Source organism: Rhodococcus sp. WAY2 (genome assembly GCF_009859915.1).
Classification (GTDB): domain Bacteria; phylum Actinomycetota; class Actinomycetes; order Mycobacteriales; family Mycobacteriaceae; genus Rhodococcus_F; species Rhodococcus_F oxybenzonivorans.
In genome coordinates, this window is record NZ_CP046575.1 from 1 (window position 1) to 353,952 (window position 353,952).

308 protein-coding genes and 34 pseudogenes are annotated in these 353,952 nt (G+C 65.1%); 169 read left to right on the top strand and 173 right to left on the bottom strand.

Annotated elements, in window-relative coordinates; all coding sequences use genetic code 11:
* Positions 1-774 precede the first annotated feature (774 nt).
* Positions 775-906: pseudogene (locus GFS60_RS36770) on the bottom strand (YnfA family protein); the annotation flags it as partial.
* A 326-nt stretch (positions 907-1,232) separates the two neighbouring features.
* Between GFS60_RS36770 and GFS60_RS36775 the strand changes: the two are divergent.
* The 3 genes from GFS60_RS36775 (at position 1,233) to GFS60_RS36785 (ending at position 2,945) form a co-directional block, all read left to right on the top strand.
* Entirely contained in the window at positions 1,233-1,610 is a 378-nt protein-coding gene (locus tag GFS60_RS36775; protein ID WP_128644104.1) for a hypothetical protein, read from the top strand.
* Positions 1,611-1,624: 14 nt separating this feature from the next.
* The gene (locus GFS60_RS36780; RefSeq protein ID WP_128644103.1) at positions 1,625-2,158 is read left to right on the top strand and encodes a hypothetical protein; all 534 of its coding nucleotides are present in this window, start codon (positions 1,625-1,627) and stop codon (positions 2,156-2,158) included.
* A gap of 112 nt (positions 2,159-2,270) precedes the next feature.
* A complete protein-coding gene (locus GFS60_RS36785; protein WP_128644136.1) occupies positions 2,271-2,945 on the top strand; it encodes a response regulator transcription factor in 675 nt (224 codons plus the stop codon).
* On the opposite strand, the gene GFS60_RS36790 is transcribed toward GFS60_RS36785, so the two are convergent.
* Genes GFS60_RS36790 through GFS60_RS36800 form a run of 3 tightly spaced genes read right to left on the bottom strand, consistent with a single transcriptional unit; the run spans position 2,921 to position 9,486 of the window.
* Positions 2,921-4,339, bottom strand: a complete 1,419-nt coding sequence (locus GFS60_RS36790; RefSeq protein WP_128644135.1) for a sensor histidine kinase — start codon at positions 4,337-4,339, stop codon at positions 2,921-2,923. The two genes, GFS60_RS36785 and GFS60_RS36790, sit on opposite strands and share 25 nt — an antisense overlap.
* 37 nt (positions 4,340-4,376) lie before the next feature.
* Positions 4,377-8,786, bottom strand: coding sequence for a non-ribosomal peptide synthetase (locus GFS60_RS36795; RefSeq protein ID WP_159929530.1), 4,410 nt, complete (start codon positions 8,784-8,786; stop codon positions 4,377-4,379).
* A 52-nt stretch (positions 8,787-8,838) separates the two neighbouring features.
* Positions 8,839-9,486, bottom strand: a complete 648-nt coding sequence (locus GFS60_RS36800; protein WP_159929532.1) for a HemK2/MTQ2 family protein methyltransferase — start codon at positions 9,484-9,486, stop codon at positions 8,839-8,841.
* On the opposite strand from GFS60_RS36800, the gene GFS60_RS38865 reads away from it, so the two are divergent.
* A complete protein-coding gene (locus GFS60_RS38865) occupies positions 9,403-9,681 on the top strand; it encodes a hypothetical protein (RefSeq protein ID WP_201453739.1) in 279 nt (92 codons plus the stop codon). The genes GFS60_RS36800 and GFS60_RS38865 overlap by 84 nt on opposite strands.
* A gap of 566 nt (positions 9,682-10,247) precedes the next feature.
* Positions 10,248-10,403: a DUF6131 family protein gene (locus GFS60_RS38870; RefSeq protein ID WP_200887891.1), complete on the top strand. Its 156-nt coding sequence runs from the start codon at positions 10,248-10,250 to the stop codon at positions 10,401-10,403.
* Positions 10,404-10,593: 190 nt separating this feature from the next.
* Here GFS60_RS38870 and GFS60_RS38875 read toward each other — a convergent pair whose 3' ends face one another.
* The 3 genes and pseudogenes from GFS60_RS38875 to GFS60_RS36810 form a co-directional block, all read right to left on the bottom strand.
* Complete coding sequence (locus GFS60_RS38875; protein WP_201453721.1) at positions 10,594-10,767, bottom strand: hypothetical protein; 174 nt, start codon at positions 10,765-10,767, stop codon at positions 10,594-10,596.
* Between the two features lie 46 nt (positions 10,768-10,813).
* Positions 10,814-11,181, bottom strand: a pseudogene (locus tag GFS60_RS36805) (thioredoxin family protein).
* The gene (locus GFS60_RS36810; RefSeq protein ID WP_128644134.1) at positions 11,178-12,602 is read right to left on the bottom strand and encodes an MBL fold metallo-hydrolase; all 1,425 of its coding nucleotides are present in this window, start codon (positions 12,600-12,602) and stop codon (positions 11,178-11,180) included. The pseudogene GFS60_RS36805 and the gene GFS60_RS36810 overlap by 4 nt, the downstream one beginning before the upstream one ends.
* Before the next feature lie 537 nt (positions 12,603-13,139).
* Here GFS60_RS36810 and GFS60_RS36815 point away from each other — a divergent pair.
* From GFS60_RS36815 to GFS60_RS36850, 8 genes and pseudogenes are all read left to right on the top strand, one after another.
* A complete protein-coding gene (locus GFS60_RS36815; protein WP_128644100.1) occupies positions 13,140-13,454 on the top strand; it encodes a rhodanese-like domain-containing protein in 315 nt (104 codons plus the stop codon).
* Between the two features lie 76 nt (positions 13,455-13,530).
* The gene (locus GFS60_RS36820; protein WP_159929534.1) at positions 13,531-15,687 is read left to right on the top strand and encodes an MMPL family transporter; all 2,157 of its coding nucleotides are present in this window, start codon (positions 13,531-13,533) and stop codon (positions 15,685-15,687) included.
* Between the two features lie 94 nt (positions 15,688-15,781).
* On the top strand, positions 15,782-16,051 hold the full coding sequence (locus tag GFS60_RS36825) for a metal-sensitive transcriptional regulator (RefSeq protein WP_041813759.1): 270 nt from the start codon (positions 15,782-15,784) through the stop codon (positions 16,049-16,051).
* A 47-nt stretch (positions 16,052-16,098) separates the two neighbouring features.
* Complete coding sequence (locus tag GFS60_RS36830) at positions 16,099-16,347, top strand: YgaP-like transmembrane domain (protein WP_159929536.1); 249 nt, start codon at positions 16,099-16,101, stop codon at positions 16,345-16,347.
* A 60-nt stretch (positions 16,348-16,407) separates the two neighbouring features.
* Positions 16,408-16,821: a DUF302 domain-containing protein gene (locus tag GFS60_RS36835; protein ID WP_159929538.1), complete on the top strand. Its 414-nt coding sequence runs from the start codon at positions 16,408-16,410 to the stop codon at positions 16,819-16,821.
* Positions 16,822-16,861: 40 nt separating this feature from the next.
* Complete coding sequence (locus GFS60_RS36840) at positions 16,862-17,635, top strand: sulfite exporter TauE/SafE family protein (RefSeq protein WP_159929176.1); 774 nt, start codon at positions 16,862-16,864, stop codon at positions 17,633-17,635.
* An 87-nt stretch (positions 17,636-17,722) separates the two neighbouring features.
* Entirely contained in the window at positions 17,723-19,075 is a 1,353-nt protein-coding gene (locus tag GFS60_RS36845; protein WP_128644096.1) for an MBL fold metallo-hydrolase, read from the top strand.
* 386 nt (positions 19,076-19,461) lie between these two features.
* Positions 19,462-19,991 (top strand): annotated as a pseudogene (locus GFS60_RS36850) (DinB family protein).
* Between the two features lie 22 nt (positions 19,992-20,013).
* Here GFS60_RS36850 and GFS60_RS36855 read toward each other — a convergent pair.
* Complete coding sequence (locus tag GFS60_RS36855) at positions 20,014-20,667, bottom strand: ArsR/SmtB family transcription factor (protein ID WP_128644095.1); 654 nt, start codon at positions 20,665-20,667, stop codon at positions 20,014-20,016.
* Between the two features lie 89 nt (positions 20,668-20,756).
* On the opposite strand from GFS60_RS36855, the gene GFS60_RS36860 reads away from it, so the two are divergent.
* The gene (locus GFS60_RS36860; RefSeq protein ID WP_128644094.1) at positions 20,757-22,118 is read left to right on the top strand and encodes an MBL fold metallo-hydrolase; all 1,362 of its coding nucleotides are present in this window, start codon (positions 20,757-20,759) and stop codon (positions 22,116-22,118) included.
* Positions 22,115-23,413, top strand: a complete 1,299-nt coding sequence (locus GFS60_RS36865) for an MFS transporter (RefSeq protein WP_159929540.1) — start codon at positions 22,115-22,117, stop codon at positions 23,411-23,413. Before GFS60_RS36860 ends, GFS60_RS36865 begins: the two co-directional genes overlap by 4 nt.
* 27 nt (positions 23,414-23,440) lie before the next feature.
* On the opposite strand, the gene GFS60_RS36870 is transcribed toward GFS60_RS36865, so the two are convergent.
* The 3 genes and pseudogenes from GFS60_RS36870 to GFS60_RS38880 form a co-directional block, all read right to left on the bottom strand.
* Entirely contained in the window at positions 23,441-23,899 is a 459-nt protein-coding gene (locus tag GFS60_RS36870; RefSeq protein ID WP_159929181.1) for an SRPBCC family protein, read from the bottom strand.
* Positions 23,899-24,384 (bottom strand): SRPBCC family protein, encoded by a 486-nt coding sequence (locus GFS60_RS36875; RefSeq protein WP_201453732.1) that lies wholly within the window; start codon positions 24,382-24,384, stop codon positions 23,899-23,901. The genes GFS60_RS36870 and GFS60_RS36875 overlap by 1 nt, the downstream gene beginning before the upstream one ends.
* A gap of 18 nt (positions 24,385-24,402) precedes the next feature.
* Positions 24,403-24,702: pseudogene (locus GFS60_RS38880) on the bottom strand (ArsR/SmtB family transcription factor); the annotation flags it as partial.
* Between the two features lie 159 nt (positions 24,703-24,861).
* Between GFS60_RS38880 and GFS60_RS36880 the strand changes: the two are divergent.
* The 3 genes from GFS60_RS36880 (at position 24,862) to GFS60_RS38885 (ending at position 27,250) form a co-directional block, all read left to right on the top strand.
* Positions 24,862-25,128 (top strand): hypothetical protein, encoded by a 267-nt coding sequence (locus GFS60_RS36880; RefSeq protein ID WP_159929542.1) that lies wholly within the window; start codon positions 24,862-24,864, stop codon positions 25,126-25,128.
* A gap of 66 nt (positions 25,129-25,194) precedes the next feature.
* Positions 25,195-25,509 (top strand): ribbon-helix-helix domain-containing protein, encoded by a 315-nt coding sequence (locus GFS60_RS36885; protein ID WP_159929544.1) that lies wholly within the window; start codon positions 25,195-25,197, stop codon positions 25,507-25,509.
* Positions 25,510-25,945: 436 nt separating this feature from the next.
* Entirely contained in the window at positions 25,946-27,250 is a 1,305-nt protein-coding gene (locus GFS60_RS38885; protein ID WP_201453722.1) for a hypothetical protein, read from the top strand.
* A gap of 5 nt (positions 27,251-27,255) precedes the next feature.
* Here the strand turns inward: GFS60_RS38885 and GFS60_RS36890 are convergent, their stop codons facing one another.
* The 3 genes from GFS60_RS36890 to GFS60_RS36900 form a co-directional block, all read right to left on the bottom strand.
* Positions 27,256-28,044 (bottom strand): alpha/beta fold hydrolase, encoded by a 789-nt coding sequence (locus GFS60_RS36890; RefSeq protein ID WP_201453723.1) that lies wholly within the window; start codon positions 28,042-28,044, stop codon positions 27,256-27,258.
* Positions 28,045-28,434: 390 nt separating this feature from the next.
* Positions 28,435-31,260 carry an FtsW/RodA/SpoVE family cell cycle protein gene (locus GFS60_RS36895; RefSeq protein WP_159929546.1) on the bottom strand — a complete coding sequence of 942 codons (2,826 nt, stop codon included), beginning with the start codon at positions 31,258-31,260 and terminating at the stop codon, positions 28,435-28,437.
* Between the two features lie 1,072 nt (positions 31,261-32,332).
* Positions 32,333-32,656, bottom strand: coding sequence for a hypothetical protein (locus tag GFS60_RS36900; RefSeq protein WP_236603741.1), 324 nt, complete (start codon positions 32,654-32,656; stop codon positions 32,333-32,335).
* Between the two features lie 906 nt (positions 32,657-33,562).
* Between GFS60_RS36900 and ctaE the strand changes: the two genes are divergently transcribed.
* The gene (gene ctaE / locus GFS60_RS36905) at positions 33,563-34,174 is read left to right on the top strand and encodes an aa3-type cytochrome oxidase subunit III (protein ID WP_159929550.1); all 612 of its coding nucleotides are present in this window, start codon (positions 33,563-33,565) and stop codon (positions 34,172-34,174) included.
* A 237-nt stretch (positions 34,175-34,411) separates the two neighbouring features.
* Here the strand turns inward: ctaE and GFS60_RS39780 are convergent, their stop codons facing one another.
* Positions 34,412-34,573, bottom strand: a complete 162-nt coding sequence (locus tag GFS60_RS39780) for a hypothetical protein (RefSeq protein ID WP_236603742.1) — start codon at positions 34,571-34,573, stop codon at positions 34,412-34,414.
* Positions 34,574-34,619: 46 nt separating this feature from the next.
* Complete coding sequence (locus GFS60_RS39785; protein ID WP_236603743.1) at positions 34,620-35,186, bottom strand: hypothetical protein; 567 nt, start codon at positions 35,184-35,186, stop codon at positions 34,620-34,622.
* A gap of 246 nt (positions 35,187-35,432) precedes the next feature.
* Between GFS60_RS39785 and GFS60_RS36920 the strand changes: the two genes are divergently transcribed.
* The 3 genes from GFS60_RS36920 to GFS60_RS36930 are packed head-to-tail and all read left to right on the top strand — an operon-like array spanning position 35,433 to position 38,346.
* Positions 35,433-36,131, top strand: a complete 699-nt coding sequence (locus GFS60_RS36920) for a metal-dependent transcriptional regulator (RefSeq protein ID WP_236603744.1) — start codon at positions 35,433-35,435, stop codon at positions 36,129-36,131.
* Positions 36,131-37,165 (top strand): multicopper oxidase domain-containing protein, encoded by a 1,035-nt coding sequence (locus GFS60_RS36925; protein WP_159929552.1) that lies wholly within the window; start codon positions 36,131-36,133, stop codon positions 37,163-37,165. Before GFS60_RS36920 ends, GFS60_RS36925 begins: the two co-directional genes overlap by 1 nt.
* Positions 37,165-38,346: a ZIP family metal transporter gene (locus GFS60_RS36930; protein ID WP_159929554.1), complete on the top strand. Its 1,182-nt coding sequence runs from the start codon at positions 37,165-37,167 to the stop codon at positions 38,344-38,346. The genes GFS60_RS36925 and GFS60_RS36930 overlap by 1 nt, the downstream gene beginning before the upstream one ends.
* Before the next feature lie 477 nt (positions 38,347-38,823).
* On the opposite strand, the gene GFS60_RS36935 is transcribed toward GFS60_RS36930, so the two are convergent.
* The gene (locus GFS60_RS36935) at positions 38,824-38,964 is read right to left on the bottom strand and encodes a hypothetical protein (protein ID WP_159929556.1); all 141 of its coding nucleotides are present in this window, start codon (positions 38,962-38,964) and stop codon (positions 38,824-38,826) included.
* A gap of 193 nt (positions 38,965-39,157) precedes the next feature.
* Between GFS60_RS36935 and GFS60_RS36940 the strand changes: the two are divergent.
* Positions 39,158-40,175, top strand: a pseudogene (locus GFS60_RS36940) (IS481 family transposase).
* An 87-nt stretch (positions 40,176-40,262) separates the two neighbouring features.
* A complete protein-coding gene (locus tag GFS60_RS36945) occupies positions 40,263-40,550 on the top strand; it encodes a hypothetical protein (protein ID WP_109336185.1) in 288 nt (95 codons plus the stop codon).
* Between the two features lie 1,836 nt (positions 40,551-42,386).
* Here the strand turns inward: GFS60_RS36945 and GFS60_RS36950 are convergent.
* Positions 42,387-42,968 (bottom strand): hypothetical protein, encoded by a 582-nt coding sequence (locus tag GFS60_RS36950; RefSeq protein ID WP_236603745.1) that lies wholly within the window; start codon positions 42,966-42,968, stop codon positions 42,387-42,389.
* Between the two features lie 208 nt (positions 42,969-43,176).
* Here GFS60_RS36950 and GFS60_RS36955 point away from each other — a divergent pair.
* From GFS60_RS36955 to GFS60_RS36975, 5 genes and pseudogenes are all read left to right on the top strand, one after another.
* Positions 43,177-43,488: pseudogene (locus GFS60_RS36955) on the top strand (phosphatidylserine/phosphatidylglycerophosphate/cardiolipin synthase family protein); the annotation flags it as partial.
* A 185-nt stretch (positions 43,489-43,673) separates the two neighbouring features.
* The gene (locus GFS60_RS36960) at positions 43,674-46,280 is read left to right on the top strand and encodes an AMP-binding protein (RefSeq protein ID WP_442972239.1); all 2,607 of its coding nucleotides are present in this window, start codon (positions 43,674-43,676) and stop codon (positions 46,278-46,280) included.
* A 139-nt stretch (positions 46,281-46,419) separates the two neighbouring features.
* Positions 46,420-47,460: an iron ABC transporter substrate-binding protein gene (locus GFS60_RS36965; protein ID WP_159929558.1), complete on the top strand. Its 1,041-nt coding sequence runs from the start codon at positions 46,420-46,422 to the stop codon at positions 47,458-47,460.
* Between the two features lie 71 nt (positions 47,461-47,531).
* Positions 47,532-49,046, top strand: a complete 1,515-nt coding sequence (locus tag GFS60_RS36970) for an ABC transporter permease (RefSeq protein ID WP_201453733.1) — start codon at positions 47,532-47,534, stop codon at positions 49,044-49,046.
* Complete coding sequence (locus GFS60_RS36975) at positions 49,043-50,083, top strand: ABC transporter ATP-binding protein (protein ID WP_159929560.1); 1,041 nt, start codon at positions 49,043-49,045, stop codon at positions 50,081-50,083. Before GFS60_RS36970 ends, GFS60_RS36975 begins: the two co-directional genes overlap by 4 nt.
* 63 nt (positions 50,084-50,146) lie before the next feature.
* Here GFS60_RS36975 and GFS60_RS36980 read toward each other — a convergent pair whose 3' ends face one another.
* Positions 50,147-50,305, bottom strand: coding sequence for a hypothetical protein (locus GFS60_RS36980; RefSeq protein ID WP_201453724.1), 159 nt, complete (start codon positions 50,303-50,305; stop codon positions 50,147-50,149).
* A gap of 809 nt (positions 50,306-51,114) precedes the next feature.
* Between GFS60_RS36980 and GFS60_RS36985 the strand changes: the two genes are divergently transcribed.
* The 5 genes from GFS60_RS36985 to GFS60_RS37010 all read left to right on the top strand — a co-directional run bounded on the left by GFS60_RS36985 (position 51,115) and on the right by GFS60_RS37010 (position 56,406).
* Positions 51,115-51,732 carry a DNA-binding protein gene (locus tag GFS60_RS36985; RefSeq protein WP_159929562.1) on the top strand — a complete coding sequence of 206 codons (618 nt, stop codon included), beginning with the start codon at positions 51,115-51,117 and terminating at the stop codon, positions 51,730-51,732.
* A gap of 3 nt (positions 51,733-51,735) precedes the next feature.
* The gene (locus GFS60_RS36990) at positions 51,736-52,383 is read left to right on the top strand and encodes an RES family NAD+ phosphorylase (RefSeq protein WP_159929564.1); all 648 of its coding nucleotides are present in this window, start codon (positions 51,736-51,738) and stop codon (positions 52,381-52,383) included.
* 694 nt (positions 52,384-53,077) lie between these two features.
* The gene (locus GFS60_RS37000) at positions 53,078-53,749 is read left to right on the top strand and encodes a M23 family metallopeptidase (protein WP_159929566.1); all 672 of its coding nucleotides are present in this window, start codon (positions 53,078-53,080) and stop codon (positions 53,747-53,749) included.
* 1,259 nt (positions 53,750-55,008) lie between these two features.
* The gene (locus tag GFS60_RS37005) at positions 55,009-55,323 is read left to right on the top strand and encodes a PASTA domain-containing protein (protein WP_159929568.1); all 315 of its coding nucleotides are present in this window, start codon (positions 55,009-55,011) and stop codon (positions 55,321-55,323) included.
* A 288-nt stretch (positions 55,324-55,611) separates the two neighbouring features.
* Positions 55,612-56,406: an alpha/beta fold hydrolase gene (locus tag GFS60_RS37010; RefSeq protein ID WP_442972240.1), complete on the top strand. Its 795-nt coding sequence runs from the start codon at positions 55,612-55,614 to the stop codon at positions 56,404-56,406.
* Between the two features lie 158 nt (positions 56,407-56,564).
* On the opposite strand, the gene GFS60_RS37015 is transcribed toward GFS60_RS37010, so the two are convergent.
* Positions 56,565-58,142 (bottom strand): alkaline phosphatase D family protein, encoded by a 1,578-nt coding sequence (locus GFS60_RS37015; RefSeq protein ID WP_159929570.1) that lies wholly within the window; start codon positions 58,140-58,142, stop codon positions 56,565-56,567.
* A 149-nt stretch (positions 58,143-58,291) separates the two neighbouring features.
* Here GFS60_RS37015 and GFS60_RS37020 point away from each other — a divergent pair.
* From GFS60_RS37020 to GFS60_RS37030, 3 genes and pseudogenes are all read left to right on the top strand, one after another.
* Positions 58,292-58,759, top strand: a pseudogene (locus tag GFS60_RS37020) (permease); the annotation flags it as partial.
* A pseudogene (locus GFS60_RS37025) lies at positions 58,732-59,016 on the top strand (TrkA C-terminal domain-containing protein); the annotation flags it as partial. The pseudogenes GFS60_RS37020 and GFS60_RS37025, both read left to right, overlap by 28 nt.
* 157 nt (positions 59,017-59,173) lie before the next feature.
* The gene (locus tag GFS60_RS37030; RefSeq protein ID WP_159929572.1) at positions 59,174-60,241 is read left to right on the top strand and encodes a potassium channel family protein; all 1,068 of its coding nucleotides are present in this window, start codon (positions 59,174-59,176) and stop codon (positions 60,239-60,241) included.
* Positions 60,242-60,606: 365 nt separating this feature from the next.
* On the opposite strand, the gene GFS60_RS37035 is transcribed toward GFS60_RS37030, so the two are convergent.
* Positions 60,607-61,914: a carboxylate-amine ligase gene (locus tag GFS60_RS37035; RefSeq protein ID WP_159929574.1), complete on the bottom strand. Its 1,308-nt coding sequence runs from the start codon at positions 61,912-61,914 to the stop codon at positions 60,607-60,609.
* Between the two features lie 740 nt (positions 61,915-62,654).
* On the opposite strand from GFS60_RS37035, the gene GFS60_RS37040 reads away from it, so the two are divergent.
* Together GFS60_RS37040 and GFS60_RS37045 are read left to right on the top strand one after the other, a co-directional pair.
* Positions 62,655-63,290, top strand: coding sequence for a DUF1326 domain-containing protein (locus GFS60_RS37040; RefSeq protein WP_159929576.1), 636 nt, complete (start codon positions 62,655-62,657; stop codon positions 63,288-63,290).
* 296 nt (positions 63,291-63,586) lie between these two features.
* Positions 63,587-64,057 carry a DUF2182 domain-containing protein gene (locus GFS60_RS37045; protein WP_236603746.1) on the top strand — a complete coding sequence of 157 codons (471 nt, stop codon included), beginning with the start codon at positions 63,587-63,589 and terminating at the stop codon, positions 64,055-64,057.
* 229 nt (positions 64,058-64,286) lie between these two features.
* On the opposite strand, the pseudogene GFS60_RS37050 reads toward GFS60_RS37045, so the two are convergent.
* A pseudogene (locus GFS60_RS37050) lies at positions 64,287-64,787 on the bottom strand (MFS transporter); the annotation flags it as partial.
* Positions 64,788-65,108: 321 nt separating this feature from the next.
* Between GFS60_RS37050 and GFS60_RS37055 the strand changes: the two are divergent.
* The 5 genes from GFS60_RS37055 to GFS60_RS40075 all read left to right on the top strand — a co-directional run bounded on the left by GFS60_RS37055 (position 65,109) and on the right by GFS60_RS40075 (position 70,139).
* Complete coding sequence (locus GFS60_RS37055) at positions 65,109-65,315, top strand: heavy-metal-associated domain-containing protein (RefSeq protein WP_133987567.1); 207 nt, start codon at positions 65,109-65,111, stop codon at positions 65,313-65,315.
* A gap of 37 nt (positions 65,316-65,352) precedes the next feature.
* The gene (locus tag GFS60_RS37060; RefSeq protein ID WP_159929580.1) at positions 65,353-66,297 is read left to right on the top strand and encodes a hypothetical protein; all 945 of its coding nucleotides are present in this window, start codon (positions 65,353-65,355) and stop codon (positions 66,295-66,297) included.
* A 26-nt stretch (positions 66,298-66,323) separates the two neighbouring features.
* On the top strand, positions 66,324-68,594 hold the full coding sequence (locus tag GFS60_RS37065) for a heavy metal translocating P-type ATPase (protein ID WP_159929582.1): 2,271 nt from the start codon (positions 66,324-66,326) through the stop codon (positions 68,592-68,594).
* A 289-nt stretch (positions 68,595-68,883) separates the two neighbouring features.
* A complete protein-coding gene (locus GFS60_RS37070; protein ID WP_128644132.1) occupies positions 68,884-69,228 on the top strand; it encodes a metal-sensitive transcriptional regulator in 345 nt (114 codons plus the stop codon).
* 779 nt (positions 69,229-70,007) lie between these two features.
* The gene (locus tag GFS60_RS40075; protein ID WP_257016351.1) at positions 70,008-70,139 is read left to right on the top strand and encodes a hypothetical protein; all 132 of its coding nucleotides are present in this window, start codon (positions 70,008-70,010) and stop codon (positions 70,137-70,139) included.
* Positions 70,140-70,151: 12 nt separating this feature from the next.
* On the opposite strand, the gene GFS60_RS37075 is transcribed toward GFS60_RS40075, so the two are convergent.
* Positions 70,152-71,720: a multicopper oxidase family protein gene (locus GFS60_RS37075; protein WP_159929584.1), complete on the bottom strand. Its 1,569-nt coding sequence runs from the start codon at positions 71,718-71,720 to the stop codon at positions 70,152-70,154.
* Between the two features lie 93 nt (positions 71,721-71,813).
* A complete protein-coding gene (locus tag GFS60_RS37080) occupies positions 71,814-72,071 on the bottom strand; it encodes an SHOCT domain-containing protein (RefSeq protein WP_159929586.1) in 258 nt (85 codons plus the stop codon).
* Positions 72,072-72,202: 131 nt separating this feature from the next.
* Between GFS60_RS37080 and GFS60_RS37085 the strand changes: the two genes are divergently transcribed.
* The 3 genes from GFS60_RS37085 to GFS60_RS37095 are packed head-to-tail and all read left to right on the top strand — an operon-like array spanning position 72,203 to position 74,453.
* On the top strand, positions 72,203-72,967 hold the full coding sequence (locus GFS60_RS37085) for a response regulator transcription factor (protein ID WP_159929588.1): 765 nt from the start codon (positions 72,203-72,205) through the stop codon (positions 72,965-72,967).
* On the top strand, positions 72,964-74,121 hold the full coding sequence (locus GFS60_RS37090; protein ID WP_159929590.1) for a sensor histidine kinase: 1,158 nt from the start codon (positions 72,964-72,966) through the stop codon (positions 74,119-74,121). The genes GFS60_RS37085 and GFS60_RS37090 overlap by 4 nt, the downstream gene beginning before the upstream one ends.
* Positions 74,118-74,453 (top strand): LuxR family transcriptional regulator, encoded by a 336-nt coding sequence (locus GFS60_RS37095; protein WP_159929592.1) that lies wholly within the window; start codon positions 74,118-74,120, stop codon positions 74,451-74,453. The genes GFS60_RS37090 and GFS60_RS37095 overlap by 4 nt, the downstream gene beginning before the upstream one ends.
* Before the next feature lie 31 nt (positions 74,454-74,484).
* On the opposite strand, the gene GFS60_RS37100 is transcribed toward GFS60_RS37095, so the two are convergent.
* From GFS60_RS37100 to GFS60_RS37115, 4 genes are all read right to left on the bottom strand, one after another.
* A complete protein-coding gene (locus tag GFS60_RS37100) occupies positions 74,485-74,712 on the bottom strand; it encodes a heavy-metal-associated domain-containing protein (protein WP_442972241.1) in 228 nt (75 codons plus the stop codon).
* Positions 74,713-74,767: 55 nt separating this feature from the next.
* Entirely contained in the window at positions 74,768-75,418 is a 651-nt protein-coding gene (locus GFS60_RS37105; RefSeq protein ID WP_159929596.1) for a DUF305 domain-containing protein, read from the bottom strand.
* A 295-nt stretch (positions 75,419-75,713) separates the two neighbouring features.
* Complete coding sequence (locus tag GFS60_RS37110; protein WP_328799869.1) at positions 75,714-75,965, bottom strand: metal-sensitive transcriptional regulator; 252 nt, start codon at positions 75,963-75,965, stop codon at positions 75,714-75,716.
* A 1,126-nt stretch (positions 75,966-77,091) separates the two neighbouring features.
* Positions 77,092-78,350, bottom strand: a protein-coding gene (locus GFS60_RS37115; RefSeq protein ID WP_159929600.1) for an IS3 family transposase whose coding sequence is annotated in 2 segments (ribosomal slippage) — positions 77,092-78,005 and positions 78,005-78,350 — 1,260 coding nt in all. Because the reading frame shifts where the segments join, the coding sequence is not laid out codon by codon here.
* A 127-nt stretch (positions 78,351-78,477) separates the two neighbouring features.
* On the opposite strand from GFS60_RS37115, the gene GFS60_RS37120 reads away from it, so the two are divergent.
* Positions 78,478-81,045: a glycoside hydrolase family 65 protein gene (locus tag GFS60_RS37120; RefSeq protein ID WP_236603747.1), complete on the top strand. Its 2,568-nt coding sequence runs from the start codon at positions 78,478-78,480 to the stop codon at positions 81,043-81,045.
* A gap of 49 nt (positions 81,046-81,094) precedes the next feature.
* On the opposite strand, the gene GFS60_RS37125 is transcribed toward GFS60_RS37120, so the two are convergent.
* Positions 81,095-83,248 carry an NUDIX domain-containing protein gene (locus GFS60_RS37125; protein WP_159929604.1) on the bottom strand — a complete coding sequence of 718 codons (2,154 nt, stop codon included), beginning with the start codon at positions 83,246-83,248 and terminating at the stop codon, positions 81,095-81,097.
* A 938-nt stretch (positions 83,249-84,186) separates the two neighbouring features.
* Between GFS60_RS37125 and GFS60_RS37130 the strand changes: the two genes are divergently transcribed.
* A complete protein-coding gene (locus GFS60_RS37130; protein WP_159929606.1) occupies positions 84,187-84,639 on the top strand; it encodes a universal stress protein in 453 nt (150 codons plus the stop codon).
* 262 nt (positions 84,640-84,901) lie between these two features.
* Here GFS60_RS37130 and GFS60_RS37135 read toward each other — a convergent pair whose 3' ends face one another.
* From GFS60_RS37135 to GFS60_RS37150, 4 genes are all read right to left on the bottom strand, one after another.
* On the bottom strand, positions 84,902-87,316 hold the full coding sequence (locus GFS60_RS37135; RefSeq protein WP_159929608.1) for a phosphoketolase family protein: 2,415 nt from the start codon (positions 87,314-87,316) through the stop codon (positions 84,902-84,904).
* Between the two features lie 45 nt (positions 87,317-87,361).
* On the bottom strand, positions 87,362-89,803 hold the full coding sequence (locus tag GFS60_RS37140; protein ID WP_159929610.1) for a heavy metal translocating P-type ATPase: 2,442 nt from the start codon (positions 89,801-89,803) through the stop codon (positions 87,362-87,364).
* A gap of 119 nt (positions 89,804-89,922) precedes the next feature.
* Complete coding sequence (locus GFS60_RS37145; protein WP_159929612.1) at positions 89,923-90,177, bottom strand: hypothetical protein; 255 nt, start codon at positions 90,175-90,177, stop codon at positions 89,923-89,925.
* Positions 90,174-90,419, bottom strand: coding sequence for a YgaP family membrane protein (locus tag GFS60_RS37150; RefSeq protein ID WP_159929614.1), 246 nt, complete (start codon positions 90,417-90,419; stop codon positions 90,174-90,176). Before GFS60_RS37150 ends, GFS60_RS37145 begins: the two co-directional genes overlap by 4 nt.
* Before the next feature lie 289 nt (positions 90,420-90,708).
* Between GFS60_RS37150 and GFS60_RS37155 the strand changes: the two genes are divergently transcribed.
* The gene (locus tag GFS60_RS37155; RefSeq protein WP_159929616.1) at positions 90,709-90,975 is read left to right on the top strand and encodes a heavy-metal-associated domain-containing protein; all 267 of its coding nucleotides are present in this window, start codon (positions 90,709-90,711) and stop codon (positions 90,973-90,975) included.
* A gap of 201 nt (positions 90,976-91,176) precedes the next feature.
* A pseudogene (locus GFS60_RS37160) lies at positions 91,177-93,282 on the top strand (heavy metal translocating P-type ATPase).
* A gap of 52 nt (positions 93,283-93,334) precedes the next feature.
* On the opposite strand, the pseudogene GFS60_RS37165 reads toward GFS60_RS37160, so the two are convergent.
* Together GFS60_RS37165 and GFS60_RS37170 are read right to left on the bottom strand one after the other, a co-directional pair.
* A pseudogene (locus GFS60_RS37165) lies at positions 93,335-94,878 on the bottom strand (ABC transporter permease).
* Positions 94,875-95,555: an ATP-binding cassette domain-containing protein gene (locus GFS60_RS37170; protein ID WP_236603748.1), complete on the bottom strand. Its 681-nt coding sequence runs from the start codon at positions 95,553-95,555 to the stop codon at positions 94,875-94,877. The pseudogene GFS60_RS37165 and the gene GFS60_RS37170 overlap by 4 nt, the downstream one beginning before the upstream one ends.
* A gap of 493 nt (positions 95,556-96,048) precedes the next feature.
* Here GFS60_RS37170 and GFS60_RS37175 point away from each other — a divergent pair, with 493 nt between their 5' ends.
* The 6 genes from GFS60_RS37175 to GFS60_RS37200 all read left to right on the top strand — a co-directional run bounded on the left by GFS60_RS37175 (position 96,049) and on the right by GFS60_RS37200 (position 100,266).
* Positions 96,049-96,843 carry a PspA/IM30 family protein gene (locus GFS60_RS37175; RefSeq protein ID WP_159929618.1) on the top strand — a complete coding sequence of 265 codons (795 nt, stop codon included), beginning with the start codon at positions 96,049-96,051 and terminating at the stop codon, positions 96,841-96,843.
* A complete protein-coding gene (gene pspAA / locus GFS60_RS37180; RefSeq protein WP_159929620.1) occupies positions 96,840-97,118 on the top strand; it encodes a PspA-associated protein PspAA in 279 nt (92 codons plus the stop codon). The genes GFS60_RS37175 and pspAA overlap by 4 nt, the downstream gene beginning before the upstream one ends.
* Positions 97,119-97,122: 4 nt before the next feature.
* On the top strand, positions 97,123-98,046 hold the full coding sequence (htpX, locus tag GFS60_RS37185) for a zinc metalloprotease HtpX (protein ID WP_128644061.1): 924 nt from the start codon (positions 97,123-97,125) through the stop codon (positions 98,044-98,046).
* A 5-nt stretch (positions 98,047-98,051) separates the two neighbouring features.
* Positions 98,052-98,615, top strand: a complete 564-nt coding sequence (pspAB, locus tag GFS60_RS37190; protein WP_159929622.1) for a PspA-associated protein PspAB — start codon at positions 98,052-98,054, stop codon at positions 98,613-98,615.
* A gap of 116 nt (positions 98,616-98,731) precedes the next feature.
* Positions 98,732-98,989, top strand: a complete 258-nt coding sequence (locus tag GFS60_RS37195) for an SHOCT domain-containing protein (RefSeq protein ID WP_159929954.1) — start codon at positions 98,732-98,734, stop codon at positions 98,987-98,989.
* Positions 98,990-99,363: 374 nt separating this feature from the next.
* Complete coding sequence (locus tag GFS60_RS37200; protein ID WP_159929624.1) at positions 99,364-100,266, top strand: DMT family transporter; 903 nt, start codon at positions 99,364-99,366, stop codon at positions 100,264-100,266.
* Between the two features lie 224 nt (positions 100,267-100,490).
* Here GFS60_RS37200 and GFS60_RS37205 read toward each other — a convergent pair whose 3' ends face one another.
* Positions 100,491-100,919 carry a helix-turn-helix domain-containing protein gene (locus GFS60_RS37205; protein ID WP_159929626.1) on the bottom strand — a complete coding sequence of 143 codons (429 nt, stop codon included), beginning with the start codon at positions 100,917-100,919 and terminating at the stop codon, positions 100,491-100,493.
* Positions 100,920-100,947: 28 nt separating this feature from the next.
* Here GFS60_RS37205 and GFS60_RS37210 point away from each other — a divergent pair, with 28 nt between their 5' ends.
* On the top strand, positions 100,948-101,721 hold the full coding sequence (locus GFS60_RS37210) for a methyltransferase domain-containing protein (protein ID WP_159929628.1): 774 nt from the start codon (positions 100,948-100,950) through the stop codon (positions 101,719-101,721).
* Between the two features lie 42 nt (positions 101,722-101,763).
* Here the strand turns inward: GFS60_RS37210 and GFS60_RS37215 are convergent, their stop codons facing one another.
* Positions 101,764-102,333 (bottom strand): TetR/AcrR family transcriptional regulator, encoded by a 570-nt coding sequence (locus tag GFS60_RS37215; RefSeq protein ID WP_159929630.1) that lies wholly within the window; start codon positions 102,331-102,333, stop codon positions 101,764-101,766.
* Positions 102,334-102,431: 98 nt separating this feature from the next.
* Here GFS60_RS37215 and GFS60_RS37220 point away from each other — a divergent pair, with 98 nt between their 5' ends.
* Together GFS60_RS37220 and GFS60_RS37225 are read left to right on the top strand one after the other, a co-directional pair.
* On the top strand, positions 102,432-102,698 hold the full coding sequence (locus tag GFS60_RS37220; protein WP_236603749.1) for a hypothetical protein: 267 nt from the start codon (positions 102,432-102,434) through the stop codon (positions 102,696-102,698).
* Positions 102,695-103,231: a DUF2269 domain-containing protein gene (locus GFS60_RS37225; protein WP_128644055.1), complete on the top strand. Its 537-nt coding sequence runs from the start codon at positions 102,695-102,697 to the stop codon at positions 103,229-103,231. The genes GFS60_RS37220 and GFS60_RS37225 overlap by 4 nt, the downstream gene beginning before the upstream one ends.
* Positions 103,232-103,260: 29 nt before the next feature.
* Here GFS60_RS37225 and GFS60_RS37230 read toward each other — a convergent pair whose 3' ends face one another.
* The 3 genes and pseudogenes from GFS60_RS37230 to GFS60_RS37240 all read right to left on the bottom strand — a co-directional run.
* The gene (locus tag GFS60_RS37230) at positions 103,261-103,701 is read right to left on the bottom strand and encodes an SRPBCC family protein (RefSeq protein ID WP_054246316.1); all 441 of its coding nucleotides are present in this window, start codon (positions 103,699-103,701) and stop codon (positions 103,261-103,263) included.
* Between the two features lie 100 nt (positions 103,702-103,801).
* The gene (locus tag GFS60_RS37235; protein WP_159929632.1) at positions 103,802-105,094 is read right to left on the bottom strand and encodes a M23 family metallopeptidase; all 1,293 of its coding nucleotides are present in this window, start codon (positions 105,092-105,094) and stop codon (positions 103,802-103,804) included.
* 153 nt (positions 105,095-105,247) lie between these two features.
* A pseudogene (locus tag GFS60_RS37240) lies at positions 105,248-105,503 on the bottom strand (cytochrome c biogenesis protein CcdA); the annotation flags it as partial.
* Between GFS60_RS37240 and GFS60_RS40080 the strand changes: the two are divergent.
* The 13 genes from GFS60_RS40080 to GFS60_RS39790 all read left to right on the top strand — a co-directional run bounded on the left by GFS60_RS40080 (position 105,473) and on the right by GFS60_RS39790 (position 116,967).
* Positions 105,473-105,604 carry a hypothetical protein gene (locus GFS60_RS40080; RefSeq protein WP_268962686.1) on the top strand — a complete coding sequence of 44 codons (132 nt, stop codon included), beginning with the start codon at positions 105,473-105,475 and terminating at the stop codon, positions 105,602-105,604. The pseudogene GFS60_RS37240 and the gene GFS60_RS40080 sit on opposite strands and share 31 nt — an antisense overlap.
* Before the next feature lie 116 nt (positions 105,605-105,720).
* Positions 105,721-106,227, top strand: coding sequence for a M56 family metallopeptidase (locus GFS60_RS37250; RefSeq protein WP_236603750.1), 507 nt, complete (start codon positions 105,721-105,723; stop codon positions 106,225-106,227).
* A 208-nt stretch (positions 106,228-106,435) separates the two neighbouring features.
* Positions 106,436-106,831: a hypothetical protein gene (locus GFS60_RS37255; protein WP_159929634.1), complete on the top strand. Its 396-nt coding sequence runs from the start codon at positions 106,436-106,438 to the stop codon at positions 106,829-106,831.
* Between the two features lie 107 nt (positions 106,832-106,938).
* Positions 106,939-108,051: a PLP-dependent cysteine synthase family protein gene (locus tag GFS60_RS37260; RefSeq protein ID WP_159929636.1), complete on the top strand. Its 1,113-nt coding sequence runs from the start codon at positions 106,939-106,941 to the stop codon at positions 108,049-108,051.
* A complete protein-coding gene (locus tag GFS60_RS37265) occupies positions 108,048-109,337 on the top strand; it encodes an MFS transporter (protein WP_159929638.1) in 1,290 nt (429 codons plus the stop codon). The genes GFS60_RS37260 and GFS60_RS37265 overlap by 4 nt, the downstream gene beginning before the upstream one ends.
* Positions 109,338-109,454: 117 nt before the next feature.
* The gene (locus GFS60_RS37270; protein WP_159929640.1) at positions 109,455-111,005 is read left to right on the top strand and encodes a multicopper oxidase family protein; all 1,551 of its coding nucleotides are present in this window, start codon (positions 109,455-109,457) and stop codon (positions 111,003-111,005) included.
* Positions 111,006-111,099: 94 nt separating this feature from the next.
* Positions 111,100-111,921 (top strand): F510_1955 family glycosylhydrolase, encoded by an 822-nt coding sequence (locus GFS60_RS37275; RefSeq protein WP_159929642.1) that lies wholly within the window; start codon positions 111,100-111,102, stop codon positions 111,919-111,921.
* A 172-nt stretch (positions 111,922-112,093) separates the two neighbouring features.
* The gene (locus GFS60_RS37280; protein ID WP_159929644.1) at positions 112,094-112,549 is read left to right on the top strand and encodes a DUF6153 family protein; all 456 of its coding nucleotides are present in this window, start codon (positions 112,094-112,096) and stop codon (positions 112,547-112,549) included.
* A gap of 93 nt (positions 112,550-112,642) precedes the next feature.
* Positions 112,643-113,314: a DUF305 domain-containing protein gene (locus GFS60_RS37285; RefSeq protein ID WP_159929646.1), complete on the top strand. Its 672-nt coding sequence runs from the start codon at positions 112,643-112,645 to the stop codon at positions 113,312-113,314.
* 129 nt (positions 113,315-113,443) lie between these two features.
* On the top strand, positions 113,444-114,685 hold the full coding sequence (locus tag GFS60_RS37290) for a L,D-transpeptidase (RefSeq protein WP_159929648.1): 1,242 nt from the start codon (positions 113,444-113,446) through the stop codon (positions 114,683-114,685).
* Between the two features lie 149 nt (positions 114,686-114,834).
* Positions 114,835-115,473 (top strand): TVP38/TMEM64 family protein, encoded by a 639-nt coding sequence (locus GFS60_RS37295; protein ID WP_159929958.1) that lies wholly within the window; start codon positions 114,835-114,837, stop codon positions 115,471-115,473.
* 256 nt (positions 115,474-115,729) lie between these two features.
* The gene (locus GFS60_RS37300; RefSeq protein ID WP_159929650.1) at positions 115,730-116,236 is read left to right on the top strand and encodes a hypothetical protein; all 507 of its coding nucleotides are present in this window, start codon (positions 115,730-115,732) and stop codon (positions 116,234-116,236) included.
* 14 nt (positions 116,237-116,250) lie between these two features.
* A complete protein-coding gene (locus tag GFS60_RS39790) occupies positions 116,251-116,967 on the top strand; it encodes a flavin-containing monooxygenase (protein ID WP_236603751.1) in 717 nt (238 codons plus the stop codon).
* A gap of 575 nt (positions 116,968-117,542) precedes the next feature.
* Here GFS60_RS39790 and GFS60_RS37310 read toward each other — a convergent pair.
* The 3 genes and pseudogenes from GFS60_RS37310 to GFS60_RS37320 all read right to left on the bottom strand — a co-directional run.
* On the bottom strand, positions 117,543-117,761 hold the full coding sequence (locus tag GFS60_RS37310; protein WP_159929652.1) for a hypothetical protein: 219 nt from the start codon (positions 117,759-117,761) through the stop codon (positions 117,543-117,545).
* 528 nt (positions 117,762-118,289) lie between these two features.
* Complete coding sequence (locus tag GFS60_RS37315) at positions 118,290-119,456, bottom strand: alpha/beta fold hydrolase (protein ID WP_159929654.1); 1,167 nt, start codon at positions 119,454-119,456, stop codon at positions 118,290-118,292.
* A gap of 279 nt (positions 119,457-119,735) precedes the next feature.
* Positions 119,736-120,131: pseudogene (locus GFS60_RS37320) on the bottom strand (lipase); the annotation flags it as partial.
* Here GFS60_RS37320 and GFS60_RS39795 point away from each other — a divergent pair.
* Positions 120,132-120,373: pseudogene (locus tag GFS60_RS39795) on the top strand (M23 family metallopeptidase); the annotation flags it as partial.
* Positions 120,374-120,522: 149 nt separating this feature from the next.
* Here the strand turns inward: GFS60_RS39795 and GFS60_RS37330 are convergent.
* From GFS60_RS37330 to GFS60_RS37345, 4 genes are all read right to left on the bottom strand, one after another.
* Positions 120,523-121,335 (bottom strand): alpha/beta fold hydrolase, encoded by an 813-nt coding sequence (locus tag GFS60_RS37330; protein ID WP_159929656.1) that lies wholly within the window; start codon positions 121,333-121,335, stop codon positions 120,523-120,525.
* Positions 121,332-121,682, bottom strand: coding sequence for a hypothetical protein (locus GFS60_RS37335; RefSeq protein WP_159929658.1), 351 nt, complete (start codon positions 121,680-121,682; stop codon positions 121,332-121,334). Before GFS60_RS37335 ends, GFS60_RS37330 begins: the two co-directional genes overlap by 4 nt.
* Positions 121,683-121,786: 104 nt before the next feature.
* Positions 121,787-121,969, bottom strand: a complete 183-nt coding sequence (locus GFS60_RS37340) for a hypothetical protein (protein WP_159929660.1) — start codon at positions 121,967-121,969, stop codon at positions 121,787-121,789.
* A complete protein-coding gene (locus GFS60_RS37345) occupies positions 121,966-122,265 on the bottom strand; it encodes a hypothetical protein (protein WP_159929662.1) in 300 nt (99 codons plus the stop codon). Before GFS60_RS37345 ends, GFS60_RS37340 begins: the two co-directional genes overlap by 4 nt.
* Before the next feature lie 78 nt (positions 122,266-122,343).
* Here GFS60_RS37345 and GFS60_RS37350 point away from each other — a divergent pair, with 78 nt between their 5' ends.
* From GFS60_RS37350 to GFS60_RS37365, 5 genes and pseudogenes are all read left to right on the top strand, one after another.
* A complete protein-coding gene (locus GFS60_RS37350) occupies positions 122,344-122,922 on the top strand; it encodes a TetR/AcrR family transcriptional regulator (protein WP_159929664.1) in 579 nt (192 codons plus the stop codon).
* A 305-nt stretch (positions 122,923-123,227) separates the two neighbouring features.
* Complete coding sequence (locus tag GFS60_RS37355) at positions 123,228-123,824, top strand: Chromate resistance protein ChrB (RefSeq protein ID WP_159929666.1); 597 nt, start codon at positions 123,228-123,230, stop codon at positions 123,822-123,824.
* 14 nt (positions 123,825-123,838) lie between these two features.
* A complete protein-coding gene (locus GFS60_RS37360; protein WP_159929960.1) occupies positions 123,839-124,990 on the top strand; it encodes an MFS transporter in 1,152 nt (383 codons plus the stop codon).
* 205 nt (positions 124,991-125,195) lie between these two features.
* Positions 125,196-125,413: pseudogene (locus GFS60_RS39800) on the top strand (iron ABC transporter substrate-binding protein); the annotation flags it as partial.
* 167 nt (positions 125,414-125,580) lie between these two features.
* The gene (locus GFS60_RS37365; protein ID WP_159929668.1) at positions 125,581-126,510 is read left to right on the top strand and encodes a metal ABC transporter solute-binding protein, Zn/Mn family; all 930 of its coding nucleotides are present in this window, start codon (positions 125,581-125,583) and stop codon (positions 126,508-126,510) included.
* Between the two features lie 203 nt (positions 126,511-126,713).
* On the opposite strand, the gene GFS60_RS37370 is transcribed toward GFS60_RS37365, so the two are convergent.
* Positions 126,714-127,493: a methyltransferase domain-containing protein gene (locus GFS60_RS37370; RefSeq protein ID WP_159929670.1), complete on the bottom strand. Its 780-nt coding sequence runs from the start codon at positions 127,491-127,493 to the stop codon at positions 126,714-126,716.
* A gap of 28 nt (positions 127,494-127,521) precedes the next feature.
* On the opposite strand from GFS60_RS37370, the gene GFS60_RS37375 reads away from it, so the two are divergent.
* The gene (locus tag GFS60_RS37375; RefSeq protein WP_159929672.1) at positions 127,522-127,941 is read left to right on the top strand and encodes a helix-turn-helix domain-containing protein; all 420 of its coding nucleotides are present in this window, start codon (positions 127,522-127,524) and stop codon (positions 127,939-127,941) included.
* A gap of 103 nt (positions 127,942-128,044) precedes the next feature.
* Here the strand turns inward: GFS60_RS37375 and GFS60_RS37380 are convergent, their stop codons facing one another.
* From GFS60_RS37380 to GFS60_RS37390, 3 genes are all read right to left on the bottom strand, one after another.
* Positions 128,045-129,172 (bottom strand): HoxN/HupN/NixA family nickel/cobalt transporter, encoded by a 1,128-nt coding sequence (locus tag GFS60_RS37380; RefSeq protein ID WP_442972242.1) that lies wholly within the window; start codon positions 129,170-129,172, stop codon positions 128,045-128,047.
* Between the two features lie 162 nt (positions 129,173-129,334).
* Positions 129,335-131,410: a transglycosylase domain-containing protein gene (locus GFS60_RS37385; RefSeq protein ID WP_159929964.1), complete on the bottom strand. Its 2,076-nt coding sequence runs from the start codon at positions 131,408-131,410 to the stop codon at positions 129,335-129,337.
* Between the two features lie 338 nt (positions 131,411-131,748).
* Positions 131,749-132,183, bottom strand: a complete 435-nt coding sequence (locus GFS60_RS37390) for a hypothetical protein (protein ID WP_159929674.1) — start codon at positions 132,181-132,183, stop codon at positions 131,749-131,751.
* Between the two features lie 338 nt (positions 132,184-132,521).
* Between GFS60_RS37390 and GFS60_RS37395 the strand changes: the two genes are divergently transcribed.
* The 4 genes from GFS60_RS37395 to GFS60_RS37410 all read left to right on the top strand — a co-directional run bounded on the left by GFS60_RS37395 (position 132,522) and on the right by GFS60_RS37410 (position 135,858).
* A complete protein-coding gene (locus GFS60_RS37395) occupies positions 132,522-132,728 on the top strand; it encodes a heavy-metal-associated domain-containing protein (protein ID WP_159929675.1) in 207 nt (68 codons plus the stop codon).
* Between the two features lie 31 nt (positions 132,729-132,759).
* A complete protein-coding gene (locus GFS60_RS37400; protein ID WP_159929677.1) occupies positions 132,760-132,942 on the top strand; it encodes a hypothetical protein in 183 nt (60 codons plus the stop codon).
* Positions 132,943-132,972: 30 nt separating this feature from the next.
* On the top strand, positions 132,973-135,240 hold the full coding sequence (locus GFS60_RS37405) for a heavy metal translocating P-type ATPase (protein ID WP_159929679.1): 2,268 nt from the start codon (positions 132,973-132,975) through the stop codon (positions 135,238-135,240).
* 291 nt (positions 135,241-135,531) lie between these two features.
* Complete coding sequence (locus GFS60_RS37410) at positions 135,532-135,858, top strand: metal-sensitive transcriptional regulator (protein ID WP_159929681.1); 327 nt, start codon at positions 135,532-135,534, stop codon at positions 135,856-135,858.
* A gap of 24 nt (positions 135,859-135,882) precedes the next feature.
* Here the strand turns inward: GFS60_RS37410 and GFS60_RS37415 are convergent, their stop codons facing one another.
* Positions 135,883-136,266, bottom strand: a complete 384-nt coding sequence (locus GFS60_RS37415) for an ArsR/SmtB family transcription factor (RefSeq protein ID WP_159929683.1) — start codon at positions 136,264-136,266, stop codon at positions 135,883-135,885.
* A 114-nt stretch (positions 136,267-136,380) separates the two neighbouring features.
* Here GFS60_RS37415 and GFS60_RS39805 point away from each other — a divergent pair.
* From GFS60_RS39805 to GFS60_RS37440, 5 genes and pseudogenes are all read left to right on the top strand, one after another.
* Positions 136,381-136,752, top strand: a pseudogene (locus GFS60_RS39805) (four-helix bundle copper-binding protein); the annotation flags it as partial.
* Between the two features lie 173 nt (positions 136,753-136,925).
* Positions 136,926-137,582, top strand: a complete 657-nt coding sequence (locus tag GFS60_RS37425) for a DUF305 domain-containing protein (RefSeq protein ID WP_159929685.1) — start codon at positions 136,926-136,928, stop codon at positions 137,580-137,582.
* Between the two features lie 348 nt (positions 137,583-137,930).
* Positions 137,931-138,731, top strand: coding sequence for a F510_1955 family glycosylhydrolase (locus tag GFS60_RS40620; RefSeq protein WP_442972243.1), 801 nt, complete (start codon positions 137,931-137,933; stop codon positions 138,729-138,731).
* A gap of 713 nt (positions 138,732-139,444) precedes the next feature.
* Entirely contained in the window at positions 139,445-139,801 is a 357-nt protein-coding gene (locus tag GFS60_RS37435) for a BlaI/MecI/CopY family transcriptional regulator (protein WP_159929687.1), read from the top strand.
* Positions 139,798-140,748 carry a M56 family metallopeptidase gene (locus GFS60_RS37440; protein ID WP_159929689.1) on the top strand — a complete coding sequence of 317 codons (951 nt, stop codon included), beginning with the start codon at positions 139,798-139,800 and terminating at the stop codon, positions 140,746-140,748. The genes GFS60_RS37435 and GFS60_RS37440 overlap by 4 nt, the downstream gene beginning before the upstream one ends.
* A 201-nt stretch (positions 140,749-140,949) precedes the next feature.
* Here the strand turns inward: GFS60_RS37440 and GFS60_RS37445 are convergent, their stop codons facing one another.
* Positions 140,950-141,561 carry a DUF305 domain-containing protein gene (locus GFS60_RS37445; protein ID WP_159929691.1) on the bottom strand — a complete coding sequence of 204 codons (612 nt, stop codon included), beginning with the start codon at positions 141,559-141,561 and terminating at the stop codon, positions 140,950-140,952.
* Positions 141,562-141,647: 86 nt separating this feature from the next.
* The gene (locus tag GFS60_RS37450) at positions 141,648-142,076 is read right to left on the bottom strand and encodes a DUF6153 family protein (protein WP_159929693.1); all 429 of its coding nucleotides are present in this window, start codon (positions 142,074-142,076) and stop codon (positions 141,648-141,650) included.
* Positions 142,077-142,150: 74 nt separating this feature from the next.
* On the opposite strand from GFS60_RS37450, the pseudogene GFS60_RS39810 reads away from it, so the two are divergent.
* From GFS60_RS39810 to lgt, 4 genes and pseudogenes are all read left to right on the top strand, one after another.
* Positions 142,151-142,723, top strand: a pseudogene (locus GFS60_RS39810) (hypothetical protein); the annotation flags it as partial.
* 655 nt (positions 142,724-143,378) lie between these two features.
* Positions 143,379-144,140, top strand: a complete 762-nt coding sequence (locus GFS60_RS37455; RefSeq protein ID WP_236603753.1) for a prolipoprotein diacylglyceryl transferase family protein — start codon at positions 143,379-143,381, stop codon at positions 144,138-144,140.
* 67 nt (positions 144,141-144,207) lie between these two features.
* On the top strand, positions 144,208-145,053 hold the full coding sequence (locus GFS60_RS37460) for a GNAT family N-acetyltransferase (RefSeq protein ID WP_159929697.1): 846 nt from the start codon (positions 144,208-144,210) through the stop codon (positions 145,051-145,053).
* A gap of 266 nt (positions 145,054-145,319) precedes the next feature.
* On the top strand, positions 145,320-146,237 hold the full coding sequence (gene lgt, locus GFS60_RS37465; protein ID WP_159929699.1) for a prolipoprotein diacylglyceryl transferase: 918 nt from the start codon (positions 145,320-145,322) through the stop codon (positions 146,235-146,237).
* A 551-nt stretch (positions 146,238-146,788) separates the two neighbouring features.
* Here the strand turns inward: lgt and GFS60_RS37470 are convergent.
* Entirely contained in the window at positions 146,789-147,652 is an 864-nt protein-coding gene (locus GFS60_RS37470; protein ID WP_159929701.1) for an ATP-binding cassette domain-containing protein, read from the bottom strand.
* A gap of 10 nt (positions 147,653-147,662) precedes the next feature.
* Positions 147,663-148,781, bottom strand: a complete 1,119-nt coding sequence (locus tag GFS60_RS37475) for an ABC transporter permease (protein WP_159929703.1) — start codon at positions 148,779-148,781, stop codon at positions 147,663-147,665.
* Between the two features lie 1,168 nt (positions 148,782-149,949).
* On the opposite strand from GFS60_RS37475, the gene GFS60_RS37485 reads away from it, so the two are divergent.
* Both GFS60_RS37485 and GFS60_RS37490 read left to right on the top strand, forming a co-directional pair.
* Positions 149,950-150,168: a CbtB domain-containing protein gene (locus tag GFS60_RS37485; RefSeq protein WP_159929707.1), complete on the top strand. Its 219-nt coding sequence runs from the start codon at positions 149,950-149,952 to the stop codon at positions 150,166-150,168.
* 14 nt (positions 150,169-150,182) lie between these two features.
* Complete coding sequence (locus GFS60_RS37490; RefSeq protein WP_159929709.1) at positions 150,183-150,935, top strand: CbtA family protein; 753 nt, start codon at positions 150,183-150,185, stop codon at positions 150,933-150,935.
* Positions 150,936-150,985: 50 nt separating this feature from the next.
* On the opposite strand, the gene ccsB is transcribed toward GFS60_RS37490, so the two are convergent.
* Genes ccsB through GFS60_RS37510 form a run of 4 tightly spaced genes read right to left on the bottom strand, consistent with a single transcriptional unit; the run spans position 150,986 to position 155,052 of the window.
* Positions 150,986-151,972, bottom strand: coding sequence for a c-type cytochrome biogenesis protein CcsB (gene ccsB / locus GFS60_RS37495; protein ID WP_159929711.1), 987 nt, complete (start codon positions 151,970-151,972; stop codon positions 150,986-150,988).
* Between the two features lie 10 nt (positions 151,973-151,982).
* The gene (gene resB / locus GFS60_RS37500) at positions 151,983-153,608 is read right to left on the bottom strand and encodes a cytochrome c biogenesis protein ResB (RefSeq protein WP_159929713.1); all 1,626 of its coding nucleotides are present in this window, start codon (positions 153,606-153,608) and stop codon (positions 151,983-151,985) included.
* Entirely contained in the window at positions 153,605-154,414 is an 810-nt protein-coding gene (locus tag GFS60_RS37505; protein ID WP_159929715.1) for a cytochrome c biogenesis CcdA family protein, read from the bottom strand. Before GFS60_RS37505 ends, resB begins: the two co-directional genes overlap by 4 nt.
* A complete protein-coding gene (locus GFS60_RS37510; RefSeq protein WP_159929717.1) occupies positions 154,411-155,052 on the bottom strand; it encodes a TlpA disulfide reductase family protein in 642 nt (213 codons plus the stop codon). The genes GFS60_RS37505 and GFS60_RS37510 overlap by 4 nt, the downstream gene beginning before the upstream one ends.
* 185 nt (positions 155,053-155,237) lie before the next feature.
* On the opposite strand from GFS60_RS37510, the gene GFS60_RS37515 reads away from it, so the two are divergent.
* The gene (locus GFS60_RS37515) at positions 155,238-155,486 is read left to right on the top strand and encodes a hypothetical protein (RefSeq protein WP_159929719.1); all 249 of its coding nucleotides are present in this window, start codon (positions 155,238-155,240) and stop codon (positions 155,484-155,486) included.
* 216 nt (positions 155,487-155,702) lie between these two features.
* Here GFS60_RS37515 and GFS60_RS37520 read toward each other — a convergent pair whose 3' ends face one another.
* From GFS60_RS37520 to lnt, 3 genes are all read right to left on the bottom strand, one after another.
* Complete coding sequence (locus GFS60_RS37520) at positions 155,703-156,341, bottom strand: TlpA family protein disulfide reductase (protein ID WP_159929721.1); 639 nt, start codon at positions 156,339-156,341, stop codon at positions 155,703-155,705.
* Between the two features lie 227 nt (positions 156,342-156,568).
* Positions 156,569-157,258 carry a M23 family metallopeptidase gene (locus tag GFS60_RS37525; protein ID WP_159929723.1) on the bottom strand — a complete coding sequence of 230 codons (690 nt, stop codon included), beginning with the start codon at positions 157,256-157,258 and terminating at the stop codon, positions 156,569-156,571.
* Between the two features lie 248 nt (positions 157,259-157,506).
* Entirely contained in the window at positions 157,507-159,087 is a 1,581-nt protein-coding gene (lnt, locus tag GFS60_RS37530) for an apolipoprotein N-acyltransferase (RefSeq protein WP_159929725.1), read from the bottom strand.
* Positions 159,088-159,486: 399 nt separating this feature from the next.
* Here lnt and GFS60_RS37535 point away from each other — a divergent pair, with 399 nt between their 5' ends.
* The gene (locus GFS60_RS37535; protein WP_159929727.1) at positions 159,487-161,658 is read left to right on the top strand and encodes an MMPL family transporter; all 2,172 of its coding nucleotides are present in this window, start codon (positions 159,487-159,489) and stop codon (positions 161,656-161,658) included.
* Positions 161,659-161,875: 217 nt separating this feature from the next.
* Positions 161,876-163,867 carry an N-acetylmuramoyl-L-alanine amidase gene (locus tag GFS60_RS37540; RefSeq protein ID WP_159929729.1) on the top strand — a complete coding sequence of 664 codons (1,992 nt, stop codon included), beginning with the start codon at positions 161,876-161,878 and terminating at the stop codon, positions 163,865-163,867.
* Between the two features lie 49 nt (positions 163,868-163,916).
* Here the strand turns inward: GFS60_RS37540 and GFS60_RS37545 are convergent, their stop codons facing one another.
* Entirely contained in the window at positions 163,917-164,366 is a 450-nt protein-coding gene (locus GFS60_RS37545; RefSeq protein ID WP_159929731.1) for a DUF2752 domain-containing protein, read from the bottom strand.
* A 133-nt stretch (positions 164,367-164,499) separates the two neighbouring features.
* Here GFS60_RS37545 and GFS60_RS37550 point away from each other — a divergent pair, with 133 nt between their 5' ends.
* Positions 164,500-164,997, top strand: a complete 498-nt coding sequence (locus GFS60_RS37550; RefSeq protein ID WP_201453727.1) for a hypothetical protein — start codon at positions 164,500-164,502, stop codon at positions 164,995-164,997.
* 473 nt (positions 164,998-165,470) lie between these two features.
* On the opposite strand, the gene GFS60_RS40625 is transcribed toward GFS60_RS37550, so the two are convergent.
* The 5 genes from GFS60_RS40625 to GFS60_RS37570 form a co-directional block, all read right to left on the bottom strand.
* Entirely contained in the window at positions 165,471-165,692 is a 222-nt protein-coding gene (locus tag GFS60_RS40625; RefSeq protein ID WP_442972244.1) for a multicopper oxidase domain-containing protein, read from the bottom strand.
* Complete coding sequence (locus tag GFS60_RS37555) at positions 165,626-165,874, bottom strand: multicopper oxidase domain-containing protein (RefSeq protein ID WP_159929733.1); 249 nt, start codon at positions 165,872-165,874, stop codon at positions 165,626-165,628. The genes GFS60_RS40625 and GFS60_RS37555 overlap by 67 nt, the downstream gene beginning before the upstream one ends.
* 53 nt (positions 165,875-165,927) lie before the next feature.
* On the bottom strand, positions 165,928-168,234 hold the full coding sequence (locus tag GFS60_RS37560; RefSeq protein ID WP_159929734.1) for a heavy metal translocating P-type ATPase: 2,307 nt from the start codon (positions 168,232-168,234) through the stop codon (positions 165,928-165,930).
* Between the two features lie 49 nt (positions 168,235-168,283).
* On the bottom strand, positions 168,284-168,514 hold the full coding sequence (locus GFS60_RS37565) for a heavy-metal-associated domain-containing protein (RefSeq protein ID WP_159929736.1): 231 nt from the start codon (positions 168,512-168,514) through the stop codon (positions 168,284-168,286).
* A 126-nt stretch (positions 168,515-168,640) separates the two neighbouring features.
* Positions 168,641-168,874 (bottom strand): metal-sensitive transcriptional regulator, encoded by a 234-nt coding sequence (locus GFS60_RS37570; RefSeq protein ID WP_236603754.1) that lies wholly within the window; start codon positions 168,872-168,874, stop codon positions 168,641-168,643.
* 335 nt (positions 168,875-169,209) lie between these two features.
* Between GFS60_RS37570 and GFS60_RS37575 the strand changes: the two genes are divergently transcribed.
* The 5 genes from GFS60_RS37575 to GFS60_RS37595 all read left to right on the top strand — a co-directional run bounded on the left by GFS60_RS37575 (position 169,210) and on the right by GFS60_RS37595 (position 172,003).
* Positions 169,210-170,127 carry a WD40/YVTN/BNR-like repeat-containing protein gene (locus GFS60_RS37575; RefSeq protein ID WP_159929738.1) on the top strand — a complete coding sequence of 306 codons (918 nt, stop codon included), beginning with the start codon at positions 169,210-169,212 and terminating at the stop codon, positions 170,125-170,127.
* A gap of 52 nt (positions 170,128-170,179) precedes the next feature.
* A complete protein-coding gene (locus GFS60_RS37580; RefSeq protein ID WP_159929740.1) occupies positions 170,180-170,680 on the top strand; it encodes a hypothetical protein in 501 nt (166 codons plus the stop codon).
* Positions 170,681-171,223: 543 nt separating this feature from the next.
* Positions 171,224-171,412, top strand: a complete 189-nt coding sequence (locus tag GFS60_RS37585; RefSeq protein WP_159929742.1) for a hypothetical protein — start codon at positions 171,224-171,226, stop codon at positions 171,410-171,412.
* Positions 171,412-171,672, top strand: a complete 261-nt coding sequence (locus GFS60_RS37590; protein ID WP_159929744.1) for a hypothetical protein — start codon at positions 171,412-171,414, stop codon at positions 171,670-171,672. Before GFS60_RS37585 ends, GFS60_RS37590 begins: the two co-directional genes overlap by 1 nt.
* Positions 171,665-172,003 (top strand): DUF1707 SHOCT-like domain-containing protein, encoded by a 339-nt coding sequence (locus GFS60_RS37595; RefSeq protein WP_159929746.1) that lies wholly within the window; start codon positions 171,665-171,667, stop codon positions 172,001-172,003. Before GFS60_RS37590 ends, GFS60_RS37595 begins: the two co-directional genes overlap by 8 nt.
* 354 nt (positions 172,004-172,357) lie before the next feature.
* On the opposite strand, the gene GFS60_RS37600 is transcribed toward GFS60_RS37595, so the two are convergent.
* From GFS60_RS37600 to GFS60_RS37620, 5 genes are all read right to left on the bottom strand, one after another.
* Positions 172,358-172,645 (bottom strand): hypothetical protein, encoded by a 288-nt coding sequence (locus GFS60_RS37600; protein ID WP_319617550.1) that lies wholly within the window; start codon positions 172,643-172,645, stop codon positions 172,358-172,360.
* A 1,403-nt stretch (positions 172,646-174,048) separates the two neighbouring features.
* Positions 174,049-175,641 (bottom strand): multicopper oxidase family protein, encoded by a 1,593-nt coding sequence (locus GFS60_RS37605; RefSeq protein WP_159929748.1) that lies wholly within the window; start codon positions 175,639-175,641, stop codon positions 174,049-174,051.
* Positions 175,642-175,771: 130 nt separating this feature from the next.
* Positions 175,772-176,872 carry a HAMP domain-containing sensor histidine kinase gene (locus tag GFS60_RS37610; RefSeq protein WP_159929750.1) on the bottom strand — a complete coding sequence of 367 codons (1,101 nt, stop codon included), beginning with the start codon at positions 176,870-176,872 and terminating at the stop codon, positions 175,772-175,774.
* A complete protein-coding gene (locus GFS60_RS37615) occupies positions 176,869-177,576 on the bottom strand; it encodes a response regulator transcription factor (RefSeq protein WP_159929752.1) in 708 nt (235 codons plus the stop codon). The genes GFS60_RS37610 and GFS60_RS37615 overlap by 4 nt, the downstream gene beginning before the upstream one ends.
* 33 nt (positions 177,577-177,609) lie before the next feature.
* Positions 177,610-177,867 (bottom strand): SHOCT domain-containing protein, encoded by a 258-nt coding sequence (locus GFS60_RS37620; RefSeq protein ID WP_328799872.1) that lies wholly within the window; start codon positions 177,865-177,867, stop codon positions 177,610-177,612.
* Between the two features lie 222 nt (positions 177,868-178,089).
* On the opposite strand from GFS60_RS37620, the gene GFS60_RS37625 reads away from it, so the two are divergent.
* From GFS60_RS37625 to GFS60_RS37635, 3 genes are all read left to right on the top strand, one after another.
* A complete protein-coding gene (locus GFS60_RS37625; RefSeq protein WP_159929754.1) occupies positions 178,090-179,241 on the top strand; it encodes a hypothetical protein in 1,152 nt (383 codons plus the stop codon).
* Positions 179,242-179,314: 73 nt separating this feature from the next.
* A complete protein-coding gene (locus GFS60_RS37630; RefSeq protein ID WP_159929756.1) occupies positions 179,315-179,968 on the top strand; it encodes an adenylate/guanylate cyclase domain-containing protein in 654 nt (217 codons plus the stop codon).
* Positions 179,969-180,116: 148 nt separating this feature from the next.
* Positions 180,117-181,346, top strand: coding sequence for a L,D-transpeptidase (locus GFS60_RS37635; RefSeq protein ID WP_159929758.1), 1,230 nt, complete (start codon positions 180,117-180,119; stop codon positions 181,344-181,346).
* A gap of 100 nt (positions 181,347-181,446) precedes the next feature.
* On the opposite strand, the pseudogene GFS60_RS37640 reads toward GFS60_RS37635, so the two are convergent.
* Positions 181,447-182,099, bottom strand: a pseudogene (locus tag GFS60_RS37640) (transposase); the annotation flags it as partial.
* Between the two features lie 11 nt (positions 182,100-182,110).
* On the opposite strand from GFS60_RS37640, the pseudogene GFS60_RS37645 reads away from it, so the two are divergent.
* Positions 182,111-182,395, top strand: a pseudogene (locus tag GFS60_RS37645) (transposase); the annotation flags it as partial.
* 225 nt (positions 182,396-182,620) lie between these two features.
* Here the strand turns inward: GFS60_RS37645 and GFS60_RS37650 are convergent.
* The 10 genes from GFS60_RS37650 to GFS60_RS37695 all read right to left on the bottom strand — a co-directional run bounded on the left by GFS60_RS37650 (position 182,621) and on the right by GFS60_RS37695 (position 198,566).
* Positions 182,621-183,184, bottom strand: coding sequence for a hypothetical protein (locus GFS60_RS37650; protein ID WP_159929760.1), 564 nt, complete (start codon positions 183,182-183,184; stop codon positions 182,621-182,623).
* A gap of 42 nt (positions 183,185-183,226) precedes the next feature.
* Positions 183,227-184,987: an aa3-type cytochrome oxidase subunit I gene (gene ctaD, locus GFS60_RS37655; protein ID WP_159929762.1), complete on the bottom strand. Its 1,761-nt coding sequence runs from the start codon at positions 184,985-184,987 to the stop codon at positions 183,227-183,229.
* Between the two features lie 1,767 nt (positions 184,988-186,754).
* Entirely contained in the window at positions 186,755-189,067 is a 2,313-nt protein-coding gene (locus GFS60_RS37660) for a SulP family inorganic anion transporter (RefSeq protein WP_159929764.1), read from the bottom strand.
* 690 nt (positions 189,068-189,757) lie between these two features.
* Positions 189,758-190,936, bottom strand: coding sequence for a TerC family protein (locus GFS60_RS37665; protein WP_159929766.1), 1,179 nt, complete (start codon positions 190,934-190,936; stop codon positions 189,758-189,760).
* Between the two features lie 177 nt (positions 190,937-191,113).
* The gene (locus GFS60_RS37670) at positions 191,114-192,031 is read right to left on the bottom strand and encodes a M56 family metallopeptidase (protein ID WP_159929768.1); all 918 of its coding nucleotides are present in this window, start codon (positions 192,029-192,031) and stop codon (positions 191,114-191,116) included.
* On the bottom strand, positions 192,028-192,399 hold the full coding sequence (locus tag GFS60_RS37675; RefSeq protein WP_236603755.1) for a BlaI/MecI/CopY family transcriptional regulator: 372 nt from the start codon (positions 192,397-192,399) through the stop codon (positions 192,028-192,030). Before GFS60_RS37675 ends, GFS60_RS37670 begins: the two co-directional genes overlap by 4 nt.
* Positions 192,400-193,369: 970 nt before the next feature.
* Positions 193,370-194,293 (bottom strand): HAMP domain-containing protein, encoded by a 924-nt coding sequence (locus tag GFS60_RS37680; protein WP_236603756.1) that lies wholly within the window; start codon positions 194,291-194,293, stop codon positions 193,370-193,372.
* A 791-nt stretch (positions 194,294-195,084) separates the two neighbouring features.
* On the bottom strand, positions 195,085-195,888 hold the full coding sequence (locus tag GFS60_RS37685) for a hypothetical protein (protein WP_159929774.1): 804 nt from the start codon (positions 195,886-195,888) through the stop codon (positions 195,085-195,087).
* Positions 195,889-196,096: 208 nt separating this feature from the next.
* Positions 196,097-196,897: a GNAT family N-acetyltransferase gene (locus tag GFS60_RS37690; protein WP_159929776.1), complete on the bottom strand. Its 801-nt coding sequence runs from the start codon at positions 196,895-196,897 to the stop codon at positions 196,097-196,099.
* A gap of 271 nt (positions 196,898-197,168) precedes the next feature.
* On the bottom strand, positions 197,169-198,566 hold the full coding sequence (locus GFS60_RS37695; protein ID WP_159929778.1) for a VanW family protein: 1,398 nt from the start codon (positions 198,564-198,566) through the stop codon (positions 197,169-197,171).
* A 1,341-nt stretch (positions 198,567-199,907) separates the two neighbouring features.
* Here GFS60_RS37695 and ctaD (GFS60_RS37700) point away from each other — a divergent pair.
* Positions 199,908-201,695: an aa3-type cytochrome oxidase subunit I gene (gene ctaD, locus GFS60_RS37700; protein WP_159929780.1), complete on the top strand. Its 1,788-nt coding sequence runs from the start codon at positions 199,908-199,910 to the stop codon at positions 201,693-201,695.
* Here the strand turns inward: ctaD (GFS60_RS37700) and GFS60_RS37705 are convergent.
* Positions 201,629-202,231 (bottom strand): annotated as a pseudogene (locus GFS60_RS37705) (SulP family inorganic anion transporter); the annotation flags it as partial. The gene ctaD (GFS60_RS37700) and the pseudogene GFS60_RS37705 overlap by 67 nt on opposite strands.
* A gap of 205 nt (positions 202,232-202,436) precedes the next feature.
* On the opposite strand from GFS60_RS37705, the gene ctaD (GFS60_RS37710) reads away from it, so the two are divergent.
* Positions 202,437-204,203, top strand: coding sequence for an aa3-type cytochrome oxidase subunit I (ctaD, locus tag GFS60_RS37710; RefSeq protein ID WP_159929782.1), 1,767 nt, complete (start codon positions 202,437-202,439; stop codon positions 204,201-204,203).
* Between the two features lie 437 nt (positions 204,204-204,640).
* On the opposite strand, the gene GFS60_RS37715 is transcribed toward ctaD (GFS60_RS37710), so the two are convergent.
* The 4 genes from GFS60_RS37715 to GFS60_RS37730 form a co-directional block, all read right to left on the bottom strand.
* Entirely contained in the window at positions 204,641-205,450 is an 810-nt protein-coding gene (locus GFS60_RS37715) for a DUF3105 domain-containing protein (protein WP_405132634.1), read from the bottom strand.
* A 531-nt stretch (positions 205,451-205,981) separates the two neighbouring features.
* The gene (locus GFS60_RS37720) at positions 205,982-207,301 is read right to left on the bottom strand and encodes a hypothetical protein (protein WP_442972245.1); all 1,320 of its coding nucleotides are present in this window, start codon (positions 207,299-207,301) and stop codon (positions 205,982-205,984) included.
* 439 nt (positions 207,302-207,740) lie between these two features.
* Entirely contained in the window at positions 207,741-208,700 is a 960-nt protein-coding gene (locus tag GFS60_RS37725) for a M56 family metallopeptidase (RefSeq protein ID WP_159929786.1), read from the bottom strand.
* Entirely contained in the window at positions 208,697-209,077 is a 381-nt protein-coding gene (locus GFS60_RS37730) for a BlaI/MecI/CopY family transcriptional regulator (RefSeq protein WP_159929788.1), read from the bottom strand. Before GFS60_RS37730 ends, GFS60_RS37725 begins: the two co-directional genes overlap by 4 nt.
* A 520-nt stretch (positions 209,078-209,597) precedes the next feature.
* Here GFS60_RS37730 and GFS60_RS37735 point away from each other — a divergent pair.
* Both GFS60_RS37735 and GFS60_RS37740 read left to right on the top strand, forming a co-directional pair.
* Positions 209,598-209,813 (top strand): heavy-metal-associated domain-containing protein, encoded by a 216-nt coding sequence (locus GFS60_RS37735; protein ID WP_159929790.1) that lies wholly within the window; start codon positions 209,598-209,600, stop codon positions 209,811-209,813.
* Between the two features lie 122 nt (positions 209,814-209,935).
* A complete protein-coding gene (locus GFS60_RS37740; protein WP_159929792.1) occupies positions 209,936-211,852 on the top strand; it encodes a copper resistance CopC/CopD family protein in 1,917 nt (638 codons plus the stop codon).
* Here the strand turns inward: GFS60_RS37740 and GFS60_RS40085 are convergent.
* A complete protein-coding gene (locus GFS60_RS40085) occupies positions 211,843-211,974 on the bottom strand; it encodes a hypothetical protein (RefSeq protein ID WP_268962684.1) in 132 nt (43 codons plus the stop codon). The two genes, GFS60_RS37740 and GFS60_RS40085, sit on opposite strands and share 10 nt — an antisense overlap.
* Before the next feature lie 455 nt (positions 211,975-212,429).
* Here GFS60_RS40085 and GFS60_RS37745 point away from each other — a divergent pair, with 455 nt between their 5' ends.
* The 3 genes and pseudogenes from GFS60_RS37745 (at position 212,430) to GFS60_RS37755 (ending at position 215,874) form a co-directional block, all read left to right on the top strand.
* Positions 212,430-212,927: a hypothetical protein gene (locus tag GFS60_RS37745; protein ID WP_159929794.1), complete on the top strand. Its 498-nt coding sequence runs from the start codon at positions 212,430-212,432 to the stop codon at positions 212,925-212,927.
* Between the two features lie 25 nt (positions 212,928-212,952).
* Positions 212,953-214,445, top strand: a pseudogene (locus GFS60_RS37750) (complex I subunit 4 family protein).
* 22 nt (positions 214,446-214,467) lie between these two features.
* Positions 214,468-215,874: pseudogene (locus tag GFS60_RS37755) on the top strand (NADH-quinone oxidoreductase subunit N).
* A 421-nt stretch (positions 215,875-216,295) separates the two neighbouring features.
* On the opposite strand, the gene GFS60_RS37760 reads toward GFS60_RS37755, so the two are convergent.
* Positions 216,296-216,805 carry a rhodanese-like domain-containing protein gene (locus GFS60_RS37760; protein WP_328799873.1) on the bottom strand — a complete coding sequence of 170 codons (510 nt, stop codon included), beginning with the start codon at positions 216,803-216,805 and terminating at the stop codon, positions 216,296-216,298.
* 258 nt (positions 216,806-217,063) lie between these two features.
* Here GFS60_RS37760 and GFS60_RS37765 point away from each other — a divergent pair, with 258 nt between their 5' ends.
* A complete protein-coding gene (locus GFS60_RS37765; protein WP_159929798.1) occupies positions 217,064-217,207 on the top strand; it encodes a hypothetical protein in 144 nt (47 codons plus the stop codon).
* A 42-nt stretch (positions 217,208-217,249) separates the two neighbouring features.
* On the opposite strand, the gene GFS60_RS40630 is transcribed toward GFS60_RS37765, so the two are convergent.
* From GFS60_RS40630 to GFS60_RS37780, 3 genes are all read right to left on the bottom strand, one after another.
* Positions 217,250-218,152, bottom strand: coding sequence for a M56 family metallopeptidase (locus GFS60_RS40630; protein WP_442972247.1), 903 nt, complete (start codon positions 218,150-218,152; stop codon positions 217,250-217,252).
* 41 nt (positions 218,153-218,193) lie between these two features.
* Positions 218,194-218,562, bottom strand: a complete 369-nt coding sequence (locus tag GFS60_RS37775) for a BlaI/MecI/CopY family transcriptional regulator (RefSeq protein ID WP_159929802.1) — start codon at positions 218,560-218,562, stop codon at positions 218,194-218,196.
* A 239-nt stretch (positions 218,563-218,801) separates the two neighbouring features.
* A complete protein-coding gene (locus GFS60_RS37780) occupies positions 218,802-219,137 on the bottom strand; it encodes a hypothetical protein (protein ID WP_159929804.1) in 336 nt (111 codons plus the stop codon).
* Positions 219,138-220,267: 1,130 nt separating this feature from the next.
* Between GFS60_RS37780 and GFS60_RS37785 the strand changes: the two genes are divergently transcribed.
* From GFS60_RS37785 to GFS60_RS37800, 4 genes and pseudogenes are all read left to right on the top strand, one after another.
* A complete protein-coding gene (locus GFS60_RS37785; protein ID WP_159929806.1) occupies positions 220,268-220,666 on the top strand; it encodes a DUF2784 domain-containing protein in 399 nt (132 codons plus the stop codon).
* A 552-nt stretch (positions 220,667-221,218) separates the two neighbouring features.
* Positions 221,219-221,379: pseudogene (locus GFS60_RS37790) on the top strand (IS1380 family transposase); the annotation flags it as partial.
* A gap of 69 nt (positions 221,380-221,448) precedes the next feature.
* Positions 221,449-222,683, top strand: a protein-coding gene (locus tag GFS60_RS37795) for an IS3 family transposase (protein WP_268962685.1) whose coding sequence is annotated in 2 segments (ribosomal slippage) — positions 221,449-221,770 and positions 221,770-222,683 — 1,236 coding nt in all. Because the reading frame shifts where the segments join, the coding sequence is not laid out codon by codon here.
* A 35-nt stretch (positions 222,684-222,718) separates the two neighbouring features.
* Positions 222,719-222,871, top strand: a pseudogene (locus GFS60_RS37800) (IS1380 family transposase); the annotation flags it as partial.
* A gap of 290 nt (positions 222,872-223,161) precedes the next feature.
* Here GFS60_RS37800 and GFS60_RS37805 read toward each other — a convergent pair.
* Entirely contained in the window at positions 223,162-224,685 is a 1,524-nt protein-coding gene (locus GFS60_RS37805) for an NlpC/P60 family protein (RefSeq protein ID WP_159929808.1), read from the bottom strand.
* 469 nt (positions 224,686-225,154) lie between these two features.
* Complete coding sequence (locus tag GFS60_RS37815; protein WP_236603757.1) at positions 225,155-226,534, bottom strand: peptidoglycan DD-metalloendopeptidase family protein; 1,380 nt, start codon at positions 226,532-226,534, stop codon at positions 225,155-225,157.
* 867 nt (positions 226,535-227,401) lie between these two features.
* Between GFS60_RS37815 and GFS60_RS37820 the strand changes: the two are divergent.
* Positions 227,402-228,005: pseudogene (locus GFS60_RS37820) on the top strand (3-hydroxyacyl-CoA dehydrogenase NAD-binding domain-containing protein); the annotation flags it as partial.
* On the opposite strand, the pseudogene ubiG reads toward GFS60_RS37820, so the two are convergent.
* Positions 227,989-228,797: pseudogene (ubiG, locus tag GFS60_RS37825) on the bottom strand (bifunctional 2-polyprenyl-6-hydroxyphenol methylase/3-demethylubiquinol 3-O-methyltransferase UbiG). The pseudogenes GFS60_RS37820 and ubiG overlap by 17 nt on opposite strands.
* A 499-nt stretch (positions 228,798-229,296) precedes the next feature.
* Complete coding sequence (locus tag GFS60_RS37830) at positions 229,297-229,644, bottom strand: hypothetical protein (protein WP_236603758.1); 348 nt, start codon at positions 229,642-229,644, stop codon at positions 229,297-229,299.
* 1,079 nt (positions 229,645-230,723) lie between these two features.
* Between GFS60_RS37830 and GFS60_RS38890 the strand changes: the two genes are divergently transcribed.
* Positions 230,724-230,891 carry a hypothetical protein gene (locus tag GFS60_RS38890; protein WP_201453728.1) on the top strand — a complete coding sequence of 56 codons (168 nt, stop codon included), beginning with the start codon at positions 230,724-230,726 and terminating at the stop codon, positions 230,889-230,891.
* A 470-nt stretch (positions 230,892-231,361) separates the two neighbouring features.
* Here GFS60_RS38890 and GFS60_RS39820 read toward each other — a convergent pair whose 3' ends face one another.
* The 3 genes and pseudogenes from GFS60_RS39820 to GFS60_RS37840 form a co-directional block, all read right to left on the bottom strand.
* On the bottom strand, positions 231,362-231,559 hold the full coding sequence (locus tag GFS60_RS39820; RefSeq protein WP_236603759.1) for a helix-turn-helix domain-containing protein: 198 nt from the start codon (positions 231,557-231,559) through the stop codon (positions 231,362-231,364).
* A gap of 47 nt (positions 231,560-231,606) precedes the next feature.
* Positions 231,607-231,762 carry a hypothetical protein gene (locus tag GFS60_RS39825; RefSeq protein WP_236603760.1) on the bottom strand — a complete coding sequence of 52 codons (156 nt, stop codon included), beginning with the start codon at positions 231,760-231,762 and terminating at the stop codon, positions 231,607-231,609.
* A gap of 322 nt (positions 231,763-232,084) precedes the next feature.
* Positions 232,085-232,216: pseudogene (locus GFS60_RS37840) on the bottom strand (DUF3224 domain-containing protein); the annotation flags it as partial.
* A 364-nt stretch (positions 232,217-232,580) separates the two neighbouring features.
* Between GFS60_RS37840 and GFS60_RS40635 the strand changes: the two are divergent.
* A pseudogene (locus GFS60_RS40635) lies at positions 232,581-232,667 on the top strand (pyridoxamine 5'-phosphate oxidase family protein); the annotation flags it as partial.
* A gap of 1,362 nt (positions 232,668-234,029) precedes the next feature.
* Entirely contained in the window at positions 234,030-234,701 is a 672-nt protein-coding gene (locus tag GFS60_RS37845; RefSeq protein ID WP_159929810.1) for a M23 family metallopeptidase, read from the top strand.
* 877 nt (positions 234,702-235,578) lie between these two features.
* Here the strand turns inward: GFS60_RS37845 and GFS60_RS37850 are convergent.
* From GFS60_RS37850 to GFS60_RS39830, 6 genes are all read right to left on the bottom strand, one after another.
* Positions 235,579-235,914, bottom strand: coding sequence for a hypothetical protein (locus GFS60_RS37850; RefSeq protein WP_236603761.1), 336 nt, complete (start codon positions 235,912-235,914; stop codon positions 235,579-235,581).
* Between the two features lie 5 nt (positions 235,915-235,919).
* Complete coding sequence (locus tag GFS60_RS37855) at positions 235,920-236,207, bottom strand: hypothetical protein (RefSeq protein WP_236603762.1); 288 nt, start codon at positions 236,205-236,207, stop codon at positions 235,920-235,922.
* A gap of 41 nt (positions 236,208-236,248) precedes the next feature.
* Positions 236,249-238,249 (bottom strand): cutinase family protein, encoded by a 2,001-nt coding sequence (locus GFS60_RS37860; RefSeq protein ID WP_159929814.1) that lies wholly within the window; start codon positions 238,247-238,249, stop codon positions 236,249-236,251.
* A 215-nt stretch (positions 238,250-238,464) separates the two neighbouring features.
* Positions 238,465-239,262 (bottom strand): hypothetical protein, encoded by a 798-nt coding sequence (locus tag GFS60_RS37865; protein ID WP_159929816.1) that lies wholly within the window; start codon positions 239,260-239,262, stop codon positions 238,465-238,467.
* Complete coding sequence (locus tag GFS60_RS37870) at positions 239,262-240,959, bottom strand: hypothetical protein (RefSeq protein ID WP_442972246.1); 1,698 nt, start codon at positions 240,957-240,959, stop codon at positions 239,262-239,264. Before GFS60_RS37870 ends, GFS60_RS37865 begins: the two co-directional genes overlap by 1 nt.
* Positions 240,960-241,095: 136 nt before the next feature.
* The gene (locus tag GFS60_RS39830) at positions 241,096-241,428 is read right to left on the bottom strand and encodes a hypothetical protein (protein WP_159929819.1); all 333 of its coding nucleotides are present in this window, start codon (positions 241,426-241,428) and stop codon (positions 241,096-241,098) included.
* 298 nt (positions 241,429-241,726) lie between these two features.
* Here GFS60_RS39830 and GFS60_RS37880 point away from each other — a divergent pair.
* The 5 genes and pseudogenes from GFS60_RS37880 to GFS60_RS37900 all read left to right on the top strand — a co-directional run.
* Positions 241,727-242,428: pseudogene (locus GFS60_RS37880) on the top strand (PDDEXK nuclease domain-containing protein); the annotation flags it as partial.
* 208 nt (positions 242,429-242,636) lie between these two features.
* The gene (locus GFS60_RS37885) at positions 242,637-243,857 is read left to right on the top strand and encodes a site-specific integrase (protein ID WP_236603763.1); all 1,221 of its coding nucleotides are present in this window, start codon (positions 242,637-242,639) and stop codon (positions 243,855-243,857) included.
* Positions 243,854-244,789: a tyrosine-type recombinase/integrase gene (locus GFS60_RS37890; protein WP_159929822.1), complete on the top strand. Its 936-nt coding sequence runs from the start codon at positions 243,854-243,856 to the stop codon at positions 244,787-244,789. Before GFS60_RS37885 ends, GFS60_RS37890 begins: the two co-directional genes overlap by 4 nt.
* The gene (locus tag GFS60_RS37895; RefSeq protein WP_159929823.1) at positions 244,786-245,817 is read left to right on the top strand and encodes a tyrosine-type recombinase/integrase; all 1,032 of its coding nucleotides are present in this window, start codon (positions 244,786-244,788) and stop codon (positions 245,815-245,817) included. The genes GFS60_RS37890 and GFS60_RS37895 overlap by 4 nt, the downstream gene beginning before the upstream one ends.
* A 130-nt stretch (positions 245,818-245,947) precedes the next feature.
* Positions 245,948-246,331, top strand: a pseudogene (locus GFS60_RS37900) (PDDEXK nuclease domain-containing protein); the annotation flags it as partial.
* Positions 246,332-246,383: 52 nt separating this feature from the next.
* On the opposite strand, the gene GFS60_RS37905 reads toward GFS60_RS37900, so the two are convergent.
* Entirely contained in the window at positions 246,384-246,899 is a 516-nt protein-coding gene (locus GFS60_RS37905; protein WP_159929824.1) for a hypothetical protein, read from the bottom strand.
* 290 nt (positions 246,900-247,189) lie between these two features.
* On the opposite strand from GFS60_RS37905, the pseudogene GFS60_RS39835 reads away from it, so the two are divergent.
* Positions 247,190-247,306, top strand: a pseudogene (locus tag GFS60_RS39835) (helicase associated domain-containing protein); the annotation flags it as partial.
* Positions 247,307-247,858: 552 nt separating this feature from the next.
* Here GFS60_RS39835 and GFS60_RS37910 read toward each other — a convergent pair.
* From GFS60_RS37910 to GFS60_RS37930, 5 genes are all read right to left on the bottom strand, one after another.
* The gene (locus GFS60_RS37910; protein WP_201453729.1) at positions 247,859-248,203 is read right to left on the bottom strand and encodes a hypothetical protein; all 345 of its coding nucleotides are present in this window, start codon (positions 248,201-248,203) and stop codon (positions 247,859-247,861) included.
* A gap of 28 nt (positions 248,204-248,231) precedes the next feature.
* Positions 248,232-249,533 carry an AAA family ATPase gene (locus GFS60_RS37915; protein WP_159929825.1) on the bottom strand — a complete coding sequence of 434 codons (1,302 nt, stop codon included), beginning with the start codon at positions 249,531-249,533 and terminating at the stop codon, positions 248,232-248,234.
* Between the two features lie 130 nt (positions 249,534-249,663).
* Positions 249,664-250,922, bottom strand: a protein-coding gene (locus tag GFS60_RS37920; RefSeq protein ID WP_159929600.1) for an IS3 family transposase whose coding sequence is annotated in 2 segments (ribosomal slippage) — positions 249,664-250,577 and positions 250,577-250,922 — 1,260 coding nt in all. Because the reading frame shifts where the segments join, the coding sequence is not laid out codon by codon here.
* 9 nt (positions 250,923-250,931) lie between these two features.
* Positions 250,932-252,161 (bottom strand): hypothetical protein, encoded by a 1,230-nt coding sequence (locus GFS60_RS37925; protein ID WP_159929826.1) that lies wholly within the window; start codon positions 252,159-252,161, stop codon positions 250,932-250,934.
* The gene (locus GFS60_RS37930) at positions 252,158-252,355 is read right to left on the bottom strand and encodes a hypothetical protein (RefSeq protein ID WP_159929828.1); all 198 of its coding nucleotides are present in this window, start codon (positions 252,353-252,355) and stop codon (positions 252,158-252,160) included. Before GFS60_RS37930 ends, GFS60_RS37925 begins: the two co-directional genes overlap by 4 nt.
* 254 nt (positions 252,356-252,609) lie before the next feature.
* On the opposite strand from GFS60_RS37930, the pseudogene GFS60_RS37935 reads away from it, so the two are divergent.
* Positions 252,610-252,846, top strand: a pseudogene (locus GFS60_RS37935) (IS110 family transposase); the annotation flags it as partial.
* 32 nt (positions 252,847-252,878) lie between these two features.
* Here the strand turns inward: GFS60_RS37935 and GFS60_RS37940 are convergent.
* A protein-coding gene (locus GFS60_RS37940) for an IS3 family transposase (protein WP_159929976.1) occupies positions 252,879-254,110 on the bottom strand; the annotation gives its coding sequence in 2 pieces (ribosomal slippage) (positions 252,879-253,789 and positions 253,789-254,110; 1,233 coding nt in all).
* On the opposite strand from GFS60_RS37940, the gene GFS60_RS37945 reads away from it, so the two are divergent.
* Positions 254,103-255,197: an IS110 family transposase gene (locus tag GFS60_RS37945; RefSeq protein WP_159929830.1), complete on the top strand. Its 1,095-nt coding sequence runs from the start codon at positions 254,103-254,105 to the stop codon at positions 255,195-255,197. The genes GFS60_RS37940 and GFS60_RS37945 overlap by 8 nt on opposite strands.
* Before the next feature lie 11 nt (positions 255,198-255,208).
* On the opposite strand, the gene GFS60_RS37950 is transcribed toward GFS60_RS37945, so the two are convergent.
* The 3 genes from GFS60_RS37950 to GFS60_RS39840 all read right to left on the bottom strand — a co-directional run bounded on the left by GFS60_RS37950 (position 255,209) and on the right by GFS60_RS39840 (position 258,526).
* A complete protein-coding gene (locus tag GFS60_RS37950; RefSeq protein ID WP_159929832.1) occupies positions 255,209-256,468 on the bottom strand; it encodes a vWA domain-containing protein in 1,260 nt (419 codons plus the stop codon).
* On the bottom strand, positions 256,465-257,553 hold the full coding sequence (locus GFS60_RS37955; protein ID WP_159929834.1) for an ATP-binding protein: 1,089 nt from the start codon (positions 257,551-257,553) through the stop codon (positions 256,465-256,467). Before GFS60_RS37955 ends, GFS60_RS37950 begins: the two co-directional genes overlap by 4 nt.
* Positions 257,554-258,100: 547 nt before the next feature.
* Complete coding sequence (locus tag GFS60_RS39840; protein WP_236603764.1) at positions 258,101-258,526, bottom strand: hypothetical protein; 426 nt, start codon at positions 258,524-258,526, stop codon at positions 258,101-258,103.
* A gap of 696 nt (positions 258,527-259,222) precedes the next feature.
* On the opposite strand from GFS60_RS39840, the gene GFS60_RS37965 reads away from it, so the two are divergent.
* The 5 genes from GFS60_RS37965 to GFS60_RS37985 all read left to right on the top strand — a co-directional run bounded on the left by GFS60_RS37965 (position 259,223) and on the right by GFS60_RS37985 (position 261,501).
* Positions 259,223-259,570: a histone-like nucleoid-structuring protein Lsr2 gene (locus GFS60_RS37965; RefSeq protein WP_043791394.1), complete on the top strand. Its 348-nt coding sequence runs from the start codon at positions 259,223-259,225 to the stop codon at positions 259,568-259,570.
* A 201-nt stretch (positions 259,571-259,771) separates the two neighbouring features.
* Positions 259,772-260,038 carry a hypothetical protein gene (locus GFS60_RS37970; RefSeq protein WP_005569781.1) on the top strand — a complete coding sequence of 89 codons (267 nt, stop codon included), beginning with the start codon at positions 259,772-259,774 and terminating at the stop codon, positions 260,036-260,038.
* Positions 260,035-260,364: a hypothetical protein gene (locus GFS60_RS37975; RefSeq protein ID WP_043791389.1), complete on the top strand. Its 330-nt coding sequence runs from the start codon at positions 260,035-260,037 to the stop codon at positions 260,362-260,364. The genes GFS60_RS37970 and GFS60_RS37975 overlap by 4 nt, the downstream gene beginning before the upstream one ends.
* Complete coding sequence (locus GFS60_RS37980; protein ID WP_159929836.1) at positions 260,354-260,860, top strand: N-formylglutamate amidohydrolase; 507 nt, start codon at positions 260,354-260,356, stop codon at positions 260,858-260,860. Before GFS60_RS37975 ends, GFS60_RS37980 begins: the two co-directional genes overlap by 11 nt.
* Positions 260,861-260,976: 116 nt before the next feature.
* Positions 260,977-261,501 (top strand): DUF2441 domain-containing protein, encoded by a 525-nt coding sequence (locus GFS60_RS37985; RefSeq protein ID WP_005569777.1) that lies wholly within the window; start codon positions 260,977-260,979, stop codon positions 261,499-261,501.
* A gap of 140 nt (positions 261,502-261,641) precedes the next feature.
* Here GFS60_RS37985 and GFS60_RS39845 read toward each other — a convergent pair whose 3' ends face one another.
* Together GFS60_RS39845 and GFS60_RS37995 are read right to left on the bottom strand one after the other, a co-directional pair.
* Positions 261,642-261,797 (bottom strand): hypothetical protein, encoded by a 156-nt coding sequence (locus tag GFS60_RS39845; RefSeq protein WP_236603765.1) that lies wholly within the window; start codon positions 261,795-261,797, stop codon positions 261,642-261,644.
* Between the two features lie 193 nt (positions 261,798-261,990).
* On the bottom strand, positions 261,991-262,260 hold the full coding sequence (locus GFS60_RS37995; RefSeq protein ID WP_159929838.1) for a WhiB family transcriptional regulator: 270 nt from the start codon (positions 262,258-262,260) through the stop codon (positions 261,991-261,993).
* A 483-nt stretch (positions 262,261-262,743) separates the two neighbouring features.
* Between GFS60_RS37995 and GFS60_RS38000 the strand changes: the two genes are divergently transcribed.
* Positions 262,744-263,376: a hypothetical protein gene (locus GFS60_RS38000; protein ID WP_159929840.1), complete on the top strand. Its 633-nt coding sequence runs from the start codon at positions 262,744-262,746 to the stop codon at positions 263,374-263,376.
* A 28-nt stretch (positions 263,377-263,404) separates the two neighbouring features.
* Here the strand turns inward: GFS60_RS38000 and GFS60_RS38005 are convergent, their stop codons facing one another.
* From GFS60_RS38005 to GFS60_RS38035, 7 genes are all read right to left on the bottom strand, one after another.
* Positions 263,405-264,130, bottom strand: coding sequence for a hypothetical protein (locus GFS60_RS38005; protein ID WP_159929842.1), 726 nt, complete (start codon positions 264,128-264,130; stop codon positions 263,405-263,407).
* A complete protein-coding gene (locus GFS60_RS38010) occupies positions 264,127-264,996 on the bottom strand; it encodes a hypothetical protein (RefSeq protein ID WP_201453730.1) in 870 nt (289 codons plus the stop codon). Before GFS60_RS38010 ends, GFS60_RS38005 begins: the two co-directional genes overlap by 4 nt.
* A complete protein-coding gene (locus tag GFS60_RS38015; protein WP_159929846.1) occupies positions 264,993-265,409 on the bottom strand; it encodes a hypothetical protein in 417 nt (138 codons plus the stop codon). Before GFS60_RS38015 ends, GFS60_RS38010 begins: the two co-directional genes overlap by 4 nt.
* The gene (locus GFS60_RS38020) at positions 265,406-265,657 is read right to left on the bottom strand and encodes a hypothetical protein (protein ID WP_236603766.1); all 252 of its coding nucleotides are present in this window, start codon (positions 265,655-265,657) and stop codon (positions 265,406-265,408) included. Before GFS60_RS38020 ends, GFS60_RS38015 begins: the two co-directional genes overlap by 4 nt.
* Positions 265,658-265,873: 216 nt before the next feature.
* The gene (locus tag GFS60_RS38025) at positions 265,874-266,476 is read right to left on the bottom strand and encodes a DUF6262 family protein (RefSeq protein ID WP_159927971.1); all 603 of its coding nucleotides are present in this window, start codon (positions 266,474-266,476) and stop codon (positions 265,874-265,876) included.
* Entirely contained in the window at positions 266,473-269,094 is a 2,622-nt protein-coding gene (locus tag GFS60_RS38030; protein WP_236603571.1) for a tyrosine-type recombinase/integrase, read from the bottom strand. The genes GFS60_RS38025 and GFS60_RS38030 overlap by 4 nt, the downstream gene beginning before the upstream one ends.
* On the bottom strand, positions 269,091-270,299 hold the full coding sequence (locus tag GFS60_RS38035) for a tyrosine-type recombinase/integrase (protein WP_179220382.1): 1,209 nt from the start codon (positions 270,297-270,299) through the stop codon (positions 269,091-269,093). Before GFS60_RS38035 ends, GFS60_RS38030 begins: the two co-directional genes overlap by 4 nt.
* Before the next feature lie 646 nt (positions 270,300-270,945).
* On the opposite strand from GFS60_RS38035, the gene GFS60_RS38045 reads away from it, so the two are divergent.
* Together GFS60_RS38045 and GFS60_RS38050 are read left to right on the top strand one after the other, a co-directional pair.
* The gene (locus GFS60_RS38045; protein WP_159929848.1) at positions 270,946-271,800 is read left to right on the top strand and encodes a phosphoadenosine phosphosulfate reductase domain-containing protein; all 855 of its coding nucleotides are present in this window, start codon (positions 270,946-270,948) and stop codon (positions 271,798-271,800) included.
* Between the two features lie 186 nt (positions 271,801-271,986).
* The gene (locus GFS60_RS38050) at positions 271,987-272,412 is read left to right on the top strand and encodes a YciI family protein (protein ID WP_159929850.1); all 426 of its coding nucleotides are present in this window, start codon (positions 271,987-271,989) and stop codon (positions 272,410-272,412) included.
* 206 nt (positions 272,413-272,618) lie between these two features.
* Here GFS60_RS38050 and GFS60_RS38055 read toward each other — a convergent pair whose 3' ends face one another.
* Positions 272,619-272,759 (bottom strand): hypothetical protein, encoded by a 141-nt coding sequence (locus tag GFS60_RS38055; RefSeq protein WP_159929852.1) that lies wholly within the window; start codon positions 272,757-272,759, stop codon positions 272,619-272,621.
* 217 nt (positions 272,760-272,976) lie between these two features.
* Here GFS60_RS38055 and GFS60_RS38060 point away from each other — a divergent pair, with 217 nt between their 5' ends.
* A complete protein-coding gene (locus GFS60_RS38060; protein WP_061042814.1) occupies positions 272,977-273,333 on the top strand; it encodes a hypothetical protein in 357 nt (118 codons plus the stop codon).
* Positions 273,334-273,548: 215 nt separating this feature from the next.
* On the opposite strand, the gene GFS60_RS38065 is transcribed toward GFS60_RS38060, so the two are convergent.
* Both GFS60_RS38065 and GFS60_RS38070 read right to left on the bottom strand, forming a co-directional pair.
* The gene (locus GFS60_RS38065; protein ID WP_159929854.1) at positions 273,549-273,695 is read right to left on the bottom strand and encodes a hypothetical protein; all 147 of its coding nucleotides are present in this window, start codon (positions 273,693-273,695) and stop codon (positions 273,549-273,551) included.
* 166 nt (positions 273,696-273,861) lie between these two features.
* Positions 273,862-274,473: a dihydrofolate reductase family protein gene (locus GFS60_RS38070; RefSeq protein ID WP_159929856.1), complete on the bottom strand. Its 612-nt coding sequence runs from the start codon at positions 274,471-274,473 to the stop codon at positions 273,862-273,864.
* A 318-nt stretch (positions 274,474-274,791) separates the two neighbouring features.
* On the opposite strand from GFS60_RS38070, the pseudogene GFS60_RS38075 reads away from it, so the two are divergent.
* Positions 274,792-274,991: pseudogene (locus tag GFS60_RS38075) on the top strand (hypothetical protein); the annotation flags it as partial.
* 30 nt (positions 274,992-275,021) lie between these two features.
* Here the strand turns inward: GFS60_RS38075 and GFS60_RS38080 are convergent.
* The 11 genes and pseudogenes from GFS60_RS38080 to GFS60_RS38130 all read right to left on the bottom strand — a co-directional run.
* A pseudogene (locus tag GFS60_RS38080) lies at positions 275,022-275,723 on the bottom strand (HNH endonuclease family protein); the annotation flags it as partial.
* A 54-nt stretch (positions 275,724-275,777) separates the two neighbouring features.
* Positions 275,778-276,335 (bottom strand): 3'-5' exonuclease, encoded by a 558-nt coding sequence (locus tag GFS60_RS38085; RefSeq protein ID WP_159929982.1) that lies wholly within the window; start codon positions 276,333-276,335, stop codon positions 275,778-275,780.
* A 167-nt stretch (positions 276,336-276,502) separates the two neighbouring features.
* Positions 276,503-276,919, bottom strand: a complete 417-nt coding sequence (locus GFS60_RS38090; RefSeq protein WP_159929858.1) for a hypothetical protein — start codon at positions 276,917-276,919, stop codon at positions 276,503-276,505.
* Between the two features lie 128 nt (positions 276,920-277,047).
* A complete protein-coding gene (locus tag GFS60_RS38095) occupies positions 277,048-277,995 on the bottom strand; it encodes a C40 family peptidase (RefSeq protein ID WP_159929860.1) in 948 nt (315 codons plus the stop codon).
* Positions 277,996-278,267: 272 nt separating this feature from the next.
* Positions 278,268-278,462, bottom strand: a complete 195-nt coding sequence (locus GFS60_RS38100) for a hypothetical protein (protein ID WP_159929862.1) — start codon at positions 278,460-278,462, stop codon at positions 278,268-278,270.
* A 56-nt stretch (positions 278,463-278,518) separates the two neighbouring features.
* Positions 278,519-279,406, bottom strand: coding sequence for a hypothetical protein (locus GFS60_RS38105; protein WP_159929864.1), 888 nt, complete (start codon positions 279,404-279,406; stop codon positions 278,519-278,521).
* Positions 279,406-280,443: a hypothetical protein gene (locus GFS60_RS38110; protein ID WP_159929866.1), complete on the bottom strand. Its 1,038-nt coding sequence runs from the start codon at positions 280,441-280,443 to the stop codon at positions 279,406-279,408. The genes GFS60_RS38105 and GFS60_RS38110 overlap by 1 nt, the downstream gene beginning before the upstream one ends.
* A gap of 439 nt (positions 280,444-280,882) precedes the next feature.
* Positions 280,883-281,836, bottom strand: coding sequence for an alpha/beta fold hydrolase (locus tag GFS60_RS38115; protein ID WP_159929868.1), 954 nt, complete (start codon positions 281,834-281,836; stop codon positions 280,883-280,885).
* A gap of 461 nt (positions 281,837-282,297) precedes the next feature.
* On the bottom strand, positions 282,298-282,633 hold the full coding sequence (locus tag GFS60_RS38120) for a hypothetical protein (protein WP_159929870.1): 336 nt from the start codon (positions 282,631-282,633) through the stop codon (positions 282,298-282,300).
* 109 nt (positions 282,634-282,742) lie between these two features.
* Entirely contained in the window at positions 282,743-283,621 is an 879-nt protein-coding gene (locus GFS60_RS38125) for a hypothetical protein (RefSeq protein WP_159929872.1), read from the bottom strand.
* 64 nt (positions 283,622-283,685) lie between these two features.
* Positions 283,686-284,549: a prepilin peptidase gene (locus tag GFS60_RS38130; RefSeq protein ID WP_159929874.1), complete on the bottom strand. Its 864-nt coding sequence runs from the start codon at positions 284,547-284,549 to the stop codon at positions 283,686-283,688.
* A 412-nt stretch (positions 284,550-284,961) separates the two neighbouring features.
* Here GFS60_RS38130 and GFS60_RS38135 point away from each other — a divergent pair, with 412 nt between their 5' ends.
* The 3 genes from GFS60_RS38135 (at position 284,962) to GFS60_RS38145 (ending at position 286,987) form a co-directional block, all read left to right on the top strand.
* The gene (locus tag GFS60_RS38135) at positions 284,962-285,315 is read left to right on the top strand and encodes a hypothetical protein (protein ID WP_236603768.1); all 354 of its coding nucleotides are present in this window, start codon (positions 284,962-284,964) and stop codon (positions 285,313-285,315) included.
* 99 nt (positions 285,316-285,414) lie between these two features.
* The gene (locus GFS60_RS38140) at positions 285,415-286,005 is read left to right on the top strand and encodes a hypothetical protein (protein WP_159929878.1); all 591 of its coding nucleotides are present in this window, start codon (positions 285,415-285,417) and stop codon (positions 286,003-286,005) included.
* A gap of 166 nt (positions 286,006-286,171) precedes the next feature.
* The gene (locus GFS60_RS38145) at positions 286,172-286,987 is read left to right on the top strand and encodes a CPBP family intramembrane glutamic endopeptidase (protein WP_159929880.1); all 816 of its coding nucleotides are present in this window, start codon (positions 286,172-286,174) and stop codon (positions 286,985-286,987) included.
* Between the two features lie 119 nt (positions 286,988-287,106).
* Here the strand turns inward: GFS60_RS38145 and GFS60_RS38150 are convergent, their stop codons facing one another.
* The 15 genes from GFS60_RS38150 to GFS60_RS38220 all read right to left on the bottom strand — a co-directional run bounded on the left by GFS60_RS38150 (position 287,107) and on the right by GFS60_RS38220 (position 300,870).
* The gene (locus tag GFS60_RS38150; RefSeq protein ID WP_236603769.1) at positions 287,107-287,934 is read right to left on the bottom strand and encodes a CopG family transcriptional regulator; all 828 of its coding nucleotides are present in this window, start codon (positions 287,932-287,934) and stop codon (positions 287,107-287,109) included.
* A gap of 85 nt (positions 287,935-288,019) precedes the next feature.
* Positions 288,020-288,277, bottom strand: a complete 258-nt coding sequence (locus GFS60_RS38155; protein WP_236603770.1) for a hypothetical protein — start codon at positions 288,275-288,277, stop codon at positions 288,020-288,022.
* 428 nt (positions 288,278-288,705) lie between these two features.
* A complete protein-coding gene (locus GFS60_RS39850; RefSeq protein WP_236603771.1) occupies positions 288,706-289,092 on the bottom strand; it encodes a hypothetical protein in 387 nt (128 codons plus the stop codon).
* Between the two features lie 574 nt (positions 289,093-289,666).
* Entirely contained in the window at positions 289,667-290,305 is a 639-nt protein-coding gene (locus GFS60_RS38165; protein WP_159929884.1) for a hypothetical protein, read from the bottom strand.
* 11 nt (positions 290,306-290,316) lie between these two features.
* Complete coding sequence (locus GFS60_RS38170) at positions 290,317-290,877, bottom strand: hypothetical protein (protein ID WP_064079852.1); 561 nt, start codon at positions 290,875-290,877, stop codon at positions 290,317-290,319.
* Positions 290,874-294,029 (bottom strand): LysM peptidoglycan-binding domain-containing protein, encoded by a 3,156-nt coding sequence (locus GFS60_RS38175; RefSeq protein ID WP_159929886.1) that lies wholly within the window; start codon positions 294,027-294,029, stop codon positions 290,874-290,876. The genes GFS60_RS38170 and GFS60_RS38175 overlap by 4 nt, the downstream gene beginning before the upstream one ends.
* Positions 294,026-294,487, bottom strand: coding sequence for a TadE/TadG family type IV pilus assembly protein (locus GFS60_RS38180; RefSeq protein ID WP_005560298.1), 462 nt, complete (start codon positions 294,485-294,487; stop codon positions 294,026-294,028). The genes GFS60_RS38175 and GFS60_RS38180 overlap by 4 nt, the downstream gene beginning before the upstream one ends.
* A complete protein-coding gene (locus GFS60_RS38185; RefSeq protein WP_072948901.1) occupies positions 294,484-294,936 on the bottom strand; it encodes a hypothetical protein in 453 nt (150 codons plus the stop codon). Before GFS60_RS38185 ends, GFS60_RS38180 begins: the two co-directional genes overlap by 4 nt.
* Positions 294,933-295,349 (bottom strand): hypothetical protein, encoded by a 417-nt coding sequence (locus tag GFS60_RS38190; protein ID WP_159929888.1) that lies wholly within the window; start codon positions 295,347-295,349, stop codon positions 294,933-294,935. Before GFS60_RS38190 ends, GFS60_RS38185 begins: the two co-directional genes overlap by 4 nt.
* 190 nt (positions 295,350-295,539) lie before the next feature.
* On the bottom strand, positions 295,540-295,797 hold the full coding sequence (locus GFS60_RS38195) for a hypothetical protein (protein ID WP_005560295.1): 258 nt from the start codon (positions 295,795-295,797) through the stop codon (positions 295,540-295,542).
* A 126-nt stretch (positions 295,798-295,923) separates the two neighbouring features.
* Positions 295,924-296,823, bottom strand: a complete 900-nt coding sequence (locus tag GFS60_RS38200) for a type II secretion system F family protein (protein ID WP_159929890.1) — start codon at positions 296,821-296,823, stop codon at positions 295,924-295,926.
* Positions 296,820-297,695 carry a type II secretion system F family protein gene (locus GFS60_RS38205; protein WP_005560293.1) on the bottom strand — a complete coding sequence of 292 codons (876 nt, stop codon included), beginning with the start codon at positions 297,693-297,695 and terminating at the stop codon, positions 296,820-296,822. Before GFS60_RS38205 ends, GFS60_RS38200 begins: the two co-directional genes overlap by 4 nt.
* Positions 297,695-299,341, bottom strand: a complete 1,647-nt coding sequence (locus tag GFS60_RS38210; RefSeq protein ID WP_159929892.1) for a CpaF family protein — start codon at positions 299,339-299,341, stop codon at positions 297,695-297,697. The genes GFS60_RS38205 and GFS60_RS38210 overlap by 1 nt, the downstream gene beginning before the upstream one ends.
* Positions 299,338-300,117 (bottom strand): hypothetical protein, encoded by a 780-nt coding sequence (locus tag GFS60_RS38215; RefSeq protein ID WP_236603772.1) that lies wholly within the window; start codon positions 300,115-300,117, stop codon positions 299,338-299,340. The genes GFS60_RS38210 and GFS60_RS38215 overlap by 4 nt, the downstream gene beginning before the upstream one ends.
* 45 nt (positions 300,118-300,162) lie before the next feature.
* Positions 300,163-300,870: an SAF domain-containing protein gene (locus GFS60_RS38220; protein ID WP_109336322.1), complete on the bottom strand. Its 708-nt coding sequence runs from the start codon at positions 300,868-300,870 to the stop codon at positions 300,163-300,165.
* Positions 300,871-301,659: 789 nt separating this feature from the next.
* Here GFS60_RS38220 and GFS60_RS38225 point away from each other — a divergent pair.
* Positions 301,660-302,442, top strand: coding sequence for a helix-turn-helix transcriptional regulator (locus GFS60_RS38225; protein WP_159929896.1), 783 nt, complete (start codon positions 301,660-301,662; stop codon positions 302,440-302,442).
* 1 nt (position 302,443) lies between these two features.
* Here GFS60_RS38225 and GFS60_RS38230 read toward each other — a convergent pair whose 3' ends face one another.
* From GFS60_RS38230 to GFS60_RS38245, 4 genes are all read right to left on the bottom strand, one after another.
* Positions 302,444-303,232 carry an alpha/beta fold hydrolase gene (locus GFS60_RS38230; RefSeq protein WP_064079862.1) on the bottom strand — a complete coding sequence of 263 codons (789 nt, stop codon included), beginning with the start codon at positions 303,230-303,232 and terminating at the stop codon, positions 302,444-302,446.
* Between the two features lie 74 nt (positions 303,233-303,306).
* Positions 303,307-303,900 carry a hypothetical protein gene (locus tag GFS60_RS38235; RefSeq protein ID WP_236603774.1) on the bottom strand — a complete coding sequence of 198 codons (594 nt, stop codon included), beginning with the start codon at positions 303,898-303,900 and terminating at the stop codon, positions 303,307-303,309.
* Between the two features lie 147 nt (positions 303,901-304,047).
* Positions 304,048-304,380 carry a hypothetical protein gene (locus tag GFS60_RS38240; RefSeq protein WP_159929900.1) on the bottom strand — a complete coding sequence of 111 codons (333 nt, stop codon included), beginning with the start codon at positions 304,378-304,380 and terminating at the stop codon, positions 304,048-304,050.
* A 68-nt stretch (positions 304,381-304,448) separates the two neighbouring features.
* Positions 304,449-305,657 (bottom strand): hypothetical protein, encoded by a 1,209-nt coding sequence (locus GFS60_RS38245; protein ID WP_236603775.1) that lies wholly within the window; start codon positions 305,655-305,657, stop codon positions 304,449-304,451.
* Between the two features lie 478 nt (positions 305,658-306,135).
* On the opposite strand from GFS60_RS38245, the gene GFS60_RS38250 reads away from it, so the two are divergent.
* Positions 306,136-306,576 (top strand): helix-turn-helix domain-containing protein, encoded by a 441-nt coding sequence (locus GFS60_RS38250; RefSeq protein ID WP_230990461.1) that lies wholly within the window; start codon positions 306,136-306,138, stop codon positions 306,574-306,576.
* 23 nt (positions 306,577-306,599) lie between these two features.
* Here the strand turns inward: GFS60_RS38250 and GFS60_RS38255 are convergent, their stop codons facing one another.
* A complete protein-coding gene (locus GFS60_RS38255; RefSeq protein WP_005560273.1) occupies positions 306,600-306,959 on the bottom strand; it encodes a hypothetical protein in 360 nt (119 codons plus the stop codon).
* Between the two features lie 258 nt (positions 306,960-307,217).
* Positions 307,218-307,838, bottom strand: coding sequence for a hypothetical protein (locus GFS60_RS39855; protein WP_236603776.1), 621 nt, complete (start codon positions 307,836-307,838; stop codon positions 307,218-307,220).
* A 157-nt stretch (positions 307,839-307,995) separates the two neighbouring features.
* Between GFS60_RS39855 and GFS60_RS38265 the strand changes: the two genes are divergently transcribed.
* Positions 307,996-308,643 carry a hypothetical protein gene (locus GFS60_RS38265; protein WP_159929904.1) on the top strand — a complete coding sequence of 216 codons (648 nt, stop codon included), beginning with the start codon at positions 307,996-307,998 and terminating at the stop codon, positions 308,641-308,643.
* A gap of 86 nt (positions 308,644-308,729) precedes the next feature.
* Here the strand turns inward: GFS60_RS38265 and GFS60_RS38270 are convergent, their stop codons facing one another.
* Entirely contained in the window at positions 308,730-309,644 is a 915-nt protein-coding gene (locus GFS60_RS38270) for a hypothetical protein (protein ID WP_159929906.1), read from the bottom strand.
* A gap of 312 nt (positions 309,645-309,956) precedes the next feature.
* Here GFS60_RS38270 and GFS60_RS38275 point away from each other — a divergent pair, with 312 nt between their 5' ends.
* The 3 genes from GFS60_RS38275 to GFS60_RS38285 all read left to right on the top strand — a co-directional run bounded on the left by GFS60_RS38275 (position 309,957) and on the right by GFS60_RS38285 (position 312,080).
* Positions 309,957-310,223, top strand: a complete 267-nt coding sequence (locus GFS60_RS38275) for a hypothetical protein (protein WP_159929908.1) — start codon at positions 309,957-309,959, stop codon at positions 310,221-310,223.
* Between the two features lie 82 nt (positions 310,224-310,305).
* Positions 310,306-310,935 carry a hypothetical protein gene (locus GFS60_RS38280; protein WP_159929910.1) on the top strand — a complete coding sequence of 210 codons (630 nt, stop codon included), beginning with the start codon at positions 310,306-310,308 and terminating at the stop codon, positions 310,933-310,935.
* Positions 310,936-311,324: 389 nt separating this feature from the next.
* Positions 311,325-312,080 (top strand): hypothetical protein, encoded by a 756-nt coding sequence (locus GFS60_RS38285; protein ID WP_236603777.1) that lies wholly within the window; start codon positions 311,325-311,327, stop codon positions 312,078-312,080.
* 133 nt (positions 312,081-312,213) lie between these two features.
* Here the strand turns inward: GFS60_RS38285 and GFS60_RS38290 are convergent, their stop codons facing one another.
* Positions 312,214-314,565 (bottom strand): FtsK/SpoIIIE domain-containing protein, encoded by a 2,352-nt coding sequence (locus GFS60_RS38290; RefSeq protein ID WP_159929912.1) that lies wholly within the window; start codon positions 314,563-314,565, stop codon positions 312,214-312,216.
* 954 nt (positions 314,566-315,519) lie between these two features.
* Here GFS60_RS38290 and GFS60_RS38295 point away from each other — a divergent pair.
* Positions 315,520-316,227 (top strand): hypothetical protein, encoded by a 708-nt coding sequence (locus tag GFS60_RS38295; protein ID WP_159929914.1) that lies wholly within the window; start codon positions 315,520-315,522, stop codon positions 316,225-316,227.
* Between the two features lie 1,872 nt (positions 316,228-318,099).
* Here the strand turns inward: GFS60_RS38295 and GFS60_RS38300 are convergent.
* From GFS60_RS38300 to GFS60_RS38330, 7 genes are all read right to left on the bottom strand, one after another.
* A complete protein-coding gene (locus GFS60_RS38300) occupies positions 318,100-319,752 on the bottom strand; it encodes a M23 family metallopeptidase (protein WP_159929916.1) in 1,653 nt (550 codons plus the stop codon).
* The gene (locus tag GFS60_RS38305) at positions 319,752-322,028 is read right to left on the bottom strand and encodes a hypothetical protein (protein ID WP_159929918.1); all 2,277 of its coding nucleotides are present in this window, start codon (positions 322,026-322,028) and stop codon (positions 319,752-319,754) included. Before GFS60_RS38305 ends, GFS60_RS38300 begins: the two co-directional genes overlap by 1 nt.
* Positions 322,025-324,535, bottom strand: coding sequence for an ATP-binding protein (locus GFS60_RS38310; RefSeq protein ID WP_159929920.1), 2,511 nt, complete (start codon positions 324,533-324,535; stop codon positions 322,025-322,027). Before GFS60_RS38310 ends, GFS60_RS38305 begins: the two co-directional genes overlap by 4 nt.
* Before the next feature lie 14 nt (positions 324,536-324,549).
* Positions 324,550-325,173 (bottom strand): hypothetical protein, encoded by a 624-nt coding sequence (locus GFS60_RS38315; RefSeq protein ID WP_159929922.1) that lies wholly within the window; start codon positions 325,171-325,173, stop codon positions 324,550-324,552.
* Between the two features lie 157 nt (positions 325,174-325,330).
* Entirely contained in the window at positions 325,331-325,657 is a 327-nt protein-coding gene (locus tag GFS60_RS38320; RefSeq protein WP_159929924.1) for a hypothetical protein, read from the bottom strand.
* Positions 325,658-325,663: 6 nt separating this feature from the next.
* Positions 325,664-326,845 (bottom strand): conjugal transfer protein, encoded by a 1,182-nt coding sequence (locus GFS60_RS38325; protein WP_159929926.1) that lies wholly within the window; start codon positions 326,843-326,845, stop codon positions 325,664-325,666.
* Entirely contained in the window at positions 326,842-327,105 is a 264-nt protein-coding gene (locus GFS60_RS38330) for a hypothetical protein (RefSeq protein ID WP_159929928.1), read from the bottom strand. Before GFS60_RS38330 ends, GFS60_RS38325 begins: the two co-directional genes overlap by 4 nt.
* Positions 327,106-327,439: 334 nt before the next feature.
* On the opposite strand from GFS60_RS38330, the gene GFS60_RS38335 reads away from it, so the two are divergent.
* Genes GFS60_RS38335 through GFS60_RS38345 form a run of 3 tightly spaced genes read left to right on the top strand, consistent with a single transcriptional unit; the run spans position 327,440 to position 330,574 of the window.
* The gene (locus GFS60_RS38335) at positions 327,440-328,282 is read left to right on the top strand and encodes a sigma-70 family RNA polymerase sigma factor (protein WP_159929930.1); all 843 of its coding nucleotides are present in this window, start codon (positions 327,440-327,442) and stop codon (positions 328,280-328,282) included.
* Positions 328,282-328,545, top strand: coding sequence for a hypothetical protein (locus tag GFS60_RS38340; RefSeq protein ID WP_141472935.1), 264 nt, complete (start codon positions 328,282-328,284; stop codon positions 328,543-328,545). The genes GFS60_RS38335 and GFS60_RS38340 overlap by 1 nt, the downstream gene beginning before the upstream one ends.
* A gap of 16 nt (positions 328,546-328,561) precedes the next feature.
* Entirely contained in the window at positions 328,562-330,574 is a 2,013-nt protein-coding gene (locus GFS60_RS38345; protein ID WP_159929932.1) for a cutinase family protein, read from the top strand.
* A 246-nt stretch (positions 330,575-330,820) separates the two neighbouring features.
* Here the strand turns inward: GFS60_RS38345 and GFS60_RS38350 are convergent, their stop codons facing one another.
* A complete protein-coding gene (locus GFS60_RS38350) occupies positions 330,821-332,107 on the bottom strand; it encodes a Shedu immune nuclease family protein (protein WP_236603779.1) in 1,287 nt (428 codons plus the stop codon).
* A gap of 1,742 nt (positions 332,108-333,849) precedes the next feature.
* Between GFS60_RS38350 and istA the strand changes: the two genes are divergently transcribed.
* Together istA and istB are read left to right on the top strand one after the other, a co-directional pair.
* Positions 333,850-335,349 (top strand): IS21 family transposase, encoded by a 1,500-nt coding sequence (gene istA / locus GFS60_RS38355; RefSeq protein ID WP_159928376.1) that lies wholly within the window; start codon positions 333,850-333,852, stop codon positions 335,347-335,349.
* Entirely contained in the window at positions 335,346-336,134 is a 789-nt protein-coding gene (gene istB / locus GFS60_RS38360) for an IS21-like element helper ATPase IstB (protein ID WP_159928378.1), read from the top strand. Before istA ends, istB begins: the two co-directional genes overlap by 4 nt.
* Before the next feature lie 878 nt (positions 336,135-337,012).
* Here istB and GFS60_RS38365 read toward each other — a convergent pair.
* Entirely contained in the window at positions 337,013-337,309 is a 297-nt protein-coding gene (locus GFS60_RS38365; RefSeq protein ID WP_236603780.1) for a hypothetical protein, read from the bottom strand.
* A gap of 781 nt (positions 337,310-338,090) precedes the next feature.
* Between GFS60_RS38365 and GFS60_RS38370 the strand changes: the two genes are divergently transcribed.
* The 12 genes from GFS60_RS38370 (at position 338,091) to GFS60_RS38425 (ending at position 353,723) form a co-directional block, all read left to right on the top strand.
* Complete coding sequence (locus tag GFS60_RS38370) at positions 338,091-338,798, top strand: hypothetical protein (protein WP_236603781.1); 708 nt, start codon at positions 338,091-338,093, stop codon at positions 338,796-338,798.
* Between the two features lie 901 nt (positions 338,799-339,699).
* Complete coding sequence (locus GFS60_RS38375) at positions 339,700-340,668, top strand: ParA family protein (RefSeq protein WP_005574273.1); 969 nt, start codon at positions 339,700-339,702, stop codon at positions 340,666-340,668.
* A gap of 1,206 nt (positions 340,669-341,874) precedes the next feature.
* Positions 341,875-342,132: a hypothetical protein gene (locus GFS60_RS38380; protein WP_011599879.1), complete on the top strand. Its 258-nt coding sequence runs from the start codon at positions 341,875-341,877 to the stop codon at positions 342,130-342,132.
* Positions 342,133-342,323: 191 nt separating this feature from the next.
* Positions 342,324-347,702: a telomere-binding protein gene (locus tag GFS60_RS38900; RefSeq protein WP_201453731.1), complete on the top strand. Its 5,379-nt coding sequence runs from the start codon at positions 342,324-342,326 to the stop codon at positions 347,700-347,702.
* Positions 347,702-348,433, top strand: coding sequence for a terminal protein (locus GFS60_RS38390; RefSeq protein ID WP_159929934.1), 732 nt, complete (start codon positions 347,702-347,704; stop codon positions 348,431-348,433). Before GFS60_RS38900 ends, GFS60_RS38390 begins: the two co-directional genes overlap by 1 nt.
* Positions 348,434-348,780: 347 nt before the next feature.
* Positions 348,781-349,068 carry a hypothetical protein gene (locus tag GFS60_RS39860; RefSeq protein ID WP_236603782.1) on the top strand — a complete coding sequence of 96 codons (288 nt, stop codon included), beginning with the start codon at positions 348,781-348,783 and terminating at the stop codon, positions 349,066-349,068.
* On the top strand, positions 349,065-349,226 hold the full coding sequence (locus GFS60_RS38400; protein WP_155756151.1) for a hypothetical protein: 162 nt from the start codon (positions 349,065-349,067) through the stop codon (positions 349,224-349,226). Before GFS60_RS39860 ends, GFS60_RS38400 begins: the two co-directional genes overlap by 4 nt.
* Positions 349,196-349,792 carry a hypothetical protein gene (locus GFS60_RS38405; protein ID WP_054247846.1) on the top strand — a complete coding sequence of 199 codons (597 nt, stop codon included), beginning with the start codon at positions 349,196-349,198 and terminating at the stop codon, positions 349,790-349,792. The genes GFS60_RS38400 and GFS60_RS38405 overlap by 31 nt, the downstream gene beginning before the upstream one ends.
* Before the next feature lie 343 nt (positions 349,793-350,135).
* On the top strand, positions 350,136-350,978 hold the full coding sequence (locus GFS60_RS38410) for a DUF3560 domain-containing protein (protein ID WP_236603783.1): 843 nt from the start codon (positions 350,136-350,138) through the stop codon (positions 350,976-350,978).
* Positions 350,975-351,322, top strand: a complete 348-nt coding sequence (locus tag GFS60_RS39865; protein ID WP_236603784.1) for a hypothetical protein — start codon at positions 350,975-350,977, stop codon at positions 351,320-351,322. Before GFS60_RS38410 ends, GFS60_RS39865 begins: the two co-directional genes overlap by 4 nt.
* Before the next feature lie 223 nt (positions 351,323-351,545).
* Entirely contained in the window at positions 351,546-352,520 is a 975-nt protein-coding gene (locus tag GFS60_RS38420) for a DUF4192 family protein (protein ID WP_159929938.1), read from the top strand.
* A gap of 210 nt (positions 352,521-352,730) precedes the next feature.
* A complete protein-coding gene (locus tag GFS60_RS38425; protein ID WP_236603785.1) occupies positions 352,731-353,723 on the top strand; it encodes a DUF4192 family protein in 993 nt (330 codons plus the stop codon).
* Positions 353,724-353,952: the final 229 nt, after the last annotated feature.

The following is a 353,952-nucleotide window of genomic DNA, read 5'->3' on the forward strand; positions in this document are numbered from 1 at the left end:
CCCGCGGCGCTGCTCCCGGCGCTCCGCGCCGGGAGGCGGGGCGAGTCGCTTCGCTCCCACGCCAGGGAGCCGCTGCGCGGCTCGCAGTGGGTCCATTCCCGTTGCCGTCGATCGAGTCGCTTCTCTCCTCTGAGTTTCCGAGATTAGGTTCTCACCTGCACTTTTACTCGTTCCGTCCGATCCGGTCCCCCACACCCCAACGAAGCTGGGGGGGTGCTCCCGACCCGCCTCCCACTCGCCTTCCCGCACCGCTCCATGTCATTACCCACAGCATACCGCCCACCCCCACGCAACCCAAAAGTCCAAAATCTCAAAAACACCCAAACTTGTTGATCTGCAACCGATTATGAACCTTACAACTTAACATTTGTGCATAACATACGTAAAGTCTTACTCGCCAATTGATTACTCAAACATATTGCAAATCAACGCCTTTCAAAGGCTACTCCAAAACGGACGAAACAGATACCCGCGCGCCCGCCGACACCCTGCGCCGGCACTTCCCCGACAAGTCGCAGGCACCCCACATCACAAACCGGGGACATGTCATCACACCAGGTAACAGCACCATTACGCCCCGCCCACAGCACACGGCCCGTACCCCAGGAGTTCGGGAGCCGGGCAGAGTCAGTGCTTCACCACCGTGAACCCGAGCGACTCCGCCGGCAGATACATCAACTCCTTCGCCGCCGTCAGAGCGCAACCCGATCCATCCGATCCAGGATCGCATCACACGCCCCGGTCCTCACACATCCCCTCACTGGTTCGTGTGGGTCAGCGGGGCGAGTACATGATGACGGCGAGTCCGACGAGGCAGATCAGTACGCCCGTGACGTCGAAGCGGTCTGGTCGGAAGCCGTCGAAGGCCATGTCCCACAGCAGGGAGCCGGCAACGAACACTCCACCGTTTACCGGACACGGTAAACCTTCGAGTCCACTCGAAGGTTTACGCGGAAAGGGCCCGATATCGACGCCTCACCCCCTCGTTCACCGGCGCCGAGTGGGGGCTATCGGGTTCGTGTTGGTCAGCGGTCGGCGCGCGGTGACGCCTATCAACGCCAGGCGCTACTTTCAGCACTTTTTCAGCGGCCAGCGCGAATCATGGCGACCATGTCGACCGGGTATCGGGGAGCGCCTCCCCGTGAGACAGTCGCGGCCCGTGTGGCGCTCTGCCAGCTTGTTCCCAGCCGACAGCCAGGGTGCTGCCGGACACCGAAAGTAGGTTGACCACTATGACGAAAAAGATCGTCCAATTCGGTATCCCGCTTCTGATTTCTGCCGGCCTGCTTGCAGGATGCAGCTCCAACGACAGTGGCACCGGGTCATCGGCGAGTCCGACAACATCGGTGGTTGCGTCCTCCACCATGAGCCCCGGCGGCAGTGTCGCGGAGGTCGCTCAGGTCGATCCGAACACGGCAAGCCAGAGCCAGATCCAGGCGGCGTTCGAGGCAGCCGGAGTCAGCAACGCGGGTAAGTGGGCGAAGGAGGTCACCGAATACGGCCCCTACAGTCCCGACACGATATCCGATACCTTGACGAAGGAATTGGGCAAATACGGAATCGATCAACAAACGCTGGACACCATTTTGAGTGTCCTGGCCCCGCAGTAGGAGAATGAGCGGCCATGCACGATGAGGTGGTTGCCCCGGACCGTGGCGGCGCACGTCAAGCACGGCTTGTCGCGCGGTTTCAGGCGGCACTGCTCGCGCTGTCGGTGCTCTCGTGCGCGTTCGTCGCAATCGAACTGGCATCGCTGCGGCACTGGAGGAGCATCGAGCAGATCGTGCCGTGGATTGTGCTGGGTGTGCTCTTCTGCTCGACGTTGATCGTCGTGTTCAACCGCTCACGGATCGCCATCGTGCAGGCTCGGCTGGTTGCTCTGTGCGCTGTTCCGGCGGCTTTGTTCGGGGTGTACGAGCACGTGAGCGGGAACCTCGACACCGGCGTCCTTAACCACAAGTACGCATGGGCGGAGCTGCCCGGCTGGGAACATCTCTGGCTGGCATCGACCGGGGCTGTCGGTGGTACCCCGGCGACAGCACCGCTGGTGCTCGCGCTGGCCGGGGTGCTACTGGGTTTGGCGACCGTCGGGATGGCACCCGGCGCAGCCCGGGACGACCTCGCCCAGAGGGTCGACGTATCCCGGGTGCGGACGTGAGCCGACCCGGGCGACCGCGCTGACACCGGCGCTGGAGGGACCAGGTGATGGTGGTACCCCGGTCGTACCGTTGGGGTCCACTGGTTGCGGGAATGTTGTGGAGGAGGCGGCGGTGCGGGTGTTGTTGGTCGAGGACGAAACGCGCCTGGCCGAGACGGTGCGGCGCGGCTTGACGGCTGACGGGTGCACCGTGCAGGTCGAACACGATGGCGTCGCCGGGCTGGCGGCCGCGGCTAGTGGCGGCTTCGATGTGGTGGTTCTCGACATCATGTTGCCCGGCAAACACGGGTACGACGTGGTGCGGGAGATGCGTCGGCAGCAGGTGTGGACCCCGGTGCTGATGCTCTCGGCGAAGGACGGCGAATACGACCTCGCCGATGCGTTCGACCTCGGCGCCGACGACTACCTGGTCAAACCGTTCTCGTTCGTGGTGCTGATCGCCCGGTTGCGGGCGCTGGTGCGGCGCGGGGCTCCCCCGCGGCCCCCGGTTCTCAGTGCTGCCGGGCTCGAGTTGGACCCGGCCATGCGGCGGGTCACCCGCGGCGACACCCGCCTCCAGCTCACTCCCCGCGAGTACAGCGTGCTCGAGTTCCTGATGCGCCACGCCGACTCGGTCGTCACCAAACACGACATTCTGCAATCGGTGTGGGACGCCAACTACGAGGGCGCCGACAACATCGTGGAGGTCTACATCGGCTATCTTCGGCGCAAGATCGACGCCCCGTTCGGCACGACGAGCATCGACACGATCCGGGGCGTGGGCTATTCGATGGGTTCGGAGCAGTAGCTGTCGTCGCCGATCGGCAGGGTGACGACGAAGTGTGCACCGCCGTCTTCATGGTCGCGGACCTCGATCGATCCGTGGTGTGCGGCAACGATTTCCGCGGCGATGGCGAGACCGAGCCCGGAACCACCGAATTGGCGGGTTCGGGGCGTGTCGAGGCGGACGAACCGTTCGAAGATCCGGGCCCGGTCCGCCGGAGCGATGCCCGGCCCGTCGTCGGCCACCGCGATGACGGCGTTTCCCTCGCATCTGCTGCAGGCGAGGTTGATTCGGGTGTGTGCGTGGCGGACGGCGTTGTCGACGAGGTTGCGGACCAGCCGGGCCAACTGCTGCGGATCCCCGGCCACCCGGGCAGGGTTGACGGTGGCTGAGACCGCTATGCCGGGAAGGCCCCGGAGGCGGGCGCGTTCGGCGAGGATCAGATCGTCGATATCGACGTCGACGCGCAGGTGGGTCAGTGAGTCTTCGTCGGCACGCGCGAGCAGGAGAAGATCTTCGACCAACGCATGCATTCGTCGGGCTTCGGGAAGCAACGACTCGTCGACCAGGGCCGTGTCGATCAATTCGGGACGGGATTGTGCGAGTTCGAGTGCGGCGGTGATGGTCGCCAGCGGGCTGCGCAGTTCGTGCGAGGCGTCGCTGACGAAACGCCGCTGGGCCAGGTGCCCGGCCTCGAGCCGGGCGAGCATGCTGTTCATGGTGACCGCGAGATCGGCAATTTCGTCTCGGGCGGCCGGCACGGGAACCCGTTCGCCCAGTTGATCGGTCGATATCGCCGCCACCCGGGCGCGGATCCTCTCCACCGGGCGCAGGGCGGCGCCGATGAGCCGGTAGGTGGCGACGGCGACGAAGCCGATGACGATCGGGGCACCGATCGCGAGGAGTACCGCGACGGTGGCCAGGACACCTTCAACCGGTTCGCGGTCGGCTCCGGTGATCACGGTGACCGGCCCGTTGAGGGACATGGTGCCGTGGGCGGCCACCCAGTAGTCGCGGTCGTGCCCGAAGTGGAGGTTTCCGAGGTAGGCGGACTCGCCGGGCGGCAGTGGGGAGGCGAGGACCGGTGACGACGGAATCCCGGCCGAGGTGGCGAGCACGTTTCCGGCGCTGTCGAGGATTTGGACGGCCCCGATTTGGCCGTCGGTCGCGAGTAGCGATGCGTCGAGTTCCTGCGGCGGCTGGGTGCGGAGTTGCTCGGTGATCTGGTGGGACCGTGAGTCTGCGGCGGCTCGGGCGGAGTGTTCGAGATTGCGGTACAGCACGAACAGGAGTGCACCGCCGGCGAGGAGCAGGCACACCGTGACGGCGAGGACCGCGGCCGCGGCGGATCGCACCCGTACATTCCAGTTTCCGGGGTTCAGGCTGCGGCGGTCCATGGTGTTCAGTCTGACCGACACCGCATCCGCCGCTCCGGTGTCGGTGCGATGCACAACCTCATGCGGCAGCCTCGGCGAGGATGGCGCGCAGCACGGGGAGGAATCCGGCGACGGTGTCGTGGTCGAACAGATCGGCCGAATACACCAGTTCACAGTCGATACCGGCCGGGTCCCCATCGGCATTGTGGTGGTCGGTGAAATGGAAGTGCAGATCGCATTTGGCGATATCCAGTGGTTGCGGTGCGATCTCGAACTCCAGTCCCTCGCTGTCGAGGGTGGCGGCGGTGAAATTGTTCAGCGACAACGCGACCTGGAAGAACGGGTGCAGCGACGGCGACCGGCGCGGGTCGAGCACGTCGACGAGGTGCTCGAACTGGACGTCGGCGTGCGCGAACGCATTCAGCTCAGTCGCGCGGGACTGGTCGAGAAGCTCAGCAACGGTCGTGCCCGGGTCGACCGTCGAGCGGAGAACGACTGTGTTGACGAACATGCCGACGACCTCGTCGAGGTCGGGATGGGTCCGGCCGGCCGTCGGTATGCCGATCGCGATCGTGCGCTGGGAGGACAGGCGTGCGAGGAGCAGTGCCAGCGCGGAATGCAGCACCGTGAACAGCGTCGCTCGCCGTGCATGCGCGATGGTCAGCAGTGCCGCGTGAGCTTCTTCGTCGACCGCGAAACTCAGCCGGCCAGCCGCATGCGTCCACCGTTGTGGACGGGGTCGGTCCGCCGGCAGCGTCAGTTCCCCGGGCAACCCTGCCAGTTCGGCCTTCCAGAACTCGATCTGACGGGCGGTGAGGCTGCCGGGACCTTTGTCGCCGAGAAGGTCGTGCCGCCAGAGACTGTAATGCGGGTACTGCACCGGCAGCGGCGCCCAGCTCGGTGCCGTGCCGGCAGCGCGGGCCGCGTACGCGGTCAACAGGTCGCGGGCGAGGACTGCCAGCGACCACCCGTCCGCGGAGATGTGGTGGATCACGCACGCGAGCAGGTGCTCCTCGGGCCCGGTGGCGAACAGTGTGGCTCGCAGCGGCGGTTCGGTACGAACGTCGAAGCCACGGTGCAGCAGCCAACGGATGTGTTGCGCAAGTTCGGATGCGCTCACGTGTATCGGGGTGAGGTCGGGGACGGCGTCGGTGACGTCGAGGAACCGTTGGGCGGGGCCGTCCGCCGAATCGGGATACACCGTGCGCAGCGGGTGATGCCGGTCGAGGACGTCGGCGGTGGCGCGGCGCAGCGCCTCGATGTCGAGGATGCCGCGGATCGTGATGGTGAACGGGAGGTTGTATAGGGCCGGGCGGGTGGCGGTGCGGTCGAGGAACTGCTGCGACGGGGCCAGCGGAACCCGCTGGGGCAGCGGCTGTGTTGCGAACTCACGTAAGGATGAGTGATCGCCCGACTCGGGGTGTTCCTCGGCGAGAAGCCGGGCGAGGGCGGCGACGGTGGGGAACTCGAACAGATCGCGCACCCCCAACTGGGTGCCGAAATCGGCGTTGAGCGCCGCGATCACCCGGGTGGCGGAGAGCGAATCCCCACCGAGGTCGAAGAACGACGATTCCGCGTCCACCACGTTGGTGCACAGTACCCGGGCGAGCACCTCGGCCACCGAGTGTTCATCGGGTGTGCCCGGCGGTCGCGCCGAAGAGGCGACGGAGCCGAAATCCGGGGTCGGTAAAGCGGCCCGGTCCAGCTTCTTCGTCGGCGTCAGTGGGACGTCGTCCAGGACGGTGATCACCGCGGGCACCATGTAGTCCGGCAGCAGCTGGGCTACCGCTGTCCGCAGCATCGCCGGGGTCACCGCCGACGACGCCCGCAACAGCACATACGACACCAGCAGCGCATCCCCCGCCCTGTCATGGACCACAGTCGTCGCGAACTCCACATCCGGGTGGTCACGCAGGGCGGTGTCGATCTCGCCGAGTTCGATCCGGAACCCACGAACTTTCACCTGGTCATCGCTGCGACCGAGATACTCGAGCGTTGCCTCGGGTGTCCAACGGACCCGATCGCCCGTGCGGAACAGGCGCGAGCCGGGTTTACCGAACGGATTGGCGACGAACCGGCCGGCGGTCATCCCGCCTCGGTGCGCGTAGCCGCGGGCCAACCCAGGGGTGCCGAGATACAGTTCGCCGAACGCGCCGGAGGGAAGCGGCCGCAGGCGCCGGTCCAGCACCACCGCGTCGACGCCGCGCATCAGTGCACCGATCGTCACCGGCCGATCCGGGGCCATCGGGGCGCTGAGTGTGACACTGCAGGTGGTTTCAGTTGGGCCGTAGGCATTGCGCATCGTCCGGTGGTGCGCCCAGCGCGTCACCAGTTCCGGTGGGCACGCCTCACCGCCGACGAGGACCAGTTCCACGTCGTCGAGGCCGTCAGGGTTCACCGTCGCCAATGCCGACGGGGTCGACAGCACGTGGGTGACGTGTTCGGTGCGCAGGAGATCGGCCAGTTCGTGGCCGCCGACGACATCCGGTGGGGTCACCACCAAGGTGGCGCCGGCCAGGGCGGCGGCGAGGACTTCGACCAGAGCCGTGTCGAAGCTCGGGGAAGCGAAATGCAGGACCCGCGAGGTGGCGGAGAGCGCGTAGTTGTCGCGGATTTCCTGCGCGAGATTGGCCAGGCCGTCGTGGGTGACGACGACACCCTTGGGGGCGCCGGTCGACCCGGACGTGTAGATCACATACGCGGCGTTTTCCCGACGCACCGGGCGCGGTGGGCGCGGTGGCGGCACGTCGAGGGTATCGAGGTCGACGGTGAGCCATCGCAGCGTGTCCGGCAGCTGGCCCCGAGTGGCGGAGGAGGTCAGGCCTGCAACAGGTGTGCAGTCGTCGAGCATGTACTGGATGCGTGCGCGCGGATGCGTCGGGTCGATGGGCACGTAGGCGGCGCCGGTGGCGGCGACCGCCCACACGGCGACCACGGATTCGTACGAGCGGGGTACGGCGACCGCCACGAGGTCTTCCGGACCGATGCCGGCGCCCAGCAGCGTGCCGGCCAACGCGGCCGAATGTCGGTCGAGATCCCGGTAGGAGAAGGATCGTCCGCGGTCGCGGACCGCGATTCGCTCACCGGATGCACCGAGGGTGGTGGTGAGTAACTGGGTGAGGGTTGCCGGTTCGGCATCGGCCGGGCCGCGCGCCGGTGTCAGGACCTCGCGTTCCCCGGGCAGGAACAACTCGAGATCGGCCACCGCGGAGTCCTGGCCGATTGCGGCTCCGAATGTCTGCAGGAAATGGGTGAACCGGCGGTGGTGGCTGCTCAGTTCTCTCTCGCCGTAGAGGGCGGGGTTGGCTTCGAAGTCGATCCGCGGCATCAGATCCGTGGAGCCCGGGTAGATGTTCACCGCCAGATCCGCGGTCGGACCGGTCGTGAGAACGTGCACGCGACCGGTGACCGCACCGAGGTTGATGTCCGGTTCGAACAGCATCAAATTCAGCACGGGGCCGAACGAGGTGAGCTCACCAGTGGCCGTGCCGCGCTCACGACCGATGTCTTCGCGCCGATACCGCTGGTGGCGCAACGCTGCGATCAGTGCTGCCCGGGCGATTCCGATCGCTTCCTCGACGGTCGTGGCCCCGATCCCCGGCAGTGCCAGGGGCACCACATTCGAGACCGAGCCCGCCGCCGCCCGCAGCGGTCCGGTGGTGCGGGCGGTCACCGGAAGGGACACCATGACGTCGTCGACGTCGGTCATCCGTGCCAAATAGGCGGCGAAGGCCGCCACGAGGACAGCGGTGCGATCGAGCACGGACCGGCCCCCGGGCATCGGCGTGGAAGACACCGCCATGGGGTCGCCGGTGACCCGGACGGCCGGCCGAGGCGCAGCGCTCCGCCCGGCAAGGCTGACCACCGATGGCAGATCGGGGGCGAGCCTGGCCCAGTATTCACGGTCGGCATCGAACCGCGGGGACGATCGATAGTCCCGATCCGCTCGGCTCAACTGCTCGGGCCCCACCTCCCGGTGCGGATCCGGCGCGCCGCGGCCGAGTGCCGCGACGTACCACTGCGCGGTCCGTTGCATCAGCAGCATCGCCGCGTATCCATCCAATGCGAGGTGGTGGGCACGCGCATACCAGAACACACGATCGTCACCGACCCGCAGGACACGCGAGAAGATCAGCGAGTCGTCGCCCATCGCGAGTGGGACCGTGCAGTCACGTCGCATCCACTCCCGCGCGAACTCGGCCGGGTCGTGTTCGGCGCGGAAGTCCAAAACCAGGATTTGACCTGCCGATCGAGTCCTCTCACGTTGATGCGGGTGTCCGTCGACGTCGACCAGCACGACCTCCGCGCCCAGTTCGTCCATCGCCCGCGTGTGCGCCTCGCACAGCTTCTCCACCTCAATGGGCCCGCTCAGATCCACGTACTGGGCGATGACGTATGGCACCTCGGGGGTCAGCTGCTGGGCGAACCAGATCGCCTGCTGCGCCGCGGTCAGTGGCACCAATCGGCCGGAGGACTTAGAGGGCGTCATCGGTGACCTCGATCACACGAGGCGCGCACGCCCGACCGTGTCAGCTGGGTGCTCATTTGACCGCCCGGAACACTACGAGTTCCTCGGTGCATTGCTGTGGCCCGATCAACCCGCGATCAACGAGAAGATCCCGTCGTGCTTGCAGCACCGGCCCGAACGGGACGCGGACACGGCGTGCTTCCTCAACGTGTAAGCCGCGTTCCCCCAGCATTAATCGCGTTTTCTCCGTGCCGCTCAGCGTCGATTGCACGAGCATCAGCCGTCCCCCGTCGTCGAGGAGGTCCGGGGCATCGCCGCAGATCCGGTCCAACAACGCCCGTCCCTCGTGCCCGGCGTCCCAGCACCGCGCACGACCTCTCGCCGGCGGCCCATCGTGCTCGGCAGGAACATAGGGTGGGTTGGCTACGATCAAGTCGAACCGCCGGTGACGTACTCGTGACGCCAGATCACCGCGAACAACCCGCACACGGTGCCCGCGAACCGCCGCATTGAGCCAGGTACTGACCAACGCCCGACGCGACACGTCGACCGCGGTCACATCGCGCGCACCGGACCGAGTCGCCCACACGCTGACCACCCCAGTGCCCGCACACAAATCCAGAATCCGCGTACCCGCATGCACCTGCTCGTCGCCGAGCGATTCCACAAGAAGCCGCGAATCATGCTGGGGCCGATACACACCCGGAAAACGAATGATCACCAGCGCCCCTTCCCCCAGCCGCCCGTCAGCGCAGCGAATCCAAATCTGATCGAAGTGCGCGTTCAGCTGTCACAGCTCGGATCACCATGCCGAAGCAATGCCGTGCATGGCGCGCGGGACGAAACCGCTGTCGCTGTTCGGTTGTTGATGGTCACTTTGCCAGATCGTCACACACGCAAGCTGAAAGAACGCTGAAAGCCGAGGTGGCCGCCCAATAGCCCCCTACGTGGCGGGGAGCGCGTTCCCGTGCCCCCGCGGACGCAGCCTTCCGATCACCCCGACAAGGCGGCATAAAAGACTGTTGCCGGATCTGCTAGTACTCACGTGACCGTTGTCGGAGCACGCGATGACACGAGAATCGTGGGGAATGGTTTGGGGCAGATCGTGTTTGCGGTATTCCGACAAGGATCGAGTATCACCAGCACTTCCGCGCCCGTGACAGTTGCGGGGCACAACTGCGCCGCGTCGAGGAAGAACCCAGGTGGAGAACTCGACGAAAACAAGCGAAATCGATTGCCTCCGCGACTTGTGGCCGGGACCATTACGAAACCCGACCGGCCCCTCCGCGTACCCGGAGCCCGCAGAAGATCGTGCGTTTCTTGCAGCAGTCACCCGCACAAACCATGAGTGACGCCTGCCGCGCATGGGTGGCTCTGCTCACGGCCAACCCTGCGCATCTCGCTGTCGACTATCTGTTTTCCGACTAGGACGAGGGGGTAACCGCGGATGAAGGGGGCACACGCGCCGAGAAGAGGTTCATCGTGATCATTCTCGGACTGATTTTGCTCGTGATCGGATTCGTGGCGGGCATCTCAGTCCTCTGGACCATCGGGATCATCCTGTTGGTCATCGGAGTCATCCTCGCGCTGCTCGGGGCCACCGGACGCGCCGTCGGTGGACGCCGTCACTGGTTCTAAAGGTGCCCTACGGCTTTCAGCGGGCCCCGGACGTCGCCGAGGCGAGCGCCGAATTCGATGGTGGTCAAGATATCGCCGGTTCGTTACGGGCTGCGAGGTACGTTCGCTCGCGCGTTGCACGTGCTGACCATCGAGAACGACAACCTCTGCCGCGACTCACGCAGCCGACCGTTCGGCCGGCGGTCAGCGGTCAGCGGCGGAAGAATGAACGCAGGGTGCGGCGCTGGTCCTCGGCCGGGGTGGTGTCCTGACGGCAGGTGCAGCGATCGGCGGTAGGCACGGAGCTCATAACGGTGTCGATGTGTCGGCCGCAGCCGCCCCAGCCGGTGTTGCCGCAGTTCGGGCAGGTGACGGGGTAACACATGGGATCCTCCTGGGTACGGGTGCGGGGTTCGGGTGGACGGTTCGGGTCAGGCGCCGGCGACTGCGCGTCGTTCGGCGACCGTCGCGTGCACCCGAGCCATGTCGAGGGCCGTCACCCGGCCGATCAGGCCGTCGAGGGCGCGTGCGGGCAGTACCCCGGGCTGGGAGTAGACGAGCACACCTGCGCGAAGGTCATGATGGTGCGACCGGATGTCCGCCATGGCGGCGAGTTGCTGCTCGGCTTCGGTGTCGACCTTGGCGTGCACGATATCTGGATGCGTGGCCGAGGACTTCTCGCGCACCGGGCGAAGGCGCGGCAGGGTCCGCACCAGGAGGCCCAGAAGTCGACAAGCACGATGTCGCTGTCGTCGATCGTGGACTCGAAGTCCACGAGGGTGCGATTTTTCGTTGTCATCGGTTGGGCTCCTTCGTCTTCCAGGACTCTGTGGCCTGCGGCCAGGCAGGGACGTGCGCCTCGGCCCAAGCGTTGTAGCCGCCAAGCAGGTCGGATACGTTCTCGAAGCCCTGCGCCCGCAGCAGCGACGCGGCCACACTCGACCGCCAGCCACCGGCGCAGTGCACCACGATCGGCTTGCCGGTGGGTACCTGCTCGAGCCGGGTGCGCAACTGCGCCAGCGGAATCGGCACCGCCCCCGGTATCGTCCCAAACTCCCGCTCGCCCGGATTGCGGATGTCGACCACGGTCACCGCATCGGCGGCGAGCAGAGCGTCGAGCTCGTCGACGGTGGTGCGGCGCGCCGACTGCACGAGATCCGTCAGCTCGGCGGGAAAGGACCCGTCGTGGTCGACGGTGAGGTAGCCGATCGTATTGTCCGAGCCGATCCGCGCCAGGCGCACGGCCGCGTCCTGCTCCTCGCCCGGGTTGGTGATCAGCACCAGCTTCTCGCCCACTTCGGCGACCATTCCGCCGGTCTCGGCGAACCGGCCGTCGAATCCGACATTGACCGAGCCGCACAGATGTCCGGCCGCGAAGTCGTCCACGCTGCGCGCGTCGACCACCCGGGTGCCGGCGACGAGTTCGGCGCGCACCCGCCCCGGCGAGAGTTCGGGGATGGCCCGGTCTCGGGTCAGGAGGGGATGGACCCGCTTGTTCATCGCGGCGTCGACCGAGAAGTAGGAGGGCGCCGCGGGTTGGCCCTCGGTGACCAGCGCGACGAAGGCGTTCTCGCTCATCGGCTGCACGGACGGATTGGTGGCGCGCTGCTCCCCGATAGTCGAAATCAGCTCGGTTGAGAGGTTCTTCCCGCAGGACGAGCCGGCGCCGTGGGCGGGCATGACGGTGACCTGATCGGGCAGGGTCAGCAGTTTCTCGTGCACCGTGCGGTACATCGCCCGGGCCAGGTCGGTGTTGGATCCGTGGCCGAGGTTGACCAGGTCCGGCCGGCCCACGTCGCCGATGAACAACGAGTCGCCGGTCAGCACCGCGGTCGGGGTCGCCCCCGCCCGCTCGCGCACCAGCACCGAGATCGACTCCCAGGTGTGTCCCGGGGTCGACAGAATCTGGAGCTCGACCTCGCCGAGGCGGATTCGTTCGCCGTCGCGTAGGCGGCGGATCGGGTAGTCGGTCTCGGCGGCTTCGCCGAACCCGATCCACGCCCCGGTTGCCTCGACCAATTCGAGGTGGCCGGAGACGAAGTCCGCGTGGAAGTGGGTGTTGATCACACCCTCGATGCCTAACCCGTGCTTGTCGGCGTCGTCCAGGTACTCGCCGATGTCCCGGCGCGGATCGACCACCACCGCCCGGCCGGTGCTCTCGTCACCGATCAGGTACGACGCGTGCGACAGGCACTCGATGTAGTACTGCTCGAGAATCATGCGTTCCTCCATCGGGTCGATGTCCTCGGTATGAGAAACATGGTGCCATATACCCCATAGGGTATGTCAAGTACCCCCAGGGGTATCTATCCTTGCTCGGTTGTCCCGATCGGAAAAGTTGTTCGATGAAGGAAGTCGGCACCGCCGTCTCCGCCCTAGCCTGGGAAGCCCGGCCGGACTATGCGTATGTCCGGGGCGCATGCGTTTTGGCGCGGTGTGGATCCCCGTCGGCGAGCAGCCCCGTCCGCCCGGCGGTGGCACCCGCGGCGAGGCGGTCTATTTCATGCGCCCCTGCGGGTAACCGAGCAACCAGCGCGCGCAGGTCCGCCAGCCGTGAGGCCCTCACCGCCGCCGGGCGAAAGCGGCGCATGGCTGCGCGAGGTTCCCATGACAGCACCGCCCGAACTGGCGCGGATCCTCCTCGGCCCTTTGCTCGCTCACGTCGCGGGCAAACGGCGCACTTGCGTACCGACATACCCCCTGGGGTACAGTGAGCGCAAAGCCACATATACCCCCTAGGGTATGAAGGAGTTTGATATGCGTGAGGTAGACCTCGGTGAATTCGCCGTGCGCTGGGCCGACGGAGTTCCCGTCGTGGATGTGCGCGAGCGGTGGGAGTACGTCGACGGGCACGTACCTGGTGCGCTGTTGATGCCGCTCGGGCAACTCGGCGCTCACACCGCGGAGATTCCCGCGGGGGACGTCGTCTACGTGATTTGTGCGTCCGGTAACCGCAGCCGGGAAGGGGCCCGCATCGTCGAGGCCGCCGGCCGCGGCGCGGTCTCGGTCGCCGGGGGCACCTCGGGCTGGGCCGCCCTGGGCCGGCCGCTCGACACCGGAGACGGATCGTGAGCGAACCCTCACGCCCGACCTCGCCGATGCGCGCTGCCAGCGCTTTCGTTCGGCCATCACCTCGAGGAGGACTTGTATGACCCGCAGTACGGCATTGGGCGGCGACGCCCCGACGGCCGAGCCGATCACCGACGGCGGTGTGCTCGGCCGCATGGGCGCGGCCATGGCCGGGCACGCGAAATGGGTGTTCGCCATCTGGCTGATCCTGCTGGTCGCGCTCGGCGCGGCCGCGCCGTCGGTGTTCAGCTCGCTGGCCGGTGCCGGGTGGCAGGCCAACGGATCGGAGTCGGTGCAGGTCCGTGAGCTCGCGGAGCAGCATTTCGGGGGTAACTCCTCGGCCGCGGTGCAGGTGGTCGTGCACTCGGACACCCAGACCATCGACAGCCCGCAGATGCAGCAGACCCTGGCCGACGTCGGGACCGTCTTCGCGGGCGACCCGCGGTTCGGTGCGCTGATCGCACCGCAGCCGGGAATGTCGATCAGCCCGGACGGCCACACCGGCATCCTCATTGCGGGCGCGAACGCAAGCACCGACGACATGGTCAAGGCCGTCGACGAACACAAAGCGGAACTGACCGCCCTCGCCGGCGACGGAATCGAGGTGTACCCGACCGGCGCATCCGCACTGTGGAGCGACTTCAACAAGGCAAACCACGACGCGATGATTCAGGCCGAATTGTTCTCCTGGCCGGTGACGTTGGCGATCATGGTGCTCGCGTTCGGCTCGCTGGTCGCCGCCGGGCTGCCGCTGCTGTTGACCCTGGCCGGGCTCGTCGCCTCCGCCGGCGGCCTGGTGTTGCTCAACCAGGTCACCCCGATCTCGGTGTGGGCGATGAACTTCGCGATGATGTTCGCCCTCGCCCTGGGTATCGACTACGCGTTGTTCGTCGTCGCCCGCTTCCGCGACGCGATCCGTCACGCCTCCTCACCGCGTTCCGCGGTGGCCGAAACCATGGAGACCGCGGGCAAGGCCGTCGTCCTGTCCGGAATCACGGTGCTGGTCAGCCTGTCCGCCGTTCTCCTCGTGCCCGCGCCGGCCGTGCGGACGATGGCCATCGGGATCATGCTCGCGGTGTTCTTCGTCTTGCTGGCCTCGATGACGCTTCTGCCCGCCGCCCTGGCCGCGCTGGGCGGCAAGGTCAACGCCGGCTCCCTGCCCTACTCCAAGCGGCAAACACACCGTTCGCCGCGGTTCGCCGCCTGGGGCGAACTACTGCATCGTCACCCGTGGCCGTTCGCGATCGGTTCCCTCCTGGTGCTGATCGCGCTGTCGATCCCCGTGCTCGGACTGAAGGTCGCGATGCCCTCGATCAAGGTCGTTCCCACCGATGCCCCGGTCCGCCAGGGCTATGAACTCGTCCAGGCCCAGATGGGCGAGGGCGCACCGGGCATGCTGCAAATCATCACCCCCGCCGCCGAGGGTGCCGAGACCGCCGCAGCGGCCGCGGCCACGGCCGGTATCGCCATGGTCACCCCACCGCAGCCCGCCCCCGACGGCAGCGACTACGTGATGCTCCAAGCCATGCCGACCGTCGATCCCTCCGACGCACGAATGGGCACTATCCTCGCCACCCTGCGCGCGGATCTGCCCCCAGACGCGTTGGTCGGCGGGGCGCCCGCGGAGAACCTGGACCTGCAGCAGGCCCTGAACGACTACCTCCCGCTGATCGTCGCCATCATCCTGATCCTGGGGTTCGCGCTGCTACTGGTGGCGCTGCAGGCCCCGTTGATCGCGCTCCTCGGCACCGTGGTCAGCCTGCTCTCGACCGCCGCCGCATTCGGAGTCGCGAAGCTGATCTTCCAGGACGGTCACGGTGCGAGTCTGCTCGGCTTCACCCCCCAGGGCTTCCTCGACGGGTGGGGACCGGTGTTTTTCTTCGCGATGATCTTCGCGATCGCCATGGACTACACCGTGTTCCTGCTGGCCACCGCGAAGGAACACTACGAACGTTCCGCCGTTCCGAAGGTCGCGCACGTCGACGGTCTGGCGCATTCGGGACGGGTGATCTTCGCTGCGGCCGCGGTGATGGTCGCGGTATTCTTCACCTTCGCCCTCGCCGACCCGTTGCCCCCGAAAGAGATGGGCATCATCCTCGGCGTCGCCGTCCTCCTCGACGCGGTGCTGATCCGGCTGATCCTGCTGCCGGTACTGCTGCGGCTGACCGGGCACGCCGCCTGGTGGTCACCGGCCTGGCTGCGCAAGGTCCTGCCGAAGATCAATTTCTCGCACTGAGGCCGGTGCGGAGGCGGGCCGGCGCGCCCCTTACCCGCCCCGCACCGATACCCCGGGGGGTACAGTGGTGGAAGGTCTAGGAAAGGAAACCGCCATGGTCGGCGACGAAGACAGCATCGCATTGGTACTCAACCGGCTCCGCCGCGCCCACGGGCAGCTCGCCGGGGTGATCTCGATGATCGAGCAGGGCCGCGACTGCAAGGACGTCGTCACCCAACTCGCCGCGGTCTCCCGCGCCCTGGACAAGGCCGGGTTCAAGATCGTCGCCACCGGGCTACGCGAATGCCTCACCGGTGAGACCGAGGAAGGCAAGGAGCCGATGACCGAGGCCGAACTCGAGAAGCTCTTCCTCGCCCTCGCCTGAGCCTCCTTCACCCCGACCTCCCGTTCGAACGTCGACGAAAGGTGACCATGACCGACGCACTCCCCGCCCGCGGCTGGACGATCGAGCGGGCGGTCCCGTTGCCGGCCGGAACGATGGTGCTCGCGAGCGCCGCGCTCACCCTGGCCTTGTCGTCGTGGTGGCTGCTGCTCACCGGGTTCGTCGGCGCCAACCTTCTACTGTTCGGCGCGGTGGGATGGTGCCCGGCGAGTCTGCTGCTGCACCGCCTCGGCGTACCGCACCTCGCCGCGCCGTCTCCCGCCCCATCGGGACGATGACCGGCTCAGGTGACCGGCCGATCCCATCCATCTTCTCCGAGAGAAGGGCAGCACACGCTCATGACGCTCGCACTGTCAACCAAACTGCACACCTCGTTCGCCGACGCGGTGGACCGCACCCGCAAAGCCCTGGCCGACCAAGGCTTCGGGATCCTCACCGAAATCGACATGAAGGCCACCCTGAAGCAGAAACTCGATGAGGACATGGAGGACTACCTGATCCTCGGTGCCTGCAATCCGCCGCTCGCGCACCGCGCGGTCACCGTGGACCGACAGATCGGGCTGCTCCTGCCATGCAACGTCGTCGTCCGCGCCGACCCGAATAATCCGGGTGCGGTGCTGATCGATGCGATGAACCCGCAGGTGATGGTTCAGGTCGCCGACCAACCCGGGCTCGGGGCGGTCGCCGACGACGCCACCGCCGCATTGCAGGCCGCCATCGACTCCTTGGGCGCGGGCGCAGCGAAGGACTGACACCGCACCTGCCCATTCCCGTTGACGGAAAGGAGGATCGGTGACTCTGACCGTCGCGCTCGCCCTCGGAGCGATCATCGGCGTGCTGCTCGGACTCCTCGGCGGCGGCGGATCGATCCTGGCCGTCCCCGCGCTGGTCTTCGGCCTCGGTCTCGACCTCGAACAGGCCATTCCGATCTCCCTGCTGGTGATCGGCATTGCCTCCCTCGCCGGCGCCGTCCCGAAAATTCGCGAGCACCAAGTGAATTGGCGCATGGCCGGGGTATTCGCCGCCTGCGGCATTCCCGCCACCTTCGCCGGCAGCGCGGTCGGGCGCCTGCTGCCGCAATCGGTGGTGATGGTCGGTTTCGCCGCCGTGATGGTCGTCGCCGGGATCCGGATGCTGATGGATCGTGGTGACACCGGCACCGCCTGCGAGGTCGGGGACTCGGGGATCGACTGGCGCCGCTGCGCCCCCCGATCCATCCCTGCCGGAGTCGCGGTGGGCTTTTTGACCGGCCTGTTCGGTGTCGGCGGCGGCTTCTTGATCATCCCGGCCCTGGTGCTGATGCTCGGTCTGGACATGTCGGTCGCAATCGGCACCTCGCTGGTTATCATCGTCGCGAACTCGGCGGCCGGTCTCATCTCGCACCTGAGCGGCGCGAGCATCGACTGGGCGATCACCGCCGCGTTCGCGGGCACTGCCATCGCCGGGTCCCTGATCGCCGGTCATTTCGGCTCCAAGGTCGTCACCGACCGGCTGCAGCGGTGGTTCGCCTATCTCGTCTTCGCCGTCGCCGCCTATGTGCTGGTCGACACGATCTTGCTGCGCTGATGCCGCGGGCGGCTTGCGTCACACCGTTGCACCTATGCCCTCCCGGGTATGCGAACACCAGAGAATATGTGAGGAAGGAAACGAGTCATGGACGTGTCGATCATCGAGACCTCGAGCCTGGGCGATCGCAGTTACCTGATCAGCGACGGTGCCGTCGGCGTCGTCGTCGACCCGCAACGCGACATCGACCGGGTACTGGCCCTGGCCCACGACCGCGGCGTGCGGATCACCCACGTCCTCGAGACCCACATCCACAACGACTACGTCACCGGCGGGCTCGAGCTCTCCCGCACCACAGGTGCCGAGTACGTCGTCCCCGCCGGTGACGACGTCGGATACCAGCGGCGCGCCGTCGGTGACGGCGACGTCATCGACGCCGGACCCATCCTGCTACAGGTCATGCACACCCCCGGCCACACCCACCACCACGTCAGCTACGTGCTGCGCGAGACCACCGGCGGCATCCGCGGAGTCTTCACCGGTGGATCGATGCTCTTCGGCACCACCGGCCGCACCGACCTCCTCGGCAACGATCACACCCGGGAACTGACCCACGCCCAGTACCACTCGGTGCGCCGCTTGGCGGACGAACTCCCCGCCGACACCAAGGTCTACCCCACCCACGGATTCGGTAGCTTCTGCGCCGCCACCCCCGCGAGCGGGGACTCCTCCACCATCGGCGAAGAACGCACCACCAACCCTGCCCTGACCCAGGACGAGCAAAGCTACGTCGAGGAACTGATCGCCGGTCTGTCCGAGTATCCGGCCTACTACGCGCACATGGGCGTAGTCAACACCCAAGGACCGGCCCCGGTCGACCTGTCGCTGCCCGCACCCGTCGACCCGGACGAGCTCCGCCGCCGCATCGAGGCCGGGGAATGGGTGGTGGATCTGCGTGAGCGCACCGCCTTCGCCGCCGGCCACCTCGGCGGCACCCTTGGCTTCGAATTGTCGGACTCGTTCGTGACCTACCTCGGCTGGCTCTACAAGTGGGGTGCACCGCTGACCCTGATCGGCGAAAACGAAGACCAGGTCACCGACGCCCGCCGAGAACTGGTCCGCATCGGCATCGATGACCTCGCCGGTGCCGCGGTCGGCGAAATCCACACCCTCGTCGCCGGCACCGAACTGCGGTCCTACCGGGTCGCCGACTTCCCCGCCCTCGCGGAGAGACTTCCCGAGCACGACATCACCGTCCTCGATGTACGCCAACGCAACGAATACGACAGCAGCCACATCGACGGGGCGATCAACATCCCGCTCCACGAACTCGCCGACCGACAGGGCACCCTCCCCGACGGGGAGATCTGGGTGCACTGCGCCTCCGGCTACCGATCCTCCATCGCCGCCTCGATGATCGACCGCCCCGACCGCACCACCGTGCTGATCAACGACGAGTACGACAACGCGAAGGACACCGACATCACCAGCACCCCGTAGGTATCCGTGCGCACGCAGTGACCGGGGTACGACGGATCGCCGAGATCCTCACGCCCGCATGGCCTCGACCCGGATGGATGAGTCCGCATCATGGCCCCTCCGGAATCCTTGTGCGCCGAGCACCGACGCCAATGACACCGGGCAGCACCCCCGACCAGCACGGCCACGGCGAGGGTCGCGGCCCCGCTCTGATGTATGTCGGCGACCGCGTCGTGGGCCCGGCGCTGATCGCGCTGGAATCCCGAACTATAAATTCAAAGATCCCTCATCAAGAGCTTCAAGCATCTGCTGACGCTGCGACCTGGGCAGTCGATCGCAATGGCGCTGAGGCCGGAGGAAGATGGTCCGTACCGAGGGTGCTGAGGCGATCGCAGGCGAAGGCAGTGATGTCGAGGTCAAAGCGTGTAGACCGACGGGAGATCGCCGGAGAATTCGAGCGGGTGAGGGCTGAGTTTCATCGATTGGTCGGCGGCGCGAGCTCCGAGTGCTTCGACCGGCCCTCCGCGGGCACCCGCTGGACGAACGAGCAACTGTTGTTTCACATGGTGTTCGGCTACATGGTGGTGCGCCGTCTACTGATCCTGGTCCGGATCCTCGGCCGGCTACCGAACGGCGTCAGTTGCCGCTTCGCCGCCGCCCAGAACGCCTCGACGCGATTGTTCGACGAGGTCAACTATCGGGGAACGTGCCAAGCGGCCGGGTATTCAACCGTCACCGCATGGTGCGGCAATGCGACAAGGTCATCGATTCACTTCTGCGGAGTCTGGTGGAAGAGGCCGAGAACGACCTGCAGCGCGGCATGCACTTCCCCGACCGGTGGGATCCGTTCTTCGCGGACTACATGACCCTCGAGGACCTCTACCGCTGCCCCGCACAGCATTTCGCCTTCCACCGGCGGCAGCTCACCCTCGACTGACGATCGCCGGAAGAAGGGACATTCAGGTCGCGACCGGCAGGTCGGCCAGGCGCCACTCGAGCATGCCGTCGGTCAGCCGCGATGCCTGCCGGTCGTGGTCGGTCAGGAGCCGGACCGCGTCGTGCGCGAGCACGCAGTAGGCGCCGCGGCAGTAGGCGACGATCTCCTGATCTTCGGGCAGGTCCGCGAGACGATCGGCCAACTCGTCCAACGGAATCGACACCGCTCCGGGGATGTGCCCGGCCTCGTATTCCTCGCGGGGACGCACATCGAGGACCGTCACCTTCCCGGACCGGGCCCGCTCGAGCAGCTCGTCCCGGCTGACCTGGTCGGTGTCCGGACCCAGGTAGGCGGTGCGGGCGGCCTCGACATCGGGCAGGTGCTCGTTGGCGACTGTGCGGACCAGCGCGAACAGCTGCGCCACATCCGCACCGGCGAGCCGGTAGAACACCTTGGTGCCCTCGCGGCGGGTGGCGACCAGATTGGCTTGCTTGAGGGTCTGCAGATGCGCGGACGCGGTGGTCAGCCCCAGCTCGCTGGCGCGGGCGAGGCCGTCGACGGTGCGTTCGCCCTGGGCGAGCAGATCCAGCAGTTCGAGCCGCTTGCCGCTGCCCAGGGCCTTGCCGACCCGGGCGAATTGGTCGAACAGTTCCGTCTTCGCGATCCGATCACCCATGGCATTCTCCAATCATCTTTGGAATAGTGTAGAACATGGATCGGGTGTTCCGCCCGGGATGCCCTCAGCGCCGAGGCAGGGAGAAGGCCATGGCCGGGATCGATCTGGTACCGCTCGTCGACGAGGGGCTCGGCAACTCTGCCTACCTCGTGGATCTCGGCGACGGGCGGGCGTTGGTGGTCGACGTCAGCCGGGACCTGCGGGCGGTGCATGCCGCTGCCGCACGCCGCGGGCTGACCGTGGCGTTCGCGGCCGACACCCACCTGCACGCCGACTTCCTTTCCGGCGCCCGCCAACTCGGCGCCACCGGCGGGACCCGGGTGCTGGCCTCGGCGGCCGGGGACCGGGAGTTCCCCCACACCGGGCTGCGCGACGGCGACGAGGTGGACCTGGGTGGGTTGCGGTTGCGGGCGCTGATGACGCCCGGGCACACCCACGAGCACCTGTCGTTCCTGCTGCTCGACGGCGACACGGAGGTCGGGGTGTTCACAGGCGGCTCGCTGCTGGTGGGTTCGGCCGCGCGGACCGACCTGCTCGGCCCTGATCGCACCGAAGTCCTGGCTCGCGAGCAATACGCCTCGCTGCAGCGCCTCGTCGCATTGCCCGGCGACGTCGCGGTCTGGCCCACGCACGGGGCGGGCTCGTTCTGCTCCGCCCCACCCGGCGCGGACCGCACCAGCACCATCGCCCGCGAGCGCGCCACCAACCCGTTGCTCGCCGCCCCGGACGAAGACGCGTTCGTCGCCCAACTGCTGGGGTCGCTGGGCAGCTATCCGCCGTACTTCCGCCGGCTCGGCGAGATCAACCGGGTCGGTCCCCCGCTACTCGACCACGATCCGGTGCTGCCGGCCCTGACCGTCGACACCGTCCGGGCCCAATTGGCCGAGGGCGCCGCCCTGATCGACGTGCGCCCACTGGCCCGCTTCGCCGCCGCCCACATCCCCGGCGCCCTCTCGATCCCGCTGCGGCCGGTGTTCGCCAGCTGGCTGGGCTGGCTCGCCCCGGCCGACCGGCCCCTGATCATCGTCCGCGACCGAGACCAGGACGTGAACGAGATCGTCTGGCAGGGCTTGAAAATCGGGTACGACAATCTGATCGGCGAACTCGACGGCGGCCTCGCCGCCTGGACCGCCGCCGAACGGGGGGTGGCCGCCACGGCGCTGACCGGCCCCGACGGGGTCGGCAATGTCCGGGTCCTCGACATCCGTCAACGCCCCGAATACCTGGCCGGGCACCTGCCCGGCGCCGTCCACATCGAACTCGGCGCCCTCCCCGGCCGGGTCGACGACCTGCCCCGCGAGCCCACCGTGGTGATGTGCGGGCACGGCGAACGCGCGATGGGCGCCGCGAGCCTGCTCGAACGCGCCGGGCACCGGAACCTCACGGTGCTCGAGGGCGGACCCGACGACTGGGCCGCCGCCACCGGCCGCACCCTCGAGACCGGCGCATGAGCACGCCCGCGCCCCGGCCGATCCGGCTCGGCCTGGGCGCCAACCTTGCCCAGTTCAGCCTGCTCGTCGCCGTCAACGCCCTCGTCGGTGGCATGGTCGGCCAGCAGCAGACCGTGCTGCCGCTGCTCGCCGCGAACGAATTCGCCCTCACCGGTTACACATTCATCTTCACCTATGTGGCCGCGTTCGGGATCACCAAGGCCGCCGCCAACTACTTCGCCGGGACCTGGTCGGACCGCTACGGCCGCAAGCCGGTACTGCTGGTGGGCTGGCTGTTCGCCATTCCCGTCCCGTTGATGCTCATCGCGGCCCCCAATTGGTGGTGGGTGGTCGCCGCCAACGTGCTCCTCGGCATCAACCAGGGCCTGACCTGGTCCACCACCGTGGTGATGAAGATCGACCTGGTCGGCCCCCGCCGCCGCGGCCTGGCGATGGGCCTGAACGAGGCCGCCGGCTACGGCGCCGTCGCCGTCAGCTCACTGATGGCCGGCTACCTGGCCGAGCAGTACGGGCTGCGACCGGCCCCGTTCCTGCTCGGACTCGCCTACACCGCCCTCGCGCTGCTGCTGTCCGGGGTATTCATCCACGAAACCCGCGACTACGCGCGCCTCGAGGCCGCCCAGCACATCCCCCGCGCGGACGGTCGCCGCGATCACCTGCACGCGGACCTGACCGACCGCCAGATCGCCATGGCAACCAGTTTCACCGAGCCCGCCATGTCCTCGGCGAGCCAGGCCGGCCTGGTCAACAACCTCAACTTCGGCCTCTCCTGGGGCCTGTTCCCCCTGCTGTTCGCCACCGCAGACCTCAGCGCCGGACAAATCGGGTTGCTGTTCGCCCTCTATCCCGGGGTGTGGGGCGCCGGACAATTGGTCACCGGCGCCCTGTCGGACCGTATCGGCCGCAAGCACCTGATCACCGCCGGCATGACCCTGCAAGCCGCAGCCCTGGCGCTGATCGCCGCCTCCCACGGCTTCCTCGGGTGGGCCGGCGGCACGGTGCTACTCGGAGCCGGCACCGCCATGGTCTACCCCACCCTGCTCGCCGTAATCGGCGACGTCGCCCACCCGGCCTGGCGCGGCCGCGCCGTCGGGATCTACCGGGTCTGGCGCGACAGCGGCTACGCCGTCGGCGCCATCGCCGGCGGCATCGTCGCCGACCTGATGGGCATGCACGCCGCCGTCTGGGTGGCCGCCGCCGTCAGCGCCGCCGCCGCCCTCGCCGCCGCGGCCCGCATGTACGAAACCCACCCCAACCCCATCCGCATGAGCACGGAGCGTGCGCCGAAGGGGTGAGACCCATCCGGCGAGGACGTAGGCCGCCTAGTTCGGCTGCGCCGGTTGCGCCTCCAGACGCTGCTTGAGCGTGGCCAGATTGCGCGGCATCTCCTTGCGGGCCTGCGGGCGCACAGCCAGTGGGACGAGAACCTTCCCGATCCCGTGGCCTACGAAGTCCACCGCGATCGTCACCCGGGAGCGATGTGCGGAGTCGAGCGGATCGACCGTCACATCCACGACCGCCCGGATCGGGCCGTCGACACCGTGCACACCCCACGTACTCGGTGGGTCGATATGCGTGAGTTCGGCGGTCACCGAACGTTCGGCGAAACCGATACGGCGCGCGGTGCGGCATTTCTCACCGACCTGCGGGGTCCCACTGCCGTCCATGTGCCCGCCGACGACACCCTTCTGCCACTCGACGAAGCGGGTCGGGTCGGTGACGTAGGCGAACACCTGCGCCGGTGGGCGGGCGACGTCGATGCTGGTCGTGATCGGCGCCATCAGCGCTGCTCACTGTCGACGGCGTCGAGGTAGCGCTGCAGGTAGAGTGGCCACCCGGCGTCGTGCCCGACACCGTCGCGGACCGCTTCCCAACCCTCGCCGTGGCGCTCGAGGTTGCGGTGCTCGAGCTCGACCCGGGTGCGATTGTCGGATTCGGCGATGAACCGGACCTCCACCTCGCTGGTCTTGTCCGGGTCGGTCTCGATCTGCCAGTGCCCGTTGATGTCCCAACTGAACACCACCCGGTTCGGCGGCTCATAGGCCAGTACTCGCGCCCACCGGCATTGTGTGCCGTCTTCTCCGCGGTCGTAGATGTGGCCGCCCACCCTCGGTTCGAACACGGTCTCGGCGATCGGGACCGCCATGATGTTGTGCTCACGCGGCTTGATCGCATCGAATCGCTCGACGAACAGCGCGAACGCGCGCTCGAGCCCTGCGTTCACCACGATCTGCTGTTGCACCGGTTCGGCGTGTGTCTGTGTCATGAACTCTCCTGCGGGTTGTTCGACCGCGTCCTTGTAGGCGGTCAGTGCCTGTGCCCAGAACCGGTCGAGCTGGGTGCGCAGCGCGCTGATGCCGGCCGGGTCGAGGTGATAGATGCGGCGGGTGCCGACGGCCCGGTCGCGGACCAGCCCGGCGTCCTTGAGCACCTTCAGGTGTTGCGAGACCGCCGGTCGGCTGATCGGCAGCTCGCGGGCGAGTTCACCGACCGCGCACGGACCCACGGCCAGGCGCTCGAGGATCGTGCGTCTCGTTCGATCGGCGAGCGCGCCCCATTCGTCTCCAGCTTGGTAAGTGTCTACGAACGGTAAGTTCTCGCTTACGGAGCATCGTTGTCAAGAGATGCCTCTAACCTCAACCCCCTCCGGAATCGCCCCTGCTGGACTGACGCCGCGCCTGCCCGGCCAGCACCACAGCGTCACAGCGGCAGCCGCAGAAGAAACCCCAACAACACGCCCACCATGACGCCCAGCGAAATCCGCAGCCCATTCCCGGATGGTCACGACGCGTTGCACGCGATCGAGAACGCCGTCTACGTCGAGCAAGAGTTCGACGAACCACGCGTTCCCGGCCACTCGAAGCCTTGGCTCTTCATCGGTCCTCCGCGCACACTTGGGGGTCCGTTGCTCGAAGTCATGGTGGAGATCGTTCCGCCGCGGGGCATGGCGGTTTTCCATGTGATACAGGCGCGGCAGAAGCATCTCCACCGCATGAAGGACCCTCAGTGACTGCCCGATTCCCCCGGTTGCGCATGCATCCGGGGCCCTACCCACACTCGAAGGGGTGACATACCGATGAACAGCAACGATAAGAACTCCGATTACGACGAACTCGCCGAGTGGGCCGAGCACGAGATGACGCTGCCGAAGAACTCGGCCACTGCCAAGCGGGGCGCCGAGGCCGCCGCAGCCGGGCGCGAACTGCTCGAAAGGGTGGGCGCCGGCCGTCCGTCCTTGGCCGGCGCCAGTGGCGAATCACCCCAGCGGCAAGTCCGACTGCCGGCGCCGCTGAGCAACAAGCTCGACGAACTCGCCGAACGCCAGCACCGCAAGCCCAGCGAACTGATGCGTGAGGCCGTCGAGGAGTACATCCAGAGGCACTCCTCCTGACCACAACCAGGCCCGACGCACCCGTATCAGCGAGGCGTCATGTGGGGGCGTGAAGTTTCGATTCGCGCTGCCCTCGTCCCTCGCTCCGGGGAGGCACCGCGCAGCACACCGCGCGTCGCCACGAACACGAATCATCCACGGGGACACGCTATCCCTCAGGTGACGGCGTTATACACCCGCGGCCGCTGCGGCGGTTTCATGCCAAGTGGCTTGGGCAGCCGTGACCATGGCTTCGACCAGGGCAGACGACAGGTCCCTCCTACCACAGCGGCAGTTTGCGCGACGCGCGACGGAATTGCATGTGCCATTCCCTCCATAGATGCACTCAAGGTAGCGTGCAGCCGAACGGGTCACATTGGGAAAAGAACGCTCGTGACGAGCAACGCGCCCAGTGGAGAGGCCGCTGCGCCCAGTCACAGATTGGACATCAAGAACAATGGCGGTAGTTCACGAAGATCGGCCCGAATATCCAGACCCGGAGGGGGACTTCGATCGTGAACTGGATGAGAGGCAAAACGAGTCAACGCGCTTGCCTTCCGGAGAAGATGTCCAGCGCCGTGTGCTGCAGGTTTCCGAGTGCTACGTCGGTGGCGATCTAGATCGACTGGTCGAAGGATGCAAGGCACTCAACATCGAACCTGACAATCCGTTTGGCGGACCCGACATTTACGAATGGGCCGATTCGGTCAGACGCACTAGCAGCACAGGCGGTTGGGTAGTTGCCGGATCACTCTACCGGCGGGGAACTGAACGAAAGTGGATGGATGACATCGCTGCCGACCTGCCCGAGGATTTCGATCGGGTTCGGCTCAAAGCGATGTCTCCGATCCCGAGCGTGGTAGTCCTCCTAGCTACGTTTACCCTCTCCGACGAATCGGCCAATGCCCTAAACGATGAGCTGAACACGAACAGATATTTGCGCATCGACACCGTCGGCAGAGGTCTTCGTCACCACACTGCGTTTCATCGCAAGCAAGCAGCGATTGCGCAAGAACGCCCGCGTGTTCGCGAAGCGGCAGGCCAGTGGGTTGCCCGCATCTTCCCTGGCACGATGATCGCCGACTTCAAAAAGGCATCGCTACCTGCGATTGAAGTCATCACGACAAAGGTTGCGGCGCCTTTCACCCGACCTCAGTTGCCGGACGTACCGGTTGAGGAGATCAGCAGTCGTCTCGAGGACTACCGATACTTGCTCTCCATTGATGTTGAGGGAGACGCCTATACCGGCCCTTCTACGCCCGACTGGAAGATCGCTACTTCCTTCAGACCTGATGACGATCCGTGGACGATAGTGTGCGGCCACAAGCTCACCGTCGATGAATCCCCACGGGACGGCGTTACCTTTGGCGGGCCCTACACCGACGACCACTTCATCGAGAACCGCTTCGGCGGACTCATGGTGCGATGGGCGATCAAGTGCCTCATCGAATGCTACGAAGGAACGATAGCGCAGCTTCGCGATGACTTGGCGCGCAATCCAACAAGAGAGAAAAGCAGGTGGAACTTCATCAAACAGGTCGGCCAGAACGCATTGCGCACAGAGACCATCGACTCGTTGGAGCGCGCGAGCAAACTTTTGAGCAACACGATCTTTGATGCCACGATTGTCTCGAATGAGGTTGGCAAGTGGGTCCGGGCCCGCAGACCGGGCACCGCTGAACAGCGGTGCCGTGCCGAGCCACGACGCCCCAGGGTGCGCCTGTCGGACGAACGTGGCTCGGGCACGCACGGGGAGGGGTAATGGCCTCAGTTGCCGAGGAATCGGCGGATCTGCGGGACGACGGCGTCGGCGAGGTCATCCGCCGTCTCGAGCGCGTCGAACGAGACGTTCCGCGCGAGTGTCGCATGCGGGATGGTCGCGCTCATCCGTTCGGCGAGCTCGGCCGGATGGCGCTCGTCGGCGCCGGGGACGATGAGCACCGGAACGTCGATCGCACCGAGTTCGTCGAGCGTGCGGAACGAGCGGTCACGCCCAATGGCGGCCGCTGCGGCGACGCTCCCCGGATCGGCGCGCGGTATCGCCGAGCGCACCAGGTTCCCGATCAGCGGTTGCAGGTGGGGAAGGAACAACTCCCACGCCGCTTCGATACCGTCCCCTCGCACCCGCTCGGCGAAGCGGTCCATCAACGCGGTTTCGGCCAATTTCGCTTCGTCGTCCTCGATATCCTCGGCGCTGATCACCACGACCGCCCGCACGCGCGAGGGGAAGGCCAGAGCGGCGCGTAAGGCGATGGTGCCGCCCAGCCCGGTCCCGCCGATCACAGCCTCCGGCGCGCCCAGGTGGTCGAGGAGGGCGATCACGTCGTCAGCGTAGCGACTCCACGTGTGCAGCGCCGGATCCCGGCACACCGAGCGGCCGTACCCCCGCACGTCCGGAACAACAACGGTGAACCGGTCTTCGAGACGCGTCGCCATCGGCAGCAAGCTGTGATGATCAGGGCCCCCGCCATGCAACAGGACGACGACCGGACCCTCTCCACACCCCGCGGCGAACAAGCGCGCTCCGTCGTCGCCGGGGTAGTTGATTTGGCGCATCGCCGTCCGTTTCTCATCTGAGTCGCAGGAGGATGCGACACTGGCGCTCTGGGCCTCTGGGTGCCGCCCGGCGAGGAAGTGCCGCGCCCGTTGTGTGGTAATTAACTCTGCATAGCGATGGAGACTACCGAGATGAATATTGCAAGGATCGCCAATACCATTGCGATCTGTTGCAGCCGGAAATTGGCAGCCGTCGACTCGATCGATGCTCGCAGTTCCAGCTCTGACCTGAGCAGAGGAATGGTCTCGCCAAACCATTCAGCGCGGTCTTCGAGCGACGTTCTCAGCATCTTGTCGAAGAAGAACTCGTCGACCTGACCGTCGCCCCAGTCGTGAATCTGTTTGTATTCATCAAGCTCATAGGTCCAGCGGCGATCGTTGGTCAGTTGGTCACCGAGTCGGAACGGAGCCGGATCGTTGGGCGAGGTAGCGCTCGAGGAGCTTCTTCACCACGGGCCCCGACGTCGCCGACCCGAAACCACCGCCACGCACTAACACCGAAACGACGATTTCGGGAGCATCAAAAGGCGCCACCGCGGAAAACCAGGCATTGAGACCTGCCCCAGGCGCCGACGGATCCTCCGCCGTGCCGGTCTTGGCGCCGGCCGGTACAGGCAGGTCCGCGAGCTGCCCGGCCGTGCCGGCCGCGGCCGAGGCACGCATCCCCGCCCGCACGGGGTCGAGCCGGTCCGCGAACGGCAACGGCAGAGGCGTCGCGGGAGGAATCTGCATGGCTTCCCCCGACCCGTATTCCGCCGCGAGTTGCGGGGTGACCATCGCACCTGTGGCGATGCCCGACGTCCAGCGCGCCACCTGGACCGGGGTCGCGCTGACAGTGCCTTGCCCGATGCCCATCAGCAGCGTCGACCCTGGATACCAGGTGGCCCCGATGCTTCCAACGTTCTCCGGGGTGCCGAGGAAGCCCTCAGCCTCGCCGGGCAGGTCGATCCCCGAGGGTCGGCCGACACCGAGTTGGTCGGCAACCGCGGCGATCTTCTCGGGACCGAGGAGTTCACCGAGCTTGTAGAAGTAGACGTTGTCCGACCACTGAATCGCCTGCACCAGATTACTCGGTCCCATCGGTTGCCAGTTCCGAAAGGTCTGCCCGCCATAGGTGTAGGCGGCGCCGGTTTCGATCACCTCCTCAGGCGCCAGCACCGGAGACACGGCGTTCGCTGCGGCGACCACGATCTTGAAGGTCGAGCCCGGCGGCACCGCAGTCTGGGTGACGTTGTTGAGCATCGCCCCCGGTGCCCGCGTCTGGGCGGCGAGGGCTACCACGTCAGCTGGCGGACCATAGACATTGTTGTCGAATCCGGGCACGCTAGCCAGCGTCAACACCGCCCCGGTGCGCGCGTCCATCACGATCGCCGCGCCCAGGTCACCGCCGCTGGTGCGCACCGCCTCGGTCAGCGCATCGGTCGCGAGTTGCTGCAGCCCCAGGTCGAGGTACAACCGCAGGTCGTAACCGCGGAACGGGTCGACCCGCTCGCCGGTGGCCACCGGACGCCCGGACGGGTTCACATACATGCACTGCTTGCCGTCGATGCCCCGAAGCAGCGCATCGTACTGCCGTTCGAGTCCGGCCTTACCGACTCGGGAACCGAGCGCGAGCTGCGGCCAGCGCTCCATATCGTCCTGGTCGGCAACCGCGACGTGGCCGAGCACAGGGCCGAGCAGCGCCCCCTGCGGGTAATACCGCTTGCCGGACGGAGCAACGAGTACCCCGGGGAGGCGAGCATCCAAGATCCGCCGAGCCTGCTCGGGTGAGACCCTACCGACAACGACCTGCAATTCCTCGCCCCGGCTACCTAGGGCCTCGGTCAGTTGGTCCGCGGTGACGCCGAGCAGCGCAGCGAGTTCGCTGCGGGCAGCCGCGTCGTTGTCGTCGAACATCAGGGAAACCACCGACACGGTGTACTCGGCGACGTTGATCGCGAGCGGCAGGCCATTGCGGTCGAGGATCTGACCGCGCTCGGCGGGCAGGCGAACGCAGCGCGTCATCTGCGCGTCGCTCACCGCACGCAACTGCGCACCCCGATCGTTTTGCAGCTGCCAGGCAAACAGCGACATCACGACCAGGGACGCCGTCACGGTCACCGAGCCCGCCGTCACCCCCCTCGGTTTGCGGCGGCCCCTGGCCGGTGGAGCCCACAGTGGCCGCTCGACACCATCTCGGCGCACCGCGAGCACCAACCCGATACCGACGAATCCGACAATGGCCGCCGTGCCCCCGTAACTGAACAGTGGGATCGGCATCCCGGTCTGCGGCAGCAACGACAGACTCGCACCGATCGCAACCACAGCCTGAATTCCGAACAATCCGCCAACACCTACCGCCACGAGGGCAGCCTCCCGGGTCCTCGTCACGCGGGCGGCGAGTGCGGCCCGCCACACGATGACCAACGCGGCCACCACGACTGCCAGGCCTGCGAGCAGGCCCCACCCGTACACCACACTCGCGAACGCGAGGTCGTGCTCCGATTCGGGAAGATACTCGGCCCGCAGGCCGTACAGCGGGTCGCGCGCCAGTCCCCACAACCCACCGCTGCCGATCGCAATGTCCGCTTGCAACTTCGCCCACCCCGCCCCGGCGGGGTCGGCACTGCTGGACAGGAACACGTGGACCCGTTCGATCTGATAGGGGCGGAGAAAAAGAACCGCAAGGGGCAGGGCGGCGATCCCCAGCGCGAACAACGGGAGCAACGGGAGCAACGGGACCCGGGCAAGGATCAGCATCAACCCGGCGGTCGCAAGGAGCACCACGGCCGTCGACAGGTCCGGTTGTAAGGCCACGAGCGCAACCGGCACGCTGACAACCGACAGGGTCGCCACGAACCGGCCCAGGGTGTACCCACCAGCCAGCAGGGTGGCAGGGACCACGACCACACCGAGCTTGACGAGTTCGGACGGCTGAACGGTGAACAACCCGAAGTCCAGCCACCGTTGAGCGCCTTTGGTCTCGACCCCGACGAGCGGCACCGCCGCCAGCAGGATCGTAGCGACCACGAGTATCGCCCAGCCGAATCTTCGGAGGTCACCGAGCCGCAAGCGAGCTACCACCCACATCGACCCCAAGCCGGCGGCGGCGAAGAGAACCTGACGGATAGCGTACGCGGTCATGTCGATCGAAATCAGATTGAGCAGCCCGAGAACGACGAGGACCACCGCCGCTGTCACGATCCACGGGTCGGAGTCGCGCTTTCCTCTGAGCATGTGTCCCCCATCCCTGGCACCTCAGCAGATTGCGTTCTCGGCCGGCACCAACAACGGCTTCAACACACAGTTGTCACCGGAGCCGGCACAACAGCGCCGACAGCAAGTGTGCTGCCGTGCCGCGCCGGCGCGGCATCGTCTCGACAGCGGACCCGATGGCGGACCAGGCGGTACCACAGTTCGAGCTGATGGATCTCATTCGTGCCGGACAGCGCAGCAGGTGTCAGCATCACAACGCAACGCGTCCGAGAACCACGAAAACGCCGCCACGCGAGTCATCACAGACTCGTTCAAGCGATTAGAATCGGGCTCCACCTCTCATTTCTCCACACGTGGCGCTCTGCCACTGTTTCGAGCACCGCACCTTTGCCACCCAGACGAGTTGCGACTACCGGAACGGCGGCGACGGACCCGGAGTCGGGCTTCCTCGCGTACGAAACGCACTACCCCTGAATGCATTCCATTCAACAACGATCAGTTTGCCGGGAATCACCGTTCCACAACTCATCCCAAGAGGTCCGACAGCCCACATCGACCGGTTACCCACGGAGCCACGCACGAAACGCATTGCCGGTTCGCGCGGGCCTCACCGACTTCCTCGTCACTGCCACGAGCGTCACCTGGACTGCGTCGTCACCCGCCGCCGGCCACCTGTTCTCGCAGATGCCGCGCGCCGGGAGCCTCGCCGTCCCGGTAGTGCAGATCCGCACTGCCGGCGGACAAGTCCCATTTCCGGCAGATGCAGTACTTGTTGTCATGAGCAACACGAGCCCAGCAGCGGCGCAGACTATCAGCGCGATGAGTCCCACACCCGCCGAGAAACTGCACACGATTGGGTGTGAAGGGACGTCGGAGAAGGTGAAAAGGCCTCACCACAAGAAATGATCGGGATCGGTTGGGTCGACCCGAAGGAATTGGTAGATCACGCGCGTACACCAGTCCGCTCGAGCGGGGTAGTGCGCCAGCATGTTCCGGCGAGGGTGCAAGGCCACCGCCCGACGGTCATCAGCTTTGTAGGGTCAGTGCGTTAGCCACAGGAGCTGACGACTGGGAAAGTGTGCGAGCGCGAAGGTCAGTACGACGCGGGATCCCAGAAGTAAAGATTCGACGCCAACGCACCGATCAAGAACCCGGACGAAGGATTGAGGGCATGCTTCCGTCCCTGGGCATCGAGCTGGTACGTCACGGTCTGTCCGTGGAATGAGACGCAGTGGAATGAGACGCAGTGGATGTTGTGGGTCCGGGCTGACTGAAGACGACCTTCCGCCTTGTGGGTGCCGTTCCAGGTGTCGAGTGCCCACGGCACCCGGAACTGGTCACTGCAGGGGTACCCTCCGTAGCCGGTACCGTGCGCCGCGGCCGTGGTAGCGACCAACGCACCTGCGGATACAAGCATCCTGCCTTTCATAGGGGCCTCCCCTGCGAAAAGTATGAACGGTATGTCTATTGGGATCTCGCTGCACAGTGGTACGAGGTGATCCCGCGGGCCGGGTGTGGTGCAAACTTATTGTCCACCCTGGACGTTCGGCGGGCTCTCTTTGCTGCGCCGCGTCTGGAGTACCCCGCCAGTTCGGAGCGCTGCGAAAGAATCGTCGGGTCGGAGCTACCGATTTCGTCCATCATCCGTACACGATGATGGTCACGATCGCCTCCTCGGCCATGGCGGGTTCCCCGACTCGCCGGGCGCGGCGAACACGGGCATCGTCGAGTACGCCGCGGCGCACGCGAGACCGAGACCATTCCGAAGCTGAGCAAATGATGCCTCACGAAGAGGCACGAGCAGGAACAGCTCGCGCGACCACACAATTTCTTGCCCAACGGTGTCGACACCGAGCGGCACGCCATCGCCGAGGGCGCTGAGGACAATCAGGTCGGTCCGGCGCTGGATCGGACCCGACCCACATCCCAGCACACCTCGAACTCGGCGTGGCCCTATGACCTCTACGTGCATCCAGAAGCCAGACGAATATGAGACCGCGATCACGCGAGCGATCAAACCGGTCGCCGGGGAGCGGTGCACATCGGTCTCGACGTGGAAGGTGCGAATACTGCCGCTGCCGCCACCAGCCTGCCGCCCCTGGATACAGCAATATCGACACCGCATGCCGGCATGTCACTCGACGTCGACCGCACCCGAAATCAAGTGACGGATTGCACGTCAATGGCCCTTGTCGGACGGGTGGTAGAAGGGTGTGTCCCACGGCGCGAACACCGCAGAGCGCCCGCGTCCGAGTCACCGGAAGACCCAGGGCTGGAACTCGCGGGTAGCCGACTCGTACGACAAGGCGTCATACTTCACTCTGTGACGAGCGCAGTAGGGACTTCAGCATCTACAATCACCCAACGCGTGCACTCGCTGAACCGACCCAACATGGTCAGCGTCGGCACCATCGTGTGGTTGTCAAGTGAGCTCATGTTCTTCGCGGGGCTCTTCGCCATGTACTTCGTGGCGCGAGCACAGGCGAACGGGAACTGGCCGCCGGAGCCGACCGAGCTGAACCTGTTCCTCGCCGTGCCGGTGACACTGGTTCTGATCGCCTCGTCGTTCACCTGCCAGATGGGCGTGTTCGCGGCCGAGCGCGGCGACGTCTTCGGCCTCCGCCGCTGGTACCTCCTCACCCTCGCCATGGGAACCTTTTTCGTCCTCGGCCAGGGCTACGAGTACCTCAGCCTCATCGAGGAGGGCACCACCATCTCGAGCAGCGTGTACGGCTCGGTGTTCTACATGACCACCGGTTTCCACGGTATGCACGTGATCGGCGGCCTCATCGCGTTCGTCTTCCTGATCGCCCGCACCAAGGTCAGCAAGTTCACACCTGCACAGGCCACCGCCGCCATCGTCGTCTCGTACTACTGGCACTTCGTCGACATCGTGTGGATCGCCCTGTTCGCCACGATCTATTTCATCCGTTGATCAGCTGAACGCCCCAGGAGCCACGGCGGATGCGGGCCAGCGGGACGGATAGGTCACCGACGCTCTCGCCGTCGTGCGCTACCTTCACCCGGACGCGCATCGGACGGATCCGGACTACGAAGGCTGGGTGGTCGACTCTCGCGCGGAGGCCGCCGGAACCGACATGCAGTAGCGAGGGCACCACTTCAAAGCGTTGCGGTTGAGTGTCATTGGCCCCGCGCGGATTTCGTACGGCCCTCAGCGGTCCAAGACACGGTGCTTGGATGCCGCGGCATCGACGATCGCGGGGTGTTCGAGTTCCAGGAGTTCGATGCTGACCACCTCGGGGCGATGCCAACTGGCCAGCACGGTCCAACTGGGGGCGGTGGTAGGTAGGACCACCACTGCACTGCCTGCCACGCCCGAGCATCTCCTTGCGGTCGGTCTCGGACCAGTTCGGGTAACCCTATCCCTGTGTCACCGCAAGATTGCGGATCACGATGTGCGTGGCCCGCAATGACAGGCGCACCAGTTGGGCCGGGTCGTCGAGGTCGAGAACCCGCAAGTCGTCCGGCAGTCGGAAGGTCCCCAGGGCCCGGTGAGAACCAGGTAGCTGCGGGAACCCGAACATCGACTGCTCCCAGTGCGCTAGGTTGCCGAACGTCTCGCCGCACGCCGCTTCGGCCAACTGTGAGAGATACCAGGCGTAAAAGTCCGGATGGTCGATGTGGCCACCACGTGGGGGTCGGTGTTCGTAGAGGGGGTGTCCCGGCTGGCCGGGCTTGGGGGAAGGCAGATAGGGAAAGACCCGATAAGCGCCTCCAGGACCGACGCCGTGTCCGACGACTTGATCACGTCGACCGGGCGTGCCCCGTCGAGATACGCATTCGGGCTCTCCAGGCTGCAGTTTCCCCCACCCCAGGCGTGCCCGGGCGAGGACGTGCCCGAGATCGATCAACCGCGGGGCAGCCGCAGGCCCGGGCCGCTCCTTGCCCGACACCCACCTCGATGTCTGCGACCGATTTGCCCCCACGATCTCTCCGAGGGCAGCTCCCCCGCACTCGTCCGCCAGGTACCGCACCTGCTCCGCCGACAACGGATCATCCGGCGCTGACCGCCGAGGCGTTCTGGGTGTACTGGCGGACGCTCGTCTGATCTTCCCTGTAACTCATCGGGGCAGGCGCCTCAACCCCGCTGCTGTCTGCGCAGAGGCATCCCCGCCCGGCGCAGGGATTCCCCTTGTTCCGAATGTTCGGGTGCGCTAACTTTAGATGTGGTCATGCCTAACTTTGTGATGCGTACATCCTCGGAGTGTTGCGGATTCCTACTCACCGCGGCGGTCGAGGACTACCTCAGAGCGGTCTTCTGCCTCTCCGCGCGACGTGAGACCACCTCGACGTCGGCACTGGCGCGGTACCTCGAGCTGGCTGCTCCCACCGTGTCCGGGATGCACAGGCGACTGGCCGCGGCCGGCCTGATCCGGCGCTCCGGACACCATCGGGTCATCCTGACTGCGCACGGCGAACGCCATGCGGTGGAGGTCCTTCGCCGAAATCGGTTGGCGAAAGTGTTCCTCGCCGAGTTCCTGGGCATGCCCTGGGACGAGATCGGTGCCGAGGCAGATGTGCTTGAGCACGCGATCAGCCCGCGGCTCGAGTCCCGACTGACCACCGCACTCGGCAATCCGACCCGTGATCCCTACGGCAACCCGATTCCGCCGGCCACCGGCGAGTATGTCGAGTCGTGGCAGGGCTCCCTCTGCGCTGCGGCCCCCTGCCGGAATTTCACCGTCGAACGGGTGACCGATGACGACAGCCACGTATTGCGCCTGCTCGCAGGCCTCGGCATTCACCCGGGCCGCGTCATCGCACGGGCAGACGCGACCCCGCACAGCGGGGCGTTGTGCGTGGAGATTGACGGCCACCCGCACGAGATGACGGGCGCAGTGGGTCACCTCGTCTTCGGCAGGGCAGCGTGATGGGCGAATCGCGGCGGCAGTTCCTGCTGGGCTCCGCACTGCTCGGTACCGCCGGCGCAGCAGCGCTCGGGGCCCGGGGCGCGTCGGCGGCACCGCCGCCCTTTGGGGCCGAAGGAGCGCACTCCGGCGGCCACGGCGGTGGGGTCAGCGGGCCGACATTCCGTAGGGGCGCCGTCATCGACCACGACGTGAACGGCTTCAACCCCACCGAGCTCCTGCGCGACTTCGACTACGGCCGCACGTCCCTGATGCCCGACGGGCGGGTCTTGCGGGAGTGGGACATCGCCGCCGCCGACCTCGACCTCGAGATCGCACCCGGTGTCCGGTATCCGGCGTGGACGTTCAACGGGCGGGTACCCGGACCGACCTTGCGTTGCCGGGATGGGGACCTGCTGCGCGTCACGTTCATCAATTCCTCCGCGCACCCGCACACGATGCACTTTCACGGCATCCACCGCGCCGAAATGGACGGGGTCCCCGACATCGGGCCCGGAGTGATTCCGTCCGGCAGCAGCTTCACCTACGAGTTCGACGCCCAGCCGTTCGGCCTGCACCTGTATCACTGCCATGTCGGCCCGTTGGCCGAGCACATCGCCCGCGGCCTGTACGGGACCTTCATCGTCGATCCACCCCAGCCTCGTCCGCCGGCCGACGAAATGGTCATGGTCATGCACGGCTACAACACCACCTTCGACGGGGAGGGCAATCAGCTCTATGCCGTGAACGGCATCCCGTTCCACTACATGCACGAGCCGGTCCGGGTGCGTCGCGGCGAGCTGGTGCGGATCTACCTGGTCAACGCCCTCGAATACGACCCGATCAACACGTTCCATGTTCACGGGAACTTCTTCGACTACTACCCGACCGGCACCCGCCTGCAGCCGTCCGAGTACACCGACACCATCATGCAAGCGCAGGGTCAGCGCGGCATCTGCGAACTGCGTTTCCCGTACACCGGCCGATTCATGTTCCACGCCCACAAGACCGAATTCGCCGAACTCGGCTGGATGGGGTTCTTCGAGGTGACCGACTGATGGACACCTCAGTGGACACAAAACGGACCTGGATGTCCGCGGTCGGTGCGGCCCTCCTCATTGGTGTCGCTCTGGTCGTGCTCGCCCTGGTCGGTGGCCGGACCCTGCCCGAGCGGGCCGGTCCGCCGATCGAACAGCTCGCGGTCGAACACACCGAACTGGTCCCGGGCTACATCGAAGTCACCGTCCGCAACACCGGCCCCGATCCGGTCCAGGTCGCGCAGGTGTTCGTCAACGACTCCTACGTCGATCTGACCGGTGGGGAGCAGCCGATCAGCCATCTGGACTCGGAGGTTCTGCGGCTCGACTACCCGTGGCAGGACGGGCAACCGTACCTGCTCTCGTTCCTGACCTCGACCGGCCTGGTGATCGAACACGAAATCCCGGCCGCGGTGACCACCCCGCAGGCCGATGCCGGGTTCTTCGGGCTGATGGCGTTGATCGGGACCTACGTCGGCATCATTCCCGTCGTGCTGGGGATGCTGTTCCTGTCGGTACTCCGCAGGATCGGCCCTGGTGGGATACGTGTCCTGCTGGGGCTCACGGTCGGGTTGCTGGCCTTCCTGGCCGTCGACGCGACCATCGAGGGCGTCGAACTCTCCGAACGCGGTGGCGGCGCCTTCGGCGGCCCGGCCCTGCTCGTCCTCGGCGCGGTGCTGGCGTTCCTCGCGTTGACCGCGCTGGACCGCTATCTCGGGTCCCGCCGCGCCGTCAGCGAAACGCAGGCGTCTAGCGGGATCCGTTTGGCGTTCATGATCGCCCTCGGGATCGGACTGCACAATCTCGGCGAGGGATTGGCGATCGGCGCCGCCTACGCCGTCGGCGAGCTCGCCCTGGGGGCGACCCTGGTCGTAGGATTCACCATCCAGAACACCACCGAGGGGCTGGCGGTCGTGGCGCCGCTGACCCGACGGCGCCCACCACTGCTGCAACTCCTCGGTCTGGGTCTGCTCGCCGGGACGCCGGCCATTCTCGGTGCGCTCATCGGTGCCAGCGTGAACAACGCCGAGCTCTCGGCGTTGCTCCTCGGTATCGGTGTCGGTGCGATCGCGCAGGTCATCATCCAGATCGCCCCCGCCCTGCGCGACAGCGCAGGGCGAGTGCTCAGTCCCGCCACCATCGGCGGGATCACCGCCGGCCTGCTCACGATGTATGTCACCGGACTCCTCGTGGTCGCCTGACGACCCGCGGAGCCGACCCGCCCCGGCCGCAGTGAGGCTGGTCCGAAGTTCGGGCCACCGAGCAACGGCGCGAAACGGCCTGCGCTGCCGGTGAGTGTCAGTTGCCGTAGGCGTGATCGGTGGCGCTGTCAACCGCCCCGTCCTGCTGTCGTCGATGGGGAGGGCCGCGGCTCGCGCTTCGGGCATCCCCCGGTTTCGCTCCCCACCCGCCGATGGATTGGGGCCCTGGTTATCCCAGCGGGGCCGCCAGCAACGCCGCCGGGCACTGTCGGGGTCGCGTTCGGAGATCGTGCTGGTCGAAACCGCCAGTACGCGTGCGGTTCCGTGTGCGTCCCGGCCGGGTGCCTTACCGTTGCCATTGTCGCCGCCTCCCGGACACGGTGACCCGGCGCCCCGGCCGGATCGCCCCCCGCAGCAATCAACGTCAGTGCGTCACCGGTCCTGGTCCGACGAAATGGACCTCGGCGCCTGCCTGGTTCATGCCATCACAGCGAGTGCCGTCTTCGACAGGCGCGTCGAGAATTCGAACTCGAGGAGGATGGAACGGGCGGTTCCGGCGACCAGCACCAGCCGGCACTCCAGGGGCGCTCGACCGATCCGTCCCAGTTGGCGCAGCACGACATTCTCCACCCCACCAGCGCCGCCGACTCTTCCGGGGTGGAGATACTTTGCGCGCGTCCGCAAGAGGCCGATCGCACCCTTGTTGTCCGCGATGCACGGGACTAGTTGTACTGACCACGGACGTTGGTGACGGCGTGTCGAGGTGACACAGAGAAGACCTCCGAGTGAAGTGCGAGCTGTCTAGGAACGCATCACTCACTCAGGAGGGAGGTCTTCGTGGGTCCACCGTAATGCCCCGTTGTCCGAAACGGGTCGTCTGCGCCTTTGCTCAATGTGTCATTGATGATGGGTGGCCGCTGCGGTGGGCTGCTGAACGGTTCCAGGTCGCGGTCACCACCGCAGCACGCTGGAGCGCTCGTTACCGCGCCGAGGGGCCGGCCGGGATGGCCGATCGCAGCTCGCGGCCACATCGCAGCCCGAACCAGACCCCGACGCGCACCGAGCGGCGCATCATCAAAGTCCGCGTCATCCGCCGCTCTGGTCCGGCCCGGATCGCGTATCTGCTGGGTCTGAACGTTTCGACAGTGCACAAGGTCCTGAGCCGATACGGGTTGGCTCGACTGCGGTGGCTCGACCGCCCGACCGGACGGGTGATCCGTCGCATGCACTCACCGCACTGCGGCGATCTCGTCCATGTCGATGTCAAGAAACTGGGCAAGATCCCCGCCGGCGGCGGATGGCGGAAGCTAGGTCGCTCGGCAGGCAGCCGCAATGCCCGAGCCGACAAAAGCAGCGGCGAGGTCGACAAGTACTACCGCCCGGTCCGCGGCTACCACTTCCTGCACACCGCGATCGACGCACACTCACGGTTGGCCTACTCCGAACTGTTGGGCGACGAACGCAAAGCCACCGCCGCCGCGTTCTGGCTACGTGCCAACGCATGGTTCACCGAGCACGGAATCACTGTTGAAAAAGTGTTGACCGACAACGGTTCCTGCTACCGATCACACGCGTTCCGAGACGCACTAGGCGAGATCAAGCATCGCCGAACCCGCCCCTACCGACCCCAAACCAACGGCAAAGTCGAACGCTTCCACCGCACCCTGGCCGACGAATGGGCCTACGCCCGCCTCTACACCAGCGACCGCGAACGCTGCGACGAGTTCCCGCGATGGCTGCACACCTACAATCACCACCGCGGCCACACCGCACTCGGCGGCCAACCACCCGCCACCCGCGTACCCAACCTCTCAGGTCAGTACAACTAGTTGTCCGCGATGCACGGGACTAGCGTTCTATCCGCGCCGGTCCGTTCCGGTTGGGCGGGCAATCACATCCCAACTCGGAGGTGCACAATGGCCGTTGCGGTCGTTCTCGATTTTCCCGGGGGAACCCTCGAGCAGTACGACAATGTGATTGCCAAGATGGGCCTCACTCCAGAAGGCCAAGGCCCGCCCGGCGCGTTGAGTCACTGGGTCGCCGAGACCGACGACGGCATCCGCGTCAGCGACTTGTGGCTCGGCAGGGACGAATTCGAGAAGTTCTCCGAAGAACAGATCCGCCCGTTCACCGCGGAGTTCGGACTACCGGAGCCGCAAGTCACGTTCTTCGACGTACACAACTACCTGACGGCGGGCCAATAAGCTGACCACCACCGCTGCGCCTGTCTGCGACAGGCCGGCGCGGTTTCCGCCGAGTCGAACGCAGCTCAACGAGCGATTCCCTCGCCGCATCTGCCTGACGTAATCCACGTCCGGTAACGCCACACACAGCCGCCCGCAGGCATTCCCAGAACGTACAGGAACCAGCGCGGCTCCCGATCGTTGCGCAACGACTCCAAGATCGTGATGCCCCGACCAAACAGAGTCGGGGCATCAGGTGTCAAACAGTGCTTCCTGCAGTGTTCGGCTTTCATTCAGTAGATGTACGGAACAATAGGCACCGTCGTCGGCACCCTGCTCGGCGCTGCCCGCTCATGCCCTAACGCAGCGCGCTGAACACGAACGGGAGTCGCGCGAGCGGTTGGCGACTGTCCGAAAACTGAAGCGTGCCGCGACGGCCGAGGTCGAGCAGCTGAACGTCTCCGGGTGCGCTGACGGCGGGGAGTCACGGGACATGCCCCAGACAGGGGTTCGGCCAGGAATGCTTTCACATTCTCGGCCGGAACTCTGCTTCACAAGGTGACCGAGACCCGCGGTTTCCTTGATCCGCACACTCACGGTACGCGCTCTTCGACAACCCCCGCACAGCCCTGACCTGCGACTACGATGGGAGCTCCGGCGGAAACCCCAACTCTCGCAGACAGGTACAGCGCCACCGTTTTCAGGCCACCGATCACCACCGCCAACCGCCGAAGTGCGACTCCGCGGCGCCGATGTTGCCGACAGAGGCGATCGTGTTCAGCCGCGGTCAGTCAGCGGAGCATTGACCTCGCGGTACGTCGGCGGTGGGATGGAGGCAAGTATGAGTTCGTCCGGGCTGGCGTGCTGGACGCGGCCGTTGGCGAAATGCACGGTCAGTTGTCCGTCGAACCTGCACCCGATCACCACACCCGGCGTTCCGCGCCGAAGGCGAGGGCGGAGGAAACCGCCGAGATCTGCTGCCGCACTCGGTCGCCGACATCGAGTGGCTCGCCCGCATCGGCGCCGTGCCCACTGCTCGTGATCGGATCATCGCCTTCGCCCGCACCAACCGCACGAAGGCATCGTCGACCGCGACGACGCCTTCACCTTGCTCGACCAGATCCACAACCGGGTGCGGAAGGTGGGTACTCCTCGTCCCAGTGTTCGATGTCGGCGGTAAAGCGCCACTCCCATGGTCCGGTTCTGACTGTGGTGCATCGTTTCTCCTGATCAGATTTCTGTCGCTCGGACGGCGGCCCCCGCCTCGCGGGGCCGCCAGCGAACCCTCGGTGCTCGTGGTCGTAGCCTCGACGCAGCTCCGACCACACCCGCGGCGCCGCCCACAGCGTCCCGGCGCGAATCAGGATCGTGACGAGGCCGAGCATCGCCTGGCGCCGCGACGTCCGTCTCCGTCGGCAATGCCACGCACTGCGGACCTGTGGATACCAGCCGATCGGTGCGAGAGACGGTCCGCCCGCCCCGCACGGCCGGCTCGGTGCGTCCGCCGGCTCCGCCACCCGACCGTCCGGAAAGGGGCGCCCCCCCGCCGCCGAGTTCGGCGAGCTGGCTCCGCACCCGTTCCTCGGCCCGGTCGCGGTCCGCCGCGACAGCGTGACGAACCCGTTGAATCAGGTCCGCGAGAGCTGTTGTTTCGTCGATCGATTCGTTCACCTGGTCGGCGCGGTCCGGACAGCGACAGTTCGTCACGATGCTACGGACACGTAGCGAAGCTTTGCATCGACGACTTGTTCGGTGAACGGCAGACAGTCTCAGACAAAAACTGAAGATGGTAAAACGACGAATCACCGTGACATGGGCTTCGCACCACGAAGTCGGTTTCGCTTCGCAGGACCCAGCTCAGACCGCTCCGTGTGCCACCGCACCGCGTCGACGGTGCACCGCACTGCGGCGACGCACCCCTTTCGCTGCCGTACTTCCGCGCTCGCCCGCGGCCAGCGTCGCCCGGAGGTCCCGCACCCCCATCCCGGACAACACGTCGAACGAGTGCGCCCGCACACCGCCGGACTGCAATGCGTCCACTGTCTCCGATTCGTCGTCGACGAACACCGACAACCACCGCCCGACGGCCCGACAATGCCCGGTCTTGACCTCGACCGCGGCGCGGTGATCGCCGCGGGCGCGGCACAACAACGCCCGCCCCGGCGGAAACCCGTTCTCGCCGAGCCACCGCCGGGTCTGCCCCGCGCACGAGATCGGACGGGTCGTCGAATAAACCGGAACGAATCCCAGCCCGGCCACCGCCTCCACCAAGTCCCGGTTCGGTTCGATGACCGCCGCCTGCCCGACATGCTCGAAAAACCTCTGCCACGCCTGCCGACGGCTCCCCTCCCAGCCGCCGGTCAAGAGGTGAGCGAATGCCGACAGGTCCGCCAGCCCACCATCGAGGTCGAATATCACCACCCGCTCACTACCGCTCACCTCCCCAACCCTAAGCACCTGGCCGACAGACATACCGGCGCCACGCCCACACCGACGCAGCCACTGGGAGGACATCTCCGCTCCGCGCCTACTAGAGAGCCGTAGAGAACGCAACAACCACCGCCAGCGCACCCAGTGAGGCAACCAATGGATCGACATCCCGTCTAGTTCGACGAGCGCGCCACACATCCCGCTATCGTTTCCGAGCATGGGGACCACCTTCCACGGGCCGAGCCCCTTGGCCGCACATCACCCGCGCCATCCGAACGCGGGGACCTCGGATGCCGCGATCGCCTACCTCGTTGAGGACGCCCCCGACCTGCTCCCGCTGCGTGCCGGTGACGTCCTCGTCGTGAACGCCTCCCGAGCCGCGGTGCGCACGCCACCTCCCCGGCCGCACTCGCGTACTACGTGGACGTCGGCGTGAGGAGTCCTGTCGTCACCCAACCTGCATGCCAACGTCATCGCCACCAACCGGCGGCGGTCATCGGCCCTGTTGGCGAACGCGAACGGGCAAGATATTGCGAGTGTGGGCCGGGCGGGAAGCCACGGCATCTCCCACACGCACTCATTGAAGCCCGATCACGTCCGCGAGGCTGCTCGACCAGGGGCCCACCACCGCCTCGACCCGCCGGTTGCACCGCAGTGGGTATCGCGCGGTCCCACCAGGAGTGTTAGGTACGGCATGCCTTATAGACTCGGTCGGTGCCTAGCCAGTCCGACCGTGTAGAGAGCCCCGGTGTGCGCTTCGCGCGCGCGTTGGGAGGATTCGGTGACGCACCAGCATTGAGCACGCCGGACGAGACGGTCACCTACCGCGACCTGGCAGAACGCGTCGAGCGGGTGGCCTCACGGCTCGGGGGGACCCGCCGTCTGGTGCTGGTCGCCGGCGCCAATGACATCGATCTGATCGTCACCTATCTGGCGGCCCTGTTCGCCGGGCATCCGGTACTGCTGGCCCCGGGCGACAAACACGACAGCCTCGATGGTCTGATCGCCGCGTACCGACCCGACGTCGTGGTGCGCAGCGCCAACGGGCGCACGGTGGTCGAGGAGCAGTGTGAGGGCTCCGCGCACCTGCTGCACCCCGACCTCGCGCTGCTGCTGAGCACCTCGGGATCGACGGGTTCGCCGAAGCTCGTCCGTCTCTCGCACCGCAACCTGCAGACCAATGCGGAGTCGATCGCGGAATACCTCGACATCCTGGGCACCGACCGCGCTGTGACGACACTGCCCATGCACTACTGCTACGGATTGTCGGTCATCCACAGCCACCTCGTACGCGGCGCCGCCCTGGTTCTCACGACTCTCTCGGTCACCGACCCCGCGTTCTGGGACCTCGTCCGGACCCACCACGGCACCACATTTGCGGGCGTGCCCTATACCTTCGATCTACTCGACCGGATCGGGTTCGACGAAATGGATCTTCCCGACCTGCGTTACATCACGCAGGCCGGCGGGCGGCTGGCACCGGACCGCATCCGAGCCTATTCGGAAATGGGACGCCGCCGGGGCTGGGACTTGTTCGTCATGTACGGGCAGACCGAGGCGACCGCCCGGATGGCGTACCTGCCACCGGAACTCGCCGCCACCCACCCGCAGTCGATCGGCCGGCCGATTCCCGGCGGATCCTTCCGACTCGAACCGGTCGCCGACGCCCCGGAAGGCGCCGGTGAGCTGATCTACGCGGGGCCGAACGTGATGCTCGGCTACGCCCACACCCCCGAGGACCTGCGCCTCGGTGACACCCTCGGTGGCGAACTGCGGACCGGTGACCTCGCCCGGCAGACGGGTGACGGGTTGTACGAGGTGGTCGGTCGCCGCAGCCGATTCGCCAAGGTCTTCGGACTGCGGATCGACCTGCAGCACGTCGAGTCGGCACTCGCGCAGCACGGGCTGACGGCCTGCTGCGCGGGCGGCACGGACGAACTGATCGTGGCCGTCCAGAATGGCGGCGATGTGGACACGGTCCGGCACGCGACCGCCCGGGCCTCGGGTCTTCCCGTCGCAGCCATCCGGGTGTGCCCCGTCGACGAGCTTCCGCGGACCTCCACGGGAAAACCCGACCTCCGGGCCGTCGCCGAGCTCGCGCACGCGTCCGAACCCCCGCGGGCCACGCAATCGACCACAGACCCCGACACTGACGCCGTGAGGGCGCTGTATGCCGACATCCTCCGCTGCACGCACGTCACCGACGACAGCACGTTCGTGAGCCTGGGCGGCGACTCGCTGTCCTACGTGCGGATGTCCCTGCGACTCGAGGGGATGCTCGGCTACCTCCCCGAGAACTGGCACACAACCCGTGTCGGGGACTTCGCAGCGGCTCCGAGGCGACACCGCTGGCGGACAGTGGAAACCAACGTCCTGCTCCGCGCGGTGGCGATCGTGCTGATCGCGGGCTCGCACATTCACCTGTTCACGCTGCTCGGCGGAGCGCACGTGCTCCTCGGGATCGCGGGCTACAACTTCGCCCGCTTCCACCTCGGCACGGCCGAACGGACCGAACGCATACGCTACACACTCGGGAGCGTCGCCCGGATCGCCGTTCCCAGCATGGTGTGGATCGGGTCCGTCATCGCCCTCACCGGGGACTACCGCATCACCAGTGCATTCTTGCTCAACGGCATTCTCGGTCCGGACGGGTGGTCCGCCGAGTGGAGATACTGGTTCGTCGAGGCGATTGTGTACATCGTGCTGGTCCTCGCCGCGGTGCTGTACATACCGCTCGTCGACCGCATCGAGCGCAGGCACCCGTTCTGGTTCGCGATGGGGTTCGTGGCCCTCGGCCTGCTCACCCGGTACGGACTGGTCGACGTCGACGACAGCCGCAATCGCATCCTGACCGCGTCGGTGGTCTTCTGGTTGTTCGCCCTCGGCTGGGCAGCCGCCAAGTCGACGACCATCTGGCATCGACTCTGCGTCACCGCGGTGGTCGTGGCCACGGTACCCGGGTTCTTCTTCGGCGAGACTCGACGGGAAATCATCGTCGTCGGTGGGCTCTGCCTGCTGGTGTGGCTCAAATCCGTCCCCTGCCCCACGATGCTGAGCCGAGTGGCAGGGGTGTTGGCGAGTGCGTCCCTCTACATCTACCTGACACATTTCCAGGTGTATCTGCCGCTACGCGACGACCATCCTTGGTTGGCGCTGGCGCTGTCGATTCTGGTCGGCATTCTCTATTGGCAAGCGGTGACATTCGTCCTCGCCCTTCACCCGCTCAGCGCCTGGCGACCGGAAGCGCACAGGATGCCGCTCGGTGTGCACCAGGCCGTGACCAGAACACGACGGAGGGCCGCCGACCGTTTCGCACACTGAACACGGCAATCGGGTGCGGTGGTCCCGGGCGATCCTCCACTCGATGCGCCCGCGCGGCAATTTAGGTTTGCCAATCCTGTGAGTAGCATCATTTCCTGGAGACGGCTGGGACAGCTCCCGCTGCGGAAGAGGACGGACGATGAGGATGCGGATCGGACTGATGTCGGGGGTGGCGCTCGCCACCGCCGCGGTGCTGACGGTGTCGGGGTGCTCGGATTCCGGTTCGGACAACGCGACCGACTCGGGCGCCGCCAACCAGATCACCGTGTACAACGCGCAGCACGAATCGTTGACCCAGGAGTGGGCTGACGCCTTCACGGCGGAGACCGGCATCGAGGTGGAACTGCGCAACGGTAGTGACACCGAGCTCGGCAACCAGCTCGTGGCCGAGGGTGACCGGTCGCCGGCCGACGTGTTTCTCACCGAGAATTCCCCGGCCATGACGCTGGTGGAGAACGCCGGGCTCTTCGCCGACGTGAATCAGGACGTCCTCGACCAGGTCCCGAGCCAGTACCGGCCGTCGAGCGGCCAGTGGACCGGGATCGCGGCTCGTTCCACCGTCTTCGCGTACAACAAGGACACGCTGCCCCAAGACCAGCTGCCGAAGTCCCTGCTCGACCTACAGGATCCCGCCTGGAAGGACCGCTGGGCGGCGTCCCCGTCGGGCGCCGATTTCCAGGCCATCGTCAGTGCACTGCTCGAACTGAGGGGTGAGGACGCCACCCGGGCGTGGCTGGCCGGGATGAAGGAGAACGTCCGCACCTACAAGGGCAACGGTGCGGTGATGAAGGCCGTCAACGCCGGTGAGATCCCGGGCGGTGTGATCTACCACTACTACTGGTTCGGTGATCAGGCCAAGACCGGTGAGAACAGCAACAACGTCGCGCTTCACTACTTCAAGAACGAGGATCCGGGAGCGTTCGTCAGCGTCTCCGGTGGTGGTGTCCTGAAGTCCAGCACGAAGCAAGATGCGGCGCAGCAGTTCCTGAAGTTCGTCACCGGCCAGAAGGGACAGGACGTCCTGCAGACCGGGACGTCGTTCGAGTACACGGTGGGCAGTGGCGTGCCCGCGAATCCGAAGCTGGTTCCCCTCGCTGAACTGCAGGCCCCGCAGGTCGACCCCGCGAAGCTCAACAGCCCGCAGGTCACCGAACTCATGACGGAAGCCGGTTTGCTCTGAATCTCGCACTGATCGGCCGAGCGCGGTCGGGAGACGCGGCCACGACGCGTCCCCCGACCGCCCGGCCGGGTCTGCCACTGCCGCTGGCGGTCGCCGCGGTGATCGTGGTGGCCGCGTCGTTCATTCCGCTCGGCTACGTGATCGCGGCGAGCATCGCCACGGGCTGGGACACCGCGTCGGCGTTGCTGTTCCGACCCCGGGTACGCGAATTGCTGTCGAACACCGTGCTGCTGGTCGTGGTCACGGTGCCGATCTGCGTCGTCGTCGGCGTCCTCGCCGCCTGGCTCGTCGAGCGCACCCGGGTTCCGGGGGCGAAGGTGTGGGCGGTGCTCCTCGCGGCGCCTCTGGCCGTTCCGGCGTTCGTGAACAGTTATTCCTGGGTGACGGCGATTCCCTCCCTCGGCGGGCTGTCGGGCGGTGTCCTCATCGCGACCCTCTCGTATTTCCCCCTCGTCTACATTCCGGCGGCCGCGACACTGCGCCGGCTGGATCCGGCCGTCGAGGAATCGGCGCGAGCACTCGGACTCGGGCCGTGGGCGGTGTTCTTCCGCGTCGTGGTGCCGCAGCTGCGCCTGGCCATCGCCGGCGGGGCGCTGCTGGTCTCGCTGCACCTTCTCGCCGAATACGGCGCCTTCGTCTTCATCAGGTTCGACACGTTCACGACGGCGATCTTCGAGCAGTACCAGTCGACGTTCAACGGGACCGCGGCGACCATGCTCGCCGGTGTCCTGGTGCTGCTCTGCCTGACCCTGCTGGTGATCGAATCGGTCGTCCGCGGCAGCGCCCGGTACGCCCGGATCGGGTCGGGTGCGGCCCGCCGGGCGGTGCCCGCCGAACTCGGCTGGCGGTACTCGCCGATCGTGCTGGCGTTCCTCGGGGTGCTGATCGCGGCGTCCGTCGGTGTCCCGGTGGTCAGCGTCCTGCGGTGGCTCGTCATCGGCGGGAGCGCGGTCTGGGAGTGGGAGGCCGTTGCGTCCGCGCTGGTACAGACGCTCGGGTTCGGCATCGCCGGCGCCGTCGTGACGTGTGTACTCGCCTTCCCGATCGCCTGGATCTCGATCCGCCGCCGCGGACGGTTCAGCCGCTTCCTCGAGGGCGGCACCTACATCTCGAGTTCGCTGCCCGGCATCGTGGTGGCCCTGGCATTGGTCACCGTCTCCATCCGCTACCTCCACCCGCTCTATCAGAGCGTGGCCGTCGTGATCGCGGGCTACGCGCTGCTCTTCCTGCCGCGTGCCCTGGTGAACCTCCGGGCCGGACTCGCGCAGGCGCCTGTCGGGCTCGAGGAGGCGGCGCAGTCGCTGGGTGTCTCACCGCTGTCGGCCTTCTTCCGGGTGACGCTGCGGCTGGCCGCCCCGGCCACGGCGGCGGGCGGGGCTCTGGTGTTCCTGGGGATCGTCAACGAGCTGACCGCCACCCTGTTGCTGGCGCCCACCGGTACCCGCACCCTGTCCATGCGGTTCTGGTCGCTGAGCAGCGAGATCGACTACGCCGGCGCCGCGCCGTACGCGCTGATCATGATCGTGTTGTCGCTGCCCATGACCTACGTGCTCTTCTCCCAGTCGAAAAAGGTAGCGGGACTATGACATACGCACTCGAAGTGGAAGGACTCGACAAGTCGTTCGGCGCTGCGGCGATCCTCCGGCACGTCGCGTTCGCCGTCGAGGCGGGATCCACGACGGCGATCGTGGGGCCGTCGGGTTGCGGCAAGACCACGTTGCTCCGCCTGATCGCGGGGTTCGAGAAGCCGGATGCCGGCACCATCGCACTGGCCGGCCGGGTCGTCGCGGGCGGCGGTTGGACGCCCGCGCACCGGCGGTCGGTGGGGTACGTGGCCCAGGACGGTGCGCTGTTCCCGCACGCCACGGTCGGCGCGAACGTCGGGTTCGGTCTGCCCCGCCGGGCCCGCACCGCGCCGAGGATCGCCGAGCTCCTCGAGATGGTGTCGCTGGACCCGTCGTACGCGTCCCGGCGACCCGACCAGCTGTCGGGCGGGCAGCAGCAGCGGGTGGCACTCGCGCGGGCGCTGGCCCGCGAACCCGAACTCATGCTGCTCGACGAGCCGTTCTCCGCACTGGACGCCGGGCTGCGGGCGAACACGCGCAGGATCGTCGCCGACGTCCTCGCGAAGGCCGCGATCACCACCATCCTCGTCACCCACGACCAGCCCGAGGCGCTGTCGTTCGCCGACCGGGTCGCGGTGATGAGCACGGGCCGCCTCGCCCAGATCGGTACCCCACGCGAAATCTATTCCACCCCGATCGACGTCCCCACCGCGCAGTTCATCGGTGACGCCGTCGTGTTGTCGGCGCACGTCGACGGCGGCCGGGCCCACTGCGCCCTCGGCGACGTGGCCGTGGCCCCGAACGGCGTCCGCGGGAGCGCCCGAGTCATGTTGCGGCCGGAGCAGATCGAGGTGACCACGGACGGCGCAGGCGTAACCGGGACGGTCGTCGACGTCGAATACCTCGGATCGGAGATGCTGCTCGGCATCCGCCTCGACAACGCGGACGGCATGGTCCCCGAACGGGTCACCGTCCGCCGCTTCGGCGCCACCGCCCTCACCCCCGGCGACCGCGTCGGCATCCGCGTCCTCGGCACGGCCGTGGCGTACCACCTGTGAGAGCTTCCCCTCGCGCGGGTCGTGCGCGTGCGATGCACGTAGCCGTTTCGTCCGGTGTCGACGCTACGACACTGGGTGGCTCTCGATGGCGTCCAGCCGTTTCCGGAAGGTGCGCAGCAGCAGGACTGCGGCAGCGAGGAGCCCACAGGACAGTCCGATCCACATCCCGGGGGCTTCCAGCCCCAGCCCGTACGCGCACAGCAGCCCGACGGGCAGACCCACCACCCAGTAGCCGATCAGGGTGATCGCGAACCTCGAGGTCGTGTATCTCTGCCGTTCTCGGCTCTGTGGCGGGGGTGGTCGTCGCCTTGCTGGTCGGTGGCGATGTCGCAGGGTCAGCCATCGCCGCTTTGACAGGTCTTGTCCTCGGAGCGTGTGTCGGGGGCGTGGCAGTCGTCGGCGGTAAGCTCGCTCTCCGGACTGCCCCTGCATAGCGGCCGGCCAGTAACCGCTGGTGGCAGCACCGATTCGCAATCTGCACCTCCGCGGCGGTCGGAATCTCTGTCGGCCTCGTCGTCGCGTGGTTGACCGCTTCCTCTACTACCGTCGCGTCGTGGGCACCCCTAGGCTCCTGTTTCGCTGCAATGGTTGCGGCGTACCTGCTTGCGTTGATTTTCTGCCCACCGAATCCGAGTGAAGTTGACTGATGGCCAACCTAATTCCCTGAATTCGGCACAGAATCAGGATCGCGAGACGCACCGTAAGCCGAACCATCACCGGCACTTCCCGAAAATTCGGGTACTGACCGGAACTCGCTGGCCAGTGCGGTTCCGTTCGACCCATCTGGTGAAGCAGAGTGTCGGATGGGTGCGTCACAGGGTGCAGAAATGGTGCGGGTCGACGCTTACCTCATCGACCCGCACCAAGCTCTTGATCCCCGATGTTCGAACGCGCACCTTCTTGACAGAACACACAGGGACCCTCCATGCAGCGGGCGAGAAGATCCACTGGTTCACGTAGTCCTGGCCCGACCGGGTGCACCGATTCTAACGCACGGCTACACTGTTAGGTAACGAGAGGAGTTGGTGATAATGGCGGCGGACATTGAGACGCGAGACACCGGCGGCGGCACCCAGCCGCTCGAGCAACTACTCAGCGAGAAGTTCGGCATCAAGATGGCTCGACTCGACATCGAACGCGCCCTCGACGCGCTCCCCACCATCCACCAAGCCTCGGTGGCCCTTCCCGCTGCCGAGGCCGCGATGTACGACGCCGCCGACTTCGGCGAAGACCAGGACGCCTACCGGCGGAAGATGCTCGACAACGTTGCCGCCTACACCCGCCTGCTGAGCACCGCGCGCACATCGGCCGAGGTCAGCGCCCTCCTCGAGGTCGATCCGTCGCGGATCCGGCAGCGGGTAGCCGACCGCACGCTATGGGCGCTCAAGGACCAGGGGAAATGGCTCTTCCCGGCACTGCAGTTCGAACCCGAGGGACCCCGACCTGGCCTGGTACGCGGCCTGGACAAGATCCTGTCTGCCCTGCCCGCCGGGCTGCACCCCCTGGCCGTCGAAGGGCTCCTGACCACTCCGCAAGACCAACTCCGCGACGAGGGCAAGCCCGCATCCATACTGCATTGGCTACGGTCGGGCGGCGACATCGCGGCCGCCTCTTGCGTCGTGGAGCAGCAGAGATGGGCGAGCGCCTGACGGATGTCCATCCTCCCCCTCCCCCCACCTCCGTCGCCCGATGAACTGCGCGCCATCGGAATCCGACCGAACGAATACCGCCTCATCGATACGACCGAAACCTGGTGGCGGGTGCACCGCACCACCGCCGTGCACACCCTGGCGTGGAACGCGTTCCGCACCTTCGGGCCTGTGCTGAGATTCGATCCCCACCCGCAACCGCGCGGACATCACCCCGCGCACGGCGTCTGGTACGGCGCAACCAACCCCGGTGCCGCGCTCGGCGAAGCGTTCCAAAACGATCGGACCATCGACCGCGCATTCGAGATCCCCTACTTGACCGGCCTGCGTTTCACCCGCACCCTGCGCCTCCTCGACGTCTCCACCGACAGCACCGGCCACTGGCCCACCCGCGCCGGCGGAACCTATGCCATCTCCACAGCCGGACACGACCACACCCAGAGGTGGGCCCGCGCCATCGTCGACGCATTCCCTCATCTCGACGGCATCAGCTACAACAGCCGCTTCACCGGGGCCCTCTGCGCAGCCCTGTTCTCCCGAGCGCAGGACGCGATGCCGACCGCTCCCCTCACCTCACGAGCGCTGACCGACCCGGCCCTCGCCACCCGACTCGCCGGCGTCGCCGACAAACTCGGATACAAAGTCGTGTGACATTCGCCTGTTCCCGACAGCCCACCACGACCTCCCACCAACGGGGATACTCGCTACTAACTTCGATTCCCGGTGCGGGAATCGCGTTGAGGTCGACGCCCAGCGGGACGCCGCTGGAGAGGGCGTCGAGTGAAAACCGGAGGGTCGCGAGGGCCTGTGCAGAGACAACGTTCTCCACGTGCCCGTCGATCGCGCGAGCGAGGAGCTTCTGCGGTGCGCGCCGTGTGTCGGACTGTTCCTGCAGGGCTTTGTACTGATCCGTCCACCCGCTTTTCGGCGAGTAGGTAACCCCTGGACGGGACAGCATTGTGTGGTTCCCGTCACATTTGACGAAGTCGGTGGCGTGTCCGCTTGCGTCGGGCCGTGAAGCGACACTCGCCGCATCCGGGATGCCGTCGCGCCGGTCCCCGCACCCACTCGCCGGCCCGGCAAACGTCGAGGTCACCGCCGGTTTCCTCAGCCTTGGGCGGCGCTGCTCGACGGGGTCCCCGGGATGGTGATCCCGGTGTCGCCTTTGTCCGTGATGGCCGCTCTAGGCCCCTGACGTGGGCGTATTCAAGCAAGATCATATTTAGATATCGATTAGGTCACGATTGTGCGGTCGATACCGTTTTGTTACTTTCCTTTTCGACGGGGGTCCGAGGCCGCGAATCTCACGAGCGCGGGCCAGCCAACGAAGACGAGGTAAGACACCGTGGCGAAACACCGCAGGACGGCACATCCTTCAAATTCCATCACCAGCCGCGTGAAAATCGCGACCGTCGCCGCGGCGACCGGTGCCATCCTGATCGGCGGCGCGCAGTTCGGCGCCGGGTCCGCGGCCGCCCGCCCGCTCGAGATCCCACCGGGCCTGCTGCCCGCCGGTGTTCAGCTGCCCGCGATCGAGCTGCCCGACCTCCCGGCCGCCCCGCCCGCACCCGGCACGCCCGGACCGGTCAATCCGGGCAGCCCCGCTCCGCTCAAGGTCCGCGCCGTGCAGCCGGTGTCCGGCACGCTGTCCTCCGGCTACGGCCCCCGATGGGGCGCACACCACGGCGGCATCGACATCGCGGCCCCGATCGGCACCCCGATCCAGTCCGCGGCCGACGGTGAGGTCATCTCCGCGGGCCCGGCCTCCGGGTTCGGGTTGTGGGTGCGGGTGCGCCACGACGACGGCGCCGTCACCGTGTACGGCCACATCAACGAGTTCATCGTCAACGTCGGCCAGCGGGTCGCGGCGGGTCAGCAGATCGCCACCGTCGGCAACCGTGGTCAGTCGACCGGTCCGCACCTGCACTTCGAGGTCTCTGACGCAGGCGGCAACCGGCTCAACCCGAGCCAGTGGCTGCGCGACCGCGGCGTCTCGGCGACCTGGGGAACCGACTAGAACTCGCCCCGACGGTAGTCAGTTCCACACGATGTCGCCACGGTGCACCGAATGAACATTGCAGGACACTCGATTTCGTTCGATGCGGTCGCACGGGAAGCCGCCCCGGTTCCACGTTCTTGGCTCAGTTCTCGCGCGCATAGTCGCTGAGGCTGGTCAGTTCACCTGACCGGCTCTCTCGAGAAAGCTGCGACCAGTGGGAGGTGCTCCGATAACCAGTCCTGTGTTCTCAGAACAGTTCCCCGGAAATCCTTGGCGTCACCTTCGCGGTCAAGGTGACCGGACAGGTGGTCGCGGCCGTACCCTAGCGCGGCCACACTGGTCGCCGTCGGAAACAGCATCGACACCTGATCCTGCCCTCCCGAGTTCCGGCTGTGCGGTCGACCGCATGTCTCTGCTCGGCTGCATTGCGACGCCGGAGGCACGTCGAGCGGTTCGGTACGTGTCGCTCATTGTTTGTGCGCCCCGCACCGCTGTGCGCACCCGGTGCGGCGACGCCGAACCCCCTGCTCCCGGGCGGAGCAGGGGTTCGGTGGGGTCGAAGGTCAGCGTTCGCTCATCGACTCGAACGCCTCCACAGCATCGTTGAGCGCGCGCGTCCAAGAGACCCTCGACCACGTCCGTCTGGTCCACCCGCGACCGCCGATGCCGCCAACCTCAGGACCCGACGGGACAGGAGATTCAACTCCTGCCGGACTTGGCGGAGCTGCTGGTCGACATCCGCAACCGTCATCACCCGCGCCCGCAGCCGTGAGGTGTGCCGCTGCGGGCCCCGCCATCATCTCCAGCTCGCTCGGCGTATTCGAGGATGTTCAGCTTCCGGCTCGCGGCCACCTCGGTGACCGGACGAGTGGTGAAGCAGCCGTTGCGCAACGGGTCGGGTCCACGTTCACAGGCGGAATCTTCCCTGTCCCACACGCCCGCGCGGCGATAGGCTCGATCTGGGTGGGGCGAGGGGAGCGTGATTGCATCGAAGAGCACTCGAAAATACCGCTGATGGCGATCGGTACGATGTGTGGCGCGCAAACCGACCTCGGGCCGATCGCCTTTTTGCGTGTACTGCCGACGGCGCTCCCTGGGTTGGTCAATCTCTGTGAACGCCCGGCACACCGGCCCGGAAACACAAGTTCAGTGGTCCGCTCGGAGAGTGAAGCCGATGCCGAGGACCTCGGCGATTGATGTCGTCGTCGCTGTCGGGACACGTATCGTCGACTGCGTACACCGTTCCCTCCGGTTTCGAGGCGAGGTGGATACACCCGATGTTTCGACGCCATAGTGACCTCGTAGTGGTCCCCAACGTCATCGGCATGTCCCCCTCGAAGGCGAAGCGTGAGGCCGACCACGCCGGACTCTGGCTGCGCGGCCCCGAAGCAGACGCCGGCCCAATAGGCAAGTCCGACCTGCCCACCGGAGTGATCACGGCTCAAGCACCCACCCCAGGCTCACTGGTCGCCCCTGGGTCCGCGCTGGCCGTGTGGATCGACAGAAATGACGACGGACGTGGCGGGATGCGCGAGCCCCGCAGACCTCCGCCCGACCCGAAAGGCAATAAGGCTGTCTTCGATGTGCACTAACTGCGCGGTGCCTCGAATGACGGTGTGTGCGGTTCAACAAGCTCCGCGGATCCTGGGTCTCCGTGTGACGCAATCGCGTGGACCTGGACCAAGGTCGGGTCATGGCGGAAACCAATCGCAAGCGCAGTCGAGGCGGTCGAAACGATGGTGGCGAATCGCCCCAGCCCCGCGGCCAGGGCCGACCGCTGGTCCAGCGGAAGCCCCCGCCGGGATCCGACACTCTGCGACACTCGTCGTGTTTCAGCGAGTACCCCTGCAGCAGGAACCCTGGACACGAGGTGAGAACGGATGGCGATGCGCCAAATCAACTACCCCGGCGACGACGGAGCGCGCTTGTTCGCCGCGGGGTGTGGAGAGGGTCCGGTCGTCGTCCTGTTGCATGGCGGGGGCCCTGATCATCACAGCTTGCTGCCGATGGCGACGCGTCTCGAAGACCGGTTCACCGTTGTTGTTCCGGACGTGCGGGGGTACGGCCGCTCGGTGTGCCGGGATCCGGCGCTGCACACGTGGAGTCGCTACGCTGACGACGTGATCGCCCTCCTCGACCACCTGGGCGCGCCGGAGGCTGTGATCGGCGGGACCGGGCTGGGCGGCACCATCGCCTTACGCGCCGCTCTGGCCTTCCCCTCGCGCGTGCGGGCGGTCGTGGTGATCAGCGCCGAGGATATCGAGGACGACGAAGCGAAATTGGCCGAAACCGCGTTGATGGACCGCTTCGCCGAGCGGGTGCGAGGGGACGGTATCGAAGCGGCGTGGGAGTTGTTCCTTCCCCACCTGCAACCGCTGATCGGGAACCTGGTGCGCTCGGCGATACCGCGCGCCGATCCGGGGAGCGTCGCCGCAGCGGCCGCCATTGGGCGTGACCGCTCGTTCCGCACGCTCGACGAACTCGGTGCGATCGACGTTCCGGTGCTCATCGTCCCCGGCGCCGACGAGCGCCATCCGGCCGAGCTCGCCGAACGGATGAGCGCGACCATCCCGCATGCGACACTCGCGCGGAACGTCTCGTTCGACGCGCTCGAGACGGCGGATGACCTCGCCGACGCCGTCGTCCCGCAGATCCGCCGATTCCTCGGCAACTGAGGCCATTACCCCTCCCCGTGCGTGCCCGAGCCACGTTCGTCCGACAGGCGCACCCTGGGGCGTCGTGGCTCGGCACGGCACCGCTGCTCAGGCGGTGCCCGGTCCGCGGGCCAGAGGTGGATCGGGCTTGCCGTGTCGTGGGTGGCAGTGTCGGGCCGTCACGCCTCGGTGACGCTGGGTATCTGATCCTGGACCACGAAGCTGGCGCGGGTGTGGATCGGCGCGCCCGGGCGCCGGATATAGGGCATGACGCGGAAGTCGTTGCGCCACAACTGATGGTCCAGGTCGACCCGCACGTATCCGCGCTGCGCGTTGAAGAACTTCATGTCGGGATTGGCGGCCAGCAGGCGGCGGCCGGTGTCATTCATGTCGGCGCCGTCGCCGGCGGAGGTGATCGACGTTCCCGAGAATTCCGACGCGACGATCGGTGATTGCGGGTCGGCGTAGTCCCGGCGCAGGTCGGCGACGATGTTCTGGTGACGGTCGCCGGTGATCACCACCAGATTGCGGACGCCGCGATCCGCTGCGGCGCCGAGGACGGTGTTGCGATCGGCGACGTATCCGTCCCACGAGTCGGAGGACACCACGGTGTCCGGGCCGGGGTCGTTGTCGGTCTGGCCCATCGCCACCTGATTGCCGATGATCTGCCAACGGGCGGGCGAGCCGGTGAATCCGTCGAGCAGCCAGTTGCGTTGCTGTGCACCCAGTATCGTGCGGTCGGTGTCGAGCCGGTCGGCGCAGTGGGCGGTGACATTTCCCCCGCAGGCCTGCCGGTTCCGATATTGCCGGGTGTCGAGCATGGTGATCTGCGCGAGATCGCCGAACCGGTAGCGGCGGTGTAGGCGCATCCCAGGCCCGGCGGGCCGCTGCGCGAGTCGCAGCGGCTGGTGCTCGTACAGCGCCTGGAAGGCGGCGGCTCGGCGCCGGCGGAACAGTGCGGGTATTCGGTAGATATCGAGGCCCAGTCCCGGCGAGTCGGCGGCCCAGTTGTTGTCGACCTCGTGATCGTCCATGGTCACGATCCAGGGAAACGCTGCATGGGCGTCGCGCAGCGGCTGCTCGGCTTTGTACTGTGCGTAGTGCAGCCGGTAGCCGGGCAGATCGACGGCTTCGCCGCGGTCCGCTCCCATCGACATTCCCTCGCGGCCGCGCCGCCACCCGCGCTCGTAGATGTAATCGCCCAGATGGACGACCAGATCGAGGTCTTCGGCGCTCATGTGCTCGTAAGCGGTGTAGAAGCCCGAACTCCACGACTGGCAGGAGGCGAACGCGAACCGCATCCGCGCGGTGGGCTGCCCCGGAGCCGGGGCCGTGCGGGTCCGGCCCACCGGGGAGATCGCCGAGCCGGCACGGAACCGGTAGAAGTACCAGCGAGCGGGCTCCAAGCCGTGGATCTCCGGGTGCACGCTGTGGGCGAGTTCGCGGGTCGCGACCGCCGTACCGCGCGTCACCACCTGCCGGAAGCTCTCGTCGTGCGCGACTTCGTATTCGACGGTCACCGGATCCCACCCGATGCCGCCGCGTCCGCCGGGGGCAAGGGGGTCCGGCGCCAGGCGGGTCCACAGGACGACACCATCGGGTGTCGGATCTCCCGATGCCACACCGAGTCCGAATGGGTCATCTCCTCGCCACCGCGGGGCAGGCAACCGCGCGCTGCTCACCGCCGCCGTACCCACCAGCACCGCAGCCGATCCGGCCACACCTACTCGCAACAACTGCCGACGGGAAAGGGACATACACCACGGTAGGCTGTGTTGAGCCCAGCGCCAGAGTGATCACGCCCGAGTGCCTCGAGCAGCGATCACACGCTCAGGAGTATTCGCGGGGGTGTCGGGACCAGCATGATGGGTCCGTGCCTACCGCGATCCGTCCCCGCCTCACGTCGATGCAGGCGCTCGTGGCCCTTCTGGTTGCGGCGTTGCTGTTCCGCGGATCACTGATGATCGACTTCGTCAACTCGTTTCCCTCGCTCCAGACCGCTGCCACGGTGTGTTCCGGCGTCTTCGTTCAGGCGATGCCGTTCCTGGTCCTCGGGGTGCTGATCAGCGGCGCGATCGCGGCCTTCGTCTCGCCGCGGATGCTGCGCACCCTGCTGCCGCGGCGTGAGTCGGTGGCGGTCGGGGTGGCCGGTCTTGCGGGCGCCGCGCTCCCGGGCTGTGAGTGCGGAGCGGTCCCGGTGGCCCGCCGGCTGATCGATCAGGGTGCGCCGAGCGCCGCGGCGTTGACGTTTTTGCTGTCCGCGCCTGCCATCAACCCGGTGGTCCTTGTTGCCACCGCGGTCGCCTTCCCGGGGGAACCGCGCATGGTGCTGGCCCGACTTGCGGCGACATGGGCAAGCGGGTGGCGCACCTGGTGCGGGGCCGGATGATGGACTACATCGAGTTCGACGACGGCTTCGCCATGGTCAAAACCGTCCCGCCCGCCACAGTCATCGGGAAGCGCCTCGGTGAGACCACCGTCCGCTCCACGTACGGGGTCACCGTCGTCGCGATCAAACGTCCCGGCGAGGGCTTCACCTATGCCACGGCGGACACCGTCATCGAGCCCGGGGACACCATCATCGTCTCCGGTCGGGTGCGCGACACCGAACGATTCAGCGAACTGACCTGATTCGCGTCGCCTCTCGCCCGATCCGCCGGTCTGGTCCGACACGGGGCCGAGGACGTTGCGGCGGCGGCCCCCGAGAGTCCGGTGGTGAATCGCCCGGCAGCTGTCGGCGCGTAGGCTCCGCCCGGAGACCGGCGACGAGAACGGGGTGATCGAGGCGATGCCCGGTAGGTTGCACGCCCGGCTGCGCAGGTCCGACGTGCTCACCGAACGCCCCGATTTCGCGCTGGTCGGGATCCTGCGGGTACCGCAGCTGCACGGCAGTCCCTGGCGGGCCATCACCCGGCGGATCGGGTATGCGCTCGCCGCCCTGGCGGCGGTGGTCCTGGTGGTGTATCTCGATCGCGACGGCTACCGCGACGTCCAGGAGGACCCGCTCTCGCTGCTCGATTGCCTCTACTACGCCACGGTGTCGCTCTCGACCACCGGCTACGGCGACATCACCCCGATCACCGCACAGGCGCGGCTGGTCAACATCCTCGTCGTCACCCCGCTGCGGATCTTCTTCCTCATCGTCCTGGTCGGTACCACCCTCGCCGCGCTGACCGAGACCTCCCGGCAGAGCTTCAAAATTCAACGCTGGCGACGCCGCACCCGCCATCACACCGTCGTCGTCGGCTACGGCACCCAGGGCCGCGCCGCCGTCACCTCGATGCTCGGCGATGGCGTCGCCGTCTCCGACATCGTGGTCGTCGATACCGATCCGGCGGTCCTCGAGACCGCGTCCGGGCAGGGGTTGGTGACGGTGCACGGGTCGGCGACCCAGTCGGACGTGCTGCGGCTGGCCGGTGCCCAGCACGCGTCGTCGATCATCGTCGCTCCCAGCCGCGATGACACCGCGGTGCTGGTCACACTCACCGCGCGCGAGATCGCACCCACCGTGAAGATCGTCGCCTCGATCCGCGAAGCCCAGAACGGGCACCTGTTACGCCGGTCCGGCGCCGACACCGTGGTCGTTTCCTCCGAAACCGCGGGCCGGCTGCTCGGCGCGTCCACCATCACCCCGAACGTGGTGGACATCATCGAGGACCTGCTCACCCCGGAGACCGGCTTCGCGATCGCCGAACGCCCCGTGGAATTCAGCGAGGTCGGCGAGTCACCGCGGCAGCTGCCGGACATCGTCCTCGGGGTGGTGCGCGACGGACAACTGCTGCGCAGCGGCACACCCGAGGTCGACGCAATCGAGGCCGGCGACACCCTGCTCTACATCCGGCAGGTGACGGATTGATCGAACGGAAATAGCTTCTCCGGCATGCCCTGTCAGCCCGGACTGCTTGACCGTCTCGAGGGGTATGCCCCGTAGTCCGCCGTCTGCGGGTGCAGGACATCGGCAGCAACGGAACGCCGGAAGCTGCAAAGTGAGGATGGGGGGCATCGTGGGGCCTCCTCCTCCCGGTGTCGAGCGCGGTTGCTTTCGCCGACACCGGCTATCGCACCCTTGCTGTGAGCCCGGGACCTCGCCCGCGAATGATGAGTTAAGTGCGTTTGGCCCGGCCTGTAGGTCAAGCCGACCACCCGCCGGTCAGGGCCCACATTCCTCGTAGCGGTCGATCTGGACGATGCCTCGCTCGAGATGCGGTAGGCCCGTCTGTCTCATCGATCGCCTGAAAGTCTGCGGGTCGACGGAGACACCGGCCATTCCCCGGCCCGCGCAGGCGATTCGGGAGCATCCGCCGGGTGCGAGGCTGGATCCGGGGCTGCCCAGTGGGCGTCGCCGGGCGGGCAGATATCGGCGGTGCGGTCGGCGACCGTACGGACCACGTCGGCGAGCGTGCCGGTGCGCAGGGCGCGTCGCTGATGGACGGCGCCGTTGCCGTGGGCCAGGACCCACGCCACCGCCGCCCGGGTACCCGCATAGTCGCCGGTGTCCTCGAGGGCGGTGCGGACATGCGCGAGAAGGAGGGCGAGCAGCCGGGGCGCGGGAATCACATTCTGTGCGGCGGTGTCGATTCCGTGTCCGGTCAGACCGTCGCGGGCGGCGCGCCAGCACGCCGCCCGCAGCAGGTCGTCGCCGACGGGCCGGGCGAGATCCCCGCGATCGAGGGCGGACAGTGCGGTGGTGACCAGGGCCCGGACCAGGACGGCGAGCAGCACGGTCTCGTGCACCGTGGCGGGGACGTCGCTGATGCGGATCTCGATGGTGGGCAGATGAGCCGACAACCGTACATCCCAGTAGACCATCGCCGGATCGAGGATGCTGCCGCAGTCCAGCATCGTCGCGACCGCGGCGTCGTAGTGTCGCGCCGACCGGAAATACGGTGGCGGTCCCGCGCTCGGCCACCGCGCCCACAGGATGTGCCGCCAGCTGGCATATCCGGTGTCCACGTTGGCGGCGATCGGCGAGTTCGCGGTCAGCGCCAGCAGTGTGGGCAGCCAGGGGCGCAGGTGATTGCTGACCTGCACCGCCGTGTCTCGGTCGGGAACGCAGACATGGACGTGGCAGCCGCAGATCACCTGCTCGGCGAGTGCACCGAACCCGTCGGCCATCCGCCGGTACCGCGGGGTGTCGGTGATCGCCCGCGGCAACGGCCCGAGAACCGGAACCCCGGCGGCGAGCAATCGGGTCCCGGACCGGGCGGCCGCGGCTACGGCGAGTGATCGAGTCCTGCACAGCGCCCGATCCAGATCCGATATCCGCGCGCAGACCGGGGTGGCGGCTTCGATCTGGCACTGCGAGAGTTCGAGCTGCAGGTCGATGCCGAGCGCCGTGCCGGCCGCCGCCACCGCGGCGTTGGACAGGAGTGGAACGCCGGTGTGGGAGTCGACCAGGATGAACTCCTCCTCGACCCCGATCGTGGGAGGAGCCCCGGACGCGCCGCATGGGGCCGAATCCGCAGGACTCGCCGGAAGAACCGCCGCCCTCAAGGTCTGCGACTCGGCCTGCCGCGGAATTACCTCCATGGACTCAGCGTTGCACGCCCGTGCGGGTGTGACCAGGGCACGGGAACTCGCCCCCCGGGCAGCCGTCGGGACGTGCCGACCGTGATCCCCCAGAGCGGCTGCGAACGTCTTCGGGAGCGCTGACGCCGTGGAGGTCACCGGACACGCCCCAGACAGGGGTTCGGCCGGGAATGCTGACACATTCTCGGCCGGATCTCTGCTTCTCGAGTCTCTTCACCGTTGCCGACGACGATCTCGATCCGCGAACTCCAATGTACGCGCGCACAGCGGCCCATCGCAATGCAGCATTAGCGCGACCCGCGCGGAGCGCTACGCCGATCAACGCGGTCCTGATCGGAAGGGCCCGCGGCCGGCGCTTTGGGTTCTCTCGGTCGTTGCAACACCCGACAGTTCCGGGTTGCGATGGAATTGAAGATACGGAAGCACGTGGTTCCTCACTTGGCGAGGCACTACATCGGGAACGGCGCGCTCATTTTGATCTCGCGAACAAGGGCGTGAGCAGTCAAGAAGCCTGCAGGATCGGTGGCCGGTATTCGGGCGGGTCGGCGGAAGGGCGGATCGAACGAAATCCGCGCCCGCTTCCCGGATCGTTGTTCGCGTTGTAGCGAAGTGGGAGCATGGGTAGATACCCGGCTCGATCGGGGCTGTCGGCTGTGCGCTGAGCGGATGGATTGCGGGGGCACCCACGGGGCTGCGCATGATGACCTAGCGAAACGATTCAGCGACGAGGAGTGAGCGACATGGCCTGGCGAATCTCGGCAAACTACTACGAGGCCTGCAACTGCGACCTGGGGTGCCCGTGCAACATGAGCGGCTTTCCCAGCCACGGAAACTGTGACGGGGTGGTCGGATTCGAGGTCACCGGGGGTGACCGCGACGGCGTCGATCTGGCCGGGGCGAAGGTCGCGAGCGCGGTGAAATGGCCCGGCGCCATCCATGAAGGCAACGGCACGATGGCACTGTTCATCGACGCGAACCCCGAGCAGCGTCAGGCCCTGCTGCCGATCCTCACCGCCGAGGATCCCGGTCTGCCCTGGGAGATCCTCGCCGCGACCGTCAGCGAGATCCATGGTCCGTTTTTCGAGACGATCGAGATCGACGACCGGGACACCGATTCCCGAGTCCAGGTCGGCGACAAATTGGTCGTTCAGATGCAGAGCTTCACCAACCCGGTGACCGGGGAGAAGCACCAACCGCACATGGTGCTCAAGGACGGGTTCATCTTCCAGGACGGTCAGATCGGCACCACCTCGGTGCTGCGGCTCGACGTCGACGGAGTGACATTCGAGCACCCGGGCAACAACGCGTACTACTCGCGCGTCGAGTGGTCCAGCGAGAACCGGATGGCGCCCGCCGGAGCGGCCGGCAAGTTCTGACTCGCAGCAGTGCACCGCGATAACGCGGTGGTGGTGCGGCCCAGCCTCGGCAGGGGTGAGGCGGTGGGGCGTGACGGAGGAGTGCCGATGAGCCAGCCGACGAGGATCGACACTCCCCGGATGGCCTACAGTGCCCTCGAACGCCGGGCGACGCTCGCCATGGTGGGGATTCTGGTCGCCCTTGCCGGGGTGGCGTGGTGGCGCACCATCGGTACTGCGGGCGGCATGGAGTCGATGGTGCAGGGTTTCGCGTGGGTCGGCACGGCCATGCCTTTCGACATGGGGGCCGCCGTCTTGTGGTTCCTCTGGCGGTGCTGCTCGGCTTCCGCCGGATCGCGCACGGCTCGACGTGGGTCGAGGTCGCGGCCGGTGGTGTGCTGGTCATCGCCGGCGGATACCAGTTCACCCGGTGGAAGCAGGCGTGCCTGCGGGCCTGCCGCACCCCGCTGACGTTCCTCGCGACGCACGACTTCGGAACCGGTCTGCCGGGGACCTTCCGTGCGGGTGCCTCACACGGGCTGTACTGCCTGGGCTGCTGCTGGGCGTTGATGGCGGTCCTGCTCGTCGTTGGGTTGATGAACCTGACCTGGATGGCGGCGGTCGCCGTAATCTTCTTGGCCGAGAAGAACTCCCGCCATTCGGTCGCGATCACCCGGGTGGTCGGGACCGCGGTCGTCCTGCTCGGGGTCGCCGTCCTCGTCCACCCGTCGCTGCTGCAGTCGCTGTCACCCATGCCGGATGTGCCCTCGCCGATGTCGGGCATGTGACGACGGAACCGGCACCAGCGCGATCGGGCGCACCGGACGACGACGCCAAATCGACCGCAGACCGACCCCCGACCTCGGGTGCCCCCGTCAGGATCGCGGGACCATCGTCGAGCTGCCGGACCGGCGTCCTCGGTGCGAACGCAGCGTGCGCGCGTCATCACCACGGGTGCATGGACGTCGCTGGTGGGATTCGGACGGTGTCCGAATCCCACCAGAGCGGTTGCGGCAGTTAGTTCAGCGCCGCTTCCGGGGTGCGGTCCGGTTGCGTCGTCGGGGTACGCATCGACACCGCGGTGACGCCCGCACCGGCCAGGGCGATGACGGCGGCGCCGAGGAAGGCGGCGGAGAATCCGTTCGTCAGCTCGGGGAGGTCGCCGACCTGGTTTGCGCCGAACGAGGCGGCGACTGCGGTCATGGCCGCCAGGCCGAGAGCCGAGCCGACCTGGTAGCTGACGTTGACGATGCCCGACGCCAATCCGCCCTCTTCGGGTCGGGCGGCGGAGATCGCCGTGCCCAACGAGGGAATGAAGGCGAGCGACATACCTGCCGCGGCCACGAGGGACGCGGGCAGCACGTCGACCCAGAAATTGCCGGTGGGCCGGACCAGGGCCATCCATCCGAGACCTGCCGCGAGCACGATCAGACCGGTCACGATCATCGGTTTCGCCCCGAACCTCTGCATCGCCCGCGGTGCGATGACGATCATGCCGAGCATGATCAGTGTGGTCATCCTCCTGGAGACTGCTCGAACTCTCTGCGGATAATTCGATACCATAGGGGGGTATAGTAGAGAACGCAAGGGGAAACCCCGGTGACGCCGAAACTGTTTCGGCCGCAAGCCCGGCAGCGCCACGGCAAGACGCCTGGCGGATGGCCGTTCGGGCCCCTTCCGATTTTCATCAGGGGTCCAAGGCACACCATCGGGGGGTATGCAGCAAAGGGAGCGGGTACGGCAACCCCTGGCATTGCATACGGTAGGGGGGTATGGTAAATCTGTAGATGGGTCGCGACGAGCGCGATCGAATCCCAAGCCGACGAAAGAAGGACACCGATGAGCACCACCACCGTCACCGTCACCGGAATGACCTGCGGCCACTGCGTCTCCTCGGTCCGCGAAGAGATCGGCAGCATCCCCGGTGTCACCGCCGTGGACGTCGATCTCGCGAGCGGGCGGGTCGACATCGACTCCGCCGCCCCGATCGAGCAGTCCGCGATCGCCCAGGCCGTCGACGAGGCCGGATACCAGCTCGCCGGCTGACCGGCCTACACAAGACCCGGACAGGAGATTCCCCCCGATGAACGCATCATCGAAGTTCGCCGGATTCACCGTCGGCCTGGCCGCGGTCTTCGCCCTCGCCCTCGGGGCCGGGGCCGCCCTCGGCCCCGAGGACGCCGCACCAGCCGACACCCACGACACCTCGACTCACGACGCCGGACCCGATTCCACCGCGGGCGCACCGGTCGCCGATCAGACACCTAAAGGACTGATGGTCACCGACAGCGGATACACCCTGGCACTGGACACAGCGCAGGTTGCGGCCGGCGCCGACGTGCCGCTGCGGTTCCGCATCCTGGGTGCCGACGGCGTGCCCGTCACACGGTACGTCGACAGTCACGAGAAGCAACTGCACCTGATCGCGGTGCGGCGCGACATGGCCGGATTCCAGCACGTACACCCCACACTCGACGCCGCCGGAACCTGGAGCGTGCCACTCGATCTGACCCGCGCCGGGGCGTACCGAGTGTTCGCCGACTTCACCCCCGACGGCGGTGACGGCCTGACCCTGGGCGCCGATCTGCAGGTCGCCGGCGCCTACGATCCGCTGCCCCTGCCTCCGGTGGCCGCCACGGCCGTGGTCGACGGGTATACCGTCACCCTCGACGGCACCCTCACCCCAGGTCAGGCGTCGAAGGTGACGCTGGCGGTGAGCCGCGGCGGGCAGCCCGTCACGGATCTGCAGCCCTATCTGGGGGCGTACGGGCACCTGGTGGCCCTGCGGGCCGCCGACCTCGGCTACCTGCACGTGCACCCGGACGGCCATCCCGGTGACGGGGTCACCGCACCCGGCCCGGGCATCGACTTCGTTGTCACCACCCCCAGCGCCGGGGACTACCGCCTCTTCCTCGATTTCCAGCACGATGGAGTGGTGCGGACCGCCGAATTCACCCTGACCGCCGGGAACGTCCCCGGCGCCGCGGCGCCCGCCGCCGAGCCGATCCCGGCCGGGCACGGACACTGACCGCGAAAACCGGAGAGGAGGACACGATGAATCCCGTCACGCAACACCCGACCGCGAACGGCCAGGTCGAACTCGAAATTGGTGGCATGACCTGCGCATCCTGCGCGAACCGGATCGAGAAGAAACTCAACAAGATCGACGGCGTCACCGCGACGGTGAACTACGCCACCGAAAAGGCACGCGTCAACTACGTCGGCGATGTGTCCACCGGCGATCTCGTGGCCACCGTCGAGCAGGCCGGGTACACCGCCAAGGTCCCGGCGCCCGCCGCGTCGTCCACCGACACCGACGCGGCGGCGGCCGGGCACTCCGAGAATGACCCCACCGCCTCACTGCGTCAACGCCTGCTCGTGTCGCTGGCGCTCAGTGTCCCGGTGATCGCGATGGCCATGATTCCGGCCCTGCAGTTCCCCAACTGGCAGTGGCTCTCACTCACCCTCGCCGCACCGGTGGTGGTGTGGGGGGCATGGCCGTTCCACAAGGCCGCCTTCACCAACCTGCGGCACGGCACCTCGACCATGGACACCCTCATCTCCATGGGCACCCTCGCCGCCCTCGGCTGGTCGCTGTACGCCCTGTTCTGGGGCACCGCCGGAATGACCGGCATGACCCACCCGTTCGAGCTGACCATCTCCCGCAGCGACGGCGCCGGAAACATCTACCTCGAGGCCGCCGCGGGAGTGACCACCTTCATCCTCGCCGGCCGCTACTTCGAAGCCCGCTCCAAGCGACGCGCCGGGGCCGCCCTGCGGGCCCTGCTCGAACTCGGCGCCAAAGACGTCTCCGTCCTGCGCGACGGTGTCGAACAGCGCATCCCCACCGATCAACTGGCCGTCGGGGACGAGTTCATCGTCCGCCCCGGGGAGAAGATCGCCACCGACGGTGTCGTCACCGAAGGCTCCTCCGCGGTCGATGCGTCGATGCTGACCGGCGAATCCGTGCCCGTCGAGGTCGGACCCGACGACCAGGTCGTCGGCGCCACCGTCAACGTCGGCGGACGGATCGTGGTCCGCGCCACCCGAATCGGCTCGGACACCCAGCTCGCGCAGATGGCGAAACTCGTCGAAGACGCGCAGACCGGCAAGGCGCAGGCCCAACGTCTGGCCGACAAGATCTCCGGCGTCTTCGTCCCGATCGTGATCGCCCTGGCCGTGGCGACACTGGGGTTCTGGATCGGCACCGGCGGCGGCATCGCGGCCGCGTTCACCGCCGCCGTTGCGGTGCTGATCATCGCCTGCCCCTGCGCCCTCGGCCTGGCCACCCCGACCGCGTTGATGGTCGGCACCGGCCGCGGCGCCCAGCTCGGCATCCTGATCAAGGGGCCCGAGGTCCTCGAATCGACCCGCCGCGTCGACACCGTGGTGCTCGACAAGACCGGCACCGTCACCACCGGCAAGATGACCCTGCTCGACGTGGTCACCGCCGACGGGGAAGACACCGGGCAGGTGCTGGCCCTGGCCGGGGCGCTCGAGGACTCCTCCGAGCACCCCATCGCCCAGGCCATCGCCAAGGGCGCCCGGGACAAGGTCGGCACCCTGCCTGCGGTGGCACAGTTCGCCAACATTGAAGGCCTCGGGGTGCAGGGCATGGTCGACGACCACGCCGTGGTCGTCGGACGGGCCCGGTTGCTCGCCGACTGGGCGCAACACCTGCCCGCCGGTCTCGAAGCCGCCATGGCGGCGGCCGAATCCGAGGGCAAGACCGCCGTCGCGGTCGGCTGGGACGGGCGGGCCCGTGCCGTGCTCGTGGTCGCCGATGCGGTCAAGGCCACCTCGGCCGAGGCGATCGGACAGCTGCGCGAGCTGGGCCTGACGCCGATCATGCTCACCGGCGACAACGCGGCCGCCGCCCGGGCGATCGCCGATCAGGTCGGCATCGACGAGGTGATCGCCGAGGTGCTGCCCGCGGACAAGGTGGACGTCGTCAAGCGGCTCCAGGATCAGGGCAAGGTCGTCGCGATGGTCGGCGACGGTGTCAACGACGCCGCCGCCCTGGCTCAAGCCGACCTCGGCCTGGCGATGGGCACCGGCACCGACGTCGCGATCGAAGCGAGTGATCTGACGCTGGTCCGCGGTGACCTGCGCGCCGCCGCGGACGCGATCCGGTTGGCCCGCAAGACGCTGGGCACCATCAAGGGCAACCTGTTCTGGGCCTTCGCCTACAACGTGGCCGCCCTGCCCCTGGCCGCCGCCGGGCTGCTCAACCCGATGCTCGCCGGAGCGGCGATGGCGTTCTCCTCGGTGTTCGTGGTCAGCAACAGCCTGCGATTACGCCGGTTCAAATCCCTCGCCGGATAACCGCGGGCAGGAAAGCACCCGGGATGCGGGGTGGGCAGCGCGTGCCGGCGCCGCCCACCCCCGTCCTTCATCTCGTGCAGTCCCGAAAGGAGAGGACCATGTCCTCGGTGACAACAACGCTGATGCGAATCACCCGACACCCCACGACCCGGGCGGTGGCCCGCTGCGCGGTGATGTGCGCCGCGGCGGCGGCCGGCCGACGACTCGACGGCCCGACCCCGCCGCCCCATACCCCAGGCGGGCATAATCGGGGGTGCTCGGCATGACACTCGGATTCCAGGAGGACACCATGGCCACCCACACCCCCCCGGCCACCCAGGCGCCCACCGACACCGACGGCCACGACCACGCCGGGCACGGCTACATCACCGAAAAGGACGCCTACCTCAAACGCCTCAAGCGCATCGAAGGCCAGGCCCGCGGACTGCAGCGGATGGTCGAGGAAGACAAGTACTGCATCGACATCCTCACCCAGGTCTCCGCGATGACCAAGGCATTGCAGGCCGTCGCCATGGGGCTGCTCGAGGACCACCTCAGTCACTGCGTGGTCGACGCCGCCGTCGCCGGCGGCCCCGAAGCCGACGCGAAGATCAAAGAGGCCACCGACGCGATCGCCCGCCTCGTCCGCTCCTGAGACGAGCCGAGCTCATCCGGTGTAGTCCAGCCGGGACATCATGCCCGGTTTCTGATGATCCGTTGTGGCAGTCGATCATCCAGTGTCCGCGACCAGCCCCAGCTGCGTGAGAGTGTATCGGCCGAACGATGTGTCCGTGCCGGTGCATGGAATACCCATCGTGGCCAAGTTCGTGAATGTCAGGTGGGGCCCGTCGACCTTCACGGATCGTCGGGGCTGTGTGTGATCGTAGGGGCGATCGTTGACGGTCCAGGCGTAGCCCTTTGCTCCGAGATCGGCCGCCAAGATGACCTCCTGTGAAGCCCCGTTCGTGTACCACCCATGACCACGCACGAACCCTCTGCTGGGGATCCCCAGACGTGCATGCTGAGCGTGGATCTTGGGCCATGGGGCGTGGCGGCCGCCTGGTGGGTGGGGCGAAGGTCGCGCACCGTAGCACCGTCGCGAAGCTCTGCGACACGACGAAGGCCCCTCCAAATGGGAGGGGCCGTTCGTGGGTCATGGGCGTGCAAAGCTGGAAACCGCTTGGCGGGGCTGCCTACAGGGGTCCTTACGCCCCGGAGACCTCCCGACCTCCTGCACGACCACTTCCCTCGGCTACTGCCTCGGGCACCACATCATGTCGGTCAGTGTTGTCAGCAAACGACATATGCGCCTGACGTGGCGCCTCAAACAGGTTGTTCACGGGCCGAGACGGCGCGCGCGACGGATGTGGCAGTTCTAGCCGAGTATCGCCTCACATGGGCGGCATAGTCATCATCGGCGGCATTATGCCCATCATGCGCATACACATCATCATCATGTCCATCATGGTCATTCCCATTCTCCTCACCTCCTTCTCGGATCGGGTGGCGGTGTCGTGGCTACATCGGGCGGTGGGTCTCGTCGAGAGATCAGTGCAGGGCCGATGACCGGTCACCGCCTCAACTGTCGTAGTCGAGGCGGGTCATCATCCCTGACTCCTGGTGGTAAGCGTTGTGGCAGTGCAGCATCCAGTCACCGGGATTGTCGGCGACCAGGTCCACCGCGACCGAACGCATCGGCGGCACGATGACGGTGTCCTTGCGCGGGCCTGGGGTGCCGTCGGGTTTGACGACCCGGAAGGTGTGCCCGTGCAGGTGCATCGGATGCCACATCATCGTCATGTTCGTGAAGGTCAGGCGGGCATATTGGCCTTGCCGGATCGTCAATGGCTCGGTCTGGTCGTAGGGGCGGCCGTTGATGGTCCAGTCGTAGCCCATCATGTTCCCGCCGAGATCCGCCGCGAGGTTCACCTCCGGTCGCCCCGGGGGGAGCAGGACGGTGTCGGCGGCGACGAAGGTGTCCACGGTCCCGACCCGGCCGTCGAGTTCGCGGGGCTGGAATGCCGGGTCGGGTGCGGCGCCGGCGCCGGTGTGCAGCAAGGCTAGGGCGTGCGCGTTCTTGCCTTCGGCCGCCGCGACAAGGGGGAAGATCCCGTCCCCGGCGGTGACGATCACGTCGTAGCGTTCACCCATGCCGAGCAGGAGGGCGTCGACGTCGACCGGGGTGATCGGGTAGCCGTCGGTGTGGGTGACGGTCATGGTGTGCCCGGCCAGGGCGATGCGGAAGGCGGTGTCGGCGCCGGCGTTGATGATGCGGACCCGCAGGCGCTGGCCGGGTGTGGCTGTGAACGTCGTCGGTGCGGTCGGGAGTCGCCCGTTGATCAGGTAGTGCGGGTAGACGATGTCGCCGGCGTCGCCGCCCAGGAGGCTGCTGGTGCCCACCCCGTTCGACGTCGCACTCGAGGTGGGGGCGCCGGATCGATCCGAGCCACCGCCCATTCCTCCCATCCCGGGCATGTTCCCCATGCCGCCTGGTCCGCCCATCGATCCCATCCCACCCGATTGCAGGTTCGAGAGGATCTGCCGGGGGCCGGGGCCGATACCGTCGGTCCAGTCGTCGAGGACGACGATCCATTCGGCGTCGTATTTTCCGGGTTCGTTCGGGTCGTCGACGATGACGGGCAGGTATAGCCCGTAGTCGGTGTCGAGGCCGACGTGCGGGTGCGCCCAGTAGGTGCCCGCATGCGGCACCGAGAATCGGTAGGTGAAGCGTTGACCCGGTCCGATGTCGGGGCTTGCGGGGCTGGCCCCGTCCATGTCGTTGCGCAGCGCAATGCCGTGCCAGTGCACGGAGGTCTCGTGGTCGAGGCCGTTGGTGAGGGCGACAGCGACCTCGTCGCCGACGTTGGCCCGAATCGTCTTCCCGGGAACGGTGTTGCCGTAGGCGAGGGTGCGCACTTGTATCCCGCCGAGGTCGATGTCGGTGGTCTGCGGGGTCAGGGCGGCGTCGACGGTGCGGCCGGTGTGGGGGCGGGCTGCCTCGGCGGCCGAGACGGCGTTCGCATCGACCGGATGGGGTCCGGAAAACGGTGATCCGCGGGTACAGGCAGACACTGCGAGGCCGCCCAGTCCTGCGGCGGCGGCGAGGAGGAAGGTGCGCCGACTCAGTCCGGCACCGCACTCAGGCACGTCCGCCCCCAATCCTTACAGGCCCTGCAGCGTGCGCGAGGATGTTACTGGCTGCCCGCCAACCTGCCATCGACACGGCAGATCGCTCACGTGTCACTGCCGGGCGCGCAATTCGTCCCTGCGGCGGCGGTATTCTTCGGCGTCGATCTCACCTCTAGCGAATCGTTCGTCGAGAATTTCCCGGGCCCGAGCGTCGGGGTCGAAGGGCGCGGTGCGGTCCGTTCGCATGCTGCGGAACATTGCCAACACCCCGGCAACAACCAACCCCCAGAACGCGACCATCACCACGGCCATCAGTACCCAGCCGCCCCAGCCCATTTCGTACCCCATTCCGTCGTTCCACCACATCATGGCTGTTCACCTTCCGTTTCTCTCCATCGTGGTGATAGATCGCGGTGAATCGATGAGGGTTCTGTGTAGTTTCGCTGAAGATATGACCAGTTCAGGATGACCTGCACCGATCGGGAAGGACACCGGCGACGATGGAGACCATGAACCACGCGCCACACCTCCCGCCTGACAGCGCCGCCGGATATCGGGCCTTGGTGGTCGACGACGAACGCCCGCTGGCGGCGGTCGTCGCCAGTTATCTCGAACGGGAGCACTTCGAGGTCGCCGTCGCCTACAACGGGGTCGATGCGCTGGCTCTGGCCCGGGAGATCGACCCGGATATCGTGGTCCTCGACCTCGGGCTGCCGGGCATGGACGGAATCGAGGTGTGCCGGGCACTGCGGACGTTCTCCGATCCCTATGTGGTGATGCTGACCGCCCGCAGTGCGGAAGTGGACACCATCATCGGATTGTCCGTTGGCGCCGACGACTACGTCACCAAACCGTTCAGCCCCCGGGAGCTGGTGGCCCGCATCCGCGCCATGTTGCGCCGACCCCGGAAGGCACCGGCGTACGAGACACCGCCACCCGGGCCAGGCGGGGATGAGGCTCCGCCGCGGGTCTTCGGGGCACTGAGAATCGACATCGCGGGCCGGGAGGTTCATCTCGACGGAGACCCGGTGATGTTGACCCGCACCGAGTTCGATGTGCTGGCGGCGCTGTCGTCCCGGCCGGGTATGGCATTTAGCCGACGCCAGTTGATCGAGGCCGTGTGGGAAGAGTCCTGGGTCGGGAACGAGCACCTCGTCGACGTACATGTCGGTCATTTGCGCCGCAAGCTCGGCGACGACCCCGCCGCGCCCCGGTACGTCACCACCGTCCGCGGCATCGGGTACCGGATGGGGACCGGGCAATGACCTCGCATCGGGACCGACCCCGCACCCTCGCCCCAGTTCCGGTGCGCAGCCGCGGCCCCGGCCTCGGCGCGCGGCTGCTGCTGGCGCAATCGCTGGTCCTGGTTGCGGGCGCCGCCACCTGCTGGGTGGTCGCGGTGTTCGCGGGCCCCCCGCTCTTCCGCGAGCACCTGCACCGTGCCGGGGTACCGGCCTCGTCCGACGAGCAATTCCACGCCGAGCAGGCGTACCGCTCCGCCACAGCCATTTCCCTGGCGGTCGCACTCGGGGTGGCCTCCCTGGCCGCGTTGGTGGTGACCTGGTATTTCAGTCGGCGCCTGCAACGGTCCGTGACCGAGGTGTCCTCCGCGGCGACCGCGGTGGCCGACGGGCGCTACGACATCCGGGTCACTCCCCCGCACCTGGGGGACGATTTCGACGCACTCGCCGAGGCGTTCAACCGGATGGCCGCCGGGCTCGAATCGGTCGAGACCACCCGCCGCCAACTGCTCGGTGACCTCGCCCACGAGATCCGCACCCCGGTGTCGGTGCTCGAGGCGTACATGGAGGCCCTCGAGGACGAGGTCGAGACATTGGATGCCGACACGATCACGATGCTGCGCGATCAGACCCGCAGGCTGGTCCGTTTCTCGGACGACGTCAGCGCACTCTCCCATGCGGAAGAGAGCCGGACCTCGATCGAGCCCACCTCGGTGGACCCCGCCGCGCTGATCTCCACCACCCTGACCGCCGCGGCGGACCGCTACGCAGCGAAGCAGGTGGCACTGACCTCTCGAGTTCCTGCGCACCTTCCCCGCCTGTGGGCCGACCCGGAGCGGCTCGGGCAGGTGCTGGGCAACCTGCTCGACAACGCCTTGCGTCACACCCCCGGCGGCGGTCGGGTGGAGGTGACCGCGGAACAGCGACCCGAGCTGCTGGTGATCGAGGTGACCGACACCGGCGACGGAATCGCCGCCGAACACCTCCCGCATCTGTTCGAGCGGTTCTACCGTGTCGATGCGGCACGCGACCGCGAACACGGCGGAGCCGGGATCGGACTGGCGATCGCCAAGGCCCTCGTCGAAGCGCAGCGCGGTCACATCACCGCCCGCAGTGACGGCCCCGGAACCGGCAGTACCTTCACCATCACCTTTCCGCGGCGCCGGGATCAGCGATGAGGAAGTACTCGGTGACGGCGATCGCCCGGCACCGGCTCGCGCACGCCCGCAGCGCTCCGAGCGGACGGAGCGCGGAAACGGTCTACGGTGGTCACGAGCACCGGCTGCGCCAGACTCTCATCGCACTCACCCCGGGCCGGCGATTAGCCGATGTTCCCATTCACGGCGAGGCCACCGTGTACATCATGTGCGGTCGGGTCCGGTTGACCTGCCGTGACAGCCACGACGATGCGGTGGCGGGTGATCTGGTGACGATCCCCGCGGCGCATCCTCCCCGGGTCGAGGCGCTGGTCGAGTCCGTCCTCGTGCTCACCGTCGCGAAACCTTCCTGACGCCCCCGGGGAGGGCACGCCGAGGGGCGAATCAGGTGGGCGGGTCGGACAGCGAGTAGCCGGCCTCGTCGCCGGCATGACGTACCTGCTCGAGCGGCAGTGGCCGGCTGCTGGTGACCCTCACCCGAGAGTCCCCGCCGGGGACCAGGTCGATGTCGACGCTCGTCACTGCATCGAGACGGTCGAGTTCCTCGGTGACCGCCTTCACGCAATGCGCGCAGGTCATGCCGGACACGTGGTAGCCGGTGGTGGTGCTCACTATGTTCTCCTCGGACGAGGTCATCGGCGGGTGTTCGAATCCCCGAAGCCGGGTGTCACAGCGAGGCCAGGATGTTCTGCATCGTGACGATCTCCTGCTGCTGGGTGTCGGCGATGGTGCGTGCCATCGCGACGGCGTCGGGATACTGACCGGAGTCGATCTCGGTCTGCGCCATGGCGATCGCGCCCTGGTGATGGGCGATCATCTGCGTGAGGAAGAGCCGGCTGGCGTCCACGCCCTGAGCGTTCTGCAGTGCGGTCATGTCCTCGGCGGACATCATTCCCATCCCGCTATCGCCTGGCATCTCCATGCCCGGCATCGACATACTCTGACCCGGAGTCATCATCCCGGACGTGGACATCGGCATACTGGACTGTCCCCACTCGGTCAACCAGCCCTGCAGTTCCTCGATCTCCGGGCCTTGGGCTGCCTTGATCTGGTTGGCCAGATCGGTCACCCGAGGGTCGATACCGTCCTTGGCGAGCACGACATCGCTCATCTCGATCGCCTGGGCGTGATGCGGAATCATCTGCTGCGCGAACGTCACGTCCGCCTGGTTGTGGGTATCGGCGGCCGCTGTGGTGGCGGTGACGCTCGCCGAGCTGCTGGTCTGCGTGGCCTGATCGTTGCTGGAGTTGCTACAGGCGGTCAACGCGACCAGGGCAGCAACCGCGGCTGCGCCGGCGGCGAGGGACTTCTTCTTCATGACAGGGGAATTCCTTTCTCACAGTGCACACACGTGCTGATCACGCAAGACGTCGGGCAGTTGTGCAGTGGGGGCCAAGCGTTCACGCCCGCACCCGTCGGAGATCGCGCGAGGCTGTCGAACTCCATGACCTTGGCGGCTTGACTGATTCCAAGCACCTGGGCGCGCGCCCGCTTCCGGCTCGGCGGGCTGTCCGGGCCCCCATTCGGCGCCATGCCCTTCGATGACAGATTTGCAGTCAGGACCGCACGAGACGTGCGATGGCGTCGGATGCCTCTACGATCTTCGCGTCGGCCTAGACGCGATCGCCGGCCGCGGCGGTATTGACCACGCAGTGGCTGATGTGCTGCTCGAGCAGGCCCAGCACCACGGCCTGGCGGGCCTTGGTCATCGCGGAGATCTGGGTGAGGATGTCGATACAATATTTCTCTTCGTCGACCATCCGTTGAAGGCCGCGGGCCTGTCCTTCGATGCGCCGCAGGCGCGGAAGGTAGGCGCCCTTGGACTGGATGTGGCGATGCCTGGCCTCGGGGGGTTCGGTGCTCACTGCCGACTCCTCTCGCCAGGCCGCGTTCTCCACCTCTCAATATACCCACCTCCGGTATAGCCGGTGATTGCGGACGCAGGGGACGATTCAGCGGCCGAGTCGCCGGTGGTGGATCGAGCACGATTCCTGACCAACCCGGTGTGTCGACAGAGGCGGTGACAGTTGGATCCGCACGTCGCGGGCACACAATCCCGATCGGTGTTCGTCGGCACTGCGACACATCCACTCCTCGTCCCTTATCCCACCTCGATCAAACCCGACGGCGCCCTGCGCCCGTCTCTCGTTCAAGACTGTCAGTTCATTGCCGGTTCAAGCCGAGGATTTCTGTGAAGATTTGCTGAAGAAGCTTTACCTCCATGGCGGGTGGTGGCGCGGCGACGCGCAAATACGAGCGGCAGGGCACGGGCCGTCACGTCGTCAGGCGCGAGGATTGGCACCTCAACTCGGACAATTGACCCGAACGATGTTCGGCGACAACCTCATCGGACTGGCAGCAGATCACTGCGACGGGCAGACTCCTGCGGCCGACGTCATGTCGGTGGCCGTTCGGTATCAGAGTTGCCGTGGCACGGAGATTCGGGGCCAGTGAACGCGACCGCGGCAGCATCACCCGGTCATCCCTGCCTCCGACGACCCCGGGTAATCACCAGCAATCACCGGAATCGGCGGTTCAAATCTTCCTCGGTGATCAAACGATAGATGACGTACAGCGAGAACCATGTGATGAGCAAGGCAGCGAAAACCAACAAAACCTCGTAGAAGAGGACCACGATCCCATCCTAGAACGTGGCCGCGGGCGACGAAATCGGCTGCCGTGTGCCTTCCGGATTGAAGTGCAGATGACCAGACCTCCAGGCCGGGGCGGGCCAATCCTGCCCAATTCGATCGAGGAAGCGGTAGCGGTTTCGTCGTCTTCACCAACACTCGATGACCCACACCGGTGAGGTGGTACGCGAACGAATCCGGTTGGGCGGTGAGTTCGGGCGCGCAAGCTCGCCGCGCTGTCCTCGTCGACGCAGTTACAGTGTCACTATGACAGCAGCGGCACGTGCCGTCCCTGCGGCCAGCTCGGCTAACGGCTGCGGCGGAGGGGCCTTACCCCCGGCTTGTGGACACGGGTGGTGGATTACGCGGCGGATGCCAGCGTAGCTGTGTAGAGACTCTCGTAGGTGTTCGGGGACCGGTGTCCGCACCAGGAATGCCTCCTTCTGGTGTTGTAGCGGGTGACCCAGCGGAACACCTGGCGCCGGCATGTGGCCTCGTCGGGCCAGGTGTTCGCGTTCTGGAGGACTTCTCGTTTGAGGGCGGCGTTGAAAGATTCGGCGAGGCTGTTGTCGGCGCTCGTGCCGACCATGCCCATCGACTGGGTGACGCCGAGACGGTCGCAGAGAGCGGCGAATTCCGTTGACGTGTATTGACTTCCGTGGTCGCTGTGAAATACGGCCCCGGCCAGTCCGTTACGATCGTGAGAGGCGGCACGGAGGGCGTCGGCGACGAGGTCGGTGCGCATATGGTCGGCGATCGCCCAGCCGGCGAGTTTGCGGGAGTAGCAGTCGATGACCGTCGCCAGGTACAGGTTGGCTCCTCCTTCGATAGGCAAATACGTAATGTCGCCTACGTACGTGCGGTTCGGTGCGTCGGCGGTGAAGTCGCGTTTGAGCAGGTCGAGTACCTTGTGATCGGCCGGTTCGGGAACTGTGGTGGTGACGCGTCGTCGGCGTCGGTAGCCGACGATGTCGTTCTCTCGCATCACTCGGGCCACTCGCTTGTGGTTGACTTTTTCGTCAGGGGGGACACCGTCGTTGAGTTCGGCAGTGATCCGCGGTGCTCCGTAGGTGTTGTCCTCGGTGTGGATCACCCGGATTCGTTCGGCCAGCTGCGCGTCGTCCTCGGCGCGAGCGGTCCTCGCCGGCTCGGCGGATTTCCAGGCGTAGTAGGACGAGCGCTTGGCCTCGACGAGCTCGCATAACCGCTTCACCTCGTAGGTGTCGGAGTGGTCGGCGACGAAGCGGAAGCGGTTCACCATTTCGTCTCCCCGGCGAAATATTTGGCCGCCTGGCGGAGGATCTCGCGCTCGGTGGTGAGCTTGGTCGTCTCGGCTCGTAGGGCGGCGTTCTCGGCTTCGAGGCGGGCGAGTTTCTGCTCGACGGTCTCCGGTGCGTCACCGGCGCCGGAGCGTGGGCTGTGGGGTCGTGCCGGGGTGGGCACCCGGGTGCCGTCGGCGTGGGTTTTGGTGCCGGTCCCGTATTGGTCGATCCAGCCCGTGAGGGTGCCGCGCACGATCCCGAGATCAGCGGCGATACCTCGTAGCGTCGCGCCCGGCGTGGACTCGTACAACTCGACCGCCTGGCGCCGAAACTCCTCCGAGTAGTTCTTTCGTGACATGACTGAAGATCATCTCGCTTTCCCAGCGGATGCTGGATTCAGCGTGTCCAAGAACCAGGGGCAAGGCCCGAGGTGTCTCGCGGTGCGACCCGTCTCGGCTGGCCCGAACCCGGCGGTCGAGGTTGTGATGCGCACGGGTGACAACGACGCCACCGCGCAACGAATCCCGGGACAGCCAGCCGAGGCGGCCATCGACCAAGCACAGAGCGGCGGATCCTGGTGTGGAGGGGCGCAGCCGACCCCGCCGGGAGGCTGGAATCTGGTCCATGACCGGTTCGACCACGCCCAAGAAGCAACCCGGGAGGCGCTGTGCACGCTGGGGAACGGGTATTGGGCCACCCGCGGCGCGGTACCCGGCAGCACCGCCGACGCAGTCCACTACCCGGGCACATACCTGGCCGGGATCTACAATCGGCTCACCACCGCCCTCGATGGGCACACCGTTGAGACCGAACATTTGGTCAACGCCCCGGACTGGACTTTCCTGACCGTCCGCGTCGGAGACGGTCCGGTTCTGTGTCCGGGATCGCCGGAGATGCTCAGCTACCGCCAAGATCTTGATCTGCGCACCGGTGTGCTGACTCGCACCCACCGGTACCGCGACGCTGTGGGCCGCACGACCCGGGTCACCTCCCGACAGTTCCAGTCTCTGACCGAAACGCATCTGGCCGCACTGGAACTCATCCTCGAAGCCGAAGACTGGTCCGGTGAGATGACCGTCGAGTCCGCCGTGAACGGAGCGGTGGCAAACCGCAACGTGGCAGCGGACCGTGCGCTGGCCCACGAGCATCTGGTCCCGGTCCGCTCCGTGGAACTGGACGGTGAAGCGGTGCTGTACGAGGCGGTGACCAACCAGTCCCGGATCAGCATCGCGACTGCGGCACGGACCCGTGTGGGCGCCGCAGACACGGTCGTCGACCGCCGGCTGATCGCCGAGCAGGCCCGCGCAGGGCACACCATTACGCTCAGCCTCGGGCGCGGCATCCCGGTGACGCTGGAAAAGATTGTCGCCGTGGCGACTTCCCGGGATCGCGCCGCCTCCACGGCCGCCCTGGACGCCGGCAACCGGATCGGCCGGGCACCCGGATTCGGGGAGCTGCTCGGCGCCCAGGAAAACGCCTGGGCCGCACTGTGGGAGCGGTTCGGGATAGACCTCGAGACGGGTGTGCGGCAGTCGCTGGCGCTGAATCTGCACATCTTTCACGTGCTGCAAACCGTCGCGGCAGCTGACACAGACCTCGATGCGGGCCTGCCCGCGCGGGGACTGCACGGTGAGGGCTACCGCGGCCACATCTTCTGGGATGAACTCTTCGTCTATCCCATGTTGACCTTGCGCCGGCCCGAACTGACGCGCTCCTTCCTGCTCTACCGGTACCGGCGCCTGGACGCGGCCCGCGCAGCCGCACGCGACGATGGCCTGAACGGTGCAATGTTTCCCTGGCAGTCCGGCAGCGACGGCCGGGAGGAAACCCCCGCCGAGCTCTTCAACGTCCGCAACGGGGTGTGGATGGCGGATAACTCCCGCAGGCAGCGGCACGTCGGGTTGGCCGTGGCCTACAGCGTGTGGCAGTACTATCAGGCCACGGCCGACACCGGGTTCCTCGCCGAGTACGGGGCCGAAATCCTCGTGGAGGTCGCCCGACTTTTCACCAGCCTGGCCGTTCACAATCCCGCGGATGACCACTTCGACATCAGCGGTGTGATGGGACCGGACGAGTACCACGACGGGTACCCGGACGCACCGGGTCAGGGTCTGCGCAACAACGCCTACACCAACGTGCTGGCCGCCTGGGTGCTCGCCCGGGCCGAGGACGCGGTGGGCCTGCTGGCCTGTCGCGACTGCGATCCGCTCTGGCGCCGGTTGCACCTGAAGCCCGAGGAGCCCGCACACTGGGACCGGATCAGCAGGCGGCTGCGCGTACCCTTCCACGACGGTGTCATCAGCCAGTTCGAGGGCTACGAGGCGCTGGAGGAATTCGACTGGGACACCTACCGGGCGCGCTACGGCAATATCGGCCGGCTGGATCTGATCTTGCAGGCCGAAGGCGACACCACCAACAGGTACCGGCTCTCCAAACAGGCCGATGTCCTGATGCTTTTCTACCTGTTCTCCGCCGAAGAGCTCCGCACCGTGTTCGAACGCCTCGGGTACACGCTGCCGCCGGAACTCATCCCCCACACGGTCCAGTACTATCTCGCGCGCACCAGCCACGGGTCGACCTTGAGCAGACTGACCCACGGCTGGGTCCTGGCCCGGTCCGACCGCACACGGTCGTGGTCGCTGTTCGAGCAGGCGCTGGAGGCGGATCTGGCCGACACCCAGGGCGGGACCACGCGTGAAGGTGTCCACCTCGGGGCCATGGCTGGAACCGCCGATATGGTGATCCGTTGTTACGGCGGGGTGGAAACCCGGCAGGACGTCCTCTGGCTGCATCCGGTCTTGCCCGCCGAACTGACCGAGGCGTCGTTCCGGCTCAGTTATCGGGGACAACCGATCAGCATCGGCCTGACACAGGACCGGGCGCGGGTGCGACTGTATCCCTGCTCGGCCGGACCGGTCCGGCTCTGCGTCGAGGGTATCGAGAAGACGCTGGTCCCCGGCGAGGTCTGGGAAGTGGACCTGCCGTCGGCGGCGGCCGCCCACGCACTGCCCGAACCTGGCGCCGACCCTACCGCTCCGATGTTGCGGGACTAACTGAGCTCACCTATCTATGCTTCGCCGGCTTCGTCCCCCGCCCTGGCCGTCACCACGGTGGGCCGGGAGCGTCGGGATCCTTTGCGGGATGCCCGGTTGTGTCCGGGGTGGACGGATGGATCGGCTCGGCGAGCAGGGTGAGCAGCATATCGATCACCATGGCGGTCATCGAGCCGAGGCCAGTCGGCTCCGGACTCGGCGGGTCCGGTACACCGTCTCGTTCTCGACCTGGATGCGCCGCCTCGGGCCGGGCGGCGAACTGGCGCAGCGGCACGTCGTGGACCGAGGTGACTTCGGCGAGGTTGACCGGTCGGGTGTACTCGGGGTGGGCGGACCAGCCGAGCACGGGGATGACCAGGAACCTGGTCTCGGGCTCGGTGAGTGCGGGCAGCACGCCGAGGATCTGTACGCTGCCCGGGTCCAGCCCGATCTCCTCACCGGCTTCCCGCAAGGCGGTGGCCGCCGGACCGTCATCCTGTGGGTCCCGGACGCCGCCGGGAAACACCAGCCGGCCGGGGTAGTCCCGCAGGTCCGGAGCACGCTCGGTGAGCAGTATCCGCGGGCCGGTAGGTCCATCGGTGAGCAGCACGAGCACCGCAGCGGGCCGGAGCGTGATCGGCTTCGGCGGCGGTGGCTCGTACTGCCGGTAGCGGCGGATTGCTGTCGCAAGCCGGGCGGCCCACTCCGGGAGGGTCTGAGGGGATGACGATGGGTCGCCGGACGGGTGTCTGGGCGAGTCCTGGCTGTCGGCGCTGGTCCAGCCGATCAGTCCGGACCGCACGGTGAGCGTCGCGACACCGGGAGTTGTGTCCGGCGCGGCGACCAGCCGGGTCTGCTGCCCCAGACCGGGGTGGCCGAATAGGGCGCGGGCCGAGCGGTGCGGGGCGGGGTCGCCTCTTCGGGCCCAGTCGGCGGGGTTGTTCGCGAGGGCGATGATGGCCTGTCCCGAGCCGACCAGGTGCGCGACCTGACCGGTGAAGGGCGCCAGGCTCTCGCTCATCGCCGGCACCAGCACCAGGTTGGCTCCGGTCTCGGCGAGGGTGTGCACCGCCTGTGGATTGAGCAGGTCCCGGCAGATTGCGATCACGAGATGCCATCCGTCGGCGGTGACGTACACGCGCAATTCCGGCCAACCCTGCGGCTGAATGTCCTCCAGGATCGGTTGCTCGGCGGGCGAATGTTTGTCGTGTGTCAACGGCTGGTCGTGCCCGCGGACCCAGGCGATGGCGGTATTGCGCCGCCGAGGCGGCGAACCATCGACGTGATGGTAGCTGCCGGCGACCAGGAGCCGGGGGCCGTCCTCGCGGCGGACCCAGTCCTGCAGGTGTCGGGCCAGCGACTCGGTGACGCACAGTTCGGGCAGCACGATGATGGAGGCACCAGCGGCGGCGGCCCGGCCGATGAGCTGATCGAGGTGGCGGCGCTGCCGATCGAGGTCCGTCGGCTGCACCGGGAAGGTCGGCTGCGTCGAGTCGCGGGGCAGAGTGAATTCGGTCAGGGCTCGGTTAGGGTGGCAGGTGGCAACGATCGTGTCGGCGGTGACCAGACCGGGCAGGGCGTCGAAGAGGCTGTAGTCGAACACGATCCGAAACTGTGTCACCCACCCTCCGGCCAGCCGGACCCGGCGAGTCTCATCCAGCCGGTTCGCCAGCCGCCAGGGTGGCGAGGTGGGCTGCATGTCCATCACTGCGCGGATGTCGGGGCCGCCCAGAGGAACTGGATCACCCACCCCGGGCTGGTAGGGGCTGCGTCTGCGGAACGAGTCGGTGAAGAACTGCCCGTAGTGGTCGTCGAGGAACTGCGCGAGCGCGTGAGCGATCACTACCGGCGCCGTCCCGTCGACTGGACGCAGCACTTCGGCCAGGGCTTGGCGAACCGGCGCGTCCAGGGTCGCCGCAGCCGGGTGGGACCCGACCACCGTGTGGAACGGAGCGAGCACGTTTGCGACCGTTGCCCGGATGCCCGGATCGGCGGCCTGTTCCCACAGCACGCGATGCTCATCACGGCACAGGTGCAGCAGGTGGGTCAACGTCACCAGCGGATCGGGCTCATGTTGGACCGCCGCACGTAGGGCAGTCAGCCGCTCGGCCGGAGAGTACAGCTGAGCCACGCACGGCGCGCACGGCTCATCACCTGGGCCGAATCCGTTTCCGGTCTCCGCCGGTGTGGATCCGGCCGTGCTGGAATGATCGCTGCGCGTCATGCCGAAACATCCCACCCACGTATCGCGCACCCCGAACACCGGGCCGTTGTGTCAGCCGGCCCGGCAGTGCCGCTCGAGAGCCGCGGCGGCCGAGCGGCCAACGCGCGCGGAATGGTCACCGGCGCCATAAGCGGACTGAGGGGTGTCGTCGACGTGTGGTCCATCATCACCTTCCTGATCGGGGGTAGCCGAGGCCCGTCCAGCCCCACAGGAAACATCCGCCGCGACCACGGATCACGACGAAGTCGCGGGCGTCAGTTCGAAGGGGCCGATATTCATAGTGCGCCGGGCCACCGGGATGTGCGCCGTGATCCGCAGGACTCAAACTGGACCATCCGATGCTCGTCAACGCAGATCCCAGCCGGTGTCGTCATGGCCCGCCGTACCAGAACATCACCACGGTCTTCTCCTCCACCGACCCGACGGGTGAGCGAACCACAGTCCCGCGCAGGGGTGCAGCCGAACCGCGCGGGCAGCGAACCGCACGATCTGGATTTCGTCGGTTTGGTGTTCGCGCTCTCCCCTGTTTCGCGTGGAGCAATCCGTCGCTGCTTCCGAGGAACTGGATCTTTCAGGGAATTGTCAGCGGTATCACCAGCGTGACACGACATCGTCGTGCTGACCGTGCTGTTCGCCTGCATCGCCACGGGTCTTGATGCACCGTAGGCGCCCGCGCCGAGGCTGGACCACACCGAGAGGTTAGGGTGTGGCCTCGTGCTCGAATTCCCGTGCGCCGTGGATGGAGCCGCAGTTCTCGTGGTGGGCGCTGCAACGCCGGGTCGAGCTGACGATGGAGATCATCGTCGCGATCCTCGCCGTGTGACCCTGATCGGCACGTCGTGGTGGCGGCGAACGGGCAAAGCGATATCGACGCCGCTCATGGGGATGGCGCCGACGGTAACGGTAACGTCACTCAGAACCGAGGAAAGGCGCAGCGCGTGAGCAGCAACGACATATTTCAGGTCGTGGTGGGCGTGGACGGGTCGGCCCAGTCGTTGACGGCCCTCGAGTGGGCGGTGACCGAAGCCCGTCTGCGCCGCGGGCAGGTACGGGTGGTGACCGGGTGGCAGTATCCGACCGCGGCGACCGGCATGGACGGACTGATCTGGGAGCACCAATCATTCGAGCGCGTCGCACACCAGACCCAGAGCGAAGCATTGAAAGGTGTTCCCACCGAGGGCGTCCACATCAGCGGAGAGGTCCTCCAGGGGCCTCCCGCCTCCGTTCTGCTAGAAGCCGCCCAGGATGCGGACCTGCTTGTCGTCGGCTCCCGCGGCCGGGGAGGGTTCACCGGACTGCTTCTCGGGTCGGTCTCCACCCAGCTCGTCCACCACGCCACCTGCCCGGTACTGATCGTCCGACCAGGACAGGAAACGCCTGCAGCCGAGTAGAAGTCCACCCCCGGCGCCCACCACGGAGGCCAAGAGGTTCCCGGGGCCCGAACAGCGGCTCGATGTGTGCCGGCGCGGGTCCGCGCCGACCACGCTGATCCGCACCCGCAGGCTGCCAGATAGCCCGTCCCCGGGCGTGGTGATTACCTGCGAGTGCGCGTGCGCAGAATCGTCGTCACCTGATCGGCCAGACCGTTCGGCTCCCTCTCGTCCAGTACGGGATCGATGTGTTTCCGTCACCGTCGATCCCTCCCGTCATCTCTCACTGCTCGGCGGGTGAGACCACTTCGAGGTCCACCGGGGCCCATTGCCAGCGGGTGATCTCGGGCATGTCCTCCCCGTGGGTGCGGATGTACTGGCGATGTTCGATCAGCTTGTTCTTCAGGTGCTCACGCGGGTGCGCCGAGATGCGGTGGAGACGGGGGACGCGGTCGATGACGTCCATCGCCAGATCGAAGCGGTCGATCTGGTTGAGCACGCACATGTCGAACGGTGTCGTCGTGGTCCCCTCCTCCTTGTAGCCGCGCACATGGAAGTTGTGATGGTTGGTGCGGCGGTAGGTCAGTCGGTGGATCAACCACGGATACCCGTGGTAGGCGAAGATTACCGGCCTGTCCACGGTGAACAGCGCGTCGAAGTCCGCGTCCGTCAGCCCGTGCGGGTGCTCCCGATGGTCCTGCAGCCGCATCAGATCGACCACATTGACCACCCGGATCCTCAGGTCGGGGAACCACTCCAGCAGGATCTGGACGGCGGCGAGCGTCTCCATCGTGGGCACGTCCCCGGCGCACCCGAGCACCACATCCGGTTCCACACCGCTGTCGGTGCTGGCCCAGTCCCAGATCCCGATTCCTTTGGTGCAGTGGGTAATCGCCGCGGCCATGTCGAGGTACTGCAGCTGCGGCTGTTTCCCGGCGACGATGACGTTGACGTATTGCCTGCTGCGCAGGCAGTGGTCGGCCACCGACAGCAGTGTGTTGGCGTCCGGCGGGAGATATACCCTGATCACGTCGGCTTTCTTGTTCACCACGTGATCGATGAATCCGGGATCCTGGTGTGAGAACCCGTTGTGGTCCTGGCGCCACACGTGCGAAGTGAGCAGGTAGTTCAGCGAGGGGATGGGCCGGCGCCAAACGATGCCGTTGGTGGTGCGCAGCCACTTGGTGTGCTGGTTGAACATCGAGTCGACGATGTGGATGAACGCCTCGTAGCAGGAGAACACGCCATGCCTGCCGGTGAGTAGATACCCTTCGAGCCATCCCTGGCAGGTGTGCTCGGACAGGATCTCCATCACACGTCCGTCGGGGGCGAGGTGATCGTCATCGGGTTGGGTGCGTGCGTTCCAGGTGCGGTCGGTGACCTCGAGCACGGCACCGAGCCGATTCGAATTGGTCTCGTCCGGTGCGAACATCCGGAAGGTGGACATGTTCTCGCGCATCACATCCCGCAGGAAGGTGCCCAGTATCCGGGTGGACTCGACGTTGCCGGTGCCCGGCGCTTCGACCGGCACCGCGTAGTTCCGGAAGTCGGGCATCGCGAGGTCGCGGATCAGTGGCCCGCCGTTGGCATGCGGGTTGGCGCTCATGCGTCGAGTGCCGAGCGGGTGCAGGTCCCGGATGTGGGCTGCGGGGGCGCCGGAGGTGTCGAACAGTTCCTCGGGCCGGTAGCTGCGTAGCCACTGCTCGAGGATCTTGCGGTGGCCGTCGTCGCCGCGGGCGTTGGTGAACGGGACCTGGTGTGCGCGCCAGGAGCCCTCGACCTCGAGTCCGTCGACTTCCTTCGGGCCGGTCCAGCCCTTGGGGGAGCGGAGCACGATCATTGGCCAGCGGGGGCGTTCGGTGTGGCCGTCGCGTCGGGCGCGCCGCTGGATCTCGGCGATCTGGTCGAGGCTGCGGTCCAGCGCCGCGGCGAATGCCTGGTGCATGTACTCGGGTTCGGTGCCTTCCACGAGGATCGGTGTGTGACCAAATCCGCGGAGCAGTTGGTCGAGTTCTTCGCGGTCGATCCGGTCGAGCACGGTGGGATTGGCGATCTTGTACCCGTTCAGATGCAGGATCGGCAGTACCGCGCCGTCGCGTCGCGGATCGACGAACTTGGTGGAATGCCAGCTGGCGGCGAGCGGACCGGTCTCCGCCTCGCCGTCCCCGACCACCGCGGCCACGATCAGATCCGGATTGTCGAACGCCGCCCCGTAGGCGTGGGACAAGGAATATCCGAGCTCGCCGCCCTCATGAATCGATCCCGGCGTCTCCGGTGCGACGTGGCTGGGAATGCCGCCGGGGAAGGAGAACTGGGTGAACAGCCTTTTCATCCCGTCCTCGTCCTGCGTGATGTCGGGGTAGATCTCGCTGTAGGTGCCCTCGAGCCACGCGGCGGCCACCGGTCCCGGGCCGCCATGACCCGGTCCCATCACGTACATCATGTTCAGATCGCGGGCGGTTATCGCCCGGTTGAGGTGGGCGTAGATGAAGTTCAGTCCCGGCGTGGTGCCCCAGTGGCCGAGTAGTCGCGGCTTGACGTGTTCAGGAAGGAGCGGTTCGTGGAGAAGGGGATTGCCCATCAGGTAGATCTGACCCACCGACAGGTAGTTCGCCGCCCGCCACCACCCGTCGAGGTCGGCCAGTTCCTGATCGGACAATGAGCCTGTCGGCGCTGCTGATTCGGGTATGGCGTTCATGGCGCTCCTCGTCGTCGACGAATAATTCGTTCGAGCGGTCACCGCTCACCGCGGACCTGTCGGTGTGGGCTCGGGCGCCGGCCGGGGCGCGGCCGGGTGGGGTTCCGGCGGGGCGGGCAGCTTGAGTCGTTTGAGCATCAGGGCGTTGACCGCGACGATGAGGCTCGAGCCGGACATCGACAGGGCGGCGATCTCCGGGCGCAGCACCAGCCCTAGTGAGGGTTCGAAGACGCCGGCGGCGATCGGTAGGGCGAGGACGTTGTAGCCGACGGCCCATCCGAGGTTCTGCCGCATCTTGCGCAGCGTTCCTCGCCCGATCCGCAGGGCGATGGGAACGTCGAGCGGGTCCGAGCGCATCAGCACCAGGTCGGCGGTTTCGATCGCGACGTCGGTGCCGGCGCCGATGGCGATGCCCAGGTCGGCTTGGGCCAGGGCGGGGGCGTCGTTGACGCCGTCACCGACCATGGCGACCTTCTTGCCGGCACGCTGCAGTTCGGCGATCTTGGCGGCCTTGTCGCCGGGCAGCACCTCGGCGATGACGGTGTCGATGCCCAGCTGCCCCGCGATGCGCGCGGCGGTGGCCTCGTTGTCGCCGCTGAGCATGACCACCTCGACGCCCAGCTCGTGGAGGGCGGACACCGCGTCGGCGGAGGTTTCCCGGGCGGCATCGGCCAGCGCGATCACCCCGACCCCGCGGCCGTCGACGGCCACCAGCACCGCGGTACGCCCGGTCGAGGCCAGCGAGTCTCGCCGGTCCATCAGGACACCGAAATCGACGTCCTCGGCGACCATGAGCTTGCGGTTGCCGACCGCGACCCGGCGGCCCTGCACCTCGGCGGTGGCACCCTGCCCGGGCACGCTCGAGAACTCGGCCAGCGGCAGTTGCGGGATCGCGCGTTCGGCGGTGTAGCGGACGATCGCGCCGGCCAGCGGGTGCTCGGATTCGCGTTCGACCGCGGCGACGAGGGCGAGGAGCTCGTCCTCGCCGATACCGTCGGCGACCACGTCGGTGACCTCCGGCTCGCCCTTGGTCAGGGTGCCGGTCTTGTCCATCACCACGGTGTCGATGCGCGCCGAGGTTTCCAGTGCGGTGGCGTTCTTGAACAGCACCCCCCGCTGGGCACCGAGGCCGGTGCCGACCATGATCGCTGTCGGGGTGGCCAGGCCCAGCGCGTCGGGACAGGTGATGACCACGACGGTGATCGCGAACAGCAGTGCCATCTGCACGCTCTCACCCGCCAGGAGCCACACCAAGAACGTGCCGGTGCCGCCGATCAGGGCGACCAGGACCAGCCAGAACGCGGCCCGGTCGGCGAGTCTCTGCCCGGGCGCCTTGGAGTTCTGGGCCTCCTGGACCAGGGCGACGATCTGGGCGAGAACGGTGTCGGAGCCGACCTTGGTAGCGCGGGCCCGCAGGGTGCCGGTGGTGTTGATCGAGGCGCCGATCACCTGCGATCCGGGTGTCTTGGTCACCGGCAGACTCTCGCCGGTGACCATGGACTCGTCGACCTCCGAGCTTCCCTCCTCGACCGTGCCGTCGACCGGGATCTTCGCGCCCGGGCGGATGAGCAGCAGATCCCCGGCCATGACCTCGGCGGTGGGGATCTCGACCGGTTCCCCGTCGCGCAGCACCAGCGCCATCGGCGGGGCCAGTTCGAGCAGGGTGCGGATCGCGTCGTTCGCGCCGCCGCGGGCGCGCATCTCGAACCAGTGCCCGAGCAGCACGAACGCGGTCAGCACCGTGGCGGCCTCGTAGAACACCTCACCGCCGCCGGTGAAGGTGATGGCGGCGCTGTAGAGCCATCCCGTTCCGACGGCCACCGCGACCAGGACCATCATGTCCAGCGTCCGCGCTCTCAATGCCCGGTAGGCGCCGTCGAAGAAGATCCAGGCCGAGTAGAAGATCACCGGGATCGACAGGATGAAGGAGAAGACGTCGTCGCGCAGACCGAACGGTGCGGCCACCGTGAATCCGAGGACGTCGCGGCCGATCGGGGACCACAGCAAGATCGGGATCGACAGCACCGCGGCAACCAGGAAGCGGTTGCGCATGTCCCGGACCATGTCGTCCATCGACATCCCGGCATGACCGCCGCCGTGGCCCATCATCTCTTGCGGCGAGCGCCCCGCGTGAGCTTCGTGCCCTGCAGGCATGTCGTGTGCGGCGGCCGGCTCAGTGGGTGCCGCAGCTTCCGGGGCGGGGTGGGGGTGTGCGGCCTCAGCAGCTGGGCTCGCCGGTTCGGACATCGGGTTGCAGACGTGGTCGGGCACCGAACGCCCGGCGCAGTGATAGCCGCAGTCGCGCACCCACTTCGACAGTTCGACCACCGACGTCTGCGCCGGGTCGTAGGTGACGGTGGCGGTCTGGTTGACGGCGTTCGCCTCGACGGAGGTGACTCCCGGGCGACGGCGCAGGGTGGCCTCGACGGATGCCGTCGAGCTCGCCCAGTGCAGTCCAACCACTTCGAGCACGGTGGTTCGGTTCATTCGCTGTGGCACCTTTCATTGTCGCGGCACCGAGCCGTCATCGCCCCGCTCGAGCAGCACTGACTTCAGCTGGTCATGGAGTTGATCACCGACCCACTGGGTTGATTGAGGGCGGGGCGTCAATGACGGTGTCCTCCGCCCATCGGAAACATCATCACCGCCATCATTCCCAGGCACGCCAACGCAAACACAATGCCGCCGATTCCCACCGTTCCGGTGGCGATCAGGGCGACGGCGACGACCACCATCGGGATGCAGCAAGCGATCATCATCCAGCGGTGACGACTGTGACCACCTGCACCGTGACGCTCGGCATACTCGTCATGGCCGCTGTTGTCGCCGATATAGGGCTCACGCCGATCATCATCGGTCATGACGTTCCGACCTTCAACGATGCCGGGACATGGCCCAGCTTCTGGTACAGCGGGCAATGGCCGGTCGCCCCGGTCACCACCAGATCCAGTCCGGCCAGGATCAACAGCACCGCCAATGCCATGACCACGGCCGTTGCCCCGCCCGCGATCAGGAAAACCCCGCCGACCACGCCGACCCCGCCGACGAGGATCCGGGCGATCCGCTCGGCCGGGGTGACGTTGACACTCCATCTCTGTGTCATCACTGCTCCTCGATGTCTGATCAAACGTTTGCTGAAGCTCGGGATACGCCTGCCAGTCACTGTTCGATCAAGTCCGAGCCTGCCCCCACCCGGCATGGCTTGGCTGGTTGTTTGGTGAAGATTCGATAAAGAAGTCACGCGCAGAGACTCGAGCCGAGGCCGCTGTCGACATGGATCGACCTCAGGTTTCTCATCGATGCGACAGAACGTCCATGTACCTATACGCCCTAGGGGTATATACTAGATCACACGGGACGCGCATCGAAGCGTTCGAGAAGGGTGAAGATCGATGACTACCACATACACGGTCCAGGGGATGACCTGCGGACACTGCGTGTCGACGGTGAAGGCTGCAGTGGGTTCCGTTCCCGGCGTGATCGGGGTGGGCGTGGACCTGCAGGCGGGCACCGTGACCGCTGTCGGCACGCCGACCCCGTCCGTTGTCGCGGAGGCTATCTCGGCAGCGGGGTACGAAGTCGTCTCGACGGAACGCAAGGTGGCCGCAGGTCGCGCCCTGCCGATGGCGGGCAATGCCGGTGGCTGCTGCTGCGGCTGACGCACGACGGCGGATGGAAGAAACCGCCCGCCGGTACTCCACTCAACCGCCGTGGTGTTCACCGTACTCGGTCAAAGGGGGCGTCCGAGTGGGCGCCGGGATTGTCGGGGGCGGTGTCACCGGTGATCGCAGGGCCGATCACGAACGCGGACAACGAGAACATCATAGGGGTAGCGGCATTCGAATTGGGAAGGGATTGGCATGACGACCCGGATCACGGAGTCCAGTGATCGACAGCACGATCTCGAGTTGTCGATCGGGGGAATGACGTGCGCGTCGCGTGCGGCGCGGATCGAGAAGAAGCTCAACCGGATGGACGGGGTGACCGCCACCGTCAATTACGCGACTGAGAAGGCCAAGGTCACCTTCGCCGACCGGGTGGCCCCCGAAGATCTTGTGGCGACGGTCGAGGCGACCGGATACACCGCTACCCTTCCCGTTTCCCCCGCGGACGCCGCCGGGGCGAAGACGGCCGCCCCCACGGAACCGGACGAGGCCGCCGAGTGGCGGCAGCGGCTGATCGTCTCGACGGTGCTGACCGTGCCGGTCGTGCTGTTGTCGATGATCCCGGCGCTCCAATTCGACAACTGGCAGTGGCTGACCTTGACCCTCGCCTCCCCCGTGGTGGTGTGGGGCGCGCTGCCGTTCCACCGCGCCGCCTGGGCGAACCTGCGGCACGGGGCCGCCACGATGGACACCCTCATCTCCGTCGGCGTCACCGCCGCCTACCTGTGGTCGCTGTGGGCGCTGTTCTTGACCCACGCCGGCATGACCGGCATGCGGATGAACTTCGACCTGCTCACCACCGGCAGCACCGAACCGCACATCTACCTCGAGGTCGCCTCCGCGGTGACCACCTTCATCCTCGCCGGGCGATACTTCGAGGCCCGCGCGAAGCGGCAGTCCGGGGCGGCGCTGCGCGCCCTGCTCGACATGGGCGCCAAGGACGTCGCCGTACTCCGCGGGGGATCCGAGATCCGCATCCCGATCGGCCACCTCGCCGTCGACGATATGTTCGTCGTCCGGCCCGGGGAGAAGATCGCCACCGACGGGATCGTCACCGCCGGCACCTCCGCGGTCGACGCATCCATGCTCACCGGCGAACCGGTCCCCGTCGAGGTCGGACCCGGCGACAGCGTCGTCGGCGCCACCGTCAACGCCGGCGGCCGAATTATCGTGCGCGCCAACCGGATCGGCCACCGACACCCAACTCGCGCAGATGGCGCGGCTGGTCACCGAGGCACAGAACGGCAAGGCGCAGGTGCAACGCCTCGCCGACCGCGCTCCTCGTCGGCACCGGCCGCGGCGCCCAACTCGGAATCCTGATCAAGGGTCCGCAGATCCTCGAATCCACTCGGCGCATCGACACGATCGTCCTGGACAAGACCGGCACCATCACCACCGGCCGGATGGCCGTCGCCTCGGTGCACGCCGTCGACGGCACCACCGACGCCGAGGTCCTGCGGCTCGCGGGCGCTCTCGAGCACGCCTCCGAACACCCCATCGCCCAGGCGGTCGCCGCGCATGCCGCGCAGGTGGGGGCGTTGCTGGCGGTCGAGGGCTTCGAAAACCACGGCGGCCGTGGGGTATCCGGTGTCGTCGAGGGTCACGCCATGCTCGCCGGCCGGAACACCTGGCTGCGCGATGAGTGGGCACTGACTGCCCCCGACGCGCTGCAGGTCGTCGTCGACGACGCCGAAACCCAGGGACGCACCCCGGTGTGGATTGCATGGGACGGGGCGCTCCGCGCGGTGATCGTCATCTCCGACACCGTCAAGGACACCTCCGCCGCGGCGATCGGTGAACGACGCGAGCTCGGCCTCTCACCCGTGCTGCTCACCGGGGCCAACCACCGCGCCGCACAGAGCGTCGCCAACCAGGTCGGGATCGACGAGGTGATCGCCGAGGTGTTGCCCTCCGACAAGGTCGACGTGATCAAGAACCTGCAGGACCAGGGTCGGGTGGTGGCGATGGTCGGCGACGGTGTCAACGACGCGGCCGCGCTCGCCCAGGCCGACCTGGGTCTGGCCATGGGCACCGGCACCGACGTCGCGATCGAGGCCTCGGACCTGACGCTGGTGCGCGGTGACCTGCGGGCCGCCCCGGACGCGATCCGTCTGGCGCGGGCCACCCTGCGCACGATCAAGGGCGATCTGTTCTGGGCGTTCGCCTACAACGTGGCGGCCCTGCCGCTGGCGGCGCTGGGCCTGCTCAACCCCGCTGATCGCCGGCGCCGCAATGGCCTTCAGCTCGGTGTTCGTGGTGAGCAACAGCCTGCGACTGCGCCGGTTCACCCCCACCCGGTAACGACAGATCTGCCGATCGCCGGACGAGAACTGCGTGTGCGATCGTCGCCGGATCACATACCCAGGTGGCCACGCATGGGGGTGGCGGGGGTGCGGTGGAACAACCACCCGGCCAGGGCGGTGAGCGCGAGCAGCCACGCCAGCGCCGCCAGCAACGGCCCGATCTCGTCGAACCGTGCGGTCAGCCCGCCGTCGACCAACACCCGCATCGCCCCGTATCCCGGGAGGCCGCGTGCCCAGGTCGCAGGTTCTGGCCGCAGCATCGGACTCTGGCCGATCCCGATGTCGAGGAACGGCACCAGAAATGCGATGAATACCCCACCCACGCGCCCGAAGATCGGCCCCAGGCAGAACCCGAGCAGCCCGTAGGTCGCGGCCATGAGCAGGTTCCCGCCTCCGTAGACCCCCCACTGCCGTGCATCGAACACCGTGGCGGTCACCATCAACGACGAGAGGGTCACCAGGGCTGCGGCGCAGCCGATCATCGTCAACCGCACCGCCAGCAGCCGGGGGAAGGGAAAGCCTGCCAGGGTCACTCGCTGATCGCCCGCCCGGGCATCGAGCCCGATGAACAGCCCGGCCAACGCCGCCAGCGAGGAAACCGCGATCGGGGTCATCGTCCCGGCATGCACATCCGGCAACCAGAACACCTCCATCACCGTCCGACCGCCCTCGACCAGGGAGAACACACCGGACTCCTGCACGGTCATCGCCTTGGCCAGCACGATGAACACGATCGGCACGACCACCAGCAGCACCCACAGCACCGGGTTGCGGCGGTAGTCCCGTAGTCCCATCCGCAGTCCGGCCGAAATCTGACCCCACCCGGATCCAGCTGTGAGGCGCCGCCGCGACCGCAAGGACACACCGACGGTGGCGGTGATGACGGCGGTGCTGACGATCAGCGCCGCGAACATCCACACCAGTGCCCAGCCGAGGTCCCCTATCCGGCCGCCGTGCCGCGACGGTATGTCCACCATCCACAATGTCACGAAATGCGTTGGGAACCAACGGGTTTCGATGCGATCGGGGATCCGACGGCGGGTCCGAAGAACACGTCCAGAATCCAGATGAACAAGATGAGGACGGTGCCGTTGACCGGGTTGCGCACCAGCGCCCCCACCAGTGCGCCGATCGCCAGATAGATCACCGCGAACATCAGCGTGCCGGCGATCGCCCGGCCGACGTCGCCGATGCCGGTGCGCGCGGCCAAGGCGAGCAGCGCCGCCGCCGCGACCAACGCTCCCAGCACCAGGCCGGTCCCGAGCCGGGCTGCGACCAACCGTATCGGCGCAAGGCCCGCCGCGACCAGCCGCCGATCGGCCGCACGGGCGGCGCTGATCTGGAAGAACATGGCGATACCGGCGAGGAATCCCGCCGCCCAGCCGGCGGTCGCGGTTTCCACCGCGGGCCCGCCCGCGCCGCCGAGCAGTTTCGCGGCATCGGCTATCGACCCGGCCGCAACAATCACGAAGACCATCGGGACCAGTACCAGCACCACCATGTTGACCGGGTTGCGGGCGTAGTCGACCAGGAATCGGTGGATGAGTAGCGCGACCTCGGCCGGCGCCCCCGGCAGGTCATTATCGCTTCTCATCTCGCCGCTGCCATCCCGTTGCGCAGGTCGACGATGCGGTCGAATCGGTGCTCGTCGGTGACGAAGTGGCTGATGATCAGCACCGAGCGGCCAGTTTCCCGGCGCTCCGCCACCAGTTCCCAGAACCTCAGGTAGGTGTCCCAGTCGAATCCGGAATAGGGCTCGTCGAGCAGCAGTACCTCCGGGTCGGCGAGCATCGCCAACCCGAGGTTGAGTTTCGCGAGGGTACCGCCGGACAGCCGGTCGGCGCGGGTGTCCGCGTAGCGCTCGAAGCCGAGCGCCGCATACAGTCCCCGGCGGGACCGTCGCTCCTCGTTCGGGGTCATCCGGTAGGCGCAACCGAACAGCTCGAAGTGTTCGTCGCAGGTCAACCTCTCGTAGACCACCGGCTGCTGCGGGCAGTATCCCAGCCGCCCCGACCGGGTCACGGTGCCGGCGTCCGGCCGGTACTCGCCGACGAGGATCTTCATCAACGTCGACTTCCCCGACCCGTTCTCCCCGGTCAGCCCGACCACCTCGCCCGGCTGCAGCACGAGATCCACGCCCCGCAGTACCGGGGAATCGCGGCGGGCCGGCCACCATCCCTGCCGGAAGCTCTTCTCGATTCCTTCAGCGGTCAGCACCGCGTTCACCGGCGCCGACTCCGCGGACCCCGAACTGTTCATCTCGCTGTTCATCTCGCTCCTCGGAACACTTGCGGTGGTCATCTAGACGTCAGCGCCACTGCATCAGGCGTGTGCGCGCCACCGGCGGCCGGCACCAGAAAGCGGCGGTGGGGGTTTCGAATCAGACGCCGTGAGTCGAGGTCGATGTGCCCCCCCTTTCCCACCGCACGACACCAACCCGAACGAGTGCCGCCTGATCGGTGCACTCTCCTCAGGTTGTGACCCGCCGATTCCTCAACTCAATACCGTGCCAGCGCCGGGCGCACTCGACTGGTCCTCTTCTTCAACGAATCTTCATAAAATTCTTCAACGAATCTTCATAAAACCCTCACCGATTTGCGGGGGTTCGCCGCCGACACTCGGCAACGAACCGACGCATAAACGGGTCAGGCCCGCGGAAGGGCTGCGGCCGACGCTGACTGCGCAAGACCGTTCGAGTGCACGTCCCCGCGCGCAGGCATCGAGGGTGTCGACCAGGGACCGAGTTGTGCAGGAAAGGAACGCAATGAGCCTGGGTAGACGTCTCGCGCTGATCTTCAAGGCGAAGGCCAGTAAGGCTCTCGACCGTGCCGAGGATCCGCGGGAAACGCTGGATTATTCGTATCAGAAGCAACTCGAGATGCTGCAGCAGGTGCGCCGTGGGCTGGCGGATGTGGCGACCAGCCGCAAACGCCTGGACCTGCAGGCCCAGCAGTTGCAGGCCCGGGTCGGCACCTTGGCGCAGCAGGCGACGGCAGCGGTCGCCGCGGGCCGCGACGATCTGGCCCGGGAGGCTCTGACCCGCCGGTCCGCGGCGCAGCAGCAACTGGCCGAGCTCGCCCCGCAGCAGGCGGCGCTGCAGGCCGAACAGGACAAACTCACCGCGGCCTCACAGCGTCTGCAGGCGAAGGTGGAAGCGTTCCGCATCCGCAAGGAGACGATCAAGGCCAGTTACACCGCGGCCGAAGCCGAAACGAAGATCGGGGAGGCGGTCTCGGGGATCAGCGAAGAGATGAGCGACGTCGGACTGGCCATGCAACGCGCGGAGGACAAGACCGCCGAGCTGCAGGCCCGCGCCGGCGCCATCGACGAACTCCTCGCCTCCGGGGCACTCGAAGACGCCACCGGCCCGGCCAAGGATGACATCGCGGCCGAACTGGAGAAGATGACCTCTCAGTCCGACGTCGAAGAGGAACTGGCCCACCTCAAAAGAGCACTGCCCCCCGCCGCGCGCACCGCGCTGCCGGGCAGTGGCGCGGATACCTCGTCGCCGACACCCCCCGGCGCCGGCCCCGGAACACCGAAGGAGGACCGGTCGTGATCGTGCGCATCCTGGGCGAGGGCCAGCTCGACATCGCCGACGACCACCTCGACGAACTGAACGAGCTGGACGCCGGCCTGGCCGAAGCGGTAACCGCAGGCGACGAACAACGATTCCAGCACGCCCTGGACACCCTGCTGGACCGGGTGAGAGCCGTCGGCACCCCCGCCGCCGACGACTCACTGTCCGTCTCCGACGCCATCCTCCCCGCCCAGGAAAGCAGCCTGGCGGAGGTACGCGCCCTGCTCGGCGAGGAAGGTCTGATTCCCGGGTGACACCATGAAGAGCCGCTTCAGGCCCGATCGCGGGCTGACCCGCCGCATGCTCTGGACGACATTCCTGCTGGGTTTGATCTATGTCGTATTCACCGCCGTGCTCATCGCGCTGCTGCGGAGCGCGTTCCTGGCCGTCCTGATCGCCGGTGGACTGTTGTTCGCGCAGTACTGGTTCTCCGACCGCATCGCGCTCTACGCCATGCACGGCAAGATCGTGACCCCCGATCAGGCGCCCGAACTCCATGGGGTCATCGACCGGTTGTGCTCGCTGGCGGACATGCCCAAACCGGCGGTGGCGATCGCCGAGGTCGATGTGCCCAACGCCTTCGCGACAGGGCGCAGCCCCACCCGGGCGGTGGTCTGCGTGACCACAGGCATCCTGCGTCGCCTCGACACCGAGGAACTCGAAGGGGTACTCGCACACGAACTCTCCCACGTCGCCCACCGTGACGTGGCGGTGATGACCATCGCCTCCTTCCTCGGTGTGATGGCCGGGCTGATCACCCGGTTCACCCTGTACGCCGGCTTCTTCGGCGGCTTCGGTGGCGGCCGCGGACGCAACGACGGGCAAGGAGACACCACCCTCGTCCTGATGGGTGTCGTCCTGGTCTCCGCGGTCGTCTACGCCGTCTCGTTCCTGCTCACCCGGGCACTGTCCCGATATCGGGAACTGTCGGCGGACCGATCCGGCGCGCTGCTCACCGGCCAGCCGTCGGCGTTGGCATCGGCCCTGACCAAGGTCAGCGGCGAGATGGCCCGTATCCCCACCCGGGACCTGCGCCAGGCCGAGGCGTTCAACGCCTTCTTCTTCGCCCCCGCCCTCGCCGAGGGGTTCAGCCTCTCCTCGCTCTTCGCCACCCACCCGCCGCTCGATCGCCGGCTCGCCCAACTCGGCGACATCGCCCGCCAACTCGGACAGGAGTACTAGACCCCATGGGCTTCCTCAATGCGCTCCTCGGCCGCTCCACACCGGTGCCGCCCAATCTGGACCAACTCTTCGCACTACCCGCCGCCACGGTCACCCTGCAGGTCAGTACCCGGTTCCACCCCACCGGCACCGGCGCGGTCTGCTTCAAAGCCGCCGAAGGCGGCGGCTTCGCCCAACTGCGGGAGGAGGTCGACGGACTACTCGCCCTCGACGGAGGCAAATACAGCGAGCAGACCGACACCTATGGATTCTCCTGGATCATCCGCCGCACCGACCCCGACGACCTCGAAGGCCTGGTGACCGATCTGCACACCGTCAACAGCACACTCGTCGACGCCGGATTCGGGTCGGCACTGCTGTGTACCGTCATCGCGTTCACCGACGGCACCCGCCCGCTCGGGCTCGTCTACCTCTACAAGCGGGGCAGCTGGTACCCCTTCGCCCCCGCCGGGACCGATCGGCGCGACAACAGCCTCGAGCTACAGATCACCTCGGCCATCGAGAACGATCTGCGGGTGGAGAAGGATCTCACTCGCTGGTTCCCGCTCTACAACGCGCCCGGACTCTGACCCGGCACAAACCATGGAGCACACGGCCTCGATCCTCCGCGGTCCGCGCCTATCCCACCGAGTGTCGCCGGGGCATACAACGCTTCCATCCAAGTAAATGAGGAGAAGTCATCGTGATGTATTGGTACGGCAGTGATCCCGGCGGCTGGGGCTATGCGCTGATGATCATCGGAATGGTGCTGTTCTGGGGGCTACTGATCACCGGCGTCGTGATGCTGGCCCGATATGTCGGGCGCGAGGCATCGTCGCCCACCCACCTGCCGGTGCTCCACACAGCGGAGCAGGTGCTCGCCGAACGATTCGCCCGCGGTGAACTCGACGAGACCGAGTACCGCAGCCGATTGGCGACGCTGCGCGGACAGGCACCGCAATGACCGAAGCCACGTCTAGCGGTGCTGTTTGGGCTCTCAAGAGCTCTTTGACGAGTCCGAGCCGGTGCTCACTCTGCCACCCAGGGTCACCGTTCCCGCTCACACCGAGGTGTCGGCGCCGACCAAGCGCCGGGCCGAACGGTGCGACCAGAACCCAATCCATGGCATTCGACGGAGATCGTTACACCGACCAGCCAGATACAGGACTCGTTCTATGCACCGACGGTGATGCACGTTCGTGAACGTCTCGAATCAGGCAAGACGGTGAGGAGGCAGGCGGTGAAGGCACAGGCTTGCATTTCAGGTCTCCCTCAGCAGTTCCAAGGTTCGGTGCTGGTTCGTCATGATCGGCCCGATTTCCACGTGCAGTGGCCACGATGACCGCCGGCACCGGTTCGGCGGGCGTCGCGGAGCTTCGGCGTGCGCCGAAGCCGTGGCGACTGTTGTGGATCACCGCCGCGTGGGGAGCCTGTTTCGTGGCTATTCGCTGGGGGCTTCGGGACTCGCCGCTGTTGTGGTTCGCCGCCCTGCGCGCCTTGGTGGCAGGGGTGTGTCTGGTTCTGGTCGCCGAAGTTCAGAGTCGGCCCAGGCCGCGTGGATTCCACGCCTGGTTACTGATCACGGTGTTGGGCCTGGTCAACGTGACGGTCGCGTTCGCCGCAATGTTCGCCGGAGTCTCAGGACTGGCGACCGGCACCGCAGCGGTGCTCGCCAACGCCCAACCATTGCTGATCTTGTTGCCGGCGTGGTGGTTGTACGGCGAAGCAGTGACCGTCCGGACCGCAGCGGCGTTAGCGGTCGGGTTCTCCGGCCTGTTGGTGGTGGCGGTGCCAGGGGGCGGTGGCAGCGGAGCGCTGTTGTCACTGCTGGCCGCGGCCGCGATCACGGGCGGCACGCTGCTGTCGCGGCGTCTTGCGGGTTTGGACGTGCTCTCGGCCAGCGGCTGGCATTTCGTGATCGGCGGAGTTGTGTTGGCGGTATGGGCGGCAATGGTCGAGGGCCCCCCGGTAATCGACTGGACCCCCCGATTCGTTGCGGTATTGGCGTTTCTGTCATTGGTGGGGACGGCCGCCGCGTTCGTGGGCTGGTTCACCGAGACCAGGCACTGCCGGCTGGACGCGCTGAGCGCGTGGACATTCCTGGCGCCGGTTGTCGGAATTACATTGGGCTCCTTACTCTTTGGTGAATGGCCTACGGGATGGTCCGCGGCGGGTTTGCTCGCCGTACTGGCGTCGATGTGGATCGTTTTACGGCCACGCCCGGAGCGTTCGGGAACGTGACACTGTTCGTCTTGAGTCAGTTCAGCGCATCGCCGGTACGCGCATGTGCCTTGGCGTAGGCCGACCTCAGTCTGGCGATGGGCACCGGCACCGACGTCGCGATCGAGGCCAGTCGGTGTCGACCAGAGCATTCGCGGTCTCAACCCAAGTCCGCACGCGACGCGGCCCTGATCCTGCTAGGCACGGCCATCCCAGTGGGTTGGTCGACCGGTAGACCTGGCCGCTCACGCCGTGGCAACGGGGGCGAGCGCGCCGACCCGGGCGTCGATCGCCGCGTGAAAGTGCGGACAGGACGCGATGTCGTCGTGATCGCAGTCGAGCGCACAATCGATCAGGGCGAGCGAGGCCTGCGCCTGCGCGATCCGCACCGCCAGGGCATCGCGGTGTCGCCCGAGAATGGCTCTGCGCCGGACCGGGTCGTCGGTGTCGAACATCTCCCGGATGTCGTCGAGACCGAAACCGGCCTCCTTCGCGCGCAAGATCATCGCCACCGCGTACACATCCGACTTCTCGTATCGGCGGCGCGAGCCGCCTTCTCTCGCCGGGTGCAGCAACCCCACCGATTCCCAATGGCGCAGTACGTGCGTGGCGAGCCCGAACCGCTCGGCGACCTCACCGATGCTCCACTGGCCGACGTCCTCGCTTGACTTCATGTCAACATGAAGTCGCACGCTGGCTGTCATGTCAACCACCAACACTTCCACCGACACCGACACCGACACCGAGGCGCTCGTCGCGCTCCTCGACATCATCGACAACTACCCCGGTGCCGCGGCGCTGCGGGCACGATCGATCGAACTTTTGGCCGCGCCGCGGGGGGCTACGGTCCTCGACGTGGGCTGCGGCGCCGGCCGCGCCGTCGCCGAGATGACCGAGCAGGAATGGGATGCGCACGGGATCGACCTGGACGAGCACATGCTGGCCATCGCCCGCAGGCGGTGGCCGCACTGCCGATTCGAGAAAGCGGATGCAGCCTCGCTTCCGCTCGCCGACCACTCGGTGCGGGGCTACCGGGCGGAGAAGGTCTTTCACGACATCGCCGATCCCAGCTCGGCGCTCACCGAGGCGCACCGGGTGCTGGCCCCGGGCGGGCGCATTGTCCTGATCGGGCAGGACTGGGACGGATTCTTCATCGACTCCGACCATCCCGAGCTCACGCGCACCATCGTCCACGCCCGCGCCGACACCGTCGCCGCGCCGCGGGCGGCCCGCCGCTACCGCAACCTCCTCCTCGACACCGGCTTCACCGACGCCCAGATCGAAGTGCACACCGGGGTGTTCACCGACCACACGCTGCTGCCGATGCTCACCGGCATCGCCCACGCCGCCGCCGCGGCCGGCGCGATCACATCCGAGCAAGCCGAGGACTGGATCGGTGACCAGACCCGCCGCGGGCAGGCGGACCGGGGTTTCGTGGCGATTCCGCTGTTTCTCGCGCACGCCGACCGGCCCTGAGACCCGCGCGCCCCACCGGCGGTGGGGGTGCGGAGATCGCGGTCAGCGCTGCGGCCGCAGTCCGGCCAGGATGATCGCGACGAGCCGGTGCACGGCGGCGGGTGAGTCGAGTCCTTCGGCCGCGGTGACCGCATGCAGCACGTACCAGGTCAGCTCATCGGCGGTGGCGTCGTCGCGGACCTCGCCCACCCCCGCCGCGTCGGTGAGCAGGTCGCGGACGAACGCGTGCAAATGTTGCTGCGCGCGGGCCACGTGGTCGCCGCGGTGCAGCCCCGCCGCGATCGCACCGGTGTGGTGATGCGCGAGGATCTGCGCGTACGCCTCGAGCACCGCCGCCAGGCGGGCGCCGGGGCCGGCGGTGCGGTCGCGGACCTCGGCGAGATGGTGCAGGTGGCCGGCGATCTGGCGCTCGTGCCAGGCGGTGAGGATGGCGTCGACGTCGGGGAAGTACTTGTACAGCGTGGCTCGCCCGATCCCGGTGCGCTCGGCGATCTTCGACATGGTCACCGCCGCGAGCCCGGATTCGGCCACCACTGCCGCGGCGGCGTCCATGGTCGCCTCCCGCACCGCCTGGCGATGCGAGGCGATGGTCTCGTTCCACAGCTTCGGCACCCTCGAAGTATACGCAACGCCGCGCTATCGACAACATGCCTTGGTATGTGACAGTGTGTATCGCAAAAGTTGTCTTGTGTATGAGGGAGCTACCGCCGATGACCGATCCCACTCCCACCCCGCCGCCGCCCCCGCACCGCGGAGCCGGCGGCAGCCCCGAGCACCGGACGCCGCGCTGGGTGAAGGTGGTCGGCATCGTCGTCGGCCTGCTGCTCGTTCTGGTCGTCGCCGTGATGCTGTTCGGTGGCGGCAACCACGGTCCGGGCCGGCACATGTCCGCCCCCGCCACCGTGGTGCACCCGGCGACCGGCTTCGACGCCGGCCGCACCCTGCCGGGGGCGCTGACCGGGCCGATCGCACTGTGACGATGTCGCCGACGGTGCGCACGCTCGCGCGGACCGTGCACATCGGGGCCTCGGCGGGCTGGCTCGGTGCCATCGTCACGTACCTGGTGGTGGCCGCGGCCACGCTGATCAGCTCCGATCCGGACCAGGTGCGCGGGGGCTATCAGGTGATGGCGATGCTCGCCGACGCGGTGCTGCTGCCGTTGGCGCTGGCCTCGCTGGTCACCGGGTTGATCTGCTCGCTCGGCACAGCGTGGGGCTTGCTGCGCCATTACTGGGTGCTGTTCAAGCTGCTGCTGAACCTGGCCGCCACCGTGGTCCTGGTGCTCTACACCCGCTCGATCGAGTACGCCGCGGCCGTCGCGGCGCAGCCGAGCTGGTCGCAGGCCGACCGGGATCTGCTGCGGGACCCGACCCACCTCGTGCATGCCACCGCCGCCCTGGTCGTGGTGCTCGCCGCGCTGGTGCTGGCGGTGTACAAGCCGCGCGGGATGACCGCATACGGGCACCGGAAGGCGCTGCGGAACCGGGCGGCGGCCAGTACGTCGACATAAAGTCGCGCCCTGCTCGAGACCGGGGGCGGTTACTCTGCGCGGGTTTCGAGTAATGCCTTGAGGTTTCGGAGGTTGGCGGCGAAGTCTCTGCGCAGGCTTGCGGCGACCACCCGGTCAGCGAGGGCGAACAGTCCCTTCTGCTCCATCCGCATGTGGCAGCTGAGCCGGGTTCCCTCGGCGGTCTCCTCGGTCCGGTACGTCACCTCGAAGCGGCTCGGTCCGGACGCACCGGTGAACGTGATCTCCGCGTTCGGCTCGTAGCGGGCGTATTCGTTGATCAGGTCCAGCTTCCGACCCAGAAACTTGCGGACGACAACATGTTTGGTGCCCACCCCGGGTGGTCCGTCGGTGATCCGGCGGACCTGCTCGAGTCCGTTCTGCCAGCGGGGTGCGTTGGTCTGGTCGGCAATGAAGGCGAAGACCTCGCCGATGGGGCGTTCGATGACGATGCTGCCCTCGACGTCGATCATCGGTGACCACCGTCCCTTTCCACCGCTGTTGTGCGTTACCTGCAGGAGGTCTGTCGCCGATTGTCCCTCCGGCGGCCGAAACCGAGACAGTGCAGCCAGATCAGTCGAGTCCGACGATGGAGGCGCCGCGCTTGGCCAGCCACTTGACGGGGTCCACGATCTCCCCGTCCGGGTCTTCGATTTCGAAGTGCAGGTGCGGGCCGGTGGAATTGCCGCGGTTGCCGACGGTGGCGATCTGCTGTCCGGCCTTGACCCGCTCCCCCACCTCGACCAGGTTTTCGTTGTTGTGGCCGTAGGTGGTGATGGTGCCGTCATCGTGCCGGATCCGGACCCACAGCCCGAAACCTTGGGCGGGGCCGGCGTCGATGACTTCACCGTCGGCGACGGCGACGATCGGTGCGCCGAGGGTGTTGGCGATGTCGATGCCTTCGTGGCCGCGTCCATCCCCCATGGTGGCGGTGACGGTTCCCGCGCTGGGTGCCACGAATTCCTTGGTTCCGGGGCGATTCCAGGTGCGCGGCTGCTGCGGAGCCGCCGCGCCGCCCTCGGTCTCGTCAGCACCGGTCTCGTCAGCACCGGTCGCGTCAGCACCGGTCGCGTCAGCACCGGTCGCGTCAGCACCGGTCTCGTCAGCACCGGTCGCGTCACCGGTCGCGTCGTCGGCGGTCCCGTCGGTGTCGGTGCCGTCGTGGGTGTGGGATCCGCCGGTGTCCGCCTCGGGTGAAGGGGCCTCGGTGTCCTCGGCGCCCTCGGGGTCGGGGTGCTCGCTCTGCGGACCGGCGGCGGCCTCGGCCTCACCGGTTTCGGCACCGGTGCCGGTGGTCTGCTCCTCGTCCGGGTTCGGAGCGGTGGCCTCGGCGAGCGCCGAGTCGGGTGCCGCCGCAGCCTCGGCCGGGTCGGTGGCGTGGTCGAAGGTGCCAGGACCGGAGGATTCGGAGACGTCGCCGAGTTCGAGTGCGGCGAGCAACCTCGGCGCGATGCCGCCGTCGACGGCGCCGAGTTCATCGGCGCAGGCGCCGAGCACCTCGGCGGCGGCGGACCCGGCGGCGAAACCGCTCAGGCATCCGGCGAGCAGGTGCTGGGCCTCGAACGTGTCGGCGAGCGAGCCGTTGGCCTCGGCGTTCCGCAGGCTGGCGGCCGCGATGTTCGCGACGGTCTGCCAACGACTGGGATCGACCACCACCACGTCCGGCTGTGCCGCGTCGGCGACCATGGTGACCGCGTCGGCCAGCGCCGCGGCGAGCGCGGACGACGAATCCGCGTGGCCGGGATGGGCGGCCGAGGCGGGCGGGGCCGTAAGGACCACCATCGCCGCCGCCGTGGAGGCACCCAGGCACAGGGTGGGCAGTCTTCTCGTACAGGCGGTCAGCGTCGCTGAGGTGATACCGCGCATCGCAAGTCCCTTCTGAGCAGTCACACCGGGGTTTCGGCGGTGAACCAAAAACATGGACCGGCGCGACAAAGTCAAGACGACACGCCGTAACGCTAATACACTTTCTTCACTTCTGTGCCGCTATTCACTTGTTTCCCACGGTTCCCACCAGGGTCAGACGGGGAGGACGACGGCAGTGACGAACTCGTCCCGAATCCAGGCGACGAACACATCCCAGGCGCCGGTGAGCAAGGCGAGCCCGACGACCACGAGGGTCAGGCCCCCCAGGATCTGGAGGATGCGCGGGTGCCGCAGCCAGCAGGGTGACCCCGCGCGCGGCGGTGGCGCCCTCGGTGCCGGCGGCCACCGACAGCACCCCGGCGAGGGCGGGACCCAGGCATGGGGACCAGCCCAGCCCGGATATTGCCCCGTGCGACCCGGGAGGAGCACATCGCCCGGCTGATGCGGGAGGCCTTCCACTCCGTCGGCAGGTCCGATGTGGTCTTGACGGTGCGTGCCGTGCTCGCCTGAGGGAGACGGTCGGTAGTGCCGACACCGCATTCGAGATGGTGGGAGTCGCCGTAGCCGCGGCGGTGGTGTCGGTCACCGCGTGAATCGGTTGCCGACTTGCTGTGGGTCTGGCGCGTTTGCGCACGCGAACCCACGGTCACGCGAACCGGGCCCGCCTCATCGGTCGTCGGGTGCGCGGCATCGATGCCGTGGTCATCGACAATCCCGAGCGCGCCGCCTACTGCGCCGCCGGGCGACCGCACGCCGTGGTGATCACCACCGCCGCCCTCGCCGCACTCGATGACCGGCAGGTCCAGGCGGTCCTCGCCCACGAACGCGCCCATCTGGCCGGGCACCACGCGCAGATACTCGCCGTCCTGCGTGTGCTCGCCGCCTCCATGCCCGGCATCACCTTGTTCACCGCCGGTGCGGTGGAGGTCGGCCGCCTGCTGGAGATGTGCGCGGACGACTCCGCCGCCCGCGTGCACGGCTCGCGTGCCGGCTCTCGGGACTGCTCGCGTTATGCGCTCCGGCCCAGGTTCCCGACGGGGCCCTCGGCGCCGGCAATATCGCCCTGCTGGACCGGGCCGGGCGACTGGCGTCACCGCCGCGGCGGGCCGCGAAGGTGCGGGTATGCCTGCTGACGGCGGCGGTGGTGGCCGTGCTGATCGCCGCCCCGATCGCCCTGGCCGTGCTCGAGGTGACCGGAACCATGTGGTGCCTGCCGACGGCCTGGTGACCAGCGGGGATTGACACCGCACAACCCGCGCCCCCGACTATCTGGACCGACGCCCCGGTCACGGCTGCTACAGTCGGGAAATTGTGACGGCCCTTGCGATACGCCCCCCGCGTATGCGGACAGTCATAGCTGTCGTCGCTGTCCTGTATTTGCTCGCCTACACGATCGCCCAGTGCGGCATCTTCCTCGCCCACGGTCACGAGGGCGACGACGTCCACGTCTCCTCCTCGTCCACGACCTCGCTGCCGGCCGAGGAATCCGCTCCCGGGCACGCGCACATCGATGACGGATCAGCCCACGTGGCGCACGAGGCGCACAGCGTCGTGGCCATGCCCCGCTCCGACAATCCGCTGCGCCCGCTGACCGTCGCCGCGGTCGTCGCGATTGCCCTGGCCGTGGTGCTGGTGCTGATGTCGGTGCCGCTGACCCCGCGGGCGCCGCCGGATCTACCCATTCCCATCCGGCGCGGCCGGACCGTCTTGAACGAACTCTGTATCAACAGGTGCTGATCAGCAGCCCGCAGGCCATCTGAGGACCTTTGTCCTCGTGGCCCAGCTCGTGCTGCCCATCACTCACTTACTGCCGTCGTCGCAGTCAGATACAGGGATTACTCATCATGAACAGTGCTGTTCCCTCCACCCTCGTTCCGCCGTCCGCCGGCCACCTGCTGACCACCGCCGGCCGTTGCCCGCAACCGAGCACCATGGTCGGCAACACTCCCGTCCTGTGGATCGGGGAACCGTTCGCCGACACCGGCCGGGGCTTCTGGGCGAAGCTCGAAGGCTCCAACCCCGGCGGGATGAAGGACCGCCCCGCCCTGCACATGGTCGAGAAGGCCAAGGCGCGCGGCGACCTCGCACCCGGGGCGATGATCATCGAATCCACCAGCGGAACCCTCGGGTTGGGTCTGGCCCTGGCCGGGATCACCCATCACCATCCCGTCACCCTGGTCACCGACCCCGGCCTGGAGCCGATCGTGCACAACATGCTCGCCGCCTACGGCGCCCACGTCGAGTTGGTCACCACACCGCATCCCACCGGCGGCTGGCAACAGGCCCGGCGGGAGAAGGTCCGCGAACTCCTGGGCGCCCATCCGGGGTCGTGGTGCCCGGATCAGTACACCAACCCGGACAACGTCGACGCGTACGAGTCACTCGCCCAAGAACTGATCGCCCAGCTCGGCCGCGTCGACACCCTGGTCTGCTCGGTGGGCACCGGCGGACACTCCGCCGGCGTCGCCCGCGTGCTGCGCCAGTTCTGCCCCGACCTGAAACTGGTCGGCGTCGACACCGTCGGATCGACCATCTTCGGGCAACCCGCCAGTACCCGGCTCATGCGCGGGCTGGGCTCGAGCATCTACCCCGACAACATCGACTACCCCGCCTTCGACGAGGTGCACTGGGTGGCCCCCCACGAAGCGGTCTGGTCCTGCCGGACCCTGGCGGCCACGCACCACGCCAGCGGCGGCTGGAGTGTCGGTGCCGTCGCCCTGACGGCGGGCTGGATCGCCCGCACCAGCCCGCCGGAGACCCGGGTCGCGGCCATCTTCCCCGACGGCCCGCAGCGCTACTTCGACACCATCTACAACGACGACTACTGCGCCGAGCACGGCCTGCTCGACGCCAACCCGCCCACCGAACCGGCGACCATCGACCACCCGACCGACCACGTCGTCCAGTCCTGGACCCGGTGCGCCACCGTGGTCGACCCCACCGAGAGCGTTTCATGAAGAACCTTCTGACCCAGTTCCGCAGCTTCGACCGGCCCAGCCAGGTGCTGATGGTCAACCAGTTCTCCATCAACGTGGGCTTTTACATGCTGATGCCGTATCTGGCCGGGTACCTGGCCGGTCCGCTGGGACTGGCGGCGTGGGCGGTCGGGCTGGTGCTGGGCATGCGGAACTTCTCCCAGCAGGGGATGTTCCTGCTCGGCGGCACCCTCGCCGACCGGCTCGGGTACAAACCGCTCATCGTCGCCGGTTGCCTGCTGCGGGTCGCCGGTTTCGTCCTGCTCGCGGCCGTGGAATCGTTGCCGGCGATCCTGCTGGCCTCGGTGGCCACCGGGTTCGCCGGGGCGCTGTTCAACCCGGCCGTGCGGGCCTATCTGGCCGCCGATGCCGGGCCCAGGCGGGTCGAGGCGTTCGCCACCTTCAATGTCTTCTATCAGGCCGGCATTCTGCTGGGCCCGCTGATCGGGCTCGCCCTGACCACCCTCGATTTCCGGGTCACCTCGCTGGCGGCGGCCGCGGTCTTCGCCGTGCTGACGATCGTGCAGATCTGGGCGCTGCCCGCGCATCGGGCCGAGACGGCCGCGGCCAAGACGTCGGTGCTCGAGGACTGGCGGGTGGTGGTGGCCAACCGGCCCTTCGTCCTGTTCGCACTGGCGATGATCGGGTCCTACGTGCTCTCGTTCCAGATCTATCTGGCGCTGCCCCTGCAGGCGGCGGTGGTGGTCGGTGACGACCGGTCCGACACCGCGCTGGTGACCTCGCTGTTCGTGGTGTCGGGGGTGGTGGCGATCGCCGGGCAGCTGCGGATCACCTCGTGGTTCTCCCGCCGGTGGGGTTCGGGACGCAGCCTGGTCGTCGGGATGGCGGTCATGGCGCTGGCCTTCCTGCCGCTGATCCTGCTGCCCAGCCCGGCCGCCCTCGGCGGGTGGGCCGCCGCCGGTGCCCTGGTGCTGACCGCCGCCCTGTTGGCCGTCGGCACGGCGGCGGTGTTTCCGTTCGAGATGGACACCGTTGTCGCCCTGTCCGGCGGCAGGCTGGTCGCCACCCACTACGGCTTCTACAACACGGTCGTCGGGGTCGGCATCCTGCTCGGCAACCTGGGCACCGGCGCCGTCTTCGGGATCCTGCGCGACGCTGATCTGGGGGCGCTGATCTGGGTTGCCCTGACCGGCGTCGGGGCGGTGTGCGTGACCGCCCTGTATCTGCTCGACCGATCCGACCGGCTCTCCCCACCCCCGGCCGAAACCGCGGTGCCCGAGGACGACGAGGTACCGGCCGCCCGCTAGGTCGCCGAACTCAACGCGCTGGTCAGACCCCCACCCCACCCCATCTACTATGCAACTACGTAGATTGGGGTGGGGTTCTCGGCCGCCGCGCCGTCCGCGCTCGAACAGGAGTTGTGCATGATCGAACAGTTTCCCGGCGCCGCCCGCCTATCGCGTCGGAACTTCCTGGCGCTGGCCGGCCTGGGGGCGGTGGCGGCTGCGGGCGCGTGCAGCAGGGGTGGTGGCGCCGGACAGGCGCCCACCGCCGTCGGTCCCGATTCGGCAGCCGTGAGGACGGCCGAACAGGTCCGGCGAGCCAATATCGGGACCGGAAACACGGTCACGGCATCGCTGAAAGCCGGCCCGACCCGGATCGACCTGGGCGGTGTCCAGGTCGACACCTGGGCCTACAACGACCGGATACCCGGCCGGGAAATCCGGCTGCGCCGCGGGGATCTGCTCCGCGCCGAACTGACCAACGACCTGCCGGCCGAGTCCACCATCCACTGGCACGGCCTCGCGCTGCGCAACGACATGGACGGGGTACCCGGGCTGACCCAGCCCGCCATCGCCCCCAACAACCCGTTCACCTACGAATTCCTCGCCCCCGACGCCGGAACCCACTGGCTCCATCCCCATGTCGGGATGCAATTGGACCGGGGCCTCTACGCCCCGGTCATCGTCGAAGATCCCGCCGAGGGCGCCGACTACGACCTCGAGGCCGTCCTGGTCCTCGACGACTGGCTCGACGGGGTGGCCGGACGCACCCCCGACCAGCAACTGGACACCCTGCGCCGGGACGGGATGCCGATGAGCGGCATGGGAATGGACCACGGCGGCATGTCCGGCATGACCGGCATGGGCGCCGCGACCGATCCCGCCAACCCGCTCGGCGACGACACCGGGGACGTGGACTACCCCTACTACCTGATCAACGGCACCCTCGGCGCCGACCCGTTCACGGTGCGGGCCCGCCCCGGGCAACGCGTGCGATTGCGGATCATCAACGCCGGGGCGGACACCCCGTTCCGCCTCGCGGTCGGGGGCCATCAACTGACCGTCACCCACAGCGACGGATATCCGGTGCAGCCGGTCACCGGATCGTCGCTGCTGATCGGCATGGGCGAACGCTTCGATGCGATCGTCACGCTCGGCGACGGGGTCTTCCCCATCGTCGCCGCCGCCGAGGGCAAGCAGGGCCAGGGGTTCGCCGTGATCCGCACCGGCGCCGGTGGACGACTCGACCCGGCCATCCGGCCTGCCGAGCTCGACGCACCCCCGATCACCGGCCTGGCGCTGCGCTCGCGTGAGGAGGTCCGGCTCGACCGCCGGGGCCCGGACCGGGCGCACGACCTGATGCTGGGCATGGACATGTCCGGGTACCGGTGGACGATCAACGGCGCCACCTACGACCAGCACACCCCACTCGACGTCACCGAGGGACAGCGAGTGCGGTTGCGGTTCGTCAACCAGACCATGATGTTTCACCCCATGCACCTGCACGGGCACACCTTCCAGCTCGTCGACGGCCAGGACACCGGTCCCCGCAAGGACACCACATTGGTGCTACCGAACCAGACCGTCGAGGTGGACCTCGACGCGGACAACCCGGGCCAGTGGCTGGTGCACTGCCACAACCTGTACCACGGTGAGGCCGGGATGATGACCACCCTGTCCTACACCGAATAACCTCCGCCGCAACGTCTTCCGATCACCATCCGGGGCGGAAAGCTTCGCTGCGACCCTCCCCGATTCTCATCCCCCGAGCACAGAACGAGACCCCATGCCTGTCAATCGGATCGCCCGCACCCTGCTGCCCACCGGGATCGCAGCCCTGCTCGTCCTCGCCGGCTGCTCCTCGGAAGCCGACGAGACCACGAAACCGGACGCCTCCGTGCCGACGGTGGATTTGCGTTCCGAACTGACCCATCTGCACGGACTGCACGTCAGCGACGACGGCACCGTGCTGGCCGGCACCCACACCGGCATCTTCACCATCGACGCCTCCGGTGCGACGTCCCGCGTCGGCGCCTCCGACGACGACTTCATGGGCCTGACCGGCGTCCCGAACACCGACACCGTCTACGCCTCCGGACACCCCAGCGCGTCCAGTTCCGCCGCGAACCCGCTGGGGCTGCGCAGCAGCACCGACGGCGGCACCAGCTGGGTGGACCGCTCCCTGGCGGGAGAAGTCGATTTTCATACCCTGACCACGGACGGACGCGTCCTCGTCGGGTTCGACGGCACCGACGGGCTGCTCGTCTCGACCGACGGCGGCACCACCTGGGCACCGGGCGCGTCGCTGGTCGCCGCCGCGCTGGCGATCACCAACTCCGGGGTGTGGGCGGTGACCCCGGCGGGTCTGGAACACAGCAACACCGGTGCCCGCGCGTTCTCGCCCGTGCCGGGCGCCCCGCGCCTGGTGATGATCGCCGGCGCCGGCGATGCCCTGTGGGGAATCGACGAGGACGGGTATGCCTGGCGCAGCCGAGAAGGGCAGGACTGGCAGAAACGCTCCCGTGTCGGCACCGTCGACGCGATGACCGCAGCCAACTACGACACCGCCTACGCCGCCACCCCCCAGGCGCTCTACACCCTGAACTGACCGCCATGTCCACCCTCGCCCGCCCGCTGATCCGTAGCACGGCGATGGAATGCGGCGCCGGGCCCGGCCCGATCGTCTCGGGTTACCGCCTGGAGCGAGCAGATGATGAAGGGTGTCGGTCCCCCGCAACAGGCCCGTCAGGGCTTCTCACAGGCGCCGGGTCGGTAACATCATGGCTGTGAAACCGCTGGGGGCGACGCCGACGATGCAGCAACTGCTGCGGGTGGCCGCCGTCATAGCGGTGCTGTTCGGTGTCCTGCTCATGCATTCTTCCCTACTGCTCGACCACACCGGCGGGCACGCCACCGAATCGGCGCACGATTCCGGTGCGCACGCACCTTCCCACTCCCATGAGGCGGCCGCGGAGCCGGTGGCCCTCGCCGCCCTTCCCGCCGCGCTGGCCGGGACGGGGTGCGAGGGGGGCGACTGCACCGACCACTCCGGCCTGCATCTGTGCATGGCCGTGGTGACGATCGCCGCAGCGTTGGTCATCGCCCGGTGGTACGCCACCGCCGCCGCCGGCGAGCTCACCGTCCACGGTCTGCGGGCGCTGCTACCCATCCGGGCCGGCCGGGCGCCGCCGTGGACCACTCCGACCCTCGCGGAACTGTCGGTATTGCGGGTGTGACAGGTGACCCACTTGAAGTGGGGCACCCTCGCGGGCGTGCGTTCTCCACGCCTGCTTCACCTTTCACACACGACCTTTCGAGGAGCCCTATCCATGTGGTCACCACGTTCCCCCCGTGCCAAGTTCGTCCTGTCCGCCGCGGCCGTGTCCGGAGTCCTGGTACTCGCCGGCTGCAGCGACAACAGCGGCGGCCATGACATGTCCCAGATGTCGAACAACACCCCCAGCACGTCGAGCTCGTCCACCACGGTGGAGACGGTCGCCTTCAACACCGCCGACGTGACGTTCCTGCAGTTGATGTACCCCCACCACGCCCAGGCCGTCGAGATGACGAACCTGGTCGAGGGCCGCAGCACCAACCCGCAGGTCCTCGACCTGGCCAAGAATATTGCGGCAGCCCAGGGCCCGGAAATGGAACAGATGGCGGCGCTGCTCGAAAAGTGGGGCAAGGCCGTCCCGTCCACAAATGCCAGCGGCGGCATGAGCGGGATGAACCACGGCGGCGCGAGCGGCATGACCGAGGGCGGGGGCATGAGCGGGATGATGACGCTCGAGCAGATGGCCGACCTGACCGGCAAGGGTGGCGCAGACTTCGACACCGCCTGGCTGAACATGATGATCGAACACCACACCGGTGCCATCGAGATGGCTCAGACCGAGCTTGCGGACGGCGGCAACGCCGACGCCAAGCAACTGGCCACCGCCGTCGTCGGTGCCCAGCAGGCGGAAATCACCACCATGACGGCACTGCTGCCACAGGGCTGATTCCACCAGGGTGGGGCCGCATCTCCTCGCGGTCCCACCCTCCTCCCCCGCCTCACACAGATGGCGCGCACCCCAACTTTTTTTCTCTGCCAACAGCTTCGCTGCCGCCCCGTCGGTATGGAGGAACTCATGCACACCCACCCATCACGCCGGCCTCCGATCCTGATCGCCCTGGCGATCCTGATCGCGATGCTGGCCGCGTGCGCCCCATCCGGTACCGGGTCTTCCTCGTCGAGTGGCGGGTCGGGGCCGTCCGCCCCCGCTGATCCCGACCCCGCGATCACCGTGACCCCCGCCGACGGGGCCGACACGGTCAACCCCGCGGATCGGGTGTCGGTGGAAACCACCGGCGGCACCCTCGAATCGGTCACGATGACCAACAACGAGGGCAAGGTCGTCGAGGGCATCTTCACCCCCGACCGCATCGCCTGGAAACCCAGTTTGCCACTGGGATACGGCAAGACGTACACCATCGCGGCCACCGCAATCCACGACGACGGCACCCGCACCGACCGGACCAGCACCTTCTCCACCGTGCAACCGGGAAACCTCACCAAACCGACGTTCGTCACCTCCGGCGGCAACCTCCTCACCGACGGCGGCACCTTCGGCATCGGCATCGTCGTCGTCACCCATTTCGACGAGCCGATCACCGACCGTCCCGCCGCCGAGAAGACCCTGACTGTAGAAACTTCGCCGCCGGTCGCCGGCTCCTGGTACTGGGCGGACGATCAGAACGTGCACTGGCGCCCCCAGAACTACTACACACCCGGCACGACAGTGACCGCCCGCGCGAATGTCTACGGCGTCGACCTCGGTGGCGGACTGTTCGGTCAGGAGGACGCAGCCACGTCGTTCACCATCGGAGACGCGCACATCTCCATCGCCGACGACACCACCAAACAGATCACCGTCACCAACAACGGTGACCTCGTGCGGACCATGCCCACCTCGATGGGCATGGGAGGCAGCGAAACCATCAACGGCCAAACCCTGACATTCTGGACCCAGCGCGGCATCTACACCGTCCTGGACAAGGCCAACCCCGTGATCATGGATTCCTCCACCTACGGGCTCCCGGTCAATTCCCGCCTCGGGTACAAGGAAACGATCAACTACGCCACCCGCATCAGCAACGACGGCATCTACCTCCACGAACTCGCCGACACCATCTGGGCACAGGGCAACACCAACGTCTCCCACGGCTGCCTGAACCTCAGCCCCGACAACGCCCGCTGGTTCTACGACTTCTCCGTCCCCGGCGACATCGTCGAGGTCCGCAACACCGGCGGGGAGCCACTCCAGCAGTGGCAGAACGGCGACTGGTCCGTGCCCTGGGATCAGTGGCTGGCCGGAAGCGCGCTGGCGTGACCCCTCCGACGTGGCACCCGCGAACCTACACCGGATACGCCGCCGCGGTGGCCGGCTCGGACGGTGAGCGCCCACCGCGTGAGGGTGCCCGCCCGAGCGCCCCCGCCGACGACATCTACCCCAGACCCCCACGTCGCGGGCCCTGGCGGGTGCCGCTGATCCTGCGCGACCGCCGAGTCCTCGCCACCGTGGCCGTGCTGGCCGTGCTGGCTGTGGCCGCCGCCCTCGTCCCCCGCCCGTCGATCCCGCAGGTGCGGGACTGGGCGGAGTCGATGGGGCCGGGGTTCGTGCTGGTGTTCTTCCTGGCCCAGGCGGTGTTGACGATCACCCCGGTGCCGCGAACGGTGTTCACCCTCAGCGCCGGACTGTTGTTCGGTCCCGCCGCCGGGGTCGTCGTCGCGATCGCCGCCACGACGGTCGCCGCCGTGCTGGCGTTGCTGTTGGTGCGGGCGCTCGGCCGCGCGGCGGTGCAGGCCCGGCTGACGCACCCGGCGGTCCAGGTCATCGATGCCCGCCTCGCCCGGCGGGGATGGCTGGCGGTCGGGTCCCTGCGCCTGATCGCACCGGCACCGTTTGCACTGGTGAACTATTGCTCCGGGCTCTCAGCGGTGCGCCCGCTGCCGTACACCGTGGCGACTGTGGTGGGAATCCTGCCGGGCACCATCGGGGTGGTGCTGCTCGGTGACGCGTTGACCGGGCAGACGAATCCGACACTGATTGTGGTGACGATGATCTGCATCGCAGTGGGGGTGGCGGGATTGCTGGTCGACACCCGCCTGCCCGTGTAGCCGGCCGCGGTCACACCGTAGGCGGTCGGCACAGAGCCGCACGAGCTGCAACCCCGTTAGCGCAAAGTGACAGCTATCACATCATTGACTTTCAGGGTATCCATTACATTCACTTAGGGTGCCCTCGTGCAGGCAGGCTAACCATCCTCGATCGGTCAGTGGAGCTCACCCCCGTGGTGGTCCTGAACTGGCCGCGCAAGGACCACAATGCGCCGCGTGCGGGGGCCCGGCGACCAACGACAAGGACATCACTTCCGTGGCTTCTTCCACCATGCGCCGCCTGGCCGGCGCCGGCACCATCGCCGGACTCTCCGCGCTCGCGCTGATCGCAAACCCCGCCATAGGTTCCGCAGCGATCACCGGCTCGGCGACCGTGACCGCGAACGCAGGTGCGGGCACCATCACCACCTCGATCACCGGGCTGAACACCACCAAGCCCTTCGTCAAGTGCGAAGGCACCGTCTACCGCGCCGACGCCACGGTTCTCGACTCCACGACGAAAGTGGGCCAGAGCTTCCTCGTGACGGGTCCGACCATGGGGGCCGGTCAGGTGCTGACCAACGCGTCCGGCGTCGGCACCTCGGCCGTCTTCCCCGACGGCGAATACCAGGTGCGCACCAAGTGCAAGGAGGAGGGCGACGTCGCCTACCAGGACCCGATCGCCCCGGTGCGGGTCACTGTCACCTCGACTGCCACGGGCGGTGGCGGCCTGGACTTCGGTCTCGACGGCCTCCTCGACCTGCTCAGCGGATTCGGCAGCTGACAGCCGGAGCGGCGGTGGCTGACGTCTCATACGTGGCCACCGCCACCCACGCTGCCCGAGGCGGTGCCATGAGCAGCGGCACAACATCAAGTCGAGCCGAGTTCGGTAGCACGTCGCCCGGCCCGCCCAGCGATGTGAGAATCGCCGTCATCGGCGCCGGATTCTCCGGGCTGGGCATGGCGATCCGGCTCAAACAGGCCGGTGTCGAAGATTTCGTCGTCCTCGAGCGCGGCGACGCTGCAGGCGGGACCTGGCACTACAACACCTACCCCGGCTGTGGCTGCGACATGCCCTCGCACCTGTACTCGTTTTCCTTCGCACCCAACCCCAACTGGAGCCGCACCTACTCGACGCAGCCGGAGATCGGCAGCTATCTGCGTGACTGCGTGCGACGCTTCGAGATTGAACGGCACATCGTTTTCGGCTGTGAGATCACCGGCGCAACTTGGGACGACGCGCAGCATCGGTGGAATATCAACACCACCCGGGGTGCGGTGTCCGCGCCGCTGCTGATCGCGGCGACCGGGCCCCTGACCGAACCCCCAGGTGCCGGTGCTGCCCGGACTGGAAACCTTCGCAGGCGTCACCTTCCACTCCGCACGGTGGAATCACGACCACGACCTGACCGGCGAGAGGGTGGCATCCATCGGCACCGGAGCCTCGGCCATCCAGTACGTGCCCGCCATCACGCCGCGGGTGCAACAACTGTATATTATTACGGCACAGCATGATCGAGTGCGGCAATCCCCACTCCCGGCGCAGGAGGCGGTTGTATCCGCCAGAGCTTCTGCGGGACACCGAAGAACCCGACCACACCGCCAACACTGCAGCAAGCCGATCCCGGCCCGTTGCTGCCGGCGTTTCACATGCTGTCGAAGATGGCCTACTCGGGTAAACCCGCCAGCTGCGCCCAAGATTATGGATCGTCGCCGGTCTGTGTCATACCGCACCCGTTGCCAAACCCGGGTGCCGCCGACGCGCATGACGCTGCGGCGTGACCGTGCACGGCTCCCGTACCTGTTCGAGCGGGACGTCGCGGCTATGGAGCCCATCGTCGAACCGGGCCGAGGAGAGACCACGAACCTCGTCGAGGCTTTCCATGAACCGCACCGGCGGCTTGTAGTGGGGCGAATCGGATCCGCGCCTCGATCCAGACGTGCTGACATCGTGGCCTGTTTCCGAGAGCCCTTGTAGATGCGCTCGGTAGCCGGCTCGGCGCCGCGAGCGAGCACGGTGCGCAGCACCCCCTGTCCCTGGCGGTAGTGGATGACCATGGTGGCTTCTCCGCCAGGTGACACGCGCCAACTCATCGCCACCACCCGACGGAAGCCGTCATCGGCTCCGCGAATGCCTCCAACAGCGCACCTCCAGTACCTGATGCGAGTGGCACGTCGGCGCGGTCCTGGGCGTCGAAGCCGGGTACGTCACGGCCCCAGAGGCTCAAACGGACCAAGGTCAGCACCAACAAGGCGACGAGTACGAGATGAGCTCGAGTCGATCGCACGGCCGCATCACCGAATTGCATGTACCCGATTTGGCCGGTCCGCGACCTCGCAGCGGCCCGCACCGGGCCGGCATCAACGGCACCGCCGGGTCCGCGGGGACCGGACCCCGGTCGCACAAATAACGTCGCACAAGTAACACGGTGTGCATCAGACCCGGGATGGTTCACCACAGCCCTCGCAGGCTGGGCACGAGGCGAACTGTGCCAGCGGCGACGCCCGGATTCGGATCCCTCCCGCGGTCACGTTGATGGAATCGATCGCGACACCTGCCAGGTGCGGAAGCAGTACTCGCAGGTCACAGCAGCTCTGAGAACACCAGCAAGATCATCTCCTGCACACTCCACGTCTTCTCGGAGTGTCACGCGGACGTCGAACCGTCACGAAAAGTGAGCCAGAACCATTCTTAGGCCATCGTCGCCCGGATGAGGAACCACTCCACCGAATCCGCTACCGAGTCCGCCGTCCTTCGCGGACAGAGCATCCCAGCGGCCGCCGATCAGACACCTCCCCTTCATCCTCGGCCCATCCCGTCTCGAGGAATCCTCGCCTCAGCACCGCGTTGGCGCGGGCTCCCCCCGGAATCGCGCCGCGATGAACTCGTACGCATCCGGGAAACCCACCACCGCAGTGGTCATGTGCTCGGAGATGTCGTACGGCACGAACGTCAGCTTCGCCCCGCCCGCGCAGTACCGGCGCGCCACCTCCGCCACCGAATCGAACGGAGTGAGCCCATCGAGCGTGCCGTGCCACATATACACCGGCGCCGTCGGCACCCCCTCGAAATATCGGAGACTGTTCTCCCGCAACACCTGCCGCGCCGCCGAACTCGCCATCAGACTGGTCGATGCCGCCAGCTGCCCAGCGTTCCGGAACGCACCGTGGAACAGCAGGAACCGCCGGCACTCATTGCTCATCCATTCCCGCAACCACAGACCGGTCTCATTGAGCTGCGACGACACCGGCAACCGGGTCGGGTACTCCCGCTCGAGACCGATCGCCGCCGCGAAGGCCAGCCCGAACCCCGGGTGCGGGTTGAAGCCCAGCCCCTCGGCCATCTGTTCGAGATCCGCCGGCACGCCGCCCTGCACCACCGCGGCCAGCTTCAGCTCCGGCGCATAGGTCGGCGCGAGCGCCGCCGCCCACGCGCTCGCCATTCCCCCACCCGAATAGCCCGCCAAAGCCACGGGACTGTTCGCCAGGCCCAATTCGGCTACCCGCTGCACCGCACGGACACTGTCCAACGTGATCATGCCGCCGAGCTTGGCCGCACCGTACGCACCGGTCGGGCCGAGGTGATCGGGCACCGAGACCGCCCACCCCCGCTGCAAACCCAGCAACATCCCGGGCGATTCCTGCATCTCCAGGTTGAACAGCGCCCGCGACGGCGCACACTTGGTTCCCAACGAGTTGACGATCGCCTGATACGACACCAACGGTGGATTCGCAACACCCCGGGGAAGGAGCACCGTCGTGACCGCCAGAATGGGATTGCCGGCCGAATTCGTCGACCGGAACGCGATCTGCCAACCGTCCGAGTTGGCGTACATCCACGTGTCGATCCGCCGAGTCCGCACCACATCACCCGGCGGCTTGGCCCCGAGGTCGGCGGGAGCAAGATAGAACGGATCCGGGTCCGGCCACGGGTAGAGCGGTTCCGCGCTCGCCGGCACCGGAACTGCAATTGCGAGGAAAATGACACCGAGAACCGCCGCCATCAACCCCCTGAAACCTCGCCGCATCAAGTCCTGCTCCCTCTGCGCCCTCTCGTCAGGACGCGGTGACTGTATCCGAGCCGACAGACGCTCCGTTACGGGTGCGATCCTGACAGACATCACCGATCAGTCCCGTGGACGAACCCCCCAGAACCTTGGTTTTGGGCGAATCCACGGGAAAGCCTGCCCCGCGTGGCCGGGGAGTTCCTTTCCGTGGGACTGCCGGTGATGCTACGGGCCGGCTCGACCCGTGCCTGTGGTTCGTCCACGCATTGTCCGCGGTCAGAAGTTCTCGGTGAGGATCATCTCCAATACCCCCGTACCCGCCGGGACCGCGGTGCAGGGCGGTGTCACCGGTTGTGTGGGATCGAGGACGCCCGTCACCAGTTGGAAGGTGTACTCGTCGTAGGGCATTCGGAAATGCCCGGACTGGTTGATCGGGCAGAGGTCCCCGATCATCAGGTTCGTCGCCGACCGGTCGTGCAACGCGATGTTGGTCGCCGGCTGAATGACCTCGTCGAGCCGCGACCCGATCGTCGTGTACCGGGTTCCCGCGGCGGTGTCGCCCCCACCGTTGAGGTCGTCGAGGAACGGTGAGCCCTGAGCCTGCTGCTCCAACGCGGGCGACACCAAATCCGGCGGCAGCACCCTGCGCGCCCACTGCATGCCGCCGGGAGTGCCGGACCGGCCCAGGGGTACGGGCTGTGGGTGCGGATTCGGCACGACGACGGACCATCACCACCTACGGTTACAACAGCGACAATCTCGTCGAGGTCGGCCAACGTGTGAATGCCGGTCAGAGATTCGCAACCATTGGGAACAGAGGCAGTTCGTCCGGGCCGGACCTGCACTTCGAAGTGGAAGCCCCCGACGGGGACAAGACCGACCCCCTCAAATTGCTCACCAAACGGCGTCGATCATCGGGATCGACTGACGGAAGGCTTACTGCTCCGTCCCGACACGAGGCACGGGCCGCACTACTCCGCCATCCGTTCACCGTCGCGCGTGGTTTCCTGCTTCATGGGTCCGACGATGGGTTGACGGCGAGCGGGCGTGTCGCCGCGGGACGTCAGGGCGAGGGGCGCCCCTGATCGTACCGTGCAAGAGCCTGCACTAGCTCGAGTGCGAATTCTTCGGGGTGGGTGACGAAACCGATGTGCCCACCGGGTAGTTCGATCACGTCCCGACCGACTTTCCTTCCCAGTTCCATGTTCACCTCGTAGCACGGATATCCACGCGATTCCCGCCCGACCGCCGGGACGATCCGATCGGCGTGCGCCGCGAGCACGTCCAGGTCGAGGTCGACGGCGGGATACTGGCGCAGCTCGTGATCGAACCAGTAGGTCGCGTTGGCCGGGTTCTTGGGGGCGCGGGCCATCGCCAGCCGGTCGGACTCCGCGAAGGTCTGTTCGCGAAATTCCACGAGTGCCGGCTCGATGTCGGATGTGCGGTAGAGGTCGTACAGGCGGGAGAAGAAGTCCACCCACTTCTGTCCCTCGGGCAGTTGCCGCACGGCCGGCGGTTCGAAGGGAACGAGCGCGTCCACCACAGTCGGGTGGCGGGTGAGGAGTTCGAGGGCCACAATCGCTCCTGAGCTGGCGCCGAGGACGATCGCGGGTTCGACGCTGACCCGCTCGATCAAGCGCCGGACATCATCGGCGTCGGTCGCGAGGCGTCGACCGTAGTCCTGTGGCCCGTCGAGCCGACTCCGGGAGAAGCCGCGGCGGTCGTAGATGAGCACGGTGTACTGCGCTGTCAGGTGGTCGGTCACCATTCTGAATCCGTCGGCGTTGCCGCCCGCTCCAGGGATCATCAGAAGGAGGGGCCCGCTGCCGTGGGTCTCGTAGTAGAGCCGGGCGCCGGGAACGTCGAGGGTACTCATTTGTGGCGCTTGTTCCGGGGCACTATGGCCGACCGCAACGCGGGGCCGATTCCGTGCGCGCGAGGCGGCCGCCGCGACCGGGTCGGGCCCAGCAACCGGCCGCGCAGCCCGGGCACCGACAGGGTCACCGCCGCGGCCACGAGTAATACCACCAGGACGGCGCCGTGGCCGACCGCGAGTGAGATTCCCAGCCAGCCGGGCAGGAGCAGGATGAGGGCGATGATGCCGAGTTTGACGAGGATGATCCCGAACACGATCACCCGCGGGCGGCCGCGCGTCGTGGATCCGTGCCCGTCCCCGACGCCGGGGTCATCGTGTGAGTCGGGGTCGGGGTGCGGGTCGGTCATGGGCGTGTCCTTCGTCGCGGCGTGATCATCGACGGGTCGTGGTCGACGCGGTGAACTCGATTCGCCGTCCTGCCCCGCAGATGACGCGACGAACGGCGGATTCGTCATGAGACTGCCCGTCTCAGCATGTTCAGGTGGGTCGCCTGGTGGGCGATGACTGCCTCGATCACCTGCTCCAATGTCCGGCGGCCGTCCGAGAACCGGATACTCCCTGTCCCCGGCACACTGGCGAGCTGCTCATCGGTCAGGTCCGCCAGCAGGCCGATCGGGGCCTTGCCAGCGCTCACCCGATCCAGAACCTCCGACGCAGCGGCGGGCGGCTGGGCACGCTCGTGGCCATGGGCGTGCCCACGACCATTTCCCGGCGGCCGTCCGCCCGGGCCATACCCGGCGGCCTGCAGGAACCGGCCCAGGAAGTGATAGCCCTCGGCCATGTGTACAGCGAGCGCGCCGATGGTGTCTCCGGCACTGTCGTCGGGACACGGCTTGCGCAGATCCGGCCGCTCAGACTGGCGACCACGTCGGCCATCTCGTCGAGCTGCCGGCTCGCCGTCGTCATCAGTTCAATGCCTCGTTCGCTCATAACACGGAGTTTACAAGACATTGTGTCTATGGTAGTAGCCATGCTGTCTCTATATCGGGCGAAATGTATCATCGACTGATGCCGAGGCTGTGGAACGAGACGATCGAGTCGCACCGCCGTGAGGTGCGCGATGCGATCCTCGATGCCACCGCGGCGCTGGTCACCGAGCGCGGGCTGCTGTCGGTCACGATGTCGCAGATCGCCGAAAAGACCGGTATCGGCCGGGCGACGCTGTACAAGTACTTCCCCGACGTCGAGACGCTGCTCTTCGCCTGGCACGAGCGTCAGATCACGGCCCACCTCGGCTATCTCGTCGAAGCCCGAGACCGGGCCGGGGCCGCCGACCAGCGGCTCGAAGCTGTCCTCGAGGCGTTCGCGCTCATCACCCACGAATCCCACGGACACCGCGACACCGAACTCGCGGCGCTTCTGCATCGAGGCGAGCACCTGGTGCGGGCGCAGCAGCAGCTCACCGAATTCATCAGCGACTTGCTCACCGAGGGAGCGCGGCACGGCGAGATCAGAGACGATATCGCCTCCAATGAGCTTGCGAGGTACTGTCTTCACGCGCTCACCGCGGCCGCCGGTCTCCCTTCCGTGGCCGCTGTCCAGCGGCTCGTGCAGGTCACCTTGGATGGGTTGCGCCTCGGGCGCTGACACGAGCACCACCGCAAGGGCCGGAAATGTCCGGCCCACCTGCTGATGGTGACCGCCCGGCAGGGGTTGTGTGGACTGCTTCGCCGTCATCGGCGGTCGACTTTAGGCAATCGGGTATAGCCACGACGCCGCCAATTGTGTGCTGGCCGGCGAATCTGATCGCTATCCAGCCTCGGTCTGCTGCCGTGGCAGCTGCCGGGGCGTCAGTCTTCGCCAATCCCCGATTCGTTCGAGTCTTCAGGGGCGTACATCCGTTGTCTGACGCAGCCGTTTCCTGGTGTGTAACGCCTGCTACATTTCTACGTGTGACTGATGATGCGCCACTGGCGCGCTGGATCGTGTTGCTGCTGAAGCTGCCATCGGAGCCATCCCGGCACCGAGTGGCGGTATGGCGGGAGTTACGCCGGATCGGAGCGTTGTCACTGGGGCAGGGCGTGTGGGCCGTGCCGGACCTGCCGGTTTTTGCGACTGGAGTCCATCGAGCGCTGGAGCTAACCGAAAAGTCAGACGGAGAGGCGATTTCCTTGCAGGCCGTGGGCTCCAGCCCCGCCGACGCCGCCCGCTTCGAGGCAATGTTCACCGCCGCCCGGCAGGACGACTGGTCCGAGCTCATAGCCGACTGCGGCAAGTACGAGGCGGAGCTGGACAAGGAGATCCGCACCGCCAAGTTCACGCTGGCCGAGCTCGAGGAGGAAGAGCAGAGCCTTGAGCGCCTGCGTCGGTGGCATCGAGATCTGAAGGCCCGCGACGTGTTCGGCACGCCGAATGCTACCGAGGCCACGCAGCGATTGCTGTACTGCACACAGCGTTTCGAGGACTACACCGAGCGGGTCTTCGCCGCCCTGCACGCGCCCGAAGAGTCGGCGGACGGCCTACTGTCCCCGCCGGTGTTCCCGCAGTGATGTCGCCGTGGCGGATGTGGCCGCTATATGCGGCGGGTTTCACTACGGCGTTCGGTGCGCACGGTATTGCCGCGAATCTGGGGGCTGAAACCGGAGATCTGCGCAGTTCTCTTCTGTATCTGGGTTTGTTGCTGGCCCTGTATGACGGCGCGGAGGTGGTGCTCAAACCGGTCTTCGGTTCCATCGCGGACCGGGTGGGCGCTCGTCCGGTGTTGATCGGTGGGCTGGTAGCGTTCGCGCTCGCTTCCGCCGCATTCGTGGTGGTCGATGATCCGGGCTGGCTGTGGCTGGCCCGTCTCGGGCAGGGCGCGGGGGCGTCCGCGTTTTCGCCTGCCGCTAGCGCGCTGGTCGCACGGATGAACCCGAAATCGAAGCAGGGCAAGGCGTTCGGAAGTTATGGGTTCTATAAGAGCATCGGTTACACGCTGGGCCCACTACTCGGTGGTGCCGTCGTCTGGCTGGGAGGGCTGCCACTGTTGTTCGCGCTCATGGCGGTCCTGGCGTGCGCGGTCGCTGTATGGGTGGGGTGTGTGGTCCCGTCGGTTCGGCCACTGCCGCGGGCCCGGCAGACCGTCGTGGATTTGGCCCGACGCCTGTCGGAGGGGGCGTTCCTGCGGCCGACCGCAGCTCTGGCCGCGGCAACTGCCGCCCTATCTGTGGGTGTGGGTTTCCTTCCGGTTTCCGGGGCGGACGCCGGCCTCGGCCCGGTCGTGACCGGAGCCGCGGTTTCGGTTCTCGCGGCGTGCGCTGCCTTGGTGCAGCCGCGCGCCGGACGGGCGTTGGATGCGGGCCGCGTCTCGACAGGCACGGGTATCACCACCGGCCTTTTCATCACCGGCGCCGGTCTGGGTTGCGCGATGCTCCCGGGCCTGGCCGGGGTGCTGCTGGCCGGAATCGGAATCGGGATTGGCACTGGGCTGATCACACCGCTGGCCTTCGCGGCCCTGGCCACATCGACACCCGAGGAGCGCATGGGGCAGACGATGGGCGCTGCCGAACTCGGCGGCGAACTCGGCGACGCGGGCGGGCCCTTGCTGGTCGCCGGCGCAGCCGCGGCCGCCACTCTCGCCGTCGGCTATGCGGTCCTAGCCGTGCTGATCGCGGCATCCCCGGTGGTGTTGACGCGCCGCAGCGGAGGCCGAAAAGTCGACCCCGTCCTCGACTGAGTCTTCCTGCCGTCCCTCTTCGCGCCCGCACTTCAGGCAAGGATCAGTGGTGTGCGGGCCGCGACGGCTCAACCGACGCCAACCAGATCACGGTGTACCCAGATCGCGGTGTACAACGCCCAGCACGAGTCGCTCACTCAGGAGTGGGCCGACGCCTTCGCGGGGCCGAGACGGGGATCGAGGTCGAAGTGCGCACCGGCAGCGGCAGGGCAACAGCACGGTCATGAAGGACATGAATCCGGGCGTGATCTATCACTACTACTGGTTCGGCGATCAGCCCACGTCGCCCTGCACTATTTCAAAACGAGGATCCGGGAGCGTTCGCCAGGGCCTCGGATGGCGGTCCTGAAGTCCAGCACGAAGCAGAACGCGGCCCAGCAGTTCCTGAAGTTCGTCACCGGTAAGTCCGGCCAGGGGGTCTTGTAGACCGGGACGTAGTACCGGCCGTCGAGCGGCAAATGGACGGGGATCGCAGCCCGCGACGGTGTACGCCTACAAAGTCCCACGTCCAGACTCTACTCACGGGGAGGGTTTAATGGTAATGATTCTCAATGTGTGTTTCATGTTGACGCCTGTCCTAAGGAGTTTCCTTGCGTGTGTCCCGAACATTCCGCCTCCCCGCCGCGGCCGTGGGTTTGTCCCTCACGGCGGTGCTGACCCTCACCGCATGTGGTTCCGATAATGCGACCGACACGGCAGCTGGCCCGTTGACAGTTGTCGCATCCACCAATGTGTGGGGCAGCGTTGCTCAGGCGGTCGCCGGCGACAAGGTCGAGGTCACCTCGATCATCACGGAGCCGTCATCGGACCCGCACTCGTTCGAGACCAGCCCGTCCGACGCGGCGAAGGTCTCCGATGCATCCCTCGTCGTCTACAACGGCGGGGGCTACGACCCGTTCGTCGAGGATGTCCTCAGCAGCAATGGCGGAAACAGCGATCAACGTACCGTCAACGCCTTCGACCTCCTCGAAGGCGAATCGCAGGTGCGTGATCAGGGTGAGGCAAACGAGCACGTCTGGTACGACGTCGGCACCGTCAATGCCACGGCGCAGGCAATCGCAGACGAGTTGGGCGAACTCGATCCAGACAACGCCGCCACGTACCAGGCGAACGCCGACACCTTCTCCGGTCGGCTCGAGCAGATCACGGCCGTGACGGACGGCATTGCCGCCACGCAAGGGGGTGCGCCCGTCGCGCAAACCGAACCGATCGCCCACTACCTTCTGGAAGAGTCCTCCGTGAGGGACGTCACTCCGGAAGGGTTCACCAGCGCCGTCGAGAACGGCAACGACCCTGCAGCCGCCGACATCGCAGCCACCCGCCAACTATTCACCGACAAACAGGTTCGGGCACTGGTCTACAACGTGCAGACCGACGATGACGTCACGCGGGACGTGCGGGCGACGGCCGAGGCGGCCGGGATCCCTGTCGTAGAGGTGAACGAAACCCTGCCCGAGGGACTCGACTACATTCAGTGGCAGACCAACACCGCGAAAGCGTTGGCCGCGGCGCTGCAATAGATCTGATGCAGCTCAGTTTGCTCGAGCCGCCAAAGCCAGCTCTGCGGCCGTGATGTCGCACAGGGTTCTCTTCATCGCCCCCACCATTGCGTTTCGGGCCGTCGAACGCGTTTCGGGCCGTCGAACTCGAAGTGGTCCTGGCGGCCGGCGAACGTGAAGCCGTGTCAGGGTTCAGCAGGAAGCGCTCCAGCACCTCAACACTGTCAGCGTCTGTCGGCGTGGGCCACGAAGAGCGGGATCGCCACGAAACCCCGGCCCGTCTGCCCGCGGCGGGCCTGATCGCCGATCCATGCCGCGGCCTGGCCGGGGGTGATGGCGCCGGCCGCGGCGGCGGCGTGGGCGATGCCGGTGAGCATCGGCAGCAGGGTCTGGTCGGTGAACACACCGGTGTGGACTTCGACCTGGACGTCGGTGAAGCCGGTGCCGAGGAGGAGGTTGCGGTAGCGGCGGGCCGCCCGCGGTGCGGCGACGGTGTCGGCGCGTGCGTGGACGATGGTTCGGGTGAGTGCGGGATGGTCGGAATCGATGAAGAATCCGTCCCAGTCCTGCCCGAGCAGGACGATGCATCCTCCGGGGGTCAGGACCCGGTGCGCCTCGGTGAGCGCCGCGGTGGGGTCGGCGAGGTCGTGAAAGACTTTCTCGGCCCGGTATCCGTGCACCGAGTGGTCGGCGAGCGGGAGCTCGGCCGCGTCGGCTTTCTCGAACCGGCCGTCAGGCCGCCGCCGGCGGGCGATGGTGATCATCTGCTCGTCCAGGTCGATCCCCAGCGCGTCCCAGCCCTGCTCGGTAAGCTCGGCGACGGCGCGGCCGGCGCCGCAGCCCACGTCGACAATCACCGGTCCGGGTGGGGCGGCCAGTAGTTCGATCGATCGAGCCCGCAGCGCCACGGCGCCGGGGTAGTTGTCGATGAGGTCGAGGAGCGCGACGAGCGCCCCGGTGTCGGTGTCGGTGTCGGTGTCGGTGGAAGTGTTGGTGGTTGACATGACAGCCAGGATGCGACTTCATGTTGACATGAGGTCAAGCGACGACAGCTGCTCCTGGAGCATCGGTGAGGTCGCCGAGCGGTTCGGGATCGCCACCCATGTCCTGCGCCACTGGGAAGCGGTGGGATTGCTGCACCCGTCGAGAGAAGGCGGGGCGCGCCGCCGGTACGAGAAGCCGGATGTGTACGCGGTGGCGATGATCTTGCGCGCGAAGGAGGCCGGTTTCGGTCTCGACGACATCCGGGAGATGTTCGACACCGACGACCCGGTCCGCCGGAAAGCCATTCTCGGGCGACACCGCGATGCCCTGGCGGTGCGGATCGCCCGCGCGCAGGCCTCGCTCGCCCTGATCGACTGTGCGCTCGACTGCGATCACGACGACATCGCGTCCTGTCCGCACTTTCACGCGGCGATCGAAGCCCGAATCGGCGCGCTTGCGCCGTTGTGACGTCAGGAGCGTGCCGGTTCACTGGCCGACCGGCGGAGTGATTCGTGCATCGTCGAGCCCGCTGTGATGGGGCGTGAGTCAGGCGGGGCAGGCGACCGTGACGCTATTCGACGGACGGAGTCGATGCGATCAACTCAGATTCCCAGCGGTCCCGGACGCCGCCGAACGTCCACACCAGGATCGAGACGAGCCAGGTGAGGACGAACAGTGCCACGATGATGAATCCCATCGCGCCCAGGTCGAGGCTGCCGATCGTTCCCAGGATCCCGTCGGTGATGCCGAGCTTGTCGGTGACGATCGAGATGATTTCCTGCGTCCCGATCAGTAACGCGATGGCCACCGACAGTCCGGTGACTACGAGGTTGTAGTAGATCTTGCGGACGGGTCGGGTGAAGGCCCAACCATAGGCGAAGTTCATGAACCAGCCGTCGACGGAGTCGAACAGTGACATGCCCGCACAGAAAAGGACAGGCAAAACGAGGACCGCGTACCAGGGCAGCGAGGTGGCTGCGGCTCCGCCGGCAATAACCAGCAGTCCGACCTCGGTGACAGTGTCGAAACCCAACCCGAACAGCGCGCCCACGGGATACATGTGCCAGGGCTTGCGCACCATCTTCACGACCGGCCCCAGGACCTTGTTCATGGCGCCGCGGTTGTCGAGTTCTCGTTCGAGCTGTGCCTCGTTGAAGGAGCCGCGTTTGCATTGTTGGAGGACGCGGTAGATGCCGATCAGGGACATTAGGTTGAGCAGGCCGATGAGCAGCAAGAACATACCTGAAACTGTGGTGCCGAACAGGCCCGTCCACCGTTGCAGATCGGAGTGGTCATTCGACAGGCTGGTGGCGAGTTGCCGGATACCCAGTGACAGCAGGGCAACCAGGACGAACACGACGCTCGAGTGCCCGAGGGAGAACCAAAAGCCCACGGACATCGGCTTTTTGCCGTCGGTGAGGAGTTTTCGGGTGGTGTTGTCGATGGCCGCAATGTGATCGGCGTCGAATGCGTGGCGCATCCCGAGTGTGTAGGCGGTGACGCCCAACCCGATTCCGAAGACGCTGCCCTGGACCGTGTAGTGGCCGGGGACCACGAACACCATCAGCACTCCCCAGCCGATCAGGTTGAGCACGGCAACGGTGAGCGCCATCCCGAGGGTGCTGCGGCGCTGTCCGTGATCGAGCTGACGCCACATCCTGATCGGCATCATCCGGGCCGGCCGGGCTGTCTCCGACATGGGGGCCTCGCAATGCTCGAACACCGGAAATCATGCCGAATCGATCGTATACCTGCTCACCTGTTCAGATATACAGGTGTTGGCACAAAAACAGCGCACACCTGCCCCCGTGCCCGGTCGCGGAGATCAACGAACCCACCTTCGAAGTCATGGTTCGACCACCTACCGCGGTGCGGGAATCGCCGGGAATCCGCTGACGTATTTCGGGTCGATCGGCGGTAGTTGCGTGGGCCCGAAGTTGTTCGCGATCGGCATCATTGCCTTGAACCAGGTTCGCGCTGGTTCGGTGCCGCCGAACAGGTTGCCGTCTGCGCACGAGCGCAGTGGACTGGTGCAGATCTCGCGGGGGGTCGGCGAGTCGCCGAAGACGTAGACGCTGCCTGCTAGGTTGTTGGTGAAGCCGACGAAGCCGGAAGACATGTTCGACTCGGTGGTTCCCGTCTTCCCCGACATGGGCAACGTCCAGCCCGCGCTGTTCGCGGCGGCAGCCGCGGTTCCGCCAGGTTTGTCGTCCTTGCTCAGCGCATTGGCCAGGGTGTCCGCGAGGCCGGGCTCCACGACCTGTTCGCACGCCTGTTGCGTGATGGACACAGGATTTCCCTGCCGGTCGACGATCGAGTCGATCGGAGTCGGTGGGCACCACCGGCCGTGTGATGCCAGCGTGGCGGCCACGTTGGATAGCTCGAGCGGGTTGATCCAGTTCGGTCCCAGCGTGAAGGAACCCAGGTTCTGGTCTTTTTGCATGTCGGCCATGCTCGGGTCGCCGAATCCTGAGGTGTTCGGCTGGGTGTAGGAACGCATCCCCAGACGCACCGCCATGTCGACGGTTGGGGTAACGCCGGTTGCTTCGATCAGTTTGACGAAGGCGGTGTTCGGTGATTGTGCAAGCGCATCTGTCACCGATAGAGATGCCGGGTAGGGGGCCGCGTTCTGTACGCAGTACGTGGCGGGAGGGCAGCCGGGGGCCCCGCCGTCGCCCATTCCTCTGGCGTTGTACCGGCCGGGTACGTCGAGAATGGCGTTGATGCCGAGTCCCTTTTCCATGGCGGCGGCGGTGGTGAAGATCTTGAAGATCGATCCGGCGCCGTGACCGGCGAGGGAGTACGGCTGAGGCTGTACGGTCTCAGCGGCATCGACGTCGAGGCCGTAGTTGCGGCTGCTTGCCATTGCGAGAATGCGGTGCTGATCCTGTCCTGGCTGGACGACATTCATTACGCTCGCAACGTCCTTCAGTTTGGGGTCGGCGTAGGAAACGACCGCCGACTTCACCGGGTTCTGCACTGTCGGGTCCAGGGTTGTCTTGATCAGGTAGCCGCCCTTGTCGAGTTGTTCTCTGGGTAGGCCGGCGTTCTCGAGGTATCGCAGGGCGTAGTCGCAGAAGAATCCGCGGTCACCGGCAGCGATACATCCGCGGGGCAACCCGTTTGGCTCCGGGAGAATTGCGAGCGGGGTCTGCTTCGTTGCTCGGATCTCGTCGGCACGCTCCGGGATGTTCGTGATCAACGTGTCGAGCACGACGTTTCTGCGTGCGAGGACTCCCTCAGGGTTGGTGTATGGGTTGAGGGCCGAGCTGGACTGCACCATTCCGGCGAGCATCGCCGATTGAGCCAAGTTCAGGTCTTTCGCGTCGATGTCGAAGTAGGTACGTGCTGCGTCCTGAATGCCGAAGGCGCCGTTGCCGAATGGCACCAGGTTCAGATAGCGGGTGAGAATCTCGTCCTTCGTCAGCTGCTTGTCGAGGGACAGTGCCATCCGGATCTCACGGACCTTACGGGCCGGTGTGGTTTCGATCGCGGCGCGGCGTTCGGCATCCGTCTTGGCGACTACGTGCAGCAAATAGTTCTTCACGTACTGCTGGTTGATCGTCGAGGCGCCTTGTTCGACTTGCCCGCTGGTGGTGTTCGTGAGGAATGCTCGCATCGTGCCCTGCCAGTCCACGCCCTGGTGCTCGGCGAACCGTTTGTCTTCGATCGAGACGATTGCCAGCTTCATCTCGTTCGAAATCTGGTCGCTGGGGACCTCGAACCGTCGCTGTTCGTACAACCATGCAATCGGGTTGCCCGCAACATCGGTCATAGTCGTCACGGCAGGCACGATGCCCTCGACAAGTTCGGCAGCCGTGTTGTCGACAGTGTCCGCCGCACGGTTGGATAGGTAGCCGAATCCGCCAGCCACGGGGAACATCACCCCGGCGAGTAGAACACCCCCGAAGAGTGAGCATCCTGCAAGTTTCAGCACAGTGTTGGAAATAGACACGTTACAACCTCACTCGAAGTGGCCCTGGCAGATACCAAGTGCAGGTGGGCAGTTGGAAAGCGGTGGAAGCGCCTGTTCGGATGGGCGATGTGCCTACTTGCCCAACTAGGGCAGCAGACTTGAGTGGTAAAGCTCGTACCGAGGGCATCGCCACACACTGGAGCTGTGCTGCGGCTCGGGTGCGGTGCGTTCTCTTACTTGGGTACAGCCGAATCAGGATCGAGGCAGAAGCACACAAGTTTCTCCCGATGTGAGCTCACCGCCGGAGTGATCAGGATTCACAGCGAGGGCGACGTTGCGACCGGGTCAGTGTCGACCTGTCACACCCTCAACACACACGTGCTGCTCAATACGGGCATCAGCGGCCCCACCGATGTCGATATCCCGGTTCCCGTCCGGGTCCGATACCGCGGCCGACTATTGCCGTCACGGCGCGACGGCGGCCTCTTCGCACCGCACTTCAGCAACAAACCCAGTGCCCCGGCGAGCACCGCCAGGCACACCTGGAGAGGGAGGGCACCCGCCGGCAAGTGCCGGCGCTTCTCGTCGGAGGCTGACGACCCGTCGGCGACGTCACTCTTGTCCGCGGCTGCCGTGTCGTGAATGAGGACCGGGATCGCGGAGTGGGCATCCGCGGCTGACGGGGTGGCGGAATGTCCCACCTGCAGGGTCAGCAGCATTCCTGCAATTGCAGCCAGAACCGTGATGCCGAGCACCAGATGACGCCACGGCAAGGACGCGCGAACACCACTCACTTCCCAAAGGTAACACCGCACATCGGGTGGCTGGCGCATCTTCCGGCCCATATCATTGAAAACCCCTCCCCGGTACTTCACTCCCGTGCCGCACTGCTAAACGGCAGGACGAAAAGCCGATACGGCCTGCGCAAGCAGTCATGAACAGCATGTGCGCTTTGGGTGTGGTCGTAGCGAGTGGTCGCTTTCATCAATTGGCGAGACACATCAAGGTGGCCGTCTAAGCCTGGATCCACGTGTGTCGCTCCACTTCGCTTGAATACTGTAGGGGGGTATGGTAAACCTGCATGTGGGTCACAAGGACCTCACATCAGTAGCCGAAGCAAAGAAGGAATTCCATGAGCACCTCCACCGTCACCGTCACCGGCATGACCTGCGGCCACTGCGTCTCCTCGGTCCGCGATGAGATCGGCAACATCGACAGCGTCACGGCCGTAGACGTCGACCTCGCCAGCGGGCTGGTCACCATCGACAGCAGCGAACCCCTCGAGCGAAGCGCCATCCAGAATGCCGTCGAAGAAGCCGGCTACCAGCTGGCCGAGTAGTCGGCCACCTCCTACAGGGAGTTCATCCCCCATGAAGGCATCCCACAAGTTCCTCGGATTCATCGTCGGCCTCGTCGCAGTCTTCGCCGTCACGCTCGGTGTCGGGGCGCTCGTCGGCCCCGCGGGCAGTGCACCGACAGCCACCCAAACACATAACGTCGGATCCGAATCTGGCACCGCGCCCCAGCCGATGCCCGCCGGGCACGGACACTGACGTACCACCACACCCGGAAAGGAGGACACGATGAATCCCGTCACGCAACACCCGACCGCGAACGGCCAGGTCGAACTCGAAATTGGTGGCATGACCTGCGCATCCTGCGCGAACCGGATCGAGAAGAAGCTCAACAAGATCGACGGCGTCACCGCGACGGTGAACTACGCCACCGAAAAGGCACGCGTCAACTACGTCGGTGATGTGTCCACCGGCGATCTCGTGGCCACCGTCGAGCAGGCCGGCTACACCGCCAAGGTCCCCACCCCGGCTGCCGCCTCCACCGGCACCGAGGATGCCGGCCCGACCGGTGAGCCGGATCCGACCGCCTCGCTGCGCCAGCGCCTGCTCGTGTCGCTGGTGCTGTCTGTGCCGGTGATCGCGATGGCCATGATTCCGGCCCTGCAGTTCCCCAACTGGCAGTGGCTCTCACTCACCCTCGCCGCACCGGTGGTGGTGTGGGGGGCATGGCCGTTCCACAAGGCCGCCTTCACCAACCTGCGGCACGGCACCTCGACCATGGACACCCTCATCTCCATGGGCACCCTCGCCGCCCTCGGCTGGTCGCTGTACGCCCTGTTCTGGGGCACCGCCGGAATGACGGGCATGACGCACCCGTTCGAGCTGACCATCTCCCGCAGCGACGGCGCCGGAAACATCTACCTCGAGGCCGCCGCGGGAGTGACCACCTTCATCCTCGCCGGCCGCTACTTCGAAGCCCGCTCCAAGCGACGCGCCGGGGCCGCCCTGCGGGCCCTGCTCGAACTCGGCGCCAAAGACGTCTCCGTCCTGCGCGACGGTGTCGAACAGCGCATCCCCACCGATCAACTGGCCGTCGGGGACGAGTTCATCGTCCGCCCCGGGGAGAAGATCGCCACCGACGGTGTCGTCACCGAAGGCTCCTCCGCGGTCGATGCGTCGATGCTGACCGGCGAATCCGTGCCCGTCGAGGTCGGACCCGACGACCAGGTCGTCGGCGCCACCGTCAACGTCGGCGGACGAATCGTGGTCCGCGCCACCCGAATCGGCTCGGACACCCAGCTCGCGCAGATGGCGAAACTCGTCGAAGACGCGCAGACCGGCAAGGCCCAGGCCCAACGTCTGGCCGACAAGATCTCCGGCGTCTTCGTCCCGATCGTGATCGCCCTCTCCGTCGCGACCCTCGGCTTCTGGATCGGCACCGGCGGCGGCATCGCGGCCGCATTCACCGCCGCCGTCGCGGTGCTGATCATCGCCTGCCCCTGCGCCCTCGGCCTGGCCACCCCGACCGCACTGATGGTCGGCACCGGCCGCGGCGCCCAGCTCGGCATCCTGATCAAGGGGCCCGAGGTCCTCGAATCGACCCGCCGCGTCGACACCGTGGTGCTCGACAAGACCGGCACCGTCACCACCGGCAAGATGACCCTGCTCGACGTGGTCACCGCCGACGGGGAAGACACCGGGCAGGTGCTGGCCCTGGCCGGGGCGCTCGAGGACTCCTCCGAGCACCCCATCGCCCAGGCCATCGCCAAGGGCGCACGGGACAAGGTCGGCACCCTGCCTGCGGTGGCACAGTTCGCCAACGTTGAAGGCCTGGGGGTGCAGGGCATGGTCGACGACCACGCCGTGGTCGTCGGACGGGCCCGGTTGCTCGCCGACTGGGCGCAACACCTGCCCGCCGGTCTCGAAGCCGCCATGGCGGCGGCCGAATCCGAGGGCAAGACCGCCGTCGCGGTCGGCTGGGACGGGCGGGCCCGCGCCGTGCTCGTCGTCGCCGACGCGGTCAAGGCCACCTCGGCCGAGGCGATCACACAGCTCCGCGAGCTCGGTCTGACCCCGATCATGCTCACCGGCGACAACGCGGCCGCTGCCCGGGCGATCGCCGACCAGGTCGGCATCGACGAGGTGATCGCCGAGGTGCTGCCCGCGGACAAGGTGGACGTCGTCAAGCGGCTCCAGGATCAGGGCAAGGTCGTCGCGATGGTCGGCGATGGTGTCAACGACGCCGCCGCCCTGGCTCAAGCCGACCTCGGCCTGGCCATGGGCACCGGCACCGACGTCGCGATCGAAGCGAGTGATCTGACGCTGGTCCGCGGTGATCTGCGCGCCGCCGCGGACGCGATCCGGTTGGCCCGCAAGACGCTGGGCACGATCAAGGGCAACCTGTTCTGGGCCTTCGCCTACAACGTGGCCGCCCTGCCCCTGGCCGCCGCCGGGCTGCTCAACCCGATGCTCGCCGGAGCGGCGATGGCGTTCTCCTCGGTGTTCGTGGTCAGCAACAGCCTGCGGCTGCGCCGGTTCCGGTCCCTCACCGGATAACCGCGGGCAGAAAAGGCACCCAGGAGGTGGGTGGGCGGGGCGTGCAGGCGCCGCCCACCCCACACTCTTTTACCCTATGCAGTCCCGGAAGGAGACCGGCCATGTCCTCGGTGGCAACAACTTTGGTGCGGATCACCCGGCATCCCGCGACCCGGGCGGCGGTGAAATGCGCGGTGATGTGCGCCGCGGCGGCCGTCGGACGAGCCGTCGACAACCCGTCGAAACTCGCGCATACCCCAGAGGGGCATAAACTTGCGTGCAGGAGATGAACGCCATATTCAGGAGGACTACATGACAAGCGCAATTCCCAAGGAGAAGATTGACGGCGACCACTCCTCGCATGGCTACATCACCGAAAAGGACGCCTACCTCAAGCGCCTCAAGCGCATCGAGGGCCAGGCCCGCGGACTGCAGCGGATGGTCGAGGAGGACAAGTACTGCATCGACATCCTCACCCAGGTCTCGGCGATGACCAAGGCCTTGCAGGCCGTCGCGATGGGGCTGCTCGAGGACCACATCAGCCACTGCGTGGTCGACGCCGCCGTCGCCGGCGGTCCCGAGGCGGAGGCGAAGATCAAAGAGGCCACCGACGCGATCGCCCGCCTCGTCCGTTCCTGAGCACCGACACCGGCATGCCCGGTGTCAGTCGTCGTCGTCCGCGGCGTCGCTGCCGTCCGAGATCTCGATCAGACGGCGCAGGCAATGCGCCCGCAGCGGTTCCGGGAAGCCGTCCGCGAGACGGTAATAGACGGTGCGGCCCTCTTTGCGGCGGGTGACCATGCCGGCGGTCCGCAGAATCCGCAGGGCATAGCCGACGGCATCCTCGCCGAGGTCGAGAGTCAGGGCGATGTCCCCGACACACAGTTCCTCGGCCAGGTCGAGGGCGTAGATCACCCGGGTCCGGGTGGGGTCGGCGAGCAGGCTCAGAATGCTGCTCAACCGGGCGGCGTCGTCGCGGCTGAGCAGCCGCTCGCGCGCGTGCGCCACCCGCTCCGGATCGACAGGTTGCGCTACGACTTGGCCCATGCACCCATCCTTGCTGGCGGTTTACCCGTACGATTTTACGGGTATAGGCTCGCCCTGAGTCGTCGTCTGGAGGCAGCAGCCGTAGGCGTGTTTCTCCACGGAAAGGGAAGAACCATGAGCACGACCGCATCCATGCTCGACACCTATCCCGAGGATCTCGGCCAGATCGACAAAGCAAAGCTGGTGGCCTGCATCGAATCGTGCGTCGAGTGCGCGCAGGCCTGCACGGCGTGCGCCGACGCGTGCCTGAGTGAGGTGTCCGTGACGGACCTGACCACCTGCATTCACACCGACCTCAACTGCGCCGACATCTGCGAGACCACCGGCCAGGTGCTCTTACGCCACACCAACTACGACGCGAATCTGTCCTGCATTGTCCTCGAAGCATGTGCCGCAGCGTGCAAGTCGTGCGGAGATGAGTGCGCAGCGCATGCATCGATGCACGAACACTGCAGGGTCTGTGCCGGTGCGTGTCAGCGATGCGAGATGCCGCGAGGTGTTCGCAGCGCTAGATTAGCCCCATCGCCGCACCGAAACGCGACAACGCACCGGCAAGGTCTTTCCCGCTCGCCCCGCAGCCGTGGCAGTTGGCGATCATCGCCAGGGCTCTTTTGTATGGACCGTTGACCGCTCACCGACGTAAGAACAGGAACCTCTCGATGAAGAAATCTCTCGCTATCAGTGCCGCATCTGCTGCCGCGCTGCTCGCCTTGACCGCCTGTGGAAGCTCGGACACAGATCAAGCAACCGACACCACTGCAGCAAGCGCCACCATGACATCGGCTTCCGCCGAGGCGGGCACCGGTGAGCACAATGATGCGGATGTGGCCTTTGCTCAGGGAATGATTCCGCACCACACGCAGGCTATCGAGATGAGCGACACACTCCTTGCGAAGGAAGGCATCGATCCACGCGTCACTGCTCTGGCCGAACAAATAAAGGCGGCACAGACTCCGGAGATCGAGCAACTCAACGCTTGGCTCGCCGAATGGGGCCAATCAGCTTCCTCCACGCCGATGAGCAGCGGCATGGACATGCCCGGCATGTCGACCCCGATGAGCAGCGGCATGAGTATGCCCGGCATGGAAGGGATGATGTCGCCGGAAGATATGCAGGCACTCGCCAATGCTCAGGGCGTCGACGCAGCCCGACTGTTCCTGACGCAGATGATCGAACATCACCGCGGAGCGATCGCGATGGCGCAGACCGAGGTTGACACCGGCCAGTACCCAGCCGCAGTTCAAATGGCGCAGAACATCATTGACACCCAGCAGAAGGAGATCACCACCATGGAGGAGCTGCTGTCCTCGCTGTAACACCGAGCGCTACTCACCGGATCAACTCTCAGCGCCTTCCCCGCATCCGTGGATCGGGAGGCGGTGGGAGTGCTCTGGCTCCATCACTTGCGATCCGATGTGCATGGGCCCCTCATTGGACACAGCGTCAGGCCCCTAGGCTGTCGACCACGCTGGCCTCACCCACTTGTCGAACCGACGGCCTGAATCCATCCCTCACGTCGAAACCGCATTCCACGCGCACCTTCTGCCGACAGGATCTTCGGTGGCCTACAACTTGTGTATGTCCTTGAAACGCTTTGAGGGCTTCTGCATCTCTGGAGAAAACGGGAACTTTGCTCGATGAGCAATATAGGACGCCGTCGGACTATGGTCCCCGTACTCACCCTTGTATCCCTGGTCCTTGCCGGATGCTCGTCGCCATTCGAGGAGCGTCCCCAAGCAGCCAACTCGAACGGCCCCAGCGTGAAATTGAATCCCGAGATCAACCATCTGCATGGGCTTCACATCAATGCCGATGGGACAGTGCTGGCCGGTACACACACCGGACTCTTCGCCGACGAACCCTCGGGCAGTACGTCGCGTGTCGGTAACACCGATGACGACCTGATGGGGATGACGGGGGTTCCGGGAACGAACACTGTCCTGTCTTCTGGGCATCCTGGGCGCTCGAGTGACGCTCCGAATCCGTTGGGGTTGATGGTAAGCACCGACGGAGGGCAGAATTGGACAACGAAATCGTTGATCGGAGAGGTGGACTTTCATGTCTTGACCTCTAACGGCGGGATCATCGTGGGCTTCGACGGCACCACCGGTTTGCTGGTGTCCACCGATAGTGGAACCAGCTGGACAGCAGGAGCGTCTTTGCCCACAGCCTCACTGGCCATCACCGATGCCGGAGTATGGGCAGTGACAACAAACGGTTTACAACTCAGCACCGACGCAGCCCGCACGTTCTCGGTCGTTCCCGCCGCTCCCCCGCTCTCTGTGGTGTCAGCGGGCACGGACGGAGCCCTGTGGGGCGTAGACGTGGACGGCAACGCCTGGCGCAGCCGAGGAGGTCGTACTTGGCAAATGCCTTCCTCCATCGGCCCCGTCGACGCGTTGACAGCCTCGGACTACGACAACGCCTACGCTGCCACTGACCAATCTCTCTACGCACTGCGCTGAACGTTCCGTGAAGGATGACGAAAGTCGGGTACACGCTGCGTAGATATTCGCTCATTGCGACGTCGACTCGAACACGCCAAGAAGGTAACCGGCGGTCGCAGCAGAGACGGTCTATGGGAGCGTATTACGGGAAACCGTCATCGCCCGACACACGGCCATGTGATGGCCGCGCACCAAGGCCCCTCGGGGAAGGAACTCACCCTCTACGTTGCTGCCCGGACGGGTACGACTGATTTCTGCAGGTCTCACTGGGAGTGGGTGTCACCGGAGACTGGTTGATAGTCCCGCCGTCTGAGCCACGTCGACTCGAGGTAATGGAAGATTCCGCCATCCTGCTGACCACGATCACATTGAATGATGACTGCGAGCGGGCAGCGCGGCAGTCCGAGTCGTGGATTGATCCTCATTCGACACCCTGGCTGGCGGACACGAACGGAATCTTCACTACTATGGGAATTAGTAGTAAGCGCACACGCGCAACAAGAAGGGAACATACACTGAACAAGCTCGACGCCGCGGCCTGTCCAGTACGAGCGGTGGCGGCTACACGTTTGTGCAGCGGCCCATCGGCCCCACGGCGCCGCCAAAGGACAGACAGAGTCGGCCCGGCGCCGTCCACGTGGCTGCGGGCGCAGGCGACCACCGTCGAATCTGGGCGCGTGCAGGTCGGGAGAGTTGAGCTCAGCGGCCATCTTCTATGAGTGGGAGGAATGATGCATGGACTGGGTGAACTCGAAGGGGTCGTCATGGACGCGCTCTGGCGCTCCGACGAGCCTCTACGGGTACGCGACGTTCTCGAGGGCCTCACTGGCCGTGAACCCGCATACACGACGATCCAGACGGTGATGGACAATCTGCACCGCAAGGGATGGGTCGAGCGCGAACGGCAAGGCCGAGCATTTTCGTATCGTGCTACTCGCAGCCGCGAGCAGGCCACAGCAGCTGCGGTGCGTGAGTTGTTGGCCACCAGCGGCGACCCCGCCGGCGTACTGATGCACTTCGCCAAAGGCAGTTCCGAGCAAGAATCAGCAATCCTGGCCAGAGGGCTGCGAGAGCGAACCGCGCGATGATCGTGGCGACGCTGTGGACGCTCGGCGGCCTCCTGCTCGCGATGCTTTCACCTCGCATCCTCACAACGATGATCTGTCGATTCGTCAACCCCACAGTGATTTTGGCGACTTGGGCTGCGATCGTAGTCGGCACCTTCGTCAACCTGACCGTCCCCGCTGTGGTACTGCTGCTACCGAATCATGGGGGGGTATCCGCGGTGTTCCACCTGGCTCAACAATGCTGGCTCGCCCTCCACGATGGCGCTTCGAATGGCGTCGAAACGCTTGTCGGGGCCGTTGCCGCAATTGCGATCACAGCGCTGACAGCCGGAATCCTCATTTCCTGGCTAAGGATGGCCCGCGAGCGTCGCCATACCCATGACAAGCATCTGGGAATCGTGCATATCCTCGAGGGCACGCTCCAGGTTCATGACCACACGCTGTGGGTGCCCCTCGAACAGCCTCTGGCCTACAGCATCGCGGGACGGCCCTCCCTCATCGTGGCGAGTACGGGTTTGCGCTCCCACCTTCGCAGCGAGTCTGTCGCTGCAGTGTTGGCGCACGAACGTGCACATCTACGCGGTCGGCACCATTTGTTCGTCAGATTGGCTGAATCCGTGGCCCTGGTACTGCCGTGGTTGGCGATTATGCGGGCGTCCCCTGTATTGGTCCGTACCCTGGTTGAACTCGCCGCCGACGCAAGTGCCGCACGCACCCATGGCCGGAGTGCTGTCCACGACGCGTTGCGGACCCTGCGGCCCCATGCGGTTCCAAGTCCCGCACTGGCGATGGCGACCGACACCGATTGCACTGCAGTCAGATTGCATGCGTTGGCCACCGACCGCAATTACCAGCCGGGGATAAGGCGATCCTTCGCCGCGTACGTCACCGCAATGGCACTGCCAGTTCTGCCAGGGGTGCTCTTCCTCTGCGTAATGGCACTGACTTCTTGTCTTGCCGTCGCGTAGTCGTTCCTACGTGCTGTGCACCCCGGAAACATCGATGGGGTTACCGAAGCCTGCAAGCCTCACCATCCGGGAATACTGGACTCGTACATATTCGACCGTCTAATCACCCCTTCAAACCGCCGACAACCAGGTCCATGGCATGTCCGTCGATGCCTGATGCGCTGGGGTAGGACCGACCAGGGCCCACCCCAGCACCGGTGGTCAGTTTCGCGGCAGCAGCGATTGCATCGTCCGAATCTCTTCCTGCTGTGTCGTGATGATAGAGTTTGCGAGCTGCTTGGCCTCAGGGTTGGATCCGTCCGACAGTTCAGTCTGCGCCATGTCGACCGCGCCGGTGTGATGTTCAATCATCATCTTCAGCCAAGCGGCGTCGAAGTCGGCGCCGTTCTTGGTGGCCAATGAGTCCATATCTTCTTGCGACATCATCCCATTCATGCTGCCGTGATCCATCCCGTTGACGTTGGATGCGGGGTCCGGCTTTCCCCAGTCCTGGAGGAGAGAGCTGATCTGTTCCATCTCGGGAGCTTGTGCGGTTTCGATCGCCCTCGCCAGCTCAGTGATCTGGACGTTCTCGGTGCGTCCTTGGACCAGCTTTGCCATTTCCACTGCTTGGGCATGATGGGAATACATCGATTGCATAAACATAACGTCCGCATCGTTGAACTCCGCCGCGGCATCAGCGGACGCGGACATCGACATATCACCGCCAGACATCTGACTCATGTCGTGGCCGCCCCCGCCGCAGCCCGCAAGAACGAGTGCACCAGCAGTCGCGGCGACAGAGGCGATGGTCTTAAAAGTGTTTGAACGCATATTGGTTTGCTCCTTGAATTGACGGGTGTACGTGTTGTGAGAGACATGGCATGCCTCGGCAGGGATCCACCGTGGTGAGTCATCTGTCACACCCGTAGTACCGACAATTCGGAGAGCGTCAGGGTGGTCCACGGAGGCGCCCGGCAACTCGCGCCGCCGAGCGAAAACAGTGACTGTGGCGACGTCGAGGGGTATGCCGTGCTCCACTGGGGTCTGACGAGCAATATTCCTGCGATCACTGCGATCACGGCCGGACAGGTATGCATTCCGTTATGCTCGCCGCCGCACTGGTGATCACATGTCGCGGCGATCGCCGGCATCGCCGTGACAGTACGCATGCTATTGGCATGGTGGTCTGGGGCGTCGCCGGTTCCTGCGACCACGGTCTGCGCGTGGGTCTCGGCGGGCGGCGACAGCAGCAATGCGTGCATGAAGAGGACGCCGAAGAGGAGAGCCACAGCGGTCGACACTTGTCGTGCGCGCTGCGCGACCGTCGACGTGTCCTGGGCGTGCACGACGGCAACAATAGCGTGGCTCGAGCGACGCACTCGAACCGCTCGTCACCTGAGCCGTAGTGCGCTTGCCGCACTCGTGGTTTGCCCAACGGTGGGGATCGAGCCGAAGCGTGGTGATCGGCGTGGCCGTACTCGCCGCAGCCTTCCTACCGTTGATGTTGGTACGGACCTCCCAGAAGATGGGCACCGCAGTTGCCGCGAGTGCGCTACTGGCATCTGCTGCACGGGCCTTGGGCACCGCGGCGATCTTCCCCTTTGAGATGGACACCGTCGTCGCGCTCGCCGGCGGCAGGCTGGTCGCGACCCACTATGGGTTCTACAACACGGTCGTCGGCGTCGGGATTCTCCTCGGCAATCTGGGGACTGGTGTGGTCTTCGGGATCATGCGTGATGCGGGAAGTATCCGGTGCCACACCCGATGTAGTGAAACCTCAGCCCGGACAAACGCCCGCTGGTTGCCGATCCTTGCATGGGTGTCCCTCACAGCGTTGGGTGCGGGATGCGGCGGGGCGCTCCATCTCCTCCAGCGATCGGGGCAACTCGATCCTCTTCGAGGTATCCCGATGACCTCGAGGCGGCCACGACGGCCCGTTAGGCCGGCCTGGCGTGGACCCCGATCCCTAACTACTATGTTGCTTAGTAGTTAGGGATCGGCGTCCGTCACTGACGCCATTGCCAGAAATTGGGTGGAGCACGTTGGGTAAGAAGCCACACAAGAACCGCTCCAAGCGGAACGCACGGGCGGCTCACGTCAAGCAACAGCGCAGCCCCGCGACCCATGCCACAAAGGAGCCATCGACTCCCTCATTCGAACTCCAGCCGACCCTCGCAATCGGTCAGAGGTTCTCGACAAGGCCTGATCAGCCGGCCTTTGCACCGAACCCACTGATCCGCACGAAACCGGGACATACGCAGACGGCACCGTCTTCGACACGCGCTCGTCCAACTACTCAGGCCACAGACAGCAATCCCGCAAAACAACGGGCGCTCCGAGAAGATCCCGACTCTCCTCCCCCATCCCCCGGCCCGGGTAGCTGTTCGGAGGCGACCGCGGACATTGAGCCTGGTTTGGCCGCCACGTACTGGTCCGACGGGGCAATTACACGGCCACCTGGTGACCTGCACGTCCGGTTTTCAGGTATCCGCACCGATGCTGCCGGCCAACTCGGGGACGGCGATCGGTTCGAACGCGTCGCACGGGTGGAGAACCTCACCCATGATAGCGGAAGGCTTTCTGTCACTACGAAAGTCAAAGGGATCAACTCCGGCGCGTGGCGAATCAAGGCCGTTCCCTTCGATCCAATGCTCCCGTCGAAGGCCACAGGCGATCCACAGACGATCGTCACCAATACACGCCTGGCTGCCTTGGCTCAAGGGCCCGGAGTCCGGCTGTGGACGTGGCCGACCCTGATCAGTGTGGGTGTTGTCCTTGCCCTCGTCCTGCAGTCAGTTTTGCTCTCGCGGGTACACGCCAACGCTGTGGCGGCAACAGGGGTGTCCCTACTCGCGTGCGCCTTGGGTTACCTCGGGGCCAAAGCCTGGTATCTGATTCTCCACCGACAACACCCGCGAAAATTCGCAACCGCCGGGGCCTGCATCCAAGGATTTCTGGTAGTCGCTCTCGGCGTCCTCGTACTCGGTGGTTTCGTATTGGGCATGAACGTCGGCACGCTGCTCGACGTGACCACCCCCGGCCTGTTTCTCGCGATGGGGGTCGGCCGACCCGGCTGCTTCCTCGGAGGCTGCTGCGCCGGACGTCCCACCACCTCCAAATGGGGCCTGTGGTCGTCCAACCGAACCGTCGGAATTCGCCGCGCACCCGTCCAATTGCTCGAAGCTGCCGCAGCACTTCTCATCGGTGTGATCACGCTGACGCTGGTACTGACAGTCGACGCCGTCGCAGGAGCCATCTTCGTAGCGGCTGCGGCCGCTTACACATTTGTTCGGCAGCTGCTGTTCCCCCTTCGAGCCGATCCCCACACCCGCCTCGGGCGTCGCCTGACTATCGCGATCTCCCTCGCGATCCTCGTAGTAGACGCAGGTGTTCTCACCCTGACAACCTAGAGAGGAGTCCCAGACCCGAAGGGGGAATCGGCCCGCACAGTCGGCGGGCCGCAGAAGGAGCAGACCAATGCCCGCGAGCGTGCCCGATCGGCCGAACCCACAGATGAACGCCCCTCTTTGCGGCCCCCCTCCCGCGCACCGGTTCGGCACTCCCGACCGATCTGAATCCGCTGATCTGCTCATACGCCGACTGAGCCCGGAGGATCTGCCCGAATCCGCACGGGCACATCGGGAATTGCTGCCGCAGGGCCTATTTCCCGCACTGGGAGATCGGTTTCTCCGTCAGTGGCACGCATGCGTCCTCGGCGAATCCCACGGGATCGCGCTCGTCGTCGAGGACGTAAGCGGCCCCGAACATCGGATCGTCGGATTCCTGCTCGGAGCCACCGATCAATCCGCGCATATCAACGGGATCTTGATGCATCGCCGTGCGCTGGGCAAGCTGATCGGTTTCGGTGTCCTCGCCCTGATCCGGAGACCGAAGATCGCGATCCGCTTCGCGCGTACACGAGCAGGGCCCTGGACGCGTCGCCTGCTCCGGTCGGTCCCGACACCACGGGCAACCGCCCAGGAGCATGTTCCGGCGAACCGGACCGCCGTTCTGTCCGCCGTCGCCCTCTATCCGGAGGTACGCGGAACGGGAACAGGCACCGCCCTCGTCGAACGATTCCTCGTGGAATCACGGGCGGCCGGAGCCGGGACCGCGACCCTGGTCACCAAGAGGACGGCCGAAGCGGCAACACGATTCTACGAACGACTCGGATGGCACGCTGTACAGGAGGGCGCGACCCGCGACGGCGCTCCCCTCCGCGTCTACCGCATTCCCCTCGACGAGACAGTCCACCACCGCAAGGAGACAGGTCCGCGTTCCGGCCGGCAGGAGGGACTGGGTTCTGGAGAACTACCCGCGTGATCGACGCGCCGAGAAGGGAAGTGGGGTGCCGACCACACCGGAAATGAGCAGTCGACCGGCACATCGCAACCTCCCGAATCGAGGCCACGCAGCCCGCCCCCCCCTTACGTCGAAACAAGGGATTCTCGTGTGACACATCACAGAAGGGCTCTACGTGTGCCGTCAATCGCACCGGAGGCTATCCAGGGGTTGTGCCGTGAGCGCTGGGCGAGTTCCGTCGCCCAGCGAGCACACCCGGGTGTGTTCATTTCGGCTACCGTGGCGTCGTGACTTCCACCGTCGACGTCTTGGCCTACATTCCGAGCCCACCCCAGGGGGTGTGGACAGTCGGCCCGGTGCCGGTGCGGGCCTATGCACTGTTCATCATCATCGGCATCGTCGTCGCCGTGGTCTGGGGCGACCGGCGGTGGGCCGCCCGCGGCGGCGAGAAGGGCACCGTCCTCGATATTGCGATCTGGGCAGTTCCGTTCGGTCTGATCGGTGGCCGGCTCTACCACGTCGCCACCGATTGGAGCACCTACTTCGGCGAGGGCGGGGACCCCGTCGACGCTTTGAAGATCTGGCAGGGTGGCCTCGGTATCTGGGGCGCCGTGCTGCTCGGCGGTGTCGGCGCCTGGATCGGCTGCCGGGTACGTGGAATACCACTGCCCGCGCTCGGGGACGCGGTCGCTCCAGCCATCCTGCTTGCCCAAGCCATCGGCCGAATCGGCAACTACTTCAACCAGGAGCTCTACGGCCGGGAAACTACTCTCCCCTGGGGGCTGAAGATCTTCCAGCGGATCGACGCGTCCGGCAAGCTCGACACGCTGACCGGAACCTCCACCGGTGTGGTAGAGCGAATCGTGCACCCCACTTTCTTGTACGAGCTGACCTGGAATCTGATCATCGTCGTCCTGCTGGTCTGGGTGGACCGACGACACCGAATCGGCCACGGCCGACTGTTCGCCCTCTACGTCGCCGGATACAGCGCGGGCCGGTTCTTCGTGGAACTCCTACGCGACGACTACGCCACCCACATCGCGGGCATCCGGATCAACTCATACACTTCCGCGATCGTCTTCACCGGCGCGGTGATCTACTTCCTCGCCGCCAAGAGAGGGCGCGAGACACCAGAAGAGCTGCAGCCCAGGAATCAACGCGATGAGACGGATGACGGGGCGGCCGAGAAGGGGACGACCACCTGAGCCGTCTCCAACCGTCATCAGCCAGGGCCCGAACACACTCGTGCGCAAGAAGTGGCTACAAGACTGCATCGCGCCGATCTGGTCCCGCGCATGCGGCGGATGCCACCCCAACCGCAATACACTGACCGCAATCCGTGACAGCGGATTTGAGACAAGCGACGTCGGGAAGATCCCATTCGGCATGACTCATGTCCTCGGTAGGGCCCAACGGCGTTACTGTAACAACGACCTTCCGCACAGATAGGCCCGTTGCCCCCTCTGCTTGAATGCAGCCGTCGCCTCGAACGGACCTCATTGCTGCCGGCCCCGGACCTCCGATCACGCCAATAGTATTCGCGCCCACCACACGATCAGGCAGCGCACCCGCGCGGCACTGATGTAGATTCCAGCGCTGCTACAACGGGTCCGTATCGCCATTCCCACGCACCTGCGAACAACTGACGCCTCTGTGTGCCCTGCACCGCATGAATCAAATCTCTCGCCTAATCGCGGCGAGCAAGGTCATGGCTCCGGTCTTGTTAGGCCGTTGCCAATCCGATGACTGAATCGCATCAGTGCGGCTTCACTCGTCCACCCCATGTATGGGTGTAACGATCCGGGTGGGCGTCGAAGCGATCCAGGCAGACCTCGGAGCAGAAGGACAGCACGGTGTCGTTGATGTGGCGCCGGCCGGCGGCCCGAGCTGGGTTGATCATCATCCCGCAGACAGGGTCGGTGGCGGTCTCGTCCAGTTCCGGCCGACGGTCGGACAGGTGGCCATCCTCGAGCCAGAGAACCCTGTCGGCGACATCCTCGATCCGGTGGTCGTGGGTAACCGCGACCACGGTCTTGCCGTGCTCCTTGGCCAGCACCTCGAGGGTGTGCATGAGCTGGTATCCGGCACGGGAGTCCAGGTGTGCGGTGGGTTCGTCAGCCAGCAGCAGCGGGGCGTCGTTAGCCAACGCTCGTCCGATGGCCACGCGTTGACGCTCGCCACCAGACAACTTCTCCGGAAGCACGTTCGTCCGGGCACCGAGCCGCATCTGAGCGAGGAGGTCCCTCGTCCGCCGCGCAGCCTCTCGGCGTGGCATGCCGGCCGCCCGCATCACGATCTCCACGTTCTCCGCGGCGGTGAGGTTCGCCAGCAGGTTGGCCGCCTGGAAGATGAACCCGATTCGCCGGAGTCTGATCTCGGGGAGTTGACGTTCGGACAGTGCCGTGATCTCCAGATCGCGCAGGTACACCCGCCCCGCGCTCGGCCGCATCAACCCCCCACACATGGCGAGCAGCGTCGTCTTCCCAGCTCCCGACGGCCCCTGAATCAGCACGATCTCGCCCTCGGTGATCTGCAGCGACACGCGATCGACGGCATGCACCGCGGTGTTGCCCGCACCGAATGTCTTGGACAACTCCACCAATTTCAGCGCGATTCCCACCAGTCCCCCTTCACACCCGAAACACCTGTGCAGGATCGAGGCGGGCGACCGGGCGGGCGGGTACGAACGAGGACACCGCCGCCATGGCCAGGGTCACGACCGCGACCAGTCCGATATCGGCGGCTCGGAAGGTGGTGACGAAGGCTGGCAGCAGGGCTTCGAGGAATGCTCCCAGCGCGAACGTCAAGCCGACTCCCACCACCAGACCCATGGCTGCCGCGGCCAGCGATTGCCGCCACACGATCCCGAACAGCGCGCGATTGGAGAAGCCGACGGCCTTGAGGATCCCGTACTCGCGGCGCTTCTCCAAGGTGGCGGTGTAAATCGTGAGGCCGATGACGAGTGTGCCGATGACGAAGCCGATCAGGACCAGGACCCAGATGATCGGTAAGAAACCTTCAGACAAGTCCTTGGTGTTCGCCTGCGCGAATTCCGCCCTCGTCATCGGTTTGGTATCAGCGATGGTGTCGCGGATCCTCTGCGCCACCACCGCCGGATCGAAGCCCGGTGTCGTATTGACCAAGAAGTAATTGACCAGACCGGACTGGCCAAGGATGCGGACCACGTCCGGCAGACTCGCCCATGCGAACTGAGAGAGGATCGAATTTCCGCCACGGGCAATGCCGGTCACGGTCAGCGCAACACCGTGCACCTGTACGGTGTCACCGAGTCCCATGTCATTGTTGCGGGCGAACACCCGGTCGATGACAAGCTCGCCTGGACCGGGGGTGGCCCTTCCCTGCTCAATTCCTGGCGGACCGGCAATCGGAGTGTCCGGATCGACGCCAAGAACAAAGAAGTTCAAGTCACGGCCCCCGTAGGAAAAGACGATCGGCCGTCCCACCAGCGGTGTCACCCCTGAGACGCCCTCCACCGCGCCGAGCCTTTCACCGACCGCGGGTTGCTGCAGCGAAATCGAGTGGAAGAAGTCGCCGGGCGTGTCGGCCTTCGCCACCCACAGGTCGGCGTTGACCCCACGAACGTAGGCCGTGGCCTGGGTAATGAAACCGGCATACAGACCACGCAGAAGCAAGATCAGAACGACCGCAAACGCGACCCCTCCCACTGCGATGGCGAGTCGAGTTCGCTCCCGTGCCAGGTTTCTCCAGGCGATGTAACCGGTTGCCATAATAATGACCTCCGAACATTGGCCTCGTCAGATCCCTTACGCCATAGCGGCTGACCAAACACCGCGATGATCGAGAACTCATACTTCGAGTACCGCACCTACCGGGGACGCCTGCCTCCACCGTGTACCCCTACCCCGTACTTGTCAACGGTTGGCGGCCACGTTCCACGGGTCGACGTAGGCGATGGAGACGACAAACGCCGGACCCCACAGTGCAACGAAACGGGTGCCACCGTCTCGACGGGTCCGCCTGGCGGTACGGCGGTTTGCGTCCTGACACTCAATTGGTCTCCCAGAGCTTTGATGTATCCACCGAATGACCAAATTCGCCCCTCCGTATTACAGACTTGGGCTACCCAAACTTACAACCCTCTGGCTCCCTCCGTCTAGGGACGTAAACAATCGCCCCGGCCAAGATCCGCCCACGACCGCCGGCGCGCTCTGGGGCCCAACCTGCCTCGGCGATCGGAACCGTATTAAACGATGATCCACCGCGACACCGCGTGGGGCTCCGTGGATCAGTTTTCGGCGGCAGGTTCGCGGCCGCATGACGCTGTGCCGCCGGACCAGGGATCGGCCATCTCGGTCTCCCCTGCCGCCGGCACTAATCTGGTCTGAGGTGTGTCAGAGCGGTACCGCGGATGTCTTGCCCCACCCGGTAGATGAGCCCGCGGAATCCCCTCGCCACCCGAACGAGATCAAGGCAAGGGCGCTCCCGGCACACGGCCCGCGAGTCACTCCGGATTCATGTGCGTGACCCACGATAATTGCATAGTCCGGCATACTCGGCGCAACAAAACAGACTTTGAGAACTCACAGCAGCGATGCTTGGAAGGTTCGCCATGCGCTCGGGCCACAATGCGTTGGCGACGGGGATATCCTCCTCTGAAAATGTGTGCCAATGTGCCGCGGGGTCGCGAAGCGATCGAGTAGCCGACTTTCCAAGAGCCAGTCACAACATCCCAGCGCATGGACCTTGGCAGCGGAGGCGGCCGTGGTCTATCGTTCGATCCGTTAGGACGACGGTGTCTCGGAAGTCCGGTGCAATCCCGGCACGGTCGCGCCACTGTGTGTCGTGCAACTCTTTTGTTGCCGGCGAGTCAGACCCTGCGCTGTCGTCTTGTGCTCCAACCAGCGGGACGCGTGTTCCCGAGGAGGTCTCACCACCATGACTTATCCGGTAGCTACCCCTGCATTGTCTCCGTCGACGGGAGCGCCCATCCCGATCCGGGACCTCCTGCCGTGGGCAGTGTTCTTTGGCGTCCTCATGCTCGTGCTTCTGTACTTCGTCGGCACCGAGCAGGGCGCGTTGACTGTGTTCTCGGGAGAGTCCGTGCACGAATGGGTGCACGACGGCAGGCATCTCCTCGGCTTTCCCTGCCACTGAGCCGGGCCGCGCAGATGAACTCCAGCACTGTCAGATTCCTGCTCGTCCGCGGAATGCTGGCGGGTGTCCTCTCAGGGGTGCTCGCCTTCGGTCTGGGCTATCTCGTCGGCGAGAAGCCGTTGCGGGCCGCCCTCGACTTCGAGGCAACCCATTCCGCCGAGGCCGCGACGGAAGTGGTGAGCCGTTCGATGCAGGAGACCGCGGGGCTCGCCACCGGCGTGCTTGTCTTCGGTGCCGCTCTGGGTGGGATAGCTGCCCTGGCATTTTGTTTCGCGCTGGGGCGCATCGGACGCTTCGGGCCGCGCGCCACGGCGGCGCTGATCGCGCTGGGCGGATTCGTCACGGTATTCCTGGTGCCGTTCCTCAAGTACCCCGCGAACCCCCCTGCCGTGAGCGATCCGGACACACTCGACCAGCGCACTATCCTGTATGTCCTGATGGTCGTGCTCAGCGTGCTGTTAGGAATCGCCGCGGTGCTGATCGGGCGATACCTTGGCCCACGACTGGGTAACTGGAATGCCACGGTGCTCGCCTCGATCGCTTTTGTTGCGGCAGCGGCTCTGGCGCTAGCGTTCGGCCCCGCAGTCAACGAGATGCCCGAAGGCTTCCCCGCTGGCGTGGTGTGGCAATTCCGCCTCTCCGCGGCGGGGATGCAGACCGTACTGTGGGCAGCCTTCGCCGTCATCTTCGGCTACCTCGCCGAATCGGTGCTCCAGGCACAGACTCTGGTACCTCACCGCAGTCCGAAACCAGCCCCGGGTATCTGAATTGAATGGACGCACGCATGGTCTCGACGCGTGCGGGCTGACGCCACACCTCAATTGAGTCCGGCGTATGAGTGCAGGCCGGAGACGACCATATTGATGATGAAGAGGTTGAACAACATGGCGACAAACCCCGCGATGTTGATCCATGCCGCTCGGGTATCGCGCCAACCCGATGTTGCGCGAGCATGCAAGTAGGCGGCGTATATCACCCAGGCGATGAACGAGACAGTCTCTTTGGGATCCCAGCCCCAGAACCTGCCCCACGCTGCTTCCGCCCAGATGGCTCCGAGGATGACGCCAGAACCGAACAGCGGAAAAGCGAAGATCGTTGTCCGGTAGGCGAGCCGATCGAGGACTCGGGAATCGGGTAGCTGTCGGACAAACCGTATCAAGGCGCCTGATTCCTCTGAGCTGTCGGCGTATCTGACTCTCAGGAGAAACAGCATGCTCGCCACTCCGGAAATCAGGAAGACGCCGCTGCCAATCGAGACGATCGACACGTGGATCGGCAGCCAGTACGACTGCAGCGCCGGTACGACTGGTGCGGCATCGGCATAGAGCACGGTGCCCGCGACGAACAATAGAATCAGTATCGGGATGAGGGCGAACACCCACAGGGTGCGCAGACTTGCCCGACGCAGCACGATCAATCCCGCGAGGACGGCAGCAGCGCAGGTGAGAGTGACGAATTCGTACATATTGCCCCACGGCACCCGGGCGGTGGCGAGGCCTCGCAGGACAATCGATGCGAGATGAGCCGAAAGCCCCACCACGATCATGCTCATACCCATACGCCCGAGCCGATCCGAGCGTGAGCGACGGGGCGGCTCGACTAGCCGACCAGGTCTGTCCGCAGTTGTTGTCACGACAGGTGTCCCGGCGCGGACAAGGGTGGGGGTGCGCTCGAGTGCGTCGAGTGCTCGTGTTCGTAGGGACGCGAACTCGGCGCTCAGGAGGATCAGCGCGAGCGCATAGATCACGACGGCGGTGGCGAAACTGAAATCGCTGTAACGGGCCAGGTTGTCGTCAATCGGCATAGTTGGATTCTCACTTATCCTGTCGAGCCGTATTGGGCCAGAGGCGTTCGCACATGGTGGAAAATTCCGGGCCCCATCCGGCGTGGTCGGTCCGTGCCAGACCACCGAGCTCGACGTTGGTCTCCGTGTCCGAGGTACCTGGACGGATTCGCACCCAGATTCGGCGGCGCTTGATCAGCAACGAGACAAGCAAGCCGGCCATCATGCTGATCGCGAACACTAGTACCCACTTCTGGGCGGGGTCGTGCGAAACCTGAAGGTTGGCGAATTCCTGTGCTCCATCGAAACGCACCTGTGATCCGTCGGGCAGGGTCGTCGATTCTCCGGGCCTCAGGTTGACCCGGTCCTGTTTGACCAGACGACCCTGGTTGATCATCTCGGAGTTGAGACTGAAGATCGACTGTGGGATACCGGTGTCCAGACCGGTATCGCCTTTGTAGATGTCCACGGCGACCGCGGGGTCGCGCATGCTGGGAAAGACTGAAGTCAACAGTGTGCCGTTGAAGTAGGCGGTCGGGGCGAACAGTCCTTCGATCGCGATCTGGTTCTTGCGGCGTTCCTCTGGCGTCGAATAGGTCCCGCCGGGCGGGTCGAAACGCAGGGCTCCGCTGCTGAGGAAGGTGGTGGCGTCGTCCGGGCGGAACTGGAGTGATTCGGTGCGGGTCTGCCCGTCGGGGAAGGTGACCGTGAATTGGGGCGCGTAGCCGTGCCCTGTGAGGTAGATGCGTTCGCCTCCGATGCGCAGTGGATCGTTGACCCTCAGCCGGTAGTCCTGCCAGGCGCTGTCCCCTACGTTCGCTCCGGTCTGGTAGGTGATGTTGGATGTGAACATCTCCGCCTGGCCGCTGTCGAGGTAGTCCGCCTTGAAGTCCTTGACCTGGATGCAGAATGGTTCGAGTCCGGTTCCATCCGTTGCGTTTCCGGTGCGAAATGAGTCGTATACCGCGGGCGAGGTGTTGCAGAATCCTGGTCCGCCGTTGGCGATGACGATGACAGATCCTTCGTAGCCGAACAGCTTGCCGATCGCGACAGCGGTCAGCAGTCCGATAAGCGAGAAGTGAAAGACAAGATTCCCGGCTTCGCGGAGGTACCCTTTCTCGGCGGAGACGGCCCGTCCTCCATCGCTTTCGGTGTGAATCGCCACTCGCCACCCACGCAGGGCCGCGCGCGTCCGTTCCACTACCTCGTCCGTCGGGGCGTTGATGACACCACGATGGTGGTGTGGAAGGCGGGAAAAGTTGCGGGGCGCCGGAACTGGTTTACTTCTGAGGGCGCGGAGGTGGTCGATGAGCCGCGGGATCAGACAGCCGATGAGCGAGACGAATAGCAGCACATAGACGGCGGTAAACCAGAAGCTGCCGAACACGTCGAACAGTTCGAGCTTGTCCATCCATGGGCCCAGCGTGGGGCGGGCGGCGATGTACATGGCCACCTTGCCGGCGTTGAGATTGCGCTGGGGCAGCAGCGCGCCGGGGATGGCGGCAAGGGCAAGGAGGAACAGCAGTACAAGTGCGGTGCGCATCGAGGTCAATCGGCGCCATGTGTTTCGGGCCGCCCCGACCAGGCTGCGGATCGGTGAGGGTCGACGCGGTTTCTGTGATGTCGGTGTTTGTACGTTGCTGTCGGTGACGGTCATATCGGCAACACCACGTTGCTGACGAATTCGTCCCGGATCCATGCGACGAATAACTCCCAGTACCCCGTGAGCAGTGCTAGTCCCACGATGACGAGCATGACACCACCGACTATCTGGATGGTGCGGGAGTGGCGGCGTAACCAGCCGACACCGCGGAGCGCCTTCGACGACCCGAATGCAAGCGCGATGAAGGGCAGTCCGAGGCCGAGACAGTACGCGATGATCAGCACCACTCCCCGTGCGGCCGTGGCCCCTTCAGTTCCGGCTGTCACGGACAAGACGCCGGCCAGGGTGGGTCCGAGGCAGGGAGTCCACCCGAGCCCGAACACTGCTCCCAGCAGCGGGGCCCCAGCGAGGGTGGAGAGGCGCCGCGGAGTGGGCCGGGTGTCTTTCTGCAGGACGGGGATCAGGCCGATGAACGTCATTCCCATGAGCACGGTGATCGCCCCGCCGATGCGCTGGAGGAGCTCTCGGTTGAGTTGCAGGACACCGATCACGCCGAATACCGATGCTGTGGCCAAGACGAACACCACCGTGAATCCAGCCACGAACAAGACAGCCGCGCCGGTGACGCGCCAGCGTCCGACGGTCTTGACTCGAGTGCCCACCCCGGCGGCGATCGCTGGGGTCTCGGCCCCGGAGACCCCGGCGAGGTAGGACAGGTAACCCGGCACGAGCGGGATACAACAGGGGGAGGCGAACGAGACGAGTCCCGCCAGCGCTGCGGCACCAAGCGCGACGAGTAAGGGTCCCGTGGCGACTGCCGTCTGGAAGGTGCTCCCCCACTCTTGAGCCAGTACTGTCATTTCTCTGCCGCCACTCGTTCGATGACCGGTTGTAGGTCCTCGGTCAGCAGGGCGCGCAGGAACACCGCGGCTACCCGGTGCTCGCGATCGAGAACCAGAGTTGAGGGGATCACGCTGGTGGGGTAATTGCCGCCCAGAGCCGTCAGGGTTCGCATGGGTGGGTCGTAGATGGAGGGATACGACACTTTGTTGTCGACCACGAAGTCCTGTGCTTTGTCGCGTTGGGGGTCGCGGACGTCGATCCCGAGAAATTGCACGCCGAGATCCTTGGTGGATTCGTAGGCACGCTCGAGCTCATCGGCTTCGGCGCGGCACGGTGCACACCATTGGCCCCAGAGGTTGATGACCACGACCTGACCGGTGTAGTCCGACAGCGCCCGGGCCTGGCCGTCGGTCATCAGGTCGGGACCGGACAGCGGACCGATCGAACCGCGCGTGTCGGGCGGGTCGTAGAAGATTTCGGTCTTTCCGCCCGGGGAGACGAAGTCGAAAGTTCCGCCTTGCGCGACTGCGTCCGATCCCGACGCGCACGCGGTGGCGCCGATCAGTGCCACGAGGATAATGGCCACCAGCTTGAATATGCGCCGGCTCGGGTTGGCGCCGCGACAACGAGTGCCCGGGGACGACGCGATCGTCATGGCCACACCATCCGGGCATGTCCGGCGGTCAGCCGGGTGACCGCCGATGGCGACTGAGTCCGCCTTGTCACCGAGAGCACATGGGACACCGTCTGCCACCTTCCACGAACTACCAACCGTAATACTAAGTAGGATAGTAGTTGGCGTCCTGGCGGTGAGCAGGAGGGCCAGGACTAGCGACAGAGATGGGCAATCACGTGACAGAGAAATCGATGTATACCCGCGCATACCGTCGGGAACGCCGGCGACGAGTCGTCGGATGGCTGTTGGTGGCCATAGGGGTGGTGATGGGACTTGCGCACGTGGTCACGCACCTCGGGCAATTGCATTTCTTACCCTCAGCAGGCTGGCAGGATTTACTCCTCGGCTATCCGATGGCCATGGCGATCGTCTTTGTCGGGTTCCTGTGTATCGCAGCGCGTTCACGCGCCTGATAGCAGCGAAGACTGCCGCAAGGGGCGCCGAAGTGCCGGGCTGTTCGGGACTGCGACAACGTGAGCTTCAGAAGATGACCGGCCCGGCGCAGAGATTTCGACACACCCCTTCTGCGGATCTCACGCAAGATCGCAGAGGAAGGGTCGCAGATGCTCCGAGTTCGGCGACATCACCTTGGACCGAATTGGTGAGCACTCGTGGTGCTCACCGTGCGCTCATCGGATCAGACTGCCTATTGCCTCTCGAACCTGCGCCGGGTCGTGGAAGACCGGGGTGCTGGTGATCCGTTCGACGGTCCCGTCGCGCTGAACGAGGAAGCTCAGCGGCAGTACCGGAGGCGCCGGTAACGCCTTTTGCACCGCATCAGCGTCTCCGAACGACGGGTAGTGGGCATTCAACTCGGTCAGCAGCGCGAGGGCGTTGGTTTGTTTGTCCTGGACATTGACACCCACCACCCGCACCGCACCGGGTTCGTTGGCGTAGGCCTCGAGTACGGGGATTTCCTGTCGGCATGGAGCGCACCAGGAGGCCCAGAGGTTGATCAACGTGGGCTCTCCAGAAAGGGCGGAGCCGATGTCGATTTTCGTGGTGGAGCCGAGGCAGGGCGCGGTGACGCCGGTGAGGTCTCCGGGGAGTGCACCGGCCGGCGGGGCCTCGGGGCAGGGGCGCAGCGCAGCCGCGGCAGCCAGCTGCGCCAATTCGGTTTCATCGACCGTGCTCGTCGAGGTTCCGTGGGAAGCGCCCGTAGGAAGTGAGGACGCTAGTTCTGAGTCGTCCCCCCGCGGCCAGATTGCCACGATGAGTAGGAGAACCGCCGCAAGGGCGACTAGTAGCCAACGCATTTCCGTGCGCATCTGCGTTCCATCTCCTTACGAGGCGCACGCTGCCGAGAAACGACGCACCACCACCATCATCTACTATTGATCATAGTAGATGATCTCGCGGGCGCGGCACCCGCCCGGTCCCACACCCGGGCGAGTGGTGTTGGGCTGCGCAGCAATCCGAAGACAAGTGGCGGCGTTCTCCGCTTCTAGCCGTTCGCGGCGCGCCCCCTGCCGAGGCGTGCGCGTGGGAATCCCTTTTATGCCTTGGAGAACTCTGTGATGTCAACGCCTTTGGCTTCCAGCCACTGCTTCGGATCCACCTTCAGACCGGTGGGGTCCGCCACTTCGAAGTGCAGATGCGGACCAGTAGATTGGCCGCGGTTGCCGACGGTAGCGATCTGGTCGCCGGCGTTAACGCGCTGGCCTGTGCTCACCAGGGTCTCATTGATGTGTCCGTAGGTGCTCATGGATCCGTCGTCATGCTGGATTCGTACCCAGAGCCCGAATCCGGATGCCGGACCGGAGTCGATCACGGTTCCGTCAGCTGCCGCGTATATCGGGGTGCCGATGTCGTTGGCGATATCGAGACCGGTATGTGTCGTTCCCCAACGGGGGCCGAAATCTGAGGTAAGGGTGCCGGATACGGGTTTGACCGCAAGGGGCTTGCGCGTCTGGGCCTCGAGCGCCGCTCTCTGAGCCTCGAGCGCAGCCCTTTGATCCGCGAACCACTCGCCCTTGGCGAGTTGTTCGACCATGGCGTTCGCATCCGGGAGCGCGGGAAGGGTGAGGACCTGTGGGGCCGTAGGTGGCACGGCAGTATTTCCAGGCGCTGACGCCTCGGGAGCTCGGACCTCTTCGACGTCGGCCTGCACGGTATGGGCTTGGGCGACGCCCGTACTGGCGGTCCCCGCCAGCAGAGCGCCTGCGGCCACAGCCATGGTCGCCATGAGCGCTGTGCGGTCGCCTGACCGGACCGGTGTCCTGTGGCGCCCTCCTGCCGTATTCGCCGCATTCAGTTCCGGTGGCGTCACCTCGAAGATTTCTTGTCGGCGAAGGCCGGAGCTTGTGCGTTTACGGTGCCGTGACAAAACTGTGCTCCTAAAATGGGTCTCTGACGTGCGGTTTCCTGTGGTGAACCGCGCTCGTCTGAGGAAGTCCTCCACCGAATGTAACGAAACGATATACGAACTTTCGTCTAATTACTATCCGGCTTAGTAGCTGTGGTGGCGGGTCGGCGTCGTACAGCGATGAGGAATGCGGGCACCACGAGCAGTGCGAGAGCCACCTCGGGACCTGATCCGAGGCGGGTGGCCAGGGTCATGTCGGTGCGCAACGGGATGTCACCGATGAGTGCGTCGGCGGTGAAGATCTCGCTCTGCTGTTGAACCGTGCCGTCCGGTGCGATGATCGCGCTGACCCCACTGGTGGCCGCAACGAGCACGCTGCGTCCGTGTTCGACCGCGCGGATACGGGACATCGCCAGTTGTTGATAGGTCATGTTCGTACGTCCGAAGGTGGCATTGTTGGTGGGCACGGTGATCAGTTGGGCACCCGCGCGTACCGACTCCGACACGAGATCGTCGAACGCGACCTCATAGCAGGTTGCAACGGCAAGTTGAACGCCGTTGAGTTCTACGACGCCGTTGCCGTTGCCGGCCACGAACTTTCCTGCCTGGTCCGCATAGGGCGACACCGCGCTCATCAACGTGCGCAGGGGAAGGTACTCCCCAAAGGGGACGAGTCGACGCTTGACGTGTTGCTGTCCTGGTCCGTTGACCGGATCCCACACGATTGCACTGTTGAGGGTCGTGTTGCCCTCCCCGACGAGGACGGAACCGACCAGGATTGGAACCCCAATTGCCTGGGCGGCGTCGTCGACCCGGTCAGCGGCATCCTGATTGCGTAGAGGATCGATATCAGAGGCATTTTCCGGCCAAATGACGAGTTGGGGCCGGCGCACTCGGCCCGCGGCAACATCAGCTGCCAATTGTTCAGTTTTGGCGACGTGATTGTCGAGTACCGCACGTCGTTGCGCGTTGAAGTCGAGGCCGAGTCGCGGGACGTTTCCCTGAATAACGGCCACGGTGGTCATATCCCGATTCGGGGCAGTTGTCGGCGAGAGGGACAGTGCGAGCAGTACGGGGATGGAGACCAGTACGGCGTTGCCCATTGAACTCCGCCAGCGGCGCGTCCGGGCATAGATTGCACATGCGGCAAGTCCCGCGCCCATCACCGCGAGTGCGAAGCTCAGGCCGGGAGCTCCGGCGATCTCTGCGAGCGGTAGAAGAATTCCGTCCGCCTGCCCGAAGGCTAGTCGTCCCCAGGGGAAGCCCCCGAAGGGAATGCGGGCACGCACTGCTTCGGTGGCAACCCAGGCACATGCCACCCATACCGTCGAAAGCGGTAGTCGGCTGACCAGTGCTGCGATTGCACCGAAGAGCGCTACTGCAACAGCTTCGATCGCTGCCAGCGCCAACCATGGCACCGCCCCGACATACACCCCTACCCATGGCAGGAGCGGCACGAAGAATGCCAGGCCGGCGAGATACCCGTATACGAAGCCCGCGCGCACGGAACGCCCTCGGAGCACCAGGGTCAGGACCGCGATCCCCACCGGAGCGAGAAACCAGCTCGTACGCGGGGGAAAGCTGAGAAACAGCAGCGCGCCCGCCGCGAGAGCCGCGACACAGCGGAAGACGACATCAGCGATTCGTCTGGTGCCTGCCCGATGGCTCTGGACATCCGTGTGATCCGTCTTTCGCAAGAGGTCGACCATCAGGGGCTTTACCTTTCCAGGCAGCGTCGATCGCGGCCGCACGTCGTCGTTTTCGGTGTCGCCACGATGGTGCGGCGTGTCTGCCATGGAGTGAACTACTATCGGCGATAGTAGTTCATGCTGGTTGCTCGCCCACAACGAAGTCCTGGAGGTACGAAGATGGCGAGATAGCACAATACGCCCGACCGTGAACCGTGCAGTCTTCAAATCGTTTGTCTCACATGTAGTGTGATCAATCTTCCCGGCTTGTCGACCTGACGCTGGGCGTCAGCGCGGATTTGGGCTGCGCGTTCTTGCGTGCACGCGGCTACACGGGATGCGGGCAGTCAGCCACTGTGGCCGAATGAACCCACGTTACGACACGACCTTGTCACCTCTACCTCGATCGGGACAACCTTCATGACACGCTGGGCCTCGTTAGTCATCGCACGCAAATGGTGGGTGCTCGCCTTCGCAGTACTGATAGTGGCAGTCTGCGGCGTTTGGGGCACAGGGGTTTTCAGTAAGCTCAGCGCTGGAGGATACAGCGATCCGGCGAGCGACTCGGCACAGGTCGCCGAAATCATCGATGGCAACTTCGGGCCGCAGCACCCGGACATCGTGGCGATCTACACGCCGCCAGAAGGAAAGACCGTCGCCGACATCGGGCAGAAGGTCACTTCAGTGCTGGACCGATTCGCCGCGGAAAATCTGACGCGGTCGGTGACGTCATACTGGACGGCCACTCCGCCCGGCAAGGGACTCCTCCTGTCCGAAGACGGCACCAAGGCGGCAGCGGCGATCATCCTCGCCCCCGATCCGGGGAGCGCGATGGCGGATTTCAACCAGCTGCTCCCCCAGCTCGAGGTCGACGGTGTCGACGTGGAGTTCGCTGGAGGCTCCGTCGTCGGCCAGGCATTCAATCACCAACTGCAGAACGACCTCATCCGAGCCGAGGCGATCGCACTGCCCCTCACGCTGGTCCTTCTAGTGTTCATTTTCGGTGGCCTCACAGCCGCGGCGGTGCCGGTGCTCGTCGGCATGCTCGCGGTCTTGGGCGCCCTCGCCACCCTGCGGGTTCTCACGATGTTCACGGAGGTGAGTTCGTTCGCGATCAACGTCGCTTCGCTGATCGGACTGGGCCTCGCTATCGATTACGGGCTGTTCATCGTCAGCCGCTTCCGGGAGGAACTCGAATCCGGCAGCACCCCCCATGAAGCCGCACGCCGGACCATTCTCACCGCAGGTCGCACGGTCATGTTCTCCGGTTTGCTGCTCATTTGCGCCTTCGCGGGCATGCTCGTCTACCCCCAGGCGGTGATCCGCTCGCTCGGGTTCGGTGCCATCGCCGCGGTCACGAGTGCCGCGCTGCTGTCGCTGACTGCCGTCCCCGCGCTGTTGGCCATCCTCGGACACCGAATCAACTCGCTCACGTGGCGCACGAACGCCGCCCAGCGCGGCGACGTGCGGGCCCGCCGATTCTGGGGTGGCGTCGTCACCCGCGTCATGCGCCGTCCCATCGCCTTCGCAGTCATCATCATCAGCGGGTTGCTGGTCTTGGCCACACCGTTGGGAGGGGCGACGATCGGCGAGGTCACCTACACCGCACTGCCCGCAAACGACCCCGCCCGCACGGCCATGGAAACCCTGTCAAGCGAGTTTCCGGCGACCGGCGAAGGCGCCACCGTGATCCTTCGGGGAACCGACGGTGCACCGCCCACCCCTGCGGATACCACTACTGTCATTTCCGCAGCGAGCCGTGTGGAAGGCATCACGCAGGCCCTGGTCATCGCGTCCCGAGACGACGTCGTGGCAATGCAAGCGTTGTACGCCGGCGACGTCGGAAGCGACGGGGCGAGCGCCGCGGTGGACGAATTGCGTGCCATCGCAGCGCCCGATGGCACACAACTGTTGGTGGGCGGCGGCCAGGCCATGGTCGATGACGGAAACGCCGCAATCGTGCGCTGGCTTCCCATCATGGTCGCCATCATGGTCGGTTCCACGCTGGTGCTGTTGTTCCTCGCTTTCGGTTCGGTGGTCCTGCCGATCAAGGCAGTCGCGATGGCCGGTTTGAGTCTCGCCGCGACGTTCGGGGTACTGACCTGGGTATTCGAACAGGGCAACGGCGCCGCACTCCTCGGCGTCAGCCCGTCCCCGCTCGAGGCCACGTTCGTGGTGCTGATCCTTGCCGTGGTGTTCGGTCTGTCGACGGACTACGAAGTATTTCTCATGTCCCGCATGGTGGAGGCACGCGCCGACGGGGCCACCACAGGGGAGGCTGTGCGGTTCGGGGCCGAACGTACCGGCCGCGTAGTCACCGCGGCCGCCCTGCTACTCATCGTCGTCACCGGCGCGTTCACCGCGTCCGGTTTGTCGATCATGCGGTTCCTCGGCGTCGGAATGATTCTCGCCCTGATCATCGACGCGACGGTGGTCCGGATGTTGCTGGTGCCCTCGCTCGTCAAATTGATGGGCGAGGCCAATTGGTGGGCTCCGGCGTGGATGACACGGATACACGCTCGGTTCGGAATAGGGCACGGACGCGAGATCGAGACCTCGCATCACCGGTCCAAAACATCAATCTCCAGTTAAGGTTTAGACTAGGTGCGGCCGCGCCGGTGGCTCCATCGACGACAGTGACGTGCACCCGTCAACAACCATGACAGGTCGAAACTGCCGAGCACCAAACAAGGGGCCGGTGGGAGTCACGTCTCGATCACCGGGCGCGGAGCTGAACCGGCAAGCAAGCAGCACTGCGGATGGCTTTTACCCGTGGCAGCGTGCTTCGACATCGAAAGGGAGATACCCAATGCCTCAACGTCGACCGAAGTTCTCGATCGTCCTGGGCGCCGTTGCCGCCGTGGCAGTGGCGAGCCCCTTCGCGGTGTATTCCATCTCCAGTGCACCGGTTGATGTTCGCTCCGCTCACTCGCCCTCCCCGGCAGACACCTCCCTTCAAATCGCCGAGGTCGTGCTGGCCGCTAGCCCCGACATCCTGCTTCCGTTCGAAGAGTTGACAGGGCTGGACCTGACCGAATTGCTGCGCCTCGGACTGCAGAACCTTCCCATCCCCGCGGAGAAGCCTCTGCCCCCACTGCCGTCAGGTCCCGGTATCACCCCGAGCGACATTGCTGCCGACCCAACCGAGGGCGCGCTGCCGACCCCCGGCAGCCCTCCCCCACAAGACCAGACAGGGGTGACAGTCAAAGAACTGAGCCGGGACACTCCATTTCGCATGGTCGCTCTGACCTCGAGCGGACTGTCGGCACCGGCCGCGGAGATCCGCGCCAAACAGCCAGACGGCTCATGGGGGCCGTGGTTCTCCACCACCCAGATCGACACGCCGCGCAAGGACGGCTCCACCGCCCCGGGCAAACAAGGGACCGAACCCATATACGTCGGCAAAACGACCACTGTTCAAGTGCTCGTTCCGTCAGACCGAACATCGGTGTCACCAGCCCCTCCCACCAACGGCGGGACGGACGCTCCCACTCCTGGTGCGGAAGCCCCCATCACGCCACCGCCGCTCGGCTACGCCCCCGCCTCCGTCGTCAAGCCGCTGGCCCAGGCGCATCAGTCAAGCGATGTCACCGCCGTCCTGATCGAACCAGGAGAGACTCCGGTCGACAACGAATCCGGCGACGCCACAAGCCTCACCGGGCCTTCCGGGCCGAAAGTAATCAGCCGTGCACAGTGGGGCGCCGATGAATCCCTCCGCTGCGAAGAACCCATATACGACGACTTCCTGGCAGGAGCTGTCGTTCACCACACCGCAGGAAGCAACGACTACTCCAAGGAGGAGTCCGCCGACATCATCCGAGGGATCTACGCGTATCACGCACAAACACTCGGATGGTGCGACATCGGGTACCACGTCCTGGTCGACAAGTATGGCCAAATCTTCGAGGGCCGCGCCGGAGGACTCGACAAGCCAGTGCAGGGCGCCCATACCGGCGGTTTCAACGAAAACACGATGGGCATTGCGATGATGGGTGACTACACCAACGTCGAGCCCACCCCGGAGGAAATCACCTCTGTCGGGCAGTTCCTCGGCTGGCGCCTGGACAAAGCCGGGCTCGATCCACAGGGTACGACCACCATGTACTCCGAAGGCACCGACTACACCCCCTTCCCCGAAGGAGCCGCAGTCGACATCCCTGTCATCTCCGCGCACCGCGATCTCGGGAACACTACTGATCCCGGAGACATGGGGTATGCCCACATGGACGAAATCAGAGACATCGCTGCGGCCTACGACGCGGCTGGAAACGAGTCCGCGATCCAGGCGGCCGCACCGACGGGGACACGACCAGCTCAAACCGAAACGAGCCCACACCCCAACACAGACCCGCACTCGGCAACCAGCCCGACAGACTCGCCGCTACCGGCGCTGGCGTCGGAATTGGTCAGGCTGACCGATCAGTCTCCGCTCGCAAGAAAGTGGCAATCGGAAGGCGGGGAGACCGGGCGACTCGGAAGAGCTCGCAGCGGCGAGCTCACCACGCAGAAAGGCAACAAATACGCCGACTTCACCAACGGCGCCATCTACACCTCCTCAAACGGCGAGGCGTGGGCCGTGTTGGGCGCAATCTACAATGCATGGAAATCGCTCAGCGCAGCCGCCGGAGAACTGGGGCTCCCCACCAGCGACGAGTACCGGATTCCAGGAGGTCTACGTACCGACTTCGAGAAGGGTTCTCTGGTCTTCAACGAGATCACCGGGATTGTCACCAAGATCCTCGCCGTCAGCGGATCCTCGCTCGCCTCGGAGACAGCCCCAGAAGCCCCTCCGGCGCCGTAGAACGGCAACCGCGTTCCCTGGTCACGCGGTTCCCGCGATCTGCATTGCGTCACCTTCGCCAGGGCGCCATGAGCAACTCGGCATGCAACTGCTGATTGATCTCGAGTGCGGCTACTGCGATCACCAGCACGACCATGTGTGGAAGCGAAATGCGCCGCGATACTCGGACGGTGACCCACCGACCGGTAGCCCAGCCGACGGCTGCGCGGGCACACGCGACGACCGTAGCCCCAAGAATGATCGGAGCCGCTGGGTTGTATCGGATCGCCTCGCGTAGTTGGCCTTGCGTGGTCAGATACCAGGATCGGGTGGCGCCGCAGAGTGGATCCATGATCCCCAGTCGGTGCAGAGGCCCGTGCAGATCGACCGGCGGCAACCCGAACAGGGCGAGCGCCACTGCTATCACAACGCCGATCAGTGCAAGCCACGTCCAGACCGGGTGCACGTCAACGCGCTCGAGACACAGCATCCGCTGAGTTCGTATGGGTTGACGGCGCATTCGATCAGTGTCACATAAACCACAAAGGCTCCCCGGGGAACACACCCATGTCGTCCTTGCCGGCAGCTAGTGCAGGAGCACAGCCTCGCAGCTACTATGCCAGTTAGTAGTTTGCCGTATGCGGGAGGATTCCATGACGATTGCCCACTGGCCGAGACGACGGTGGCTTGTCGCACTGTTCGGCATGGTGGTGGCGGCGCTTGCGGTCGGCATCCCCACCGACGTCGTACCCACGTCGTTGTATCAGCGGATGACACCGGTGTTGTGGTGGAACTACCCAATTTGGGCGGCAACCGCGGTCTTGAGCGGCCTGATCGTTGCCACGTACGTTCGCACCGATGCCCCGTCAGCCGCCTCATCGCGAGTAGGGGTCGGCGGCAACGTGCTCTCGCTTCTGGCTGTCGGTTGCCCCATCTGCAACAAACTGGTCGTGATGGCAGTCGGTATCACGGGCGCATTGAACGTGTGGGCTCCCCTGCAACCAGTACTCGGTGTCGTCTCGCTCGGGCTGCTCAGTTGGGCGTTATGGAGACGGCTGCGGGGCGAACGGGTCTGCCGAATTTCATCTTCGCCCAGCGCTGTCCCGGCACTGTCGCCCGCCGGCCATCCCGACAGGGCGCCATCTCCGTAGCACCGAACTTCATTGACTCCCAACACATCCCGATTCTATCGGGATCATTTGGCAAAATCGCCGAATCCGCAACGCCACTGCGCTTTCCAATTCCCGACCCGCCCGATGGCCAGCAGGAACCAACTGACGCATCGGAGTGCTCGATCGAAACAGGCAACCAGGGCCTCGTCCTGTCATCCTTGGCGAGGACTGAGAGGATCTTCTTGCCTCGGTGGATCCGGCGAGTCCTCCATCGGGGTTAGCCGAGGGTTAGCCGCTCGATTTCAACGGTGCGAGACCTGCCTGCTGGCTGAGCGCACGTGTGTGGCCATCTCCATCGCCGCACGTGCCGGAGGTGTGCAACCCACGGCGAGAATCTGTGCGGGTCGCGGGCCGAGGGTGATCCGGGCTCCGTGGTCGTCGCACCCAACCTCTCCGGGGCTGATCCGTCCGCGATTCCGGAGATCGACGGCGCCCGCATGACCCAGAACTCGTCAGGCACCGCCGGGGATGCGGGTGACGGTGCCGCTGGTGGAGTCGAGTGCGGCGTCCATGTGGTACCGATTGTGGCAGTGGATCATCCAGTCACCGGGGGTGTCTGGACGAGATCGACGGCGACTGATCGCATGGGTAGGACCACGATGGTGTCCTAGGCTCGGGAGACCCGTCCGTATGACGACCTGGAAGGTGTGACCGTGTAGCGCATCGGATGCCACATCATGGTCATGTCGGTGAACGTCAGACGGGCGCGCTGACCTTGCCGGATGGTCAATGGTTCGGTGTCGTCGAAGGTGCGCCCGTTGATCTTCCAGGCATAGCTCGTCATGTCCCCGCCGAGACCGGCCTTCAGGTTCACGTCGGGCTGGCCCTGCGACAGCATCACGTTCCCGGTCGCCACAAAGTTGTCGACGGTCCCGACCCGGCCCTTGGTTGCCCCGGAATGTAACCCGGTCAGGCGGGTCCTTCGGTTGCATGGGTGGCGAAGCGGCGCAGCCGCAGGCTGTTGCTGACGACGAAGACGGAGCTGAACGCCATCGCGGCACCGGCGATGAGCGGGTTGAGCAGACCGAACGCTGCCAGGGGTAGCGCCGCCACGTTGTAGGCGAACGCCCAGAACAGGTTGCCTTTGATCGTCGTGAGCGTCGAGCGGGACAGGCGTATGGCGTCCGCGGCCGCGCGCAGATCGCCGCGGACCAGCGTCAGGTCGGAGGCCTCGATCGCGACGTCGCTGCCGGTGCCCATGGCCAGGCCCAGATCGGCTTGGGCGAGCGCCGCGGCGTCGTTGACGCCGTCTCCCACCATCGCCACCGTTTTGCCGTGCGCCTGCAGCTCCTTGATCGCGATGACCTTGCCGGCGGGCAGGACCTCGGCGATCACATCATCCGGATCGATGCCGACCTGCGCGGCGACCGCACGCGCGGCCCGGCGGTTGTCCCCGGTCAGCAGAACCGGCCGCAGGCCGAGCTGCCGGAACTGGGCGATCGCCTCGGCCGAGGTGTCTTTGATGGTGTCGGCGACGACTATCACCCCGCGTACCGCACCGTCCCAGGCCACCCACACGGGGGTTGTGCCCTGCGACTCCGCCTCCTCTGCGGCGGCGGTGAGCGCGTTCGGTGCGGTCAGGGACCACTCGTCGGCGAGCCAGCTGCGGCGGCCGACCAGCACGGCGTGGCCGTCGACGACGCCGGTGACGCCTCGGCCGTCGTGGTTGGTGAACACATCGACAGACGGCACTTGTCGGATGTCGATGTTCTTGGCGGCGGCCGCGATGGCCTGGGCGATCGGGTGTTCGGAGGCGGCTTCGAGCGCTCCGGCCAGTGTCAGCAACTCGGTGCGGTCTTCGCCTGCACCCGGGTGAACCGCCGCCAGGCTCATCCGTCCGGTAGTGACGGTGCCGGTCTTGTCGAGCACGATCGTATCGACCCGTCGGGTGGACTCGAGCACCTGCGGGCCCTTGATCAGGATGCCGAGCTGGGCGCCGCGTCCGGTGCCGACCATGAGGGCGGTGGGGGTGGCGAGCCCGAGGGCGCAGGGGCAGGCGATGATCAGCACTGCGACGGCGGCGGTGAATGCCGTGGTCACCGTATGACCGGTCACCAGCCAGGTACCGAGGGTGGCCAGAGCCAAAGCGATGACGATCGGGACGAAGATGGCCGAGACCCGGTCCGCCAGGCGTTGGACCTGGGCCTTGCCGTTCTGTGCGTCCTCGACCAGCCGTGCCATCTGGGCCAGCTGGGTGTCTGTCCCAACCCGCCTGGCCTGCACGAGCAGTCGGCCGCCGGCGTTGACTGTCGCACCGATCACCTCGTCGCCGGGCCGCACCTCGACCGGGACGGATTCTCCGGTGAGCATCGAGGCGTCCACCGCCGAGGCGCCTTCGGTGACGACTCCATCGGTCGCGACCTTCTCGCCTGGGCGGACGATGAACACGTCCCCGACGGCAAGTTGTGCGATCGGGATCCGGGTCTCGGCACCGTCACGCAGCACGGCGACGTCCTTGGCGCCCATGTCCAACAGGGCCCTCAGGGCCGCGCCGGAGCGTTTCTTCGCCCGTGCCTCGAAGTAACGGCCGGCGAGGATGAACACGGTGAGCGCGGCGGCCACCTCGAGGTAGATGTGATCGGCACTCGCGCTCGTGTCGGGGAGCAGACTGAAGGTCATCCGCATGCCGGGCATGCCGGCGTGGCCGAGGAACAACGCCCATAGCGACCACAGGTAGGCGGCGGTGACACCGACGGAGATGAGGGTGTCCATCGTGGCTGCGCCGTGGCGGGCGTTGGCCCACGCCGCCCGGTGGAACGGCAACGCACCCCACACCACGACGGGCGACGCCATTGTCAGGGCGAGCCATTGCCAGTTGGTGAATTGCAGCGCGGGGATCATTGACAGGGCTGCGACGGGGGCGGTCAGTATGAGCGAGATCAGCAGCCGGATCCGTAGCGAGGCTGCCTCGTCCGGTTCCTCGGCGGCGGCTCCGGTTTTCTCGACTTGCACGCCGCCTTCGGCCGTCGGGGGCGGGGGAAGCGTGGCGGTGTAGCCGGTGGCCTTCACGGTGGCGACCAGCTCTGCAGGCTGGATGGGTCCGCTATAGATGACTTTGGCCTTCTCGGTGGCGTAGTTGACGCTCGCGCTGACCCCGTCGAGTTTGTTGAGCTTCTTCTCGATCCGGGCCGCACAGGAGGCGCAGGTCATGCCGCCGATGGACAGCTCGATGCTGTTGGGCTGATCGAGCCCTGCGGCGTGGTCGGTGGTGCTCATGTGCTGTCCTCTCCCGTGGATGTCTACCCGGCGGTGGAGCGCGGGGGCGTCAGGCGGTGGCCAGGTTGTAGTCGCCTGCCTCGTCCAGGGCGGCGGCGACCTGGCCACCGGTGAGCGGTGTGGTGCCGGTGACGGTGACCGTCGAGGTACCGTCGGCGACCAGGTCGACGCTCACTTCAACGACGCCGGGGAGTGTGCGCAGCTCCTCGGTGACAGCGTCGACGCAGTGGCCGCAGGTCATCCCGGTCACTGGGTAGCTGGTGCTGATGGTGGCGGCCATGGTGTTGTCCTTCACGGTCGAAGTCGGGATGGTGGGGACACTCTGTTGCGGGGCGCAACAGCGCATCCGGCTGCCTCGGGCCGAGCCAGGGGGAGGGCGACGGGGCGGGTCGGTTTCACGGGTGCCTCATTCCTTTCTTAGCGGGATACTCAGGAGCGCGCGAGACGTGCGATCGCCGCGAAGGCTTCCTTGAATCGTCTCGTCCGTGACGATCCCGTCGGCGCGGACGGCGTTGCTCACACAGTGACGTAGATACTCGTCGAGCAGCATCGACGCCACCGCCTCTAATGCCTTCGTCGCGGCGGCGATCTGGGTGACGACCTCAATGCAGTACTTGTCCCGGTCGACCGTCCGCTGCACCGGCGCAGGCGCTTGAGATGGGCGGCTTCGGAGGCCGAACCACCCGGCGCCACAGTGATCATCGCCCACCCTTCTCTCGGTCATGCCGATGGGGGCTGCCCTGAGCAACACAATACCATACCCTTGGGGGGTTGGGTATAGCCACCGGGAATGCTCGCTCCCGCCGCGTGGCCGGAAGACCGATCCGCCGTGGCGACCGCCGTGGCGCGCAAGCCCGCCGAGTCCAGGCTCGTCAGCGTTTCGAAACTCAACTACCATCTACGTTCTCATCTACTACCTATGTACGTAGATAGTAGATGAGATCTCTTTCGCCGCCTACACGAGGACATCCACTCATGCCGAGCCGAACCTCCCCCACGCCGCAAATGGGCTCTCGCGGCGCTTTGATTCCCGCTGGTCGACGCAAGTCGCGGATATGGTGGGCGGCCGCGGTGCTCGCACTGGTGCTGGTTGTGGGCGGGGTCTTCCTCGCCACCCGCGACAGCACAACCGAGTTGGCGTCGTCAGCGCCACCCGCGGTGGGCGGGGACCTGCACACCGTCACGGTCGTGGGTGATGCGCTCTATGTCGGCGGGCACGCCGCGGTCGCGGTTTCCCGAGACGGCGGCCGCCAGTGGCAGCCGGTGCCATCCCTACAGGGGGCAGACGCGATGGGCTGGGCCACCACCGACGACCAGGTCCTGGTCGGCGGACACCCGGGCCTCTACCGTTCCTCCGATGGCGGCACCACCTTCACCCCGGCAACCGGTGCAGCCGCGTTACCCGATGTGCACGCGCTCGGCGGTGCCAGGGCAACGATGTATGCCGGCTCGCCGCGGGCCGGGTTACTGGCCTCGACCGACGGTGGAGCCAGCTGGCAAGTGCGGAGCGCCCAAACCGGCCGGTCATTCATGGGGACGATCCTCGTCGACCCGAACAACCCAGACCGACTGATCGCCCCCGACATGGCCGGCGGGCTCACCGCCAGCAACGACGGCGGCCGGACCTGGACGCCGCTCGGCGGCCCCACCGGGGCGATGGCGGCCGCATGGAACCCCACCGACACCCGACAGGTCCTCGCCGTCGGCATGGGCGGCGCCGGCGTGTCCCCCGACGGCGGGGCCACCTGGCGGCCGGTCACCCTGCCGATGGGCGCCACTGCCGTCAGCTACGACCAGAGCGGGCGCACCGTGTACGCCGGTGCGCTGGACGGCCAGCAGGCCCGCGTCTACCGCAGCACCGACAACGGCGCGACTTGGACACCGACCGCATGAACGCGGCTCATCCCCCAACCTCGGCCACCGGCCGCCAACCCACGGTCCACTCATGAGCGACTTAACCCCCGCCCGCCGGTGCCTCGCACCGACGGTGGTCATCCTCGCACTCCTCGCGATCACCCTGGCCGGGCTGCTCGTCGCCACTCTCATGCGCCTGAACAGCGACGATGCCTCCACCATCGACGCCAGCCCGACCGACGCGGGCAGCGCCGCGCCGCCCGCGGAGGCGGAGCGTGCCCACGCCGCGCTGCACGATATGGCCGCACTCTGCGCGCCCGACACCGACGAGGCGGCGCAACGTCGCATCGAAAGTGACGTCGACCTACTGGTGGCGTTCACCCGGGCCTATCCCGACGCCAACTTCCCCATCGACGACGAGACCGGACGGTCACCAGGACTCCTCCTCATCGCCCGCAAGGAAATGCAAGTCTGCGCCCCGACCGCGGCCGCCCACGCCAACGCCGCACTCCCACCGCAATTCCGGGACGACCCCGCCACCGGCGCCGACATGCCGCCAGCCGCAGAGGCAACAACACCGAGCACTCCATAGGCCGTGCGAAGTACGCCGGCAAAGCTCACACAATTGCCTCGCAAGGCATGCCGAATGACTCAGCGCGGCGGTTGCTGTCACGAACGGTCGTGCAGGCGCAGCCGACGCGCAGGGCAAACTCGTTGGCGCAACATCGTGCTGTGAATTGGGTCCGACACGACCGCGGTCAGGAGCAGCCGCACCCGAAGCCGATCGGGCCCACACCGGACAGGGCAGGAAGCCCGCAGCTTACGGTGCGGTGCTCGGACCGGTCCGGCCGATTGGGCACTCTCGCCCACTCTCCACGTGCTCAGACAATTGGGCGGTTCTCTCCTTGCGCAGGGTAGCTCCGTCGCAGATCACGACGGACCATAGCCGGGGACGCGGAGGGCGTCATGCCCGCCAGCGTGCGAGCACCAATCACAATCGGGGCTTCGCCGCAAAGCTCCGGTTCCGAGACACGACCTTCCTGGATATCAGCCCGAGAACTCATCTACTATCTAGGTACGTAGATAGTAGATGAGGGTTCGGGGATGAAAAATCCCGACCCGGTTCGGAGGAGTCATGCAGCAGTTGCTTCTGGGGGTAGCAGTCCTGGCCTGCCCGATCGGGATGGGTCTGATGATGTGGATGATGATGCGCGGCGGGCAGAACAAGGAAGCCGATGACGCGAGCGAGCAACAGCAGCTCAGGCAGTTGCGCGAGGAGATCAACGCGCTCAAGGCCGACCGTGCTGAGCGGCAGGGATCCTGATGTCCACGTGGAGTGCCGCCGTCATTGCGGCCGCGGCGCTGACGGCCACCTACCTCTTCTGCATCCGGCCGATGCGCCGCGGCCACGGTGGATCTGCGAGGTCTGGGGAGTCTGGGTCGGTGAGCCGGCAGGTGGCGGAATTGCGGAAGGAACTTCACGCACTCCAGAGGCAGGACTCGGCGGCGAAGAACGCACCGCCGACGCGGTCTGCCCGCGGTGGGTCGAGTCCGCTGACGACGGGTGGTGGTGTCGATGACTGAGCCCTTCCTTCGAGCGGCCGACACCGATCGGAATCAGATCGCCATCACGCTGGAGCGCGAGGTCGGCACTGGGCGGTTGACGCTGGACGAGTACTCCGACCGTATTGCGGCGGCATACCGCGCGCGCACGCTCGGGGAACTGGCAGCTTTGACGAGCGATCTGCCGCCATCGGCTCCGGCACCGGTCCCGGCTCATCCCGGCCACAAGACGTTTGGGCCGATGGTCATTGGCCTGTCGGTACTGCTGGCCGGACTGTTGGTCACGTTCGCCGGTTCTCCGACAGCTGCCGCGATGACGGCGACGATGATACCGGGCATGGGGTGTGGATGAGCGTGTGCGCTCACTGGCGGTAGCGGATGGTATCGACTCGTAGACGGTGACTCCCGGCGGAGCGCAGCGGCTCCCCGGGCGGGCCGACGGAGCGAGCGGCCCGCCCGTTTCCTCCCTACCAGCCCTTCGGCTCGACGCGCACGGTGAGGCACGCGCAGACAGTGCATCGTCGCATCGCATCTGGTCGGGGCGGACACTGGGATGCGAGCACTTCGCCCCAGAGGGACACAAGTCTTCGATGCCAGCACCACGCGCTCGCGGCCGGGGGTCACGCTCGAGGTCCCCGTTTTCGGCCGTCGGCGGCCCGGCGAGGACCAGCTCTGGGGGTCGGAGTACGGCGTCGAGGCGCTCAAGTCACGTCATTAGACAGGCGTGATAGCCGAGTGCTGCGATGGTGTCGACAACGTCTGTGGGGCTGTGGTGGTGCAGGTCGAGGGCGACGACGGTGCACCCCTTGGTGGTCCACGTGCGGCGGACGCCGGGAAGGTCGTCGAGGGCGTCGTCGATCAGCAGTGCGCAGCTGCCGCAGTGCCCTCGACGCGGAAGGTGTGTGTGCTTGTGGACATGGTTGATGCTCCTTGCGCAAGTGTTGAACGAGGGTGCCGCGGGGTTTGCATCAGAGAGTCGGTCGAACGAGGACACCCGTAGCGTGCGCCACACCCGCACTGGTCGCGAGACTCTTTCCCGCTTCGCCGGTCGAGTCGCTCCAATGGAGAAGCTGCACAAGCGTTCTGTGACAATGAGGACGCTCACCGGCGCCGAGCAGGGACGGCGCCGATCAGACGTCTCGACGAGTCAGAAAGGCGCACGATCTGGACCATTCCGCCCCAACGCCAGGGTGTCCGGCAGTCCACTGCCGCGGCGTTAAAGCGGTGGACTGGTCGGTCGGCAGCGGCGCGCCGACCAGAACCTCCCTCACTGAGCTCGACACCGCTCCCGCCCGGGTTGGGGCTGTGGACCGACCGGACGATGCCGCGGGTCACTGTGATTCCTCCCATTCCGGACGGGTGCGGGTGGTCGCCGCTGAGGAGTGGTTAGCCGGGCATCATCGCTGCGCACATTTCGGACATCTGGCCGCCGAACATCATCATCTGACAGTCGATCCAGGCCTGCAGGTTCGCGAGCATTTCCATGGTGACTCCTCTGACCTCACGTATCCCGGCGCGTGCGCGCCGGGCTATTCTACTATGTACGTACGTAGATAGTAGAAGTCAAGTTTTCCGGCGCCCAAGCGGTCCAGGTTCGGGCGCCACATCGTCCCTACCAGGGGTTCGTACGGCCACCAGGCCAGAAGTGGGCTGCACGGTTTCTGCGGGGATGGGGTTACCGACGACGCGTGTGCCATTGCCTCTTCCACAGTTCAGGCGCCGGCGCGGCCACGACGTCATGCCGCACCGTCAACCGCATCCAGGAGCCGACGTGCAGCGGAAGCGTCAGATGCTGCTCGCGCACGCCGTCGTATGCGACTTGGTCCGTTGCAACATTCGCCGGAACGGACGAGGGGCGAGCCCACGTCCGAATGCTGACAGTGCAGCGGGACCTATCGTGTACCCATCCCCTCGGCGGCCGGGGAATGGCTGGCACGTAGCAGGGTTGTGCCAACAAGACCGATGGGGCCAAAGAGGAACGCGAGCAGGAATAATCTCCCTTCGCGATACCTCTTGATGCCTAGGCCGAGAGCGCGGTTCCGGCGTCGCGATTGCCGACGCGGATGAACCTCCTGCGAGGCAACTAGTCCGACCGCGACGACTGCTCCTTTACATGCCGGCCCCCAAGTGTCGACCTGCCTGTCTGCCAAGCCGAAGGTACCGGTGGGGTCACCGGGTAGACGCCGAGAGCGCTGAGCCGGATCAGTCCTGCGGCAACGCACCAGTCGCGTCTTCAGCCGAACAGCCTGGGGACGACACCGACACGTGTGGCGGTCGTGGTTCATCTTCTCCTTTGGCCAGATGGCGGCCGGGCGATGGCCTGAAGGCATCGTCCGCCCGGCAGGCCGAATGTCGCGGTGAACCAGGCGACGTTTCCGGCATCACCGCCAACCATATTCAGGTGGTGTAGTCGAGTCGGGTCATCATACCGGCGTCCATGTGGTACCCGTTGTGGCAGTGGATCATCCAGTCACCGGGGTTGTCGGCGACGAGATCGACGGCGACCGATTGCATGGGTAGAACCACGACGGTGTCCTTACGCGGCCCGGCAGACCCGTCCGGTTTGACGACCTGGAAGGTGTGCCCGTGCAGGTGCATCGGATGCCACATCATCGTCATGTTGGTGAACGTCAGACGGGCGCGCTGACCTTGCCGGATGGTCAATGGTTCGGTGTCGTCGAAGGTGCGCCCGTTGATCTTCCAGGCATAGCTCGTCATGTCCCCGCTGAGATCGGCCTTCAGGTTCACGTCGGGCTGGCCCTGCGGCAGCATCACGTTCTCGGTCGCCACAAAGTTGTCGACGGTCCCGACTCGGCCGTTGAGCTCGGCGGGCTGATATGTCGGCGCCGGTGCGGAGCCGGCTCCGGTGGTCAGTAGGGCTCGCGCCTGCGCGTTCTTGCCCTCAGCCATCGCTACCAGAGGGAAGATGCCGTCCTTGACGGTCACGATGACGTCGTACCGTTCTCCCATTCCCAGCAGCAGGGCGTCTACCTCGACTGGCTGGACCGGGAAGCCGTCGGTGTGGGTGACGGTCATTTTGTGTTCGGCGAGTGCGACCCGAAACGCGGTGTCCGCTCCGGCGTTGATGATGCGGATCCGTACGCGCTGACCCGGTTTGGCCGAGAAGGTTGTCGGGGCTTCTGGTATGCGGCCGTTGATCAGATAGTAGGGGTAGCTGACATCGCCGACATCCCCGCCCAGCAGGGCGCTGGCGCCCACGCCGCCGGACATCGTTGCGCCGGGTGCTGGTGGGCTGCTCGGTTGGGTTCCCTGATCCATTCCGGGCATGCCGCTCATCCCGGGCATTCCCGACATGCCGCCCGACTCGGTGCCCATGGATCCCATCCCGCCTTTGCGAAGGTCGGAAAGGATGTCCTGTGGGTTCTTGCCGACGCCGTCGGTCCAGTCGTCGAGGACCACGATCCACTCGGTGTCGTAGGTTCCGGTCTCGCCAGGATCGTCGACGATGACCGGTAGGTAGAGCCCGTAGTCCGTGTCCATTCCGACATGCGGGTGCGCCCAGTAGGTGCCGGAGTGCGGGACCGAGAATTGGTAGGTGAAGCTCTGGCCCGGCGCGATGTCGGGGCTGGCAGGCATCGCCCCATCCATGTCGTTGCGGAGGGCGATGCCGTGCCAGTGCACCGAAGTGGGGCGGTCCAGCCGGTTCGTCACTTTCACGGCCAACTCGTCTCCGATGCTGGCGCGGATCGGGGTTCCGGGCACGGTGTCGCCGTACATTAACGTGCGCACTCTCGGTCCGCCCAGGTCGATCTCGGCGTTCTGCGGGGTGAGACTGTAGTTCACCGTACGTCCGGTGTGGGGCCGTTTATCCTCGGCTGCGGTTATCGCACTTTCATCGATCGCTGTCCCATTGGGATTTGTCGGGGTACGGGAGCAGGCCGACAGCACGATGCCACCGACGCCGACCCCCGCAGCCGTGAGAAACGCCCGCCGACTGAGGCCGAGTGGGGACTGGATGTTCTCGCTCATGTACTTTCCTTCAGTGTTCTCGGCGACGTGGGGGTGGTGCGTCCCCAGCCTCAGTGCGTCATGACTGGAACCGGTGTTGCTTGGATGAGGATTTGATGAAGGTTGCCATCCCTTGACGTTGGCCCTCTGTTCAGGGGAATTCGGCTGGCGCCACGGGGAGCACGAGGTCGAGTCGGGCCCCGTGTCCGCGGCCCTCACTGAACGCGGTCAGCGCGCCCCCGTGGGCGCGCACGAGACTGCGTGCGATCGTCAGCCCGAGGCCGCTGCCGTCCGGGCGGCGGGCGGGGTCCAGGCGGTGGAAACGGCCGAACACCGCCTCGAGCTGATCCGCCGGGATTCCGTCGCCCGTGTCCTGCACGCTGATCTGCACGTGCTCCGGGTCGGCCAACGCGGTGCTGATGGTGACCGCGCCGCCGGCCGGGGTATGTCGCAGGGCATTCTCGAGCAGGTTCGCCAGTACCTGCTCGATACGTTGTCGATCGAGCGGCAACACCGGAAGGTGCGAGAGGCGAACCGACAGCGCGATGTCCTCGTCTGCGAACCGCGGGGCCGCGGCCGCAGCAGCCGCGGACACCACCTGCGATAGATCGACTTCCTGCAGGTTCAGTACGAGCGCGTTCTCGTCCACCGCGGATAGGTCGGCCATGTCCGACGCCAGCCGCCGGAGCCGGTCGAGTTGGTTTCGCATGACGTCCCAGGACGAACCGTCCGCCGGCAGTACGGCGTCTTCCAACCCCTCCAGGTATGCGTCGAGTGTGGCAACGGGGGTCCGTAACTCATGTGCCAGATCGGCCAGCATCTGCGCGCGGGTGCGCTCCGTGCGATCCAATCGCCCGGCCATGTCGGCGAACGCCCGCTCGAGTCGCGCGAAATCCTCGTCCGCTCCGAATGCCTTGGCGCTGAATGTGTATCGGCCATGGGCGACATCGTCGGCGGCCGCAACGAGCCGGCTTACCGGGGCGGTGATCCGGCGGACCAGGAGCCACGACGCGACAGTCGCAGCGGTCAGGGCGAACGCGGCACCGGCAGAGAGCGCCGTCGCGACGGTGAGCGCGAACGCCTGCTCGACGTGTGATCGCACCGTCGGGTTGTCAACACCGGCCGCAGAGAGGTGGATACGGAACAACGGGGTGGCCACCATTGAGGCCACCGCAGTCAAAATGACAGCGCCGACGAGCAAAACCAGCAACTGGGCTACCAGCAGCCGACCGCGCAAACCCAGGGACCTCACCCCGCCACCATCCCGTAGCCGACGCCGCGCACGGTTCGAATGAATCGCGGGGCTCCCGCATCGTCGCCGAGTTTGTGGCGCAATGCTCTGATGTGAACATCGACGACGTGTTCATCGCCGAACCACCCCGGACCCCACGCCGCCTCGATGATCTGACGTCGACCCAGCGCTGCGCGTGGCCGCGCCGACAGTGCCTTCAGCACATCGAACTCGGTGCGCGTGAGGTCTATCGGTTTTCCGTCGACCGTGACCGTTCTGGCCACCGGATCGAGCTCCAGTGGCCCGAACCGACGCACCGGCTCCTCGCTTTCCCCCGATGGCGTGCTTGCCGATCGGGGCCGGCGCAGCATCGCCTTGATCCGAGCCACCAGCTCGCGCGGCCCGAACGGCTTCACTACATAGTCATCGGCACCCACCGACAGGCCCACGACCTTGTCCAGCTCGTCGCCGCGAGCTGTCAACATCAGCACGTAGGCATCCGAGAACGTGCGCAAGCGTCGACACACTTCGACCCCGTCAAACCCCGGCAGCATCAGATCGAGGACCACCAGGACCGGATCGGCCTCCCGAGCGGTCTCGATCGCCGACGGCCCGTCGTGAGCGAGTACGACCTCGAATCCCTCCCTTCTCAGATAGCTGGCGATCACACCGGCCAACGCCACCTCGTCATCGACCACCAGAATCCGCTGCGTACCGCCGCTCACCGTGCCAGGTTATCGACAACAGCCACAGTGCAACTATCTGCGGTGTGGGACGTTCAGGACATCGACCGAGGCCCGATAAGTAGCCTCGTCGATCTCACCGGAGGCAAACCTACGGTCCAGGATTTGTCGAGGGTCCTCTCCGACGCGAGGTTGTCGGGGGAAGACCCGCACGATCGCCCAGGCCAGGACACCAATCACCAGAAGCCAGAAACCTGCCATTCCGATCATCATCCAGCCGGCTCCGCCGTACCAACCCATCATCACATCGACCTCCAACTGTTCGTCCTTCACTGTCCCTGATCTCACCTGCCAAAAGGCCACGCAACCCATGAAGATTTCGTGAAGGAAGCCCACAACACTGCGCTGGATCGGAAGCAAGACGCTCCCGGATCGCCGAGAGGGTGAATGGACGCATCCCGAATGGACATGCCGATTGACTAATACCCTTACAGGGTATAGGTTCAGATCTGCTTGACCTATCCGATCTGTGCAACCGCGAGAGAGGAGACGGTGATGACTACCGCCAAAGGCGATCGGACGATGCACCCTGGACCCGGGGCTGACAGCACCAACATCGAGGACATCTGCATGGCGGCGGTGAGTGTGTGGATCGTCGTCGCGGTTCACCTCGACGGGCGGGCACACTGGCTGGAGCTGCCCGACTCATTCTTCACCTGGTGGCATGCGCTGTTGTATGGCGGTCTTGGCGCGTCGATCGCGCTGCTGGTGATGATGGGTATCCGCCGGCGCGCTCCGCGCGAGTCGTGGGTGAGGGCGGCGGCGGCACCTCCGCGCGGATACGGCTGGGCGCTGATCGGCGCGTTGATCTTCGGCGCCGGCGGGGTTGGAGATATGTTGTGGCACTCGATTTTCGGTATTGAGACGGGCATCGATGCACTCTTGAGTCCGACACACCTGCTGTTGTTCGGTGGTGCCGCGCTGCTCTTCAGTGGACCCGTACTTGCCGTCCGCGCGAAGACCCCCGATGCGGCGACGTGGAAAGCTCCCCCCATGCTTGCAGCTGCCTCGATCGCGGCGATGGCGGGATTTGCTCTGAGCTATCTATCCGCGTTCACCACCGACGCTCCGCTACGCGCCGTGGAGAACTTTCCGGAGGGCACCGCCGAGCACGCTGCCACCGAAACGCCGGCGGTTGCGGGCCTTGCGAGCTATCTGATCACGTCGTTGGTGTTGGTAGCGCCGCTGGCGTATCTGCTTCGCTGTCGGCGTCTCCCGTTCGGTGCGATCACCGTGTTCGTGACGGCCCTCGCGTTGCTCGCTGTGATGGTGCAGGACTTCACCGACTTGCCGGTGGTTCTCGCCGTGCTCGTTGCCGGACTCATCATCGACATCGCTCTCGCGGTCGCAGGACGGAGCATGTCCGCGCACCTGCGTACGCTCGGCATTGCCTTCACAGTTCCTCTCGCCATCTGGTCGGCACAATTGGTCGAGCTGCAACTCAGCGAGGGCATCAGATGGTCGCCGGAACTTGCCGCCGGCGCCGTGCTCGTATCAGCCATGGTTTCGACAGGGGTAGTACTGGTGCTCGCCTACACCGGCGATGCCGGGAACCGGACCAACGCGTCGTACAGGAACGGACACCGAAATCGCCGCAACCATACCGATCCCATCCACGGCAGCGATGCGGTGCGGTCGAGCCGGTAGACTCCTACAGTCCAAGTCTAGGGTGCTGGGAAGACCGCGGCCGACACGTGTGGCGCCGTGGAGAGGGTGCGGAATGAACGGGTCGAACGCTGTCGCAGTGTTGTTCGTCGATCTATCCGGATTCACGGCGCTCACGGAAGTTCACGGCGACACCGAAGCCGCCGACGTAGCCGAGCACTTCGCGGAGCTCACTCGCGCAGTGCTCACTTCGCCCGACCGACTCGTCAAGACAATCGGCGATGCGGTCTTGTTGACCTCGACGACCCCCACCTCGGGACTCGAACTGATCCGTCGGATTCTCGAAACCTGCAGCGAGGCCGACCACTTTCCGGCCCTCCGCGTCGGCGCACACGTCGGACCGATCGTCGAACGTCACGACGACATCTTCGGTACGACGGTCAACCTTGCTGCGCGCATTACCGCTGCAGCGGCCGGCGGCCAGATCCTCACTAGCCGCCCGATCGCAGAGGCAGCCCACGCCGCGGGGATCGGCGTCCTTGACATCGGCCTGATGTCCTTCAGGAATCTGATGACACCCGTGGCGCTGTTCGACCTCGACTTCGGTGCCGCCACCGCGTCGGGCGGTGTGGACCCGGTATGCCGAATGCGCATTCGCACATCAACTGCTGCGGGCCGACTGCGCCACCGGGGCACCGATTACCAGTTCTGTTCCTTGGCCTGCGCTGCCGCGTTCGCCGAAGACCCCGAACGGTTCTCTGAACCGTAACCGGATTAGAGGCGAACCCGCCAGAGGAAGCAGCGCATCGCAGGATCGTCAAACGGAGCCGATTCGACCGACTACTATGTCCGATAGTAGTGACGATCCGTCGTCAATCCGTGACGCGGCACAGCCAACACTATCGAAGGAGGATGTCATGCCCGTTCACGGTCGCCGGACAATCGGGCTCGTCGCGGGCATTGTCGCCAGTGTTGTGCTGATCGCCGGCTGCTCCATTCCGACGTCGCAGACGTCCTCCCCCGCGGAGTCTTCGGCGGACGCACAGCCCGCCGCGATCACGATCACTCCTCCACCCGGAGCGCAAGACGTTGATCCGATGGGCCCCGTCACCGTCAATGCCACGGACGGAACCCTGGACTCGGTGGTCATGGCCAATCAGCAGGGCACAACCATCGCCGGAGTGATGACGCCGGACAACACCTCGTGGAAGCCGGACGAGCCACTCGGCTATGGCAAGACCTACACCCTGACTATCGCCAGTCGTGGAGACGCCGGAACGCCGGCAACGCAGAGGAGTACGTTCACCACGGTCGAACCACGGAACCAGACAAAGGCGTACTTGACTACCACCGCCGGTAACTTCCTCACCGATGGGGGAACCTACGGAGTGGGTACCGTCATCGTCGCGCACTTCGACGAAGAGATCGGCGACAGAGCCGCGGCCGAACAACGGCTGTCCGTGACCACGGATCCCCCCGTCGAAGGCTCCTGGTATTGGGTCGACGACCAAAATGCCCACTGGCGGCCGCAACAATATTTTCAACCCGGCACCAAGATCACCGCGGAAGCGAACGTGTACGGCGTGCAGCTCGGCGACGGACTGTACGGCCAGGAAGACAGTCGAACTTCTTTCACGATTGGCGCGTCCCACGTCTCCATCGTCGACGACACCACCAAACAGGTCAGCGTCTACGAGAACGGCGCCTTGATGCGCATCATGCCCACCTCGATGGGCATGGGCGGAAGCGAAGTGATCAACGGGCAGACGATCTCATTTTGGACCCAACCGGGAACCTACACCGTCATGGACAAGGCCAACCCCGTGATCATGGACTCATCGACGTACGGGCTGCCGGTGAACTCAAAGCTTGGATACAAAGAGGCGATCAACTATGCCACGCGGATAAGCACTGACGGCGTCTATCTGCATCAACTCGACAGCACGGTGTGGGCGCAAGGAAACACGAACGTCTCCCACGGATGTCTCAATCTCAATGCCGACAACGCACAGTGGTTTTTCAACTTCTCTCAACCCGGCGACGTCGTCGAGATCAAGAATACAGGTGGTGCGCCCCTCGAAATCTGGCAGAACGGTGATTGGAGCGTCTCCTGGAATCAGTGGTTGACCGGTAGCGCGCTGGTCTAGCTACTTCGACCTCCAAAAACGAGGCGCCTCAGTGTGCATGATTCGGCCACTCGCGGCCGGTCGCGATTGGTTGGCCACAGACTCCCTCGATCGGCGCCTTTCACGCTGCCAGGGTGCTGATCTTGACCAGGTTGGTGCGCCAGGACCCGCGGCCGACCCATATCTTGGCGCCTGCGGTGCCGTCGATGCGGGTGCGGTCCCAGCCGTATCCACGTTTGAGGGCGCTGATTCTGCCTTCGACTCCGGTGCGCCACTTGATTGTTCGTCGGAACGCTGGTCTGTGTTCCTCGGCTCGCCGGCCAGCCGAGGTTTGCCCATGGGAGGGATCACCACATTGCGCACGCCGAGGTCGCGGAGGTCGTCCTCGATGGCCTTCTCGCCGTAGCCGCGGTCGGCGGTGACCGTGCGGGGTGGGCGGCCGGCGCGTGTGCGGACCCGATCCACAGCTGGTGCCAGATGGGGTGCGTCGGCCGGGTTGCCGCGTTCGACGTTGTGGTCCACGATCACCCCATCGTCGCCTTCGACGAGCTGGGCCTTGTGGCCGAACTCGACCAGCTTACCGAGCCGTCCCTCGGCGATGGGCCGGGCGTCGGGGTCGTGCAGGCTGACCCGCCGGGTAGCTCCGTCCGGGATCTGGCCGGCCAGCCGCCGTCGGGTCTGCGCGGTGATCTGCCGGGTCGCGGTGACCAGGTCCTCGAGGTCGTCGATGGCGCGGGCCACGCGTCTCCGCCGGCGTCCCGCGGCCGCGTCGTAGCCGAGTCACTCTCGCGCATTTACCGTCGAACTCGTTTTCGGCGAACGCCGCCTGGCTGGTCTGCGCGGTGATGGCGTTCAATCTCACCCGTGCTGCCGGCACCCTCACCGGCGATCCGAAGCTGACGAAAGCGACCACCGGCACCCTCTGGCGCACCCTCGTCTCGGTCCCCGCGCGCATCGCGTCCTCGGCGAGACGGTTGACGCTGCACCTGCCGACCGACTGGCCGTGGGAAACAGCGTGGCACAACTTGTTCGATAACACCTTCGGTCGCGCACACCCGATCGTCGCCTAACGCCCAGGACACCTGCCCGCCCTCGACGCGAAAGACCCAGTGGAACAACCCGACACGAGAGGTCGGACGCTCAACCATGCCCACACACCGTTCCATGCCGCCCAACGAAACTCGCAACGATCAGGTCAGCGAATCGGTGAATTCAGGCTGAGTTAAGCGCGGTCGTTCGGCGTGTCAGCCTTCTATCGCTGAACGTTGAGTCGCGACTCTCGGGGATGCGCAGGGTCACCACACAACCTTCAGCTCAACCCTCGCATTCGGATCGGTATGCCACAAAGATGCCAGGACGGAACAATATGATTCGGTCGCCGCCGAGTAGATACTGTCGGGCGACATCATTCCTCCGCCGGAACCCACGATTGCCCCAGCGAGTAGAAGCACCCGGTTGGCCAACGCTGCCGCCATACTGCCGAGTTCCGCGACGTCCCCGCCAACGCGAGCTGCCGCATCCATCACTTGATCGGGCAGTACATCCTGGACAGGACGAACACGATCAACGCCATTGCCTGTCATCGAATACTGCACTGCGCCATCGCCGTTGCGCCGCAAGTGTCGTTCCGCCGTATCGACTACGCGCCGCAGATATCTGACGTGGACTCGAAGTTTACGGGGCCTGACGATGTGGTGGGCCGTAATGGCGGGCAGGTCACGCAAACCACCAGCCGACTGGTCGAGACTGACACCCTCCAACACGGTGGGTACCAGTTCTCGAATCAACCAATCGGTGAGAGCAGCCGTCGCCTCGTTCGTCGCCGGCACTGTGATCACCGGCACGACGCTCGATTCCATGAGTCTGTTCCAATCTTCACCCTCGGCAGAATCGCCGAGGAGTTAGGCGCGCCCTGGCTTCGTGGGGGAATCGCTCAGTTCGCCTGGCATGACGTCTTCGGCGAGGGCGCTCGAAGCCGCGTGGCGGTTGCCGGTATGGGCTTCGGCCCGCATCCGCGCGACCATATGCGGGTAGTGCATCTCGAACGCGGGACGTTCGGAACGGATTGGGGGCAGCTCGGTAAAGTTGTGCCGCGGCGGCGGGCAACTTGTCGCCCACTCCAGCGAATTACCAAACCCCCACGGGTCATCGACCGTGACGACCTCGCCGTACCGATAGCTCTTGAAGACGTTCCAGACGAACGGCACCGTCGACGCCCCCAGGACGAAGGCACCGACCGTGGAGATCGCGTTCAGGACCGTGAATCCGTCCGAGGGCAGATAGTCGGCGTAGCGGCGCGGCATGCCCTCGTTACCCACCCAATGCTGGACCAAGAACGTCATATGGAAGCCGACGAAGGTGGTCCAGAAGTGCCACTTGCCGAGACGCTCGTCCATCATGCGGCCGGTCATCTTCGGGAACCAGAAGTAGATGCCGGCGTAGGTGGCGAACACGACGGTGCCGAAGACCACGTAGTGGAAGTGGGCGACCACGAAGTAGGTGTCTGTCAACTGGAAGTCGAGCGGCGGGCTCGCCAGGAGCACGCCGGACAGGCCACCGAAGAGGAAGGTGATGAGGAAGCCGATCGAGAACAGCATCGGCGACTCGAACGTCAACTGCCCCTTCCACATGGTGCCGATCCAGTTGAAGATTTTTACCCCCGTTGGGACGGCGATCAGGAACGTCATGAAGGAGAAGAAGGGCAGCAGGACCGCGCCGGTGGCGTACATGTGGTGCGCCCACACCGCGATCGACAGGGCCGCGATGGCGAGAGTGGCGTAGACCAGACCGGTGTAGCCGAAGATCGGTTTGCGGGAAAAGACCGGGAAGATCTCCGAGACGATTCCGAAAAACGGCAGCGCGATGATGTATACCTCGGGGTGGCCGAAGAACCAGAACAGATTCTGCCACAACAACACTCCGCCGTTGGCCGGGTCGAAGATGTGGCCACCCAACTTGCGATCAACCAACAGAGCCGCCAACGCCGCGGTCAGGAGTGGGAACGCGATAAGGATCAAGATGGAGGTGACCAAGATGTTCCACGTGAAGATCGGCATCCGAAACATCGTCATACCGGGAGCGCGCAGGCACACAATCGTGGTGATCATGTTGACGCCACCGAGGATCGTGCCCAATCCGGAGACCACCAGCCCCACAATCCAGAAGTCAGCACCCATTCCCGGCGAGCTGACTGCAGAACTGAGCGGCGTGTAAGCAGTCCAGCCGAAGTCGGCGGCACCACCGGGGGTGATGAATCCCGCGGTGGTGATGATCGCGCCGAACAGGTACAGCCAGTAGCTGAACGCGTTGAGCCGCGGGAACGCCACGTCGGGGGCGCCGATCTGCAGCGGCAGGATGAAGTTGGCGAACCCGAACACGACAGGAGTCGCGTAGAGCAGCAGCATGATCGTGCCGTGCATCGTGAACAGCTGGTTGTACTGCTCGTTCGACAAGAACTGCATCCCCGGCACCGCGAGCTCGCTACGCATGATCAGTGCCATCAGGCCGCCGATCAGGAAGAACGCAAAGGAGGTCACCAAATACATGATCCCCAGCACCTTCGGGTCCGTCGTGGTGATCATCTTGACGACGAACGACCCTTTAGCTGCCCTACGCGGAGGATACGGCCGCGAGGGGACCGGTGTAGGTGCGATGGCGGTCATACGTTCCCGCTTCCTGTCGAGACACAAGTGATGAGACGTTCTGCAGCTTAGATCAACTACTATGCATCATAGTAGTTGGGGGGGTCGGGAGGTTCGCAGCGGGAACCCGTTCCCACTGACACAACACACCCCCCAGCTGGGCTCATACGAATTACGCCTCGTGACAGCAGGATTCGGCGGCACGCTACGATTCCTCTCCCCCACAGAAAGATCGGTTGCGTAGATCAGCATTGCTGACATCGCCATCCGCGCTACGGCCTCCTCTATCCGGGCAGCATTTCGAGTGCCACGACGCAGGCAAAGGGCTATCACCAGGGGTGACGTGGTCAATCAACCCATACATCAGAGGCTTTCCACTGCGCATATTTGCAGCGTCCGGGGTGCGGGGGCCGCGACTGATAGTCTGTCCTTGTCAGGTCACTGTGGGCAATCATGAAAACGGAGCACCCCCGTAATGTCCTCTCTTCTCTTTGATGCCCTTCTTCCGTACGTAGGGCCCGATTCGGCCGCATACTGGGCAATGGTCTTTGCGATCAAACCCATCTAAAGATCGCAGGGTGGGACCCAACTCTGATTCCCTCGCGTGCCCTCGGGTGGTGCCTCCCATCCCCGCGCATCATGCGAGCTGGCCGTTTTCATTCACATGACGAATACCTGAACAGTCCTCGGTTACATCGATCGCCATCCAAACCTGTCCCAGCTGATGGTCACGTCGATTATCTCTTCTGCGCATCCACGTCACGTTGACGATTGGCACAGGATCAATCCCGACAGCGTTCGGCCTGACAGGCGGAAGTCCCCGAGGCCGGTTGCATGAAACTACTCTCCGAAACGCCACCCGACGTTCGGCAGCTTCCGGGAAGCGCGGCGGTTCGTGTCGACTTCGCTGTCAGTCGACACGATGCCCGCGAACCGAGCGACGCAGCGCCACAGCATATCTGTAACCTGATCATCGGTGTAGTCGCACGGCGCGCTGACGGTCCCGTTGCTTGGGTACCAGACGATCCCTGGGTCCATCGTGGATGCAAGTCGAGCCAGTCCCCTGTCCCAGTTGCCGAGCATTACCTCGTCAGGAATCTCGGACACCTCCCACTGCAGGATCCAGCGCCTCATCGTCGACCAACGGAAAGGCGGTTCAACCGCACGCGTCGCCCTCACAAATTCCAGCGTTCCTACCTCCGCTCACCGCGGCAAGCGAGCGCTACATCGCGCGGGCCATAGACGAACCGAACGCTCACCACGCCAACATATCTGAGGATACGATAATGCCCCGAGAAAACGGCGAAAAGGAAGCCGAGACACTGCTCATTTCCGGTGCAATTGACACAGTTCCGTCGTCCCCCATCCTACTTGTGTGTAGGAGTTTCCCTCTGGAGGAATAGGACCGGCTGCCTGACTCGAATGCCAACGGAAACGGTTCAATTCTTTGACTTCTTGGCTTCGCCTATGGAAAACGATGTCGTGTCGATTTGCTGCTGCAAAGTTTCCTAAAATTCGACACACGACCCCAGGGCCGGAAATATTTCAATCGGAGGGATCTGGAACACAATGCGCTTTCCGCATGTTCTGCACGCGCGGAACGCGCTCTTGTCTCGTTCTCCTGGCTGTCAGATGAGTTGTCCGCACCAATCGAGTCCGGAATACTCACCGCAATGAGTACGGTTTTCGATCTCTGTCATTCTCATTGTGATCGTCGCTCACGCGCCTCCGTCCTTCCTGATGGAATCTGCGACAGCGTCGGGACTTGGTAGCCGGCAAGAATCGTGATCAAGTTGCGGGCACTCTGTCGGGGTCGAGTTCGGTGACGGTGGTGGTGGAAATCGCGAGTACACGTGCGGTCCGGATGTCGAAGAAGAGGCCGGCGACGTGAATACGACCGTCCGACATCGCAGCCCCAATCATCGGGTGCCGCTGCAGGGTTTGTAGTTGGAGGGCGACGTTCACCATGGCCAGTTGATCAACGGCGTCGAAGCCGGCGTCGGCGGCGGAGCGAGCGACGGGATGTCCAGATTGGTATGCCCTCTTGCTGGGTTGGGCGTGTTCGAGCCATTCCTGGACGGCGATGCTCCCGGACGCCTGCGGGTGCGGGCGGTCAGGATCGGCGAGGAGTGCTTTCATGCCACCGCAACCTGAGTGGCCACACACGATCACCGAGCTGACACCGAGTTCGTCGAGGGCGAATGCCAATGCCGCCTCGACGGAGGTATCGCGCTGGCCGGCGGGGACGAGGTTGCCGATGTTGCGGACAGTAAAGAGGTCCCCGGGGCCACTGCTGGTGATGATGTTCGGGACGATGCGCGAATCGGAGCACGTCAGGAAGAGCGAGTCAGGGTTTTGTCCGTCGTGCAGGTCGTCCATGTGGGGGCGAAGGTGCGGCGCATGGGTGCGGTGGTAGTCGGAGATTCCGGCCAGCACCGATCGCATGGCCCGGGGACTGGGAAGGTGGGCGTCGTTACCGTCGTGATGGTGATGGGGCAGGTACTTCTGCCATGCCCGCCATGGGGCGAAGCCACCTCGTTTGCTGAGCTGCGCCGTGCCATCGGTGGTGCGTGTCGGAGGGCCGGCCGCTGCGGCGGCCATGTCCGCAGTTCCTCTCTCGTCGACGAGGACGGTCCCGCCGGTGCTTTCGTGTTGACGTGACCATTCTTCGATCACTTCGTAGGCGGCGTGGTCGAGGAAGTCGACGGTGAGCTCGACTGTGACATGGCTTCCCGGTGGTACGGACGCGAGCACGCTGGTGAGCCGTGGCAGTGCCAGGAAACTGCACGAGCCTTCTACCACTACACGCCATTGGCGCGATTCCGGTGTGCCTACGGGTTCGGCGTGGATGGAGGCGCGGACCACCCGCCACACAACGAGTGCGATCGCGAGGATCAGTCCGATGAGCACACCCTCGAGCAGGTTGAGGAACACGACTGCGGCTGCGGTGACGCCGTATACCCACAGATCGCCGGTGCGGTGGGCGATCCGCAGGTGTGCGAGTTTGATGAGCTGGATTCCGATCACAATCAGCAGGCCGGCGAGAACGGATTTCGGGATTTGCTGGACAAGGCCGGCGAGCAGTGCGGAGAACACCAAAATCCACACCCCGTGCAGGATGGCGGAGGCCCGCGTGCGCGCTCCAGCGGTGACGTTGGTGGAGCTGCGGACAATGACGCCGGTGATGGGCAGGCCGCCGAGCATGCCGGAGGCGATGTTCGCGGCGCCCTGGCCGATCAGCTCGCGATTGAGGTCAGAACGCGGGCCGGTGTGCATCTTGTCCACCGAGACGGCCGAGAGCAGGCTTTCGACGCTGGCGATCAAGGCGACGGTGAGCACGCCCGTGGCGATGCCGAGCCACTGTCCGTCGGGCAGAGACGGGACGCCGAGGGCGTCGAAAAGGGATCCGTCGAGGGCAATGCGATCGGCATTGATCGGCAACACCAGCGACAACACGGTCGCGGCGACGACCGCCACCAGCGGGCCGGGCACCCGTCGCAGCCTGTCGGGCACGAATTTCCACGACACCAGGATTGCGATGACTGCTGCGCCGACATAGATATCGTCGAGATGGGCAGTTCCGATCTGACTCGGCAGCGCAATGAGGTTGTTCCATGCGGAGCTTTGCGAGCTGCCACCGAGCAGGACATGCACCTGCTGAAGGGCGATGGTGATCCCGATTCCGGCGAGCATGGCGTGCACCACCATCGGCGAGATCGCCAGAGCGGCACGCGCGATCCGGCTGAGACCGAAGAGAATCTGCAAGACCCCCGCACCCACCGTGATCGCGCACGTCACCTTCCACCCGAACGTGTTTACCAGTTCGGCGACAACCACAGTCAGACCCGCAGCCGGACCACTGACCTGCAACGGCGATCCGCCCAGCAGGCCTGCTACCACACCACCGACAACCGCGGCGATCAGGCCGGCCATGATCGGCGCCCCTGATGCGATGGCGATTCCCAACGACAGCGGCAGAGCTACGAGAAAGACCACCAACGAGGCGGGAACGTCGTATCGCAGTAAGGTGGCGAGCCAGCGACCTTGCGGGTTGTCGGAATCGGCGCTCCCTGCGGGCGATGCCTCAATGGATGTCGTCATCTCTTCTCCTCGACCACGATCAAAATGCATGAACAGAGGCAACTCGTAGGAACGCCCGCAGCAGGGACCAGGTTGGTGCTCAACGCAAATGGCGTGTCGCCTTGGCCGTGCACTGGATGAGCATGTTTCGGCGTGGGGCCGCGGTGTCCCCACCAACCTACGAGCCAATACTTACAGAAAGCTGAGAAACGCCGAGTGCATGACCTAGGTCACTGCTGTCAGGGTGAAGGATTGATGACGCCGATCCTGGCGGAGTTCAGTGAGAAGCGTGGTCTACCTGATGCTGTTCGACGAGACGTGCTTTCGTGACCTACGGAAGGCCGCGTAAGAACCGGAAACGACACCGGACTCCCAATCCCCGACGGTTCTTCGTCTACGCCGAATTCTGAGATGCTGACGGCGACACGCTCGAGGCCATGCTTCGACGGACGAGACGACGAGCCAAGACCGCAACGAGATCGCTGTACCGGGCAGCCGCCAGACCCACCGGACGGATCACGCACCACACTCGGTGGAAGACGCTGCTCGTCACCGCCGCAATCCTGTCGGGTGTTTGCGCAAAGCACGATGAGCATCGCGCGCGTCGACGCCCACACCGACGAACGCACTTCACACCACCTCGTGAACCTGTCCGCCAAGGCACGGGAGGCAAAATGACGACAACCTCCCCCAGGTGCGGCAGATGACACCTCACCTCGAGAGAAAATCGTCGTGCTCAGTGTGGGCGCGTTGGACGAGGTCCATCAACTGTTGCTCTTCCCTGACCAATTGACGGTATTTCGGTGTCAGCCCCAAAAGTTGTTGTTCCTCGGCAAGCAGCTTGTTGTAGATCCTGTCCCGTTCGGCCAGATCCGCGGTGTACCCGAGATCCAGATAGGCGGTGGCGTGACGGCGCGCACCCGAGATCGCGGACTGCGCCTTTCCTCGGGGGCTGCGGACCGATGCCACGACCGTGACAATCAGGACCCCGACAATCACCCCCAGGGACAGGCCCGTACTGATGACCACGACGGGCACCGGGTTGCCATCGTTGACGAACGGCACATTGTTCTCGTGAAGCGCATGCAGGATCAGCTTGACGCCGATGAACCCCAGAATGGCCGCCAACCCATAGGAGAGGTAGACCAGACGGTCCAGGAGTCCGTCGAGTAGGAAATACAGCTGACGCAGACCCAACAACGAGAAGACCGTCGCGGTGAACACAACGTAGACGTTCTGCGTCAGCCCGAATATTGCCGGGATGGAGTCCAGCGCGAAGAGGAGGTCCGTGCCGCCGATCGCCACCATGACCAGCAGCATCGGGGTCATGGCCCGCTTGCCGTTGTCAACGGTGAACAGTTTGTCGCCGTCGTAAAAGTCGGTGGTGTGGAACAGCCTTCTAGCCAGACGGATGATGAAGTTATCGGCGGAATGCGACTCCTCCCCTTCGGGTTTGAGCAGGTTCCCCGCGGTAATCAACAAGATCAGGCCGAACAGGTAGAACACCCATGCGAACGAGTTGATCAGTGCCGAACCCAGAAATATGAACCCGGTCCGGGCAACAAGCGAGAAGACGATGCCGAACAACAACACCTTCTGCTGATCCTCGCGCGGCACCCGGAAACTGGACATGATGATCAGGAACACGAACAGGTTGTCCACCGAGAGGGCCTTCTCCGTCACATAACCGGCGAAGTACTCCGAGCCCATCTCGGTGCCGCCGAAAACCCAAACCACAACGCCGAAGAGGACCGCGACCCCGACGTACAGCGAAGACCAGATAGCTGCTTCCCGCAATGTCGGGGTGTGCGCCTTACGAACATGGAAGAAGAAGTCGAACGCGAGAATCACCAGGATCGTCACACCCCAGACGAGCGGAGAAACTTGCATTGTTCCTGCTTTCGGCGAGTCGAATCGGCCGGGACCGGATCCGGTCCGCAAGTTTCAGTCTGCGTTCATACACGCTGTTTCGCCACGGTGCCTCCGAACACCGTCCGCGAGGCCAGGATGTCGGGCCGCGGCGGCGACCGGAGCACCGCTGCGATCATGGGTGTTCGGACGATCTCGTCACGCCGGAAGATGCACCAAGACAGTCAGTGGGGTGGCGATCACCCCGCCCGTCACCACAGCCAACGTCACCCGGTCGCGAACTCGTTGCGCGGTGCTCGCCGGTGAAGCGAGCCGTTGGGCGCGGGCGAGGACGCCGACCGACGACGCGCCGAGCGCATGCGCAGGTGCCGGCGAAGGACCGGTCAACGCGACGAGAGCGCCGAGCACGCACCCGGACCCGTGAACCCGCGCAGCGCCATCGTCTGCGCACATCTCCAACAAGCGCGCGAGATCGACATTCGCGGTGGCGAACAGCCGCACCCGTGGCAGCACCTGGCTGATGGCCCGGGTCACCTCGAGGATCGCGTGGTGCCGCCCGGCCAAGTGCGCGCGCTCGTGCGCCAGCACGGCGTTCAGATGACGCTCGTCCAGAACAGCAACAGCGCCGCTGCTGATCACGACCGTCGACCGTCGACCGGCGACACAGTAGGCGACGCGCTCCGGCGCGTCGACGAGTACTGCATCCCATTCACCCACGGTGCGTCCGAGACCTCGGATCAAATGTGCGTGTCGGCGGGTGTGCTTCCTGCTGCGTGCCACGCTCCGGCACACCCGCGCGGACAACAGTAGCAGTGCTCCCGTGGAGAAGATGAGGAGTCCGAGGGACAGTCCCACGTGTCCGGTGGCCAGGTCATGGACCGCGGACACGTGCGCGTCCACTACAGCCCGTCCGAAATGGCTGCGCTGAGACAGCACTTCGAACAGAAGAATCGTTGCGGAAGCCGCCCACGACGCAAAGACGGTACTGATTGTCAGTAACCACACCGCGACAGCGAGTCGGGGAACCGAACCGGTGCGGGTCACGGCGGGAAGCACACGAGGCGCTACGACCGCAACTACGTAGCTGTAGAGCAGCAGACACGCGGCAGCGGTCATTCGGATTCCTTGCCGGATGCGAGACGTCGAAGGGCGGCGTGTAGGGCTGCCGTATCGTCCTCGGTCATCTGCTCGAGGAAATGCGTCAGGACAAGTTCCGGTTGACCACCCTTTCCGAGCGCATGCCGCATGACACGGGCGCTGTATTGCGCGCGCGTGAGGGTAGGCCTGTATACGAAGGCTCGGCCGCTGCGCTGCCGAGTCACCCAACCCATACGGTGAAGGGTGTCGAGCGTGCGCATCACCGTCGTGTAACCAATCTGGCGCTCGGCACCCAATTCATCGAACACTTGGGCACCCGAAACGCTCTCTGCCCGACTCCACAGCGACTCCATCACCGCCGCCTCCAATTCGCTGAATCGGCGCACGTCACCTCCTGACCTTCGAAGACGGTGTGAAAATGTGGTGTGGCGGTCACGGGTGGGAACGCCGAGAGCGTCCCTGACCGAGTACTGTCTACCGCCGATTATAGGACGCCGAAGCGCGTGCCCCGCCGTGTGGAAAGACCCAGTCACGCCCATGTACCGCTATCCGAGGTTACCGGTGTCAGCGGAATCGTAGGAGGAGCATGCCGACTGCGCCGCCGCGCCAGGCATCCGTGCCGACCGGGTAACGACTGCGTGGATTTGAACTCTGAGCCGGCTCGCAGCCGCAATAGGTGTGGGCGGCGGGAGAGTGTCCCCGCACATGACTGAACACCCGGCCCGACATCGACGAACCCTCACGGCCCACCGTCGGTCATGTCCACAATCTCGTCGAACGCCTTTCGGAATCGGTGACATCACACATAACGTCCGGATCTGCACGCTGTCTTCGACGCCACCACCGACACCGGCTCCGCCTAATTCGGGGCGGACTGTGCCGAAAAACATTGAACCCGCGCGGCCGGTTCGAGAGCGGTGGCTTACCCGGTCCCGCCTGTTACTCCGGTGAAAGCGGCACTATTGAGGTCACGGTTGGACGGGCGCCGCGATTCCGGAGACCCCGGCTGTGTGGTTGCAGTCTTCTGCAAACCTCGGCCCCGGATTCGACGGCGCCCGCGAAAGCTACCGTAGCGTGAGTCCCTGAGCTCCGGCTGTGAATCCCCGGGGCATCCATAGCCGTTTAGCTCACGCGGTCGAAGATCGAGGTTGGCTTCAATCTCGGTTTGCGGTCCGGGGACGGTTTCCTCGTGAGAGTCCCTGGGGGCACATTCTCGAGGACACCGCAAAGATGTCTGTCGCGCGACAACCCTTCGCCGGCAGCGATAATGGTCCAGGGCAGCAATGCCCCAGCGTCGAAGGGGGCCACGCAGGGTGCAGCCGGGGAGTTGGCCGTTTCCAAAGAGATATTGCTGCGTCAGCTTGTCTCGGATGTGTCACTCTCTCGAGCCCGATCGACCAACTCCCCCACCCGGCGAGAGAGTTCCTCGATCTGCGCGATAACGTCTGAGGACAAGGCGTCTCGCTCGGCGTCGTTCAGTTGTAACCCGTTGTCGTTGCTGGCCATGATGAGCAACTCGAGGTTGGTGCGCAGTGCGGTCAGAGGAGTGAGTAGTTCTCGTCCGGCGTCTACGATCAGCGCTCGCTGGTGATCGCGAGACCGGCTCAGGGCTTCGAGCATCATGTTGAAACTGCTGGCGTATTGGGCAACTTCGTCGTGTCCGCGGACGAGGATCGGTTGAAGATCCTGCGTTTCTGCGACACGCCGCGTGGAGAGCACGAGACGGCGGACCGGCCGGAGTCCGGTGTTGATCGCGGCGGATCCGACGAAGATCGACACGACGATCAAGAATCCGCCGAGTGAAGTCAGCGCGAGAAGTAACTTGCCCAGCACTACCCGGCTTGGTTGCAACGATTCGGCCACAACCAGGGTCTCGCCGGTCGGCATCTTCTTCGCGAGTATCTGATAACCAGCGAGTTCACGGATGGAGACGGGCTCAAGCCCCTGCGCCACCGCAATTTCCGGACCGTCTCGAAGGACGGATTCGTCGCGGAAGAGGGGGCTATGTGCGGTAATCACATCCCCAGATTCGGTGATCAACGCGACTTCGAGGGTCTTTGCCGTCCCGAGCCCGAAGAACTCCAGGGGTGCACCCGAGTGGGCGCTGGCGATTATGACGTCGGCTTCGCGATCGAGCCGATCGTTGATCTGTGCGCGCAGAGAATATTCGGTGACGAAATAGATCGCCACGACGGAGACAAAGACAGCGACCGCGGCCAGGGCTGCGGTGAGCAGGTTGACCCTGCTGCGCAGCGAAATTCGTGGAACTCTCGTCCCCATCGTCGGTGTGATCATGCGTCGGTCAGCGGTTGATGAGGAGCGTTAGCGGCGGGACGGGCGGGGGTTGCGATCAAGGCTGCGGGGGAACTCCGCATCGGTGTCGGACACCCTTGCGGTGATGTGTGTGCCCTCTGGGAGCAGACGCCCTCGGCCCCGTCCCTCATCGCAGGTGGGCTCTGGTGTCGTCGATGCCGGGTGCAAAACTCATCCAGTGGCGTGGATGGGGCGACGTGCGTCGGCGTTCTGTTGGCGCTTCGTGGTGCCGGCGACAGGTGTGCGTGAAAACGGTTTCGGTGGTATGCGTCATGATTCGATGCCATCTGGCCTGATGTCGGCCTTGTCAAGCGTTTCCGAACGCAGTTGAACAGAATTGCGGGTTTCGAATCTCGGGCGGCTGACGGTCTACGGCCGCGAAGGTCGGCAATTTACCGGTTTCTCGGCTGCGAGGCGTGCTCGGCATTGAGTCGGTGGATCTCTGAACGCAGCCGCGCCATTTGTCGCTCTGCACTGCTCCTACCCTGATCCTTATTCTTGCCCCGCGACATCAGCCATATCATTGCGGCCATCCCAATTGGGCAGGCCAGAATGACGACAGCGAATGGCATCAATCCCATGAGTTCTCCTCTGTCGTACCGTCGGATCTTGCTCCGCCGGCCAGATCTGCGAGCTACTATCTAAGATAGTAGATGGTCTATTGTCGACGTCTTCGCTCACCGGAGCAAGGAGACGGCCGCCCTCGGGCAGACAGGTCCTCACAGCAGCGGTGGACGTCGCGCTCGTAGCCGGTGCGCTCACCGTAGATGCGCCAGGGGGTCGCCGGGAGTGACGCCGATGTGTATGTGGTCCCGGTGGACATCATCGGTGAAGAAACCCTTGCGCTCCGCATTGAGGTCGAAAGGGCCGCCCACCTCGGTGGCGCCGAGTTCGGATGCGCGTTGCATGAAACACTCGAGGACGCTGGGCGACATCGTCGGATCGATCACCTTCTTCCCATCGATCTCCCGGATGTCGACCGCTCGCCCCACCGCATGGTTGGACACGCGCGAAGTGGGAAAGACGGTTTGGATGTGTCCGGTGTGAATCACCTGGATCCCGAGCTCGTAGTCCTCGGCCAGACCCAGCAGAATCTGCAATATCTGTTCGTCGACCCGACCTGTGTTGACATCCGTCTGTGCAGGCGAGGACAGCCTGATGCGATGATCGGTCAGCACCTCGGTGGCGGCGGCACTCAAAGGCACAGACGACCCGAGGGAGGTCAGTGGATTGATTCGATCAACCTCCCACATTCCTGTCGCTCGGCGCAGTAGCCGCACGTCGAGAGCCAGCTGCCGGTTGGTGATACCGCCAGGTCCGCGGAGCTGCTGGTCGAACAACACGATCACCGCTGCGGTATCGGTGGTTATGCCCCCGTACTGCGGGTAAACCACCTGTACAGAACTCGATTCTGCCCCGGGGACTTCGAGGATCGATGCGGTCGGGGGCGTCTGCGGCGCGGCGCCCGATCCGTTCAAGGAGGCCCGCGCACCTCGAGCCGTGCGCCAGGTTCCAGCCGACTCGATGAACGCCGTCGCGGTCTGTTTGACTTCCGGCAACACCTCACCTGGCCCGGCCTTCCACCCGCTTGTCTGGGGGGAGAACTGCGCGGGCTGAGGGCCAGGCGCTGGCGCGCCATCGGGAGCGGCGGGAGTTTTCGGATCGATGGGGTGCGTGTCTGCCCGCGGGTTGGGCCGATTCAGTGCACAGGAAGCGAGGGCCGCTGCCGGGAGTGAGACCATCAGCGCTAAGGCCCTCCGGCGGGGTAGATCACTCACTGGGTTCCTTGCGGTGGTGGACTGTCTCGGTGAGGGGAATGCGGTAGACGCGGAGGGGAGCGCCGTCGCGGGTCGCGCCCTCCTGTACAGCGTGCCATCCGAGTCGTTCGTAGAATCGTGCTGCCGCTTCGGCCGTCCTCTTGGTGACCAAGGTCGCGGTCCCGGCTCCGGCCGCCCGTGATTCCACGAGGAATCGTTCGACGAGGGCGGTGCCTGTTCCCGTTCCGCGCACCTCCGGATAGAGGGCGACGGCGGACAGAACGGCGGTCCGGTTCGCCGGAACATGCTCCTGGGCGGCTCCCCGTGGTGTCGGGACCGACCGGAGCAGGCGACGCGTCCAGGGCCCTGCTCGTGTACGCGCGAAGCGGATCGCGATCTTCGGTCTCCGGATCAGGGCGAGGACACCGAAACCGATCAGCTTGCCCAGCGCACGGCGATGCATCAAGATCCCGTTGATATGCGCGGATTGATCGGTGGCTCCGAGCAGGAATCCGACGATCCGATGTTCGGGGCCGCTTACGTCCTCGACGACGAGCGCGATCCCGTGGGATTCGCCGAGGACGCATGCGTGCCACTGACGGAGAAACCGATCTCCCAGTGCAGGAAACAGACCCTGCGGCAGCAATTCCCGATGTGCCCGTGCGGATTCGGGCAGATCCTCCGGGCGCAGTCGGCGAATGAGCAGACCAGCGGATTCAGATCGGTCGGGAGTACTGACCGGGAGTCGAACGGGTAAGTGCCAACCGACGGGTTCCTTTCCTCGACCGGGTGGATCGTGCACGGTCTCGGCCATTGACTGCTCCGCTCAGATGCCCGTGGGCTCGCCTCTGGGATCACCGGGTGGCCCATCATCGGTCCACCGGCGACAGGATCCGTAACTACTAAGCAGCATAGTAGTTGATCGGATCCTCTGCCACTGTCGGCGTCCCAGGAAGCGGAGTCCCCGCCGGTCAGGACTTGGCGGTCATCCACATTCCGTGGAGGTGCTACAAGTGCCGACGCGCCACGTGACTCGGAGCTCCTCTGTCCACGGACGAACACTGTCCGCAGCACGAATCGAGTGGCTACGCGCAAGTCACGATCGGCGATGGGTCGTATGTGACAGTCCGCGTCGTCCGTGAGATCTCTCTGCCGGTGGCGTGATCGGCGATCACCCGGGTGTCACTGGTGGTGAACCCCTGCGAGCCGGTCGACGGGGCGCAGGAGTCCCCCGACAGTGTCAATTGCTGCGGAGGGGTATAGTCGTGTCGATCACCGGTGATCGACACGACATCGACGGTATGGGTGCCCCAGACACGCACCGTGATGTTTGATCCGGTACTGATGGTCTCGATCAGAATCCCGGTGTCGGCAGGGTTCCGGAACTTCAGGTCGATCGCGCCCTCGAACACCGTCGCCTCGCGAGCAGGGGGATATCTCGAAATGTAGTAGCTGTGCTCGGTGTGCTCGACGTCGTCGATTCCGGCGAAGTAGGTCGCGTTGTAGAGCGTGGTGGCGAACTGACTAATTCCGCCGCCGACCGCCCTGTCCGGACGCCCGTTGTTGATGATTCCGGATTCGACGTACCCTTGGTCCTCGCCCCGCGGTCCGGTGAAGTTGTTGAGCGAGAATGTGTCTCCGGGTTTGATCACCGCACCGTTAATCTCTTTCGCGATCCTGCGGATATTCTCCCCGGACGCTGCGCTGAAGCCGGCGGTGGTGAATTCGCCGATCACCTCCTCGATGCCGAGGCTCTCCGCCTGCTCGGTGGTGAAGTCCGCGGTGGCAAGCACGTAGATCGCGTTGATGCTGCGCGGTACCGCGGAGGCCGCGGGCAGGGACTCGAGCGTCCTGATCCAGTCCACAACTTCTCCCTCGCTCGCGGGTACGACCTCCGGCCTGCCACCGGACAACCGCACGGTCGCGCCCCGCGGTCGGACTTCAGTAGGAGCCAACTGCGGTCCCAGAATGCCGATGGCAGCCTCGATGTCGACTTGCCTCACAAGCCCGCCCCTGTCGTCGGGGGTGAAAGACAAGACCTGGCCGATCCGCTCGCTGCCTATCGTCGCGACCACGCGATTCCTGCCGGTCACACGCACATCTGCCAGGACAGCGACTTCGGCCAGGGCCCGGCGGACGCCCTCCTCACTCACCACGGTCGCAGTAGTGTCGACAGGGAGCGTGAGAACCTCCGATTCGGCCCACGAATCACGCAGAATCTGCTTGGCCGCACCGACTACCAGAGTGCGACCCGATACCGGCCACACGGCGACCGGATCACCTCCCTCGAACACGATGTCGCCCTCGATCGGCGCTCGGTCGACGGCGGGTCGCAACGCCTCGACCACACCGGTGAGCTGACTCTCATCGACACGCGTGGCCACCCCGACGTCGCGGATTGACCAGAACGACGTCAGACGGGTCCAGGGGTTCAGCGCCGTCGCGGCGGCGCGATCCAATGTGGCCTCCCAGTCGATGCTCAAACCGGCCCGTCCTGGCACGATCTCGGCACTTACATCACCCGCGTGTATCCGTATCGGTCGCTCCGCGCGTTCGGCGAGTTCGATGCGGAGCCGCGTCGACGCCTCGTCCCGGCGCAGTCCAGCGACGTGGCTCTGTACCGGCTACCACTACACCGCGGGGCAGCTTGCCGACCGAGGTGAGAACATCGATCCCGTACGCAGCTGCGCCCACCGCCGCTAAACCCGCAACCGCCAACCAGAAACCAGGAACCCGCCGACGAATGGCCGCTGCCTGCTGTCCGCCAGGCGTCTCTCCATCGGGTATCGCTGCACTCGGCATGCCACTTCCTTCGTTCTGCAGTGCACCGTCGTAGACAGAGGGCCTGCGCCAAGCATGCCGCCGCCCGAATGAAATGTCAGCTTCAATCCCAGCGCTCGTACCCCGTTCGATCATCCACCGCACTCACCCCGGCGCAGGGCTCCGACGGGGCTCGCAGTGCGAGAGGAGGATTCGGCCGACGACCTGCCGTGTGACGCCCGGCCACATCCCCCAAGACATCGATACACGCCCGTAACCACCACCTATTCCTTAATGCAACCTGAGAAGTGCAGAGAAAGTGAGTGGCGTCACTGCGCCTTCGCTGGACGTTCACCTACAGTTCATGCGTGCCCTCACCTACTAGCGAGTAGGAAGTTCCCCTCTAAGTTTCTTCCCGCACAATCAACCCCGGCCGGGAGGCATTTCCTCGGCCGGGGCCTCGACTCAGAGCGTCAGCCGATCAGCTCGATGCCAGGCCGCGTCGGCACCCATGGGAATGGGTTGCTACGTAGAGTAGCGTGACAGATTCACACCAAAGCGTCCCTGCTGCAGATGGGGTCGTGACACGACGGGTGAGTCATTCAGCGGCGGTGATCATCTCGCATCGCCGCCCGAAGTTCCCCCCGTCGTTTCCTTTGGTCGATGGCGAGCACATGTTCCTCGAACAACACGCGTAGCGCTCGGCGAGAGTCCCCGACGAAGGCCTGCTCACCAACGAGATCGCGCGATGAACTCGCCCGCCAGTCAGGTATGCAAGCACACCAGGCGCCCAGAGTCCGGCGAGATACTCGATAGCGGTAGGATCATTTGCAATCCGGAGCCATCACTCAATGCGCCGGCCACTAGGACCGAACACTTGGCACCCCCCAGCCACTGCTGACGGCGGTTGCAACCTCGAAACCGTAGCAATTCGGCGTTCGACGGCGTACCGTCCAAACTACTATGCCGCTTAGTAGTTCCGCTTTTGAGGTGGAGCGGCAACTCGCACATTCGAACATGTGCCCGTAAAGAAGACTCGTCTGAACGTGGGGTCCGGAGGAGCGATGGCTACTGTAGTGCCCAAACCGACCGAAATAGCTGCCACCCGCCCCTATCCGTCGCGGCGGGGACGGAAGGGCTCGTTCCTCTTCAAAATGGTGACGACCACCGACCCGAAGATGCTCGGGATCATGTACTTGACAACCTCGTTCGGTTTCTTCATGGTCGGTGGACTGATGGCGATGCTGATCCGCGCCGAACTCGCCGTCCCGGGCATGCAGTTCCTGTCGAACGAGCAGTACAACCAGCTGTTCACGATGCACGGCACGATCATGCTGCTGCTGTACGCGACGCCGATCGTGTTCGGATTCGCCAACTACATCCTGCCACTGCAGATCGGCGCCCCCGACGTCGCGTTCCCCCGCCTCAACGCGTTCAGCTACTGGCTGTACCTGTTCGGTGCGATCATCGCCACCGCGGGATTCATCACCCCGGGCGGTGCCGCGGACTTCGGCTGGACCGCCTACACGCCCCTGACCAGTGCACTGCACTCCCCGGGCGTCGGCGCCGACCTGTGGATCATGGGCCTCGCCCTCTCCGGCCTCGGCACCATCCTCGGTGGTGTCAACATGATCACCACCGTGATCTGCCTGCGGGCTCCCGGCATGACAATGTTCCGGATGCCGATCTTCACCTGGAATATCTTCATCACCAGCATCCTGATTCTGCTGGCCTTCCCGCTGCTGACCGCCGCGCTGATGGGTCTGTTCGCCGATCGTCACCTCGGTGGCCACATCTTCGACCCGGCCAACGGCGGAGTGTTGTTGTGGCAGCACCTGTTCTGGTTCTTCGGCCACCCCGAGGTGTACATCATCGCGCTGCCGTTCTTCGGCATCGTCTCGGAGATCTTCCCGGTCTTTTCCCGCAAACCGATCTTCGGGTACAGCGGCCTGGTCTACGCCACGCTCGCGATCGCCGCCCTCTCGATCGCGGTGTGGGCGCACCACATGTACGCCACCGGCGCGGTCCTGCTGCCCTTCTTCTCCTTCATGACGTTCCTGATCGCCGTCCCGACGGGTGTGAAGATCTTCAACTGGATCGGCACCATGTGGAAGGGACAGTTGACGTTCGAGTCGCCGATGCTGTTCTCGATCGGCTTCCTCATCACGTTCCTGTTCGGTGGTCTCACGGGCGTCCTCCTCGCCAGCCCGCCGCTCGACTTCCAGGTCACCGATACCTACTTCGTGGTCGCGCACTTCCACTACGTGGTCTTCGGCACCGTCGTGTTCGCCACCTACGCCGGCATCTATTTCTGGTTCCCGAAGATGACCGGCCGGATGATGGACGAGCGCCTCGGCAAGTGGCACTTCTGGACCACGTTCATCGGCTTCCACGGCACGTTCCTCGTCCAGCACTGGCTCGGGGCGGAGGGCATGCCCCGTCGGTACGCGGACTACCTGCCCTCGGACGGGTTCACGTTCCTGAACACCTTCTCGACGATCTTCGCGTTCGTCCTCGGTGCCTCGACGGTGCCGTTCATCTGGAACGTCTTCAAGAGCTACCGGTACGGCGAAGTCGTGACCGTCGACGACCCGTGGGGTTACGGCAACTCGCTCGAGTGGGCCACCAGCTGTCCGCCGCCGCGGCACAACTTCACCGAGCTGCCGCGCATCCGATCCGAGCGCCCCGCGTTCGAGCTGCACTACCCGCACATGGTCGAGCGGATGAAGGCGGAGGCGCACGCCGGTCCCGGCACCCACACCAGCGCCGTGCTCGAAAACGAACGTCACGAGCCCCTCACCGTCGGTGACGAGGGCGCCCCCGGGACTGACCGCGCTATCGACGAAACATAGAGCCTTCGCCGGCCGGTGGATTCTCGTCGTAGGAAACCCGCACCGGTGCCGGAATGCGATAGCCAGCAGAGGAACGGTCCGGATTGCCCGCACTCGGTGAATACCCACTGCGCTTCTGCCTTCTCGAGGCCCCTCGGCACAATGTTGTCGGTTGCGGCTCGGATAAGCCCCACGATGACTACTACTGCGCGCCGATCATCAACCCGAACCATCCCGGGTTTAGTGCACCCTGATGTGCCCCGGGTCCGCGACAGAATCGCGATGACAGCTGAGCCGACACAGATATCGTCGAGATGGGCAGTTCTGATCCGACTCGGCAGCGCTGTGTGGTTGATCCATGCGGAGCTTTGCGAGCTGCCACCGAGCAGGACATGCACCTGCTGAAGAGCGATGGCGGTCCCTATGCTGGCGAGCGTGGCGTGCACCACTATCTGCGAGATCGCCAACGCGGAACGCGCGATCCGGCTGAGACCGAAGAGGATCTGCAAGCTCCCCGCACCTACCGTGATCGCGCACGTCACCTTCCACCCGAAACGTATCGACTAGTTCATCGACAACGACCATCTGTGCTGACAACAGTTGTTTTGCTGTTGCGTCGAAACCCGTAGTAATTCTGGGTTCGACGGCGTACCGTCCACACTACTATGCAGCTTAGTAGTTCCGCTTTGGGGTGGAGCGGTAACTCGCACATTCGAACATGTACCTGTAGGACTCATCTGGGCATGAGGGTCTGGAGGAGCGATGGCCACTGCAGTACCTGGCAAAAGTGCCGAAATTGCTGCCACACGGCCTTTCCCGCCCCGGCGGGCCCGCAAAGGTGCGCTCGTCTTCAGAGTGATCACAACTACTGACCCGAAGGCTCTCGGGATCATGTACTTGACCACATCGTTCGCATTTTTTCTCGCCGGCGGCCTGATGGCGCTGCTGATACGTAGTGAGCTCGCACTCCCAGGTTTGCAGTTCCTGTCGAACGAGCAGTACAACCAGCTGTTCACGATGCACGGCACGATCATGCTGCTGCTGTACGCGACGCCGATCGTGTTCGGGTTCGCCAACTACATCCTGCCGCTGCAGATCGGCGCCCCCGACGTCGCGTTTCCCCGTCTCAACGCGTTCAGTTACTGGGCGTTCCTGTTCGGCGGCACCATCGTCATGGCTGGCTTCATCACCCCGGGCGGCGCCGCGGATTTCGGCTGGACCGGCTACTCCCCCTTGACGAGTGCGCTGCACTCACCCGGGGTCGGCGGCGATCTGTGGATCATGGGGCTGGCGCTGTCCGGCCTCGGCACCATACTCGGTGGCGTCAACATGATTACCACCGTGATCTGCCTGCGAGCCCCCGGCATGACGATGTTCCGCATGCCGATCTTCACCTGGAACATCTTCGTCACCAGCATCCTGATCCTGTTGGCGTTCCCCATCCTCACCGCCGCACTCATGGGCCTGTTCGTGGACCGCCACCTCGGTGGCCACATCTTCGACCCGGCCACCGGCGGCACCCTGCTGTGGCAGCACCTGTTCTGGTTCTTCGGCCACCCCGAGGTATACATCGTCGCGCTGCCGTTCTTCGGGATCGTCACCGAGATCTTCCCGGTCTTTTCCCGCAAACCGATCTTCGGGTACAGAGGCCTCGTCTACGCCACGCTCGCGATCGCGGCCCTGTCGATCGCGGTGTGGGCGCACCACATGTACGCCACCGGCGCGGTCCTGTTGCCCTTCTTTTCGTTCATGACCTTCCTGATCGCCGTGCCGACGGGTGTGAAGATCTTCAACTGGATCGGCACCATGTGGAAGGGGCAGTTGACGTTCGAGTCGCCGATGCTGTTCTCGATCGGCTTCCTCATCACGTTCCTCTTCGGTGGTCTCACGGGCGTCCTCCTCGCCAGCCCGCCGCTGGACTTCCAGGTCACCGACAGTTATTTTGTCGTCGCTCATTTCCATTACGTGCTGTTCGGGACCATCGTGTTCGCCACCTACGCCGGCATCTATTTTTGGTTCCCGAAGATGACCGGCCGCCTGCTGGACGAGCGTCTGGGCAAGTGGCACTTCTGGACCACGTTCATCGGCTTCCACATGACGTTCCTGGTCCAGCACTGGCTCGGCGCCGAGGGCATGCCGCGTCGCTACGCCGACTACCTGCCCTCGGACGGATTCACGGTCCTCAATTCGATCTCGACGATCGGGTCCCTCGTACTCGGTGCGTCGGTGTTGCCGTTCATCTGGAACGTCTTCAAGAGCTACCGCTACGGCGAGGTCGTCACTGTGGATGACCCGTGGGGCTTCGGCAACTCCCTCGAGTGGGCGACGAGCTGCCCACCCCCACGGCACAACTTCACCGAACTGCCGCGCATCCGCTCCGAGCGCCCCGCGTTCGAACTGCACTACCCCCACATGGTGGACCGCATGCGTGCGGAAGCCCACATCGGTCCGAGTGGCCACCAACAGACGGTGACCGAAGTCGACACCGCCCACCGCTCCGCCGAAGCCGGTGGCCCCACCGCCGGTTAGGTACGGCGGCAAGCACACCAGCGTCGTGCTCGAACACGAATGTCACGAGCCGCATCGTCAGCGACGAGGGCGCCCGGAACAGGCCGCGCCGTCGAGGACGCCACATAGAGGAACAGATACAGGCTGGTTCACGGTCTCGCGTGGAGCATGTCCGTACACTCCGCATCGGCGAACCCTCGTGTCACGCAGACATCTTCCACGGCCCGACTGTGAGGGACCGAATATCCTGCGCGAAAAACCAACATCCACGGAGTCGAGCGAGGTTGTGCCGCACGCCAGAAACCCCATCGAGCCACCTGTTGCCACACACCGACAAGGACGCGCCCGCAAGCAGGGCGAGGACCCATACCGATCCCACGTCCTGCTCTCGGTCCGCCGCGGCGCCTGCGTGCGTTGTCCTGCGCCGGTTTCGGTTTACATCTCAGCCCAAGCCGGCGTCAGCCATTGGTACCTTCACCGGGCGCGCCCGGTGAACTCGGCAGCGGGCCGCCGGACTCGCCCTGTTGGGCTGACTTCGACTGTTCGTTGATAGCCGGTACCGCATCCGACCCGGGCGCGGAGGGATCGAACGGTGGCGGGTTGGCCTGGTCGAAGCCTCCCTGCACGGTCGAGCAACTCGCCCCCGGCTCCGGGTACGTATTCGCGTTCTGGCTCAAAGCCGCAATGAACTGCGCTATCCGCTGGTCTCTCACATCGTCGAGTTTGAGTTGGTGACCCCACGATTGGAGGGACACCCGCGAATCGAGACCGGGGTACGGCGACATCAGGGTGTACGGTTCGCCGTCGACGGTGGATGCAAGCGCGGCGATGTCGTCGCCGCTCATCCCGTCCGGGTTGTAGGACACCCAGACGGCACCGTGCTCGAGGGAATGTACGGCGTTCTCGGTGCGGATCGGTTCGGGATAGACGACCCCGGTGCAGGTGGCCCAGTACTGATCGTGTGCACCGCCGAACGGTGGACTCTTGTCATAGGCCACCCGTTGCGGTGCCTGAATGTGATTGCCGGCCGGGTATTCGATCTTTGTCACCCCGCCGATTTCCGAGGAAGGGTCCGGGTTGTCCGCGCTCGGTGAATACTGTTGCGCCTCCGCCTTCTCGAGCGCCTTGGGCACCACGTTGTAAGCGATGGCTCCGATCAACCCCACGATGGCTACCACTGCGCCGATCATCAGCCACGGGATGCTCCGGGTATTCCGAGTCCCGGCATTCGACCGAGGTCGGGTTCCTTTGCTGCGTTTTCTCGTCACCTACAGACCCGTTTCTTCCTCCCCGGAACCCTACCTAACTACTATGCATAATAGTAGTTAGGTCCTCCGCGAAACGGAACCTGCTGTCCCCCGATAGTTTCCACCGAAGAAGCAACGATGGCGCGAGAGTGGTGCACCGCTGCCGAGCGGCACTCGCCATGCTGCCACCTTGACGGTCGTGGGGTGATTGGGCGCGGCGGGCAAGGCATTCACGTTTCAGTTTCATAGTGCAGCGAGAGTTTGGGCGCTGTGTTTGCAGATGCGCACACCGTTTTGGCTGGGGCTCACGCCCGCCGAAGTACGGGCCGCCCGTGGCACCCGGGGTTCGTGGCTCCATCGGCACCACGGCGTCAACACCGGCCAGCAATCGGTGCCGGCGACCGTGTGGTGCGCGACACCGCGGGCGGGGAAGGTCGCGTGCGGACCACGGGGTGGCTGACCCAGCACCGACGAGGCCACTGGGCTGGTTTCACCGGTCACCAGCGTGGCGAGACCGGCCGGGGCTGCTGAACTTGGGGGACGCGGATGTCGTCAGTTCAAGTTGCGGGCGAGCTGTTCGATGGGGTGGAGGCCGCGGCCGAACCGTGCGATGGCTTCCCGGTTGCGGTCGAGTTCACCGTAGGGGAGGTACCGCACGTGAAGGTCTGAGACCCGGCTGAACGCGGGGCGGCGCAGTTGCGCACGTACCTCGTCCTCACGAGAGTCGGGCGCCACCAGGTATAGACCGCGAACAGTGCCAGGCTCGCCGGAGAGGGCGAGGTCGAGCATCCGCACGATACCGGAGTAGATCGAGGTGCTGTGCTCGACCTCGAACGCCGCCGTTACGCACCCATTCGACTCCAGCCACAGGACGTCGATGAGTCTGATGGCATCGGCGGCCGGACCGCTGGCGATCGGCGGTGGGAGCACCGCCAGGCACCCGTCGGCGAGGCGGCCGTCGCCGTAGGGCCTACTGCGGTCGTTGCTCGCGATCCACACGTCGAATCCGAGCGCCAGGCCAAGATCTCGCAGCCACCCCTGTACCTGGGTATGGGTGACGTCCTGCTGGTCGGCGGCGGCCTGGGCTTTGTCTGCCTTGATGTTGCCGCGGGCCCGGGCGAGTTCTGCGTGCCACACCGACCGGGCGGCTGCCGTGTCCTCGCCTGGCAGTGGCGGGGCGGGATATCGGCCGGTGCCGATATCGAACAGCATCCCGGCGACGGCGCCGAGGTCGTTGGACAATAGGTCCCTGAACGCGGTGTTGACGGCCAGCAATCCGGCGCGCATGGACATGTACTCGTTCCACTTGCCTAGTTTGATTCTGCCTCCGGTCAGCGCGTTGTACCCCTTCACGATCGCGGTGTTGAACGGCGGCATGAGGGTGGGATGCAGGAAGTACAGGAGATTCGCCGCGGCGGGACCGAGTCCTTTGACGCCGCGGTCAGCGAACGCGTGAACGGCCGCAAGTACTTGCGCCTCGGTGGTGCAGCACCTGCACGTCTCCAGCATCCGTCCGAAAGCGAGCTGGTTTCCGCGATCCTCGTAGATGTCGGGGATTCGAAGCTTGGGCTTCCACAAGAATGCGTGGTCGGCGCCCTTGAATATCTGGCGCTGCTCGGCGACGCCGTGAACGACGGTCTCCAATGAGGATCCGCGATACGCTGTCCCGAAGGTATCGGCCTCGATTTCTGCGCTGATCTGTTCAATTCCGCGACGGAGAGACCGGAAGTTCTTCACGCGCTCCGGCCACAGAAACCAGGTGCGGTATGTCCCGCCCGGGTCCTCACGCCAGCGTGACAGGAGTTCGCGTACCGCGATGTGGTCGAACGGCAGGACAACATCGGACATGGCAGCGTCCTGAATCGAGGTCATGCCGGTCATTGTCGCAGGAGCTCCAACGAAAGTCCCCGATTCGTGTCGGCACTTCGACCAGCAGCTCGCCGAGCGTGCCGTCGGTGTGATCGCGCACGTCCCGGCCGATGGTGTGGAGGGCTATTTCTGGGCAGTCGAACGCGGCAGCGCCGGCTGGCCGGCCTCCAGCTCGCAAGGCCGTGCGTCGAAGTGAGGGACGCTTGCCGCCGCCAGTGTTTTGATGCCAGGTCAGGTCGGGCAGCGTGTCGAACAGTAGCTAATCCGCACGTCGGAGGCGGCTTATAGCTTTGCGCAGGTGACCTCCAAGGGTGGGTCGAAGGTCATATCGCGGTTGACCAATTGTGGCTACAACTAGCGAAACCCGGGATTGCGGGTGGCCTAACCAGCGCGCTGCATGAATCCCAGCGGTCACCGGTTCAGCCGTAACGCCAGAGCGCGATCACCCCGGCAGGCCGCACATCACCATCCCCGTGGATGCCATCATCGCGGTGACCACAGGTCCGACAGCCATGAGCACGATTATTGCTGTCATAAATGTCCGCATCCGCGCAAGCTCGGCGGGCCGAGGCGGCGAAGCGAGTCGTCCTGCTCGATCCAGCACGGCGATGCTGGTGGCCGCCAGCGCGCCGCCCGGAATCGGACCCGCTCCAGACAGGGCGATCAGCCCTTCGAGCAAGGACCGGGGGCCATGCGCACGCACGGCATCGTCGTCAGCGCACATCTCCAGCAGCCGAGCGACTTCGACGGCGCCGATCGTGAACAACGCCATCCGCGGGAGACTTGCTGCGAGCCCCCGGAGGACGGCGAGCAATTGATGGTGCCGGCCGGTCAGGTGTGCGCGTTCGTGAGCGAGAACCGCCTCGAGCTGTGGTCCATCAAGCGCGTCCATGGCGGCACTGGTAACCACGATGGCGTGGGGTCGGCCCGCAACGCAGTACGCCGCCCGTTCAGGGGCCTCGACGATCAGCGCATCCAGTCCGGCGACGCGGCGACCGATGATGCGGGCCCTCTGCGCATGACCGTGGGTGTGGCTACGCATGCGAAGCACACGGCACCCAAGACGCCAAACCACCACCATTACTGCGAGCACGGCCAATACCGCTAGCACTAGCAGCCCGACCTGTATGGCCACACCCGCCCGGCCACTGACGAGATCACGCAAACCGGAGAAACACGAGTTGATCACCGACCAGCCCGGCTGGTTCCAGGTGCGCACGAGTTCGAGGAGAAGAAACACCGCAGCCGCAGCCCACGAGAGCACCACACTGGCGAGCGCCGCCACCCAAGTCGCGACTCCGAGTCGCGGCGCTATCCCGCCATGAGTCGACCGCACGAGCAACGGCGGGCCGAGCACCGCCACGACGACGCTGTACAGCAACAGGCACATCGCTACGCTCATCCCGCATCCTCAGCTTCGGCCAGTCGCCGCAGGACCAAGCGCAGACTGGCGGACTCCTCGTCGCTCATCTGCTCGACGAAGTGGGCCAGCACGACGTCGGACTTGCCACCGGAGGCGAAGGCATCGCGCATCAGCCGAGCGCTGTGCTCTTCCCGCGTGAGTGTGGGCCAATAGCGGAACGCCTTTCCTGTGCGCTCCCGCGCGAGCCAACCCTTGCGTTGCAGGTTGTCCATCGTCGACATCACTGTGGTGTAGGCGATCTCACGATGTTCGGCGAGCTCATCGAAAATCTCGCGAACCGTCGTCGCTGTTCCTTCGCGACTCCACAGCCGGTCCATCACAACCGCCTCGAGCTCCCCGAATCCACGCACACGCATCGCTGCCTCCCGCTGCACTCGCCTCACAGGTTACTTCTCTGCTGATCAACTAATCCCTGGCAGGGCCAACGTGGAGCTACCCAACTTGACTTCTACTATCTACGTACGTAAATAGTAGATTAGCCGAACGCATGAGTCGGAGGCACACGATCGAAGGAGACATTATGGACATGATGGCGAACATACAGGCCTGGGTGGATTGTCAGATGATGATGATCGGACAAATGTGCGAGATGTGCGCGACGATGATGCCGGGCTAACGTTCCCGGGCGGGACCGCCCGTATATCCCGGGAGGTGAGGACGAATGCGACGGTCGGGCCACCTCACTCCCCAAATGGGGGCGGGCCGAAGGTAGCGGAGGAAGTCTCACTCTACGGTGTGGGCGGACCCGGAACCGAAGAAACTCTCGGCCGGTGTGTGAAGAAACTCTCGGCCGGTGTGTGCTGCGCCTTCGCGTCCTTGGACACGATTTCAACCGCAAAGTCAGGAAATCCGCCCGGAACCGAGCAGGAAGCTCCAATGGCCACAAGTACACCCTCCTTCCGTGTCGAAGGCATGCACTGCGGCAGCTGCGCCATGCTCGTCGACCGCGACCTTGAAGACCTCCCCGGTCTCCGTCCTACGTGGACCACCCAGGGGAGCAGCGTCGGTGCGCTCGACGCGAACCGCAACAGCCCCGAAGACGTCGTCGCCACCCCCAGCGCACTGGGCAATCACGCCTGCCTGCTGCCGTGATTTCGGCTCGCCGCTGTCGGCCCCGATGGTCGGGTTGCAGATGGGTTGATACGGAGACCGGCACGCTGCGCCCGCCGACGGAAGCACAGTTCGTGCCGTCAGGACGTCGGAGCCAATCCGCGATGACCGCAGCCGTCCGCGCTGTCGTGGTACTTCTCGCTGTGGCTGCCGTTACGTTCGGTAGCGTCGGATTGGCGAGCGCCCACCCGACGCTCCTGTTCACCGAGCCTGGATCCGAAGCTGGGGTCGCGGATTCGCCACAGTCGATCACCTTGATGTTCAACGAGACTGTCACCGTCGGCCCTGGTGCAGTCGTCCTGCTCGACAACGCTGGGCGCGAGGTTCCGGTCGGCGCCGCCAGCACCGGTCGGGACGGGCAGTTCGTCTCGGCCCGTCTCGCTGAAACTCTCCCGGCGGGCACTTATACGGTGCGCTGGCGGGTGACCGGCAGCGACGGCGACCTTGTGGAAGACGATTTTCGGTTCGCGGTCGGTCTCGCCCTGACCGGCGGTGGTGAGGGGAATGGTGGCCAGTCGACGTCGTGGCTCGATGTGGCGCTGCGCTGGCTGTTGTTTACCGGGCTCGCGGTCGCGCTCGGCGGCCTGATTGGCGAACGATTCACGTCGACGGCGCGAGCCGAGAAGCCGACACTGCCTGCGCCGCGGTCACCGGTGGCGGGCGGGGTGCTGATCGCGCTTGTGGGTGTGGTCGGACTGGGCGTCACTCTTGTCGTCGGCGCCGGTACCGGGAGCGCCTTGTGGCAGGGCGGGGCGGGCGGCGTTCTGCTGGCGGAGGCGGCCGGGTTGATGCTGGCCCTCGCCCTGATCGTGGTCGATCGCCGCCGCTGGGCTATTGCGGCGGTGATGGTGGTCGTGGCAGCCGAGGGGGTGCGGTCGCATGCGGATGTGGCCGCACCCGGTTGGGGGGCGGTGCTCACCGGTGTCCACCTTGCTGCTGCCGCAATCTGGGTCGGGGCGCTGCTACAGACGGCGCGTGCTGTGGTCGTGTGGCGGCACGAACGTGCGGCCGTTCAGTGGGTCCTGGCTGGTTACACGCGGCTGGCGGGGTGGACGTTTGTCGTCGTGGTCGTCACCGGTGTGGTGTCCGGGTTGCTGCTCGTTCCGCTGTCCGCGCTGGTGTCGACGACTTATGGTCGGGTGTTGTTGGTCAAGCTCGGGCTTGTCGCCGGCGCATCCGGGTTGGCGCTCGCGGCGCGTCGGATGCATCGCGCCCCGGATCGATTTGCCAGGGTGCGGAAGGTGATTCGGGGCGAGAGCGCCATGTTGATCCTGGTCTTGGCAGCCAGTGCCGTCCTGGTGTCCACTCCGCCGGTCAGTGGATCGCAGCAGTCGGGTCCACCGGTCCCGATCGGCCCGCTACTTCCGCTCGGAACGTTGGCCGGGCAGGTCGGCGTGAGCGTTGCCGCCAGTGAAGGTCAAGTCGTGGTGCGGCTCTCCACGCCCCGGCGCGGTGACTACTACGCGCCCGAACCCGACCAGGAGTACGCCCTTACCGGTCGACTTGCCACCAGTGGAATCGGTGGTGGCACATTAGATTTCGGTGGATGCGGTCAGGGCTGTTTCGTTGCGCCGGCTCGTTGGGGCGATGGCGACAATGTGCTCACCCTCCGAGTTGACGCGCCGGGCTGGGAGGGCGGAACGGTCAGTGAGTTGGTTCCGTGGCCGACGAAGCCCGGTGGGGATGATCTCGCTCGCGCGGTGGAGTTACTGCGCGCAGCGGGCGACATCACCGTCTATGAAGCGGTGACGAGTGATACGTCCGTCGGCACCTCCGATCCTCAGCGGTTGGATCTTTCCGCTGCGTTCTTCCTGGAACAGGAGCCGTATGCTGCCGGTACCGCTCCGGTTGCAGTCCGGATCTCACAAGGTGACGGGCCGGTTCGGCTGGCGCTTGGTTATCCGGCTGCGTCGATGAACGTCCTCCTGACCCTGGACGATCAGGGGCGGATCAGCGAGGAAACGCTGACCGACACCAAACATCTGGTGACCCGGCGATTCGTTTACTCCGATCACCGCTGAGCGTGCACGCTCGGCCGCAGCCCAGGCATCATCGCCGTCATCGCTGCTGCTGCCGCGGAATCCGCCAGCGCGGTCAGGCCGGCGGCCAGCAGCAGTGCCGGCACAACGCGCAGCGGCGACACGACATGTTGATTCGCGACGGGCGTCGGTGGGGGCGCTCTTCCAGGAGGTGGGATCGAATCGCCCTGGGTGGGTGGTGTCGACGTCGCGGTGCCCGCCGTACCGTTTCGCAAAAAAGCCTGCGCCCGGAGAATTCCTACTTCCTCTCGGAGTTCAGTGACCTGACGGCTTACCGATACCGGATCCGTGACCCGTGCGCACCGGCCACGACGCATCGGCCGGACACACGAGAAGTAAGCGATGCTCACCGCGGCGGCTGCGCGGGCGCTGTATGCGGCGGGGTTGGGGGCTGCACTACTCAGCGCCGTCTACGCCGGGCGGGCGCTGGCATTGGTATGGCTTCCGAAGTCCACAGAGTCCGAGTCGGCCGGGAAGACAGAAGTCGGTACACGGAAGGTGACGCGTCTTCAACGACTACCACTCGTAGCGCTCGCTATCGGCGCCCGTGCTCGGGGCGGTGGCGCTGCCACCCGCCTGGACCGCCTTCGCCGGCGACATACCGTCGGTGGCCGCCGGTCCCGGGCCCACTGCGGCGGAGCTCGCAATCTCGGGGACGATCGCAGTTCTCGTGGTGGTCGGGGGCGCAGTGGTCGTCCATCACAGAGGCGACCTGCGCTCGTTCGACCTCCTCGCCGGTTGGTTCGGCCTCGAAAAGTTGGCGCGGGTTGTTATCGCGACGCCGGTGTTGCGATCGGCTGCGCTCCTCGCGCGATTCGATGACCGGGTCGTCGCCGGCACCGTCGACGCAATCGCCTCTGTCGGGATGACGGCTGCACGGACAGCGATCAACCGGGCCGAATGGGCTGTAGATGCGGCAGTCCGCGCAATAGTCCGGGGCGCACGGCGATCCGGTCACCTGGCTCGCCGGCCTCAGACCGGTCAGCTGCATCAGTACTACGCGCAGGCTGTCATCGGGCTTGTGGTCCTCGCGACACTGATGCTGGCGCTCGGGTGACGTCCGACAACGAGAGAGGGTGAGCGTGCTCAGCGTTCTGGTATTTCTGCCCGCAGCGATGGCCGCCACCTTGATGGCCTTTCCTTTCGCGACCGACGCCACCGTTCGTCGGCTGTGGGTGGTAGTCACTACCGTCGAGGTGAGTTTGGTCGTAGGCATGTGGGTCCGCTACGGCCAATTGCAGATTCGCGGCGGCGACTTCGCCTTCGAAGTACGGGTGCCGTGGATACCCAGTGTCGGTTCGGACTATCACATCGGCGTGGACGGTCTCAGCCTGCCGCTGATCGCAATGACGACCGTCCTGTTTCTCGCCTGTGCGATCTACTCCTTTCGTGATACCCAGCGTGTGCGCTCGTACGCCGCATTGTTCCTCTTCCTCGAGACTGTGTGTTTGGGTGTGTTCGTCTCGCTCGATCTAGTGCTGTTCTTTGTCTTTTTCGATCTGTCGATCGTCGGCATGTATTTCGTGATCAATGGGTGGGGCCACTCCGGCGCCAGACGTGCGGCGCTTCAGTTTTCCTGTACACCTTCATCGGATCATTCGCTCTGCTCGTCGGATTCATCGTGCTGTATCTGGCAGCATCTCCCCATACCTTCGATATGGTCGAGTTGACGCAACAGAATCCGTTGGCGGGGACGGGGACTCTCGGGGTCCTGGCGTTGTTTGCGATTTTCATCGGTCTCGCGATCAAGACACCGACCGTGCCCTTTCATACGTGGCTGCCGCCCGCTCATACCGAGGCTCCCGCTGCCGGGTCGGCGATTCTTGCCGGAGTGCTGTTGAAGATGGGAACTTACGGTTTCGTGCGGATCGCGATGCCCATGCTGCCGGAGCAATGGACACGGTTTGCGCTCGTGATCGTGATCGTCGGTGTGGTAAGCGTTTTGTACGGTGCCCTTGTGGCACTGGCACAGTCGAATTTCAAGCGGATGATCGCCTACACGTCGGTCAACCATATGGGGTATATCGTGCTCGCGGTGGGGGCTGCCGGCCTCGTAGGTCGCTCCGACGAGCAGGCTCGTCAACTTGCCGTCACGGGCGCCGTCACGCAGATGGTCAGTCACGGCTTGATCACCGCGGCACTGTTCTTGCTTGCTGGTGTCCTCTACGAAAGAGGCGGAACGTATGACATCACCTCGTACGGCGGCCTGGCTGCGCTGACACCCGTGTTCGCTGCGGCCACCGCACTGGCGGCGTTCGCCTCACTCGGACTTCCCGGATTCTCGGGATTCATCGCCGAATTCCAAATTTTCACCGGTTCCCTCGGCGCCGCACCGGTCGCCACGGTTCTGGCGTTCAGTGGCATCCTGATCACCGCAGCACTGTTTCTGCGCGCCTATCAACGCATCTTCCTCGGTCCCGCTCGCGTCGGTTCGGCTGCAGACTTCACAGCCCCCGAGGCTGCCTCGATCCTGCCGCTCATCGCTGCGTCGGTAATCATCGGCCTCTTTCCGCGCTTCCTACTCGATGTGATCGAACCGGCCTCCCGCGCCCTTCTCCTTCTGCTGGATCGCTGACATGGGCGAGATGACCGGAGGGATGGGCACAGAACTCCTCCTCTTGCTGCCCGAAGCGCTTCTCGCGGCGTTCGCAGTCGCGGGTTTGCTCCTCGGCTCATTCCTGCCTCGAAACCTCCAATGGGTTGTCCGAGCGTTCGCCGCCGTTGGTGTCCTGTCCGCATTGGTGGCCACCTTGACGGTCTGGGGCAAGGATCCGACGACGGTGTTCGACGCCAGCTACGCCATCGACTCGGCGACCAATGCGACGCGCATCATCGTCACGGTGTCGGTGCTGGTGGTCCTCGCGCTCTCGGCCCCCGAGACCCGAAACAACACACGGGAATCCGAGTTCGTGGTCCTGCTCCTGCTTGGGGGTCTCGGCGCTGTCCTGCTCTCCGGGACCAGCGACCTGATGCTCCTCGTCGGCGCATACCTGCTTGCCAGTGTTCCGTTGTACGCGCTCACCGGTTTCGCAAAAGATCCCGCCGGGACCGAAGCGACCATGAAGTACTACCTCCTCGGTGCACTGTTCGGCACAACGATGCTGTTCGGCGCAACCATCGTGTTCGGGATCGGCGGCGCCACCGCGTACCACGCCCTCGCGGAGACTGCGTCCGCTGCGCCGCAGGGCGCATTTGCGATCGGGGCAGTCGCGCTACTGGCCGGTCTGCTGTTCAAGGCCGGCGCGGTACCGACCCATTTCGGTGCCCGACGTGACAGAGGGTGCGCGCCCAGCCGTCGCTGCGTTCGTCACCACAGTGCCCAAGGTCGGTGCGGTGGTAGCGACCTACCGGCTAGCGGCCACACTCCTCGATGGCACCGAGTTGAATTGGCCTCTGCTGATCGCCGTGATCGCGGCCGCCACGATGACTCTCGGCAATTTCGCGGCGTTCTTCCAGACGAACGTCAGGCGACTGCTCGCTTATTCGACAATTAGTCAGGTCGGCTATCTACTCATCGCGGTGGCGGCCGCGGGGCGCAGCGATCTCGCCTTGCCCAGCGTCTTGCTCTACCTTGCGGCCTATGCGGTCACGAACCTCGGCGCGTTCGCGGTGGTCTGCGCCCTGCCGCAACTGAAGATACTGAGCGACTACCGGGGTCTACTACGTAGATACCCCTGGCTCGCCGTCAGCCTGGTGGTGTGCCTGCTCGGGCTTGTCGGCACTCCCCCTACGGGTGTATTCGCAGGAAGCTCACGTTCTTCACTGCTGCCTTCGACGCTGGTCTCGGCTGGCTGGGGGTACTGGCCGCGGTAAACACAGTGGCAAGTTTGTTCTATTACCTGAGGTGGATCGTGCCCGCGCTGGGAGGCGGCCCGGATATCTCCGAAACACCCGGCCGACCGCAGCGTACGGCGGTCTGCGCCCTTGCCGCGGTATCGGTGTTACTCGGAGTTCTCTCGGGACCAATTCTCGACGTATTCGGTGGGCCGCTGGCCGCACGCTGACCCTCTACACGGCGCCTATCTATCGACTGTCCTTCCGGGCGTGCCTCGGCACCGAATCACTAGTCCTACGGTTCTGCTGCAATACGCTCGGTCGGTTCGGCGATCGACCCGGCTTCGGGTCCGCGTCGATAGGGGAATCCCGCAGGTCTAGATCGGACACTGGATGACCCACCCGCAGAGTGTGCATGAGTTTGTCGTAGATGGGTGTCTGAGTCAACAGATCCGCCTCCTCCGATCGGCCATCCTTGGGAAAGTGTCCTCTCATTCCGCGGGCACTCTACCAGCGCCTACTAAGACCGTTAGTAGTTGGGTGCACCGTCCGCGGTCTTGCCAGGGAAGTCCGCTCAGTCCCGCGCCGCTCCACAGTCGCGGCCCGGGAGACACAAGATACGCGTGGGGACGGATGGCCGGAAACCGTTTCCTAGGAACCCGGAGGTTGCAGTGCACGGCCGGCCGCTGTCCATGCCTTCATCCCGCCGCTCAACTCGATGAGGTTCGAGTACCCCATCGACGTGAGGGTTCCGGCTGCGACTGCACTCATGCGTCCGGTCATGCAGTAGAGGGCGATCGGTGTACTCCGATCACCGGGCAGTTCGGTAGCGCGCTGGCTTAGCTGGTCAAAAGGTATCCACACATCCGTGCCAGCGATCGATCCCTCGTCCGGGGTGTGGACATTGATGACGAACACGTCGGCAGCTGCGACTGCGTCGGCGAACTCGGAAACTCCAACTTGTCGGACGGCCGGCCCTTGGTCAGCCGTCGCGCCGGTCGGGGGCCCGGACCCGCAGCCGACGACAACCAGCAATACCATGATCAACAACGTCACAAAGGAAGCACCTACATCGATCGGGAGCATCCCCCTGCCGGACCGACAGGGCACGCGCGCAGAGCCGGGTGGTGGCAGTCCCAGTAAGGGCACCGACGACCGCATGTCCCAATCGCCTCCTTCGCCGCGTCAGGTCGGACGCATCCGTGCTGTTGTGGATACCGCCCTACGGGATTGAACTTTTCGCACATACTCCCCACATACTATGCAACATAGTAGTTGGGTATCGTGGTACGAGGAGGATATGTTGTGGCAGATAGCGCGCATCCAGGAAGTCGCAGGGAAGCGCCATACACAGATGCTGATCGTCGGGCGCGGCGCCTCCGAACCTGGGGATGGCTGACCCTAGCAGCCGGAATTCTGATGGGGTCGGCCCACCTCATCGCCCACCGGGGTCGTCTGGAATTCCTTTCGACTACCGGCTGGGAAGACGTCGTGCTGGGCTACCCCATGGCCGCTGCAGTGTCGTTCGCCGGCTTCGCCATGATCAGGGCCCGCACGGCCTGATCACGAAGCATCGCCCACCCTCCGGAAGCGATACCCGCACAGCTACAGCAGCAAGCACGAAACCAAGGCCATAGCTCCGAGTAGACCGGCAACGGGCACAGCTGGCAGAGCGATCGCGGTGCCGCTCGCCAACAGAGCCCGTACCAGGCGGACCGGGGCGCCGTGACGGTACGGATGGCACGAGAGTCGGTCGAGACGCAATTCCGTCCCGTCGCAGGCAATCCCCAATGCTTGCGCCGGAACCGAATGCGACTGCAGGTTTCTGAGTGCTCGGCACACCGAATCCCGGCCATGCGAACGAGCCGCGGATGCATCCGCCTCGATCTCTACGAGTAGACGAACCAGCGCCGGCGAAGTCCGCATGATCGGCAGCCACGGCAAAGCAAAGGCCATGGACTCGGCGAAACCCACAAGCAGATGGTGACGGCCACGAATGTGCGCACGCTCATGGGCCAGTACCGCGGCCACAGCAGCGGGATCCAGATGCGACCGCAATCCACTGCTCACCACCACAAGTGACGGCCGCCCTGCCACGCTGTAGGCAAGCGGTTTGTCAAACGGTAACCACAGCGTCGAAGCCGTCGCCGCCGTGCCGTCGAGGATACGAACAAGGCCGATATGTGTTTGATGGAGTACACGACGCTCACGTATCGATCGTGTGAGATGAATTGTCCACCGCCCAGCTGCAGTGACCAGCACCAAGATGCCGAGCGCACCGATCGTGGTTTCGACTGCCGCAGGCGCGTCATTATGGAGCTTGAGCCAGCACTGGTGGACGACGTCAGCGATCGAAGACGCACCCCCGTGACTGGGGACAAGGCTCAGCGACACCGGAACGACAATGCTCATGAGAGTGCCGAACACAAGTGCTCCCCAAGTGACGAGCGCGACCTGGGAATCGACACCTCGACGAATTGCGGTCGACAGAAGACGTGGCGCGATCATGGCCACAATCAACCCGCCTGCGGCCCACAGCAGAAGAGCTGTCACTTCTTCTTCTTTTTTCCTCGCTCGCGCAGCCCACGGGCGAGGATCTTCGATTCATTGTCGGACGTACCCCGCGCAAAGTGAAGGAGCACGCCAGTAGGGTCGCCGGTCGAATCGAGCAATGAACGCAATGCACCAGCCGCCGCGTCTTCGCGACTGCGAGTCGCCTGGTAGCGATACGCCCGACCGACACGTTCCCGATGGACCCAATCCTTGCGATAAAGATTGTCGAGCACCGTCATCACCGTCGTGTAAGCAGGCTCTCGTTCGTCATCGAGCCCATCGATCACGTCACGCACCCGCAAAGCGTCGCTGGAACGCCACAAGACGTCCATAACGAGAGCCTCTAGCTCACCCAAACCCTGCATTCTTCCTCCTGCCGTGACCACCTTAGTCGCCGCATCCGTCCAGAGCGGAACGTTCCGCTGCCGCGGCGGCCGGCGAACCCTCATTGCATCGGGGTGGATCCGGCTCAGATGACGTTTGGGGACTCGTCCCCTTCCGACTGGGCGATCATTGCAGGCGCCGATGAGGCGTGTCGTGCACGCTGGCTGACGCCGAGGTGACGATCCCTCCCGCCGCCGTAAGGCCTTCCCGCGCCCGCGCCTCAAATTTGTGACTCCGTGACGCCGCGAATCTCCAGCAGGGCATTTGGATGCGCGGTCAACGGACTGGCAGCGAGGAGCAGTGCTGCGTGCGGGGAGTCGGCAATCATGATGATGTCACCGCCAGCAGCGTAGGTGGCGTGATCGTGCATCCGCCCGTGCCGGTCCACGTCGAAGGTCATCGTCCGATTGTCGTCGTCGACGAAGAGCGCTCTTCGGGTACCGATTCCGACTCCAGGCGGCGTTTCCGGTGGAGCGAAGCATACGAATCGCCACCCCAACATCGACAGATCAGCGAACGGGTAGTTGGCCAGAAACCCGCCCCGCCCGTCCGTCATCATGTCTTGCATATCGACTCGGTTGCGTGCGGGTCCGCGTCGCCGATCCGGCGGAATGTGGCCACGCCCCGGGCCGGGGCGGTCCCCGCCTGGATCGGATGGCTCGTATGGGAACGGCGCCGGCCCCTTTGATGAGGGACGGAAAGGCTCGACGACATGTGCCACCGCGTCGATGCTCACAATGAGTCGCTGCGGGGTGCTTTCCCATTCACACAAAATCAATGGCCCGAGCCGATGAACTGGAACTCGTGAACCATCGGCGAGGGCCGCGGAAACAGCGGCAGGCCTATCGAGGGCACTGATCACCAGCCACCATGTCGGATCAGGTCTGTCACCAGGACAAACTTGCTGTTTCAGTACGTAGGGAAAAAAGTCCGGGTCGCTTGAACAGAAGGTCGACGTTGTACCCCAATACACGCTACAGGCGTCGGACGCGGATCCGATCTGAGAGGTGCCGTCATCGCACCACTGTGCGATCAGCCCTGATCTAGGCAATGACAACGAGTAGGTCGGCATGTGGCACCTTCATCATCGGCTGCGCGAGTGCGAGTCTTCATCATAATTCGGTGTACCCCGAGTCAGCTGATTCCTCCGCTCAGACAGTTGAAGCGGTACGTGGCGGGTGGCGGCTGTCCCACTGAGGAGTCCTTGGACAGTTTCGCTACGGATCAGGGTCGACGACCCCGGACCTGCTGCAAGGAAAGGTATCGACCACGAAGCAGCGCCGGACTCACGCATCGGTGCCATTCTCCAGCCGGAGTAAGCGTTGCATCACCTCCGGTGCGGCGCGGCCATGCTCTGACCGCTCGCCCAGTGCGGCGAAAGGCGCCGAGGGCCGGGGTAACCCTCCATGTCCGTTGTGGAGTTTGGTTTCAGCCTCGTGTCGATCTCGGGGAGCACCCCCAAACTCGCGCGGACAGTGTCGTATGGGTTCCTCGACGAGCACTTCCCGTGCCGAGCCGTCCCGACCGTGTACTTCGGGACCGCCGCGCGCGTGAGGGGTCTGGCCGGAGAAGTCACTTCGTATCCGGCAAAGTAGGTGTTACCCCCTCGCCGGTAGACCTGGATGTCCGTAACATTCGAATTCGAGGTGGTTTGCTCTGGCCACTCTTGGGTTGGTAGAGGTAACGATGATCTTTCGGATGGTGGCCGACCTGACGGCGGTCCTTCACTTCACCTTTCTCGCCTTCGTCGTCGTCGGTGGCTTCCTCGCTTGGCAATGGCCCCGCCTCATCCTGTTGCATGCATTAGCCGTCGTATGGGGCTTCGGTACAGTCCTGACTGGGCTCGGGTGTCCGCTCACTTACCTGGAAAATTGGGCTCGCCGAAACGCCGGTGACGTCGAGTTGCCATCGACCGGATTCATTGACTACTACCTGACCGGTGTTGTCTACCCCGAGAATGCCGTCGCCCTGGTACGGGCGCTCGTACTGTGTGCCGTTTTGACCTCTTGGTTGGGGTTCGCACTGCAACGACGACGCCATGTTGCCGCAATGTCCAGGCCCGCGACGTGGCAGACCCCTCACTGAGAATTTCCGAGTGAGACGCCAAGGTGGGCACCGGTGTGCGGCCGCCTTGTCCTGTCCGTGCATGATCGGATAACCACAAGACGATGTGGTCTTTCGACGCGGCGCCGACGAAGCGCCGGACTACCTCCACCGCTTAGACCGTATGTCGTGACTGCTCGCGGATTGGAGTGGTTGCTGGTCGGGACCTCGCTCATGCAACCTCGTGGGTTACCGAGCGTGTTTCCGTGCTCGGCCTTTCCGAGTGTGAGGAGGCCCGAGCGTTTTGTGAGCGCACGAGTGTTGGGCGGGATGTGCATGCCCGCTCGGTCGTCGCGGCGGCGATCGATGGACAGACTGGAGAGGTGTTCGAGGCAGGGTTTACGTCCTCGCACACGGAGGTGCTCGAGTGTCGAACTTCGGGGCCCGTGTGTGGTGGTGTACGAGTCCGGGCCGACTGGGTTCGGATTGGCTCGCGCGCTGAGGACGGGGGTGGAGCTGGGGGGGTCGTCGAAGCTGCACCGCCCGGCTGGCGATCGAGCGTAGACCGTCGCGCGAGATGCCTTGCACCTGGCTCTGCTCACCCTCGCCGATCAGCACCTGAGCGTGCCGACCGACAAAGGCGCCGACGCCGGCCGCAAGGTCGGGACCCTGGCCGGCCGGGATGGTCGGCGAGATGGTCCGGCGGCGCCGGCAGAATCGCCGACCTGGCGATGTTGCGGCACGGGCCGATGGGGGGGCTTCCCCCCTGAGTGAGGACATCATGAACACTGGGTCGTGAAGACCCAGAGGAAGAGATGTCACTGATGGCGATGAAGGCGTACTCGGCGGAGTTCAAAGCCGATGCCGTCGCGCTGTACCTGTCCGATCCGAGCCACACGTTCGAGGGCATCGGCAAGGATCTGGGAGTCAGCCGCGAGACGCTGCGCACCTGGGTGCGGGCCGAACGCAAACGCACCGGCGCTCCCGCGGCCGAGCTCCGGGCCAGTGGGGCGGCGCGGCCGGCATCGCGGGCCGGCGGGGTATCGTCCGAGTCCGTGTTGGAGGAAGAGAACAGGCAGCTCAAGGCCCAGATCCGCAAGCTCGAAACCGAACGGGAGATCCTGCGGAGGGCCGCGAAATATTTCGCCGGGGAGACGAATTGGTGAGCAGCCACTTCCAATTCGTTGACGACCACTGCGACACCTTTCCGGTGAAGTGGCTGTGCCAGATCCTCGAGGTCTCCCGCTCGGGGTTCTACCGGTGGCGGGCCGCCGCGCCGGCCCGGGACGCCCGCACCTCCGCCGACGAGGAGTTGGCCGCCCGGATCCGCGCCATCCACGACGACTCCGACGGCACCTACGGGGCCCCACGGGTGACCGCCGAACTGCGCGATGCCGGGATCGAGGTCAATCACAAGCGGGTCGAACGGGTCATGCGCGTGAAGGGGATCGTCGGGCTGCATCTGCGCAAACCGGTGCGCACCACGATTCCCGCCCCGGACGCGGCCCCGGTGCCGGACCTGGTCCGGCGGGATTTCACGGCGAGCGCACCGAACACCAGGTACGTCGGGGACATCACCTACCTGCCGGTGGGTGACGGTGAATTTCTGTATCTGGCGACGGTGTTGGACCTGGGTTCGAGACGGTTGGCGGGGTGGTCGATCGCCGACCATATGCGCACCGAGTTGGTCACCGATGCGCTGCGGGCGGCGGCCGCCTGTCGTGGCGCCGCCGGGCTCGATGGATCAATATTCCACTCCGACAACGGAGCTCAATATGCATCGGCGGAATTCGCCGAACTCTGCTGCGAGTTGGGGGTGACCAGATCGCGGGGTGCGGTCGGAACGTCGGCGGACAACGCGGCCGCCGAGTCGCTGAATGCGACGTTGAAACGGGAGACGCTGAAGGGGCGGAAACGCTGGAACAGTGCGGGCGAGGCGCGCGCTGCCGTGTTCCGCTGGATCACGCGATACAACACCAGAAGGAGGCATTCCACTCTCGGCCAAATCTGTCCGGTCGAGTTCGAGCAGCGATCGGCTACGCTGGCCACCGCCGCATAGGAATAGGTGTCCACATCTCGGGGGGAACGCCCGGGGACCTCACCCGTGCCGCCGGCACCCTCACCGGCGATCCCCGGTTGGCGAAGGCGACCACCGGCACCATCCGGCGCACCATCGTCTCGGTCCCCGCCCGGATCGCGTCCTCGGCCCGACGCCTGAGGCCTCACCTACCCACACATTGGCCGTAAGAAACAGCCTGGCACACCCTGTTCTACAGAACTTTCAGCCCCAATCACCCGATCATCGCCTAATACGCACCCCACCCGCCGGCCTCCATGTGTGAAAGACTCCGTGGAACACCCGACACCGGAGGTGGGACGATCAACCACGCTCAGAGCCCGTCCTGTGTCGCACAACGAAACTCGCCGCGACCACATCAGAGAATCGGTGCATTCGGGTTTAGCCTGACTGCAGATGAGCTGCCAGCGCACTCACTCTTGGACACCCGATATCCGTCAGGTTTGGAGGCCAGCGAGCGCTAGAGGAGTCGGGTCACATATGGAGTCATCCCGCTCCAACGTACCGGCGAAACCTTCACTACGTCACCCGACTCGGGGGCTTCGAGCATCTGATCGTTCCCGAGGTACAAGGCCTCATGCTCGCTGCCGTTGGGACCGTAGAAGATCAGGTCACCGCGTTTCATCTGAGATGTCGGAAACTGGGCCCCCGCGGTGTATTGGTATCCAGAGTAGTGCGGGAGGGAGATTCCCACCCCGGCAAAGGCATACAGAATCAGGCCCGAGCAGTCGAAGCCGGGGTTCATGTAGTCACCGAAGCTATCCGCGACTCCGCCGTCACGGATCCCGACGGTGGGCCCCTTTGCGTTCCCGCCGCCCCAGGAGTAGCGCACTCCCAGTTGTGACATCGCACGGTCTATTACCGTCTCGATGGCTGCGCTGCCTGTGGGCGTTTCCTCGCCGGTGTCAGGTCCTTCATCAGCAGGACCTGAGGGGTCGTCCGACGTACTTCTACCGGCCCGGTCGGTGGATGCAGTGGTTTCGCTGTCAGCGGCGATGTCGTCTTCCGGAGGGTCGCTGACCTGTGTGTGCGGTCTTTCCCCATCGGCGATCTTCGCCGCCCGCTCCTGCGCTACCCGGTTGGCTGCGACCCGTGCAGCCGCCTCCGATGCCGCCTGTTGCGCCACTGTTGCGGCGGCCGCAGCAGCAGCTTCCTCCGCCTGACGCTGGATGTCCCATTGGCCATACACCTGGCGTTGATCCTGCAATCCCACGACACTGCTTCTCGCGGCGTCGAGTTGGGCCTGCGCCGAATTTCGTTCCTTGATGATTTCGGCCTGTTGGCTGGTTGCTGATTGTTGAGCGGTTACCGCCTGCTCTATGGCATCCTGCGCCTGGGACTTCTTCTCCTCTGCGGCGGCCGCAGCAGCGTCGGCTGCCTGCTTGGCAGCCCGCGCCGATGAATCCCTGTTCGCCTGTGTGGTTCGAGCGCGTTGGAGATCTTCCATAACAGCGGTGCGCTTGTCCACAATTACGCGGAGCAGATCAGCACGAGCCAAGATATCATCAGGTCCGCTCGAACCGAGAAGGGTGGTGAGCGCGCCTGCCGTTCCCTGCCGGTAGCTGGCAGCGGCGAACTCGTCGAACTGCTGCTGTGCCTGGTCAATTGTCGCCGTCGCGGCAACGACGTTACTGCGGGCGGCGCCCACAGCGGCTGTAGCAACCTCGACTTCGTCACGTGCATTCTGCAGGTCTACGAGCGCCTTGTTGACCTCCTCGCGTTTGATCGCGACCTGGGAAGCTATCCCCTCGAGGCGTTGGTTCGCCGAGGCGACCTGGTTAATCAGATCGCCTACCTGCTCCAGACGTTGGCCCACCTGGTCGTTGGCGTACTGAAGGTCGGAATCGCTAGGGTTTGGCGGTGGTGGTGGGATGCCCACGGCGACACCAGGAAGAGAGATGACTGTCGCTCCGACGAGTACGAAACCGAACAATAGCCGGGCCGAACGGGCACGCCCCAGGCCGGGTTGACATCGCTGCCCCACGGCATCCTCCCTCCGCCTATGCCACCTCGTTCGATCCCCACATTTCTGCTAACTCCATGTCATGCCTTAAATGCCGTGGACGGCGAGCATCCTCGGACGACTAGGGCACAACAGGTCATGTACTAAGAACGATAGTAGATAATTACCACTCATCCGCCCCATATGACAAATAGCGACACATGACTCACTTCCGCACCACCATTGGGCCGTCGCCCACGTTGGCACGGCGGCCGATCGGCGACCGAAGCCCAATGCGGCCGAGAGAACCAAACTCTCTTACAGCCGAAACACGTGTCGCGAGGCCCCGGCGATGGCGTTACTCATGTTGTCGGGTGGACTGCACGCGAATGGAGGTGCGCGGGGTAACTCACCGAGGCAGACTCGTTCCGGCCGGGTGCCGATGGTCGCCAAAGGAAGCAAGGAATGAGTGGTGCCATCGGTGCGGCGCTCGTTTACCGAAGCCGCCGATCTACCTCCGTAGCGAACGACCACCCAACTGGAGCCATTTCTCGGGATCGACCTTCAGCCCGCTCGGCAAGGTGACCTCGAAGTGCAGATGCGGGCCGGTGGAGTTTCCGCGGTTCCCGACGGTCGCGATCTGCTGCCCCGCGCTGACGCGTTCTCCAACCGCGACCAGGTTGCCGTTGTTGTGTCCGTAGGTGGTCACGGTCCCGTCGTCGTGGCGGATCCGCACCCACAGTCCGAAGCCCTGGGCGGGTCCGGCATTGATGACTTCACCGTCGGCGACGGACACGATTGGGGCTCCGATGGTGTTGGCGATGTCGATGCCTTCGTGTCCTCGGCCGTCGCCAAAGATGGAGGTGATCAGTCCCGATGTTGGGGCCTGTCCGAATATCTGGGCGCCGATGCCCGGCAGATTGTTCGGCGGTGACAGCAGCCATTCAAACTGTCCCTCGATTGCCCGGATCCTAGCGACATATGGCTTGGTCTGGTTCTCGTAATCCGGTAAACCGTACGGTATTCCGCCAGATTTACGTACGGCCCCGATGCCGGCGTTATATCCGGCGATTGCCATGTCCAATGTGTCACCCGCTACCACACCTTGCTCCTTCCAACCCTCGATCTCGAGGAACATGTCACACAGCAGGTGGCCGGAGGCCATCACCGAGTCGCCGACGTCGAGGATGTTCGCCCGCCCGTCGCCATCAGCATCCTTCCCATACCTCGCCCAGGTTCCTGGCATGAACTGGCCGGGACCCCGCGCGCCGTCTCGCGAGACGGGTGCCGTCGCACCGTATCGGAATCCGTTTTCTACCGAATACAACGCCGCCAGAGTGGGGGATTTGATTCCGGCACAAATGTTGCCCGCCTTCTGAAACCAGGGGACGAACACAGCAATGGCGCCCACCTGCGCCGTTGTGGGACTGAAGAGGTAGCCAGTCTCGGGTGCGGGATGCACCCCTCCGCTGAACTTTCCGGAGAAGGCCTCTATGGAAACAGCCTCCTCGACAGACACGGTGGCCCCAGAAGTTGGGTCCTCCGTGCGGGTCGCGGCATCGAGGTCCGGGGCTGGTCCTGGTGCGATCCCCTCAGCGCGGGGCTCAACGGTCGGATAGTGCTCTGATGAGGAGGGAAGATATGGGTCCACCGCAGTCTGGACAGCATTAGCCAGGTCCCCAACTACTAGCTGCGCCGGTCCTTGAGCTTGCTGCGGAAGGAACTCGATGTATTCGTTGAGCTGCTCACCGAACGCCGGCGCCGAAGTTTTGATCGATTGAATTTGCTGCGTACCATAATCCTTCAGCGTTGGGGGCATATCAGCTCCCTGTATGACACCGCCGAGAGCCGTGGCCAACCCGACGATGACCGCCGAAGGATCAACGGACATTTGCGCCTCCAACTGTGAGCTTGCCGACTCGAACCCACCTATTGTGGTCTAAGTCTCCAGGCTGGGTGCCTATTTCGCGTCACACTTGTTGAGGTTGTCGGTCCGTACTTGGTGGCATTGCGGATCGGTGCGTCCCGATTCCAAAATACCCGTCACGCTGACACTCCTACGCAAACGCGCCCACCCGATGCGGTCTCGCACAGGAGCGCGGTAAGTTTTGGCGCAGATCGGGTTCTGGAAGAATGCGGCAACCTGCGCGCCTGTACATCCGCCCACCACGGGCGGATTATGCCAAAAGGCTGCAGCATACGTCGTCTGGGACGTCACCGAGGGCGCCGTCACTTCCCGACTCGCCTGCACCTGACAGCCGGCAGTCCGACATCGCATGAATGGCACGGAAGAATAGCCTCGCTCGCAATTTCGGCGGGGTCAGCCCGCTCGAGGGTCGGGTCGCAGGCAAATCGTGGGCGAACAAAGGTGGACTGCCGCGTCGCAGGAGTAGGGATCGGTGACGAATATCCACACCAATACTGCCAGGGCTTCCTCGGCGGTGTCCGCATGCACTCAGATCCGCCCGTTCGGCTGTCCGTCACTCGGCGTGGCCAGGTTGGTCACCTGTCAGGGCGTGGACGGTGCCGGCCATCCCGGTTGGGGTTGCCGTCTATGTCGAGGTGGGTGAGGATTCGGACAATGCAGGCGGGGTTGGCCGGCCACCGGCCGCCGATGGTTTCGACGAGGCCGCGATCACGGTGGCGGCTTTCGACAGTGCATCCTTCTCTGTCCAGTCGATGTGGACGGATTCGATGTGGTCGAAGTGGAATCCGAACTGGCACTCATAGTGCATGCCTCCTCGGTTTTGCGGGAAGTTCAAAGCCGGAATTCGCCGAGACCGCACAGGCCCGATCGGATAGTGGACCAGGACGCCGCGGACGCCGCGCTCGCCCGCGTGCGGGCCACCCTCGACATCGAGGACTTCGCCGACCGCGATCTCGTGATCGAGGCGGCGCCGGAGATCGAGTCGCTCAAGGTCGACATCTTCCAGAAGCTCGACAAGATCGTGAAGCCGTCGGGCATCCTGGCGTCCAACACGTCGTCGATCCCGCTGATCAAGATGGCCAACGCCACCCAGCGGCCCGGTCAGGTCGTGGGTGTCCACTCCTTCAACCCGGTGCCGGTGATGCCACTGGTGGAGATCGTGGTCAGCCTGGTCACGTCGGAGGAGACCGTCACCGCGGTCACCGACTACGCGAAGAACACTCTGCGCAAGAAGACGGTGCGGGCCGGTGACCGCGCGGGCTTCATCGTCAACGCCCTACTCATTCCGTACCTCACGTCGGCGGTCCGGATGCTCGAGTCCGGGTACGCCACCGCCGAGGACATCGACGAGGCCATGAAGGGCGGCTGCGGCTACCCGATGGGTCAGCTGACGCTGATCGACACCGTCGGCCTCGACATCACCCTCGCCGCGGCGGGCTTTCGCCGTTCTTGACGGCGTAGCCCATGTAGGAGATGGCGGTGCTCTTGATCTGCCCGAAGTCCAGCCGGCGGCTCAACTCCCCGTAACTGAGCCGTGGTCCACCGGCCCGGGTGAGGTCGAGCAGCCGGAGCGGATTCTTCGACCGCGGCCCGAGGCCGACGACCTCGCCGAGCCGCAGACCGTGCCGGTCCAGGACCGGCGTCAGCTCGGCCGGACGGATACACATCGACCAGTCGTGGATGGGAGTGTCGAACATCCGGGTCATCCGCCACTCCTGCATCATCTTGATCGCAACGAGCTTGCTGAAGACCGTGCGGTTGATGGTGTCGAACAGGTACAGGCCCCCGGTTTCAGCGCCCGCGCGGACTCGGCGATCACCGCGCCGAGATCCGACACGTGTTCGAGGACATCGCAGCAGTAGACGACGTCGAACGCGGCATCCGGCACCGGCAGCCGTTCACCGGACCCGATCCGGTACTCGATGTCGAGTGCCGAGCCGGCGGCGTGGCGGCGCGCGGTCTCGACCGACACCGGGGACGGGTCGACGCCGAGCACACGAAACCCGATGTGGGTGAACTCCTCCGCGAGGAACCCGCCGCCCGAACCGACGTCGAGGGCGCGGAGTCCGCGACAGTCGCGGCCGACTGTCGCGCCGAGCACCGTGCGGAAGTAGGCGAATCGCGCCGGCGTCAGACTTCCGTGCAGCAGGTTGAGCGGGTTGTCCTCCTCCCACCACGACTCCCCCGCACGGTTGTAGACGTCGTTGTCGATGACCAAGCGGACCACCCCTTCTCTGCCGAGATCACGGCGACGACGTCCAGCCTTCCCCTGCGCGTCGGTCACTTCAAGGCCGATGACCGTACGCGATGCTCAGCTCAGGGGATGACCTTCAGGATCATCGCACGTGTGCCTGGTGCTGGGCGGGTTCTGTATTTCAGTCCCGCCGCCGGTGCCTCCCTCGCGGCGACCGTCGCGGTCGCTCGAGCCGACGGTCGAGTGAAGGATGCGTGATCCTACTGGTCGACTGCAGTTGCCCTCCATGCTGCTCGATAGCCGTTGCCTGGACCGTCAGCAGTCCGGTCGGTGTCGGACCACGATGTTCGGTGAACGCCGTCGAACATGACGTAGACGTCCACCGTCGAGTCGCAGTAAAGGCACAGGCGCCACACACCGGCTGCCTCGAGTGTCGTCCGTTCGGCTGGGGTGACTGTGCTGCCGTGGGCGGTGTGAACGTGCACACTTACTTTGGGCTTTTTGACGTGGCCCCGTTCATGATCGTCGCCCGCTACCCACGCCCACGGCGAAGCCGTGCCTGGTGACGCCGCCAGCGTTCCATGCGGGCCGCACCCTCAGCCTCCAGGCGTTGCTGGGTTCGACGTTTACGCAGGGCGACGGTGACCCGGACGGCGGCGGTCCGCTGGCGCAGGGCGCAGGCGCGGGTGGCGGCGGCCTCGTCATCGAGCAGGTGGGCGGCGGCACGGTCCACGGTGACCAGCATCTTCTCGTACGCCAGCCGCAGCGGTGTCCGCTGATCGAGGTGCGCCATCCCGACATCCTCGACCAGTTGCAGAGGGAATCGCACCGCCTCGTACTCGGCACGCAGAACGGCCATGGGAAGTGTGCCCGACCTCACTGCTTAGACCTTACTCCGTGAGCGAAACAGCGCTATTGACACGCGAGTGCGGAGAAACCATCCAGCCAATCGGACCCCACGCGTGAAGCCGTCGCAGGGCTACCCGATCGAGGGTTCGCCCTTCCCATCCCGCGCCTGCCGAGCGGCGTAGTCGCGGATCGCCGACCGGCAGTCAACGCGTCGTCCCCGACACGTCGACCATCGCCAGGCTTGCAACCCCGATCCACCCGCGACTGCGTCGATCCCGGCGGATCCTGCGCCTGCGAGATGATCAAGCCGTGGGGCCGCCCGCGGATTTTCCTCGGAAGAGGTTCCGGAAGAATCTCGTGACGGCGTGAATCTTCTCCTTCGTCAGGTCAATGGCCCTGCGAAACGATTCATTGTCGCCGGTGGGCATCACGATCTCCGTTGGTCGGGGGTAGGCAACCATGTCCGACACAGTGTGACCCCGGAACCCGAGCCTCCACATCCGAATCCGGGAAACCGACAGAGTCTGCGGCGGATCCCACTACGCGCCCTGGTGTGTGTACGGTACGCCCGACGTCCGAGCACATCTGCATGGCGAGATCAGCAACTGGATGGTGGTGACCGTTGGAGAAGACCGGCGACGTTGTCGACACGCTGGTCAGCCCCAAACGGCTCCCGTGATCCCGTCGTCAGTCTGGTCTTGGAATTCGAGGACGGGGTGGTCACCAACCTGTCTGTGGAAGAGGCCCGCCAGCTCGCGACCGAACTGCTGCGGTGCGCCGACGTCATCGACCCGTAGGACACCCCGATTCGTCGACCCCGATTCCGGCTTCCCTCCGATCGCTGGCCCGGGGTCGCTCTCTTCTGCCCGCCACCCATCGGCAGTAGTGTCGAACGTGGGTCGGCCCTCCCTGGAGGTAGGTGGGGCCGCCCCCTTGCAGGACCTTCCGAGGGGCGGAGGTGGTGTCAATCAGCGGACCGGATGAAAGAACCTTCTCATCTGTGTATTCACCACGTCGACCTCGACAATGGGGCGCACACTTCTATCGGGGTCGACTGGTGTGTATGCGGGCCAGGTGCGAAGGGGTTACCGCACGGGAAAGGTGGTTTCGTTGACCCACGACGAACTTCGACAGTGGGTGGCCCAGCATGCACACCTGGACATGTCGCGCGCGAGTCCGGAGCAGTTGGCCAAGCTGGAGAAGATCACTGCGGCATTCGAGGCTCGGTACGTCCGGGGGTTGCTGGCACTTCCCGACTACCGGCCTCCCGTCGGTTGATCCACAAGTTTCACAGGCTGTGAAAGCCCGCAGATGATTGATTCCTTGAGATGATTGATTCCTTGGTCGGCTTCAGTGGTCGTAGGAGGTCAGCGAGCGTTTCGCGGGCTGTTGCCCGTCACTGAAGATGCAGATGATCGCGTCGCTGTAAATGCAGACCGCTTCGGACTGTTTTCGAGGTTTTCGGGCATGGTGACGGCGTCGTCGTCACGTTGAAGGCGCGGTCTGCATATTGACGGCTGGATGCGGGCATGCGGATACCCCGCGGGACCGGTTTTCAGCCGCCGCGGGGTGGTGCGAGGAGACGTCCACGGGTGTACATCCCCATCAGAGTCCATGGCAGGTCCTCGAACCCGAACCGTTCACGGGCGTGGAAGGCCGCGGCGGCCAGCATTGTCAGTGTGTGCTGCAGCGGATTGCGGGTGTTGCGGATGTGGCTGAACGCGTCGGCCGCGTACGTGGCGAGGCGCTCACAGCCCTTGGGTGTACATCCAGTGCAGGTGCTCGGGCGGGACCCGTCGCAACCATCGGCGAACGGTCGATTCAGGCCGGTCCAGACGTTCCGTGATGCGCCGGTATCCGAGCCCATTGGCCTTGTGCACCAACGCCGTTCCGATGACCTCGGTGGTGTCGGCACGGCGCACCTGCAGCGCTGTCGGCAACAGCACCTGGGTCTTGCTGCAGCCGGCGCAACGTACCCGGACAGGACGGGCGGTCACGGTGCTGGTGCCGAGCCCGCGACGGTGCGGATGCGGCCGAATCCCGATCTGCGCAGGACGTCGCCACATTCCGGGCACGCCATCGCACCGGATGCCAGGTGCTCCTCGGCGTCTTCGGCGCGCAGAACGACGATCACAGGGGAAGGCTCCATTCATAGTTCTTCAGTCTTGACTAAGCACAGGGCCGGAGCACCAGCGGCCAATTGGTGTTGGGCGGTGAGACTGTCACCGCCGCCGTCACCTTCGATGCAGACGACGAGCCTGATCAACACTGTGCCGACGTGCAGATCGCGGTATCTGGCGGTGAGCCGGGACGTCTCCGTAGTCTGCACGCTGACGGTGCAGAGGAAGTGAACTCAACCGAAGAGCTCTTCAGAAAGCTCGTTGACGGAACACCCCTGATTCGTCTGCATACACGGCGACCGTCAACACTTGGACACGTTCCGAGGCAACGTAACCGGCGCCTTCGGTACCCTACGTGGTAGGAACCTCCGCGACCCCGGTTCCCGCCAGTGCGCCTCGGTAGGCCTTGCGGATCACGACCCTGGTCAATTTCGGACCTTCGTCTGGCTCGTCGTAGGGAACCTCATCCCAGCTGTCGATGTCGAACTCGGCCTCGACTGTTCGTTACGTTGTGGTGTCAGCCATGCACGAAGAATGCCAGACCGGATTGACAAACCTGTGACGGCACTGCAGATCGGCTTTCGCCGACGACTTCCCGTGCCGGACATCTCGCACCGCTCCCTGGAGCGATTGACCCAGCAAGGAGTGCGTCATTCCGACGCGGTGTCGGGCAGAACAGCGAACGCGCGGTCGCCGGCCGGCTTTCCGCCCTGGGCGAACCCGTGGTGGTGGTGTGGGGCGACCGCGACGTGATCGCCCGACCGAGTCCAACGTCGCGCAGTTCACCGAGGCGGCATCGTCGGCCAGGGTGCGCCCGTGTGGGTGTCTGCCGACGGGACCGGCGCGCACCGTCAATGAGGACGGCAGCCCGCATGTGACTGCGGTCGGGGCCCTCTGGGTTGAGGGCACGGTCTGGTTCCAGACAGGCGTCGGGCGGGACCTCGTTGAACAGGAGCCAGAACCGGCCGACCTCTCCAACTGTCGGACGTGGAATCTGTCCGTCCTGGATCGCGGTGTCCGTCGCGAGCACCCGCAAGCGCCGACGCGGGCGCCACACCTGATCGTCGGCTGTCATCGGTTTGCTCACCACCACAGGCCATAGGCGAAGTCCATAGACGCAGTGTTCCGCCACCCACCGCCGATCAGACTGGAATCTCGGTCAGGGATCGGGTGCGCCCGCTGGTTTACCGCCGACCGTGTCGGTTTTGGTAGATGCGCTCCCGCGAATCGTTGCCGGCAAGTGTCCGCCGCGAATATGTGATTCACGGAGGGCGGGGTGCCCGTACTGCGATGGACCCTGTCGTGAGCGAGAACTCTGGATCAGCAGGACTCGACGTCCGGCCGGTGCACGGTCGGGCGAACACCCCGCGGTGAGGGACGCGATGCGATCCGGACGCCCTGCCCTCGTGGCCGCGGATGGTCGTCGCCGCCCTCCTCGGCGTCGCACTCTTCGCCGCAACCCAGGACGGATCGAATTCAGTGCGGTCGCAACCGTGGGCGGCCGGCTCCTGTCCGCGGTGGTCTTTACCTGTCCCGCCACCCGGTGGCGGTGGTATCGCGGACGCAGCACCGCGAGTACGCCGTCGAGAAGCCGGCCAAGTCGGTGCGCCCTCCGGTGGGAGGACGAAGCGAAGATCCGCGGTCTGGCCGACCCGGTGCCGGTGCCGGTGCCGGTGCCGGTGCCGGTGCCGGTGCGCTGGACACTCACCGGGCATGACGTGTCCGACCACCCCACCACATCTTCCAGGGCCTCGGCTACCACCATCTCACGACCACCAAGATCACCACACAGGTCACAGCCACCTGGAACCGCTACGTCGCAGGGCGGTCACCGTCGGGGTGGACACCACCAACAACCCGCGACAGCGGATTACGCGAGCCCAGCAGTAACCCCTGGACAGGACAGCATTGTGTGGTTCCCGTCACATTTGACGAAGTCGGTGGCGTGTCCGCTTGCGTCGGGCCGTGAAGCGACACTCGCCGCATCCGGGATGCCGTCGCGCCGGTCCCCGCACCCACTCGCCGGCCCGGCAAACGTCGAGGTCACCGCCGGTTTCCTCAGCCTTGGGCGGCGCTGCTCGACGGGGTCCCCGGGACGGTGATCCCGGTGTCGCCTTTGTCCGTGATGGCCGCTCTAGGCCCCTGACGTGGGCGTATTCAAGCAAGATCATATTTAGATATCGATTAGGTCACGATTGTGCGGTCGATACCGTTTTGTTACTTTCCTTTTCGACGGGGGTCCGAGGCCGCGAATCTCACGAGCGCGGGCCAGCCAACGAAGACGAGGTAAGACACCGTGGCGAAACACCGCAGGACGGCACATCCTTCAAATTCCATCACCAGCCGCGTGAAAATCGCGACCGTCGCCGCGGCGACCGGTGCCATCCTGATCGGCGGCGCGCAGTTCGGCGCCGGGTCCGCGGCCGCCCGCCCGCTCGAGATCCCACCGGGCCTGCTGCCCGCCGGTGTTCAGCTGCCCGCGATCGAGCTGCCCGACCTCCCGGCCGCCCCGCCCGCACCCGGCACGCCCGGACCGGTCAATCCGGGCAGCCCCGCTCCGCTCAAGGTCCGCGCCGTGCAGCCGGTGTCCGGCACGCTGTCCTCCGGCTACGGCCCCCGATGGGGCGCACACCACGGCGGCATCGACATCGCGGCCCCGATCGGCACCCCGATCCAGTCCGCGGCCGACGGTGAGGTCATCTCCGCGGGCCCGGCCTCCGGGTTCGGGTTGTGGGTGCGGGTGCGCCACGACGACGGCGCCGTCACCGTGTACGGCCACATCAACGAGTTCATCGTCAACGTCGGCCAGCGGGTCGCGGCGGGTCAGCAGATCGCCACCGTCGGCAACCGTGGTCAGTCGACCGGTCCGCACCTGCACTTCGAGGTCTCTGACGCAGGCGGCAACCGGCTCAACCCGAGCCAGTGGCTGCGCGACCGCGGCGTCTCGGTGACCTGGGGAACCGACTAGAACTCGCCCCGGCGGTAGTCAGTTCCACACGATGCCGCCGCGCCGTCGCCGCACTGCCCCGAATGGGCATTGCAGGACAACCGATTTCGTTCGATGCGGTCGCACGGGAAAGCCCGGGTTCCACGTTCCTGGCTCTACGAACAGCCCGACATTTTTTTCGCGGCGTGTCGGGGGTGCTCCCGATGATGACTGCGACCCGTTGTCCACCGAGGACGATGGCGAGGGCCTCGCGTAGCTGTCGGTTTTCGGACGTCGTGGCACCGAGACCGAGACTGTCGGGTGCTGTTCACGAGTGATCGGCGGGAGCTACACACGATCGAGAGTCGCCTGCGTGAGCACGGAATCGCCGCGCTGCCCGGCCGAACATCGGCGCTTTACCAGCTCGTGCTGCAAACGACCGTCGCTGACCTGTGTGGACACGTAGTAGCCAGTGTCGACGACGCGGGGCGCCAGCATGGCCTGTTCCGTGATCTACCCGCTGGACTATGGCTACCTGATAGCGCCCACAGCAGCCCGGCCTCGCGGGAGCCCCGGGCTGCTGTGCGAGGTTGTCAGCGTGGCGCGGGTGTGGTGGAGTGGTCGTCGCCGACCAGATCAGGTTGCATGGTGTAGCCACCATCAGCGCGGTGTTACGGAGCATCGGACCGTGGGCACCCCAATGACGTGGCGCACCAATGCCTCACCGTGACCGTCGCGCAGGGGCCCGAGGACCGGGACCAGATCCGTGGCATCCACAGCCACAAGGTCGGTGATCATGGGTATATCGGCAGTATCGGGTGTCGAAAAGCAACTCCGGTCACAGCAGGGCGACCACTGCGCCTGCGATATGAAAGCAGCAGCTACAGTGCACGAAAAGTTCCCTCGGGTGTGCGCTCTCTCATGACTCGCCCCGGTCGACAATGTCGAGCTGGACGCGGTTGCGGTGGCTGATTTCCCACCGGCCGGCTTCGAGGTCGTGAAGGAGGTCGCGGCACCGCTTATCGGTGCTCACGTCCGCGCTTTGCCCGTTGACCGGGCCGCGGATTCCGTTCCGCCAGTCGATGACCGTGTAGACGAAGTCACCTGTGGTGGCGAAGTCGCGTTGGCGGGTGCAGATGACGAAGTGCTCCGAGATTGCGCGGACGGTGTAGGGGCGGTTGGGTTCGATGCCGAAGCGGATCCGGGCGCCGGGGTCGAGTGGGAGCGGGGTGGTCGGTGATCCCTTGGCGTTCATCAGTGTCACCGCGCACCCCCGAACGCGAGCCGGTCTTTGGAGAGTGCCGTCCGCTGACTGTCCGCGAGCGTGTCGCGGTCGAAGGCGCCGCGGCCCAACCCTTCTGGCCGGAGCCCGACGTGAAAGCGGTCGCCGTCCTGGTCTTGGTGTGGGCAGGGGTAGATCGACAGGCCCTGACGCTTTTCGTGATGGGTGCGTGCTGCGCGGGCATCCTTACGCGTGAAGTAGGTGCGTTTGTCGCAGTGCGGGCAGGTCACCCAACAGGAGGTGGGGCGGTGTACTCGAGCGGCCAATTTTCCGGTGCTCCTATTCGACTTCGGACGCGGTCGGTTCGTCAGACGGCGCGGGTGATCTGCAGGTTCAGCCAATCCGAGACCCACTCGATGGCGCTGCGGCCGGCGTTGTCGACGACCAGGTTCTGGTAGCTCTGGTGTGCACCGGAGGCGAAGAAGCTGGCCGCGTTCAGTCCCTCGCCGACTACCGCGGCGAGATCCTCGGCCCCCTGCGAGCGCGCCATCGTCGACACCGACCCGGCGAGTCCTGCGAGGTCGAGGGTCTGCGCCTGCGTGGTGATCGCGTTGCCCACGGGATTGGCCTGCTTGCCGAGCAGCGCGGGGTCGGTCTTGCTGGCTTTGCCGGTGAGCATGTTCGCGGCCACCGAGGCGAGGTCGAGGCCGAGTGGGATCAACGCCGTGGTCTGTGCCGCAGCACCGACCGGGTCGGGCAGTACCCCGGGCGGGGGAAAGAGCTTGTCCGCGGCGGCCCACGCAATTTCCTGGGCTCGACCGGCGATGTTGGCCAGCTTGATCACGTCGACGTTGCCGAGGATGCTGGTGACCAACGCTGCGATCTGGGTGTAACCGGACGGGTCCGGGATGACCGCGAGGATCTGGGAGATCCACTTCAAGTCGACACCGGCGGCCATCTTCACCACCGGCTCGAACTGCACGTTCAGCTCTCGGGCGGTATCGCGGGCGGCGCGGACATCGCCGGCGGCGATCTTCTGCGGGAGCACGATCAGGTTGTTCAGGATCTTCGGAATATCGAGGGCAGTGACGCCGGTGACGACGTTCAGTGCCTGATCGACGACGACCTTCGGTTTGAGGACCGACAGCACGCTCGACGCGGAGGAGAGGGCATCTGCCGGGGTGGCGGCGACGGGCGCAATCTGGCTTCCGAGTAATGCGGCTGTGCCCGAGAGTTGAGAGATTTCGGGTGCGGTGGCGGGCAGGGTGGTGGTGCCATTTTTCGCGAGTTTGGCTGCGGTGTTCGCGATCGTGGCCACCGAGTCGAGGGCACCAGTCAGGTCCGCGTGGCTGGCTGTGGTGAGGACCTGTGCGGCCGCGTTTTCCGGTGTGCCCACTGGGGCTGCGGCCAAGCTACTAGTGGCAGCGGTGTTCGCGGCCCCGGACTGCAGCAGGTCGACCAGTGGGCTGAGTGTCTTGCTCAGCGAGGTCGCGGTGTCGGCGATCTGGTTCACATCCACCGTCCCGCCGGTGTCGGTGCCGGACAGTTGCTTTCCGAGCGCGTCGACAGTCAATCCGAGACCGGGCAGGTCGGCGTCGGTGAAATCCGAAGTCAGCGCGGTCGCGACCGCCGCGTTACCCCCACCCGCGCCGGCACCGGCACCGGTGTTGCCGGGCGTCTTCGACAGGATCGACCCGAGCGATCCGAGGAACGGGTTGGCGCCCTTGCGGATCGAGCAGTACAAGTCTTTCGGATCGCAGATCGAGGCGACCCGCCCCGACAGTTTGCCCATGCCCTGCGACCGGGGACCGGCGATCCCCTCCCCCGACGTCGTCGGTCCGACCGTTGCGGCGCCCTTCGTGCCGGCACCCGGGTCGGCGAGCAAGGCCACACCGAGGACCCGGCCCGCATCGACCGGCCCCTGATTATTTCCGATCGCCGACGCGAGATCGCCTGCAGCGTCCGCACCCTGGGAGTAGCCGGTGATCGTGATCTTCGCGCCCCGACACTTGTCGGCGTAGGACGTCAACACGGCGGTGGCCTTGCTGACCGCGTCGGTCCTGCTGTCGGCGTAGGTGTGGCCGTTGTCGAACGCGGACGCCATGTACGGCAGCATGTACATCTGCGCGCGGGCGCCGTTCTGTGCCTCGATCGCCGCCGCGACCGGGGCCAGCATGCCCACCGGCCGGGTCGGGTCGGCGTTCTCGTTGGTCTCCCACGTGCCGGGGATAAACAAGTTGAACGTCGCCGCACAGTTGGTCGGGGCGGCGTTGGCGATCGCGGGTGCGGTAAGAGCGACGCCGACGACGACGGTCGCAGTGGCGATCAGTGCGACCGTGCGACGGGTTCTCGAACGTCTGGCGGGCATTGGCACCTCGATTGCCGGAAGGGACACTGATGCCTACATTCACCCATTTCGGCGTTTCCCCTCAACGGGGTGTCGGGGTGCCCCCGCTCCCTTTTTAGGGCGCTGACCGGCGAGAATGGGCCGGAGTCGGGTGTTTTCACCTGCGATCCGACAAGGGCCACCCGACCCATGACACGTCAAGGACTGACCTGGAGAACCGGCACGTCCCCGTCAGATCAGATCCAGTCGATGTGGACGGAGTCGATGTGATCGAAGTGGAATCCGAACTGGTCGCTGTACTTGTCGAAGCCCTTGTTCTCCGGGTAGTCGAGGGTGGCGTGCCGCTCCAGCAGCGCCACGACCCGGGCGTGATCGTCATTGGCCAGTGCGGCGGCCAGTTCGCGGGACTCCTCAGTGGTGAAGGGTGTGTCGGAGTTCGCGAAATCCAGGGTCCGGACCCGGTAGTCGTATCCCTCGTCGGCGCCGTTGCGGACCATGACACCACCCTTGACCCGGATCACGGCTTTCTTTGGGGTTCCGTCGGGGCGCAACACCCCGGCCCGTTTCATGATGTCCTCGGCCTTGACGTTCTTGAGTTTCTTGCTGGCGTCGGCACGCAACTCGTTCGTTTCCCCGGACCGGTACCGGGAGACGGCGGAGCGGGACCGGCCGATCTTCGCCGCCACCGCGTCGATGCCGCCGAGGCGTTCGATCGCGGCACGGCGTTGCGCTCGCTCGAGGACGTCGGCGTGCGGGATGCGGCCTTGCTGGGCCCATCGGCGCAACGTGCGCGCCGATGGGGGTGTGCGGCCGGCATCGATCGCCGCCTGACGCAGGCCCTCGTTGCCGAGCTCCTTACGCAGTTGTTTGACGGAGACCTTGCTGGTCAGCCCCGCCAGTCCCCCACTTTTGACCTGCTTCGACTTCTCTACACCGCTGGTCGCGGCGTTGGCAACGGAGACCTTGAGGCCGTCGAGGCCGACCGCCTCCTGTGCGGGCTTCTTGGTGCGCGGCTTCGGAAGATGCAGGGCCATCAGAGCACCCCCTCCCCTTCGTCGTCGGTGTCCTCGTTGTCGGCGAAGGCCGCCTTGATCGCGAGGTTCACATCGTGCACGTCCTGCGCCGACGTGAAGGCGGTCAGGAGTGTGTCGGCGAGGACCACGTCCTTCTCCACCGACATCTTCCCCAGCGCCTCGCTCGGGTCGGCGATGTCCTCACCGCCTGAGAGCAGGTACACCCACGAGTCGGTGACGGTACGGACCGGCCAGCGGCCGTGCTCGCGGGCGATCCGCATCGCGACGCGGCGGCCGCGCCACCGGCAGTGCGCGATGATCGCCGCACGCCACACAGGCTGGTGGTGATGTTGCATCTGCTTCGCAGTCCACATGTCCGGGTTCACCATCCGCCCGATGTAGCCCTTGTAGCAGGTGCCGAGGAACCGTTTCGTCGCGTCGTCCTCAGTGTCCACCGCAGCCTTCCGCGCCTCGCGCAGGATCTTCGCCCACTTGTCCAGCGCCCGGCCCTGCTGTGGGTAGACCCAGGCCTCGGTGATGTCGAGGTCGTCGAGATCGGCGCCGATCCCTCCGTCCGCCACTGGTGAGCACAGCCCGTCGAGGCTGACCGTGGTCACCCAGGTCTGTACCGGTTGGTCCGCGAGCATGTGCGGGTGCGGCAACGGGAGTTTCTCGGGCAGCGACAGTGCCTGTCCGGGCGGCAGGGTGATTCGCCACAGCCCGAACGGGGCCCCCTTCTCCCCCACCGCCGCGGCAGCCGCCGCCCCGCCGGTCAGGTGTGTGGGTTGCCCGTAGCCGAATTCGAGCATGCCGGCCGAGGCCAGGTAGGCGGCTCGTTGGTCGATCGACACCAACCGGCTCACACCGTCCACATCCTGCGCGTCGGGGACGCGGGTCCAGCCGACGGCCGGTTCGAGGTCTCCCCGCGGCCCGCCGTCCAAGGGTGGGACCGAACCAGGTGTGGTGACGACGATGCCTTTCCCCGATCGGGTGCGTTCACGCTTGATCTTGTCGACGAGGGCGGCGCCGGTCCGCGCGGGCGTCGGCCCCGGGAGCACCCCGAGATGCTGGGCGCACCACGCCAACCGGCGACCGAGTTCACGTGCCGCCGGCAGGTCGTCGTCCGGGAGATACGTTCCGGCCGTCGGCGAGCCGAGGATGCCCATGTCACCGACCCGGTTGTGCCAACCGAAGTCCTTGTTCCAGTACGTCCACACGTATGGTTCGATCACCACATCGACCATCGAGGTGAAGTTCCCGATCGAGCGGGACAGGTGCACCACGTGCCCGGGATCGCCGCGCAATTCCCAGCCCGCGTTCAGCATCGGGGTCAGGGTGGCGTGCAGGACCGCGGTCAGTTCCTGGGCGGCGCGGTTGCGGAGGGCTTCCATGTCGTCGACGTCGTCTTCGCTGCCCGGGTCGATGATCCACCCGAGCAGCTCGCACGCGGCCTGTCCGACGACCCAGATCTGTGCGGGGGCGCCCAACGGTGTCAGCGAGGCCCAGCGGATCAGTTTGTCCAGCTTCTCGACCGAATCGACGGGACCGGTCAACTCCCGCCCGGAGGGTGTGTAGGTCCCGTCGGCGGTCACGATAAGCGCATGCTCGTCCGCCTCGGCACCTACCGGCAGCGACTCCCATGGCGGTCGGCTGTCTGGTGTCGTGTCGTCAGCGGTGGACTCGTCGGGCTCCGGCTCGTCCGGCCCGGCCGATGACACCGCATCAGATTCAGCGAGGGGTTCCCCTGGATCATCATTACTGTCGCGGCCGGGATTTTCAGGTGCTTGCGGATCGAGAGGTGAAGTCTCCGATGACAATTCGAACAGCGCGAACTGCTCGGGTCCACCGCTCACCTCATTGCTCCCTGATCTGACCATCGGGATCTGCCGACGGTACGTCGTAGCGGTCGAGCAACTCCTGCAGGGCGACGTCCACGACGCTGGTGACCGTGAACTTGCGGTTCGCCACAAGCCACTTCAACCGTGCCTCAGTAGAGGCCAGCACCCACGTATTGAGCTGCACCTTCACCGGACCCTTGCGGGGTTCCAGCTTCGACGTCAACGCCTCGGTGGACGCCGTGACGACGGGGCCGCCTCCCGAGGCGGGGGCATCGGTGCGTGATCGCGCAGTTCGGCCTCTCTCACCTGGCCGCGCAGAGTTGCCTCCACGTTTTCCGACCTGCGCCATGCCGACTCCTTCGCCCGCTCCCCTTGGCCGCCGTGCGTGTTCCCGGCCACCGCTGTAGCCCATCCTATTCGATACACGCAAGTTCACACGCTGCATTACGCGCACTATTGCACGTAAACTTGCATGTTCATCCCAATCTCCGCCCGCCGGGCCGATCACCGCACGAACCCAAGGATCCTCAAACGGACCCCGGCCGGTGGCCCAGATTCCACTGCCGCTCCAGCCCAGCTCCGCTGGGTCCGCTGGGTCGCACCCCCGCGATACCAGCGGGGTCAGCCGGTTCCATTAGCGTCGAGGAATGTCATCCCCCGTCCCCACCGACTACGCCGCCACGCTCGAGAGCATCAAGCGGCTCGTGCACGAGGCGCGCTACATCGCCCAGCGCCGGGTGAACACCGAACTGCTCAGGCTCTACTGGCAGATCGGGGCGACGATCATCGAGCGACAGAAGACGGCTCCATGGGGCAGCAAGGTCCTCTCCCGGCTCTCCGCGGATCTGCGCACAGAGTTTCCCGGTGCGAAGGGGTTCTCGCCGGCCAACCTCAAGTACATGCGCAGGTTCGCCGAAGCGTGGCCCGACCAGGATGCAATCGGTCAACGACCCGTTGGCCAATTGCCCTGGGGCCATGTCATCGAGTTGCTCGAGAAGCTCGATGACGCCGAGTTGCGCGACTGGTACAGCGCCAAGGACATCGCACACGGCTGGAGTCGTCCCATGTTGGCACACCAGATCAAGACGGACCTGCACCTGCGAGAGGGTGCGGCCCCGTCCAACTTCCCGCACGCTCTTGAGCGCACCGATTCCGAGCTCGCTCAGCAGATCACCAAGGATCCGTTCACGCTCGAGTTCCTCGCCATCGACGGGGACGCCGCCGAGCGGCAGCTCGAGGATCGGCTCGTCGAGCGCATCATCGACACCCTCCGCGAGCTCGGCCCCGGGTTCGCGTTCGTGGGCCGCCAGGTCCACTTCGATGTGGAAGGCGATGACTTCTTCGTCGATTATTCCGATTCTTGGGTTATGCCGATCTGCGCGTAGGGCCTGCGTTGACGACGTGTTTTCGGAGCGGTTGTCGGAATAGTTCCTTCAAAACCGATGACCGTCTCCGGCCGATAGCGCGCTGCCGGGTCATGCCGTTGTGTTGGTTGCGGACGTTCCGATGGAGCGCCAGTGACCGTCACGATGGAAGGACGAGACCATGGAACCAGCCATGTCTGTGTTGGTGGACGGAGTGTTGACGGCGGCCCGGGGTGCCGGACTGACTGAGGCATCACTCAAGTATCAGAGGAGCTGTTGCGCCACCGTGGCACGGTACTGCACCGACCACGCGATCGACGAGTACAACGAGCAGGTCCGCGAGAGGTTCCTGGCTGAGCAGGACACCCGTCTGAAGGGCGGGAATATCGGCCCGGTGTTCCGGTCGTCGCTGGAGAAGACAGCGAACATGCTGCTCGAGTTCAAACTGGCCGGGAAGGTGGCATGGCGCAGGAGGCGTCCGATGTCGACACAGCTGCCATCACGCTTCGAGACGGCCCTGCGCTGGTTCGACGAGTCGCTCTCGGGAACGCTGGCCGTCGGATCGGTCGAGTTGGTTGTGGGCGAGATCAGGCAGCTGCTTACTCATCTGCGTGACCGTGGGCATGACAGCTTCGGCAATGTCGGGCTGGACGACGTGCGGGGATTCCTGATCGCCGTGGCCCCGAATCACCGGTCGGGCATGGGGAACACCGTGTGGGCGGTCAAGCGATTCTTCAGATTCCTCAACGACTTCGAACTGTCCGACCTGCCAGTGCACGCGATGTTGTCACAGTTCTCACCGAGACGGATTCGGATCTTGCCGCGCTTCACCCAGGACGAGGTAGCCCGACTGCTAACAGTGATCGACACCGCGACGGCCGTCGGCAATAGGGATTACGCGATGGTACGACTGGCCGTGTCGACAGGGCTGCGCTGCGGCGACATCACCGATCTGCGGTTGGAGAGCATCGACTGGCGGCGAGATGAGATCAGAATCGTGCAGCGAAAGACCTCGTCCACGCTGGTGCTGCCGCTCACCGCCGAGGCGGGCAACGCGGTCGCCGACTATCTCTTGAACGCCAGGCCTGCCTCCGATGCACCCGAGGTGTTCCTGCGCGCCTATGCGCCGCACGTCAAACTGACGGGACCGACGGGGTCGTTGATCATGAAACGCTATCTGGCCGCGGCGGGCATCCCACACAAGGCCGGCGATGGAAAGACGTTCCACGCGTTGCGTCGCACCCTGGGCACCAGGCTGATCGAGACCGGTACGGAACTGCCGATGGCCGCCCAGATTCTCGGTCATGCCCGAATCGACTCGTCGAAGCGCTACATCGCTTTGGACACGGACTCGCTGCGCGAGTGCTACCTGCCCTTGACCGGCTTTGGATGCCGGGCGGAGGCGCTGCAATGACCAACTACAACAGCGCGTTCGCCTCCCATATCACCGCAATGCTGGAGCTGAGGGACGCGCTGGGCCTCTCCACGGGCCCGCTGCCGTTCGTGATGCAAAACTTCGACCGATTCTGCCTAGCAAAGCATCCCGACGCCACCGCCTTGACCCGGGAACTGGCCACCCAGTGGTGTGACGAGGGCGAGTCGGCGGGCAGGTCAGGCTACAAGATGCATGCCATCCGGAACTTCGGCAAGTACCTTCGATCCGTCGGTGCCGATGCGTTCGTGATGCCGTTCGCCTGGATTGGCAAACCCGCCAGGCGTTTACCGCACATGTTCACCGACGATGAGCTGGAACGGTTCTTTAACGCATGTGACCGGATCGGACCGTCGAAGCTGAGCCCGTACCGCGAGCACATCATCCCGGTCGTGTTCCGTCTCATGCTCGGCTGCGGGCTTCGACCGCAGGAGGCCCGGCGGCTACGCCGCGCCGACGTCGACCTCGACACCATGGTGCTGACCGTCGTCGAGGGGAAGCGCGGCAAAGACCGCCTCGTCGCCGTCGGCGACGACATGACCGAGCTACTGGCGAGGTTCGACCGGCTCACCGACGTGCGCCAGCCCGATCGCGAGTGGTTCTTCGAACGTGCCCCCGGCCGGCCCTACCCGCCCCGCTGGCTGACCGCGCAGTACCACCGCGTTCGGGCGATAGCCGACGGAGTCGCCCCCGGCTCGACGCCCTACACGCTGCGCCACAACTACGCGACCCGGACACTCGCGCGCTGGGTCGACGAAGGCCGCGACCTCGGCGTCTGGTTGCCCTACCTGTCGGCCTACATGGGCCACGCCACCTACACAGCCACCGCCTACTACGTCCACCTGCTGCCCCAGCGGATCGCCGCGACGGGCCTGACCAGCGCGGACGGGATCATCCCGGAGCCGCCGCTATGAGCACACCGGCCGACACCTTCCTCAAACACCTGCGTGACTGGTTCACCGTGTTCTTGCCCAGGCAACGCGCCGCCAGCCCCCACACCATCGAATCTGCCCGCCGCGCCTGGAACATGCTCCTGCGTCACGTCTGCGACACCGGTGGAGTCCCCGTCGACAAGATCACCTTTCCGATGCTGGACCGCGCCTGCATCGCCGGGTTTCTCGAACAGACACGTGCCGAACGCAACTGGACGGCCGCAACCTACAACCAGCGCCTCGCCTGCATCCGGTCGTTCTTCAAGTACGCCGCCACCGCCGAGCCGACACTGGCCATCTATCTTGCCGATCTCGCAGGCATCCCGCTGATGAAAGCGCCGGCCGCCAAACCCGTCTCCCACATGAGTCAGCAAGCTATCAAAGCGCTCCTCGCCCAACCCGATCCGTCCAGCCGGACCGGACTGCGAGACCAGTTCTTCATGATCCTGATGTATGACGCCGCCGCCCGCGACGCCGAGATGCTCTCTGCCGCCATCGGAGACCTCGACGCCCAACGTCTCACCATCGACCTACTCGGCAAGGGATCCAAACCCCGCCGCATCCCCATCACGAAGGAGACCACCGCCCACTACCGGCGCTACACCGCCGCGTTCCACCCCGACCTCCAACTCGGCGACCCGCTGTTCTACACCATCCACAGCCACCGCAAGACGCGCATGTCCGACGACAACGCCGCCCGGATCATTCGCCAGCACGCCCAAGCCGCCCACCGAAAATGCGCCGAAGTGCCCGCCGGAGCGCACCCCCACATGCTGCGCCATTCCCGAGCCATGCACCTCTACCAGGCAGGCATGCCGCTCGCGCTCCTCACCGAGTGGCTCGGGCACGCTGACCCTGAGACCACACTCATCTACGCCCACGCCGACACCGAAATGAAACGCCGTGCCATCCAGAAGGCCACCGCCAACGGCACCCCGACACCCCAGCCATCCCAGGCTGTCTGGCACGACAACGACAACATCCTCAACCGGCTACTCGGACTCAGATGACCGCAATATCCCGACACCCAACCAACCGAACCAACATCACCCCAGGCTGCAAGCACAAAGCAGCCGCTCGACACCGGGCCTCGGAATAACCCGGGAACCGGAATAATCGATGAAATTCCGACCTCGGAATTTCGTCGACTTGCTGTTCTTCCACGTCGAGCAACTCCGGTACGTGGTCATCGAACTCAAGACCACGAAATTCGACCCTCGCGACGCTGGCCAGCTCGGCTTCTATGTCGCCCTCGTCGAGGACAGGCTGCGCAGGCCACAGCACCAACCCACGGTCGGGATGCTCCTGGTGGCGGACAAGAACGAGTCCGTCGTCAGGTACGCACTCGCCGGCACCACCCAGCCGATCGCCGTCTCCCGCTACGATCTCTCGCCCGCCGAGCAGGCCGCGCTCCCAGCCGAGGACGCCCTCACGCGCGCGGTCGCCCTCGAGCTCGACGACCACACCCCGCAGTCGCCGCCACCCCATCGGAAACAATCATCACGTGGTGGATCCGGTGTGTGATGTGGGACATTCGTGTCCGATACGGGATCCGCTACCACTCCTGACGTGGATGTCAGGAGTTCCGCACCGACGGTCCCGCGCACGCACCCCGTTTCACCGCCACCGTGCACCTCGTCGGCCACACCGCCACCGCCGACGCATCAACGAAAACCGCGGCGAAGACCGCATCGGCCACCGCGCTCGTCGAGGCACTTTTCGCCCGGCAGTGATGGCGGGTCTTGTGTTTACCGCGCAGCAACACCCGGGTGCCGGGGCGGCTGAATCGCTGCCGGTCAGTCTCAGGCGGATAGCCGCCTGAGACGCCTACGGCGCGCCGATTGAACGGGGACGGCACTTTCGTGTCGGCCCGGACAAGAGCGCCGTCGATCGATCGGAGCATCGACATCCCGACGTCCTTCGGTCCGAGTACAGAATGACGCAGGGACCCCGTGCCGGGGTTCGGGCGAGAGCAGGTCGTCGGGATGTCGGTCGAGACCACCGCGGATGCGAGATTTCCGACCGACGTGTCAGGCAGTGTCCGCACCGCGGCGTTGCGGTGCGGACGGCGACTGACCGGCATCGCTGACATCGGCACTACCGGCCAGATCGAATGTCTTTGAACCCGCTTTGGTGCCGCTTTTCGTCCTCGCTCCCCACCACATCGACAACTTATATAGCCCCTTTGAACTGCAACTATACTGCCACTCCCCCACTCCCCACCAGAATCGACGCGTCGCGAGAATCTGTGTCCCTGTTCGGCGACGAAAACGGGACGGGAACCGGTAGCTGGAGAGTATGGCCCGGCTCGGCACCGGGAGAACTGAATGTTTGCCGGTGGCCTCGTGCAGAACCACGCAGGCCACTTCGAACGTGTAGGAGCAAAAGTGGCGAGCCAACGCACTGCCGGACGACGAGCGGCGCCGCCTCGCAGTCCTCGGGGTGTCCCCCGGTCCGCGCCCACGGGGACCACGACTGTCAGCACACCCGATGGGATAGCCCCGACCACCACCTGGCCCTCAAACTTCGACACTCGCGCTCTACGAGGCGGACAGGGGTAGCGCCTATCCCAGACACAGCGTCCGGACCAGCACCTCGTGCACATGCTCCGGCGCTCGGCGAGGTGAAGGACTGTCAGATCCAGTGAATGTGGACGGATTCGATGTTGTCGAAATGAATCAGAACTGGTCTGTTGCACTCCGGGACGGCCACTTACCAACCCTACGTCGGCCGCGTAGGCCTTCGGCCTCCAGCCAGAGAAGGAGTCGCTGAATCACCCGCATCTGCACTCGTGTGCCTGCACGCATTTCGACACGCCTGTCGACACGCACGTCTTCACGCAAATCACCACGCAGCGCCTCACGCACGTCGACACGCAGTTTTCACTCACATCGTCACGCAGTTTTTCACTCACATCGTCACGCATAAATCGGATGGTCAGGGATACGTGTGATGACCACATGGGAATCGGGAAGTACCGGTCCCCGGCACACCCGGTGCCGGGGACTGCCGGCCGAACGGGTCCTTGGGACCGTCCAGCCGTCAGTTCCCTTAGTCCGCGCCGTACAACTCGGCGGTGTAGTGGACCGCTCCCCTTCGCTGCGCTTCGTCCCAGTCGACGCCCATCGCATCGGCCAGATGGTGCAGATCACCGAGGAAGTCCCCGAAGACCGTCAAGGCCTCCTCCCGATCGGTAGTGCAGATGCGGGCATAGCTGATCAGCCCATCCCCTGCCCGTAACGCGCGGACACCGTTGTCGTGGACCTGAGAACCCTCGTCGTACTCGTAGGTGAAGTTCGGACGGGTCCTCCCCGCGAATGCCGCTGCCAGCTGGGCTGGCGAGTCGACGTCCGGCAGCCGTTCTGCGCGGAACTCGGTCATGATTTCATCGGACATTGTCTAAATCCCTTTCTTTTTGAGGTTGCTACACAGCGGGAGTGCGGTGCAGCGCGGCCAGCAGGTCGGTGTTGGCGGCGTGCGCGGTCGAGGGTTCGGTGTAGGCGAGTACCTCGGCGCTCGCGTCATCGATGACGACGCTCATGTGGGCGCGGTGGCGGGAGAGCATCACGCAGGCGCGGCCCGGATCGAGGCTGAATGGCTCGGCGGTGCGGTATCCGGCCAGCGGATGCAACACCACCACAGCGGCACGCTCGAGCCCTTGCAGAGAGTTCGCGGTGCCGACCAGCACGTCCGGGTGATCGGACAGGAGGGCGCGGATCGCTGCCGCCTGCGTCACGTGGGGAACCACCACCGCGATATCGGCGGCGCTCATGGGTCGCTGGTCCTCGGCGGTGATCAGCTCCGCGCCCGCCAGCTCCCGCGCCCGCTGTGCGCACGCGGTCACCAGCGCCGGATCGGACGGGCCACCGGAGACCGTGACGGAACGGTGCGCCAGCTCGGGCAGGACGACTCCGCCAGCGTCGGTGAGGTGCTCCGGTGGTCGGCGGGAGGTAAACGGCAGGTCGGGGTAGAACAACGGTTGAATCAGGGCGGTGGTGCCGGGTCCGAGTCGCCAGGTGTGGCGCAGCCGGACCACGCCCACCGCGTCGCCGTGTGCGGCTTGCAGCGCGATCGGTCCCGGCAGGTTCGGGGCGGTATCGCTGCCGTCCCATCGAGACACGTCGCCGGTCACCACCGGATCGATCTGACCGGGATCGCCCACACAGACCACCTGCCTGGCCATAGCGCCGAGTGCGCCCAGATCGGCGTAGGTGCATTGCCACGATTCGTCGACGATCAGCACGTCAGCCGCCACCCGGTCGGGGTCCGAGAACAGCCATCGGGCGGTCGTGCCGATCAGGATCGCGCCCACCTCACCGGGCCACCGCACCTTCTGCCCCGACACCGCTGGCGTCTGCCCGCTGTCGGGTTTCGGCGGTTTCGCTTTCCACATCAGAGCGGCGCGATCGGTGAGGGTGCCGAGGCGCCGCGCAATCTCCACTGCCTGTTCGCGGGTCTGGGCCGCGATGCCGACACGCAGATCGCCGCGGTGTGCCAGTGCTGCCGCGAGAAGGGCGACCAGTCGAGTTTTGCCCGCGCCGGGTGGCGACGGGACGACAACGGCGGGATCACCCGACCACACCGAGAACAGCACACGTGCGGTGATCGGATCGGACATGATCTGCGATCCCGGCCACTGCGTGAGCGACGGCGGGGTCGGCCTGGGTGCCGGTGCGCTCGAGGGTGCCGGGTTGGGGATATCGGGGCGGGGGGCGAGGATGCGCATGACGGTGCGACCTTTCACGAAAGGTGGTGTGAAGCAAACTGTTTTCGGGTAACGGTGCAGGCTGCCGGGGCTAGTCCTCTGCGCCCGCGATCAGGGGCCTTACCCCCGGCTTGTGGACACGGGTGGTGGATTACGCGGCGGATGCCAGCGTAGCTGTGTAGAGACTCTCGTAGGTGTTCGGGGACCGGTGTCCGCACCAGGAATGCCTCCTTCTGGTGTTGTAGCGGGTGACCCAGCGGAACACCTGGCGCCGGCATGTGGCCTCGTCGGGCCAGGTGTTCGCGTTCTGGAGGACTTCTCGTTTGAGGGCGGCGTTGAAAGATTCGGCGAGGCTGTTGTCGGCGCTCGTGCCGACCATGCCCATCGACTGGGTGACGCCGAGACGGTCGCAGAGAGCGGCGAATTCCGTTGACGTGTATTGACTTCCGTGGTCGCTGTGAAATACGGCCCCGGCCAGTCCGTTACGATCGTGAGAGGCGGCACGGAGGGCGTCGGCGACGAGGTCGGTGCGCATATGGTCGGCGATCGCCCAGCCGGCGAGTTTGCGGGAGTAGCAGTCGATGACCGTCGCCAGGTACAGGTTGGCTCCTCCTTCGATAGGCAAATACGTAATGTCGCCTACGTACGTGCGGTTCGGTGCGTCGGCGGTGAAGTCGCGTTTGAGCAGGTCGAGTACCTTGTGATCGGCCGGTTCGGGAACTGTGGTGGTGACGCGTCGTCGGCGTCGGTAGCCGACGATGTCGTTCTCTCGCATCACTCGGGCCACTCGCTTGTGGTTGACTTTTTCGTCAGGGGGGACACCGTCGTTGAGTTCGGCAGTGATCCGCGGTGCTCCGTAGGTGTTGTCCTCGGTGTGGATCACCCGGATTCGTTCGGCCAGCTGCGCGTCGTCCTCGGCGCGAGCGGTCCTCGCCGGCTCGGCGGATTTCCAGGCGTAGTAGGACGAGCGCTTGGCCTCGACGAGCTCGCATAACCGCTTCACCTCGTAGGTGTCGGAGTGGTCGGCGACGAAGCGGAAGCGGTTCACCATTTCGTCTCCCCGGCGAAATATTTGGCCGCCTGGCGGAGGATCTCGCGCTCGGTGGTGAGCTTGGTCGTCTCGGCTCGTAGGGCGGCGTTCTCGGCTTCGAGGCGGGCGAGTTTCTGCTCGACGGTCTCCGGTGCGTCACCGGCGCCGGAGCGTGGGCTGTGGGGTCGTGCCGGGGTGGGCACCCGGGTGCCGTCGGCGTGGGTTTTGGTGCCGGTCCCGTATTGGTCGATCCAGCCCGTGAGGGTGCCGCGCACGATCCCGAGATCAGCGGCGATACCTCGTAGCGTCGCGCCCGGCGTGGACTCGTACAACTCGACCGCCTGGCGCCGAAACTCCTCCGAGTAGTTCTTTCGTGACATGACTGAAGATCATCTCGCTTTCCCAGCGGATGCTGGATTCAGCGTGTCCAAGAACCAGGGGCAAGGCCCCAGCACGTCGAGGGGAACCTCACGCCGCGCAGCGACCGGTGTTTGGCCGGTGGAGAGCCAGGAACGGCGGGCACGGTAGAGCCGCCAGTATCGGCCCCGGCCCGCGCGCATCGTCTGCGGGGACGGCGGCTGCGGCATCAAACACACCCTTGCTCCCGGTGCGGGGGCGTGTGCGCCGACCGAGCCGAGACCGAGGACCAACTTTCCCTCTACGACCTGTGCCGAGGTGACCTCGACAAAGAACCGCTCGAAGGGCTTGTCCGCTGGGGTGCCCATCCAGCCGGTGACCTCGGAGCCGACGCGCAACCGTGAATCGAGCCGCTCACAGGTCACCGACAGCGATGCGTTGCGCCGACGCGACCGGATCGGCGGCGGGGTCACCGATGCCACCCCGACCGCCACGTGCCCGGTATGGACTGCGCGTTGCCGCCAGAGCGGATCATCGATCAGGGCAGCGGCTTTCAAGTCGGCGGCATCGCATCGGGTGCGCAGTCCCATGGCGGCGCTGGCGGTGTTGTCCGGGCGCGACCAGTCATGCCCGGCTGTCGCTGCCGATAGCGCGCGGTCCCACGAATAACGGTCGTCCTCGTGAATCGGCTTCAGTAGTGGCAGCAGCGGTCCGCCGCTGATCTTCGCGGCCCACTCATGCAAGCCGATGACGCTGTCATCGGAGATGCCGAACCACTGCCGCCACGTGGTCGCCGACCGTTCGGCCTCCGGGGTGGTGCCGAGGACATACCGCGCCGACGACGCGGCCACCAGATTCACCACCGCCGACGTGCCGGGATGGTCTGCCCGATCCGCCCACCACGCCACCATGGCCGCAGCACCGGCCACCTGCGGGTCCGGGTGGTGTGCGTGCGCCCGCGCCAGCGTCACCAGGGCAGGCAGGGTGCCGGTGTCGTCGGTGAGCAACGGTGCCGGGTCGCAGCGCCCCACGATGGTGCCGCCGTGTGCGGCCAGCAGTCCCAGGGCATCCACGTCGCGGGCGCGTTCCTCACGGCCCTCGAACCCGGCCACTGCCACGGTGACGCTGCCACCACGTGCCACCGCACGCACCGCCAGCGCCGCCGTGGACGGCACGAACGTGGTGTGCGTGAGCCGAGCGACCGGCGACCGGGTTTCGGCGGCATAGAGCCGCTGGGCGAGGTCGAACCATTCCACGCTCATGCCGCTCCCCGTCCCTCGCCGCTCCCCACATGCACCGGATTCGCGGCACAGCGCCAACCGGCGCGCAGAGCCGCCGCCGCCGCATCGGTCGCCGTACCTGCCACTACCGCCGCAACCTGGTGGGCGGTGATCCCGGTACCGGCCAACACCCGGTCGGCGTAGCGGACCAGGTCGCCGCTTCCTGCCGCGCTCACTGGTGCACCATCCTTGTGTCGGTGGTTTCAGATGGACTGCCGATGCACCCGAGGTGCCGCCGGGTCACTGCCCTGCTCGCTTGACACGATCGATGTCCGGCATGAGTTCTGCAGGACCCGGCGGTCGCCCGGGCCGCGCCGACCGTCGACAGGGCTGAGCGCCACCGAGCGCCGAACAGTGAGCGAACCGGCTGCCGCGTCCCGGCACCGCACGAGGGTGCCTCCCCACTGGGTCTAGCAGCGAGGAGGCTGACATGAAGTCTGCCAGAAACACCCTGCCCGATGAACCACCCAACGCTCTGACCTGCGGCATCGACTGGGCCCGCGACGATCACGCCGTGTCCGTCGTCGATGCCCGCGGCCGCGAGGTCCACCGCTGCACCGTCGAACACAGCGCCGCCGGGCTGCGCGAACTGCTCACCGTCCTCGCCCGCCCCGGCGTCTGCGAGGTCGCGATCGAACGCCCGGACGGACCGGTGATCGACACCCTGGGGGCTTCCCCCCGAGATGTGGACACCAATTCTTATGCGGCGGTGGCCAGCGTAGCCGATCGCTGCTCGAAGTCGATCGGACAGATCTGGCCGAGAGTGGAGTGCCTCCTTCTGGTGTTGTAGCGGGTGATCCAACGGAAGACGGCGGCGCGGGCCTCACCCGCGCTGTTCCAGCGCTTCCGGCCCTGGAGCGTCTCCCGTTTCAACGTCGCGTTGAACGATTCGGCGGCGGCGTTGTCCGCTGACGTTCCGACCGCGCCTCGCGACCGGGTCACTCCCAGCTCGCGGCAAACATCCGCGAAGTTCTGCGAGACGTATTGGGCGCCGTTGTCGCTGTGAAATATTGCCCCGTCGAGACCGGTGGCACCACGGGCGGCGGCCGCCGCCCGCAGCGCGTCAGTGACCAGCTCGGTGCGCATGTGTGGGGCGATCGACCAACCCGCCAGCCGTTTCGAGTTCAGATCCAATACTGTTGCCAGGTACAGTAATTGCCCGTCACCGACCGGAAGGTAGGTGATGTCCCCGACGTACTTGGTGTTCGGTGCGCTCGCGGTGAAATCGCGCCGGATCAGGTCCGGCACCGGAGTCGCGGAGGGTTCGGGGACCGTGGTGCGGACCGTCTTGCGCAGGTGCACCCCGACGATTCCGTTCTCGCGCATCACCCGTTCCACCCGCTTGTGATTGACCTCGATCCCGACATCGCGCAGCTCGGCCGTGATGCGTGGGGCCCCGTAGGTGCCATCGAAGTCGTCGTGGATGGCGCGGATGCGCGTCGCGAGCTCCTCGTCGGCGTGGGCGCGTTCAGCACGGGCCGGTGCGGCGGCAAGCCACCGGTAGAAGCCGGACCGGGACACCTCGAGGATCTGGCACAGCCACTTCACCGGAGCGGTGTCGCGGTGGTCGTCGACGAACTGGAAGCGGCTCACCAGTTGGTCTCGCCCGCGAAATATTTCGCGGCCCTGCGCAGGATCTCCCGTTCGGTTTCGAGCTTCCGGATCTGGGCCTTAAGCTGCTTGTTTTCTTCCTCCAACACGGACTCGGACGATACCTCGCCTGCCCGCGATGCCGGCCGCGCCGCCCCATTGGCCCGCAGCTCAGCCGTGGAGATACCGGTGCGTTTGCGTTCCGCGCGGACCCAGTTGCGCAGAGTCTCGCGGCTGACTCCCAGGTCGTTGCCGATGCCGTCGAAGGTGTGGCTCGGATCGGACAGATACAGTGCGACGGCATCGGCCTTGAACTCCGCCGAGTACGCCTTCATGACCATTGGTGACATCTCTTCCTCTGGGCCCTCACGACCCAGTGTTCACGATGTCCTCATTCAGGGGGGAACCCCCCTGCTCGGCGCCGGGATCACCGTGGTGGTGATCAGCCCCAACCAGGTCAAGAACCTGCGCGGCCGCTACGGATCGGCCGGCAACAAGGACGACCGCTTCGACGCCTTCGTCCTCGCCGACACCCTGCGCACCGACCGCACCCGACTGGCGCCGTTGACCCCCGACCACCCGGCCACCGTCGCGCTGCGCCGACTCTGCCGGGCCCGCAAGGACCTCGTCGCCCACCGCGTCGCCCTCGCCAACCAACTGCGGGCGCACCTGCGCAACGTCTTCCCCGGCGCGGTCGGCCTGTTCGCCGACCTCGACTCCCCGATCAGCCTGATGTTCCTGACCCGCTTCGACTGTCAGGACCGGGCCGACTGGCTCACCCCCAAGCGCCTGGCCACGTGGCTGTCCGGCGTCAGCTACAGCGGCCGCACCGACCCCGCGGTCCTGCACGCCCGCCTGACCGCCGCACCCCGCGGCGCCGTCGGTGACGACGGATCCGCGCACGCCCACATCACCCGCGCCTTCCTCGCCGCCCTGCGCACCCTCGGCGAACAGATCAAGTTGCTCACCGAACAGATCGGCGAGCAACTCGCCGGGCACGCCGACGCCCACATCTTCACCAGCCTGCCCCGCTCCGGCACCGTCCGCGCCGCCCGGCTGCTCGCCGAGATCGGCGACTGCCGGGCACGATTCCCCACCCCAGAGTCGCTGGCCTGCCTCGCCGGCGGCGCCCCCGCCACACGCCAGTCCGGCAAGGCCAGAATTGTCGGATTCCGTTGGGCCGCAGACAAACAACTCCGCGATGCCGTCACCGACTTCGCGGGCGACTCCCGCCACTCGAACCTCTGGGCCGCCGACCTCTACAACCGGGCCGTCGCCCGCGGACACGACCACTCCCATGCCGTCCGCATCCTCGCCCGCGCCTGGCTGTTCGTCATCTGGCATTGCTGGCAGGACAACCTCCCCTACGAACCGGACAAACACGGCGCCCTCCAACGACTGATCGCCCACCAACAACCGGCGGCTTGACACAGGGCAACTCATGCGCGAACTCCCGCACCGACCGGCACGCACACCGTCGACGCCCACGACGGTGTACGCCCCGCAGCCGCGTCACTGCCGATCACCGCGCACACCAGATGCGACCGCGACGGGCGATCCGGCCACGGCGTATCCCCGTCCGTCAGGACGATCACCACATGCGGCTGCGGACGCGCAGCATTGGCCGCCTCGATACCCACCCGCATGTCGGTGCCGCCGCCGCCGATCAGTTTCACGTCCGCGATGGACCGAACCGGCTGCGCCGTTGTGCTCGACGCATCACAGGCCACAATCCGCACCCGATCACGTGCCACACCGCCAGCCCGCAGCACCCCGGCAACCTCACTCATCGCCGCATCCAGATCGTCTGCCGACATCGATCCCGACGTGTCGACCACCATCGAGACCGTAATCGACGGGCCGCGCATCGCCGGAGCGACTATGCCCGGGATCCCGCGCCGCGAGGGTCGCGAATACGTGTAGTTCGTCCGCCCCGCCTGATCCGCCAAGACGCGCCGGATCACCGCACGCAACAACCGATCCCATGCCACCGTCGGCGGTGCCAGTACCTCACCGGCCCACCGCGCCAACCCGGCCGGGGCGCTCCCCCGCCCCTTTCCCGAAGACTCACGAACGGCCTTCGCGACATACCGCCGCACCAGGTCAGCCTCCGCGCCGTCGAGACCCTCGGTCACCTCACTCCCGGCCGCACCCAACTCGCCGGGCACGGCAGGGCACCCCGCACCGGACCCGCACCCCGGTTCACCATCGCCGTCTGCGGGTGCGTTCGGAGGTGAAGGGGCAGACGGATCTACCAAGTTCGTGTAGTAGTCCTCCGCGATGCCTCCCGATGCGCACCCGAACGACTCCGGGGTGATCACCCCTTCGGGCAGTCCGACACCGGCCGCGAGAAGGTCATCGTTGATTTCCGCATCGGCGGCGTAGTTCCACGCCAAGTGCTGGACCGGCTTCGGCAAGAACTCTGCGCGCGCGGCATGTGCGCGCAGCAAGTGCCCAACCTCGTGCAACAGGACCGCACCCGCCACCGGGACCGGCCACGCGTTCGCACCGACCAGCAGCGCCGGATCGAGATACAACCGCCACTGCGCATCCACCGCGAACGTGCCCAGCCCCGGCGCAGCCACCGGCCGGGCCGCGAACAACGCCCGCATGAAGTACGGCATCTGTTCGGCAGAGACCAACCGGGCCAACCGAAACGCGCGCAACTCGTCCGGGTCGAGTACCCGCACCGCGCTCACGCCGCCTCACCGACCAGACCCGCAGCCACCAACATCGGGGAGAACCGTTTCGCCGCAGCCGGAACCACAGCCTTGGCGGGCCGCGCCTTCGCCAACGTCCGCGCCGCAGCGCCCGCCACATCAGGTGCACCCGCTTCCGCAGCCGCGATCAGCGGCCCCCACGCCTCGACAGTGCCCCGCCCCGAAGCCCACGCCGTCACACCCGACAGAACTGCCCACACCAGGTCCGGACGAGACTGCCAGTCGAACGCCGTTTCCGGATTCTCGATCACCGCCACCGGGTCGGGCAGATCGGCATTCCTGCGCCATTCCAGGAACTCGACACCGGTCCCCTCACCGATCAGCCCGAACACCGCCGCATTGATCGCCGCGTTGTCGTCGTCACGCAGATGCGGCAACACCGCCGCCAACATCGCCCACGTGCGTCGCGACGGCCACGCTCCCCCGGTCTGCGCCGCCGACGACGGGAACGCGTCCAACGCTTCCGGGTTGCGCTGGACATATCCGGTGATCGAACTACGCACCAGCGCCACGCGCTGTTCGTCCGTCGCCACCGCACGCGAGGCGGGCGGCGTGGCCCACCCTGTCGCCATACCGTCCAACCACTCATCAACAGACGGAGTGAACTCCACATGGCAGAACCGATTCGCCAATGGCGCTTCCAGTTCGTACCCACCGGCAGCACAATCGGGAGGATTCGCACCCGCAACCACCCGCGTTCCCTTCGGCAATTGCAGATCACCGACCTTCAGGTCCAACGCGACCGCGAGCATCGCCGCTTGCACCGCAGGCGGACTCGTCGTCAACTCGTCCAGAAACAGATAGCCACCACCCTCGGCGTGAATGCGCTTCGCCCAGTCCGGAGCCTCCAACGTCACCCCGTGCTCACGCACCACCGGCAGGCCAGCGAAGTCGGCCGGTTCCCGCAACGACCCGAGGACCGTCTCGCACAGCACCCCGTCCGACGCCGCCAACCCCCGCACCAGACTCGACTTACCCATACCCGGACCCGAGATCAACAACGACGGAACACCGGCCCGCCCATTCGCATCCAACACCGTCACAGCAGTCGCCAAATCAGCCACAGAAAATCCTCCAGAGTCGAGCGAGTTGGTCAGTCTCGCTACCGAATTAGACTCCTCGAGTATACGGGCTGACCTGCGCAAATAGGGGTTCTGTGCTCGTCCCGCGTCCCCGGCGCACCCTGTGCCGGGGACGCGGGACGACACCCACCCGGCGCGGCCGACGGATCGTCTGCGGGCCGGCGGATATCCCAGGGGAATCAGCGGTCGCCGGCGCGCGGCTCGCAATCACTCACCGCGTCGGCGGTCACCCATAACCACAGATCCAGCCCGGTTCGTCCATCACCCGATCGAGCCGGAACACAAACACAAGCCAGCCACTGGCCATCGGTCAATTTCACCCAGGCGAACAATTCCGCGTGCATGGTTCCCTCGACCCGGAGACCACCGGCGAGCACTCGCAGTGGCAGTCGATCGGGGCGTTGGGCATGTTTGGCAAGCGGGAGAGCACGATTCATCTCGACAATCACCGGACGAGGCGGGACGCAGCGGCGCAATGTCGGGGTGGCCGGCCACTGCTCGCACCAAGCTTCGAAATCAGGGAGTCCGCTCACAACGCTTCCCGCAACTGCGAGGAGGCAGCCAGCTCTTCGGTGTGCTCACTCCACCCCACCACCCCCTTGCTGACCCCCAAGTCCACTCTGGAGCTCCTAGGGCGGAATCCCCGCCCACTGACCTCCACATCGAGGCGAACACCCTTCACGCGGCCATGCCCCTCACCCAGGCCGTCATAGCCACACACCCGCGAGTCGATCCGGACGTCGGCACCGTCCCATCGTCCTTCGGTCACCACCAGCACCGACCCCTTATTGCGTGCACGCGCGACTACCGCCCGGGCGCGGCTGGGGGTCACCGCCATCCCGCCGAGCCCAAGGACCACCAGGTCCATCCCGTCGAGCAGGACCGCGGCGACGTCGACCGAATCGGCGCGTCGCGCCTCCGGAATCAACGCGCACTTCGTCAGGTCAGCGCCCATTTCCACAGCGGAAAGCAGACCGAATTGCGGTAGCCCGATAACCGCGGCGTGACCGCCGGCCCCAGTGACTTCCGCGACCAAGCTCACCAAAACCGAGCGGGCACCACTCACCGAGACAACCGAGCCGCGCGGAAGGCCACCTCTGGGCAGCAGTTTCGCGAAGGCTGGAGCCACAGGAAGAATTCGGAGGATCGATTCCGCGCTCGTCGTCGGCGCCGGTTTCGACGCGGGAACCGCCAAAGACATCAGGGTGGCCGGCTCAACAGACCGACTTGGGATCGCCGCCATCTGACGGCGCAGCTCCTCCACACGATCGGCCTTCGACAACGTCCGCAATGTGAAATCAGTACTGGTGGAGGAGTGTGCCGTCATTGAACCGATCTCCTACCGCGTTGCACCTACCCCAACCCGGGCAGTCGAACATGTGTTCGATTCTATCACCGACGAAATCCGTCTACATGACCTCCGCGAGAAATGGACCATCTGCGCAGGTCAACGCGCCTGACGTCTGGAATGCTCGAACGGCAAGGACCCTGCCCCGAGGACTCGTCGAAGTGTGACCGTGTTCCGTCAGGGCGCTGCGTCAGACCGGTCACCCTCTCCGATCCATAGTCCTCACTGGACCTCGCAGGGAGTTTCCTGATACTCCCAGTACTGTCATCTGGTCCGTACCGGAGAACTCAAGGAGTGGAAACCGTGGCACGCAAGGTCGTAGTAGAGCTGGTCGACGACATTGACGGCACCGTCTTCGGTGAGAACGGCGAAAGCATCAGCTACGCAGTCGACGGCGTCGAGTACGTGATCGACCTGAAGAACGAGCACGCGAAGGAACTCCGCGAGACCTTCGAGTACTACATCGCCCACTCCACACGAGTCGGCGGCCGCAAACACCGCGCCGACCGGCAGGTCAACCCCGTTGTCGCGAAGCGGCCGCGGGGAGAAACGAAGAAGATCCGCGACTGGGCGATCGAGCAGGGGTACGAACTGTCCTCCCGCGGCCGCATCCCCGCCGAGATCGCACAGGCCTTCCACGACGCCCATTGACGGCCTTACACAGCATCGGCGCGATCAGCCGCAGAGGCCCGGTTGTGCGCCCATTTCCGCCGCTTCGACGACCTTTGCCGGTTCGCCCAACCGAGGGTATGGCTCGATCAGACGTCGCCGATCTGCTCGGCCACTCGGCGGCATGACACCCTGTTCCACGAGACTTCAGCCCGCCGACGTCGGAAGGATCCGCGCCACACCATGACAATCTGGATTCTCTGGCTCGGCGCCGTGCTGGTCGTCGCTGGCTCAGTCGCCCAGATCACACATCGGGCCTCGGCTGCCCGGGCCCTCTGGCTGCTCGCTGTGTTCGCCTTCGCGGTGGCTGTCGTCGGGGCGGTGATCGCGTCCGAGTTCTCACTGCCCCTGCTGCTGACCGTCGTTGTCGCGATCGTGGCGACTGTCGCCCTGACCGTGGCCACCGGTGAACCGAAGAAATCCATGACGTCGAGAAGGGGTGCGGAATGATCACAGCGGTCTGCGCCATGGTCCTCGGTGCACTGCTCGGGGGATCGGACCTGGCTGATCGGTGGCGCACAGTCCAGTCGGAGCGGGCGCGTGTCGCCGAGATCGCCGCCAGTCTCGACCGCTTCCAGTGGTTGGTCCTCGAGGACCTCGCCGAGGCGCGTCACCGGTTCCTGCACCGGGATCGCAGGCAGGGGAACGAGGAGGTCCGGGTGTTCATCGCGGCCCGCGAGCGCGCCACGAAGGTCGGTGTCCCTGACGAGTTGGCGGTGTACCGCCTGGCCGACCAGATCATCCGAGAACGGGACAAACAAGCCCATGCCCGCTGATCCCGGCAGCGTCCACGCCGACTCCGACCGCGCGCTGCCACACCTGGCCACCGATGACTTCACGGCAGATTCGCACACCATCACGGCGGTGGCCCGCACCGGAACGGACATCAGGCTGCAGATCCACACGTCCATCGCATCGTTCGTAGCCCCGGCCGCGGCGTGGTTCCCCGCGGCTACCGGGTTCACTGTCACCGTCATCGTGCACACCGTCGACGCGCACACGGGCGAGCCCCGGCATCTGCCGGCCACCGAGCCCGCTGAATGGGCTCGGACGATCTTCTCAACCGTCGACGCCGCGCAAGGGTACTTTCTCGGCGCCGTCGACCCAGCCACCGGTGTCCACCGGGACGGTCAGCTCGCCTATCGCCTCTACCTCGACAGCAACCGGCGGGCGATTCTCGTGCCCCCTCAAGTAGTCACCTGCCCGCACTACCCGCTCCCCGCCCTCGACGGCAGAGCCGAGGGAACCATCGATACCGATACCACCACCTGACCAGCTGAGCGCCGCCCACACAGGCGGCGCCGGGTGGACACAATATTTCCAATATGGGCGACGGGCAGTCCGGATGCTGAGCCCGACTATCACGCACAGCCAGAGAAGGTTTCAGAATGCCGCGCTTCTACACCGTCGATCGAAGAGGAACCCTTCACGAGGGACTGTCGCTCGAGCTCACCCGGTACGACGACGTAGAACCGACAGCGCTGCAACAGCACCTTGACGTCCTATTTCCCAATGGCGTTGCTGCGCACGGTGAAATCAACTTCGTCAACGCGGCCGCTCAGTTTCAAGTCACGGACCATCTGATCGAGCTGATCTGGGAAAACGTCCGTCGTGCACACTTTCCGACCGCACCCTCTCGTTTCGAATCCGCATTCGCAGTGGACACACTCGACGAAGCCCGTGCCTTCCGAACTGCCTTCGATCCGACTGAAGCAGCCAAGATCTGGCTCGTGGAGACCGATAGCGACGGATTCCGGGCCAACATGGAGCTGCTCCGCGCCCCCGGCACCGCTCTGATGACGTCGTATCACTCCCATTGCTATTGGTCCCAGCAAAGCCCGGACCACGAAGTACCCGTCACATGGGAGGTCCTCCTGACTCCACCCATCCGCGTTATTGGCCCAGCGGAGTAGACGCCAATTTGGCGGCTCGACGGCGAGCGGAGCGGACTATTCGGCAAAGAGATGCGCGGTCAGTCGCGAGGCGAGTTCTTCCCGTGTGTCCTCGTCACCGGGGTGCGAGTAGACAGGGTTGATCGGGCGACCGGTGTCGATCAGGTCCTCACGGGCAGTCTTGACGGCCTCCGCACACTCGCGGAGGGCTTCGACGAACTCGCCACGAACGAGGCGTCCGTGGATGGCGACGCGTCCATGGCGGCGTCGGAGAGGGCTTCGAGGTAGCGGACGGTCTGTTCGAGGAGATCACGCATGGGATGACCGTAGCGTAAACGGAATAGGCCGTGTCACCGATGAATTGGGTTGTTCAGTGCCAGCGGCGCCTCTGGCTCCGCTGAATCATAGCGAACTGATTCCGAATTGGGCGTGTCATGGCGTGTCGTGTCGGTCGGGGCTGAGGAGCCGGACGGATTGCGCCCTTGTGTGCGAAGTACACGGCCGTGGCGGTCATCGGCGGCGCTTCGGGTGGTACTTGCGGCGCTCGGCCGTGGTCAGTCCACCCCAGATCCCGAACCGCTCATCGTGGGCGAGCGCCTCGGCTAGGCAGGCCTCACGAACTTCGCAGCCCGCGCACACCCGTTTCGCGGGGCGCCCGTCTTCGCCTGTCTCGGGGAAGAACGCTTCCGGATCGGTGACTCGGCACAGCGCGAAGTCGCGCCACCCCGGCGCGGCGGCCGTTGCTGCCGTTAGCAGCCGTGTATCGGTCTCGATTGTCATCTCACTCCTCGCTCTCTCGCAACTGGTGCCTGGTGCCTGGTGCCTGGTGGAGCGAACGGTAGCGCCGGACCTGGACAGCTCCACACGAACTCGCACCGGGACCCACAAGGTTCCAGCGACGAATCCGAGACCAGTCCGATTGGGTCATCTGTCATACCCGTGGTGCCCTCTCCGACGAAATGCGGGTTGTTGTCACTAGGAGAAAGATCCGCGGCATACGTGGTGAGTGACATCGCGTAATGGAACGTGCTCGACAAACCCAACACTCATCAACAGGGTGGAGACGCCTGGACTGGCCTAGATCTCCGCCGGTTCACAGTCCATGTCAACCCATTCCGCGACGCCCACGACAGGACACCGGTCCCACACCGCTACGCTCAGGGGGCGTCGTCCGCGCCACAACCGGGACGCGCACATGGAGGCTGACCACCATCCTGTTCGCAGGGCGTCCGGTCAGCCAGGGGAGAAAAGGGGAAATGAACGATGGTTATCCGCCGAACCGCAATTGCGGCCGTGACTGCCTGCACCGCACTGGGACTGGGACTGGCCCTGTCCGGATGTGGCGGCGGCGACGAACAGGCCGCTCCCACAAGTCAGACCGCTACCTCCGCAGCAATCACCATCATTGGATCTACGACCACGACCGCGGCAACCAACCAGACCACGAACTCGTCGTCGGATGGCTCGGACACCATCGGCGGAACCGCCCAGACCATTACCGCCGCCGACGTCACCGCCCGCATCGAGGTGAAAGAACCCCAGCTGATCGAAAAGACCTCCATGGGAGAGCCGCGGATACTGCTTTTCCCGATCGTGCTCGATGTCGACTCCGGGACCCTGAACGCGACATCGACCAACTGGAAGGTCCGCACACTCAGCGGACAGACCATCACCGGCAGTGATTCCTGGGACAACATTCCCACCGCGATCGGGAACAACGCCCTCGACGGCCACGCCGAGGGCCTCGTCCTGTTCCCCGGAATCGGAGACAAGCTGACCGACGACGTGTCGATCACCGAGGTCGCGCTCTATCCTCCGAACGAGTCGAAAACCCCACTCGCTCGCTGGACGCTGCCCGAACCAGTCGCTGTGCCCGACCTCCCGCGCTCCGAATAGTCGGCGAACCGCCACACCACGCGGCGGCTCACCGAGGTAGGTGGAGTTGCCTCATTCTGGTCGGGTGCATGTACGGCGGCCGCAGGCCGGCCAACCCGAAGCCGGCCGATTCCGGTTCCAAGAGATCGGGCATACAGGCCGGTGGTGTGGTGCGCCCGAGAGTGCCGTCGCTATGCAGGTGCGCCGCCGCCCACCGGTCGGCGGCGGGGCAGTGTTCGAACTCCCACCGCAGGACCCGGCCCTCACCATGGGCCCGTTTCTTTCCGATGACATCCAGGCCACCCAGGATCGTGGCGACGGCGTCGAGATCTCCGACTCCGCGCCAGGTGACCGTGCGGGTGCTGGTGATCATCAGGGGCATGTAGCGGGCCCGGTAGCGGCCCTGCCGATCCGAGATCACCGCCGGCAGCGTGTGACTGAGTTGCTCGAGCCCGCGGTGATCGGCCCGCGACGCCCAGTGCCGCACCACCGGATCACCGGCCGGGTCCTCGGGGAACGAGCACGTCGCACACCAATGCCAGTCCTCGCCGGCGCGCTCGCATCGCGCCAGTGGTAGCTCGAGGTCGGGCGGGGCGCACTCGGGTGTCAGCGCCGGCACATACTCGCCTCGGTCGAGTGCCGCGGCCTTGTGATCGGCCCACAGTTCGGCGGCCAGGATCCCGTCGAGACTGATTCCCCACGGCGTCGCGTGCGCCAGTCCCGACGACAGGTGCGCCCGCACCAGGAACGGTGCCATCTCCTCGGTGCCCGTCATGTCAGCCAGCACAATGCTTCGATGACCTCATCGCGCAGTGGTGCGAGCTCGACTCGCCAGTCCACTGACTGCGGGTCCGGGCCGGCCAACACCACCCGATCCGATTCGGCGCGGACCCGCCCGTGACCTATCGCGCTGCGCCCTCCGAGGAATCCGTCACGCGCGAATCTGCCCCACACATCGGTGAAGAACGAGATTTCGAGAGGGGTGGCCCGGTCCAGCCGCAAGAAGGTTTCGAAACGGGTTCCCGCAGGGAGTGTTTCGACCTCGAATCGCATCAGCATCGACGAGCCGGCATCCTTGCCGGCCCCGCCCCCCGCGGAGGATTCGGGGAACGTCCGGGTGTCGGTGTCGTCGAATCGGCTGTAGCTCTCCAGGGAGACCAACTCGAACTGACTCATCAATCGGCCGTCATACGCCCGGGTCATGATCGTCTCGGTCTCACGCACCCGCGGGATGACCTTGCCCACCTTCAGGCAGCCATCGATAGGTGGCTGACCTCCGCCATTGCCGCCGAACACCCCGATCGGGGGAACCAGCTCCCGCAGTCGCTGCCGCCGGCGACCGGTCAGACCGTCGCCGGTGACCTTCGTCAAAGAGCCACCGTTGCGTAGCGCGTGCGCCGCCGAGAGTGGGATCTGCTGTTCGTAGCCGATGACATCGCGGAACAGCTCCTCGGCGATCCTCCGCAACCCGCCGCGCAGGGAGTTCCCGGACACGATCGGCACCAGCACCGGCATTCCGTCCGGCTGGATCACCGGCTCGCGCCGGAACAGTGTCGTCGTCGTTCCGGAGTCCTCCCCCTTCTGGGAGATCGAGGACAGCGCCGTCAGCTCGACATCCCAGCGCACCGTCGACCTCATCATTTCTTCCTTCCCGAAGAGCGAGCGGCGGCCACAGCTTCGGCGACGATCCGCGTGCGCAACACGTACGACGTGGGACGCTCACGCAGCAACGTCAGCACCGGCTCGGACTCCTCACGCAGCAACGTCGCCAGCTCCAGCCGTTGGTCGGTGTTCGTCGGTTCCGATTCGAGGGAACGGGAGACCACCGACCACCACCGGTCGAGATCGCCGCCACCAATATAGGTGGCGACCCGAACACGGTTCGGCAGGTGCTGGGTCCAGTACCTCTCCCGCCGCCGACCGACCCATCCCGAATCCCAGTCGATCCCGTAGTGCAACAACAACAGGAGGCGTTCTGCTGTCGACGCCGGACCCTCGAGCGGCGGCAGCCCCGCCGGTGCGGCCGCGAGCCATCGATCGGTCGGGCTGGTCATTTCGTTCCCTTCACACTCGCCGACACGGTGGCTCGCAGCGCGAGCTCCCACCACTGCCCGATCTGGCGGTACGGGGCGAGTCGATCCCAGTCCGCGAAGACCGCCGGCCACCGCCGGGGGGCGATCGTGGCGAGCACCGGATATGGGGCCGCAGGCTCGGCGAGCATCCGGGCACCGAACCCCAGCTCCCGCAGTCGGCGCATCGCTGTCACCGCCGCGACATCACGCAACGTCCAGGGCAGGCACATATCCTCCACTTTACCGACCGCGGACACCGCATTTTGCTTCTGGCCTGCGCGTATTCGAAGCGTACATGTGCGCGATGATGTCACGGGTTGTTGATGCTGGCGTGTCGGACCACTTTCTCGTTCGAGCTCAGCCCAGCGGTGCGTCCACCGTCCCCAGGTATCCGGGCGCCGTTCGGTCGACAACGTCCCGTGGAGTTGAATCAGATTGTGCTGGAGCTAGATCGGTGATCGCTGGATGGTGGTCGGATCTGCCAGGCGGGTCTCGAGGTCGGCGATACGCCGATCTTGGAACCGCAGGTTGGAACGGGCAGCAGTCAACCGCTCATCGAGGTTGCGGTTGTCGGTGGTGAGTTGGCGGACCCGCTGTTTGAGTGTGGTGTTCTCGGTAGTGATGCGGTGGATGGCTTCCTCGCTCCATTCGGCTTCCATGTCGCGGATTCGGCCGAGGAGTTCGCCGATGCGGTTGCGTTGGGCCAGGATTTCGGCGTTCGCGGTCTTGAGCCCGTTTTCGGCGTTGAGAGCGCGCTCTCGCCAGGTCGCCTCGTGCTGGTCGTGCTGGTGGACAGCCGGGTGGCGGGACTGTTGGCCGGTGTCGGCTTTCGCGGTTTCTACTGCCGTTCTGGCCGCAGGGTTGGTGTAGAGAAACGTCCGAGAGACACCTGCGCGGCGGGCGACGGCGGCGACGGTGACCGGGGCCGGTTCTCGGTGCAGTCGGGCAATGGCCTCATGAACGCGGTCGACCGCGGCCTGAGCGTCGCGGCGCCGGGAGACCAGCGCGGCGGCGGTGCGGGTTTGGGGTGGGTTTTGGCTACTGCTCATGCGCTGGCTTCTCCGTCGGTCTCGTCGGTCTCGTCGGGTGCTGCTGTTATGGCATCGGTGAGGTCGGTGGCACGGAAGGCGGTTGACCAGACCCGGTGAAAGTAGTCCTGGGGTTTGCGAAGGTCCAGCGCGAGCGCCTGGTCGAGCAGGCCAAGCCCGGCCAGGGCCTTCTCGAGTCCGTCGATGGCGCGGGCGGTGGGCTCGAAGTGCTGGTGCAGGTAGTCGGCGGTGGCGTCGTCGGGTGCACCCTCGGCGAGTTGTCGCCATTGCTCGCGTTTGCGTCGCCAATACAGCAAGTCCGCTCCGGACAGGACGAACTTGTCGCAGCCGTGGCAGTTCAGCGCCCAGGGACAGGCACCGCCGTCGACGACGGGTTGGAAGGTGCAGAAGCCGCCTTCGGCAGGGGTGCTGCGCCGGGACAGGTCGATCGCCAGCGTCTGGGCCTGCGTGCGGGTCATCGGTGCGGTGTCGCCGGCGAGGAGTTCGCCGGGGTGGGCGGCGCCGGGACCGGCGACCCAGACCTGTTGCAGTACGTCCTCGAGATCCGAATGCGACAGGTGCACATAGTGTTCGGCCATCCGATCGCTGACCTGGCCCAGATAGGTGCGGATGTGAGTCAAGCTTGCGCCGGCGCGCAGCAAATTCGTGGCCAGCGTATGGCGGGCCTGGTGGGGCACCCATCGGCCGATTTCGAGCGAATCGACCCACGCGCTGAAGTTTCTGTGAAAAAAGGAATGGGTCAACGCGACGGTGCCTTCGGGGTTGCGCTGCGGCGTCGGGAACAGCGCCAGGCGACCGCGTTCGGTGTCGGTGGGTCGGCGCCCGTGCTCGGCGACGAATCGATCCAGGGTCTTGCGTTGGCGTTCAGCCAGCACCTCGTGGAGACGCTCGGGGATCCGGATCGCGACGTCATAGTTGCCGACCTTGGTCTGGTCGTGCCAGAACATCGGTAGGCCGCCGTAGCGGCCCAGACAGTCCCAACGGAGCTGCAGCACCTCTCCAATGCGACGACCGGTGGTGACGGTCGTTTCCCACATATCACGCAGCCCGCGGTCCAGCGGATCGTGGACCTCGTCGAGTCGCCGCAGATTCTCCGGATCGGCGAGCGCGCGAGCGACCTCGTCGGGAAATGGTCGCCGCGCGGTCCGGCCCGTTGATGCCCCGGCCGTAGGAAGTGCGACGATGAACTCCCGCCCCAGACCGATCCGGTCGGCGGCACCGCTGTCCATCGCGGCGCGCAGCATCTTGCGTAGCGCATTGAATACCGTCGACCGTGTCGTAGTGGTGACGACGCTGGCAGTCCCGTCAGGTCGCTTGATGGCCAGCGACGGCGACCCGTCGCGTTCACGGCGGCGTTGGTCGGTGACGAATCGACGCATGTGATCGCCCTGCAACAGGGTGGGATCGTTCCCGCCGTCGGGGGCATCGTGTTGCAGGAATGTGCCCAGTTCCATTGCTGCCCTGAGCAGCCCATCGTGAACGTGGCCGGAACGTGGGCAGCGCGGCGATTGCAGCAGGTCGGCGAGGTAGTCCCAGACCAGATCCCGCAACCAAGTTGGGCCGATGCCGGTGAGGTCGATGTGACTGGCCCGCCGCTTGAACCGCACCCCGAAGTGCTCGGTCTCGAGGAATCCGGCCTCTTTCGCCTGGGCAGGGGTGAAGTAGACCATCCGAAGCTCGTGCAGGATCTCCTTGACCATGGAGCCGGGAAACTCCACCGATCCACCGGCGCCGATCTCGAACCCGATCAACGACTCCACTTCGAGGGTTCGGCACGTCGCCACTAGTGAGCGAAGCCAGCCCAGTTCCCACCGGCTGGGTCGGACTCGCTGCGTGTGGATGAACAGGCCCCATTGAATTTCGGCCCGCACCAGTGGCCGCAACCCGAGCAGGTTGATCTGTCCCGGCCACGGGGATGCGCGCACGGTGGCGCACCAGCGACCGAACGCCTCCTCGTCGTCGTATCCGACCGGGACCGGCCGGCCGTACCGCTCGTAGCGGTGCCACCACGTCGGCGGCAACACCGCCGCGCCGGGTCGGTGCTCACGCTGGTACCGCCGACTGTGCCAGAGACACAACCCCAGCGGCGACTCGGCGAGGTTCACACACACCGCCACCAGGCAGGATCCGTAGCCCGGCAGCGGCCGCTGCCCGGAGAGCCATCCGTCGAAGTCGTCGGACTCACCGGCGGACTTCCGGTGCTCGCGCCACCGACTCATGTGTCGCTGGCACAGCAGCAGGTCGGACTGCGCGGCGGGCCGGTCTGGGCACACCCGGCAAATCAGCTCCTCGATCCGCACGTATCGCTCCAATCCCTCTGCGGCGGTGAGGAACGCGGCCTTACCGCCGCCACGTTCTCGGTCCTTCGCTCGCAACAAGAGATGTTCCGTGCAAAAGTCCGTGGAGTTGGCGCGGGTCCGCTCGCACCGCTCGACAACGCACTCCCACCGGTAGACAGGGTGTTGCTGCGGAATCCGGATCACGTCCAACCGGAAGATCGGGTCGAAGTCGGGGCCGCCGATCAGCGCCGTGAGAATCTCGAGCCGGTCGCGGCCGCCCCGGTCCGGACGATCCCGACACGAGTGCGGCGATCCGGCACGGGTTCTCCCGGCCGTCATCGCCCTTCTCCCCACACCCGCCGCAACGCCGCGTCAAAGGCCGGGTCGTGGACATCGACGTGCCCGTAAACCTCGTCGACCATCGTCGCCGAGGCCCAGCCGCCTGCGTCACGGGCGATCAACAGGTTGCCGCCGGAGGCGTCGAGCACGGCCGAGGTGAACGAATGCCGAAACGCATGGGGTTTCACCGGTCCCAGGCCGGCGCGGTCTCCGGCCCGGCGCAGCACCCGCCGGGCGGCGACCGGAGCCCACGGCTGCCCGACGGCCCTGCCGTGCAGCTGAACCAGCAGCATTCCGTGATCGGTTCGTCCACGCGGATATTCGGTGGTGATGTAGTCGAAGTAGGAGTGGATCATGGCGGGGCTGACCCGCTTGATCAGCCCGCCGGTCACCGTGCCGTTCTCGAGGCGCCAGGGATGCTTGGTCTTGGCCTCGGCCCGATTCGGGTTGCCGGGGCGGTAACAAACGTGCAGATGCGGGGAACGGCACTGGCCGCAGGCCGCGTTCTCCCGCAGGTGCAGGTCGACCAGGTGCAGCCCGCACAACTCGCCGATCCGCAGCCCGCCGTCGGCCAACCAGGTCACCACCATGCGGTCGCGGGCCGAGTTCACCGTCTCGAGCAGTTTCTCCCGTGCGCCGTCGGGCAGCATCTTCGGATGTCGGCGGCGAGGTCCCGTCGGCGCGAGCGGATTTGCCGGTATCGACGTCGTCGTGTGCCCCAAGAATGTGCGGCGTCGATCCGCCCGCGTCGGCAGCCGACTTCTATCCAGTCTCCGACCGAGCTCGGCGTTCACCCCGAGCGCCGCCTGATGCAGATAGAAGCCCTTCAGACAGGCTGCCGTGGTCGACAGCGCCGCATGCCCGTACGGGCGTTTCCCGACCCGCCACGGCTCGCCCAACGGCATCGCCACCTCGGCGCCGACGATGCCCATGTACCGCTCGAGATCCCGCAGCACCACTCTGTCCAACGCCAGGCACTCGCGCTCGAGCCAGCGCAGGTGATCCACCAACAAGTAGGAATAGGTCCGTTGGGTGCCCGACCCGTCGTGCTCGCGCAGGAACCGGTCCGCCTCGCGATGCTCCGTTCCCTCCGGCCAGACGATCGTCCACGACCGCCTCCCATTTCGCCGGTCGATCCGCTGAACCCGGAGGTCCCCTACCACCACTCGCATCGCCACACGCCCTTCGAGTCTCTGTCTGAACATGACGAACATCCCGAACCCTGGTCGGTAAACAACCACGGGACATCCCGAAAGTCGCGCAGGACGAACGGCGTGTACGGATATATCTGCGGTCGGTAAACTCGACCGCAATCCCGCCCCACCGCGCGTGCGGCAGGATGTGCTTTCGGCCGGGCCGCAAGGGCACCACCACGGCGGTATTCGGCTCGAGTGGCCGCGACAAGATCCGTTCGAGATCCGCCGCGGTCACTGCCCTCATTGCTGGTCGTGTGGTGACGACATGCATGCTTCTGCGCAGATCCGGGTTCCGGTAGGCCCAGGCGCAGGACGTGCACAGCCCACCTTCCGCGGTCGCTTTCCACGAATCGAAACCCGTGAACGTTCGGGAGACCACTTTGGTCACCGCCTCCACCGGAACCGGGAACGTCGCGCATCGCGCACACCGGCCCACCTTCGCCAGCTCGACTGCCTCGCGTGTCTTCGTCGACGCGTATGCCGCGGCGACGACGTCCTGCCGGCCGGCCACCTCGCACAGTTTCCCCACACCACACTCCTCACATACCCAGGCGACTTCAAACGCCCCTACGCATGGAGGAAGATCCACCGGGCGGACACTGTGTGACAGAAAATGCGAGATCTCGATACCGACCGGACACCGTGAGGAGGACGTGTGGCGGGCAAGCCCGAACCCGACGGCCTGGACCTGAACACTCTCCGGGCACTGCGCCGGCCCCGCCGCGACCTCGCAAAACTCACCGGCCGCATCGCCGGGCACCTCGACGACCACGACGGATACCTCGCCTTCTCCGGCGGCAAGGACTCACTCGTCGCACTCCACCTCACCCTGCAGGTCGAACCGAACATCCCCGTCGTGTTCTTCGACTCCGGCCTCGAGTACCCCGAGACCTACACCTACATCACCGCACTCGCCGACACCTGGAACCTCAACCTCGAACCCCACCGCGCCGACCCACCACTGCTGACCGTCCTCGCACAATCCGGCGAATGGGACCACCAACAGCCCACCCGGGCCACGAGCCAGAAACTGCGCGACATCCTCATCGGAGCACCCTCCCGCGCGGCGCACGCAGCCCACGGGCCAGGAGAAATCTGGGGCGTACGAGCCGACGAATCCCCGAAAGGGACCGGACGCTGGTCGCTCTACTACAACGCACTCAGCAGCCACGTCACACGCGACTGCGACGGCTGCTGCACCAACACCACAGAGCAACGCCGACACCACGGCGGCCTCATCGACCGAGCCGACGGAACACATGTCTTCGGGCCCATATGGGACTGGAGCATCGATGAGATCTGGGCCTACATCGCCCACCACCAACTACCGGTGAACCCCGTCTACGACAAACTCCGCAAACTCGGCACCCCCGAACAACACCTACGGGTCTCCCACATGATCGACGGCGCCTTCCTCGAACACGGTCGCATCACCCGCCTACGACGTGGATGGCCGAACCTTTTCGAGGAACTCGCCCAAGTCCTTCCCCGGATCCGCGAGTTCGTCTGACGCCTTCGCTTTTCATGCGGTGAGACTTCGATCGCTGCAGCGGCGACCGGGACGGGAAGCGTCGAGACAAGATCCGACAGAGAAGATGGCCAGGAAATGTCGCTGTGGGATGTCGAGAACCCGCGCGCGGCTTCGTCCCCGGAGTGAACACGGCCAGAATGGCCGCACCGCACCAAGGAGAACATGATGGCCAAGTACCTACTGCTCAAGCACTACCGTGGCGCGCCTGCGTCGGTCAACGACGTACCGATGGACCAGTGGACACCGGAGGAAATCTCCGCCCACGTGCAGTACATGAACGACTTCGCCGCCCGGCTCGAGGGCACCGGCGAGTTCGTCGACAGCCAGGCGCTTTCCGCGGAGGGCACGTTCGTCCGCTACGACGGCGAGGGGCGACCGCCGGTCACCGACGGCCCGTTCGCGGAGACCAAGGACGTGATCGCCGGCTGGATGGTGATCGACGTCGAAAGCCACGAGCGGGCACTCGAGCTGGCCGGCGAGCTGTCCGCAGCCCCGGGTGCAGATGGGAAACCGATCCACGAATGGCTCGAGGTGCGACCATTCCTGACCGCCGCAACAACCACTACGGAGTGCGGTTTTCACCACGGGTGATGACATCGGATCGCAGTGCCGGGGGCCGGCCGAGGGGCGGTAGAGAGCCTCTATCTGCGGCGGGATCGAAGACAGAGCGGGCGTCCGGGATAGTGATCCCGGGCGCGCCCTGGTTGCCGACCTAGCTGGCCCCGAAATCCGCAGCGCTCCAACCCCCGTGCACGATCCGCCGCCGAGCCGTCCAGCACCGCGAGCAGAGAACGCGGTTACGACTCAGCGGGCACGAGCCGCGACAGTTTGCAGTGGAACGGGAAGCGGCCCGGCACCGCCTCGTCGACGGCTTCGACCAGCGCGTCCTCACCCTCGACGCTCACAATGAAGAACACCGAGGTGCCCTCGGTGTGCACCTTGACCTTGTCGCCGACATTCAGACCCGCGCGGGTTCTCGGATTCTCGGTTATAAGACATGACTAACCCGTCCGGTTTCGGTGTGCAAGCCGCCGATATTTGCCGGGTTCGATTCGATCTTGCTCCGACTGCAGCATCAGGCGCGCCAAGCGCTTGCCGATCGGCTACATGCAGGGTCGCTATCACCTGTCCTGTTGGATCGCTACTGTGCCAGGTGTGAGGGAACCGGTGCTGGATCGGCACGTCGACGTTGCACAGCTGTGGCAACTGGCCAGTGAAGCGGCCCGGAAGGGCGAGAAGTGGGGGCAGCGCAAGAAGTCGGTGAGCGACGCCATGGTGACCTACTACGCCCAGCTGCGACGTGACAGACGCGGCGCGAAACGGTGGGTCGCCGAGGTCGTTGATCTCCTAGGATATTTCGATCTGTCAGCGGACTGGCGCGCAGTTGAGAAAGGCCTGCAAATACTCGACCAAGCTGACGGTGATGTCACCGGTGCCGGTGCAGAGCTACAGCGGCTGGAGGTCGTGCCGGCTTCCTCGACGAAGAACTCCCTCTTCAAGAGCTCCTCGTAGGGCGGAGTCAGGCGAACCGCTCGCGTTCGCGATCCCTCGTCGAGGACATCACGCATTATTGGAAGACCGACCAGATCGCCGCGACGGCGAGCGTGACGATGAGGGAGCCGGGCTATAGCCTCGTCCGGCCTGGCCCAATGAGGGCTAACGGTGCACCGGTTCATCTGCCCTGGATAGGTGTGCGCTACTTCGGGTTGTAATTGCGGCGGCTGCGCTCATGAACCCTTCAGGAACCTCAGATAGAACGCCGCGAACACCAGGACGATGCCGACGTTCACCAGCAGCCGCTCCCAGAATTGGTGCCTCAAGAACAGGACGTCCACGCCGACCACGACGGCTACCAGCGCAAGCACGTAGAGCACGGGCTGCCTGCCTTCCCATCTTCCCGTTCTACTCCGCGCGGTCGCAGCGAGAGGGAGAGCCGGTGCTCGGATCGGAGGTGCCCCAGAAATGGTCGTTAGCGGGAGCTGGCCTCATGAGACACCGCAAGGGGACCCTCGATTGAGACGCACGAAGGGCAGTTGCTGCTCAGCCGGCGCTGCCTCTGCGATAACGGATATGGGTGGTTAACGGTGAGTGGAGCACCTCGACGGGCTCCAAGCCGAACGTCTCAACGCCATCGAACATGCGCTCGCCGCCGCCGAGTAGGACGGGTGCGATGTCGAGGGTGAGTTCATCGATCACGCCGGCATTGAGTGCCTGTCGGACTGTCGAAGCGCCACCGGCGATGTCCACACCCTTGCCGTCGGCCGCTTCGAGCGCCTGCGCGTAGGCGGCGTCGAACCCCTCGGTGACGAAGCGGAAGGTGGTCCCGCCCTCCATCTCGATCGGTTCGCGTGCGTGGTGAGTGAGCACGAAGACCGGGGCGCGGTAGGGCGGCTCGGATCCCCACCATCCGTCCCACGCCTCGTTCCACTCACCGCGGATCGGCCCGAACATGTTGCGACCCATGACGTAAGCGCCGCGAGGGCGCATGAGCCATCCATTGGCTGTCCTGTCGGCTTCCGTCGCGCGCGGGTCGCCGATATGCCAGCCGTGCAGCTCACCGCCGCGCTTGCCCAGCGGATTGTCCCGACTCTGCTCGGGTCCGGCGACGAAGCCGTCGAGCGAGATCGACATGTGGCAGGTGGTGTCGGACATCAGCATCTCCCAGGAAGCAGTTGCGGGTCGCAGTGGTGGCGTCACCGTAACAAGTGGTGGCGGGTCGCAAGTGCTATACACGGGACGGTGAGGCCGAAGGCTGGACAGCCGCGCTCGGGGTGCGCGATCAACGCGGCCGTCGAGGTGATCGGCGACCGCTGGTCGCTTCTCTTTCAGCGCGATCGGATGAATCGCCGCAGGATCGACGGCAGGCGTGCTGTGCCCGCTGCACCGCAAGAGGAACTCTCACCGGCACGTTCCGATTGCCGTCCCATGACTGGAACTCGCTGACCTGAGACGTCCCGTAGAGGTGGTCCGGTGAAGAATCCCGAACTGGGGCGGCGGATCCACACCTCCATCGCACCGTTCGAGGTCGCAGCCGAGGAGTGGTTCCCCGCGGCAGCCGGATTCGCCGTCGCGGTCATCGTGCACCCCTTCGACGCGGCGACGGGCCCGCCACGCTATCTGCCCCTGCGGAGCCCGCCGAGTGGGCGCGCACGATCTTCTCGACCGTCGACGGCCGCACCCCTGTAGCGAGATCACCCCTAGCCGCATGCAGAAAGGACACGAGCAATCGCGTCCTTCTCGGCTTGGGTGACCCAGAGTTGATATGCAGCCTTGACCTCGACCTGCTTTGCAACGTAAACACACCGGAAGCTCTTGTTGGCAGGCAGCCAGGTCGCGGCGTCGCCGTCGCTTTTTTGCTGGTTCGCCGGGCCGTCCGCGGCGAGGAGATTCCGGGGATCGTTGGCCAGGTTGCGGCGGGTGGTGTCGTCGAGCTGTTGGGCGCCTTTCTGCCAGGCGTCGGAGAGCGCGACGACGTGATCGATCTGCACCGAGCTCGAGGTGTCCTTGCCGCGGGTGAACGCGATGGTCTTGCCGGTATATGGGTCGTTGAGGGTGCCGGTGAGGATCACGCAGTTCTTGGTGCCGTCCTTGTAGGTTCGGTCGATGAGGTCGCGGCCAAGGATGTCGTTGCGGGTGTCGCACCCGTTGTGTCCGCCTGCGACGGTGACGTCATCGGACCATGCCTGGCCGAATTCGTCTCGCGTGTAGCCGGTTTTGGGTGCGCGGCCTTTGACCGGCAGTGTTTCCAGGGTGGCGAGGGTCTGCGCGACGTCAGGAGTTGGGCTGGCCACCATGTCAGCGGTCGGGACTACTGGTGGGGTGCTTGGGCGGGTCTGCGCCTCGATAGCGGAGACGGTGCCGCAGCCGGTGAGAACTGCGGCCGCGGCGGAGGCGAATAGCACTTTCGTCCGGCGGGTGGTCGTCTGGCTGAATGGCAAGGAGGCTCCCTTGGTGGGCTAAAGCCGAGAGTGGGAAGTGGGGGTTGTCGGCACCGAGGGGCCCTCGGCGATACTAAGCAGGACGGTGCGGGCGGCCGCAGCGTCGCTGCGGGCTCGGTGTCCGCCATCGAGCCGAATGCTCTTCTCGATGCCCTCGGCCTGCGATCGCATCCGCATGATGCATCCCCACATCTCTGGGTCGGCGAGGTGCGCGGGGTCGAGACCGTGCCGAGCACAATCATGGAGAACGCGACCCTGATCGAACTGACTGTGGTAGCTGAGCGTCACTCGGCCAGCGGTCACCGCAAGCAGCTGCTTGTGGACCGTAGACCAGCCGGGTGCGCCGATCAGATCGGCCGGAACAATTCCATGCACGGCATAGGCGTCCGGGTGGATCGGAACGTCGCCGGGATCGACCAGGGTATCGAGCAGTGGATTGCCGGTGGCGGCGTCCAAAACGCAGATCTCGATGATCGACCCGTCGAGGTCGGTCGACTCAACGTCCAGAACCGCTGCCCGGCCGGGGACGAGCATGCCCCGTGCCCACTGCTGCGGAGACGTCTGCGTACTGGTCAGGCCACTCCTTCTCGTGATCATCGTGACGGCACCCTCTGACATGTGGTTCTGACTCCGGCACCTATGCCGGCCCGGAGAAGTTCCTGGTAGCGCTCGGGCGCCGTCTTCCGACAAAGGATCGGGAGGACGACGCCCGAGAGGCCGGGGCCACACCACCGGACTGCTTCCTAGCTGTAGGAATGCTCAGGTTCGCGCTCGCTGGAGACCTGCCCGTCGGTGCTCGGCGGCTGATCGCCTTCCTGCGGTGCAGCAGCATCTGCGACGTCGGTTGTCTCAGTCGCGTCCTTGCTGGCGCCACCACGCGCGGCCTTACTGGAGGCGTTCTTCCGCTTCTTCGGGGCGGTGTATCCCATGGCTGCGAGCTCTTTGGCCGTCCATCCGCCTTCGATCGCGTTCTCGTGGGCCATCCTGATTGCGTCTACAGCTGCCTCGCGTGCGGAATCGAGCGCGGCGTGCTCTTCCACTGCTTCACCGATGGCTCCGACAAGTGCGACTCGTGTTTCGATTGCCTTCTGCGCCAGTGCTTCCGCATTCTTTCGTGCGGTCTCGATTGCCTTCTTGTGGGCTACTGTCGTAATGGTCATGTGGCACTGTCTCCTTCGTCTCTGCGGTCGTGCCGCACGTCGCGACACGACTTGTGACCGGTCTGGGTCTATAGTGGCGATCGTATTGTTCCGCTTCGGGATCAAGCGCAGGGCACTGTCCCCGATGGTCACAGGAAGCGGGCGGGGATCATGTCCGGGCGGACGGCGCTGATCTGGATGAGCTGGCCGGTCTGCGGTGCTTCAAGCATTTTTCCGCCGCCGAGGTAGATCGCGACGTGGTTGGCTCCGTCTGCCTGCCAGTTCCCGAACAGCAGGTCACCGGGCTGGGCTTGGGACATGGTGACCTGCTGGCCTGCCCGGAACTGTTCCTGTGAGGTGCGGGGCAAGACCTTCGTGCCTCCGGTGCCGATGTAGTAGGCGAAGCGAGTGAGCCCTGAGCAGTCGTAGCCGGCGGTAGCTCCGCCGGTGCCGTCGCCCATCGACGGTCCGGTGAGAAGGCCTCCGCCCCACTGGTAGGGCAATCCGATCGCACGCATCGCCGCTTCGATGACCGCACGCGCGAACTCGAGGTTGCGGGGAAAGCGGGGATCGAAGGTCAGATCGCTGACTGCGGTCGGGGCGAGCAGTCCTGTCAGGGAGGGGATGCCGGCAGCAGTGGTGGGTGCTCCGCTGACGGCAGGAGGAAGGAATAACTGATTCGTCTCCTGCTGCGGAGTCGATGACGGTGCGTGAGCTGCGGGTCCTGCGGGGTTGGTGACACCGCCGGCGGGTCCGGGTTCCGGGCTAGGGGCGGGCAGGACGACCTCGGGAATCAGGCCCTGGGCCTCGGGCGGGAGCTGTTCCCTGGCGCCTGCAGCCCCATCCTGGACTTCCGGTGGAATGGCGTTCTCGATCTCGGCTTGCCACTCGGCGGGCAACTGCTCCTGCGCCTGCTGCACTGCCCGGGCCGCGTCGTCGAGATAGGGCTGCGGGTCCGGGACATACTGGGCGAGAGCTGGCGGTAGTTCCTGTGCGACCGACGTGACGCTGTCGGTGATCGCGGGGTCCACTCCGCCGCCCTGGGCAGCTGATGCGCCGGCCACTGCGACGCCGATGATGATCGATGCGAAATCCATGATGTCTCCTTTGCCGTTGGTGTGGCGGCCAAGGGCGGAAGTACTGTCTCGATGACCGCGAAGGTGTCGTGCGATCACCGACAGTAGAGATGGACCTGTACAACTCGACCGAACTCACAACCGGGGCAACCCAGTCGGGCATCCACATCGGCCAATAGGGCGTAGAGAATTGGACCGGATGCGAAAGATCAAATAGGGTGTGGGTACTGAGAATGCACCGGGTGAGTCGGAGGCACACCATCTTGGAGGTGGCCTCCGACCTTTCTTTCTGCTCACAGCCCCTTGCCATTTCGTCGTCCGGTATGAGCTTCGGTGCCGGAGCTTTTATTCCCTTGCGTTATGTCCGCGGTCGGATCCGCACCGTCGTGTGGCGCGGCGTTCACCACTCTGAATTGCGCCGGCGCAGCGAAGATATCGGGATGAAAGGTCAGGTCGGGGCGCCGGTGGCGCGGCTTGTCCGCAGTCATGACTGTGTGTTCCTTCCGGTGAGTTGAATCTGTCTCGAATGCCCCGCCTCGACTTGTCATGGCGTCTCGTGATCGACGAGTTGGACGACCAGGCGCTCCCCCGGTGGCTGTCCGGGCCGCTCGTACGGCACAAAATGAGCCCCCACCACCTGTAGCTGCACTCCTCGTGGCAGCAAGTGGTGCGAGTTGTCCACGCGGGAAGATTGTCCGTAGTACATGCCCCGGTCGGTCTGGATCTCGAAGACGACATCGGTGGGTCGGGCGGTCGAGTCCAGCTCGTGCAGCGAATGGGTTGCTGCAGTGAACCGGTCGAAGGCCAGGACCGTCCCCGGCGATAGCGTCGAGGGCAGATCTGACGGGTTCACGACCGCGTTGGGGATGCTCACCGAGGTGTACACGAGATGACCTCGTCCGGATTCGCGTTCGTATCGTTGGATGGCCCTGTCCACTCGTTGGACCTGCTTGCGGCGAGCATCGTCGAGCTCGACAGCGTCGCCGGCCACCGCGGAGAGGGCGTTGTTCGTCTCCCGCCAGGTCTTCGGGTCCGACGTCAACGACGCCAGCGCCGTGTACTGGGCTTTCGGCATGGCGTCGAGGACGCGGCGCTTCGCCGCGGATCGGGTGTTCCGTTGTCGTGCCGAGAGGGTGCGACGGAGTTCGATCGCCGGTGGCAGCTGGGGGCGTAGCCGAGAGTTTCCGATTGCCGCCGGCGTGGGCCGCGGATAGGCGCGGTTGAGGTCCCGTTGCGCCCGGGTCAATCCGGGTAGGTTCTCGGTGGCGGTGTCGAGTTCTCGTGCTCCGCTGCGGAGATCGGCGCGGGTGTCGTAGGCGTGCTGCGAAATCAGGGCGCCTTCCTTGCGGGTGGCGACGTCGCTGTCGCCCCGGTCGGGATCGAACACACCGTCGCCGCGGTCTGGGCTGATCCGGTCATGGCTGCGTCCCATCAGTTGCGCCGATCGAATCCGGTGACGTCGCCGCGCAACTGGGCCAGCGCCTCTTCCCGCGCCTGATGTAGATCCGCCAGGTCGGTGGCCAGGTCACCGATCGCCGACGCTGCGAGGTCATCATTCGCCGAGTTGACCAGCAATTCTCCGAGCGCCGGTGCGTGAGCGTCGATGCGACCGAGAGCCGCAGTACCGTCGATGGAGTCCTGAAGCATCAGTAGGTCTTGGTGATACTTCCGCAACGCTGCGACCCGCCCGATCAGTGATTCTTTGACCTGTTCGAACCACCGTCGCTGCTCGTGGTGGGCAGTCCGAGCCGCGTCAGCCTCGGCACTGACTCCTGTCGTGGGTTCGCCGACGCTGGCCCGGAAAGTTGCCAGCTCACCGCAGTGGCAGAGAATCACTCGGAGTTGGTCCTCGATATCGAGCCGGATGCGGTGGATGTCGAGGCCCTCGTGACTCCATGCCGGCACTTCATGAATATCGTCGACGATCGCGGACGCAGTCATGGCCAGACGAAGTTCGAAGAAGTTGCCGCCGGCCGAGACGTAGGCATTGAGCTTGGCAATGCTGCCGCGGATCATCTGCTTGTCCGCCGCGGTCAGCCTGAGAGGATCGCGGCGGATCCACCACCACATCGCGAGGACCTCTACACCTGCGGCCGCGGAGATGAATACCGTCAGATCCGTGATCGGAGGCTGAAACAGCGGATTCGTGTTGAGTAGGACGGGAATCATGCCGATCAGAACAGGTGCGATCACGACGAGGGGAATCTCGACAACGACACCGCCGTTCGTCCGCCCGAACGGGACCTGCGTGCGCCAGATATTGCGTCGGGGATAGGTATTCACGTCGTGGGCGGTAAAACCCAGCTCCGCTCGCCTTGCGACGATCGTGGCCACCCTCGGCGAGAGGAGTTGTAAGTGGATACGGTCGAGCGCCGTTAGAAACTGGTCGCTCTCTGGGTCGATCTCGACGCGGTCGATCATGTCCAGAACAGCGCGGGCCGCGGGGTCGCCCGCTTCTGCCGGGATCATCGGCGTAGCTCGCTTCGCCCGATGGGCCGCTGCTCGCTGACCTGCCGCGATTCGGGGTCATTTTTTCCGGGATAGGTCCGTGGATCCGGCCGGCCCGAGGGGTGATGAGGGAAAACCTCGAATGCTTCGACGGCGGTGTCGAACTGCGTATGCTCGCCGGCCCACCGGATGTGACCGCAGCGGCAATAGGTGGCGTCTTGCCATGGGTTGTAGGTCTTCGGTTCGTGATGCAGATCGATGCACCGGTGCCGCGCCCCGACCTGCACACCACACGCTGCCACCCGGTTCAGAACATGGCGTGTGTACGACCTCGCGCCGCGGTGAACGAGCTTGTCCGGCCGGTGGTGCGCCGGGCCGGATGACAGGTCAACGTCCTGGTGAATACTCAACACTTCTCCCATCAGTGGTTGTCTCGTCAGGTCTCAGGCACGCGCAGATTTCACGCCCCGACGAGGTCGGATTTGGATCTGCGGGTGGTGTCCTGTTCGCGGCGCCCTACCGCGCGGCCGAGCAGTCGATCGAGACTTTCGCTCACCACGTCAGGGCGCTCGAGGCCGACCATGTGCCGCGCTCCTCTCACCGGGATCAGTTCGGCGAGGGGAAGAGCCGCCGCGAGTCGCTGTGAGTGCCCGATCGGGGTCACCCTGTCCCGGGTTCCACAGATGATCGACGCCGGCACCTTCGCGAGCACGTCGAGCGCCGGGGAAGCGTCGTAGATCCGCAGATCACGTAGGAAGGCGGCCACGGTGACGATCGGCGTCGCGTGGACCATCCCGTAAGACGTGGCGGCGGCACGGACACTTGCACTCGGAGCAAGCGGGCAAGTTGCGCCGACCACCGGCGACAAGATGCGACGTGAGAGATTCCAGCTGCGCCCGACGAGCCCTGGGGCGTGAGCTGATGCCGACCGCAGCAACGTCACCGCCGGCGTATTCAGAGCGCGCCCGATGCCGGCGCCGGCGACATTGTCGACGGCGGTCGAGATCAACCCGACTCCCACGATTTGCGCGGCCGCGGCCTCTTGGTGATGGGCGACGTAGGACATCACGGCCATCCCGCCCATCGAGTGCCCGACGAGGACAATCGGACCCTTTGGCGCCACCGTGCGAATCACCGCATCCAGGTCCCGTCCAAGCTGGCTGATCGTGTAACTGTCGGTGTCCGCCGCGTCGGATCCACCATGGCCGCGGTGATCGAAGAAGACCAACCGGGCGTGCTTGCGCCAGACCTTAGCCAGGTAGGCCCGTTGCGGTGCCCAGGCGTCCATGTGGAGACAGAATCCGTGCGCGAAAATCACAGTGACCGGCGCCATCCGGGATCCGATCTCACGCACCGCAAGAGAGGTGCCGTCGGCGGTGAGGACGAGGCGTGTGCGATCCCCGGGGGCCCTCATCGCTGGCGATCCAGACCTCGAGCCAACCATCCGCATCCATACTGGTCCGCGCGGTGACGCCCGGTGAGCGACTCTGAATGAAGGTGGCGGCGGATTTTCTTCGCATCCGTCGGGTGGATACGGCGAACCTCAACATTCATCGGTACCACTCCTTAGTCCTCACGACAGCAATTGCGAGGACCATAGGTCCGGACCTTGACTGCCCCACCTGGACCGCGAGCGATCGGCAACTCCGCCACAACAGATGCACCTCCGTCGTAGGAAGTGCCACCACTCCCAATCATCTGGAGGAAGATCCACACAACTGGGGTTGTGTGACATGTCTTTGGACAGAACCGATGGGTCTCCATCCACACAGGCCGACATCGCTCAGCATGATGTCCGCGTCCGGAACACCGTTGGGGCGGCGGCCGTCCTATTTGAAGGTCAGTCTGCCGGTCAACGACACGGCGGCTCCGCGCCTATCGACGGATCACCGGCCACGCCCCATCGACCGTCCTTCCCAGAGGGATCTCGGTGCACACGATGTCCTTGACTGAGTAGGCGATCGCCCCGCACCGAGGGCACTGCCCGGGCAGCTGTTGGTGTCGGATCATTGCCCAGTGCTCGTCACACAGGAGGTAGTCCACGCGAGCGTCGAAGTGGCAGCAATCCTTGACGACCACCGCCCAGCGGGCCGCACGCACGAAGCCGACGGGGTCACCGGGGAAGTACTGAGGATGCTCCGCGCAGAACTCACACGGCAGTTCTGTCTGAACGATTGACAGTATCGGGGCGGATCGGTCCGCGTCGTCCATACCGAAGACACCTCCCAATCTCGAAACCAGTCACCCGGCCCTCGACACCTCAGTCGAAGAACACGTTCGATCGCGCGCCGATCACGGCATCACCACCCTGCTCAGACACTCAATTTCGGATCGGGGGTCGCCGATACACTTTCCGAAACCTGCTCGCCGCCGTTTCGTACTCATCCATCCACGCGCCCAAACTTGTTCCCTCCTCGTACGGAACCGAAGCGAGAATTAACAACCTCTGATCGATGGTCGCAAGCAACTCGTCCACCTTCTCCGCTGGAACGGGGGCTGGTTTTCCCCTCAGAAGGAACCACGCCACCAAGTTAATCGTCAACGGATAGACATCCCCGAAAACTAGACGCAACCCTTTGACGGCCTCCCGCAGCCGCTCGCCGCAATCTCGTTGTGAGTCCGAACCCTCTGTAGCAGCAGCAAGTTCGAGCACCAACTCGCGAATGCCGATCAGCTGCGCAGGCAGTGTCGGATCGGTCAACCGCGTCGCCCTATGTCCACGACGCCGAGCCGCATCAAGCTCCCTCACAGCTAATACACAGGCGACCGAAAAAATGAAGACGGTCACTCCAGCAACCGCCGCCCACATCCCCGTCGATGAGGGCGCGATCGACTCCCCGTGCGATAGACGCAAAGTCGCGATGACGCCCAAGCTCACGACAGTCGCGTAATGCCCAACGAGGAACCTGATGCAGTCGATGTTATTTGGGGAATAAGCTAGGAAGATTGGGAGCGTCATCCCAAGATAGCCGACCCAACAACCGACCCCTACCCACCACCCGGTTGCCCCACCCTGAACGTCGACAACCATGAGCGCCCACAACGCCACACCGACAGCACACGCTAACGAGACACTTCCCACAGCAACAAGACGAAGAACCTCGTCACGATAGAAAATCGGCCTTACCCGTATATCACTCACTCCCCTCCCCTTTCCTTCCCTTGTGTTTGGGAACACCCCCGGGACGTTCATCCGCATCGCACCTCCGCGCGGTTGAACTTGGCCACCACCATCAGGCAAAACCTAGGACTCCTTGCGGCGTTTAGATCCAGACGATCCACCACATCGGGGGGACCGCGATCGCCAGCGCAGTTCCGAAGACGAGGAAGGGGGCGAAACCGAACTCCCCCAAATCCTTCCGTCGTCCGATAAGTTTCACCCACAGCATCACCACGAGCGCGAGGACGTTCGGTAGCAACATCCCTGAGAGCACATTCATCCATCCGACCCATCCCAGGGCAGCACCCAGAATGAAACTCAAACGCACGTCGGCGAGCCCGGGGTAGCCGCGGGTGACGATCGCGAAGGCAAGGTTGAACGCGAACACCAGCATGCCGGCGAGAAGAGCGCGCCCACCTGCCGCAGGATCTTGATCCACCGCCACAGCGAATGCCCCCAACATCAGGCCCACTGCAGTGGTCAACCGGATCAACGTCAATGGAAACCGCAGCGTGAAGTGATCGATCCACCCTGCCCACACGCACAGCAGGCTGAGTGCAAGCCAGGCCGTCAAGATCGCGTCGCCGCCGGTGAGCAGCGCGGCGCCAAACCACAATCCCGCGGTCGTAGCCGCAGGAACGATCCGCCGGCCGGTTGCCTCTGATGGAATATCGACCGCCTTACACAACCGGGCCATCATCGGCGCTATTGCCGCACTCAACGTCGCACCACCTGCAGCGCAGGCGCTTGCAGCCCACCACAGCCCTGTTGTGCCGTATTCGACACCAAGCCACCGAACCGCGAACCACACCACCACACTCGCGACGACGACAATCCCAGCAGGCGCGTACACCGTCGCCGACAGATGATCACTGCGTTGCCCTGCCGCATTTTCAGCACCGACGGCCGGCGATTGTGGCTCCTCGCTGGGACCACTGCCCGCCAGCTCGGGCGTCGGTTCGGTCATCTTGGGCACTCCTCCGCAACTGTGCGACAGACATAAGGGATGGATCGACACTAGCCGTCCACCTGGACAGTCTCAGCACCACCGAGCCGATGCGGGAGCCCGCCCACTGGGAGGGCCTTCGAGAAGCCGCAGCTTGACGCGCGGTGGTCGCGACGGGCGTCGTTTTGTCCAGGTCATCGCATATCACTGGGCTCGACATTGAGCCCTCCCTGTCGGACTGGAATAGAAGCGAGTACTCGTGAATCGACGAACCACCACGGAAATTGCTGCACTGTCCCTCATCACGGCCGCCATCCTCACCAGGTGCAGCAGCACAGAAGCCGAGACCTTGTCCCCGTCAGCCGAACCAGCTGCTGCTGCCACACACGTCGAGTGGTCGACGAACCCCACCGTTGATCAAGGTCAGCCAGGCGTGACCGACGCTCAGACCCGGCTATCCGAGACACAGCCGGCGACGACTGCTACGCAGGCCACCGCTGCCGCTGCATTGCCGCCCACGAGCGCTCAGTGCGGAATCGTCACGAACAACCTGAACGGTGCGACTGCACCTGTGATCGTCATCGCCGGAAATCCGAGCTGCCCAGCAGCACTGAGCATCAGTGATCGCTACCTCAACGACCACACGGTCGCCGCACAAGGACAAGGACGATTCGCTGTCATCGACGGTTGGAACTGCAGCTGGCCCTACCTTCCGGACCGATCACACGCCGACTCCTATCTGCAATGCGTCGACCCGACCGGGAATGCCGTCAAGATCGGCGACTGACACAGAACACCGCGGCACACCGAACCTCGTGTAGCCCACGGGCGACGCGCCGACATCGGCGCTCGCACGAACGACACCAGACGAAGGCAGTATTGACTCATGGGGGCACCAGTGAAGAAATCCACGCGCAACTCACGTCGGCCGCGTCGTGGCCGCTCCGCATCGCCGGTCCGCAGCTATGCGGAATACACCAGGCGCCTCGCCGCTGGAGCGAAAAGCGTCGTCATCGACGCCGACCCGGAGAACTGGCTGGACCTTGGTCACGTCCCCAGCGAAGTCGAGGTCAAAATTATCGGACAAACCTGCGCGGGAATCGCCGGCGGCTCCATCGCAGCCGCCGGCCGGTGCTTCGTCCAAGCGTCCAACCACGCCAGGGTCACTGCCTACGAACATGCTCACATCGAAGCGTTCGACGACAGCACCGTCGATGCCCGCGGTAAGAGCCATATCGTCGGCACCGACAACGCCAGGATCCGCGCAGAAGACAGCGCCATCGTTTTCGCGCACAGTCATTGCCACGTCCAAGCCAACGGTCAAGCTCTGATCGCCGCCACCGACACCACCACGGTCCGCATCGATGGCGAGGCCCACGTCCGAGTGAGCGGTGGCGTGCGCATCATCGGGCCCGGTCGACCCGCGAAGGTCGAAACCCATCCGATCAGCCGTCTCGCACGCCACCTGAATTTCTGAGCGAGACGATCCCTGCTGTCAGGATGCGCCGCGGGGCAGAACTGTCGAGCTGGGCAGCTCATCCACGCCCCACGCTGCACTCATCAGCCGGTGATCGCATGCCTGCGGTCCAACTCGCAGCAGACGTATCACCGCACAAACGCAGTCACTGGAAAGGTAGCTCTCGTTGTCCAACGACAAGCCCCGAACATCAACGGGTGACCTGCTCGTAGCAAGTACAAACCCACGACGGCCCGCCACGCTCAAGACCGGCTTCCCGAGATTGTGCTTGGCAGTCTTGCTGTGGGTATTCCTCATCTTTTTTGCGGGCGTACCGACCATATCCGCTCAAGAAGGGAACGCGGTCGGACTCGGCCTTCTTGTTCTTGCCATCATCTGGGGCGTGTTCCTGCTCTGCATGCTTGCTCTGTTGGGTTCCTCCCATGGCGCCCGTGCCACGGTCGCCCGGGCCCGCTGGGCAGCACGCAGCATCGGCTGCACACTTCCACAGCCTCGGACTATCGTGATGCTCCTTGCTGTCACAATCGTCACCCTGGCAGTGACGGCACTGCTGAGAGGCCCGATTCTCGACCTCGTGGTCGCGACAGCAAGAACGGACCAATCACCTGCGCAACGTGCCGCGGACGCTGATAGGTCCACCTGGTCAACGTCGGGCTGGGCCGGCCACATCCCTGGTCTGACGCTGATGTCCGGGGTCGTCTTTGAAGAACTCATGTTCCGAGGACCACTTGTCGCTGCGGTCGTCTTTGCCCGCAGATACATTCGCAGCGGCTGGCCCAAATGGGCAGCTCGCATCCTGATCGCCGTTCTTTGGATTTTCCTTGGCTATGAATTCGGCATCGGACACGACACCTTCTCCGCCTTGAACGCAGCACTCATGGTGGTCGCCGGCCTTCTCTGGGGAGTCCTCGCCATCTGGACAAAGTCGCTGCTCCCCTCAATCGCGAGCCATGCGCTCTACAACCTCTTCGCAGACTGGTGACCACCACCCTCGTGTGGGCACGAAAGCCGGCCACCGAACGCAGCATTCTTGCGAGGGTTTCCAATCATGGGAGCACCGCAGGTGACTTAGCGTCGGAAACAGAAGGTTGTCCGCGGTGATCAGTCGGGCTGCGTGTGGCGTCGCGCCTGGCGGCGAGCGTGCCTGGCCATGAGGTGCTTCCGGTTCTTCTCGCTACGGAAGACCTCGTTGTTCACTGCTTGTTCGATCTTTCCGGGTTCCTCGAGCACCCGTCTCGCGGCAAGGCGCATCAGCTCAGCGCGATCGGACCCGACCCGTGCAGCCAACCCGTCGAGCTTGTCGCGCAGAGGCTCGTCGAAGTGCACATTCGCCCTGGCGTAGATTTCGGGCCTGAGATCGCGCAGCGGCGCGATGGTTTCCAGGTCTCCGGCGAGGTCACCGGGCTCCTCGAGCAGGCGTCGTAGTGCGACCCGGAGCAAGGACGTGTTGAGCTTGTCCCCGTATCGGCCGGCGAGTCGCCAGATCTGCTGCTTGCTGGACGGGTTGACCATCACGTCGACCCAGTCGGACAAACCTGTCCGCTCGGCCTCGCGGAGCATCGGATGCTTATAGCGGCCAGGCGCTTCCAGGAATCGGTGCAGCGCGATCCTCATCAACGCGCTGACCGTGGTGTCATACGCGGCGGCCAGCGCCGCGAACTCCTGGGCTGTGTCCGGCTCCAGCTTAATCTTGAGCATGACCAGCGGGATTGCCCGCAGCGCTTCCGAAAGCCGTCGCTGTTCGGCGAGGCTAGTGCCGACAGCTTTGGGCTGGGTGACCAGTCGTCGGCAGGCAACACGAATCAACGCCTCGAATCGACGTGGGCCGATCCCCTCGGCCATGTCCTCGAGCTTGCGCTTGGTCTCTGGATCGAAGCGCAGTGCAATGGGATCGCCCACCGGGATCCGCCCTGGCCTCGTCTCCGTCACCCTCGATCCGTCCTCACTGCAATGAATGTGCCCCGGCATCGGGGGACGCCGGGGCACAAGGGGGTGCAGCCTGCCGTATGACTACCTACTTGATCCCCGCCGCGTCGAGAATGGATTGCGGGCTGCCGCAGACATCCGAGTTGTCGACTGCGCTGCCCTCTCCGTCGTGTCCGGCATAATCCAGCACACCTTGGATCTGCGATGTAGGCAGGCCTGCCTGATGTTGCCGAAGAACAAAATCTGAGTACGGCAGGCAGATCGCCTGTCGTACAACTCGTGGATCGTCTACATCGGTCAGGTTCGAGATCGTTCGATCAACGCCCTCCGCCGCGGCGAAGACCATGGCCCCAATGAGAAAGCCGCCAAAACACGATCAACAAGGCGATCGCGAGGGCCGCGCCTGCCGTGACCTTCTGCGCAAGGGTGCTCACCGGCTTGGTTGCGGAAGTGGTCGTAACCGCCTGCTCTACGGTCATGCTTGTTCTCCGTTCTGTTAATTTCCGCAGGAGACGACAACTCGCCTCCTCGTAAGCGAGCCAGAACGTAGCAGTGGGCTTCTCCATCACGCCCTCACTCGATCTGGCAACCAAACTCCAGCAGCAGCACCACTTCCTGATCTGAGCTACTTCGCGGACTCATTGCACAGGTCGCGACGTCGACACCGCAGCGGCGCGAGGGCATCGATCCGGGGACTCAGTCCTGCGCGTCCAGCGCCACTGAGTTTCTGACCGGACCGACGCCGCACCAACATCGAATGGAGTCCACGTCGAATCAATTGGGCGTAACCAGCACCTGCAGCTCACCGATTCGCTGTTGGTAGTTGGAGGTCAACGGAACAGGCACGACTCCACCTGCTCCGCCACCTGGCCATACTGCTGTCCAGTTCACAATCCACGCCGACGACGCCGATACGTTGTTCACGCCGCCGGGCTGCGTAATCGATGTCTTCTCGATGTGGTGACCGCATGTCGGGGATGGCAATCCACTCGGTGGGGTCAGCGGACTGGCGTCGATCAGGTCGTTGTACGGGGTGAACGGCAGAAGCGCGCCCGGGCAGATTGTCGGGAGGGACCCGTCCCCCCAGTTGATCGTGACACTCGAGTTGACAGCTGTGGCGGTCACCACGACGCCTCCCGGACCAGGGACGACACGTGTCACGGGGCCGACGGTGCTCTCCCGGATCTGATCCGGGCAAACCCACGCCCACGCGTTCTTTCCGACCAAACCGGTTCTCCCACCAGGGAAGTTGGCAGGTTCAGGGGTCCAGCACATCGGCGGCTCCTCAAGCTGCATCCCGGTCACGGCTGTTCCCACCACATTCATGACCTGCGCCATGCTCACCGGAGTGGCCGGCATACCCACATTCGGACTCAGCGGAACGCAGTCCGTGAATCGGCCGCACGCCTTCAACTGCTCCCGAACCGGAGGTTCCGTAGGAGCGGCCACGACGTCACCACCACCGCTGTATCCAGACCCACCGCCGCCCGTCCCCGCTGCACTCGCCCCTGAGGAGCCGCCGGAGCCAGGCGACGCCGAAGGTACCTGGACGTAGCTGCCTTGAACGACAATGTTCGCACCCAGATTTCCGGAACCTGGAGCGACGTCTATTCCTCCAGAACCGAAGCCGGGTTGTCCAAGCGCTGAGTGTGGCGACGCAACCAGGCTCCCCAGAACGAGCGCGCCGATCACGGCCGCATGAAAACGACGACGATTTGGCATGTGTTCTCCTTGGTTATGGTGCATCACACGGCGCGTAACGGGCAGCTGCATCGCTGGTGACTCGCCAGCCGTTTGCATCGGGCCAATCCGCATTCCGGACGGTCAACTGGGCGAGCACAAACTGCGGCCGGTTGACGTCGTAGGCGGGACTACCGTCTGACTTCGTCCAGGTCATACCGGAGATGTCGGTGCAGGCGCGCACGTGGACCCAGGCGGGCCCGGAGATAGCCTTGCCGTCGTCGCCTACAGGTATGCCGGCGTCGGTGATCTTCGCATCGACAACCTTGACGTCGCCCGCTCCGACCACGTTCTGCGATCGACGCAGGGTGATATCTCCCCGCCAGCTATCCAGCACGGGACCACCGGCAACGGTGTCGAGCTGCTCAATCGGCGCAGCGGCATCGCCATCAAGCTTGCCCACGACAGCGTAAAAGTCATCGACCTTCGCAAGCGCCTGTTCCCGTGCCAACTCGTCAGGAATCTTGTTCGACGTGTCCGCCCCGTCGGGACCCTCGAACGCCGGGTCACCGGTGACAGTGAGCTCTACCGCCGGATCCGCCGCGTCCGTGTCGGAGCAGGCGGTCACGCCGACCAATAGGGTCGTCGCAGCCAAGGCAGCGACGGCGGTTCGGCGGATGGTGGTGTGTGCCATAGTCGTATCTCCTAGAAGAGTCCGGCATTGCAGGGCGTACCGGGCAGTGTGTAGTCGGCTGTGACTCTCCATCCTGCTGGGTCGGGCCAAGCGGTGTTCGTCAGGATCGGCTTCCCGAGCTCGAGAACGTCGGTAGCGCGGGCGAGGCAGACGTCCATCTCGATGGTCGCGGTGCCGGGCGTAGGGATGCCGTTTTCGTCGATCGGGATGTTGTGGCGGGTGATGGTGTTCTTGAGAACCTTGACCTCGCCTGCGTCCGCCTCGATGCGATGCGCGGTGATGTCCCGCTTCGTCGATTGAAGGAAGTTGCCGGCCGCGACATTGTCGAGATCTGCGGGGTTGGCGGCGGGATCGGCACTCAGACGCGCGAGCACCGTGTAGTACTCGTTGACCTTCACCAGTGCGGCTTCACCGGCCTGTTGCTCGGGGGACTTTCCGGAGCCGGGCGGCCCGGTGAACGTGGGTCCGGCGTTGGTTTCGAGGGTGCCCGGTTCTGGGGTCAGGATGCTGCAGCTGGCTGTCAGGCACATCGCAGCAGTGAGTGTCGCCAGTGCGGCGATGCGGCGCGTCATGATGCTGCTCCGATCCGGTAGGGGCTCCCGTAGGTGGAGTCGAGCTGACTCAAGAGCATCTTGGTTTCGTGTTCGGGCTCTTCTTCAAGGGCGTCGAGCTCGGTGATCATGCGATCGATCAACCTTTGGGTGGTCTCGGTGTCACCCGAGAAGTGGGTGGCGATGATCGCCGCACGCCAGCACCCTTCGTGGACGATGTCGACCTCGAGGCCCGTCTCCGCGGCGACGTGTGCAGCCGCGAGGTCCTGGGGAACTTGTTGGCCGCGGATGTAGCGGGTGGCGAGCTCCTCGGCGACGTCGGTAACGGCGGAGATCATGTCTTGCTTGGTTTGGTCGGCCCACCCGTAGGCGGTGGGGTCATCGCTACTGAAAGGTTGACCGGTGACCAGAGCTAGTGCGGCGGATAACCGGGCGGTGTCGACGTCAGCGGGATGGGAATTGACGAGTTCCTGCCAATAGTCCCAGTCGGTCGTGACGGCGTCGTGGAGCCGTTGCGGGGTCCGGCCGGTTCGATCTCCGGACTTGATGAGGGCGGGTTCACCGGTCTCGGTGTCACCGAGCCACTTACGCAGGCGAGAGAGCGCTTCGTTGCGGCGCCGGCGGAGCCGGGCCTTCGCTTCTTTCTCCTGCTCGGCTGTGCCGGTTCTGGCGGCTTCGACGTCATGGGGCCAGATTTTGCTGTCGATGTCCGCGGCGAGGACTCCGCCATCAGTGGTGATGAGAAGCGCGGCGATTTCGGTCAGGCTCTTCTCTCGGCCTTCGGCCGGCCCTGGTGACGGGGGTGTGACGGCGGGTTCGCCGAGCAGCCTGATCCAGATGTGATCCGCCTCCGGCAGCTCGCCTTCTGCGGTGACCTCATCCGAATCGGACGGCTCTGGTCGGTCGACGGCATGGTCGAGGTCCTCGTTCCCGACCACGCTGAAGGTTGCGGGATCGGAGCTGGTTATGAACTCGTCGGTCGAGATGTCGTTGTCGAGACGGGCTGCTTCCCATCGAATGTCAGGGTTATCGCCCTTGTGGGCAACGCGAGGTTCGCGTGAGGTGGTGGTCAGTAGGTCTAGGACAGACGCGTAGCTCTCCTCATCGAGGGTGGTCACTGTGATGCCGGCCGACGCGATTCCTGGACGAGCAAGGACGGCCGAGCCGTTGTCGTCGACCTCGAGGGTCCATTTGGCGTTGGTATGTGCGCTCTCGGTGGTCACTGCGGCGAACGCGACTCGGGGTGCGTGCCGTGCGATGCCGGCGAGTAGCCCGGCCTGTGCCTCGGTCACCGGATCGGCGATCAGAACGATCTCGGGTGCGGTCAGCTCGCTGGTGGTGTACGTCGTGCGTGCCTGCGCGATTGACTCGAAGTCGTTGTCCGCGAGGATTTCGGAGTCGAGTTCGACGTGATTGGCGAGTGTCGTCAGTACCGTGTCGGCGTCCTCGGAGTGGGTGATGCGACCGTTGTCGATTGCCTCCGGCAGGTCGGCGCAGTATCCGACGAGGTTGAGGTGGAGGCTGTCGGCGATGGGCGAGACTGCGAGCTCGACGGCGAGCGCACGCAGCACCCCGGCTGTTGCAGTCGGGGTGCCGCTGATGGCGAGGTGGCCGATCTGTTCGAGGTTGAGCAAGAGGTCGCGACCGTCGTCGCTGGTTCCGACTGCCGTCAGCGCCGGGTACGGACTGATCTCAGCCTCGGGAACGCTGCGCGGAAACGCTCTCGGATCTACTGACCAGGTGGTGTCGTCGATCTGTGTCCAAGGCGCCGGGAGTGAGACCTGTTCGACGAGTCCGAGCTCGATGTCGTTGTCACCGACGAAGACCGCCAGCAGGCCCGGCAGAGCGATTCCCGTGGACCTGCAGTGGTGCGCGAGGTGCCGCAATGCGATGTCGACGTGGGTGGTGGTGAGCGGATCAGCGGCGGCCGTGAGTGCTTGCTCCGCCTGGATCGCGGTTTCGGCGGGAAGGGCGATGCGCTCGCCGCGGCGGCGGCGATGTTGTTGCTTGCGGCGACGAAGAGCGAGATGCCCGGTGAGTCCAGCTGCAGCAACCGCTGAGATTCCGAGACCGATGAACACGACGTCGGATGAGCCGTCCTCGGTATCGGTCTCTGCCGGCGCGTCATTGATGACGAGGTCGGCAGGCATTTGAGGCTCGACGGGATCGAGTTGCCAGTTGGGGGCGACATCCACAGGCGCGGGCGCCGGAGCGGGAGCCGGAACAGCATCCGGAGCCGGAGCGGGAGCCGGAACAGCATCCGGAGCCGGAGCGGGAGCCGGAACAGCATCAGCCGGCGGCACCAAGGCCGGCGCCGGCGTAGCGTCAGCCGCCGCGGAGGCGGCGGTGGGCATGATCAATTGCTGGCCGACCGTGATCAGCTCGCCAGCCGGGGTGCCGTCGGGAGTCGTGATCTCCATGATACGCAATGGATCGCCGAGCTCGCGCTCGGCGATATCCCACAGGGTGTCGCCCTGCTTGACCGTATAGGCGCCGCGTACCACCTCGGGCTGGGATGCGGGCAGCTGCAGGGTCAACCCTTCGGCCAGAAACCCTGGCTCGGGGACAGCAGTCCGGTTGAGGTCCAGGATCTCGGCGTAGCGGCGGCCCTCTCCGAGATGCTGCTGGGCTAATCCCCACAGGGTGTCTCCGCGCACGGTCGTCACTGTCGGCCCCGCCGGTTGTACCGCCACCCGGGTCGCCCGCGGATCCACCTGGGTCTGCGGTGACGCGCTCGGATCTTCCTGCTGTGGGTGCGGCGCGTACGGAGAGGTGCTTCCCACGTCCGCAGGCTGGGTCAGGACGGGTGCGGCGGTGGCGGTTCCGGCGGTCAGGAGCAAGAGGGCGCCGCTGACGAGGAACGTCGCCGTCCGCTGTTGTGAGCGAAGAAGGCGCAGCTTCGGCGCTTTGACGCCACGCAGTGTCGCCGCGAGTTCGAGCAGAATCGGGACGGTGAAGGTGGCCCAGGCCGCCCAGCCAACAAGGGGAAGAAGGGCGATGAGAAGACTGCCGTCATCTGGACTCGCGAGCAAAACTTCGGAATCCGACCACGGTATGTCGAGCGGATTGCCGCGCAGCGCCCAGAGCGCGGCCGGGATCCCGGCGACAAGCATCACCAGGATCAGGAGGTAGCCGAGTCCGGCAAGGCGGGACCGCGTGGCGTTTGCGCTCACGGTATGTACACCTCCCCGGCGTTGGTGCGGTTGAGATTCACAGCGGCCGTACCGACGAGCAGTTTCGTTCTGGGGTATGGCAGAAGTTTCGAGTTGTAGACGATGCGGGTCGTGATCAGGAGGGTGCGCGGGCCGGTGGGGATCACGTCGCCGTCGACGCCGGCCTCGAACAGGTATCTCTTGGCGGCTGCCGTCGCGCGGACCGGGTCGACGACCGTGTCGATGCCGCGGGCGCTCACCGATCCGATGATCTGCTGACCGGCTGCGCGGGCAGCATCCTCGGCGACGTTGTCGGCTCGCTGGTCGGCGGTGAGCATGCCGCCACCGTCGACGATCAGTCCCCAGACGAAAAAGATCAGGACAGGGGCGAAGACCACCGTCATCAGGGTGACGGCACCCTTGTCGCGGTGCTCCTCGGGCAGGCGGGAGGCGAGTCGCTTACGCAGGGCGTTGGTCATCGTGTGCGCTCCCGGTAGGTATCGATCGGCGAGATTGCGGTAGCGGTGACGGTGCGGGCACCATTGACTCCGGGCCATCCAAGAGCGTCGAAGGAGACCTGGCAGGTCACGGTGACCTCGACCGTGGCGGGGACACCAGGTCTGGTGCGGAATCCGCTGGTATCGGCGTTGACGTTCATGGTGGCGCACTTGAGACCTTGTCCGTCCATGCTGCCGGCCGCTGCTTGGTACGCCAGCGGAGTGGCCGTGGCGATGGTGCGGGCGAGTGAGGCTGCACGGGCACCCTCGGTGGCGGCGTGTTCAACCTTCTGGTGCGCCTGTCGGTTGACGCCGTACGCATACATCCAGCCCAGGAGCAAGATCAGGATGACGACGGCGAGGCACAGCTCGATCGTGACGTCGCCCCGGTCATCTCGGCGGGCGCGGGATATCCATCGGGTGAGTCTCATCCGATTCCTCCCGGGTTGGTGACGCGTTCAGTCGGTTTGGTGTGGTTGACGACGATGGGGAATTCGAGACCCGGGACGAGGGAAGGGGCCTTTCCGGTGATGTTGACGGTTGTTTCGCGGATGTTCTTGCTGACGAGGACAACCGGGATCTGCAGGTCACCCCTACCTGCCTGGGTGATGCAGGCATAAGCGGCAGCTGTTCCGAGCGCTTGGTTGCCGTACTGGGATCTTGTGTTCTTCAGTGCCTTTTCGGCGCAGCTGTTGGCGACGTCGCGGCCGTGGAAGAACAGAGCGGTTTGCAGCAGGACCGAAAAGATCAGAAGGAATGCGACCATCGCGATGACCGTTACGAGCGTCGCCGGGCCTCGGTCATCGCGGCGCCATCGGTCGATCAACTGTTCCAGTGTGACCATGGTCTGCTTTCCGATAGTTGTTGGACGGCTGGCTTTTCAGGACGGAATGGGGATATACGGCCACGGCCAGGAATCGATTCCGAGCTGCACAAGTTCCGCGGCGACCGCCACCATCGCGGCGGCCTGGAAGACCCTCACGAGGTGTGTCACGTACTCACCGTCTCTCCAATCGATGCAGCGCTGTCTGATTTCAGTCGGGGATCGCGTTTGCGCGGGACATGATTTTGCGGACGACGATCGCACCGGCTGCGGCGGCGGCGCCGACAACCAAGACGGCCAGGAAGACGTACTCGAGGGTGGAGGGTCCGCGGTCTGAGTCTTTGCCGCCGGCGCGGTGGAGGAGGGTGCCGGCCAGTGCGGCGACGAACATCATCGTGAGGGTGATGTAGGAGGTCACGGCCTCGCGGGCGGTGCGCCGGGTGGCGGTAGCGACGGTGGTGATGCTCATGGTGGGCTCCTTGTGTTTGGTCGATGTGTAGCAGGTGAGCTGGACTGGATGATCGTGACCGGCCAGGCTCGGCGGTCTGGGCGTCTCGCTCCTTTCGCGGCGCCGGCGGCGCACCATCGAATCGGACTAGCCGGTGATGATGGTCAGTGCCGGGATGAGCAGCAGCATGATGAACAGGCCGGCGAGTCCGGCCAGCGGCATAGCCAGCTTTTCGGTGGCCTCCGCTGCCGCACCCTGTTCTGCGCTGGCCTGAGCGGATCGCAGGCCCGCGGCCTTTGCCCGCAGTGATGAGTAGACGGATGCGCCTTTGTCTCCGGTCATGTTCATGATGTCGGCCAGGTCGCCCAGCTCGGTCAGGCCGAGCTCATGGGAGACGCGTGTCAGGGCATTCCACGGGGCTTCGCCGGAGCGCCCGGCTTCGTACAGTTCCTCGTCGAGGCGCAGGAACACCCATGAATCTCCCACCTGCGCAGCGCGCTCGAGGCTCTGGGTGGTGCCGATTCCACCGCGTCGGCACAGTGCGACGAGGTCGATGTAGGAGCTCAGTGCCTGCGCGAATTCGGCTCGTGCCGCGGTTGCCCGGCGTCGGATCTCGATGTCGGGGATGAGGAAGAGCAGGAAGGCGGTCGCAATCGACAGGATGGCCGGGATGGACCATCCCAGGCCGACCCCGAATGCAGTCAGGACGAGGTTGAGGAAGGGGAAGATGAGCAGTCCGAGCAGTGCTGCGACGAGCTTTTCCCCGAGTACGTGGGCGGGATCTCGGTGCAGCAGGGCGAGATCGGCGTTGGGGAGCGTGAAGAATTTGCTGTCCTGTAGGTAGGGGTGGACCCGGATGCCGAGTTTGTTCGCCATCCCGTCGATCAGGGAGGTTCCGGTTGTCGACGTGCGCTCCGGGGCCGGTCCGGACAGGCGCGACATGGCATCGCTGAGTGCGGGTTGTGCGCGCATGAAGTAGAGGGCGACCAGGTAGATGCCGATTGTTCCGACGCTCGTGTAGAGGATGACCGTCATCTGAATGCTCATCGCTGCGCTCCTACGAGGTCGGTGCGGTTGACGCGATCATTGGTGCCGATAAAGCGGGGGTAGGTCGGCGGTTTGGTGGCCTGCTTCATCCAGTACAGGTCGGCCGCGAACAGGGTCAGCAGGATAAGTAGCACGATCTGCATTCCGCCCGACTTGTACGGTTCCATGAAGTTGGTGAACAGGAACGCTGCCGCGAGTGTTGTGATTGCGATGATGGTGACCCATTTCGCCTGTGTACGGCTGGATTTGCGGTCGGCCTCGGTGCGGCGTCGGCGCGCGACCATGTCACCGACGTCTTCGGCGAGGCCTTCGAGCACGGCTGCAAGTCCAACGCCTCGCAGTTGCATGCTCAGTAGCAAGGCGCCGCAGATCTTGTCGCCGACGCTGTCGTTGAGGTCCGATGCGAAACGTGTGATCGCATCCACCGGAGGGACGTTGTTGCGCAGGCGGCTGATGAACGCCGTGATCTCCTCCCGTAGTGCCTCCGGGATCGGAGTGGAGATGATGGTGTGCTCGATTCCCGAACCAGCCTTCATGCTGCTGGACAGGTTGCGGGCCCATTCATCCATGGCCGCCAGCCGACTGATCTGCTGTTCTGCTTCGGGACGGCCGAGCAGGTACGGCAAGCCGACCAGCAGCGCCGGGACCAGAAAGAGGGTGAAGAGCCAACCCGAGAGGGACGACACGACGATGCCGGCGGCGAAGCCCACGACGAGCAGGATCTGGGTGCTACGCGGGATCTTCGACGAGCTGCGGCGCCGGCGCTGACGCGTGGGCGCGGTGGGATCGCGGCGGTCTTTCCATCCCATGACGATGCAGGCGACCCCGGCGCACAGCAGCAGTACCAGGAAGATGCCGATTTGCTGATACATCACGCCACCTCTTCATCGTCGTAGAGGTCGCGTTCTTCGTCGAAGTGGCGAAGGCTGTCGCTGGGGAGGTTGATTCGCTTGAATCCTCCGGCGAGCAGCTTGCGGAGCAGAGGTTGTGGAACGGATCCGAATTCTCCTGTGCCGTCCGAGTATCCCCGGTAGATCGTGGAGAAGGACGGCTTCTTGTCGTCGCCGGGCTCGACGTAGACGACTTCGTCGACGTAGCGGACCGAGGTGCGTGACCCTTCGCCATCGACGCGGACCTTCGTGCCGAGTTGGACGATCAGGTCGATGTGCTCTGCGAGCTGGCGTTCGACGTAGTCCACCGTCGCGTTCATCGGGGGTTCGGTCGCCAGGTTCACCAGACGGTCGACTACACCGCGAGCGGTGTAAGCGTGCGTCGTGGATAGCCCTCCTCTGGCCGTCTGCAGTGCCTTGAGAAGAGCGAGGATCTCGTGACCGGCGACCTCACCGACGATCATGTAGTCGAGCTGCTGTCGCACGAACTCGTACAGGATGTCCGAAAGGGTGTAGCTGCCGGCGAGCTCGCCGTCTGCACCGCGTTCTCCGCCGCCCAGGATTGTCTCGGCGTCGACCACGAAATCCTCGCGGCCTGGCAGTTCGTCGATGAAGAGTTCCCGTTCGGTTTCCGCGATTCCGATTCGCGTCTGCAGAGGAAGCGCATTGGCCAGTGCACGCGTGAAGGTCGTTTTTCCGAAGCCCATTCCGCCGCCGGTGACCACCGAGGCACCGCCACGGACCGCGCACGAGAGGATGGTCGCGAGCTCGATCGGCATCATCCGATGTTCGACGGCGAGCTGATCGAGGGCGATGTTCTTGAGGCGGTGGATGCGAATTGCCACCGAGGGCCGTTTGACCGAGTAGCCCATGACCGACAGTCGGTGGCCTCCGCGCATTGTCAGACGCAGTGACGGATTGAGCCGGGAGAATGGCCGGCCGCCGTTGTCGGCGCGTGAGGCCAGCAGTCCCATCCACTCGAGGAGTTCCTCGGGCGTGTCGACCACTGGGTCGCGGTGTTCATAGTGTCCGTCGGGGAACTTGACGTAGACGGCCGCGCCGTTGAGGAAGATGTCGGTGACGTGCGGCTCTTCGACGAGTTCCTGCAGCGGGCCCAGGTTGAACTGCGCGTCGAAGATGGCCTTGATCAGGGCTTCTTCTTCGACGAGTGTGAAGGCTTCGCCGCCGGAGTTGATGGTCTTCTGGACGTGGTTCTTGACCAGGCCGGTGATCGTCTCACGGCCGAACTCGCGTTCTTCCTCCTCGGTGAACGGGGCGAAGTATTTGCCGGCGTTCTTCGGGTCGTGGCGCTCGCGGTCACGCGCTGACCGGTAGTCACGCAACAGTTCCGCAGCTTCTTTCTGCAGAGCGCGGACCAGGGCGCGATCGACCTTGACCTTCGCGGCCGGCGGCACGAACCGTCGCGCAGTGCCGCTGTGCCCATTGGTGCTGGCCGGTGGCAGTTCGTGCAGGCGAAGCGATCGGAACGGATCAGTGTCGGGGAGCGTGATTTCCGATACCGAACTGCGGCCCCCACCTGCGAGGTCGGCGTCCGGTATCGGGGCTGAGAAGAAGGGAAGTTCCGTGATCTTGTTCTGCGGAGGCTGAGTCGCGTCGTCGGAGTTCATCGACGTTCTCCTGTCAGTGTCGGCAGCGCAGCATTGAGCGCGGGACCGGACTTCCAGTCCGCCTGATGGCTCACCGCGAATTTGGTGATCTTCGGCCAGGTACTGCGGTGGAGGGTGTGCAGGTAGATCGAACGGCGACGGCGCCACTTGCTGATGGACAACCCATCCGAGAAGACCTTGGCGTCATCGGAGTCGGGCAGGACCGCGATCACGTCAAGACCGGTGACTTTCGTAACTTCCTCTGCGTTATAGGGGGACTCACCGATCAGGATCAACCCCAGACTTGCCCGTGATTGCACCGCGGAGAGCTGCTGTCGCAGGGCGTTCTGTGAGGCGCGTAACGCAGCGATTGCCGTTCGCTCCGTGCGGGTGACGATTGCGATCGTTGTCGCGTTGACGATCAGTTCGACCGGAGCGCCTCGTTGCCCGATCCGGCCGGCGTCGACGATCACGTTGGTGTCGTCGACGCTCAATCCGGCCAGGTGGACACCCAACGGTCCCCACACGGGCCGCATCGCATCTGCCTGGGCGGAGTGGACCAGCCCCGGGAGCAATGACACCGACGATTCCGGGATCTGGATAAGTTGCTCGGTCAGCGCAGCCTTGAGGCGCCCGTGACGATGCGCGTCGACGAGATTGATCAAGGAACGATCGTGATAGTGGTTTCCGAGCATGTATCCGGCCAGGACCGGCGAGGACCCGATGGCATCCGCTTCTACGAGCAGAGTCCGGTCGGTCGGTGAATTCAGGGCCAGGGCGAGCGCCGTGGTGCTCACACCGGGTGAGCGTGAGGCGGATGTCAGTGCGAGAAACATCGCCGATCACCGCACTCGGTTGTCGAGGACGATCGCGACACGCTTGGTTGCGCCGCGGGCGGCGACCCAGTTGGCCTCTGCCTCGGGCACGAGCAGGTTGAGCGTTGTCTCGCCGGCTTCGGGGATCTCCTTGGTGGAGTACACCTGCGCCTTCGTGTTGATCGGGCCCTGCACGGGCGGGTCGTCCTGGTCGCGTGGTGTGTCCACGACACGGACCATGTCACCGGGGACGATCGGCTCGGAGGGGAGGTGGCTGTAGCTCACCGTGATGCCGACCATCGTGAGGCCTTCCCCGGGAACAACCTGATCGGTGATCGCGGACGGGAGCAGGACGGTGCCGGCCGGCAACCGGGTGCTGGCGCTCATTCCTACGACGCGGCCGCGTTCGCTGGCGGGCAGCGCCCCGAGATCGGCATCGACGTTGACCGATTTGGCGGCCAAGTCCTTGGACTCGATGGTCTCGCCTTGCTGCACCTCGTTCGTCAGGACGAGGACATCGGTGGTTGCGCGCATCGCGTTGACCGCGGTGAGCATGCCGATCACTGCCACCACGACGAGTGCGACACCGATCGCCAGGTAAATGGGGCGTCGACGGACGCGCGCGCGGGTATTCAGATCGGGTGGGTCGTCCTGATCTGCGCCGTTGTGGGCCGGGGGCAGGTCATCCCCGGACGAGCGGAGCTTGTCGATTTTCTTGGTCAGCAGGGATGCCATGTGGTGGTCCTTCACAGTGGACGTGTGGACATATCGGACACTTTCGTACGGCGAACAGTAGAGAGCGACCTGGACAAGTTCGCGCAAAGCTCCGACGGACTGGTGACGCCATCCGGTGCGACTGGTCCGGTGCGTGTGAGGGCGCCGCTGGGCGCGTGAACCAGCTGCGTTGCGTGGCGGATTTCGGTGGGGCGGCGACCGTGTTGCTCGCCATGGCAGTTGTGTATGCCGCTACGTTTTCGCCGGAATGTACATGAAAACCTGTGCGTCCGGCGATATCCCGACCTCGGGTTCCGGAAGCGACGGTTCCAACTATCCGGCGTTCGGCAAACTGCGCGGCATGCCGTTGACCGACTACTTCTATTGCCCTGTATAGGCAGTCGGTTTCGAAATGGTCCTTGTAAACATGCCTGCGGCCCGTTTCAGGAGTCTCTGCTTGGTCCGACCATCGCCTCAGCACGACTAGCGATCCGTGCCGTGCCATGTCGAGCACGAGTTGCCGAACGCCGAGCACCGTCCCCGTCGATCGCACACGTGAACCCCATTGTGCTGCACGTGGCATAAACGCTTTCCCCTCCGCAACCCGCCTGGGCCCTCCCCCTCGGCGCGACTGTCGACCCGCACTCGTCTGCCTGCCACGCAGCTGTGAGTCTTCTGGGAAAACATTCCATCAGGTCCGGAACTGCGTTGTCCAGCAGGGGGGTAACACTCAAGAGTGTTACCTACAAGGCTTGACAATCCCCGGGAGTAGGGTAAGGCCGCTGTATTCGCTATCGGAAAGGCCAAGCAATGGACTCGATCAGTCCGCCGAGTCTCGGTGATTTCATTCGTGCTCGGCGCACCCGGGCAACGCCGAAGCACCCGGATGGTATGACTCGGGCCCAACTGGGCGAAGAAATCTATTTGAGTGTCAGCTACATCGCGCGGCTGGAAGGAAACGTTAAGGACGCGAGGCCTTCTCCACAGGTTCTCGACGCCACCGCCAACGCACTCTGTCTCGATGATGCAGAACGTCGGCACCTTTTCAATCTGGCACGGCGAACACAGACCGAGCGTGAGGACACCACGACACCCTGGACGATCGCCGACTATCGGACACTGATTACACCGGACATGAAGACCGCCATCGCGGCGCTGAACCCGCACCTGGTGGCGTACCTCGACGAACGCTGGAACGTCATCGACTGTAACTCGGCGTACGACAAGGCGTTCCCTGGACTGGTCGACGAGGGAAACGTGTTGCGCTGGTTCTTCTCGACTCCGGCATCAATGAAGGTCATGGTGGAGTGGGAGGCGGAAGCCGCCTTGACCGTCAGCTGGTTCCGCGCGCTGATGGGTCGCTACTACAACCCCGACTGGGCGGTGGAAACCCTCGAAGAGTTGAGCGCGTTCCCTCTCTTCCGCGAACTGTGGTCACGCGAAGAAATCCGGTTCGGCCGGCACCAGCCGTTCATGCACCTCCGCGACGCCGAGACTGGTGAGCATTACAGCGTGCACGTGCAGGTCCACGCGGAGATGCGGGGCAAGTATCCGCTGCAGATGTACCTCGGAGTGCGCCTCCCCGCCTCCTGAACTAGCCGAGCGCCTTGACGAACGCAGTGATCGCCGCGTTGACCGGCTCGGGGTGTGTCCAGTTTGCGGCATGGCCGGCCACCGGGATCGTGACAACTGGCGCAGCACCAGGAAGACCTGCTTTGAGCTCGTCCGCCTTCTCTGCGGGCGCTGACAGGTCATTTTCCCCACGAATGATCAACGCCGGAACATCAATGTCGGAGAGTCGGTCCACGACGTCGTCGCGTTCGATAAGGCACTCCGCGGCTGGCCGGACAGCCATGCGATCGCTGCTGTTCCATTTGCTGATCCACGACGTCCAATCCGCAGGTTCTCCACCGATCAGTTGGGGGGCAAGTGCGCTGGTGAGCGGTTCGAGTGGCTCTGTGCTGCACCATTGATCGAACAGGACGCGGTATCCGGACTTCTGCTCGGGTGTACAGGCTGAGGCTTCCGTGTCGAGCAAGATCAGAGCCGTCGTGCGCTCCGGTGCGAGGAGTGCTGTGCGCAGCGCGGTATAGCCGCCCTGGGACATGCCCCCGATGATTGCCTTCTCGACGCCGAGGTCGTCGAGGACGGCGAGGGCGTCGCGTGCGAGGTCCCAGTATGTGAACGGCATACCCGCATCGGTAGTCTTTCCGTGGCGGCGCGCATCCCAGGTCACAACCCGGAGGTCCGGGGATAGATCGCGCACCTGGGGCGTGAACATGGATGAGTCCATGAAGAACCCGTGCCCGAGTAGAAGTACGGGCCCCTCTCCCCCACTGTCGGTGTAAAAAATGTCGGCGTCGGGCGTTGTCACTGTCGGCACGTAGCCGATCCTAGGGTGAGGTGACTATCCCCGGTCCAGGCGAGTCTCAAGGAGCGCTGTTGCCAGTGCCCCTTTCAGAGGTTGCCGCTCACTCTCAACAAGACCCTCTCGCCACAACCTGCGGAGACTATCGACGCGTTCTGCCGAGTGTCCGTGATCGGTGGGGCTTCTCCCGTTCGAGGGCCGCCCGCGACTGGGTGCGTTCGGTTCGTCCACTCGGTCAGAGCGCGGGCGATCCAGCATCGCGCTACCGCGGAGTCCGCCGCACAGGCGGCGAGGGACTCGAATGCCAGCGCTATCGCGACTGTGAACTCGGGGTGCGTTTCGTCGATGCATTCGAGTGCGATGTCGTTCGCCGCCGAAAGTGCCAGATAGGTGGCCTCTGAACTGGTTACGGCCGAGCTGTGGGCCAATCTCTCCGTGGCCTCGTACGCCGCCCGCCACGCGTCGGGGCTGAGCGCCTTCGTTTCCGATGTTCGGCACATACCGGCGACGCGCTCAAGTGCGTGGAGTACATCGTCGCCGGCGGCCGGGAGCCTGCCGGTCAAGCCCCAGTTTGAGTCGAGCACGTCGGCGAACCAGCACCAGCGAGCGAACTCGGGCGCGTCTTCGAGCGCGAGTTCAACGGTTCCGGACGCCAGCTGCATCACTGCATCGGCGACCGACATCTCGTTGAGAGCGGAAGAAAATGACTCATGCATGATCGTTTCCCGTCTCCGTGTCCCGTGAGTGGGACGTGAGGGTCAAGCGCAGGGTTGAAACCTGTTGTGGTAATTGCCAAACGCCGCACTGTGCACAACCGAGCCCGACCAAGGTCAGAGCGTTGTCAACCAGCACTCGACGGCGCGCCTGGCAGCGTCGGTTGGATCGGCGAGGTCGACCACAGTGGTAGCATCGACCCCCTCGGTGCGCTCCCAGCTGCCGTCGTCTCGTTGGTGGTCGACGATGGACCAGATTTCGACCGTGGCTTCATGCTCACCGCGGGTGATGAGCCGAAGAGCTGGGGAAAATCCCGGGCAGAGGTTGCTGAGGGCGATGTATGTGCGGTCCTCGTCAATGGCGAGGTCGAGGTCGTGGTGATCGTTCGCGTCGTGAGCGGCCGCAATGAACGCCGTGTGGAAGTCCTCGGGGATTTTTATGAGGGCCATTGGGTCTGGTCTCCTTCAAAAGGGTCGAGATCGGGGGTGCAGAGCAATGCCTCACACGGTCGCCGGCGTCAACAGGTATCAGCGAACTGGAACAAAGCCTGCCTAGTCGGGGTGCCGATGCCTGTTCGGCGAGGCGATGCCATCGTTGACGCGAAAGGGTGCCACCCCGACGACAGCCGCCATCGCTCATCTGAGTCAGGCCAATTCTGCTCGGCACCTACGGCTCTCGTTGAACCCGACCGGCAGGCCGGCCGCCATAGCTTCGAGCGCTGGGATAGCGGCCAGCTCCCTGGCACCCCACCTTCCGGCGCTGAACGAGCACAGTCGATCGTTGCCTCGTGGAACTGTGCGCTTGCCGTGAAGGCGCCGGTCCAGCGGCGCCTGATCGCACTCACTCGGTTGGCGGAAGCCCGCGCCGGCGCGTTCACCCTGGAGCCGGCGGGCGACTGTGACTCGGCGGCATCCGACGTAGCTGCTGTTTCTCGCGGAGAGTCAGAATCGGGTGCGTCTGTCAGATCGGCCGCGGCAGCGACTGCGGCAGTCTCGCCCTTTCCACGCTCCCCCGTAGGCGCGTCGGTCGGGGTCGACGTCTTCGCCGTGGAATCGGAACCGGCGACGTCCCTCTGGACGAGAGCTCGGCGGTACCGGCTCAGCTCCGTCACGGCCGAGTCGTACTTGATGGCGAGCTTGTCCGCGAGGAGGCTCGGTGACCAGCGCTGCTCGTAGGCCATCCGAATGATTTCTCGTCGTTCGCAGTTGCGCATGGGGACTTGTTCGCCGCTCAAGCGACGAACGATGACGACCTCGTCGGCCGCGACCGCTCCCGTGGCCCGCTCGCGCTCGTGACTACGCGCCTTAGGATTGTCGATCTCGTCGTCGTCCCATCCCAGGGGCGGCACCAGCCCTTCTGCGCGTGCTTGTTCACGGAGGTCGGCGTCGGGTCCGGGGCGCATGGAAAGCTCGTCGTAGATCTCGTCGACCGCTTCCCACAGCTCGCTCGGGATGAGACCTTTTTCCGGCATCGAGGTGACGACGTCAACCTCGACGTTCAACCGGTGAGCGAGGCTCGGATCGCCGTAGCCCATGGCGTTGAGTGCGCGCAGTCGGCGGCGAGCCCCCACTGCTGGGGTCAGATCACGCCCACGGCTCGGGTGAAAAGTGATCGAGAGGATCGCGTCCGCGATGGCGGAGGTGGTCGTGCGCGTCGAAGTGCTCCTCAGCGACCGGATTGTCGCGACCGGCACAGAGGCCAGGTCAGCGATCAGAGCGGTCGTCATGCCGGCGCACATCAGGGCGTTGATGTGGTAGCGCACATCAACCGTGTCGACAGATGTATCGACGTGACGGGCAGGTGTCCAAGCCTGCCCGTCACGTCCCCCTAAACCCGACTGTCGCGATGTCTGGAACCACCCGTCGTCGCGACTGGGCAAAGCAGACCGGGCGGGGAATCCGGCTGCATTCAGTCTAGCTAGCTGAGTGGCGCATACGGACGAGCGTGCGTCGCGTCGATGCGCAGAAGTCCGGGACAAGGGTGGGGCAGCTGAAATGGTAATCGTCATCGGATGCTCTTTTCCGTTTAGCGGCTGGTCAGGCCGCATGTACGTGGGAACTGTTCGTACTCGAGCGCACCGGGTTCGAGTTCAGCGAGTGATCAGCGCTGCACCGCATCGCATTTACCACTGGAATTTAAACCCGGTATGCACAGATGGTATCTACATCTTCAATAGGATGTCCAGCGATGAACGGAAAATCGCAGTGAGAGCGCCCCTGAACGGCTTCAAGCCCCAGGCCCTCGAAGACGCGCGCACTACTGCCGGAATCACGCGCGGCGACCTTTCCCGCGCAATAGGCGTCGACCCGACCACCATCCACAACTGGGAAACCTCGCGAACGCACCCTCAGCCCGACCACCTCGCCCGAGCCGCCGAAAAGCTGGGAATCCCCCTCGACCGTCTCGTCGTCGTGCCGGAGGACAGTCGGACCATCGCCGACCTGCGGAATCTCGCGGGATTGACGCAGAAGCACGTCGCAAACCGAACCGGACTCAGCACCACCACCATCGGCCGAATCGAACGGGGCGAAGGAAGCCTGTCCGATCGACACGCCACAGCACTCGCTGAGGCTCTGCACCTGGAAGAACGCACAATCCGCGACGCATTCATCCGCGCACGGAATCGACCGCTTCCTACTCGATAGCTCGGCAACAATCACCCCCGTGCTCATGCACTGTCCCCGCGGCGCAACCGCTGCTGCCGGCGACGATCGATTGAGCGCCGTGCACCGCTGAGAGCCAGAGTCACAGCGAGCACCAGAACTGCCACGACGATGATCAGCCGGCGGAGGTCGAGGCCTGCACCTTCCGTGCCAGGGATAGTCACCAGCGGTGATGCCGAGGCCGCAACGATGAGATCGTGAGCGAGCAGCCACGCAGTTGCCTTGGTCGACATCGCTGGAAGAGCCGCGACAAGTAGGCCCAGAATCAATGGGGCCGCCATCAACAGAGACAGTTGGTCCTCGTCGGACAGGCCTGTTGCATTCTGCGCGGGTTGGATGGGCCGCTGAGGTTGACTGGGGTGCATTGGATCTCCTCCTAAACTGGCTTCTATCTGGAGGAAGATCCGGTGCAGCGGGCTTGTGTGACAGATGGCGGCGTTCTTTTTCACAGCCCAGCGAAAGCCGTAAAGCTCACGCCCGAGGCAGGCTGCATATCTCGACGGAGCCGCGGGCGGCGCCGAGAGCTGTGCAAGCGGAGACCAGCGAACTTTCGTAGCGCTGAAGACCTAATCGAATCGCCCCCGCTCTCCTTGACGGCGGGGGCGATTCTTCACGCAGGCACGTCAATCGACGATCTTGAACCCTGCTGCAGCGAAGGCTTCATCGAACTCGGAGACCCCCTCGAAGTGGTCGACGAGCCGCGCGAAATCGTACTCCCAGCTGCTGGTGACAACGTCGCCCTCGTCGGGGCCCGAGAACTGCTCGTGCGCCCAGGGCAGGAGGACGCGACCTCCGTCAACGACCGCGAAAAGCACTCGATCGACGAGAGAGCCGCGGTAGAAGATGTCGCCTATTGAGATCCAGACGTCCTCGTTGGGGAAGTTCTTCGCCCAGTCGAAGCTGCGAGGCGGCCTGCTGCCGGCGTCGCGCAATCCCCTGAAGTCGAGATCGAGTCCCCAAGCAATCGAGATATCGATGTCGTCTCTCAAGATGGCGACGTTGCCGTGGCTCTCGACCTCGTTCTCGATCGCGTCGGTCTTGCCGACCAACGCCGTGACCGTCCGGTCGCGGTAGCTTGGCCCGGCGCCACCACCCCAGCAGTGGATGTGATTCCAATCTTCAGTCGTTGTTTCGCGGATGATCTTCCGCAGCTCGTCCAGCTTCATTGGCTCCCCCTCGTTGGTGTGGGAACGGGATCTGTTTGATCCGTCAGCGTGATCGTATGTTGGAATCGGGTATCTCACATTTGATCCACGCGGGGCCTTTGTGACATGTCACCCTTACGGGGCAAGGCACCGGCAGGATGGCAGGTAGGCCGACGCAATGGGCGCGAAGAACGCAATGGCCGCGAAGAATAAGAAACCTCGGAGTCCGCGGCGCCCAGGGAGGGATACTTGTCCAATGTGGGGCGACCTGTGGATATTCCCGTTCGATGTCACAATTTGGGGTACGGTTGCGTCTTGGTTTAGCGCAATCATCAGTAGTCTCTCGATTTTCGCAGCCGCTGCTTACTACATTATCGATAAATGGCAGGCAGCGAAGTCGCAAGCGCGCCATGTTCGTTTCGTGAGATGCTACTGGACGAAATTTGCAGTAAAGGCGGAAGTACACAATCATTCAGACGAATCTATTTTCGATGTGACCGTGCTGTGTGGGCGGAGACCCTTTCGCGACTACATCAACCGATTAATGGATAGTCGGCCTGTCGAGATGGACGAACTGCCCGGGTTGCTGGAAGCTTGGCAAGCGCTTCCGGGCGGAAATGTACAGGTCAGGAGTTTTCAGGACTCCCATATCCGGCCAGGGGAATTTATTTCAGTTTACTACGCCGGAGCGCGCTCCCTTGGGCTTGTGTACTGGATCGAGTTTCGCGACTCGATGGCACGCCCATGGCGGATGCAGCTAGATCAGCACGAACCCATTCGCATCCGTGAACACTGGCGTCCCAAATATACGTTGACTGAAGTTCTGAAATACCGTGGCGCCCGAAAGTACCGAGAAGAGCGAAAGCGGGTACAGACGTGGATAACACAGAATGCGCACAAGTAGCTCCACTTTCCACGAACAACTCAGATCTATATTTCATATCCACTCTAGACTTACAGCTAGGATATCGTAATAGATCAATAGTTGCACTAACTGGGGAATTGAGTGCTTGCAGTGCCAGCCACGGCTAACCGTAGAGTCCTGACCCACTTAGCAGACTGATCAGCGTTAAACTCGTGCTGTTTTTCAGGGCCATACCGAAGGGGAGACGCAGTATCCGAAAAGAGCAGGTTCCTAATCGTATCTGTCTCAGAATTCGCAAGTTTCAAGAAGAGCTTCGACACCTGATCCATAGCCCTTACAACATGGTCTGTGCCGGCACCGATACTAAAGGTCGCATAGAAATCATCGAGCGGCGTTCGCCTGTGATCGCATAGGGAGGAAAGGACTGAGTCCACATCTTCGTGTAGCCACGATAGGTTCTTCTCCATCCGCCGAATACGCACCTGCTCATCGATTAATTTCCATTTGTTCGTAATAGAAATCCACTTAACTCGATAGTCAGCCGAATCTGGAATCATAGGCTTGGCAGCGAAGAGCATCTCTTTTAGATCCTCGCCAGCAACACGCAGACAGTTGCTTAGACTCTCGTCGTCGCCTTCATCCAAGTGCTGCCGGGCAGAGGTCAAAGTAGCTCGATAGAGTTCGATCATCGGCGGCGTTCTAACGATCAGTACTTCTTCGAGATCGTCATCGCACAGGCTCAGCGCCGCATCTCGAAACCCCGTCCAAGCCTCGGCCGTCAGGGTGTTAATTGCTTCTGCTTCGATCAGGTCGGCACGTTGTTCGACGACTGTTGCGATAATGAAGAATGCGACAGGAACGCCGATACAGAACCCAATCAGTGCAGTCAACACGTTGAGAGTGAAGGCCAGACCGGTCCACACGTCGTGCAGATCACCGACTACGCCCGCAGCAACTCCGCACCATCCAGCAACGAACATGATGCCGAGAATCCATCGGACGGACAGTGGCGTGTGCTTGAACGCCGCCTTGAAGTTCATAGGCATATGCTGCCCGGTCCAGGTGTCGAGGAATAACCCGACTCGACGTAGCGGGAGTCCCCATCTGATAGAGAGTTCGATCTCGAGCCGAATCCCCCTACCAGAACGACCATCGAAGTGGCCTGGGAAGCCAGCCTCTATGTCTCAACTGGCGTAGTCCCTGCTCAGCCCATAACCACCATTCGAAAGGAACCTCTCTCCCTGGAGGGACCGTCAGCTCGCCGCCGGAACAGGCTGTCAGACGCCCTTCCCACCGGCCGTTTCCGGACACCGGATCCCTGGGTGATCGCCCGCGCCGATACCCTTCGCACAGTGACTACAGACCAGTACACCCCTCATGGCGACTACCAGTCGATCAGAAACGCCGCTGCCAATCGGATCGCGCACTTTGCGCACGAAGCAACGAAGACTCCGTTCGACCCGAAGCAGCTCGGAGTGCACGCGCGTGTTCTGAAGAAGGGCTTCGACGCTCACACCACCGCCGACGAGTCCGTGGGATCGGACTGCGTCAAGTGCCGCCAACCCTGGCCGTGCGACAGCATTCGCCTCATTTTCGTGCCACTGAACGTCCTAGATTGATGCGAATGCAGCCGGTTGCGAGCCTATACGGACCGAAATGGCCGCAGACTTTCGGTGGGATCGCAGTCGCTAGGCTTCGGCAATGAGCATCGCACTCACCCTCGCTGTTTCGAGCAAGTTCGACAACGCGATGACGCATTGCGACAACCTCGTCGAGGTACATAACCGGGCGGGATCGGGCGGACGCGGCCGGAGAACTGCCGAGACGTCGGTTAACCGAGCAGTTGTTGTGATTGCCATCGCGAGCTGGCAGGCCGTTGTGCAAGACATGGCGCGATTCCTCGTCGAACACCATATGCCTCAACCCACAGATCCGGGATATGGCGTCGCGAAGCTCATTCGGGGCCAGGTATTTGGCGAGATCGGCAACTTTTCGACCCCCAACGCGCAGAATACGCGCAACCTTCTTATCTCCGCCGGGTTCGATCCGCGGAACTACTGGACATGGACGACCAGGGGTCAAAATCGGCAGATGCTGACTCTCCGGCCTCATGAGGTTGAGGATCGCCTTCGAAAATGGTTGATGATTCGTCACGCCATCGCCCATGGTGACGAAGCGATGCCGGATGTCGATGTCCTTCAAGCGGTCAAGCAAAATGCCGTTCGGCCTGGGCAAGGTCCAGCGATTCGATTGGAGGACGCCAAACAGTGCATTGCGTTCATCCGGAAGCTCACCGACGTCACCCTCGGAGGGATCAAAGCTGAGCTTTAGCCGCTCTCGCCAAACAGCCCGACGGTTCCGGATCAGGTTCCGGATGCTTCCTCAACCACACCATGCGTTTCCGCTGTGGACGCCACGCAGCCTGGCATGAGATCACCGCAATACGGTGCGGCAACGGGGCATTTCACGTCGAATGGGAAGATCAACGCGAAGCGGCTGACTGGGCGCCTCGGCCATCGAACGGCTTCCCCCTCGGGCCATTCGCGCCGCTGCCGTTGGCTTTCCGGTGGCCGGCTGTCAACGACAGGAAGGACGTGATGGTGGCTCGCAAAGGTCGTGCTCAGAAGGGCGAATCAGACGTCGAGCTGCTCGCCCACCGCATAGTCGAACACAACTCTTCTGTGTGGCTGGACCCGCATGACGACGGTAGCGAGAACGGAATGGTCGACTACCGGGTCTTCGACAAACCCGAGATCGACGAGTGTCGGCGGTGCATCGGAGTCCTGGAGGTGGGTTCGATTACCAACTCGGACTACCGCAGCTCTGTTGGCCAATACCGGCGGCGGTTCAAGGGGTTCGACGATTCCACTCTGTCTTGCAGTTGGGCTGTCATGTGTGAGTTCGGCGTGACTTTTCAGGGCTTACAGGAGCGATTGACTCCACTGCTCCGCAAGCTGGAGGACAAGGGCGTAGATACCCTTGTCCGAGGCAGACGAGATACCAGCACGGTGGAGCTCGACCGCGAACTCACCGCCATCGCAGGAGTTGTCCAGATAGTTCGGACCCGCGAAGGCGAGCGCTCAACGCGAGTGGCCATAGACTTCATGTCGCATGCCAAAGGGACCACGACTCCCGACAGCACGCTCGAGGTCGTCGAGGCGTTCCTGGCCAGTGACGATAAGGACCCAGTCGGTATCCGCAGAAAGGTCATGTCGGAACCGGAACTCCCCTATCACGGCGTGTACCTCCACCTCGACGGTGCTCCAGAGCCCGTGCCGGACTCGCAGTTCGGCGAGTACCGTCACTTCGCGGCGCCGCTCCAGTTCGACCTGATGCCCACCCGTTCACCCAAGCTGCCCGAGGGGTTCACGGACCTGTGGCTCGTCGGGAGGTTCGGACAAGGCTGGCACTGGGACCGCGAGTCGGGATGGACCTTCGTCGCAGCTCCCCCGTTCGGCCCGCAAGAGCAGCCCTGATCCTTCGGACGCCGGCCGCGTGCGCTCGGGGGGACCTGGTCAGAAGTCGAAAGGAGCGAAATTGGGCGTAGTTCTACGCCCCGGCTGCTTCGCAGCCCGGCGAGTCCGGCGCAGACAGTCGTCCGTTGCCAGCTCAGCCAGATACATGGATGGGTTTGCGAATCGATACGTAGGAACTATCAGGTAAGGCGAGGTCGCCGAACTCATCGGTGTCGCTGCGCCAGGTCAGCGAAAGCAATGAATCTTCGATGATGTCCGGCTCGGGATCGGTGTCTACGACGACCCATTCGTCAATGTCCTCCATCAGCAACAGGTCCCCGAGTGCGACATCGGCGGCGCGAACATCGCGGACCGGACCGTACTGGTCCTCGTAGGTGTCAGGTGAATCCTCCGGTATGTCGAAGACCTCGGCGCCGCCGCCCGCCGGTATCTCTGGTTCGGTTGCTGCTGACTCTTTGACCAGGGCTAGTCGAGCGCGTGAGGACTCCGCCCGAGCGGCGGAGGATTCGAGTTGTGGAGCAGAGAGCTGGTCTAAGAACGAGGCGGCATCGGTTGCGCCGGCGGCTGTCGGGGTGCGGTAGTCGTTGAGCTCTACCGCTGCTTCGTTGGTGGGCTCGGCGCGGCCCCCGAGTAGCCCGAGGAGCGCCGTCGGCGACGCGAGACGCCGATCGGTTTCGTGGGTCATCTTCGCTCTTCTGAGTACCGGATCGAGGTCGGGTCGGTCGCTGGCCAGTACCCATTCGGCTTCGATGTAGTCGAAGTATGTCAGCGGTGCCGGTTCTGACATGTCGTCGGTGGCGTCGATGTCCGGAAGTTCGTCCGGTGGGACGATCAGCAATCGTGGATGGCGTGTTATCGGGGGTCGGAGGGTGTCGAGCAGATCGGACTCGAAGGTGCCGGCTCGCGTCTTGCGTGGGTCGGGTACGCGGTAGCACTGGATCTCGATGGACTGATAGTTGTCGGTGACGGTGGTGCCGCGGCCGCGGCACTTGCGGGGCACGCTGGTACCGATCGTCGGTGATTGCCACATCATGAGTGCCCCTTGTGGTGAGAGGCGGCCCATGGAGATGCGCATGGCGAAGTTGTCACGCATGTCGCCGAGGAAGTACTGCGCGTCGGGACGCTGAGTTCCGAAGACTAGATGCACTCGCGAGGTTCGGGCCTTGCGTGCCATCGACGCGAGCATGTTGAGCACCGGTGGCTGTCGGGCGCCACCTTTCGGTTTGACCCTGGAGTACCAATCTTCGACGTTGCCGCGGAACTCCGCCCATTCGTCGAGAAAGACCAGTACTGGTTCGAAGTCCGCTTCTGTCGCCTCGCCGGTAACGATCTTCTGGTAGCGGAACTCCATGAGATCGCGGGCGCGATGGACCAACGCCACTTGCTGCTCGATGGTCGTAGCGACGACTTGTACGTTGGGCCAGTCCTGGAATCCCAGGAATTCGACGTACTTGCCGTCGAGGACCCAGATCGGCCATCCACGTCGCGAGAAGTTGACCAACAGATTGTGTGCGGTCACGGTCTTACCGCTTCCGGGTGGGCCGATCAGCATCAGATTCGGGTCGATCGCCGGCCGCCACACAACCTCGTTGCCGTCTTCGTCGATTCCGTACGGAATTTCCACCGAGTCGTAACTGGCCAAGAGATCGGCCCCGGGGTCGAGGTCCGGTGCCGGCAACCAGACACTGTCCGGGAATGCTGTACGTTGCTCGAATCGAACCCAATCCGTTTCAAGGTTCCACCGTGCTCGCCAGCGACCGGGCAACGTCGCACTCATTCCTCGTTCGACGCGGGTCCGGTAGCCATCCGATTCCAGTTTCGGACCAAGTTCGTGACGTACTTCCAATGAGGTCACTTCGCCCGTTTCGGCGGCGACGTCGATCGCGGTTACGGTCGCGGTCGGGCCCAACAGCTGGGCGATGATCCGCTTCGCGCGCACAACCTGGTCGCTGTCGGAGACTTCTCGTTCCGGCTCGGCAGCGGGCCTGAAGATCAGGCGCCGGCGGGCGGGGTCGTGCTTGTCGAGTTCGAAGAAACCCCACCCTTGATCTTCGAAGACCCCGCAGATATCAGCGAGCCACGTCTCGTCATTCAGTGCCTGTGTCGAGTCGTAGTGCACGGTGAGTTTCCCCGGAAGTCCCGGCCATCCACGACTCCATTTCGACGTCGACAGCACCGCCCGGGTGGCCTCCGGCAGTCCCACGATCGGGCACAGCCTTTCGATCACCTCGTCGACGTCGACATCGCGAAGCTGCTTACGTTTGCCGGCTACTCCGGCGTAGACGGCAGCGATCGACAAGCCCGCCGCGGCGGGCATCGCGAGGGCGCTGTATCCGAACAGCGGAGCGGCGGCGCTGGCACCGACCGCGGTGGTACCCAAACAGAAGCTGTCGCGAAGCCAGGTGTGCGGCCGCGGGGGCAAGGAACTGATTCGGGGAGAGCGTGCGAACCGCGCACCACTTTGCTGCGGAGGTGTGGTTGTCATCGCCAGGCCTCGTCTTCACCAGTCGCCGAGGAGAGCACGGGCGTGCCGGCACCGCGATTGCCTTCCTCTCGCCGATTCGTACTACCTGACTCCGCGTATCCAACTGCCGATCCGTGCCGCGGCCACCTTGCGTTCGCAGTTCGCTGATCAGTTCGCATTTCCACGCTGCTCCCTCCTGCGCGAGCGAGCACACCACCTCGCCGCTGATTGATCTCTCCTACTCGGAGGAAGATCCCGGTAAGGGAGCTTGTGTGACACGCGCTGGCCAAGTTTTCTGGTCCGTGCTCGCTCCACAGCGCTCATCGCCTCATGTTGGAGTCCTCTGGGAGGCGTCCCATCCTCATCCCATTGACCCGACTGTAGGTTCTCGTTGGTTCGTTCGTTCTGGTCGGCTTTGTCCTGGGCATTCGAAAGCCTTCTCGCCCTTCGTTCGGACGTTCTTTCGCGTTGGCCGTTCGATTCCTTGGCCGGTTGAGCCCGTGGCGTGCTGCGCGCTGTCCACCATCTGTCGGATGTGAGCTGGTAGTAGGCGACGCCGAGTTCGGGGCCGCTGCGGCTTCTCGGCAATCGTTCGGATCCGAACGAGGTCCGAACGATCCGTGAGAATCTGAACTTTCCAACGAGAACCCACACCGGTGTCCTCTGTCAGCGAATCGTCCTTGCGCTGGACCCCTTGACCTGCGGTGAGGAATCTTGAGTGGCGAACCGGACTTCGTTGAAGCTGCTGCGGGGCCGGGGGTCTGGTCGACTTCGCCATTGGATCTTGCTTGATTTCGCGTGGGTATCCGTGGTGGAGGATTCCCGGGGCGAGACGGGTGACCGTTCGGTGGTGGTGCGCCGCGACCGACGTGCCCGGCGCCGACGATCGGCATCACGGCCGTTCACCTGGCCCAACATGTGCGGGGTTTGTGCAGACGCGGACGCTTCCCGATCGGTGAAACAGAATGGGGTGCCATGGACGATGTGGAGTTGGTCGAGCAGGTGCGGCGGCGGTGGGAGCAGGGTGTCCCGCCGAAGGTGATCGCGCGTGTTCTGGGCGTGCGGCCGTCGGTGGTGGCGCCGTTGGTGCGCCGAATCGCTGCCGAGGCGCAGGCGTCCCGAGGATTGGGGCGGGTGCTGGGTTGCTGGGTCAATTGCGGCTGGAGTGTCGGGCTGGGCCTCGAGGGTCATCCGGAGTGGGCGGAACTGGATGCTCCCGCCGGTGAGGTCGAAGGCTTCGCGCAGGTGTTGGTGGCACGAGAGGGACGGCGTGGTCGGGCGACGCTGCGGGGCTACCTGGCCGACGTGCACTGCCTGGGGGTGAAGAACACCCGTGACCCCGAAACCATGGATGCGGGCAGGATCCCCACCGCCGTCCGCAGGTACTACGCGGCGTTCGACCGTCCTGCGGTGGAGATTCCGATCGAACTCGGCCGTGAACTGATCCTGGGGGCGGCGGCGTATGCGCGTGGGCTCGGTTTCGAGCCCGCGGACGCGTTCGATGGTGATGCCGCCGCGTTCCTGGGTGAGTGGGACGGGTCGGGCCAGATCGAGTTCGGGAGGGACGGTCAGCCGTTCTACCTCAACGGGCCCTACGACAATTCGGCTGCTGTCATTGCGACCCTCGAGCGGTCCGTGGGTGCGGGGAACTTCCACTTCTCGGTGGCCGCGGGACCGATGTGACCGCCACGAACAAACCCGACGTCGAGGGGAACGCCCGACTCCATGGGCGGTGAGCCGAGCACCAGCCAACGCCGGCACGCGAACGGCAAGCACCAGCCGGACACCACAGACGGACCGGCATCGGCGTTCGATGGGATCGTGGTGGGCGAGCGGGTCGATGTTCGCCTGTCGGCTTCACCGCAGGCGGCGCCCCGTACGGGTGTTTCGAGACGAGTCGGACGACGACGCATTCGACGGTGTCGCCGCCGATCCGTTCGGCTAGCCCGGCACGCGGCCCCGGGCCGGTCGGCGCATCCTGTCCGGCCCACTCGACTCGACCCGGTCCTACATGCGCGCTCTCGACCGCCGGCACCCACATTTCGAGTGTGGCGGTGCCGAAAGTGCATGCCGAGACCCGATTTCGGTTGGTTCGGCGGGCCTCTGTAATCGGCATGAGCGATCACCTCTACCGGTGGCTGCTTCGCCGGCACGCACCGGACCTACGTCCTAGCATCGGCCACGCGCCACCATCCAGCCGAATCAGAACGAGCAAACCGTAGTGGCAGAACGAGCAGCTCGGGCAAGATTCACTGACAAAAAGGAAGATCAACTGTCACAGGACAACCGACCTTGCGACACCGCCATGCCGGTACGGCAATCCCCGATGTCCCGACTCAGTGAAACTGATGCCGCAACGAAGCTCTGACCAGTGATGCATCAGATTGGCCGCGTCGGCTTCTTCGCGCGGGGCTCAACCAATCTGATGCACATGGAACGGCGGCCTGTTGTCGCGATTCTCCTGGTAACGCAGCAGGCGCCATCGGAGCGCTGGTCAGGGAACTCCGCATCAGATCCACTGCGCCGGGCATCAGTTTGACCGCCGCCGGCATCAGATTCACTGAGTGGACATCAGATGCACCGAGCCAGGACACCCGTGTCCTGACTCAGTGGATCTGGCGAGATCGCAGCGGCCGAACCTGCTGTTCGCCAGGTCTATTTAGTCGCCGCGGCGACTTCGGACTCAAAGAACGTGGCAAGCATGGAACTCGGTGCCTCGATTCATTCCCGATCGCGGGTGACCACCTCGGATTCGCCAGGTTCGCTGAGCCGTCCGCCAGATAGACCGCCACACTCGCCAGATTCACTGAGTCGTCGCCACCTTCACCGAGTCAGGACAACCCGATTTACACCCACCACCCCCTTGACACGTGGGTTACGCTCCGATCAGCGCAACGAAGAGAGCATGGATCGGAGCGAAGACCCCGCGTAGGGGTATATTTCCGCTCAGGCAACAACCCATCTCACGCGTGTTGATCGTTCCTTGAGCCTCGCTTGCGTACCTGTACTTGGCGCGATGCCACTGATCTCGCTGGTCTCGCACACCGATCGCGAACCCGTCCCAACGCCGTCCCGCCACCGTCGGCATCCGGTACGGGTTCAGCCGACAGTGCTCCTCTGAACGAACAGCTTGGCGTTGCCGCTCGCTCGCGGCAGGTGCTCCTCCAGTCCGAGTAACGCTGCTGGCCCGGCAGCAGTCAGTTACCCTAGGCCTGGGATGCAGTACGAGTTTCACGAGTTTCAGAAAGCGCCAACTTTCGACACTCACCTCAGAGAAAAGTGACGGCCCGGCCAAGGCCATAAGCGGAGGACCTGCCAAGTCCTCCTCGCGAAAACACCCCCGCCAGGGGGTTTTTCGTGTCTCTGAACGTCTGCGCTGATCCCGAGGCGGGACCACTTACCCCTTATTGCCAAGGGGTCGGACTTCACCCGGGACGGGCATGAATTCGCCACATGAATTCGCCTCACCCTGCCCGAGTGCGCACTTTCCACTACTACCGAGCGGTGGGTGGCCGGCCTTGTGCCGGGCGTCGGGCAATAACGTCCGAGCGAGTGTCAGGCCGCCAACTTCTTCATGTGCTCACGCACGGCCGGCACGTATGCCTGGGTCTGGCCGAATGGCGGAATCCCGCCGTAAGTGACGACGGCACCCTCCCCGCCGTTGTAGGCGGCGATGATCAGATCGGTGAAGTCGCCTGTGACGGCTCCACTGTCGTGATGCGGTCGAAGGTAGTCGGCGATGTGGCAGAGATAGCGCCCTTCCGAGGCGATCGCGTCGTACGGATTGAACGGGTCGGCAGCGTTCGGTGGTTCCGCTTTTCCGTTTCGATCTAGACCGGAATCCGTACCGAAAGCCTTCCAGGTCTCCGGCATGAACTGACTCATTCCTTCGGCGCCGCCCTCGTTTACGCCATCGCCCTTACTGACGGCCTTTTCGTTGAACCCGGACTCTTGTTGAACGATGCCGGCCACCAGAACCGGACTCACCTCTGGGCACAGAGACCCAGCAGCCGAGACTGCGTTGGTGTATTGCGGCGGGATGCTGCCAGGGGCGAACTTGGTCTGATCACCGACCTCTGGCGGGCACGGCTCCGTGGTGGTCGTACCGCCCGGAGCGCTGCCGTAGCGGGTCTCGGCGGTCGGCATCCCGCCGCCCTCAAGTGTCACGTGTACGTGGTCGAAGTGGTTTGCGGTGTAGCCGTGCCGGTCCTCCATCAGCGACCAGTCACCGGTGCCATCCCAGTAGCGCTGGTGCCAGATCAGGTACTCGACGTTGAGTGCCACTTTGTTCTGTTGGAGGTACAGGGCGATCTTGTCGCCGAGCGCCTTCCCTTGGGCGCTCGCGGAGTCGGGAATCATGATGTCGACCGCGCGGCCGTCGGGGTGGTCCTGGGCGACGTCGTCCGTGGGGCGCCATCCGCCGATGGTGGTGATCTCGGGGAAGGCCACCGCGATTGTGCGCATGACGCGGATGGAGTCGACCTGCATGTGCGCTTCGCTGCCTTCGTCGGCGGGCAGCGGTGGTAGGTCTCCACCGGTGGAATCGGTATGTGCGACCAGCTCTGCCGGTCCTCCATTGGGCGAGATGGTTCCTTGTTGTTTGAGCCACGGAATGGGATCTACTCCGCCGCCCAGTGACCAGCCTCCGGGGTAGATGCCGAAGTGAAGATGCGGTCCACTTGACTGTCCTTCGCTGCCCACCTTGCCGATCAGTTGGCCCGCTTTGACCTTGTCTCCGGTGTGGACGAGGACCCCGGACGCCTGCATGTGCCCGTATAGGGATTCGACGATCTGGCCCTCGATGGTGTGCCGGATCCGAATCCAGTGTCCGTAGCCGGCGGCGGGCTCTGCGGCGATGACTTCGCCGTCACCGGCGGCGTAGAACGGGGTGTCCAGTGGTGCTGCGTAGTCCTGGCCCTCGTGCATGCCTCCCTCGCGCATACCGAAGGGTGAGCTGATTGTGTAGGTGCCTTCGGCCATCGGGACCGCGAGGGATCCGGGCTTGATTCCCATGAGGCTGCCGCCCCCGGCGTCTGGCACAGGTCGACCGCAGTTCGTGTCACTACCGGTCGTCGCGAGGATGACCAGTATCGGAGCCATCATGATGACCATGGCGAAGGCGGGTATTCCGGCGAGCAGCCACCACCACATTTTCGAGCTGCCTTCCTGTGTGTCCGGGGTCGACGGTGGTGTGTCGAGGAGCGTCATCAGCGAGCTCGGTGGGCCAGTGCGCTCGGCTTGACCGGCGCGGATCCGGACTGCGCTGCGGCAGCGAGCAGCTGAGCAGTCTTCGACCCTGAACCGTTGGGGATCCCTGTTTCAGGAGAGGCGGGTCTGGCTGGTCGCGGGATGCGGCTCGGTGTAGTCGGCAACATCACCGGCGCCCCAGATGTGGTGGTGAATTCGCGGAATCGGCGACCGTCAGGGCTACTGGTCGTCGTGGCCGAGGCGCGGACCTGGCCAGGATTGGGGACCGGCAATGACGGGGCGACCCCGATGGGGTGCTTGATGCCGGCCTTGTCCGACACCGCCGTTTTCGACAGTCGACTCCGGACAGCGTCGGCAGCAGCGTTCGTACCGGCGGTTCCACGACCGGTCTGGGCAACGACCGTGCCTGAAGTGGACTTCGGGTAGCTGTCGGGATCGGCGATCGAGTCGACCTTGTTCTTCGCTCGCTTCGCCGTCGAGGAGAGGACCCGTCCGGCAACCAGCACTGCAGCTGCCCCGCCGGTTGCTGCGGTCGACGTGGCTCCGGCGGCGACTTTTCCGGTCGTTGCCGCGGCAGTGCCGGACTTCTTCGCTAGTGCTCCTGCCCCCTTCACCACGGCCTTTCCGCCCTGGTACATGTGGCGTCCGTTGGCGGCCATCGCAGCGATGTCGCGCGCTGTGGTGGGCGTTGAGCGACTAATGGCGGTCGGTGCGGCGTTGGGCCGTTTAGCCAGAGTTGTTGCCAGGTTGTCCGACATTCGCTTCATTCCCTTGACCGCTCGGCGGAAGAGGAGAAGCGCGGTGACCAGGAAGATGTCGACGAAGAACACCGTGCGGATCAGGTTCGATTCGTCTGCAGCGAAGAGATCCTCGACGACCATGACGTATCCCACGAGGAAGACGATGGCGAAGATCATCTGCAGCAACGCCATTGCGACGTTGGCAATGGTCCGCCAGAACTGCCCGCGCATCGAGGGTGCGATGGCGAGGACGACTCCTGGTATCGATTTGATGGCATTGCCGATCGAGACACCTGCGGCGATGATCAATCGGCCAGCGAGGTAGATCGCGAAGGCCATGAGGAGTGCGCCGGCGAAGATCAGGAAAAACAGGCCCATTGCTTGTCCGGGACCGGGGTTGTCGGCATAGGCCTTCATCGGCCCGTCCTCCCCCTCACATTTGGCGATGGCATCTTTGACGCGGTCTTCCGGTTTCGCGTCGGGATTGATCAGGTCAAGGGCTACGCCTGCCCCAGGGGCGATCTCGGAGACGACGTCCTGCGCTTTGTCCGCGAGTCCAGGCTCCTTTGGCTTCGAGAGGTACGCGGCGTCGAACTCTTTGACGCATTTCCCGTTGTTTTCCGGGGCATCGAGAACGACTCCGAAGTTGATCAGTTGCGTTGGTTGGCGGATGAACGTGTCGATGAGTTTCGATTCGATCGTTTCGATCTCTGTCTGCGGGTTTCCGCTGGTATCACCGCCGTTCGCCAGCCCTGAGGCGACTTCCAGGCCGGCATCTCGCGCCGACAGCACCAGCCCGTCGTCCCCGAGGACGCGATCGACCGGGTTCGAGAGAACGCCCACGGCCGCGGCCGCGATGACGCAGGACATGAGGAGCTCGTAGATTCCGGTGGAGAATCGGCCGCGGATGATCCAGGTGGCGACGCTGAGTCCGGCGACTGTGAGCATCAGCGGGGTCAGCGCGAACTGGTCGGTGATGGAGGTGACCGAGTCGGCGATGGTGCGCACGGGCGTGAGGATCAGCTCGAGCCATTCGAACGAGAGCACCCAGGTGATGAACCAGATGGCCGTTGCCATCAGGAAGCGGAAGACCTCGTATTCGAGGGTGATGATGTACGCCCAGATCATGCGCCAGCCGCCGCCCACCGAGGCGTTGCCTTTGTCGATGGACAGGAAGTAGCCCCACGCGTCGATGCCGTGCGAATCTTTCAGATTCATCCAGGCGAAGAACGGGCTCGCACCGCCGCCGCCGGCGGGATCGGCGAGAGCCGGGGTGGCCACGATCATCAAGATGGCGCCGGCCGCGTGCCAGCCGGCGATGAGGCGGATGAGTAGCCGGCTCCACCAGCGTGCCCACAGCCAGCGGGTTACGGGACGGGTCAGGTGGATCAGTGCGGTCAGCCAGGATTGCGGAATCCATGCGGTGACAAGCCACAGCAGTGAGCGTTTGGCCGCGGCGCGGACACTGAAATACTCCCGGGGTTCGGGGGCGCCGACCACCTCCCGTTCACGGGAGGACGCCGCGGCCGCGGTCATGCTTTCACCAGCTTGGTGTCCTTCGGAGTGGTCGACACTGCAATTCGGCGAGACTCGGTTGCCGGCAGCAGCGTCTTGATACGACCGACGTTTCCGCTGCCATCGCGCATGTAACCTTCACCGCGGCGGTGAGGTTCGACGTATTTGTCTTTTCCGGTTACCGGAGCTGTCTGCTCCATGTATTGCTTGACCAGTCCGTAGTCGTCCGGGTCGAGGCCGAGCCATTCAATGGCGCGCTTGGCGAGGGTTTCGTCTGTATGACGGTGCGCGATTCGGGTCTTGATCAGTCCGCGCAGCTTCGGGGTGCCGAACGCGCAGTCCTGGTCGCCGAGTCCCACCGCGGCAGAGGACTTGCGGCCCTGCAGCACGAAGTCCTCGACGATGTCGACTCCGTCGTCGGCGCCCAGGAGGTGGTGTGCCTCGTCGACGAGGAACAACGCCATCTGGTCGGGGTCGGCGAAGCACTGTCCGCGGGCGACCTTCGCGATCAGGGTGTACACCGCGTGACCGAACCGCTTCTCCAGCGGCAGGTTCTCATAGAGGTGCTGCTTCTCGGTCTGCAGCTGGGTCGGCAAGTCGACCTTGTGGGTGCGGAAAATGATGCCGGGAGCAGTAATGGGCAGCGGGGGTAGATCTTTGCCGAACAGTGCCGCCGCGTAGGTGCGGCGGGCGTAGACGTTCATCGCTTCGCCGAGATCTTGGGCGTGGGCGATCGGGCAAGCACCGGACAGGAGGTGTTCGGTCAGCTCGCCCAAACCCTGGTAAGGGTGCTCGGCGCGGTATTCGGGCTCGAGCACCTTCGCCAATGCGATGCCCAGGTCTGAGGATGGCTGGATCCGGAGCAGTGTCAACAACACGGACTGGGCCATTTCTGCTGCGAGTCCGGCCTCGAAGATCCTCAGTGGATCCATGCTGTATTCGGGTTCGACGAGGTCGACCACGACTGCTTCGGTGACGGCGCGGGCCCAGTTGGCGTACTCGCCGAGATCGCTTTGGTCGATACCGATGACCTGACCGCCGCAGTCGACGACCTGGCCGGCGATCACCTTCATGGTGACCGACTTGCCCGATCCGAGCTCACCGGTGACCGCAAAGGACCCGGACTGGTCGCGCAGCGACTTTCCGGCGACGTCGTGGTGCACCACACCGATCCGAGAAGTGGTGATGTTCAGTGCCAACAGCGGACCACTGCCATCGCCGAGATCGTTGCGAATGAACGGCATGTACGCCGCGAAATGCGTCGACGTGGTGATCTGCGCGAACTCGCGGACGATCTTCGAGGTGGGAACGCCAGGCAACATCGCCCACCACAGGTCTTCCTGGTAGCCGACCGGCGCGACCACCTTGTAGTCCTGCTGTTCGAACGCTTTCACCAATGCCTTCGCATCAGCGAGTGCACGCTCCTCGGAATCAGCTCCTACCGCGAACAACGCCGTCCAGGCAACCTCGACCTCATCGCGGTTCGTCTCGAGCAACGAGGTGTATTCGGTCAACGCGGCGGCAGCGAGGTCGAGAACACCTTGGCCGCCGGCCAACTCTCCTTCCCGCTGTTCGTACTGCTCCTTCAGGTTCTCGAGCGCGCGCTTGTTCGCTCGCATGACATCGGCACCGGCGGTGACCTTGAGCCGTACGGCAAAATCGACATCGATATCGCCGAAGTCGTCAGCGAGGGTGAAGAACTCCGAGCCGGGGAAATAGACGCCACCGGCGGGGGTGTCAGCGAGCGCGAGGAGCACTTGGTAGGAGGCAGGGTGGTCGACGAATTCGTATGGCTGGTCCACTTTCAGGACCCGACTGAACGTCGGGACCTTGCCTCGCCAACCCGGCGCCTTCTCTCGATCCGATTGGGCGCCCTCGTCGATCCGGCATGCGGACAGTGCGGCACCTGACTTTGCTCCTGGCGTCACGGCTGCGTCGGGCAGGTCAGGGTCGATATGCAGTCCGCGCGTCATCGCGTGCTGCCACAGCCACATCATCTGAGCGGGAGTGGCCGGTTGCGCATCGAAGACACCGGGGATGTCGGCCATGATCCGGTTGGCCTGCCGGACCCGGGCCCGGATCTCGTCATCGCCAATTGCGGTCCGCGGCAGCCCGATGTAGTCGGAGAGTGTGGTCCAGGCCGAATGAGCCGCGGCCTTGACCTGATCGACGACCTTGGGTGTGGTCAGCGGAATGCTCAGCCAGTAGATCCGCTGCCCCGGGCGGTATAGCTCGATCGAGTCGAGAGTCGCTTCGCATTCGGTTGCCCAGTCCGGGTGTGCATCGAGATCGACGCCTTCGGTCATTCGGGAAACGACGGCTTCGGCGCTCAACGATGCTGCGATGCCCATCAACAGTGACTCGCCCGGAAGGGCGCGGACGAGCATCGTGTGCAGGGTACGAGCAGTGCGCTTGTCCACGTCGGGGCGGTAACCGTAGTCGATACCTGTGAGCACGTAGTCCGCCCAGACAACGCCGGACTTCGTCCACCGGATGTTCGCGGCCATTGACAGTGTCGGCTGTTCCATAGTGGCGGTGCTTTCTACTCGGAGGTGCCTGCAGCAGCCAGAGCGAGAAGTTCCTTGACGCTCGATCGGCCGGCGCGATGGGTGGGTCCGCTTGCCGGTGTGGGCACCGGAGCGGAGGTCTGCGGTCGTGGTGCGACAGGTTCTGCCGATGCGGTTTCGGTGACCTCGGCGGTGGCGATGTGCACGGCCTGCGGGACGACCGTCGTGGCGCTGAGTTCGGCGGCCGTGGGGTCGGCAGTGATGTAGCCACTCGGACGCACGAGGTGGGGTGGCCGGATGGTCACCCGGCGGCCGTTGATCTGGATCTTGGCACCGGCCGGCGCGAAGGCTGCGGCGCAGATTCCCTGTGCCACTGAGGCGGGGCTCCGGCCGGCAAACCGGAGTTTACCGACGACAAGGACGGTGCCCAGTGACCAGAAGGCGAAGAATCCGACGTTCCAGGAAATGCTGTCCCGAAGCCACAGGGGATGCAGGAGCCACAGGAGCCCTCCGACGATTGCGCCGCTGACGGCCTGCGGAACGGTGTAGGGACCGAACGGCAGCTTCTGTCCCTCGGGTGTACGCCCGATCAGCTGCGGCACCTTGCGAGCGCGGGTGAAGTTCTTGATGACTTCCCCGGTGGTGCGCTCGTCGCTCATCGCAGCACCGGCCCACTCGTGACTTCATGCCGGCGAAGCCGCGAACCCGCTTCCGCAGTGCTAGCTACATCGAACATTGGAGCCTCCTTGTCGAGGTCGGTCGCGCAATGAGGTCATTGCAGACAAGCGTCTTTCAGCCGGTGCGAACGAGCGGAGATCACACGGGAAGGTCTAAGCCGGAACTCGGCTCGGCCACGAGGTGCACCGCGGCGGGAGCGCTCTCCAACTCCTCACCTGTCGAGTCCTTCAGGACGTCCATGTTGAAGACGACCCACAGTGCTGCTCCGCCGATGAGCGCTGATGTGATGAGTCGGGCAACTGTGAATGAGGCCATCAGATTCTTGAGAAGGAAGAACACAACGAGGCAGCCGGCAGCCGACTGGAGGAGCAGCTTGCCGTCGCTGGTGAACTCCTGCGCCTTGTCGAAAAGCCCTACGGCGAGGACTGCGTTGTTGGGATCGGTGGCGGCGAGCGCAATGGACATGATGGGTTACCTTCCGGATGAATGAGGATCGGTTCCTGACGGGGAGAACAACGGCATGTCGCCGGCAGCCGGCACTGAGAGTGCGGGGGTCTGCCCTGATTCAGACGATGCGGACTCCGGGGCCCCCGCACTTGGTGTGGTCGAGCTCGGTGCGGTCGTTGACGAGGATGGTGTTCGGGGTGCCGCCGGCGGGTACAACGGCGTTGCGTCAATTGCGATGACCTCCCACCGACCGCCGCGGGAGGTCATCGTCAGCGCGTACTGCCCACTGACCGAATCGACCTCGGTGACTTTCTGCGCTGCCGTCACCAGGAGGCGCACCACATCACCGTCAGGCAGCGGTGCCGATGCACTGGCAGCACTCAGGTCTTCCGACGAATAGACATCGGTGATTGCCACGCTGCGATACGGCGCCGGAACAATCGGGGCGATCGAAACCCCCGGCGTGAGATAGCGCGCTACTTCCCCGTTGCCGGTCAACATCGCGGACAGGAACTCGTGCGCGGACGTGGCGATGGGATGGTTGGCGACCCGGTACTTGTAGCCGAGCTTGACGTCGATCGACGTTGAAGGGGCAGCTACTTCGGCGGGGAGTGCGGCGGCCCTGACGCCCGCTTCTGTGACCACAACCGGCACCTGAAAGTAGCGACGAACTGTGGCCGCATTCGCATCCGTGGCGGCTCGAACTGTCACCGAGACCGTCACCGCGTATGTCCGTGACTTCTGCTCGTAGTCGATCGACGCGACGGCCGGATCAGTCGCTGCAAACAACGGCGCGGTCGGAAGGCTGGGGCTTCCCGAGACGAAATGATCGAGTTCTTGTTCATTCCCACGCGATGCCTGGAGCCAGGCAACGACGAACTGCCGAGCAAGATCTTCGGCTTTCGCCTGACCGACTGTGTCGACGTCTGCGGTGTCTTCGGTGGCGTTGTCGGTGAGGTTCGGGGTGGGCGAGGATCCGAAGACGACGAGGATCAGGGCAACTATTCCGGCGCCGAGTGCGGCGAGGATTCCAGCCCTGATAAGTCGGGTGGTCCACACCTGCCGAAGGCCCCACTGTGCACGCTCCGCGCGCGCCAACTCCTCGGCTTCGTCGACAACGGAGTCGACGCTATTTTCAGATGCGCGATCGGTCTTGCTCTTGGAGCTGCGGCCGAAGTTGTTGATTTTCGCGAGGCCGATGTTCATCGGATGCCGGCTTCCGTCGTCGGGTCGGACGTTGCGCAATCGGGGACGGAATCCGCGATGTCGAATGCGGACGCCCGCGACAGCGCGGCGCGCGCGGCTGGCGCTTCGACGAACACCAACAGCCACAGCGAAGTGCTCGCCTCTTCATCGAGAGGGTTCACCGCCAGGGCTGCCGCGACTCGGCGGATCTCCTCGGTGACGGCGTGCACGTAGCCGAGATCGTGCAGCTGGGCTTGCAGCGAGTTGTCGAGCTCGTGCATCCGGTCCTCCTGGCGACTGGGGTGTGGAAGAGCGCCACACAGAAAAGTGGGCTTCTACTTGGAGGAAGATCCGGGTCCGGGGGCTTGAGTGACATCGCTCGCGAAACTTTTTTGAAGTTTCTTCTGCAGTCACCAAGGGGTTATTGCCTCAGCCGAAGGAGCGCACGTGAGGGGCACTCCCTGCCCACCGCCGCACAGCCGGAACCTTCACGGCAACAACGCCCTGGCAATAACGACAACCCCTCCGGCAACAACAAACACGCAGGTCAGAGGCAATATCCGGTTGCTGTACTGGGCGCGAGACCACCTCGCCCGCGCCCAGAGGAGACCGATCGTGGAAACGTCCACCCACGCACCCACCGCCACCACAGCGTCATCGGCAACGCCGGTTCGCAGCACCGCGCCGAGCAATCTGTACAGCCGCTTGAACACCGAGTGGATGTACCTCTGCGCTCGCCCCGCAGCCGCCGCCGAAGTCTTGACGTGGTCGGTGAGCCAGGACGCGCTCCGTGAGGTCGCGGATCTCAACGATCTCGCCGCGGCGCACCGCCGAGATCGTGATGGTGTGCTTCTGGCGCTGCTGACACTGCATCAGGAAGGAAGCTCCCTTGCCGGGCGAGCGCTACTGCAGCTGATGCTCGGCAAGCTCATCTCACTCACGCGCCACGCACGGGTCAGTGGGCACGATCGGTATCACGCGTGCGATGAGAGAGCGGCCTCCACTGTGGCCACGTTCATGTCACTGATCGCCACCTACAGGCCCTCCGGTGCGAACGTCTACGCGGCACTCTTCCTGCACACGCTGAAGAAGATCACGCGCGAGGAAACCTTCGCCCAGGAGATCCCCGCCTCCGATGTCATGGACGAGTCCGACAGTGCTGAGAACGAGCCGGAAGCGGATATCTCTGCTCCGGCTCTGCTCACGTGGGCGGTCGAAAAGAAGGTCATCAACGACCTCGATCGCACCCTGATTCAGCGGGCATACCTCGAACAGACCGATTGCGACCTGGCCGTGATTGCCGCGGAGATTGGGATGACTCCGGCAGCGCTTCGCCAGCGGCTCTACCGCGCGGTCACACGCATTCGCAAAAGTGTCGTCGCCTCCAACCAGCCGACTCCTCGGCCCCGGTTTGCACGCGGTCGTCGTCGGACTGCAACGACGACCGCGGCGATCTGATGACCCGTAGTCTCGCGCCTCTGTTCACCGTCATGGTCTTCATCGCGGCGGCGATTCTTCTGACCGAAACGTCCGTGCTCCTCGAAGCGACGCGAGAATTCGATGCTGCACTCACCCACCCCACAATCGCTCGTCTCGGACTGCTCGCCGAGTCCTCGCATGCAATGAGCAGAGTCGCTCTCACTGTCGCTGACTTTCTCCCCCGCGACATCACCACTCATATCGACAGCGGTCGGGTCATCATGCCGGCGCTGTATCGCTGACGAAAAGAGAACACTTATGACGCACCTTCACACACCAACTTCTGAGGACGGTCGCACCAACTCTCGCGCCCGGGTGCCCCTGCTCGTCGCCTCCTTGCTCACTGCACTCCTCGCCTCCCTCATCGCGGTTGTGTCGCCAAGTCAGGCCGAGGCGGCGCCGGCATCCTCGGGCTGCCCGGCAGTGGAAGTGGTGATGATGCCGGGGACATTCGAAACGGACTCGACCGCTAATCCTGACGTCGCGAAGGGTCTGCTCAAGCAGGTCACCGATCCTCTTTCCCAGCTGTTCGGCAGCTCCATCAAGATCACCTATCCGGCGTACGAAGCGTCCGCCTTCAACAAGGGCAAGACCTATGGCACCAGTAAGGCATCTGGCATCGGAGCCGGTGCGCGCGTGATGCAGACTCATGCAACGCAATGCCCGAACACTCTGTTCGCACTCGGCGGCTACAGCCAGGGTGCGGACGTTGCCGGCGACTTGGCATGGTTGATCGGACACGACAAAGGTCCAATCCCGGCAGAGAAGTTGATCGCTGTCGGTCTTGTTGCCGACCCACGGCAGAGTTCGAATGGCGACAACACTCTCGTCGGTCCTCCCGTCGACGGTGTCGGGATCGCGGGGGCCAGGCCGGGCGGGTTCGGAAAGACAGCCGCAGTCACGCGTTCGTACTGCGCCCCCGACGACCTCTACTGCTCGACCAACGCCGGCAAGGATGGATTGCTCGCAGGACTTGGGCGAGTGCTTGCCCAGCCTCCGACTGCTTCCGGTCCGCAGCAGAGCGATGGATCTCAGCCCACCACCGCGGGTCTGCAGAACGCCTTGGTGTCCGACTACTCGAAGGTCAATCTTCCGGGATTGGCCGGCAACATCGAGACCCTGCAGCAGCAGCTGCAGTCCGGCGCTCCGGACCTGGAGAGCATGGAATCGGCGGCGACAGATGTAGCCAACACCCTTGTTCCGGTGGCCGATACGACCAGCTGGGTAACCCAGAATCCGGCCGTGGAACAGACGCTCATGACTGCGGACGCTTCGACTCCCGAATACGCCGCCGGCCAGATCGTCGACAAGGTCAAGGGCATCGACCTGAAGAGTGCATTTCAGGCCGCGGACACCATCGCGCGGACGGTTCAGAATGCCTCCACGCCGGGTCAGGTGCAGCAGCTGCAGACATCGGTGGACACCTTGTCCACTCAGGTCTCCCCCTTGGCCGCCACTCCGGCTGATGGTCTGTCACTCGCTGCGGACACACTCTCGATCATCAAGCCGAGCGTGCTCATCAACCAGGTCACGCACATCGGGACGAACGCATTCGACCTCGCCAACAACATCCCTGCAGTCCTCGACATCTTGTTCAACCGGATCCCGCACATTGTTCTCGATCCGGGTCTCGATCCGATGGCCAAGGTCAAGGCTGTCCACGCCGAGTTCGACCGCATCAACGTCCTATTCGAGCCACTCATCAAGCTCGCCGCCGGACTCGACTACAAGACTGCTGCGGCCCTGATCGCGATGATTCCCGACCCATCCGGCGCCGCACAGATCATCTCGATGATCGTCGGCCTCGTCGGGAACCTCGACATCATCGGTCTGGCCAACACCGCCGGCGAACTCCAAAAGCAGCTCTGGCACGCCATCGAGACCGGCGACATCATCGGAGCCGGCCTCAGCGCACTCCCCCACATCCTCGATTTCGCGAAGATCGCGGTGGGCACACTCAACGGTGGCCAGAAGACCGAGGCGCCCAAGCTCGGTTCAGTGTCTGCGTCCACGACGACCGGACAGCAGATCACCCAGCAGTCACACGCTGGGGACCTTGGAGGGCTCGCCTCGAGCCTCACCGCATTGGCAGGCTCTGACGGTGCAGACGCCCTCTCCCAGATCGGTGCTGAAGGGCTCAAGTTCGCCTCATTCATCGGGTCCGGAACTCACCAGAACTACGGGGAGCTCGTCGTCGATTCATCAGGCACAACGGCCCTACAGGACATGACCAACCACTTCCGCGATCCGATCGCCAAGGCCGTGGCCTAAACCGGTCGTTCATCATCGAAATGGCGGTCGTCCGACATACGTCGACAGAACAATGGCCGGCCACCCCGACACTGCGTCGCTGCGTCCCGCCTCGTCCGGTCAACGCATGGGATCAGTCGTGAAGTATAGGGATATGCGCTAGTTCGAGTGTCTCTCATTCGAATCGATTCCGAGACAGACAGGCGATCACTCGATACCGTCCCGCCTCGGGGTCCGCCGTTCTCGGCGTCTCGGGGTTCCTCGCCGCTAGCGCTCGCTGTCTTCCGGGAGAAGGAATTTACGCAGCAGCTTGAGCTGTTCCAGGATCTCGTCGTACGTCACAATCTTCACGTTCCGTGAGTTTGCTCGGTACATCTCGAACGACTTTTGCTCGTCATCCGAGGATGGAGTTCGCCCGATAACGACGAAGCACGACACCGCGTATGCCTCCAGATCCGCCCGCGAAGCCAGTTTCAGGCCCGCGAAGGAAGTCATCAGTTGATACGCCTGATCCATCACCTGCGTCACGGCGCCGCCGAGATCTTTGGACGGACCGAACACACCCCCTCGATACTCCTTAGTGTTGAGCAGTGACGTCGACGGCTTCTTGATCTCCACCAGCGCAACATTATTGGTCAGTGGATTCTTGAGGAGGTAGTCGGCAACCTTGCCGCCACTACCGGCGAATCCGACACCACCGACAGAGGCACTCGACTGAAAACTGACCATTGGCGTGCCGAACACCTGCTGGAGTGCAAAGGCGTTGTTATCGAAGAAGTTCTGCCAGAACCCCTCCTTCTTGCCCCTAGCCAGGGCATCTTCGTAGGACTGAATGAGTCGATCAAGATTCACGAGCTCGATGTCACGGTGGAGCTTGAGAAACGTCTCCGGCCGTGTCCGCGCCAGTGCAGCGGACTCGGATGCGAAGGTGTCGATCAGCGCGTCCTGCTCTTGCTCGGTCAGTTCCTTGACGCCATCAGCGGCCTTCGTCAGCACCTGCGACACCGGGTGGCGGCCGAGGCTGTATACCGCCGGCTCCAGGCTGAGGGTAGAGGCCAGTGCGTTATGAACGAATGCATCTTTGACGCGCGCAGCACCGTCGTAACCGCGGCTGTTGATTCGCCGGATCTCTGAAAGAATTGCCTCGAAGCGCTCCAGGCCGAGGAGCAGCTGCTTCCCGGCCACCGCGACGTTCGTTCCTCCCATGAAGTAGATTTCGTCGCACTCGGTGTGCTTCTCGATCAGTCGCACGAGGCGATTGCAGTCCTTGACCAGCCCCAGACCAAATTTGTAGTCCGTGACGAAACCGCTCGGCAGCCACTCGAGAAGAAGCTCCCTGAAATCAACAACGCCGACGTCCGTATCCGGCACGCTCATCGTCAACGTGTGAATCTGTGGGTACTTCGGCTCAAGATACTTCTCGTTGTCCGGAAACGTGTAGATAGGGAAGATACGCAGCTCCGAACTGTCACCCGAGAAGTTGAGTATCCGCGTCCCGTCAGCAGCACTTGGGTCGTCGTCGGGAGGATCGAGCGGGACGAAGAATCCGTCCACCTCATTGTCATGATGTCGAACGTCAAGTCGGGCCTTAACATCCTGGTCACTGCCGTATCTTCTCACCACGATGTGAGTGTCTCATCATTCGGCATCCCCGAAGCCGTCGTTTCTGATGGCGGTGATCGCAAGCGTAGGTCAGGCCGCCCGCCCTCTATTCCTCTACTCTCCGACCATGGGAAACAGAAAGAATCAGGGTGAAGAGAACCGACACGGGTTGCGCCAAGGGCTGCCACCGGGATATCGCAATGCCCTGGCCCCGCAAAGAGCCGAGGGTGCTTTGACCGCCTTCCAGACGCCTTGTGACTGCACTGTGCGATACCCAACCGTCCTTGTCGAGGACGCTATTGCAGCGAGGGCTGCCCATGCCCTACCCGCATTGTGCGACCACGGCACTGGCCACATCCTCACCACTGAACCGGATGGAGCCCACATTCGCATCTCTGGCGGCGCAGATGCAGTCGCCGAGATCTACATTGCGATCCCCTGGCCGCAGCAGGTACTCCGTTTCCCCGGTGGGTATCCGGACGGTCATGCCTGTAAGCGAGCACCGTCCACCGAAGCCCTACGGTCGTACTTCGCGAACCTCAAGAATCCTTAGCGGCGCCCGCCACTTCGAACAGAATGGCCGGAGGAGGACCCCGCCGAGTGCCGACGGGGTCCTCCTCGCCCGGGCCATCCGGGGCAAGAGCCTGTTGTACGCAACGCACCCACTGCCAGACTGAGTAGATGGGCGACTCCGCCGTCAACGTGAAGCAGCCAGATCTCGCGAACCTCGTCTCCGTTCGGCTCAGTCAGCTCGGCGACAGATACCAGGCCGCGTCACATCTCGTATCGTCCGCGGCTTTCCAGGTCGGCTTCGTCCGGCTCGCGGCCGGGATGGCCGAATGGTCGCACGAGCCGGAGGGACACAAGCAAATGCAGGAGCGCCTCTCGAACGAACAGTTCAACATCCTGATGTTGGCGCCGGTCGACTACGCCTCACGTACAGCGATGACATGTCTGGACCTCTGTGCCGCAGCGGCCTATCGGCTGCGAAAGTCTGGCCAATACGACGCCCACGGGGGCAGGGAATCAGATTTAGATCACCTACGTGATGCTAAGAGCCATGGTGTTCGGCTGCACGCCGAACAGGAACGCTGGCGCGCGGAAGTCACTGGATCGGCGGCTCGGAGCCTTCTAAAGCGGACGCGTGACATCGTCCACCCATCGACCGATCTCGGAGTACTCAATCGTCGGCAGCGATCAGCCGACCACCTCGATCGAGATCGATGGACAACGATACGACGGAGTCGCTCTAACTTCTCGTTTCGCTCGATTCGCCGAGACTCAATACGAGGCGTTCGTCCAAGCAGTTCTTGCTGACTTTCCCACTAATCGGACGAAGACAACGGGCTAGTCGGGCACAGACCCCTCTGAGCCCCGGTGGGCAAGACACCAATTGAGAACGAAGCAGTCCAGAACCGCACCTACCCTGCACGCCACGGCTCTCCCTTCACAGTTCGAATACCGTGGTCGCGATCTGTTCGTCGTACACGTGACGACGTCAGTAGGCGGTGACGGTATTCCCCAGGTGTCCATGGCCATGAGAAAGTCCCCACTGGTGGCCGAGTAACGGTCCCCGGTGGTGGCCAGATGAAAGTCCCCGCCTCGTGTTCGTCGTGATTCCCACCGGAACGCCAGGCCTGAGCGGTGAAGGTGAAGGTGCCACCCAGTCACCTGTCACCGCCCAGGGAGTTCCATTGAAGTCTGCGAAGGACCGCATGGACATCATTTCCGCCTACCGCGAGGTCGGCACCTACCGAGGCGCCGCCGAGATGTGCGGCACCACCCACAAAACCGTCCGCCGTGTCATCGAACGATTCGAAGCCGGCGACACCCCGCCCCCACGGCAACCCCGCCCCCGCAACTACGACACCGTCACCGAGATCGTGGCAGAACGCATCGCCTCGTCCCGAGGCAGAATCTCCGCCAAACGCCTGCTCCCCATCGCCGCGGCCGCCGGATACACCGGTTCGGACCGCAACTTCCGCCGCCTCGTCGCCGACGAGAGAACCAAGTGGCGCAAGAACAATCACCGCGGCCGCCGTCCCGCCGTGTGGACACCGGGTGAATACCTGGTCATCGACTGGGCCACCCTCGGTGCCGGTCTGCACCTGTTCTGCGCGGTGCTGGCGTATTCACGGTGGCGGTTCGTCGCCTTCGCCACCGACGAACGCGCCGCCACCACCTTGACGTTGATCGCCGAGGCCCTCGCCGCGATCGGCGGGGTGCCCACCAAGGTCCTGGCCGACCGGATGGCCTGCCTCAAAGGCGCAGTCGTGGCGAACGTGGTGGTCCCGACCCCGGACTACGTGCGGATGGCCACCCACTACGGGTTCCGTCCCGACTTCTGCCACGCCGCCGACCCCGAGTCGAAGGGCGTCGTCGAACACCTCGTCGGCTACGCCCAACGCGACCTGGTCGTCCCGCTGCTCACCGACGCCGACCTGTCCGGCCGACCGGTGAACCTGGCCGCCGCGAACGCCGCCGCGAAGGCCTGGTGCATCGAGGTCAACACCCGGGTGCACACCGAGATCGACGCGGTCCCCGCCCAGCGACTGCGCGAGGAACAGGCCGTGCTCGGGCCGCTGCCGTCGCTGCGCCTGCAGATCGGGCCGCCGCCGGTGACCCGCAAGGTCGACAAGCTCTCCTGCATCCGCTTCGGCTCGGCCCGCTATTCGGTGCCGACCCGCCTGATCGGGACCACCGTCACCGTCACCGCCGGCGAGGGGCGACTGCTGATCGCCGACCCCGCCACAGGGGAGGTCGCCGCCGATCACGCGCTCACCGCCCCGGGCACCGCGTCGATCCTCGACGAGCACTACCCGACCCCACGACAGGCTCCCAGTCGTGGTCCGCGACCGAAAACTGAAGTCGAGAAACGATTCTGCGCACTCGGTCCGGTCGCCGAACAGTTCCTCGTCGGTGCCGCCGCGGCCGCCAACACCCGCCTGCCCGCCGAACTCGCGGTGCTCCTGGATCTGCAGGCCGCGCACGGCACCGATGCCCTGCTCGCCGCCCTGACCCGGGCGGTGGCGTTCCGGCGGTTCCGCGCCGACGACGTCCGGTCCATCCTCGACGCCGGCGCCGGGGTTCCCCAACCCCGCCCCGGCGGTGAGGCGCTGGTGCTGGACCTGCCGACCGCCCCGACCCGATCTCTCGACGCCTACGCCGTCACCCGAGAGGAGACCGCGCGATGAGCAGTTCGAGCACCGCCGTTCCGCCGGCGGTCGCGGCGTTGCCCGCCGACCTCGACGCCGGTCTGCGCCGACTCAAACTCGCCACCGTCCGCCGCACGGCCGCCGAGGTCCTGCAGACCGCCAAGATCCAACGCTGGACTCCGGAGGAGGTGCTGCGCACCCTGATCGAAGCGGAGTTGGCCGCCCGCGACGCCTCCAACATCGCCGCCCGGCTCAAAGCGGCCGCGTTCCCCGTCGCCAAGACCCTCGACAGTTTCATCGTCGCCGAGTCCTCCATCCCACCAGCCACATTCGACTATCTGATCGGTTTGGAATGGGTTCGTGCCCACGCCAATCTGGCGCTGGTGGGCCCACCGGGGACCGGAAAATCCCACACCCTGATCGGGTTGGGGATCGCGGCCGTGCACGCCGGGCACAAGGTCCGCTATTTCACCGCCGCCGACCTCGTCGAAACCCTCTACCGCGGCCTGGCCGACAACACCGTCGGCAAGACCATCGACACGCTGTTGCGGGCGGATCTGATCATCGTCGACGAGGTCGGGTTCGCGCCACTCGACGACACCGGCACCCAGTTGCTGTTCCGACTCGTCGCCGGCGCCTACGAACGGCGTTCGCTGGCGGTCGCCTCGCACTGGCCGTTCGAGCAGTGGGGCCGGTTCCTGCCCGAGCACACCACCGCCGCCGGCATCCTCGACCGGCTCTTGCACCACGCCACCGTCGTGCTCACCGACGGTGAGTCCTACCGGATGCGCCAAGCCCGACACGAACGAGGTGAACGCCCCTGATCCCAACCCCGAACACCCCACGAGGCGGGGACTTTCACCTGGCCAAGAGCGGGGACATCACGATGGCCGTTGACACCAGGTAAGGGACATCGCTGCCATCGACACGAGCACCGGAAGGTACTGGAACATCACCTCTCCGAGTCACAGCGAGCCACAGAGGACGCAACTGCGGTACTCGGTCTCCGGACTCTCGCGAGGAGCATGGAGGGGCACATCGCCGGCGGATTCCACCCCGACGAGCACGCGCAATTGCTCACCCGACTGTTCGCCGAGGTCAACCTCTCCCCCACCTGGTATCAGAGCGCTGATATCAGGCAATTGACAGCTGGCGCTCTAGGGATACCACCGACTCACACACCCACTGCCGAACAGACGAGCAACCTCTGGGGCGTTTCGGTGAAGAACGCCCGCCACAGCGCCGCTCAGATGGCAAAGGCGGCCGCCGCTTGCTTCGACGCGCTCGAACATTTCGCAGCTGGGGGGTCAGACTGCCAGTGTCGACCCGATGACGAACTGAGAGCCAGATGCTCCGACGCGATCTCCAGATCCCACCGCGAATCCTCGGAATCTTCCGGCGCCTTCGCGGCCGTCATATTGCACGGTGGTGGGTTCTTGCGGCCCCTCTCGTCAGTGCGATCGATGGTGTCGCCGGAACCGGGACGACCGTCCACTCACTTCTGGCCGTCCCCGTCGCTGTTGCGCCGATGATTCTGCGCTTCGAATCGCGTCCTCCGCAATCGCAGCCTGGACCTCGGGGGCAAGGAGTAACAGCGACAGCCGCCTGGACCGCCAGCAGCGCGGGAACCTTGATGCCGTTCGCCCTGGCGCCGTTGCTTGCGCTCTGGGTAGTCGCGAACAAGAAGTAGGGCTCGTCGGCGCTACTCTGCCGCCTGTGTGCGTTCGTCGTCCCCGAAGAAGTACCCCGTCAGGGCCGCTGTGATCAGATGCGACCGCGACTTCGCGGCAAGATCGATGACAAGTTGATCGATGACATCGAAGTCCGCCTTGAACAGGCGGTATGTCACTTGCGTCTCGGAATCGTCACGTGACGTTTTGGCGCGAATACCTCGGGGTGCGAATAGCCCTCCCCCGATTCGGCCACCGGGATACAACAACTCGGGCAGACGGTCGTGCGTCGCCTCGATCGCGACAATGAAGATCTGACCGTTGGTCATTCCTGTCTGCTCGCGAAGCTGCTCGAGTTTCGCGTGGCACTTTGCCGGCACTCGAACGCTGGACGACTTCCCTCCGCTGTCCGGATCCGTCACCACGGGCCCTCGTTCGGGTGGCGCTTCTCGAGACGGCTCGTCAACTCCCGAATCCTCCCCACCCTCAATGAACTGGGATGCGATGTGTTCGACCGATCGAGCAGCCGGTGACCGAAAGGTCGAAGCTAACGGACGGTGTCCCCCGGTGGCTCGAGGTTGACCATGTTCCTGCGTCACGACGATGTACTCCGATGCTGAACAGGGAGCGAGGCGCGCCCGCTCGAACCCAAATGATCTTGATGTGCTTTATACAGCCCGCCCTGGACTACTTCGACCAACAGTGCATACGACCAACAGTGCATGAAGGGCGCGCTTTCAACGTTAAACGTGACGTTGTAAGAAGAACATAGACCAACACTGACATACGCCGAAGAGAGTAGCGCAACTTCACATGAGCGGTATCGACTAGTGTAGCGCAATCGGCCTCAAACTCGTCCCAGACGCGTCCCATAACCGTCTCAGTTTTGTATTTAGATGGTTTTGTTAGAGCTATGGCGACGACTGACAGTCACGTTGACTTGTACTAATAATCGAGTGTGGGACGCTGTTGGTATGCATCTTGGACGCTTCAGGGAGGAACATGTTGCACTAGTTGCGCGTTTTTCTAGATGCTTTGATTTCATGCTCGGTATCTATGTGTTGGGCGCTAGAACTACGCCTTAGAAACGTTTGGGACGATTGCATAACTATGGATGACACACCTATCGCCCGATGTCATCATGTTGGTATGACGGTGCCAAACGGTGAGGGCCTCGAGCTTGGCCGTCCGTGGATCGAAGATCTGCGCTGGCACCGCGATCAATACAGACAGTCTCGCTTTCAATGGAGTGGCAGTGAGGCGCTCCTCGCGGCTACGGAATTCACCCACGGGCGCCAGGACTTCACCTCACTGATGGATCTGCGCGAGCTTAATCTGGGCCGGCGTGCTGCCACTGAGTACGCCGCAGTCTGCCAACGCGCGTTCGGAGAGGCTGCAAGGCAGGCGCGTCGGTCCATCTGCCCAACTTCCTGGGTCGCTGTCGCCATCGAACTGGACTCGACAGTCGACGACTGTTCGGCCAGCTCTCACTTCGCGACCTGGTCGAGCCCTGCAGATAGAACAAACACCCAGGTGGATCGGGTTCAACGGATTGTCGACGGCCTCTACTTCTCGAACCCTTTGATCCGGGCCTGGGAGCTCAAGCAACTCTGGGACCTGTACACGGCGGCCGAGAACATTCTCGAGGACACCTTGATCGACCTCGTTGTCGAGCTCGACGGACATCGTCGAGCTCAGGACATTGCCGATGCGATCGGCGTCTTCACTGTGGCGGGCCTCAGTCATCGGGTAGACCTCCAACGAAACCAGCGCGGCGTCGTCGGCGATCCCCGCAGAACACCGCATCAGTACAGGTAGAGCGCAAGTCTGTACCTCTTCACGCATCTGTTCACGCAAAGGCTTCCCCATACGTTCACGCGCGTAGACCCATCCCAACGGGGCATTTGCCCCGTGCTGCACTCGACGTTCGATCCGCAGAGTTTTCCGCTCGGGCGTCAGTGTGCTCTCACGCACTGTGCCTAGCACCGAATTACGGCACCCCATCACGCATCTGATTCAGTTCACCCCCTCGTGCTCGAACCAGCAGCGGCGCACGGAACTGCTCACGTATTACAACCAGTGGTGTTGCCCGCATTGACGACAGGGTCAAGTTCACGCGCACGTACCGGCATTGCCTCCCGGGTCTGATCACTTACTCCAACACGCGTGGTTGCCGGGCATGCAGTCACGTGCAATACATCGCGGTTAATCACGCCTACGTCCACGTAGGTTGTCCCGCTCAGCATCCTGCATGACACCATGCGTGGCTTCACGCAGATCTTCACGCATGATGTCACGTAGCCGTCCATGCAGCTTCACACGCGTTAACCACTGCATTATTTCCCGCTGCCTTTCCCGCTTGTCGACACGCGAATTCACACGCATGCATACCCGCGTTGCTACCTACAGTTAGATCCGCGTGTTTCCCCACTGGCCTACACGCCTGTCGGCACGCTTGAACTCACGCTGTCTGCCATGCCTGTTCACGCGCGTGTTTTCACGCTGGTCGCCATGCCTATAAGCACGCCGGACATCACACTTAAACCCACGCTTGACCACCCGCCTTACCTCATACGGTTGACCCCGTCGCATCTCACGCGTTTGCTCACGCAGATCTACCTACGGTTCACCCCGCGTGGCATACAGCAAGTTGTCCAGGAATCCTGCTAGCTTCACTGGGAACCACTCGTCACAACCAAAGTCCAATGGGAGAACTGCCATGTCCATGCATGTCGTCGAGACCTCAACTGCGGAGCAGCAGGAACTGCCGGTGTCGTTCGGATTCTTCAACGGCAAGGGGGGAGTGGGAAAGACAAGCTGTGCCGCCAACTGCGGCGGACTCCTTGCCGCCGCCGGATACCGAGTTCTGATCGGTGACTTCGACCCCCAGGGGAACCTGTGCCGCGATCTGGGCTACGACAAGCGAGACGGATCTGAACTGTTCACCGCGCTCCTGCAAGGGTCCGCGCCTCCGATCGTCCACAATGTCGGGGGCCGCGAGAATCTCGACGTGGTGCCGGGTGGTCCCGCGATGTTCGACTTGGCGGCCGTCATGGTTTCCCGGCAGCAGCGTCAGGGTGGTAAGCGGCTTGGACAGCTCGTTCGCGCCATGCTCCTGCAGGTTGCGCACAACTATGACGTGATCATCTTCGACACTCCGCCCGGCGATTTGACCATCATGGAGGCACTGATGGAGGTCGTCCAGGCTGTGGTCATCCCGGTCAGGGCGGACGACGCAAGCCTCGACGGGTTGGAAACTATTGCCGGCCAGTTCTCGGCGACACGGGATGGTGATCCAGACCGTAATCTGCCGGCTGTCAACCCGCGGCTGCAGTTGGCAGGTATTTGCTTGTTCGGTGTGGGCTCGCGTTCAACCAAGCTCACGGCGAAGATCCGTCAATCCGTCAACGAGATGATCGGGGATGCCGCCCCGATCTTCGAATCCCGGATCCGGACGATGGAATCTACTGCCTATGATGCCCGCCGGGAGGGCTTGTTGGTCCATGAGCTGGAACAGCAGACCGAAGTCGCCAAAGTCGCACGTTTCGCCGCTTTGAAGAAGGGCGCCAAACCGACGGATCAGATACTTTCTCGCAATGCGTCCGGGTTGGCCGAGGACTACGCAGAACTGACACGCGAAATCCTCGTGCGCCTGTCGACCATCAGCGAGGAGGTGGCTTCGGCATGACCGAAACCAGCACTCCTCGTCGCAAGAGCCTTGCCAGTGCTTTCGCTCCGAAAGGTAACCGAGCGGAGGGTTTGGCCGGCCTCCTTCCGACTGCTGGCAGCCCCACCCAGCCGCGGCGTTCTACCCCGGTCACCGAGGTAGAACCAGCCGCGGAGGAGTCTCGGCCTGTCGAGAAGGCGCCTGCAGCGCAGGAGCCGCCACAAGCTCTGGCCGAATCACCCGCGCCTACTTCTACGGTGCCCGTGCCCGTTCGCTCCGAGCCGGTCAGTAAGCCAGAACCAACCCCACCACCCGCACCCACACCGACCGAGAAGCAGGCTCCCATTTATGAGCCGGCCCCGGACCCGACCCCGGTCACCGACGATGATGTCGAACCTCCGACGGAAATTGGGAAGGTGACCGTGACGGCTTACCTGGATCGCGCCACGCGTGATGCACTGCAGAGCCGCGCGGCCGAGCGTAGATGTGATCACGCTGATGTCGTTATCGAGGCCTTCGATTCTGTGGGGATCGCGGGACTTCGTAGCCTGTTCCAGCCGGTGGCCGGGCGATCCGCGGCCGGGATCCCCGTGCATCAGGAGCCATTTGCGGTCAAGGGTCCCGTTGAGACGTGGTTCCGGTTCACGACGGCTCAGCGGGACTGGCTTGATGCTCAGGTGAAGGTGGTCGGGTCGAAGTCCCGGAGCCGGCTTCTTGCTGGTGTCTTGTCGCTACATCTTCGGACGGTGTCTCGCTAGTGACGATGGGGTAGGGCGACGGGGGAGTAGAACCTCGCCGCCTACCTCTCAGTCGATTCCCGACAGCTCATCGGTGGTGCACGCGAAGGCACTTCGGGTGTCTTTGAACCCGCTCCCCACCCCACTCCCCACCCCACTCCCCACCGCCGTGGGGAGTGGGTTTTACCGTTTGATCAGGTATTTCTGCCCACTCCCCCCACTCCCCACCGATTGCCCCACAGGTCACACGTAGGGGTAGTTGTTCATCTGAAACCGCGGTCGGGCGAGTTTGGTGAAACAGTCCATGCTCCGCGGCATGATGCGGCGACGAAGATCTTGTTTCCCATCTGTCACACAGCGTTGGGCCGAAGGATCTTCCTCTAACCAGAAGCGGATTTTTGGTGAAGGTGAGGGGATGCACGATGAACGGCGACACACCGACAACACGACCTTCGACGTTTCCGAAGCAGTTTCTGTTTAGGCTCATCGCATGGGACGGCCACACAAGGGAACGCGCAAGTGCATATCAGTTCGTGCACCCCTTCAACAGCACAGCTTCTACGAAGCACGCGCCGAAGAGCTCGGACTTGAGCTCGGCGACTACGCCCTGCTCGTCATGGCCCGTGCGTACAACCTGGATGTCCCCGACTACATCCTTAAGAAGTTGGACCCGGAAAAACTACGGGCCCACGACGAGCGCTATGCGGTCTGCGATTCGTCCGACAACGAACTTTCAATCTCGGCATGACCTGGCCATAAATAGCGAAAGACCCCCACTGCTTGGCGGCCTGCGGGGGTCCTTCGATCCGTTGATTACGAACTGAGTCCTGGAGGGGACCTTGTTCATAAATACGAGTCCTGGAGGGGACCTGTGCCCATACTAACCCGGGCCGCACCGCGCTTGCCAGATCTCCTGGCGCGTGTGTCTGAGGCGGCTTCGTGACTGCTATCACTGCTGGAGCTATTGAGAACGGCCGGATGTCGTCATTCGACCGGGTTCGTGCTGCTGCCGAACGCAATGGCGGGGTGACCGAACGCGGCTCTACCCAACTGATGGCACGGTGCCCAATACATGGCGACCGTCACGCGTCGATGTCAGTGACCTGGGTCGATGGGCATCGGGGAGGAATGGTGCTGCTTCACTGCCACGGCTGTGAAGCTCCCGTCTCGGAGATCGCCGACGGCCTGGGGTTGTCGATGACCGATCTCTTCGACGAACCGCTGTTTGGTCGCGACGCGCTCACACGCGTAGGCCGATCTCCGCACCAACGTGGTGCTGGGCGGCGTAGGCCGAAGGGAGGACGACTGCCCGCCCGAATCGCGTTCCCAGACGTAACACCGGACGCGCAACACCGGTGGGATCGGGTCAAGGTCTACCCGTACGTATCAGCCGACGGTGCCTTGGTGCAGGAAGTGATCCGAGAGGAATGCACGAGCTGTGAAGCTGGCCGGCACAAGCAGTTCCGACAGGTTTTCGTGGATGCCGCAGGGACCCGGCGCAAGCGTAAGCCGGAGGGTTTTGAACCGGTCTTGTATCGACTGCCGGAACTGCTGTCGGCAATCTCGAGCCATTCGCCTGTGTGGTTACTCGAGGGGGAGAAGGATGTCGAGACAGCCGAGTCGCTTGGACTGGTTGCCACGACCAATGCTCAAGGCGGACTGAACTTCCCTCTCTCGTGTGCTGACCTTTTCGAAGGCGCTGAGGTTCGCGTAGTGCTTGATCGCGACTCCGTCGGATGGAAGCGGGGTATCGAACTCGCATCTCTATTGGGTGGCAGTGGTGCCCAGGTCCAGCTCTTGGTGTCCGCACCGGCGGCACCTAAATCTGATTTCACTGACCACGTCGATGGCGGTCAATGGTTGACCGACTCGACGTGGGGTGGTCTGATCCCTGTTCGGCCTGGGGAGGTCGCTGCCCACGGCTTTGCTGCCGACGTAATCGAGAAGCAAGCACTAATCGAACTTGCGCTGGCAGAGGCGACCGCCAGAGCTGATCGTGCAGATGGGCGGGACGGAGACGAAGAGTTCCGACGCGCACAACGTTGGGCGCTCGAATCGGAGCGACGTTTCGAAGATCTGACTGAACTTCTGGACAAAGTTCGACAGCAGGCCGCGGCTGAAGGCACCGATTGGGCGGGAGAAGCGGTCGAGAATGCCATGACCGCATGGCGTGCTGCGCGTGTTGCAGCGCGAGCGGCACACGATGTCGCGCGAGTTCCCATTCCGCCGATTCTGCAAGATCCCGAGCTTGAGCCCGTACCGGGTGCGGTTCAGGAGTCGCTCAGCCCAGTTGATTCACAGTCGGTCCGGTCTGGCTCGGAAAGCCTCGTTACGCCGCTGAACACGATCCGGGGGCGAAATGTTATCGCTCCGGTGTATCGGATCATTGACGGGAACTTGGTCGAAATCGTCACGACCAAGAGCGGTGATCAACAGGCGAAACTCGTACTGGACCTCGATGCCCGGATCGTTGAGATGGAGTATCTCGAAATTGCCGAGGCGGGTATTGACGTCGACGAGCCGGAGTTGATGGGCCGAGCGGCGATGGCCGGTCAGAGTGAAGTCAACCCCGCCGCACCTCAAGAACTCACCGCAGTGGTTATCGGCTACACCCATCCGGAGAGCCGAGAGTTTCTGCGGATTCGGATCCCGGCGAAGGAGTACCGGGATTGCGGCTGGGTCGATACCTTGCCAGGTCCGCCTGCCTACGACTCTCGCCCCAGCGGAGTGGCGAAGCTGCGAGATGCACTCAAGGGCGCAGGTGGGCGCGAAATCCAACGGGTGGTGCGTTACCGCTCCACCGGGTGGCGCCGCGATGATCAGGGAAAGTGGTTCTTCGTTCATGCTGGGGGAGCCATCGACGAGAACGGCGGACGGGTAGCCCCCGTTCTGCTGACCGGCCCCCTGAAGATGTATGACCTTCCCGCACCGACGCCCGACCCAGTAAGGATCCGAGAAGCATTCCTTCTTCATTCCGGCTCGATGCTCGAACGCACCCCGACGCGGGTTTCGGCCGCTCTACTTGGGCAGGTATTCAGGTCCGCATTGGGTCCGAACCCGTGGGTTCTTACGTTGGTCGGATCGCCTAACAGCTACAAGACATCACTCGCGTCATTGGCGATGCACCACTGGGGAGAGAAATGGGATCGCCGGCGACCGGCGACATCGATGTCGGGCAACGGCGACACATTGAATGCATTGCGTATCAAGCTTAACGCCGCAAAAGACGCTCTGTACTGGGCGGACGATGTCGCACCAACTCGAGATTTCGGGACTGCGCAGAAGGCGCTCGAAGAGTTCGCTCGCATGGTGCACAACGGTGAGCAACGCTCAAGAAGCACACGTGATGGTCTCGGTGTTCTGGACGGAACCCCGCCACGCGCGTCTGCGTTGGTTACCTCCGAGATCATGCCGCGGCCAGGATCTGCAGCTCAGCGGATGCTCGTGGTGCCGTTGCAGGCGCGGGAAATCGAACTGGATGTTTTGAAGGAACTCGATACTGCGCATTCCCGTCATGGCCGTGCCTTGTTGATGGCCACGTACCTGCAGTGGTTATGTCCTCGGTTGGATAGTGTCCGCGCTGAGGCGTTTGCCGAAGGTGAGCGGTATAGCGAGCGTTTGCGCACGAGTGGTGAAAGTGTTCGTCAGGCAGACGCTTTGGGGTCTCTGTGGGCGGGCTGGCATGCGATGTCACGTTTCCTTGTTGATGTCGGAGCGTTAACAGAGAACGAAGTCGCGCAGGTCGGGGACCTGGTCACGATGGGCTTGTCTGATGCCGCTGCTGCGGCGACTGACCCAGATCTGCCCATGCGGACCGGTGCGCGAGTACGGGAGTTGTTGGTACACGCACTGAGAAATGGTCACGCCTACGTGGAAGACGTCGACACCGGGCAAGCTCCAACGGATTGGTCGATGGCTGCATGTCTTGGATGGCGGCGCAGTGTGGTGGGTGAAACATCCGACGGCACCCCTCGATGGCGTGCGGAAGGTCGAGGCGTTCGGTTGGGATATGTCGTCGCTAACCCGCGGCCGTGCGATGGTCAACCACAAGTCTTGTTGGACCCGATGGCCCTCGAACAGGTGTTGAAGGCCACTGGTCAGACGATGACCGATACCTTGCAGATCGATCGTGGTACCGCCTTGAGGGCTCTCTATGACGAGGGCGTGCTGATCGCGGAGGAACGGAAAGGCCGGATGCCGCGGTACACGGTGCAGCGGATGGTCAAGTGCGAAAACCGCAGGCAGCGCATGGTTGCACTGCGGCTACACAAGTTACTCGGTAGCGATGATCCGGAAGACCAAGTAACCAGCGATGCAGGATCAAGTGACCCGACACCCGGCGGCGATTCCAGCGACTCGTCCACGCCTTATGTACCCAGCGGTCCGGCTCTGTTCGACGGTTGGCTCGCCGATCTGAACAGTCCAGCGCCCGGCGTAGCTTCGGGTGATTCGTCCAACGAAGTCATGAGCCTGACCAGCTCTCATTCCGAACAGGAGCCTGAGATGGCTATCGAGACCGATGCCGAGGGGCATTTCGCTGATGGAGTGCAGATTTCACCGGTTTCCACCTGCGCCCTGTGCGGCGGCGAGGACGCCGGATGGCAGATCGACGGCTTGGTGATGCACCTTCCCTGCTGGTGGCAGAGCACCGCCGCCACCCGATCTGCAGCTGCAGCAACCGGCGACACAGTCGGACAGGATTCGCCAATGGTTGTGGACGAGCTGGAGTCGGCTCCCGTCGAAACGACGTCTCCTGACACTGCTGCAGCAACGCCGGCCATCGTCGCGACGGCGGAGACCACGCAGCAGCCGACCACGACAACCCCGGCGCCGAATCCTGCAGCAGGAGAAGCACCGACCACCTTCACCGCACCCGCGGCAGTACTCGACGTCGATGGCGCATGGCTACCCGATGGCACCCGTCACGACCTTGCCGCGCCGATCACCCATGTCGGCGATGTCGCGGAACTCGTAGCGACGTTGAACCTCGGCACGTGGACGTCAGACAAATGGTCGGTGCCTGGGCAGATCTGGATCACCGACGCGATGGCGCAGCACGTGGGAATCGACACCAGCAGTTTGGGCAAGCGCAACCGAAACGACCGGATCAAGGAACTGACCGCACAATCTCCGTTTGTCACAGAGGCTCTCTCCGAGGGCTGGCAGCTCGGCGGCAAGGAGGGGGACCGGCTCGGCACTTGGACCCGCGTGTGGAAGGGCGAGACGCGTGGTGTCTGGGTGGCACTGGTCTCCGGCATGAGCCAAGACCCCAAGGAGATGCCCATTCTTGGTGACTCGCCGGCACCCGCCGTTCTGGCGCGGCGCCTGTCACTGCTTGCAGGTGCTCTGCGTTTCCCCTGGGCTGTGAGCCCGGCATCGACGGGCATCGACCTGATGATCGCCGCCCGGCCGAAGGAGTGGAAGCGCGTATTCGCATCCTCCGATGCCGAGTTCGCCAAGAAGTTCCAGATCTTCGAAGCGGATATCGACTGGTCACGGACCTTGTCTGACGACGAAGCGAAGTGCCGTTACGTCCATGCCTTCGACCGCGGCGGGTCGTACGCGGCAGGAATCGCCGGCCTCGAACTTCCAATCGGCGAACCTGTGCATCATTCGAACGGACTACCGTTCGATCGCAAGCTCCCCGGGTACTGGCTCGTGGAGATCCCCGAGTGCGCGGACTGGCGGCTCCCGAATCCACTCAACCCGATGGGCTTGTCAATTTCTGAGCCAAAGTGGGTGACTACACCCACCCTCGAACGCGCCAGCAGTCTCGGGTACGAACCAGAGATTCTGGAGGCCTACGTGTGGCCTGACCACGGACGGGTCCTCGTCCCGTGGTACGAACGGATCCGGGATGCGCGCACCGCCTTGGACGTCAAGGACGATCTCGACGCGCAGTTGGCTCGCGAACAGAACAAAGTCATCTATACGCACACGATCGGCATTCTCAATTCCGATCTGCACTTGGCAGGACGCCCAGGATATTCACCAGAGCGTCACCACCACATCGTCGCCAAGTCGCGGGCCAACATCATGTACCGGATAGCTCAGATCGGCGAAGACACCGGACAATGGCCCGTCGCAGTCACCAAGGACACCGTGCTCTACGTGTCGAATGAATCCGATCCCCAGCTGGCGTGGCCTGGAGGACCGAAGCAATTCGGACGTGGTTTCGGCCAGTACAAGCCGGAAGGATCCGCACTCCTCGCCGAACATCAGCAGTACCTGGACAGCAAGGGCTACCGGGGCAAGTCGGATCTGATCGCACCGGCTGTTTGGATGTCCGCCGACATCAGCGCTGGAAGTGACTCGTGATGGCACGGAAACCCCTCAACCGCACTGCCTATTCGCGGATCGCCGACAGTCTGCCGGACTACGGCTCTGTGGTGGACAACCAGATCAATGTCGCAAGAGCCGCCAAGGAACTTCGTGTTACCCAGACAGCGGTGCGTGAAGTGCTGCGCGCTGAGCGCGGAAAGCTACAATCGGAATTCTTCGGCAAGCTGACCGGACGCCGAGGCGCCGACACTTCCGGTCGACCTGGATCCGCCAACCTCAAGGCTCAGCTGCTTGCCGCTTACGGGCCCGGCAAACGGAGCGAGATCAACACTGCCGCCGCAGCACGCGATCTTGGGGTCTCTCGACGCACCGTGGAACGCTGGCTGGCCCCGGAAGGTCGGCAGCGAATCGCCAAACCACGAGCCGAGACCCTCAAAGCCCTAGCCCACAAGGCCAAACGCGCGGCATCTACGCAGAGCGCACGTCGCGCGGCGATGTCGACTATGCGAAGCAGCAAACAAGGTAAGGCGCTGGCCAAATACGGCGGCAAGATCAGGATCGATGCTGTTCAGGGTCCGGGACCGCGGGAGTATGCCCGCGATCGGCTGATCACCTTGACGCTGACGCCCGACCAGGTCGAGGCGATGTGGAGTGCGTATGAACGCGGTGGCGACAAGGGAATGACCGACTGGATGAACACGCGAGCGCAGGACTACGTCGGTGGGTGGGAGTTCTTTCAAATTAACAGCTTCGACGTGGAACGGTAGTTGTGGTCGTCCATCGAGGACCTCGCTGGACGCGCAAACGTCTCGAGGCGATGCTCCGGACCTGTTACGGCGAAACGGCACGTGGAAGTGTTGACGCGCAGGCGGTCGCGGACGCTATGCATGTCTCGTCGCGCACCGTTAGGCGATGGTTAGCCGGCTCCAACCGACAGTTGGCGGCCGTCCCACATCGTCGACTCGAGCAGCTGCGTCTGCCGGCCGCCGAGTCTGAGTTGCGGGGCCGGCAGCAGGCCGACTACGCCCGCGAGGCGATCGCCCAGATCGCTCTCCCGAAGGACAAAGGAGTTTTGCCTGTTTGGCGTGAGCGGGGTTGGCTCGAGCCACACGTCGTGGCGATTCTTGACATCACTGGCAAGCCCTGGAAGCAGGTTGTGATCAGCAACGGTTCGGCCCGCTCGATGAACGAGTGCCGGCGCCGGGGCTCCATTGTCGATGTCACGACGGTGCCGACGCGTTTCCATGGTGTGGTGCTTGCTCAGGAAGTGCTCGATGAGATCGAGCCGTGGAGGTTGCACCCGCTACCGGAGTTGCTTCCTGTTGGTCGTACACATGTGTGGTCGAACGACGCGCCGGCGGTCGATCTGTCGGTGTTAGCTGTGTCGAAGGAGTTGAGATGACAAACGAGAAGGGTATGAACATGGACAACGAAGCCAGCTTCGTCGAGCAACGAGCCAAGGCGCTGCTTTCGGAGTTCGTGCTCGATGATCACGCCGAGAGCTCGCACCGTCGTAAGGTCGATCTTTCGTGGTCATCGTCGGGCCGCTCACTGCCGTGATCGATTCGGTGGGGCCGCGCCCATGGTTGCGCGTGAAAGATCCGCAGCCGTTGCCCGAGGCATCGAAGCCAGCACTCTTGGCGCGTCAGCTGCGTGAGCTGGACGAGAACAGCCTCGGCCGGCTGATACGCGACCACCTTGTGCCGCTCAGTTCGGACCACAGTTACCGCACGCGGTGGAACGGATTCTGGTCATCGCTCGGGTTCGACCCGGTGCTGCGTGACCGCGCGACGGGGATCATCAATGGATTTCTCGATCTCGCTGAGGGAGCGCTCGAAGCCAACGATCAGGATGACAATCAGACTAAGCGCACCGAGAAGTTCTTCGACCGGTGTGAGGGTGCGCTCGACCGGATCCTGAAGCGCGAGGACGAACCGCTCGCCTGGGCGGGTGCGGCAGCAATGACGTTCAATCCGCCGGCTCGGGCAGTGATTGACCAGCTCGTGTTGGCCATCGAGAAGCACCGAAGCGATCTGGACAACGAAGCGCTGTGGGCAACACTCGACAGCGTCCGGAAGCAGTCCCTGGGCGGATCTGGACCGCGGAAACGCCGATCTCAACGCTGAGATAGTCAGTCGGTTACAGCGTCAGTCAGTCGCTAGACACAAACGTCCCCGGCACCGGGTGTGCCGGGGACGTTTTCACTGTTCAGGGACTGTTTTTGACGGTGCGTGGGGGTAGATTCGGTGTTGTCCTGTTGAAGGGCGGACTGACCATCTGCCCCCTTGTTTTGGGAGTTGTTCTGGCATGGTGACGATTTCACATAGTGCGGCCGAAGGGACCTTGATAGAGGGGACGTCGCGCGGCGATGGTACGAACGAGGCGTTGAAAGCACTGGGGTGGCGGTGGTTTCGTTCGCTCGGGACCTGGGGTATCCGCGGGAGCCGGGATCGGGCGCCGAAGTTGCACTTGATCGAGAGCACTGCGGCGGCGTTGCGCGCTGCTGGGTTCGAGGTACGGATTGAGATCGATGCCACGGCGCGGCCAACTGCCGAGGTCGAGGCCGATCGGATTGAGCGTCAGGCCGGCCGCGTCGCTGCACTCGAAGACACGGCGCAGCGACGAGCCGATCAGGCCGACCAAGCATGGGAGGCTGACCGGCGCGCACACGATGCGCTTCCGGAGGGTGGCGAGCCGATTCACGTGGGGCACCATTCGGAGAGGCGACACCGGCGGGCAATCGAGACCGCGCATCGCACGCTCGGGCAGGCCGTGGCTGCCGAGGAGGATGCGAAGGAGGCTCGGCGGCGGGCTGAGTCGGCGGCGGTGACGACGTCGGCTCGGTACAACCCGGAGACGGTCAAGAACCGTATCGACTCGCTGCAGGCGAGCCAGCGTGCAGATCAGCGGCTTTTGGACGGGCACGAACGGACATTGTTCGTCGTGCGGGGAGTCAAGCAGGTCGAGAAGACTGCGCCGGTCGAGGGTGCTTACCGGGAATCGGTTATTGCTCGGATAGAGGAACGCGCAGATCAGATCTCGTATTGGGAGGGAGTTCGCGCGGAGCAGATCGCATCGGGGCAAGCAACGAACTACGGGCCCGAAGACATCGCGAAGGGTGATCAGGTTCAGCGTCGCGGCCAGTGGTACAGGGTCGTTCGTGTGAACAGGAAGACCGTGAGCATCCCTTCGATCGTGGGCGGGGGCTGGACGGACAAGGTCGCGTATCACGAGCTCAGCGGCCATATCCGCGCCGAGACTCAGAAAGAGCCGGCGGAGACCTTTGTCGACGTGGAGGAAGCCCGGTCATGAATCAGCTCCGATCCGAGATCCACAGTGGCGAGTTTCAGTGCTCACGGCACTACCCGGTTTCGCGGCGGGTGGAAGATGCCGCGGCACAGGCCTTTATGGAGTGCTTGCCTGGTTCGGAGTGGCCTCCGGTGAACACTCAGTTCGCCGATGTCTTCCGTCTGGCGGCATGGCGCCTTCTGGTGCCGATCGAGACGGTCGCGGCGCTGGACTGCTCGACGCTGACCGGGCTGGACTGGTCAGTGCTGGCGCCGGACGCGCAATCGGAGTGGATCGATCGGGCGCGCGCGAGTATTGCTCGGCTCACGCGCATGCCGCACTGGAAAAGGCTCAGTTGCACAGCCTGATTGAGCGTGACTCGGTGGTGTCCAGCGTGTAGCCGCGGCCGGCCGCTGGGCGCCGCCGAGTCAGTTTCTGCCGACGTCCCCGGCACCGGGTGTGCCGGGGACGTTTTCGCTGTTCCGGGGATGTTTTTGCCGGTGGGTTCGGCTAGTTTTCGAGGTGCAGTAAGTCCAAATTTCAGCGGGTGAGTCTGACCAGCTCACCCACCGACCCAAAGGGGTTTGTGTGATGGAACCGATTCGTATCAGTTCGGCAGTGGATGCGGCCGCGTTGGCGGTGAGTCTGGCGGGGCACTTGCCTACGTCGGAGGTTGTGGTGGCTCCGCTCGATGAGAGGGCGTTCGGGACGGTGTTGCTTGCCCAGCTTCCCGAGGTTGTGTCGGAGGCCGATCGTGAGGAGTGGGTCGAGGTTGCACGCGAGCGTGTCGGTGACATCGAGTCGCTGCTGGTGGTGGTGTTCGGCTCACCGGCCCACGCCGAGCTGGTGGTGCAGGCGCTGCGCGAGGCTGCGCCCGATCGGGCGTTTCACGTCTTCGCCTACTTCCAGGGCCAGGCTCGGCGGTTTCATCCGCTGCCGGGGGAGTGGGAATCCGGCAACCTGGCGTCGCATCCGGTCGTGACGCTGGCCTTGACCGAGGGCAAGGTACGGCTGCAGACGCGTGGGGAGATCCGTGCAGGGTTTGCACCGGCTCAGCTCGGCGAGGAGCGAGCACAGGCGGTCACCGAGGCCGCCACAGCGGAAGTGACCCGACTGGGCCGTGAGGACGCGTTCAGGGCGGCGGAGGAGCTCTCCCGTGATGTCATCGCCCGGTATCTCGAGGAGTACGAGACTCGTGGGGTGTGCGTCAGCGATGAGCACGCGGCGCGGTTGGTGGCGGCGGCCTGGCATACGCCGGTGCGGGATGCGCTGCTGTCGGGCATCACTGTCGAGCATGGCCGGGCGCTGGGCGAGATGTGGCGGCAGGTTGCGGCCGTGACGATGCGGTATCCGGCGGCTGCCCCGCTGATCTTGGCCGGGGCCAGCTTCTGGGTCGGTCGGGACGCGGTAGCGGCCAGGGAGGCGATCTCTGCCGGACTCGAGGCGTTCCCGGATCACCCCTTCGGTCAGGTGATGGAGCAGATGCTCGACGCCGGATTGAACCCGTCGATGTGGGACCAGTTGTGCGCGGCCGTACGTGTGGCTAAGGGTGCCGCCGACCAGTAGTCCAGTGCTGTTGTGAGCGGTGGCCGGCGCCCGACCGGCCACCGCTCACAGCTGTGTGCGCCTATGTCCCCGGCACCGGGTGTGCCGGGGACATAGGCGCTGTTCAATGCGGGTTTTTGTCGGATGTTTCGGCTAGGTTCTGGGGTGTTCGTAAGTCCAATCCACGGGTGAGTCTGACCAACTCACCCACCCGACCCAAAGGGGTTTGCTGTGAGTGTTTTTCGTATGTCTTCGCCGTCCGATGTTGTTGCCGGTGCGGTCGCGTTGGGCGGTCATCTTCCGGTCGACGAGGTGGCGGTGATGAGCCTTGACCGCCACCCGGCGGCGGTGATGCTGGTCCAGTTGGGTGACGATGCGGAGCGGGAGTCGGGGCGCATCTTGGACGCCCTCGAGAGCGCCGCACCGTTGGAGGAGAACCAGTCGATGCTGGCGGTGGTGTTCGGCCCGGCCGAGCGGGGTGATGTGGTGGGCGCGATCCTCGAGCGGCTTCGCCCCGATGCGGTGACCCCGGTGTTCGTGTTCACCGATGGTCTGGTGCGTCAGTGGCACGGGGCCGGGTCCTTGATCGGGCAGCCGGGCATGCCGGTCGATCTGGCGGCGCACCCGATCATCGCCGAGGCACTCGTGGTCGGCTCCACCACGCTCATGACCCGCGCCGAGATGCGAGCGAGTTTCACTCCGGCCCAGCATGGTCCAGACCGCGCCGCTACGGTGGCCGCTGGTTTCGGGCGCGAGCGCGTGATTCTGGCCGCTATGACCCCGCAGAACGCCGCCGACCGTGCCTACGATTTCGCGTTGGCACCGTACGTGGGTGGAACCACGGGAGCGGGGGAGCGGGGCATCAGCGTCACGGACGAGCACGCCGCGATCATCGCGGCCGCGATGCACGATGTGCCGGTGCGCGATCTGCTGTTCGCCCGGATCGACGCACACAATGCCGATGCCGCCGCCGAGGTAATGCGCCAGGTCGGGGCCGTATTGCCCCATGATCTCGCCGGTTCGTTGCTCATTCTTGCCGGAGTGTTTCATTGGGTGAGCCGTCACGCCGCGCTGGCGCGTGAGGCGGTGAACGTGGGCCGTGCGCTCGATCCCGCGCACTCCTTCGGGAAGCTGTTCGAGCAGTTTCTCAACCACGGGATGAACCCGGCACTGTGGGAGCAGCTGCGTGCTGCGGCGGTGCGCGCCCATCAGGACAGTAGGTAACGAAACAGCGGTGCGGTGATCGAACGGGACGGTTCCGCACCGCTGGCTTCCGCCAATCCCGTTGGTAATGAACACTTCCGAAGTGATCATTTTGCTTGTTCCAGATTCCGTTATACCGCAAGCTAACCCGTGACCCAGCGCGCAGCGCGTGGGTGAATTCCGTTATTGGGCGGCTTGCCGCCCAGTCGGTTCAGGCCCCGGGCGCAGCCCGGGGTACCCTCCCCGACGG

Bases quoted from the DNA above. Each gene is read 5' to 3' on its own strand.
- GFS60_RS36775 (WP_128644104.1), top strand. From the start codon at position 1,233: ATGACGAAAAAGATCGTCCAATTCGGTATCCCGCTTCTGATTTCTGCC.
- GFS60_RS36780 (WP_128644103.1), top strand. From the start codon at position 1,625: ATGCACGATGAGGTGGTTGCCCCGGACCGTGGCGGCGCACGTCAAGCA.
- GFS60_RS36795 (WP_159929530.1), bottom strand. From the start codon at position 8,786: ATGACGCCCTCTAAGTCCTCCGGCCGATTGGTGCCACTGACCGCGGCG.
- GFS60_RS38865 (WP_201453739.1), top strand. From the start codon at position 9,403: ATGCACCTGCTCGTCGCCGAGCGATTCCACAAGAAGCCGCGAATCATG.
- GFS60_RS38875 (WP_201453721.1), bottom strand. From the start codon at position 10,767: ATGTGTTACCCCGTCACCTGCCCGAACTGCGGCAACACCGGCTGGGGC.
- GFS60_RS36810 (WP_128644134.1), bottom strand. From the start codon at position 12,602: ATGATTCTCGAGCAGTACTACATCGAGTGCCTGTCGCACGCGTCGTAC.
- GFS60_RS36815 (WP_128644100.1), top strand. From the start codon at position 13,140: ATGCGTGAGGTAGACCTCGGTGAATTCGCCGTGCGCTGGGCCGACGGA.
- GFS60_RS36820 (WP_159929534.1), top strand. From the start codon at position 13,531: ATGACCCGCAGTACGGCATTGGGCGGCGACGCCCCGACGGCCGAGCCG.
- GFS60_RS36825 (WP_041813759.1), top strand. From the start codon at position 15,782: ATGGTCGGCGACGAAGACAGCATCGCATTGGTACTCAACCGGCTCCGC.
- GFS60_RS36830 (WP_159929536.1), top strand. From the start codon at position 16,099: ATGACCGACGCACTCCCCGCCCGCGGCTGGACGATCGAGCGGGCGGTC.
- GFS60_RS36835 (WP_159929538.1), top strand. From the start codon at position 16,408: ATGACGCTCGCACTGTCAACCAAACTGCACACCTCGTTCGCCGACGCG.
- GFS60_RS36845 (WP_128644096.1), top strand. From the start codon at position 17,723: ATGGACGTGTCGATCATCGAGACCTCGAGCCTGGGCGATCGCAGTTAC.
- GFS60_RS36855 (WP_128644095.1), bottom strand. From the start codon at position 20,667: ATGGGTGATCGGATCGCGAAGACGGAACTGTTCGACCAATTCGCCCGG.
- GFS60_RS36860 (WP_128644094.1), top strand. From the start codon at position 20,757: ATGGCCGGGATCGATCTGGTACCGCTCGTCGACGAGGGGCTCGGCAAC.
- GFS60_RS36865 (WP_159929540.1), top strand. From the start codon at position 22,115: ATGAGCACGCCCGCGCCCCGGCCGATCCGGCTCGGCCTGGGCGCCAAC.
- GFS60_RS36870 (WP_159929181.1), bottom strand. From the start codon at position 23,899: ATGGCGCCGATCACGACCAGCATCGACGTCGCCCGCCCACCGGCGCAG.
- GFS60_RS36875 (WP_201453732.1), bottom strand. From the start codon at position 24,384: ATGACACAGACACACGCCGAACCGGTGCAACAGCAGATCGTGGTGAAC.
- GFS60_RS36880 (WP_159929542.1), top strand. From the start codon at position 24,862: ATGACGCCCAGCGAAATCCGCAGCCCATTCCCGGATGGTCACGACGCG.
- GFS60_RS36885 (WP_159929544.1), top strand. From the start codon at position 25,195: ATGAACAGCAACGATAAGAACTCCGATTACGACGAACTCGCCGAGTGG.
- GFS60_RS38885 (WP_201453722.1), top strand. From the start codon at position 25,946: ATGGCGGTAGTTCACGAAGATCGGCCCGAATATCCAGACCCGGAGGGG.
- GFS60_RS36890 (WP_201453723.1), bottom strand. From the start codon at position 28,044: ATGCGCCAAATCAACTACCCCGGCGACGACGGAGCGCGCTTGTTCGCC.
- GFS60_RS36895 (WP_159929546.1), bottom strand. From the start codon at position 31,260: ATGCTCAGAGGAAAGCGCGACTCCGACCCGTGGATCGTGACAGCGGCG.
- GFS60_RS36900 (WP_236603741.1), bottom strand. From the start codon at position 32,656: ATGCTTGTATCCGCAGGTGCGTTGGTCGCTACCACGGCCGCGGCGCAC.
- GFS60_RS36920 (WP_236603744.1), top strand. From the start codon at position 35,433: ATGCCTAACTTTGTGATGCGTACATCCTCGGAGTGTTGCGGATTCCTA.
- GFS60_RS36925 (WP_159929552.1), top strand. From the start codon at position 36,131: ATGGGCGAATCGCGGCGGCAGTTCCTGCTGGGCTCCGCACTGCTCGGT.
- GFS60_RS36930 (WP_159929554.1), top strand. From the start codon at position 37,165: ATGGACACCTCAGTGGACACAAAACGGACCTGGATGTCCGCGGTCGGT.
- GFS60_RS36945 (WP_109336185.1), top strand. From the start codon at position 40,263: ATGGCCGTTGCGGTCGTTCTCGATTTTCCCGGGGGAACCCTCGAGCAG.
- GFS60_RS36965 (WP_159929558.1), top strand. From the start codon at position 46,420: ATGAGGATGCGGATCGGACTGATGTCGGGGGTGGCGCTCGCCACCGCC.
- GFS60_RS36975 (WP_159929560.1), top strand. From the start codon at position 49,043: ATGACATACGCACTCGAAGTGGAAGGACTCGACAAGTCGTTCGGCGCT.
- GFS60_RS36985 (WP_159929562.1), top strand. From the start codon at position 51,115: ATGGCGGCGGACATTGAGACGCGAGACACCGGCGGCGGCACCCAGCCG.
- GFS60_RS36990 (WP_159929564.1), top strand. From the start codon at position 51,736: ATGTCCATCCTCCCCCTCCCCCCACCTCCGTCGCCCGATGAACTGCGC.
- GFS60_RS37005 (WP_159929568.1), top strand. From the start codon at position 55,009: ATGTTTCGACGCCATAGTGACCTCGTAGTGGTCCCCAACGTCATCGGC.
- GFS60_RS37010 (WP_442972240.1), top strand. From the start codon at position 55,612: ATGGCGATGCGCCAAATCAACTACCCCGGCGACGACGGAGCGCGCTTG.
- GFS60_RS37015 (WP_159929570.1), bottom strand. From the start codon at position 58,142: ATGTCCCTTTCCCGTCGGCAGTTGTTGCGAGTAGGTGTGGCCGGATCG.
- GFS60_RS37030 (WP_159929572.1), top strand. From the start codon at position 59,174: ATGCCCGGTAGGTTGCACGCCCGGCTGCGCAGGTCCGACGTGCTCACC.
- GFS60_RS37035 (WP_159929574.1), bottom strand. From the start codon at position 61,914: ATGGAGGTAATTCCGCGGCAGGCCGAGTCGCAGACCTTGAGGGCGGCG.
- GFS60_RS37040 (WP_159929576.1), top strand. From the start codon at position 62,655: ATGGCCTGGCGAATCTCGGCAAACTACTACGAGGCCTGCAACTGCGAC.
- GFS60_RS37055 (WP_133987567.1), top strand. From the start codon at position 65,109: ATGAGCACCACCACCGTCACCGTCACCGGAATGACCTGCGGCCACTGC.
- GFS60_RS37060 (WP_159929580.1), top strand. From the start codon at position 65,353: ATGAACGCATCATCGAAGTTCGCCGGATTCACCGTCGGCCTGGCCGCG.
- GFS60_RS37065 (WP_159929582.1), top strand. From the start codon at position 66,324: ATGAATCCCGTCACGCAACACCCGACCGCGAACGGCCAGGTCGAACTC.
- GFS60_RS37070 (WP_128644132.1), top strand. From the start codon at position 68,884: ATGGCCACCCACACCCCCCCGGCCACCCAGGCGCCCACCGACACCGAC.
- GFS60_RS40075 (WP_257016351.1), top strand. From the start codon at position 70,008: ATGCGCATACACATCATCATCATGTCCATCATGGTCATTCCCATTCTC.
- GFS60_RS37080 (WP_159929586.1), bottom strand. From the start codon at position 72,071: ATGATGTGGTGGAACGACGGAATGGGGTACGAAATGGGCTGGGGCGGC.
- GFS60_RS37085 (WP_159929588.1), top strand. From the start codon at position 72,203: ATGGAGACCATGAACCACGCGCCACACCTCCCGCCTGACAGCGCCGCC.
- GFS60_RS37090 (WP_159929590.1), top strand. From the start codon at position 72,964: ATGACCTCGCATCGGGACCGACCCCGCACCCTCGCCCCAGTTCCGGTG.
- GFS60_RS37095 (WP_159929592.1), top strand. From the start codon at position 74,118: ATGAGGAAGTACTCGGTGACGGCGATCGCCCGGCACCGGCTCGCGCAC.
- GFS60_RS37105 (WP_159929596.1), bottom strand. From the start codon at position 75,418: ATGAAGAAGAAGTCCCTCGCCGCCGGCGCAGCCGCGGTTGCTGCCCTG.
- GFS60_RS37120 (WP_236603747.1), top strand. From the start codon at position 78,478: ATGCGCACGGGTGACAACGACGCCACCGCGCAACGAATCCCGGGACAG.
- GFS60_RS37125 (WP_159929604.1), bottom strand. From the start codon at position 83,248: ATGACGCGCAGCGATCATTCCAGCACGGCCGGATCCACACCGGCGGAG.
- GFS60_RS37135 (WP_159929608.1), bottom strand. From the start codon at position 87,316: ATGAACGCCATACCCGAATCAGCAGCGCCGACAGGCTCATTGTCCGAT.
- GFS60_RS37140 (WP_159929610.1), bottom strand. From the start codon at position 89,803: ATGAACCGAACCACCGTGCTCGAAGTGGTTGGACTGCACTGGGCGAGC.
- GFS60_RS37145 (WP_159929612.1), bottom strand. From the start codon at position 90,177: ATGACCGATGATGATCGGCGTGAGCCCTATATCGGCGACAACAGCGGC.
- GFS60_RS37150 (WP_159929614.1), bottom strand. From the start codon at position 90,419: ATGACACAGAGATGGAGTGTCAACGTCACCCCGGCCGAGCGGATCGCC.
- GFS60_RS37155 (WP_159929616.1), top strand. From the start codon at position 90,709: ATGACTACCACATACACGGTCCAGGGGATGACCTGCGGACACTGCGTG.
- GFS60_RS37170 (WP_236603748.1), bottom strand. From the start codon at position 95,555: ATGAACAGCGAGATGAACAGTTCGGGGTCCGCGGAGTCGGCGCCGGTG.
- GFS60_RS37175 (WP_159929618.1), top strand. From the start codon at position 96,049: ATGAGCCTGGGTAGACGTCTCGCGCTGATCTTCAAGGCGAAGGCCAGT.
- htpX (WP_128644061.1), top strand. From the start codon at position 97,123: ATGAAGAGCCGCTTCAGGCCCGATCGCGGGCTGACCCGCCGCATGCTC.
- pspAB (WP_159929622.1), top strand. From the start codon at position 98,052: ATGGGCTTCCTCAATGCGCTCCTCGGCCGCTCCACACCGGTGCCGCCC.
- GFS60_RS37195 (WP_159929954.1), top strand. From the start codon at position 98,732: ATGTATTGGTACGGCAGTGATCCCGGCGGCTGGGGCTATGCGCTGATG.
- GFS60_RS37200 (WP_159929624.1), top strand. From the start codon at position 99,364: ATGACCGCCGGCACCGGTTCGGCGGGCGTCGCGGAGCTTCGGCGTGCG.
- GFS60_RS37205 (WP_159929626.1), bottom strand. From the start codon at position 100,919: ATGAAGTCAAGCGAGGACGTCGGCCAGTGGAGCATCGGTGAGGTCGCC.
- GFS60_RS37210 (WP_159929628.1), top strand. From the start codon at position 100,948: ATGTCAACCACCAACACTTCCACCGACACCGACACCGACACCGAGGCG.
- GFS60_RS37220 (WP_236603749.1), top strand. From the start codon at position 102,432: ATGACCGATCCCACTCCCACCCCGCCGCCGCCCCCGCACCGCGGAGCC.
- GFS60_RS37230 (WP_054246316.1), bottom strand. From the start codon at position 103,701: ATGATCGACGTCGAGGGCAGCATCGTCATCGAACGCCCCATCGGCGAG.
- GFS60_RS37235 (WP_159929632.1), bottom strand. From the start codon at position 105,094: ATGCGCGGTATCACCTCAGCGACGCTGACCGCCTGTACGAGAAGACTG.
- GFS60_RS40080 (WP_268962686.1), top strand. From the start codon at position 105,473: ATGGGGACCAGCCCAGCCCGGATATTGCCCCGTGCGACCCGGGAGGAG.
- GFS60_RS37255 (WP_159929634.1), top strand. From the start codon at position 106,436: ATGCGGACAGTCATAGCTGTCGTCGCTGTCCTGTATTTGCTCGCCTAC.
- GFS60_RS37260 (WP_159929636.1), top strand. From the start codon at position 106,939: ATGAACAGTGCTGTTCCCTCCACCCTCGTTCCGCCGTCCGCCGGCCAC.
- GFS60_RS37265 (WP_159929638.1), top strand. From the start codon at position 108,048: ATGAAGAACCTTCTGACCCAGTTCCGCAGCTTCGACCGGCCCAGCCAG.
- GFS60_RS37270 (WP_159929640.1), top strand. From the start codon at position 109,455: ATGATCGAACAGTTTCCCGGCGCCGCCCGCCTATCGCGTCGGAACTTC.
- GFS60_RS37275 (WP_159929642.1), top strand. From the start codon at position 111,100: ATGCCTGTCAATCGGATCGCCCGCACCCTGCTGCCCACCGGGATCGCA.
- GFS60_RS37280 (WP_159929644.1), top strand. From the start codon at position 112,094: ATGGCTGTGAAACCGCTGGGGGCGACGCCGACGATGCAGCAACTGCTG.
- GFS60_RS37285 (WP_159929646.1), top strand. From the start codon at position 112,643: ATGTGGTCACCACGTTCCCCCCGTGCCAAGTTCGTCCTGTCCGCCGCG.
- GFS60_RS37290 (WP_159929648.1), top strand. From the start codon at position 113,444: ATGCACACCCACCCATCACGCCGGCCTCCGATCCTGATCGCCCTGGCG.
- GFS60_RS37310 (WP_159929652.1), bottom strand. From the start codon at position 117,761: ATGCAATTCGGTGATGCGGCCGTGCGATCGACTCGAGCTCATCTCGTA.
- GFS60_RS37315 (WP_159929654.1), bottom strand. From the start codon at position 119,456: ATGGCGGCGGTTCTCGGTGTCATTTTCCTCGCAATTGCAGTTCCGGTG.
- GFS60_RS37330 (WP_159929656.1), bottom strand. From the start codon at position 121,335: ATGAGTACCCTCGACGTTCCCGGCGCCCGGCTCTACTACGAGACCCAC.
- GFS60_RS37335 (WP_159929658.1), bottom strand. From the start codon at position 121,682: ATGACCGACCCGCACCCCGACCCCGACTCACACGATGACCCCGGCGTC.
- GFS60_RS37345 (WP_159929662.1), bottom strand. From the start codon at position 122,265: ATGAGCGAACGAGGCATTGAACTGATGACGACGGCGAGCCGGCAGCTC.
- GFS60_RS37350 (WP_159929664.1), top strand. From the start codon at position 122,344: ATGCCGAGGCTGTGGAACGAGACGATCGAGTCGCACCGCCGTGAGGTG.
- GFS60_RS37360 (WP_159929960.1), top strand. From the start codon at position 123,839: ATGTGGCCGCTATATGCGGCGGGTTTCACTACGGCGTTCGGTGCGCAC.
- GFS60_RS37370 (WP_159929670.1), bottom strand. From the start codon at position 127,493: ATGTCAACCACCAACACTTCCACCGACACCGACACCGACACCGACACC.
- GFS60_RS37375 (WP_159929672.1), top strand. From the start codon at position 127,522: ATGAGGTCAAGCGACGACAGCTGCTCCTGGAGCATCGGTGAGGTCGCC.
- GFS60_RS37380 (WP_442972242.1), bottom strand. From the start codon at position 129,172: ATGTCGGAGACAGCCCGGCCGGCCCGGATGATGCCGATCAGGATGTGG.
- GFS60_RS37395 (WP_159929675.1), top strand. From the start codon at position 132,522: ATGAGCACCTCCACCGTCACCGTCACCGGCATGACCTGCGGCCACTGC.
- GFS60_RS37400 (WP_159929677.1), top strand. From the start codon at position 132,760: ATGAAGGCATCCCACAAGTTCCTCGGATTCATCGTCGGCCTCGTCGCA.
- GFS60_RS37405 (WP_159929679.1), top strand. From the start codon at position 132,973: ATGAATCCCGTCACGCAACACCCGACCGCGAACGGCCAGGTCGAACTC.
- GFS60_RS37410 (WP_159929681.1), top strand. From the start codon at position 135,532: ATGACAAGCGCAATTCCCAAGGAGAAGATTGACGGCGACCACTCCTCG.
- GFS60_RS37415 (WP_159929683.1), bottom strand. From the start codon at position 136,266: ATGGGCCAAGTCGTAGCGCAACCTGTCGATCCGGAGCGGGTGGCGCAC.
- GFS60_RS37425 (WP_159929685.1), top strand. From the start codon at position 136,926: ATGAAGAAATCTCTCGCTATCAGTGCCGCATCTGCTGCCGCGCTGCTC.
- GFS60_RS40620 (WP_442972243.1), top strand. From the start codon at position 137,931: ATGGTCCCCGTACTCACCCTTGTATCCCTGGTCCTTGCCGGATGCTCG.
- GFS60_RS37435 (WP_159929687.1), top strand. From the start codon at position 139,445: ATGCATGGACTGGGTGAACTCGAAGGGGTCGTCATGGACGCGCTCTGG.
- GFS60_RS37440 (WP_159929689.1), top strand. From the start codon at position 139,798: ATGATCGTGGCGACGCTGTGGACGCTCGGCGGCCTCCTGCTCGCGATG.
- GFS60_RS37445 (WP_159929691.1), bottom strand. From the start codon at position 141,561: ATGCGTTCAAACACTTTTAAGACCATCGCCTCTGTCGCCGCGACTGCT.
- GFS60_RS37455 (WP_236603753.1), top strand. From the start codon at position 143,379: ATGCTCCCGTCGAAGGCCACAGGCGATCCACAGACGATCGTCACCAAT.
- GFS60_RS37460 (WP_159929697.1), top strand. From the start codon at position 144,208: ATGCCCGCGAGCGTGCCCGATCGGCCGAACCCACAGATGAACGCCCCT.
- GFS60_RS37475 (WP_159929703.1), bottom strand. From the start codon at position 148,781: ATGGCAACCGGTTACATCGCCTGGAGAAACCTGGCACGGGAGCGAACT.
- GFS60_RS37485 (WP_159929707.1), top strand. From the start codon at position 149,950: ATGACTTATCCGGTAGCTACCCCTGCATTGTCTCCGTCGACGGGAGCG.
- GFS60_RS37490 (WP_159929709.1), top strand. From the start codon at position 150,183: ATGAACTCCAGCACTGTCAGATTCCTGCTCGTCCGCGGAATGCTGGCG.
- ccsB (WP_159929711.1), bottom strand. From the start codon at position 151,972: ATGCCGATTGACGACAACCTGGCCCGTTACAGCGATTTCAGTTTCGCC.
- resB (WP_159929713.1), bottom strand. From the start codon at position 153,608: ATGACCGTCACCGACAGCAACGTACAAACACCGACATCACAGAAACCG.
- GFS60_RS37505 (WP_159929715.1), bottom strand. From the start codon at position 154,414: ATGACAGTACTGGCTCAAGAGTGGGGGAGCACCTTCCAGACGGCAGTC.
- GFS60_RS37510 (WP_159929717.1), bottom strand. From the start codon at position 155,052: ATGACGATCGCGTCGTCCCCGGGCACTCGTTGTCGCGGCGCCAACCCG.
- GFS60_RS37515 (WP_159929719.1), top strand. From the start codon at position 155,238: ATGGGCAATCACGTGACAGAGAAATCGATGTATACCCGCGCATACCGT.
- GFS60_RS37520 (WP_159929721.1), bottom strand. From the start codon at position 156,341: ATGCGCACGGAAATGCGTTGGCTACTAGTCGCCCTTGCGGCGGTTCTC.
- GFS60_RS37525 (WP_159929723.1), bottom strand. From the start codon at position 157,258: ATGGCGACCATGGCTGTGGCCGCAGGCGCTCTGCTGGCGGGGACCGCC.
- lnt (WP_159929725.1), bottom strand. From the start codon at position 159,087: ATGGTCGACCTCTTGCGAAAGACGGATCACACGGATGTCCAGAGCCAT.
- GFS60_RS37535 (WP_159929727.1), top strand. From the start codon at position 159,487: ATGACACGCTGGGCCTCGTTAGTCATCGCACGCAAATGGTGGGTGCTC.
- GFS60_RS37540 (WP_159929729.1), top strand. From the start codon at position 161,876: ATGCCTCAACGTCGACCGAAGTTCTCGATCGTCCTGGGCGCCGTTGCC.
- GFS60_RS37545 (WP_159929731.1), bottom strand. From the start codon at position 164,366: ATGCGCCGTCAACCCATACGAACTCAGCGGATGCTGTGTCTCGAGCGC.
- GFS60_RS37550 (WP_201453727.1), top strand. From the start codon at position 164,500: ATGACGATTGCCCACTGGCCGAGACGACGGTGGCTTGTCGCACTGTTC.
- GFS60_RS37560 (WP_159929734.1), bottom strand. From the start codon at position 168,234: ATGAGCACCACCGACCACGCCGCAGGGCTCGATCAGCCCAACAGCATC.
- GFS60_RS37565 (WP_159929736.1), bottom strand. From the start codon at position 168,514: ATGGCCGCCACCATCAGCACCAGCTACCCAGTGACCGGGATGACCTGC.
- GFS60_RS37575 (WP_159929738.1), top strand. From the start codon at position 169,210: ATGCCGAGCCGAACCTCCCCCACGCCGCAAATGGGCTCTCGCGGCGCT.
- GFS60_RS37580 (WP_159929740.1), top strand. From the start codon at position 170,180: ATGAGCGACTTAACCCCCGCCCGCCGGTGCCTCGCACCGACGGTGGTC.
- GFS60_RS37585 (WP_159929742.1), top strand. From the start codon at position 171,224: ATGCAGCAGTTGCTTCTGGGGGTAGCAGTCCTGGCCTGCCCGATCGGG.
- GFS60_RS37590 (WP_159929744.1), top strand. From the start codon at position 171,412: ATGTCCACGTGGAGTGCCGCCGTCATTGCGGCCGCGGCGCTGACGGCC.
- GFS60_RS37595 (WP_159929746.1), top strand. From the start codon at position 171,665: ATGACTGAGCCCTTCCTTCGAGCGGCCGACACCGATCGGAATCAGATC.
- GFS60_RS37605 (WP_159929748.1), bottom strand. From the start codon at position 175,641: ATGAGCGAGAACATCCAGTCCCCACTCGGCCTCAGTCGGCGGGCGTTT.
- GFS60_RS37625 (WP_159929754.1), top strand. From the start codon at position 178,090: ATGACTACCGCCAAAGGCGATCGGACGATGCACCCTGGACCCGGGGCT.
- GFS60_RS37630 (WP_159929756.1), top strand. From the start codon at position 179,315: ATGAACGGGTCGAACGCTGTCGCAGTGTTGTTCGTCGATCTATCCGGA.
- GFS60_RS37635 (WP_159929758.1), top strand. From the start codon at position 180,117: ATGCCCGTTCACGGTCGCCGGACAATCGGGCTCGTCGCGGGCATTGTC.
- GFS60_RS37650 (WP_159929760.1), bottom strand. From the start codon at position 183,184: ATGGAATCGAGCGTCGTGCCGGTGATCACAGTGCCGGCGACGAACGAG.
- ctaD (WP_159929762.1), bottom strand. From the start codon at position 184,987: ATGACCGCCATCGCACCTACACCGGTCCCCTCGCGGCCGTATCCTCCG.
- GFS60_RS37660 (WP_159929764.1), bottom strand. From the start codon at position 189,067: ATGACGACATCCATTGAGGCATCGCCCGCAGGGAGCGCCGATTCCGAC.
- GFS60_RS37665 (WP_159929766.1), bottom strand. From the start codon at position 190,936: ATGCAAGTTTCTCCGCTCGTCTGGGGTGTGACGATCCTGGTGATTCTC.
- GFS60_RS37670 (WP_159929768.1), bottom strand. From the start codon at position 192,031: ATGACCGCTGCCGCGTGTCTGCTGCTCTACAGCTACGTAGTTGCGGTC.
- GFS60_RS37680 (WP_236603756.1), bottom strand. From the start codon at position 194,293: ATGGGGACGAGAGTTCCACGAATTTCGCTGCGCAGCAGGGTCAACCTG.
- GFS60_RS37690 (WP_159929776.1), bottom strand. From the start codon at position 196,897: ATGGCCGAGACCGTGCACGATCCACCCGGTCGAGGAAAGGAACCCGTC.
- ctaD (WP_159929780.1), top strand. From the start codon at position 199,908: ATGGCTACTGTAGTGCCCAAACCGACCGAAATAGCTGCCACCCGCCCC.
- ctaD (WP_159929782.1), top strand. From the start codon at position 202,437: ATGGCCACTGCAGTACCTGGCAAAAGTGCCGAAATTGCTGCCACACGG.
- GFS60_RS37720 (WP_442972245.1), bottom strand. From the start codon at position 207,301: ATGACCTCGATTCAGGACGCTGCCATGTCCGATGTTGTCCTGCCGTTC.
- GFS60_RS37725 (WP_159929786.1), bottom strand. From the start codon at position 208,700: ATGAGCGTAGCGATGTGCCTGTTGCTGTACAGCGTCGTCGTGGCGGTG.
- GFS60_RS37730 (WP_159929788.1), bottom strand. From the start codon at position 209,077: ATGCGTGTGCGTGGATTCGGGGAGCTCGAGGCGGTTGTGATGGACCGG.
- GFS60_RS37735 (WP_159929790.1), top strand. From the start codon at position 209,598: ATGGCCACAAGTACACCCTCCTTCCGTGTCGAAGGCATGCACTGCGGC.
- GFS60_RS37740 (WP_159929792.1), top strand. From the start codon at position 209,936: ATGACCGCAGCCGTCCGCGCTGTCGTGGTACTTCTCGCTGTGGCTGCC.
- GFS60_RS37760 (WP_328799873.1), bottom strand. From the start codon at position 216,805: ATGCGGTCGTCGGTGCCCTTACTGGGACTGCCACCACCCGGCTCTGCG.
- GFS60_RS37765 (WP_159929798.1), top strand. From the start codon at position 217,064: ATGGGGTCGGCCCACCTCATCGCCCACCGGGGTCGTCTGGAATTCCTT.
- GFS60_RS40630 (WP_442972247.1), bottom strand. From the start codon at position 218,152: ATGATCGCGCCACGTCTTCTGTCGACCGCAATTCGTCGAGGTGTCGAT.
- GFS60_RS37775 (WP_159929802.1), bottom strand. From the start codon at position 218,562: ATGCAGGGTTTGGGTGAGCTAGAGGCTCTCGTTATGGACGTCTTGTGG.
- GFS60_RS37780 (WP_159929804.1), bottom strand. From the start codon at position 219,137: ATGACGGACGGGCGGGGCGGGTTTCTGGCCAACTACCCGTTCGCTGAT.
- GFS60_RS37785 (WP_159929806.1), top strand. From the start codon at position 220,268: ATGATCTTTCGGATGGTGGCCGACCTGACGGCGGTCCTTCACTTCACC.
- GFS60_RS37815 (WP_236603757.1), bottom strand. From the start codon at position 226,534: ATGTCCGTTGATCCTTCGGCGGTCATCGTCGGGTTGGCCACGGCTCTC.
- GFS60_RS39825 (WP_236603760.1), bottom strand. From the start codon at position 231,762: ATGGAGCCTTCCCCTGTGATCGTCGTTCTGCGCGCCGAAGACGCCGAG.
- GFS60_RS37850 (WP_236603761.1), bottom strand. From the start codon at position 235,914: ATGAACGCCAAGGGATCACCGACCACCCCGCTCCCACTCGACCCCGGC.
- GFS60_RS37860 (WP_159929814.1), bottom strand. From the start codon at position 238,249: ATGCCCGCCAGACGTTCGAGAACCCGTCGCACGGTCGCACTGATCGCC.
- GFS60_RS37865 (WP_159929816.1), bottom strand. From the start codon at position 239,262: ATGGCCCTGCATCTTCCGAAGCCGCGCACCAAGAAGCCCGCACAGGAG.
- GFS60_RS39830 (WP_159929819.1), bottom strand. From the start codon at position 241,428: ATGGCGCAGGTCGGAAAACGTGGAGGCAACTCTGCGCGGCCAGGTGAG.
- GFS60_RS37885 (WP_236603763.1), top strand. From the start codon at position 242,637: ATGTCTGTGTTGGTGGACGGAGTGTTGACGGCGGCCCGGGGTGCCGGA.
- GFS60_RS37890 (WP_159929822.1), top strand. From the start codon at position 243,854: ATGACCAACTACAACAGCGCGTTCGCCTCCCATATCACCGCAATGCTG.
- GFS60_RS37895 (WP_159929823.1), top strand. From the start codon at position 244,786: ATGAGCACACCGGCCGACACCTTCCTCAAACACCTGCGTGACTGGTTC.
- GFS60_RS37905 (WP_159929824.1), bottom strand. From the start codon at position 246,899: ATGTCAGCGATGCCGGTCAGTCGCCGTCCGCACCGCAACGCCGCGGTG.
- GFS60_RS37910 (WP_201453729.1), bottom strand. From the start codon at position 248,203: ATGTCCGATGAAATCATGACCGAGTTCCGCGCAGAACGGCTGCCGGAC.
- GFS60_RS37915 (WP_159929825.1), bottom strand. From the start codon at position 249,533: ATGCGCATCCTCGCCCCCCGCCCCGATATCCCCAACCCGGCACCCTCG.
- GFS60_RS37925 (WP_159929826.1), bottom strand. From the start codon at position 252,161: ATGAGCGTGGAATGGTTCGACCTCGCCCAGCGGCTCTATGCCGCCGAA.
- GFS60_RS37945 (WP_159929830.1), top strand. From the start codon at position 254,103: ATGACCATTGGTGACATCTCTTCCTCTGGGCCCTCACGACCCAGTGTT.
- GFS60_RS39840 (WP_236603764.1), bottom strand. From the start codon at position 258,526: ATGGGCGCTGACCTGACGAAGTGCGCGTTGATTCCGGAGGCGCGACGC.
- GFS60_RS37970 (WP_005569781.1), top strand. From the start codon at position 259,772: ATGACAATCTGGATTCTCTGGCTCGGCGCCGTGCTGGTCGTCGCTGGC.
- GFS60_RS37975 (WP_043791389.1), top strand. From the start codon at position 260,035: ATGATCACAGCGGTCTGCGCCATGGTCCTCGGTGCACTGCTCGGGGGA.
- GFS60_RS37980 (WP_159929836.1), top strand. From the start codon at position 260,354: ATGCCCGCTGATCCCGGCAGCGTCCACGCCGACTCCGACCGCGCGCTG.
- GFS60_RS37985 (WP_005569777.1), top strand. From the start codon at position 260,977: ATGCCGCGCTTCTACACCGTCGATCGAAGAGGAACCCTTCACGAGGGA.
- GFS60_RS39845 (WP_236603765.1), bottom strand. From the start codon at position 261,797: ATGCGTGATCTCCTCGAACAGACCGTCCGCTACCTCGAAGCCCTCTCC.
- GFS60_RS37995 (WP_159929838.1), bottom strand. From the start codon at position 262,260: ATGACAATCGAGACCGATACACGGCTGCTAACGGCAGCAACGGCCGCC.
- GFS60_RS38000 (WP_159929840.1), top strand. From the start codon at position 262,744: ATGGTTATCCGCCGAACCGCAATTGCGGCCGTGACTGCCTGCACCGCA.
- GFS60_RS38005 (WP_159929842.1), bottom strand. From the start codon at position 264,130: ATGACGGGCACCGAGGAGATGGCACCGTTCCTGGTGCGGGCGCACCTG.
- GFS60_RS38010 (WP_201453730.1), bottom strand. From the start codon at position 264,996: ATGATGAGGTCGACGGTGCGCTGGGATGTCGAGCTGACGGCGCTGTCC.
- GFS60_RS38015 (WP_159929846.1), bottom strand. From the start codon at position 265,409: ATGACCAGCCCGACCGATCGATGGCTCGCGGCCGCACCGGCGGGGCTG.
- GFS60_RS38020 (WP_236603766.1), bottom strand. From the start codon at position 265,657: ATGTGCCTGCCCTGGACGTTGCGTGATGTCGCGGCGGTGACAGCGATG.
- GFS60_RS38025 (WP_159927971.1), bottom strand. From the start codon at position 266,476: ATGAGCAGTAGCCAAAACCCACCCCAAACCCGCACCGCCGCCGCGCTG.
- GFS60_RS38030 (WP_236603571.1), bottom strand. From the start codon at position 269,094: ATGACGGCCGGGAGAACCCGTGCCGGATCGCCGCACTCGTGTCGGGAT.
- GFS60_RS38035 (WP_179220382.1), bottom strand. From the start codon at position 270,299: ATGTTCAGACAGAGACTCGAAGGGCGTGTGGCGATGCGAGTGGTGGTA.
- GFS60_RS38050 (WP_159929850.1), top strand. From the start codon at position 271,987: ATGGCCAAGTACCTACTGCTCAAGCACTACCGTGGCGCGCCTGCGTCG.
- GFS60_RS38070 (WP_159929856.1), bottom strand. From the start codon at position 274,473: ATGTCCGACACCACCTGCCACATGTCGATCTCGCTCGACGGCTTCGTC.
- GFS60_RS38090 (WP_159929858.1), bottom strand. From the start codon at position 276,919: ATGACCATTACGACAGTAGCCCACAAGAAGGCAATCGAGACCGCACGA.
- GFS60_RS38095 (WP_159929860.1), bottom strand. From the start codon at position 277,995: ATGGATTTCGCATCGATCATCATCGGCGTCGCAGTGGCCGGCGCATCA.
- GFS60_RS38100 (WP_159929862.1), bottom strand. From the start codon at position 278,462: ATGACTGCGGACAAGCCGCGCCACCGGCGCCCCGACCTGACCTTTCAT.
- GFS60_RS38105 (WP_159929864.1), bottom strand. From the start codon at position 279,406: ATGGGACGCAGCCATGACCGGATCAGCCCAGACCGCGGCGACGGTGTG.
- GFS60_RS38110 (WP_159929866.1), bottom strand. From the start codon at position 280,443: ATGATCCCGGCAGAAGCGGGCGACCCCGCGGCCCGCGCTGTTCTGGAC.
- GFS60_RS38115 (WP_159929868.1), bottom strand. From the start codon at position 281,836: ATGAGGGCCCCCGGGGATCGCACACGCCTCGTCCTCACCGCCGACGGC.
- GFS60_RS38120 (WP_159929870.1), bottom strand. From the start codon at position 282,633: ATGGACGACGCGGACCGATCCGCCCCGATACTGTCAATCGTTCAGACA.
- GFS60_RS38125 (WP_159929872.1), bottom strand. From the start codon at position 283,621: ATGCGGATGAACGTCCCGGGGGTGTTCCCAAACACAAGGGAAGGAAAG.
- GFS60_RS38130 (WP_159929874.1), bottom strand. From the start codon at position 284,549: ATGACCGAACCGACGCCCGAGCTGGCGGGCAGTGGTCCCAGCGAGGAG.
- GFS60_RS38140 (WP_159929878.1), top strand. From the start codon at position 285,415: ATGGGGGCACCAGTGAAGAAATCCACGCGCAACTCACGTCGGCCGCGT.
- GFS60_RS38155 (WP_236603770.1), bottom strand. From the start codon at position 288,277: ATGGTCTTCGCCGCGGCGGAGGGCGTTGATCGAACGATCTCGAACCTG.
- GFS60_RS38165 (WP_159929884.1), bottom strand. From the start codon at position 290,305: ATGGCACACACCACCATCCGCCGAACCGCCGTCGCTGCCTTGGCTGCG.
- GFS60_RS38170 (WP_064079852.1), bottom strand. From the start codon at position 290,877: ATGACGCGCCGCATCGCCGCACTGGCGACACTCACTGCTGCGATGTGC.
- GFS60_RS38180 (WP_005560298.1), bottom strand. From the start codon at position 294,487: ATGACCAACGCCCTGCGTAAGCGACTCGCCTCCCGCCTGCCCGAGGAG.
- GFS60_RS38185 (WP_072948901.1), bottom strand. From the start codon at position 294,936: ATGAGACTCACCCGATGGATATCCCGCGCCCGCCGAGATGACCGGGGC.
- GFS60_RS38190 (WP_159929888.1), bottom strand. From the start codon at position 295,349: ATGGTCACACTGGAACAGTTGATCGACCGATGGCGCCGCGATGACCGA.
- GFS60_RS38195 (WP_005560295.1), bottom strand. From the start codon at position 295,797: ATGAGCATCACCACCGTCGCTACCGCCACCCGGCGCACCGCCCGCGAG.
- GFS60_RS38200 (WP_159929890.1), bottom strand. From the start codon at position 296,823: ATGAGCATTCAGATGACGGTCATCCTCTACACGAGCGTCGGAACAATC.
- GFS60_RS38205 (WP_005560293.1), bottom strand. From the start codon at position 297,695: ATGTATCAGCAAATCGGCATCTTCCTGGTACTGCTGCTGTGCGCCGGG.
- GFS60_RS38210 (WP_159929892.1), bottom strand. From the start codon at position 299,341: ATGAACTCCGACGACGCGACTCAGCCTCCGCAGAACAAGATCACGGAA.
- GFS60_RS38220 (WP_109336322.1), bottom strand. From the start codon at position 300,870: ATGGCATCCCTGCTGACCAAGAAAATCGACAAGCTCCGCTCGTCCGGG.
- GFS60_RS38225 (WP_159929896.1), top strand. From the start codon at position 301,660: ATGGACTCGATCAGTCCGCCGAGTCTCGGTGATTTCATTCGTGCTCGG.
- GFS60_RS38235 (WP_236603774.1), bottom strand. From the start codon at position 303,900: ATGTCGGTCGCCGATGCAGTGATGCAGCTGGCGTCCGGAACCGTTGAA.
- GFS60_RS38240 (WP_159929900.1), bottom strand. From the start codon at position 304,380: ATGGCCCTCATAAAAATCCCCGAGGACTTCCACACGGCGTTCATTGCG.
- GFS60_RS38245 (WP_236603775.1), bottom strand. From the start codon at position 305,657: ATGACGACCGCTCTGATCGCTGACCTGGCCTCTGTGCCGGTCGCGACA.
- GFS60_RS38255 (WP_005560273.1), bottom strand. From the start codon at position 306,959: ATGCACCCCAGTCAACCTCAGCGGCCCATCCAACCCGCGCAGAATGCA.
- GFS60_RS38265 (WP_159929904.1), top strand. From the start codon at position 307,996: ATGTGGGGCGACCTGTGGATATTCCCGTTCGATGTCACAATTTGGGGT.
- GFS60_RS38270 (WP_159929906.1), bottom strand. From the start codon at position 309,644: ATGAACTTCAAGGCGGCGTTCAAGCACACGCCACTGTCCGTCCGATGG.
- GFS60_RS38280 (WP_159929910.1), top strand. From the start codon at position 310,306: ATGAGCATCGCACTCACCCTCGCTGTTTCGAGCAAGTTCGACAACGCG.
- GFS60_RS38285 (WP_236603777.1), top strand. From the start codon at position 311,325: ATGGTCGACTACCGGGTCTTCGACAAACCCGAGATCGACGAGTGTCGG.
- GFS60_RS38290 (WP_159929912.1), bottom strand. From the start codon at position 314,565: ATGACAACCACACCTCCGCAGCAAAGTGGTGCGCGGTTCGCACGCTCT.
- GFS60_RS38295 (WP_159929914.1), top strand. From the start codon at position 315,520: ATGGACGATGTGGAGTTGGTCGAGCAGGTGCGGCGGCGGTGGGAGCAG.
- GFS60_RS38300 (WP_159929916.1), bottom strand. From the start codon at position 319,752: ATGACGCTCCTCGACACACCACCGTCGACCCCGGACACACAGGAAGGC.
- GFS60_RS38305 (WP_159929918.1), bottom strand. From the start codon at position 322,028: ATGACCGCGGCCGCGGCGTCCTCCCGTGAACGGGAGGTGGTCGGCGCC.
- GFS60_RS38310 (WP_159929920.1), bottom strand. From the start codon at position 324,535: ATGGAACAGCCGACACTGTCAATGGCCGCGAACATCCGGTGGACGAAG.
- GFS60_RS38315 (WP_159929922.1), bottom strand. From the start codon at position 325,173: ATGAGCGACGAGCGCACCACCGGGGAAGTCATCAAGAACTTCACCCGC.
- GFS60_RS38320 (WP_159929924.1), bottom strand. From the start codon at position 325,657: ATGTCCATTGCGCTCGCCGCCACCGATCCCAACAACGCAGTCCTCGCC.
- GFS60_RS38325 (WP_159929926.1), bottom strand. From the start codon at position 326,845: ATGAACATCGGCCTCGCGAAAATCAACAACTTCGGCCGCAGCTCCAAG.
- GFS60_RS38330 (WP_159929928.1), bottom strand. From the start codon at position 327,105: ATGCACGAGCTCGACAACTCGCTGCAAGCCCAGCTGCACGATCTCGGC.
- GFS60_RS38340 (WP_141472935.1), top strand. From the start codon at position 328,282: ATGACCCGTAGTCTCGCGCCTCTGTTCACCGTCATGGTCTTCATCGCG.
- GFS60_RS38345 (WP_159929932.1), top strand. From the start codon at position 328,562: ATGACGCACCTTCACACACCAACTTCTGAGGACGGTCGCACCAACTCT.
- istB (WP_159928378.1), top strand. From the start codon at position 335,346: ATGAGCAGTTCGAGCACCGCCGTTCCGCCGGCGGTCGCGGCGTTGCCC.
- GFS60_RS38365 (WP_236603780.1), bottom strand. From the start codon at position 337,309: ATGACCAACGGTCAGATCTTCATTGTCGCGATCGAGGCGACGCACGAC.
- GFS60_RS38370 (WP_236603781.1), top strand. From the start codon at position 338,091: ATGGATGACACACCTATCGCCCGATGTCATCATGTTGGTATGACGGTG.
- GFS60_RS38375 (WP_005574273.1), top strand. From the start codon at position 339,700: ATGTCCATGCATGTCGTCGAGACCTCAACTGCGGAGCAGCAGGAACTG.
- GFS60_RS38380 (WP_011599879.1), top strand. From the start codon at position 341,875: ATGGGACGGCCACACAAGGGAACGCGCAAGTGCATATCAGTTCGTGCA.
- GFS60_RS38390 (WP_159929934.1), top strand. From the start codon at position 347,702: ATGGCACGGAAACCCCTCAACCGCACTGCCTATTCGCGGATCGCCGAC.
- GFS60_RS38400 (WP_155756151.1), top strand. From the start codon at position 349,065: ATGACAAACGAGAAGGGTATGAACATGGACAACGAAGCCAGCTTCGTC.
- GFS60_RS39865 (WP_236603784.1), top strand. From the start codon at position 350,975: ATGAATCAGCTCCGATCCGAGATCCACAGTGGCGAGTTTCAGTGCTCA.
- GFS60_RS38420 (WP_159929938.1), top strand. From the start codon at position 351,546: ATGGAACCGATTCGTATCAGTTCGGCAGTGGATGCGGCCGCGTTGGCG.